Here is a 461,373-nt window from a genome sequence, read left to right as displayed (position 1 = left end):
ACTTCCGGTAATACAGCAACAGTTGCAGTAGAAGTGTGGATTCTGCCACCAGATTCAGTCTCAGGCACCCGCTGGACGCGATGCGCGCCATTTTCGAACTTGAGTTTTGAGAATGCTGCATCCCCCTGGATCATGAAACTGATCTCCTTGTATCCACCGTGATCACTGGCATTCGCCTCAACGACCTCTATCTTCCAGTTGTTTTCTTCTGCATAGCGTGAATACATCCTGAACAGGTTGCCTGCAAAAATCTGCGCTTCGTCTCCTCCTGCTGCACCCCTTATCTCGATGATGACGTTCTTGTCGTCATTTGGATCTTTTGGAATAAGGAGCAACTTCAATCTGTCTTCGAGTTCAGGAATCTTCTTTTCGGAATCCGAAATCTCCTCCTTAAGCATTTCAAGCATTTCCTTGTCATCCGTCTCCTGCATCATCATCCGTGACTCTTCAATGGTCTCCTTATGTTGCTTATACTCCCTGAATGCTTCGACGGTTTTCTGCAGATCGCTCTGCTCCTTCGAATACTCTCTCAGTTTATCTGAATCACTGACCACTTCCGGGTCGCTCAACAGCTCATTCAGCATCTCATAGCGATTTTCAATTATTTCAAGTTGATCAAACATATATTTTTCACCTTTTCGTCTCTTTAATCTCGTTAATTATATCATATTCGGAAATAAAAAAACTGTATCGGAATATAACCCGATACAGTTTGTATACTCTTATTCGTTTGCGCTTTTGAAACCGAATTTTTTGTTGAACTTTTCAATACGGCCATCCGCAGATGCGAATTTTTGACGTCCAGTATAGAATGGATGACATTCAGCACAAACCTCTACTGTAATGTCCTCGCTGTTAACTGATCCTGTTTCAAAATCGTTGCCACATGAGCACTTTACAGTCACTCTGTGGTATTCCGGGTGAATTCCTTGTTTCATTACCTTTTCAGCTCCTTTGCCCTGAACCATCTGGAACAGAGTTATTAGTGGGTTGCCCACTTCGATACTTTTGCATTATACACGTTGGAATAGAAAGAATCAACCGTTCTGTTCAATTCAGATGACTGGGCGGCCGGTCGAATGGGAAGACAGCATCCGCTGGCGCAGCACATCGAAAAATTCCTCGTTTGTCTTGGTCTGTTTCAATATCTTCAAGAACCTTTCGGTGAAGTCCGGGGAGTCCGTGAACAAGTTCCGGAGCTGCCATAATACTTCGAGCTGCCCCTTATCGAGAAGCAGTTCTTCTTTACGGGTGCTCGAGCGCCGGATATCGATTGCCGGATAGATCCTCCGTTCGCTCATGTTGCGGTCCAGATGCAGTTCCATATTGCCGGTTCCTTTGAACTCTTCATAGATTACATCATCCATGCGGCTGCCTGTATCCACCAGTGCTGTAGCCAGGATGGTCAGGCTGCCTCCGGCTTCTATATTTCTTGCCGCACCGAAGAAATGCTTCGGTCGATGCAGGCTCGCCGGATCAAGTCCACCGGATAACGTGCGGCCACTTGGTGGGATCACAAGGTTATACGCCCTCGCAAGCCGTGTGATGGAATCCATCAACACCACTACATCCTCGCCCATCTCCACGAGCCGTTTCGAACGTTCAAGAAGCAGTTCAGCAACTTTGACATGGTGTTCAGGCGGTTCGTCGAAGGTCGAATGCACAACTTCCGCATCTTCAACAGACCGCTCGAGATCCGTCACTTCCTCAGGCCGTTCGCCGATGAGGAGGATGAATAATTTTGATTCAGGATGGTTTTTGGTGATCGCATTGGCGATCTCTTTAAGAAGGGAAGTCTTACCTGCCTTAGGTGGGGCGACGATCATCCCCGCTGACCGAAACCGATCGGAGTGACAAGATCCATGATCCGCGTCGATAGATCCTCAGGCCGGTTTTCCAGATGCATGCGCTCATCGGGATAGAGCGGTGTAAGTGCCTGGAAGTGCGGGCGTTTTTTTATCTGCTCTGCATTATGGTCATTGACGAAGTCGACCTGCAGCAATCCATAGTATTTCTCGTTCTCTTTCGGCCGGCGCACTTTACCTGTGACTTTATCGCCTTTTTTGAGTTCGAAGCGGCGGATTTGGGAAGCAGAAATGTATATGTCCTTCTCCCCCTTGGAGAGGTTGACCGTCCTCAGGAAACCGTAGCCATCCGGTTGGATGTCATCGAGTACCCCTTCCATATAATAGTTGCCGTCTTTCTCCATCTGGGCTTCCATGATGGCAAGGACCAGTTCTTTCTTGTTCAGCCGGCTGTAGTTGGAGAGCCCAAGCTCTTTGGCGCGCACTGTCAGTTCTTTTGTATTGTTTTTTTTGTATAGGGCATCAAAGGACTCATACTTAAGTCCATTTTCATCTCTTTCAGCCATATATTCACGTCACTTTCATTTTTAAGTAGATGGTTTGGGTGTTTTTGATTGAGGGCGTGCTACAGGGGCTTTCCAGGGAGAATTACCTTTACATATTCTACACTAGAGGGTGCCAAAGATAAAGGTTCGATGCGGCTCGCCCTCCTTTTCCGATTCCGATTAAAGGCCCGGACAACTGTCCGGGCCTTTAATCAGTTTTCTTTTATCTCTTCGCGCCAGATGTCAGCGCCTAAATCCTTCAGTTTCTTGACGATATCCGTGTAGCCACGATCTATATGGTTCACATTATGGATCGTTGTCACACCCTCAGCGATCAGGCCTGAGATGAGAAGACTCGCTCCAGCACGAAGATCACTTGCGTAGACGTCAGCCCCGTTTAACCTTGATGGGAAAATCAGTGCCGAGCCGCTTTTCTGTTCTATTTTTGCATCCATACGACTCAGTTCATCGACATGTCTGAAACGGGCCGGATAAATCGTTTCTGTAATCTTGCTGACCCCGTCCGCCATAAAGAGTATCGGGGTTAGAGGCTGTTGCAGATCAGTCGCAAATCCTGGGTACACTTGAGTCTTAACTGAAATCGGCCGGTAATGTTCAGGTTTGCTGATGGTCGCCCAATCATCTCCCAGTTCAATCTGCACCCCCAGCTCCTCGAGCTTCGCCGTAAGTGACTCCATATGGGTCGGGATGATGTTTTTTACCGTGAAGTTCTCTCCTGTCGCTGCCGCTGTAATCATATAGGTACCCGCTTCTATGCGGTCTGGGATGATGTTGTGGGTGGTGCCATGGAGTGATTCCACCCCATGGATCTTGATGGTGTCCGTTCCAGCACCTCGGATATCAGCACCCATATTATTGAGCAGCGAAGCTACATCGACGACTTCCGGTTCTTTAGCCACATTCTCAAGCACCGTCTTACCTTCTGCACTACTCGCAGCAATCATAAGGTTGATTGTCGCCCCCACCGAAACCATATCGAAGAATATTCTCGCACCTTTCAGCTTTTCTGCGACAAGGTACATGGCACCATGTTCATTCTTCACTTTGGCACCAAGTTTTTCAAATCCTTTAATGTGCTGGTCGATCGGTCTGGACCGAGCGGACATCCTCCCGGGAGTCCTATCACACATTTCTTGAACCGCGCAAGCATCGCCCCCATCATATAATAGGATGCTCTTAGGGATTGTACTTTTGTATTTGGCAACGGCATATTTTCTGCTTTTTCAGCATTGATGCGCAATGTTGTCCCGTCGAGTTCCGTGGTGATGTTCAGATCATTAAGGAGGCTCATCAATGTCTTTACATCGGAGATTTCCGGCAAACCTTCCAGGACCACTTCGCCGTCTGACGCCATTAATGACGCAGGTATCAGGGCGACCGCACTATTTTTCGCCCCGCTGATCTCTACTTCGCCGGAGAGTTTCCTGCCCCTCTGACTTTTATCACTTCTTTAACCATAGTCGTTCTCCTTAATTTAGAATGCCTACTGGCCCTTTTGGCTGTTCCAGTCTTTCAGGAACTGGTCGATGCCTTTGTCAGTCAGTGGATGACTTGTGAGTTTCTTCAATACTTTATAAGGAATTGTCGCAATATCTGCACCTGCTGCCGCTGCACCGTGGACATGGCCTTCATTTCTGATGGAGGCAGCGATTATTTCCGTCCCTATTCCATGGATTGTGAAGATGTGTCGGATGTCCGCGATGAGATCCATGCCGTCGAGACCGATATCATCCAGCCTGCCGATGAATGGAGACACATAAGTTGCGCCAGCATGGGCGGCCGTAAGTGCCTGGACAGTATTGAATACAAGCGTCACATTTGTTTTTATCCCTTCAGATGACAGGACATTCACCGCTTTCATTCCTTCGTCAGTCATCGGAATTTTGACGATGATATGCTCGTGAAGCTTCGCGAGTTCACGTCCTTCTTCAATCATGCCTGCTGCATCAAGCGCAATCACTTCGCCGCTTACCGGCCCTTGAACCAATTCGCATATTTCCACAAGACGGTCATGGAAGGATATGTCCTTCTCCTTGGCCACAAGCGATGGATTGGTCGTAACACCGCGCAATACGCCCATTCGTGTATCTCTTTGATTTCATCCATATTTGCTGTATCGATAAAGTATTTCATAAACTTAAGGGACCTCCATTTAGGTTATTCATTCATTATAAAACAGTCATGCCCAGTCGGCAATGGCTGCCAGATCTTCTCAAACTGTATACGTATCTGCTTCAATAATCAAATAAAAGCCATCCTTGGTGGATGGCTTTTCATGGCCTGTTACGCTTGGCCTGAGGTGCCGAATTCCCGGATTTTACCGCGTACAGTCTCTTTGACTGCTTCCCTTGCAGGCCCGAGGTATTTACGTGGATCGTATACTTCAGAATCATTGGCCAGTACTTCCCTGACCTTCTGTGCTGACGCAATCTGGTTGTCGGTATTGACATTGATTTTAGCGGTTCCAAGAGAGATTGATCTTTGGATGTCTTTAGTCGGAATGCCCGTACCACCGTGCAGCACCAATGGGATATCGGACTGGTTGCCGATTTCTTCCATTTCCGCAAATCCAAGGTTCGGTTCCCCCTTATATGGACCATGTACCGAACCGAGTGCAGGTGCGAGACAATCGATGCCTGTCCTCTCAACCAGTTCGCGGCACTCTGCAGGATCGGCATAGATCACACCGTCCGCTATAACATCATCTTCCTGGCCACCAACGACACCGAGCTCAGCTTCGACGGAGACGCCTCTTTCATGGGCATACTCGACGACCTTCCTTGTTGTGGCGACATTATCTTCAAATGGGCCATGCGAAGCATCTATCATGACTGATGTAAATCCAGCACCAATCGCCTCGACACATTTTTCATAGCTCGAGCCATGATCCAAGTGGATGGCCACAGGGATTGTGATATCAAGGTCGTGCATAAGCCCTTCAATCATTTTGACGACAGTTGTCATGCCGCTCATATATCTCGCCGCACCTTCTGAAACGCCCAGGATGACCGGGGCATTCTCTTCTTGTGAAGCTGTTAGGATCGCTTGGGCGAACTCCAGGTTATTGACGTTATACTGGCCGACTGCGTATCCTTCTTTTCTTGCTTGATTAAGCATTTCCGTCATTGATACTAAAGGCATCTAATTTTCCTCCTGTAGATTGTTTGCTTTATTGCATAACTGTGATTATAGCAAATACATTTTATTTCGGGTAATGATTTGGTAACATTGAAATACTGACTAACGCGAATGGAGTGATCTTATGGATAAGATTCTACAGACTCAACTGACGAATATATATAATCATATAAACGCCCAGGAAGAAGAAATTGAAATGGCGGCACGTCTGATTGCCCAGGCTGTCGGCAGCGAAGGGGAAGTCCGTCTGGCCACTTTCCACGATTTCACCGGCATCCAATCATACCTTCTGGAAGGGGCACTCTCCCTGCCGAAGGCCAAACCATTTGAAACGGTCGAGTCCTTGGATGCCCGGACCGGACCCTGATTATAGCAGACCAGTTTGATGAACCCGTCAAACAATTGGTCAGTGCGCTTGAAGAAGCGGACAAGGAATTCGTACTCATCTCGAATTATAATAAGCATGAAGCAGAAATGCTGGACTCACTCCACCATTATATCGACTTATGCTCTCCGCGTCCCCTGGTTCCGACACCTGATTTCGACAAAATTGTTAACCCTTATATTTCTGCATTCCTATACCTGTATGATCACCTGTTCATCCTTGTGGACGAAATGACGAATGAAGCTTACTGAACCCCTGATCTGAAAGCATCCTCAGGCCGTTCAGGATGACCAAGATGGTGCTCCCTTCATGACCGATGACACCTAGAGGTAGGTTGATTGCCTGAAAGAAATTCGAAATGATCAGAATGGTAATCACAGCGACTGAAAATAACAGATTCTGTGCGATTATGCGATTCAATCGAGCTGATGCCGCCATCATCTCGGGTATGCGCTTCAACTGCTCGTTCATCAAAACGATGTCTGCCGTCTCTAACGCAATTCCCGTACCTTTGCCCATGGCGACTCCGATATCGGCTTGCTTGAGGCCTGGCGCATCGTTGACGCCGTCCCCCACCATCATCACTATCCCCTTTTCTTTATAGGCATTTATATGCTTCACCTTGTCTTCCGGGCTCTGGTCCCTATCGCTTTAGTTATACCTATTGAATGCGCGATTGATTCTGCCGCCTTCTGGTTGTCACCAGAGATCATAATCGTCTCCTTGCCAAGCTTATTAAGTGTCCCAATTATATCTGAAGCCTCCTCCCGCTCTACATCCTTAAGAGCGATGAGCGCTTTTTTTACGCCATCTTCGATGTATACCGTAACAGTATGTCCACCATCTAAAAGCTTTGATTTATAAGGCTCCATGAAATCATCGTCCTGTGCTTTGAACACTTGGACATGTTTCCCTTCAATCATACCTTCTACACCTTTTCCGACCACATCACGGACATCTGTTGCCATCACACCTTCTTGCTTCATGCCTTCAAAGTGATTCTTGATCTTTACTGCGAGCGGGTGGTTGCTGGAGCGTTCCAATTCATAGATAAACGCAGCTATACGGGAGCGTTCTGCTGCTACTTCGGTCCCCACCTCGAAATGTGTAATGGCGGGTTCTCCCTTAGTCAGTGTGCCTGTTTTATCAAACAGGACGAAATCCACTTCATTCAACTGCTCCATGTATCTCCCACCCTTGACCAACACACCTTTTTTGGCACTGGTCGATATAGCTGAAAGGGTAGCTGGCGTAATGGAAGCCACCACTGCACATGGCGAGGCGACGACCAGAAGCACCATTGCACGGTAGAAGGTCTCATTCCATCCCCATCCAAAAATGTAATGTGGCATAAATAGCATGAAACCTGTTGTGATCAACACTATCCAAACGTACCTGTTTTCGAACCGTTCTATGAATTGTGCGCGCTTCGAAGGTACACTTTCGCTTTCCTTCACCAGTTCTATCATCCGATTGAAGATGGTTTCCTCATTGTCCACCGTCATCCTGACAGATACTACGCCCCCTTCATTGATGGAACCTGTCAACACAGTGTCATCAACACTTTTATCAACCAGTATGGACTCGCCCGTCAGAGATGCCTCATCGACTTCTGTCGAGCCCTCTATAACAATACCGTCTATCGGAAAGACGTCTCCCCGCATGACGACTACTACATCTCCTATTTCCAGCGAATCCACTTCCACTGTTTCATATCCTCCGTCTGCCGACAGTTTTTTGGCAGTGTTCGGCTTCATTTTGATCAATGACCCAACAGCATCACGGGTCTTGGTCTCAGCATAAGCCTCAAGTGTCCCACTGACACTGAAGATGAATATGAGGATCGCTCCTTCAAACCAATACCCTATAATGGATGCGCCGGTCGCTGCAATAATCATGAGCAGTTCAACATTCAGCTTCCGCTCCCTCACTGTGTGCTGCACGCCTTCTTTAGCCTGGAACCATCCCCCATGACAAATGACAGGATAAAGATCAATGGATACCATGACACTTCCGTGAAACGTTCCAGGTAGAATCCTGCAGCAATCAATAGACCTGAAATGACTGTGAAGTACAACTGGAGCTTGTTCATTCGACCACTCCTTAAGTATTATCCTTGTACTTCAATTATACCCACCCCCTGACCGGTTTCATGATCTGTCAGCATGTTTGTTTGAATTTTATGTGGATGATGACAATGATTATCGTTACCGCATATAAAAGAGCCACGCAACCATTAGGGTTGCGTGGCTCTTCAACATGTTAATCCAAACATGCATTGATAAGCCCCTGGAACAGGGGATGCGGCCGTGTCGGCCGGGATTGGAATTCAGGATGGAACTGGACGGCGACAAAGTATGGATGGTCTTTAAGTTCAATCATCTCAACGAGCCTGCCGTCTGGAGAAGTACCGGAGAATATCATGCCCTTCTCCTCAAGCTGCGTCTTGTATTTGTTGTTGAACTCATACCTGTGGCGATGACGCTCATCTACATGCGAAACGCCATAGAGCTTGCGCGCTTTAGTGCCTTCTTTGATTTCACAAGGGAAGCTGCCGAGCCTCAATGTACCTCCGAGGTCCACGACATCTTTTTGGTCCGGCATCAGATCGATGACAGGATGCGCAGTGTCCTCATCCAGTTCACTTGAATGGGCACCTTCAAGACCAGCTACATTGCGTGCAAATTCCACAGTGGCAAGCTGCATGCCGAGACATATGCCAAGAAGCGGGATGTTGTTCTCACGTGCATATTGGAGTGCATATATTTTCCCTTCCACACCACGTTCACCGAAACCACCTGGTATCAGGATGCCGTCGACGCCTTCGAGCTCAGCTTCGTGATTTTCCGGTGTCAGGAATTCTGAATTGATCCATTTGATGTCGATGTCGGCCTGACGCTCATAGCCAGCATGCCTCAACGACTCCGCTACCGATAAATATGCATCCTGAAGCGTCACATATTTACCGACAAGACCGATGGTCACCTTCTTATCGATATTTTCCAGGTTCTGGAGCAGGTGCTTCCAGTCTGTCAGTTCCGCTTCCTTATGTTTACCAAGCTTAAGCCTATCGATGACGAGTGAGTCCATTTTCTGCTCCTGCAGCCTGATCACTATATTATAGATCGTTGACTCATCTCTCGCTTCTATGACGCTATCTTTATCAATATCACAAAAGAGTGCAATCTTATCGCGCAGATCTTCGCCCATGGCGTGTTCGGAGCGCACGACGATCATGTCGGGCTGGATGCCGAGCCCTCTGAGTTCCTTGACGCTGTGCTGGGTCGGTTTGGTCTTCATTTCACCCGCCGCTTTAATGTATGGCAGCAATGTACAATGGATGTACATGACATTCTCACGTCCAAGGTCGCTCCTCACCTGTCTGATGGCCTCCAGGAAAGGCAGTGATTCGATGTCTCCGGTCGTACCGCCGATTTCAGTTATCACGATATCCGCATTCGATTCTTCGCCCGCTTGGATCAGACGGGATTTTATTTCATTGGTGATGTGTGGAATCACCTGGACTGTACCGCCGAGATAATCCCCACGGCGTTCTTTGCGTATCACTTCAGAATAGACTTTTCCCGCTGTGACGTTTGAGTATTTATGGAGATTGATGTCGATGAACCGTTCATAGTGCCCCAAATCCAAATCCGTCTCTGCTCCGTCCTCTGTGACGAAGACTTCTCCGTGCTGATATGGGCTCATGGTCCCTGGATCTACGTTCAAATATGGATCGAACTTCTGTATTGTGATCGAAAAGCCACGATCTTTCAAAAGCCTTCCAAGCGACGCTGCCGTAATGCCTTTACCCAGAGAAGAAACAACCCCGCCGGTCACAAAAATATATTTAGTCATTGCACTTCCTCCTGTGAAAAATAAAAATAGCTCCCTTCCACACTTGGTGAAAAGGAGCCGTTCTTTACAATCCCTTTTTCAGGGAGCCCAATAAAAATAATATCACTTTTAACCTGAATGTCAACTGGAAGTTGTTTTTCTAGAGATCGGGTTTATCTTCGTAGGAGTCTTCAAGTTCATCCGTATCATCGTACTCTATATCTTCATCGATGGTTTCGTCGACTTCCTCCTCGCCTGAAATTTCATTTTTTGACAATGGGGAGTCGAGGTCCTCTGTATCATCTTCGACGAGTTCCTTATCCTGGTCAATGATATCTTCTTCGACATCTCCATCAATCGGCTCATCCTCCACGGCAAGCTCGATCTTGTGGATTGTTGGTGCGATCTTATCGGATATGTCATCTACCGAGTACCAATCCCTAAGTCCCCACAAGCCTTCGCCTGTACTCAGAAAACGGCCATCCGTATTCAAATCCGTGTAAAATTGCACAATACGGTTTTCAATCTCCTTATCTGAATATCCGCCCAACTCCTTGAACTTGTCGACAATATCATACAAGTTCACTTCTTTCCCTACATCTTCAAGGTATATATGTGCCATTTCGATAAAGGAGTTTTCATCCAGCATCTGCTTGGAGTAGTCATCCAGTCTCATCTCATTCATCCTTTCCAGTCTCGAATATCACAGGATATCTTACATGTAATTGGAACATGAATCAAGCACTTATTCAATAGTTTACATACTTCACGAATTTCTGCTGTCCACCTTCATCTTCCATCATGACGAATCCGCCTTTTTCAAACAATTTATGCCACCCTGCTGCATCATCGGTCAAAATGGTCAGTTGCTTGATTTCTGGCATATCGCGTCTGAGGAAAGTCGCAATTTGACGCATCGCACTTGAGGCAACACCGCGTTCACGTTCCTCCGCCTTGACATGCAGATGCGTAATCCGAAGCTCCGCCCATTGACCTTGCCCTTTATCTCCCCGATGGTCTCCTTCTGGTTCCTGATTATATCGATTTTGATGGCCGGCAACTGTACAGCGTCATCTCTCCCTAGTTTGATGTTATGTACATACTTGCTATCCAGATCCAGGTAATAAAGACGTTCCTTTCCTATCGGACCATCTTCCTTTGTTGCCGTATGTGTAAACCCGGCTCGTTCATAAAGGTTCCAGGCTGCTGTATTTTCAGCATCCACGACAAGGTAAAGGTGATCGAAATTCGAAAAGTTCTCCTGTATATAGATGGGCAGCCGCATCGCCACCTGCGTTCCATATCCGCGGCCCTGCAGCTTTTCATCAATCGACAGCGACCTTATATAGACCACTTCGTGTGGTGTGTCGTAACCTTCATGCTGGTAATGCTTATGAAGCACGAAGAATCCGATGATCGTTCCTTCCCCGTTCAATACCACACAAGGTACACGATCAGGGTCATCAACAGCATCATCGACCACATCAGTCGGCAAGCTGGAATATACTTGTTGCTGTTCACTCAACCTGAAAGCCGCTAGAGTCTCCCGATCATTCTCCTGAAACGGCCGGATACTTATCTCGTCCATAATCCAAAACCCCTTTTTGACATGTAATGTCATTTTGTTATGATAACTATTATACCCTTTCCAGTATAAAAATAGTCAGCTTGATATTCAATGTTTTAATGGTGTTTAGTCTCGACACAACGGGGGTACAACGGTATACAATAAGATATTTTAGGGGGAGAAATTTTGGACAATGGCAATTTAGACAGTAATCCCAAAAAGGGGGATAAGTCGAAGAAAAGTTCCAAATTCGAAAAAGAGAAACGACCGGATAAGAACCTGGAGCCAAAAAAGGGTCAAGCCTAGGGTTGGTGTTCTGGACCGCCGCTTCAATCATCATCGCTGCTGCCTTGGTGGCAACGATCATACCTGGCAAGTTCGAAGCTGCATCAAGCTCAGTCTATGGCTGGATTGCCGGATTATTCAGTTGGTTCTTCATGATTGCAGTATTTGGATTTGCTCTATTCCTGATTTTCCTGGCGCTCTCGCCATATGGCCGCATCAAGCTCGGGGGAGATAATTCGAAACCTGAATTCTCTTTCCGTTCATGGATCGGCATGCTGTTTTCCGGCGGATTGGGTGTAGGTCTCGTGTTCTTCGGTGTCGCGGAACCGATGAGCCATTATATGATCTCACCCTTTCCGGGTGGAGAGACTGAGTCCGTGGAGGCGGCGCGCATGGCCATGGGCTATTCATTCTTCCACTGGGGGATTTCCCAATGGTCCATATTTGGGGTAGCCGGCCTTGCAATTGGCTACAACCAATACCGCAAGAAGAAGGACGGCCTGGTCTCCACCTCGCTCGAACCGATACTCGGCAATGACTATAACCAGAAGCTGAGGAAATCCATAGATATACTTGCCGTGGTCGCCACTGTTACAGGGATGGCGACATCAGTTGGCCTTGGCATCATGCAGATGGACGGGGGGCTGAACATAGCCTACGGCATCCCATCGGGGCCGTTGACCCAAATCATACTTACTGCCCTGATGACAGGCTTCTTCATACTGTCGACGACGACCGGCCTGAAACGCGGCATCAAATGGCTGAGCAACCTTAACATGCTGCTTGCCGCTGTCATCACCATCTTCATAATGGCTGTTGGTCCTTTCACGTTCATCATGGAGAGCATCGTTGTGGGGCTTGGTGATTACCTATCCAACTATGTCGGGTATTCGTTGCGCATGCAACCTTATACCGGTGAAGTCTGGGTGCAGGAGTGGACGGTCTTCTACTGGGCGTGGGTCATCGCCTGGAGTCCGTTCATCGGTTCCTTCGTGGCCCGCGTCTCCAAAGGGCGCTCCATACGCGAGTATGTAATGGGAATCCTCATCATTCCACCGATACTTTCCTTCCTCTGGATCGGTGCCCTGGGTGGTACGGCGATCTACTCTGATCTGTTCAATGGAACAAATATCGGAGCACTCGTACTCGAAGATGATACTGCAGCACTTTTCGCATTGTTCGATCAGCTGCCGCTGACTGAATTGTTCTCAGCCCTCGCAATACTGCTGATTTTTACATTCCTTGTCACATCAGCAGACTCGGCAACATTCATCGTGGCGGGAATGACCTCAGGGAACACGGATTCGCCAAGTACACGCCTTAAAGTCATCTGGGGAGTACTGCTTGGTTTCCTTACAGTCACCCTGATCATCGCTGGCGGCCTGACAAGCCTACAAGCCGCTTCACTGCTGGCCGGTCTGCCGTTTGGACTTGTCCTCATCGCCATGATCATCGCAGTCTCCAAATCACTCAGACGAGAACCAAATGATTCGATGAAGCGCCGTCAACGCAAAGATCGCACAAGAGCCTGAATTTAATGTTACTAAGTTGGAATGTCATTGGTATAATACAACCAATGACATTCTTTTTTTGGAGGCTTTTATGAAAATTGGAATAGACGCAGGAGGCACACTGATCAAGGTCGCCTACATCGATGACGAGGGACGCAGTTTCGAAAGGTGGCCATCTGCCCAAGTGGATGCTTTGATAGATCGATTGAACGCAGAACATACAGATGATCTGATATACCTGACAGGCGGCAAGTCTGCATATATGGCAGAAAAATTGAAGCATCATGAAGCCATATCGGTCGAATTTGAAGCGACATACCGTGGGCTGCTCAAACTGATGAAGGAGCAGGACGTCCGCCTTGGACATTTCATCTACTTGAATGTCGGCACCGGTACTAGCTTTCACTATGCCGGCCCCTCCGGTCAACAGAGGGTAGCGGGATCTGGAGTGGGCGGCGGCACGCTGATCGGCCTATCCACCCTGCTTGCCGGCGTCCACGACTATGATTCAATCATCCATCTGGCCACCCAAGGCAACCGGGATGAAATCGACCTTAAAGTCCATCATATCTATGCTGGACGCCCGACACCGATTCCAGGTGATCTGACCGCGAGCAACTTCGGTAATGTCCTCTCCGGGGAAGTTTCTAAACTGCAGCCTGCCGATAAAGTACAAGCCGTCATTGGTCTTGTTGCCGAAACTGTAACAGCCATTGGAATAAGCCTCGCTGAAGGCTTCGAGACGGATGATATCGTCTTCATCGGCTCCACCCTGCTCGACAACACGGTGATGAAAGATATCATCAATCGCTACGCCGGGCTGAAGGACGCAAGGGCCCACATCATTCACAATGGTGAATACTCAGGGGCATTGGGTGCCATTCTATAGTGGACTGTGATAGATGGATACGGCGTTTCTATGCCGTTCCATAGTCAATCTGATGTTGTAGCACCTTGAGAGCTGTCCGCTCGTCACCTGGGCTGCAGGCAGCGGACCTTCCGCGCGTCCTGCCTGAAGAAGTGTGATCGTGTCTCCATAAGTCATCGCCAACTGTGCTTCATGCATGGTGGTGATGACTATTTTTTTCTGTCCTTCCCTCGTCAGCCACTTCATCATTTCGTGCTGATGAAATAGATCAAGTCCTTGTTCTATTTCATCAATCATGATGATCGGCTTATCTTCGAGGGCGATTTGAGCGCATTGCACCCTTTTGAATTCGCCGCCGGATAGTTCCTCTATCGAACGCCCTAGAAGGTGGCCGATGTGGAAACGCCTGATGATTTCAGCCACCCGTTCCTCCGCGACCTTCCCCGCAGCTGCAGTCATGATCAGATACTCTTCGACGCGTATTCTGAAGCGGGGATTCTCCTGCGGCAGGAACGATATGATGTCTGAGATGTCCCCCAAGGCCGAACCATGATAAGCGATCTCACGGCTCAGAATATGGCTCCCACCGTAACCGAGCATCCCCTTCAGAAGCGTGCTTTTGCCACCCCCGTTAGGCCCTAGGATGATATTTACACCTCTATGAAATGTGACGTTTTCAATATCAAGGCTGAAGTTCCTCTGCATCGTTTCCAGATGATCGATTTTCAGCATAAGCTGTTCCTCCGCTAGTATTTTAGTTGGTACTCAATTATAATTATATATACAAATATCAGGTGAAAGGGGGTTTTTGATGGATGTCCAGCTAGACTATCCGATCTTGTTGATTGCCATACTGCTGGTCTTGGGCGTTGTGATGACACGTTTTTCGTCCAGACTCGGTGTCCCCTCGCTTGTACTCTTCATAATCATAGGTATACTTCTGAACCAGGTCATCTACTACGATAATGTGGAACTCACCCAACTGATTGGTATGATAGCACTTGTCGTCATACTTTTTGAAGGTGGCCTCCAAACCAATATCATGACCATCAAAAAGGTGGCTGGTTCAGCGGTACTTCTTGCGACCATCGGCGTATTGCTGACAAGTTTCATACTCGGTCTGTTTGCCTATCTGATCCTGGACCTTGATTTCATGACATCGATGCTGCTCGGGTCCATCGTCGGCTCGACTGATGCTGCTGCAGTATTTGCAGTATTCGGCAGTAAAAACATCAAGGAAAAACTATCTTCAACGATTGAAGCGGAATCCGGAACGAACGACCCGATGGCTGTGTTCCTTACCGTCACCATCATATCGGTCATCGAAATGCCAGGAGAGAGCAATGTTTTATATCTCTTACTTACCTTCTTTTGGCAGATGGGTGTTGCCATCATAGCCGGTATCATTATAGGCCGGCTTGCGGTTTTCGTCATCAACCGGATCGACCTCGAAGCTTCTGGACTCTATCCGGTGCTCTCCCTTGGATTTGCGATGCTGACTTTCGGTGTTACAGAAGTCATCGGTGCAAGTGGATTGCTCTCTGTGTATGTTATGGCGGTACTGATGGGGAATCGGCCCCTTACCTATAAACATTCCATACTGCGCTTCAATGAAGGATTGGCGTGGATGATGCAGATTGTCATGTTCATCATGCTCGGCCTGCTGGCCTTTCCTGGGGAATTGATCAACTATACATTCCAGGGGATCCTGATGGCACTCATCCTCATATTCATCGCCAGGCCAATCGGTGTCTTCCTCACTTTGATTGCGAGCAAGTACGACCTCAAGGAGAAAATATTCATTTCGTGGGCTGGTCTGCGTGGCTCTGTGCCGATCGTTTTAGCGACTTATCCACTAGTCAGTGACATCGAGAGCGGATACCTCGTCTTCAACGTAGTCTTCTTTATCGTCTTGTTCTCTGCCTTGCTGCAAGGGAGCACCATCACACCAGTAGCCCGCTGGCTGGGATTTGACGAAGGGGAAGCGGAAGCTCCGGCCTATTCGGTCGAACTGCTGGCTTTAGGCCAGACGCAGAACGATATATACGGGATTGAACTCCCTTCGCATTCTGCCCATCAGAACGTGCAGATCAAAGACTTGGACTTGCCGACTGATGTCCTCGTCATCGCCATCATAAGAAATGATGAGTTGATTACACCTAACGGAGAAACGAAGATGCTTTCTGAAGATTTCATCTATGTCATGATGCCAAGAAAGCTACGTGAGCGTACAGAAGCATATTTCAGTAAACCAAAAGAACCACCTAAGAGCAAAAAGGCACGTCAGAAGCCGTTTCCCAAGAAAAAAGTGACAAAAGAGGGGGATTAAATGAAATTCATCATTGTCCTACTCGCCATTCCACTGTTCATCCCGTCATGTGTAGGCTTGTTCATTCCAGATGATTCAAACCAGAAGCGCTACGGAGGACACCGGAGAATCTGCTAGTGAAGAATCAACAGAAGAGACTACAGAAGTCGCCAGCGAAAAAGAACCCACAGAAGTAACACCCATCGATGTAACGCGCGATGCCTTCGTCTCAAACTTGTTCTCAGCCAATTATGAGTACAGAACGATTTCACTCCGCTCCAGTTACGAATATATGACGCGCATACTGGGAGAACCGGTTGGAAACGGTCAAAGCATTGATGGTGTCTATTACCACTATGATCATATCGCCTTCAACTTCCCTGAAAAAAGGGAGGGGGCCGATGATTTAAGCGAACTTAAAATCAACGGCATCATCATCTTTCCGGAAAACCTCACAAAGCAGGAGGCCGTTGAAACATTCGGCTGGCCGACGCGTGACGAGGTTTCCGACTTCTGGATGATCTATGATGCCGATGATTCAAACGAGCAGTATGTCATGCTGAAATATGATCAGGAGGACAAGATTACAGAAATCATCCTCCAGCACAAAAACCTTGAAGATACTGGGTTTTACGGAAGTTAAAAGGAGGAGCGTCTGGACGCTCCTCCTTTTTATTTCATTTCTCCATTCAGTTCAAGCTTGGTAGAAATTGTGGCATTCAATGAGTTGATTGCGGAACAGTATTTATCCGCTGATAATTTTACTGCACGCTGCGCCACCTTCTCAGTGACGTCCCCTTTGATCCTGACGACGATTACGACATCGGTGAAGCGCTTCGGTTCAGTGTCTGCACGTTCAGCTTCGATATCTATATCAATGCTTTCCACTTTATCCATGCTATGCCTCATGATGACATTAAGATCGATGCCCATGCAGCCGGCTACACCATGCAGCACCATTTCCATCGGCCTTGGACCACTGTCATTACCGCCGACACTGCTGCTGGCGTCCATCGTCACATCATAGCCCGAACTGTCACCTTTAGAATTGTAGGCCATTCCGCCTGTCCATTTCGCATTAACTTTCATATTCTCACCCTTTCAATGTGTTAACCATCATTATAAGCAATTTCATCTTCCAGTGACAGCCATGCGCTTACATCAAAGAAGTAACCGCATCAATCAGACTGTAGAGCCCAAGAAAAGAAACCACTGCCGTTACCGCCCAGCCAACGACATTCAGCCATAAGGCGTTGACATGCTTTTTCATCACTGCTTTTTTATTGATGATGATCATAATCAGCACGGCAATGATTGGAAGTATAAGCCCGTTCAATGCCTGTGCGAAAAGTAATACTTCCAGAGGTTCGAAACCAATGGCTGAAGTCACGATGCCGAGACTGATCACAGAAGCAAAGACAATCTTATACTTCCTATTGTCAAAACCACCCTTCCAGTGCATGAAGCTGCTCACCGTCACCGCTGCCCCCATCGGTGAGGCGATTGCTGAGGATAACCCTGCCGAAAATAGCCCGACACTTATGAAAAATGGTGCAAGGTCACCCATCAAGGGCTCGAGTGGCGCTGCCAATTCGACGACATTGGTCACTTCTTGACCTTCAATCAGCGCACCTGCAGTAATAAGTATTGCTGCAGTGATGAACCCACCTACGGTGATGGTGAGGATTGTATCGATTCTGGACTCATTCAAGCCATCTGCACTGTCCCACTTTTCGCTGACCGTCGAGGCATGTATGAAAAAATTATACGGTACCACCGTCGTGCCGATCAGCGCAATGATCATCAGAATCGAACCATCAGGGATGCCGGGAACGAAAGCCCCTTTGAATATCGCGCCGACATCAGGTGCTGATACTATCATCGTCGTTATGAATGTAATGCTCATCAGGACGATTAGCCCAATCATCACCTTTTCGATGATTTTGTAGCTTCCGCTCAGCCCAAGAGTGAGTATGATGATTCCAATGATCGGCGCCACGTAGTTCTCCGGTATTCCAAATAAATAGGAGACACCGAGGGAAGTGCCGAGCAGGTCGCCGCTGATGTATGCAGCACATCCTACGCACACTGCAATCATGACCAGCCAGACTGCAGCGAATTTCAATATGACATTATCGAATAACCCGCGTATATTTTCCCCAGCCCTTCACCTGTCACCATACCGATCCTTGCGACCATCTCCTGCAGTACGATTGTCGCCAGAATCGCAAAAACCACTGCCCACAGGAGGGCGAACCCAAACCCTGCACCTGCACGTGTGGCTGTCGTCACGGTGCCTGGTCCGATGAACGAAGCCGTGATGATTGCACCTGGCCCTATCACTTTCAGCTTTTCAATAATTTTCTGTCCATTCAATGCTTCCACCCCTTTGGATACAGAAGACAGTCTCCCATCGCCCGTTCATCTATCAAGCATGACCACCATGTACATGGCCCGCCAGCACATATAAAACCGCTGTTGATACAAAGTGCGCTGAGTTCTGGTTCGCGTCCTGCTGAGGGTACACTTCGACAAAATCCATTCCACATAATCCCCGTTTACCGAATTCATAGATCATCGTCACCAGCTCATGGGATGTGAGCCCATTACCATCGACGGGACCTCCTGGGTTGAACGCAAAGTCCAACACGTCGCTGCAGATCGTCAAATAGACGACATCCACCTCTTGTGCTGCCATATCATATATTTCATTCGCATAGGCTTTCAGGTCATGTGCCCCCTTGATGTCATTGATCGAAAGCGTCACGGCTCCCGCTTCCTGAGCATAGGCTCCCGTCTCCGGTTTATTTCTCGGACCCTTGATGCCTGCATGTATAAGACTCTCATTCCTGACTCCGTCGGTCTCGTAAAGGCGCATGAATGGCGTACTTCTGGCAAACCTGTCTCCTTCATAGTGAGGCATATTATCATAGTGGGAGTCCAGATGGATGATCCCCACCTTTTTGCCGGTGTTGGTCAAGGCTTTGACGACAGGATATGTGATGCCGTGGTCGCCACCGAGACCTACCAGGAACTTACCTGAGCGCCACAGGTTTTCGGCGAATGCTTCAATGCGGTCCATGGTGCCCGGCACATCATGCGGTATGACGCTGACATCGCCAACATCCCCAAGGCTCAAATGGTCTTCCACATTGATATGATTCAGCTCGGGCAAGTAAGTGCTGTACCGCGCAGAGGACAATCTGATCTGTTTCGGGCCCAGTTCGCACCCTGTGTAGTCTCCCCAAGTACAGGCCCCCTCCCACGGTACACCGTAGACCAGTACATCCGTATCGTATTCGTCAGTCTTTGTAAGATTTTTCGCCCCCAACATCGGAGGGGGTTGCCATAAATATTTGATTGCATCCTTTAACGCCTCCTGAGTTTTCTGAATTGTCATTCTATATATCATGATAAAAGTAATGAAAATGGAAATCCACCGATATACTTCATTTTTAAGATCATTGTTGAACATATAACCATAATCTTATATAATTCAACCTATTACATAATAAAAAAATTATATGATTGAGGTGCGATCCAATGGAAACGACAGTTGATATTAATGATGTTGCGGAACTTTTCAAAGTTCTGGGCGATCATTCACGATTATCGATGGTTGCGATGATGTATAAGAAGGAATGTTGCGTCTGTGATTTCACAGAATGCTTCAATATGAGCCAACCTGCTGTAAGCCAGCATCTTAAAAGGTTGCGGACACTTGGCTTGATCACGGAACGGAAAGATGGGTATTGGACCCATCTTTCCTTGAACTCCGATAGTCCATTCATGGAAATGCTGTCAAAATTATTGGCGACGACACCTGGCCTTGATGCACATGTCGACCGTCTGCTCGCTTCATGCACAAGGGAGGCATGCTGCTGATGGTGAATTCTGTAATTGCAGTCCTGATTTTCCTCATCACGTTGTTTCTTGTCATCCGTCAGCCTAAAGGCCTCGGCATCGGCTGGTCGGCGGTTGCTGGGGCAGTTGCAGCCTTGGTCTTCGGCGTCGTAAGCTTTGGGGATGTCGGAACCGTATGGGCATAGTCTGGAATGCGACACTGACTTTCGTCGCTGTCATACTGATTTCATTGGTACTCGATGAGATCGGATTTTTTGAATGGTCTGCACTACATATGGCACGTTTTGCCAAAGGCAGCGGATTGAAGCTGTTCATCTACATCATCCTGCTGGGCGCGATAGTGGCTGCATTGTTTGCCAATGATGGAGCCGCCCTGATTCTGACACCGATTGTTCTGGCGATGGTCAGGAACCTCAATTTCACGGAGAAGATGATCATGCCGTTCATCATGGCAAGCGGATTCATCGCCGATACCGCCTCCCTGCCATTCGTCGTCAGTAACTTGGTGAATATCGTCTCGGCAGACTTCTTTGGCATCGGGTTCATCGAATACGCTTCAAGGATGCTTGTTCCCAATCTGTTCTCTATCCTGGCAAGCATTCTTGTACTGTGGCTCTTTTTCAGAAAAGACCTACCGTCCAATTACGGGGTATCTGAGTTGAAGCGCCCTTCTGAAGCCATCCGTGACCAAAGAATGTTTACCTGGTCGTGGGTGGTGCTCGCTTTGTTGCTCATTGGATATTTCCTGAGTGAGCCGTTTGAGATCCCTGTTTCCATCATTGCCGGCCTCATTGCATTCTTTTTTGTGATGATGGGAAGAAACAGTCCCGCTGTGCCTGTTAAGGATGTTGTGAAGGGGGCACCTTGGGACATCGTCTTCTTCTCCCTCGGCATGTACGTTGTCGTATATGGTTTGCAAAATGCAGGGCTGACTGCCCTACTCGGCCGTTTTCTGGCTACCGCAGGAGAACATGGGTTATTTGCCGCCACAATGGTCATGGGCTTCACAGCTGCAATACTGTCATCGGTCATGAATAATATGCCGACCGTTATGATTGATGCCCTCGCCATAACTGCATCAGGTGCACAAGGTTCCATTAAGGAGGGTCTGGTATACGCCAATGTCATCGGCTCTGACCTTGGTCCGAAGATTACACCGATCGGGTCACTTGCTACACTGCTGTGGCTGCATGTGCTCAAAAAGAAAGGGGTCAATATTTCTTGGGGATACTATTTCAAAATCGGTATCATCCTGACGATTCCCGTTCTATTCATAACTTTATCCGGCCTATACCTATGGCTGCTCATCATTTCATAAACTAAAGGAGTGTCATCATGCAAAAACCCATTATCTATTTTTTATGCACCGGAAATTCATGTAGAAGTCAGATTGCAGAGGGCTTTGCCCACAAATATTTAGGCGATAAATATGAGATTCATTCAGCAGGCATCGAAGCCCATGGAATTAATCCAAGGGCGGTAAGCATCATGAGAGACGCCGGCATTGATATCACTGGTCAGCAGTCAAGCATCATAGACCCTGAAATTCTGAACCATGCAGATTATGCAATCACCCTGTGCGGGGACGCCCGTGATAATTGTCCTGTCACGCCATCGGACGTCATCCACCTGCATTGGGGGTTCGAAGACCCAGCCAAAGCCAAAGGCAGTGAAGAAGAAATATATTCAGCATTCCGCCAAGTAAGAGACGACATCGAAAAAAGAATCATCCAGTTTAAAAACGAAGGAAAATAAAACAGGCCCTTTAAGGGCCTGTTTTTGTAATCTATGATGCCGTGCGCATTTCCCGTTTCCATTTGATGCGATTCATCACCAATATAATCACTGCCGCTGCTACACCGATGAGGTTAGTATATGTTTCCGGTGCGATCAGAAGCAATGCGCTTGCTATCAGTACAATTCTGAACACCACATTAATATGCGTTTTGAAATATCCTTCTAACCCAGTGGACTTATTACAGTTGTCATTGAATATAACATTATTCAAAACTGCTAAATTCAAAGCCTCTTTATATTTGAAATTTTCTCTAAATTTAATACAATGGAGTTAACCACTGAGGAGGAATTGGATGAAATCACTTTTTGAACCCTACACACTGAAGGCTTTAACGACAAAGAACAGGATTGTAATGGCCCCCATGTGCCAATACAGCGCGACTGACGGCATACCTGACGAGTGGCACTTCACGCACTACACCTCACGGGCGGTCGGCGGTACTGGTCTGATCATGTTGGAGATGACCAATGTCGAATCACGGGGTCGCATTACCGACCATTGTCTAGGTATCTGGTCCGACGGACATGTGCCCCACTACAAACGAATCGTCGACGCTTGCCATCGCCACGGGGCAAAGGTGGGCATCCAACTCGCTCACGCAGGGCGCAAGGCTCAGGATACGGAGACTCCAGTATCAAGTACGGATGAAGCATATAGCTCGGACTTCCATCAGCCACATGAACTGACGAGAGAAGAGACGGAAGAGATTATCGATGCATTCAAATGGGGGGCCCAACGTGCAGTTGAGGCTGGATTTGACACCATCGAACTTCATGCTGCCCACGGTTATCTCATCCATCAATTCCAATCCCCACTCACCAACAAGCGCTCCGATGAATATGGTGAAGATTTCAGCCTATTTGGACGCAGGGTCATTGAAGCAGTCAAATCTGTCATGCCTGCAGGGATGCCGCTCATGCTACGCCTCTCAGCTGTCGAGTATGCAGATGGTGGTTACGACATCGACCACGGGACCCATCTGGCGCGCGAGTATGCGGCAGCTGGGGTTGATATGATCGATGTATCAGCTGGAGGAGACGGTAAGCCTTCACCAGAGCGTTTCAATGGGGCTTTCCCCGGCTACCTTGTCGAGTATGCCAGAGCGGTGAAAGAAGCTGCTTCAGTCCCTGTCATAGCTGTCGGTCTTCTCGATGATGTCAATCTGGCTGAGCACGCCGTCGCATCGGAATCTGCAGATCTCGTCGCCATCGGCCGTGGACTGCTGCGCGACCCTTATTGGGTGCTCAACGCTTCCCAGGACAAAAATGCAGAGGATGACGCCTTCATCCCTGTGCAGTATAAAAGAGCATATTAGAATGGAGAATGATCATGAAACATTCATTGAATAAATCAAACTTATTTTATGCGATGTCAAAGGATAATCCAGCTGCTTTAAAGGTTGATGCTGGGGATACAGTAACGATTGAGACGAACGATTGCTTCCTCGGACAGATCACTTCCAGTGATACCGTGTTGGACCAGTTGGACTGGGACCGCATCAACCCTGCAACGGGTCCTATCCATATAGATGGCATCCAAGCCGGAGATGTGCTCAAAGTCACAATTGAAGACATCACCCTCGAACCAAACGGTGTCATGCTGACAGGCCCTGGGCTTGGCGTCATGGGGGATGATATGGAGAAGATGGAGGCCAAAATGTTCGATATTGATACATCGGAAGGCACTGTTTCGTTCAATGGCCTGTCTCTTCCCCTGAACCCGATGATCGGCGTCATTGGAGTGGCACCAGAGGGAGAAGCGGTCAATAATGGGACACCGGGCCGACACGGCGGCAATATGGACAGTAAGAAGATCACGACTGGCGCCACCCTCTATCTACCTGTTGCACACGATGGGGCCTTGTTTGGCCTTGGAGATGTCCACGCCAAGATGGGGGACGGCGAAGTGAGCGTAAGTGGACTTGAGACGGGTGCATCGATCACAGTAACCCTCGATAAAGCACACAATATAAAAACACGCCATCCGATCGTCGTCGATGCGGATGGTGTCTACATGACAGTATCGAGCGAAAGTCTCGACACCGCAGTCGACGAGTCCGTCAAGGAAATGATTGCATTACTCCGTCCCCACACAGACTTGAGTCTGTCTGAAATGACCATGCTCATGAGTCTGGTCGGCGAGGCGCAGATCAATCAGGTAGTCGATCCTTTGAAGACTTCCCGCTTCTTTGTACCGCACCATGTCCTTGATCATTACGGAATTACCTTGGAGTAGATATCATGAATATTGTTGTAGCACCAGATTCCTATAAAGGGACGTTCAATCAATATGAGATTGCAACAATCATGGGAGAGGCCCTCACAGATTTGGGCCATCAAAGCATTTTGAAACCGATGAGTGACGGTGGAGATGGCCTTCTTACGTGTTTTCGGAATGAGGATTATGAGGAGGTCACCACCAATGTTACAGGGCCAAAGGCCAGACGGTCGAAGCCTCCTATTGTCGCAAGGGACAGACTGCAGTGATTGAAACGGCCGAGGCATGTGGTCTTCATCTGGTCGGCAGTTCAAACCCAGGCGATCGGACGTCATTCGGCGTCGGCGAACTGATTTTGGACGCGGTTGATAACGGGGCACAACACATCATACTGGGTTTGGGTGGTTCTGCAACAAACGATGGCGGCTACGGGATGCTGCTCGCTCTAGGAGGTGCTGCAGTGGATACAGGTGGCATGCCAGTTGGCGTGTTCACTCGTGATATAGGACATGTTGCTGAAATCAGCCTAAGATCACTTCAGCCCCTGGAAGGTGTACAGTTGACTGTCGCGTCCGATGTCACCCATCCATTGTTCGGAGTCCGAGGGGCTACCCGTGCGTTCGGTCCCCAAAAGGCGTGCAGGAAGCGGATGTCGCTTTCTTCGAGTCACTGCTCTCACACCTCCGTACCAAAATATCGGATGTTTTCCAAGATGACTTCAGTGACTGCCACGGCGCAGGTGCCGCTGGTGGACTTGGGTGGATGCTGATGAATCTCGGGGCAGAGATGAAACCGGGAGGTCTACTGGTTGCTGAGATGATCCACTTGGAGAATGCAATAATGAAAGCCGATATGGTAATTACAGGTGAAGGGAAAACCGATGCTTCCTCAGTGCACGGAAAAGTCCCTGCGACTGTGGCACAACTCGCCGATCGCCATCAAAAGCCGTGCCACCTCATCTCTGGTCAGGTAACCGGTGCTGATACTACAGCTTTCGCTTCTGTCCATCCATTGAGCGATGGCACCAGAAAAATTGAGGACATCATTGAAGAAACACCACGGCTGATAAGGCAAAAGATACAGCGCATAGTGACATAGAAAAGGTCTGGAATGACATTTCCAGACCTTTTCTATGCCTTAAATCTGTATATGCTGGATTGCTGATTTAAACTCGACCCAAACCGATCATTCATATCTCCGTGTCCCATAGCTCTAAACTCGCCATCCATCCATTTTCTGCTAAAATACATATTGTATGCTTTTACTATTTGGAGTATGGATCAATAGGAGTTTTTTTATGAACATTATGTATGCAAATCATGGATTGATACAGAATCCACACAGCGTGGCCATATGAGAAAAACCATCTTTCTGTTGATGGTGCTGACCATCGTTTCAAAAGTCTCTGGGTTCTTGAGGGATTTGACGCTCGCCTATTTCTACGGAGCAAGCGAAACCAGTGATGTCTTCCTATTATCGATCAGTATCCCAACTGTCGTTTTTGGTGTGGTGGCAGCAGGCATTTCGACCGGCTACATCCCGCTCTATTCACGGATAACAGAGCAGTCCGGCGACAAGGCGGGGCTCGAATATACCAACAACCTAATTAATATATTGCTGATTTCCACTACATTCATCGTCATACTCGCTCTTATTTTTACTGAACAGCTCGTTAAGGTATTCGCAATCGGATTCCAGGGAGAAACATTGGCACTTGCAGTAATGTTCACCCGCTTCAGCATATTCGGCATCTACTTTACACTCATCACCCGGATTCTAAGTGCCTATCTGAATTATAAAAAGATGTTTGCTATCCCTTCCTTGATAGGCATTCCCATGAATCTGGTGCTGATTGTGGCCATAATCCTGAGCAGCAGATTAGAACTGATCTACATTCTCGCCGTGGCTAATGTAGTCGCACTATTTATCCAGTTCCTGATCATCCTGTTCTTTGCCTATAGATATTCTTTCCGCTTCCAGCGGGTGTTGCGTCCGGGAGATGAACATATAAAAGAAATGGCTGTATTGGCTTTCCCGGTCATCCTTGGTTCCGGTGTGGGTCAATTGAACCGTCTGATTGATCGTTCACTTGCATCCTGGATTTCCATAGGTGGAATTTCCTCAATTAACTATGCCAGCACTTTGAATGTATCCTTCCTCGGTATCTTCGTCTCTTCATTCGTTACAGTGTTTTATCCAGACATATCCAAAAAGGCAGCCCGAGGAGACATGGCGGGGCTAAAGCACACTTTGAACCAGACCATACTGGGTGTGCTGACCCTAATAATTCCTGCCACAATCGGTGCGATGATATTCGCAGAGCCTATTGTCCGTTTCCTGTTCGACCGCGGCGCCTTCGATGAAACCGCCGTAACATTGACGACTTCGGCGTTCTTCTTCTACTCACTCGGTCTTGCCGGTACAGGTGTCAACCTGATTTTAACCCGGACTTTCTATGCACTGCAGGATACAAAAACACCTATGCTCAACAGCACAATCGGGGTGAGCATCAATATTGCCCTGAACTTCCTGCTGGCGCCAATCCTCGGGATAGGTGGTCTAGCTCTTGCGACCAGCCTTTCTGCACTGATGACCGTTCTGCTACTGACACGGAGCCTACGCAGAAAATTTGGCCGGCTTAATCTGACACATCTTATACCGACTGCGTTACGGATTACAGCCGCTGCATTTTTTGCTGCTGCATCATCTTATGGATTTTTGATCCTTATGAATCCTTTTGTTGGAAGTGATGTCAGCCTGGTGCTTGCATTCGCACTGATGGCTGTACTCTATATCTCTATGTTACTGCTGATGGGAGTCGACGGCGTCCGTACCTTCCTTGAGGCCATGCTGAATAAGTTCAAGAAAAAACAAAAGTAGGAGACCCTGATTTTGGCTCTTTACCCCCCTGCATATCACAACAGAAGCGCACCATAACCTAAACCAAAAATAATCACAAGTGCGGGGTGGACTTTAAATTTCACCAATAGCAGGAAGCTGGCCGCAACCAGAAATATTGTGTGTACGGTTCCGGAGGCATCATATGCATTGAAGATGAAATCGTATGCTATCAACCCAAGAAGGATTGCAATCACCGGTCGGATCAGTGTGGTCAGAGTTTCGAATTTCTGTGTGCCTTTCAATCTGTAGAGCAGTCCCGCGAGAAAAATCATCAGCATTAGTGAAGGCAAGACTGTAGCAGCAACTGCAACAATCGATCCCCCAGCCCTCCAACTTCATAACCTATAAAGCCGGCCATTTTGGTCGCAATCGGGCCGGGTAAGGCATTACCAAGTGCCAGAACCTCGGCAAATTCACGGGAATCCATCCACCCATAATTCTGTACAACTTCCTGCTCCACCAATGGAATGGAAGCGGGGCCGCCCCCATAACCCAGAACTCCGGGATGAAGAAAGCCAGGAATATATGTATATAGATCATACTCTCCCCTCCCTTCTGAACATGCTGAAAACAACAATGAGCAGGATGATTAGGGCAGGGTGAATTCCTACCACCACCAACATGAAGAATGCGATAGCCGTAAACAGGAAGAGGAAGTGCCACGTCGTTTTCGCCTTTGCCTTGGCGAGGAACTCATACGTCAATACAAACAACATGACGCCCACTACGGGCATCACCCCGTTGCTCATACCTTGCACCCACTCGAGGTCCTTAAATTCCGTAAACAGTTTTAATAGTACAATCATCAATATGATTGTCGGCAGAATTGTGGCCAATACAGCATTGACCATCCCGAGCCACCCTTTTTGCAGGTAACCTATGTATCCTCCAAGTTTGGTGGCAATGGGACCAGGCAGAACATTACCTATAGCCAGGGCATCCTGAAAGGTTTCATCTGTCATCCATCCGTGTGTATCGACCACTTCTTTATGGACAAGCGGAATGGACGATGGGCCACCACCATACCCAAGCATTCCGACTTTAAAAAACACCCAGAATATTTTAAAATGCATTATACGCCCTCCATCACGTCAAACTATTCCGATTATTAAGAATTATTGACTTGTCTGCTTATTTGCTTTAGATTATATACTATTATGCGGCAACCAAACGTATAGTCATTTACTTTCAACTCCCCCTTCAAGGGGGAGTTTGAGGCTCTTTCAACCTCTCATTCCCGATCAAATTCAATATTAAGGAAGTAATCATGAAACTAGTAAAAAATTCAACTTTCCTTCTAGGCCTGTTAGCAGTATTCTTACTCAACAGTAGATACTGGATCCAGACCTTCCCCACAATTTTATATGATGGAAAAACCGTGCCGGTTGAAGAAATCAACGAACACACTTTTCAGGGGATATCCATCATATTCCTTTTCATATTGCTGGTCTACGGCCTGATCGGCAAACCGTTGACCACATTATTGATCTCCAATATGTCACTATTTCTTTTTTATTATGCCAACAAATTGAAATTCGAACAACGCGGCGAAGTCGTCAACTATAACGAAATCAAAGAAGTCATCAACATCAGGGAACTTTCAAATATAGTCGACCTGAAGATGCTGTTTGTTCTTGTCACCGTTCTTTTGTTGGCATCATTCGTTTTATTTTATCTGGAAAGCAAGTTATATAGAAAATTGGGGCTGTCCAGAATTCAGGATCATTCGAATTACAGCTTTGGTGGGCATCATAATTGTTTCAGTGATCTTCTATACGGACACTGAAAAATATTCCTATGAATATTTCGGGATTGAAGAGAAGGATTCATATATCTTCAACCCGATTAAAGAGATTAAAAGGGTAGGCTTCGTGCCAAATTTTCTGATCAATATTTCGAGGAACTTCATGGAACCTCCAGATGATTATTCCAGGTCGAATATTAACGCCATTTCAGAAAAGTATAAAAAAGAATCCGCTGAATATAACGATGCCAGAAAAAATGATATCACCGACGAACATACCATCATTTATCTCAGCGAAAGCTTTTGGCAGAATGAGGTTCTGATACAGAACAAGATGCCTGCACCATTCATCAAAAAGCTTGAGGAACAGCGCGGAGGAGAAATGCGCTCACTGTTCATCGGAGGCGGAACAGCAAATATAGAATTTGAGATGCTGACTAGCATGTCGCTTGAACTCCATCAGCAACCTACAGTCACCTCGCCCTACATCGAGTACTTCGAAAAATCCAGTGACAGTTCATCTATACTTACACTGGTCGAGCAGAATGCCGTGATCCACCCCTATACTTTCAGCCTCTATAACAGAGTTGATGTGTACGACAAGATGGGGGTTTCCAAGCTGTTCAGCCAAGAGGATATGAACGACTTGGAGAAGCTTGAAGGAACAGGCAGGGCAAGCGACCGCTATCTTACGGACCTGGTGGACAATAAGATGGATGATTACCGCATGATGAATGTCATGTCTATGCAGAATCATTCGCCCTATTCACCCGGAGTTCTCGAAGATATCGCCTATGAGCCGGTTCTAAAGCCTGGCATACTCTCCGAGGAGCCTACTGCAAGCAAGTATGGTGACTATATAGAATATGCAAAATCATATTTCAGGCAGCTGGTGAAAACCGACTCTGCAATCGAGAAGCTGATCGCCGATATGGAAGACCAGAAGTACGATGTAAACCTGATATTTTATGGAGATCATGCACCTAGTTTCCTCAGGGAAAGGGGGCGCAATTACAAGGGCATACTAACCAGGCCCCCTACTTCATCTATCAGAACCATGATAGGGGCGACACCAGTGATGCAGATTTATTGAGCCCCATGTTCCTCGTGCCGAAACTGCTGGCAGACGGCCAATATAAGACAACACCCTACTACTATATGCTGGTGCAGCTTTATCAGAAAGGTGTGACTGGCATCGCCTCAAGTGGTGCATATATAGGAGATACATTCGTACCAGATGAAGCGCTCGAAGAGGATATTAAAGTACTGGTAAGCGATTATAGAAATGTCTCATACAACCGTTACTTCGACAAGAACTCCATCGGCAGACCTTTTTTCAATAAACAATTCTAGACTTATATTAAAGCAGGCCCCCTGGGCCTGCTTTAATATATCAGATGACTTCCAGAATCCCTTCAACTAATAAGATGAAATGGCCCCATCCGTACGCGACTCAGTTCCTCCGATAAGCACCCCATCAGGGTTCTTTAAGATTACCTGCCCACGACCGAAACTATTGGGTTCAAGATTCACTTTGATATGGTGTCCCCGCCTGATCAGACTGCGGGCGATATCTGTGTCGAAACGATCTTCAACTTCAACTTCGAGCCCTGCTTTGAATTGCCATCTTGGCGCATCGAGGGCGCTCTGGGATTCATTCCGTAGTCGATCAGATTCATCGCCACCTGTAGATGGGCCTGCGGCTGCATGAAGCCACCCATTATGCCAAATGGACCAACCGCCTTTCCCTCCCTGGTGATGAAACCCGGTATAATCGTATGGAAAGTCCTTTTGCCGCCGCCTATGAAATTAGCGTGTTCCGGATCCATGGAAAAGTTATGCCCCCTATTCTGCATGGCGAGCCCGGTACCGGGAATCACTACACCTGAACCAAAGCCCATATAGTTGCTTTGGATATAGGATACCATATTACCTTCACCGTCTGCTGTGGCAAGGTAGACGGTCCCCCCTCAGGCAGGTCCCCATGCTCCCGCTCCTCTGCAATTTCTGTAATATGGCTACGGCGATCCTGAAGATATTGCTGATCCAGCAGTTGGGAAACCTTGATGCGCATGTTATCGGAATCCGCCACATGTTTGGTCGTATCGGCGAATGCCAATTTTATCGCTTCAATCTGATGATGAAAAGTGCGCTCATCTAAAGCAGGGTGGTCATCATCCTTGAGCATGCCGAGGGCCATCAATGCTGTGATGCCCTGACCGTTCGGGGGAAGTTCATGGATAACATGGCCTTTATAAGCCATGCTTGCAGGCTGGACATATTCCACTTCGAATCCAGCCAGGTCGTCATGTTCGATTAAACCGCCCGTCTCATTACTGAATTGAACGATTCTTTCTGCGAGTTCTCCCGTATAGACGCTTTCCGCATCAGTAGCGGCAATATCTTTCAATGTCTGCGCATGCTCCGGCAGAGTTTTGATGATGCCAGCTGACGCAGTGCCAAAAGTCTCGAGCCATGGTTTCAATTCCTCGTGGTTATCCGCTTCACGGATGTAGGTCTGATAAGCCGCCTGCCAGTATCTGGCCACCACCGGTGTGATGACGAAACCGTCACGCGCAGCACGTATTGCTGGTGCGAGCACTTCCTTCAAAGTCAGATTGCCGAAATCACGGATAAGTGCGGCCCAAGCCTTCGGCACTCCTGGTACTGTTACCGGTAGCCAACCGAACTTGGGTAGTGCATCAAACCCCCTTGCCTTAACTTCCGCCATCCCCAACCTTTTCGGGGAGCGGCCGCTGGCGTTCATGCCGTACAACTTCTCATCCATCCATGCAATCATGAATGCGTCTCCGCCTATGCCGTTACTCGTCGGCTCTACTACAGTCAATGTCGCTGCTGTAGCAATTGCCGCATCCATTGCATTACCCCCTTGCTTCATCACTTCAATCCCCGCATCCGTCGCCAATGGGTGAGTGGTGGCCACCATGCCATTCTTTGCATATGTGCTGTATCTCGAGTTTTTATACGGATAACTATAATGATTCATCTAAAATCCCCTTGTTTTGAATATTCAATTATTTAACTGCGTAGAAAAAGGTCCGCTAAATACCGGACCTTCATCTGCCGCAGCATTTCTTATATTTACGCCCGCTGCCGCATGGACAAGGGTCATTCCGACCCACTTTGACTTCCTTGACGACTGTCTGGGAGTTCAATTCCGACTCCTTGTGGCCACGATATTTGAAGTGGCGTGTGTTCTCAACGATCTCAGCCATCATATCCATCAATTCGCGTTGGCTGTCAGCATTCTGCAACTCGACATTCAAGGTCATCAAGTATTGGAGGATGTCATCTTTCTTAGACCCCTGCATAATCAGCTGAAGCAGTGAGATATATACACTGTAATGTTTGTCCCTCGGTACATCGACATTATCCTTCACCCACTCTTTGAGTGCACGATGGGCTTTCGATTCATCGATATAGTTGGGATCGCTGAACTTGATGAATTTGCCGAATTCCGGCTCGTAGTAAGGTAGATCTCCCTGGAGTTTTTTGACCATTTCATACTGTGCATAATTCATGTCATCAATGATGATCTGTTCATTATCTTCATCAATTGAAATATCATAAGGTGATTCTCCAAGAAAGCTCACCAGTTCCGCTGAAGTCATTTCCATATCATAATATTTTTTGAATAGGTGTTGGAGCTGACTGAAGCTCACAATACCGTAAAGATGAAGCGCTGCTCTTATAAGCTTCAATTTACGTTGGACTTTAAGCCGCGCTTCCCTATTCTCTTCATTGTCCACCATAGCGAACAGCTCCGGTATTCCTTCTGCAATAAAGAACTTATCCTCCTGTTCAGAATCTTCAAAGGCATAGCCCAATATATACAGCCCGAACAGTTCTTCCAAATTATATCGCGACTCGGTAGGCCCACGGCCTCCCGTGTTCTTCCAGGCTTCAAAAGAATGGTCATCGATGTATTTATACGCGTACACTGCCGCTTCTGTAGTATGTTGACGCTCGATTATGGCATCAATCAGATCATCCTTTTTATATTTCGAGAAGTTTTTCACTGAAATGGTACGCGCAAGACGCTTCAGATCATTCATATTGTACGACTTTAGATGGCTCTTTGTACTTTTCACATTAAAACTCCTTCGCTCCTTGATTATTCCCTTCATTTTACCACATGACCCGCTCCTTGGTAACCAATCAGGTCCCCCTAAGGTCGCTGTCATGCCGGTTTAGGCCCAACAAATGGATATGCTGAAATCTAAGGCACCTCAAGTTATCAGATAGACAAACACGATTGTGCCTAGCACGATAAAGAAAAGCGGCACCCGAAACAATGCCAACAACATGGCGAACGCCCCTCCCAAAAGACCATGCAATGGATTTTCGAGGGCATCTAATATACCCGGGAAGATAAGCACGCCGAGTGCGGCATAAGGGATGTAGTTCAAATATGTTACAAGCCATTCCGGCAACGGGAAAACATCGATTATAAATGCCGGTAGAATACGTGTTATAATCGTCACAGCAAACATGGCAACAACCAGTAGGGTCATCTGGACACCTCCGCTCTTTCAAGTATCGATCCGAGTGCTGCTGCAATGAGTATCGCCAGCACGATGGCGATGCCGGATGGCACGAAGGAGAGCTGTCCCATTATGTAATGGATGATCATGCCTGCCATGGCGATGATGCCGAAGCGGTAGTGGATACGCACAGCTGGAATGAGCAGGGCGATGAACAGTGCATATAAAGCGATGCCGCTGGCTGCAACCCACCCCTCGCTCATCCACTCACCCGCCAGGTAACCAATGGCAGAAAACGTCACCCAAAAAAGATAGGCTGTAAGGAAAGTGACTGCATAGCTGCTGAAATGCCGCTGTTCTGGTGTGCTGTTGGCGGTCACTGCAAAGCCCTCATCCGTAACATATGAAGATAGGAACAGACGTTTCAAAAAGGATTCATGCTTCAAATCATAGTTTACCTTGAACGACATGACAAAATGCCTTGAATTTAGGATGAATACGGCAAATACAATGGCTATTGCGCCGCTCGTAGACATCATCTGGAGGGCCAGAAATTGGCTTGCGCCTCCATACACCATGAAACTCATCAGCACCGCGTCAAAAAAGGACATAACCGGTTTCGCTGTTATGCCAAAGGCTACAGCAACCGGCACGTAGCCCATGCCGATGGTCAATCCGTCCATCAGCGGCTTCTTCAAATCCGTTCGCACTACTTCTTCACCCCGCCTGAATCTATAATTATAAAAATATACTTCGCAATAAGAAGGCATTACAATTCAACTTCAGCATAAAAGGAGAATCATTTCATGAAAGCATTGGTTCTGGATATGGACGGCACGATACTCGACCACAGTGGCCGTTTCCCAAGATCCCTCGTTGCGGTACTGGCAGCACTCAAAGAAGAGGGATGCTCATATTCTTCGCAACGGGACGGACACATCACGAAATCACAAAAATCACTCCCGAAGACTGCCCACTTGACGGTTATGTTGCGGCAAGCGGCATGGGGGTCTATGTCGATGGCCAGTTGATCGATTCCGCTTCCTTCGATCCTGACTTCGTTGCCGATATGATAGCTGCTGCACGCAGGCGGGAGATCTATTACGAAATCCATACGCTTGAAAATTCAAGCCGCACCCTTCTTGAAGATAAAGAGTACTCGGCTGCGGACATCAGCCAACCCCAACCGGAAACGATGAAGCATTTTGAATACCTCTACGCCCAAAAGACACTCGAAAGTACAGTCCAATGGGTGCCGACCCTGTCATTGGAACATGTCGTAAAGATATTCTTCTTCAGTACAGACACACACAAGATCGCCAGTTGGTACGACCATCTGAAGACGCATCAAGATGAGTCCGACTATGCCCTTTATACCACCAGTGTCCATAATGCCGAAATCATGTTGAAGGGACGCGACAAGGCAACAGGCCTTGAAACTTTAATGATTCGATACGGACTGTCGTATGAGGATGTGCATGTCGTGGGAGATTCGATGAACGACCTTCCCTTATTTGACAAAGCCGGCAAGCGTACCGCCATGAAAAATTCAGTCCCGTCAATCCTTGAAGCCGCAGACGATATCACTGAATATACGTGCGACGAAGATGGCCTCTCGCGCTATCTGGCTTCCGTATACCTTTGATCAATCAGGAGTCATTTAACCCCCAGATACCAGACATGCCCCTCCATCAATTCCTCCGAATCGATTTCGTGGCCGCCGTCGGTCAGCTTGATGCTGACTTCGGCGCCTTTTTGTTCGAGGTGCCGTTTCAATTGATATGCATCACCGGCAGTCGTCTGGACATCTCTTGCGCCTGCTGTTATAAGGACCTTCTTCCCATTCAGATCAATCTCTGCTGCTTGCTCACCATTGTAGGATGGATGCATGAGCATGGCACCTGCCACCGGCAGGTCGTGATGCATCAACAGATGCGAAGCCATATCCGCTCCATGTGAGTAGCCGACATATGTCGCCTGATTGAGATCCAAACCATATTCTTCAGCCAGATCCTCCATCAGTCTTTTGATGGCCGTCCCTTCTGCCTTGAGGCTATCCTCATCATATCCTGCTCCCTGACGAGCGAAGAAGCGTGCACGGCCTGCTTCATCAACATTCCCGCGGAATGCGAGTATATTGGCTGAGCCGTCCACCATAGCTGCAATCTCCAAAAGATCCGTTTCGCGGCCGCCACTGCCATGAAAAAGTATCAGTGTATTCCTCTTCTCGTTTTTAGCTTTTATAAATAAATGTTCCATTCCGACAACTTCCTTTATTAGAGTTTACTTCCTCTATATTATATAATATCAGTGATAAGTGGAAGGAGCGATTTTTATGACACCAAAAGGGTTGCATCATGTGTCAGCAATTACTGCAAACATCACCGACAACCACAAATTCTATACAGATGTGCTTGGACTCCGACTCGTCAAAAAGACTGTAAATCAGGATGACACAAGCATGTATCATCTGTTTTACGCAGACTATGAAGGCCATCCGGGCACAGACATCACTTTCTTTGAAATAACCGGAGCACCAAAGTACCAACCAGGCAGCAACGGCATCAGCCGCACATACTTCAGAGTCCCTTCTGAGGAGGCGCTCAAATTCTTCAAGACCCGATTTGAAGAGAAAAATATCCATCATGAAGAGATCACGGAAGAATTCGGCAAGACCGTCTTGAAATTCGAAGATCACGAAAAACAACGTCTGGCCCTTATGGTGGATCAGCAGGGGCCGAAACACCGAATATTCATCCGGAGATTCCTGAAGTCCATGCCTTGACGTCGATTGGTGCTGTGGAACTGAGCATCCAATACTTGAAACCCATGGTCCAATTCTTCGAACTGCTCGGCGGCGTTTCAGATCACCCCTACAAAAACGAGGACACAGCCGTCGAAATGAAGTTCGGCGACGATTCTCTATACCTTATCGAAAAGCGGACCAGCCAGCTCGAAAAAGAAGGATATGGCAGCGTACACCACCTTTCCCTACGTGTCGCCAATGAAGCAGCCCTCCTCAATATCAAGGAGAAGGTTGATCATGAAAAGTGGTTGAATTCAGGCATCGTCGACCGCTATTACTTCAAGGCCCTATATATCACGACGGTCGGTGGGATAACTGTAGAATTGTCGACAGAAGGGCCGGGCTTCGATATTGACGAACCCATCGATGCCCTTGGAGAGAAACTCTCCCTTCCGCCTGCCATCGAAGAACAGCGTGATTTCATTGAAATGTATCTGACGCCCATCAACTAAAAGGGGTGAGTGTTTTGAAACATGATAAAAAAGCAATAGAATCCTTTTTCAACAGGCTTGATCGCAGCAGATATATGGATACGCAAAGACATCTGGCAGGAGCCGACATGCCGTGCCCGATCGGCCACGGCCAGACGATTTCACAACCTTCGCTTGTGTTGTCCATGACGCTTGCGCTCGAGCTCGCACCACAACATGATGTGCTCGAAATAGGCACCGGTTCAGGCTTTCAGACCGCCATGCTCGCAAAGTTTTCAAAAAACGTCTACACTGTTGAACGCATTGAGGCATTGTATGAACGTGCTAAAGAAAGACTCCGGACCGAGGGGTTTTCCAATATCCATTTCCATTACGGCGATGGCAACCAGGGGTGGTTGGAATATGCTCCCTACGACCGCATCATCGTCACCGCGGCCGCCGAAAGAACACCTCAGGCATTGGTTGACCAGCTCGCCCAGACGGTAAGATGGTCATACCTGTCGGAGATGATTTCGCCCAGGAACTGAAATTGATCGAGAAAGATAGGAATGGCTCGTCCACGTTTCTACCCTTGAATATGTCAGGTTCGTCGAGCTGAAGAAAGATACTGAATAAGGAGTCGTTTTAACTGAAGGATGTAAAATAAATGATGACGAGGGGAAAACCGAGTCATTGGAGCTAAAAAATAAGAAGAGGCGATCCCATGAGAATCGCCTCTTCTTACTTCCTTAAGTCACCCGCACAGGTGACATTACCTTCTCATACCATCTCTGCACCTGGACTAGTCGACTGACTCAGGCAACTGTATCGCACCTATATCATTGAATGATTTAAACTCGACCTCTCCGGATAATTCATAACGCCCTTCTGCATCTTCTCCTGTCGCTTCATACTGGATGGACTTTATGCGCGAATTCTCCTTGTCGATGACGACTTCCACCTCATTATTCGGATTGGAGGTATCTATGGCACTGAATTCAGCTGCAAAGAGTGATTCAAACACTTCAAAGATTTCAGTGCTTTCCCCTCAAATGTATAGATCAGCTGATTTTCCTCTTCAGTCAGCTTCATCTCATCTTTAATATCAGAAAAAGCGATGACGGCATTTTTGTATGTTACATGAAAAAGCTGTTCTATTTCTATGGACTCTGAGATGTCTACCCAATCGTCTCCGTTATTGTAGTAGGTTTCACCATCTTTCGAGATGGTCCGGTCCTCCCCTTCTGACTTAAGATGCAAAGACGGTGGCGTCCCCTCTTTATACTTTACGTCCGCATCAAGAGTTTGGGAGGATTCATCGTCCACCAAAGCCTCCAGGTCCACCATGGCTTGGTAACTTTCTATATTCTGGGCTTCTTCAATCAAGTCGGCAATTGCGGAATCATCTGTTTCGATTCCTTTCAATGTCCGGTTTGCATCATCTGTGGTGTCCATTGATTGCTTCCCTTCGGTCGTTTCCTCTTGGGCGACCCGGCCTCTCCTGATGTCTGATCTGTTTTCTCCTCTTCCCCTGACAACCAGTCAGTAACGCAACTGCAATCGGAACGGCAAACAGATATTTCGAAAACTTCATATCCCCTACTCCTTAGAAAACTCATTTTCAATAAATCATATCATGACTATAGATGCTTCCCCTAACAATATGCTAGTGCGTGACGCGCCGTCTCGGCTTGCGTCCTGTGTCCCGCCGCATTTCCTTGAAGCGGGTGAATGTATACAGCCCGAGCCCGCCCCATATCAATATATAGGCGACACCATGTATGCGGGTAAATGCCTCACCATACATGAAGACCCCAAGCAGAAGCATTACAGTCGGTGCAAAATACTGAAGTATACCCACTAGGGACAGTCGGATACGCTGTGCACCAATCGAGAACAGCAACAATGGTACGGCAGTGACGACGCCTGTCCCCATCATGACCAGGCTATCCTGATTGAATCCGAAATGCCCCTCCCCGCCGACTTCAAGGAATAGGATATAGAATAGCGCCACCGGCACCAAAACAAAAGTTTCCACAGCCATAGCAAAGACGGCATCCATATTGACTACTTTTTTGATTAATCCGTAGATACTGAAGGACAGAGCCAGGAAAAGTGAGATCCACGGCGCAGAACCCAGACCTACCGTCATGTAGGCGACTCCCAGAAAGACGATTATGATGGCGACCCATTGAGATTTTGAAAATCGTTCCCCAAGAACTGCGAACCCGATGAGAATGCTTATGAGGGGATTTATGTAATAGCCGAGGCTCGCATCCAATATATGGCCACTGTTGACTGCAATGATATATAGCAGCCAGTTGGAGGTGATGACTACTGAGGCAGCGAATAATGCCGCCACTTTCTTTTTGTCCCGGAATATGAACTTCAGATCTTTATAGAAAAGATGCATACGGTTCGTCGCGAGGATGAATACAATCATGAAGATGAACGACCAGAATACGCGGTGAGCAATGACTTCGTACGAAGAAACATGTTCCAACTGCTTCCAATATATGGGCAGAAACCCCCATATCAGATAGGCACTCAGGGCAAACAATGCTCCCTTTTTACTGCTTTCCATACCGACCACCCCTTTTACTATTCTCCTTTTGCATATGACCCCACCATACTCGAATATCCAAACAATTATACCACGCCATCCTTCATCCATTGATCATTAACATATGTTTTGGCAATATCAGTGTGCCAAAGCTGCGTTTTGTTTATATTGTAAGCGTTACCTTTTCGCCTTATGATTTAGTTATACTATAAATCATCTAAAAAGGGGTGGCTTTAATGTCTGAAGAAAAAAGGTCTTTCACGTAAAGTTCAAGCTTTCGGTTCATTTTTAAGCAGTATGATCATGCCGAACATCGCTGCATTCATTGCCTGCGAAAACGCCATCCTTGCCACAGATACACTTAAAAAGGAAATCTTGAAGCATACTGATGAGCTGGATAGGAGAGGCGAGACTGGATGGGGTCACTTATGTAGAAGATCTGATGCTCTTTATCGAACGCAAACTGTTTACGGTCAATACCGGTCATGCAGCGATAGCCTATTATGGCAAGACCCTTGGCTTCAAAACTGTAGCCGAGGCGATGACCAATGAAAAAGTCGAAGTATTCCTCAGGAATGTCCTGAATGAAACAATGCTCTATCTGACTTCAAATTACGATTTCACGGAGGCACAGCAGCTCTCATATATAGAAAAAATCATTGCGCGGTTCAAAAATCCCCACCTGTCAGATGATTTGGATCGTGTGGGACGTGGTGTGATGCGCAAGCTAAGCGCGGGCGATCGCATCATGAAGCCACTAATCTACTTGGAGAAGAACAATCTCAACCACAATGCCCTCTTAGAACTTGCTGCGTATGCATTGGAATTCAATAACCCCGATGATCCGGAAGTCAAAGAAAGAGATGAGCAAATTGCACAGTTGGGATTAGAGACGTTCCTCGCCAACCACAGCAATCTCAACGATGAATCGATACAGAAAATTGAAGAGTATCTTTAAATAAAAGGTCATGCCAAAATGTGCACGACCTTTTATTATACCCGCTTGGAACACGAAAAAACCCGATACAGTAAATGCATGCAAAGCGCATGCGGGGTTGCTATAGTAGGTGTGTAAGGTAGTCAATTCAATCTTTCAAGGAGGCATGACCAATAATGAACAAGAAGAAGGAAGATCTCCAGAAGAACACAATCGACAATACCAAAAAAGCACATATGACAACGAATCAAGGACTTAAGGTCAGCGAGGATGAATTCTCCCTGAAAGCGGGTGAACGCGGTCCTACATTGATGGAAGATTTCCATTTCCGCGAAAAGATGACACATTTCGACCACGAGCGCATCCCAGAGCGTGTAGTCCATGCCAGAGGGTTCGGAGTCCATGGCGAATTTGAACTGTATGAGTCGCTGGAAAAATATACAAAGGCCGGACTCTTTACAGATACGAGCAGAAGGACACCGGTCTTCGTAAGGTTTTCAACGGTTGCCGGGAACCGTGGTTCCATGGATATTCCACGTGATGTCCGCGGTTTTGCAACGAAATTCTATACAGAAGAAGGTAATTTTGACCTTGTCGGGAATAATATGCCCGTCTTCTTTATGCAGGATGCCATCAAATTTCCAGACATGGTCCATTCTGTAAAACCAAAACCCCACAATGAAATGCCGCAGGCAGCGTCCGCCCACGATACATTCTGGGATTGGGTTTCCCAAAATACCGAAAGCGCCCATATGGTGATGTGGTTGATGAGCGACCGCGCCATTCCGAGAAGTCTAAGGATGATGGAAGGGTTTGGCGTCCATACATTCAGATTGGTGAACGCTGAAGGCAAGAGTCATTTCGTTAAGTTCCACTGGAAACCGAAATTGGGCACGCATCAGGTGGTATGGGACGAAGCACAGCTCATCAATGGAAAGAATATGGACTTCCACCGCCAAGATCTATGGGAAAACATCAATAAAGGCAATGCGGTTGAATTTGAACTTGGCATGCAGCTGATTCCAGAGGAAGATGAGTTCAACATGGACTTTGACATTTTAGATCCAACCAAGCTATGGCCCGAAGAAGACGTCCCCGTCCAGATTGTAGGTAAAATGACATTGGATCAGAATGTCGACGATTACTTTGCAGAGACGGAACAGGTCGCCTTCCACCCAGGCCATGTCGTGCCGGGCATCGACTTCTCGAATGACCCGCTTCTGCAGGGCAGGCTCTTCTCCTATACTGATACGCAGTTGATCCGCCTCGGTGGGCCGAACTTCCATCAGATTCCAATCAACCGACCAATCTGTCCATTCGCAAACAACCAAAGAGAAGGTTACAACCAGATGAATGTTACGAAGGGCCAGACTTCCTATCACAAGAACTACCTCAACAACAATCAACCGGAACCGGCATCTCCGGAAGAGGGCGGTTATGAACACTATGACGAGAAAGTTGAAGGCCGTAAAATCAGGGCACGGAGCGAGAGTTTCAAAGACCACTTCAGCCAGGCGAAAATGTTCCTCAACTCCATGACAGAACATGAGAAGCAGCATATATTTGATGCCTTCAGCTTTGAACTCGGAAAATGTAAGGATCTCGGCGTCAGGCAGAATGCCGTAAACAACCTCCTAAATCCAATCGATCGGGAAATGACTGAATACGTAGTGGATAAAATAGGGGTCGAACTGCCTGATACGATAGAAGAATCAAACTATGAAAAAAGTTCTCCAGCGCTCAGTATGGCGAACACACCTTCATCTCTTGAAACGCGCGAAATCGGCATCATGATAACGCCCGATGTACCGACAGAAAAAATGTTGACCCTACAGCAAAAATTGGAAGATAAGGGTACGGCAGTCACTTTCATCTCTGATAAAATCCGTAAAATAGGCGATGATGTCATGACGGAAACGTTCGATACGGTCCATTCGGTACTTTTCGATGCTGTAATCGTTTTGAAGGGTCAGGAAAACCTGCATCCTGAAGCTGTAGAAAACCTCGAGATTGCATTCAAGCATAAGAAGGCGATCGGCTTCAGTACAGAGGGTGACGATATATTCAAGGCGCTCTCATTCACAGGTGATGATAAGGGTGTTACGAATATTGAAGAGAATCTTGAGCAATACTTGGAAGATGTAAAATCGCACCGCATCTGGGACAGGTAATAATTTTCGAAAGGACCTCCACGGAGGTCCTTTTTCTATTCTTAAAACTGTCACATCATATACTTTGACCCTACCCTTTATTACATGGTAGACTGTTGAAGTCTTCGATTGGTTTAGTACTCTCAACTAAAATGAGGAGGGGTGGAAATATGGCCAAAAAAAGTGATGTTATACATAACCTCAAGCTCATCTATGGTTACGGCTACACAAAAGTATTCAATGATGTCACCGACTCGATAACCCGTATGCACATATCAAAAACCCAGATGGATATCATGCAGTTCATCTACCTGAACGGGCATGCCACCCCCTCGGACCTGGCATTGGAACTTAATGTACAGCGCAGTGCCATCACACACACAGTAAAGAAACTGATCCAGAAGAATCTGGTCAGAAGCGAAAGCAACAAGATGACCAACGACAAAAGATCGAAGTTGATCTATATGACCAAAGAGTCCGAGCAACTGGTGGAGGAATTTCTGGATAAAATCTATCATAAAATCACGACTGATATTGGCATATTGACGAAAGAAGAAGAAGAACAGCTCTATCACGCGACCATGACAATTTTGAAATATATACCAGGAGGCACCCCCGATGAAACACATACTTAAGTTCAAATGGCCCGTCACCGTACTGATGCTGATTTTCGCCATCACTACTTTTATCCTCTCCCCTAACTTGACGCAACTGGCAACAGAAAAAGGTGACGTCCAGCTAGCGGACGACTCACCAAGTGAACAAGCCAGGCAATTCCTCGAAAAATACGATCAGGATAAGGAATCGATGTCACTCGTCCTCGAATTTGAGGGGAAAGTCTCGGCAAACAAAGGGGATATCGTCGATTACATTGAAGAAATAAAATCTATGGATGACGTTGATAATGTCGTCAATCCATTCGAATTTGAGGATGATGTGGAGGAGAATTTCATCAATGAAGATAATGGTGTCGCCATCATTCCGATGGATTATGTAGGTTCAGTCGATGATATCGGCAATGTCGCCGAATCCATCGAGGAAGCGAACACGACTGAAGCAAAAACATCCATGACTTCAAATGAGCTCATCCAGAATACAGTCGAACAAGATGCGATGGAAGGCATCCAATCCACTGAAATGTTTACAGTAATCATAGTAGTCGCTGTACTGTTGATTATGTTCAGATCCGTTGTTACTCCATTCGTACCTGTAATGGTCGTCGGCATCGCCTACCTGATTGGCCAGTCTTTCGTTGCATGGTTCGTCGAATGGTTCGGCTTTCCGATTTCGCCACAGACCCAGAGTTTCCTTATCGTTATCCTGTTCGGTATCGGTACGGACTACTGTATATTGCTGCTGAACCGTTTTAAAGAAGAACTTGAACATCACGATAAATATGACGCAGTCATACGCACTTTCTCCACAGCTGGTAAAACTGTATTCATCAGCGGCCTTTCAGGTGCCATCGTATTCGGTGTCCTGTACTTCGCCAATTTTGAAATCTACCGTTCAGCTGTAGGCGTGGCATTAGGGGTAGTATTCCTTCTGCTCGCCCTCTTTACACTATTGCCGGTGCTCATGTATCTGCTCGGCAGATATATCTTCTGGCCGAACATCAAGAAGACGGAATTCAAGGAGAGCCGCTTATGGACACCGCTCGGGATATTCTCATTGAAATATCCGACACGCATCATCTTCACAGTATTTGCGATCTTGATCGCGGTCGCCCTGTTCTATAACGATGAAGTCAATTTCGATGCCATCGAAGAGCTCGATGACGATTATTCCACTGTCCATGCCACTAATGTTGTAAGTGAAAACTTCGATGAAGGCCAGCTCTTCCCTGTTAAAGTCATCCTGTCGACGGGAGAAGATATGCTCAAGTCGGAAAACCTATCAAGACTTGATGCTGTGGCCTCCACTGTTTCAAATCTTGACGGGGTAAAGGAAGTCCAGACACTCACGCGCCCATCCGGTGAAGCGATAGAAGACCTCAATATCCGCAGCCAGTTGAAACAGGCGAACGAAGGCATCGCCGATATGCAGGATGGACTGACCGAAATAGCCGATGGTCTGGATGAAACGAGCAGCAACCTGAGCAATACTGAAACACAAGGCGGAGACCTCTCTGCGCTCGGTGACGGCATTGAAGACATAAACAGCAGCCTCAACCAGATTACTGAATATATGACCCAAACAGGTGATGCCGAAGGGGCAGCACAGCAATTGGGTCAAGTGCAGCAAGGTTTGACAACATTGTCGGACGAAGTTGCTGCAGCCAATGAAGAAATCACCGCACAGCAGGAAGCGGCCAGTCAGCAATTGACGGAACTTGCCAACGGCTTGTCCGACTCCTCAGAAGGCATCCGAGAAATCAAAGATGGGCTTGAAGATGTATCTTCACTGATGACGGAAATCAATGACAATGAAGCAGTCGATCAGACAGGCGTCCATGTGCCTCAGGAATTCATCGACAATCCGGATATCGAAGATGCAGTCGATCAATATGCCTTCGGTGACAATGAAGCGTTGATCATGAATGTCATACTGGAAGACGATCCGTATAGTCATCAAGCCATGGACACTTTAAATTCGGTCGAAGATACGATAGACGGGGAACTGCAGCGTCTTGACAGGGAAGAGACCGAGTCCTACTTCTCGGGAGTAACGAGCATGAACCGGGACTTGAACCAAATCTCCAATGATGACTATAACCGGGTTGTCACCATCTTTATCGTGACCCTGTTCGTCATCTTGGCTGTCATATTCAGATCCCTGGTGTTGCCAATTTCGATGATCAGTTCGATATTCATCACCTACTTCGCATCAGTAACCATTACACAATGGCTACTTGGCCTATTCGGATATGGCGAATTGAATTGGGCCGTGCCATTCTTCAGTCTGATCATATTCGCGGCGCTCGGCATCGACTATTCAATATTCATCATAGACCGGTTCAGGGAGGAACTCGCAGACCGTACTATCAGAGGCGCAATCGAACAGTCCATCAGGCGTATGGGCGGTGTGGTCATCACTGCTGTCATCATACTGTCCGGAACATTTGCCGCACTCCTGCCTTCTGGTATGATCATATTGATACAAGTCGCAAGCATCATCATATTCGCACTGTTGCTATACGCATTCGTTGTACTGCCCCTTCTGGTCCCTGCGTTCGTCATCACCTTCCGACGCGGCAACTGGTGGCCGTTCAGAATGCCTGGCGGACGGGAACGCGAAGAGAAGTTTAGGGATGAAGATTAAGGGTATATTATAGAAGTCAAGAAAAAATGGGAGTGAATGCATTGCCTACACAAAAAAGTCCAGGTGTTTCAGCAGTACTCAGTGCTCTGATCAATGGCCTTGGACAAATCTACAACGGGCAGATTTTAAAAGGGGTCATCATCATGATCCTTCAGCTCATCAATGGTGCTCTTACAATAATCCTGATCGGCTATCTGTTCCTGCCACTCGTATGGCTCTATGCAGTCATCGATGCATACCGCAGCGCCGAGAAGATAAACAAAAGAAATTTCCGTAAATATAATATGTAAAAAAGCAGACCCCAGGTCTGCTTTTCGTTTCAATAGAACCTTTCCCCTATGGTATAATTTAAGAAAGGATGTGATTTCACATGGAATTGTTCGGACTTTTTGCAGGACTCGCCATCATCGGAATATTACTTGCGCTATTCCTGTTCCTCCTCGGCATCGTCAAATGGTTGTTGCAAGGTTATTTCCTCTACCGCATCGCTGAGAAGAAGAACTTGGATATCCCGTTACTCGCCTTTGTGCCTTTCGGGACATTCTACCTCGGTGGACAGATGTTCGATGGACATGTTCTGGACCGTGGAAAATTCGAGCCTAAGACGCTCGGTATCGTATTCGCCATCGCCGGAATCGTTCTATATATCATGGGACTCTCCATCGGCGATATCGCAGTCAGCTATGTGCTGATTGAGTCCATTGCTTTCCTTGGGGTATTTACGGCATATACGAAAAATATCGGCACTGCAGCACTGCTTGCACTGTTGAACTTTGTAACCGCCGGTATCGCAGCTATAGTCATACTCTTCCTCTACAACCGGAAACTTGAAGAAGAAGCGTTCGGCATCGTGGATGAAGATGATGAAGAATACCGCAGCGTATAAGTAAGTGTAAACACCTCCAGGGCAGCTGTCCTGGAGGTGTTTTATTTTATTTTTTCAATTAACCAGCAGAGAGGTTCCAACATTATTCGGCGTTGATGATCGCTTTATGCAATATCTCCATTCCGTTCTTCAGTGCAGAATGCTCGAAAGTCATATGCGGGTGATGAAGGCCCGGTTTGAGATCGCAGCCCAGCCCGAGCATGGCACCTTTAAGTTCCGGAAGCTTCACTGTATAGTAATGGAAGTCGTCTCCGCCACTCGTGATGATCGGCTCTAGACACTTCTCTTCACCCAACGTCTCTACAATCGATCTGCGCAATACATCAATTGCATCCTGATGGCTCTCACTGGCAACGATGCCCGAGTAATCAATATCCTCTATCTTTACAGAATAGAAGTCTTCGATGGTTTTCAGCACATCATATACGCGTTCCTTCAACTTCGCCATCTGTTCATTCGTCGGGCCCGCATATCGATGCCGCATTCTGCATTGCCCGGGATGATATTCAATGATTTTCCACCCGCAAGGAATTTCGTCATCTTGACTGAAGATGGGATGACCGGATTGATATGGATCTTCGACAGCATATTGACGATATCGGCACCAATCTCTATGGCATTATGGTTGAGGTGGGGGCGCGCACCGTGTGCATCGTCGCCCGTGATGCGAAACTCGATGGAAGATGCTGCACCATGTTCGATGCTGCACGCTGCATAACCGTTACGCGCTTCCTCCACCGGCCGCAGATGAATGCCGAAAAGTAATCCAGGTCATCTACAACGCCCTCATCTACCACCGCCAAGGCACCGGTGCCGACCTCCTCTGCAGGCTGGAAGATGAAACGCACCCCTTTCGAGTCAAGGACTGGATCATCTTTAATCTTCAGCATGGTAGCGATCACCATTGCCATGTGGGCATCATGTCCGCATGAATGATTCGCCTGCTTTACACCGTCAACCTCCTGATAGAGGGCATCGATATCAGCGCGCACACCGATGACGGGACCTTTGTCGAAATTACCCATATCACAATAAAGCCCAGTCGTATTCTTGAATCGGACAGGCGTGAACCCTTCTGCTTCCAACAGGTTATATATGTATTCCGTCGTTTCCGTTTCCTCATAGCTGATTTCTGGATGTTCATGCAGATGCCAAAAGGCCTTCATCATCTTTTCTTCTATCATAACTAAAACTCCTTTATGTATATCATTGAATGTCACTATAATCTTCACTATAATATATTATTAATTGCTGGAAAATTCAAATATCCATCACTCTACAGTTGCATAGTGGACTACATAGCTTTCAGCATAAAAATGGCGTGTCCCCGCATTATCTATATAATTACACTTAGTGCGATGGAAGGGACTCAATCTATAGGAGGAATAATTTAATGAAGATTAAAGAAATCAAGTTGCATCAGCTGCTGATGGGATTGAAACACCCCTTCACGACAAGCTTCGGCACGCAACAGGAGCGTTTCATCACGATTGTTGAAGCGATCGATGACGCAGGACGTTCAGGATTCGGTGAATGTGTATCGGGAGAAGACCCACTCTACTCGGAAGAGTTCATGGACGCTTCACTCATTGCTATGAAAAAATACTTTGCACCGCTCGTCATCCAAAATGAAATTGCACATCCTGATGAAGTCTGGGAGCTGTTCAAACCATTCAAGCGGAATAATATGGCCAAATCGGCGATTGAGGGCGCTGTGTGGGACCTTTATGCAAAGCAGGAAGGCATAACCTTATCTGAAGCCCTCGGCGGCAGAAAGAACGAAGTGGAAGTCGGCATTTCCCTCGGTTCTGGAAGACACGGATGAAGGACTTCTCGAAAGAATAAAGGAAAAAGTCGAGGAAGGCTATAAACGCATCAAGGTTAAGATAAAACCAGGCCGCGATGTCGAGATGATTCGGAAGATAAGGGAGCGCTTTGGTGACATTCCACTTATGGTGGATGCCAACTCCGCTTACACCCTCGATGATATGGAGACTTTGAAAGCATTGGATGCATTCGACCTCATGATGATCGAACAGCCTCTCGCTGCTGGCGACCTCATCGATCATGCCAAGCTGCAGAAGGAAATCAGCACACCTGTCTGCCTCGATGAAAGCATCGACTCCTACGAGGCTGCCGCTGGTGCCATAGAGCTTGGCAGCTGCCGAATCATCAACGTCAAAGTCGGACGTGTCGGTGGGATTACACAGTCCAAAAAGATTCATGACCTCGCCCTGGAGCATGACATTCCACTGTGGTGTGGCGGCATGCTTGAAGCAGGTGTCGGACGTCTTCACAACATCGCCATCACAACATTGTCGAACTTCACCTTACCAGGCGATACCGCTTCCTCCAGCAGATATTGGCACGAAGACATCATCACGCCAGAAGTTTCAGCCGAGGACGGCATCGTCACAGTCAGTCAGGAACCTGGTATAGGAGCAGCGGTCGATTCCGGTAAAATGGAACAATACCTACAAAAGACGGAAGTTGTTACAGCGGAAGATGCCGTCGATATGATCTTCTACGACTGATGTTACACATAAAAGGGCGCCCGGTGCAGAATGCTGCACCGGGCGCCCTTTTATCGTTTCGGCAACACGTGCGGGTGCGACGATGACACAAACCAGCAGATTACCTGTCCATGCCCCCTGTTTCCTCTTGAGTTCCATCACTACGATTTCTGGGTGGTTGAAGACCCGGAACGGGAAACGGCTGTTGCCGAGACCGCGGCTGACGACCATATGCGTCCCATTCTTCTCATGCACACCTTCCGTATATTTCGGCAGGACCCCTTGATGGGGGGCGTATAATCCCTTGACTACCGGAAGACGAATCTGTCCACCGTGGGCATGGCCGGTAAATACCAGGTCAATCTCATATCTGCCATATAAATCAAGCAGCTCAGGGCGATGCGATAGCACGATGGTGAAGGCATCCGATTCATTATTGAGCCTCTGTCTCAAGTCTGCTTCAAAGAAATCAGAGAGCGCGTGCTCTTCCTCATTTCCGTAGAACCAGAGATCTTCCATGCCGATCAGCCGGATGTAATCATCACCGATATAGAGCCTCTCGCCTCCTTTGCTGATGTTCCTTACCTGTGACATTTCAATGGCCTGTTCCAACCTGTCAAAATGCACATAATGCGCCTCATGGTTACCCGTAACGTAGTAGACGGGCAGGATATGGGTCAGCTCATGCAACAGATGGACGGCGCGCTTAAGGTTCGGCGTCCGCCTGTCGATCACATCTCCAGTCACGAATATGACGTCTGCATCCGCCGCTCTCACCTGATCAAGGAGCGTCTTGGAGCGCCTGCCGAAATACGCATTATGGAAGTCTGATACTTGGACGATCTTATAGCCGTCGAATGCTTCAGGCACCCACTCGGACTCATGCGTATAGTGCGTCGTCACGATTTTTTTATCTTCTTTATATAGGAAGCGGGCCAATGCAATGGAGAAGCCAATTATAACTTGGGAAAGTTTCATATTGATTACCTCGATTTTATTTTAATTATAAAGTATATCGGCATCTCTTGGAATACTAACCTGGATCCGATAGAAAAATAAGAAGCTTCTCCAATTAAGGAGAAGCTTCTTATACCAGACGTTTCCTTATCGAACTGGAAACGATGTCGATCAGACTTACAAATACCACTACCACTACTAGAATCATGCCGACATCTTCCCAATTGCGCTGATAAGTCGCCAGGATGAGTGGTGCCCCGATACCGCCTGCACCCACGATTCCAAGAACCGTCGAGGCCCGCACATCGATTTCGAACCTGTAGAGCGCGTACGATACGAACTCTGGCAGCACTTGAGGCAATATGCCGAACCACATGGACTGGACACGGTTACCGCCGCTTGCCTTTATCGCATCCACGTTCTCCCTATCGATCGATTCGATGACCTCTGCATACAGTTTGCCGAGCATGCCGATGGAATTGATGCTGATTGCGAGAACCCCCGCATAAGGCCCGATGCCTACAGCTGCCACAAAGATAATCGCGAAAATCAATTCAGGTATGGCGCGTATCGCATTCAGCAGCGCTTTCCCTATATAGGAGAAACGTCCGCCGACATTGCGGGCGGCAAGGAAACCGACAGGTACAGCGAGTATGGCTGCCACCATGATGCCCGCATAGGCGATGGCTATGGTTTCGAACATATACCCGATATATTCTGGATACTGCCCATAACGTTCCGACTCCACAAGAGGTGCTATAAAGAGCCGCCTCAGGGTATCCAACGTGGATACGGAAGAACTGTTGACGTCAAAGGGCGTCGATATGAGGGCTATGATATAGATGATCAGCAGCAGGGATAGGACGGCATACATATACATGCGCTTTTTTCTGCCGAACGTTTCCTTCATTCTGATTTTTTCTTTATTTTTCATCATTCAAGACGCTCCCTTAACCTGTTGCTGATAAAGTCTATCAGGGATATAGTAATGAACAGGACAAAGATGATTGCCGCAACATTTTCGTAGTTGAACATGCTGAGCTGCTGCCTCAGGATGATGCCGATGCCACCAGCCCCGACAAAACCGAGAACGACAGATGCTTTGACATTGATCTCAAGCGAATACAGCGTGTAGGACGCATACTGCGGCAGAATCTGTGGGATGACGCCATAGCGTATGACCTGCAGTGTATTCCCGCCGGATGCACGTATCGCTTCCATTGGGCCCGGGTCGACTGCTTCAATCGTTTCACTGAGCAGTTTGCCGATGATTCCGATGGTCAGGACGGTCAATGCAAGGATACCGGAAACATCACCGATCCCCACCAGCGCCACAAACAAGACGGCCAATATAATCTCGGGTACTGTCCTCAATATGTTGAAGAAGAAGCGGACGACCCGGTAGAACGTATTATTGCGGTTGATGTTCGCGGCTGCCATAAAGCTGACCGGCATCGCAAGCACTGCCCCGAAAGTCGTGCCGAACAAGGCGATGTTCCATGTTTCGAGCAATGGCTCCAACACGCTTGTAAAATATTCCCAGCTGGGTGGCCATAAATCATTGACCACAAACAGGAAGATGATCGGGAATCCTTCTATCACCCGTGTCGGATAAGATTGCGTCAAATAGGCCGCTCCCATATACAGCATCAGAACAAGCAGGATTATACCCAGGATGAAGAATTTGAACCGCCTTGACATCAAAACGATCCGTTCATTCCTTTGCTGTTTCATCCGTCTCCTCCTCATTGCCGATCAGATCATCCTCTTTGATCGGACGACCATATATTTCTTCGAATGTCTGCTCGTCGACTTCTGATATTGGGCCATCAAAAATCAGTTCCCCATCACGTAGGCCAATGATGCGGTCAGCATACTCCATCGCCATATCGATGAAGTGCAGATTGACGATAGTGGTCAATCCATCTTCCCGGCTTACACGCCGCAGGTCCTTCATGACCTTATGCGAAGTCGGTGGATCAAGGCTCGCCACCGGTTCATCGGCCAGGATGATCGACGGCTGCTGGGTCAAAGCCCGGGCGATGCTTACACGCTGCTGTTGGCCACCGCTTAAATTGCTTGCTCTGACATAGGCTTTCTCATCAATGCCGACGCGTTTGAGGTTATCCATCGCAAGACGCATATCGCTTTGTGGAAAGAGCCCGAAAATGCTTCTCAATGTTCCAATGTGGCCCAGTCTGCCCGCAAGGACATTCCGCAGCACACTCATTCTTTTGACGATATTGTAGCTTTGGAAGATCATGCCAATTCCAGTCCGGAGCTTCCTCAACTGGGGCTCCTTGAACTTCAATATATCCTCCCCACCGATGACCAACTCACCCGAAGTCGGGGTGACCATACGGTTGATGCTTCGGATGAGGTGGATTTGCCGGCCCCTGACATGCCGACGATTACAACGAATTCACCTTCCTGGATATTCAGGTTGATATTCTTAAGCCCTTCGTGGCCGTTGGGATAGACCAGGGAAACGTCTTTGAACTCTATCAATGGAGTCACCATCCTATATAAATTGCACTCAAAAAAAGGGGCATAGCCCCTTGCTTATTATTCGTTCAGCTGATCTTCGAATTCTGCATAGACTTCACGCACGATATCATAGTCTTCTGAACTTGCTTTTGCAACGCCGTCCCATTCATAGATTTCGTACATCGTTTCCAAGACTTCTTCGTTGTCGTTCATGCTAAGGAATGCCTCGGTCACTTTTTTCTTCATTTCGTCCGGCAGTTCAGAACGCACAGAAATCGTATCGTTTGGGATATCCTCTGTGTGGCCGATGATCTTCACCTTATCCATCACATCAGGCAGATCTTCTTCCACCGTCGTACGGGCATCATCGAAGGTCGTTGCGAAATCGGCTTGACCATCATAAACTTGAGTGATCGCGTTATCGTGCCCTCCTACAGATAATTGATCGAAATGGTTCTCCAGATCATCCACACCCTTATCCTTCAACTGCATCGCCGGGAACAGATAACCTGAAGTCGACAATGTATCTGGGAATGCCCATACAAGATCTTCTTGGGCCACCAGATCGTCGATGTCTTCAATATCGGAATCCGCGTTCACCACGTATTGTGCTGCGTATGATTCAGAACCATTCCGGATGGATTTCAATATGACTTCTACATCCGCCCGCTCTTCGGCCTGCACAAAACTGAATGGTGCGAGAAAACCGATATCAACTTGCTGTGTACGCATCGCTTCTATCAGTCCACTGTAATCGACCATCACTTCGGCCTTCACTTCGATTCCGAGCTCCTCACTCAGGAATTCTTCCAACGGTTCTGCGGTAGTTGCGATATTTCCAGCATCGCTTGAAGGAATGAAGCCCATGGAGAGTGTCTCCATTTCCCCTTCCTGACTTTCCCCGTCGTTTTGTACTGTGTCTTCTGCCCCATCACTGCCACATGCTGCGACGACGACTGCCAATGCCACAAGCGAGAATAAGGAAAACAAACGTCTGAATACAGAATTCATCTGATGCTACCCCCTGAATTTATGTATATTTTAGTGGAAATGAAAATCTTCCTCCTTCTTCTAGAATATTCAAACCAAATTTCAAAGTCAATAAGATTCACGATACTTCGAATAGATTGTGATAAAATAGTGGCGAGGTGATTAATTTGGATAAAATGAAACTAGGTGGTTCAGATCTTGAAGCATCAAGAATAGTACTGGGCTGCATGCGTATTGCAGATATGACAGACGACGCTTTAAATCGTCACATCAGTACAGCAATGGAGGCCGGCATCAATATCTTCGACCATGCAGATATATATGGTGGAGGCGAATGCGAACGCAAATTCGGCAAAGCTCTGAAATCTGGCATAAAAAGAGAAGATATTCTCATTCAGAGCAAGTGCGCCATCCGCAATTCCAGTCCGGAAGGCGATAAATCAGGCGAATATTACGATTTATCAAAATCCCATATACTTAATTCCGTCGATGGCATACTGGAACGGCTTGATACCGAATATCTCGATCTTCTCATGCTCCATCGGCCCGATGCACTCATGGAGCCTGAAGAGATTGCCGAGGCCTTCGATCGTCTGCAGGAGAGTGGTAAAGTCAAGCACTTTGGTCTGAGTAACTTCAACGCCCGCCAGTTCGATTTCGTTCAAAAATATGTTGATCAGAAGCTGATTACCAACCAGGTCCAATTCGGTGTGGCCGCACCACACATGATCAACAGCAACATGCAGACGAATACGCCGTTTGAAGGTGCAGCCGACCGCGACGGTGGCATGCTCGACTATGCCCGTCTGAACGATGTGACCATCCAGGCATGGTCTCCATTCCACTACGGATATTTTGATGGCATCATTATGGACGACCCTAAGTATAAAACACTGAATGAAGTCATGGAACAAGTCGGGGAGGCACATGGTGTGACGAAAAATGCGATTGCAGTTGCATGGATCCTAAGGCATCCGGCAAACATGCAGACAATCATCGGCACCACGAATACCGATAGGCTCTCACAGATCATGAAAGCACCTGATGTATCACTCTCCCGTGAAGAATGGTATCAGATCTACAAAGCGGCTGGCCATATGCTGCCGTAGTAATCACATGACAGTTGGATAGATATCTAAATAAAAAAACAGCCTGCAGTCCTTGAAATTCAAGAGCTGCTGGCTGTTTTTTATTTGTGGTGAGCCTGGAAGTTATCTCCCTTACTGTTTTTCATCCGCAGGATATTTTATATCAGCACTGCTCCTTGCCGCTTCGAATGCTTCCATCACATTCATCGAATGCTCCAGCAGCTCAGCAGCAGAGTCCCGATCTTTCGATGAGAGCATATCCCTGAAGTTTTCAAGTTCCGCCACCATGTTATTGTCATTTTGGCCCAGATCAATATGCGCCTTACCTTCCTCTGTGACTACGTCCACAGAATCCATGATGTTTGCAGAACCATTGACCCGGATATAGCCCTTGTCCCCCTGCAGCAACACACTATTATCCGTTGTCGTGTCCTTCGAGCCGATGCATGATGCAACACAGCCATCATACTTGAGTACACAGACACCCGAAGTGTCGGCTCCGTTATCATGCTTATTCGGCAGATAGGCTATCTCGTCCGGGCGGCCGAGCAACCGGATGACGAAATGAAGATTATATATATTAAGATCAGCAAGCGCGCCACCGGAAAAATCCAAGTTGAAGACATTGGTCACCTGACCATGCTTCAACTGCTCATAGCGGCTCGAGTACTGTGAATAGTTGGCCTGGATGATTCTGATGTCCCCTATCCGCTGCATATTCTCCTGAACTGCTTTAAAGTGTGGCAGATGAATGCCTGTCACTGCTTCAAACAGGAAGACGTCCTGCTGCCCGGCCAAGTCAATCAGTTCCTTCAATTCCGCAGCCGTCGATGTGAATGGTTTTTCACATATGACATGCTTGCCCGCTTCAATGGCTTTTTTGGCATATGCGTGATGTAGACTATTGGGCGACGCGATATAGACAGTATCATGCGCCTCTTCCTTGAGCATGGCATCCATATCCGTGAACCTGCTCCCGATTTCATGTTTCTGTCCAAATGCCTCGGCCGTCTCCGTCCGGCGTGAATAGACGGCTGTAGCCTCCACACCTTCCACTTGACGGACTGCATCAAGAAAACGGTCTACGATGAAACCCGTTCCAATCGTAGCGATCTTCATATCATTTCCCTCCATCATTTCTGTTTCCTTCGGTTTTCTATATCTCTTCAGCATACTTAACAGTGTACATGCTCTTTATTAATCATCATTCCTCTTCATTCTCCGCTGTTTTGACAATATGGACTTTACGGATCATCTGATCTTCCATGACGAGCACTTCAAACTTCAATCCTATCTGCTCAAGGAGGTCACCTTCGACCGGAAAGTCATTGAATTCCTTCAACAGGAATCCTGAAAGGGTATCTTCATCTTCTGGTATCTCCGTATCAAAAATGGAGTTGAGGCGGTGAAGGGTGATCTTGCCGTCGCAGACAATCTCCTCATCGGAAAGACTTTCGACGAGTGCATCATTGCGAAGATCCGTTTCATCTTCTATTTCAAAACCAAGCATCGCTTCGATGATATCTTCATGAGTAAGTATGCCTTCCGTACCGCCGAACTCATCAATCACGACGGCCATGTGCCGCCTTTCCTTAGTCATTTTCCTGAGTACATATTCAACGGGTTGGAATTCATGGATGGTCAAGGGATCATTATCACAGTAATCCAATAAGGTCTTTGAAGGTTCCACCGACCATTGAAGAAGATATTTGGAATGGAAGACACCGATTATATCATCCATATCTTCACCATAGATCGGATAGCGGGTGAACATGTTCTCGATGACGAAATCCCTGACTTCTTCAAACGATGCATTTGCGGAAATGGCTTCCATCTCCGTCCGCGGAGTAGTCAGGACATCTTTGACATTAAGATGCCTGAAATCAAGCACCCCTTTGATCCGGTAGGACTCATCTTTGGCAAGCATACCTTCCGAATCCGCGATATCCACGATCGCACGGAGTTCATCTTTCGACACGGTGGCTGCACCCTTCAATTCGCCTTTCGACAACAGTCGCGCAATGGTATCCGTCAACCAATTCAACACTACCGTCACAGGCTTCAATATCAGCACGAAAAACATGATGATGGGTGCCACACGCATGGCAATCGGCTCCGGGAACGTTGCCGCCACCGATTTGGGTATGACCTCCGCAAAGACGATAATCGTAATGGTCAAAGCTGCCGAAGCGATCGCTATACTGATGCCGTATTCAAGCGCCAATGTAGTTACCAATGTAGGCAGCAAGATATTCGCTATATTGTTGCCGATGAGTATCGTGGTGATGAATACGCCCGGCCTTGAAACCAATCTGAGCAGGCGTTCCGCTTTCGCATCGCCCTTTTTCGCCATCGATTGAAGTTTCATTTTGTTGACTGCCGTCAAGGCCGTTTCACTGCCCGAGAAAAACAGTGAAGTAAACAGCAGTATAATGATCGCAACGATCATTCATTTTCCTCCTCATATATATAAAACCTAGAAATGTCTTAATTACCTATTTTAAATTTATTTTCACCATTTTACCACTCATAAGTGGAAATGTTTAATATCCCGATTCATTTCGGGCAAAAAGAAGCCTGCTCCGAATGCCGGAACAGGCTATCCCATTACTTCACATCATATCCTTGATCTTCAATTGCTTCAACCATTGAGGACTCCGTCACTTTCTGATCGTCATATTCAACGTCTACTTTATCTGCATCAAGATCAACATTCGCTGAAGTGATGCCGTCAAGTTCATTGAGGGCGCCTTCTACTGCACTTTTACAGTGTCCACATGTCATACCTTCAACTTTTATTGTTTTTTGAGCCATTATGAATCTCCTCCCGTATTACTTATATTTTCATCTTATATCCTTACCCGTTTCAACCTCAAGGAATTCGTCACGACACTTACGGAACTGAAGGCCATGGCGGCACCTGCCACCCATGGTGCAAGCAGGCCGAGTGCTGCTATCGGTATACCTGCAGTATTATAGGCAAAAGCCCAAAAGAGGTTCTGTTTGATGTTGCGGATTGTTTTGTGGCTCAGTCTCACTGCTTTAGGGATGAGTGTCAATTCTCCGCCTAATATGGTGATGTCCGCCGCTTCTATCGCCACTTCCGTACCTGTACCGATGGCGATTCCGATGTCCGCCGTGGCCAGCGCCGGCGCGTCATTGATGCCGTCGCCGACCATCGCTACCGTCCTGCCCGCTTCCTGGAAGCGTTTGACCTGTTCCGCTTTTTGTTCCGGCAGTACTTCTGCAATGACCTGGTCAATTCCGACTGATCTGCCTATTGCTTCTGCCGTTCGGGTGTTATCCCCGGTAAGCATGACCACTTCAAGGCCATCTTCCTGCAGCTGTCTTATTGCTTCTGCGGCACTCTCCTTGACTGTATCCATAACCGCGACGATACATTTGACCTCACCATCGACCGCTACAATCATTGCTGTCTTGCCATCATATTCGTACTGGGTCATCTCTTCTGTGATGTCATCGTCGGCAATATCATTGTCAGTCATAAGCTTGCGTGTGCCGACGAGTACCTTCCTGCCTTCTACCGTTGCCTCGATGCCATGGCCGGGTATCGCCGTGAAATCATCCACTTCCGGAATTTCGAGGCCCCGCTCTGTGGCATGTGCAACTATTGCCTCAGCCAATGGATGCTCTGAGCCTTTTTCAGCTGCAGCAAGCAACCCGAGCACTTCATCATCACCAGAAAAGTCGGTGACTTCCGGCTTGCCTTTTGTGATGGTGCCGGTCTTATCCATGATGATGACGTCCAGTGAATGGGTCTTTTCAAGGTGCTCCCCACCTTTAAAGAGAATGCCATTCTCTGCCCCTTGCCGGTTCCGACCATGATGGAAGTCGGGGTCGCAAGGCCCAGAGCACATGGACAGGCGATGACCAGCACTGCTATCGAGGCGATCAATGCCGGTTCAAAGTTGCCTGGCTGGACAAGAATGTACCAGACAAGGAACGTCAGGATAGCAATCCCAACAACTATGGGCACGAAATAACCTGAAATGACGTCCGCCATCCTTTGGATCGGCGCCTTTTTGCCCTGCGCCTCCTCAACCACTTTGATGATGGAGGCGAGTGCCGTATCCTTGCCTACTCGTGTCGCTTCGAATTCAATCGTACCATTCACATTCAGTGTGGAACCCACGACCCCATTCTCAACTTCCTTCTCGATTGGAATGGACTCACCGGTGATCATCGATTCATCAACTGAAGTCCGCCCTTTGACGACTCGTCCATCAACCGGTATCTTCTCACCCGGTTTAACAACGAGGCGGTCTCCAACCATGACATCCTCAATCGGAATCATGGTTTCCTTACCTTCTTTTATGACACGCGCCTGCTTTGCCTGCATATCAAGCAGCTTGGATATGGCAGTGGTCGTCCTGGACTTGGCGTTGTGCTCAAGATACTTACCGAAAAGGATCAATGTAATGATGAGCGCACTTGTTTCGAAATAAAGGTGCGGACTATGAGTCGGATCTGTAGCCCAGACCCTGTCTCATATACACTGTAGAAGTATGCGGCGCTGGTACCCATTGCCACAAGTACATCCATATTCGCGCTTCCACTCTTGAGGTTCTTGTACGCCCCTTCATAGAACTGCCACCCTATGATGAATTGTACCGGTGTCGCAATCGCCAGCTGGAACCATGGATTCATCAGCAGGCTTGGCAGCTGGATGCCGAACAGGTGATCCAACATTGTTATAAGCAACGGAACGGAAAGCAATGCCGATATGATCAATTTAATCTTCAGCCGGTTCAGCTGCCTATCCTTCGCATCTACCTTATCTTCTGCACTCTGTTTCGGCTCTGCACCATATCCGAGCTTCTCGACACGGCCGATCAGATCTTTTTCGCTCAGCACATTCGGATTATATTCGATGACGGCATTCTCTGTCGCCAGATTGACTGTCGCCGAACCGACGCCTTCCTGCTTATTGAGCACTTTCTCGATCCGATTGGAGCAGGCGGCACACGTCATGCCCGTTATATCGAATTCAGCATGCTCCATTTCGACCCCGTAACCGAGATTCTCAATCTTACTGGTGAGGTCGTCTACATCCACAAGCTCCCCATCAAAATTGATGCTTGCCTTTTCTGTAGTCAAGTTGACGGAGGCATCGACATTGTCCATCTTATTCAAAACCTTCTCTATACGATTCGAACAGGCGGCACATGTCATACCTGTTACGTTCAGTTCGACATGTTTTTCATTACTCAACTTCTGACACCTCCTATTTGGAAAATTGTTTGAGGACAGTCATCAACTCTTTGATTGATTCCTCTCCTTCTCCTTTATTGATTGCATCTGTCACGCAATGGTTCATATGGCGTTCCGTCACTGAATAACCCACATTTTTAAGCGCTGACTGAATGGCACTGATCTTGGACCAATATGTCGACGCAGTACCGGTCTTCCTCGACCATCTTCTGGATACCACGCACTTGCCCTTCAATCCGCTTGAGACGGTTGAGCGTCTTCGTCTTTTCTTCCTCCGTCCTTGGAACGACGGTGTAGTCATGCATATGTCCACCCATAGTGATCACATCCTATTCATTATAATTAAATTATACCCCCTGAGGGTATTTAAGTCAATTTAAAAAATCCAGGTCGTAAATGCCTGGTCATTTCTTTCATCATCCATAAATGACATATCCTTGGTGCTGCGGTTCATATCACATATTATTCTTCTTAAAAGAACCTTCGGATTATATTATACACGCCCACGTCCAAATAAATTTACGTTTTGTGCATGTATGCAATGATTAAAAATGAATCCAGACGATTTCCTCTGGATTCATTTCCCATTCCCTTGTTGCCTGAACATCAAATAGTTCGTCACCGCAAAGAACAATCCTGCGCCGATGCCGATCGGCCAATTGTCAAAACCGATGCCAATCAGCAATAAAAATAAAATTCCTGTACTTACCGCAATCGCAATATGCATAATTTCACCCTCTACAACATGCTGAACACTTTTCCAACTAGACGTAGGATGAGGCCGAGTGATTCCAAGAACATATCGAACAAGAAACCGTACCAATACTCGTTCTTCTGTAGTGGATACTGCGGCCCATCCTGTCTTCCCTTGTTTCGTGCCATGGCCCATCCCCCTTTTTAGACAATACCCGAATAGAGATGGTCTAATAACTTTTTTTGCTGTCTACACTGTCATATGGACCAATATATAGATATTACATTATATTTCAAGTTTTTCTTTCTAGTTACATATCTATGACATTTAACAATAAAGCTACAATTCATGATAGAATTTCTACTTGTGAATCGCCATGAATCTTTAACCGTTCCATCTTGGATATATTTCAATGATACATATAAATACACCTCAATTAAGAAACAGTTTTAGTCGTGGACGAAAAAATTTTCAAGGAGAGTTTGTCTTATCATGAAAAAAACATTGCTATCAATTGCGACAGTTACTACACTCACAGGAGTTGCATCACATAATGTTTCGGCTGCGGACTACACCGTTGAGAGCGGCGATACACTGTGGGGACTTGCTAACGAAAACGGCACTTCCGTATCAAATCTAAAAGAGATGAATAACCTTTCCAGCGACTTGATCGTCCCTGGTGAAGTCCTTGAAGTGGATGAGAAAAATGAAGAAACGCACGTTAAAGAAGATAATCAGGGCATATATACAATTAAAAGCGGCGACACGCTTTATAAAATCGGCCAGAAATTCAATGTCGATTATAAACAGATCAAGAAATGGAACAACTTGTCTTCCGATATGATCTATGCAGGCAAAACGCTGATTGTTTCTGCAGACGCTGTTCCTGCTGAACAAAAAGCACCTGTTGTCGCTGAGGCAACAACACAAAATAATTCAGCGGACACACAGGCTCAGGCTGACACTGTAAACCAGCAAGTCGAAGCAGAGAAAACTGAAGCCCAGCCATCAAACCAAAATAAAGAACAAGAAGCACCTGCTGTTGTTGAACAAAGCCAAAACAACACAGAGGATGCCGAGCAGTCTGTTCAAGCAACTCAATCAGACGATGCAAGCCAACAGGTTGAGCCGAAACAAGCGGCAACCCAGTCTGCAAATCAAAATAATGAAAAAGAAGCATCAAATGTTGCCCAAACTTCAAATCAGAATAGAACAGAAGATGTTCAACAATCTGCAAATGAAAATACCCAGAATATGAACCACTCATCCCAAGAAGCACCTGCAGCAGTTGAAAATACCAGCAATAATGAAGTTGCCACTCAGAACGTTAGTTCACAGGAAACAACTCAAGTTAATGCTCCGGCTCCACAGGCTCCAGCGCCTTCAGTTGCCTCCGGTTCATACGGCAGCAACTACTATATGACTGGAGACTGCACATGGTATGTCTTCGAAAGACGTAAAGAAATGGGCGCATCCGTCAGCAATTCATGGGGCGATGCAAAGAATTGGGCAAGTGCTGCACGTAGTCAAGGCCTACAAGTCAACAACACGCCATCCGTAGGGGCGATCATGCAATCCGGCGCCTTCCAAAACGGCTCATATTCCTTCGGCCACGTAGCTGTTGTAGAAGCGGTGAACGCTGATGGCTCAATCGTGGTTTCAGAAATGAACTGGTCCGGCGGCGTTGGAAATAAAACAACAAGAACCGTCAGTGCAAGCAGTGCTGCGAGCCATAACTTTATCCATTAATTAGTAATACCCCGTAGTGCGGTCAACGACCTTTCTACGGGGTATTTTTCATTTTCATTAACGTTCATGACCATTGTTGAGTTAAAAATACTTTTGTCTATTAGCGAGGAACGAACCTCACTGATGCGCCTCCAAAAACCGCAGCATTGTCTTATACACCTTTACCTCATTGGCTTTTTTGGAGAAGCCGTGACCTTCATCATCTAAGACAAGGTATTCGACGTCCCTCCCTGCATCACGCAACTGTTCTACAATCTGATCGGATTCCTCTTTGACGACGCGCGGGTCCTTGGCTCCTTGGATGACAAGCATGGGGCGTGACATCTTATCGAGGTAAGTGATCGGTGAATCTTTTTCGAACCGTTCCTTATCCTCTTCCGGATCTCCTATCCAACGCTTCATGATTGGTTTCCAATGATCCGGCACTGAATTATAGAACGTAAACAGGTTCGACACTCCAAATATATCGACTACAGCCTTGAAGTACTCGGGATGCCTGCCATGAAGCAGAAGTGCCATATAACCCCCGTAGCTGCCACCGACAAGGAAAAGTGTGTCGGGGAAGAGATACCATTATCAAACAACCATTTAATTGCTTCTATATTATCCAACCGGGGGCCTTCTCCCCAGTCCTGTTCGACGTATGTCACGAACGAGGCACCATAACCGGTGCTGCCCCTGAAGTTGGGACAGAATATGTTATACCCTCTGTTCAGCAGCATCTGGAACATCGCACGATAAAATTTGCGTTCTGCTGCCTGAGGTCCCCCATGCGGCCAGAATATCGTGTAGCCATTACGGTTTTCTCCCTTCGCCCGAAATAGCAGGGCTTCTATTTCGAGGCCGTCGAAAGATTCATAAAAGATGCTTTCAGGTTCCACCATATCTCCGGAGGTGACCCCGGCACACGGTTCTTCGTCAGCGCAGTCCATTTTTCCTTAGCATATCTCCAGATATTGAATGGTTCTGTGGCACTGCCTCCAAGAGCGTACAGTGTACCGTCCTTTGTGACGGCGAGTTGGCGCACGACATCAAAAGGGGCTTTAATTTCATCCACCATATCATGGTTCAGGTCGTAATAATACAGCCGGTCTGAAACCCCTCGTTCCGTATTGATGTAAAGCATGTTGTGGTGCCTGTCGAACTGCAGACCCTCTACGGACTCCTTGCCGAAGTCCATCACTTTCGAAAATATCTTATCCGTTAAATTATATTTAGCCAGATAAGTGTATTCACTGCCGTAGTTGGTGGCGAACCACACTTCATCATCTTTCACGAATGTCATCCCACTGACGGTATGTGCAACATCTTCGTCAGGTGTAATATAATCGATGCCTGACGGCGTTTTGATGAAGCCGAGCATATACGTATTGGACAGCACCTGAAGATAGGCGCTGTTGGTCTCATCAGCTGATACATCCACCAGATAGGTGGGGGCGTCCTCCCCTTCGTGTAGGATCCGGGCCTCTCCATTTTCCAGATCATAGACAGCTGTATTCAAGTAATTCTCATTCCCTTTGGAAGTGCCGTAGTATATCTTATCGCCGTCCCTCGATGTCTTTGAGAAGAAGAACTTCTCATCCGGTTTGCCGGTGATCAGCGGCTCGGGCAGACCACCCTTTGGACTCAACGCATAGATTTGAAAGTTCTCATCCCCATCATTATCGTATCCAGTGAGCACATAGCGGTTCTTGGGATCGAACTTGATGAAGCTGACCGCCTCATCTTTTTTTCCGAAAAGGTAAGGGTATGTATCCGGCTCATCCATGGCCCAGATGTTTACTTTGCCATCGATGTTCGTGCTGAACAGCACCCCCTTTCCATCGGGACTCACCGCAAAATTGTTGATGTTGTAGGAAGAGAAGAATTGTTCTACTGCCGGTTTTGGAAATGAAATCATGCTCGATACCTCTTTTTTCTGAAAATTTTATCACCTCAATTGTAATATGATAGCAATATGATTGACAATTTTAAACAATAAAAAAGGAGACGGTCTGAGCCGTCTCCTTTCTGCCATTATTTGACGTTGATGATGACATCTTCATTGGTTACTGGACCAAGCTCTCTTGCTGCGATTTCAACACCTGCTGGTCCTGTAATTATGATTGGTGTGATGTCACTCTTTGCGTGTTCCCGAATATACTCGAGATCCACCTTCATAAGCACATCACCTTTTTTGATTTCATCTCCCGTCTTCACTTTGAGGTCGAACCCTTCACCTTTAAGGTTCACGGTATCAAGACCGAAGTGGACAAGCAACTCAAGTCCACCTGCATTTTTTAGTCCGAGCGCATGTTTGGTCGGGAAATCCGTCACCACTTCACCATCGAATGGTGCACGGACGATACCATCTGTCGGTTTGACTGCGATACCATCACCCATCATCTTCTCACTGAACACCTGGTCTGGAACTTCAGATAGTTCAACCGCTTCACCCTCCAGTGGAGAATAGATGTCTTTATCATTATCCTGCATCATTTCCTCGCCGGCTGCTGCCTCCACTTCTTCCGCTGTGGAATCGGTGACGGTCGTTTCGGCCGGAGAAGTGATTTCTCCGTCGATGATACGCTGCATGTCGTTTCTGATCTGATCCGATTTAGGACCGAAGATCGCCTGCATATTATTGCCGACCTTCATCACGCCAGAAGCGCCAAGGGATTTGAGCTTACTTTCATCTACAACCGCCGTATCGGATACTTCTACACGCAGTCGCGTGATGCAGGCGTCGAGATGTTTGATGTTCTCTTCGCCACCCATCGCTGTCAGCACACTGAATGGCAGCTCCTGCGCTGTAGAAGTCGTGACTTCCGCACTATCATCTTCACGACCTGGTGTTTTAAAGTCGAGTGCTTGGATCAGAACCCTGAACACCGTGTAATAGATGACGGCGTAAACCAATCCGACAATAATCACCCACCACCATTCTGTACGGTTCTGAAGGATGCCGAACAGGAAGAAGTCGATGAAACCACCTGAGAACGTATAGCCCAGATGCAAGTCAAGCATGAACAGGATAAGGAAACTGAGTCCATCCAATACTGCGTGGATAACATACAACAATGGCGCTACAAAAAGGAAAGAGAATTCCAGTGGTTCTGTAATTCCTGTCAGGAAGCTTGTAAGCGCTGCTGAAATCATAATTCCTGCAACATATTTCTTACGTTCCGGACGCGCCGTGTGGTACATTGCCAACGCTGCAGCAGGAAGGCCGAACATCATGACCGGAAATTCGCCCTGCATGAAGTTACCGGCCGTCAATTCCACACCATCGCGCAGTTGGGCGAAGAAGATGTTCAAGTCACCGCGCACAATATCCCCGGCTACGTTCGTATACGTACCGAATTCAAACCAGAACGGTGCGTGGAATATGTGGTGCAGTCCAAACGGAATGAGGAGCCGCTTGATCATACCAAATGCAAACACGCCTATGGCAGTGTTTTCCTCCATCAACCAAAGGGATACCGAGTTCATACCTTCTTGGATAGGTGGCCAGACGATAAACATCAACAAACCTATCAGGAAGGAGAATACTGCGGTGACAATCGGCACAAAACGCTTGCCGGCAAAAAAGCCAAGGAAATCCGGCAGGTTGATGTTGTAGTATCTATTGTAGGCCCATGCGGCAATCACACCGATGATGATACCGCCGAACACCCCAGTCTGTATGGTTGGGATACCGAGCACGTCTGCGTAGGCTGGATTTTCGGCAGCCATTTCAGGCGTAACCTGGGCAATCTGACCCATCGTCACGTTCATTATCATGTAGCCGACAAAAGCTGCGACAGCGGCAACGCCATCGCCTTTCGCAAGTCCGACTGCTACACCAAGCGCAAATAGTAATGCCAGGTTATCAAAAACAACGCCACCTGCTGCCTGCAGCATGTTGGATAGGGCAACGATCCATCCCGCTTCCAAAAACGGCAGCAGATCGACCATCGCGTCTGTCTGCATGGCAGCACCGATTCCGAGCATCACCCCGGCAGCCGGCAGGATTGCGACCGGGAGCATCAAGGCTTTACCGATACGCTGAAGCTGTCCAAATAGTTTTTTGAACATAATGTCCTCCTTTTTGAATATGTGTATTTGTAAGGCGAAGAATCAGCAGAAAAAAAGGCATGAGTTTACAAAGCATGGTTGAATAAACCATTCCTTGTAGACTCATGCCCTTACGGTAACACGTCTATTTGGAATAATGATTGAAATGTTGTATATGCATGGTAAGATAAACGACTTCAGAATCATAGACTTTCCGCTGCAATTTATTCTGTATCATCTTCACGATTTTTACAGCTATATTATAGCACGTTGGGTATTCAGTTTTCAACAATGAGTCGAAATGATCTTGGGAGGGGACACTCTCCCCGTTCATTACACGCTGCACACAAAAGCTGATATGTCTTACAAAACGATCGTACTGGATGGACGTCTGATCGATTTCGGTACCGAGACCCTGTTCAATGATGACGATCGCCTGGTGGACGACCTCGGACAAAAGGTTCATATCACGGAGTGAACGGTTATAGATGGATGAGTGGACATGGAGGGCGATGAATCCCGTTTCTGCTTCCGGCAGCCGGATGCCATACTTTTTATCGAACATGTCGACGACGGCCTCGGCGATGTGATATTCCTTCGGATAGAGCGCCTTCGTTTCATTGACGAACGGGTTGGTGATATCGATCCCTTCTTCTAGCCGCTTCATGGCGAAGAGCAGGTGATCCGTCAAGGAGAGCAGTATACGGTTATTGATGGTCATCGTCGTCATATCATCAATCAATTCAATTGCTTCAAGTGTCGATTGGAACAATTTTTCATCTGCCATCGTCAGCAGTGTCTGATAGCGGCTTGTATCCTGCTGCCCTTCCAACTTATAAATCTTATCCGCATCCTCGATATCAAGCGCATCGCCCGCTTTTTTGCCAAAACCGATACCTCTTCCGATCAGTACGACCTCTTCGAACTCATCTCTGCCGATCACCACATTATTATTCAGTGCTTTTTCAACGGTTACCATAAGTCACCCACCCACTTTCTCTTCTACACTCCAATATATAGAAGGCATCTCCCGAGTGCAAGGATCTGACTAACCATTATAATGTGCTTATGGATTGTTTAGCTTAAGTATGGTTCGTTTAGTTGTGATGCACACCCAAAAAGAGTTATACTGGCTCTCAAGGAGTGATGATATGGATTATTCGATCTGTCCAAAGTTTGAAAGCGCCATGGGTATTCTCGGTCAGAGATGGACAGGACTCATCATCTACCAGCTGCTCGAAGGGCCGAAGCGTTTCTGCCACCTCGAGTCTTCCATCGGTGTCAGTGGACGTGTCCTCTCGGAACGTCTTAAGACGCTTGAGAAAGAGGGTCTGGTCAAAAGAGAAGTCTACCCGGAAACCCCGGTAAGGATAGAATACATCCTTACAGAAAAAGGATATGCAATGGAGCCATTCATGGCCGAACTGCAGAAATGGGCCGAAAACTGGTTGGCAACGCCCCAACAGGTATAATCATCTCAATATAAATAAGCCGCTTATCCTGATTGGCATAGGCGGCTTTTCTATGGCCACAATCCGAATAGGTTCCAAAATGTAAATGCTGTAGCCATCGTAGCCAGTGCACTGATGACTGTAATGGCAATGCCTGGTTTAATAAAATCTTTCTGACTGACGCGCCCCTCATTATAGATGATGACGTTCGGCATCGACTGGATGGCCAGGATAAATCCGAATAACAACGTGACGGCTGTAACAAATGTCATCATCAGCGGACCCAAACCGACTTCCGTCGAAATTGTAATGACGATCGGCACGAGAGTCACAACAGCGGTTGAAATGTTGGTGACCACCATATGATAAAGTTGGGAGATGATGATGACCGCCACCATGGCAAGCCACGGATTGGAAAAAATGCGTATCAAGGAATCCGTCAGCAGTATCTCCGATAAGACATCGAGCCCTCCCGATTCGGTCAATGCGTATCCAAGCGACAAAGATGCCCCAATCAAAAGGATCAGATCGAAATTGATGTCGACGACTTGCTTCCATGAAACAAAGCCGACCTTCGGCAAGGTGATCAGGACAACGGCAAGCATGGCGGGGACAACCGGGTGAAAGCCATGCACCGCCTCCAATGCCCACAACAGAACTGTCAGCCCCAACACAATGATGCATTTCCATTCATCTGATGAAAGGGGACCGAATTCCTTGTATGCGATTTCCATCTCCTTATACAACACCTCTGTATCCATATCTTCAGGCGGATAGAACCATAGAAGCACCAATGGAATCAAAATGGTCAACAGCACCCAAAGCGGCAACGCATAAAGGAACCACTGCAGATAGGTGATGCTGTAACCCGTATATGAATTGAGCAGCTCGACCGCTAAAATATTGCTCACTGCCCCAGTCAATACACCGACAGCACTAAGGTTCGTGGCAAAGGCGATGCCGACCATGATGAGACGGTTGTAGTTCGACTTGCCGTCCGCCCCCACCGTATCCACGACCTTTGTCGCAAGCGGCAACAATAAAGTCGCCCTGACACTGTTTGTAGGGATGAAGAAAGCCATGAATTGGATCAGTACGAAGATACCTATGAAGAGCCCTTTTAGGGAGCGGCCTAGACGATAGACCAATGCGTATGAAAGGCGCGGTATCAAAGATGTCCTCCCCACTCCCTGCACCAGCATGACCCCTGCTACCACAAGAAATACAGCGGGTGAGGAAATCCAGAAGAGCATGACATCGATCGAGACGGAATTGAGGACGACGAGGAGAACCATTATGATCATCGATGTCATTCCGAATGGAATCGGTTCGAACGCCCAGAGGATAAGTCCCAATAACAATATTGACAGAGCACTGCCGGCACTCCAACTAATGTCCGGGTCCATCCCTGTATAGATTAGGCCAGCGATAAGTGCTAAGCCTGCCGTCATCAGTATGAACCCTTTTCTTGTAACGCTTCCTGCTGAGCGTTTACGACTGTTACTCACTTGATCATCTCTTTTGCATCATGATTCAGTTCTTGTACCCCTTCTCTCATATCGACCATACACCAAGTAGTATACTACAGCTCCGGCCAGGACAAGCAAGGCCATCATGCTGTACAGGCCGTGGTAGCCAAACATCGGCACGAATCCGCCCAGTATGTAGGACCCTACCCCCAGGCCGAAATCCAGTGCAATGAAGTAAGTGGATGTCGCGAGACCAACATCCTTGGCATCCGCCACTTTAATGCAGAGTGCCTGTGTAATCGATTGGAGGTTTCCATAACCAAAACCAATCAGCACCCCGGATATCAACAGCATCATGCCGGATGTGGTCTGACCGAGCGCAAGGTATCCTATCGCCAACACTATAAAAGCCGGATAGGTGACGATGTTTGCCCAACCTGATCCATGATCCTTCCAGTCACAGGCCGGGTGACCAATATGATCAGTGCATAGACCAGGAAGAAGTAGCTTGAAGCGGAAACGAGGTTCTGCTCCTCCGCAAACAGTGCAATGAAGGATAGCACCGTGGAGTATGCCATGCAGATGAGCAGAACCACAAGGCCAATCGGCATCGCTTTCCTGTCGATCCACTGGAATTTGGGCTTAGGCTCTTTGGACAGGTCTATCGTCGTATTATCCGTCTTGATGAAGATTGTGAAGAGACTGGCGACGAGAACCAGTGTAAAGACGATGACGAAGAGCATCTGATAGGTGATATGCTGAAGCAGGAAGAAGGCCATGAAGGGCCCTAGGGCGGTCGCCATTACAAAGCTCAAACTGAAATAGCTGATGCCTTCCCCCTCCGGGATTTCGGCAAGGCGAGCGCCGCAATCGTCCCGACAGCAGTGGTCGCGACTCCATTGGCCAGACCGTTAAAGAAACGCACGAACAGCAGCAGGGTGAGGTTCCCGGCAACGAAATACAGACCGTATGTAATGATGAACATGACTGTACCGATGAACATGATTTTCCTCGCACCGATCAGACTAAGCTGATGGCCGGTCAATATTCGTCCGACCAGCGAACCAACAATGAAGATACCAGATACGAGACCTGCTGTACTGGTCGACACATTGAACTCTTCTACCGCGTAGCCGCTTATCGTCACCATAAGCAGGAACATCGCCAGCATGATGAAGAAATTGAAGATGAAGACTATGATGAAATCTTTGGTCCAAAGCTGTTCTTTACCCATTGAATCATTCCTTAATATGTAAATCTTTTTCACGATTGTCAGACAATCATACCATATTTTGCAGTGCATATATGAAGCGAATAAAAGCATATAAATTTTTTATACTCCCAATTGCGCATCAGCAACCAACCGTGATTATTATTTCCTGTAGATGGGTAGAAGGATGGAGAACGATTATTAATTGGAGGTTTATCCATGAATAAGACAGAATTCACCAATAAGCTGAAAGAAATACTCGATTCCAACAAAATCGGTACAATGGCCACAATACGTGAGGACAAACCTATGAGCCGTTATATGACTTTCTATAATGATGGTCTTACACTCTATACGTACACGACGAAAGACACCTACAAAATTGAGGATCTCGAAAAGAACCCTTATGCCCACATCCTTCTCGGCTACGAGGAGAGCACTGACAAGAGCAAGCGTTTTGTGGAAATTTTAGGTAAAGCGAAATTGCCTGAAGATGTTACACCTGATGTTGACGAGACACTCGCCAAAATTGGACAGACTTATCAGAAGTTAAAAGGCAATGACAATCTTCAAGCCATAGAAATTGAAATTGAGACCGCTAAAATAATGAATGATGACGAGACAGAAGCTGAAACAGTTGATCTGACCTAATTTATATCGTCTACTACAGAATGAAATCACGCACCTCGATGAGGTGCGTGATTTTTATATGATGCCCTGTATCCTCAGCACAACTTCTGCAATTAAAGCAGAGCCGAGAAATGTACCGATAAAAACCAAAATCGCGACTACAATAGACCTCCATCCCATTTTGGCGAAATCGGCCCAGTTGCGTCCTATCGAAATGCCTGCATAGGCGAGTATTGGAGTTGTGATGGCCAAGAGTTCAATATCGTTCGTCCAAGCGACCACCTGTTCAGACCCTGGAAACCCGGGGAGCGAAACGATGATGCCGATCAGGGCAATGTAGCCGACCGCCGGGATATTGACCGGGATATATTCTTCCATGACCATTCCTGACAATGCAATCAAGATCAGGACCAGGATGCCAAGAACCGCTCCCCATGAGTAGATATCATAGCCGATCATATTTCCAAGCAGAGTTATCCCTGCAAAAATCAATAATATTAAAGTCCAATCAATGATTTTCTTCATTCGCCCTGCCCTCCTGCTTTTTCGCGGTTCATAATAGAATAGATTTTATTGGCAAGGGGGAGTCCGATGAACATGCTGACGTATAGGCCAGTGGCAAGAGATATCAGATTGCTTGCTCCCGCCAAAGCGATGATCTGGTCTTCTAAAGCAGGGTACGCGGCAATCAATGTGCCACTGCCAGCCGCCATCATGCTGCCGCTACCGACGCCTGAAGCGAGCGCAAATGACAATGGGTGTATCGGCGTCACCGTTGCCAGCAAACCTGCAATCAACCCAAGGAATATGGCCCCAAATACCGTACCGAATATGTACATCGTCATGACCCCGCGCCCTTCAGGTGAATTGAATCCGTAGCGGTCCATAATGAGCCCCACATTCGGTTCTCTCCCAATCGAGTGGGTCATCCCCACGCTCTCCCGCTTCATGCCAAGCCATATTGCCACAGGCAGGGCGATTATAATGGTTCCGAGGTTACCGAACTCCTGAAGCAGCAAGGCAGGCCCGACTGCGATCAATTCTTTTGCCTGAGGACCGATGATAACCCCTATTTTAGCAATTAGCACCCCCACCCCCATGACGATCAGGGGTTCTGCATTGATGGATTGGACTTTCGAAACCACGGGGGTGAAATACAGCCCAAAACCGATGACCAGCGCATAGAGCATGGGCAGCAGCAGGATTGCTCCTGGGCCGACGGGGATGGATATCTGTCCAATTAATTCTGTAAACAAGACAATGGTGAGGACAACAGCGTGCAGCCGCCAATCCTTCAGTATCGATTTCAATTCTTTTCTGTCGTCCATATTTTCCCCTCCTCGGGTGCATAACGTATAAATCCGTTCTTCATTAATCAGAATAGTACCACAACTCTAGTGGTTCTACAATTTCAATTTAAAAAGGATGGCTGATATAACAGCCATCCTTTTAGACTTTCCTTTTCAACCTTTTGATTACCTCACCTGCTACTTCATCAGTTGTCGCATTTCCGCCTACGTCCGGTGTAAGAATTCCTTCTGCTGCGACACTTTCCAGCGTATCGAGCAGTACAGACCCCATCTCTTCCTCACCGTGGTGATCCAGCAGCATTTTGACCGTCCAGATCTGCCCTATGGGATTGGCGACACCTCGCCCGGCGATGTCGGCGCTGAACCATGGACGGGTTCGAACATCGAAGGAAACTTGCCGTTCAAATTCAAGTTAGCTGATGGTGCAATGCCGATGCTGCCCATTATTGCTGCGCCGATGTCCGTGAGGATATCTCCGAATAGATTACTGGCCACTATAATATCGTAGCGCTGTGGATGGGTAATGAGTGAAGCTGCCAGTGCATCGATATGCTGTTGGGATGTTGTAATGCCTTCATACCGGCCTGCTGTTTCATTGAACACTTCATCCCAAAAAGGCATGGCATGAAAGATGCCGTTCGATTTCGTCGCACTCGTTACATGACGGCCCCTCCCTGCAGAAAGCTTGAATGCATACTCCATAGCTTGTTTTGTGGCCCTTTTTGAAAAGACGTTGTTCTGAATCGCAATCTCCTCATCTCCCCGGTACATGCGCCCGCCTACAGAACTATACTCCCCCTCGCTGTTCTCACGCACGACGACCAGATCGAAACCACCCGGATCAGCTAATGGCGAATGGATGCCCTTAAATATCTTCGCTGGTCTGACGTTGATTGCCAGTTCGAATTCCTGCCGAATTTTCAAAAGTAATCCCCATAGAGAGATATGGTCCGGCACTTTGGAAGCATCGCCCACTGCACCAAGCAGGATACTATCCGACTCACCCAGAAGCTCCATCCCATCATCTGCCATCATTTTTCCATGCTTAAGATAATAGTCGCACCCACAATCGAAATGTTCATACTCGAAATTTAACCCACCATGAATTTCACCCACTACATCCAGTATCTCCAAAGCGTAGGGCATCACTTCATTCCCAATGCCGTCTCCTGGAATAACAGCTAATTTTATCTTCTTCATAATTTCCTCCTTCAATCATATTGCGTCCCCTTCATTAATCAGCTCATCGATATAGTTCAAAATAGGACTATCCTCTTCAGATTACATGAAAAATGCACGTAGTGGGTAGAATGCTTCTAAAAACCGGATACACCTCTAGTATTACTACACAATTCGGTTATATTTTTCTGTTGAATTCCTCTGCTAAAAAGAGAAGTCTAAATTATCTGAAAAAGTATTGCTATTCCCTCCGGAAACTGATAAGATGTAAACAATTTTCCAATAAAGGGAGGCATTCGATTATGTGGACACTTACTTTTTCAGTTCTTCTTCTAATACTCGGCTATATGGTGTATGGAAAGATTATTGAGAAGATATTTGTTATTGATGATACTAATGATACACCTGCTTATAAAAGCGCCGATGGTGTCGACTATATTCCAATGCATCCCATCAAAGGATGGCTCGTTCAGCTCCTCAATATAGCGGGGCTTGGTCCCGTCTTTGGGGCAGTCGCCGGCGCATTGTATGGGCCCGTTGCATTGATCTGGATCGTCGCAGGCTGTATATTCGCCGGGGCGGTCCATGATTACTTTTCAGGTATGCTGAGCATCCGCCACAATGGCTCACAATTCCCTGCACTTGTAGAACGGTACCTGGGTAAAGGGATTAAAATCTTCATTTATGTCGTCTCATTGGCGCTAATGATCCTCGTTGCAGCCGCATTTACAGCAGGACCAGCAGAGTTGATCTCACTCAAGACTGGAGGCGCAATTCCATTCTTCGTAGCGCTGGTGATTATTTTCGCTTACTTCCTTACTGCCACGATTCTACCGATAAATAAAATAATAGGAAGCATTTATCCCATTTTTGGTGCCATCTTGATTATCATGGCAGCTGCAGTATTTGGCGGATTATTGTTCTCAGGGGCACAGGTACCAAACCTGACATTTGAAACAGCCCATCCGGAATCATTACCCGTTTGGCCGCTTCTGATGGTCACCATATCCTGCGGTGCAATCTCAGGATTCCATTCAACCCAGAAGCCCGATCATCGCGCGCACGGTCAGAAAAGAATCTGAAGGGCGTAAAGTCTTTTCGGTGCTATGATTGCAGAAGGCATCATCGCACTCATCTGGGCTACGGCCGGCATGACTTTCTTCGGTGGGGCTGAGGGGCTCGGCGCTGCGCTGGCCAATGGTGGTCCTGCTGGCGTCATCGACTCGATTTCAATCGGCTACCTCGGTACGTCGGGTGCTATCCTTGCATTCCTTGGTGCAGTCATCCTGCCGATCACAACCGGCGATACTGCACTCCGTTCTTCACGCATGATGCTGACCGAGGCGATTGGACAATTCGTGAAGTTTGAAGGTAAGATGAAGTTGTTCCTGATGACTGCCCTGGTCGCGGTCCCTGCATTCATGCTCGCTACAATCGACTACTCCTTCCTGTGGAGGTACCTTGGTTTCACGAACCAGACTGTCGCAGCTACGATGCTGTGGGTGGCCACCGCTTACTTGATTAAAGAAGGAAAATTCCATTTCATTGCTGGCATCCCTGCATTGTTCATGACAGGCGTGGTGGGGACCTATTTCTTCTACGCCCCGGAAACGCTTGGTATGAATTATGAAATATCACTTATCCTCGGATTGATACCGGTAATTGCTACTGGAGGTCTCTACGTAAGAGCGATCTATAGACAGAAGTTTAAAAACACTGCACAACCCACAACACCACTTACTGCTCAACAATTAAGGGAGGAATTATAATGACACAGACACTGCAAATCGAACGGGCCAACAACCTTAAGGACAAACCGGATGTATCGACGGTGAAATTCGGTACAGTATTCACGGATTACATGTTCACGAACAAATATACCCCTGAGTATGGATGGTCAGAACCTTCCATACTCCCTTATCAGAATCTGCAGCTTTCACCTAGCTGTCAGGCACTCCACTATGGCCAATCGGTATTTGAAGGGTTGAAAGCCTACAAAAATGGAGAGGATGTACTGCTCTTTCGGCCGGATGAGAATTTCAGCCGGATGAATAAATCGCTCTCCCGTCTGTCGATGCCGGAAATCAACGAAGAAAATGCGCTCAATGCCCTTTACGAATTGATCAAGCTAGAGCGTGATTGGGTGCCCGATGGTCCCGGCCAGTCGCTTTATATCCGCCCATTTGTCTTTGCGGATGAGCCGTATCTTGGTGTCCGACCATCGGAGACATATCAGTTCAACATCATCCTGTCCCCGGTCGCCGGCTACTATGGCGCCCAACTCAGCCCAACCAGCATCTATGTCGAAGATGACTTTGTTCGTGCTGTGCGCGGCGGTGTCGGCTTCGCTAAAGCAAGTGGAAACTATGCAGGAAGCCTGCTTGCCCAGAAGAAGGCTAATGAACTTGGGTATGAGCAGGTTCTATGGCTTGATGGTGTCGAGCAGAAATATATTGAAGAGGTCGGCAGCATGAATATCTTCTTCATCCGTGACGGCGAATTGATCACTCCAAAACTTAATGGCTCCATCCTCCCTGGCATCACCCGGAAATCCATCATCCAATTGGCGGAATATAAAGGGTACACAGTCAAGGAAGAAGCCATCCATATCGATACGCTTGCAGAAGACTTGGAGAGTGGCAGAATCACAGAAGTCTTTGGCGCAGGTACGGCAGTCGTCGTTTCCCCAGTAGGCAAGCTGAACATCCATGGCGTCGACTACATCGTCAACGATAACCAGGTTGGCCCGGCGGCCCAAGAGCTGTATGATGACTTGACGGATATCCAATATGGACGAATTGAAGACCCTTTCGGCTGGGTCGTAAAACTATAAATGACAAAAGGCATCTTGTGGACTGACCACAGGATGCCTTTTGTTTGGTTATATAATCATCACACAGTGACTTCGAAAATCATTTTCCCTATATTTTCATATTCCACTTCGTAATGCCCATGCTTAAGTGGCACCGGCAGATTGAAAGTGCCGGAAGACACGAACATCCCGGGCACAAGCTTCTTACCCCTACCAGCAAGAGACTCCGCCAGCCACTTTACTGATTTGGCCGGATGACCGAACACTTCAGTGGAATACCCCTCCTTCAGGATCTCCCCATCGCGCCGAAGGACACCTTTGATGTCATCAAGATCACCGTAGCCATAACGGGCTGGTGCTCCATATATCACTGCACCGTTCACCGCGCCGTCCGCAATGATCTCAGTTAAGCTGGTGTTCGGGAACCAATCCTTATAACGTCCATCCGGCACCTCTGCACCCGGGGCCACCCGGCATTTCTTCATTATCTCTTCGGCGGAGTCTGACGGAAAGATTTCTTCATCGATCAGAAACACCAGTTCCATCTCGAGCAATGGTATATTATAATCCTTCAAACTGATCCCCCTCCGCACGGTTACATCAGTCATTGCTCCGTAGAGCGGCGTCTCGCTGCCGAACAGATCACGGGTCTCCTGACTCGTCAGGCTGATTTTATATCCCATGAGGATTTCCCCGTTCTCCTCCTTCATCTTCAACACTTCATCCTGGATACTGTAAGCTTCCTCCCTGGATTCAATTTCAAGCGTTCCAAGCTCCAATGGTTCATTCGTCGCGTAAGCCGTATAAAGCTGTTCCACAGTCGACATGGATACCCTCCTATTATTTTTTTAATATTCAGAATCAACTTGCCTATAGATAAAACCTGTCGAGTCAGTGACTCCCATGTCATGAAGTCACACCCAGAATATCTAAAAATGGCAGGCTGCATGATGTCACTGCGCCTGCCGTACATCTATTCAATTTTAGCCTTTAGAAGACAACAGCCAGAAAAATCAGCGGCGCTTTCCCTATATTGACTATACCATGGGACTCGCCTTTTACAATCAGGCAAAGGTCTCCAGGCCATGCCTTCCTCACCGATTGATCTGAATCCATAAATTCTGCCTCTCCGGATAAAATATAGTAGCCTTCCGAGTCGTCAGTATGCTCATGATACCCGATGTTTGCACCAACCTCTACTGTAACTTTTGCGAAAAGGTCCAAGCCATCGACTGTGCCAGGCTGCAATATCTTTTCAATAATTACACTGCCGGTTCCACTATGAAGATTGTCAAAATGTGTGACTTCACTTGGTTTCAAAATCATTTAATCTCTCCTATTTGAACAGTCCTGGAAGGAATGTTGATAACGGTGGGAAGAATATTATGATCAGGACCATAACGCCGACGATCGCCAATACATGAAGAATATATGGCAATGTCTCTTCTATACCCATCCGCCTGTCTGTAATGCTGCACCCAGCGATTAACGACAAACCAACAGGCGGAGTGATGTTTGCCAGAGCGAAATTCATGATCAATACCATCCCGAAATGGACTGGATCGATTCCGTATTGTGTCGCTATCGGCATGAATATTGGGCTCAAAAGCACAATTAGGGATGTTACCTCTGTAAGAGTACCTAGTATCAGCAGAATTATCGAGACTATAATCAGGAACATCCACGGCGATGTAGCATAATCCAGGAAGAAATTCGAGATCATAATCGGTATCTGGTTGGCTGTCAATACATATGTAAATGCATTGGCTGCAGAAATTATAATGAGGATAGTTGCAGAAGTAACTGCAGAAGACACCATTATTTCCTTATATGTCCTGAAGTTAAGTTCCCTGTATACAAGTGCAAGGATAAAGCCATACGCAACGGCAATGACAGCTGCCTCAGTAGCTGTTGCAAAACCACTGAAAATACTACCAAGGATAAATATTGGAGTCAGCAGAGGGAAAAATGCACGCCATGCTATTACCCAGAACTCTTTCCCCTTAGGAGTTTCTGCAGGAATTTCTCCATATCCTTTTTTCTTCGCAATCACCGCCACATATACTGATAGAGCAACAGTCAGTATGATGCCTGGAATGAGACCGGCGATAAACAGATCACCGATTGAAATATTAGCTGTAATACCGAGTATCACCATTGTGATGCTCGGTGGTATGATAAGCCCTAATACTCCAGCTGGTCCAATTATGCTGGCGATAAATGAATTGCTGTATTTCTCTTCCTGCAAGCGGGGTACAAGCACTGACCCGACAGCATATGTTGTCGCAACTGTTGAACCAGATACGGCCCCAAACAAAGCAGTAGTAACGACCGTAGTGATTGCTGTACCTCCGGTGAAACGTCCGACCACAGCACTGGATAATGCCATGAGTCTTTTCGTCAAACCACCCTTACCCATTATGTTTCCGGCCAAAATGAATAGAGGCAGTGCCAAATATGAAAAACTGTCCACACCGGCAAACATGCGTTGGATGACTATTTCGAGTGAAACGCCACTCAACATCAACATGGCAATGGACACCAACCCTATGACATAGGCGATTGGCATACCTATAAAGAGAAGAGCAAAAAAGATGAGCAGTATGAGAATAATCATCATGGTATCATCTCCTCCTCTTCTTCAGTAGGCGAGCCGGTCAGGTTCATTGCTATGAAGTAGAGTGAGAATAATCCACTGACCGGAATCGCCAAGTACGAGATTCCGACTGGAAGCTGCAAAGTCGATGATGTTTGTGACATTGCACTCATGGATAATTTAAATCCATAAAAAGTCAGTACTGCATAAAATACTATTATTAAAGCGTTGACCAGGATATAAAAAATCTTACGATGCTTGGTCTTGAATTTATTGACAAAATAATTTACTGCCAGATGCATCTTTTCATAGATGGCCAGGCTGCTGCCAAGAAAAGTCAACCATACAATGAATAGCCTGGATAATTCTTCGGTGCCCGGCAGGGAATAATCGAAGAATCTGGTGACGACCTGCAACAAAACGATGAACGTCAGTAATGTGATGGTTATAATGCACATCCACGTCAACAACTTTACTAGTATTTTCGTAAATCCCATTTTTATTTACGCCCCTTTAAAGATTGATGGATTTTACTTTTCCCATCCAGATGCTTCTCTATATACATCCATCAGCTCTTTGCCAAATACCTCTTCCTCCCATTTATCATAAACTGGAAGCATAGCTTCCCGGAAAGCTTCAGTATTCACATCATCATTGATCTGCATGCCGTTTTCTTCCAATTCCGCCAGATAATCTTCTTCCATACTGTCGTTCATTTCAGTGACTTCTTCGGATATCTTAGACGTTTCTTCCTTTATAAGCTTCTGATCTTCTTCAGAAATCTGATCCCAAGTGTCCGTTTCGACCATCATCATCACTGTATTGTAGAAGTGGCCCGTCAATGACAGATAGTCCTGGACTTCATAAAATTTAGCTGCATTTATAACAGACAATGGATTTTCCTGTGCATCAAGCGCCCCCTGCTGAAGCGCACCATAGACTTCACTGAATGCCATAACTGTAGGCAGAGCACCTACCTCTTCAAAAGCATCGACTCTAAGTGCTGTTTCGGCAACGCGGATATTGACGCCTTCTAGATCTTCTGGATCGACAATCGGTTTCTCATTGTTCGTTATATGCCTTTTGCCCCATTCGAGATAACCGATTTGGGTGAGACCCTGCTCAGAAGCGATGTCCGCCAGTTTTTCACCGAACTCGCCTTTGTAGGCTTCGCGTGCATGTTCTACGTCTTTCCACATATATGGAAGGTCCTCGATTGCCATCTTCATATCCAGCGTCTGCATCGACCCGACCATAATTGCGCCAGCCTGCATCGACCCTACTTGAATCTGCTCTAACATTTCTGTTTCAGAGCCTAGCTGACTGTCCGGGTAGATGTCGAATACGACCCGACCATCGGTTTCCTCCTCTACAGTTTCTGCCATTTCATCAATTTTGTCTGCAGCAGGCGTCCCGGGTGACAAGGCATGACCTAACTGTAATGTCACAGACTCGTCACTACCTCCACTAGCTGATGACTCTTCTCCGCTTCCTCCACACGCTGTCAATATAAAAACCAAACTTAAAGTAGCCACAATACCCGATAACTTTTTCATCATTCCATCCCCTTTATAATGATAACGTTTTCAATGAGTTGTATACTGTATACAAAAAGATTACAGCAGTTTAAAAAAGTTGTCAACGACTATTGCGAAAAGTGTGATAATTTAAGGTTAAGCGCTTTCTTATATTATTTATTTTTTTCGATAAAAGTTGCTTTTACTAATATATGCCAATATAATCGATATTGTATACTGTATACAATACAGGAGGTGCAAGAATGACCAGAGTGATAAACGATATTGCGAAAACCTTAGAAATACCTGGAATAAGAGTGTTTGCCAACAAAGTAAGCAGCTATAGCGACGGCATAAACCTGACAATAGGACAACCAGATTTTCCTACTCCAGAAAACATTAGGTCAGCAGCCATTGAAGCAATAAGGAAAGGTAAAACTGGATATTCACATAACGCAGGTTTGATGAAACTCAGGGAGAGCATCTCAAGCTTTTTCGCTGATACTTACGGCTTCCACTATGATTCTGCTGAAGAGATTGTGGTGACCAACGGTGCAAGTGAAGCCATCGATTCAGTTCTTCGTACCATCATCCGTAAAGGAGATGAAATCATAATCCCTTCACCTTCCTACTCAGGATACGAACCGCTCATCCGTTTAAATGGAGGTGTACCCGTCTATATCGACGTTTCAGACTCGAATTTTAAAGTCACTCCTGAAAAACTGATCGAAGCGATTACAGATAAGACTAAAGCCATCATTTTCAACTATCCTTCGAACCCAACCGGAATATCATTATCACAGCAGGAAACCGCAGCATTAGTCGACATAATAATGGATAAGGATTTTTTCATCATTTCAGATGAGATATACAGTGAGAATACGTTCAGCGGCGAACACACATCATTTGGTTCATTTCGGGAAATCCGGGACAGGCTATTTCTGATACACGGATTATCAAAATCGCATGCCATGACAGGATGGCGCCTCGGTTACGTGCTCGGCCCTGCAGATCTGATCCGATATGTTCTTCGTGTCCACCTCAACAATTCGATTTGTGCATCCCTGCCAAGTCAATATGCTGCGATAGAAGCTTTAGACCATACACGGTCTTTCCCACAAGAAATGAATGAAACCTATAAGGCACGCAGAGATTTTATATATGACAGGCTCTCAACCATGGGCCTCAAATGCAATATCCCCACCGGCGCCTTCTATATTTTCCCTAATGTTTCACACACAGGACTGGATGATCTGAGTTTGCCACGAGGCTTCTCGAAGAAGAGCATGTTGCTGTAGTCCCGGCTCAACCTTCTCGAATGAGGGAGCAGGATTCATCAGAGTTTCCTACGCTAATTCCATGGCCAATCTGGAAGAAGGGATGGAGCGCATGGAACGCTTCATGGCCACACTTTAAAGGATAATCGTCCTCTAGCAGCACATTAGATATGAAAGGATACTTGATATGAAAAAAATCCCCAAAAGCTCCCGCCTCTCCGACCAAGCTTTTGAAATATTGAAAGAATCGATACTCACCGGTGAATTGAGGGCCGGAGATCCTTTACCAGAAGAAAAGTATTCAAAACAACTCGGCATCAGCCGTACACCTTTTCGCGATACTTTGATGCGCCTTGCTTCAGAGGGGTTGATTATACAGAAGACGGGGGCGCCTGCTGTCGTTGCCGATTTCACTAAAGAGATGTCCCTTGAATATATGGAATTACGCAATCTCTTGGAAGTTTATAACATTGAAAAGACGATAATGAAAATCGACTCTGATATGACCAATAACCTGAAAGAGAACCTGGAACTGCAGAAGCAGGCAATAGATAACAACAGATATGCTGAGTTCATGAGACTTGATAAAGAATTCCACCTCTCGCTCGTGTCAGTCACCACCAACACGGAAATAAGGAAACTCCTTCAAAAAATCAATGATGACCTAAGCAGATCATTTCTGATCCTTTCCAAGACGGTGCCTGAAAGCGCAGAAGAGGCTTATAAAGAACACATAGAAATATTGAAGGCCATCGAGCTACAGGATACTGTACTAGCAAAAAATAAAATGCTTATCCACTTAAGTAATGTAGAAAAAAGATTTTTAAACTATTACAACGAAAATGAAAACTAGAACAACCAGATTTAGGAGGAAAATTATGCTTTGGCAATCACCTGAACAAATAGAAGATCTCCTGTGCCGCCTAGTCTCTTGGGAGAGCCGGTCGGGCACACAAGGGGAAATAGAATTCCCTTTTAATTTAAAGAAAGAATTATCCCGGCTGGAATATTATATGACGAACCCGGGCTTTATCACCTTGCATGATGCCGGTAAGGGGCGCAATGCCTTGAGTGCCCTGTATAAGAACTCGGATGCCCAGAAAACGATTGTGCTGATCAGTCATTTCGACACCGTCCATACAAAGGAGTTCGGTTCAAATAGCCAACTTGCATTTGTACCGGAAAAACTCATTAAGCACTTCAAGGAAAGAATCAGCGATTTTCCTGAAGATATACAGAATGACATCCAATCCGATGAATATCTGTTCGGTCGGGCGCCATGGATATGAAAGCAGGTCTGGCACTGCATATCCATCTGATTGAAAAGGCGATAGAAGAAGAATGGCCGATAAACCTTCTGCTCGTGACGGTGCCTGATGAAGAAGTGGATTCCGCAGGCATGCGCGCTGCAATCGAAAGATTGGATGGCATCCGTATTGAAAATGATCTCGATTTTTCACTGTTCCTGAACAGTGAGCCTAGCTTCACCCAATATCCCGATGACCCAAATTATTATTTCTACTCTGGATCCATCGGCAAAATAATGCCTTCCGCCCTTTTCTACGGCGTCGAAACGCATGTCGGCGAACCACTCAGGGGCTTGAATGCACACTATATGGCCTCATTCATGAGTCAGAAGATGGAATTCAGCGACGCTTTTTCTGAAGAGGAGTACGGTGAAAAGACACCTCTTCCGATTACACTTAAATATTATGATCTGAAAGAGGAGTACTCTGCCCAAACATCGAATCATGTGGCGACTCTCTATAATGTATTCACCATGAAACAGAATGCTGCCGATATATTCAACACCTACCATAACCTTGTTGAAGAAACCATGGATGAATGCCAAAAGCACTATGAAAGCCTATGCAACAGAGAAGGTGTCCATCCTGTGGGCACCATCAGAACCCTGTCGTATAAAGCGCTCCATGACTATATGGCTGATAAATATGGGTCAGAGAAGGTTGAGTCGATCATCTCCGAATATGTGGACCGCAGCGATCTCGACGATCGTGAAAAATCCCTTCATATCGCCAACAGGATGGTCACATACTGCAAGGAACTCGCGCCACTCGCCGTGACGCTCTTTGCACCGCCTTTCTACCCGGCAGTCAATGCCTCTGAAGAACCGTTGGTCAGAAGCCTCGCGTCACTGACGAATGAATTTTTGACGGAAAATCATGGTATTGAGCCAAAAGAAATCCACTACTTCAACGGCATATCGGACTTAAGCTATGTAACATACGATAATTATGATGACAGTTGGGAATCGTACAAATCCAACACACCGGTATGGGGAAGGACCTACAGCATTCCATTCGAAGAAATGCAGAAACTGCAGGCCCCCTTCATCAATATAGGACCGTTCGGCAAAGACCCGCACAAGCTGACTGAACGGCTACACCGGAAAAATGCCTTTGAAATCACTCCAAAATTGCTGGAAAAAGTGATAGAACATTGTATGCGCTAGATGAATTCAATAAGGGGAGGACAATCAGCAAAAACTCTGATTGTCCCCCCTTATTCTTATTTTATATGCCAATCAGATATAGACATATTGGTATCGTGATAAGGCTGATCAACGTAGTGACTAATGTAGAAAAGGAGACAAGATTGGGTTTTACATTGAATTGAACCGCAAGCATCGTCGAATTGGCAGCCACCGGCATCGCGTTGAGGATGACGAATACCATCTTCATCGTATCATCGACAGGCATAAACAGGACCAGTACAGCTGCCACTAAAGGTGCAATAATCATCCTGACAACCGTTACCGCTGTGATATTCTTCATTTTGAATTTTTCTTTGGTAATCTGGGCCAGCTGCATGCCCAGTATGAGCATTACTACGGGGATCGCAGCATCCCCTGTCATTTCTGACATCTCCATGAGTTTATCATCAACTGTAACGTCAAACACCTGAAGCAGTATGCCAGCCAAGGCGCCATAAATGACTGGAATCTTAAATACGTTCACAATCGCTTCTCGTACAGTTATCAAAGCCCCGGTTCCGAAAGAAGCGATGAATATCCCAATGGTACTGATTAGGAAACCATGTAGTACCATCAGCACTATGGCATAGTCGAACGCCGTTGCGCCGATTGCGAACAATACAACAGGCGAACCATAGTTCCCGCTATTTGGAAAAAGATTACCCAGCAGCATCGCCGACATCTCCTCCCTATCAGCTTTCAGGAAGTAGCCGATTATAATCGTCACCCCACCTAGAATAGCTGTAATGATGAGGGTGAAGGTAAACAAGTGAAAATAGTCCATTGTGATTTCATTAGTATAGAATGTGTTGAATGTCAGAATCGGCAGTAATATGTAAAGTGATAAGGCAGATACGGATTTTATATCCATCTTCAATATCTTTTGGGCGATATACCCTGCTCCAAATATCAAAAAGACCGGCAGTACAATCATCAGCAGTTGCATTTCCATATATCTTCCTTTCTTTTCAGCTCAAGCCGCTACGAGGGCTTCCCGTAGTTGGAATCTTAAAGATCTATACATCGGATTCGTACGCACCATTAATATTTTATAGTATTCATAAAATTGAAATAGATTTATCTTTATATGTAGACTACCATAAAGGTCAAGGAAGCAGATAGAATCTATCGGCATATATCATTTAAGTAAAAGTTAGTGAAAAGGAGGGCACTTCTATGTCTTACTCGCCATTTAAAAGACGTATATACGCATTCTTTTTAGATTACGTTGTTATCGTTGTATATGGAATATTTGTTGTAGGCACCATTTCGTTCATATTCCGTCCATATATTGAACCACTATTCTCTAACTCGCCGGTAACAGCTGAACTTACAGGCTTTTTTATGATAACATTGCCAGTTTCACTCTACTTCATTTTGTGTGAATGTTCTAAATGGCAAGGGACATTAGGAAAAAAGAAATTGGGCATCCGCGTTGTTGACGCTTTCGGCCACCGCATTGGTGTTGGCCGTTCTGCTTTGCGAACGTTGGTCAAGTTTCTTCCTTGGGAGATTGCGCACTTTGGTGTATGGCGATTAATGCTTCCTTCTAACCTTACTGAAATGACGGTTTATATAATCCTAAACGCTGTAAATCTTGCAATATTAACATATCTAATAATTTCTTTCACAAATAAAAAAAGGAAGAATGTTTATGATTGGATAGCAGGTACTGAGGTGATCAATCGAAGTTAGACGTGGTTAATCCTTCAAGCAAATTGATGAAGGTAAGGAATGACTCAGCTGAGCTCATTTTATATTATCTTTACTCATTTTATTGAATAAAAGTAGTATTGAAAGGAAGAATATTATATGTGGATGTTCGTATTAGCTCTAATTATTTCTTTAAGCATCGCCTTTGGGCTTTTTGATGATAAGAATAAGAAAAAATGATACGTCCATGTCATTTTAACGGAATGAAAAAATAGTGAAAATAAAATTTTTTCTAAAAGGAATTAAGATTTCGTTTGTCAAAATAAGCTAGACAGTTCCTTATCACCCATGTAACTCAAAAACACTTCCAACGGCGTACGATAGTTCAATGATTTTCTCGGTATATGGTTTCTTCTTGCAGCGACCGATGAGATAAAAGCTTGGTCGACTGTGTTGAAATCCATATCTTTACGCAGTCCATCCCTTCTGAGCAGACCATTGGAATGTTCATTCAGCCCGCGTTGTGACGGTGTGCCCGGATCGGCGAAGTAGATGGCCAGGTCATTTCGATTGCTCATCGACTGCCAGTTGGAGAATTCTTTACCGCAGTCAAAAGTGATGGACTTGAACAGGTTTCTCGGCACCCAGTGACACCACGTATTGATGGCAGTTTCGATATCTTTGGCCGTCCGACCTTCAGGTTTCAATGTGATGATGACTTTCGATAGCCGTTCAACCAGCGTGATGACGGCGCTTTTATGTCGCACACCGACAATAGTGTCGCCCTCCAGATGGCCGAATTCTTTATTGAACGCTGGATAGTCGTCCAACCTTTCGGAAATGTTGCGCCGGAACGTCTGTCGCCCCCGGCGTTCCTTATGACCGTTGGGTTTTCTTTTGCCTTTCATTGGCAATGTGGACACATCAAAGTCCTTACGCTTGAACATGCGGTACAATGTGCGGCTGGAACACTGTATCTTACGGTCACGCCGGCCGGCAATCACATCCGGTGTCCAGCCCTGAGCCACTTTTCCTGTCACATATGCGTGTTGGTCCGCTGGCAGTCTTGTCCGTTTCCGGCCGCAGCGCTGCTTGTTTGCCTTGTAGCGCTGGTAGTAGTCCAATGCGCTGTGGCCGGCTCTGAAAAAAGCCACAACATTATGGACCGTCTGTCGGGCCCGGCAGACCCGTTTCGAGATTTTTGAAACAGGGGTGTTCTGATGAAAGTAGGATTCTATGATTACCAGTTCATCCGTGCTAAGATGGGTGTAGGTCATTCGTGATCACTCCTATGTTTTCTTTGGTTGGAAATACATTTTGAGTGTATCACGAGTGGCTCTTTCTATGTGTCTAGCTTAATTTTACAATCGACGAGATATAAAAATCATGCAGACAGATTTTTACATTCAATCGGTTCGAGTTTAAAGATACTCTAAAATAACAGGCTCTGATAGGACTATTAGATCTATCTTCAAAATATTTATATTATTTTCTGATAGTACACACTCCAATCAGAGATCAGACAGATAGTATCAAGATAAGAAGAACTCGATTTTTCTAACGAAAAATTTTCGTTTAAAAAACTATAACAAACAACAAAATAATACTAAGAATTAAAAAGACCAAAGCTAAAACTCCAAAAGGAATCCCAAAAAATTTATCCAAAAAAGACCAAACAAAGTCTCCATCTTTATTTTTAGACTTGTCTTCCATACCTTCTCCTCCTTTTTTTCAGAATATCATAATATTTATTCCAATTTCCTTTTGGTGTGAACCAACGGCAACCCTAAAAACCCAAAAGCTGTCGATAGGCATTTTTGATACCTCACGGTATCCGCCTATCGGCTTTTCAGTTTATTCAGGGTTGCTTTTCCTTCCGCAATATTTTCTCAGCATAAAATGTACTGCATACCGCCAAATAATTACCCCATTAGAAACAATATTTTTTTAGAGTTGCAGTATTAAAATGAGAATGAATACTATTATCTCAATTCCTAAAATTCCCTTAAGAAAAATATTGGCTGGCGAATCTTTAGCGTTATTCCTATTTGAATTAAACAATGATGAATTACTTACAAATAACAGAAGCATCGTTAAAAATAATATGGTTAACAAAATACTTAGATAACCCAACTAATCTCCTCACTTTGTTTAAGATGAATATATATCTTCCTGATTTATTTGAACTTTCACTATACTAGATTACTATTGATAGTATACTAATAAAGAAAAATAATTTAAAAATAGATTATTTCTCATTGCCCAATTTAACATTGTTGTACCTCAAAGATAAGTTAGACATAAAACACTGCTAATGATAAGGAGGATCCTATGTCCATCGTTATTTTGATCAGAGGCAATTCTGGTAGCGGCAAAACTGTTGTAGCCAATAAATTACATAATATTTTAGGCAGTGGCACTCTTTTAATCTCACAAGATATTGTGAGACGAGAAATGCTTAAAGTTAAAGATAGACCAAATAATTTAGCGATTGGGTTAATCGATAATATATTGAGTTATGGTATTTCTAATTGTGATTATGTAATTCTAGAAGGGATTTTGGCTGAAAACAAATATGGTTCTATGTTGAGACAGTCATTGAGCAAAGTTGAAAAAACATTTGCTTATTATTACGATTTACCTTTTGAAGAAACACTTTTAAGGCATAATTCAAAACCCTTCACTGATTTTGGAGCAAAAGAGATGCAGTCTTGGTTTACTGCTAAAGATTTTATTGGTTTGGAAAATGAAAAGGCTATAAAAAGGGATGTTACCGAGGAGAAAATGATTGAAATTATACTTGAAGATTTAAATTCGAATTAAAGGAATTTCATTTCTTCTTAATGACAAGAATAATTTGATGATGTTTGTCTACGTATCCTGCACGCTGTTTGTCACATTATAAATTAAATCCAAATTATGGTTGATCAAGGGGTGTGGATTATGATGCTTATTAAAAAGGGTCTTTTAAGGGGTGGCATTCCTTTTATAATTATGGAAGCTTTTGCTTCAGCACTTTACCTACAAGGTAAACTAGCGGAATCTAATGACCTTTTCTTTGGGGGTCTTGTACTATTGATTCTAGGCGCAACGACAGTGATTTATAATATAGATCAATGGAGTTTAACGAAACAAAGTGCCGTTCACTTCTCCATTATGTTGGGCACGCTTTTTCCAGTTCTATTATTAAGCGGCTGGTATCCAGTCACATCTTTACAGGATATTCTTCTGGTATTTATGATTTTCATTTCGTCTGGTTTAATAATCTGGATGATAATGTTCATACTGGCTAAAGTTTTTAAGCATCAAGGTTCTATTTAGGTCGATCAATTGGAATTAATCGATCTAAACCGTTCGCTGGTGATGATTGATCACATTATATATGGTCCCCTTTGAGACCCCTGCCAGTTTCATAATCTCTTTAATAGAGAGCTGCTTGCTCTGATAAAGGGATCCAATCATTACCGCTTTCTCTTGCGTAATCCGGGGCATCTGCCGATCGGGCCCGTGAGCGGGTTGCCTCGTGGTCCGAACCAACCAATCCAATCCCGTAACGCCCAGGGTGTCCTCTGTCCGCAAGTAATCCAAACAGATATCCAATTCGGTTCTGTTAGTTTTACGACCTCCTACCTTCTCAGAGAGTATTCGGTAATATCCAGCAGATTTCAGTATATCAATTTGGCTATTCAAGTTCTGATTGCGGGTACTGACCCGCGCATAACCTACTTTAGTCATATTTTGACTCCTTTCTAATCCGTTTTATTACATGAAACAGGTATTATCCCCTATCACTCTTACTAAATCTGATCTCACAGTGCATGGCATCGTTCAAAAACCCATGTACTTTTGAATAATATATACATTGATTATTATACATGTTTTTGGACTCAATCTATATGAATAAAGGACGATTTGACGTATGGTAAAATCGTCCAATTAACGGTTATTAATTGGACGATAATGGAAAGATATTTAGACAGATTATTTTGACAAAAGAGAATATACGAAATTATTTAATTTTAGGGAATTTTTGGTACAGTGGTGAAGACATTTCATATTTATGGTTTTAGACTATATTTTTAATGTTTAATCTTAGATATTAAATTAATTGAAGAGGAGAATGTGTTTTGAAGAAAGTCTTTTTAACTTTTATGACTGCAATTTTATTGTGTAGTGGTGTAAGCAGTGTTAGTGCTCAAGCCTCAGACAAAAAAGTTGATGAAAATAGTGACTTTGAGGAAACTCAAGAAGTATTAGAAAAATACATAACAAGTACTGAAGACGGAGAAGTTGTATTTGATGTAAATCAAGCTAAAGAGGACGGTCAAAGTGAATTTATCATTGGATCTGGTGAAATAATAAACCAATTGAATCAAGAATATAGCCAAGAAGAAGTAACTACTATGGCGATTCCACTTCCTATTTGGGGAACTGGTGCGGACCTGGTTATGGAGGGGGAGAAACTCAAGATTTACTTGATGCTGCATGTAAGCAACATGATTTAGATTATGCAAAATATGGTTATTTTGATTGCGATAGTGATTTAAGGTTAACAGCTAGAATAGCTGTAGATCGTAGTAAAATGGGGTTCATAGAAAAACAATATGCTAGTGCAGTAGCTGCCTATTTTGTAACTCAAACTAAATATAATAATTGTTATTAAAAAGTAAAAAAGGAGGGGAATATTGCAAAATAAGTTTAAAGTATTTTCTTTGATTTGCTTTGTATTATGTATTGTAATTTGGGTTCCAAATGTGATTTTTCAAGTCCCTAGCCCATTTTGGATTTTAACTTTTATCATTGCTCCTTTTGGATTAGTTTTTGCACTTTTAGCTAAAAATTATTGGTTAGTTTTTGGTAATTTTGTAATGTTCTTTAGTTTCTTTATTCTTATGGCTCTTGGGTATTATATAAACTCAAAATTATAAAATTATTTATATAGATAGAACTACTTTCTATGTAATCATAATATTTTAGAGCGCCTTAAGCCGCTCTTTTTGCGTTGAGCAAAAACTGGTTTTAGTCGACTGCAAGTCCACACTCTTTAATGACTTATAAAATAAATCTAGGATGTTATAGCTTTATTCGGATGTACATAAATAAGTACATTGATATATAAGATAATATATACTCTAGCTTTATGCCGAGAAAACTTTTTGATGCGTGACAGGCCTTAAAATACACTGAGAGCGCAAGCGAAGTGGTAGCGACAGCTATCAACTTCCGCTTGGTAGAGCTCTTAGGATTTTTAAGGGCGCAACGCATCACACTCAAAAAGGAAATTGGAATAAATCAGTAATTAGAATGTATTTTTGTGTTTTTGAAATATGGAAATATATATTATAATTAGTGTCAATGCTGGTGCCAAGGGAAGAAAATATAGTCCTAGTGTGTAATAGATTGTTGGAATCAAAATAAAAATAATACTAAGAAAAGTTGATATGGTGGATGTTTTTTGTAATCCATAAACCAATAATAATATGCCTGTTATTGTTAATATTAAAAATGAAATATTGAGAAGTGAACTATAACCCGAATAATGGACAGTTAATAAAAAACGTCCATTATTCGGGTTTTTCTGTGCCCACTCAATGATCTTGTTTATAATGAAACAAAGTATTGGAACGGAGGCATCTTATGGCACGGCATTTTTCAGCATTTGAAATAAAGCAGTTGGAAACGAATCCAAACATTCTCAGAGTCTCAGAGCGTTCGATCACCTATCATCCGGAATTCAAGAAGGTGGCTGTCCAAACCTATCTTTCAGGGGGACACCGACCCGGATATTCATTGACCATGGATTTGACCTGGCTATTATTGGAAAAGAACAACCGGGCCGGTCCCTCAGACGGTGGCGAAAAACATATGAAAAGTATGGTGAAGTCGGGCTGGAAAATGATTTCCGGGGCAGAGGGGCTACAGGACGGCCATCCGACACGGCGCGCTCAGCAGCAGAAAAATTAAAGCGGGCAGAAGCACGGATTAAATATTTAGAGGCAGAAAATGAATTCCTAAAAAAGCTCGAAACACGCGAAAGGCAGGCGAAGCATCAGAGACGAGACTAAAACCGTCTGAAGTATATGAACTGATTGAACAGCTCCATCGCAAGCATCCACTTAAAAATATGGTGTCCCACCTATGCAAGCTCTCGGGCGTCAGCCGAAGTGGCTATTACGCGTGGTTAAAAGGAGAGCCAGACAGGCAAATGCGAATGGAAAATGACGATAAGGATGCGGCATTGATTGAAAAGATCTTTGATGCGGAAAAAGGAAAGGTCGGTGCACTACAAATCAAAATGTTTTTGGAGAATGATTACGGCATCATCATGAACCACAAAAAGATCCGGCGATTGATGAAAAAATATCATTTAGCCGCAACAATCAGACAGGCCAAACCGTACAGGCATATGTTGAAAGCGACGAAGGCTCACAGCACATGCAAGAACTTGTTGAGCCGGGTATTCGATCAAAATGAACCGGGCAAAGTGTACCTGACCGACATCACTTATATTTACTATGGAAACGGCCAAAAAGCATATCTCTCCTGCGTCAAAGACAGTACAACGAAAGAAATCATCACCTATGTCGTCTCACGATCCCTAAAGATGGATATCGTCTATAGCACCCTTAAACAGCTGAATGAAACCGTAGAGTTGTTTCATCCGGAAGCAATGATACATTCCGACCAGGGCGTGCATTATACCCACCCCGAGTTCCAGAACAGAGTCAAACAGCTGGGCCTCCGCCAATCCATGTCCCGTCGGGGAAACTGTTGGGATAATGCCCCCATGGAATCATTCTTTGGTCACTTTAAAGACATGGTGGACCATAAAGCCTGCCCGTCCTTTGAAGCATTGAAGCATGCGGTTGGAAATTATATCAATAAGTATAATAATGAAAGATACCAATGGGGGTTAAAAAGAATGACCCCGGTACAATACCGAGGTCATCTACTCGCAGCATAACGCTTTTTTTAAACTGTCTAAATTATGGGTTACAGTTCAAAGCATAGTGGACCCTCCTTTTTTTAATATCTACACTAATTAAAGCAGTGCAAGGTCCTGCACTTTCTCCCTGCAAAGCTTTGCACTTTCATTTTGTCATACATATGAGAGCTTTTAAAAAATTTGTTTTTCCACTATTTCTGTAATTCTTTATGTTATTACCATTAAATTAACATTCATCATTAGTAAAATTATTTTCTTTTATCGTTCGCAAAAGTACACATTAGCGAACGCCTTGTATATTGGTCTGAACGTATAGTAATGTGCGTTCGTAAACATATAAAAATTGAATGTGAACGTTCTCATTTTTTCATATACTTTTACGAACGGTTTATAGTAGAATGCAGACAGATAGCAGATAAAAGGACTCATATAGGCTTATTTGAACTTCTGCGTGTGATGATCCATTAACTGCTTATGTAAGTAAGATAAGCGAACACTCATTATTAAACCCAATAAAACACTTGATTAAACAGTTTTAATATCCTATAAGGGGGTACATACTTAATACAACATGATAAATAGCATTGTCCTTTTATTGTGACAGATACAACCCTTTTAAAACCCGCTTTATCCTCTCCAACATCAGGGATAAAGTAGAATGGCTTAATCGGACTTCAGCGAGTCTAGATTAAGCCATTCTTTTTAATTTTTCTTTCCTGCAAATCAACGGCCTTTGATAAACGTTTTTTCGGCATATAATTTATCGGATATAACTCAGTTATTAAATTTCCACTTTTATACTCTTGTAATTTCTAATCTATTTTAATGATTTTTCATTTCCAATTGATGAATTAGATGAGTAATCATATCGTTATTCGGGGTTTTAATCCCATATTCTTTTCCATATTCAGAGATTTTACCATTTAGATAATCCACTTCTGTCTGAACACCTTTTGCCAAGTCTTGATGCATCGATGGATAATGCAGTCCCGCCGCACTGTCAGGGAATGCCGCTTTGATTTTTTCTAATGAAGCATCAAAATCTAAATTTATACCACGAGCTGCTGCAACTTCTATAATTTCTTCAATTATTGGGGTGATCATTTCAATTACGGCACCGTAGGCGGCAAATTCCCCAATCCTTTTATCCAAAATTGAACATAAAGGATTTAAGACACTATTTAAGGTTGCTTTAGCCCAAATAGAGTGTTGAACATCCCTACTTATAATAGAGTTTAGGTTAGCTGTGTTGAATATATCGTTGATTTCCTCTGTCATTTTTGACGCAATGCCATCTGCTCTTTGAATCTGGATGCCACCTGATCCTGTTAATACAATCTGTCCCGGCCCTTTGAGTCCAGCGGTCCACATCGTCACTGCCAAGTATATGCGATCCTTGGACACATACTTGGCTAGACGGTCCCCATGGCCTAATCCATTCATCATAGTGAGGATTGCTGTTTCTGCGTGTATTGAATTTTTTTCATACAATGCTTGCAGCATGTCTTCTGCATACATGGCTTTAGTTAAAATAATGATTAAATCATATGATTCATCTATATCTTCCAATAATTTTGCTTTTACAGGAACTTGATATACTTTATCTTCTGTGTGTACTTCCATTCCTTTTTCGTTAATGGCGTTGACATGTTCCTCCCATTTATCTATGAGTGTTACATCAACACCTGCTTCGTGAAGCTGTATCCCTACTCTACCACCTAGTGCACCTGCGCCTGCTACTGCAATTTTCATTTACTATACATCCTTCCATATTATGATTCTGCTTCAAAATAGAAAATAGTTGGCTTATATATCTTAAGTATTTTGACGAAGAGATAGTGGAATAAGAGTGCTGAAATTAAAGGGACAATAATGTATGCAATGATTACTTTAAATATGACACTCCCAATGCCGCCATCCAACAAAGCCATGGACTGAATTGGACCTACAAAACCCACAAGTCCGAATCCCGCTGATGCAGGGGTGCCCTGGATGTTAAGTAAACCAGAGACAAGCCCCGACACTGCTGCTGTTAAACTTACTGGTAGCAGTAGGATTGGATAGCGGATCATGTTCGGCATCATCATTTTCATCGCCCCAAGTATAACTGCGATGGGCACTCCTATTTTATTTACTTTATACGTGCCAATGAACAACATAATTGCAGCTGAAGCGACTCCAATTGCTGCGGAACCCGCTGCAACCCCCGAGATGCCAATTGCGTATGCTATTGCGACAGTAGAAACAGGTGAGATAATTACTATTGAAAACAACACTGATATAAGAATAGACATAATTATAGGCTGTGTAGTTGTAATACTATTAATCAGTAGCCCGAGTCCAAGGGTAATTGTGTTTACGTATGGTAAAAGTAATATACCAGCTAATCCCGCAATCCCCCCGCCAATAATGGGGAGCAGAATGATACTGAGACTCCCGAGTTTATCTTTGATGATTAACATGATTCCAACTGCAATGGCTGAAGTAATCATCGTGTTAATGAGATCCCCAATTCCTGTTATAATCCACCCGGAATCTGTGAATTCAGCAGCACCTGATCCTACGAAAGCAGCCGTACCCACGACGACTGTTTGTAATGAAGTCATACCAAACTGCATTGCAATCAATACACCGGTCAGGACAGGAATAGTAAATTGAATACCTACGACCACATTTTGAAGCGTAGTAAAAATATCTCCATATTGAGCAAGGTACCCAAACAGCCCTCCGAGGATCGCATTTGGAATTAGACCAACAACAATCGCAAGGGCCACCCCATTGAGTATATTAAACAAGAATTTTTTTGGTGTTATTCTTTCTTTAGCTCCATCCATGTAATTCCCACCTTCTATTTGTGATTTATCTCACAATAAATATACCATTTACTATGCTATCTGACAATCCCCTGAATTAAATTCTGAATTGCCAGTTCTCTCGTTTAATAAAAACCAATCCCTGGTAAATCAAAATAATATTTGCGTTACAATAAAAAGAGAACAATTATTAGAAAGGAAGATTTGAATGGAAGAAGATCAAAAATATTATGGCTATATGAACAAAATTGGGGAGGAGAAAATATCGCTTATATTAGTTGGTGGATAATATTTGTTTTAGGTTTGCTGTCTTATTACTGGTTTTTCTTTGTAGAATACGGCGCTTTTGTCACCGTAATTGGCACATTTATTTGTGGTTTGATTGGAGTGGTAATAGCCGTTACGTTAAAAAAGCGTAACTTCATCATCTTAAGTACTTTTCTTTTTCTTAGCCCCTATCTTATCTTCTTGTTCATAGTTTTGTTCTTAAATTAAGAAGTGGTGGGAGCTGCATAAGAAAATAAATGCAACTAAAAAGAACAGTTGCGATATTGGCATTTTGATGGAGCTGTTCTTTTATGCCATTTTAAGTACTAATACTATTGTTTCTGTGAAAAAATATTCTAATAGCGATTTCAATTGAACTAAAGCTTCTACCCATTCCTGAAAACATTATAATATCTATCTCAAATTATGATATATTATAAATAGAACTTACGTTCGATTTAATAGGGGGGCGGCTATGTACAATTATCATTTATGTTGTAATAGAGATATTCTTTGTGTGGATCAGAAAAGTTTTTTTGCAAGTGTATCATGCATCTTAAAAGGGCTAGATCCTTTAACTACTAAATTAGCAGTCGTTGGAAATACAAAAAGAAAAGGCTCAGTGGTTCTTGCAGCAACACCTGAATTAAAGAAACTGGGGATTAAAACCGGTTCCCGCTTGTATGAGATTCCTTCACGAAGTGATATTTATATTATAAATCCTTCTATGTAGACCTATATCGAATATTCCACTCGAATTTCTGAAATTGCATTGAAATATGTTCATCCGGAAGACTTTCATCAATATTCCATAGATGAATTTTTTATGGACATTACTGATAGCTATCATTTATTTTCTAATACACCGAAAGCCTTTGCGAAGCGCTTAAAGAAAGAGATTCATGATGCCACACAGATCCAGTGTGCCATCGGCATTGGAGAGAATCTACTATTAAGTAAAGTAGCATTAGATTCAGAAGCAAAACGCATGCCTGATGGTATTTCAGAATGGCGATATCAGGATGTGGATAAAAAATTATGGAATATTAAACCGTTGTCAAAGTTTTGGGGGATCAATAAAAAAAGTGAAATCAAACTCAATCATCGGGGAATTTTCAGTATTGGAGATCTGGCAAATTATCCGTGGCAATATTTAAAAAGAGATTTTGGCATCATTGGTGTGGACTGGCACCTCCATGCGAATGGGATTGATGAAAGTGCAATAAGGGATAAACATATGGTACATCGTCCATCTATTGCGAAAAGTCAGGTGCTACTGCGAGACTATAAATTTAATGAGTTGTATGTCATCCTTTTGGAACACGTTGATGAAGTGACTTACCGTATTAGACGAGTCAAACAGCTCGCACGGACAGTTTCTTTTTCTATCGGTACAAAAGATAAAAAGATATATCGAAAACAACTTACGATAAAAGCAGGGACGAATCATTCGAATAGAATCGTCACATTGATATGGAATCATCTTAAAAAAGTGGCTGATCCATACGAACTATATAGAACAGTTAATATATCACTCACTAATTTGATACCGGACTCAGTGATGCAGTTATCACTGTTTGATACGGATGCAAACTTAAAAGAAGAAAAACTGCACGACACAATTGATAAAATCAAAAGACGGTTCGGAGAAGCCAGCATATTACGGGCGATCAGTCTAACCGATGCATCTACATTAAAGCACCGATCGAACCTTATTGCGGGGCATAAAAAATGATACAATATCATCGTCGCCTATACTTCCTGGGCGAACATCGACCAGGAAGGAGGTGAACACCATGGAACTGATTTTTGTTAACATCATTGCCCCAATTATCGCAGGGGCATTGTTGCGCTTTTTGTCTATTGGTTAGATAAGCGTAACAATAAGTAGGCGACAATAACCACACCAAAACCCCCAATCTATGCCAGTAGATTGGGGGTTCGGTGATTCCATGAAACTGATTTTTGTTACTTATATTATATCATTCCAATTAATAAAAATCAAAATACTAAGTGAGACGTTCTTGATATATTTTGTAGCAATGAATTAAATATATTTCGGATATCGTAAATCAGAAACAGGGATAGGGTTATCATTAATGCTCCATATACTTGCTAAATCGTTTTTCCATCTTTTCTTGCAATGCGGAAATAACCATACAAATAGGCCAGTAAATAAGGGCTACAAGAATATACATGGTCATCGAGTCATACGTGCGCCCAGCAACAATTTGCGCCTTTTGAAATAATTCCGGAACTGTAATAACAGCGGCGAGTGACGTTGCCTTCACCAAATCGAGATAAACATTTGTTAATGGCGGGATAGCGATTCGAGCAGCCTGAGGCAAAATGATCTTTCGCATTGTCTGCCAATATCCCAGATTAAGAGCCTTAGCCGATTCCCATTGCCCCTTATCAACACTACTTAGTGATGAACGGTTAATTTCTGCGATGAAAGCCGCGCTATTTAGGCCAAATGCCAGCGAAGCAGCTAAAAAAGCGGACAGTTCAATGCCAATCGCTGGCAGCCCTGCATACAGTATGAACAAAAATACAAGGATAGGTGTTCCGCGCATGAACGATATATAAAGACGTGACGGCCATCTTAAGATAATCCACTTCGAACCGCGCCCCAGAGCCAAAAAGAAACCTAGAACTAAGCCAATAACCATTCCAATAAAGGATACGGTTAATGTGGCTGGTACACCTTCTAAAAGGAATGGAAGACTATCCCATGCTAAATGCCAATCAAACAATCCATTCAACTGAACTTGATCCATTTCTAGGTCAAACACTAATCAATACCCTCGATAGTCCGAATATCGTCATCCGGCTTCTCTGAGACATCTTCCCCGGCAAAAAATTCTTCAGACAGTTCAGTAAGGGTACCGTCTTGTTTCATATCAGTCAAAGTCTTATTAATTTTGTCTTTTAATCTATCAGCATTTTTATCGATAACAGCATGCTGGTTAGATCGGTAAAATTTTAAATCTGGCTGAATCGTGACATCCAAATCGGGAAGTGCTTTTAGAGCCAGCAATTGTAAGTAATAATCATTAATCACAACATCCGTTCTGCCATTCTCAACATCTCTTAAATAGACATCATTCGTGACATTTCCATAGGTCTTGACTTCAGCGCCAAATTTACGGGCAATATCGCTGTATACCGTTGTTGCTGCACCACCAGCTGTTTTCCCTTCCAAGTCTTCAAGTGATGTGAAATCATCCACTTCATCGTTACGCACAACCATGGTCGCATAAGAATATTTATACGGCTTGCTGTAGGAAAATTTCTTCTTGGTTTCACCCCTTACTCCGGCCGGCGCCACATCAATCCGCCCTGACTGCAATGCAGCGAACATCTCGTCAAAGCCAAGTTCCTCAAATTGCACATTTAGATCGAGCCGTTTGCCAACCTCTTTCATCACCTCAACATCGTAACCAGTTAAATCATCAGAGTCTTCCGGATAATAAGAAGAAGGATACAGTGTTCCAGGTGTTCCGACAACCAGTTCTCCCTCTTCTTTTATTTTGTCCCATGTGTCATCATTAGCATGATTACTTGTCTGGCCACAGCCCCCTAACACAAATAGGAGACATCCAACGCCTACCAAACACCCCTTTAAACGCAACTTTCTCCCCTCGTTTCTAACACGTTTTATAAAAATTAACACGAATATTGTAAATGCTTTATGTCTTTAAAACAAGGTACTTATCACTTATTGTCAACAACATTAATAACTATACGCGATAAAAAACGGGGGCGTCAATAATTTTGTGTAAATGACCCTATCCCTTTTGAATTTCGTCAGCCAGTGTTTACTTGTTTAAACTTGTTCCTCCAGCGATTCAAACATCTGCAATAATTCCTGGTTTTGCCTTTTTGAAGCCTCTGTGGCACCGCATACCGAACTTATGGTTATATTTCCCATGATTTTTCACTATTTCCAGTGCTGAGAGAGCGATTCTAAGGCAAGTTAGTAATTTTAGATGGATAGTTGTCCATTAAAATGCGCTGTATGCGCCCAGATTTACAGAATATCGTTTACTTCTAATCCAGATGGCGATTTTTGTTTCGCTTCTGACTTTTCTTTTGAATTCTTTTGAGGGTACTGCTCTTGTGCAATAGATTTTGCGATTTTCCAAGAAGAGATGTCTTTACTATTTGTAGCCTCTTTAGACAACTTATCTAGGACTCGTTCATACTTAATCTGATAATCGATTGTATCAAAATATGTGTCCTTATCTAAAACGACTGGCTGATACTGCATTTTAACATCGTGGGATTGAATATTCGTCAAAATGTCATTAAAATCTTTCACCTGATGCCACGATTTCAAATCACTCGGTTCGCCCAGTTGTTCAAAATTTTGATGTCTCGGAGAAGCAACAAAGTTTTGAACGGTGCGATCACTTTCTCGATGTTCGATTTTATTGTTGATGTGTTCCAACATGAAGCTTTCTCCGCCGACATCACTATCTACCGCAAACACCACATTTTTTGGCGGTTGTTTGGTTTCTTCATAAATCTGTCCGATAGCATGATAATATGTCTGTGGTTTTAACCCAGTCATCGAAACCAGCCGTGCATTTGGCGGATTGTACATACTGACATGGCTTAATAAATCAATCGAGGATTCAAACACATACAGATTTTCCGGCCGTCCATTCGTAATATTGAAGCCCTGCTTTTCATCCGAATTTTTGACGACTTGTTTAAACCGTTTATCAGGTTGAGTGCCTTGCTTATCCATGCCGACGACTTCTTTATTTTTCGCCCACAAAAATACGACATTGTTATTGTGATCTTGCTGTATGAGTTTTTTATCAATGAGTGTATCTACTAAGTCTTCATTGATGCCCCGTTGATTAACGAGGTAATCTTTTGCGACGGAAGTATCTTCCGACAGCTCATCTGGCCGAAAGACAAAGGGTTCTTGTTCTTTATCGATATTGACTTCTGCGGTTTGGTACTCCTCATTTAAAGTGAGTTCTTTAATGGCACTTCTAAAGCTATAATCATGAACACTTCTTAAATAATTGATCGGATTTCCCTTTAAATCTTGTGAGTTCCAGAAGAATGAGTTATTTTGCTTATCAATCACAAAACTGTCATGTTCAGCGAGTTTTGCGTATTTATCCGATACGTGGATGACGACATCACCCTGCTTTTCAATCACATCAACGAGATCTGCTTTTTGAGCTTGATTGACCAGTTCCTTTGGTATCGGTTTTCTTTCTTTAAACAGTTGCTGTATCTATTTTTGAGAGTATTCTTTCATAGTCCTTCTCTCCTCTTTTTTAAGGATCGCCGATTGTAAAATTAAGCTAGACACATAAAGAAAGCCACTCGTGATACACTCAAAATGTATTTCCGACCAAAGAAATCATAGGAGTGATCACGAATGACCTACACCCATCTTAGCACGGATGAACTTGTAATTATAGAATCTTATTTCCATCAGAATGCCTCTGTATCAAAGATTTCAGAACAGATTGGCCGAGCACGTCAGACCGTCCACAATGTGGTCACTTTCCTGAAAAACGGTCACACCGCATTGGATTTCTATAAGCGCTACAAGGCAAACAAGCAGCGTTGCGGTCGAAAACAGACGGTGCTGTCGAATGATCAACGCGCATATGTGGCAGAAAAGGTCGCGCAAGGATGGACGCCGGATGTGATTGTCGGTCGCCGTGAACAGCCGATCAACTGCTCCAGCCGCACATTGTACCGCATGTTCAAGCGCAAAGACTTTGATGTTTCCACCTTGCCGATGAAAGGAAAGCGAAAACCCAACGGCCATAAGGAACGCCGTGGGAGACAGGCTTTCAGACGGAAACTCTCTGACAGAAAGACGGACTACCCAGCATTCAAAGAAGAATTTGGACATCTGGAAGGCGATACCATTGTCGGCATCCATCATAAAAGTGCCGTTGTGACACTTGTAGAACGGCTGTCGAAAGTGATCATTACCCTCAAGCCCGAGGGCCGGACTGCAAAGGATATTGAAACAGTCATCAACGCATGGTTCCATCAGATCCCCAGAAATGTGTTCAAATCCATTACTTTCGACTGTGGTAAGGAATTCTCAAATTGGCAGGCAATGAGCAACCGAAATGATATTGATATTTACTTTGCCGACCCGGGCACGCCTTCCCAAAGAGGATTGAATGAACATTCCAATGGACTGCTTCGGAAAGACGGCCTGCCCAAGCATATGGATTTCAACACAGTGGATCAGAGGATGGTTGCTTCAGTAGCCTCCAAGAGAAACCACATACCCAGAAAGTTTTTGAACTACCAGACACCGCTGGAAGCATTTATGAGTTACATGAATGTAGGCAGGCTGTCTAGCTTATTTTGACAAACGAAGAAATGAAAAATAACATATACAGGGGCCATTTCCATCAATGAACGACCCCTATATAATAGTAGAAACACGTTCAATATACTGCCGGACCTCATTAGAATTTTTTTGATTCACTTGGATGAGAAGTCCTGCTCAGCTTATTCAATAAATTTCAAAGTATTCACTATTTACTTGACGTATCTCTTAGAAGTACTACAATGATATTAAATAGAATAAATTTGCACTAGGGGCGTTTTTGTAAACTGAGATGAGGATAACCTCAAACCCTTTGAACCTGATCTAGTTAAAACTAGCGTAGGAAAGTGTTACTTCGATACAGCTAAATATCTATGCCTTTATAGGTGTATATAATTCGCTCTCGATACGTAACCTTCTTACGAAGGTTGCGTATTTTTTTTCTAAAATAGAGGAGGTATTTACTTGGCAAGGACAGTTTTAGTAACAGGAAGTGGCAGAGGTCTTGGTAGATGCATCGTAAAAAAATTGAGTGAAAAAGGCTTTAATGTCATCATTAACTACAATCGCAGCAAATCAGAAGCAGAAGCGTTGCAAAAGCAAATCGGACCCCAAGCAATTTCTATTCAGGCAGACGTTACAAATAGGAAAGAAGTTGAACAGTTAGTTAAAAAAGGGACTGAACATTTTGGGCAGATTGATGTTGTAGTAAACAACGCACTCGTAAACTTCAAGTTTGACCCAACTACTCAAAAAGCATTTAAAGATTTAACCTACAAAGATTATGAACAACAACTAGACGGCACGTTAAAAGCCGCGTTCAACGTATCACAAAGTGCCCTCCCCAATTCCTAGAGCGAAAAGAGGGTGCAATCATTAGCATCGGAACGAATCTATATCAAAACCCTGTGGTACCATATCACGAATATACAACAGCAAAAGCTGCTTTAATTGGGTTCACCAGAAATGTTGCAGCAGAGCTTGGTCAGCACGGCATCCGAGCAAATATCGTTTCGGGCGGATTATTGAAGACAACAGATGCAAGTGCAGCCACAACACCTGAAGTATTTGATTTAATCGCACAATCCACACCATTGAGGAAAGTCACATCCCCTCAAGATGTTGCGAATATGGTGGTTTATCTTTGTTCCGAAGCAGCAGATGGTATTACGGGGCAGAACATCACGGTGGATGGCGGCCTTACTATGAACTAGGGGGATATATTATGATTAATCCGAAACAGTTAAATATAGGAGTTTTATTGTATGGTGTAGGACATCATCAGGCAGCATGGATGACAGCAGATTCGAGCATAGATGAATTTACGACAATTGGATACTATGAAAATTTGGCGAAGATTGCTGAACGTGGAAAATTCGATGCGGTATTTTTCGCAGATGCACAAGCCTTCCCTGCTTATAGTGCTACGGAATTGCCAACGAGTTATTTTGATCCAATAGTTGTATTAACTGCCATGAGTAATGTCACAGCTAACGTTGGACTTGTTTCAACTATTTCGGGAACGTTTAATAACCCGTTTACTTCAGCAAGGCAGTTACTCACACTGCAGCATATAACAAAAGGACGTGTGGGCTGGAACCTGGTGACATCAATGTCCGATTACGAAGCACAAAATCACAGTATGCTGGAATTACCGGAAAGAGCAGTGCGTTATAAGAAAGCAGATGAATTTGCAGAAGTCATGGATAAATTATTTGAATCGTGGTCCATTGATGACTATAGTCCAGACAGAGCGAACAATAAAATCACCAAAAACGATAACATTCAACCGTTCAACCATAATGGAGATTACTTCCAAGTAAAGGGGCCATTAACCCTGCCTTTAGGAAAGGAAGGAAAACCGGTTGCGATGCAAGCAGGGGCATCAATAGAAGGCGTGGCACTTGCTGCGAAATATGCCGATGCAGTCTACTCAGTTGCTTGGAACTTAAGACAAGCAAAAGCCTATCGTGAGAAATTAGATCGGGCAATAAGAGAAAGTCATCGGCCAGACTGCTCAATCAAAGTGTTTCCAGGTCTAGTGACTTATGTGGGTAAGACAAAAGAAGAAGCACAAGAAAAGAAAGCGAAATTAGACGATTTACTGCCAATTGATACTGCGCTGAAGCAACTCGAATTCTTTGTTCAGCAAGACACAAAATCGTGGAAACTCGATGAAAAAGTCCCTGCATTGCCCCCAATCGAAGAATTCACAGGCCCAGTCGGGCGTTATCAAACTGTGTTAGAAATCATAGAAGACAGAAATCCGACAGTCCGTGAACTACTCGGTTACCTAAACGCTGGAGGCGGACACTTGACACTTATTGGTACGCCTGAAGAAATTGTCGATGAAATCGAAAAATGGATGAAGGCAGGTGTCGCAGATGGTTTCAACTTGATGCCGCCAACACTCCCAGGCAGTCTGGAAGATTTTGTTGAATTCATCATTCCAGAAATGCAAAAGCGCAAAATTTTTAGAAGAAATTACAATGGAGAAAACTTAAGAGAAATGCTATCATTATATTAATATTTCAATTTTTATTTTGAAGTACCGAAAATTTTCAACTTTCCAGGTACTTTAAGTTTTGAAAGTAAATTATTTGATAAATATTAAAAAAATCACTGTTTTATAATAAACTGTGATTCACTTCTTTACTTTCACTCAAGGAATTTAATAATAAGAAAATATCTGCATTTTTTCTATCACTTTAAAAAATTAGGTTGGATCTAATAAGGAGGAGGGTTATGATGCCAGAAGAATGGGGATTTTTGAATACAGGACACAACAATGCGGCTACCAATATGGCGATTGATGAGGCTTTATTAAATTGGCATAGTAGAGGAGTTATCCCCCTACATTAAGATTTTACGGTTGGTCAGCACCAAGCCTATCCGTAGGAAGACTTCAAAGAGTAGATAAACGGATTGATTTTTCTGCACTTGAGCGATATAACTGCGATTTTGTTCGGCGTTTGACGGGCGGTAGCGCCGTACTTCATGATGATGAGCTAACCTATAGTATTGTCGTGACGGAGGATCATCCCTTCATACCCACATCTGTTCGTGAAGCGTACCATATTTTAACAAGAGGGATCTTAGAAGGGTATCGTAATTTGGGCATACAAGCTGATTATGCTTACCCATCGAGAGAAGAAATAATTAAAGGCAGATCATCGGTTTGTTTTGAACAGGCTACTTACTATGAACTAATTATTGATGATAAAAAACTTTCAGGCAATGCTCAAGTACGTAAAGATGATGTCTTACTACAACATGGCTCAATTCCAATGAATATTAATGAAAAAATGTTGTTTGATCTTTTCCTTTTTCCATCTGAAAGAATGAGAGAGAAAAAGCGTACTTCTTTTTATGAAAAGGCCATCGCTATTAATGCGATTACAAATCAAAATTACACATACGATATGTTAGTGGACGCTTTTTATCATGGCTTTCAAACTGGCTTGGATGTCAAGTTTAAACCGATGACATTGACCGATGCACAGTGGGATGAAATCAATCAATTGGCAAAAAGCAAATACGCGACCCAAATTATGAATTAAAACAACTACTTGCATTATATCAACTACTGAAGGAGTGTACTTTCGATGTCTAAAAAAGAAGAGTACCTGCGTAAACCTAAATGGCTAGAAACTAAAATCAATACTAATGGATCATACTCAGGATTAAAGAAATTGATGCGAGATAAAAAATTAAATACGGTATGTGAAGAAGCAAGATGTCCAAATATTTATGAATGTTGGAGCGAGCGTAAAACTGCTACATTTATGATTCTTGGTGATACATGCACACGTGGGTGCCGATTCTGTGCGGTTAAAACAGGAATGCCGAATGAATTAGATTGGAATGAACCAGAACGTGTCGCGGATTCTGTACAAATAATGGGGTTGAAGCACGTGGTTGTTACAGCCGTCGCTCGAGATGATTTAAAAGATGGCGGTGCGGCGGTTTTTGCTGAGACAGTCCGGGCGATCCGCAGAAAAAACCCTGGTTGCACCATCGAAATTTTACCTTCTGATATGAAAGGTGATTACGAGAGCTTGCATACTTTAATGAGCAGTGAACCAGATATTTTTAACCACAACATTGAGACTGTGAGAAGATTGACTAAAAAAGTACGAGCTAGAGCAATGTATGATAGGTCACTAACCCTGCTTCAGCGTGTGAAAGAGGTTGCTCCTGACGTACCAACGAAATCAAGTATTATGGTGGGCTTGGGAGAAGAGAAAGAAGAAATCATTGAGGCCATGGATGATTTACTGGAAAATGATGTGAATATTATGACAATTGGTCAATACTTACAACCGACGAAAAAACATTTGCGGGTCGAGCGTTATTACCATCCTGATGAATTTGCGGAGTTAAAGCATATTGCACTATCAAAAGGTTTCCGTCACTGTAAGTCTGGGCCACTTGTCCGTTCTTCTTATCATGCAGATGAGCAAGTCAATCAAGCATCAGCACAGCGTCGTATTAACTATATGAAAGGCTATGAAGCCCAGGAAAACTCGCAGGTTGACTTTACATTCAGGTGATAAACATAGTGATTATGAATACCTGTAATTATTCTGTTTCAACAAGTCAAGAATTCTCTTTCGGTGTGTGGTTCAGGCAGTTCCTTTTTCCGGCGTACTCTGAAAGACCTCGTACCCTTTAAGGTGTTCCTGAAGGAAAAATGCCAAACTGATAAGGTCTGACGTACTGTTCATCTAAAGTATGTCAGACCTTATATTTTCTTCGTTTCCTCAAAGGTTTTTCAAAGAAAATGAGGAGCGTATATTACTGTTCTTAGACCACTTTACAGTATTGAATTGAGGGAGGCTTGGAGTCTAATGATGTAATTATAATAATGCTTTTCCATATCTGGTGAATACTTCGAATTGGGTGTGTCTTGTCCGATAGCTTCAGCCCGTAACATTGTCGGTGATCCTCCACAGCATAACCCAATATCATTTATGTCGATACGATGTACATTACCAGCCTATTCAGTGATTTCATAACGATTATGATACAGTGAATTCAACGCAGTCGTGACAGTCGTTTACAACGGCAGGTGTTACACTAAAACCCGAAGGCCGGAACGGCGCAGGATATCGAGGTTGCCATCAATACATGGTGTCAAAAGATGCCCGGGAACCTGTTCAAATCCATCACTTTCGACTGTGGCAAGGAATTCTCCAACTGGCAGTCGATGAGCAATCGGAATGACCTGTCCATCTACTTTGCCGATCCGGGGACACCGTCTCAACGGGGACTGAATGAACATTCCAATGGATTGCTCAGAATGGAGGGGCTGGCCAAAGATATGGATTTAATAGGGTCAGTCAGGCTTTTGTCTCATCCGTCTCTGCAAGAAGAAACCACATCCCAATAAAATCACTGAACTACTGCGCGCCGTTGGAAGTCTTTTTGAGTTACATGGGTGATAAGCAACTGTCTAGCTTATTTTGACAAACGAAAGATGAAAAGATACTTCGATTTATAGAAAATACCCAATTAAATATAGGTCCCAACTTACAATTTTGAGTATCATATAAATAATCAAAGGTATCCTTAATACGCCTCATCCCATCTTCTATGCGAATCCGGTTGGAGGCAGCATTGAATCTAAAGTGGTTATTCTCATGATTTAAAAATAACTTGCCCGGAGATACTGCAATGCCTCCAATGTCGATGAAAGCTTTATGGACTACGTCAGTATCAAAGCCGGACTTTTCAAAGCTAATCCATCCGAGATAAGTGGCTTTTGGAATATCAAATGATAAACAATCAGAAAGATGCTCATTAATATAGTCATTGATATACTCAAAATTACCTTGAATATGATCATTAAGCTGATCTATCCACTCGTTACACTCAGTGTAAGCTGCTTCAATTGCTGCGAGAGCCAGGCTGGAAACATTACTGACCTGATATACTTCTTTGGCTGTTTCGGTAATTACCTGAGCCAATTTTTTATCTTTTGTAATGAAATAAGAATGGGGAATGCTGGCCAAGTTGAAAGATTTACCGAGGCAGGTGGCCGCCAATATTTTATCGCTTTCTTCCGATAGATCAATGACCGATACAAAATCTTCTTTCGGCCTTACAAAATCCATATGGATTTCATCACTGACCAAGTAAACATTATTGGCTTCACATATATTCTTAATGGTTTCGAGTTCATCTTTTGACCATACTTTTCCTGTAGGATTGTGGGGGTTGCAATGTATGTACATAGTCACATTCTCATTTCTGCATAATGAGGTGAAATGATCGACATCTAAAAAATATTCTTTTGAGCGCTTATCATAAATTAAAGGAGACTCTACAATCTTGCGGTGATTGCTTTCAATTAGATTAGGAAATATATTATATGAGGGAGTCGTTATTATAATGCCATCTTCCTCGCTCGATACCTGCCTCATCGTTTCTCCTATAGTAAACAAGACTGTCGGTGAATAATGAATATCAGAGTCATCTAGAGAGATATTATAACGCGTTTGCCACCAATGTTTAATCGGTTCATAAAACTCCTTATTTTGCCATATTGTATAGCCAAAAATTCCATTATCAAGACGTTTTTTCATAGCATCTCTAATTGCTTCAGGTGTTTCAATATCCATATCGGCAATCCAAAAAGGTTCCAGGCATTGCGTTCCGAATATAGGTTCGGTACCTTCATATTGAACGCTGTTCGTATCTTTTCTTGTAGTAATTTTATTGAAATTGAATTGCATTTCCCCATACTCCTTTTTACATGAAAAATTCAGATATTTAAAATATTATCATTAAACTCGAATAAACATATATCCTGATAAGAAACAGCAGTGTATTACATAAAGATTATTTATTTTGTAAGTTGCTTGAATCTAATTATGCTTGTTGCAAAACTAAACTGGACACATAAAAAGGACGACACACGATACACGCAAAATGTTTTTCGGACAAAAGAAATCACTGGAATACTCATATCACCACTAATGAACTGGTGTTCATAGATAGCTATTTCCATCACAGGATCACCGTACCTCGAGCATAATTTTCTTTGACAGTGATATAAAGAACTACAGTGCTAACTTAGATGCATACAGGCAGTCCTTCGCCATCTCAACGTAATTCTCAGGATGTTATCGCCACACCTGATATGAATTATATACCTGCAATCAGTAAAGTGGACCCCATTGTCAAGACACGGATTTTATGAAAATAAGGTGGGGCCTCAGTTCTGTTCCTTCCCCGCTTTTCCGAGATCAGGTTCTGTCAAGGCGTACTGCCCTTGATAGGTTCTGACATCGGAAAGATAATTGTTCAAGGAGGAGCGGGCGCATCTAATGAATATGAATGGTGCCTGGTGTCTGATAGTCCAATGACTGATGCAGGCGCTCGTGGTTGTAGAATGCCATATAGTCACGGATATGCTGCCGTGCCTCCCTTGGCGTCCCATAGTCCTTCAAATATACCTCTTCATACTTGAGACTCCGCCAGAAACGCTCAATCATGATGTTATCCAATGCACGCCCTCTGCTGTCCATACTGATTCTGGATGCCCGGCTGTGATTTCAAGAGCTCGATGTATCTAGGACTGGTGAAATGACTGCCCTGGTCGCTGTTGAATATTTCGGGCGTCCCACTTGCCAGTGCCCGTTGCACAGTATCCAGAACAAAGTCCATTTCCAGTGTTTGGTCCAGTTCCCAGCTGATGATATAGCGGGAATACCAGTCGATGACGGCGGTGAGATACACCCAGTGATTCTGAAGTCGGATATATGTAATATCAATACTCCACACCTGATTGGGACGGGTGATGGGCAGACCTTTCAACAGATAGGGATAGATACGGTGCTGCAGATTGCGCTTGCTCAGGTTGGGCCCTGGATAGATGGCCTGTATGCCCATTTCCCGCATATGCCGCTGGACCCGCTTACGGTTGATGGCGATGCCTTCATGTTTCAGTTTTTCGGTAATCCGGCGTGATCCATAGAATGGAAATCGGGTATAGAGCTCATCAATCCGGTGTTTGATGGCTACCTCTTCCGGTGAGGGCGTCACCGGTTTGTAGTAGAGACTGGATCGATTGAGACTCAGTAGTCTGGCTTGTTCCGAAATGGGAAAATCAGTGGCTGCCCAGTCCACCATTTCCATGCGTTCCTGTCTAGTCGTGGTAGATGCCAGATTTTTTTTTGACCCACGACAATTGCGTGGTGAGTTTTCCGACTTCCGCATAGAGGCTTTCTAGCTTCTCTTCATAGTCGGCTTTCATTCTGTCCAGATCTTTGGATTGGCTGTCAAAAATCTGTGGCATCTCCTGTAGGAACTGCTTTTTCCAATTATGCAGCTGGTTCACATGGACGCCACGTTCCGAAGCGATCTGGTTCATTGTTTTTTCTTCCTTCAAGACTTCCAACACAACTTGGGATTTGAATTCGGGTGTATATCTTTTACGTTTCATATACCTACCTTAACATCTCCTTCTTTCGCGTCTAAAATCCTGGGTCCATTATACAGAGCCCTACTCTTTTTAAACGATAAAGTAGACGACTACAGATAATATGATCGAAGTGACCGTCATTGCAGCCAATGGTCTTAAGGCACGGTTACGTAAATCTCTCAAACTTACATTTAACCCAAGACCGACCATTGCAGCAGTCAGTAGCCATTCTGTTAAAACTGAGACGCTTTGCCTTGCAGCCTCAGGAAATGGAATGATTGGACCTAGAATATAACTGCCCAAAAGGCTGAAAAGGATAAAACCCACAAGGAACCAAGGAAATTCGACCTTTGCTTCAGATTCAACATTTCCCTTATTTTTCCTTTGAAAGATTGCAATCAAGATGAAGCACAGCGGAACAAGTAAGAAGACGCGTCCTAATTTACTAAGTAATGCAATCGCCAGTCCATCCTCTCCTGCAGGTGCTCCTGCCAAAGCAACATGTGCAACTTCATGTAGGCTTGTGCCCGACCAGACACCATACTGTATCGCATCGAGCGGAAGGATTGGACGCAATATCGTATAAGTTATTGCAAAGATGGTCCCCATCAATGCAATGATACCGACCCCTATGGCAGTATCCTCATCTTTTGCTTTTATGATTGGAGCAACCGCCGCAATTGCGGCAGCACCACATACGCCTGTGCCAACGCCAAGTAACAAAGAAATATTCTTATCCGCTTTAAATATTTTAGCAAGCCAAATCATTGCAAATATGGCAAAAATGATAACACCTGCATCAATTGCTAAAAGTTCCAATCCATCACTCAATACTGTATCAATACTCAGCTTCAACCCATATAAAATAATTGCCACTCTGAGTAACCGTTTGGAGGAAAATGTTATCCCTGATCGAATTGCCTCAGGGTATCCAAATATCTGACGATAGATGACAGCAATGATAATCGCACAGGCAAGCTGCCCTACTCTATCAAATCCTGGAACCAACGCCACTAAAAATCCAATCAATGCAATGAAGAATGTAAATCCAATCCCACCAAACCAAGCTGCTTGATTGGCAAACTGCTTTTCCTTGTCCCCAGAGTTTCGTTGCTTGTTTGGCAATCCCATCTAAAAACACCTCCTTTACTAACAATAAAGCATGGATAGTTATAATAAAAATAACTATCTATGATAATAATGATAAGTAATCTGTTATAGTAAAATGAACAGAAGAGAGGATGATAAGATGGATCAACAATTACGAGTTTTCATCACTGTCGCAGAGAAGAAGAACTTCTCCAGAGCTGCCGAAGAGCTGCATATGACACAGCCCGCGGTCAGCCAGTATATCCGAGCATTGGAAGAGGATTTTAATGTCCGATTACTGGAACGGTCAAATAAATATGTCCGTCTTAATAAAGCAGGAGAAATTGTTTATCATCACGCAAAGGAAATTGCAGGTCTGCACTCTCGCATGAATCTGTTGGTGGATGATCTTGTCAATAAAGCAAGTGGCCCTTTATCAATCGGTGCGAGCTATACATTTGGAGAGTACGTTCTTCCACATATCATTGCAAAAATGAAAGATATCTATCCTGAAGTCAAACCCGCCGTTGTCATCGGTAACACCGCAGAAATAGCCCAATCCGTTCTTCGTCATCAACTGGATGTCGGCATCGTGGAAGGACATTCCAATCAAGATGAGCATCTGAGTACAAAGGAGTTCGCCAAAGACACCATGATTCTAGTCGCTGCCTCCCATCATCCGCTTGTAAAACAAAAGACAGAAATTCAAATCAAAGATTTGGAAAATGAGACGTGGATTTTACGTGAAAAAGGATCGGGTACAAGAGAGGCTGCAGAAAAATTGTTTCATCAGCTTGATATATCACCGAAGGAAATTATGAATTTCGGCAGTACTCAAGCCATTAAAGAGATGATTGAGGCAGGTTCAGGGGTTAGCTTATTATCTGAGTGGGCTGTACAAAAAGAACTGCGTAATGGGGATTTAAAAACCGTCGATATAAAAGGGCTGCCTTTAGCCAGAAATTTTTTTATTTTGACAAATTCCCCGTTCCAAACAAAAGCATTAAAAGTATTTGTCGATATGTTGCATAAAGAGAAGGAGTTGACTGAATTCAGTAAAGCAGACCGGCTGTGGTAATCCGATTTTACTCCCCTAAAAATTAAAGCTAATATATAAATATGTACTATTGTTGAAACAGTATAATCTGCCTATCACTTTGCCGATCCAGAGACACCGTCTCAATGGGGATTGAATGCGCATTGCAATGGGTTGTTAAGAAAAGAGGACCTGCTTAAAGATATGGCTTTCAATACCGTCGACCAAGAATTTGTCACATCCGTCACTGTAGGAAGAAACCACATGCCGATAAGGTAATTGGAATACCATACACCACTGGAAATGTTATTCAGTTGCATAGAGGATAAGGAATTGTCCAGCTTTTTTTTGGCAAACGAAATAACATAATTCTTTTCCTAAAAATTTATCACATTATAGTTTTTAAGTACCAAGGTTCTATTTGGGTCGATAAATAGGAATTAATCGATCTGAACCCTTAACTGGAAATCATTGATCACATTATATATGGTCCTTTTTAAGACCCTTGTCAGTTTCAGAATCTCGTTAATAGAGTACTGCTTACTCTGATAAGGGGATACAATCAGCGCCATTTTCTCTTGCGTAATCCGGGGTGTCCCCAAACCGTCCCCGTGAGCGGGTTGCCTCGTGGCCCGAAGCAATCAATCCAATTTCGTGATGGCCAGGGTGTCTTCTGTCCGCAAGTAATCCAGACAATTATCCAATTCAGTTCTTTTAATTTTACGGCCACCCACTTTTTCAGAGAATACTCGGCCAAACCCGACCGACTTCAATGTATCGATTTGGATCTCCAAGTTCTGATCGTGGGTGCTGACCCGTGCATAGCCCAATTTTGTGGTGTATTTGGCTCATTTACAGCCTGCTTATTACATCAAACACGCACTCTCTCGCAATCCCACTTCTCAAATTGGGTCTAGCAGTGCATGGTATCGTTCAAAAACTTATGTGCTTTTGTACAATATGTACATTGATTAATATACTGGTTTTCAGACTCATTTTTTATGAATAAATGCTTATTTTGCGGTTCCGTATAATCTTCCAAAAAACGGTCGATTTTTATACAGTTGGTGTGCTCCTAATTTATTATTTTTTAAATTATTTAGTAAAAAGCTAAGGTGTCAAGAAGTTCCACAAGGTAATTTATAGGAAATCATGATACTACTATTCACATGTGCAAAAATTATGACAATTTAGATATTAGTGTTGAATATATTTTTTATATGTCTATCCTTTAATTGTAGGTATTTTTATTAATTTTAGTTCAAAATTTTTTAGTTACTTTTATCCTCAATAACTAAATGAAATATTTGTATAATAATAGTATTTTTTTTAAATTTTTACAAAAATATATATATTTACAAAAATATTCAGATGATTTATAATTGTCTTATAACTTAGTTTATAAGTTATAAAGGAGGTGAAAAATATGAATAGAGTCCAAAAGTTGCAAAAGCTCAGTGATAACTACAGTCAAAGAAATAATTCTATTATTATTACTAACGGATGCGTTGTTACACCGACTAATCCATAATTTTTTAACAGTTTTTTACATTCGGTATATATCTGGTGAATAAACATCAGATATATACTTTTATTTTTAAAAAAGGGGAACTCAATGTGAACAACTACTTGATTACATATCATGATCTTTTTAAAAACATTAGCTCTAAGAGTGAATATGATGTAGTTTTTGATGATAGTTTTATCTTTTATAAATCCAATAATTATGATTCAGTTCCCTTACAAGGATGGAAGGTACATATTTCCTCAACAGTTTATAATTCATCTAAGATCTTTTATTTAGTTTCTAAGGTACTTATAAAACATAATGTAACTTTTAAAGTTCTAAAAAATAGTGCCATTTTAGAATATTTCAATAGTAAAAATTGCCCTCGTCCAAATTTTGGTAAATTTATTACTATATATCCTAGAGATGTTTCACAATGCATCGAGCTATTAGATGAATTACAAGTAGTGCTAAAAGATTTTGAGTCACCTTACATACTCAATGATTTGAGATACAAAAACTGCAAATCACTGTATTTTAGATATGGGAGGATGAAGGTATTAGATTCTGAGAGCGATATAGAGAGAATGCAACTAACTTTGCCTAGCGGAGAAAAATTAGATGATCCGAGGCTACCTTATTTTTACTTACCAGAAGAGATTGAATGGCCATTTCCTTTTAATCAGTTTGAAGAAATTGATGAAGACTCAGATTTGCTGAATGGTAAATACAGTATTGAAAATGTAATAACTATGAGTTCAAAAGGCGGGGTTTATGGGGCCCTTGAAGGTTCCCAAGAATGTATAATTAAAGAATATAGGCCGTTCGTAAGATCTGTTAATAACTTAACTGGCTTAACAGTTTTTAACAATGAACGTAGAATTTATGAGAAATTTCAAGGAAACGACTTCGTTCCGCAAATGTTAGAACACTTCCAAGAATGGGAACACTTTTTCCTAGTCATTCAAAGGATTGATGGAGAGAGCTTGACCAATTATTTAGCGAGGAATATTAGCTTTTATTTCTTGGAGGAAAAAAAAGAAAAGTACTTTAAAAACGTCACATCTATCTTCGACCAAATAGCAAAAATAATAAAAGAATTTCATGATGAAGATTATGTTTTAGGTGATATATCAACTGAGAATTTTCTAGTTGATACTGATAATAAAGTCTACATAATAGATTTCGAATCAGTTGGACGAGTCTATGACTTTGAAAATAACTATGTAGGAACAAATGGGTTTTATCATATTAAAGAAAAAGGTAGAAAAATATCTAAACAGAAAGATCTCGTGGCCTTTGGTTTTTTAATAATGAAGATGTTCTCAAATTCTAACTTCTTGATAAACATTGATTATAGGCTAGTAGTTAAAAACTTTGAATTTCAGTGTCAAAAAATTGAACTACCTAACTACATTAAAAAACTAGCAGTCATTTTAATTGATCCAAATATAGAAACGAATATTTCTGAAGTGAAAGAAGCGCTAATTAATCAAAACGTTCTTAGAATTCAAATACTAAATAGTATACGTTTGCTAAAGAATAGAGTTAAACAACCTCAGTTCTTGAAAGGTACATTTGAGAATATACTTCAAGAGGTACATGTATGCGAAGTATCAGAAGATGAAAAATTTTACCAAGCTATATCTGATAATAACTATAGTGTTTATAACGGGGCTCTTGGTCATCTATTAAATTCAATTACTAATAAGGAAAGCACGATAAAAATAGAAGAAAAAATATCCCAAATGTTATCTGAAATGAAGTATGAAGACGAATTTTTAATAGGTTATCAAATAGGAGATTCTCAAAGGTACAGCTATTATCTTTTTGATGGTGTAGCAGGTTTCCTCTTAGTTATACAATACCTAAGAAAGTTTGAAAAATATAAAAATATTTTTACAAATTATAGAGAAGAGTATTATCGGTTATTAAACCATATAAGTCTGATTACAGCTCACAAGTGTAGTGTGTCTAATGGTTTATCTGGTATCATTTTAGTTTTAATAAATGAAAATGAATTTGGTAGTAATAGTTTTTATTTACATAAGGCAAAAACATTGGTAGAAGACCTACTTTCTTTCAGCCTTTTAAATGAAGGAAAAATCGTATTTCCTGACGAGAACTCCAGCCCAATGGATGATACATTTGCAAACGGCTATCTAGGAATATTGTTTTGTCTGACTAAGATAAAACAATACGTATAATGAAAAATTATCAGAAGGGTTGATTAAGTTGAAAAAATGGATAATTTTACTCATCTTTGATATAGCATCCACTTTTGGGTCAAGAATTTTTTCTTTTGCTAGTGCATTTTATATACTTCAGCATACGGATACCACTTTTAAATACAGTATATACCTGTTCTTAATTGTGCTGGTGACAATCATTTCGGCACCAATGATGGGAGTTATCACAGATTCTTTAAATAATAAGAAACTGGTTCTATTCTCACAACTTTCTAGTATTATTGTGCTACTCTTTTTTTCTCTACTGTACGTTGAAATTGGTTTGAATATGATCATCGTCACTGGCATAATCCTCACATTAGTAGATAGTATCGTAGGCTTGGTTGTTCAATCTAACTTGAGAACGATAGCTGCCGAACAACTAGAGAGAGTGATTTCGCTGAGACAAACAATTGTTTCTTCGACAACTTTTCTAGCACCGGTAATCGGTGGCTTTCTAGTGGCTTTCGTCTCGATTGAAACGCTTGCTTTATTAACATTGTTCACTGAAGTCATAGCACTCATACTGTTACAGACACTACCTCTGAAAAAATTTATTGAGTTGCAAACAGAAGAGAATTTCTTCAAGAAGTTCAAAGATGGATTTGTATATATAAAGAGCAAACGTATCATTTTGACTTTTATAGCCTCTGCACTGTTCGTGAACTTTTTTATGAATTCACTAGTCGTAGGCGTCCCAATTTTATCAATACAAACTCTGAACCTGAAGTCTTTTCAATTTGGTCTAATTGAAGCGAGTATTACAGTTTCTATGCTTTTAGCTTCTCTGTACTTTTCTATATTTCCTATTAAGAAAAAAATAAAGTCGACCTTTAAGCTATCCGTCCTAATACAATTTTTAATTGTATTAGCCTTGGGTATATTCCTATTATTTGATAATACTGAGACAGGGTCTTTCATATTTCTTATGCTGGTGTACTTGTTACTCGGGTTCGCTTTAACACTGAATAATATTCCTTACTCCATTTACCTGCAGACGCATGTCGATGATGAATACAAGGGGCGCGTGTTTTCTCTAAATCAATCATTAGTTCAGGCAATTATGCCACTTTCAATGTTATTCTACGGTCTACTTCTGAATGATAACCAGGCATTTATTTATATACTTACTTCTTTGGGGTGTTACTGGTATTAATCATGTTTTCTATCATGAGTAGTAGGCAGCAGAGTTCTATTAAATATGAAATGAAAGACAATGATTTTTAATTTTGTCTCACTCTAGATTGATTTGTCGAAGCTGACATAGAGAGAGACTCTCATCACCCAATTCAAACTTTAAGTGAGAAATAAACTTCAGTATATGAATATCGTTATATATCAAAATGTCAAGATGTGTTTTTCTCTCTTAAATTTTTGATTGATTAGAGTAGACCCTAAATAGACATTATATATGTATTGATATGCTTAGCTTGTCACTTTAGACGCTATCTTGCACCTGTTTTAAGCGTTATTTTGCACTATAGTACATGTAAAGAGATTGGAACAAAGCCCTTTATGTTCCAACCTCTTTAAGTTTATTTTATGCCAAGTACTAAACTATCTCGTGCAGCTTCCACAACTTCTGTGGTAACAGTTTCAAGGTTATTAATTTCAAGTATTCTTTCAATCTGTGTAAAAAGTCTTTGTATCAATCTAAAGTTTCCACCAGTGATCTTAATGATACTGGTGATTGCCTCATAATCAGAAAAATCCTCAAGTTTTATAGAAATGCCTAGCTCATCCCACACATACTCCAAAATAAGTTTTTATAGTGTAACGTTAAGTAAAAAGTTTTTTACGACTGTTTACTGGTTTTATGAAACACAGATAACACCGTCAAAAGAGATACAGATACTTTCACGGTGTTTGCTGATGTTGAATTTCAATTTATTATTAACGAGCAATTTTATTGCGAGTGTGTCGCTTCCTCTCCATTAAGATAACAAAAGAGGCATAGCCTACATCTGTTCCATTATCGATCTATCAGCAGCTCAAAAGGTGTTGCCTTTTGAGACATCAAGAGGGTCTGGATGCTGTCGGTCTGTCAACTCCTTATCCTCCCTACGGTCCGGTGCCGTTGACAGACGCGATGTATTGCCTTCTTAGCGCTTTATAGCTGACGGCGGCACAAAATACGTTCAAAATAAAAAAAGAACGCTTAAAAGCGCTCTTAATGAAAAATTAGGATGTTCTTTGACTGGCCTTAGATTTGTTTTAATAGGAATTCGCAAACATTATCATTAATATTCTGTTTTTTTAAACTCATTAGTAAATATTTAATTTCAAAATCATGTGCAGTAATAACCTTTATGTAAGTCGAAAATTCCTCATAGGTAGGAGTGTCATTAGAATATAAGGAGTTTACATTAATACCTAAATTCATTAAGAATTTTTTATCGTCTTCTTCTAGTCTTTGATCAGTTACGTTTGTTGAATTTGAATTGTTTAAACGGTTATTAAAAATGTTGAGGATTTTTATTATTCCGTTTACTTGTTCACGTGTGAAATCATGATTTAAAGCGAAGAAAAAAAATGGGTAGTCATCACCATTTACCATTGAAAGTAGCAGCTTATTTTGATACTTCAGCAATTCAATTTCATTTTCAACATTCATTTATTTTTACCTCCTAAATTAGAAATTCCAGCCTGTCATTAAGTCCCAGACTGGAATTTTTTATCATCCTATAGCTAACATTATAGCCCATGCGATAGTTCTTGCAGAAGATGAAGGGAATCCTAATTGAAAGATCATAAAATCAATTAAACGTGCTTCAATTGAATCACTAAAACTTTCAAGTGCATCCGCTAATTCGTCAGCATGTTTATTAACCAAATCTCCATTTTTCTTACTAAGTACACTAACAATGCTATCTAATGCATTCCCGCCATATCGAAGAGCGAAAACTACTGCACTTTTTCTAAAACCTTGCGTTGTTATTTCACCATCTGTTTCTTCTTTGTATGTATCCTTCTTGTCTTTAACTTCCACGGATTCATTTGTTGCTACTGTTTCCAGTTTTGATTCTTCAGCTGCAAAAGTTGTTACTGGTGCTAACGTAAATAAGATTGTTACTACTAAAATCATTGCTATAAACTTTTTAAATACCAAACAAATACCTCCTAATTAGAACAATATTTGTATTACAACTTAATGGTAAATCAACCCTTCTAACATGTAAACATAAAATCTCAGTAATTTTCTAAAAATCAAATATGTATCAATCTTCCAATTAAATTTAAACTATTCATTATAATCCCTTCCTAATATTATTGTATGCTAAAAGTAGATCCTAAATATACAAAATTTCTAAAAAGCATAATTAGGATCCACACATGTATTGTTTATATGGGAAGACTGAAATTGAAGTGACTCGTCCCTAGTTATATTAGTTGTTAAATATTTTATTATGACTCGAGACCTTGCCAAATGCTTTAGAGTTTGGAGAAATATAATTTTTGGAAAGATTTACGGCGTTGGCTGCATCATTGATGCAGCTCGCTAATAATCTGGATTTGGTTGGGTGTCTAACAATATCTCCAATGGCATATACTCCATCAACTCCAGTAGAAGTATTGCTCTCTCCTCTTATAAAAATATCGTCCTCTATACTAATATCCAAGTCTATATTTTTAAAAAATGTACGGTCTTTTTCATAACCGTGATTGATGATGACATCATCAACATCTATTTCCACTAACTCATATTCTTTTTTAAGGGTCACTGAGTTAATTTTAAATCCATTTTTACTATTTAGCTGCTCAATTATACTATTGTCCAATAACATTACGCCTTTTTCCAATAACTTTTGCCTGGTGTACTCAAAGCCGGTTAACTCATCTCTTCGGAAACAGAGATATACTTTCTCTGCATAGTCTGCAACCTCACTGGCCCAGTCCATTGCACTATCACTGCCTCCTGAAATTACAACTTTTTTATTTTTAAATCTTTCTAAATCTGAAACTGTGTAATGTAGGTTTGTTGTTTCGAACTTTGAGGCTCCCTGAATATGTAAGCGGTGGGGTTTAATGATGCCTGTACCTGTGGCAATGATTATGATATCACTTTCATAAATGGCTTGGTTATCCGAGTGTGCTTGTAACGTACCATCCATATTCCTTTGTACCGACACTATTTTTGTATTTAGAATTACCTCTGGATTAAAATGCAGTCCTTGACGGACAAAGTTCCTTTTAACTTCATATCCTTTACTGGGTGCGACACCTCCTAAATCCCATATTGTCTTTTCCTCATATATATTAATTTTCCCACCTATCTCTGGGTTTGCTTCAATGATTCTCACTGACATATCTCGCAGGCCCGCATAAAACGCAGCATATAAACCTGCTGGGCCGCCACCGATGATTGTAATATTTTTTTTCATAAATTATACCCTCCTTATTGTATCGCAACTTAATTATGCTACAATTGAGAAGTATTATCAATTAGAGAAGGAGTGTTGTTATGAAGAAATACTTATATATAATAAGCTTAGCTGTTGCATTCACATTATCCGCTTGTGGCACTGACAGTGAAGTAGAATCCGAGAATGCTTCTAAAGCAGAAACGAATTCAATATCCATTGAACATGCCATGGGAACGACTGAAATAGAGGGAGAACCGGAACGAATCGTTTCCTTATATCAAGGTGCAACAGATGGTTTGGTGGCAATGGACATCGAGCCTGTCGGCGCTGTAGAATCTTGGGTGCAGCAACCGATGTATGACTACTTGTCCAAAGATCTGGAAAACACTACATATGTTGGATTGGAGACACAACCAAACCTAGAAGAAATTGCGAAGCTGGATCCAGACTTGATCATCGCTTCGAAAGTAAGGCATGAAGAAATATACGATAAACTTTCTAAAATCGCACCGACTGTAACTCATGAGACAGTAGATAAATTCAAAGATACATTGAACCTCATTGGAGAAGCGACAGGAAAAGAAGATAAAGCCGAAGCTTTGCTCAATGATTGGGAGAATAGAGTAAGCGATTTTCAAAAACAGATGGATACTAAATATGAAGATTGGCCATATAAAGCTTCAGTCATAAACTTCAGAGCCGACCATGCGAGAATTTATATTGGCGGCTTTCCTGGAGATATACTCTCTGAACTCGGATTTGAACGCAGTGACGCCCAAACAAAGGAACTTGAGGCTGGAAACGATATCCTGAAACTGCAATCTACCGAGAGTATCCCTACGATGAATGGTGATATTTTCTTCATGTTCAAAACTGATGTTCATAACCCCGACAGTAATGCAGTCATGGAAACGTATGATAAATGGAGTTCTCACCCACTATGGGCAAACTTAGATGCAGTAGAACAGGATAAAGTTTATGAAGTGGATGAAATAAGTTGGAATCTTGGAGGCGGCTACCAGTCTGCCAACATGATGCTGGATGAATTATATGAACACTTTGAACTTGAAAAATAAACAATGCTTTTTGAAATCCACTCAGCTTACATTCTCCATTTTCTTGTTTATCATACTCATGGTCACAATGTTTTTGAGCCTGGTCATTGGTCACACAGTTACACCTATATCTGAGATGATTGATGCCGTATTTAATTACAAAGATGAGAACAGCGTCCATGTAGCGATATTTACTACACGTTTATCACGGACATTGATTTCCGCACTAGTAGGCAGTGCATTAGCTGTTGCTGGTCTATTAATGCAGTCACTGACTCGGAACCCCATGGCGTCTCCAAGCATATTTGGGATTAATGCCGGCGCAATATTTTTTATCGTGTTCGCTTTGGTTGTCCTCGGCATCAACCGTATGGAGACTTTGCTTATTTTCGCATTCCTTGGGGCAACGGTGACTGCGTTGCTTGTTCTTCTCCTAGGCTCTCTGAATCAAAAGTTTGCATCTCCTACAAGACTGGTACTCGCAGGAGCCGCAGTTTCAGCTTTGTTCATGTCTTTTACACAAGGGTTTCTTGTATTGAATGAGAACAATTTGGAAACTGTTTTGTTTTGGATGGGAGGATCAAGTACGTCCCGTAACGTTTTTGATTCTGGGTTTTATAGCAGTGATAATGGTGATTGCAATGCTGCTGCCTCTAGGCATGGTAAAGCAATTGTCTCTTCTCAGGTATGGGGATGAGATGAGCCTCGCCCTCGGTCAAAATATAAAATATGTGAAGGGCATCATGATTATATTGATTATCATTCTAGCAGGCTCGTCAGTCGCCCTAGCCGGATTTATCGGTTTTGTGGGACTTGTGGTGCCACATATTGCACGCTATCTCGCGAGGCATGATTTTAAATACGCCATTATTTATTGTGTCATTCTTGGCGCGACTTTCGTCATCAGTGCTGATATATTTGCCCGTTTCATTATATCTCCACGTGAATTACCGGTTGGTGCGTTAACAACATTGATTGGTATTCCTTTCTTTATCTCTATTATTAGAAGGGACGTGGACACACTATGAAGCATATCTATAGACTGTGCGCCATCACATTATTGATGGTATCAGGAGTGTTCATTTCTTTAAGTCTCGGTAGTGAATCGATATCTTTTTGGGATACGATCCAATACTTGTTTACACTCAACCCTGATATCTCTTTTATCCTTCATGAAATTCGAGGGCCACGTGTGTTTATGGCTGTAGCCGTCGGGATGAGTCTTGCAATTAGTGGTGTCCTGATGCAGAACTTGATTCATAACCCCCTCGCTTCCCCTGATATATTGGGGATCAGTACAGGTGGTGCGATGATGGTCGTATTGGGTATCGCTCTGTTTCCTGAAGTGCCGACCAGTTTCTATCCGCTGCTTTCGATAATTGGTTCGTCTCTGATACTTGGGCTTATATTTATTTTAACTCGAAAGAAGATGGATACTTTTCGACTCGTACTGATTGGGATTGCACTTGAAACAACGGGAAGTGCCCTCATCATGATTTTCCTTCTCCTGGCTAAAACATATTCGACAAGTTCAGCCTACCACTGGCTGATCGGCAGTCTCTATTCAGCAACTTGGGAAAATCCATATTCATTATGGCAATCGTAGTTATAGGCGGCATCATCTCCATGCTTGCCGCCCACCATATGGATGTGTTTGGGTTAAAAGAAGATGTTTCCAGAGGACTTGGTCTTCATATTGGCAAGCATCGTGTATTTATGATTCTTCTTTCAATGGTTCTCTGTGCCATACCCATCGCATATGCCGGGGCCATTGGGTTCGTTGGACTCATCGCCCCTCATATCGCACGGCTCATAATCGGCAGGCAACATATCTTGCTCATTCCCAGTGCTGCATTAATCGGTGGATGTATTGTGCTATTTTCTGATACTGTGGCACGCACTATGTTCCTCCCACTGGATTTGCCAGTCGGTGTCTTCGTTGCCGGTGTTGGTGCACCATTTTTCTTATTCTTATTAATCACCTCAAAGGATATCTAGGAGGGAACGCTTATGCATAATATAGAACTTGAAAACATTTCAATAAAATACAGTGATCATACAATCATCGATGATATATCAATGGGTTTTCTAAAAAGCAAAGTAACCACAATTGTGGGGGCCAATGGCTGTGGAAAATCCAGTATATTAAAATCCATTGCCCGCCTTATAAAACTTGATTCGGGTTCAGTATCGCTGAATGGTTATAACATTGCTCAGACTCCCACTAAAAGTATCGCCAAAAATCTCGCAATTCTCCCCCAATCTGCAGAGGCTCCGAGTGGTGTTACTGTAGAAATGCTTGTAAAGCAGGGACGGTATCCTTACAAATCAATGGGGAAAGCGCTTGGTAAAGAAGATTATCGAATTGTGGAAAATGCATTGGAACTGACGAATATGACGGATTTCAGAAACCGGGATATGCAGGCACTCTCAGGTGGACAAAAACAACGCGCATGGATTGCTTTGACCTTAGCACAAGATACAGACATATTATTGCTGGATGAGCCGACCACGTATTTGGATATGGAGCATCAATATGAAGTGCTAGAGTTACTTAAGATGCTTAATGAGCGCCAAAATAAGACAATAATCATGGTTTTACATGATATTAATCTGGCTTCCCGATATTCAGATAGTATCATTGGGATAAAAGATCGAAAAATATATAGATCAGGTTGTCCCAATGATGTTATCAATGATTCATTTTTAAAATCTGTATTCAATGTTGAAAGCCAAATCATTAAAGATCCAGTGAGTGCTACACCCTACTGCATAACTTACTCTCATATAAGATGAAGATATTCCGGTCCTTTTTATAGAAGCTATCCCTCTATTACTCACAGTTGTATATAATAGTCGTGTTAATGAAATGTTTAAGAGGACTTGCTTACTGCAAGTCCTCTTACTGTTTATAAATAATCTATTAATAATAATTTTATAGTTATAAAGAATGATTAAATTTCAAGTTCAATTTAATCACTTGATGCTTCCCTTCCTATCGCACATTATGAAGAGTTCCAAGGAGGCTAAAAGTGGAAATAAAAGAATTTTAAGTCAGTTTAAGGAAGGTTATGAATGTTGCAGATGAGACATAGAAAACTGGCGGAATGAAATTTCGCCAGTTTTCTTTATTTATTCAATTAACTATTTAGCACCTTCGTCAAAACTGTGCTTAGCAAGTTCTCGCTCATAAATGAATAATGCATTATTGTCGTCTTTAATGCGCTCGATATAGTCAATGTGACGTTCGAATGTTGCTTCCTCCTCAACCTGTTCATCCAGGAACCATCTGATGAATGATAATGTCGCATATTCCTTCTCTTCCGTGGCAATATCTGAAATGTTGTAGAAGGATTTTGTCACTTCTCTTTCTTGTGCCAATCCTGCTTTGAAAGTATCGAGGATGGAGTTATAATCAATTTTTGGAGCAGGGATTTCTTTAAATACGGCATGAACACCCCGGTCATTCAGATAATCATAAAGCTTCATACCATGAAACCGCTCTTCTTTCGCCTGCTGGATATAAAAGTTAGCGAAACCGTCATAGCTTCTGGACTCACAATATGCAGCCATAGCCATATACTCATGTGCAGCCGCAAATTCATTATTCATCTGATTATTCAATGTTTCTTTTAGTCTTTCCGATAACATACTATAAACCTCCATTTATAAAACTTAATTATAATTACCCTCTTATCATTAAATATATCATTTTAATTGCCAAAAAATTTCGCTGTTTCTTTCCTAATTCTAAGTAAAACAATAGATTAGAAATGATTACGCGATGTACTAATGCTAACTGCTAAGAAATAGGGATTACGTATTTCTATAGACTTTGGCAATCTCTATATCCGTAAATCAGGATATATTAATGAAAATTCTGATTTATCTTTCGATTTATATAGTTAAGACAATCAAGTCGTTTTAATCTTACTACATAACTAAATCATTTTTTTATTTTAGTTCGCATGTATGGAAATCTGAACCACAAAAACTTTATCCATATTTTCAATGTGTGATTTATGTAGACCTTAAATAGACACTAATAGAGTAGTGATTCCACTGGTTGTCACTTTCGATGTTATTTTGCACTGATTTAAGCGATAATTTGCACTCTAGTTAAGAAGCCCAGCTAATCTTTTCACGAAGACAGCTGGGAGATTTCAGACATCGTCACCCCTTTTTGAAACATATGGATGACAAAAGATTCCAATGTGTCATTGGACCGCTTGTAAGGCGCAACGGTCTGCTGCTTGAAGTCCCCATTCCGGTCCCGGGGAATGTCAATCTGAAGGTCGCCATATTCGGTATGTAACGTGCGGGAATAGACGCCGTTTCTGGAGTTCCCGGAATTGAAGCCCACACGGTCATACTTTTCGTAGTCCAGGAATGCAGTCAATTCGGTTTTCAGTAATGTGTTCACCGCCGTTTCCAGGTGGCTGCGGAAGATTTCTGTGACATCGTCTTTTTTTACTAGAGCTTGAATAATATCTGATGTAAAATGATCCATAGGGGTCGTCCTCTTTTCTTGGATTTGGTGTGGTAACTTAATCTTACAAGAAAAGGACGCCCTTTTTCTATTTATTCATTTACACAAACTATTTTACGCTCTCTTATTCCTTTGTCATATATCATATCTATATATGTAACTTTATTTATTAACTTTAGATAAATAGATATAATTACTCTAAGATAAACACTTAAATAATGGACTTATAGTATTAGTAAGCAATATTAATATAGCGTCCAAATTGTAGGTTATTCATCAGGAAAAATCACTTCTATGCTTTCTGATGATATGTCGAACTTTCGCAAGTATGAAAATGAACTGCGAATCAGAATATGTGATGAGATAAACTGTAAAAATGTATTTGATGAAGGATTTTTAACTGAAGAAAGCAATGTTTTTTGTTCAGAGAAGTGCTGTTATTCTAGTATCGAAAATTTGAAAGATGATGATTTTGGAGATACTATTCTATACACAAATTGGTACGAAGAAACTCTTATATCTAAATAATATATTAACGTTAGCCTAATGATTTTTATAAATATCGTAAATTTCAAGTTTAAGTTAGCCACCTTGAGATATTCCTAATCCAGAGATTGTGAAAGTACTATGGTGGTGAGTGTGTTCCTCTCCCCCGAGGGGGAGAGGAGATTTTACACTAAGCGCTTTGAGCGGGTTGTGTCTGTTTGAATGCTTTGGCGAAACACTCGTGCGGGGTCTGATAGTCCAGGATTTTCCTTGGAAAATCGTTCATCCATCGCTGAATGCGTTGAATCTGTCGGTCACTGATTTCAGAGATCGGTTGCCCTTTCGGGATGAACCGGCGGATGAGCTTATGCTGGTTCTCGCTCGTGCCCCGTTCATATGAAGCAAACGGCCGGGCGAAATACACATCTGTCACTGCTTTTAGCGTGTCATACAGTTCGCTGAACTCCGAACCATTATCCGACGTGATGGTCTGAAACAATGATGGCATATGCGCGCCGGCACGGGAGTTCAATGCGTCCATGGCCTGTGTGACGGGCTGGGCAGCTTTACCATCGATTTTCAGGATGACTTCAAACCGTGTCTGTCGTTCGGCGAGTGTCAGCAGTACCGCATCATGCTTATGTTTGGCACCGATGACTGTGTCGATTTCCCAGTGGCCGAATGTCTCTCGGGTATTCACTGCTTCAGGGCGTTCGGAGATGGATGGTCCCATTTTCCGTTTGTGATCCGGTGCTTTGCGATGTTTTGATTTTGTATTGCGATGCAGCTTCTCAGTCAAGTCCATGTTTTTGGTGCGCATGATCTGACGGTCAATCCAGTTATACAGTGTCGTCGTACATGGAATAAGCGAGACTGGAAAGAGATCGCGTTGTTTCGCTGCACCGATGACCGCATCCGGGGACCAGTGATGATCCAGCATCTGAGTGTCTGCCCAATCCACAAAGGCATCCGACAAGCTCCATTTTGGTTGTCGTCCACAATGTTTGCGGTTTTGAATATAAGCGTCGTGGGCATGGTCAGGGTCATACACGGTATAATAGTAGTCGTACGTTTTGCCGTTCTGTTTCTGCCAGCGTATTTGTTGCACAGTGCCTCTGTTAATTTCGTTATTGATGGTTTGCGGTGCACGGCCCAATCGGTCTGCGATTTGACGATTGGAGTATTTCTCTCTCTTTAATATTGCGATTTGTGCCCGCTCATCTGTCACCAGGTGTTTTCCTTTGATGGGTTCAGTGGTATCATGAAGTTGCGTCATGTGATTTCATTCCTTTATTGAGAGTTGTGGTTAACTTCAATATAACATGAAATTCACATGGCGTTTTTTGTATCAAAGGTGGCTAAGTTCATTATAAAATCCGCCTTTTTATAAATATGGAAAATTTACATTCATATATGAATGTAAAGTGACTATACGTTCAGTTCCTTCACTCTTACTCGTGTGCAGATGTATTTGTTTACTTGGGCATCCTATTAAATCCTTCACTAATCGCAACACTGTCTTTTTTGACGGTAAATTGCATATATTTTAAGTGTTATTTTGCATAACCAACTTTAAATTCCAGCTGACTTCGTAAAAAGATTAGCTGGGCTTCTTAACTATAGTGAAAATTATCGTCTAAATCAGTGCAAATTAACATCGAAAATGACACATTCTTTTATACTATTTAATTTTTCGTTTGTCAAAATAAGCTATACCCTAAATGAATAACTATGTAGTAGTGATAACACTTAGTTGTCACGTTAAAAAATAAATTGCATCAATTTTAATTTTTATCTTGCATAGAATTTGAAAAAACCAGTAACCTTATACAGAGCTCACTGGTAAAAAACATTCATCCCCGTTTTTCTATAGACTCACCTTGAAGTTCCGGTTGAAATGTATGTCACGGTACTACTGTTTTTGGGTTGATGTTCTTAACGATATTTAAAATATCTTCTATTTAGAACGCTTTGTAAATGCGTATTTTGAACAAAAAAGACTATCATATAGATAGTCTTAATTTTTTAAATAGCTCCTGCTACTTCTCCTGCTTCAGCTAATTGTCTATTATCTTCTAAATACATCTTGATACCTTCAGCTGCACGGTAGGCAAATGCACCCACTGTTCCAGTAGGATTATAACCACCATTATGCGGGAAATTTGAGCCGCCGATGATATGGTCGTTATGCGCCGGGAAAATATCGAAGTGCTCTGTCAGTTCTCTGCGGACTGTTTCCGTTGCACCCATTTCCACCAAAATCTCTTCGATTTTTTGTCCAATAAAGTCATGGACCGCTCTGTCGTGATCTATAAGATCATACGTCAGGCGTAGCAGTGGAACATCCCAGTTTTATAATGTATATTCTTTTAATAATAACTTTTCCAAATCTTTTATTTCTCTATCAAAAAGTTCATTTAATTGTGATTCCAATGTAGCTTTTAAATTTTCATAATCATCCTCATAACCTTCATCATAAAAAAGTATTCTTTTTGAATAAATCGTAGTGTATACAGGTTTGAATTGATTATTGCGGCTCTTGAAAACCGAAGTATTGCGTGTAGCTATTTCATAAATATGCTTTCTGATAGCCTCTTCACCTGGACCGATAATAAATTTAAGCGTTAGTTCGTTTTTATAATTCTGAAATTCGAAAAGTAGAATCCGATATGTACTTGTCCACCCTTTCCCCTTTTTAGGTATCGCTTGATCGATGGCCTCAGTAGTAAAGCGTATGTAAGTTTTATTACTTAAGTCAAGAATAAGATTTGGCCTATCTTTAATGATTTCTTCTAGCATCACCCTTACCTCTGAATTTATATCCGGTTTAAACTCAAAGATAAGATCTAATGCTTTTCTATGTTTAAAGTATATATCCCTGCATGCCTTCTCAAGTTCATGATCTCCCACAACATACCTCCTCAACGTCTCTATATATTGTTGAACGAATAATTTAACACTTGTCTCCATAATATTTTCTTTAAGTGTCAGAGAGGATTCGATCATTTCTATAATTTGTGTGTAGCTTAAGCTTTTCCATAAATCCGAGTTGCTGGATTCGTCTCCAAAAGGGGTAAGGTAAATAAATAACTTTTGATACTCAGGGAATTCGTTTTGTATGATTTCTTGGTATTTCTTCAGCTGATGCTTGGATTCTTTGCTCCATATCTTATTCTCTATGACAACGATAAACTTATTCGATTCAGAAATGGTCAGCAGGTCTATATTGCGCCATTCTCTTCTAACTATCAGGTCATGATAATCCCATAATAATAATTGTAAGGACTCGTGATCAAGGAAAGTATTTCCATATATTTTGGTTATCTCCTGAATCATCTTTTTAATGAAAGCTCCTCCTAAACCATGTTGTTCGTTGGGGGTCATAAGCCATCCGAGTACATTACTGTGCCGTATCTCCTTGTTAACTACCCCTAAAGTTTCAAAAGCATTAAACTTGGATGTCTTTTCCTCTATCTGGTCTATTTCGTCTGTATCCATTAAAAAGTTTTGGAGTGCTTCTCTTTCTTCTTTGCTAATCATTACGCTCATCCTTTCTATACCTAAGTAAAAACCAAGTCTTTTAGAAAACTTTCAGATGAGAATGGTATTACATTATTTTAATCGTTTGATTGAGCTTGTAAATTTATTTGGATAGCAACTAAGACACTGCCTTCTCCTTAATCTGTTTATCATAGTTCCTGCCTTTGGCCATAATCATGAACACCTTTCGTAAATTTTATATAATACTATTGTATCTTTTTCTGCCTCAATTTACTGTAGAAATTTAACTAATATAATTTTTTAATGATTTCAAAAAATTATTTGAACGCTAAACCTCTATTGAGGTTGATTGATAGAGGTATTTAATTCATGAATAACTTGTTTAACTACCTCTACATAATTCATAGCATCGTTGTAAGAAAGGTTATCTGATAATCTTCTATCATGAACTACTTCATTTCTTAAAATATTTAACTCTTTAAATACTTTATAGTTATTATCCTGAAGAATTCCTTGATTTATAGCTCTTTTCATGAGTTCATTTACAGAAACATGTTTATAGTTTTTTCCGTCCATTAGAATTTCAAAATTTCTAAGTGTAGTTTCTAATTCAGTCCAAGCATAAATTATACTTGCACTCGGATCTATTTTAGCTAACTTTTCTATTTTCTTATCAATTTCTGGGCTCCAGACTTTGTCGACTTCATTTATTTGACTATCTTCTTCAACTTGAGTTTCTATTAGATTCTTCAATTTCTGATGGAAATCAATTTCTACACCTTTTGCTTTGAAGGATTTTAATTCAGTTATCCTCTCAATTAAAGGATTTTTTAAAATAAGTATTATAATCAATGCAAAAAGTGGCCAAGCTAAAGAATTAACAATAGAGCTGAAAAACTCTAACCAGTTCATAAGCACTATCCTTTCAATTATTATTTTTCATCCTAACAATTCTTACTGTCTAAGGCTTTTGTTACCTTAAAATAAATATAATCGCAACTTATTTTTTGATAGGTAAGTTGAACGATATCTCTTACTATAGATTTTATCATTAATTTATAAATTATTTAGAAAGAACCGTTCATAAAATTACACTTTTACGGACGGTTTGGAAACAACTATAATCAGTTAGAATTAGCGTTCGTAAATGTACTAAAATACTTTACGGACGTTCATTAATTTTCTTATACTTTTATGAACGTTTTTCAGTTATAATTTAGATAATATCTACTATAAGAGGTGAATGATGGAACAACGTAAATTTGGTTACATACGAGTCAGCAGCAAAGATCAAAACGAAGGCCGTCAAAAAGAAGTCATGAAAAGTCAGGGCATTAATGAATGGGATATTTATTTAGATAAGCAAAGTGGCAAAAACTTTGAACGAGCGAATTACCAGTTACTGAAACGTATAATCCGAAAGGAGATATCTTATATATCCATTCACTTGATCGGTTTGGCCGAAACAAAGAAGAGATTCTGCAGGAATGGAATGACCTAACGAAAAATATCGAAGCAGATATTGTGGTGCAGGATATGCCGTTACTGGATACAACACAGTACAAAGACAGTATGGGGACATTTATTGCGGATTTGGTTTTACAGATCCTATCGTGGATGGCAGAAGAAGAACGAGAACGTATTCGAAAACGACAGCGTGAAGGAATCGATCTGGCATTACAGAATGGCGTTCAATTCGGCAGACCTGCAGTTTATGTTTCAGAGGAATTTCGAGAAGTTTATAGAAAATGGAAAGCGAAAGAAATAACGGCAGTTCAAGCGATGAAAGAATCGGGAGTCAAAAAGACCAGTTTTTATAAACTGGTCAAGATACTTGAAGAAGAAACTCCCGATATTTAATAATCAAATCTCTATATAAAAAAATGCAATAAATAGAAACTATTCTTTTGTAAAAATTATGTAAATTTTCTTGATTATATTAATAATCTCAGATACCGTAAAAGTTAAAGGCACTATTTTATTATATATGGTATCTAATAATTTAAGGAGGGGGCGGAGTGAAGAAACTATTAATAGTTATCTCAATATTGAATTTAGTATATGTTTATCTTGCCGGAGTAGTAGAAGACACGAATAATTGGTTTTTAGTTTCATTTGGTGTGCCAGTTCTAACAACGTTTATTTTATTAACTTTAGGTATTATTTCTTTGATCTTTGATGAGAATGGTACAAATAAAAGAACACTTAGCATTATTATAATTGGTATCAACCTTTTACCGCTCTTTGTTGTTGCTTCAATGTTTATTTTTATCTAAAATCACTTGAGGAGACTTACTATGTTTAAAAAAATCATGCTTTTCTTTGCTATTTTTGCTGCTCTAGGAGTAATTTTAAATCTTCAAAAGGAAGCGCTTGCAAATACCGAAAGCACAGATGAGGAAGGCTTATGCATCTTAGAAGATGAACAAGCTCAAAAAAATCTGGTTAATGAGAATTACGCTTATTATGAAAAACTAATGGAATATGTCACATTGGAAAATGGGCAATACATATTTAATAAAGAAATTGCCTTGCAAAGTGGTCTCTCTAATTTTGATGTCGAAGCTGGTAAAAACTTAGTCTTGTTCAAAAACAAAGATCTAAACCAGGGAGAACAAGCTGCCTTCGAAAGTGCTAAAAAATTTGAAGAAGATTTGGTAACTACAAACGCCTGGCATAGATATGGTAATTATTGTGGATTAGGTAATTCCCCAGGTATGCCTATAGATACTATAGATTATGTCTGTCAAGCTCATGACAACTGTTATAGCAGAGAAGGATGGGGAAAATGTAGTTGTGATATAACACTTATTGGTTCCATGACTGTCCGTGCCGGAGATAGTAGTTTAACCAGTGTACAAAGAACTTTCGCCGCTGGTGCAGCTGCACACTTTGCATCAAGAGTGCAATTAGGACTATGCAAACAATAAAAAAACAGTGTTAGAGAAATACCTCAACTTAGATAGTCTACCTTATGGTAGGCTATTTTTAATTTTATTTACAAACTATGCTGGTTGAAAAAGCTATTGGTACCGGTGGAATACCTGGTGTGGCGCTGAACTTAATAATTTTAAATTCCGGAACTTAGATCATTTTGACTTTTGATTGGGAGAAAGAAAAATGGAGTAATTGTTTCTTTGTTGTAATTTATATTGATTCTTCTTCTAAATTCAACTATGGCTATATAAGAAATTTTAAATTTAAATCAACTAATGCTATAATCCTAATAAATACGGGAACACACGTTCTATCTAGAGGGGGAGAGTTATGTACAATTATGATCTATGCAGCAGTAGAGACATTCTTTGTATTGATCAGAAAAGTTTTTTTGCAAGTGTATCCTGTATTCTAAAAGGATTAGACCCGTTAAAAACTAAGTTAGCTGTTGTGGGAAACACAAAAAGGAAAGGATCTGTTGTTTTAGCTGCTACACCCGAATTAAAGAAATTAGGAATAAAAACTGGCTCACGATTATACGTGATCCCTCAAAGGAACGACATATATATTATCAATCCTTCAATGCAGACCTATATAGAATATTCGACATTAATCTCTCAAATTGCCTTAAAGTATGTTCCTGCAGAAGATTTTCACCAATATTCTATTGATGAATTTTTTATGGATATTACTAATAGTTACCATCTGTTTTCCAAGACACCAAAAGCATTTGCAAAGCACTTAAAAAATGAAATTTATGAAGTGACACAAATACAGTGTGCCATTGGTATTGGCGATAACCTTTTACTAAGCAAAGTGGCATTGGATATTGAAGCAAAAAAAATGCCGGATGGCATCACGGAATGGTGTTATAAAGATGTAGAAGAAAAAATGTGGGGATTAAACCCCTGTCAAAACTATGGGGAATTAATATGAAAAGTGAAATGAACCTTAACAAGAGGGGCATTTATAGTGTTGGAGATTTAGCAAACTATTCCTGGAAATATTTGAAGAGAGATTTTGGTATCGTGGGGGTCGATTGGCATCTTCATGCCAATGGCATAGATGAGAGCTTTATCAGAGATAAACACATAGCACATCGCCCTTCGATCGCTAAAAGTCAGATTCTACTCCGAGATTATACGCTTACCGAACTATATGTGATTTTAATAGAACACGTTGATGAAGTGACTTATCGTATCAGGTTAAATAAACAACTTGCACGTACGATTTCTTTCTCTATTGGCACAAAGGATGGAAAGATTTATCAAAAGCAGTTTACAATAAAGGCAGGAACAAACAACTCTAATAAGATTATTCAACTGATATGGAGCCAATTAAATAAAGTGGCTGACCCACATAGTTCGTATAGGACGATTAATGTATCTCTAACGAACTTCTTACCGGATTCAGTCATGCAGATATCACTATTTGATACAGATAAGGATCTAAAAGAGGAAAAACTGAACCACACAATTGACCAATTGAAGCAACGGTATGGCAGCTCCAGTGTATTGAGAGCCACCAGCTTGACCGATGCATCTACATTCAAGTATAGATCTACCCTTATTGCCGGACATATGATATAAGGAAATTTGTATTAGTTTAAATGACATTATTATATAATTACAGAGCCCGAAATATTATGGTTTCGGACTCTGTTATGGTGATATTGATCAACTCATTTTTTAACTATTGCAAGTACTGCTACATGCTAGACGTACTACATTTGATTTTAATACTTGCGTTCGAGCTGAGTTTTTGTAGAAAGTAGTAACATGTTTAAAGTTTGGCCTATTACGGGGAGCATTTGAATCTTTATATACAACTGTTTTGTAGTATGCTTTGCTTGCATTTATCTGAAAGTAAAGATTAGCTACTTGAGTTACAGTTCTAGCTGTTTGCGGTAATTTTGTAATACTTGCTACTATTATTGCAATTGCACCAACTGTAAACCTTTGTAGCTTTAGATTATTAGACCCTGTATAGGTTTTATTGTACTTCCATGATGAGGCAGCAATCTGGTAAAGATTTTCTTCAAAATGCATACTATCTTTTAAATTTACTGACATTGCTTCTATGGGAACTTCACTATATTCGTTTGTTTGTTCAGAGGTTTGTTTAACGGTATCTTTTTCTACGACTGTAATAATTGAATCAACCAGCTCGTATTCTTGAGTTTCTTTATTAAGCATATAAATTTCCGAATGGACTTCCGTTTCACTTACAAATACTTCTATATTCTTATAATCTTCTCCCTCATTACTATAAGTATAAACGTATTGATTTGAATTCATTTCCTCGAAAACCACATCTTCATTTATTCCTTCTAATTCTTCTGTACTTGCTTCAGCAGTTTGTACTTTTTCCTGACCGCCAAGAGTAATAAATGTTTCTGAGAACGGATACAAAATCAAAGAAAAAATCATCAAGCATAATAGACTAACCTAATTATTTGAGACAATATAAAACACCTTCGAAATGGTACAATGTTCATCAAGTACTGAATCGGAGGTGTTTTTGCATGGGCAAAAACGTATATTCAAGTGAGACCAAGTGGGCAGTGGTCAAAGCGAAAATGGCGGGTGAATTGACTACAAATGAAATTATGGAGAAATACGGCATCAAGAATAAATCTCAAATTTCCACATGGGTCAGATGGTATAAGCAAGGGGAACTTTATCGATTTGATCAACCGATTGGAAAGCAGTATACCTATGGACATGGTCCTGAAGAGCGCTCAGCTGATGAACGAAAAGATCGTCAGATTGAACATTTGAAGATGGAGAACGATATTTTAAAAAAGTATATGGCGATCGAAAAGGAGTTGAAAAAGAAATAGTTCTGACACTTGTTGAAAGAATGCAGACCAAATACACGATTACTGCCATTTTAAGTGCATTGCTTGTGCCGCGTTCAACCTACTACCGATGGCGATCGGAAGCCACTGATTCATCGTTGACCGATGTCGAGCGGACAATCATTGATATATGTGAGTCGACGAAGTATCGATACGGCCATCGCAAGGTGAGAGCGTTGTTGCAGCGAGACTACAATATCAAAAGGAATCGGAACACTGTGCAGCGCATCATGCAGAAATATCATCTACAATGCCGGATTAAGCCGAAAAAGAAATGGCAGTCACAAGGGGAAACCATTATTATCGCACCCGATCGAATCAAGCGTGACTTTCAGGCTGCCGCGCCCAACCAAAAATGGGTCACGGACATTACTTACATCCAATACGGGCGCACTGTGCAGTACCTGTCAACGATTATAGATCTTTACAACAATGAGATTGTCGCAGCCAAATTGTATAATCATCAGCAGACGCCATTAGTGCTGGATACACTGAAAGAAGCTTTGGAGAAACGGGCACATCCTAAAGGCGTGATCATTCATTCGGACCAAGGGAGTGTGTATACATCATATGCCTATCAGTCATATGTAATGGAAAATAATCTGGTGAGCAGCATGTCCAGAACGCGGGAACTGTTGGGATAATGCGGTCATCGAATCGTTCCATTCTAACCTGAAGTCTGAAGCGTTTATATACACCAGATTCAATTCACTCAGTAATGTTGAGACGATTTCACGTGTGAATCAATACTTAAAGTACTATAACGAAGAAAGAATACAAGAAAAATTAGGCTACCTTCCTCCAATTCATTTTGGAGGAAGGTAGCCTAATGAAGGTGTTTTATATGTGTCTCATACTGCTAGGTCAGTCTAATAAACCTTTCTTCTTCATAACTAACAACACCTCTTATATGATAATTGCATTATAACCTATGAATTTACTTTTTTCTATTTTTTTTATAATCTACAATTATCGAAGCAATAATTACAATAATTGACACTGTTAAGTAGGTGAATATATCAATATAATTCCATATAACTAACGCTAGAAGTATAAGTAATATAACTGTTGTTACTACATTTGAAGAAAGTAGTTTCATTGAAATTCCTCCTAAGAAAGATTAATACGTATATTTTACCTTAAAAATTCAGAAAACGGCCATTATTTATTCAATAGGCTATACTTTTATTCTGAGAACTTTATATTTGTACTTTCTACAGTTATTCGCATTAAACACCGATTATTTTACATCTATCTAAATGCACACTATGTTAAATAGCATTTTTATATAATAACAGAACTTAAAAAATATTATGGTAGCTCATATTGCCTTTATTTGCTTTAGAGAATTATAAGAAATCGTGAATTTCCATCCCATTCTCCTTAGTGTTTCGTTTCGCATCTACTTTATTTGTATGGTATTCATATTTTGCAATTTTAGTCGCAATTAAATTTGAGGAAATATTTTTCCTTTCTTTATCATCTTGTGAAAGTTCATCCATAGCTTTACCGTACTTTTTATTGTAGTTAATTGTTTCGAAGTATTCTTTTTTATCCATAACTACAGGCTGATAGGACATTTTAACGTCATTGTCATCTATATTGGTAAGAATATCGTTGAAATCTTTAATCTCTTTCCAGGAGTCCAGGTTCTTTGGAGAGCCTAGTTGCTCAAAGTTTTGATGTCTTGGAGATGCAACGTGATTTTTAACTGTGACTCCACTTTGTCGATGTTCTAATTTGTTGTTTATATACTCCAACATGAAACCCTCCCCTCCTTCATCACTATCAACAGCAAATACAACATTCTTTGGAGGTTGTTTAGTTTCCTCATATATCTGTGCAATTGAATTATAGTAAGTTTGAGGTTTTAACCCGGCCATCGAAATCATTCTTGCATTAGCAGGGTTATACATGCTTGCATAGCTCAATAAATCAATAGAAGATTCAAATACATATAAGTTCTCAGGTTTACCGTTTGTGATTGTAAATCCTTGTTTTTCATCTGAATTTTTTACAACATGCTTAAATCGCTTCTCCAGATTAGTGCCATGTTTGTCCATCCCTACAACTTCCTTATTTTTCGCCCATAGAAATACTACATTATTATTATGGTCTTGTTGGATTAGTTTTTTTCCTATTAGAGTATCTACAAGATCCTCATTTATTCCTCTCTCATTGACCAGATAATTTTTTGCTGCAGAAGTATCTTCAGATAGTTCATTGGGATTAAAGACAAAAGGTTCTTTGTCTTTCTGAACTGTAACCCATAATTTAGACAGTTTAAAAAAAGCGTTATGCTGCGAGTAGATGACCTCGGTATTGTACCGGGGTCATCTTTTTTAATCCCCACTGATATCTTTCATTATTATACTTATTGATATAATTTCCAACCGCATGCTTCAATGCTTCAAAGGACGGGCAGGCTTTATGGTCCACCATGTCTTTAAAGTGACCAAAGAAGGATTCCATGGGGGCATTATCCCAACAGTTTCCCCGGCGGGACATGGATTGGCGGAGGCCCAGCTGTTTGACTCTGTTCTGGAACTCGGGGTGGGTATAATGCACGCCCTGGTCGGAATGTATCATTGCTTCCGGATGAAACAACTCTACGGTTTCATTCAGCTGTTTAAGGGTGCTATAGACGATATCCATCTTTAGGGATCGTGAGACGACATAGGTGATGATTTCTTTCGTTGTACTGTCTTTGACGCAGGAGAGATATGCTTTTTGGCCGTTTCCATAGTAAATATAAGTGATGTCGGTCAGGTACACTTTGCCCGGTTCATTTTGATCGAATACCCGGCTCAACAAGTTCTTGCATGTGCTGTGAGCCTTCGTCGCTTTCAACATATGCCTGTACGGTTTGGCCTGTCTGATTGTTGCGGTTAAATGATATTTTTTCATCAATCGCCGGATCTTTTTGTGGTTCATGATGATGCCGTAATCATTCTCCAAAAACAGTTTGATTTGTAGTGCACCGACCTTTCCTTTTTCCGCATCAAAGATCTTTTCAATCAATGCCGCATCCTTATCGTCATTTTCCATTCGCATTTGCCTGTCTGGCTCTCCTTTTAACCACGCGTAATAGCCACTTCGGCTGACGCCCGAGAGCCTGCATAGGTGGGACACCATATTTTTAAGTGGATGCTTGCGATGGAGTTGTTCAATCAGTTCATATACTTCAGACGGTTTTAGTCTCGTCTCTGATGCTTCGCCTGCCTTTCGCGTGTTTCGAGCTTTTTTAGGAATTCATTTTCTGCCTCTAAATATTTAATCCGTGCTTCAGCCCGCTTTAATTTTTGCGCCGTGTCGGATGGCCGTCCTGTGGCCCCTCTGCCCGGGAATCATTTTCCAGCCCGACCTCACCATGCTTTTCATATGTTTTTCGCCACCGGCTGAGGGACCGGCCCGGTTGTTCTTTTCCAATAATAGCCAGGTCAAATCCATGGTCAATGAATATCCGGGTCGGTGTCCCCCCTGAAAGATAGGTTTGGACAGCCACCTTCTTGAATTCCGGATGATAGGTGATCGAACGCTCTGAGACTCTGAGAATGTTTGGATTCGTTTCCAACTGCTTTATTTCAAATGCTGAAAAATGCCGTGCCATAAGATGCCTCCGTTCCAATACTTTGTTTCATTATAAACAAGATCATTGAGTGGGCACAGAAAAACCCGAATAATGGACGTTTTTTATTAACTGTCCATTATTCGGGTTATAGTTCATTCAATAATGCCCCTCCTTTTCTTTTTGAATCCTTTGAACTGAAAAATTATGTCGGATGTCCCCTCTGTAATCGAATAATATCCGAAATATCAGTTGTCTGTCTGGCCTGATCGTAACATCCTGATCAGGCCATCGCAGTTCTAAAATCGGCCGCATTGGTATAGGCATAGACATCGTCATAGAACTCACCATTAAACCCAATGTGCAGCAGGGTTCGATTCAAATAGGCATAGAGATTATAGACGGGCTCGCCTTCCCCCGGTGGTACCGACGGAGGGCTTTAACCGAGGATTCCAGGCCATAGGTGATGGCATCGTTCTGTTGGATGGCGTCTAGATCAAATGTGGCCAAACGATTCACAGCGGTCTTGTATAAGGCAGTCAATTGGGCGTCACTGAAGAAGGGGATGAATTGGTGGTAAATCCCTCGGGTACAATGTGATTGGCGAATGTGGCATTTTTGATGTTGTCGATGCGGGTTAATTTCATTTTTTTCCGCATGCGTTTATATTTACGGCCTGTACTACTAAACAGAGAATTTAATAGTTTTAAAGAATACATAGTTTGTTTTTTGACCTTGATGTATTTAAATGTTTAAGTCCATTGGTATTGCGGGATTCCTGCAACATTTTACTTATTCTTCTCAAGAGACTTTCTATCGAATAAATATATTGCTGACGGAAGTATTACCATCCCTTCTCTATATTTAAAATATCACATTTCATTCATATGATACGAGAAAAAAAGCGAGTGCCAGAATTCTGGCACTCGTCTTCTAATATCAATTCCTTCTCATCCATAATACGATTGCGGCCACGAGACCAAGTATAAACAGTAGAATTGAACCAAATATTAATACTACATTCGATGAATCTCCATCGCTTGCTTGGGCACTTTCTTTGTCTGTATCAACTGATTCGGCACTCTCTTCTTCTGTTTCATCCTCAGCCTTGCCTTCTTCTGAGTCTTCGTTTGTTTCCTCCGATGCCATTTGTGCTTCAGCAGTATCTTCTTCAGTCTCTCCAGTTTCTCCGGAAGACTCTGCCGAAGACTGCTCGGTGGCAGATGTAGATTCTTCTGTTGCCTCGTCTTCTGGCTTTTCAGAAGATTCCTCTTCATCGGTTTTTTCAGTGTCTTTAGAATCTGAAGTTTCTCCATTTTCATCTGTAGACGAAGATTCCTCGTTACTATCTTTCGATACTTGGACATCTTCATTGTCCGAAATGGAAGATTTGAGCGATTGTTCCGTTTCATCCAGTTGTGACTGCTCCACATTTTCGGTCTGTAGCAGCTCTTCAGCATTCTCAAGGGCGGTCTGGAGTGCTGGAGAACGTTTTTCGAGCGGGACCTTTTTTGCTTCTGCCACCATCTGTTCAAGTCCTGTCCGGTCTACCTCGGGAGCATCTGCCTGATTACCGGTCGTTGCCGTCCTATAGTACGATGTATATAATGGATTGTCGTTCGCCCCCATCGCACGAATGTAATAATTGTAGCTGGTCGAGGTTTCAAGTCCTGTATCTTTATAGGAACTCTTTGTGGTGGTATCAATCAGTTGGTTGTTCCGGTAGATCTCATAATAGGCGGCATTACTGTTAGCATCCCATGCAAACTGGGTGGTGTTGCCTGTTGCGCCTTGGATGCTGATCAGGCGGTTATGCAGGGTATGAATGAACTGATATGTCTGGGGCGCGCGGTTTGCGAGTTTTGCGTTCGCATTACCTCCCAGATAATACATGCCGAATGCTTCAGCGAAATACTCCCCTGGTGCATCGAAATAAGATGGCACTTCATGGTCATGGAACAGGCTGTTTTTCTCCTGGCTCATGATGTTCAGGAATTCCTGTGATTCGCTGAGTGTCGTCCCTGCTGCAAAGTCGTCCACAGCGTGGCCATATTCGTGCAGCTCAAGGTTGATCGTCGAGTGGCCGTTGCCTGGATTACTGTAGCCGATGCGTGCAGCTGTCGTATATCCTCCTGCTCCGGGCACATCATCCCATGTGGATCCGGTTCCTTCCCAACCATTGGGTGTGACACCGGACAAGTATTGGAATTCCGGCAGCTCAGTAAGGGGCATATCAGTCAATATGACCTTTACCCCCGCCAAACTTGTATGGTATAGGATACGTTCGTCGACACGATTGAGCCGGTTGATCATCGCTTGGGCTTCATTTGCATCATAAACCCCATCATCACTTCGGATCTCCAGCATATTATTGAGGCTCTGGCTGGCTGCCGAGGTGTTTTGGGGCGCATAAATTGTGAAAATCATCATCAGACTCATCAGGAAGACTGCACTTGTAAGTAGTTTCTGTTTCATGATTTCCCCTCCCTCCACTATTCTTATGCTCTATATTCCCTATGATACATCTTTCACACTTATGTTACAGCTTTTAGCATTATAGTTTTGCACCACCGACGATGCTCGTTCTTAATTTCGACAAAAAAGCCAGGCCTGGATGGCTTAAGCCAAGACCTGACGTTCCTATATCGCCATTCAGCTGATTGTATAATCTGTCTGCATGTCCCACTCGTGGAGTTCGAGATGACGGGCCCCGTGCATAAAGTAAGGGTCCTGAGAGACAAGTGCCTCAACCGCTTCTTTTGATTCACCTTTGTAGATGACAAGCCCCCTGCACCATCAGTGAAACGGCCGAACATCAGAACGCTGCCTTCCTCGCGCTTTTCCTTGATGAATTCCAGATGCTGCTCACGATACTGTTTACTTTTTTCTTCGTCTTTCATGAGAGATAAAGCCGCAAAATATTTCACTCCATCACTCTTTCTAAATGTTTTTGACCATCTTAACATGCCCGTTTAGATCTGTCTGGTTTTCAACAACAGCCGCAGGAAGTACGGACCTCCAATCAGTGCCACCACGATGCCCGTCGGAATGATGACCGGGGCCAGCAACACTTTGCCGAGCAGGTCAGCACCCGTCAACAGGACACCCCCATCATCAGGGTGGAAGCAAATAACACTTTCATGTTCTGACCGAACACCAGTCGGGAAATATGTGGGGCCAACAGACCGATAAAACTGATCGCCCCACTGACACTTACCGCAAGGCTCGAGAGCATGGCGGACAAGATGATCAGCATCACCTTCTCCCGGCTTACGTTCATGCCGAGCCCCGTCAACATCTCATCATCCAGATTCAACATTTCCATCTCCCTTATCCTAAAAAAGATGATAACGGTTATAATCATGATGTATGGTACTGAAACAAGGACGAATGGCCAAGTATCCCCCATATATTGCCTGCAAAATAACGGTTGAGCATCTCCATCTGTGATTCATCGAACATGGATGTAAAGACATATACGAAACCAGTTACACCCATTGCTGTGGCAATACCGATGAGGATGAATATGTTGCTTTTGAATGTGCCACCGATGAATGACAGGAAGAAGATGATGAGGACGGTCGATAATCCGCCAAGAAAACTCATCAGGGGCAGAGCGAAGAGCGATTGTGTCATCGAACCACTGACGAACAGAATGTATAGTACAACCCCGAAGCCACTTCCGGCATTGACGCCGATGATTCCAGGATCAGCCAACCCATTTTTGGAAATGACCTGGAGTATGAGCCCGCTCAATGCCAAGGCCGCCCCGCAGACCAGCGTGATGATGATTCTCGGCAGCCGGAACTCAAACAGTACCAGTTTGATATCATCTCCTGCATGCCCAGCCATAAGATTGAATAGATCATCCACGCTTAGACTGTACGTGCCGGTCAGAAGATGGAGCACCACGATAGCCATAAGCAATCCGATGACCAGGATGAACTTTGTCCGATTACGCATATTGATCGCCCCGCTTCCTGATGATATAGATGAAGAATGGCAGTCCAATCATGGCAATGATTGCGTTGACGGGGGCCTCATTGAATATACGTGCGAGCATATCCGATATGGCGAACACCATCGCACCCGTCATACCGGTATAGATGATGGTGAAGCGGTGGAGATTGCCGAATATCATCTTGACGATATGTGGCACGAGTAGTCCGAGGAAGACGACATTTCCAACCATCGCTACCGCCATGCTTGCCAACATGATGGCAAGCGTCAGCGTAACGCGCCGATATAATGCCTGATTCTGACCGAGTGAAGTCGCCATTTCATCCCCAAACAACAGTATGTCGAGTTCTTTTGATAAAAACAGAAGCACCGCCGTCAACAGAAGCGCAGCCGGCAGGATGAGAGCTATGTTGGAGAGCGATTGCCCAGCTGCCCCTCCGGCCGTGAAAAAGGCGATGTACTGCCCTAGGTTGAAGGTGATGACAAGAAAATCTGTTACAGCGTAAAGCAAGAGACTGATCCCGGCCCCGGCAAGGATGAGATGCATTGGAGACTTTGAGCGGGTGACTGAGAGGATGACCATCCCCACCAACATCGCCCCAATGAATCCGGCACCCATCACTCCGATGAAGGGGAGTGCCGGCAGTGCGAGCGCGGCAACGATGATTGCGAGATTTGCCCCTGCATTGATGCCAAGTATGCTCGGCTCACTGAGGTCATTATGCGTCACAGACTGCAGTATCAGACCGGAGATGCTTATCATAAAACCAGCAACCAGAAGCCGCCAGTACTCTCGGCATGCGTATTTCATAGAGGATCTGATGGACCTGGTCGGTCATATCCAGATTGAAGATGACCTGCGCCACGGTCCCCAGGCTGTATGCATTGGTGCCATACATCATCGAGAGGAAGAAGGACAAAATAATACCCATCATAAAGATGGGTAGTGGGTACCATCTACGATCCATCCTGGACACCTTTTACCGTTTCGCAGAACAGTTCATAATCTGTCATGATCGGTTTTCCAGTTGCGGGATCGATGGCGATTGTACCATTTATATTGAAGACTTCGTTTAGGATATCATTCGTCAAGACATCACTTGGATGTCCACTTGTGATGATTTTCCCTTCATTCATTATTACTAGATGATCGGAGTACTTGATGGCATGATTGATGTCATGGAGCACCATGACGACCGTCTGCTTCGTCTCCTCATTCAACCTTTTGACGATGTTCAAGGTTTCCAGCTGGTGGTGGATGTCAAGATATGTCGTCGGCTCGTCAAGCAGCAGTACATCCGCTCCTTGGGCAAGCAACAGGCTGATCCATACACGCTGCGCTTGTCCTCCTGAAAGCTCGCTCATCATACGGCCTTCAAATTCAATGGCGCCTGTTTCCTTCAATGCCCAATCGATTATCTTATAGTCATCCGGCTTCAAACTCTGGAACCGCTTAAGATGTGGATAACGGCTGAAGCTGACAAGATCGCGTACTTTGACATCGTACTGCAATCTGTTCTTCTGGGATAGGATGCTGACCTTTTTGGCGATGTCCTTGGATTTCATCTGACGGATATCCATATCATTGATGTAGACCCCGCCTTCTTTTGCAGAAATGATTCTCGAAATCGTCTTCAGCATGGTCGATTTACCACATCCGTTCGGCCCTATTATGGTCGTAATCTTCCCTTCCATCAGTTCCATATCAATATCGTCCAGGATCGTCCGGTTATTAAGCTCGATTGTTATATCCTTCAGTTCTACACGCGTCATGTGAGACACCTGCCCATCATTTTTTCGTCAATTCTTCAACGATGACATCCAACTCGTGTTCGAGCGAATAGGGGTCGTTGTAATAGAATGTCGGAGAATCGAATTCGATTACCTGATCATTTTGAACAGCGTCGAGATTTTTCCACACTTCTGTTTCGCGGTATGCATTATCTGCACCGGAATCTCCCGTTCCGACAAATATATAATCCCCTGCATATTTCTCCACTTCTTCAGCCGATATCTTTTTCCACCCTGTCTCCACTACTTCTTCCTGAGTTGCTTCAGGGACTTCCATATCGAGCTCCTGATAGATGATTTCTGTACCGCGGCCCCAATTTGTACCGTAGACATAAATGTCTTTGGCAAACTGTTCCATGACTGTGGCGGTGGCGCCTTCAGGCACGGCTTCTTCAACTTTTTGTCGGGCTTCTTCCGTCTTGGAATCCCATTCTTCCAGCCATTTCTCCGCCTTGTCTTGATTACCTGTAATGTCTGCCAGTTCTTTATGGATATCCAGGTAGTTCCACTTCGCATAGTCGATTGGAATCGTTGGTGCCACAGATTTCAGTTTGTCGAGGTTCTGGTCTGAATTGAAGGCGATAATCAAATCAGGATTCAAGCTCATGACCTGCTCGACGTTTCCTTCCTCAATCAATTCTATGTCTTCAGTATAAGGTTTCAACACTTCACTTTCTGTAACGCGCTCATGCACGCCCACTACGTTCGCGTCCATCTGCATCAGATTGCCGAAATAGCTCGTCGCCAAAATGACGATGCGTTGGGGGTCTTCAGGTATTCGACCTCTTCGCCCGCATCGGTCGTATAGGAAACCATTTCTTTATCCTCTGTGCCGGATTCTGAAGTTTCTTCTTTCGCGTCAGATGTTTCTCCATTAGAGTCTGATTCCGAGGAGGTGCCGCCTCCGCATGCTGCCATCAACATTACAATGAAAACCATAAGTAATCCAAGCCTTTTCTTCATATATGTACCCGCCTATATCAAATTTTTAAGTGCTGTATATTGATAATCATTCTCAATGACTTTATAATAAATGACCAAGAAGCAAATTTCAATGACTAAGGGTGAAATATTATGAAAATTTCCGACACACTCATAATCGGAGGCGGGCCAGCTGGATTATATGCCAGTTTCTATGCAGGATTGCGTGGCATGAGCGTACAGCTCATCGATCATCACCCCGAACTCGGAGGAAAACTCAACATCTATCCCGAAAAGATGGTCTGGGATATCGGAGGCGTCGCGCCTGCGCCTGCCGACCAGATCCGCCAGCAGATGATTGATCAGGCAAAGACTTTCGATCCGGAAATCCATGTGTCTACGACATGTGAAGCAATCCATCAACACCAGGATTATTTCGAGGTGGCTACAGACAAAGGACCGCTATTCAGCCGCACGCTCATCGTCGCTTCCGGCCGGGGCATCTTCTCGCCCGTCAAACTTACAGTCGAAGGTGCGGAGTCTGGTGGATTCAGCAACCTCCATTATACAGTCAAGCGCCTTGATCGTTTCAAAGGACGTGACATCCTCATCTCTGGCGCCGGCAACACTGCCATTGACTGGGCAGAAGCGCTGTGCAATATCGCGTCATCCGTCACCTTGATCTACCGGAGCGAAGAGATGAAGGGGCACGAGGCGATGATCGCCTCCCTCCACCAAAAAGAAAATCTCCATATGTGTCCGCAGTGCCAGATCGACGCCCTCATCCCTGATGAGATAACAGAGGAAATTGCCGCTGCCCGCCTGTCCAACGGCCACATGATTGATGTCGACGATGTCCTGGTCAGCCATGGATATGAATCAAACTGCACATTCCTCGACGCGCTAAGGGGAAAAATTCCATTAAACGAGCACCAGATGATATTGACTGATGATATCGTCGATACACCTGTGCCGGGATTATTTGCATGTGGCGACCAGATCACCTACGACGATAAAGTACACCTCATTGCAGGGTGTTTTACAGAGGCGGCACAAGCCGCGAACCACGCCAAGAAATTCCTTCAATCCGATGCGCCGGCAGAAGGCATGGTCTCTTCCCATAACGATATATTCAAGGAAAAGAACAGACAGCTCATCAAAAACAGACGATGAAGGCCCGAGGCCCATCATATGGTTCCAGCCGCACACTATTGACACTCCAACTAAAAAAAGGTAGAGTGGATTAAAATTAAATCGAGAAATTTCTTATCCAGAGAGGTGGAGGGACTGGCCCTATGAAGCCTCGGCAACACCCAAGGGACTGTGCCAATTCCAGAAGCGTCATGCTTGAAAGATAAGAAGAGATATCATTGCCCTCTTCTTCCATATGTAGAGGGCTTTTTTATTTTCTCAGACCACCAACCATCTGGAGTGATAGATTATGACAAAAAACACCCGCGGTAATCCCCTCGCACTATTGCCCTGCTCGTTTTCGTACTGCTTTTCCTTGGAACCGGCATCGTGGCGCAGGACTTCTATGCCATGCCGATTACCGTCGCGGTGATCATCGCCATCATCGCCGCCATGCTGCTCAAGCCAAAAGAACGCCTGAACGATAAAATCGCTGTGCTCACCCGGGGTGCCGGACAGGAAAACATCATGCTGATGGTCATCATCTTCCTGCTTGCCGGCGCTTTTTCACAAGTTGCAGAGAATATGGGGGCCGTCGACTCGACCGTCAACTTCGGGCTGGCCTTTCTGCCAAGCAGCCTTCTGCTCGTCGGCCTGTTTGTGATTTCATGCTTCATCTCCATCTCGATGGGCACATCGACCGGTACGGTCGCCGCGCTGGTCCCCATCGCCGTCGGCATTGCAGGCCAAACCGACCTTGCTTTGGCGTTGACTGTGGCGACGGTCATAGGTGGCGCAATGTTTGGGGATAATTTGTCCATCATCTCTGACACGACCATCGTCTCCACCCAATCCCAGGAGGTGAAGATGGTGGACAAGTTCAAGACGAACTTTCTGATCGTCCTGCCCGGTGCCATAATTACGATGATCATACTATGGTTCATTTCGTCCGGCCAATCTGCAACTGCTGGAAGCGATGGGGGTTACAGCCTACTTAAGGTGTTACCGTATCTGCTTGTCCTCATCATCGCACTGATCGGCGTCAATGTACTGCTCGTGCTTTTGAGCGGCATCGTGTTTGCAGGAATTGTCGGTCTTGCCGACGGTTCCTATACAGTGACTTCGCTGATGGCCGCTGCCGGCGAGGGCATCGGTAACATGCAGGAGATTGCCGTCATTACGATACTGATCGGCGGCCTCATCGCACTGATCCAGCATTACGGCGGAATCGACTACCTGCTCCACTTCATTACGGACAGGATCCATACTAGGCGCGGGGCTGAGTTCGGCATTGCCACCCTGGTCAGCGTGACCGATTTGAGTACCGCCAACAATACAATTTCCATCATCATCACAGGCCCCCTCGCCCGTGACATTGCTGATGAGTACGGGGTCGACCGTAAGAAATCCGCCAGCATCCTCGATATTTTCGCCTCGGCATTCCAGGGCATCATCCCCTATGGTGCACAGATGCTTGCAGCGGCCGGGCTGGCCAGCATTTCACCCATTGCCCTTATACCGTTCGCCATCTATCCAGCAATGCTGCTTATCTCTGGACTTATCGCCATCGCCATCGGATTCCCAAAGAAGTTGAATTCCTGACGAAAATAAAGCAGCCCCTCCATGCGTCATCGACGTGCGGAGGGGCTGCTTTATTTTAGTGTTTTCCCATATTCAAGGCGACAAGGACCATCATTTTGACCCCGTCGCTGAAACTGTCTTCATCGATGCCGAACTTAGGGTGGTGGTGGGGATACTCCATATCCTTCTCGCGGCTGCCTGCACCAATGAAGGCATATGTCCCTGGAATCTTCTGTGAGAAAGCCGAGAAATCTTCTCCGCCCATAGCCATCGGATATTCAAAGATGGCTCCACCGAATTCCTCCACTGCAATCTCTCTGACCTGGTCTGTCATATCATGATTATTGATGACAGCAGAATAGCCGTAGTTGAAGGTGAAATTGAACGTCGCATTGTACATGCTGCATACACCTTCGATGGCTTTTTCCATCCGCTCTTTAACTAACTCCCGTGTATTTCCATCTATAGTACGGACACTGCCCTCAAGCATCGCAGTATCAGGGATTATATTTTTTGCGGTGCCTGCATTGAATTTCGTCGTAGAGATGACCACGGAATCCAAGGGGAAGTAATCCGCGAAACGATGCTCTGGAACTGGGCGACGATCTGACTGCCGATCACCACCGGATCGATTGCGTTTTCAGGCTGGGAGGCATGGCCGCCGCTCCCTTGGATCTTAAGCTCGAAAGTATCTGAATTGGATGTGACTGCACCGTTGGTGATGCCAATCTTGCCGGTTGGAATCGGTGTGAAAAGATGCTGGCCATAAATGAAATCGAGTTCATCGAAAAGCCCTGTCGCCACCATTTCGCGCGCCCCGCCCGGCGGCACTTCCTCAGCGTGCTGGAAAATCAGATAGATGGTGCCATGTAGCTGATCAACGTTTTTGCTCAACACTTTTGCTGCCCCGAGCAAAATGGCGGCGTGGCCATCATGGCCGCACGCATGCATCGTCCCTTCATTTTCAGACACAAAATCGATGTCTTCACGCTCTTCCTGGATCTCAAGCGCATCGATATCCGCCCGGAGGCCAATCTTTTTCCCGGGATGAGCACCCTTTATCACGCCGAGGACACTTGTGTCAGTCGGCCGTGATACTTCAATACCCCCATTTCAGAGAGTGCCTTTTCAATGTATCCACTCGTCCAAACCTTATGAAACGACACTTCCGGATGACGATGCATCTCCCTTCTCCATTCTTTGACTGCTCCCATAACTGCTTCTATCTGTTGATTGACATTCATTTCCATTTCTTCCTTGATATTTATTTTTCAGGCAAGTAGATTGGTCCATCAATACCCAGAGGGATGCCGATCAAATACCATACAATCAGCAGGATCGTCCAGGCAAAGAATAATACGATCGAATATGGCAGCAACGCTGACAGCAAAGTACCTAGTCCTGCGTCCTTGTCGTACTTTTGCGCAAAAGCCAACAGCAATGGTAAGTAAGGCAACATTGGAGTAATAGGATTCGTAAATGAATCCCCAATCCGGTAGAGCATTTGGGTGAAGGCCGGATCAAAGCCGAGCAGCATGAACATCGGAACGAAGACCGGAGCCAGTATTGCCCACTTTGCAGAGGCGCTGCCGATAAGCAGATTGATGAGGCCTGCCAGTAATATGAAACCGATGATGAGAGGGATGCCGGAGGCATTCGCCGCTTCCAGTAAGTTTGCGCCCTTTATCGCAATGATCGGCCCCAGGTTACTCCAGCTGAAATAAGCGAGCATCTGGGCGGCGAAGAAGACAAGCACGATGTAGCTTCCCATCGTCCCCATCGCCGAACCGAGCATGCTGCCGAAATCTTTGGTCGACCGGACGGTCCCCGCCTTCATTCCATAGACCAAGCCAGGCACAAAGAAGAAGATGGTCAGTATGAAAATGATCGAATCCATAAAAGGAGATTCCTGGATGATTGAGCCTGTCTCAGCATTACGGAAAATCCCATTTTCCGGCAACAGAAAAATCATGAATACAACGAAAGTCAGCAACGCAGAAATATTGGCCCACCGCAACGCTGTAATTTCTTTCTTTTCAAGGGGTTGATGATCAGCCGTCTCCATCCCTTCATATGTACCGAGGCGAGGCACCGTGATTTTCTTGGTTACGATATAGACGATGAACAGCAGGAAGAAAGTCGCAACTGCTGTAAAATAGTAGTTCATCAATATATTGCCTGTGTAATCCGGCGCAATCAGCTGGGCCGCAGGTTCTGTGAACGCAATCGCCAGCGCCTCCGTCATGCCTGGGATGAGGTTGGCGGCAAATGCCCCAGAGAGGCGGCATAAGCCATGACCAGCCCGACAAAGGGGTGATAGCCAAGCTTCATGACCACCATCGCCGCGATGGGTGGTAGGATGATCGGCGCTGCATCACCGGCGACATTGCCGAGTATGCCGACGAGGATAATGGCCGGGAGTATAAGCGCCTTCGGCGACACTTCGATCGCACGTTTCATTGCAGTCTCAAAGTAGCCTGATTTATCGGCGATGCCGATACCGATTATGACGACCAGCACCATGCCAAGTGGGGAAATTCACTGAAGTTCGTGATTGCTCCAGTGAATATGCGGACGATCCCCTCTCCATTCAGCAGGTTCACCGCTTGGATCGTTTCACCATCCGCTGGGTTTTCAGCTTCCCAATTCATCATGCCCCCAACGAATGATGCACCGAGGATGATGAACATGAGTATGATAAAGAGCACAATCGGGTCGGGCAACCTGTTTCCGACCCGCTCGACGATATCGAGAAAGCGGCTGAACAGGCCTTTCTTCTGATTATCTTCCATAAAACACCGCCCCTTCAGTTAGAATTTTTGACAATAGTTTCATTATTCCAAATATCAAAGGAAATCACAACGGTTATTTTAATATTCTAAAAATAGATGGTTGAGAAGATAACACCTCGAATATTCGAAGCCCTTTGGTAACCATCAGAATTATTCGATAAAAATTCAGTCTCAATGTTTGGACACCCCATTGTTGAGGTAAACATGTATAGAAACGTGTCGATTGTAAGGTCGGCACCAAATAACATAGGAGTGTGTTAATTTTATGACCGAGTACTCGAGGAAGATATTCTAAAGATGGCTGAGGAACAAAATGTGAGGTACATCAGGCTTCAATTCACAGATATTTTGGGTCACATCAAAAACGTGGAGATCCCTTCCCGCCAACTGGATAAGGCATTGGACGGAGAAATGATGTTTGACGGTTCTTCCATTGAAGGTTTTGTGCGCCTGGAGGAGTCCGACATGTATCTTAAGCCCGACCTGAATACTTGGGTCATCTTCCCTGGTCACAAGATGATACTAAGATCGGCAGACTGATCTGCGATGTCTACTGCATTGATGGACAGCCGTTCGAAGGAGATCCCCGTTCGAATTTGAAGCGTGTAGTCAATGAAATGCAAGAGATGGGCTATGACAGGTTCAATCTTGGTGCAGAACCGGAATTCTTCCTGTTCAAGTTGGATAAAGGCGGCCAACCTACAACCGAGCCAAGCGACGAAGGTGGCTATTTTGACTTGGCCGCGATGGATGACGGTGAGGAATGCCGTCGGGAAATATCACGTACACTTGAAGAGATGGGCTTTGATATCGAAATGTTCCACCATGAGAATGCCCAGGCCAGCAGGAGATCAGTTTCGAATACTCAGATGCAGTCACTACATCCGATAATATACAGACATTCAAGCTTGTCGCTAAAACTGTTGCCAGACGTTACAATCTGCATGCCACATTCATGCCGAAACCAATCGATAACCAGTCAGGCAGTGGTATGCACTACAATGTTTCATTGTTCAAGGATGGCAAAAATGCCTTCTATGATGAGAATGACGAATTCGGTCTCAGTAAAGAGATGCGCCACTTCATGGCGGGCTTGCTCAATCATGCTAGAGGCTATACTGCCGTGTGCAACCCGCTTGTAAATTCCTATAAGCGCATCCAATCAGGCTTTGAAGCACCGCGTTATATCGCATGGAGCGGACGCAACCGTTCACCACTCCTCCGCATACCTTCCACCCGCGGGGCTGCGACACGGGCGGAAGTACGTTCCCTGGATCCTTCCGCCAACCCGTATCTCGCGACAGCCGTCGTCTTGAATGCCGGGCTTGACGGCATCAAAAACGAAACCGAACTCGACACGCCCGTAGATGCAAATATCTATGAAATGACGAAGCAACAGCGGGAAGTCGAAAATGTAGAAGACTTGCCGACGACACTCTACACCGCACTTAAAGCGCTTAAAGAGGATACCGTCATCCAAGAAGCACTCGGTAATCACATATATAAGCAGTTCCATGACAACAAATCACTCGAATGGAAAATATACAGCGCACAAGTCACCGACTGGGAACTCAATGAGTATCTGAAGCATTACTAAAAAAGTGGAAACCGCCTATAAACAGGCAGTTTTTACTTGCATATATATATCTTAGTGCTAAATATCTTACTGATAAGATGATTCATGCTATAATGGAATCAAGGAAGAATTTTCATTTAAAGGAGGATCGTTTATCATGAAGCATTCTACATTTATCGAACTTATCCACATTTCGGAAATGCTGAGCGATAAGGCCGTTGTCCATTATTTGAAGACGTTCAACCGTAACATCAGCGTGTCGCAGATCATCGTACTCAACCGTCTAGGTGAAGAAGGCGCCCAGATGCCCTCTCAACTCGCCCGCGTGCTCGGTTATACTACAGGTGCCATGACAGGCATCGCCAACAAGCTGGTACAGTCAGGATATGTGAGACGCTGTACCCAGGAAGGCGACAGGCGTGTCAGCAAACTCGTTATAACAGACGCCGGCAGAATCTTGTTGGAAGAGGCACATACGCATGGGCTGAAGATGCGGGAGACTCTCTACTCTGTACTCACTGATGACGAACTCAACCAGTATCTCAGCATACAGAAGAAACTGCTTCATCATCTGATGGACGACGACTGTTGAAACTATCATTTAAAAGGAGCTTGATTATGAGACTGAAAGGTAAAGTAGGCATCATTACCGGAAGTGCATCCGGCATCGGACGCGGAATCGCACTTGCTATGGCAAAAGAAGGCGCCCGCATCGCCATCGTGGACATCAATGAAGAAAAAGGACAGCAGACACTCGAGGAAATCAACCAATACACTGAAGGCATGTTGATCATCAAAGACATTTCAAAAGAAGAAAATGTCAAATCTATCGTCGACAGTGTTGCAGATAAATTTGGCGGCATCGACATCCTCGTCAATAATGCGCATGCATCCAAACAAGCCATGCTGATGGATACGACACTCGATATGTTCGATCTGTCATTCAATACGGGATTCTACCCGACTTTCCACTTCATGAAGGCGTGTCATCCGTACTTGAAGAAAAGTGAAGGCAAAGTCATCAACTTCTCGTCTGGTGCCGGTATAAACGGGCAGCCGACACAGACTGCATACGCGGCAGCTAAAGAAGCCATCCGTGGCATGACTCGGGTTGCAGCCAACGAGTGGGGACCTGACAACATCAATATCAACATCATTTCACCGATTGCCAAAACTGAAGGTGTTGAAGCATGGAGCAAGAGTGACCCTGAGCAATATGAAGAAATGGTCAATGCCATTCCATTGCGCCGACTTGGCGATCCTCAAAATGACATCGGCAAAACAGCTGTCTTCCTAGCCAGCGAAGACTCCGACTACATCACTGGACAGACTATTATGGTCGATGGCGGATCCACTAAATTATACTAAACTGGATTGCTCCAGTTATATATATTTGAACAGAAGCAGCCCCATCCGATTGGATGGGGCTGCTTCTGTTGTGTCTTCTACGCTTAGAGCCACTCAAGTATGCCTCTAAGATCCGTATAGGCCTTCTCCGGCTGTATATCCAGGTTGTCAGGTTGACTGCGTGCACGATTGATCCATGCTGTATGGAAACCGAAGCTTGCTGCGCCCATAATATCCCAACTGTTGGAAGACATGAACAATACCTCATCTCGGGTGACGCCAAGCTGATCAAGGGCGTAGGCATAGGCAGGGGCAGCCGGCTTATATTGTTTTATGCCATCTGCACTGATGACCTTGTCGATATGAGGTTCGATCCGTGAGCCCGAAACTAGTGGATGGATCATATTTGGAGACCCGTTCGAAAAGATGACTCGCTGTACCCCCTTGCATTCAGCAAGCACATCTTCGACTTCATCAAACAATTCGAGCTCCAGATAGGCATCCATCAATGTCTTGATTTCCTGCTGTGACGGCTTTACGCCTTCTGCTTTACAGGCAAACACTAAAGCATCTTCGGTAAGTTCATCGAAAGGCCGATAACGTCCCATCAGCTGACGCTGAAAAAAATATTCCAGCTGCTTCTTGCGCCAACTGTGCTGATAGACTCTCCTTTTCCCGGGAAAAGCTTTTCGCAGGCAGTCTTTACGGAATGTACGTCATAAAGCGTTCCGTACGCATCGAACACCAATGCCTTTATCATCATAATTGCCTCCTCGAGTATCTTATGATGCACTTCTACCCTATTCTTCTGCCAGAAAACCAACAGGTAGAGTGTTGGACAATGGAATTCTTAGCCATGTAATATGAATTGATAGAAAGGGGCGGAGCAACAATGCCACAGTTTAAACTGAATGAACAATTCCCGGACTTCTCACTCGAATCCCTTGAAGGAGAAACAGTGACCTTTTCTGATGTTTTAGCGGAAAAAGGCAACCATTGGCATCTTATCGTGTATTTCCGCGGCTCATGGTGCCCGGCTTGCATGGAAGAATTGGATGAATTCGAAGCAAGCAAAAGCTACTTCGACAAGCACAACATCAATTTGATCACCATCACGCACGACGACAAGGAAGATCTAGAGAAAATGATTGACGATCATGGGTTCACTTTCCCAGTGCTCGTCGATGATGATTATGAATTCCTCGATAAATATGGTATACATTACCATGGGGAAGACGCCCCCTATGAAGATCATGGAAGACATCCTGAACCAGCCTATTTCCTGACGGATGAAGGCGGTAGATTGATGTATCAGCAGAAACAGACGAGCCCATTCGGCCGGCCGCACCCAAATGAGCTGCGTAAAATCATCCAATATATCAGAAAAAACCTAAAATGATGAGGCGTAGGCCCCCATTCTGGAGCTTATCTGGGGTGGGGATTATTATTGCCGCTTTCCGTAAAATGGCCATGGGAACAATCCCGAAAAAAGCCGAAAATTTATATACATAAAACATATTTTTTGTCATTATGGTTATATAAATAACAAGAATGTTTAAATGATAGGAGCCGGATATATGGAAAGGATCAGCATCGCACTATTCACAGCACCTGGCATCGCCGGCCGCGTCAGTGCGAACCTTATAGATAACTTGCCCGGCATGCTCGAATATTACATTACAGATGAATATCAGTGGTATGTCGATTATCAGGAGGATATTCTCACGGGGGACGAACGATTCATATAAGGTCATAGAAGCTGTGTCGGATAAGAAGGACCAGGGGGATTGGGATTACGCCATCGCCTTGACTGATCTGCCAGTTTTTGAAGACGAGAAACCAGTGGTCGCCGAAGCATTGAGAGATAAAAATGTCGGCTTCATCAGCCTGCCGGGATTCGGCTTCACCAAAATGGAGAAACGGGTACAGGAAGCCATATTGCAGCTGGTGAATGAAATCTATTACGGTACATCTGATTCATCACGTGAAGAGGCACAGGAACATATCGACTCGAAAGATCCACAGAAATACGATGCTTTGCGCAATAAAGGGTCGCGCGAACTTATCGGGGGTCGATTGTTCGAACGTTTTTCACCCCTTATCCGTGAAAGGCCCATCGAGGAAGACGCTGGGGTTGCCGTCCGCTATACCGTCAAATCGCGCATGAGTGGCATGCTCCGCATTATTTCTGGTATGGTTTTCGCCAATGAGCCATGGAAGATGTTCCCATCATTTTTGAAGATACTGATCATCGCCTTTACGACTGGATCATATGCTTTGGTGTTTCCAACATTATGGAAATTAAGCGATGAGTACAGTGTAATACGACTGTTCCTACTTATGTGTGCAGCCATCCTGGCACTTGTCGGATGGATCATCATGGCCCATCAACTTTGGGAAAAGAAAGATGAAAATAACAACAAATTCATACGCAAAATGAACAATGCTTCGACTTTCTTTACATTACTCCTAACCGTCATGATGTATTATGTTCTTCTTCTCATCCTATTTCTGGCGACGACCTTCATGCTGGTTCCGCCAAGTGGACTCGAAACCCAGTTATCACGTGACATCGCCATCTTCGACTTTCTCATCATCGCCTGGACTGCAGCCAGCATCTCGACCCTCATTGGGGGACTCGGCTCAGCTTTCGAAGACGAGCAGGTTGTGCTCGACAGCACATATGGCTACAGACAGCGCCAGCGCCATGAAAAGATCAAAAAGCAGCGTGAGAAGGAAAAGGAGAAGGAAAAAGCACAGCGAGAAGAATACGAAGGTGAAGACGAAGACGAAAATAATTAATGTTCCCCCTGACCATAGCCGAATGTATCCGGCTGATGGTCGGGATTTTTTATCACTTGTCTTTCTTCAATGTCCGGAGTGTATCCAGGGCAATCTCTGTCATGCCTTCTATCCCGTAGGGAATCGCATCTTCATTAAATCTGAATGAAGGATTATGAAGTGGTTTCTGGGTGTCCCCGGTTGAACTCCCGAGCCAGTAGTATACACCTGGATAGTTCTGCAAAAATCTGCTGAAGTCTTCTCCCCAAGACTCGGTTTGACGACAGGCAACGCTTTTTCACCGTATAGGCCAGAAAGCGTCGTATGGACTTGATCCGCCCATTTACGGTCATTCACAGTTGCCGGATACCCGTCGAAATACTCGATTTCGACTTCTGCTCCCATGGCAGCCGAGACATTTTCCACGACTGCAAAGAACCGCTTCTTGACTTTATGCTTCATAGCCGCACTTTGGGTGCGGATCGTGCCTTCCAATAAGGCAGTTTCAGCGATGACATTATATTGTGATCCAGCATTGAATTTGCCGATTGTCACGACAGCCGGATCGAAAGGATCTGCATTTCTGCTGACTATCGTCTGGAGTGCCGTGACAATCTGGTTGGTCGCCACTATGGCATCGGTGGTGTCGTGGGGCATTGCAGCATGGCCGCCTGACCCCGTCACTTTTATCTTAAAGCGATCCGAGTTGCCCATGATCGGTCCGGCCATGACACCGAATTCACCCGGCGGCAACTGTGGCCAGACGTGCTGGGCGATCAACACTTCCGGTTTGTACTCGTCAAACACCCCGTCATCCATCATGCGCTGCGATCCGCCTGTCGGCGATTGCTCTTCAGCAGGCTGGAAGATCAACAGAATGCTTCCTTCGATTTCTTTTCTTCGATTAAGCAGGTTTTTGGCGGTGCCGTACAACATGGCTGTGTGAGCATCATGACCGCATGCATGCATCACACCCTCTTTTTCGGAAGAGAATGGTTCTCCTGACATTTCCGTTATAGGCAATGCATCAATATCCGCCCTGAGTCCGATGACCGGCCCGGGCTTCTCCCCTTCAATGACCCCAAGCACGCCGGTACCGGCATACCCCCACGTGTACGGCACTCCAATGTCATCCAACCTCTGCCGGATCCGCCTCGATGTTTCATGCTCCTCGCTGCTCAGCTCGGGATTGCCGTGCAGTTCACGTCTGAACGCCACTACCTCTTCTATGATTTCTGGATCTATTGCCATTGATATCCCCACTTTACTGAAAAATCTGTATTATTTGATAATAATATCATATTTCAGTCCATTCCCAAATATTCCACCTCAGCAGAAATGTGACTTTGGCACATATGCATGAATCGATGTAGGAAAAAATGGAAGAATAAGCAAAGCGCTTTATTTTATTCAATTGAGAAGTACAATGGTAGTATGATGATTTAAATCTTACTTTCAAGGTATGCTTTATAGGAGGCGCATTATATGGATACATTACAAGCATTGGATCAAAGTGGCCGCTTGGCTCTGACTCGCGAGACTGCCAAGCGGTTCAGGGAGACTTCGCGGATGCATGATGAAAATATCAGCTTTCCTTTCGAGAATTTTGAAGCGTTGAAAGAAATCGGGTATCCCGAGCTATCTATCCCCAAAGAATATGGCGGTGGTGGCATTTCGGTCGAGGAACTGATGCGGCACCAGGAGATCATCGCACGGTATGACGGTGCCACTGCACTGGCCATCGGTTGGCATATGGGCATCATCATGGACCTCGGTGAGAAGCGTGAGTGGGATACGGAAAAATACAGACGCGTCGTCCAGGATGTCTTAAATGACGGAGCCTTAGTCAACAATATCGCTACGGAACCGGCGACCGGCAGTCCGACGCGCGGAGGCAGGCCAGAAACGACAGCACGGAAAGAGAATGGCAAATGGGTCCTGAACGGACGCAAGACATTCGCCACACTGTCTCCGATACTTAAATATGCCATCGTCAGTGCAACGATCGAAGGCAGTGACGAGGTCGGCAACTTTACTGTCGATACTGCCCTCGAAGGGGTCACAGTGGATGAAACATGGAACTCCATTGCCATGCGTGCGACCGGCAGCCACGATCTGCTTTTGGAAAATGTGGCAGTCGAAGAGGATGACCTCGTATCCTACCGGACACCAGGTAAAAAGCAACCGGCCGGATGGCTCCTTCATATACCCGCCTGTTACTTGGGCATCGCACGTGCTGCACAGCGTTCTGCTGTACAGTTCGCCAAGTCCTATTCGCCGAACAGCATTGAAGGCACCATCTCAGAACTGCCGAACGTCCAGGAAAAACTTGGGCAAATTGAATTGATGCTGATGGAAGCGGAGCATTTCCTCTACTCCGTCGCCAAGCAGTGGGACGACAGCGACGAGGAGGCACGTGCCGAGATGGGTGGCACGCTCGGTGCGGTCAAAACATCGGTCGTGAACAAAGCGGTAGATGCGGTCGACCTTGCGATGCGTGTCGTCGGAGCGAAGAGCCTGTCGGAAGACAGCGACCTCCAGCTGCATTACCGCAACGTGCGCGCCGGCATCCATAATCCACCAATGGACGACATGGTGATCATCGGCCTGGCCAAAAACAGCATCAGTAGGATCAATGAAGATGAATGAACACAAAAGGAGAAAGCCGTCTGAGGTGCTACCTCCTAAGTTTACAGATGAAAGAAAAAATCTGTAGCTTAGGAGGTTTTTTAATGGCCAGACATTGCAGTTTCAAAGAAAAGATGGCAATTATAGAGCATTATTTAACACATGGTGATATGAAGACGACCAGCAGACGATTTGAGGTTAGTAAAACAACCATTCATCGATGGGTGTTAACGCATCAAGAGAAAGGGCCTGAGTCACTGGCAGTCAGAAGACGGCATCATACCTATTCAACCGATTTCAAAGAAAGAGTCATCCTTGAGTATTTAGAGCAGGGCATTGGGTATCTCCCACTCGCAAGGAAATACGATATTGCTTCTGATACTACAGTCAAACAATGGGTCATCGAGTATACTGAAGGTAAAAGATTAAAATCGACCTTTGGGGGTGCGCGCTCTATGACGAAAAGCAGAAAGCCGACATATGAAGAACGATTGGAAATCGCACAGTATCACGCAACCCATGATGTCAGTATCCGTGAGCTCTCAGAACGATTCGATGTCTCCTATCAACAAGCGTATCAATATGTGAAGAAGTACGAGAGAGCGGGGCAGATGGCCTCGAAGACCGACGGGGCCGCCCTAAACCGGAAGCAGCGTTGACTGAAGTCGACAAACTGAAGCGTGAGCTGGAAATCGAACGGAATAAGCTTAAAAAAGTGGAAGTGGAGAATGCATTCTTAAAAAAGTTGGAAGAACTCGAGAGGAGACGCAAGTAAGCCGGGTTCGGGGTCAACGGATTCATGAAGCGATCACAGAACTGCACAGCGCAGGCTACTCCATCTCTGAACTGTGCGCAGTCGCAAACATCAGCCGCCAAGCGTATTATCAGTACCAAAAGCGCCAAAAAACGAAGAATGAAATTGAAAACGAAACAATTGCCGCATGCATCGCGGACTTCTACATCAAGTACCAGGGGGTGCCGGGGTATCGCATGATGCGTCACCTTGTGAACCGTCATTTGAACACGGCCTACAGTCGTAACCGTATCCTGCGCATCATGCGGCTGATGGGCATTCAGTCCGTCACACGGAAGAAGAAGATGGTCCGCACCATGAAATCCGGCGACTTCACGGCAAAGAATGGCCTGGGCCGACAGTTCATCTCGGAATTTAAGAACGAAAAGTGGTTGACCGATGTGACCGAGTTCAAGTTGAAGACTGGCCGGCGGGTCTTCATGTGTGCGATTCTCGATCTGTTTGATAACAGTATCGTCGCTTACCGATTCGGTCTCAGTAATAATAACCGGCTGGTGTTTGATACACTCAAGGCAGCGCTCGCAGCCAATCCAGGCGCCTCCCCATGATCCACAGTGATCGCGGCTTCCAGTTCACATCATATGGTTTCAGAAAGATTTTAAAGGCGCATGGCATGACGCAAAGCATGTCCCGTGTTGGCAAGTGCATTGATAACGGGCCGATGGAGTCGTTCTTTGGCAAACTGAAATCGGAACGGTACAATCTGGTGCGGAAAGATACTGGATATGGGACGTATCAGCAACTCATAGATGATCTGGATGTCTACATCCATTTTTACAATCACGAACGCCCGCAAGAGGTACTCTACGGCCTTACGCCTGTCGAATTACGCAAGATTGCCGCATAAAAAAACTGAGATTCTAATCGATTAGAATCTCAGCAAAAATTATTTTATTCATCTGTAAACTTTAGTGGTACCAGATCAGTCGGCTTTCTCCTTTTATATTTCCAACTATTTCTGTCTGAGCAGGCGCATACTGTTCAATATGACGATGAGTGCCGCACCCGTATCGCTCAACACTGCCATCCACAGTGTCAATATGCCTGGAAATATCAACAGCAGTGCTGCGAATTTCGTCAGCAGTGAGAACCAGACGTTCTGTTTGATGATGCGCAACGCTTTCTGGCTCAGGCTGATGGTATGCGGCAGTTGTTCAAGATTATCCGCCATCAGCACAATATCCGCCGTCTCCATTGCAGTATCCGTTCCAGCACCACCCATGGCGATGCCGAGATCTGCGGTTGCGAGTGCCGGAGCGTCATTGATGCCATCCCCGACCATCGCCACGAAGCGTCCTTCATCCTGAAGCTGTTTCACAGCCGAAACTTTGTCTTCAGGCATCAATTCTGCAAAGTAGCGGTCGATGCCTGTCTCCGCTGCAATATTTTTTGCGGTACCTTGGTTATCCCCGGTCAGCATGACCATTTCGCTCATGCCCATCTTCTTGAGTTTATCTATCGACCGGACTGTGATGTCACGGATCGTATCGGCGACTGAAATCAAGCCGAGTGCTTCTGAACGCGTCCCCACTACGACTAGAGTATTGCCTGCAGCCTGTAATGTATCAATCTGCTCTTCCATGTCGCCGAGTTTCACACCCATTTCCTTGAATAACTTAGGGTTTCCTGCAAAGTATTCCAAGCCATCAATCGTCGCTTGGGCACCCTTACCAGCTATGGTCTTATAATCTTCACCGGGTTTGGTTCCGATATTTCTCTCCTCAGCATAGCCGATGATCGCTTTGGCAATTGGATGGGTGGAATGTGCCTCTATTGTGCGTGCGATGCTTAGGAGCGTCTCGGAATCTTTTTCGAAAGAGATGACTTGGGACACTTTCGGTTGGCCTTCAGTCAATGTACCTGTCTTGTCAAATGCAATCGCCTGGATGGCCCCCGCTTTTTCGAGGAATGTACCCCCTTTTATCAGCACACCGTTATTCGCCGCATTACCGATCGCTGAAACGATTGCTACAGGTGTCGATATGACCAGGGCACATGGACAGGCGACAACAAGCAGTGCAAGGCCTTTATAGAGCCATTCTCCCCATGTGCCGAATCCAAACAGCGGCGGTCCGACCATCACCAGCAATGCAAGAATGAAGACGATTGGTGTATATACGTTCGCAAACCGATCGACGAAGGCTTGCGTCGGGGCTTTCTGCTCCTGCGCTTCTTCGACGAGGTGGATGATTTTGGCAATCGTTGTGTCTTCCACCAATTTTGTCACCGTGACTTCAAGGGAGCCGCTTTCATTGACTGTTCCCGCATAGACGGTGTCCCCCTGCTCTTTATCGACAGGGAGCGATTCACCTGTAATCGGTGCCTGGTTGACGCTCGAAGAACCTGTCACCACTTCACCATCAAGCGGCATCTTTTCGCCCGCCCTGATGACGATGACGTCGCCGATCTCAATCTCTTCTACAGGTTTGGAGATGAGGGTGTCCCCACTTTTGACATTCGCTTCCGATGGTGCCAAATTGATGAGTCCACGGATGGAATCGCGGGTCTTTTCAATGGACCTGTTCTGCAAGGAGTTCCCTAATGCAAACAGCCACACGACCATCGCACCTTCGAACCATTCGCCGATAAGAGCGGCACCAATGGCAGCTGATGCCATCAGGACGTTCATATCCAATGAGCCACTCTTGATGGCGTAGTATGCACTCTTGACCGGCTTCACTCCACCAATGACGATGGCAGCTGCATAAAGCAGTGTCACTATGTTTTCTGGCGTACCAGTGAACGATAATATGAAGCCAAGAATCAGGAAAGTACCGGATAATGTGGTCGTCGGTATGCCTTTTCTTTTTACCGCAGAAGCTTCACTTTGCCCTTTTTCCTCCAACGAGGCATCAAAGCCTGCCCGCTTCACTTCTTTGATGATCTCCCACGGCTGCAGTGAGTGGTTGACATGCATTTTGCCAGTGGAAAAATTGACTTTCACATCTTCCACATTTGGATTTTTGCCAAGATGCTTCTCGATGGTCATCGCGCAGGAACCGCAATCCATCCCTTCCACCTTATACGTTTCAGTGCCGCGCCCTTTATTCAATCGAGATGCTTCAAAACCTAATTTATGGACTTGCTTGGGTATTTCATCATGCACACCCGCTCCATTTGCTGCTACTGTCATTTTTCCGGTGCTGTAATTGATCTGGACCGATTCAATATCTGCTCTTTTCTTCAGACTTTTTTCTATGGTTGCCGCACAGGAAGGACAATCCATTCCTTCTATGCGGTATTCTACAGAATTCAGAGGAGTAGCGGATTCTTCCTCTGAAGCTGCAGCATTTCCGTCATTCCCTGAACTGCAGCAACTCGAGGTGCTCGCACTCGCTTTTGGAGTGGAAGAACAGCAGCTGGAAGTTTCTTCAGCCTTTTCTGCAGTAGATGAGCAGCAGCTTTCTCCCTCTACACTTTCATCTTTTACTTCTGTCGCCCCTCCACTGCAGCATGTTGATTTTTCTGATTCACGTTCTTTCAGTGCCTGCTTCATTTGTCCACCCCCTCTTTAACTGTTTCTTCATTTGAGTGCACCAGGGCGATTGAAATCAACTGGTGCACGTGATCATCAGCCAATGAATAGAACACCAGCTTCCCTTCCTTGCGGCTTTTCGCTATATTCATGTTCTTAAGCAGTCTGAGATGATGCGAGGTGGAGGCAGTCGTCGCTCCGATGATATTCGCCACATCACAGACACAGAGCTCCTTTTCCAAAGTAAGTGCATAGGCAATCTTCATTCGCGTCTTATCTGCCAGCGATTTGAAGATCATCTCTACACCCGCCACCTCTTCGACCCGTGGCTGTATACGGTTGACCAGCGCTTCATCATAACAGAATGTTTCGCATGTATCAGATACTGTTTTATTTAAAGTGTCATTCATGTTCACACCTCATTCAAATGATCATTTGATTATACTATAAGCGTACACAGAGAACGTGTCAATCAGTATATTCAAATAGAATTTTGAATGATATATTTCCACAATAAAAAAACGACTCCAGATAGACTGGAATCGCTTAAAATAATTGCTCACTCAAATCCCTGTTCAATATCTGCCGTGGCCGCAAGCAGCGTGGGCACGTGGGATTGTACCATTTCATCACTGAACCGGAAAGAGGGACCAGAGATCGATAAGGCGCCGATGAGGCGGTTTTGCTGATCATAGACGGGTGCAGACAACGCAGATACATTATCGGTTATCTCCCCATAACTTAAAGCATATCCGTGTTCGAGTACTACTTCAATCTTCTTTTCAAGCACTTGACGCTCTGCATCTGGCAAGGTCGCCAATATCTTTTCCCTTATGTCATCTGGCTGATATGCCAACAATACGCGCCCTGTCGCCCCACTATGTATCGGCAGTTCACGACCGACGCCGGTGGAGCGCCTTATTTCCTGCTGGCTTTCATATTCAATCAGACACAGCCGCTTATACCCGCTCGGTATGTAGAACCCGACCGTCTCTTCGGTTACATTGCGCAACTCGAGCACTTTGGGCTCGATGAGAGAAGAAAATGGCAACTGAGTCAGTATTCTATTGGAGTACTCCATAAAGACGGTGCCGAGCGAGTACAACTTGGTCTGCTCGTCCTGGAAGACGAACCCTTCCATCTTCAATGTGGTCAATAGACGGTGTGCGATTGTTGGGGAGATGTCAAGGTCGCGGCTTATATGGCTGATGCTCTGTGGCCCTGGGGTCTCTTTCATATGGTCGAGGATCTTCAGGGCACGCAGGACAGTTGTTGAGATATCGGATTTTGTTTTCATGGATACCCCTCTTTCTTTAGTAGAATGCATCTATTGTATCATAGGGAAACCTATCGAAATAAAGCAGTGTGGATGATGCATGCCATCACCCACACTGTTTCACTCTGTCTATTTACTCTTGATGTAGCGCGTCTTGTACTGGCAATAGAAGTCCATGCCCTCGCTGCCGAGTTCCTTATATGTGCCGGTACTGGATTGTTTGTATCCGCCGAACGGCGCTTGGAAGAATGTCCCCGTCGTTGTCATATTGACTTTGACGATGCCCGCTTCAATCTCAGATAAGGCCCGATTCATATACTCCAGGTTCTTCGTGCAGATGGACGACGACAGGCCGTAGTCGACATCGTTGGCGACTGCGATGGCTTCATCGATATCCTTGACTTCAATGATGCTGCTTACCGGACCGAACACTTCCTGCTGTGAAATCTTCATCGAAGGCTTCACACCACTGATTACAGTCGGTTCTACGAAGTAGCCATTCTCGAGCCCCGGACCTTCCGGGATGCCTCCGCCTGTAAGCACTTTTGCCCCTTCATCTCTGGCGCTCTGGATGAGGTCGAGTGTCGATTGGCGTTCGGATTGGTTAACCTGCGGCCCCATGTCGACGCCTTCATCCATGCCGTTACCCACTTTCAGCTGCTTCGTCCGCTCAACGAGCTTGTCGGTGAATGCTTCCGCAACCTTTTCATGGACGATGATTCTGCCCGTTGCAGTACATGCCTGGCCGGTCTGTCCGTAGGCACCGGCGGCTGCAAGCTGTACCGCTTCGTCGATATCTGCGTCCTCCATCACGATTAATGGATTCTTCCCACCCATCTCAAGTAGGCAGCGCTTCATATCCTTTGCCGCTTCGGCATAGATTTTTTGGCCCACCGGGTTGGATCCCGTGAAGGTCACCGCTTTGACCGCAGGATGATGGATCATTTCCGGGACGAGTTTCCCCGGTGCGATGACTGAATTGACGACACCCTCCGGCACTCCAGCACGCCTGATGATATCCATGAATTTCATGACGGTCAACGGTGTTTCTGAAGAAGGTTTCAATACGACCGTGTTGCCGCTCGCGATGGCTGGGGCTGTCTTCCAGGCTGGAATCGACAGCGGGAAGTTCCAAGGTGTAACCACCAGCACCACGCCAAGAGGCTCAGGCTTGGTCTCGATCTGGATGCTCGGCATATCAGCTTCCAGTATGCTGCCTTTTATCCTACGGCATTCGCCTGCATAAAATTTGACGATGCCGGCGGCATAACCGATTTCTTTCACTGCATCGTTATATGTCTTCCCCTCTTCCTGGACCATCACCCGTGCCAGATCATCCTTCTCCTCTTCCATCAGTGCGGAAATCTTGTACAGATATTCACCGCGCTGTGGAGCTGGGACGTCCTTCCATTCTTTGAAGGCTTCGGATGCGGATTCGATCGCGCCGTTTAGATCTTCTGAGGTGGACTGGTAGAATGAGGCCACCACTTCTTCTGTGTTGGCGGGATTTACGCCTTGCTTCAATTCCGCACCGGATGGTTTAACCCATTCCCCGTTGATGAAATTCTTCAATACTGTCTCTGTAGTCGTCGTCATAAATGATTCCTCCTATATATTATCCCTAAATGATTTGATCGTTTCAGCGGGCGTTTTCTCCGGCACCGCGGTTTCTGGATTCCTCCGTCGCTTCGACGAGCGTCTGATGCCCAATGCCGTCAAGCATCCGCCATGTGGATTCATCCACTTCCGCGCCGTTGAAATAGGCCTTTTCGAATACCGCCTTCAAATGTGCCGATTCAGTAAGCTTAATTTCATCGTTCTGCGAAGCGCGCCTCAGTTTTCTGACACACGATGTGATGACTTCAGTATCGGTGGTGCATACCATCCAGAAATCGTCAGTCGATAAACCGGCCGTTTCGTATCTGCCCAATTCCTCGGTCAGGTTGCGTTGCATCACTTCCTCGGCAACAGGCCCCTCTGCAAAGATTGGGAAGGCGATCTCCGGGGTCGCGAATATCCACATCGGGCCGCCTGTTTCAGTCTTATAGTTGATCAGGCATCCCCTGCCCGGGAAGCGATATAGTGGCCGGCGTAGGCCAATAATCTTGAACGGGTCGTATTTCCCATATATACGCGGACCGTATTCCGCGACTCCGCCATCGCCAATGCATAGTCCGCCATCAATTTCCCTAAAATGATGGCACTCTGTCCGTTGCCGTCGAACCGGCACAATCCGTTTTCTTCAGAGACCATTTCGATGCTCTCCATGCCGGATGAAGGCATATCCGAAATTTCCTGCTTCAGCACTTCCATACCATTCAATCCTGCAAATTCACTCCACGCCACCACCCCGGCCCCATCATCGGCACATCCATAGGGGATGCCGAATGCCCGGAAGACTTTTTTGCAGTGGATGAACAGTTCTACAAATGATACACGCATTGTTCCGCCTCCTTTTCGGTCTTAAAGCCATCCGTAAAGAAACGTAACCAGTTGCCTCCCATCACTTTAGCCACTTCCTCGTCGGTCATGCCTTTTTGCCTGAGCCCGTAGATGATGTTCGGGAAATCGGCCGGTGTCTGGAACCATTCCGGCCATTCCGGCCACGATGGGTTGGCTTTGCTGCCGGCCCCGTAATCCATCTCATGCGTCCATCTTCCCATACGCATCCAATGCAGGAACTCGACAGACATATTCAATGTCAGGTCAGTCCCGAGTCCGACATGATCGATCCCCATGAATTCGACGGTCTGGACGATCATGTCGCAGAATTCTTCCAATGTCGTCTCCTTGCCGTTGAGCAGGTGGGGATAGGCACAGACCCCGAGCATCCCCCATTTTCCTTCAGGGCGCGGAGCACCGCTTCAGATTTATTGCGCTTGGTCGGATAGATCCAATCGGGATTGGCGTGGGTGATGGCCACCGGACGCGTAGATAATTCGATCGCGTCAAGCGTCGTCTGGTCCCCAACATGCGACAGGTCGATGACCATCCCGACCCGGTTCATTTCCTTAACTACATTGCGACCGTAGCGTGAGAGCCCAGTGTCGGTATCTTCATAACAGCTGCTGCCGACCAGATTTCTGGTTGTTGTAGGTGAGCTGCATCACCTTCACCCCAAGCTGATTGAATACGGAGACCAATGACAGCTCATCTTCCAGTGCAGACGTGTTCTGGGCACCGAGGATGACACCGATCTTGCCTGCCTCTTTGGCTTTCAGGATATCCTCCCCTTCGAAAACCTGCATGACCAAATCGTCGTTTTCTTTGAAGAAGCGGTGCCATCCCCGACCTTGCTCAGCGTTTCGCGTGCATTCTCCCACAATCCGCAGCAGGCATGCACACAAGTCACGCCACCTTCCTGCAGCAGATGCAGGAAGTCACGATCCCAATTACTCAGTTCCAATGCATCTATCACAATCATATCTTGTTGTTTCATTTATTGACCCCCTTCTAATACTGGCAATTCCGGGAATACCCAGTTGTCCAGATACAGCTTTCCAACCTCTTCCACTAATGGCGCCCCCTGGAACAGCGTGATGCGCACCCAACGGTTCGACTTTGGGTTGAAGCGTTCGGCGCCGAAAAATGACAGTTTACAGCGCAGAAGATGAAGCGGCATGAAATCCCTGCTCAGGAAATTAGCTTGGATTTCCCCATATTCATAACCTTCCAGCGACTGCACCCTTTGGATGATGCCTTTGTAGTCCGGATATTTCAAAATGAATGATGCCACCATCTCACCAGGCTCAGCCAGCTTCAAGACATCATAGAGTGCCTGCACCTGTTCTGCGATGTTCATGGCCATCTCTTTATCGTCACCGGGGTCTTCTCCCCTTATCCCAAGCCGCGGCTCCTCTTTTCTTTCGAACGGTACCAGAAATAATATTTCTCGTCGGGATCATCAAAGTCGTATTGGAAAACCCAGTGGTATTGTTCATCTATCAATGACTGCAGATGCCCAACCGTCATGCGTGGCTCGATCTGATACGTCTCGTCCACATTCATGCATCGCTCCAGATCTACGACATGATCCGTATACAGCTCAAGCAGAAGAGTATGCAACAATTCCTGCATTTCGATCGAGACCGACTCGGCTGCGACGTTTGATAGATCATGCCAGACATCCTCGGTGGGCCGTCCTTTCAAACGTCCATCCCGCCTGTAACCCAGAACCAACTCTTTGATATAGGCGTTCTGCTCAGCTATAGTTTCCGGCTTCAATATAATCTCCCGGTCGATGAGGTTGGAATCCTTGAAGTAGTCCCCACGCGGTCCAGCCACTCGACAAGCAACATCAGATCATCTTCCGATGGTTTGATATCCTTCACTCCTGGCAATGGCCTGTTCCCGTACATAGATCCATTGGTGGATCAGTCTCGGATGGGCAATCAGGAAGGGTGCCATGCCGAGGCCAGTTGCATTCCCGGTACCGATATAGCGCTTGATGTCGGGTTGCAGCTTCGCAGCCTGTGGGTTCCTTTGTTTGGCGATGTGCTCAACCAGGTCTGTACCGAACTGCCTTAGCATATAGACCGCAAACATCTGTGCCTGGAACGGACCGCTGAATGGGTGGTCATTCTTTATTTTTTCATATGGTGCCAAACCAAACTTGCCGTTGCCATATACCGCTGTCGTACGCAGCAGGTAACCCACTTCGTTTAATATTTTGGGGTCGGGCTGCTCCTCTTTGACAAGGCAATCAATCACATAATCGAATATGCGGTTGCTTTTATTGGCACGTGACCACACCAGATCATGTGCGTCTCCACGCCCCGCCTCCTGCTTCGGCAGCTCACGCTTCATCCGTTCCAGTTTTTCTTCAGTGACTTCACCCTCACACAGGGCGAACGTGACATCCCACTTTTTCGAGATGACGCGGTCGCTCCTTTCATCATCATCGATGTCCGAAGATATGACGACGAATGAAAACGTATGTTTCGGTGTATCAATGCCATATACTGCGTGCCCATATCCCTTCTCATCCAGTTCAAGCGTACGGCATCCGATCTGCCAGTTCTCACGCATCATATGTCTGAGCAGGATTCTCAGGAAACTCAGGCTCGTCAACCTGAAGGCTCCAATCCGCTCCAATGTCATCACTTCTGAAGCCGGACGCAACTTATGTCTTTCATGCTTTACTGCCATCAACATTGCACCTCCATCAACCATCCTTTAAATTCGCTCATATTCTTATGCATCAAGTGATATCCTGTTCCTTGGCGAGCGCTGCGCATACTCTCGGTGCACTCCAGAAGTGGTCAGCATCAACAGCGACACGGGTACTGCCGTCACCACGATGAAGGACTGGAGCGAACTCACGCTGTTTTCACCTATCGTCAGCAGGATGATGGCCACTGCGCCCATCACACCCGCCCAAAATACCCTCATCAGCTTGGATGGATCTCCATCTCCGGTGATGGCCATTGAGATCGTGAATGACATTGAATCCGTCGTCGTCAGTACGAATATGATTGTAGCGAGCAGGAAAAGGATGCCCAATACCAAACCGAAAGGCAGCTGTTCCGTGATCGCAATCATCGCCGCCGGTGCACCGTTGCTGTTCAATGCGGTGGATACCGAGCCGGGATTTGCGAGTTCCTGAAAAATTCCCGTGCCTCCGACCACCGTAAACCAGAATGTCGTCACCACCGGTGCGATTATCGCCACGGCCAAGACGATCTCACGGATCGTCCGCCCTCTTGAGATGCGGCTGGTAAATATCGCCATCATCGGGCCATATCCTAAAAACCAGGCGAAGAAGAATACGGTCCATCCGTTCAGCCAATCATTGTTGCCGCGGTATGTACTCATGCCGATGAAGTTCTGCATATAGGAGCCGAAAGACTGCAGATAGGAATCAAAGATGAATAATCCGGGGCCCAGTACCAGCATCGCCCCTACGAGGAGAAGCGCCAGGACTACGTTGTAGCTGCTGAGGATCTGAATTCCCTTATGGATGCCTGTTGCGGCTGAAACCGCTGCAGCGGCAACAATCAAAGCGATGATGATCAGCTGCACCGCCAACGTATTGGGTAGGCCGAACAGAGCACTCATCCCATAACCCGCCTGCAATCCAAGGAAACCGATCGGTCCGATTGTCCCAGCTGCCACAGAGATGACCGAAAATACATCTACCAAAGTTCCGAGCACGCTGTTCTTCATGATCTTGTCACCAAAGATGGGATATAACAATGCTCGTGGCTTGAGTGGCGCCCCGCGATGATAATGGGCATACATCAATACGAATGTGCCGAGTGTCCCTAGGATCGCCCAGGCGAGGAACCCCCAATCCACAAAGCTTGTGGTAAGTGCCGGTGTCACTGCGGCCTCCGTCCCCGACGTGATGTCATTGAAGTGCGGCGGTACGCTTAAGAAGTGGTTCAGCGGTTCAGCTGCTGCCCAGAATACGCCGCCACCTGCCAAAAGCGTACACATAATGACTGAAATCCATTTGAAGTTGCTGATTTCAGGCTTGTCTATGTTTCCTAGGCGGATACGGCCGAACTTCGAAAATCCGAGAAACAGTGCGATGAGGAAAGTCCCAACATTAAAAATTGGTAGACTGAACCAAAATATTTTACGGATATCGTAAATAAAGCGCTTACAAAACTGGTTATAAATTCCTGGTTGATCAGCCCCACTACCACAAAGGCGAGCAAAAGTCCCCCGCTTATCAATAATACTGGCATATCAACCTTGGCAGTCATCTCATCTGGGCGAGCCAAAATGATCCCTCCTTTATATATGATAAGGTACATTTATTTTCCGTTAATAGGAATTCTATACCGTTATTTAACTAAAAGATAAATCATATCAAATACATTGTCAATGATATTGTTCGATTTTTCTGATAACATTTTTTAATTTTCTCCCTCATTCTATATGGCATATAAAAAAGGAGAAGACACGAGGGCCTTCTCCTTTTCTATCTAAATATATATTTGTACTTCACATCATCCAGGGCCTAGGATTCCTCTCCTTCTGCCTGATATTATTCTTCGGCAGATTTTCCTTCTTTACGACTCTTGGTGTCATGCCCTGCTCGATACGCTTCGTCACTTTAGTATCGAGGTAATTTGTTCGGAATACTTGAAACACCCTTTTGCTTTCAGACCCACACTCGGGGCACTGATCGGCCGCAAGGTCTTCTGTGCTCCGTTTCCATATCTCATAGCTGCCGCATGTACTGCATTCAAATGTATACCGTGGCATCAGTCGAGCTCCGGAATGATGTTCTGATCGAATATTTCTTTAGGAAGCGACAATGTACAGCAGGCGTTCGGAATGTCTACAATGCCTGCGACATGGCCTTGAACGGGAGCGGAGCCAAGCAACATATAGGCCTGTTCGCCGGTGAAGCCTAAAGTCTTCAAGTATTCGATTGCATTCAAGCATGCATTACGGTAGGCGGTGTTCGCATCCAGATATTCTTGTGTCCCGTTGAATTCATTGACTGAGATACCTTGGAATACAAGATATTCATTGTAATGCGGCATTACTGGACCAGGTTGGAACGCAGGGTTCTTTTCGATATTATGTTTTTTCATGCCGCCTTTGATGACGTCAACTTTAAGCTCAATCCATCCGGGCATCTCGATGCCTCCACAGAAGGTGATCTCACCATCTCCTTGAGAGAAATGCAGATCACCCACAGATAATTTGGCACCTTCTACAAATACCGGGAAATAGACTCTGGAGCCTTTGGAAAGGTTTTTGATATCACAGTTTCCGCCATTTTCCCTCGGTGGCACTGTTCTCGCCCCTTCTTTGGCCACACGGTCATAATCTTCTCCCTTCAATGTACCGAGGACGGTCGAATCCGCATCCGGAAGATTGGCAAGTGGCGGCACACGCTGAGGATCTTTATCGACAAGCTTCTGTTCGCGTCTGTTCCATTCATCCAACAGCTCCTGGGACGGCGCCACGCCGATCAGGCCCGGATGGATGATGCCTGCAAATTTGACGTTCGGCACGTGCCTCGATGTCGCATAGATGCCTTCAAAGTCCCAGATGGACTTTGCTGCCTCTGGATAATGCTCGACCAGGAAGCTACCACCATTCTCTTTAGCGAATATGCCGTTGAATCCCCATTCATGACTGCTGAACGTCCCAATATCCAAAATATCGACAACAAGCAAGTCACCAGGTTCCACTCCATTGACGTACACTGGGCCGCTCAATACATGCACACGCTTCAAATTCACCTTCTCAATATCCGAAGGGTCATCATTGTTGCTGATCTGGCCATCCGTCCAATCTAGACACTCCATCTTGAAAGATTCACCAGGATCAACTGAAAAGGCCGCCGGGATATCCGGATGCCATCGATTGTGGCCGGGATGCTTCTGTTCATGCATTTTCTTCGATAGGTCAATTTCAAAAATCTTCTTGGACATTTTAAAACCCCCTGATCAATTTTAGAAAGCGCTTTCATTTATAATTGTAGCATCAACGGCCACAATATTCCATATTATTTACAATTTCCACCATAAGGGTGCACTTTCCTGTTCGCGATGGTCGGGGTATCGCCACTCTGTTTTGACCCCCATCCCTCTCTGTGCCACAATGAATACAAAACTTAGTGATAATGGGGTGGCCTGCATGACAGAAGATAAGATACAGAGTAAGGGTGTCGTTGCAGTGGTCATCTCTGCAGCATTCCTGCTCACCTTCAACCAATTTCTATTGATTACGGCTTTCCCGACGATAATGGAAGAGTTCAACATCAACGCAACCGAGGTCCAGTGGCTGACGAACGCCTTCATCCTCACGACCATCATCTTCATTCCGATGTCAGGTTACCTATCGACCAACTTTTCGTCGAAGACGCTCGTCATATTCTCGCTCAGCTGCCTGCTTTTGGGAACGGCTGTCGGTGGCTGGTCGCCGACTTTTGGTATTCTGATTGCGTCCCGGGTGATCCAGGCCATCGGGGCAGGCATCATCCTACCGTTGATTCAGACAATCCTGCTCATCGTCTTTCCTTACAATAGACGAGGGTTCGCCATGGGATTGCTCGGTGCCGTCACCAATATCGCCCCCGCTTCCGCCCCATCGATTTCAGGCATCATCATCGACTATCTGGATTGGCGTTCCCTGCACTGGGTGCTTCTGCCTTTTATCGCTGTCACCTTCATACTCGCACTGCTGCTGATGAAGGATGTGCTCGAACAGAACAAGTCAAAGCTTGACATCCGTTCGGTGATCTTATCCGCCATCGGTTTTTCTTTCTTCATATATGGCTTGAGCAATATCAGTGTGTACGGATTCCTGAGCCCATTGTCGCTTATTCCTATGCTTATCGGTGTTTTAGGCATCCTGTTCTTCAGCAGCCGTCAATTTAAGATCGCCACGCCCGTAATGAACTTGGAGTTGTTCCGGAACAGGACGTTTGCACTTGCCATCATCCTGATATTCATCAATATGATGCTGCTGTTGTCTACCGAGACGATCCTGCCGATGTTTGCCCAGGATGCACTCGGCACAAGTGCATTCCTGTCCGGATTCCTGCTCGTTCCGGGAACGGTCATCCTATCTGTCATGACTTTCATTTCAGGCAACCTCTATGATCGCTACGGCGGTAAGCGTATCGCGATGATCGGCTTTTCGTTCACGGCTTTATCCCTCATCCTGCTGAACACCGTCGGCATGATGGATTCGCCCTACTGGATTATGGTTCATTTCTGTTTGTTCATGACCGGCTTCGGCCTTACGCTCATGCCGCTTGTGACGGTGAGCATGTCGGAACTCGATGGCACAGATATCCCGCACGGCTCAGCAATCGTCAATACGGTACGCCAATTCTCCATGGCGTTTGGCATCATCATACTGACCTCGATCATCAGCATCACGGTATCATTGGTGGACGTGCCTTATAATGAAGGGACATATTTGGGCACTTCCTATGCCCTGGCTGTGATGGCAGCCTTGGCAATACTCGGTTTAAGTCTGACATTCCTGCTCAAAGAGCAGCGCCAATAAAATTGCCCGCCTCCCGGATAATCATCCGGGAGGCGGGCAATTCTTTATCGTGCTTCACGCATTTTAATGTATTTTTCCAGTCTATCTGCCGCTTCAGTCAATTCCGCCATGCTGCAGGCGAATGATAGACGTATATGCCCTTCACCGAATTCGGAGAATGAACGGCCCGGAACCACTGCCAGCTGTACCGTTTCGAGCAGATCCGTCGCAAACCTGAAGGAATCCTCATCATATTTGCTGATGGATGGGAAGATATAGAACGCACCAGTCGGCTTTGACACCTCAAGTCCCATATCAACGAGCCTGCCGTAGATATAATCCCGTCTTCTAATATAGGCTTCATTCATCTCCGCCGGTACATGCCGCTGATTGCGCAAGGCTTCTATCGCGGCGTATTGGCTCGGTATCGCCGCACAGATCGTATTGTAGAGGTGCACAGTGATGACCTCTTCCATAATGTCGCGATGGCCAACGACGTAGCCGATTCTCCATCCTGTCATCGCATGGGATTTGCTGAGTCCGTTGACGACCAACACCTTGTCCTTGATGTCCGGATAGGCTGCCATGCTGGCATGCTCGCCTTCCAATGTATTTTCAGCATAGATTTCGTCGGTAATGACGAATATATCATGTTGTTTGAACATCTCCGCCAAGCGATCGACCTGTTCTTTTGTATAGGTAACACCGGTCGGGTTGGTTGGATAGTTCAGGATGACAGCTTTTGTCCGTGCAGTGATGTTCGCTTCTATCGCTTCGGGCGTGGCAATATAGCCGTCAGCCGTGGTATCGATGAATTTCGTCACCCCACCGCTCAATTCAATGATCGGTTCATAGCCAAGATAAGTCGGGGCAGGAACCAGCACTTCATCCCCGGATCCAATATGGCGCGCAGTATGGCATCGATGCCCTCACTGCCGCCGACAGTGACCAATACTTCACCATGTGGATCATATTCACCGCCATACTTCTCCTTGTAGTAGCTGCTTATCACTTCCCTCAGCTCAAGCAGCCCCGTATTATGGGAATACCTCATTTCTTTGGTGCTGATCGCTTCGATGGCCGCTTCCTTGACGGATTCCGGCGTGCTGAAATCCGATTGGCCGAGCGTCAGATCGACCGCATCTGGAAATTCATCCACCCTGTTTGCAAACTGTCTCGTGCCGGGCACTTCTATGTGCTTCATATGCTTATTCGCCTGTGGCATGCTATCCCTCTTTCAAAAATATTCACCTATGCATTATAACAGAATATATGGACATTTTCGACAATTTAAATTATCATTGGAGGCGCTACCAATTTATACATAAGGGGATATCTCATGAATTTTTCAACTCAGACTAAAGTAAAAACGTGGACGGTTTCCATTCTTGCCTTGCTATTATTCATTGTTCCCGTCTATGTCAACGACCAGTGGACCATCATACTCGGTATCTTTGCAGATTACATATTGACCGGACTTGACGGGAAAATTGCGGGCATCCTGACGGTCATCATGACCATCTTCTTGTTGATAACCTTCTACGCCACCTTGATCAACCGCAACAGCTTCAAGAACTCTCCGAAACTGAGGGATATCTTCGTCATCAGCTGGCTGTGGTTCCTGCTGCGCGTCATCGGTATACTTTTTGCCATCATGACAGTGACGGGTTTTGGTCCGGAGGCAATCACCAGTGACCTGACGGGCGGCACGATGATGTTCAACCTGGTGCCGATACTCGCCACTTGGCTTCTATTGGCCGCCTTCCTCATGCCTTTATTGATGAACTTCGGACTGATGGAATTTGTCGGGACGTTTTTAGAGCCCGTGATACGCCCATTATATAAAGTGCCGGGCCGATCCTCGATCGATGCACTGGCTTCCTGGATGGGCAGCAGCCCGGTCGGTGTCATGATCACAACACAGCAGTATGAGAACGGTTTTTATACAAAGCGTGAAGCATTGAACATTGCGACGAACTTCTCAGTGCTCTCCATACCGTTCAGCCTTGTCATCGCGACCTTCATCGGCATCGAGGAGTACTTCCTCCAATTCTATTTCACGATGGCAGTCGCATGTATCATCACAGCCTTTGTAATGGTCAGAATACCCCCGTTATCAAGACGTGAAGATACTTACTATGAGGTGACGGGCAAACAGATCGACGACCGCGGATATGAAGATACCATGCTCAAGACAGCCACCACACGCGCCTACAGGAGGTCAGATGAAAGCGATGGCGCCAAAAGCATCGTACGCGACGGCTCCATCAACGTCATTGATATATACGGTGGACTGATCCCTGTCGTCATCGCCATCGGTACGATGGCCCTGATCGTCGCCGAATATACACCTGTATTCGAACTGTTGAGCTACCCGGTCCAGTTTTTCCTGTCGCTCATTAATGTTCCTGAAGCAGCGGCAGCCGCTCCCGCATTCATCATCGGTGTCACCGACATGTTCCTGCCGTCAGTTATAGGTTCCGGCATCGAGAGCACATTTACCAAGTTCCTGATCGCCGTAATGTCACTGACGCAGATCATCTACTTCTCCGAAGTGGGTGCGCTACTGCTCAAGTCCAAGATTCCAGTTTCAGTTTGGGAACTCCTCATGATCTTCGTGTTGCGTACAATAATATCATTCCCAATCATCTATATCTTCGCATGGCTATTTGTAGGCATGTAAAAAAGTACCCTGTCGGGATATCCGGCAGGGTACTTTTGCGTTTTAGCCATAAAGGTACAATCGTCACGTGATCATTTTATTGTCCAGAGAGTTCCACAGCCGATCTATACAGAACTTCTACAGCAGAAATCATGCTGCCTTCATTGATGTCGAATGCTTCATTGTGATGGCCTGCTGCAAGCTCGGTACCGAAAATGCAGTAGGTGGCCTGTCCGCCGTTTTGTTGGACAGCATTGATGAAGAAAGTCGCATCTTCAGATCCTGAACTTGCGTCGCTCTTCATTACACTGTGAAGTCCTTCTGCCTCCGCAGTTTCTTTGAGTACCTGGGCTATTTCAGACGAACATTCTGCACTTTCCCCTTCTCCAACGAGCTCGATATCGTATTCTGCCCATGCATCTTAGCCGCCCCTTCAATGATGGCCTGGGCTTGCCCTTTGACATGGTTATTTATTTCAGATGTTTCACCACGCGTCTCGATTTTCATTACGGCATGGTCGGCGATGATGTTGCGGCCGCTGCCCGCATGCAGCTCGCCGACATTGATACGGGTGGCGCCATCAGAGTGCCGCGGCACCGTATACAGATTTGTGGCGGCATTAGCCGCGGCCAGTAGGGCATTTCGCCCCTCTTCAGGCCGACTCCCGGCATGGGAGGCGATGCCGGTAAAAGTGACATCCATCTTAGATGTCGCCAAGAAACCATTATTTGCGGCGATGAAATGTCCATCCGGTACATCCATTCCTATATGCGAAGCGATGAAGTAATCGACACCGTCAGCGACACCAGCTTCGACCATGGAGCGCGCGCCTCGTGTGCCTTCCTCTGCCGGTTGGAATATTATTTTGATGACACCCGATAATTGATCTTTCTGGCGCATGATTTTTGTGGCCAGTCCCAGACCAATGGCTGTGTGGGCGTCATGGCCGCACGCATGCATGTTGGACGTAGTCGATCTGAAATCTTCTGCTACAGGCACATGACCCTCCGCCGAAGTCTCAGTAATCGGCAGTGCATCCATATCTACCCTGTAGGCGATGATCGGGCCTTCCCGTCCGGTTTCGAGGGTCGCCACAATACCTGTGAAGCCTTCGGAAACTGCATCAAGGTATTTGGGCACTGCGCCATTCTCCTTGGCCCATTCCAGATGTTGATGGGTTTCTTCAGCGCCAGGTTTACCCATGCAATAATCGGGGGCCATGACTTCATTTCCAATCTGAATTGTGTACCCCAACGTTTCAAGCATATCGGCCACAATGGTGGCAGTACGCATCTCAAGAAAGCCAAGTTCCGGATATTGGTGGAAATCACGGCGCCACCTCACCAGTTGTGCTTCAAGCTGTTCCATTTCATTTTCCTCCCTTTATATTCATTACGGTCTGTTTTCCAAGTATGTGCTGACCCCCGGCCCATATGGTATTCCTATGAAATAAAATACAGCAAGCAGTATGATCCACACCACAAGAAATGCGATGGAATAAGGCAGCATCAACGAGATATATGTGCCGATGCTTGCATTCTTGTCATACCGCTGCATGAAGGCAAGGATGATGACCATATAAGGGAAAAGCGGGGTGATGATGTTGACGGATGAGTCGGCGATACGATAGGCGACTTGTGTAAAGGCTGGATCATAGCCGAGTTGCATGAACATCGGCACGAATATTGGTGCTTCGATGGCCCATTTGGCAGAACCGGAAGTAATCAGGAAATTCATCAGACCGGTGAAGATGACATATCCGACGACCAAGCCGAATCCAGTAAATTCGATGTCCCGCAGGAATTCAGCACCATTGACGGCTACCCATGTACCGAGATTCGACCAATTGAAATAGGCGATGAACTGGGCAATCGCAAAAACCAGCACAATATAACCGGCCATGTCCTTTATGGATTCCGTCATATAATAGGTGATGTCCTTGCTGGACTGTATCTTTTTTGTGACCAGACCAAAAGCTGTACCGATGATGACGAAGAATATCAGAATCAATGGCACGATACCGTCGATTAATGGTGATGGGATTATGCTCCCACCTTCGCCCCTTAGCGGACTATCCGGCAGCATGACGACAGTTAGGATGACTGCAAAATATAGAAGCCCTGCTATCAATGCAGCGAAAAACCCTTTTTTTGCGTTCGGAAGCTCTTCTGCATCTTCGTCTTCCAAAGCCTCCCCCTCATATTTGCCAAGACGCGGTTCCACGAATTTCGATGTCAACAACCCGCCTACAAATGTCAAAAGAAAGACAGAAACTATATTGAAGTACCAGTTATCCACCGCCGTAACGACAATATCTTCGTTGATGATGGCAGCCGCTTCGGTCGAAATGCCTGCAAGCAGGGCATCTGTACCGGCAATGAACAAATTGGCGGTAAATCCGGCGCCAGCACCGGCAAAGCCGGCCGCAAGACCTGCCAGTGGGTGTCGGCCGACCTTATAGAATACAAGTGCTCCAAGTGGCGGAATCAGGACGACAGCAGCATCAGAAGCTAAGTTACCCAAAATACCTGTAAATACCACTGTATATGTAAGTAGGAATGGCGGTGATTTCAAAATTGTCTTGCGGATTGAATAATCAAGTAGTCCAACCTTCTCGGCAAGCCCAATACCAAGCATCATTGCCAGAACCAGCCCAAGTGGTGCGAATCCGGTGAAGTTTTCAAGCATTGATGTCAGGATGAACTGAAGGCCTTCGCCAGATAACAGATTCCGGATCGGAGTATCTTCTCCTGTACCAGGATGGATGACTGAAGCCCCAGCCAGACTGAATGCGTAGGAGATGAAAATCATCAGGACTGCCAACCCGATGAACAGCATGAATGGATCAGGCAGTTTATTGCCGACCCTTTCTATTATATCCAGCAGTTTCGAGAAAAACCCTTTCTTCTTTTCCATGATACTCTGCACCTCACAACTGTTTTATTTTATACATGTCTCTTTTGTGCACCTTGGTCCTCTGCATGATTCCGGGACTTATATAAACGGTTCCCGATGATTGTGTTTATGTGGTAGAAGCGCCATAGAGCGCACTTTATCTGTCTATAAAGTTTTACATCACTATACTACAATCAATTGTCAGACATGTCTATATTTTTTCAATAGTTGGAATACTGAAGGCCTTGGCCGACACTTGTTTGTCCAGATATTGAAAATGAGTTTTTCGACAATAAATGGGCTTGTATATTACGGTGTTATCATATAGAATATTGTTGTAGCACAAACGGGGCCATAGCTCAGTTGGGAGAGCGCTACACTGGCAGTGTAGAGGTCAGGGGTTCGAGTCCCCTTGGCTCCATTGATTCCTCCACCTTCAACGGGTGGAGGATTTTTCTTTTTCATACCCTACATATTAGAAGTCGCCTAGAATTTATTATATAATTTCAGCTATATACATCCAAAAAGGGTTGCTGATGCAGTCCAAAGGACGGCTGGCGCTAAAAAGGAGTTTGGTATTATTAATGCTTTGATATCACCCGACGAAACTTGGCTGCTGTGGGCATTCCTTGTAGGTTGGGCAGCTGTCAGCATATGGCTGGAACAGCGCTATGAATGGGCTTCGAAACTGTCAGGCGCAATCATTGCGCTTGTCGGAGCGATGCTGATGGCGAATACGGGGCTGATTCCCACCGAGTCGCCCGTCTACGATTCGGTATGGACGTATGTCGTACCTTTATCCATACCGCTTTTGCTCTTCCAGTCCAATTTACGTAAAATTTGGCAGGAAAGCGGCCGTCTGCTGATGATCTTTCTGCTCAGTTCCATTGGTACCGTCGCTGGTTCCATAGTCGCATTTACCTTTCTGAAGGATCTGATACCAGGCCTCCCCCATATCGCTGCTATGATTTCAGGTTCCTATACGGGAGGCAGTGTGAACTTCGCAGCTTTGGCGACGCGGTTTGACGTGCCTGGCGAAACGGTCTCTTCAGCGGTTGTCGCCGACAATCTTCTGATGGCAGTCTACTTCTTCATACTGATACTGATTCCTGCAATCGGCTTTTTCCGCAAAAAATATAATACTCCCACATCGATGCCATAGAGGCACGAGAAGAAGGCGACAAGACGACATCCGCTTCCTACTGGAAGCGTAAGGAAATCGCACTGAACGACATCGCGCTTGCGGTCGGTTCTTCATTCGTCATAGTCGCCGTATCGTTCAAGCTTGCAGAAATTTTCCGCTTCCTCATACCCGAAGATGCGAATATTTTCCTGAGTGTGTTAAGGGCAGTGATTGGAGACGATTATCTGATGTTGACAACATTGACGCTGATTCTTGTTTCATTTATCCCGAAATACTTTGAACGCATCAATGGGGCCCAGGAAATTGGTACTTTTCTGATCTATATATTCTTTGTCGTCATCGGGGTGCCCGCGTCCATCCCGCTGATCATAGAAAATGCACCACTCATTCTGTTGTTCGCTGCCATCATTGTCTTCATCAATATGATCGTATCGTTCTCGTTCGGCAGAGTATTCAAATTCGACCTTGAGGAAATCATCCTCTCGAGCAATGCCAACATCGGCGGTCCTACAACAGCCGCCGCCATGGCCATTTCGCGCGGCTGGACACGACTGGTCGGTCCAATTCTCATCGTCGGCACACTTGGTTATATCCTTGGCAACTACATCGGAACCACGCTTGGCCTCTGGTTCAGCAGCATGATGTAACTTCATGCCAAAAAGGAGCACTCTTTTTTAAGAGTGCTCCTTTTTTATTTCCATCTCTTTCTCGAAAGTTTATTTTGCGTTTATATTGCCGTTACATCCGGTTTATATCGCCTTGATAGACTATGGTCAATACAAATCGAAAGGAAGCATTGAATCGAGATGAAATTAGCCTTGAAAGAACTGAAGTTCTATAAGTTCAAGTACATCATGGTAACTGCCATACTGTTCCTGCTCGCTTTTCTGGTGCTGTTCGTTTCAGCATTGGCCCAAGGGTTGGCACGAGAAAACATTTCAGGCATCGATGCCTTGAACAGTGAATACTTTGTCATGGAGGAAGACGTGGAAAATGACCTCATGCGCTCAGGACTGTCTGAAGATCAGATCAATGGCGTACAAGAAACAACCTCCGCCGATCCTCTCCAGTTATCGATGCAGAAAATAGAATCCGGAGACTCGGAAATCAGCCTGCTCATTGCGGCAACCGACGAGTCAAAAGAACCTGCTGTAAAAGAGGGGCGTTTTCCTGAATCGCAATCCGAACTCCTCCTGAATGAAAAATTGAAGGCAGAAGGGTTCAGCGTCGGAGATGATGTTACATTAACCAATGAACAGACATACGAAGTCAGCGGATTTGCCGAAGACATCATGTTTGCCCATAACTCGATGGCTTTTGTGACACCTGAAGCAATAAATGACTTGGAATCCAGGACGGCTGCACTGATAATCAGTGAAAGCAGTGAAGCAGAACGTCAAACGATTGACGATGCGCCTGGCGTGGCGGTGGTTTCTGCTTCTGAACTGAAAAACGCCGTCCCAAGCTATCAGGCCGAACAGCAGCCGCTCAACCTGATGATTGTCTTTCTATTCGTCATTTCAGCAATCGTACTTGCAGCCTTCTTCTATGTCATCACCATCCAGAAAACTTCCCAGTTCGGCATACTGAAGGCAATCGGTACGTCTTCCCGTACATTGGCCGTCTCCATCCTGATTCAAGTCATACTGATCACGTTGACTGGTGTCGTATTGTCACTGATCACCATTTCTTTAATCGGTATGGTCATCCCAATCGATATGCCGTTTTATCTGAACACCAATCTGATGGCATTAGTATCAGTACTGTTTCTGGTGGTAGCGTTCATCGGTGCTGGTTTATCATTGGTAAGAGTAATAAGAATAGATCCATTGGAGGCGATCTCAAGTGAATAATATGACATTGGAAGTACATGGATTGACTAAAACGTTTGGCACGGGAGATGCGAAAACCGATGTGCTCAAAGGAATCGACTTCAGTGCCTCAAGCGGTGAATTGATCATCTTGAGCGGCGCATCAGGTTCCGGCAAGTCGACCTTATTGTCGATACTCGGCGGCCTATTGTCCCACACTGAAGGAGAGGTCAAGTTAGACGATGTCGATTACTTGGATCTTAGCGAAAAGGAATTGACGAAAATGCGTCTCACAGATATTGGATTCATATTCCAATCCTCCCACCTCATACCCTATATGGATATCGTCTCACAGCTTAGTTTCGTTGCAGAGCAAGCCGGGCTTAGTAAAAATGAGGCCCGTAAGCGCAGCAAGGCATTGCTCGAAGAAATTGGACTCAGCCACCGTTTCAACAGCTATCCTGGTATGCTCTCAGGTGGCGAAAGGCAACGTGCCGCCATTATGCGGGCTTTGATGAACAAGCCCAAGATGCTTCTGGCCGATGAACCTACGGCGAGCCTCGATGGTGCACGCGCCATAGAAGTCGTCGAAATGCTCCGGGATATTGTTAAAGATCGTGGCATGATTGGCATACTGATCACGCATGATTCACGTATTTTCGAGTACGCAGACCGAGTGCTTACGCTTGAAGATGGCCATCTCAAAGCGGAATCCCAGATGCAGTAAAATAGCACACAAAAAAGCGGAGGATGACTACCCAGTCGTCCTCCGCTTTCATCATTTCTATTGATTTAGAACATTTCTGATACAACTTTTTGCTCCAGGAAGTTGAGCATATAGTCAGGGCTACCTGTCTTCTGGTCTGTACCGGACATCTTGAACCCACCGAATGGGTGATATCCTACGACAGCTGCCGTACAGCCACGGTTGAGGTAGAGGTTGCCGACATTGAATTTGCGGCATGCCAGAATCCAGTTCTCACGTGTATTTGTGATGACTGCACCTGTAAGACCGTATTCAGTATTATTGGCAATTTCAAGCATTTCATCGAAATCATCTGCTTTAGCAAATGCTACGACTGGTCCAAAAATCTCTTCTTGCATGATGACCGCTTTTGGATCCAAGCCTGAGAAGATTGTCGGATGGATGAAGTATCCTGTAGAATCATCAGTTTCTCCACCGATTTCCAATTTACCTTCTTTTTTGCCTGTTTCGATATATTCACTGATCTTATCAAACTGCTTCTTGTTGATTACCGGCCCCATGTAAGTTTCATCTACAGGGTTACCGACCGTCAATTCTTTTGTCAGTTCGATGGATTTAGCCAATACTTCATCGTATACATCTTTGTGGATGACTGCGCGGGAACCGGCAGAACATTTCTGGCCGGAGAAGCCAAATGCTGAATTGACGATGGAATCCGCCGCCAAGTCCAAGTCTGCATCCTTATCGACGATGATTGTATCTTTACCGCCCATTTCAGTTATGACTCTTTTCAGGAAATCCTGTCCTTCGTGTACTTCGGCTGCTCGTTTATTGATGCGGAGACCCGTCGCTTTGGATCCTGTGAATGTGATGAAGTGCGTCTTATGATGATCGACCATATAATCCCCAATTTCAGCCGGATCACCTGTAACGAAGTTCACGACACCTTTTGGAAGTCCTGCTTCCTCAAGCACTTCCATCAACTTATATGCAATCAATGGTGTGTCTTCTGCAGGTTTAAGCAGTACTGTATTCCCTGCAATGACTGGTGCTGCGGTTGTTCCTGTCATGATTGCGAACGGGAAGTTCCAAGGTGAGATCGTCACACCAGGACCCATTGGCTGATAGAAATAATGGTTGTGTTCACCTTCGCGGTCAAGGGTCGGTTTACCGTCTGCCAATTCCATCATTGAGCGGGCATAATACTCTATGAAATCAATGCCTTCGTTCGTATCTCCATCAGCTTCGTTCCATGGCTTCCCTGCTTCGTACACCATCAACGCAGAAAATTCATGCTTGCGGCGACGGATGATTGCAGCGACTCTGATGAACAGTTCTGCACGATCTTTCGGATCCCACTCGCTCCAGGTTTCGAAAGCTTTTTCTGCCGCTTCCATTGCTGAATCAATATGCTCAGTCGTGGCTTTGGATACATGACCGACGACTTCTTCTTTATTTGAAGGGTTGTAAGAAGTGATCTGGTCATCCGTTTCGATATGTTCTCCACCGATGATCAATGGGCGTTTGACGCCGAAATCCTTCTTCACCTGCTCCAGAGCATCTTTAAATGCTTTTTTATTTTCTTCTTTCGTAAAATCCGTAGCTGGTTCTGCACTGTATGGTACTACCATGAATGACTTCCCCCTTAATTTAATTGGTTCAGCACTTGGGATGGGTGCCCATTCCTATAGTACTAAAACCGTTTCCATATGAATTCTACCGCATTAGAAAACTTTTTTAAAGATTTATGCATTATTTATGGTCGACTTAAAAGAATGCTTGAAAATTTCTGAAATCAAACATACTCTCAATCATTTGAATATTCATCACCTGTTCGGACCGAATACCCGCTTCTTACTGCTCCCCTCTTTACCCAAAAGACGTTTCTCGAGTGTCGCTTTCCAATTGGGGGCAAGATACTCACATGCACTCAAACTTTCGGCAAGACCGACATTATCTACTTGGTCATACATGACTTCATTGCATGCACTGATCGTCCACTCCGGGCATGGCTGTTCAATGAGCTCCAAAGTGTCGCCGGGCTGTACGTATCCTTCCTGCAGCACCCTGAAATACCAGCCCGTACGACCCGTATTTTGAATCTGCAGGGCAAGATCGATGATCCTGTAGCGTCGTGCCGGTTTCCAGCAGGGTCGGCGCGGTTGCGAAACTTGGATGACTGCACCCCCTACTTTATATGTATCTCCTATCGAAATAGAAGATTCATCCATTCCCGTAATTGCGAAATTCTCACCGAAACCACCCGCTTCAATATCGACCCCTAACTCGCGGCGCCATGTAGCATAATGGATCATTGGGTAGGCGAATACTGCCTTCTCAGGTCCGCCATGGTTCCTTTTGTCTGCCACTTCATCCGTGTCAAACCCGGTTTTTGTAAGATAGCTTCTTTCATGCCGCTCTGTCTTGAATATCGCACTTTTCCATTCTCTATCGAACTTATCCTCTGCGTTCTGGATGTCCCATCGTCTTTACTTTGCCGGTGAACAACTTCCGGACTTTTGGTTTTTCCATATGAGCCGCTCCTCTCGTCACTCTATTTCATCTATATTGTATTCTGTAATCGGATATGACTTCCTGAACATTTTTTCAAGCTGATTGTTGATGGCCGTTACAGGATACCGTTCCCTGTAGTTGGTGGCCCGCACCTTCTCATAAGTCCTTATATAATCAGGATGGTCTACTGAAGACAGCACTTCAAGAGTATCGGCAAGATATGCCGCACCACCTATGTTCTCTATCGGAGCCGGGCCTTGATGACTTTGGACCTTTGGTATCGGCCGGTGGATATGGGCTTTGGCTTCAATATCGAGCGTCACCCGATAATCTTCTCCATATAGGTAGTGGAGGGTTTCATGATGCGCAAATACCGCATCAATCTGGATGTAACTGGACGGCAATCGCCCCTCACTTCCCAATGCATCTCCTGTTGCATCTATCGTCAATGTCCCTGCTTCGAACGAGGCATCGTGCTTCTGCCGCCATCCCATCGCTTTTTGGATGACGAGATGAAGCTCGAAACAGTTGCTGCCTGCCGGCATGATGATTTCCCGGGAAATTTCAAAGTCTAGATCTTCAATCTGTGCATGGAGGACATAGGCATTGAAATCTCCACCAGGCGGACGCCCAACCGGCGACCCAGACTTTCTCCGATGAGCTTCGACCGCTTCAAATGATACTTCCTCCAATGCTGACCTGACAGCTTCATGCATGACATAATGATCAGCATGGATTTTGACGAGGAGACCTAGATTCCGGGCATCCGACCACCTTGAGCTCGCTTCATATACATTGAATCCCTTTTGGACATTGTCTTCGATCTGCTCAAGATCCGTCGTATTCAGCTGGAGCAGGATGCCCTCAAGATATTTTGGATTGGTTATGATAGAGGTCAAATGGCGCAGATAATCATCTTTTTGATGGCCATCAGGCTCTGCATTCAGACGCTTCAGCATCCGGCGCAACTGACGCCAGGTGATATTGTCATATAGCCAGTAGATCGGTCCACGGTAGATGCGGTCAAGCATTGCGACATCATCCTGGTCCAGGGGTTCATTTTTATGGATATACATCGGATGGGCGGGTATATTGTGGTTTTCCTTTAATGCTTTATGGAGCGCCTCTACAATATCATGATGAATGACGCCGCGCCCCTCGCCAGCCTCCAGTATATATTGGAAGTCGGTGAGTACAGGGTAATCATCGACTCTATAGATTACCTGGTGCAACCCTTCTGGCGGCTCAATATCGATCAGTTGTCGGATAAGGGCTATTTCAGTCATCGTCACCATATCAGTAATGGGGGCGGCCCCGTCCATCAATCTGATTTCCGACACTTTAAAGTCAACCAATGAAGCGAGTGTCTCAAACACCCCATCATTAATGAGGTTGGCACGAGCCAATTCATTTTCCTCCATATAATAGGAGAAGAATTCATGCAGTTCCATCCGTTCCACCTCCGTTATCTGATTTCGTCCATCCTATCATAGAAAGGTTCGAGCGCCCGACCAAGCTCGATATAAACACTCATGATTTCCTGATACTTCAAGTATACCTTCTCGTCCGGTATATATGCATCGCTTTCACCGACGAAGTCTGCAACTTCATTCAAATCACGTATTTCGCCAAGGGCGTAAAGACCGAGGAGACAGGCGCCGAAAGCACTTGATTCATATGATTTCGGCACAGTCAATTGCTCCCCGAATACATCAGCCATCAACTGCTTCCACATCTCACTACGTGCAAAACCGCCACTCGCCTTAATGCTTTTCACTTCATTCATCTGTTCACGAAGTGCCAGATATACACTGTAGAGATTGTAGACCACGCCCTCCAGGGCTGCCCGGATCATATGGCTCCGCTCGTGGGATAAAGTCAATCCATAGAAGGAACCGACCGCTTTCGCATTCCATAAAGGGGCCCGCTCTCCTGCAAGGTAGGGATGGAAGATGAGCCCATTGCTGCCCGGTGAGACACTATCCGCTGCACGCGTCATAACTTCATAGGGATCTTCATTATAGGCATCTGCTTTCCCCACCTCTTCTTGGCACAGTTCGTCACGTATCCACCTCAGGATTACACCGCCATTATTCACCGGCCCGCCGATGACATAGCGATTCTCCGTCAAATGATAACAGAAGGTCCGCATCTTGGGATCGGTCCGGGTTCTGTAATGACTGTGCGGATCGCCCCACTGGTACCGATGGTGATTGCCACGTCCCCTCCTGTATGGCATTGACGCCGAGATTGGCGAGGACGCCATCACTCGCTCCGAGAATGATTTTCGTGTCCTTGGCCAGACCAGTCTGGCCAAGGTTCCGTCCGATACTCTGATGCACTTTGGTTGTACTGACGATATCCGGGAGTTGTTTTGGTGTCAGATCCAGCAGTTCAAGCACCTCACTGTCCCATTGCGATGTGTCAAGATCCATCATGCCCATGCTGCTGGCGATGGATTTATCGACTTCGTACATCCCCGTCAAATGATGGAGCACATATTCCTTGATGCCCACGATTTTACCGATTTGACTGTAGATCTCAGGCGCCTTCTCCTTAAAATGAAGCAGCTTGATGAACGGGCTCATGGGATGGATTGGGGTACCTGTACGCCTGTAGATGGCAAGCCCTTTGGCATCATCCCATTTCTCTGCCATATCCTCACTTCGCCGATCCGCCCAAGTGATGCACTCCGTCAGCCGTTCACCTGAATGATCCAGAAGGATTATACTGTGCATGGCAGCAGAACAGGAAACGAAGGCAATCTCGTCACCACACGCGTTCCGTTCCACCAGATTATTCAGTGCGCGCATGGATTTCATTAGAATCTCATCCGGATCCTGCTCCGCCGTGTAGACATCCGGTGTATGCAGTGGATAGTGTTGGGTCTCCTTATCTATGTATCCACCTTGAGTGGTGAATAAGACAGCCTTTACCGCAGTTGTGCCGATATCGAGACCAATCATATACTGTTTCATGATGAAACCTCCTATGCTTCCCTTATATTATATCGTTTTCTTTAACATATACAAAACTCAGCCCCATACTTAAGATCCCAAGGCATTCACCAACTCAAAAACAGCCACCCAAGAGTTCTCTCAGGTGGCTGCTAATATATCTATAGAATCTGACTGATTGAAGTCTCTCCTTCAACCACATAATAGATTTTATCCTCTGGTGGATAGCCGATTATTTTAACCAGCACATCAGCTACATCTTCACGGATGATTTCTCCGTACTCGGTTTCTCCTTTGTATTCATAGAAAGTGACGGTGCCCTTACCTTCTCCATTCGTCAATAATCCAGGACGAAGTATCGTGTAGGGGACTCCAGAATTGATCAGGTGCTCATCAGCCCGGTGTTTGGCGTGGAGGTAGGGGCGTATCTCACCTTCTACACCACGGGGGTTTTCAACACCCAGACCGCTGACCATGACAAAATGATCCAGTTCATATGATTTTGCGAGATCAATGGCTTCAATGGCACCCTCCTGGTCAATCAGGATGGTCTTATCGGCTCCAGTCGAAGCACCAGACCCTGCTGTGAATATCACTCCATCCACACCTTCAAAGGCATGGCTAAAGTCCCCTTCGAGATCTGCAATCACAGTGTCGATGCCATCATCTTCAAAAGCTTGTGCCTGCTCCTCTTTACGCAGCATGGCTACTGGCTCATGTCCTTTTTCCTTCAGTCGACTGACGACCATTTGACCTATTTGGCCGTTGGCGCCTATGACGAGTACTCTCATTATGTCTGCCTCCCATGTTCGTTATACCCATATCATGCAGATGCCCGCACCAAAAATCAAACATCATACCTACATCTTCCTATGGCACTTCCATTATTCTGCTCGGATATATGTTGTCAGACGGCCAAGCTGCTCAATCTCCACCACCACTTCGTCACCTGCCTTCAACCATGGCCGCACTTCTCCCCCGTGCCCCATGGCGACCCCTTCAGGAGTGCCGGTCAATATGACATCACCCGGTGCAAGCGTCATGTGATGGGAGATATAGCTGACAAGCGCTTTACATTTGAAGATCATATCATTGGTATTCGAATCCTGACGCACTTCATTGTTTACTGTGCACTTAATCCTGAGTTTATCGGAGTCTTCAATCTCATCTTTTGTGACGATGTATGGACCGATTGGACAGAATCCATCCAAACTCTTACCAAGTAGCCACTGCGAAGTTTTAAATTGGAACGCACGCTCCGACAGATCGTTCGCCGCACTGTAGCCGAATATTGCATTCTCGGCCTCGGTTTCATCTATTCTGTAAGCCGTCTTGCCGATGACTATGGCGAGTTCAGCTTCATAATCCACTTGTTTGGCTTGTGATGGAATGTTCACGATGCCCCTATCGCCGGATAGGCTGTTTCTGAACTTGCTGAAGATGATGGGGTTATCTGGCACTGACATTCCTGACTCAACAGCGTGCCGTCGGTAATTGAGACCGACACAAATGATTTTTTCTGGGCAATCGATTGAGGGACCAAGTTTAGTTTTATGCAGTTCTATAAAGGAGCTGGTTTCTGCTTCCATGGCGAAATCAAGGAAATCATCGAGCCCTTTATGCCTTTCAATCGCCTCGATCATCGTAGGGTATGCCCCGAAATATCCAGGATACCTTTTTCAGTCAAGATTCCCGGTCGAAGTCTCCCTTCCTTATAGAATGTTAAAAGTTTCATAAGTCATCCCCCTCGATAGTTGAGTTCAGTTTAAAGGATTATATCATAATATTAAGAATATTCTTAATTAAACGTAATTGGAAGGAATCGAGATTTTCATAAAAGAACCTGTTAACATGTTTCTATTGTATAGTCTAATTATATAGGAGGTTTAAAAGTGTTCCGCATTCAACCTGCCCAGACACCATCTTTACTAGAGGCACTCATTACAGTCATCAGCATCATCATTATAATCAGCACAAGCATCATCCATTTTGAAACTACCCCTCATATGGCGTTGATGTTTTCTATAATACTGCTCATCATCTACGGAACCGTCAAACGCGTCCCCACCAGAAACTTCAAGAAGGGCTTTCTGAAGGTGCTAAATCGGGGATGGGTGCTGTATTCATCTTCTTTTTGATAGGCATGCTCATTGCTTCATGGATTTACAGCGGTACCATCCCAACGCTTATATATGGCGGTTTTGAATTGGTGACCCCTTATTTCTATCTTTCCATCGTATTCATCGTAACCGCCATCATCGGTATATGTGTCGGCAGTTCTCTGACGACTGTCGGTACCGTCGGGGTCGCTTTTATCGGGGTATCCAGTGCATTGGACCTTTCTTTAGCCATGACGGCCGGGGCCATTGTGTTGGAGCATTCTTCGGTGACAAGATGTCTCCTTTGTCCGATACGACTAATATGGCATCCAGTATATTGGAAGTGGATTTGTTTGATCACATTAAAAATATGATGTGGACCACCATTCCAGTTTTCCTCATTACATTTATTCTGTTCGCCTTATTATCTCCGGATATATCTTCTGTCAACTTTGGCGAAATGGAAGTCTACCAGCAAGGTTTGCTTGATACCGGTCTGATAAGCTGGTATAACGCAGCCGTGCCGTTGGCTGTTCTTCTTGTCTTTTCAATGCTGCGTGCACCAGCACTGCTTTCACTCACAGCCGGGATAGTCAGTGCGCTCCTCTTGTCGACTCTACATACTTCACCTTCTCTTACAGGGATATTCAATATTCTGTTCGGTGGCTTCGTTTCTGAAACCGGCGTGGCGGAGATTGACGAACTTTTGACCCGTGGCGGCATGGAGAGCATGTTCTTCACAATCGGCATTGTCATCCTTGCATTAGGCATGGGTGGGTTGCTCTTTAAGCTTGGCATCGTGCCCCATTGTTCGCTTCAGTGGAGAATGCATTGAAGGATGTGAAATCGGTCATCATCGGATCAGCCCTCAACGCAATCGGCGTCAATATACTGATTGGGGAACAATACTTATCCATTTTGCTGACGACCGAGACGTTCCAGAAGCAATATGAGAAAGTGGGACTTGAGAGCAAGAACCTTTCAAGGGTTGCAGAAGATGCAGGCACCGTCATCAACCCACTTGTACCGTGGAGCGTGTGCGGCGTCTTCATTGCAAGTGTGCTGGGTGTCCCTACCCTCTCATATCTGCCTTTCGCCTTCTTCTGCCTACTCAGCCCGATTATGACGATCCTATTCGGAGTGACCGGCAAGACGCTTACCTACATCCGCAATGATGCACAAAAAGATGGCTGGAAATCTCCATGAAATGATCTTTATTGATAAAAATTACCCGCCGGCAGTGAGGTGCCGACGGGTAATTTTTTTATCGTGTATGATTCGATTCTTGTCGACTGTGGCTTTCATATCTGCCGTAGACCATGAAGTAGATGCCCATGGCGAGGAGTATGGACAGGACAAGGAGCTGATAGACACCACCGTAGCCAAATGATGGTACAAGCAGCCCCAGGAATGCTGGGCCGAAGCCGAGGCCGATTTCCATCATGATGAAGAAGGTACTTGTAGCAAGTCCAACGTTCTCACGTGTAGCGATGTTTACACAGACGGTTTGGGCGATCGATTGGAAATTCCCGTAACCGAGGCCGATTAAGACACTGGCTGTAAGCAGCACCCATCCCGTCGTGGCCCCTCCAAGCATATAGAAGCCGATGGCCATCAGTATGAATGCCGGATAGAGGATGATGTTCGCCCCCGATTATCCATCAGCTTACCTGTGAACGGCCGTGTGAACGTTATCGAGATGGCATAGACGATAAAGAAGAAGCTGGCGGCAGTGACCAGATCAGCTTCTTTGGCAAACAGGTTCAGGAAGGACAGGATGGCGGCGTAGGCAAGGCCCATAAAGAAAATTGAAACGCCCATCGGAAGGACCTGCCGATCAATCACCTTAAATTCCTTTAGTGTGGGTTTGGACGGATATTTGATATTATTCGTCCGAATCATCGGAATGGTGAAAGCCACCAGAAGTACAGCTACAGCGATGATCAGCAACATCATATTATATGGCATGATGCCCATCATGAAGAAGCCAAGGAAAGGACCGATGGCGGAACCGACTACGAAACTCAGACTAAAATAGCTGATGCCCTCGCCCCTACGGTTCTCAGGCACCGAAATGGTGGCCAGCGTATTGAGCGCGGTGCTGATCAGACCGGTTGCGAATCCGTTAAGGAAACGCGTGATGATGAGCAGCGCGAGCCCACCCTCTATAAAGTAGAGACTATAGGTGGCAAAGAACATCACTGTTCCGATGTAGAGAAGGTGCTTTGCACCGACTGTATTGATCTGTTGGCCTGTCAGCGCTCTGCCGATCAGGACGCCGACGATGAAAATACTCGCTACCAGGCCAGCTGTGCTGGCTGATGCATTATAATTGTCTATCACAAAACTGCCTATTGTCACCATTGATATGTACATTGAGAACATAATGATGAAATGGTACATGAATATGGCCAGAAACTCTCTCGTCCAAATCTTATTTTCCTGATGCATTTCCCGGGACAAGCCATCATATCCTTTCTATATATTGATTCTCCGCAACATTTTTATCATTGCGTCCACTTCTTTAGAGTCAAAATCTTCAAGTATCTCTCTCTGCATACCTGTCATACGGGCGCGCACTTCCTTGAATAGTCTATCCCCTGAAGCACTCATACTCAGGTTCTTGCGCCTGCGATCGTCAGTACCGGGTGTCGATTCAATCAGGTCGAGTTCAAGCAAGTATGTGATTACTTTGTTGGCGGTTGATTTTTCTATCTGCCTTCTTCTGCTTACATCGACGAGCGTTGTCTCGCCATGTCTGGCAATATCCTTTAGAATCTGCCACTGGGCGCTGGAGAGGTCATAGGCTGATAGTATTTTGTTGGCTTTACCGATATAAGATCTATAGAGATTGATATACAGGTCGAAGAATTCCTGTTCAGGATTCATCCGCAACACCCCTATTGGTTAGTTAGACTAACCAATTCTAACGCTTGTAAAACTTGAAGTCAAACATGTAAACGTTTTAGTGATTTAAAATTTCACTCTAATGACATCGAGCTTACATCTACATAAAAATACATGAATATCATGTCATCTTCGGGAATCGCGAACCGATTGCCGAAATAATCCTTAAGAATGGTATAATATGTATGTAAATAGAATTGAAAGGATGTCTCGAGTGGATCATTTTCACGTTGCAGAAAAGGAAGTACAGATATTATATGCGGACACTGACATGATGGGCGTCATCTATCATGCCAACTATGTAAAATGGCTGGAGCTCGGACGGATGCAGCTCGTCGAAGATATCGGATTTGATTATACCGCTATGGAACGAGAAGGATTCTACGCCCCTGTATACAATGTGGATATTACATACAAAAAAGCGTTGAAGTATGGAGACCGTGCGTTTGTCCGTACGTGGGTGGAAGAAAATACAGGCATGCGGACAAAATATGGTTTTGAGATTGTAGACGACTGGGGAATATATGTGCTGAAGGGACGACGACACACCTTGTCGTCAAGAAAGTCTCTGGCGAATTTAAGCCGGTTGCGTTTAAAAAGGCATTCCCCGAGTGGTTCAGAAAATATGAAGAGATTAAAAAAAACTAGAAGAAGCAGCTTTTGGCCGCTTCTTCTAGTTTTTTATCGCTATACATATTCTTCGTATTCGTTAGGATGCTGACCCTCAACCCGGCCTTCTTCTCCCTTATCAAGGGAATCTATCGCTTCAAGGTCCGCTTGTGAAAGTTCAAAATCATAAACATCAAGATTCTCTTTCTGATGCGCGGACGTAGCCGATTTTGGTATGACAAGGACATCGTTCTGCAGATTCCATCTTACAATCACCTGTGCAGGTGATTTTTCGTATTTATCCGCTATCTCCTTGATTGTTGGATTGTCCAACACATCGTTGATCTCCCTGCCGAATGGACTCCATGCTTCGGTTACTATGCCACGTTCCCTATTGGCCTCAACCAACGCTTTATTATTGAAGTACGGATGGCGCTCAATCTGATTGGTCGCCGGAGTGACGCCTGTCTCATCAATAAGACGGTCGAGATGCTCTTCAAGGAAATTGGAGACGCCGATGGTTTTGATCAATCCGAATTTCTTGGCATCAATCAGAGCTTGCCACGCCTCGACATATTTATCCTGCATCGGCAAAGGCCAGTGGATCAGATACTTATCAAAATAATCGAGGCCTATGCGATAGAGCGATTCCTGAATCATCTTGATCGCCTTGTCATAGTCGTGTGTTTTGCCTGGTAGTTTGGAGCTGATGATCAGCTGTTCCCTCGGTACTTCAGCACGCCTGACTGCTTCTCCCACTGCCCCTTCGTTAAGGTAGTTGGTGGAAGTGTCGATAAGACGATATCCATTGCCATCAATTGCCGTCAGCATGCTGTTGATCCCGGCGGCCCCTTTGATGCCGACCGTCCCGAGTCCAATCTTAGGCAACACACTTCCGTCGTTGAGTTCAAATTTTTCCTGGTTCATCTATATCTTTCCTTTCTGCATATGTTGATATTCTTTTCTACCCATCAGTTTTACAACCACAGAATCCACTAGCTCCGCCACCTCATATTTTGAAGACATGGAGCTCACGAAATCATAGACTTCCAACACTTCTGGATTATCGAGCAGTCTATGATAAGTTCCGATTTCCTGTGCATCGGCTCTATGCGCGAAGTGAGGCCAGATATTTTCCAGGAAATTTTTCGTTTTTTCTGCGGTATATTTCCTCTCATATGTCTGATCAATAAGGCATTCAAAATCCCCAGCTGTAATCCCGGTGGATGAGTTGAATAGGTTCTCGATTTGGTAAAATATTTCCGGATCTTTGAGAAGTACATAATGTTTTTCTTCCGCCCAGAGTTCTTTTAGCAATCGGTATTCCTCTATACCAATTTCCGTCTCCTGCAACCTTCCAAAGAAGGAACGCCTGTAGAGGAAATGGCGCAGATAAGGGATTTCGCCATTCGGTGCGCGACCGAATGGCGCATTCATCGTATCAAAAAACTTTATGCCTTGAACCTTTTCCTCTCCAATCGACATATTGCCAAGATGTGTGGTTCTCCTCGGGCAATGCTCTGTTATATATGGGTCCATCTCCGAATAGAGTTCGATATTGCCGCTCTGCGGATCATAATCCATGCGGAATTTCAGCGTATCCTTGCCGTAGCTATGGGTCGTATAATATTTATAGCCCATATCCGTCCGCTTCGGCATTTCCGCAAGAAGGGAATCCAGACGGCTGTACAGGCCGCCTGCACGGAAAATATTGAGAAATCGTTTCACGTTTTTCCGTTCCACGTAAAGATGGATGTTGTACATCAGATTGATGACCTCGGAAGAGGTGCTGAATGGGAAATACGGGAAGTTGACACCGATGATGTCAATAGCCCGTATGGGATGGTGGAACCTGATGCTGCATCCTTTGATGTTGACCAGTTGTTCAGGTATTTTTTTGGAGGTAGCCGCATTTGACAGCCTGACCGTTGCGCGCTCCACATCCCCGAATACCTTCTTTCCCTCTGCATTCAAGTGTACTGCTGCGCGATGCAGTGTGCCGTTGCCGTGTGCCCGTTTGCTTCCTGCGTCATGGACATCGAACCGCTCTATCAGATCGATGATGATCTCCGCTGCTGTCTTCATATCACACCTCCTTCCGTTTCATCATTTCCTATTTAATCTCACTCCTATTTTTCACTTTTCCGTCACTCTCTAAACACTTTAAGCAGAAGCTACCTTTCCCTTCTCTCTTATGCATTTCCCTGGATGTACCGACGAGGTATATAAAACTGAAAATTATGAAATTTTTTTAAATTAATATTTAATTCACTAAAAGAAAAAATTTAGTTTAAAGAGGTATAATTACAATAGACAAATGATGAATTTTTGTTATGGTGGATGGACTGTAACACAAAAATGATGGTTCTTATAAAAATATGAGAGCGTTTTCAGGATAATGGGAGTGGAAATATGCTAGAAATCTTAAGAGAAATAAACGCGATACTCTGGGGACCACCAAGCTTAATACTGCTTGCCGGCACAGGCCTGTTTCTGACCCTCCAACTAAAGGGAATGCAGTTCAGCAAGCTCGGATATGCATTCAAACTGGCATTCACTAAAGACAAATCGGATGATGACGCTGAAGGTGATGTCAGCAACTTCAAGACATTGATGACTTCACTCGCCGGCATGATCGGAAACGGCAACATAGCCGGTGTCGCCACTGCCATTACACTCGGGGGGCCAGGCGCCCTGTTTTGGATGTGGCTTGTAGGTCTGCTCGGGATGGCCACTAAATATTCCGAAGCGCTGCTCGCCCAGATGTACCGGGTCAAAAATAAGAATGGAGAGTACTCCAGTGGTCCAATGTACTACATAGAAAAAGGGCTCGGTTCAAAATTCAAATGGTTGGCTGTTCTTTTTGCCTTCTTTGCAGCCTTTGCCGCCCTTGGCATCGGCAACGGTGTGCAGTCCAATACAATCGCCGATGTCATGGAGAACAGCTTCAATGTAACTGGATGGGTGACGGGCGTCACCCTCGTCATCCTGGTCGGATTGATTGTGTTTGGAGGGATAAAGCGCATCAGTAACGTCGCCGGCGTATTTGTGCCGGTCATGGCCGTCCTCTACATCGTCAGTGCCCTTCTGATTCTGGCGCTGAACTATGATCAGATCATCCCGGCATTTGGATTGATATTCAAGCATGCATTCACACCAGTATCTGCTGCAGGCGGGTTCTCGGGAATCGTGGTCATGCAGGCTATGCAGCACGGTGTTTCAAAAGGTATCTTCTCGAACGAAGCGGGGTTGGGTACAGTCGCTCTGATTGCCGGTAACGCACGGACCACCCACCCGGCTAAACAGGCGCTTGTGGCAATGACAAGCACTTTCATCGTAACGATCGTGGTCTGTACCATGACGGGCCTCGTGCTGATTGTAACTGGTTTCTGGGATGCTTCTGGCGGTCTCATTTCAGGCGTGAGCCATAATCCGAATCTTGAAGCCGGTGCCTTGACCAGTGCTGCATTCGGCTCCTCTCTTGGAGCCATAGGGGAATACATCGTCTCCATCTCAGTCGTATTCTTCGGCTTCTCTACAATCATCGCCTGGTATGTATACGGCATAAAATGTTTCGAGTATCTATTCGGCCTGAAATATATTGTGGTCTATGGCGTCATCTACATCACAGCGACATTCCTCGGCACAGTGGCAGACCTTTCCACTGTCTGGGCTTTCGCTGATACTGCGAACGCACTGATGATGATACCGAACCTGATCGGACTGCTTTTCCTCTATAAAGTGATCAAGACGGAAACACAGAAGTTCTTTGCAAACCCAGTCCAAAAAGTAAATATGTAGAAATTGGCTATCTGACCGCCCAAACTTGGGCGGTCAGACTTTTTTTCATACTTCTGCGTTGCTTGCCCCTCTACCGACTCGCGGCCATCTGCTATAATGTGCTTACACTCAATCGCAGCGGAAGGAGGAGACCATGGCACAAACCCACAACAAATATCCAATAGATGAAAGGATGTGGTGGACCTACCCGATTCTGTTCCTTTCTGTCATCATATGGGGCAGCAACTTCATCATCGGGAAGATCCTGGTCGAACACTTCGATGCCTACAGCATCACCATCATACGCCTGATTGCCATAAATGGTTTCCTCTGGCTGTTTGCTTCCCGCTATTTCCGCATGCCTAAAGGTCCCGCTAAAGTCTGGGTGGTCATCGCCCTGTCGGGAATCATCGGAATCGCCATGAACCAATACACATTCTTCTTGGGCCTGGTTACAGCGAGTCCCGTAACATCCGCCCTGATTCCTGGCACTCGCCTCTGTCATGACAGCCATGCTAACCATTTTCGTCTTCGGCGAACGGAGAGGGGGCAAGTCCTGGACGGGCGCAGTGCTGGCTCTCGTTGGAGTGGTACTCAGCACTTTCGACGGCACGGCCATTGTCTTCGGATGGGGGAAGGCGTCATAATACTGACTATGCTGACGTTTGCAGTATTCATGATCCTCATCCAATGGATGTCAAAATATATCAATGCCATACAGATTACACTGCTATCCAACCTCTTTGGCCTCATCATTTTGCTGCCCTTCCTATTGCCGATTATGGGCGGCTATGGGCGGCTGATTGGACGATGTAGTTTCTGCTCATCGCAAGCGGCATCATCGTCCATAGTATTACAAACATGGCATGGAATCGCGAAATGCCTAAAGTTGGGGCTGCGAATACAGCATTGCTGATGAATCTCGAACCATTCGTCGCCATGTCAGGGTCGGCACTGATTCTTGGCACTGATATCCTCTCTACTGAAGTCATCGGCGCCATACTGATTATCAGCGGGGTGACCCTATCCATACGCCGGGTACGCCGGAACAAACAACTTCTACATGACTGATCTGGAAACAAATAACTGAATCATACACTTGAATATAGTGTGATACCAAGGCCGTCGTCGCCGATACAGAAAGGAAGCTGGATATCATCGAAACTTTAACCCTTTTCGCCGTACTAACTGTGGGAATCGCAGTTGGATTCATCAATATCGTTTCAGCCGGCGGTTCCATGCTGACACTGCCGATGCTCATATTCTTCGGCCTGCCATCGACTGTGGCGAACGGGACCAATCGTATCGCCATCCTCTTCCAAAATTGCTTTGCGCTTTATCAATTCCATAAAAATGGCCATCTTAATTGGCGCCTGAGCCTGATGCTTGCTGTACCCACAACAATCGCATCAGTCTATGGTGCCCGTATTGCCGTCAATATCGCCGATGAGACTTTCGATACTCTGCTGGCGACCTTCATGGTGATCTTTGCCATTCTGCTCATCATCAAACCACAGCGCTTCATGAAGAGGGACTTTAATCTGAAGGTCTCCATCCCGCTTCTTCTGTTGCCTTTACATTGATCGGCTTCTACGGAGGAACGTTGCAGGCTGGCGTCGGCTTCTTCATCAGTCTGATCCTCCTTATGCTTATCCCGAGGATACCGATGGCCGAAGTACACGGCATCAAGACGCTCGTCGTCACCATCTACGTCTCCATATCGCTGCTCGTCTTCATATTCAATGATATGATCGACTGGAAATTCGCAATCGCCCTGTCCATCGGTTCAGCGATAGGCGGATCCTTCGGTGGTAAATATGCAAGCATCATGCCGGACCGGCTTCTTCAGCGCATCCTGATTGGAGCCATAATATTCTTCGCACTCATATTGATATTGAAATAGGATTCTCTCTAAGGCTAAAGACCTGGTTGTCCGCCTTCAATTCCATAATGTCATTTAACAGAAAATACTTTATTCGGTTATTTATGAAACCGTTTTTATAGTATAATCTAGAAGAATGATTAATATGGAATGATGGTGATTAAATGGCTTCACAAAACAACAAAAAAGACTTTACATTCTTCATGGCACTTCTGCCTCTGCTATTGATGATTCTCGCAATGGCCACTGCTGTAATATGGCTTGCTCAAGATCCGCACCTGCCGCTTATTTTTGGAACTGCTTCAGCTGCAGTTGTAGCGTTGCTTCATGGGTTCAAATGGAGGGAGGTAGAAGAAATGATGTATAAGGGGATCCGTCTGGCCCTACCTGCCATCGTCATAATCATACTGGTTGGATTGGTCATCGGCTCCTGGATTGGCGGTGGGATTGTCGCCACCATGATCTACTACGGCCTTGCCCTGATCAGCCCCTCCCTTTTCTGGTGACCATTACGATTCTGTGCGGCATCGTCGCATTATCGATCGGCAGTTCATGGTCGACGATGGCAACAGTCGGTGTGGCTGGTATGGGAATTGGCATGAGCATGGGCATCCCGCCTGCCATGGTTGCAGGTGCTGTTATATCTGGTTCTTATTTCGGTGATAAGATGTCTCCGATGTCCGATACGACCAACCTCGCTTCCGGGCTGACGAACACCGATCTTTTCGTACATATCAAGCACATGTTCTATTCGACCATACCAGGGCTCATCATTGCACTCACGGTCTTCTTTTTCCTCGGCCGTCGATTTGGAGGGGATGGCAGTGTCAACGCCAGCGAGATTTCAGGCATGATGACATCACTTGATGATCAATTCCTCATTTCACCGTGGCTGCTCGCTGTACCGCTTGTCGTCATACTATGCATTGCCTTCAAGATGTCCGCCATCCCTGCATTGATAGTCGGCATAGTGCTCGGATTCCTCTGTCACCTCTTCGTCCAAGGTGGAGATCTCGGGACGGCGATTTCAACGTTGCAGGGAGGATATGTTATTGAATCGAGCAATGAGATGATTAATGAACTCTTCAACAATGGCGGTCTCGAATCGATGATGTACACCGTCTCCATGACGATAGTCGCAATGACTTTTGCAGGTATACTCGAATACAGTGGCATGCTCCAATCCATCATGAAACAGATTATAAAGATCGCCAAGGGGACACTTGGCTTGGTCACTTCCACAGTGGTTGCGGCGTTTGCCACGAATGCAACATGTTCAGAACAGTATATTTCCGTAGTGGTGCCGTCCCGGATGTTCCTACGTACCTATATCGAGAAGAATCTGCATTCCAAAAACCTGTCGCGTTCCCTGGAGGACGGTGGTACCCTGACTTCAGTATTCATCCCGTGGAATACATGTGGCGTATTCATCTACGGAGTACTCGGGGTCGCTGCCTGGGAGTATGCACCCTACGCAATATTCAATATGGTAGCGCCGTTCATTTCAATACTGCTTGCCGCCACAGGCATCGGCATCCACAAAATCACGGATGAAGAGAAGAATGCTTTTCTCACAAAATATTATGGCGGGGAATCAGAAAAAGATGATCTGGCCGCCGAGAAGCTCTAGAACCCGCGCATCAATAAAAAACCTGCAGTCCAGATTTTCCCGGACTGCAGGTTTTATAATTACTATTTCAATGTGTCTTCAACAGGCGTATCGCCTTCCAATACATAATAGGTCTTGTTTTCAGGCTTAGCCGTATCCACTATATGGGCCAATACATTCGCCACATCTTCTCTTGGTACTTCGCCCATCTCAGTACCGCCTTCAAACAACCTTACTTTGGAAGTGCCCGCTTCATTTTTAAGCATACCTGGTCTCAAGATTGTGTAATCCAACCCTGAAGATTTCAAGTATTCATCTGCACGATGTTTTGCATACATATAGAATTTCATTTTCTCATCAGATTCTTTCGGTTGGTCAGCCCCCATGGAGCTGAGCATTACGAAATGTTTGATGCCTGCATCCTTCGCATTATCGACAGTTTCAATGGCCCCTTCCTGGTCGATGACAATTGTCTTATCAGCGCCTGTATCGCCGCCTGATCCGGCTGCGAATACAACTGATTCAACGTCTTCAAATGCATGGGAGAAATCTTTTTCAAGATCTCCGAGAACTGTGTCGATACCTTTATCTTTGAATACTTTCTGTTGTTCTTCCTTGCGTACCATCGCTACCGGCTGATGGCCCTGATCCTTCAATTTTTCAACAAGTTGATGGCCTACCTGACCATTCGCACCTATTACAAGTACTTTCATGTCAAAAGTCCCTCCTTGATTTGTCTTTTATCTATACCCAATTGGGGTGGGGGTCTAAACATAAAAGACGCACTTTCTCTATACGAGATGCCCTACTGGCCTCTGACAGGAGATTGAGAAGCTTCCAGTGAGGGATTCTACAGATTATTTTCTAAATATTTCAAATAAAGCGCTTTATAGCGTATATTGTTTATAATGTATCTTTCTGAAAGTGTTGGAGGGGAATATCAATGAATAGAAACTTAGCACCGTTCCTTATACTGATGGCTGCAGTTCTATGGGGCACGGTGGGGACCGCAAAAACTTGGCTGCCAAACGATGTCGACAGTATTTCACTCGGGGCCATGCGACTTTTGATCGGCAGTCTTATCCTGCTCGTCATTGCCGTGTCGACCGGCCAACTAAAGCGCCGGGGATGGCCCATCCATATTGTATTGATGGCCGGTGTGGCCATGGCCCTCTTCCAGCCTTTCTTCTTCAATGCGGTCACTTTGACCGGGGTGGCTGTCGGCACGGTGGCCTCAATAGGCAGCGCGCCGGTATTCTCTGGCTTTATAGAGTGGGCCGTCCATAAAACCCGTCCGGGACGCATCTGGTGGCTTTCGACTTTCCTTGCAGTCACGGGATGTCTGCTACTTATGCTCAATTCAGGGGCGGTGACGGTCGACCCGCTTGGAGTATTATCAGGGCTTGGGGCAGGTTTTTCCTTCGCAAGCTATGCCATCCTGAACTCAAAGCTTGTCCAGACCCACCCACCGGTCGCCAGTGCTGCGGTAGTCTTTACACTCAGCGCTGTCATGCTGGCACCGTTCCTCTTCTTCAATGATCAAACTTGGCTGATGACGGCAAATGGTCTATCCGTATCCCTCTATATTGGTCTGATAGCCACAGGCTTGGCCTATTTCCTCTTTGCCTACGGCCTGCAGCATGTGAAGTCTTCTTCCGCGGTCACCATGGCTTTGGCAGAACCGCTTACGGCCGCCCTGCTTGGTGTACTACTAGTAGGTGAAGTACTGTCAGCACTTTCCTGGGTAGGCATGATCATGCTGCTTATGGGTATAATGCTCCTTGCCCTCCAGTCGCGCCTCTCGCGCCGCACAAGGCGTCCCATATAAAAACCCGCCCTTCACCCGGGCGGGCGCAGTCTTATGCTTCTAACGTAATATCTTCTATATCTTTAGGGAATGTAGTCAATACTTCTGTTTCTTCATCGATATACAGCATATCTTCTATACGTACACCGCCGAACCCTGTCTTATAGACGCCGGGCTCTATCGTAATGACATGTCCTTTCTCCAGCAGGTCCGTATTTTCGGCATCAAGGGATGGCGCTTCATGTAGTCCAAGGCCCAGTCCATGACCAATGCGGTGGGTGAAGTAATCTCCATAGCCATCTGAATGGATTGAACTCCGGGCTACGTCATCCAGTTCATGCATCGGTGTGCCAACCTGTGACTTCTCTATACCGGCAGCATTCGCCTTGAGCACGGATTCATAGATCGAGCGCTGCTCTTCTGTTGGCTCACCAATGATGAAGGTCCGCGTCATATCCGAGACATAACGGTCTTTGGTCACCACTCCAAAATCGATAAGGAGGAAATGTCCAGGCTCTACTGCCTTGTCCCCCGGCTCACCATGGGGCATCGCTGATTTTTCGCCCGTCAGTACAAGTGGCCCGAACGATACATCGATGGCGCCGTAGGCTTTGACACGTTCAAGCAGAAATTCTGCTATCTCCTTTCCGTCTTGCCGGACACCGGCTCCTTCACGAAGTCATGCAGCGCTTTTTCAGTGATATCCACCGCTTCCTGAAGTTTTTTCTTGTCGTCTTCATCCTTTTGCCCGCGCAGTGAATTGATGCTGTCTTCAACTGAAACAATCTGGTCCGCTGTATAGTTTTCCAGTAGTTTCTGATAGCGGTTATACGTGACATGACCGCCTTCAATGCCGATGCTTTCTGCCTCCAGCATATGTTCAAACAACTGGTTGAATGGTTCTTCTCCGTCGTTATATGGCAGATGCACATCTGCGGTCGCGGTATCATTCACCACTTCCTGGTCGAGCGCTGGGAACATCAATGCTGTTTCCTTCGTCTTCGTATCCACAAGCAGTGCCAGCATGCGCTCATGCGGTTCGATGAAACAGCCCGTGAAATAGAATACGTTCATCGGATCGGTGATCATCACCATATCTACATCCACCTGTGCCGTCAGGCGTGCCACTCTGTCTTCATATTTGTGCGTCATACTCTACATCCTTCCTGATGAATTATAATGTTTCACCTTACCATTATAATAAACATCTCCACACATTCAAAATGCTTGAGGGTCCTTTATTCATCAGGACCGGCAAGCGCTCTGATCACGCGGCATGGATTTCCTGCCGCCACAACATTCGGGGGCATGTCTTTCGTGACGACTGAACCTGCACCGATGACCGTATTATCCCCAATCGATACCCCAGGGTTCACCGTGACATCGGCACCCAACCAGACATCATCACCGATTGTAATCGGCAGGCCGAATTCCAGCCCTTCCCGCCTCTTCATAGGATCGAGGGGGTGGGTTGCTGTTATCAGTGAAACATTAGGGCCTAGACACACATGATTCCCGATAGTGATTTTAGCGACGTCCAGCAATGTGCAGTTGTAGTTTGCATAGAAATTGCGCCCACCTTGATATTGATGCCGTAATCACAAAAGAAAGGCGCCCGGATTGATGCATCGTCGGCATGGTATCCAAACAGCATATCCAAAAGACGCGTCTGCCCGCCTCCACCCGGATGGTTATACTCATCCATCAGATATTGGGCATTTTCACGCAGATGCACAAGTGTCGGATCACTCGGATCATAATACTCCCCGCTGAGCATTTTCTCCTTCTCTGTCATTCCATATCCCCCATCTCCATTTCAGCGTCCCGGCCTACGCCGGCTGATAAGCATAAATGCAATGATTTCCCGGGAAATCATTGCATTTATAGAAATATTTCTACTTCATATATTCATTAAACCAATTGACGATCCGCTTCAGCCTATCGATCCGCAGATTCGGTTTGCCGGTACGTGACAGATTGTGGTCTGCCTCCGGGAACCGTACAAACTGGACGGGCTTCTTCCTATATTTCAATGCGATATACAATTGCTCGCCCTGTTCAATCGGACATCTCAAATCCTGTTCACTATGCAGTATAAGCAAGGGTGTCTCGACGGCATCCACATATCTGATCGGAGAGTGATGCCACATTTTATCGATATCATTAAATTCTGCCCTGATCTGCCAATCTGTAAAGTAATAGCCGATATCCGACACTCCCCGGAAACTGATCCAGTTGGATATACTGCGCTGCGTCACCGCAGCTTTGAAACGGTTTGTATGCCCAACGATCCAATTCGTCATGAAACCGCCATAGGAGCCGCCCGTCACTCCAATATTATCGGCATCTATCCATTTGTACCTGGACGTGATGAAATCCACACCTGCCAGGATATCCTTGTAGTCGCCGCCACCGTAGTCGCCCCGTACCGCGTCGACGAATGACTGCGAATAGCTGTGCGAACCGCGCGGATTGACGAATAGTACGGCATACCCGGCAACTGCAAGCACCTGCATTTCATGGAAATATGAATGTCCATAAAATGCATGCGGTCCACCATGGATATTGACGATCATCGGATGCGCCCGTCCGGGGTGAAGCCGACTGGCGGCATGAACCATCCATGCACTTCTGTGCCATCAAAACTATTGTAGACGATATCCTCCGGTTCGATGATGAGAGTCTTTTCCGTATAGTCGGTGTTGATGCGGCTCAATTGTTCAAGCGCTCCTGTCGCATAGTCGTAGCGGTACAATTCTCCCGGAGAGGTATGGTTCGCAATCGTCAAGGCAGCAAAATCCGGCCCCACGTCCATCCCATGTATATGATGCCTACCTTCCAGCACCGGTTTTATGTCCCCTTCTATATTTCCTTCGTAAAGGTTTACACTGCCATGATCGGAAACAAGGAAAAGGAACCGTTCGTTGGAGATCCACTTCGCAATATCCGTTTCCACGGATTGCTGCGTGTCGGCCACAAGATGATCACCGACTGGTCGGTCGAGTCCTGCTGTCACATGCAACTTGTCGCCTGACTTCAGATCATAGAGATGAAGTGTTGCGTGTGTGGCATTTTCATATTCCCGGCCCATCTCGACGATAAGGAGCCGCTGTCCATCAGGAGAGACTTCGACTTGCACCACTCCGCCTTCTTGCGTCGGTATTTCAGTGTCTTCCCTGCCCCTTCTGATGAAGAGCCTCTCACTGAAGTTGAAATCCCTGTCTTCACTTCTGTCCGTCGCATAGATGAAGCCATCATCAAGCGTTTCCAGAAGTGTATGGTTCTCCTCTCCCTCAAGAAGAGTATCCACCGTTTTGGAACTGATGCTGATCGATTTGATGTTTGCATACTTCTCTTCCATGAGGCCGACGCCATCTGCCTTATATTTCATCCGATCGATGACGACAGGCTCAGGTTTTTTGTCTTCATCAGCTATGTCACCCGTCTCCTCTCCCTTCAGACTATGGAGAGACTGGTAGAATACACGTCCGCCTCCTTTGGAGAACTCGGCATGTGAAACCCCTTCCTTTTCATGGGTCAGCTGCATCCTCTCTCCGCCAGATGTCTCAAGTAGGAAGACCTGGTTTTTATCATCCGCCTTGGTGATGAACAGGAGCCACCGGCCATCTGCTGAATGCCTGATGTTCGACAGCCGCTCTTCGTTATATGTAAGTTGCCTTTCCCGTCCTCATCCATCTTGTAAAGGTGGGTAAAATAGTCGTTCTTTTCTTCATCGAGACGTGTCACCAGCGCCGTTATGCCAAAAGTGCCGATTTTAGGTGCCGTCACGGCGCGGATTTTAAATATATCTTCCACTTGTGTTCTCTCTGCCACTGCCATTCCCCCTTAAAATAGAAAAAAGACTGAATATACAGCCTTTTCTCTATTTTAGCATGTAACGTATCGTTTGCATAATCATCCCTAGGCTTTGGTCAGTACGCGCTTATACATCAAAAAGATGAACAGCGGTACAGCCGATATCATGACCATGACGCCGGTCGGTATCTGGAGCGGCGCGATGACCGTACGGCCGATTGTATCCGCAATATTGACATAGATCGCACCGTAAAGGAATGACAGTACCAGCAACGGACGAAATCGCATCGGCTTGAAGTAGAGCAGCATCTGCGGGACGATGATGCCGACCAGGGCGATCAGTCCGGTGTAGCTGATGATGACCAGAGGTGGAACGGCAGCCGCTATAAGGAGGAAAGGACGGATTTTTGCGGCATCGACGCCCAAACTGTAGGCTCTGATATCCCCGAGGTTCAACATATCGAGCGCGTGTCCATACCTATAAAGGAAAGCCGCCCCAACACAGTCAATACCCCCGTCAGCAGCGTTTCCTGATAACGTGATCCAGATAATGAACCGAACATATAGCGGGCGATTGATTCGGTCTGTTCCGGTGCCATCAGAATGATGATGTAGAGCACGCCACTCATCATCGCTCCAAGGAGCACACCGATGACGATCAATGTTTCCGGACGATACGCTGTATCTATGCGCTTCGCTGCAGCAAGTACAATCCCCATTGCAATCATGCCCGCCAGTATGCTCAATATCGGACGCATGAAAAAAGGCATGATGCCTGCCACCGCCACAGCACTGCCGAGCACTGCGGCATTCGCCATGCCTAATGTAAAGCTATCTGCCATCGGGTTTCTGAGGACAATCTGGAAGACTGCACCGCTCATCGCCAAGGCGGCCCCTGTTATCATGGCAGACAACATACGGGGCAGCCGGATTTCAAAGAGGATCGTATGTTGCTGTTCAGCATCCAGGGTTGCCAGGCCGACGGAGCCTGCAAACAGGGAGGCCCCCCGCTGATGATGAGCACCAACAGTAGAATCCAGACATGCCTACTCATAGATGCAGCGTCCTACCGCCCTCAACCCATCCGCTATACGCGGACCCGGACGTGCCAGGAGGTCAGGCTCGATGTTGCATTGTTTTTTGGGGTCATCCAGTTCATGCCCTTCAATACCCGGGATGCCACTGAGTGCCTCCTCCAATTCTTCATCGTCAAGTCCCATGATGGAAACCACCTCGGTTGGATTACGTTCAATGACTGCTTCAGGACTGATTGCTGCGTAGCCGTCGATATCATCAAAAGCATTTTCGACATGTATTTCAGATAGGGCGTCATCTATGAATGTTTCCGCCCCCGCTGTATACAATTCAGGATCGCTTGAAATGTGGATGAATACCCGGGCTTCTTCATCACGATTTTCGAAGACGCTGTTCTGGACATTGACCTTTCGTTCAATATCCTCTTTCAACCACTCGGCCGCAGTCTTCTCATTGACGAATTCTCCGATAGCCTTTATGGAGTCGTATATGCCTGAAATCGATTTGGCTTCATCCACTATAAGCACTTCCGCTCCGGTACTTTCAGAAACTCGTTTCAGAGTATCTTCATAATAGGGTGCCGAAGATTCATAGCCGAGGATATGGGTCGGTTCAAGGGCGATCATTTTCTCGGCATCAAGTTCAAACGTGTTGAATTTTGTAAGTGACGCGTCATTCGCCACTGATTCTGGATAGTTATCTTCGCTCGTTACCCAACCAGATTGCCCTCCAGGCCAAGCTCGACCAGTATTTCCGTGTTGCTCGGCATCAGCGAGATGATGCGCCTATCTTCAAAGCCCGACTCGATATCCTCTTCCGTACCACTGCATCCCGTCAGGATGAACAGCGTCATGGCCAGAAGGACCAACCATCTTTTCATCATAGAACCACTCCCCCTGGTCTTTTTCGTGCCTCACGACACATGATCCCCCTTGCCGGGAGGCAGGGGGACCCGTCTACATTTTATCAGGCGCAGAAACACCTATCAGTCCAAGTGCATTGGCGAGTGTTTGCCTCACTGCCTCTATCATAAGAAGATAGGCGGCGGTCTTGGCACGGTCATCCGTCAATACTTTGTCTGCATTATAGAATTTATGGAATGCCGAAGCAAGTTCCTGGATATAATTCGGAATGCGGTGGGGCGCACGGTTTTCCGCCGCATTTTTGACGATGTTCGGGAAGTCGGCAAGCTTCTTCAATACCAGAAGCGCCTGTTCATGCTGGATGACATCAAGGTCCGCAGACTCATCTAATGTATGACCTGCGTCCTTCGCCTGACGCAATATTGAACAGATCCGCGCGTGGGCATACTGTGCGTAATAGACCGGATTGTCGCTTGATTCCGATTTGGCAAGTTCCAGATCGAAGTCGAAATGGGTGTCCGGACTGCGCATCGCAAGGAAGTAGCGGCTGGCATCCACACCGATCATATCAATGATATCCCTCAATGTAATCGCTTTGCCGGTACGCTTGCTCATTTTGACCTCTTCGCCGTTTTCAATCAGGCGCACCATCTGCATGATCTGAATTTCAAGTCGCTCCGGATTTTCACCAAGCGCACCGAGAGATCCCTTCAGACGTTTGATGTAACCATGATGATCAGCACCGAAAAGGTTGATCAGCTTGTCGAATCCCCGTTCAACCTTATCAAAATGATAGGCCACATCCGGCATCAGATAAGTATAAGTCCCATCCTGCTTCCTCAGCACGCGGTCCTTATCATCCCCGAAATCTGTCGTTCTAAGCCACAATGCTCCATCCGCTTCATAAGTGTAGCCGTTCTTCGACATCTTTTCCAAAGCCAGATCGATTTCGCCTTTTTCATAAAGCATCGATTCACTGAACCAGTTGTCGAAATGCACATTAAAATCTTCAAGGTCCTGCTTCAGCTTCTTCATTTCGTAGTCGACGCCCATCTGACGGAACATCCTGATGCGGTCTTCACGGGTGGTTTCCGCAAGCTCCGGGGACTCCTCTGCCAACTTTTCGGCCATCTTCTTAATATCCTTGCCCATATAGCCGTCCTCCGGCATATACAGTTCCTGGCCAAGTGCTTCCATGAATCTTGCTTCGATGGATTTGGCCAGATTCTCAATCTGGTTTCCGGCATCGTTGATGTAGTATTCGCGCGTAACATCGTAACCGGCAAAATCCATGATGGCAGCGAGCGTATCTCCAACACTGGCATTGCGTGCATGTCCGATATGGAGGTCCCTGTCGGATTCGCGCTGACGAATTCGATCAGGATCCTCTCCTTGTTCTCCAGTTCACTCCGGCCGTAATCCTCTTTCTCTGATAAAATCTGCGTGATGATGGCCGCCAGCGAAGCTTCATCCATCCTGAAGTTGATGAACCCGGGCCCTGCAATCTCGACGGATTTGACGCTTGCCGCTTCACAATCCAGATTATCGATGACGATCTGGGCGATTTCACGTGGATTGCGCTTGGCCTGCTTAGTGAGCACCATTGCCACGTTTGTGGAAAAGTCACCATTCGCCTTATCTTTAGGTACCTCTATCTTGACCTCAGGGACGGCTTCAACTATCCCGGCCTGTTCAACTGCTGCTTCGATTGAGCTCTTCAACTGCTGTCTCAAATCCATCGTTTTACCCTACTTTCCTGATTTTATAATGGTAATCCCCAAGCTTGTCTCCGGAGTCATGCACTTCATAATGGATCTCAATGGCCTGCTCACCGATTTCAAGCGACTTTGTCCTGATTCTCAGATGATGTTTGCCGGCCGGGGATTCATAGAATGTGTCCGTCATTTCACCTTCAACGAAATGGAAGTTCATATTGATGACACCGCGGCGCTGTATCTTTACAAAGCCATCACCCACCCGGAGGATGACATCCAAAGCATGCTCATCAAGCTGTTCGACATAGCGCATGTAGATGTCATTGCGCTCTATCACTTCAACATCGACGCTCTGGCTGTAGCGCTTTGTTTCGTCATTCATCTTGACCGTTTGGTCCACCTGGTATTCTGCTCTAATGTTATTCATATTATCTCCTTCAAGTACCGTAAATTATAACATACCCCCGCGCACCCTGCCTATATCTGCAGCAGGGTCGTGGCAATCGAAAAGTAGATGGTCAGGCCGATCACATCATTCAATGTCGTGATGAATGGCCCGCTTGCTACGGCAGGGTCTATTTTCAGCTTGCTGATGATGACCGGCAGGATGGTACCGATGACAGTCGAGATACTCAATGTAATCAGCAGGGACATGCCTACGACGAACGCCAGCCACACTTCCTGATAGAGTACCGTAATCAACAAGACGATGGTCACACCACTTGCCAGACCGACCAAGACACCTGTGGCAAGTTCGCGCCTGAGGATGCGGAACAGTCCATGGTCATGGTATCCGCCTGTTGAAATCAGGCGCACCATCACAGCAAGCGACTGCGTCCCGGTATTCCCCGCTGCATCCATGATGAGCGGTATGAACAAGGACAGCAGCACGACCGCTTCCAAAGTCTCTTCAAAAGCCCCGATGACATTGGCGGTCAGCAGCCCGAGGAACATCAGCAGGACAATCCATGGTGCCCTCTTTTTGGCCGTTTGGTAAGGGGAGACCTCCAGGTCGACGGTGCCTCTGGAAGCAGCGAGTTCACTCATATCTTCCGTTGCTTCAAACTCGATGATGTCGATGATGTCATCGACGGTGATGATGCCGAGCAGACGATTGGCGCTGTCAATGACCGGGATGGTGACTACGTCATAGTCCTGCATGATATGCGCCACAGCTTCCTGATCTTCATCCGCATTCACCGTTATGATGACCTTTTCGCTAAGTGCTTCCATCGTCTGGTGATCTTCGGCCATCGCCAACTCACGCAGGGAAACAAGCCCCTTCAATTTTTCGTCCTCTACGATATAGATCGAATGGAGACCCTCATTCCTCGGAACATGACGCAGTCTGGCCACGACTTCTTTTGCGCTTTCTTCCTCGGTGGCGGTCATGAACTCCTTCTGCATGATGCTTCCCGCACTATGCTTTTCGTATGCCAGCAGCTCTTCGACGTGGCTGCGTTTCTGTTCGCTCAATCCTTCGAGTAATCTTCTGCGGCGCGCCTCATCCATTTTGGAGAAGAAGCGCTGCACATCATCGGAAGGCAGGTGCTCGAGCATCACCCTGCCATATTCGTCGGGCATACGGCTGAACAGCCGCGATTGCCCCGTATATGAAAACCATTTGAAGAGCTTGGCAAAATCTTCAGCCGGCAGCAGTTCAAAAAGCGTCTTCTGATGCTGCGCTTCCATCTCCTCGATGATCTGATACTGTTCGTTGCTGTGCAACTGCTTAAATTCACCCAAAAATGCCTGCGGATCGTCGATAAGCAGGTTGATGTAGTTTTGGATCACTTCTTTATCCAGGTGTATCTTAAGGTCCCTCATGGATAAGCACCTCCCTAAAATGATTTTAACTGACATTACTTCTATTATAGACAAAAAAACAAAAAAAGTGGCCGGGATGTCTCCCGGCCACAAGTGTCCTAGTTATATCTCATATAACTATATATATTCTATATTCCAATTACAGAATCTGCAATCTTTTTATAGATTTGACACAGTATCGTCACAAATCAGTCATTTTTCATTTCTTCCTGGAGATCGGTTGCGTTATTCCACATTTCTTCATTATAGGAAATCAGGAACTTCTTTAGGGCTGTACGGCTGAAACCGTCCATTTCACCCAAGTCGATCTTCCCCTTAACTGCACGGTCCAGCATGTTGACATGCTCAGGCATCAATTTGTAGGCCCGGCGTTTCGTGCGGTTTATCATTTCGAAGCAAGCACCTATGCCACTGTATTGTGGGCCGTTCTCTTTGCGTTCAACCGCCACCCAGACCAGCCATAAGTTTTTGGCATCCTCGCCTTCCACTTCGCTTTTGTCAGTTACCCACTTCACACGGCGCTCCACTTCCGCACGGCCATGGAGACCCCCATATCGATATACGTTTCACCTGTATCTGCATTCACATAGACGGGTGCCACATTCTCCAGGCTGATTGATCCGATATTCTGACCTTTGTGCCCGTCAAGCGGGTCATTTTTGATGATGTTGAACTGGAATCCTTTTTTCTTGCCATTAGATTCATTAGCCATTCTATATCCTACTCCTATGCCAATTCATTAAGTAAATTGATGATCTCGCCTTTTAGCTCAAGATTTTCTATCTGCAGTATCTTTTCTTTGGGGTAGTACAACTTCGAATCCATGCGATGCACGCCGGTAATGCTGTTTATGATGGCGGACTGGGAGCTTATCTCCCTCAGCTCCCCGTTATTCCTTATGATATGGATCGGCCAGCGGTTGCTTTTGGAACCTGGGCGGTCGTAATCATATGGCAGATCCGAATAGGAGTCGCTGAAGAAATAATACTCGGGATCGATGCCGGCCTTCTCGAACAGGTGCTGCAGTTCGGTAAAGGTGATGACTGAACCGTCGAACGGCAGATATTTGAAGAGATCCCTGTTTACCAGTCGATGCGACAGGTCGCTTAATACAGGGTCATCCTCATGGATCCATTCCTGGAGATAGAAATTGACCACCATTTCGTCCAATCTCAAATAATCTTCGACGCTCACTTCCCCAGAAAAGAACGGAATGAAGTATTTTGGTGCTTGCTTGAACTGATAGCCTTCTTCATGCAGATGTTTTGCACGCCGCAGTATCAGATTCAAAAGGACCTCCCCACCACGTGAGACCGGGTGGAAGTACACTTGCCAATACATCTGGTAGCGGCTCATCAAATAATCTTCGACCGCATGCATACCGCTCTCCTTGATGATGATCTCATCCTTGCTCGGCCTCATCACCCGCAGTATGCGTTCCATATCAAAGGTCCCGTAGCTGACACCGGTGTAATACGAATCACGCTGCAGATAATCCATCCGGTCCGCATCGATCTGACTCGATATCATGCTGATCACCAGCTTATTTTCGTGGGTCTTGTCGATCACCTGAGCCACTTCCAATGGAAAATCGACGCCGACCTTCTTCAAAACGGCATTCACTTCGGTATTCCCCAGTATGATCTTGCGGGTGAACTCCTCATGGTCGGTATCGAAGATCGTCTCAAAGCAATGGGAAAATGGACCGTGGCCCAAGTCATGAAGCAAGGCCGCCGCAAGCGCAAGCAAACGGTCGTCGTTATTCCACTCTTCAAACTCCTGGAAGTTGGTTACCATACGCCTGACTATTTCATAGACGCCAAGTGAGTGGTTGAACCGTGAATGTTCAGCTGAATGGAATGCCAGGTACAGGGTCCCAAGCTGCTTTATCCGCCTCAACCTTTGGAACTCCTTGGTTTTGATCAGATCCCATATCACCTGGTCACGAACATGAATATACCGATGCACCGGGTCTTTGAAGACTTTTTCTTCTATAAGCTGCTTTTTTCCATATTCGTCTTGTGACATCCCGCCATCCTCCCTTTAACTGCCTTTAATGATACTTTACCATAAAAAGATGAGCTACCGAAATACGGCAGCCCAACGTGGGGTTCCTTAAGGGGCGTCGGTGTTCTCCAACGGGTTCTTTTTATCCTTTTGCTGTTGGACATCCTTCTCCCTTTCTGCTTCCTTCCTGCTGTCTTGCTGGGCGGATTATCCGCCGGCACTTCTTCCGTCACTTCATTGCCGGATTTATTCTGCTCTTTTTAAGCTTCTCTTCTTCTTCCCTTGTCGTCATTCTTTTGTTTTCATCTGCAGTCACATCATCCACTCCTTTTATGCTACTGTTCCACTTGCCGGGACTGGTTAAACCTTATTTCCGCCTAAAAAAAGAAGGCGCCGGCCAACCGGATTGCCTTCAATCATTTCTGTTCCAGGACGTGGATATCTTTATTGCGTGTTTTCATCCGCTCGAGATGATGGGTGTAGCGGGCTTTCTGCGTTTCATCCATTTCTGGTAGCGGTGTGACCGCACCATGTTCCTCCAAGATGCCGAGCATGGTCTCAAGCACCTCATCAACCGACAGCTCAGTGCCGAGAAGTTCATTGAGGGAGGCCATATCTTCTGGATGGACATCCGGGTAGGTGAACTTCGTTCCCTCGCCCTTTATGCCTAATGCATAGAATCGGCGCATCACTTCTGCGCGCCGACTGCCGCTGCCCGTAATCGAGAGGTAGATCTGCACTGCGACGCCATCCCTGATGCGGCGCTGCGAGATGCCTGCGAACTTCCTCCCTCCGATACTCAGATCATAGCTGCCAGGGCAGTAGCTGTTGACGATTTCGCCCGTTTCCACTTCCGCTTCGGAGAAGGTTCTTCTGACCAGGTCCAGCATAAGATCATATCCATCATCTATCGGGCAATGTCGATTTCGGCAGGATCAGTGAGATGTTCAAGATGCCGGAATCAAGGACGACGCCGAGACCCCCGCTATTGCGTACGATATATTGGAATCCGGCCTCCTCCAGATAGTTGAGTCCATCCTGAAGATGTGGCAGACGGGCATCGTGCAGCCCGAGTATGACGAAAGGGTCATGGACCCATGCCCTGACCTTAGGTACACCATCCTGCGATACCATCTCCTGCAGTACATCATCCATGGCAAATGACATGAACGGATGGGGTGTTGCATCTATCGGCACAAATTGCCAGTCTGCCTTCAGTTCATCAATCATCATGCTGATTCAAGGCCTGGGTCGCTGTAAACAGCGCCAAGTTATAGACTTCATCCTTGGAACATCCGCGCGACAGGTCATTGACCGGCTGGTTCAATCCTTGCAGTATGGGGCCATATGCTTCAAATCCACCGAGACGCTGCGCAATCTTATAGCCGATGTTACCCGCTTCAAGCGAAGGGAAGATGAAGACATTCGCGCGGCCTTCTAGCGGAGAGTCTGGTGCCTTCTTCTCTGCCACACCTGGAACAAATGCCGCATCAAATTGGAGTTCTCCATCAATCGGCACCTCAGGAAGTTTTTCCTGGGCATATTGTGTAGCCAGTTTCACCTTCTCTGTTTCTTCGGTTTTGGCAGAACCTCTTGTTGAGAAACTGAGCAGGGCGACACGGGGCTCCATCTTGAAATCCCTTGCGGTTTTGGCCGTTTCTACAGCCACTTCCGATAACTCCTCAGCATTGAGTTCGGGATTGATTGCACAGTCACCCATGACATAGAGTTCATCTTCACGGATCATGAAGAATACACCACTTGTACGGGAAACGCCTGGTTTTGTCTTGATGATCTGCAATGCAGGACGGACTGTGTCCGGCGTCGAATGGATCGCTCCGGATACCAATCCTTCAGCACGTCCCGTGTAGACGAGCATTGTACCGAAATAATTGACATCGTTGAGGATCTCATCAGCCTGTTCCGCCGTCACTTTTCCTTGACGACGCTCGACGAATGCATCGATCAAGGCATCTTTATCTCCGTAATCTGCAGGATCGATCGTCTCGATCTTCTCCAAATCCAGGTTTTCCTGCTCTGCCAATGCGTCCAGCTCTTTTTGGCACCGAGAACAATCGGTTGGACATAAGTCGTATCCGCCAACTCGACTGCTGCAGTAAGAATTCTCTTGTCGCTCCCTTCGGGAAAGACGATTTTGACATTCTTGCCTTCCAGGTTCGACTTGAGGTCTTTTAGAAATTTACTCATAATATCCTCCTTGATTACCTTTACATACGCAATATTATACTCTTTTTGTCACATCATTTCATCCCTGCATGCTTTTAAAACGTTTTCTTATGGAGTAAGATGAGGAGAGATATGAAAAAGGAGAGATACACAAATGAACGAAGCTGCACAAACACTTGACGGTTGGTATAGCCTCCACTTGCTCTACAGTGTCGACTGGCCTTCCCTCCGCCTACTGGAAAACGATGAGATGGAGACGCTCGTCACGGAGCTCCAAGATTTCCTCAAGCGTCAGGAAGAAGTTCATGATAAGAAGGAAGGCAGTTATGCCTTCTACAATATAACTGGACAGAAGGCTGATTTGATCCTATGGATGCTGAGGCCGACGATCGACGAACTGAATGCATTGGAATTGGAATTCAACAAACTGCAGATCAGCGATTTCCTCATCCCTTCCTATTCCTATGTGTCGATCATCGAACTGAGCAACTATTTGGCAAAAGAGTCGGATGAAGATCCGTATCAGAATGAATACGTCAAAAAGCGCCTTTATCCGGAAGTTCCAAAATCACGCTACATCTGCTTCTATCCAATGGATAAACGCCGCCAGGGTGAAGATAACTGGTATATGCTCGATATGGAAAAACGCCGTGAGCTCATGCGTTCCCATGGCATGATCGGACGTGGATATGCCGGCAAGGTGAAGCAGTTCATCACAGGCTCGGTCGGACTCGATGAATACGAGTGGGGCGTCACGCTCTTCTCTGACGAGATGCTCCAATTCAAGAAATTGATCTATGAGATGAGGTTCGATGAGGTTTCAGCGAGATATGGGGACTTCGGAGACTTCTATGTCGGTGTGCACCTGCCAGCGGATTCACTGCTGTCATTCTTCAGATAAAGTTTAAAACATCATATTGATGGCTATATATTAATAAACATATCCATCAAGTTGGGAGGAATGAGCATGGCCCGTCTATTGCGTAGGCTGATCCCTTTGGCACTGCCATTTATCATCAAAAAATTCAAAAACCGCAAAAAAACGAAATAACATAAGTTTTTCCATAAGAAACGGCCTTCCGAAATTTCGGAAGGCCGTTTTTTCACTTGATTTTTATCGGCAACGAACGGATGAGTGATTGAATCAGGGCAATTGTAAACAATATAAGCAGTCCGCTGAACACAACGGTAAGGAAGATGTTGCCTGATGCGCCGCTGATCATATTCAGCTCGAACAACACCCCTTCGGTCCGGAATGTCCATAAAGATTCTATCGCTACAGCGATGCCGACACCAAGTACAATGGCGATGAGTCCGCCGAACCACCCGCGGTAGAATCCGATGCTGATGATGAATCCTGCCAGATAGAACAAATAGGCGGCCAACAGATGGCCAAGCACCATGGAGACAGGTCCACCCATACCTGATGCGGTGGTTTGTGTACCGAACCATGGCATCACGCCGAGGATCAACGATATGATGCCCGCCACTAATGCAAGGGTTACAGTGAAGATGACACCTGTCCATAGCACCGCCCGCATAAACGTCATCCGTGTCAATCCAAGCTGGATTGCACGCTCCAAAAACACGAAGACTGTAAGAATGCCTGCCACCAGCATGAATACGCGGTTGGCCCAGATGCCATGAAGAAGAATGACATGCCGTTGATTCCGGAGTCATCTATAAAGAGCATCAGCAATATATAAAGGGCAACCATAACAGCCATATACCACGCGGCCCACTTCGCCATCTCCTTCGAGAAATCGGCCGTCGCCAGTTTTACCTTATCCATTTTACCCCTCCTTGGTCGCAGTCAATATGGTGAAGAGTTCCTGCACCTTCAGTGGCTCAATATAGAGATGCTGTTCCTTCGCAGTCTTACGGTCTGCCTCATCTAGAGATCCAAGCACCACCACCGAGTGAATCGATCCGCTGGCGTGCGTTGAAAGTACATTCATGCCATCTGTGAACCGCACCACTTTCTCCTTCGCACCGCTCACGCGGAAGCCCCGTTCCAAAAACCTGTCAATAGGTTCCTGCAATATGACTCGGCTCTCGTCTAGTATAATGATCTCATCGAAGAGATGGTCCATACCAGAAACGGTATGGTTGGAGAATATCATCGTCCTTGGATAATGCGCATTGGCCTCTATGGCCATTTTATAGAACTGTTCGCGTAAAGTTGCCTCCATAATGTTCGTCACTTCATCAAAGATGGTGATTGGGGCATTGGCTGCCAGCCCAAATATCGCATTCACCGCAGCCTGCTGCCCTTTGGACATCCGATTCAAGGCTTTGTCAGAGTCGATTCCGAGCCCTTCCAACATTGTGAGCGCATAATCTGAATCAAACGCTGGCCGGTAGCGTTCCGTCACTCTACTTAAATACTTCGGGGTATGATGAGTTTCGGTGTAATCGACTTCGTGCACGAAGCGCACTTTGGCCATCAGCGCCTTATCTTCGTAAGGGTCCCGCCCGTCAATCTGTACAGCACCTTTAGTCGGTTTTCTATAGGAGGCAATCAGTGACAGAAGACTCGTCTTGCCTGCTCCTTCCTGCCCGATCAATCCGTAGATCCTGCCAGTTTCAAGCTGAAGTGTCACGTCTTCTAAAATCGTATTTTTCTTTATATCCAGTGATGCATTAGTTAAATCGACCATGCTACTCAATGGAAGCCATTCCTCCCATCTTCTCCATCATCCAACCGATCTCCCTGGCATCAAAGCCGAGTTTTCTAGCCTCCTCGAGCATCGGTTCCATATACTGGACTGTAAAGTCTGCACGCCGTCTGTCCAATAGAATTCTCTTGGCCTCAGCAGTCACAAAGACGCCGACGCCCCGCTTTTTATAGAGCAGACCTTCCTCCACCAATTCATTGACGCCTTTTGCCACGGTCAGATGATTCACTTTATAGAGGCAGACAATTTCATTAGTTGAAGGAATCCTGTCATGTGGTTCGAATGTGCCATCGATGATCTGATCGCCAATCCATTTTCCGATCTGATGGAATATGGGTTGGTGGTCATTCAAAATACTGTTCATGCGCATCTCCCCTCGATATATGGTCATATATATAAGTATATAACCTGTATATCAAATGTTAAACCGGGACTGATGGAATAATGCTTTGACGTATTTTATCTTCCATACGACAAAACCTCCGTTTACACGGAGGTCATGTTGTCTTTTATATTTTGATCATACCAAAAATCAGGAATACCCATCCTGCCAGGAACAATACACCGCCGATGGGGGTGATGGCACCGAGAATCGATATACCACTGACTGCCAGAATATAGAGGGAACCACTGAAGAAGATGATGCCAAGCAACATCAGCCATCCTGCTGTCCCGAGGAATGGGGCGCCGGTCAGCTGGACCAGAATTCCAACGGCAATCAGGCCAAGGGCATGGTACATCTGGTAGGACACAGCCTTTTCCCATACATCCATATAATGTTCGCTTATCTTACCCTCGAGTCCATGGGCCCCGAAGGCACCGCACGCCACTGAAATGAATGCATTTATCGCACCCATGATGATGAAAAGTTTCATTTTGCTACTCCTTACATATTAAGTCTAAAAATCAAACAGTGATTCTCCATTGCCTGAGCCATCTTCTGTCTCAAGCTGCCTGCCTTTTGTCTCCTGCCGGGTTGAATGGGGCACTCTGCCGCCCATCTGTTCCAGCATGCTGCGGTCCGTTTCGGACATCGAGCCCGGGGCCGTATGATTCGCTTCAGGACGTGCATCACCCGCATCCTCTCCGGTCTTCAGAAGACTGAGCAGCCGTTCCATGGCATATACGTGTTTGTCGAACTCATGCTGCCCGTCTGCTGTTTCCATAAGGTTCAGCTCCTGCTTGAGTTCTGCGATGATTTCACGCCTCATTACCGTTCACTCCAGTCCACAGGCTCCCGGCCGCGGGATGTCAGGTAGTCGTTGGTCCGGCTGAACGGCCGTGTGCCGAAGAAGCCCCTATATGCAGAGAGTGGGCTTGGGTGCGTCGATTTGATGACGTGATGTTTGGTCGTATCGATCAATTTTTCTTTCTGTTGAGCCGGCTTGCCCATAGTATGAAGACGACATCTTCGAGATTCTCCGAAACTTTCTGTATAACGCCGTCGGTAAACTTCTCCCATCCAAGACCTCTGTGCGAATGCGCCTGATGGGCATCAACCGTAAGCACGGTGTTCAGCAGCAGCACACCTTCTTCTGCCCAATCCTTCAGATTGCCCTTTGTCCGTTTGATGCCGAGGTCGGATTCCAGCTCCTTATACATGTTGCGCAGGGAAGGCGGCACTTTGACGCCTTCGTTGACCGAAAACGCAAGACCATGGGATTGGCCTTCACCATGGTAGGGATCCTGGCCGATGATGACGACCTTCACCGCTTCAAACGGCGTCAGTTCGAAAGCTGTATATATTTCTTCACGGGGTGGGAATACGGGGCCCGTGCGATATTTCTCTTCAAGTGTTTCTTCAAGTGAGGAGAAATCATTCTCCTCTTTATCATTTCAAATACATCTTTCCATTCCATCTCTTTTCACCTCTGTCTAAATTTTGATTATATCATCTATACAAGCATCTCTCTAGAAATACACTCTCTTATATAGTAAAATACCATTATTAATGACACATTGGAGGAATTTAAATCATGGCACTTAAAAAGACGCTCACCATTGCGGGTTCAGATACAAGCGGCGGCGCAGGAATTGCAGCTGACCTGAAGACTTTCCAGGAGCATGAAACATACGGCATGACTGCATTGACGACCATTGTCACAATGGATCCCGAAACGTGGTCCCACGGCGTCAATCCGATTCCGTTGGAAGTCGTGGATGACCAGCTTGAAACGGCCCTATCCATTTCCCCGGATGCAATCAAAACAGGCATGCTGCCTTCTGAAGAAGTGATAGAACGCAGTAAGAAAGCCTTTCTCGACAGCCAGGCCGACCACTTCGTCGTCGACCCGGTCATGGTATGTAAAGGGGATGACGAAGTCCTCAATCCAGGACTTGTGGATGCCATGATTGAACACCTTCTTCCACATGCGACAGTCGTCACACCGAACCTTTTCGAAGCCGGCCAGCTGGCCGGCAGGAAGACACCAAAAACTTTGGATGAGGCCAAAGCATGTGCCGAAGTCATCCATTCCAAAGGTGCCGACCATGTCATCATCAAAGGTGGTTCCGAAATCGAGGGCGACAAAGCAGTGGATGTCTATTATGATGGCAATGAGTACCACCTGCTCTCAAGCAAAAAGATAGATGCTTCCTACAACCATGGCGCCGGATGTACTTTCGCCGCAGCCATCACTGCAAACCTTGCGAACGGCCAGGCTCCTCTGGAAGCGATCAAGAATGCAAAGGCGTTCGTCACGGCAGCGATTAAAAACGGTTGGAAGATGAATGAACATGTCGGAGTCGTACGACACGGTGCGCTCAATACCGTCGAAAAAATTGATGTTACAGACGAACAAATATAGACGGAAAGGGCGCTGGCGCCCTTTCTTCAGGTTTTAATTTAAGGAGCGTTTCACAGATATGGAAAAGATCAATCGGGATAAGGTTCAGCAACTGCTGGACAGCTACCAGAACAAGAAAGTGTTTGTACATGTGGAAATTACCGGAGGCATGTACGCCAGCCACTTCGACGAGAAAGTCTTCAATGCCGGCATGTTCCTCCGCAACGTTCAGGTGACATACGTCCAAGGCGGCATACGTGGTGGCGAAAACGGTGAATACCGCGTAGGTCTCAAGCTCGATAATGATGGCTGGATATATGTCCTTGGCCTGACACATTACGAAGTGAATGACGACAATGAATTTATCATGCATGGCTTCAACTATGATGGAAAACTCGCCAGTGCATTGGAAATATCGACTCAGGAATTCTTGAAATAGGAGGCGCGAACATGGAAAAGGAAAGACAAGTACTCGTCATCTTCCCCATCCCGACGACGAAGCATTCGGTGTCAGCGGGACGATGAGCCGCTACGTGGATATGGGCGTGCCCGTCACATACGCCTGCCTGACATTCGGTGATATGGGGCGCAACCTCGGCTATCCGCCATTCGCAACACGCGAATCACTGCATGAAATCAGAAAGAAAGAAGTGCAGGAAAGCGCACGACTGATTGGCCTGGATGATCTGCGCCTGTTGGGCTACCGCGACAAGACATTGGAATTCGAAGCACCAGGTCACCTAAAAAGTGTCGTCAAAAGTATGATTGATGAATTGAACCCGTCAAGGATCATCACATTCTATCCAGGCTACTCCGTCCACCCCGACCACGAAGCGACAGCCGAAGCAGTCATTGCAGCAGTAAAAGAGATGGCGCCTGCAGAACGTCCGGCGCTTCAGCTCGTCGCATTCAGCAACGACACATACAAAGATCTCGGGGAACCCGATATTTCGGTCGATATTTCAGGTTACGAAGACCGCAAGGAGAAAATCATGGCCGCCCATGAATCCCAGACCGGTCCGCTTCTGAAGACACTCGCCGGAAATACTGCGGAAAGTGAAGCAGCCCGCCAGATGTGGATGAAGAATGAAGTGTTCTACAGTTATGATATAGATTAAGGAGAAGAGACATGGAACAATTGGATCTCACTACGAGAGAAGGCCGTTTCAAGCATTTCGGATCCGTCGATCCCATAGAAGGAAAAAAGCCTAAAGAAAAGGAATGCATGGCCGATCTGCAAAGTTCAAAAAAGGATTTCCTGTTTGAAGTCGACTCAGTCGGCATAAATAATTTGAGCTATCCAGTCGTCATCGGTGACTACCAATCGGTCGGCACCTTCGAATTGGCTACAAGTCTGAGACGCGATGAAAAGGGCATCAACATGAGCCGCATACTTGAATCGCTGGAGACGGAGAATGAGGGCGGTGTGTCACTCGACTTCACCACTCTTGGAAATGTATTGGAAACACTGCGTACGCGCATGCATCAGGAAGAAGCGGAAGTTACCGGAGCAGGTAAATGGTATTTCCCTAAACCAAGCCCCGGGACACGTCTGAGCGGCATGGCGCACGCCGATGTCGAATACGCCTTGAAGATCGACGGCAATGGCGTACAACAGAAAAAACTGGGCTTGACGGCCATGGTCACTACACTATGCCCTTGCTCAAAGGAAATCAGTGAATACAGTGCGCACAATCAGCGCGGCTACGTAAAAGTGCTGCTCGATATCGATCCGGATGCCGAATTGCCGGAAGATCATAAGGAGCAGCTGTATCAACTGCTTGAAATCAACGCATCTTCCCAGCTTTATCCGATATTGAAGCGTACGGACGAAAAGATGGTCACAGAACGTGCCTATGAAAATCCGCGCTTCGTAGAGGATCTCATCCGCCTGATCGCCTATGATCTAGTGGAGCTCGACTGGGTCAAAGGCTTCGAACTCGAATGCCGCAATGAAGAAAGCATTCACCAGCATGACGCCTTCAGCAGGATGTCATACCAAAAATAAAACAGTCTCCCTTATATAGAAGCGATGGGACGCATAAAAGGAGATGACAGCGTTAAGCTGTCATCTCCTTTTTTATATGGTATTCCCTTGTTGGAAAGATCCGTAGCATCTGCGGCAATGGATGGTGAACATCCATTTATATGAAGTAGCAGGATAGAAATCAAATGCATCTATGCCTTCGATTTTCAATGATTCCTATGAATGGCAGACCTGTCTCTACTTTTACTTCGGCGTCCCGCCCCGGTCATCTCCAAAAATGATATCGCGGATCATGTAGAATTCTTTTGTGAAGCGGGAATCCTTTATATCTTCGATGGTGTCCTCAACACTGCGGAACGCTTCCCTCGCCTCCTGCAGCTCTCCAAGATGATATAGGCTGAGTGGATAGATGCATGAGCGTGTGGCCATGATGATGCGGTCGATCGGATGCTGGGCGGCTGAACGGATATACATCCCCTCTTTGTAGTTCTCTACCACTGTCTTATACTCTTTCTTGAAATAAGCTTTTTGAGCATGAACAGGGGATGGTAGAACGCCATGTTGCTGGACTGCACCGTACCCGCTTCATGATGCTTCTCTATCTTTCTGATGTATCCCTCATATAGGCTCGCACGCTGTTGCGCGTCTTCAGCCAATACATGATAAATTGTGATGGGGTGGTCTTCATCAACCAGTTCGAGCGCATATTTTTCCTGGTTGTTGAACTGGAGGTATTGATTCAGTCGTCCCTCATACTCCCTATGCTTCTCCGTCTCCCCTTCGAGTCCATAGTAGTAGCCAAGGATCATATTGGCCGAAAAGAAGTATTTGAAGTTCTCCATATCATAGGACAACTCGATTACCTTGTTGGCGAGCAGGACACATTCCTCCATATCAACCGGAACTGAAAAGATCGCTTTGAGGTACACATATTCCAATTCGAGGTACGGATCGTACACCTTGAATTCTGTAACTTCCGCCTCGGACTCGAGCAGCCTGTTGTAGGCCTCCCGGTAGTCTTGGCTGTACATGAGGGAGATTGCATCATTCAGTTTGTTTCTTACGACAAGATGTTCTATTCCGATGCTCCTGTAGAATCCCCGATCTTCTCCGTATATCCATCGGCAATATCATGTTCGCTTTTGTACCTATGGTAGGTGCGGATGATGCTGTACAGCTCCATCCCTTTGCTGCTTTGTGATATACGGTCCAGATGAGGCAGTATATTGGTTTCAATATGGGTGAAGGGAAAGGAGAAGTAATGGCTGAAGTCAGCTTCAGCCAACACCTGTCGTGTCCATTCCTCATCACCTTCACGCGTGAGGTAGCCGATTGAAACATCCAGTTTTTTGGCAATATGGGACAAAGTCTCCATGGATGGTTTCGATTTATCATTCTCTATAAGACTCAACATCCCCTTGGTGATCTTATCTCCCGCCAAATCCACCAGTGTCATATCCCGCTCTTTACGCAGCTGTCTGATGCGTTTTCCCAATGTCATAATCTCATCTCCATAATATTATAGTTTAATTATATTAAACTTTTAGTTGACAAGCAATCCTTTTGATATTACAATAAGTTTAATTAAATTAAACAAATGGGGTGTAAAAATGTTTTTTGATAAAAATTTGCCCATGCAGGAACGTTTCAATTTTATCGTCTATGCTCTGAGCCGGTTCATCCTGAGCGTCGGAAAATATGTCTATCTGTTTGCTGTGAGCTACTACATCATGTACGAAACGGGATCTGCACTCTACTTTTCGATCAATATGGCCATCAGCATTATCGTCACTGTCATCCTGCTTCCATTCTCCGGCATATTAAGTGATTTCGGAAATAAAAGGAAGATCATCATATCAGGAGAAGTCATGAACGCCCTTGTCATCCTTGGCCTCTTCATCTATACAATAATCTACGACATCAACTTGATAGCCATCTATCTCGTTACTTTCCTGACTTCCATGATCGAACCATTTGTATCCAACACGTTCCAAACCGCCATCACTGAACTTTTCCATAAGGAGAGGATCCAGAAGGTGATGGGCTATACTTCAGCCATCCTTTCTTCAACGGTCATCCTTGGCCCCATCCTTGGTGGCGCCCTGTTCGGACTGCTCAGCTTCCCGCACATCATCCTTCTTTTCCTCATTGCCTACATCATTTCCGCTTTCCTCGATTTCCTTCTCGACTTCAAGCTCTACTACACCGAAGCGGATTATGCGGAAAATAACCTTGAAGCGGGTACAGGAAGCAGGTTCAAGCGCGACATCAGCCAAGGGTTCATCTTCATCGCCAACAATGAAGTATTCAAATCCCTCCTGCTCATCGCCGCCCTGATCAACTTCATGGCCGGAGTCATTACGATTTTTCCTGAGAAGATGATGATCCATGAACTGTCCCTCCAGCCGGAAACTGTCGGCATCGTCAATGCCATCGGAGGACTTGGCGTACTTGCAGGTGGCGTGGCGGTTGCCAGAATCAAGCAACTTGATAATCCATTTCTGCTTATGAAAAGGGGACTGTCTGCATTTGCCGCCCTGGTCGTCATCTACCTGCTGCCCTATATCTTGACGGAGGCATCGTGTCGCTTGTTCTGATCATCGGAGGCATCAGCCTCAGCGTCGCCGTGGCACTCCAGTTCATCAATATACCGATCAGCCTATTCGTTCAGCTCGTCACTCCCCAGCACATCAAGGGACGGTGTTTTCAACCATGAACCTCTGCACCATGAGCATCATGCCGGTCGGCGCCATCTTTTATGGCTTCCTTTATGATTTCGAACTCTACTGGATGATCAACATCATCAGTGCAATTCTCATGCTTGCAGTAGTGCGCATTTTCTTCAAAGAAGGGCTCATCGCCAAATCGAAAAGTATGTATGCGACCGCCAAGCAGGAGGCCGAAGAGGCGGATGATGAACCAGAAGAAGAAAGTCATCCAGAACCCACTCCCCAAAGCGTATAAGAATTAATAAAATGCCCGATTCCTCGTGAGGAATCGGGCATCTCTGATATCGGTGCTGAGCCGAAATGAAGCATCAAACTCTATGATTCGGATAAGTCCCAGCTTGGGCCTCCTGCTTTTCTTCAAGTAGGTCAAGCGCCTCTTCAATGGCTATGGCAACACCGTCCTCGGTGTTGCTTTCTGTCACTTTATCTGCGATGGCCTTCACTTCGGAAGCGGCGTTACCCATCGCTACTGCCATACCGACTCGTTTCAACATGGAGATGTCATTGAGATTGTCCCCGACTGCCATGACATCTTTCATATCAATATTCATGATGTTGGCGATATCAGTGAGTGCAATGCCTTTCTGTGCATTTTCATGAGTCAGTTCTATATTCCCTTCAGATGAAGAGGATACTGCCAGATTACCGATGTCATAGAGTTCATTCCTCGCCCGGAAAAGCTTTGGTTTGCTTGGCGAAGAGGCGAGCAGTTTCAAAATGTTCTCTTCCTCGTTCTCGAATATCGTCCTATAGTCATCTGTCTCCACCAAGGTGCCGCTTTTCAGGCGCTCTTCCATGAACCCTCTGATTCTCTTCTCGCTAGCGGGATTGTTTTCTTCCCCCGCAAGCTCCATGAAAATCTGGATATCGCGTTCCACGTCTGCCGTATAGATGGCACGGTCGGTATAGATCTGATAGAAAATATCCTCTGAGCGGAACACATCCGCCACCTTATGGACCAGTTCGGCATTCAGCGCATTCGTCGCCAGTATCTCATGGGACTCGTTGCGCACCTCTGCACCGTTCAGACATATATAAGGTAGCGGGGTGTTGAGTTGGCGTATGATGCCATGCGCTTCATAGAAGGCACGTCCGGTCGCCACGACAACCTGTATTCCCCGTTTCATCGCTTCATTGATCGCCTCCATATTCCGGCGGCTGATGTCATGGTGGGGAGTCAACAATGTCCCATCCATATCCAATGCGATTAATTTGACCATAAGCGTTCTAAAACTCCCTTATCATTTTAAATTCATTTTATCAGAAAATTCATTCATTATTCTACTTTTTATGTTTTTTCCTGAGGTTTTTAAAAAATGATGTCAATAAGTTACTGCATGTATCCTCTAATACACCGGAAGTCACTTCTGCACGGTGGTTGAACCGCGGTTCATCCAAAAGGCGCATCAGACTGTCTACTGTGCCCCCTTTAGGGTCTCTCGCCCCGTACACTACATGGGGGATGCGACTCATTATAATCGCACCTGAACACATGGCACAAGGTTCCAAAGTGACATAGAGGGTGCATGCTTCAAGCCGCCACGATCCCACTACTGCACTAGCCCGGTCAATGGCGATCATCTCTGCATGGGTCAAGGGATTTTGTGAAGTTTCCCTAAGATTGTGTCCCCGTGCGATGACACGGCCGTCATGGACGATTACTGCTCCGATCGGAACTTCGCCGATCTTTCTTGCTTTTTCCGCTTCTTCCACTGCCAAAGCCATAAATGCCTCGTGCATGACCTTCACCGCCTCTTCTCCAGGATGAAACGCCCATCTTCAATGATATCTACCACACTATCCAACACCAAATCGGCACCTTCCAGGTCCTCTCTACGCGATGTGCCTGATAGTACTCCAATCGTTTGGAGACCCGCTTCATACCCAAGCATCGTATCCGCCCGGTTATCCCCTACCATCACCATCTCATCTAGGGTATAACCATACTTTTGTATAAGGGGGTCAAGTATGCGCAAATCTGGTTTATGATAGGGCGAATCGTCTCCCGCTACAACATGATGGACGACCGATTCCAACGAAAATTTTTCGATGAAATACTGTGTGCTCAAGCGGCTGTCGCTGGTGACGATGATGTTTATATGCCCATTTTCTGCAAGTTGGTCAAGCACAGGGGCGGCCCCCTCGATCAACTCCATATTATTGCGCAAGAGATCGAGGTTCTCTTCGTAGAAGGCCTTCATCCATTCACCGCCGCCACTCTGATAGCGTTCGAAGCAATCTTGGATATTCTGGCCCGTTCCGCTTGCCAGTATGGAATTCGGGGCGATGCGCCCGTTGATCAGTCCTAGGCGATGGGCGAGTTCATCTTTGATATCATGACGGTCGAATTCCTCTGCAAAGGCTTCGATTGTGGTTTTGGCATAAGGCGTCCAAATTTTATGATAATCCATCAGTGTACCATCTTTATCAAACAAAATTATACGCGTCATTAAACTGCCCCAATCAGAAAAATAAGAAGGCAGTATGCCTTCTTATCATTTATTTCGTATTGCTTCCAACATTGTTACAGTCATTTTTTCAAGGTCGTATTGTGGTGCAAATCCCCACTGCCGTTCAGCTTCCGTCGCATCGATGGCGTTCGGCCAACTCTCTGCGATCCCCTGACGTACAGGATCTACATCATAGAACAGTTCGAAGTCGGGTATATGCTTTTTGATTTCATTCGCCACCATCTCAGGATTGATGCTCATCGCTGTGACGTTGAAGGCGTTGCGGTGTTCCAGATTCGAAGCATCCGCTTCCATCAGCTTGATGATCGCTTCGATGGCATCATCCATATACATCATGTCCATATTCGTATTTTTATCTATGAACGATGTATACTGTCCATTCCGGATGGCTTCAAAGAAGATTTCAACGGCATAATCGGTTGTACCGCCGCCGGGCTCCTTAACATGGGAAATGAGTCCCGGGAACCTCACGCCCCGTGTGTCCACACCAAATTTCTCATGGTAGTAGTCACACAGCAGTTCTCCCGATACTTTATTCACACCATACATCGTGGTCGGCCTTTGGATGGTGACCTGCGGGGTGTTCTCCTTCGGAGTCGATGGTCCGAAAGCACCGATGGAACTTGGAGTGAAGAATTTAAGGTCCCGCTCCCTTGCAGTCTCAAGGGCGTTTATAAGCCCTCCCATATTGATGTCCCAAGCGAATTGCGGATTCTTTTCGCAAGTCGCGCTGAGTAGCGCGGCCATATGCATCATCGTATCGGGTTTGAAATCCTCTACGATTTCATCCATCCGCGTTTTATCCCTGACATCCAGGATCTCAAAGGGCTTACCTTTCAATTCGTCACTCTCAGGTTCTTTGATGTCCGTCGGCAGAACATTTTCGTCCCCGTATTTCTCTCTTAGTTTTAAAGTCAGCTCAGTGCCGATCTGCCCGAGCGCACCGGTAATAATAATCCGTTCCATCGCCGTGCTCCTTAATTATGAGATTACGTTCAGTTCTTTTCCTACTTTTTCATATGCAGCAAGCGCATCATCCAACATTTCTTTAGTGTGTGCTGCCGTCGGCATGTTCCTTACACGCCCTGTACCTTTGGGTACAGTCGGGAAGACGATGGACTTGGCATATACGCCTTCTTCCATGAGGCGTTTCGAGAACTCCTGGGTCGTCTTTTCATCGCCGATTATGCAAGGGGTGATCGGTGTTGCGGAATTACCGATATCAAAACCGAGATTCTTAAGGCCTTTTTTCAGGTAATCACCATTCTCCCAGAGCTTGTCGTGCAGCTCTGTGGAATCCATCAGCTTGTGGACTGCCTCAGTTATCGCACGCGTATCCCCAGGTGTCAGTGATGTGGAGAACAGGAATGGACGGGCTGCCACTTTAAGGTAGTCGATCAGATTTTGACTACCTGCAACATAGCCGCCGACGACACCGATCGCTTTTGACAGTGTACCCATCTGGATGTCGATTTCCTTCTCCAGGCCGAAGTGCTTAACAGTTCCTGCACCTTTGCCCATGACACCTGAACCGTGTGCGTCGTCCACATATGTGATGAGGTCGAATTCCTTGGCGATTTCCACGATTTCCGGCAGCAACGCAACATCGCCATCCATTGAGAATACACCGTCAGTAATGTACATGACTTTTCCGTACTGGCCCGATTCCACAGCTTCTTTGGCTTTTTTGCGGAGATCATCCATATCGGAGTGGTTTACACGGATGATTTTTGCGCGGGAAAGGCGGCATCCGTCGATGATTGAGGCGTGGTTCAATTCATCAGACAGGATCGCATCCTCTTTGCCCATGACCGCCTGAATCGCTGCCATGTTACAGTTGAAACCGGATTGGAATGCAACTGCCGCTTCAGTGCCTTTGAATTTAGCCAAAGTCTCTTCCAGGTCCACATGCAAATCTAGGGTACCGTTGATTGTACGTACGGCGCCTGCGCCTACACCATGGGTATCGATTGCTTCTTTCGCAACCTTCTTAAGTGTCTCGTCCGTCGCAAGGCCGAGATAGTTGTTGGAAGATAGATTGATCAGCTTCTTGCCGCCAATCGTGATTTCTGGTCCATTGGCACCTTCAACCACATCGATTTCATTATAGAGTCCGTTATTTTTCAATTCCTGCAGATTTGATGCAAGATACTCATCCAAAATTTTAGACATTTACAATCTCCTCCTCTTTCCCATATCATATCATAATTGAAAGCTGTCTTAGAATTGAAACGATGTTTTTATTAAGTTCCAAAAAGTTCGAAAATTTGATAATATTATATGACATGACCAAGGAGGTTGAAGTTATGAAGATTCGGGATATGGCACAAGCGGCGTTACCCGGAATGATCGACACAAGACGTTATCTGCATATGCATCCGGAAGTTTCATTCCATGAAGAGGAGACCTACAGATACATATTGAAACGCTTGCAGAAGTACCCGGAGCTGAAAATACGTGAAGGGGTCGGGAAAGGCGGCATCCTCGCTACAATCGGCGATGGCGGACATCCGCACATCGCCATCCGTGCCGATTTCGATGCCCTCCCCATACATGACGGGAAAGATGTGCCCTATAGATCTACAGTGGACGGTGTCATGCATGCGTGCGGACATGATGCCCATACAAGTACACTGCTTGCACTGCTCGATCTCCTTTATGAAAATAGGGACGCCATTCAAGGCAGCGTATCCTTCATCTTTCAATTCGCTGAGGAGATACAGCCAGGCGGTGCAGTTGCGATGGTCGAGGATGGTGTCCTCGACGGCATCGATAGGGTCTACGGCCAGCATTACTGGAGCCAGTATCCGACCCATACAATCAAGACAAAACCAGGCCCCATCATATCCAGTCCGGATATGTTCAAAATAAAAATAAAAGGCCGGGGTGGCCATGCAGCACATCCAAGTCAAGCAGTCGACCCCATAATCATTGCAGCAGAGCTGATCACCAGTCTGCAGACTGCTGTATCACGGCAAATATCCCCCTCGACAATGCAGTCGTCACCGTCGGTAAAATACGTGCCGGCGATGCCTTTAACGTCATCCCGGACACGGCTGAGCTGGTTGGTACGGTAAGAACTTTCGAGCAGTCCATCAAAGAACGCATCAAGGATATCTTCCAAAAAGAAGTCGACTACACAGCAAGGAAACGGGGGCGACCGCTGAACTTGAGTATAATATCGGCTATCCTGCAGTCGTTAACCATAACAGGGAAGCAGAGATCATCGAAGAAGCCGCAGCTGCCATAGGTCTTTCCTTTGAGACTGCCAAGCCGATGATGATAGGCGAGGATTTTTCCTACTATATCAATGAGGTCCCGGGGGCCTTCTTCTTCACGGGATCGGGCAATGCAGCCAAGCAGAGTGATTATGTCCACCACCATCCCATGTTCGACTTGGATGAAGAAGCGATGACCAGTGGATTATCGATGTTCATGAAAATTCTCGAGATTGAGCAGGTGATTGAATGAAAACAAGAATGATAGAACAATTGGCGGAAGACCACTACGATGAAATGGTCAGATTGAGACGCCATTTCCATATGTACCCGGAGCTGTCCTTCCATGAAGTCCAGAACTCCGCATATATCGCAGAATACTTAAGGGAGCTCGGCATAGAGACAAAAGAAGGCGTCGGCGGCAGAGGTGTTGTAGGTCGTCTGATCATCGACCCGGAGCGACCGACAGTCGCATTGCGCGCTGATTTTGATGCCCTACCGATACAGGACCAGAAGGATGTGCCCTACCGTTCGACCGTACCCGGGGTGATGCATGCCTGCGGCCATGATGCCCATACCGCAGTACTGCTCACCGTAGCCCGCATCCTTTCTGAAAATAAAGCACAGCTGCGCGGCAACGTGGTATTTATCTTCCAGCATGCTGAAGAAGTCGACCCGGGAGGCGCCTTGCAGATGATTGCGGATGACTGTCTGCACGGAGTGGACGCCATATTTGGCCAACATGTGAGCAGTGGCCTCGATGTCGGTACAATCGGCTATAAATACGGCACGGCAACCGGCATGCCCGACGACTTCACCATTAAGATAAACGGGCGCGGCGGCCATGCTTCAAAACCGCACGTCGCAATCGATCCTGTCGCTGCAGCCATTACCTTCTGCAATCAGCTGCAGTACATCGTCACAAGAAAATCCAAGCCGATGGAGCCTGTCGTCCTATCCATCACAATGTTCAATGCCGGACACCAGCATAATATCATTCCCGATACGGTTGAAGTCGGAGGCACTATCCGGACTTTCAACCACGAGACACAGGCGGTGATGATCAACGAACTTAAAAAGTGCCTTGAAGGCCTTGTGACCACAACAGGAATAACCTATGACCTCGATTATATGAAAGGGTATCCTCCTGTGGTTAATGATACCGACAAGACAGATCTCGTTCTCCAGGCGGCGACTGACATCTCTACAGTACAGGAAGTGCAGGAGCTGGAACCGGATCTCGGCGGGAAGATTTCTCCTATTACCTACAGAGGGTGCCAGGCACCTTCTACTATACCGGTACCCGCAACACCAATTTCAAAGCCGACTACCCGCATCATCATGGCAAGTTCGATATTGATGAGAAAGGCTTGACGAATGCCGTCTCCGTCATGGTGAAATCCGTATTCAACTACTTCGATAAGGAGGCGAGCATATGATGAAGATCCAACAGGATATAGAAAACCTATATGAGGAAATGGTTCATATGCGCCGGCATATGCATATGCACCCGGAGCTCTCCTTTAAGGAAGCAGAAACAAAACAGTATATCTATGAGCAGATCAGCGACCTTGGCTTGGACATCCGCCAGAATGTAGGCGGCAATGGCATCGTTGCTCGACTGGACATCGATGATGACTTTAAAACTATCGCGCTGCGCGCCGATTTTGATGCCTTGCCGATCGAGGATGAAAAGGATGTGCCCTACAGGTCCACAGTGCCGGGAATCATGCATGCATGCGGCCACGATGCACATACTGCAATGCTCATCACAACCGCACGTATACTCGCGGCACGCAAAGAAGAACTGAAGGTCAATGTCGTGTTCCTCTTCCAGCATGCTGAGGAGATGCTTCCAGGGGGTGCACAGGCGATGATCGAGGACGGCGCACTTGATGGTGTCGATTATATATTCGGGACACATGTCTCCTCCCTCTATCCAACAGGTACGCTATCCTACACGAAGGATTTCGCATATGCCGCAGCAGATGCTTTTACAATCACTGTAGAAGGTCGTGGGGGACACGGTGCAGAACCTCACGAAGCGGTTGATCCCGTCGTTGCCGGGGCTTCTCTGATCCAGCAGCTCCAATCCATCGTTTCCCGCACCGTCGATCCCCTAAAGTCAGCTGTTGTGACGACCAGCATGTTCAACGGGGTTCTTCTTTCAATGTCATCCCCAACTCAGTGGAACTGCGGGGCACGATACGTACATTCGAGCAAAGTGTAAAAGATGATGTGCTGAGACGGATGGACGGCATCATAAAGGGCATCGAGTCAAGTTTCGAGGTCACATGTAAACTTGACTATCAGCATGGCTACCCTGCGCTGCTCAACAATAACTCGCAACTTGACCATGTCCTCCATTCCCTTGAAGATGCAGCATATGTAAAAATCACTGAAGAAAACCCTCCTTCCATGGGTGGTGAGGATTTTGCCTATTACCTTGAAAAAGTGCCTGGCTGCTATTTCTATACTGGCGTCCGTAATCCGGAAAAGGAATCGATCATCCTCATCACCATCCATTGTTCGACATCGATGAGGATGGCTTGAAGGCCGGGTGGAATCCCTCTGCAGCATTGTTCTTAATTTCAATGACCATTAAAAAAGGCCATCTCTTTCGAGGATGGCCTTTTCACATATAAAAGAAGCCGGGGAACCCCGGCTTCTAGTATCTTCAAATATATTATTTGACGATTTCAGTTACAACGCCTGATCCAACAGTACGTCCACCTTCACGGATGGAGAAACGTGTACCGTCTTCGATCGCGATTGGAGAAATGAGTTCAACGTTCATTTCAACGTTATCGCCAGGCATAACCATTTCTGTACCTTCAGGAAGTTCTACAACACCAGTTACGTCCGTAGTACGGAAGTAGAACTGTGGGCGGTAGTTGTTGAAGAATGGAGTGTGACGTCCACCTTCTTCTTTTGAAGTACATAAACTTCAGCTTTGAAGTTAGTGTGTGGTGTGATGGATCCAGGAGCAGCAAGTACTTGTCCACGCTGGATGTCTTCACGTGCTACACCACGGAGGAGCGCACCGATGTTGTCGCCAGCTTCTGCATAGTCAAGAAGCTTACGGAACATTTCAACACCTGTAACAGTTGTTTTAGTGGAATCTTCATTGATACCGATGATTTCAACTTCTTCACCGACTTTGATGCTACCACGTTCAACACGGCCAGTAGCAACTGTTCCACGTCCTGTGATGGAGAATACGTCCTCTACAGGCATCATGAATGGCTTGTCAGAGTCACGCTCTGGAGTCGGGATGAATTCGTCGACTGCATTCATGAGTTCCAAGATTTTGTCTTCGTATTCTTCTACGCCTTCAAGCGCTTTAAGAGCAGAACCTGCGATTACAGGGATGTCATCGCCAGGGAAGTCGTATTCAGAAGAAGCTCACGCACTTCCATTTCTACGAGTTCAAGAAGCTCTTCGTCGTCTACCATATCTACTTTGTTGAGGAATACAACAAGTGCTGGTACACCAACGTTACGTGAAAGCAGGATGTGCTCACGAGTTTGTGGCATTGGGCCATCCGCTGCAGAAACGACTAGGATACCGCCGTCCATTTGAGCTGCACCAGTGATCATGTTTTTGACATAGTCAGCGTGACCTGGGCAGTCAACGTGCGCGTAGTGGCGTGTTTCAGTTTCGTACTCGATGTGGGAAGTGTTGATCGTGATTCCACGCTCTTTTTCTTCCGGTGCGTTATCGATCTGAGCATAGCTCTGAGCTTCGCCTGATCCTCTTTTAGCGAGAACTGTTGCGATAGCGGCTGTCAGTGTAGTTTTACCGTGGTCAACGTGACCAATTGTACCTATATTGGCATGCGTCTTGGAACGGTCGAATTTTTCTTTTGCCATTTGTATACCTCTCCTTAAAAGAATTGTTTATATTTATATTGAAACTCGGAAACGGGACGTGCCCGCCCGAGGTGTTTCTAAACCACTTATAAATGATTATGATCCAAAAATCAAGCGAGCTGATTATTCACCTTTGTTTTTCTTGATGATTTCTTCAGAAATTGATTTTGGAACTTCTTCGTAGTGATCGAATGCCATTGTATACGTGCCGCGTCCCTGCGTGTTGGAACGCAGATTCGTTGCATAGCCGAACATTTCGGAAAGTGGAACGAAAGCATTGACGACTTGCGCGTTACCGCGTGCAGCCATACCTTCAACACGTCCGCGACGGCTTGTGACATCACCCATGATATCACCCATATACTCTTCAGGCATTACAATTTCAACTTTCATGACTGGCTCAAGAATGACCGGCTCACATACTTTGGCAGCTTCTCTGAGTGCCAATGATGCAGCAACTTTAAAGGCCATTTCTGAGGAGTCGACATCGTGGTAGGAACCATCGAAGAGTTTTGCTTTGACGTCTACCATAGGGTAGCCTGCAAGCACACCGTTCTCCATGGAGTCCCTGAGTCCTGCTTCGACGGATGGAATGTATTCACGTGGAACCACACCACCGACGATCGCGTTTTCAAACTCGAATCCGCCGCCTACTTCGTTAGGTGTGAATTCGATGTGAACATCACCAAACTGGCCACGTCCACCGGATTGACGGGCGAACTTACCTTGAACAGCTGCCTGCTTCTTGAATGTCTCGCGGTAGGACACCATTGGCGCACCTACGTTACAATCCACTCTGAATTCGCGCTTCATACGGTCTACGAGGATATCAAGGTGGAGTTCACCCATACCGCCGATGATGACCTGACCCGTTTCGTTATCGGTGTGTGCCGTGAAGGTAGGGTCTTCTTCCTGAAGCTTGACGAGTGCGCTGGACATTTTGTCTTGGTCAGCTTTGGATTTAGGTTCCACAGAGAGGTGGATAACCGGCTCTGGGAAGTCCATTGATTCAAGGATGACCTGGTTCTTCTCGTCACAGAGCGTATCCCCTGTTCCAGTATCTTTCAAGCCGATCGCAGCAGCGATGTCGCCTGCATAGACAGTGGAAATTTCTTGACGGGAGTTGGCGTGCATCTGCAGGAGACGACCAACACGCTCACGTTTGTCTTTCGCCGTGTTCTGAACATAGGAGCCTGCGCTGAGGGTACCTGAGTACACACGGAAGAAAGTCAATTTACCGACGAATGGGTCCGTCATGACCTTAAAGGCAAGCGCTGCAAATGACTCAGAGTCGTCTGGCTTGGCGATAACCTCTTCATCTTCGTCATCTTTTCTGTGACCGACGATCGGTTTCACATCAAGCGGGGACGGAAGATAGTCGATTGAAGCATTAAGAAGGAGTTGGACCCCTTTGTTCTTGAATGCAGTACCGCAAAGTACAGGATAGAACTCAACATCACAAGTCGCCTGACGGATTGCAGCTTTCAATTCTTCAAGAGAAATATCTTCTCCGCCGAGGTATTTTTCCATGATGTCTTCATTCACATCGGCAAGTCCTTCAATGAGGCCTTCCCTAAGCTCTTCTGCCTTTTCTTTGTACTCAGCCGGGATTTCAATCTCCTGGACATCAGTACCAAGGTCATTGTTGTAGTTAAATGCTTTCATCTCAACCAAATCTATGATTCCTGTGAAGTTATCTTCAGAACCGATTGGGAATTGGATTGGATGCGCATTTGCTTGAAGGCGATCCTTGATCGTACTTACGGAGTACTCAAAGTCTGCACCGACTTTATCCATCTTGTTGATGAAGACGATACGCGGTACACCGTAAGTTGTCGCCTGCCTCCAGACAGTTTCCGTCTGCGGCTCAACGCCAGACTGGGCATCAAGTACCGTCACCGCGCCATCAAGTACACGTAGGGAACGTTCAACCTCTACTGTGAAGTCTACGTGGCCTGGTGTATCGATGATGTTGACACGGTGGCCGTCCCATTGTGCTGTAGTCGCAGCGGAAGTGATCGTGATTCCACGCTCCTGCTCCTGCTCCATCCAGTCCATCTGTGACGCACCTTCATGCGTTTCACCGATTTTGTGGATACGGCCGGTATAATAGAGGATACGTTCAGTCGTTGTTGTCTTACCAGCATCGATGTGGGCCATGATACCGATATTACGCGTTTTTTCTAAAGAGAATTCTCTTGCCATTGATATCTTTTTCTCCTTCCAGGAATGGAATAGATAGGCTGTTGCACAACCTTCTTATTACCAGCGGTAGTGTGCGAAAGCTCTGTTTGCTTCAGCCATCTTATGAACGTCTTCACGTTTCTTGACAGCACCACCAGTGTTGTTGGCAGCATCAAGAATTTCGTTTGCCAGGCGCTCTTCCATAGTCTTCTCCCCGCGCAGACGCGAGTAGTTCACGAGCCAGCGGAGGCCGAGAGTCGTACGGCGTTCTGGGCGCACCTCAACAGGTACTTGGTAGTTTGAACCACCTACGCGACGTGCTTTGACTTCAAGTACTGGCATGATGTTTTCGATTGCTTCATCAAAAACTTCTCCTGCATCTCTGCCGGAACGTTCCTGTACAAGATCGAAAGCTGAGTAAAGAATTCTTTGGGAAGTACCGCGTTTTCCGTCTACCATCATTTTGTTGATGAGCTTAGTCACAAGCTTGGAATTGTGGATCGGATCCGGCAATACGTCTCTTTTTGGGACTGGTCCTTTACGTGGCATAGTCATCCTCCTTTCAAAAATTTATATCATTTTATATTTTTATTTTTTCTTTTTGGCGCGTTTTGTACCGTATAGTGAACGGCTCTGTTTACGGTCGTTGACACCTGAAGTATCAAGCGCACCGCGTACAACGTGGTAGCGTACACCAGGAAGGTCCTTTACACGTCCTCCACGGATGAGTACAACACTGTGCTCTTGGAGATTGTGTCCGATTCCAGGTATATATGCGTTCACTTCAATAGTATTTGAAAGTCTCACACGTGCATATTTACGGAGGGCGGAGTTCGGTTTCTTAGGAGTCATCGTACCGACACGCGTACATACACCTCTTTTTTGTGGTGCATTTTCGTCTGTCATACGTTTCTTAAGACTGTTGTAGCCCTTGTTCAATGCTGGTGAGTCTGTGCTTTGTGATTTGCTTTGACGCGGTTTTCTCACAAGCTGGTTAATCGTTGGCATGGTTTTCCTCCTCTCTTCAATTAATCCCACACATCCAGGTGGCTCATTTTAAAGGTATAAAAAAATGTGTAAGAAATAATTCTTACATTTTGCATTTTATCTCTCCATAACAATCGTAAAGATTCAATATGGAGTAACCTTAATTATAGTAGCATCTCTGAATAGGGATGTCAACATACTATTTTAAAACAGCACCCGCTCAAAAGAGCAGGTATTCTGTTTTTATTCTTCAATGAGAATTTCTTCCTTCTGCTCTGCAGATTCAGGATGTTCGACATCAATTTCCACATCGCGGTATCTTGGCATTCCTGTACCTGCCGGTATGAGTTTACCAATGATGACGTTCTCTTTGAGGCCGAGAAGTTCATCGCGTTTACCTTTGATTGCAGCATCTGTGAGCACTCTTGTCGTTTCTTGGAAGCTTGCTGCAGAAAGGAAGCTTTCTGTTTCAAGTGACGCCTTGGTGATACCGAGCAGTACCGGTTTTGCGGTTGCCGGACGTTTGCGCTTCTTGAAGATATCACGGTTGGCATCCGTAAAGGCATGGATGTCGACCAGTGCGCCAGGGAGCAGCTTAGTATCACCTGCATCGATGATACGAACCTTCCTCAGCATCTGTCTGACCATAACCTCAACGTGCTTATCATCTATTTCAACACCCTGCATGCGGTATACTTTCTGAACTTCCTTAAGCAGGTATTCCTGCGTACGGTTCAGACCTGCAACTGCGAGGAGTTCCTTCGGTTCGATCGAACCTTCGGTCAGTATCTCACCCGGTTCGACCTTATCGCCGATTTCTACAAGCAGGCGTGCTGTCGCCGGTGCGGTATACGTCTTCGTTTCCTGCTCACCTTTGACCTTGATCTCCTGCTGGCGATCTTTGACGATTTCAATATCAGTCACCGCTCCGCGGATTTCTGAAATCATCGCCTGACCTTTCGGATTACGTGCTTCGAAGAGCTCCTGTATACGCGGCAGACCTTGAGTGATGTCGCTTCCTGCGACCCCACCTGTGTGGAATGTACGCATTGTGAGCTGTGTACCCGGCTCACCGATGGATTGTGCAGCGATTGTACCAACCGCTTCACCCACTTCCACTTTTTCGCCGGTTGCAAGGTTCTTACCATAGCAACGTTCACATACACCGTGGCGTGTATTACACGTGAAGGCTGAACGGATGTACATTTCTTCGACGCCACTGTTCACAATCGCTTTCGCTATCTCATTTGTGATCAGTTCATTTGAGTGGACCAAGATCTCCTTCGTTTCAGGATCCTTGACCGTTTCTTTGGCATAACGCCCTTCGAGGCGGTCGATGAGTGGCTCAATCAATTCTGAACCTTCTGTAAGCGCTGAAACGAGCAGCCCTTTATCAGTTCCACAGTCGTCATCGCGGACGATGACATCTTGTGCGACGTCGACCAGACGCCTTGTAAGGTATCCTGAGTCCGCCGTCTTAAGTGCAGTATCAGCCAGACCCTTACGTGCACCGTGCGTGGAGATGAAGTACTCAAGGACCGTCAATCCTTCACGGAAGCTGGACTTGATCGGAAGTTCTATGATCTGGCCTGACGGGTTGGCCATCAGACCGCGCATTCCGGCCAGTTGAGTAAAGTTGGACGCGTTACCCCTGGCACCTGAATCACTCATCATGAATATCGGGTTCAGGCGATCAAGTGACTGCATCAACCGTGCTTGGATATCATCCTTCGCACGCGTCCACAGCTCTATGACCGTGCCGTAGCGTTCTTCTTCCGTGATCAGGCCACGTGAGAACTGTTTCTGGACTTTTTCAACCTTCTCTTCTGTTTCATCGATGATTTCCTTCTTCTCAGGAAGTACGACTATATCAGACACACCCACTGTGATTCCGGCTTTAGATGAATACTTGAAGCCAAGATCTTTCATAAGGTCGAGCATGACGGAAGTCTCAGTGATGTGGAAGGCGTTGAACACTTCCGCTATGATCTGCCCAGGAATTTCTTGTTGAACGGATCGACTAGAGGCGCCTCTTTGAAACGCTCTGCCAATCCACCCTCGCCAAGTTCCGATGCAGCGACGAAGTAGCGGTCCGGTGTCTTCACCTCAAGGTTTTCCCTTGTCGGTTCATTAATGTACGGGAAGGAAGGCGGCATGATTTCATTGAAGATGACTTTTCCTATCGTCGTCATGAGGATCTTGCCCTGATTCTCCTCGGAAACCTTTTCTGCTGCGAAACTGTCGGTATGCACTCCGATGCGGCTGTGGAGTTGTACATAGCCGTTCTGATAAGCCATTACAACTTCATCGGCATCCTTGAAGATATGACCTTCGCGTTTTGTGTTCTCCCTCTCGAGTGTAAGGTAGTAGTTACCGAGCACCATATCCTGTGAAGGTGTAACAACCGGCTTACCATCCTTAGGGTTCAAGATGTTTTGGGCAGCCAGCATCAATGTGCGGGCCTCAGCCTGAGCTTCTTTAGATAGCGGAACATGCACTGCCATCTGGTCACCATCAAAGTCTGCGTTATAGGCAGTCGTAACCAATGGGTGCAACCTGATCGCACGCCCTTCGACGAGTGTTGCCTCGAACGCCTGAATGCCCAGACGGTGGAGTGTCGGTGCACGGTTCAGCAGTATCGGGTGCTCCTTGATGACATCTTCAAGGACATCCCATACCTCATTTTCCATGCGCTCGATCTTACCTTTGGCATTCTTGATGTTGGTTGCCATTTCACGTTCAACAAGTTCTTTCATGACGAACGGCTTGAACAGTTCGAGAGCCATTTCCCTCGGCAGTCCACACTGATACATCTTCAGGCTTGGACCAACTACGATGACTGAACGTCAGAGTAGTCGACACGTTTACCGAGCAAGTTCTGACGGAAACGTCCCTGTTTCCCTTTCAGCATGTGGGAGAGGGATTTGAGCGGACGGTTCCCCGGACCAGTCACCGGACGACCACGACGGCCGTTATCGATCAATGCATCAACAGCTTCCTGGAGCATACGTTTTTCGTTCTGACGATGATTCCAGGTGCTCCCAAGTCAAGGAGACGCTTGAGGCGGTTATTACGGTTGATGACCCGGCGGTAGAGGTCGTTCAAGTCACTTGTGGCGAAACGGCCACCATCAAGCTGGACCATCGGACGAATTTCCGGCGGGATGATCGGTAGTACATCAAGGATCATCCAGGCAGGATCGTTTCCTGAGCTCCGGAATGATTCGACGACTTCAAGGCGTTTGATTGCACGCGTCAATCTTTGGCCTGTTGCTGTTTCCAGCTCTTTTCTGAGTTGGGCGAGTTCATCTTCAAGATTGACATCCATCAACAGTTCCCTGATGGCTTCAGCACCCATCTTGGCCGTAAACGTATTGCCGTGCTTATCGTAATATTCCCTGTACTCGCGCTCAGTCAGCAGTTGCTTAGGCTCAAGCCCTGTAGATCCCGGCTTGATGACTGCATAGGAAGCGAAGTAGATTACTTCTTCCAGGGAGCGTGGGGACATATCAAGCAGCAGTCCCATCCTGGACGGGATACCTTTGAAATACCAGATGTGGGAGACAGGGGCAGCAAGTTCAATATGCCCCATCCTCTCACGTCTGACTTTGGCACGTGTCACTTCCACACCACAGCGGTCACAGACCATGCCTTTGTATCTTACACGCTTATATTTACCGCAGCTACATTCCCAATCTTTCGTCGGGCCGAATATCTTTTCACAGAAAAGGCCGTCACGTTCAGGCTTAAGCGTTCTGTAGTTGATCGTTTCAGGTTTTTCACTTCACCGAAAGACCATGAACGGATCTTTTCGGATGAAGCCAGACCTATTTTCATATATTCAAATCTATTTACATCTATCAATGAGCTTTCCTCCCTAAAGTTTTATCAAGCTCAATCATCATTCAGTGACATCTTCAGTCGCTGCTTTTGGCTGCGCACTCAAATTCATCTGACTAGGCGCTTCGTCCTCTTCTATATCACGCATCTCGATTTCTTCGTCATTCTCATCAAGCAGATTGACATCGAGACCGAGGCTCTGCAACTCCTTCATCAATACACGGAATGATTCAGGCACGCCGGGTTTAGGGACATTTTCACCTTTTACGATCGCTTCGTAGGTCTTCACGCGACCGACGGTATCATCGGATTTGACCGTCAGGATTTCCTGGAGGGTATAGGCGGCACCATATGCTTCCAGTGCCCATACTTCCATTTCCCCGAAACGCTGGCCACCGAACTGGGCTTTACCGCCAAGTGGCTGCTGTGTAACAAGTGAATATGGTCCGGTACTTCTCGCATGGAGTTTGTCGTCGACCATGTGGGCAAGTTTGAGCATGTACATGACACCAACGGAGATGCGGCTCTCAAACGGTTCTCCCGTTCTGCCATCGTAGAGGACAGTCTTACCATCATGGGCAAGTCCTGCTTCTGACATCGTCTCCCATACATCTTCCTCATTCGCACCGTCAAATACTGGAGAAGCCATCTTCACACCCATGGCACGGGAAGCCATGCCGAGGTGAAGTTCAAGCACTTGCCCGATATTCATACGCGATGGTACCCCAAGTGGGTTGAGCATGAGGTCGATTGGTGTGCCATCTGGCATATAAGGCATATCTTCCTCAGGTAGGATCCTGGAGATGACACCTTTGTTACCATGTCGTCCACACATTTTGTCACCTACGTTGATCTTACGCTTTTGTACGATATAGACACGCACGAGCTGGTTGACCCCTGGAGAGAGTTCGTCACCATCTTCACGGTTGAAGACTTTGACATCCAGTACAATGCCTCCTGCGCCATGCGGTACACGAAGTGAGGTATCACGCACTTCACGCGCTTTCTCACCAAATATCGCATGGAGTAGACGCTCTTCAGCTGTCAGTTCGGTTACACCTTTAGGGGTGACTTTACCGACGAGGATATCGCCGTCCTTGACTTCAGCACCGATGTGTACGATACCGCGATCATCCAGTTTCTTCAGCGCATTATCAGAAACGTTCGGAATGTCCCTTGTGATTTCTTCAGGCCCAAGTTTCGTATCTCTGGATTCAGATTCGTACTCTTCTATGTGAATGGATGTATAGACGTCATCCTTGACCATACGTTCACTCATGATGACAGCGTCCTCATAGTTGTAGCCGTCCCAAGTCATGAAGCCGACCACCAGGTTTTGACCCAGTGCCATCTCGCCGTTATCCATGGACGGACCATCAGCAAGGATTTCACCTTTGGCGACAATGTCGTCTTTTGCGACAATCGGTTTCTGGTTATAGCACGTTCCGGAGTTCGAACGGATGAATTTGGACAGTTTATATACATCTTTGTCCGTCTCAACTTCTTTTCCATTCTGATCTTCAATCCGACGTATGTGGATTTCTTTCGCTTCCACACGTTCTACACGGCCTTTGTAGCGTGCGACGATTGCAGCACCAGAGTCGCGTGCAGCTACGTGCTCCATGCCCGTACCGATGTGTGGTGACTGTGGAATCAGGAGTGGTACAGCCTGACGTTGCATGTTGGCACCCATCAAAGCACGGTTCGAGTCATCGTTTTCGAGGAACGGGATACACGCCGTCGCCGCAGAAACAACTTGTTTCGGGGATACGTCCATGTAGTCCATGCGTTCTCTCGCCATCTTCGTGTTGTTACCACGGAAGCGGCAGACGATTTCTTCATTGGTGAATGAACCATCTTCCTCAAGGAGCGCGTTCGCCTGGGCGACGACGTAGCTGTCTTCTTCGTCAGCCGTCAGATAATGCGTCTCGCTCGTGACCTTGTTCGTTTCCGGATCAACTCTTCTATAAGGAGTCTCGATGAAGCCGAACTCATTGACCCGTGCATAACTGGACAGGGAGTTGATCAGACCGATGTTCGGCCCTTCCGGCGTTTCGATTGGACACATGCGTCCGTAGTGGGAGTAGTGTACGTCACGTACTTCCATTCCTGCACGCTCACGCGTCAGACCGCCGGGTCCAAGTGCAGATAGCCGTCTCTTGTGCGTCAATTCGGCAAGTGGATTCGTTTGGTCCATGAATTGCGACAGCTGTGAACTTCCAAAAACTCCTTGATGGAGGCGATTACCGGACGGATATTGATCAGCTGCTGAGGTGTGATGGATTCAGCATCCTGAATCGACATGCGTTCCCTCACTACACGTTCCATACGGGAGACACCAATCCTGAATTGGTTTTGGAGCAGTTCCCCTACAGAGCGCAGACGGCGGTTGCCGAGGTGGTCTATATCGTCAGTGTGTCCTACGCCGTGAAGCAGGTTGAAGAAATAGCTCATTGAAGCGATGATGTCAGAAGGTGTGATTGACTTCACTTCAACATCAGGGAATGCGTTTCCTATGATCGTTGTCGTGCCCTCTTCCATGTTCGGTGCTTCAACTTTTATGGATTGGATCTCAATCGGCTCATCGAGCAGTCCATTCTCTAGATGATATGTTTCCAGGTTCGCATTGGATTCAAGGACATCCATGATGCCGTCCAATGTACGCCTGTCGATTGTAGTGCCTGTTTCTGCTACAATCTCTCCCGTTTCCCGGTCGACGATCGGCTCAGCCAATACCTGGTTGAACAGACGGTCTTTCAGGTGGAGTTTCTTGTTCATCTTATAGCGCCCTACACTCGCAAGGTCATAGCGTTTCGGATCGAAGAAGCGGGAATATAGAAGGTTTCTCGCATTTTCGACAGTTGGTGGTTCGCCTGGGCGAAGTCGTTCGTAGATTTCTAGGAGTGCCTGATCTACCGTTTCGGTAGTATCCTTCTCAAGCGTATTCCTGACGTATTCATTATCTCCAAGAATATTGATGATTTCCTGGTCAGTAGAGAATCCAAGCGCTCTAAGAAGTATAGTCATAGGCAGTTTACGTGTACGGTCGATCCTCACGTAGACGATGTCCTTGGCGTCTATTTCATATTCAAGCCAGGCACCGCGGTTTGGAATCACTGTCGCGCCAAACCCTCTTTTGCCGTTCTTATCGATTTTCTCGGAATAATAGACAGATGGACTTCTGACAAGTTGTGATACTATGACGCGTTCCGCCCCATTGATGACGAACGTGCCGGTATCAGTCATCAGAGGAAAATCACCCATGAACACTTCCTGTTCTTTAACCTCGCCCGTCTCTTTTATGATCAGACGGACTTTCACACGCAAAGGTGCAGAATAAGTTGCATCATGGTTCTTTGCTTCGTCCTCATCATATTTAGGTTCGCCAAGTTTATAGTCGACGAACTCCAATGACATATTACCCGTGAAGTCTTCAACTGGAGAAATGTCCTTGAACATCTCTATAAGGCCTTTCTCCAGGAACCATTCATAGGATTTTGTCTGGATTTCGATCAGGTTCGGCAGATCCATTTTTTCTTCGATTCGTGCATAACTTCTGCGTGTAGCGTGTCTTCCATATTGAATCAGTTCACTCATCGACAGATTCACCCCTAATAAAAATTACGTAAAACATTCACCGAAGCAGTTAAACAGTTAATAAGACAAAAAGAAAACGGAATCGAAACCAACCCCATTTTCTATTAATCAACTATATTTATACGCTCCATTCAATCCGCACTGAAAAAATGCATACTGATTGACATTATATTTTTACATTCTATAACTATATCACAGAAAAAAAGTCAAGTCAAATTTAAGATTGGCTGACGATTCCCTTCAGGACATAGTATCCTTTATCCTTCACAAGTGTCTCCACATTGCCGAATCTTTCCTGGATGGCTTTGCGATATGAAGCCATCCCCTGCTTTTTTTGGACGACCATGTAGAATGCACCATCCTCCAAACGTCCGGCGGCATCTTCTATGATGTCGAGCACCACATCTTTGCCTGCCCTGAACGGAGGATTCGTAACGTAGAAGTCTGGTTTAAAAGCTTCGGCATGGGCGTCGTATTCACTGCGGTCCATCACTTCGGCCGTCACTTTATTGCGGGTGGCATTCTCCCTGGAGAGCAAAAGCCCATCCGGATTCACTTCAATCATCAGGGGGACTGCATTAAGGACATCTCCGAGGACAATCCCGATCGGACCGTAGCCTGCCCCATGTCAATGAAGTCTCCGCCCGCATCAGCACCCCTATCCTTTATGACCGCATCAATAAGAACCGCACTGCCATAATCGATGCGATCCTTGGAGAAGACACCGCGGTCTGTTTTAAATGTGTAGCGCTTATCTTGGTACACATACTCTATATCCTTATAGTTATGTTCCGAATCGTGTCCGGTGAAATAATGGCTCATCACACCACTCCTATATTCATGCGCCGTCATTATGTAAATAAAGAGACTCATTTAAACAACCGTTTAAAATGAGCCTCCCTACATGTCTGAATTAGATTATTTAAGTTCTACGCTTGCGCCAACTTCTTCGAGTTGTGCTTTAAGCTCTTCAGCGTCTTCTTTAGAAGCGCCTTCTTTGACGACTTTAGGTGCACCGTCAACGACTGCTTTAGCATCTTTGAGGCCAAGGCCTGTCGCTTCACGAACGACTTTGATGACTTTGATCTTGGAAGATCCAGCATCTGTAAGTTCAACGTCGAACTCAGTCTGCTCTTCTGCTGCCGCTTCGCCTGCACCAGCGCCTGCTGCTGCTACTGGAGCTGCAGCTGTAACGCCGAACTCTTCTTCTATTGCTTTGACAAGGTCATTCAGTTCAAGTACGGACATACCTTTGATTTCTTCAATGATTTGTTCTTGGGACATTATAATTCCTCCATTTATTGGTATAGTTTATTAAGCTTCTTCGTTTTCTTTCTCTTCACCGACAGCTTTAACTGCATAGGCGAAGTTGCGTACTGGAGCTTGCAGTACAGAAAGTAGCATGGACACGAGTCCATCTTTGTTGGAAGCGTTGCAATTGCTTTGACATCTTCAACCGGTGTGAATTGACCTTCGATGATGCCTGCTTTGATTTCCAATGCTTCATGATCTTTGGCGAAGTTGTTCAAGATCTTCGCAGGCGCGATCACATCTTCGTTTGAGAATGCAATAGCGTTTGGTCCCGTCAGGAATTCATTGATTTCAGTAAGCTCAGCTTTTTCTGCCGCGCGGCGCGTCATCGTATTCTTGTAGACTTTGAATTCGATATTCGCTTCACGGAGCTGTTTGCGAAGCTCAGTCATTTCAGAAACAGTCAGACCACGGTAGTCTACAAGTACAGTAGATACAGAGTTCTTGAATTGTTCTGTGATGACATCGATGTGTTGCTGTTTAGCTTCAATCACTGTTGACATAGTTACACCTCCATATTTATTTGTGTATCCGGTGCAATAAAAAAGCACCTTTTACCCTCGGCAAAAAGTGCTTGAATTTATATTGAATATCATTCAAGTCTTAATCATTTGCCTCGGCAGGATGGGCTTTTAAGCACGATGGCTCCTACTGTCTTAGGTAGTATTAAAATACAACTGCAACTATACATAATATAGATGCAGTTGTCAATATATACTTTAGGGTCGTTCTAGGCCCTGATTATGCTAGGATCCACTTTGATGCCAGGTCCCATAGTTGAAGAAACTGCAGTGGTCTTGAAGTATACACCTTTTGAAGATGCTGGCTTCGCTTTTGCAAGCGCGTCATGGACTGCTTTGAAGTTCTCGACAAGCTTATCTTCATCGAAGGATACTTTGCCGATCGCTGCATGCACGATACCGGATTTTTCTGCACGGTATTCCACTTTACCTGCCTTGATTTCTTCGACTGCTTTCGTAACGTCCATCGTTACAGTGCCAGTCTTAGGGTTTGGCATGAGACCTTTAGGTCCAAGCACACGGCCGAGTTTACCTACTTCGCCCATCATGTCAGGTGTTGCTACGATTACGTCGAAATCGAACCATCCTTCATTAATCTTCTTGATGTAGTCCTCTCCTACGAAATCTGCACCTGCTGCTTCTGCTTCCTTAGCCTTCTCACCTTTAGCGAATACCAATACACGTTGTGACTTCCCAGTACCGTGCGGCAAGACGATTGCTCCACGGATCTGCTGGTCATTCTTACGCGTATCAATACCCAGGCGGAATGCTACTTCAACAGAGGCATCGAAGTTGACAGTGCTTGTCTCTTTAGCGAGTTTGACTGCTTCTTCAATGCTGTAAGATGCGTTTTGGTCAAACTTCTCAAGAGCTGCCTGATACTTCTTACTTCTCTTAGCCATTTCTATTCCTCCTTGTGGTTATAGCGGGTAATCCTCCCACGTTTGTATTAATACTTTGTTTTCATGTTCAGTCAAATTATTTTTCTATAGAGAAGCCCATGCTTCTGGCTGTACCTTCGACCATACGCATAGCCGCTTCGACGTCTGCTGCATTAAGATCTTCCATTTTAGTTTCAGCGATTTCACGCACTTGCGCTTCAGTTACGCTGGCCACCTTGTTTGTGTTTGGTTCTCCAGAACCTTTTTCAACGTTTGCAGCTTTCTTGAGAAGAACTGCTGCTGGTGGTGTTTTTGTGATGAATGTAAATGAGCGGTCTTCGAATACGGAAATTTCAACCGGAATGATGAGACCCGCCTGTTCTTGTGTACGTGCGTTGAATTCTTTACAGAATCCCATGATGTTCACACCAGCTTGACCCAATGCCGGACCTACCGGTGGTGCTGGATTCGCTTTACCTGCAGGAATCTGCAATTTTACAATGTTGATTACTTTTTTAGCCACGATGTGCACCTCCTCGTTATCGTGATGTGGTCACAGGATGTCAGTTTTCACCCTCCCACTCGCATCTATAAAAAAAGATGGCCGAAAAAATTTCGACCATGATAATATACCACTATTCCATTAAAAAAGCAAGTGAGTTATTACAATTTCTCGATCTGGTCAAACTCCACTTCGACCGGGGTTTCACGCCCGAACATCTCGACCAGCACAGTCAATTTATAGTGCTCTTCATCGATGGAGCGGATTTCGCCCATCTGATTTTTGAACGGTCCATCGACGATGTTGATGGATTCGCCGACTTCGACTTCGAAATCGACGGTGCGTTCAGCCATGCCCATCTGTTTCAGGATGAACTTCACTTCTTCCGGCAGAAGCGGATTCGGCTTACTGCCTGCACCTTGGGAGCCGACGAAGCCTGTAACCCCTGGGTATTGCGGACGATGTACCAGGACTCATCCGTCATGATGAGTTCGACGAGCACATATCCCGGGAACGTCTTCTTCATTGCCGTTTTGCGCTTGCCGTCCTTTAAGGTCGTCTCTTCCTCTTCAGGGATGATGACGCGGAAAATCTGATCCTGCATGTTCATCGATTCAAGCCGGGCTTCAAGGTTCTTCTTCACTTTATTTTCATATCCGGAATAAGTATGCACCGCATACCAGTTCTTTTCTCCAGACATAGTATCTCTCCTTTGGTTACATTAAGTCTATGAGTGCGGAGATACCCAGGTCCAGCGCATAGAAAAACGCAGAAAGAATATCACTGTGAACATGACGACCGCTGTATAGCGGACCGTTTCCTGACCGGTCGGCCAGCTTACCTTCTTCATCTCGCTGACAACGTTCTGCAGGAAATTCTTATCATTTGCCATCGGTTGTTTCCTCCTGTATCAGATGGAACTCTTATGAGTCTGATGCCGGTTGCACGTTTTGCAGTACTTCCTGATGGATAGTCTTTCCTTGTGCTCGGTAGTCGTCCTATAATTGCGCGACCCGCATCCAGTGCATGTTAGCGCCACTTTCATCATAGCTCCCTCATTTCAATTCTAATTCACTATACCGATTTCATGCCGTGTTGTCAAATGGCCCTCCTTCCCACCCCTCATGGCTTAGAAGCTCTTTTTTACGCCTGATGCGGTGCAGCGTATTGAGCACCGCTTTCCTGTCCAGTTCAAAGGCCAGACACACATCTTCGATGCTGTGCCCCAGGTCGAGGTGTTGCAGAACTTTCTGCTCCAGAGGTGAACAGATTCCCTTTTTATGCAGCAGGTATTGGAGCTGCTCTTCCTTTACCATCATATTGATCGGATCCGCTTCCCGCTCGCTGCGCTTTGATTCGTCATACATCTTTTCGATGGATGTCCGTTCCCGGCAGCGCCTGAGTCCGTTCGCGCTGGACCTGCTCATCATTTCGAAGCGAAGCGTCCGGTAGAGGTAATGCATATATTTGCCGCGGGTATGGTCATAGCGGCTGCATAGTTTGAGCGCGACTTCCATCATCTCCTGTTCCATATCCTCGCGGTCCTGGAAATGTTCGGAATAGCGGTAGGTCAGCCGCCTGACATATGGTCTGATCCTTTCATCCATTATATCAAAAGCGGCAACGTCACCCCCATCCACACGGCAGGCGAGCTCATCCATGTCATCATCTGTTCCACGCTCACGGATATAAAATTGGTATGCAGTGATATGGTACATGACCGATCCCCCAGAACTTTATTCAAGAATAAGAGGAATCATCAATATATTCAATATGCTAAAAACGGCCACGCCGCCATTTCTCGAGTTTCGCTTGGACATCCTGCCGGATATCCAGTTTCTGTCTGGGCATTTTTTCGTTAATCGCATCTATTTTTTCACTGATATTCTTTTCAGCTTCCGCCAAGTTCAGCCACATCTCACGGGATGATATCCGGTAGGCGCCGAGGGCAAATATCGCATTCTGTTCAGTCAAGTCGCTTGTCACGACACTGATCTCCGATAAGTGGGGGTGGTAATGATCATGCACAAACCGTTCGATGTATTCATCTGCCGTCTCCTTCTCTTTTGTGTAGACCACGGTGACGCCGTGAAAATCACGCACACTCTCCTTCGAACGCACTTCATAGGCATCGAACACACAGATGATTTCCTGATTGACCACCGACTGGTACTCCGCGAGAGCGGCCAATATCTTCTCCCTTGGCAGCTGGAGCGACTGCAGCGACTCTTTATGCAGTTCCGGGTCGGCCCCGAGGAGGTTGTAGCCATCGACGATCAGGATGCGTCTTTTTTTACGTCTCATGTCATTCACGCCCAGCGTCTTGTTTGCGGAACACTTCATACATCAGCAGAGCAGCTGAGACCGATGCATTAAGACTGGTAATATGGCCGATCATAGGAATCTGGACGATGAAATCGCATTTTTCCAGAGTCTTTCTGCTGATCCCTTTGCCCTCGCTCCCGACCACCAAGGCGATATTCATATCTGCTGACATTTCCCGGTAATCCATGTTGCCTCCGCCTTCACTTCCGACGACCCAGAATCCCTGATCCTTCAAGGTATCAATTGTCTGGTTGATGTTCGTCACCCTTACGACCGGCACATGTTCAATTGCCCCGGTGGATGTTCTTGCGACGGTATCTGTAAGTTGGACGGAGCGGCGATTTGGTATGATCACCCCGTCAAAACCGGTCGCATCACATGTCCTGAGTATAGATCCGAGATTATGTGGATCTTCCAGGCCATCCAGGATAATCACGTTTGAACGTTTGCCCGCCACTTTTTCCAGCAGCGTCTCAAGCGCCATATATTCGTGCGGGCTGCCCATCGCCACAACACCTTGATGCCGTTCATCAGTCATACCGTCGAGCTTCGTCTTCGGTACTGTCTGCACGACGATTTTCTTTTTTCTGGCGGCATCCAATATATCCTTGATCTGTCCTTTATTGACGGAATCCTGGATGAACACCTTATTGATCTCCGTTTCTCCCTGCAGGGCTTCCCTTACTGCGTGGCGTCCTGCAATCACTCCATTAGTCATCTTTATCCCTCCCGATTTCCAATATGATGGCCATAAGCGCATCGATCCGGCTAGTGTTGCCGGAAAGATGGAGATGCCCGATCAATGCCTCGAGTCCGGAAGCATTGCGGTAATCCTTTATGGTTGCGTTCTTGGCCCTTGTGGCACTTGATTTATTACGCGCCTTTCTGGCAATGTCCCACTCCGCTTCCGTCAGTTCATTCTTTCGGAGATAATCCAGTGCACGCGCCTGCGCGGAGGCATTTACCATCCGGTTGGCCGCCTGATGGAGCGCATCCGGCTTCAAGTACGGATTGGCAGCCAAAAGGTGGCTCCTCACATAGACGGAATAGACGGCGTCACCCACGAAGGCAAGCGATAAGGGCTGCATCGTTTCAAGCTTGCGATCATCCACGCCTGAACCTCACACCTTCCTTGGTGTCCTCCAGGATGATCCCTTGCGCCTTCAAGTCGTCCCTGATTGCGTCGGCGCGCTTGAAGTCACGGCTCTGCCGCGCCTCATTGCGCTCTGCTATTAGCGCTTCGATGTCTTCATCAAGCAATACTTGTTCTTCTTCCAGGCCAACACCAAGCACTTCGCTGTAGCTGTCGAACGCCTCGATGAAACGCATGAGCGTCTCTTTGCATGTCGTCTGGCGGCGCATGTATTTATTCAATTCCGATGTCAGATCGTGCCAAGCACTGATTGCGTTGGCGGTATTGAAATCGTCATCCATGTGCGCTTCGAATACTTCGAGGTTCTGTTCTATAAGGCGATGGACTGCTTCGTCTCCTTCATTACCCACTGCACTGTCCAGACGTTCCTTAGCCTTCGCATAGCTAGACTGGATGCGTCTGAGTCCATTCTCCGCAGCTTGCACCAGTTCCCTGTTATAGTTTATCGGGTTGCGGTAGTGCACACTGATCATGAAGAAGCGTAGTACGTCCGGATCGATTTCTTTCAGGATGTCGTGGACCAGTATGAAGTTGCCGAGGGATTTCGACATCTTTTCGTTGTCGATATTGATGTAGCCGTTATGCATCCAGTAGTTTGCAAACGTCTCATCGGTCATGCATTCACTTTGGGCAATTTCATTTTCGTGGTGTGGGAACGTAAGGTCTTGGCCGCCTGCATGTATGTCGATCGTATCACCCAGGTGGCGCCTTGCCATGACGCTGCACTCAATGTGCCAGCCCGGCCGGCCTTCGCCCCACGGTGAATCCCACTTTATCTCATTCGGCTTCGCTTGTTTCCACAGTACGAAGTCAAGTGGGTCTTCCTTCTTTTCACCCGCGTCGATCCTCGCGCCAACTTTCAGGTCATCAACCGACTGATGGGACAGTTTACCGTAATCTTCGAAAGAGCGTGTATGGAAGTAGACGTCGCCCTCCGATTCATAGGCATGCCCTTTGTCAATCAGCACTTTGATGAATTCGATGATGTCATCCATATGATCCATGACACGAGGATGCGCTGTGGCCTTCTTGACGTTCAACGCGCCCGTATCCTCAAAGAACGCCTCTATGAAACGCTCCGCAATGACAGGCACTTCTTCTTTCAGTTCATTGGATGCCTTGATCAGCTTGTCATCAACATCCGTGAAATTGGAGACGTAGTTGACTTCATATCCCTTGTACTCCAGATAGCGGCGGACGGTGTCGAAGGCGATGGCAGGGCGGGCGTTACCGATATGGATATAGTTGTACACGGTTGGTCCGCACACGTACATCTTGACCTTCCCTGCTTCGAGCGGTTCGAATGTCTCTTTTCTCCTTGTGAGTGAATTAAATATCTTTACCATTTTCAACATCTCTCCTGAATTCTTTTATTTCGTCCTCCAGTGCACGGATCTTCTCCTGGAGTGGGTCTGGGAGGCTGCTGTGTTCGAAGACCTGTCCCCTCCTTACCCTCTCCCCTTTCTGTTTGACCACCTGGCCCGGGATGCCGACCACTGTCGAGTGTGGCGGGATATCCTTCAGCACTACGGAGTTCGCTCCCACTTTTGAGCATTCCCCGATGCGAATATTGCCGAGCACCTTCGCTCCGGTCGCGATCAGCACGAAATCATCGATGTCTGGATGCCGTTTCTTTCTTCCTTACCCGTACCGCCGAGGGTGACCCCCTGGTAGATTGTTACATCATTACCGATGCGGCATGTCTCCCCGATCACTGTGCCACTACCGTGGTCGATGAACAGACGCCGCCCGATCTCTGCGCCCGGGTGTATTTCGATGCCGGTGAAGAAGCGGCTAATCTGGGAAATGATCCGGGCCAGGCTGGTGGCGTTCCTTCTATAAAGGCGATGGGCCAACAGGTGGCTCCATACTGCATGTAAACCTGAATAAGATAAGAAGACTTCCCACCTGCTCTTTGCTGCCGGGTCCAGCTCCATAACCATATCGATGTCTTCTTTCATTCTGCTGAACATATGTCATCCTCCTATATTAAAATGGCCTCTGTCCATATATGGACAGAGGCGCATCATGCACGGTTCCACTCTGTTTGCAGCTTTAGCTGCCACTTGAATATTCATATCAACATTACAGAGGGCAGTTCTGATCGATAGACGGTTATCCTTTCAGCAGCCGGATAATCTCTTATTTCCGCTCAATGACCATACTCGGGGTCTCTGTTGTAATAATCATAAGGTATTGATTCACAGGGTGCAACAAGTTTGCTTATTTTATGTCAGCTTCTGAATTCTGTTAAGCGTCTTTTCCTTGCCGATGAGCGCAATGGCGTCCGGCAGTTCCGGCCCACGCGTCTGGCCGGTCACGGCGACACGGATCGGCATGAAAAGTTTCTTGCCTTTATAGCCCGTTGATTTCTGGACATCTTTTATCGCAGCTTTGATCGCTTCAGGGGTGAATGTTTCAAGGTCACTGAAACGGGCATGGAGCGCCGCCATCAGCTCAGGTATATGCTCCTGCGAGATCACTTCGTTGGCCGCCTCGTCAAACTCAATCTCTTCTTTGAAGAACTGTTCAGACAGCGTTGTGATTTCTCCTGCAAAACTCATCTGCTCCTGATACAGGGCAACAAGTTTACGGGCCCACGCCAGCGACTCTTCGGAAGCATTCTCTTCAAGCAAGCCTTCTTTTACAAGGTGCGGCAATGCCATATCAAAGACAGTTTCCGTGTCTTTTTCTTTCATGTACTGGTTGTTGATCCAAGTCAACTTCTGCTTGTCGAAGAATGCAGGTGATTTCGACAGGCGCGTTTCATCAAACAATTCGATGAATGCTTCTTTGGAGAATATCTCCTCTTCCCCTTCAGGTGTCCATCCGAGCAGGGCGATGAAGTTGAAGAGGGCTTCCGGCAGATAGCCGAGTTCTTTATATTGTTCAATGAACTGGATGATGGAGCCGTCCCTTTTGGACAATTTCTTCTTCTCTTCGTTGACTATGAGGGTCATGTGGCCGAATTTCGGTTCTTCCCAGCCCATTGCTTCATAGATCATCTGCTGCTTCGGTGTGTTGGAGATGTGGTCATCTCCCCTGAGTACATGCGAGATTTCCATCATATGGTCATCGACCGCCACTGCGAAGTTATAGGTCGGTACGCCGTTCTTCTTCACAATGACCCAGTCGCCGATGCCGTTTGAATCGAAGGATACTTCACCTTTGACGATGTCATCAAATTTATATGTCTTGTCGGCGGGCACGCGGAAGCGGATGCTCGGTTCCCTGCCTTCATCGATGAAAGCCTGCTCCTCCTCAGGCGTGAGGTTGGCGTGCTGGCCGCCATAGCGTGGCATCTCACTGCAGGCGATCTGCGCTTCCCGTTCTGCCTCAAGCTCCTCTGAAGTCATATAGCAACGGTATGCTTTATTTTCTTTAAGCAGCTGGTCGATGACCGGCTGGTAGATGTGCTGCCGTTCTGATTGGCGATATGGGCCATAGCCGCCATCGCGGTCGACGCTCTCATCCCATTCGAGCCCGAGCCACTTGAGGTAGTGCAGCTGGGACTCCTCGCCCCCTACTATGTTCCTCGAAGTATCGGTATCTTCGATGCGGATGATGAAATCGCCGTCATAGCGGCGGGCAAACAGATAGTTGAACAGTGCAGAACGTGCGTTTCCGATATGCAGATATCCTGTCGGGCTCGGTGCATACCTTACTCTTACTTTACTCATGATCATTCCTCCGTTTTTCTATTAATACTACAGCCTCAGAAGCGATGCCCTCGCCCCTGCCTGTGAATCCGAGTTTTTCGGTCGTCGTCGCCTTGATGTTGACGTTGTCCACCGACGTCTCAAGAAGAGACGCGGTAACCTCGCGCATAGCATCGATATGCGGTCTGAACTTCGGCGCCTCAGCCATTATGACGGCGTCGATATTCCCTATGATGTATCCTTTTTCGTGCATCATTTCCACCACTTCGCCAAGCAGCACTTTTGAGTCCATATCCTTGAATTCCTCATCCGTATCCGGGAAAAATTTGCCGATATCGCCGAGTGCGAGCGCCCCGAGTATTGCATCCGCAACGGTGTGGAGCAGTACATCTGCATCAGAATGGCCTTTCAGCCCACGATCATGCGGGATATCAATGCCGCCGACGATCAGCGGGCGGCCTTCTTCAAATGCATGCACATCAAAGCCATGTCCAATCCTAAACATGTCATCCCTCCCCCTTATTCATGATGGATTGTGCCACTTTCAGATCTTCCCTAGTCGTTATCTTAATATTATCATATGTCGATGGGGTGACGTGGACACTTACTCCCAACGCCTCCACCATCATGGAATCATCAGTGACCGACAATTCATTTTCCAACGCATTCCGGTAGGCAGACATCAACAGTTCGTAATCGAATGCCTGAGGGGTATGGACCGCAACCACCTGGTCACGGTCGATGGTCGCCTCGACGGTACTTCCATCTATGCGCTTCAGTGTATCTTTCGGTCTCACTCCGCAGATCACCGCCTTATGGACCGGCACCGCTTCCTTCAGATGGGTAAGCGTCTCTTCTGAGACAAATGGCCGGGCGCCGTCATGGACGAATACGTAGTCTGCCGGTTCAATCGCGCCCAGCACATTGTATATGCTGTGCTGCCGCTCTTTCCCGCCCTCGATTATGCCCCTGACTTTTGTGCATCCTGCCAAGATCTCATGGAGGGTGTCGATTTCATTCTTGCGGCCGGCCAGATAGATGGCATTGCAGTCGGGATCCGCTTCAAATTTTTCCACGGTCATGCGTATGACCGGCACTTCACCGAGGGGGATGAAGATCTTGTTGTAATCCGTGTTCATCCTGCTTCCCATGCCGGCAGCCGGGATGATTACTGTATATTTCATCATTTCCTCACTCTCTTTGCAAACACGATACGTCCTGAATTGGTCTGGAGCACACTGACGACTTCCACGGTGATGGTTTTGTTGATATCTGCCTTGCCATCTTCGACGACCACCATTGTGCCGTCCTCCAGATACCCGACGCCCTGGTTTTCTTCCTTACCCGTCTTTGATACAAGCAGGCTGAACCGATCACCCTGGATGACGGCCATTTTGATGGCATCTGACAGCTCATTGACATTGAGCACTTTTATCTGATGGAGTTGGCACACCTTATTAAGGTTGTAGTCCGTTGTTATGATGGCACCTTTTTCAGCTTTTGCGATTTCAATCAGCTGATGGTCGACATCAAGCTTGTCGTACTCGACATCCCTGATTTCAACATCAGCGGCATTCTGCTTTTGCAGGGCATTCAACATATCCAAGCCCCGCTGTCCCTTGTCACGCTTGATCGGGTCGGTTGCGTCGGCGATCAATTGGAGTTCGTCAAGCACGAACTGCGGGATGACAAGCACACCTTCTATGAACCCGGTTTTTGCTACATCCACTATTCTACCATCTATGATCGCACTCGTATCAAGGAATTTTTTGGAGTTCTTATATTCTTTTTCTTTAGCTTTGGAGAAATTGCCCGGCAGGAAATCAAGCACCTCACCGAATTTCTTGAGCCCGATCTGGAACCCGAGGTATCCGAGGATTACAGCCACTACAAACGGGACGATATCGCGGACTATAGGAATGTCCATGGCATTTATCAATAAGGATATCAAAACAGCAAGCAACAGTCCGATAAGCGTCCCCAATGTGGCGGACACAATCTCCGCAAGACTCCGGTTCAGGATGAGGCCCTCGCTTCGTCTTATAAGGCTTTCGACTTTGGGGAGGGTCCATGAGAAGAAGACGAGAAAAAGAAGCAGACCCGAAAGCCCGAAGACGAGCACATTATCCAATATGAGCGGGATGTCCCAAGGCAGAATTTCAAATATCAGGGGCATCAGCCAGACGCCCAGGGAAATTCCAATCAATACATACAATACATAAAGCAGATACCTCAACATAACCATTCACCTCCTGTTTTATTTGGATATCGCCATCTTCAGGGCATCCTTCAGATTACGCACACTCACAACTTCTATATCATCCGGTACATTCAGGCCGCTCATATTCGAAGCTGGAATGACCGCGCGGTTAAAGCCGAGTTTGGCAGCCTCCTGCAGGCGCTGATCGATCTTGGTGACCCGTCTGACTTCGCCAGTCAATCCGACTTCTCCGATGAAGCAGTCGTCCCCTCTTATCGAAGCACCTTTGAAGCTTGAAGCAATGCTGACGACGATGCTGAGGTCGACTGCAGGCTCGTCGAGACGGACGCCGCCGGCCACTTTGATGTAGGCATCATGCTGCTGCATAAGCAGCCCTTCGCTTTTTTCGAGTACCGCCATAAGGAGTGAAAGACGGTTATGGTCGACGCCGGTCGCCATGCGCCTCGGGTTGTGGAAATGGGTCGGCGTCACGAGTGCCTGGACCTCAACCAGCAGTGCCCGTGTGCCTTCCATGGTAGCCACGATCGCCGAACCTGGTACATTCTTGGAACGCTCTTCAAGGAATATTTCAGAAGGGTTGAGCACTTCTTTGAGCCCTTCGTTCTTCATCTCGAACATGCCCATCTCATTCGTCGACCCGAAGCGGTTTTTGACGGCACGCAGCATCCTGTAGGTATGATGCTGATCCCCTTCAAAGTAGAGGACCGTATCCACCATATGTTCAAGTAGCCTAGGTCCCGCAATCTGTCCATCTTTCGTCACATGTCCGACGATGAAGGTTGCGATATTGCCGCTTTTGGCGATATTCATGAGGCTCTGGGTACACTCCCTGACTTGCGCCACACTGCCCGGGGCGCTCGTCACGTCTGGGTTGAAGATGGTCTGGATCGAATCGATGATGAGGAAATCGGGATCCAGCCGCTTTATTTCGTCATGGATGTAGTAGAGGTTGGTTTCGCTGTAGACATTGAGGTTGTCGCTCGCTTCCAGCAGTCGGTCTGCCCGGAGTTTGATCTGTTCCGTCGATTCCTCGCCTGAAACATACAGCACTTCGTGATTCTCGGATAGGGCCAGGGCCGTCTGTAGCAGGATGGTCGATTTGCCGATCCCCGGGTCCCCACCGATCAGGATCAATGAGCCGTTCACTATCCCCCGCCGAGCACCCGGTCGAACTCGGGGCTTTGCGTCTTCGTCCTCGGGGTGTGGCTTTTCTTGACCCGTTCGAGTTTCTGGCTGCGTTGTCTGGTGTTGGTTTCCACCTTGCCGAAAGTTCCCTACCCTTTGTTTCCTTATGGACGATCTTTTCCTCCATCTGGTTCCAGGCACCGCAATTCGGGCATCTGCCCATCCACTTCGGCGATTCATGTCCGCAGGCCATGCATTCAAAAACATTTTTCGCTTTCGCCATATATAAGCCTCTCCTGTAGTTCGATTTTATTATTATATAGTGTATAACTATTACATGTAATTTTAAAGTAGTAGCCATCAGAACTGCCATTAAGCGTGGAAGTATGAAGAAAAAGGCCGGGCGGTGGGCCCGCCCGGCCTTTATGCATCTATTCTGCTGCCACTGCGTCTTTAGTTTTCACGTCGAATTCGTCGTTTTTATAGTCGATTGTGACGACCTTGCCTTCAAGCTCTTCCCCGGATAGGAGGGACTCACTGAGCCGGTCTTCAATATGGCGCTGTATCGACCGTGCAAGCGGCCTTGCACCGTATTCCGGATCATAGCCTTCGTCAGCGATTTTCTCCTTGGCCGAATCCGTCACTTCAAGATGGATATCCTGGCCACCGAGACGGTCTCTCAGCTGATCGATCATAAGCGAGACGATCTGCTTGAGGTGCTTCTTCTCGAGGCTGTGGAAGACGATGATGTCATCCACACGGTTGATGAATTCCGGACGGAATGTGTTTTTGAGCTCTTTCATCATCGTGCTTCTGATCGTATCGTAGTCCTGGCTATCGTCTGTCGTGCCGAATCCTACGAACTTGTTGTCCTTGAGTTCCTGGGCGCCGACGTTCGATGTCATGACGATGATCGTGTTGCGGAAATCGACGGTGCGGCCGTTCGAATCGGTCAAGCGGCCATCATCCAACACTTGCAGAAGCATATTGAATACATCAGGGTGGGCCTTTTCGATTTCGTCAAACAGGACGAGGGAATAAGGTTTTCTCCTCACTTTTTCCGTCAGTTGCCCACCATCATCATAGCCGACGTAGCCAGGAGGCGAACCAACGAGACGGGAGACGGAATGCTTCTCCATGTACTCACTCATATCGACGCGGATCATGGCTTCTTCCTCACCGAACATCGATTCACTGAGGGCACGGGCAAGTTCTGTTTTACCCACACCTGTCGGACCGAGGAAGATGAAGCTTCCGATTGGACGCTTAGGATTCTTCAAGCCTGCACGGGCACGTCTGACCGCTTTTGAAATGGAGGCCACTGCATCTTCCTGGCCGATTACACGGTCATGCAGGATGCTCTCCAAGTTCAGCAGGCGCTCTGACTCCTCTTCTGCAATCTTGGCCAGTGGTATGCCGGTGATGCCGCTGATGACCAGTTCGATGTCGCTCTTTTCAACGGATTGAGAAGCCTGGCCCTGTTCCTTCTTCCAGTCATCCTCGCGTTTTTTGAGTTCTGCTTCAAGTTTGCTCTGCTTGTCCCGGTAGCTTGCCGCCGCTTCAAATTCCTGGCTCTGCACCGCGGAATCCTTTTCTTTCTTGACGGCTTCAAGCTTACTTTCAAGATCTTTCAGATCTGGAGGGGAAGTGTAGCTTCTGAGCCTCACTTTAGAGGATGCCTCATCGATCAGGTCGATCGCCTTATCCGGCAGATACCTGTCCTGTACATAACGGTTACTCATGATAGCCGCCGCTTCAAGCGCCTCATCTGTAATCGTGATCCTGTGGTGCGCTTCGTAGCGGTCCCTGAGTCCTTTAAGGATGAGGATCGCATCTTCAACACTCGGTTCATCCACCTGGACAGGTTGGAAACGACGTTCCAGTGCCGCATCTTTTTCGATATGCTTACGGTACTCTTCAAGCGTCGTGGCACCGATGCACTGCAGCTCACCACGTGCCAATGCCGGCTTCAGGATATTGGATGCATCGATGGCACCTTCTGCGCCGCCCGCACCGATCAACGTATGGAGTTCATCGATGAACAGCACGACGTTCCCGGCCTTATGGATTTCATCCATCATTTTCTTCATGCGCTCTTCGAATTCACCGCGGTATTTCGTACCCGCAACGACCGTGCCCATATCCAATGACATGACACGCTTATCCTTCAGCGTCTCAGGCACTTCATTTTTGACGATGGCCTGCGCCATTCCTTCAGCGATGGCCGTCTTACCTACACCCGCTTCACCGATGAGGACAGGGTTGTTCTTCGTCCTTCTGCTCAGCACCTCGATGACACGGGTGATCTCTTTGGAGCGTCCGATCACCGGATCGAGCATCTCATCACGTGCGATCTGTGTCAGATCACGCGCCAGGGAATCGAGCGTTGGTGTATTGTGGTCTTTCTTCAGATTGTCCTTCTGCTGGAACGCATCCGGATTGCCGAGCATCTTGATGACGGCCGCCCGTGCTTTTGTGATGTTCAAGTCAAGATTGGCCAGCACGCGTGCTGCCACACCTTCGCTCTCCCTTATCAGGCCGAGCAGGAGGTGTTCCGTGCCGACGAAATTATGGTGGAGTTTCCGCGCTTCATCCATGGATAGCTCGATCACCTTTTTGGCCCTCGGCGTGTAATGGATGGAAGACGATGGTTCCGTCCCTTCGTTGATCAGGTTGAATACTTCTTCTTTGACCTTTTCTTCTGTGATGTTGAAGGAGACGAGCACTTTTGCCGCAATGCCTTCATTTTCCTTCGCAAGACCGAGCAGAAGATGTTCTGTCCCGATGTTCGAATGTTTGAGGTTGATCGCTTCTTCCTGTGCGTACGCCAATACTTTCTGCGCACGTTCTGTCAGTCGTCCAAATAGCATACTTTATTCCCCTCCTATTAAATATCTCATCATCGTTGCACGCTCTTCTTCAACAGCCTGCTCAAGTGATGTGTATGTGCCTTCTTTATCATTCAGACGCATTTTGATGAATGCCGGCTGGATGAGTTGAATCCATTTCTGGAAATGAAAATGTGGGAGTTCGATCAGATCGAGGTCGATTCCGAACTTGATGTCGCTCAAGCATTTCGCCGCTTCGTTCAAAGACAGCTTATAGGCATGTCCCAAAAGGCCGAGCGAGCGGTGGACCGCATCTTTTACGTCCAGGAGATGTTCATCTTCAAGCCATGAGCGCATCTCAATCTCCTCTTCGATGATCCTCTGCTTCAGTTCGTCCAGAGTGGTGATGATCTCATCCTCCGTCTGCCCGAGCGTCAACTGGTTTGACAGCTGATAGATATGGCCGAGCGGTACCGAACCTTCTCCATATATTCCCCTTAATACGAACCCGAAACGACTCAAATTTCCAGCCATGCGCTGGATGCGTTTGCTTGAAGTGAGCGCCGGGAGATGCAGCATCACAGAAGCCCGGAGGCCTGTGCCGACATTCGTCGGACAGGCTGTCAGGTAGCCGTACCGTTCATCAAAGGCATAGTCCAGCTCATGTTCGATCCTGTCATCTATATCGTTGGCCTTCCGGTAGATATCCATCATGTGATGGCCTGACCCCATCGCCTGGATGCGCAGATGGTCTTCTTCATTCACCATGACGGAGATCGACTCGTCTTCATTGGTGTAGTTCTTCACTCCCTGCTTGGTGAACAGGGGGCTCACCAGATGCTTTTCGACCAGCAGCGCCTTATCCTCAAACTTGAGGTCCGCCATATCCTTCTGGTCGTACCCCTCAAGCACCCCGTCCAGGCGCTCCACGATCTGCTCGATCCCACTACTGTTCTGCATCATATGGGGGTAGGGGATATGATCGATGTTGCGCGCCAGACGGATGCGGGTCGACATTTCAACCGGCTGCTCTTTGACGTCATGCATCCATGGGCTGATGTTTTTATATTCCATCATCTTCACCCAACCTTTCCAAAGCGCGTATCTCATCCCTGACGACGGCCGCTTCTTCGAATTCCTGGGTGTCGATGAGCGTCTGGAGCTTGGCCTTCAGCTGCTCCATCTTACGCTTCGTCTTCAAGTATTCCTTCGACTTCTCCGGCATCTTGCCGACATGCTCAGTCTGATTGGCCTGCACACGGGCCACGATATCCGGCAGGCGCGCCTCGAATGTGCGGTAGCAATCAGGGCAGCCGAACTTCCCGGCCTGCACGATGCTGTTCAACGTGGAACCGCAAGTGCTGCACTGCAGCGGTTTTTTCTGCTGCTGATGCAACGCAGGCTGTTGGGACAGCGATTGGAGCAGCTTCTGTATGTTGAAGGTGTCATCCGGATAGCTGAAATCATTCTCGAATGAGGCATTGGCACATTGTTCGCATAGGAACCGCTCGCTCTTCTCCAGTCCATCGCCTTTCGATATATGGATGCTTGCTTCCCTTTCGTTGCATGACTCACACTTCATTCCATCACTCCTCACTGTATAGGATGACATCCATCACCCTCTTGAGTATCTTCGCACGCAGACGATCCCGGTACGGCAGCTCGAGCATCAATGTCTCACGGTCCATTACTGCACTTATGATCTTCGCCTCTTTTTGCGTCACCACTTCGTTTTCATACAACGACTGGATGATATGTTTGGCATTCTGCTGCGACAGCTGATTCCCGACCAGCTGCTTCAGATGGGCAAGGTATTCCGCTTTGGAATGCGTCTCGACTTTAGTGATCCTTATATACCCGCCGCCACCCCTTTTACTCTCAACCGTGTAACCGTGCTCGTTGGTAAAGCGCGTCTTTATTACGTAGTTCAGCTGCGAAGGCACACAATCGAACTTTTCTGCGATGTGCGCACGTTTTATTTCGACGACCTCAGTGCCGGACTCCTCTATCAGCTTTTTGAGGTACTGTTCAATTATATCTGACATGTTACGCATTTCATCACCTCTTTTGACCTTCTTTGACTTTGATTATATAGGCTGTGAATCAATATAGCAAATGGAAAGTTCCATGGATTCGCCCTTTATTTCTGTAAACGTTTGCATTATAATTAACCAGGATACATATCCATCGTTCCAGACGCATACAGTCATTCATTCAGACTACGGTAATATAATGGCTTAAAAAATAACTCTACGAGGTGAAAGTATTGAATATTCTAATGGGAATAATCGGTATCCTGTTTACATTCTTCCTGGCTTGGCTCGTCAGCAGCAACCGCAAGCTTGCGTTCAAAAAATGGAAGAACATCATCATCCTGCTTGGCGTCCAGCTGATTTTTGCATTCGTCCTCCTTTCCACTGGCGCAGGCCAGTTCCTCATAGAAGGTCTGGCCAACGGGTTCAACGCCCTACTCGGATTCGCGGCTGAAGGTGTCGGCTTCGTCATGGGGGATCTGACGGTAGGTGAAGACGGCGGCGTCGCTGACGTATTCTTCTTCAACGTCCTCCTTCCGATCATCGTCATCTCCGCCCTGATCGGCATCCTGCAGTATACGAAGATTCTGCCGCTCATCATCCGCGGACTCGGTATACTGCTTACGAAAATAACCGGAATGGGGTATCTTGAGTCCTATAACGGAGCTGCATCCATGCTCCTTGGACAATCAGAAGTGTTCATTTCATTGAAGAACCAATTGCCGCACCTGCCGAAACACCGTCTCTATACGCTTTCGGCACAGGCGATGAGTTCAGTGTCACTATCCATCGTCGGCGCCTACATGACCATGCTCGATCCACAGTATGTCGTGACGGCGATCGTCCTTAACCTGTTCGGTACTTACGTGATTGTGCACATCCTTAATCCATACGACGTAACCGACGCTGAAGACGAGGCCGATGTCGATGACAATCCAGACGCCGGCAAGTCATTCTTCCAGATCCTCGGCGACTACATCATGGATGGTGCCAAAGTTGCCATGACAGTTGCGGCCATGCTGATCGGTTATATCGCATTGATTGCGATTCTGAACCAGGTCTTCCTGCTCATCCCGGGCATGGAAATCACCTTCCAGGACGTACTCGGCTACATCTTCATGCCACTCGCATTCCTCATCGGAATCCCTTGGGCTGAAGCGCAGCAGGCAGGTAGCCTGATGGCGACGAAGCTCATCACCAACGAGTTCGTGGCAATGCTCGACTACACTGCGATTGCAGACGATTTCAGCAGAAAATCCCAGGCGATGATCTCAGTATTCCTTGTATCATTCGCCAACTTCTCAAGTATCGGCATCATTGCAGGCTCTGTTAAGGGACTGCATGACGGAAGCGGCAATAAAGTCGCCACCTTCGGCCTGAAGCTCGTCTACGGGGCGTCACTCGTCAGTGTGCTGACAGCTGCGGTAGTCGGCATATTCGCTTAAAAGACAATTTATATGCATACAAAAAACAGGCCATATAGACTGACCTAGCAGTATGAGACACATATAAAACACCTTCATTAGGCTACCTTCCTCCAAAATGAATTGGAGGAAGGTAGCCTAATTTTTCTTGTATTCTTTCTTCGTTATAGTACTTTAAGTATTGATTCACACGTGAAATCGTCTCAACATTACTGAGTGAATTGAATCTGGTGTATATAAACGCTTCAGACTTCAGGTTAGAATGGAACGATTCGATGACCGCATTATCCCAACAGTTCCCGCGTTCTGGACATGCTGCTCACCAGATTATTTTCCATTACATATGACTGATAGGCATATGATGTATACACACTCCCTTGGTCCGAATGAATGATCACGCCTTTAGGATGTGCCCGTTTCTCCAAAGCTTCTTTCAGTGTATCCAGCACTAATGGCGTCTGCTGATGATTATACAATTTGGCTGCGACAATCTCATTGTTGTAAAGATCTATAATCGTTGACAGGTACTGCACAGTGCGCCCGTATTGGATGTAAGTAATGTCCGTGACCCATTTTTGGTTGGGCGCGGCAGCCTGAAAGTCACGCTTGATTCGATCGGGTGCGATAATAATGGTTTCCCCTTGTGACTGCCATTTCTTTTTCGGCTTAATCCGGCATTGTAGATGATATTTCTGCATGATGCGCTGCACAGTGTTCCGATTCCTTTTGATATTGTAGTCTCGCTGCAACAACGCTCTCACCTTGCGATGGCCGTATCGATACTTCGTCGACTCACATATATCAATGATTGTCCGCTCGACATCGGTCAACGATGAATCAGTGGCTTCCGATCGCCATCGGTAGTAGGTTGAACGCGGCACAAGCAATGCACTTAAAATGGCAGTAATCGTGTATTTGGTCTGCATTCTTTCAACAAGTGTCAGAACTATTTCTTTTTCAACTCCTTTTCGATCGCCATATACTTTTTTAAAATATCGTTCTCCATCTTCAAATGTTCAATCTGACGATCTTTTCGTTCATCAGCTGAGCGCTCTTCAGGACCATGTCCATAGGTATACTGCTTTCCAATCGGTTGATCAAATCGATAAAGTTCCCCTTGCTTATACCATCTGACCCATGTGGAAATTTGAGATTTATTCTTGATGCCGTATTTCTCCATAATTTCATTTGTAGTCAATTCACCCGCCATTTTCGCTTTGACCACTGCCCACTTGGTCTCACTTGAATATACGTTTTTGCCCATGCAAAAACACCTCCGATTCAGTACTTGATGAACATTGTACCATTTCGAAGGTGTTTTATATTGTCTCAAATAATTAGGTTAGTCTACATATGGCCTGTTTTTTTCATTTTTATAGATACCTTCAGTTGACTTTGCTTGATGAATTACCTGATACTGCCTATGAGATAAAAATTTGATGGAGCGATTAATATGAGAATAGGCGTCATTGCAGATCTGCATATCGATCGTAGGCAGACCCGCTATACAATCCAGGATTTTGAACATGTACTGACACGGGAAATCCACAAGCAGCAAATAGAACTGCTGCTCATAGCAGGCGATATCGCCAGCGATTACCGCATCACCCTTGAGTTCGTCTATACACTCATGAAGAGGACAGGCATCGATATCCGCTTCGTCCCCGGCAACCATGATTACTGGCAGCCCGAAGCGGGCAATATATCCACCCCCGAAATCCATCAGCTCTATAAGGAAGAACCGACCAGCATGATAGATGCCCCGCTGATCATAGATGACCAGTGGGCCATCGTCGGCAACAGCGGCTGGTATGATTATTCCTACGCAGACCCACGATTTTCCCGGAAAAGATCGCGACGGGCAAATTCTCCGGCGGCACCTGGCAGGATAAAATCCGTGCCAACTGGTCGATGGGCGATCCGGCGGTATCAAAAGCATTCGCAGAATCCGCAAAACAGGACCTCGAACGCGTCGGCGACCGCAACATCATCCTGATGACGCACATCGTCACCCATCCACGGTTTGCGGTCCCTACACCCCACCGCCTATTCGACTTCTTCAACGCATTCATCGGCACATCCGACTTCGACTCACTCTACAGAGAATTCCCCATACGCTACAGCATCATGGGGCATGTCCACTTTCGCCATCAGATCACAGACGGCGGCATCCATTACATCTGCCCATGCCTCGGCTACCAGCGTGAATGGCGGACCGATGATCTGGCTACGGAAGTTGCGGACGCTTTGACGGTGATAGAGGTGTAAATCTGTTCATAATGAAAACGTAGAAAGTTACCACATTACCTATATGGACAATTTATAATCTTTGACACTTGTTGTTTAGTTTAAGTCATTTGCATAACAATAATTATTATGCAATCTTAAGTAAAATGTCCACATATGTGACAGTAACCCTAAAGCTTTCATACTTTAAACTACTTAAATTATTATAAAACTAGGTTTTTTTGATTATGCAAGGAGTAGCCGTGTAATATACTACTTTTTCATTTTCAAACGATTAACATAACTTATAGTAACATTACCTATCACTCTTTTTAATTACTAAATTTCACATAATAATTTATAGATGTTCATTTAAAATGTGAAGTGATGGTAATCTAGAGAAAGCTCTTGCACCATCGATTTCCATAGTCTTTTTTAATAGCCGAAATATACTTGAAATAGTATGATTACTCTAAACATAACTTACTTCTTCCAAATTCTTGCAATCTAAATTAAGTTTAGGAATATTTAATATTTAACCAGAGGTGAAATAATGACTTACAGAGTTTACGATGTCGATGACAGTGTAACAAGAAGACAGAATTTAAATGATAAACAAATCAAAAATCTAGACAATTTATTGAAATTAATTCTTGAAAATGATAGTAATCCTGGCCAACATGTTCTCTATGAATTACCTAAAGAAACGCAAGTAGATACTGATAAAGAAGAGCACTTTTTAAAAGTTGTTAATGATAAGGTATTTAATAATTCTACAAGCGATGAGGAAATAAACGAAATTTGTACTTCTATTTCTCAAAAATTACATAAGGCAGAGTTAGTAAAAACCAAAGAAGGGTATCGACGTAATAAAAATATAACTCAGGGTATACTTATAATAAAGTTTTTTGAAGATAAGTTAGTCTTAATGAAGTTAGAAGAGACTGAATCTATTGATAAAAAAACTTTTGAGATACTTAATTCTTTAAGTTTAGATAAAAATTATTATAAAGTTTGTCTCTTCAAAAAAGATGATTATAGTAATATTAGAGTAATAGATAAGAACAAAGTCATAGCAAAATATTGGGCAACTAAATTTTTAAAACTTGAAAGGAAAAGAGACAATACCACTAACACATTACATTTAATAGAATTTTATAAAAACGATGAATTATTATCTTCTGAACTTAATGTAAGTCCTAGAGTAAGAAAGTCTTTAAATAATCAAATTTTAAATTTTCTTTCTACTAGTAAAGAATTTGATACTGAAGAATTATTTAAGTTTTTCAATGTAAATGATAAAGACCTTCTTCCAGTACATAACTATTTGAACAGAGAAATTTTTTGTAAAATAGACACTGAATTTGAAATTGATAAAGACATTATTGACTCTGGGTTCGAAGAGAAAGTGAAAGTTACAAACAATATAACTATAACTTCAAAAAACTTAAGACACGATATTCTAGCTGAGAAAATCAAATATCGCAATGGAGAATTAATTATCACTATTCCTGATGAATATCACAATAAAGTTAACGAAAGGTTTGGGGAAGATAATGACTGAATATAGATGGGATAATACTTCGATTTTAATAAGCAAAACTGATGGAGCAGCAAAAAAAGTTGAAGATATGTATAAAAAAGTCAATGAATCTAAAAAAATAGGTGAAGAAGAAGGGTGTAAAAGTTTTTATAATTCTAAGTATATACACTTTATGGAAGGTGAATTTTGTGCTCAAACTAGTTCTATAAAGCATGTGCTAGATAAGTTAGAAAAAAAAAGTTAAGCCAAAAAAGCTTCTTTTTTGACTTTAAATCTTTCAAAATTTCATGTTTTGATTCAAAAAATTCTTTTCAGAATGAGGAATATTTAGAAATAATCAACAACAATATAATTCAATGCTCATTTGGTACAAATAAATTAATTTCTCCTACTTATTTTGATGAGTTAATAAAACAATATTTGGATCATAATTATGATGAAAATTCTAAGGAGGTTATGAGTTTAAATTTTTTTCGTGAGTTATTCTCGCTAAGTGCTTTAGCAGAAAGAACCATATTTTATGATTCTGAGATTATCAAATTTATTATACATGGAGATTCTGGAGAAAAAATTGAGAAAGAAGTAAATGTCAAAAGTCGCGAAGATCTAAAAACTGATAGTTACTATAAATCATACGAGTGGGTTCTAGATGATTTTGAAGATAAAATAAAAAAAGAAACTAAGTTGAATATTTTTAGAAATTATCTTAGAAAAAGACAGACTTTTGCAATAACAGATGATCCCACACATATTTTTAGAGCTTTAGTACAAAATTTAATTAAAGGTGAAACTGATAAATATTTCGAGCAGCAAAACAAAATTAAAGATGAGTTTGTCGAATTGACAAAAATTTCTTTCCAAGCTCATCAATCACTATTTAAAATTGGCGTTGGAGTACTAATTTCTATAGGTATTGCTTATTATGGGCTTATAATCAATAACGAAGATTTTGATATAAAAGTCAGAGATTATAGAATTGGTTTAGTATTTTTATTTGGATTTATAGGATTAGTGTTTTCTTTACTTGTGTTTTATCGAGAAGTAAGACAAATACAAGAGTTATACGAAAAACTAAAAAAGATATACGTTGATCAATTTGGATTCTCAAAAAATCAATTCGATCAATTCGTTAATAAACCTAAATTCTGGTGCGACAATAAGTTAATACTATCTTTTATCATTACATTATCTATTATATTCTCTGCACTTACAGTTTATCATTTTGAGAAGATTATAAATGATATCTTAATATTTTTATGAATCTTTTAATTATTGTTTGAATTGTTTACAAAGCTACTGAGTTAACATAAAAATGCAGTTTGTGATGTCACTTAAATCAGTACATTGACAATATTCTCTTTACAAAAATATTCATCACTTAAAATCAATTTATAAAACTTCCAGTACATACTACCCAAAATAGTGACCTTAAGTGCAGTTTCTCCTTATTTCTTATAGGATTTCGCCGAAAACATTTGCAAACGGAGGATTAAAAGTTTTTCAAACCTAGATAATTTAAAGACTTCCATTACATCCTCTGTTCTTTAGGTTGATAATCATTCATGAATACATCTGCTTTCATAAGTTCCTTTAATAATTTATCTAAAATACCTTGAAGTTCAACCAAATTAATATCATTCAAAAGTTCAGTCAGTCGATAATATTTACCTATAAAACTAAATTCAATCGCGTTATTAATTAAAAAGGTGAAACGACAGTAATTCTGAATACTTTTTGCTTGTAACAATATCTTTCGATTATTAATCTATGAATGTCGCCATCCAAGTGAAGGATTCAGAGCACTGGACCAGGCGACCTAAAGTCTCTATTTTAAACTCCTGATCCTCCAGTAATTCTCCCCCATTCCTTAGGTGATTTGTTTGAAATAAGTATGACTAAACTCCTCTAATAAAAATGGTTCACCAAATAAAAAAAGAGATCGGCTTCGTTATGATTCATAACCATGTACATTGAATAGTTGATGTTAATCAGACCAGCACCTCCAAATTTTCATTTGAACCTTCGCTGGGATGCATCATAAAAGTACCGTCATCAAGTTACTTCTAACACCTACCGAAGGCTTTCTCTATCAACTTGAAACCAGATAGCATAGAATATCAAGTATTCCAGTGAAACTTTTTCTAACGGACTGCTTAGTAATATGTTCTTCGACACGTTCGATCATACATTCATCTCACCGGTTATCAACAGAGGTAATTAAATCTTGATAAATTCACACCACTAAAACAAACCACTGGAAATCTTTTTGAGTTACTTAAACAGTGAAAATTGTTTAGCTTTTGTTGATGAACAATGTTTGTTTTAAAAATTAGAGGGACCGTCAATAATTATGTGTAAATGAGGATAGTCCTCTACTTGTCTGATTCAGTTACTGGTTAAACATTTCTATAATCTCTGCACGTGCCTTGTCAAAACCAATGTGGCACCGTGTACTAAACTGTTGATTGTAGTCTTCAAATTGAGTGACCAGAAAGCGGTCTAAAGATGCTTCGTTGGGAAACTGCTCTTTGCGCTTACTGTAACGCTTAATCCGTTTGTTGAATAATTCGATTAGGTTGGTTGAATAAATACTTCTCCAAATCGCTTTCGGAAAGTCATAGAATGTAAATAAATCCGAGCGGTTTCTGAGTGACTGTGTGACCTTCGGATACCGCTGCTGCCATGTAGCGACAAATGTATCCAGGGCTGCTTCTGCCGCCATTTTATTCTCTGCCCGATACAGTGTTTTCAAGTCCTCACAGATTGGCTTACGGTCAGCGACACGCACCTTATGGGCAATATTTCTTGAGATGTGTACAAAGCAGGTTTGGTACTTGGCTTTTGGAAACACCGCGTGTATATGATCTTTCATGCCTTTTAGACCGTCTGATATAAAGAGGAGAACTGTCTCGACACCGCGTGCCTGGATGTCTTCAATCAATTCTTTCCATACATGTGCAGACTCTGTCGGGGCAATGGTATAAGCGAGAACTTCCTTTGAACCGTCTTCCCGGATACCAATCGCAATATAGACAGCTTCTTTTGATACTGTTTCCCGTTTAACAGGCAAGAATGTCGCATCCAAATAAATACAGACATACTGCTTCTCTAAAGTCCGTTCACGAAAGGCTTCGACATTGGCTTCTACAGCCTGAGTCATATTGGAAATAGTCTGCGGTGTATAGTGATGCCCGTACATCCGATCAATTAAATCGGCGATTTCAGATGTGGTCACGCCTTTTTGGAACATGTGAATGACAAAGGACTCCAATGTATCGTTTGACCGTTGGTACGGTGTGACCGTCTGCTGCTTAAATTCACCGTTTCGATCTCGGGGGATTTTCAGTTCAAGGTCACCATACTCTGTATGGAGTGTCCGCGTATAGTCTCCATTTCTCGAATTTCCAGAGTTAACGCCGGATCGGTCATATTTCTCATAATCTAAGAACGCAGTCAGTTCAGTTTTGAGCAACGTATTCACCGCGTCTTCTAAATGACTGCGGAATATTTCGGATACGTCTTCTTTTTTCACTAGAGCTTGAATGATATCTGATGTAAAATGATGCATAGGGGCTGTCCTCTTTTCTTAGATTGGTGTGGTAACTTAATCTTACAAGAAAAGGACGCCCTTTTTCTATTGATTCATTTACACAAACTATTTTACGCTCTCAATTAAACTAAAATTTGTAATAGAATTTATTAATTACACAAATTTATAGTACAATATTTTTAAAACTTTATTAGTTTTACAAATAGCATGAACTTTATATTAAGTGTATTGTACCTATTATTTAAAAAATAAAATTTAATTTAAATATAGGCCTTAGAACACCCTTAGATAACCTAATAAAACTGATCACTCAATCCCCTTTTTAAAGAATTCATTAAGGTTTACAGAAAAGTCTACTAATGCTTGCTAAACTTAGCAGTTGTGAGTTGAATACTTCTAACTATCTATTTTCTTCAATAAAATAACTCTAGAAAAAAATTTTGATATTCGAATAATTCATATAATATTTTAGGAAATCATGACAAAATAATCAGGTCGGTCGGAAAACCTTATGATATCAAATACACAGGCATACAGAACGATGATGTCGACCTCGATGTGACATACATGATTGACAAGGAAACGATGTTCATCGAAGAGTTAACGATTGGCACGAAAGGAGAAGCTCAAGGCACTAAAATCGCCATTGATGCGCATACAAAATTCAAGGATATGAATAATGTAGAAAACGTGGAAGCCCCGAAGGTCTCTAAGGTTTGTGAATACCGACCAGAAAACAGGCTCTTTTCCCTCACCCATGGGAAGAGAGCCTGTTCTAATATGACACCAATCAACACTCTAAAAGCCTAATTTTCATCCCTCTTTTGAATAATCATAAAAATGGCTTCTACGAGTTATAAAATCGATACTCATTTTTTATTTATTATCAAGATGATGAGACCTAAAAACACTGTCGCTCCTATCAGATAGGCCCATGAAAACTGATTCGACAGCATTGTGTCATCCCAGTGCAGTCTGATGCCCAACATTTCTGCAATCTCCTGGTAAGCTGCATTAGGAAGCGATGATTTCATCGGTTCCAGCACATCCGCCATCAACGATTGCCTCAATAGGACAGCAGATTGGGTGGTCGGAAACAGGATCATCACTTTCTGGATGTAGATGGGCAGAATACCGATGGGAATATAGATGCCGGCCAGAAATCCAATCAGGGTGCCCACTATGGTGGAAAATCCACTGAATGCACTCATCGTCTTCAGATACGAGGTAATCAGATAGAATAACAATGTATGCATGAGTATACTAAGCAGCATAAGGGTGATCAATCCAGGCGAAAGATATAATGCGATATCGAACATAACGAAGGTATAAACGAAACCAAAGGCGAAAAGAAGCAGTGTAAATATTAATCCAATGATGAAGGTATAGAATACATATGAATAGGCCAGCTGCTGTTTAGTAATCCGCGTAATCAGCAGATCTTCGTTTTTCCTGCCGACCTTATCTTCAATGTATTTTCCGAGGGCCCCAAGCGCTGTTGTGGCCGTTGTGACCGCTACGATACCCGCAAACATCCACAAGAAGACAAATGCCTCCTGATCTTCAAATTTAGGTAGATTCGTGGTTATGTTCTCTGATAGGAAAAGGATGTAGAGAACTACAATTATAAAGACGGAAAAGAGGGAGAAGAAGATACTCCCTTATCCTTCAGAAATATTTTTGTATGACGCCTGATCAATGTCAGCATGGCCTCACCTTGCTTTTATTTGTTTTGTGACTTCTAGAAATACCTTCTCCAAACTGGACGCTTCAATCGAAAAACCAGAGATGTAATGTTCAACATGCTGCAGGATCGGGATCGCATCCTTACTGTCCTTTATCTCGACCCTTACGGATGAGCCTACACATTCATATCTATAAGAGTATGTATCGAGTATCTCCTTTACTTGCTGAGGCTCCACTACTTTCAGTTTGAGGATAGGTTTTGCATATTGTGATTTCAACGCGTCGGGTGTGCCTTCAATTTCAACCTTGCCATTGTGCATGATGAGCACATGGTCTGCCTGCTCAGCTTCTTCAATGTAATGCGTGGTGAGGAAAAGAGTGAGCCCATGATCACTTTGAAGCTTCTTGAAGAGTGTCCATATTTCCTCGCGGGATTCTGCGTCAAGGCCGGTGGTCGGTTCATCTAAGATCAGGAGCTGGGGCTGATGCAGCAAGGCACGGATGATGTCGACCTTCCTTCTCTCCCCACCAGAGCATGTCCCGTATATCCGGTGCCGCTTCTCGAATATATTGGTCAACTTCATCAATTCTTCTATACGGCGTGTCGCCTCTTTCCTGGATATTCCATAAAGTTCAGCGCGTATCAATAAATTGTCTTCCAGTGACAGGGCCTCATCCAGTCGGTGCGTTTGAAAAACCACTCCAGTGCCCGCCTGCAGCATCCCTCCGGCAAAAATGATTTCGCCGGCATCAGGCTTTAATAGATCAATGATCATATGGATCACCGTTGATTTCCCAGCCCCATTCGTACCTAAAAAAGCAAATGTAGAGCCCTTATCCACATGAAATGAAACATCATCAACGGCCTTTACATCCCCAAAACTCTTGCTTAAATGACTCACCTTCAGCATATCTTCTCCTCCGTTCATTTCAATGATTCCCACTATGAATTGCAGTGCATTTCCTTCATGATACTTCATTTATATCGAAAAGATTAAAGAAATACCGAATTTTTACATCTTTTCTTCTATACCCTCTTTATGGATCATTTGTCGCAGCGTCGACCCTAACAGTGAGACAACTGGAAAACTACATTCTCAAGTAATCCTCCGTCTTTCAAGATTAGCCATAACTCCGCCGATAATTAATGACTCTACTCAAGCCGTGGTGTAAAATTAACACAACAGATGATTTGTGATTCCATCAATCAAGGGGTGAGCATGATGATAGAAATAAAAGATCTGACTCAGGAGTTTTCCAATGGAAAGGGTATTTTCGATGTAACTTTCAATATTGAGGACGGAGAGGTTTTTGGCTTCCTCGGGCCAAATGGCAGCGGTAAATCCACGACGATACGGCATTTGATGGGGTATATGAAGGCGCAGAAGGGCTACGCCAAGATTAAAGGGCTGGATGCATGGCATCAGCAATCCTCAGCACGCAGCCATATCGGTTACCTGCCGGGTGAAATCGCTTTTTTGGATGGGGTGACGGGGCATCAATTCCTGAATATGATGGCCGGGCTCCAAGGCGTCCACAATAAGGCACGACGCGCGGACCTTATCGATAAACTGCAATTTGATCCGAAGGAGCCGATCCGTAAAATGTCGAAAGGGACGAAACAGAAGGTCGGCATCGTGGCGACGTTCATGCATGATCCGGACATCTACATTCTGGACGAACCGACATCGGGACTCGATCCTTTGATGCAGAACCTGTTCATCGACCTGGTCATGGAAGAAAAGGCGCGCGGCAAAACGTTTCTGATGTCTTCACACAGTTTTGCCGAGATTGAACGCACGTGCGACCGCGCGGCCATTATACGGAATGGCAAAATAGCCACGAGCAAAAACATCCATGAGCTGCAATCGATGCAGCGCAAGGCATTCAATGTGACATTGACGGATAAGAAGAAGTCGCTTCCCTCCTCGAATCCGAAATGAAGACGGAAAAAGTGGATGAGCTGACAGTGAAGATAGAGTTGCAGGGGAATTATAGTGCCTTCATAGATACTCTGTCGGGCTACCACATTAAAAACATCAGTGCAGATGACCAGAGCCTGGAAGAGATCTTCATGGACTACTACAGTAGGGAGGAGGTCCAGTCATGAATATGTCCTTCTATACACAGATGATGAGAATCAACTTGAAGATGTTCCTCGGCTTCGGTTTAGGGTCTGCCATATATGTCACGCTGATGACTTCAGTGTTTCCTATGCTCAATGATAATATGGAAGAATTCGACAAGATGCTTGAACTCGTCCCGAAGCGTTGCTCCGGGCGCTAGGGTTGGAGTCGTTGAGCAGCTATGCCCAGTTCATCTCAGCGGAATACTATGGTCTTTTCTATTTGCTCATTTTAGGCGTCTTCAGTGTGATGAATGCCATCCAGCTGATTGCAAGGCTTGTCGACCGCGGTTCGATGGCCTATCTGCTATCAACTCGCGTATCCCGCACCCAGATCATTACGACGCAGATATTGGTCTTCGTGAGCGGACTCGTCCTTATCCATCTGATGACATTCGCCGGTGGATATATTGCCGCAGAATTTTTGTTTGATATAGAAAGCAACATCGCGTTCGACCAGTTCTTCTACATCAACTTTGTCGGATTCCTGCTTTTCTTTGCGGTGGGTGGCTATTCACTCCTCATTTCAGCGATATTCAATGACGAAAGGAATGCCTTTGCGTTGGCAGGCGGCATCACATTCCTCTTCTACGGCATGGATATGATCGGAAAGATAGTGACGGATATCGATTGGATCCGCAATTTCACTCCATTTTCACTATACGAACCTGGCCGGATTGCGAATGGAAAGGCGGATATTCTGATGTCCTCGATAATTCTCGGATCAATCGGTATAATCGCATGCGTTCTGACACTCCTTATATTCAAAAAGAGGAACCTGCCGCTATAGGAAAAACTTTTAGGGAAACCGGTCACTTCCTATTACCTAGTCATGGAGACGACCAGTTTTCCCCTGGCATGCCGCGTCTCTGTTTTCTTCAAGGCTTCCAATGCCTGATCGAACGGGTAGACATATTCGATGGCAGGATGCATCTTCCCTGCAAGAATGCCTTCCACAATCATGGCCATGGCATATTGGAAATCGAGCTTATGCTGAAGCTGTTCTACTGTGATGTCCCTTTCGGCGTTGACCCTGTCTCCGGAGACGATGATGACTTTGCCGCCATCCTTTACGACATCCATGCTGTCTGCTCCTGTGCCAGGTTGAATCGCTAAAGCTGCGTCCACTCCGTCTGGTGCCCATTCCTTGACGCTGTTTTTCCAATCGGAATCTGAATAGTCCACTGTCTCCTCAGCACCGAGTGACTGCATATGCTCATGATTTTTGCTGGAGGCTGACCCGATGACCCGGATGCCCTGATCCTTTGCCAGTTGTATGACCAATGTGCCGATTGCACCAGAAGCGCCGGCGGCAAACAACGTCTCTCCCTTTTTAAGATTTAGTGCGCGCATACTCTCAACTGCTGTCTTACCTGCCACCGGTAAGGCTGCTGCATGCGTGAAATGAATCTCAGCCGGTATCGGGATGACGTTCCCAGACGGTATGGCGACATATTGCGCCCAGCACCCGCCCTTTATCTGCATGCTGTTGCTCACCATGACCCTATCCCCAATTTGAAGGTTGTCCACTCCGCTCCCGATCTCCTTGATGATGCCGGACCCCTCTGTCCCTATCGGATAGGGGAACTTTGCGTCACCTGGGATAAAGTACCGGTCGTGGACGCTGACCCCAAAAGCCTGGACCATGATCAGAACTTCACCCTCACCTACTGTAGGAATCGGGACCTCTGTCAATTCAACATCATTATCTTCTGGGCTTGTCCTGACGAAAGCTTTCATTTCCTCCATGTTACACTCACCCTCTCTTGACCTATGGTTTCTTTGATGACCATTTTGAGTCTTTCCTATCTAAAACATAACACCCGTGCACTTTATGTTAAATGAATATCTGAACAATGAGATGACCTGACTCTTATGCCACCCCACATTTTCAACCCATACATTATGGTTCATTCATAACGACCCGGGTAGTGCAGCTGCACGGTTCCTAGATTCAAGACCACCAGTGATCCAAACCGCATCTTTCAACGTATACTAAGCAACATATAATAATCATTTGAATGAGGTGAGGATCATGCGTAAACTATTCCTAGTGATATTTTTGGCAGTGCTTGCTGGATGCAGCACCCAAGATGAAGAGAATGTCAGCGAAGAAGCATCTGAAGATGTCTCTACTGAAACGGAAAGTGCAACCGCTGAAGACACAGAAGAAATGAATGATGCAGAGCAGCAGGAAGAAGATGAAGAAGGCAAGACCTTGAGCACAATTCCAACAGAAAAGGTTGAAATCCTGAAAGATGAACGGAAAGAAATCGTACCCGAAACCATTGAAATACCTGCCATCGATGTAGATGCCCCCACCCAGCACCTTGGACGCAAAGATAATGGGGAAATGGAAGTCCCCGAGACACTCTATGAAACTTCCTGGTATGAGCCCGGTTATGCAGTCGGGGCCCAGGGGAATGCAGTCATTGCCGGACATGTCGACGACACCGTAAACCCAGGGGTCTTTTCGCAGCTCCATACGCTCGAACCGGGCGATGATGTGATCATTCACGGGGAGGATGGTGATTCCCTGACTTTCACTGTATATGACAAAGAGCTGTTTGATGCTGACAAAGCTCCAGTGGATAAGATCTTCGGTTATTCCCATAATAGCCTATTGAATCTCATCACATGCGAAGGGCCATACGATTATGACGTCGGGGGCACGCCAAACCGTTGGGTCATCTATACCGAATTGAAGACTGATGCATAAATCTCCATAAGTTGAGAGTTAAATTTATAGTAGCCACGCCTTTTCGTTCCAGTTAATATATAATGGAATGAAGTCGCACAGAAAACAAAGGAGAATGGTATGACAAGAACCGATTCTGATTTGTATGAGGGACTTCGGGCAGGTGATAAATCCTGTTTGGAGATGCTTTACCAAAAATATGAAAAACTGCTCTATTCATATGCCTACAAGATGACGTCAAACCATGAGCAATCTGAGGAAGTGATTCAGGACGTCTTCATGAAAGTATGGCAGAAGAAGGGCGCTTATGATGAAAGCCGGGAAAGCTGTCAACCTGGTTGATTTCAATTACACGCAACTCTGTAATCGACCTTTCCAGACGGAAGAAACTGGATACATTTGAATATGATGAACGGGATGATGCTAATCAGAGTGATCATTTCAATTCAAGTGTGGAACAGCAAGCCCAAAAACACGCAGAACAGGAAATGATCAGTGAAGCAATGCAGTCACTTAATGACGAACAGAAAATAATCATCAATCTATTCTATTTCAAAGCCTATTCCCAATCGCAGATCGCGAAATCGCTCGATCTGCCCCTTGGAACTGTTAAAGGCCGAATCCGGCTGGCATTAGGGCATTTGAAAAAAAATATCGACCTTGCAAGGAAAGGGGGCACCCAAAGTGAATAATGACGCACACCACACTCTACTGTTCGACTACTACAATGGACATCTCGAAAAGAAGAGGAACAGGCGTTTGAAGAGCATCTTGCCGGGTGTCCGGAATGCCAGGAGGAACTCGCTGAATTAAAAGAGCTGAATGCCGAACTTGCCGAACATTTCGAACAGGTCGACCCGCCTGCTGGAATGCAGGAGCGGATTTTGACGAATATCTTCGAGGCTGGACCGGAAGAGCCTGAAAGTGAAACTGCATCAAATGAAGCGGACAAGGATAATAATGAATCAGTGCGAAATGACGATCAGAAAACGCATCACAGACCAAAAAGGTCGCATGGTTTCTATAAAAAATTACTGATTCCGATTGCTGCCGCCCTACTTCTGTCGGTCATCGGCAATGTCTATCTCTGGACTTCGCAGCAGGCCTCCCAACCCTTGAATGAAGCACTGTTCAATGAGGGGAAAGCAATCGACCTTGACCCAGCTTCCGACACGCTCGAAATGGATGCCAAGATGGCGATGCATGAAAGTAACGGCAGCCAGACGGTCGTGCTCAAGGCACAAAACTTCACCAACCTGAATGAAGGGGAAGTCTATCAGGTCTGGCTTCTGAAAGGTGATCAGCCATACCGTGCCGGAACAATGGTTCCGAATGAAAAAGGCGAAGGCTACGCAGTCTTCACGCTGGATGATAATGAGAACACCGATTGGGATGCGGTGGCAGTCACTGTAGAACCGTCGCCCCAGAATGAGACACCGCAAGGTGACATACTAATGTCGGCGGAATTTTGATATATAAAACCCCATCATAATGAGGCGCCCCCATAAAGTTGAACTCCAAATTCAACTTTATGGGGTTTTTTATTTTTTTCTAAAAAAATGTGATCCAAAAACTGAACGGCTGCGTATACTCCATGAAAACAAACAAAGGAGTGAGTCAAGATGAAAATGAAAAAATTAGCAGCTGTTCCCATGGCCGCAGCAATCGTATTTTCGATAGCCGGCACTATTCAGGTACAGGCAGAGGAGCATGCCCCGACAGTGGAGACGGAAGCCGCAGATCTTAGGTCTTCGTTGGATCACCTACTCAGTGAGCATGCATTCCTCGCAGTAGAAACGATGCGTAAAGGGGCAGACGGTGCCAGCGATTTCGAACAGACCGCAGCTGCTCTTGACCAGAACACGCAGGAACTTTCAAAAACAATCGGATCTGTCTACGGTGAAGATGCCGGAGCACAGTTTGAAGAGATGTGGAGCGCCCATATCGGATACTTTGTCGACTACGTCAACGGCACAGCTGAAGGCGATGAGGCAATGAAGGAAGAAGCGTTGAACCAACTGAGCCAATACCGTGATGACTTTTCAAAATTCCTGGCATCAGCGACAGAAGAACGCGTTGAAGCTGAAGGTTTGGCTGAAGGACTTCAGATGCACGTTGATCAGCTGATTGGCGCATTCGATGCCTATGTCATGGAAGACTACGAAACGGCCTATATGTATGAACGTGAAGCGATCTCCCATATGTACATGGTGAGTAAAGGCCTCTCAACAGCCATTGCGGACCAGTTCCCGGATAAATTCAACGACACTGACCCAGTGACGCCAGCCGCAGACCTCCGTTCAGATCTTAATAACCTTTTCAGTGAACATGCAGGCTTTGCAACTATGGTAATGCAGAACGGCATCGATGGTTCCGCAGACTTTGAAGCATCTGCCGCCTCCCTCGGAATGAATACCGAAGACCTTTCTGCAGCAGTCACTTCAGTCTACGGTGAAGATGCCGGAGAACAGTTCGAAGCGATGTGGAGTGAACATATCGGCTATTTCGTCGACTATGTGAATGCCACTGCTGAAAATGATAAGGAAGCACAAGAAGAAGCGATGGACAACTTGATGATGTATAAAGAAGATTTCTCCAAATTCATGGACACTGCAACAGAAGGCAACCTGCCGGCTGATGCACTTGCAGAAGGCTTGCAGACGCACGTGGAACAGTTGATCGGCGCATTTGATGCGTATGCTGAAGAAGACTATGACGGCGCGTACGAATTGGTCAGAAAAGCGTATGAGCATATGTTCATGACAAGCAAAGGACTCTCAGGCGCAATCGTTACACAGATGCCTGACCAGTTCATGTCAGAAATGCCTGATGAAATGCCAAATACGTCACTGGCACCACCAGTTGAAACTTACGAAACAGACTACACCCAAGCACAATAATTATTGAACGGCGATGCCACTCGGCATCGTCGTCTTTTTTCATTGAACAGAAACTGATTGGCCAATTGAAGAATACTCCGAACTTCTGGATACCGCCCCCTCATTTCATCTATCCACCAAAAGTCCTATACATTACTTGCTGTTCGATCTAGAATGAACGTATCAGACTGAGGCGTGACCTTGAGCACCGACACGATGGTCTTGGATGGATTAAGGCTGCTCGCCATTGTCCTCGCGTCTATTTTTGTATCCATCATTACCTACTTGTTCATTTGATCGATAGTGAAGGAGTGTTCACATGAGCATGCTCAAAAATACCAGACGGCCATCATCTTCTTCTCCATAGTCATCGGGCTGCTGCTCGGACGGTTCACTGTGGTTGAAGCTAACGCCGGACACTTCATCGTGCCCTTCCTATTTTTTATGCTTTATGGATTGTTTCTGGTCATTCCCTTAAACCGGTTGGCACACGCCTTTAAAAATTTGAAGTTTTTAGGTACGGGCGCCGTCATCAACTTCATATGGTCGCCTATTTTGGCATGGGGTCTCGGCGCAGTGTTCCTTGCCGATCACCCTGCCCTTTGGATCGGCTTCATCATGCTGATGGTCACGCCGTGTACGGACTGGTATTTGATGTTCACTGCCATCGCCAAAGGCAATACTGCCCTCTCCACAACCATCCTGCCGGTCAATCTTCTCCTCCAGATGCTGCTTCTGCCCGTCTATCTTTATATTTTTACAGGTTCCATCCTGCCTGTTCCATTATCGATCATCGGACAAAGTATGATGGTGGTATTGGTCCTGCCCTTCGTCCTCGCCCATCTGACCCGCTATGCTTTAAGAAATAAGACGCACTTGCTCAATAATCGGCTGATTCCATTCTTTACAGCTGCGCAAATGATCTTCCTCGCTCTGGCGATCATGGCCATGTTCGCGTCACAGGGGAAACGTCTGCTCGATAACTTTGACATCATCTATGTATTGCTCATTCCGATTTTGGTTTTCTTCTTCATCAATTTCATGCTCGGTCAAGTAGTGGGAAGACGCATGAAGTTCTCCTACGAGGATACGGCGAGTCTGAGCCTCACCATCATTGCACGCAACTCCCCCATCGCCTTGGCGATTGCCGTCACAGCTTTCCCCGACGAACCATTGATTGCATTGGCGCTGGTCATCGGGCCGCTCATCGAATTGCCCGTCCTGATGTTCGTCTCGCAAATATTGCTTCTATTGCGCAAAAATCATGTTGGCAGAGCATGATTATGGCGAGGTGTGTGTTTCGGGGATGACACAAACAAAAGGCCTTGCTGTACTCAGCAAGGCCTTTTTATCATTTCAACACTCTGACAGTTCAATCCATCCGGTCGATGATCGTATGATACCCGTCACTGCCGTAATCCAAGCACCGCTTCACCCGCGATACTGTAGCACTGGATGCACCTGTTTTATCCTGCACCTTGGAGTAGGTCTGGCCTTCCTTTATCATCTTCGCCACCTGGAAACGCTGCTTAAGGGAAATCATTTCATTTGTCGTGCATAGGTCATCAAAAAATTGATGGCACTCCTCCACCGTCTCAAGCTTTAATATCCCTTCGAACAGATCATCGAGTTCCTGACCCCTCAACTTGTCTATCTGCATATTATTTCCCTCCATTTGAATACGTTCATCATATCAAAACACTTTAGCATTTTAAAGTGATGAATAAAATATGCTCGAATCTCTTGTCACCCTCCATATATTTTGTTATTATCAGACTTATTGATTATTCTTTATTACGCTAAAGCATTAAAGGAGAATTTGCATGGAAAATGATCTGGTCATACGACGCTTGAAATTTGCTTTGGATTACACCCGATTATTAGACGACGAAAAATACAGGCTGGTGGACATGAATATGGTCGAGCCTTTCACCATTGAGGATAAACGCCATCACCCCTCGGCCATTATTCTCGAACGCAATGAGCAGCTGTTCTCCATACGGAGCGATTGGACGTGTTCATTGCTGAACTATAGCGAGAATTATCATCTTGACCAGCGCTTCTTCGGCTACTTCGGCCCTGTCGTGCGGGACTACACCACGGTCCATCAGGCAGGGGTGGAACTGTACCGCCCTTCTAATGATGAAATTCTGGAGAGCATCGACATGCACCTGTCATTCATCACCGACAGATACGCGCAGTCGTTCCATTCCATCGTGGTCAACGATGATGCGCTGCTCGACCTCTACATCAGCAAATATGTATTGGATGGGAACATCCGGCACCTCGTGCACGAGAAGAACCTCTCCGAGCTGAAGAAGTGCCTTGGACCGGAGCATCCGCTCTATGCACTCCTGTCTGCAAAAGTCAGCGACCAGATCGATCTTGGTCAATGAAGAGTTTGCAGAACATGACATCATGCGTTTCATCGCAAGACTCAGGGAGATATTGGAAAAGTATGGAATGAAATTCATGCTGGACCTGTCATTCCGCTCTCCCCAGTCCTACTACAACGGATTCTATTTCCAGGCATTCCTGGATCATGACCACCCGCTCCTAAGCGGCGGGGAATACAACAGCAGTGCTTTCGGCATTGCTGTAAACCTATCCGATGGAGGGTTATTATGATAACTGTGGCACTGACGAAAGGGCGTCTTTTCAAAGACTTCCTGAAATATATGAGTGAAAATGGCCTCGCCGACTACAGCACTGCACTCGAAGATGAGACGCGCTCACTCTACACGATAGTGAACAATGTCAAATTCATCTTCGCCAAAGGACCGGATGTGCCAACTTATGTAGAGAGCGGTGTAGCGGACCTCGGAATCGTCGGCTCCGACATCATCACCGAAAACCCGTTCAATATATTGAATGTGTCGCAGCTGCCGTTTGGGGACTGTCATTTCTCTGTAGCTGCCCTGCCCGGCCAGGAAAGTTTCGGGACCATCGCAACGAAATATACCAATATCGCAAAAGAGCACTTCAAAAATAAAAAGCAGGATATTTCCCTTATCCACTTAAACGGCTCGGTGGAACTCGCACCGCTCCTCGGGCTGTCAGACGGCATCGTTGATATCGTCCAGACAGGCAGTACCTTGAAAGATAATGGCTTGGTCGAATATGAAAAGATCATGGATATCCATGCGCGCCTGATTGCGAACAAACGGACTTTCTATACGAAGGAAGATGAAATATATGGCTTCCTGACTGAAATTGGAGTGATTGAATGAATACAGAGGAGTTTAAGGCCAGCTTCACAAAAGAGCAGGAGACGGTCGGATTCGAAGGCTACAAAGGCGTCATGGAAATTATCGAGCGCGTCCGTACAGAAGGGGATGCCGCGCTGCGCAGCTATACCGAACAATTCGACGGACAATCACCGGAAACGTTCAAAGTGCCTAAAGAAATGCTGAGTGACAGTTATGATGCATTGTCCCTTGAGGAAAAAGAAGCGTTCGAAACAATTCGTAAGCGCATTGAGCGATACCAGCAAAGCATCAAGTATGAAGATAAGGCAGATGGTGAATTCCAGTATGTCTATCACCCGCTTGAAAAGGTCGGGGTCTATATCCCGGGCGGCACTGCCCTTTATCCCTCAAGCGTACTGATGACGGTCGTGCCCGCGATTGCAGCAGGCGTACGGGAAATCCATGCCGTCACCCCGACTTTTGATTCGAATAACATCACATTCGCCGCGCTATACGCATGCGGTATAGAAAATGTCTATACAGCTGGCGGCGCCCAGGCGATTGCCGCGCTCGCCTACGGCACCGAGTCGATACCAAAAGTCGACAAGATCGTGGGGCCCGGCAATTACTATGTCGCGCTCGCCAAGCGACTGCTGTTCGGCCAGGTCGGCATCGATATGATCGCCGGGCCGAGTGAAATACTGATCTATGTCGATGATGCTGTGCATATCGATGCCATCGTGTATGATATTTTCGCCCAGGCGGAGCACGATGCCAATGCACGGACATTCCTCCTCAGTGAGGACCCGGCAATCATCGACCGGATTGCAGAACGGATGGACGCGCTTGTGGATCAGCAGTCACGCAGCAGCATCATCCGCCAATCCATCGCACATAACCACTACCGTATCGTCGATTCGCGCGAGTCCCTAATCGGCCTGATCAATGATGTGGCCCCAGAGCACGTTTCAATCCAGCATAAAGATGCTGAGATGATCATATCGAACATCAAGTATGCCGGCGCCGTCTTCAATGGCTACTATTCACCTGAAGCGATCGGCGACTATGCGGCAGGGCCTTCCCATGTACTTCCGACGGATGGCACAGGCCGCTTCAGCCATGGCTTGAACATCAATGATTTCCTGACGAGCCATGCTGTCATCTCCATCGAAAAAGACACTTACGGAACAATTGCACCACCGGCAAAAATCATAGCACAGCGCGAAGGCCTCGACGCCCATCACCAATCTTTGGATATCCGAATGGAGTGACGATATGATTCATATGGACCGCAACACGAGCCCCCTGCCACCGCTCAGCCATGAAGCCCTGATGGAAGCTGTAGGAGAAACTGCTTTAAATGAATATCCGAGCGTCGAGATAGGCCGCTTCAAGCGCCTCTACGCCGATTATTATGATATCGGCAGCGATACCGTCGAAGTCGCAAACGGCTCTGACGAATGGATCCAGAAGGCGATCATGACACTTGGCCAAGGCGGCGTCATGACGCTCGAACCTGATTTTGTCATGTATCACGAATACGCCCGTCAAATAGATGTACATGTCCACACCATCCCGTGCGATGACGACTTCCTTTTCGATTTCTCGGCAGTCATAGGGGAAGTGGAGGCGAAACGGCCTTCCCTCTTCCTCATATCGGTGCCGCACAATCCGACCGGGCAGATGTTCAGCCCGGACGACCTGCAGCGGCTGTCGGACGCGATGGCGTCACATGGTGGTTACCTCATACTTGATGAAGCCTATTATGAATTCGCCTCGCCATATGTGCGCCGACCGGCCAGCATGTACTGATCATCCGCACATTGAGCAAAATGTTCGGAGTGGCCGGACTGCGCATCGGCATCGCCATCGGCGAAGGGGAAGCATTCAGGAGGATTACACGGATCAACCACCCGTATCCCGTCAACGCGCTGTCTTTGAACATCGCCAGCCGCATTTTCGAAGATCGTGAGGCACTCGAGGCATTCATCGAGTACCAGTTGGAGTCAAAAAGACAGCTCGCGGCTGCCCTCGGCAATATTTCCGATGAAGTGGCCGTGCTCGAGTCCTCCACAAACTTCATCTTCACATACGGTGAGCATGCACGCGACCTCGGCCATTTCATGAAGACGCGCGGCTATCAGCCACGGATGTACGACACGGCACCACTCGATGAGGCGGTCAGATACTCCATCATAAAGCATGAAGACTATGACCGGTTCAACCAACTAATCAAAGAATGGAGCAATCGACATGATCAGCAAGGAACGCACGACAAAAGAAACGGCAATCTCAATAGCACTCGATGAGGAAAAGTCACCCGGCGCCTCTTCCATCAAAACAGGCTCCGGCTTCTTCGACCATATGCTGACCCTCCTCTCATTCCATTCGGGCCTTCATATGGAGATTTCAGCACAGGGTGACCTGGAAGTTGATGCACACCACACTGTGGAAGATGTCGGCATCATATTGGGCAGCTCATCCGCGAATTGTATACGGCGAAGGCATCCTATCAGCGTTACGGCACCACGTATATTCCGATGGATGAATCGCTGGCCCGCGTGATACTCGACCTCTCCGGCCGCCCGCACCTCAATTTCCAGGCGGAGTTTTCAAAGTCGACAGTCGGAAACTTCGACACTGAGCTTGTGATGGAATTCTTTAATGCCGTCAGCATGAACAGCCGCATGACACTCCATATCGACCTATTGAAGGGCGGCAATACCCACCATGAAATCGAGGCCATCTTCAAGGCATTCGCAGAAGCCTTGCCGCCGCACTGCAGCCGAGCAGCATGGGCGTCCCTTCATCAAAGGGTGTCATCGAATGATCGGCATCATCGACTATTCACTCGGCAATATACAAAACGTCAAAAACGCCCTTGATAAGTTGGACTACCCGAGCCTCTTTTCAAGCGACTACGAAGTGCTGAAGGAATGTGACACCATTCTGCTGCCCGGCGTCGGCCATTTCGGTCATGCCATGACACACATCGAGACTTCTGGCCTTAAGCCGACACTCCTTAAACTGGCTGAAAATAAGCCACTGATCGGGATATGCCTCGGCATGCAGCTCCTTTTCGAACACAGTACCGAAGGGAACGTCAAGGGGCTGGGCCTGTTGCCCGGCGATATCGTGCGTATGGAGACAGCGCATCCGGTGCCGCACCTTGGCTGGAATACGCTCTCAAGCCACAGCCAAGTCTTGGATGGCAAGGACCTCTATTTCATCCACAGTTATATCGCCACCCGGACCGATACCGTCATTGCAACATCCGAATACGGCATCGACATTCCGGCAGTCGTCAAAAAAGGGCATATCACCGGCATCCAGTTCCATCCGGAAAAGTCAGGCCGCGCAGGTCTCGAAATCCTCAAACAGGCCATTGAAGGAGGCATATAGATGAACATCATCCCGGCAATCGACATCATCGATGGACAGAATGTCCGCCTCACACAAGGAGATTACGGCAAAAAGTCTGCGATGGCACGCACACCTGAAGAAGCCGTTAAATTCTACAGCGGCTTCAAGCAAGTTTCACGCATCCATATCGTCGATCTGATGGGTGCTTTGAAGCAGGACGCCACGGAAACGACGCTCGTCCAGAAGTTGAAACGAGAGACCCACCTGCCGATCCAGATTGGTGGCGGACTCAGAAGCATTGACACGATTGAGCACTATGACGCAATTGGCATCGATCATTTCATCCTCGGCACCCGGGCCATCATGGATATGGAATGGCTCAGGTCGGCAGTGGAGAAGTTCCCGGACAGGATTTTCGTTGGCATCGATGCCAGACAGAACGACATCTATGTAAATGGCTGGATCGAAAACAGCGGCATCACGATCGATGATTACCTAGAAAAAATTGAAGATCTGGCACTCGCGGGCATCATCTATACAGATATCGCCAAAGACGGCATGGGGCAGGGCCCGAATCTTGAAAATACGGGGCGCATCAACGACTTGACGCACCACACCGTCATCGCAAGCGGCGGCATCCGGAACAAGGAAGACCTCGATGCGCTTAAAGCGATGGGCATCCATGACGCCATCGTCGGCAAGGCAAGCCACAATGATGACTTCTGGAGGGATATCACATGATCAAAAAACGTATCATACCCTGTCTTGATGTGACAGAGGGGCGGGTCGTCAAAGGGATAAACTTCGTCGGGTTAAGAGATATCGGGGACCCGGTCGAGCTCGCCACCTGCTACAATGAAGCCGGGGCCGATGAGCTCGTCTTCCTCGATATTTCAAAGACCCAGAAGGGCCATGATCTGATGCTTGACGTCATCAGGAATACAGCCGAAACACTCTTCATCCCCCTTACTATAGGCGGCGGCATTTCATCCGTTTCAGATATACGCGATCTTCTGAATGCAGGGGCCGACAAAGTCAGCATCAATTCCGCGGCAATCAAAAATCCGCAGCTGATAGAAGAAGCCAGCCGGATGTTCGGCAGCCAGTGCATCTGTGTCGCCGTCGATGTGAAATACGATGCTGAAGCTGGGGATTATTTCGTCCATACCCATGGAGGGTCCGTAAAGACTGAAATTCCGGCATTCGAGTGGATTGCGCAATGTGAATCACTCGGCGCCGGGGAACTGCTGATCACGAGCATCGACCATGACGGGGTGAAGGAAGGATTCGACATCGATTTTCTGACCAAGGCCAATGAATCAGTCCAGATCCCGATCATTGCGAGCGGAGGCGCCGGCAACCCGGAACATTTCATAGAACTCTTCAATGAGACGGATGTTTCTGCAGGGTTGGCCGCTTCCATCTTCCATAATGAAGAAGTTGAAATCGAAGATCTGAAACAAAAATTGAAGGCGAGCGATATAGAGGTGAGGATCATATGAAACCGGATTTCGAAAAGGGGGGCGGCCTCCTATCCGCCATTCTGCAGGACGCACATACAGGGCAGGTGCTGATGAATGGCTTTATGGACGAAACTGCATACCAGAAGACTCTCGAAGAAGGAATGGTCTGTTTCTACTCGAGGTCGAAGGGGCGCCTGTGGAAAAAAGGCGAGACGAGTGGCAATGTCCAGATTGTCAAAAGCATGGCACTCGATTGCGACTCGGATGCCCTGCTCATCCAGGTCGAACCAAAAGGGCCGACTTGCCACCTCGGCAGTCAAAGCTGCTTCGGGGATACGCATTTCAACCTGCAGACGCTGGATCGGATAGTTGGACGCAAGGTGGAAGCGCCTGAAGCAGGGTCATACACCAAATACCTCATTGAGGAAGGCACGGATAAGATCTTGAAGAAGTGTGGGGAAGAAATGACGGAAGTCGTCATCGCTGCAAAAAATAGCGATAGGGATGAGCTGATCGACGAGACGAGCGATCTGCTTTATCATACGCTTGTGCTTTTGAAAAATCAGGGTGTTTCCCTCAAAGAAGTGGAGGATAACCTGAAGCTCCGGCACGGCCAGGACCTCACCTATAAAGTGCGCGGGGAGATAGATGAATGGTAATGGAAAAAGCCTCTGACTTCGTGTCAGAGGTTTTTCCTATATCCGGATTCATCGAGTAGGTGTGGCCCTTCAAATAATGGCCCCAGTATAGCTTTAACGGCACTCGAGTGGAATTCCTCCAGTACCGCTATATTTCTACGCTACGCCGCTCCAGAACATTCCTATAGGGGAGCGTTCTACCATCCACGCTCCTGCATGCGTTCTTCAGCGGACAGTTGCTTGATGTCGAGCCCTTTCATCGCTGTACCCAGTTCTTTTGAAAGCTGGCCGATCAGTTCATAATCCTGATAGTTCGCGGTCGCCTGCACAATCGCTTTGGCGAATTTCTCAGGCTGGTCCGATTTGAATATGCCGGAGCCGACAAATACGCCGTCTGCGCCCAGCTCCATCATCAACGCAGCATCTTGAGGCGTGGCCACACCGCCGGCTGCGAAGTTGGTGACCGGCAGCCTGCCCGCTTCTTTTATCTGCTTGAGGATTTCATAGGGTGCGCCGTGGTTCTTCGCTTCCGTCATCAGCTCATCATCGCTCATGACGCTGATTTCACGGACTTGTCGGCTGACCATGCGCAGATGTCTGACGGCTTCTACAATGTTGCCGGTGCCCGGCTCGCCCTTCGTCCTGAGCATCGATGCCCCTTCTCCGATGCGTCTTGCGGCTTCTCCGATGTCCCGGCAGCCACATACGAACGGTACCGAATAGTCATCCTTCTTCAAGTGGAACACTTCGTCTGCCGGCGTGAGTACTTCGGACTCATCTATATAGTCGATTCCCATGGCTTCAAGGACCCTTGCTTCCGTGATGTGGCCGATCCTGCACTTCGCCATTACCGGTATCGATACTGCATCGACGACCTGTTCGACGATTCCCGGATCGCATGCCCTTGCTACTCCGCCGGCTGCACGGATATCGGACGGTACACGCTCTAACGCCATAACCGCTACAGCCCCGGCTGCTTCCGCTATCCTTGCCTGCTCGGCATTGACGACATCCATGATGACCCCGCCTTTTTGTATCTCGAGTTTGTTTTTGCTGCTGTCAATTTGAATGTGTGGCATATGTAATGACTCCCCTTAAATTGATTTTTCACTAATTTAGTATAAAATTAAATCTGATCACTTATAAGTGCCAGATTAAAACAAATTCAGGGGGTCAGATTATGCTTATCCATTTGGATAAAGCCGCAAGCCAACCACTTTTCGAGCAGCTCTATACCATCATCAAATCCCAGATTTTAAATGGAGATCGTGGTGCCGATGAGAAGTTACCGAGCAAACGGCAGCTGCAGGAGGATCTGTCGGTCAGTCAGACGACGATTGAACATGCCTACCACCTCCTGGTGGATGAGGATTTGATCTACAGCAAGGAAAAGAGCGGCTATTATGTATCAGCGATCGAACAGCTCAAGCAGGTCGATGCCTCGGGCGCCCCTGACATTGAACGCCCCCGAAAAAAAGAATACCGGCTGCCGCTCGGCACCATCGACACGTCCCTTGTCCAGAGTGATGCCCTGAAACAGATTGCACGGGAGATATACTCGGATGCCGAACTTTTGAATAAAGGGGAAGACAGCGGCGAATCCCGACTGAAGGCCCAGATACAGAAATACCTCCATCTGAGCCGGGGGTGACATGTTCCATCGACCAGATATTCATCGGTCCTTCCACAGAGTTCCTCCTCGAGCAGGTGCTCTATCTGCTCAAATATCCGCGCATGACGATTGAAGATCCAGGTTATCCCGTGATACAGAAAGTGCTGGAGAAATATGATGGCGGTATGGACCCAGCCCGGGTCTTTAGTGACGGCATAGATATAGGCCAGGTGGCGGCCTATGACAACCCTGTAGTGCATGTGACGCCTTCCCACCAATTTCCAAGCGGTGCGGTGATGTCACTTAAAAAACGCATCCAACTGCTCAACTACGCAGGGGACGAAGGCCACTACATCATAGAGGACGACTACGACAGCGAATTCCGCTATACAGGGCGCCCCCTTCCTTCATTGCAGGGGCTGGATCAGAACGACCGCACCATCTATATGAGCACTTTTTCGAAGTCGCTCTACCCTTCCCTGCGGCTGTCGTGCATGGTACTGCCACCAGCGCTTGCAGAACTCTACTATAAGAAGGAGATGGCGTGCAATGTGCCGCGGCAGAACCAGCATATCGTCGCACGCTTCATGGAAGATGGCTACTTCAACCGCCACATCAACCGTATGAGAAAAGTCTATAAGAAGAAGATGGAGGAGATCACCAGCTGGGTACGCACCCATTACGCCGTCCATATCGAGGGGGAGCATACAGGGATGCACTTCATCCTCAGGCTCAAAGGCAAAAATCTAAAAGACCAGGCCATAGAGCATGGTCTGGTCCACGGTGACGCCTATTCATATTCAAATCATATGACCGACTCGGTCGTAATCGGCATCGGGGAAAAGGACAGTGATGAAATCATCAGCATCCTGAAGGCCTTCCTGGAAAATTGCGCGCGGTTATAATCAAGCATCATTCAGGCCAAAAAAAGAGACATGAAATCCTCCATGTCTCTTGAGTGGGCCTAGGTGGACTCGAACCACCGACCTCACGCTTATCAGGCGTGCGCTCTAACCAACTGAGCTATAGGCCCCCGGTATATGTAATTGAAATATGGAGACTAGCGGGATCGAACCGCTGACCTCCTGCGTGCAAAGCAGGCGCTCTCCCAGCTGAGCTAAGCCCCATGATGTGATGAATCTAAAGAGTCGGGAAGACAGGAATCGAACCTGCGACCCCTTGGTCCCAAACCAAGTGCTCTACCAAGCTGAGCTACTTCCCGTGGTTGCTGAGCGCGCCCGAGAGGATTCGAACCCCTAGCCTCCTGATCCGTAGTCAAGCGCTCTATCCAATTGAGCTACGGGCGCATAAGCAAAAAAAATAAAACGGCATAACCGCTTAATAAAAAATGGAGCGGAAGACGGGATTCGAACCCGCGACCCCCACCTTGGCAAGGTGGTGTTCTACCACTGAACTACTTCCGCAAATAAGTTTAACAGATATTACTTTATCAATTAATTCCTGGTCCGTCAAGAGTAAAATGGTGCCGCCCAGAGGAATCGAACCCCCAACCTACTGATTACAAGTCAGTTGCTCTGCCAATTGAGCTAGAGCGGCTGAGTATGGACTTAAATGGTGGAGAATGACGGGTTCGAACCGCCGACCCTCTGCTTGTAAGGCAGATGCTCTCCCAGCTGAGCTAATTCTCCTGGATGATCATTTCACCATCAACCTTTTCCATCATACTCCATTTGGCACCAGAAAGTCAACCTTCTTTACATTTTAAATGGAATAAAAATACACCCCAGAATCTACTGGAGTGTATTCCATTACTATTTCTGCCTCATATAAGGGAACAGCAGGACATCCCGGATGGATGCAGAATCGGTCAACAGCATCACCAGACGGTCTATGCCGATGCCAAGCCCACCTGTAGGCGGCATGCCGTATTCAAGCGATTCCAGGAAGTCTTCATCCATATCATGCGCCTCGTCGTTGCCCGCTTCTTTCTCGGCAACTTGAGCTTCAAAGCGCCTTCTCTGATCGATCGGGTCGTTGAGTTCCGTGAATGCGTTGGCGTGCTCGCGCCCGACGATGAACAGCTCGAAGCGGTCTGTAAACCTTGGATCTTCGGCGTTCTGCTTAGCCAGTGGTGAAATCTCAACTGGATGACCGTAGACGAATGTCGGCTGAATGAGCGTTTCTTCTACTTTCTGTTCAAAGAACTCATTTAATATGTGACCATACTGCATATTGTCACGCACTTCGATACCATGCTCTTTGGCGAGTGCATGCGCTTCCTCATCAGACTCTACGCTGTAGAAGTCGACACCCGTCTTCTCTTTGACCGCCTCGACCATATGCACCCGTTTCCATCTTGGTGTCAGATCGATTTCTTCACCGCCATATTCGACAACTGTCGTACCGTTGATGTTTTTGGCGATGTGGGCGACCATCTCTTCCGTAAGATCCATAATATCATTGAAATCCGCATATGCTTCATACAACTCAATCATCGTGAATTCCGGATTATGGCGTGTTGAGATGCCTTCGTTCCTGAACACACGGCCGATTTCGTAGACTTTTTCGAGGCCTCCGACAATCAGGCGTTTCAGATGCAGTTCTATTGCGATACGCATGAACAGCTCCATATCAAGGGCATTGTGGTGTGTCACGAAAGGCCGTGCCTGTGCCCCGCCTGCAATCGTATGCATCATCGGTGTCTCGACTTCAAGGAAATTGCGCTGGTTCAGATAGTTGCGCATCTCCTGGATGATTTTACTGCGTTTGATGAACGTCTCTTTTGAGTCTTCACTCGTAATCAGATCGAGGTAGCGTCTGCGGTAACGCTCTTCAACATCTTTTAGGCCATGGTACTTGTCAGGCAATGGGCGCAGTGCCTTAGTCAGCAGCGTAAACTCCTGTGCCTTGACGGATAGTTCTCCCGTGTTGGTCTTGAACATCACACCTTTGACCCCGACGATATCTCCAAGGTCCGCCTGCTGCCATATTTCAAAATCGGCTTCACCCACCTGATCCTTCCTGACATAGATCTGGATCTTGGCCGTTGATGTCCTGGATATGCGCAAATCCGGCTTTACCTTTACCACGCTTGGTCATCAGGCGGCCTGCGATCATCGTCTCAGATTGGTCTTCCTTTTCAGCAAGCTCTTCTTTAGAGAATGCATCCCATTCTTCCTTCAGATCACTTGAATATGCTGTACGTTCGTATTTCGAACCGAAAGGATCCATGCCAAGATCGATAAGCTGCTGCATTTTTTCTCTTCTGACATTTATCTGGTCGTTTATTTCTTCACTCACAGTTTCTCTCTCCTATACTATTAATTCTGTATTGTTTGCTTGATGTTCCGCTACGAATTCATCGAGCACTTCAACAAGCTGGGATCTCGTTTCAGATTGGTTGATCCCTTTCCTTATCCGGCCATTGCCCTTTATATTCTTCATATACCAAGAAGCATGTTTGCGCATCTCCATAAGTGCCACCTTCTCACCTTTAAGGTCGATCAGACGGTCCATATGCAGTTTAAGTACATCCATCTTCTCTTTCAGATCGGGCTCCCCGATGAGTTCACCTGTTTCCAAGTAATGCACCGTGCGGTAGATCATCCACGGGTTACCAAGCGCCTCACGGCCGATCATGACTGCGTCGACCCCTGTTTCATCGAGCATCTTCTGGGCCAGCTCCGGCGACGTGACATCGCCGTTGCCGATGACGGGAATGTCCACCGCCGCCTTGACCTGGCGGATGATTTCCCAATCCGCTTGCCCTTCGTACATCTGCTCGCGGGTACGTCCGTGCATCGTGATCGCAGCGGCGCCTGCTTTTTCGGCCATTCTTGCGTTCTCCACTGCATAAATATGCGCGCTATCCCATCCGATCCTCATTTTGACGGTCACCGGCTTGGAGACATTCTGAACGACAGCATTGACCATGTCATATATCTTCTCGGGATCCAGTAGCCAACGCGCACCGGCCTCACACCGGATGATTTTAGATACCGGGCACCCCATATTGATGTCAATGATATCAGCTGAGGTGTTCTCATCCACATATTTCGCCGCCTCAACCAGCGTCTCCTTTTCACCACCGAATATCTGGAGTGACATCGGATGTTCATTTTCATCGATATACAGCATGCGCTTAGTCTTTTCATTGCCGAACAGAAGCGCCTTATCACTGATCATTTCCGCACATACAAGGCCAGCCCCGAATTCTTTCACAGTCAATCTGAAGGCCACATTGCACACCCCAGCCATAGGGGCAAGGACGACCCTGTTATTTATCTCAACATCACCGATTTTAAACATTGTGCCCACCTGCTTCAAGCTCTTTCTTCAAGGTGCCGATCGTCTTGCCGAAAGTGGGGTGGACGACATCTGCGGCGATTTCTGAGAGTGGGTTAAGGACAAAGTCACGCTTATGCAACTCAATGTGCGGAATGGTCAACTCATCCAGTTCAAGCTCCAGATCTTCGTAGAGCAGTATGTCGATATCAATTGTCCTGGGCCCAGACTTCTTCCCTGACACGCCCCATATCATGTTCGATGATGTGGATCAGCTCCAGAAGCTCAAGTGGTGAGACACGGGTTTTGATCATCAGACACATATTCAAAAAGTCAGGCTGATCCGTCTTTCCGTATGGCAGGGTTTCGATTATCGAAGAACGTTTTACGACTTCCACTTCTGGCTGCTCATCAAGTTTTTGGATGGCCATCTCCAGGTTATCGCTGCGTTTTCCAATATTGCTTCCCAATCCTAAATATACAACCGCCATTAATTTTCCCGCTTTCTATTCAGAGTGATGCTGACGTTTTCGTAGTGCCCTTCAATTGGAGGGTTCACTTTAGTTATCGTCACTTCTACTCCTACTATTTTATCATATCGGTCAAACAAGGTCTGCGACACCTTTCCCGCCAAATATTCTATAAGGTTGACAGGTTCCCCTGCAATCACATCTTCTATCAACTTATAGGCTTCGCCGTAATTGACCGTCAGATCGAGATCATCCGTCGTGGAGGCGGCTGTCAGATCGAGGTGCATGGTGACATCTGTGATGAAGAATTGTCCCAGCTGACGCTCCGCATCAAATACCCCGTGATACGCATATGTTTTAATGCCATTTATCTTAATGTTATCCATCGAGATCCTCCTTGAGCTTGATGTAGGCGTCAGCAATCTTCCGATTAAGCCGGACATTATGGACGCGCACCGCCCTGACTCCTTTATCGATACCATAGATCGTCGTTGCGGCAGTGGCTTCGTCACGTTCGGCAGCCGGCAATTCTTCAGTCATCAATTCCTTGATCATGCGTTTACGGCTTGTGGCCAAAAGTACAGGATAACCTGTTGCCACCAGCTCCTCTAGGCGCCGCATGACTTCAAGCTCCTCTTCACGCGTCTTCGCAAACCCGATACCGGGGTCAATCCAGATTTTGTCCGCCTTGACGCCACGGGATTTGGCCATCTTAATGGAAGTCTCGAGCTCCCCGATCATATCCGGTACCACATCTCCGTACGTTCCATGGGTATTATTGTGCATCAGAAAAATCGGGACGTCGTAGTCGCTCACGACATCGAATATCTTTTCATCGTATTGGCCCCGCCACTGGTCATTGATCATCGTCGCACCAGCCTCCAGGGCGCTCTTTGCAACTTCACTCCTGAATGTGTCGACCGCTATATCCGCACCTATTCCGCGAATCGCTTCAATGACAGGGACGACCCTTTCGATTTCTTCTTCTATACTGATTGTGCTGTGCCCGGGACGGGTCGAATAGCCCCGACATCGATGATGTCGGCACCTTCTGAAACCATCTTTTCAGCACGGGCGACAGCATCCTCCACTGAATTATACTGGCCGCCATCACTGAAGGAATCCGGCGTCACATTCAATATGCCCATGATTTGAAGGCGCTCCATACACTCACCCTTTTCCACAATATTAGGTGTAGTATATCACAACTCAAGCATGAAATATAATCCTCCCAAAGACAAAATAAAATACCATATCCTATGTCGGACATGGTATTTCTTCAATTCCTCTAATCTTCAAAGTTGAATAGTGGGGTGGAAAGGTAACGCTCCCCGTTTGACGGCAATACTGTGATGACTGCCTTGCCTTCGCCGAGCTTCTTCGCCACGTCAAGGCTCGCCTTGATGGCTGCACCTGACGAGATGCCGCCCAGTATGCCTTCTTCAGCGGCAAGCTTGCGCGCCCAATCCATCGCCTCGTCGTTACCGATCTGCAGCACTTCGTCATAGATTTCTGTATTCAGCGTACCTGGGATGAATCCTGCGCCCAGGCCCTGCAGTTTGTGCGGGCCGGGTCACCGCCGCTCAACACTGCAGAATCTTCCGGCTCGACCGCATAGATGCCGATATCCGGATATTTCTCTTTCAGAACTTTACCGGCACCTGATATCGTGCCTCCTGTTCCGATTCCGGCTACGAATGCACCGACATCAAGTCCTTCGGACTGATCCACAAGTTCGCGGCCTGTCGTCTTTGCGTGTATTTCTGGATTGGCCATGTTCTCAAACTGTTGCGGCATGAAATAGCTATGCTTATCGGCAAGCTCTTCTGCCTTCTTGATGGCACCCTTCATGCCTTCAGCGCCTGGTGTGAGGATGAGTTCTGCACCGTATGCCTTCAAGAGGTTACGGCGTTCTTTACTCATTGTGTCAGGCATGACGAGAACCGTCTTATACCCTTTACTTGCGGCGACCATCGCAAGTCCGATACCAGTGTTGCCGCTGGTAGGTTCAATGATGGGCGTGTCCTCAGTCAGCACGCCTTCTTCTTCAGCACGCTCGATCATCGACAGTGCAATTCTGTCTTTGACGGAACTGCCCGGATTCATGAATTCGAGCTTGACATAGATGTCCGCCATGCCGTCATCGGTCAGTCGATTCAGCTTTACAAGCGGTGTATTGCCGATCACTTCAGAAATATTGTTATAAAGTCTGCCCATATAAACACTCTCCTATTCCTAGTTGTTGACTATGGATAATATAACATTTTATCTGTATCCAATCAATTTTAATGGGTCAGGAGCGCCTGCAGTTCTTCCTTCTCAATCCATACTTTGTTGCGGCAGAAATGACAATCCGCTTCCGCTCCGCCATCTTCCTGTATCATCGTGATGATCTCTTTTGGGTCAAGTGAAGCGATGGCATTGAGGAAACGTTCTTTTGAACAGTTACATTCAAATTTCACCGGTGATTCGTCAAGCACCCTCCAGTTCTCTGCGCCTATCGCTTCATCTATGATTTCTACAGGGGATAATCCAGCATCAATCAGCTTGGACACAGGGGTCATCTCTTTCGCACGCTGATCCAAGTAGCGGATGGTCTCATCGCTTGCACCCGGCATCACCTGAATGATGAATCCGCCCGATGCCTTGATTGAGTTGTCGGGATTGACCAACACCCCAAGCGCTACGATGGAAGGCACCTGCTCACTTGCGTAGAAGTAATAGGAAAAATCTTCTCCAATCTCTCCGGATACGATTTCCGTCGAGCCCGTAAAGTGTTCCTTCAAACCGATATCTTTCGCCACACTTAAATAGCCATCTGTGCCCACTGCACGACTGACATCAAGCTTACCTTTATCATTAAGTGGAAAATGCACTTCAGGATTGCTGAGATAGCCGCGCACGGTTCCTTTGGCATTGCTGTCGACCACTATGGCGCCGACCGGCCCGCCACCTTGCAGCGTCAGTGTGACCTTCTCCTCATTTTTAAGCATTGATCCCATCATCAATCCTGCAGTCATGGAGCGTCCAAGAGCGGCAGCTGCCGTCGGCAATGCCCCGTGTCTGCTTACTGCTTCATTTACCGTTTCTGTAGTATCCACTGAAAAAATACGTATTTCATCATTCATTCCAATTCCTCTGACCAAGTGGTCCATCCAATTTCCTCCTATAAATCACCAAAAGTCGCCCTCAGGCGACTTTGGCATCAATTTCTTCAGTTATTCTGCCATCTAGTTCTGTCCACGATCATTTCGATCATCGACAGATGCATCTTGTCCATTGCGATAACCTTTGTCATCGTCTTGGCCCATCGTATTGTGAAGTTTCTTCCTGCTCCACCACTTCTTCCTCATCTTCTGACGAGTGGTGCAAGTTCTCCTTCACCTCTTTATAAGATGAACCTGGTTTTTCTTCTTTATCTTCCTGATCTTCGTCATAGACACGAACAGGGAGCTCACCATGATAGAAGAGTCCTTCAATCTGTTCACGGTCGAGCGTCTCTTCAGTAAGGAGCGTCTCCGCGATCAGGTTGAGCTGTTCCTGGTGTTCCGTCAATATCTGACGGCAGCGCTCGTACTGTGTCTTGACGATACGCTGCATTTCCTGGTCGATTTCATACGCGATATCATCAGAGTAGTTCGGATCTGACTGCATATCTTTACCAAGGAATACTTGGCCGTTCGAATCTCCAAATTGAAGCGGTCCGAGCTTTTCACTCATACCATACTCCGTAACCATGCTGCGCGCAATGCCTGTGGATCTCTGGAAGTCGTTATGGGCACCTGTGGATACTTCACCGAATGAGATTTCTTCGGATACGCGGCCACCGAGCAGCCCTACAATCTTATCCTCGAGTTCAGGTTTGGTCATGAAGTAGCGATCTTCCTTAGGAAGCATCACTGCATAACCACCAGCCTGGCCACGCGGTACAATCGTCACTTTGTGCACCATATCGGCATCGTCAAGCACCATGCCGATGACGGTGTGGCCCGCTTCATGATAGGCGACTATATTGCGTTCCTTCTCGGAGATGACGCGGCTCTTCTTGGCAGGTCCGGCGATGACGCGGTCTGTCGCTTCATCGATGTCCCGCATATCAATTTTGCGTTTATCGGATCTTGCCGCCACGAGAGCTGCCTCGTTCAGAAGGTTCTCGAGGTCTGCGCCGGAGAAGCCAGGCGTTCTGGCTGCGATTGCACCGAGGTCGACGGATTCATCGAGCGGCTTATCTTTAGCATGTACCTTCAGTACTGCTTCACGGCCTTTGACATCCGGACGACCAACCGGAATCTGTCTGTCGAAACGGCCTGGACGAAGTAGTGCAGGGTCCAGGATATCCGGTCTGTTCGTTGCAGCAATCAGGATGATACCTTCGTTTTCACCGAAGCCATCCATTTCCACCAACAGCTGGTTCAATGTCTGTTCACGCTCATCGTGTCCACCACCGACACCGGCACCACGCTGGCGTCCGACAGCATCGATCTCATCTATGAAGATGATGCATGGGGAGTTCTTCTTGGCGTTTTCAAACAGGTCACGTACACGGGAGGCACCTACACCGACGAACATTTCGACGAAGTCGGAACCGCTGATGGAGAAGAACGGTACACCCGCTTCCCCTGCTACAGCTCTTGCGATCAATGTCTTACCGGTACCTGGTGGTCCAACCAGCAGCACCCCTTTAGGGATACGTGCACCGATACGGTCAAAGCGGCGTGGATCTTTCAAGAAGTCGACGACTTCCACAAGTTCAGCCTTTTCTTCATCTGCCCCTGCGACGTCATCAAAATGGACTTTCTTCTTGCTTTCGTCATAGAGCTTCGCTTTACTCTTGCCGAAATTCATCACACGGCCACCGCCGCCACCGCCGCCACCTTGTGCCTGACTCATCAGGAACAGGAAGAGGAAGAGGATAAGCAATAGCGGAATGAAAGTGAACAGCATGCTTGTCCAAGGACTCTGCTCTTCGGCAGGTTCAATGGTAAAGTCCAAGCTTTCCTGCGCTTTTGCACTTTCCAGTATCTGATCGAGGTCCGACGTGCTGTTATATGGAATGACCGAAGTGAAAGACTCCTGCTCATTCTGATCTGCCAGACGCCCCTCGACGAGATATACGTTCTGCTCGGGCTGGAGCGTGAGCGATTCTATGTTGCCTGCATCCAGCTCCTCGAGGAATTCTCCATATTGAAGCTCTTCTTCAAGAGCTGAATCACCATTAAAACTTTGAAATATACCAAACATTATAACTGATAAAATCAATATCAGCACGATGTTACGGCCTATATTCTTAGGCATCCGTAAACCTCCATTTCTAATACAACTAAAAGGAATAGTACCATAATTTCATAGCAATATTCCACTTTTTTGATTTATTTTACCGACTTATATAATTCCGGTTTCAAAAGACCGATATAAGGCAGATTGCGGTACTTCTCATCGAAATCAAGGCCGTATCCCACAACAAAACCATCCGGGATTTCAGTGCCGACATATTTGACGTCCACTTCAAGTTTCCTGTTTACCGGTTTATCGAGCAGGGTCACGATCTCAAGTGATGCTGCGTTGCGGTATTCGATCAGATCTACGATGGAGTTCAACGTCGTTCCTGTCTCAATGATGTCTTCAACCACCAATATATGGCGTCCGTCCACAGAGGTCGATAGATCCTTCAGTATTTTGACTTCCCCTGAAGATTCAGTTCCCACATAGCTGGAGACATCCATGAAATCAATTTCAAGATGCGTATCTATGTACTTGACCAAATCACCCATGAACATGATCGAACCCTTCAGCAGTCCGACAAGTATTGGGGTCTTCCCTTCATAATCTTCAGTAATCTTCTTACCGAGCCGTCTTGCTATATCCTGTATTTCTTCTTCAGATAATACAATTTCGCTAATATCATTTCTTAGGCTCATCAGTAAACTCCTTCTCAATAAGTAATCGACTATCTTTTTCCTTGTCATCCATTATATTATAAATTTCACCCAGTGCAATGATTTGATCATTCTGATCCAGGATGACCGGCATCTCCCCCTGTCGTCAGCAGGGACCTTCTTGTCGATGAAGATGCGGGATAGTTTCTTTGTCCCCGTGCCCGGCACGTGCATCCGATCTCCTGTCTGCCTTGTCCTGACGGTAAGTGGATAATAATCTGGGTGGAGAGCGGCGGTGATCCTGTAGCCATTGAACATGTATGTGCCATCACAATCGATCGCCAGTGTATCTTCTTTGGGCACTTCTCCGGATGCGACCGTCATCTTGTCATATGCAATGACGAGCCGTACGTCACCGATATCGAATGAAGTGTTCGATAGATCCGATGCCGCGATTCCAATAATCTCTTCGGCATGGCGCCTTCTTATGGTGGCATCGTGTTGCTTCAACCATTTCACCAGGATGTAGAACTTCAAAATGGCACGCTGGCCATTGAAGTTGGAACGATCGAGGCCACTCTCCTGCCCTCTAAGGAAATCCTCTGCCATTTCCGAAAGCATGGCGTCGATCGCCCCCATGTCCTCCTTGATCTGGAGAAGATGTTTCGCATCAAGATGGTTGCTCGCCTTGATCGGCGGTATGATATGGTGCCGGATGTAGTTCCGTGTATAGTCGCTGGCACTGTTTGTTTCATCTTCGAAGAATGTAATCGCGTGCTCGGCGCAATAGGCTTCAATCGTTCTGCGGGAAATGCCGATCATCGGCCGGACGATTTCATATGAGCCCGACTGCCTGACATCCGGAATCCCCATCGCACCCGGAAGATGACGCCCGGACAACAGGCTGTGCAGCACCGTTTCATACTGATCATCAAGATGATGTGCAGTAGCCAGTACCCCGGCACCGTGCTTTTTCATCATTCTGTCGAAGAAACGGTAACGTTCGGCCCTGGCCACCTCTTGATTAAATGACGATGCCGGGATATCCAGAAGTAACCATTTCAAATTGGTGGCCGTCGCGCATGGCCATATCACGGATGTACTCCGCCTCGTACAGCGATGCCTCACGCTGACCATGGTTGACATGAAAAAGCACAAGCTTCTCCTGCCTGTCTAGATAGCGCGTATGCAGCAGGTGATAGAGCACCATCGAATCGACTCCACCTGATATGGCAAGTCCCACCGTTTCATCCTGATGCCAGGGTATGAAGAGTTCCATAGCCTCATCCTTCTTAAAATAAAATAAGACGATTACAGGAATCGTCTGATTATATATCTATCTTTTGCCGCCTCGGCGTGACTCCGTCTGCTTCTTGATTGTCGAGAGGCGATCTTCGCTGTCTTTCATGAAGCTTGAGAGCTTCTTCTCGAAATCCTCAGGAGATGATTCCTTGCGCGGCTTGGGTTTAGGTTTCTGTTCTTTTGCCTTTTTGATGGACAGGCTGATTTTACCATCGTCACCAACGGATAGGACTTTCACTTCTATTTCTTCGCCCACACTAAGGTGTTCGTTGATATCTTCCACATACTGATCTGCAACCTCACTGATATGCACAAGTCCTGTCTTGCCTCCCGGTAATTGTACGAACGCACCGAAATTCTTGATACCTGTGACCTTACCTTTTACTTTACTGCCCACTTCAACTGACATCTTGATATATGATCCTCCCAATTAGCATTTAATCTCTTACCATCATACCATTAAATAGAAAAATAATCATTACAATATGCAATGATTATTCTTCATGTTCTTTATTTTCTTTCGGCTCTTCTTCTGTTCCATTCTGTTCTTTAACATCAGGGAGATTGAAGATGATTTCCCCTTCTTCCGATAGGGAGAACTCACTCCTTGCGATCCGCGCTATATAATCGTCATCATTCAATTGCTTGATCTGCTGTTCCAGATCTTTTGATTCTTCAATGCGCTCTTCCAAAACCACCTGGGCCTGGACCCGCTCCTCATGGAGCAGTTGATTCTCGTTTTTCTGATTGAAGGCGATAAGGAGCATCACGCCCACTACAAGAAGCAGCAGACTGCCGATGACCATCGTACGTTTTTTGACGACGCGGTCCTGCGCCCGTTCCACTTTCTTCTCTTTCTCGCGCCTTTTTGTGTAATTGTTGATCACTTTAACAACTTTACTCACGGCAACACACCCTTAATTTGTCCGTACTCTACCTTTAAAATACACCATAAGGACGCCGTTTGCTAGAGGAAATCAGAATCTCTTTCAATTTTCTGTTCTTTTATTATTTCATACATACGCTCGGCATCTTCTTTCTTTGCGTGAGCGCCGAGCTCCATGACCTTCAAAGTTACAATTTTACGACCGAACTCAATTTCGACGATGTCGCCGACGGATAGAACAGTCCCCGCTTTTGCCGCCCGGTCATTCACTTTCACCCTGCCGTCATCACTGATTTCCTTGGCCAACGTACGGCGCTTGATGACTCTGGCCACTTTCAGGAATTTATCAAGTCTCATTTTTGTACCCTCCTTCCTTCAGAATCTCATCCAGGGCTTTACCTTCATGGATCGTTTCCTTCATCCAGCTCAAGACAATTTCCCCATATGCTTTCTCGTGTTTGATCTTTTCGCGCTTGCCTTCCTTCTGCTTCGCCCGAGCCCAGACACGGTCGAGGTCTTCACGGGTCTCCACAACTTCTTCCCCGAAGACATGAGGGTGGCGTCTGATGATCTTTGCCGTCAGGCTCTCCAGCACATCATAGAAATCGAAGAAGCCATCTTTCCTGCCGATTGCGCTATGAAGGGCCACCTGAAGCAGGATGTCACCAAATTCTTCCACGATGGCTTCATCGTCCCCGTTTTCGATGGCTTCTATCACTTCATATGTTTCCTCTATAAGGTGCCGTTCGAGCGACTCGTGCGTCTGTTCCTTGTCCCATGGGCATCCATCTTCCCCGACGAGCACATCAAAAACCTCGACCATATAGTCGATGTCACGCATGTCGAGACGCTCGTCATCCACTTTCGGGATATACAGGCACAACAGGTTACCCGCTATGCCGCCATGGTCTATTTCGTGGAGTTGCGCGTCATATATCTTCTGCTGGGGCTGCCTGCTGCATCTACAACCTGGACTGCTGTATCGGCCGGATAATATTCCAACAGGGAGAGCTTGGCCTCCCCAAGACTATGCTGGTCATACACTTGTGTGACCAGGGTGTGCTGGCGGTGGTTCAAGTCTTTGATGCTGATGTTCATGCCATCTATGACTTGGAAGCCTTCATTTACAGGTATTTCAAGTGCTGTGACAACTGCATCGATGAAGCTCTGCCCGCCGGTTATCTTCAACTCCACTTCATTTGCCGCCGCGTGCTGCATGAGCAGTTCAGTAGTCGTTTCGTAAAAGAGCGGATGCCCCGGGACTGCATACAATACATCGGCTTCGGCCGCCTCATCAAGCAGCGTATCCACTATATGCCGGTACGTTCCCTCAAAAGAGTCATGCTGTTCATATACTTCATCAAAATCCATCAGCACCATGCCCGCTTCTTCCAGTGCCTGCACTGCCGGATGGTCTTTAGTACGCAGATGGATCTTTTCCGCCTGCGTCAGTCGCTGCCAGATGCCAAGTGGCATCTGGGCAAGGTCCGAACTACCCAGACCGATCACTTCTATTCTTTTCATAGGACTTCCTCCATTCTGCTTTCCTGTATCACTTCAAGGATCTTGACCAGTTGGGCGACGTCCCGGCTTTGGACCGTAATCTTCATTTCACCGTTTCTGGACGGCCACTTTCATGATGCGTCCGAATTCCTGGGTATCCATAAATAGTTTCTCCCCATCAATCTGTTCTGTCGATTTTTTGGAGACATATAGATAGAAGTGGCGTTTGTCCTCCTTCACCTGATAGATGCCGAACATGAGGGCGTAGACTTTGATGCGCACCAGCTGCAGGAGCCGCTCCACCTCTACCGGGTATTCACCGAAGCGATCGAGCAGCTCATCCTCGATATCACGGATCGTTTCTATCGATTCAGCACGCCTTAGGCGTTTATATATGTCTATCTTGGATTGTTCATGCGGAATGTAGGTCGCTGGAATATAGGCATCCAATGTCACATCGATCGGGATGTTCACCGGTTCTGATTCAGGCTCCATCCCCTGCTTTTCTTTGACTGCCGTCTCCAGCATCTCGGAGTACAGCTCATAGCCTACCGAGTCTATGAACCCGGACTGGTGTTTACCCAACAGATTTCCGGCACCCGTATATTCAAGTCCCGCATGGCAATCTTGAAGCCGCTGCCGAGTTCCGTGTATTCCTTGATCGCTTCCAGCCGTTTTTCGGCCACTTCGGTCAGGACTTTGTCCGGCTGATGGAAGAGATAGGCATAGCTGATCCTGTTGCTCCGTCCGACACGGCCCCGCAGCTGGTAGAGCTGGCTTAGGCCGAAGCGATCTGCATCTTCGATGATCAATGTGTTGGCATTCGGTACATCGACGCCCGTTTCAATGATCGTCGTCGTCACCAGTACGTCATATTCACCGTTGACGAAGGCGAACATGGTCTCCTCTATCTCTTTCTCATTCATCTTGGCGTGCATGACACCGACCTCGGCATCAGGTACGAGGGCTTCCACATGCGCCTTCTTCTGATAGATCGTATCGACCCTGTTATACAGATAGAAGACCTGGCCATCCCTGGCCATCTCCCGTTCTATCGCCTCCCGGACGAAGTCCGCCTGGTATTCGAGGACATAGGTCTGGACGGGAAAGCGGTTCTCCGGAGGCGTTTCGATGACCGACAGATCCCTGACACCCGACAGACTCATATGCAACGTACGGGGAATCGGAGTGGCCGTCAGCGTCAACACATCCACATTCGTCTTTAGTTGTTTGATCTTTTCCTTGTGCTTCACCCCAAAACGCTGCTCCTCATCTACGACAAGCAGGCCAAGGTCTTTGAATTGGACATCTTTCGACAGGATCTTATGTGTGCCCACCACAATATCGACGGTGCCTTCTTTGAGCCCTTCCCTTGTCTTTTTGAGCTGGGCCGGCGTCCTGAAGCGGCTCATCATCGCCACGTTCACCGGGAAGTCCTCTATACGCTCGATCAGGCTTTCGAAATGCTGCGCAGCAAGGATGGTGGTCGGGACCAGAAAAGCCACCTGCTTGCCATCCTGGACGGCTTTAAAGGCGGCCCGGATCGCAACTTCCGTCTTGCCGTAGCCGACATCCCCACAGAGCAGACGATCCATCGGCTGTTCGGCTTCCATATCTTTTTTGATTTCATTGACTGAAGCATACTGATCGGGCGTCGGTTCATATGGAAAGCGTTCCTCAAAGGACATCTGCATATCATTGTCCTCGGCAAATGCGTATCCCTTCGTCTGACTGCGCTCCTGGTAGAGCTTGATCAGCTCATCCGCTATCTCGTTGACGTTGGCCTCGACTTTCGCTTTCGTCTTCTTCCACTCCGTACCGCCGAGCTTGTGCATTTTAGGTTGGCCATCGTCACTCGCCACGTATTTTTGGACAAGATCCATCTGATCGACCGGAATGTACAGCTGGTCGGTCCCTTTATACTGGAGTTTCATATAGTCGTTATGGATGCCGGATACTTCCATCGTTTCAATGCCAAGGTAACGGCCTACACCATGGTGGAGGTGAACGACGTAATCGCCTACATTCAACTCCTGATAGGATTTGATCTTTTCGGCGTTGGAGAGCTTCTTTTGGCGCTTCTTCTTTCGGCTGGTCTTGTTGTACAGTTCCTTTGAGCCGAGTACCGCCACCTTCATGAACGGCAATATGAAGCCTTTAGGGAGTGCCCCTTCCGTAAGGACGATCCCGGAGTCCACGGGGATCTCCCGGATATAGCTCGGTATCTTCAAGTCTTCAAGAAGTTGACGTGTCTTCATGATCTCATCTTCATCACGGAGCACGATGTTTATCATATAGTCATCCTGGAGCATGCGGTTCAAATTGGACGCCAGAATATCATACTGGCCGTAATAGATTTCAGTCGGACGCACCGAAATCTTCACTATATGCCCGATGTCGACGGGCATGCTTTTAGTGAAGAGCGTAAAGTAGGTCGCACCTTTTATCGACAGCATGCGTTCATACTGGCCTTCAAGGAAGTTCCCACCACCTTTGAACATCCGCCCTGCGGCAACCATCGACTCATAATAGCTGCTTACCGATGTGAATTCTGCCTCGTACGCTGAAGCCATATTCTTCACTTCGTCGACGATTACACGGTGGTCCTCTGTAATATAGTCGATGATGGATATCGACCGTTCAAACAACAGATGGCTGTACTGGACCAGATGATTGAACGTCTGATCTGGATGCGTGACGGTATCATAATATTCATCAAGTGCTTCTTTCCCTGCCTGGTCGAGCTGTTCGCGTGTCTCCTGGTACAGCTTTTCGATCCTTTCGAGTAGCTGCTCCCGCTCTTGCCGCTCGATGATATGCTCTGCATGGGGCTCCATCGTGATTGCATCGATATTTTCGATGGAGCGCTGCGTTTCAGGATCTATGGATCGGAGTGAATCAACTTCATCGTCGAAGAACTCGATCCGTACAAGTTGCTCTGACATATAGACGTCTATGATGTCTCCGCGCACCGCAAATTCACCAAAATGGACTGCCTGATTCATCCTCCTGTACCCGAGGCTTACAAGATCTTCTATGAACTGGTCATAATCGATTACACTGCCAAGCTTGATGGTCTTCTCATAGCTTAGGAGCTTATCCTTCGGCATGACCGGCTTGAGGAGCCCGTGTACAGGCACGACGAATAAGCCCGGTTCATTGTGGGCCAGAGCAAATAGGCTGCTCATGCGCGACTTCATGAATTCAGGGCTTTGTTTGGCATGGTTTTCCACCATGATATCGCCGACCGGGAACGTATGGACATTATCCATCATGTCCATCAAGGGGTTGGCCAGTTTTTCCATCTGATGGTTATTCTGAACGAATATTACAATCGGACGCTTTTCAGCTTGCGCGAGTTCGTACAACAGGGCAGGTTTAAAGTCATCGTTGATGCCTGTCACCATCATGTTGAGGGCATCCCGATGATTCGCCACTTCCAAGAAGCGTTCATCTTCCTGGATGCGCCGGGATATATTCTTATTCATCTACATCACCATTATATTCTGTCATGATTTCCTGGAAGGGATCTGTAACAAATGCAGCTGAAGCTGCTCCAGACCGCTGAATGACTTTATCGAGCAGTTTGTGCTCAGCCTTCGGAAATTTGTCCAATACGTAATTCGGGATCGAGGAGCCGGGAGCCGGCCTGTCAATGCCAATCCTGATCCTGTTGTACTTTTCGGTACCAAGATGTTGGTTCAGCGATTTTATGCCATTATGGCCTCCACCACTCCCTTTTTGCCTCAGGCGTAATCTGCCGACAGGAAGGTCCAGATCATCATACAGCACCAAGATATCCTCCGTCTCAATATTATAATAGTCAAGGAGGGGTCTGACACCTTCACCGCTTAGGTTCATGAAAGTTTGAGGCTTTACCAGCATCACTTTCTGACCTTTATGATACCCCACACCAAAGTGGCATTTAAACTTTTTGTTCGACAGCTCTATACCGAGGTCATACGCCAGATGATCGATGACCATAAACCCAATGTTGTGACGCGTACCGTCATATTTCTTTCCTGGGTTCCCAAGACCGATGATACATTTCATATACTCACCTCATACAACGTGAAAAAAGGCGATGGGAAATCCACCGCCATGTTCATTCACATTATTATTCTTCGTCTTTCTCTTCTGCAGCTTCTTCTGTTTCTTCACCTTCAGCTGCTTCTTCGTCCTCTTCAGATTCCTCTTCTTTTTGAGGAGGTACCACTGTGACAAGCGCTTCATCATCTTCGTTTTCGATGGTGAAGTTGCCTTTTTCACGGATATCTGAAACGTAGAGTGTATCTCCGATTTCCATTTCCTCGACGTTGACTTCGAGGGATTCTGGAATGTTATCCGGAGTTGCTGTTACAGAAACTTCGAATATCGGCTGCTCAACGATGCCGCCTTCTTTAGTTCCAGCTGCTTCACCCACTATTTCAATGGTTACCTCAACCGTCACTTCAGACTTCATGTTGATTGCGATGAAGTCGATGTGCGTGATCTGGTTCTTCAGGGAATCGAATTGATATTCAGTAACCATCACTTTAGTTGTGTTTCCTTCGATATCAAGGTCGATGACACCGTTACGTCCAACTTCACGTATTACTTTGATGAATTCGTTCTCGTCGACTGCAACTGGAGTATTCTCTACTTGATAGCCATAGATGACCGCCGGGATCTGCCCCGTTCTGCGCAGTTCAGTAACTTCTGAACGTTTTGCTTTGCCTTCTCTATGCTTTGAGGCCAATTTTGCCATGGTATATTTCCACCTTTCATTTACAGACAGTTGTTTTAGCATTGCCTAATTTAACACATAGCCATGGATAATAATAGCATATTACCATGGTGTTTGTAAAAAATCTTGTGATATTCAGTTAATTGTCGAACAGGATACTTACGGATTCCTCTTCATAGACACGTACAATTGCCTGAGCCATCAACTCGCCGACCGATAGTTCAACAATCTTGCTGCTCTTTTTCTCTTCAGGCATTTGGATGGAGTTGGTGACCACAAGTTCCTTGATGACAGACTCTTCGATCCTTGAAATCGCCGGGCCTGACAACACAGGGTGTGTACAACATGCATAGACTTCCTTGGCGCCTTTATCCAGTAATGCCTGAGCTGCCAATTTCATCGTGCCGCCCGTATCGATGATGTCATCGATGATGATTGCTGTCCGGCCTTCGATTTCCCCGACAATGTTCATCACTTCTGCAACATTCGGTTTCGGCCGTCTTTTATCGATGATGGCAATCGGTGTCTTCAGGCGATCTGCCATCTTGCGGGCGCGGGTCACGCCACCGTGATCTGGGGAGACCACAACTACTTCCTCAAAGTCCAGACCTTTATGCTCTACGAAATAATCACTGAGGATCGGGACACCCATAAGGTGATCTATCGGAATATCGAAGAAACCTTGAAGTTGCGGTGCGTGCAGGTCGAGTGAGATGACGCGGTCCGCCCCAGCTGTTTCTATCAAGTTTGCAACAAGCTTTGCTGTAATCGGTTCACGGGATCTGCTCTTTCTATCCTGACGGGCGTAACCGTAGTAGGGCATTACAATATTTATGGTTGCTGCAGAGGCGCGCTTCAGTGCATCAATCATGATAAGCAATTCCATCAGATGTTCGTTGACCGGCTGGCTTGTGGACTGTACTACGAAGACGTCGCAGCCACGGACACTCTCTTCTATATTGATTTGGACTTCCTCATCCGAAAACCTGTTGACCTGACATTTGCCGAGGGGAATGCCTATATGGTCTGCAATTTCTCTTGCAAGTGGTTCGTTGGCCTTCAGGGAGAAGAGGCGCAGATTCGAGTTTTTGTATTGATTGCTAGAAGCTAACATGTTGATCCTCCAATTAATTGTCTTTTTTTAAGTATCCTTCTTTTGTCGTCTGTCTGTTACGCGCAATGGCCAAGCTATCTTCCGGCACTTCGTCTGTAATCGTCGATCCCGCGGCTATGAAGGAGCGGTCCCCGATCTTCACCGGCGCCATCAGATTGGAGTTGCACCCGATGAAGGCGTCCGCGCCGATTTCAGTCTTGAATTTATTTTTGCCGTCATAGTTCACTGTAATTGTACCACAGCCGATGTTCGACCTCGCACCAATTTCAGCATCTCCTATATAACTGAGATGCGACACTTTCGCCTCATCTGCAAGCTGTGATTTTTTCACTTCGACAAAATTGCCGATCTTGACTGATTTGCCGAGTTCAGAGCCTGGGCGCAGTTGGGCGAATGGGCCGACAGTTGTGCCTTTACCGACTTTAGAACCAAGCACAACTGAATGCTTGACCTCCACCTCATCGTCGATGAACGAGTCTTTGATTTCAGAGCCTGAAGAAATGACTACATTTTTTCCAACTCTGGTCCGCCCCCTGAGCACTGCCCCAGGATATATGATGGTATCAGGGCCGATTTGCACCTCTGCATCTATATAAGTGGCGTTCGGATCTATCAAGGTGACACCGTTTTGCATATGCTGCGTGTTTATCCGCTCGCGCAGCACCTCTTCCGCCTTCGCCAACGCCATCTTGTCATTGATGCCGAGCACCTCTTCGAAATCCGGTGTGAGATATGCTTCCACACGGGCACCCCTGTCGCGCATTATCGCTATGGCATCCGGCAGATAGTACTCATTTTGTGCATTATCATTATCGACTTTTTCCAATGCTTCAAACAGCAGTCTATTATCAAAAATGAAGGTGCCTGAGCTCACTTCCTTGATTTCCTGCTCGGCGGGATTTGCGTCCTTCTGCTCCACAATCCTTCTGACCGACCCATTCTCCTTCCGTATGATTCTGCCATAACCATAGGGTATCTGGGTCCTTGTTGATAAAATCGTCGCCTTTGCACCTGAATCCAGGTGATATTTCATGAATATCTGCATAGTCGTCTCGCTGATCAACGGCGTATCTCCACATATGACCATCGTCTGTCCGTCGGTTCCACCAAGTGCTTCCTGCAACTGCTGTACTGCATGGGTAGTTCCAAGCTGTTCTTTTTGGATTGTAGTATTGATGTTGTCATCAAGACGATCCCGCACAGCTTGTGCTTCATGTCCCAGCACAGCGTGGATCTCTTCTATCCCTGCTTTTCTCAAGTTGTCGATGACGTGCTGGATCATAGGGACTCCGCCCACTTCATGCAGCACTTTAGGTTTCTCTGATTTCATCCGCGTACCTTTTCCAGCTGCCAAGATTATCGCTCTCGTCTGCATAATGTCCCCCATTTTATAGCTATATCCAATTATATTTTAGTAACCGTCCAGTTTCAAGGTTTAACAGCCATCATCCCTATACTTTCGCGACCTAAAAAACCCACAAAGCGACTACTTTGCGGGTTAAGGCTATTCTTCTTCTTTTCTGGTCTTCCCCGACCTCATCAGAGTCCGTTTCGCGCCGGACCGTCTCCTGTTCAGAAGGGTCTACGATTGTTTCCGACGTTTCATCGGATGCTTCCCCTGCAGGCTCAGGGTCTTCCGTTTCCTCATATACCCGCATCACTTCTTCCTGCACATGCTGCCGCATTTCAGAATTGATCGGGTGGGCGATATCACGGAACTCTCCATCCGGTGTACGCTTGCTCGGCATTGCGACGAAGAGGCCGTTGTTGCCTTCTATGACTCTGAGGTCATGGACGACAAAGGCACTTTCAAACGTGATGGATACAAGTGCTTTCATCCGGGTGTCCTGGTTGTTTACTTTACGCAGTCTTACGTCTGTTATCTTCATTATCCGCTTCCCCCAATAATAATTATTGTTGGATCGTATGTGTACTGCTTCAGTCAACCATATTGTTAATTCACATCAGATGCAATGACTTCTATTTCCACTTTGACATCCTTCGGTAAACGACTGACCTCTACACATGATCTTGCTGGTAGTTTACCCGTAAAATAGCGCCCGTAAACTTCGTTGATCTGTGGGAAGTCATTCATGTCACTGATGAAAATAGTTGCTTTGACCACGTTATCATAACCAAGGCCTGCGGCTTCGAGGACATGCCCGACATTGTCCATGACCTGCTTGGTCTGGGCCTGTACCTCCTCGGAAACCACTTCCCCCTCCAGATTGAGCGGGATTTGCCCCGATGAATAGAACATGTTGCCTACCTTGACGCCATGGCTATAGGGACCGAGTGCTTCCGGTGCTTTCTTTGCATTGATTGGTTCCATATATTTCAAAACTCCTTTTATTGTTATGACTGATGTTCCTTAGTGCCATTTTCAATATACTCCAACAATTGCCTTCTTCCACTACAAAAGATTGGTTGAATTCATCAATCTCCGATACTTTGAGCAATGATGTATAATCGGTGAATCTCCGGTTCTCCACTTGCTTGGCTTCAACGAGGACACTTACACCGACGACTTGGGCCGAAAATTCCTCCATAAGGTTGATGACGCCGGTGATAGACCCACCTGCCCTCAAGAAATCATCGACTACAAGGACTTTCGCCCCTTCCTTCAAAGTCCGCTTCGATAAGACCATCGTTTCTATTTTACGCGTCGACCCCGATACATAGTTGACGGAAACAGTAGACCCCTCAGTCACTTTATTATCTTTGCGTATGACCGCGACTGATACATTAAGTTCCCTCGCCACAGCGTTTGCCAATGATATCCCCTTGGTGGCGACGGTGACGACGGCATCGATGGACTCCCCTTCATACATTGTGGCAATCAACTTTCCGATATCGGACATCATATGGGGGTCACCCATTATGTCCGACATGTAAAGGTATCCTCCAGGCAGCAACCGATCTTTAGTTTTAAGCACTTCCATGAACCGCTCAACGATCTCCGCTGAGCGTACATGATCGATCTTCGGACGGAATGTCACGCCCCCGCCGGCTCCGGCGGTCGTCTGAACCAATCCTATCCCCTCTGTTTCAAAGACATTTTTGACTATTTTGATGTCTTCACTGATTGAAGATTTAGCCTGACTGAACTTATCCACGAAGTAGGTCAGTGGAATCAACTGGTTCGGATGTGAAGTGAGATGCTGGGTCATGAAGACCAGCCGTTCACTGCGTTTAAATTTCATACAATGACTCCTAAACCGTATTTAATATAGTGATTTTAACATAAAAGTTCGGTTTTTGGCAATCATCCTAACAGTCTGACTTTATAAACTTCGTTACAGCATCCTTTAATCGCATTATAGAGATGGACCGCCTGGCGTTCTTTCTGGACCAGTCCGAAAACGGTGGGGCCACTGCCGCTCATCATGGCACCTTCAGCACCATTGCGCAGCATCGTATCTATAAGCTTGCTGACTTCGGGATAATTTTTTACGGTCACTTCCTGCAGATCGTTTTTCATCAGGCGCATCATCTTTTCGTGGTCCCCTGCTCCGATCGCTTCTGCCATAGCTGCTGAAACTGGTGGGTTCTTCCCTGGTTCCAATGCTTGATAGATTGTTTTTGTCGACACTTTCATCTTTGGCTTGGCAAGCACGACCCAACCTTTTGGTGGCTTCGGCAGGCGCTCTATCTCCTCACCTCTGCCTGTTGCCAACGCTGTTCCTCCGTATACGCAAAAAGGAATATCAGATCCCAGCTTGCTGGCTAACTGGGCCAAGGTGTCGATATCTACGCCAAGCCCAAAGAGGGCGTTGATGCCCCTGAGCGTTGCCGCAGCATCTGCAGAACCCCGGCAAGTCCGGCAGCGATGGGAATATTCTTATCGATTGTTATGGTAACGCCTGCTTCAACACCATACTCCCGGAACATCAGTTCAGCAGCCTGGTAGGCCAAGTTCCTCCGGTCCAGGGGAACATGCCGATGTTCCGTATGGATGATGATCTTCCGGTCATTACGCTTCTCGAACGAGAGCTGATCATTGAGATCGACTGTCGTCATGACCATGTTCACTTCGTGGTAGCCGTCTTTTCTTTTGTACAATGTATCCAAGGTCAGGTTGATTTTAGCGGGTGCCGTTTCAAAATGCATAATTTCACTTCCATCATACGGTCATTTTTTTATCAGTTTATCATAAAAAGCATATATAAAATATGACTTTATAATATATGAGACCGCAACCCGCCCCTTTGCAGACAAAAAGGTTGAATTAATACGAATTTGAGATATTATAATAAACGGCAGTTACTTTTTAATAGTCTACTGCGTAAATTGATAATATTTTATGATGGAGGCAATCGTAATGGTTAAAATAGGTATTGTAACTGGTAGTACACGCCCTGCTCGAGTCAATCTGCAGGTGGCAGAATGGATCAAGGATTTTGCAGAAAAAATGGACCTGGAAGCTGAATTTGAGATTGTTGATATAAAGGAATATGATTTTCCGATGTTCAATGAAGATCTGCCGCCGGCAATGGCGAACAAATCCTACTCTAAAGATACAGTTAACGCATGGTCAAAAAAGATTGATGAGTTGGATGGTTTCATATTCATCACTCCTGAATACAATAAGAGCATCACTTCATCACTCAAAAATGCCATCGACTACATTGGACCTGAATGGGGACACAAAGCCGCAGGCATCATCGGGTATGGCTCGACGCTTGGCGTAGCAGCTTCCCTGTCACTGCGCCAAATACTCGGCAACCTTAATGTTGCGACTGTAACGCCTTTTGGGGCCTTCAGCCTGTTCACCGACTTTGAAGGCATGAAGACATTCAAACCGAATGAGGTTCATAATGCTACAGTGGAGAATGTCATCACTACGACGGTAAACTGGTCGAAAGGCTTGAAAACGATCAGATAAAATAAAAATAACGGACAGCCGTCGGCTGTCCGTTATTTTTATTATCATGCATAAAGCTGCCACCAAGGATGGCAACTGCGTTCAGTTACTGGATTACAAATGCTTCTTTCTCTTCGTTATAGAATGTCACTTCAACATTGGATGTCAATACATCTGTGTATGTATATGACACTGTTTCAAAGCTGTGCTCCTCCTGGTCTAACTCCACGACGAATACAGAAGGGTACGTTTCTCTAAGAACACCTCGTCGCTCAATCAATTTCTTGCGCCCTCCATTTGCACGGAGTAAAACTGGGTTACCCAATTGACAATCAAGAATTTTTTTGATGTCGATCAAAGTTTTTGGCATTTGGCCCACCTCACTAAACCCATTATAGCAAGTTTACATGAATTTGTCAAAATTTCATGGTAATTGCGACAGTTTTATGCTTTATGAGCCAATTTCAATTCAGGATAAGATTTCAAAGCTTCATATATGCGTGCAAAATCCTCGATTGCAAGGCTCTCGCCCCGCCTTTTTGGATCAACATCCGCACGTTGCAGCATGGCTTCGATTCTACCTTTATTCTCTTTCCCCTCTTCAAACAGCATCGAGTAGTTGTTCAATATCGTCTTTCTCCTTTGTGCAAACGCACCCCGTGTCAATGCAAAGAACACTCCCTCGTCATCGATGGGCACTTTCGGCTGTACCCGGGCAGTCATCTCTACGATGATGGAATCGACATTCGGGGGTGGCATGAAGACTCCCTTCGGCACATTGCGGATGACTTTGGCTTCTGTGAAATAATCGATGGCGATCGATAACGAGCCATACGCCTTACTGTTCGGACGGGCACTGATGCGCTCGCCCACCTCTTTTTGCATCATGACATAATAGCGTGAAATCGGCAGATTCCGCTCAAGGAAGTGCATCAGTATCGGTGTTGTAATATAGTACGGCAGGTTGGCCACTACAATGACCTCTTCACACCCGTCAAATTCTGTTTTGATGACGGCCTCGATATCCGCTTTCAATATATCTTCATTGATGACCTTTACATTGGAGTAGGGCGATAGCGTATCATCAAGCACCGGCATCAGCCGCTGGTCTATTTCAAATGCCACTACTTTCTGCGCCCTTTTGGCCAACTGCTCAGTCAGTGATCCGATTCCAGGCCCCACTTCGATAACCCCTGTTTTATCTGAAATGTCTGCTTTATCGAGCACTTCCCTGATTACGTTCAAATCCACAAGGAAATTCTGACCCAGACTCTTCTTGAATTTAAATCCATGCTCGTCCAGTATCTGCTTCGTTCTTCCCGCTGTTGCGATATCCTTCATCTTATTCCCCTTCAACTGCTTTTAATATATCTTCGATCTGCTCATGCTTGATGCCATACCGGTTTAATTTCTTCCTCAGCTGACCGGCATTTGCATAACCGATATTCAATTCTTCACATAGGCGAGTGCGCTTTACAGCAGCTTCCTTACTGCCGGAAAGTCCCCAGCCCACCATATCACTGATCGTGATGTGGGGCGTAGAGTCAGAAACGCTTGTGTAGACCTTCGATAGGCTCTCGATGATGCTTTCTTTTGAAGCATGCTCAATGCCTATGCCACCATTCCTGCCCTTTGCCTTAGACCTTGAGACAAATGCTTCTTTGATGTCCGGGAAGCGTTCGAGAATAGTGTTCCTGATTTTCTGTCCAGGGTAATCGGGGTCTGTAAAATGATGGCCCCTCGTGTATTCAATGCCACTTCTATTTCCTTCAGCACGACCTCGTCTATGGCCGAACCTTTTGTTTCGATCGTTTCACAGGAAACAGCTTCATTCAACCGTCTCGTATCATCCTTGCCTTCCACGATGATGACTTCCTTTATGACTGGTTTCTCCATGTCTGCACCTCTTTTCCATAATATCATATCTGCACTGCAAAAAATAAAATCACCGCCGGGCGGTGATTTTATCTATATGCCAAAGAGACGTTCGGCATTCAGTGTAGTCTGTTGAGCCAGTTCTTCATAGGAGATCTCCCTGAGTTCTGCAATCTTTTCCGCGACCAATTTGACGTGTGCAGGCTCATTACGCTTGCCGCGGTATGGGTGCGGTGCGAGATACGGTGCATCCGTTTCGACCAATAGGCGATCCAACGGGACGTGCTTCGCAATCTCTTTAGGCTCCTGTGCATTCTTAAAGGTCACAGGCCCGCCTAAAGATACATAGAAGTTCATATCAATGATTTCATCTGCCACTTCCGGTGATGCGCTGAAAGCATGCATAATACCTCCGATTTCATGCGCCCCTTCAGATTTGAGGATTTCCACACAATCTTCTGTGGCTTCGCGGTTATGGATGATGATCGGCAGATTCACTCGTTTTGCGAGTGCGATCTGTTTTTTGAATACTTCCTTTTGGACGTCATGGGGTGATTTGTCCCAATGGTAATCAAGACCCGTCTCGCCGATGCCGACTATCTTCTCGTGTTCGGATAACTTTTCGATCCATGCCAGATCCGCTTCAGTACAATCGACCGCGTCAACCGGATGCCAGCCTATTACGCCATAGACATTATCGTATCGCTCCACCAACTCCATAGTCCGTTCAATCGTCTTGCGGTCGAAACCCACCACTACCATCTTTTCGATGCCAGCAGATTCCGCCCGCTCCAACACTTCTTCCAGATCGTCATCATATTGGTCGGCGTTCAGATGAACGTGTGTATCTATAAGCAAAATAACCCTCCTGTCTACTTGACTATGCTGCCGTTTTCAATGCCACTCGGTACAGAGATCAATGTAAGATGCTTGCCTTTTTCTGCTGTCAAGATCATTCCCTCGGACATTTCTCCCTTCAGCTTAACCGGTTTGAGGTTTGTAACGACGAGCACTTTCTTGCCGATGATTTCCTCGGGCTCATAAGATTCCCTTATGCAGAAATAATCTGACGCTTCTCTTCTCCAAGGTCCACTTGGATCTTAAGGAGTTTATCCGCTTTTTTGACCCCTTCGGCGTTGATGACTGTAGCAACTTTCATTTCTACTTTGTCAAAGTCATCTATCGTGATTTCAGCCGCTTCTGAAGCAGGCTCTTCCGGTTCCTCCGGCGTCATCAGCCCTTTAATATGCGCCACTTCTTCTTCTACATCCAATCGCGGATAGATCGGCTTTGGCTTCTCAACCATTCTGCCTGCAGTTTTTATGCTGCCGTAATCCATGATCGAATCGAAGGTCTGCTGCTCCGGATCCGTTATATTCATCTGTCTGAAGATTTCTTCCGGGCCATGCGTCAGATAGGGTTTCAACAGGATGGCGATGATGCGTATGTTCTCTGCAAGATGGATCATGACATTGCCGAGTGCGTCTCTTTCAGAGTCGTCCTTCGCAAGTATCCAAGGTGCGGTTTCATCAATATACTTGTTCGTACGGCTGATGATGGTCCAGACTGCCCTGAGCGACTTGTTGAATTCCATTTCCTCCATGCCTTCTTCATAGAGCTTGACGTTATCATATACCGTCTGTTCAAGGTTTTCGTCCAGTGGGCCGCCATGACCGCCGTATGCCGGCAATTCACCTTCGAAATATTTGTTGATCATGGAAATGGTGCGGTTGACCAGATTGCCGAGATCGTTGGCCAGGTCATAGTTGGTCCGGTTGACGAATGCTTCCGGCGTAAATACACCATCTGAGCCGAACGGAACTTCACGCATCAAGTAATAGCGGAGCGCATCTAGACCATAGCGCTCAACCACCATTTCAGGATAGATGACGTTCCCTTTGGATTTGGACATTTTGCCATCTTTCATCACAAGCCAGCCATGCCCTACAATTTTTTTAGGCAGAGGCAGGTCGAGAGCCATCAGCATGATCGGCCAGTAGATTGCGTGGAACCTTACGATTTCCTTACCGATCATATGAACGTCCGCAGGCCAGTACCTTTCAAACATCCCTTCGTCATCAGAAGTATAGCCTAAAGCAGTGATATAGTTGCACAGCGCGTCGATCCATACGTATACGACATGTTTAGGGTTTGACTTCACCGAGATGCCCCAGTCGAATGTCGTACGTGAGACCGCGAGATCTTCGAGGCCCGGTCGGATGAAGTTATTCAGCATCTCATTCCTGCGCGCTTCAGGTTGGATGAATCCTGGATTATCTTCATAATATTTCTCAAGACGCGCTGCATATTTGCTCATCCTGAAGAAATAGCTTTCCTCTTTTATAAGTTCCACTTCATGACCGCTTGGCGCAACGCCACCGATCATGTTGCCCGCTTCATCCTTATATACTTCTTCCAGTTGTGTTTCCGTAAAGAACTCCTCATCTTGGACGGAATACCACCCTTCGTATTCCCCTAGATAGATGTCACCTTGTTCATACAGCCTATCGAATATCTTCTGGATGGCTATCTTGTGACCCTCGTCCGTCGTACGGATAAACTGGTCATGGGTGATTTCAAGAAGGGACCAGAGCGCTTTCATACTATCTGCCATATCGTCTACATATTTCTGCGGCGAGATACCCATTTCATCGGCTTTCTGTTCAATTTTTTGGCCATGTTCATCAGCACCTGTAAGATAATAGACATCGTAGCCGCGCATGCGTTTATATCTTGCAGTGACATCACATGCAATTGTTGTATAGGCATTACCAATATGTAATTTACCGCTTGGGTAATATATCGGTGTCGTGATATAGTAAGTTGGTTTTTCCATGCTCTTCCTCCTATTTGTTCATTCTTTAAATATAACTAATTTAAGGATTCTTTTCAATGAAATGGATACTTTATATTGGCTTACACAGCGTCGATATGCTATAATCATCACGAATTAGACAAAAACAATCAATGTGTTTATTGACTTTAAATCAGAATTGTGGCAATGGAATAGACTATATGCATTCCTTGAAATAAAGTTGTCTGCAACTGAATTCTTCCCGTAATGTTTTCTCATAATTATGAGGTGGAATGAATAGTCGTTTGCGAAATGAGAAAATGGAGGAAAAAGCTATGAAATCAACTGGCATTGTACGTAAAGTAGATGAACTCGGACGTGTGGTCATACCTATAGAACTCAGACGTGTGCTTGATATCGAAGTCAAAGACGCACTTGAAATATATACAGATGACGATACGATTATCTTGAAGAAGTATAAGCCACAGATGACATGTGCAGTAACAGGAGACGTTTCCGAGCAGAATATGCGTCTGGCTGACGGCCGCATCATCTTGAGTCAAGAAGGTGCAGAACAGCTCATCAAAGAAATTCAATCGAAGATGCATTAATCAAATAAGCGGCCTTAGGCCGCTTATTTTTTTATATCATGAAATTCATCATATACATCCTGCTTTTTCAAACTTCTCACCTCTGCCACTTTCTTGATCGCCTGTTTCGGTGTCAACCCTTCTTTCACCAGGGCCTCCACATGCTCTTTTACAGGAATGTCGAAAGTCTCTTCTGCAGGAGCTGCACCCTCCACCACAACAACAAATTCTCCCTTCAGCGGTATTTCCTTTTCTATCTTATCCAGGAGCACACCCACCGGTCCTCGGACATGCTGCTCAAATTTTTTAGTGATTTCCCTCGATATGCTGACTACACGCCCAGGGTCTATCTCGTTCATCTCCATGAGCGTATCTTTGATCTTATGCGGTGATTCGTAGAGGACTGAAGTCGATTGCCGTGCCATTATCTCCTGAATCTTGCTCTTCTTTTTACTCCGCGACTTCGGCAGGAAACCAAAATAGGTAAATTCATACGAGGGGATGCCACTTGCGACCAGGGCCATCGTAAAAGCAGTTCCTGAAGGAACGATGACGTAGTCCAACCTCTCCGTCTGCATTCTTGATATAAGCTCAAAGCCAGGGTCCGAGATGACGGGCATACCAGCATCACTGACAAGGGCGAAAGTGCGACCATCCTTCATCTCTTCAATAATCTGATCCTCAACACTCTCTTTATTGAAGTCATGATATGCCTTGAGCGGTGTATCGATTTCAAAATGGTTCGTCAACTTACGGGTGTTGCGAGTATCTTCGCACAGTATCACATCGACTTTCTTAAGCGTATCGACTGCACGGAAAGTCATATCATCAAGGTTCCCAAGTGGTGTTCCCGTGATATAGAGATGCATGTCATTCCCTCCTGACCAGCTTCAATTTTTCGTCTCTTGATAATTTTTTGATGGCATATTCCCGTTTCAGTGCCTCACTCTTCGTTTCATACACTTCTTTGTGGAGCAGATGGACCGGGCGCCTATTCCGTGTATATTTGGCTCCCTTGCCTTCATTATGCGTTTTGATCCTTCTGGACACATCTGTTGCATAACCTGTGTACAATGTACCGTCACGACATTCTACGATGTAGACGAAATGCTCAGCCATAATAGACCGTCATCATTTCATCGGTATAACGACCTTGCTCATCATAGATATAAAGAGGTGGCAGGATATCTGCATAGGCATGGCTATTAAATACCGCTTCAATCAGAACGAACAGGGCGGTTCGTGCAGAACCATCATTATAGACATATTGGACACGCCGCACACGAAATCCTGCCTTTGACAGTTCATGCGCGACTTCCATGCTTCTTTCTGCCCGGTGGACCATATGAAGCCTACCCTTGTTCCTGATGAGGAAACGCGCCGCTTTTATGACTCCTTCAAGATCAATATGTATCTCATGACGTGCGATGCTGTGCGGTCCTTTTTCCTTCAGGGGCTGATCATTTGTGAAATACGGGGGATTCACAGTAATAACATCATAGGAGGAATGTTCGTAGAGTGACCTGACCTCTTTCAAATCACCCATCCGGATGTCGATCTGTTCTGCCTTACCGTTCATGGTGATGCTTCTTGTGGCCATATCTACGAGTTGGGGCTGCAGCTCTAATCCATCTATCGGTAAAGCTGTGCGATGGGATAAAGAAGCGGTATGATGCCGTTCCCTGAGCACAGGTCGATGATATGTTTATCCCGTTTCAAAAACCTTGTAAAATCAGCCAGCAGTAACGCGTCCACTGAAAATGAAAAGACCTCGCTACTCTGGATGATCTGCATGGATTCCCGGAACAATTCATCCACCCTTTCGCCTTCCTGCAACATATATCCACCTCCAATAAATAAAGCGGCCGAAGCCGCCTAGTTGTTTCGATGTTGGAGAAACCCCTGACAAAACAGGCAATCTTCCCCGTGCCGATGCGTACCGAAATGGACGCTGCATACGTGGAACCCTTCCTCATACAGATTATTCAATGTGTTCTGCTTGAAGGATGCCCCTTTCTCTGAGGCTTCTTTCGCCAATAACTGCTCATAATTTTCCTTTTCCATCTGAAGACTGACATTTTCCTCAACGAGTCGGACAGAAAGCTCCTTTAAAGTCTGAAGATCTTCATACATGAGGTCCATATCTGCTTCCATCTTGCTTATATGCATAAATAGGCGTTCGCGTTCCATTACTGCACCCCGCCGACTGCGTCCAGTTCGTCGCAATGGAATTCACGTATATAGTCATCTTTATATTTCACCTTCACCACAAGGTCCAGAATGTTCATGCCGATCACCAAACCTCTACCGTCAGGCGTCTCTATCATCTGACCAACATCCGGTAATGCTTCACGTGCATTCTCATAATATTCATCCTCATAATTCAAGCAGCACATCAGACGTCCGCACGCGCCTGATATTTTGGTGGGGCTGAGCGAGAGATCCTGGTTCTTTGCCATCTGGATGCTGACCGGCACAAAATCCCCGAGGAAGGTCGAACAGCAATGTGCACGGCCACAGGGACCAATGCCTCCAAGATACTTCGCTTCATCCCTTACGCCGATCTGGCGGAGTTCGATGCGTGTCTTGAAACGGTTCGCAAGAACGCGGACGAGGTTACGGAAATCCACACGTTCATCCGAAGTGAAATTAAATATGAGTTTTTTGCGCTCCAGTGTATACTTGGCATTGACGAGCTGCATATCCAATTTCTCTTCAGAAATGGCTTTTCTACAGAATTGAAGGGCTTCTTCTGCACTGGATTGGTTCTCATGGAACTTTTCCATGTCCTTATCAGTCGCAGCCCGGATGAATTTGCCATCCGGTTCCACAATATCATCTTCAGGAACCTGATAGTTCGGCTTCACCACCCGCAACATTTCCATACCGCGCTTTGTCTCAGCGACGATATAATCATCGCGCTCCGTCGACTCTCCATTAACTTCCAAATATATATTCTCAAAATAATCCAACTGCGTGGCAGTAATGAGTTCTATCATAATCATTCAACCTTTCGAGCATATGACCATACTCTCAAACACAAGCATAGGATGCACGTTTGACGACAACATGCGGTTTGCAGTCTGTATCTCTTCCAGCATGCGCGCCAGATGCTCTACACGCTGTCCTACCCCAGTGTTTCCTGTTTCATTGCCGTATGGCCTAAAATCTTCAAGCTCCAGTACTTCATGCATACATTGTCGTACGAATCCATCAATCAACTGCAGCAACAGCGCATGATCTTTTCTGTTTTGGCAGATATCCAGCATTGATTTTATTTCAATCAATACGAGAGGATGCCCCCGATCCATTTTCTCAAAAAGTCCATTGCTGTCTGGCGTAAACGGGGAACACTTCCCCAGTTCTTTTACATGTTCGGCATTGAGAGCCAGTACATCCACTGTTTGAAGTTCCGACTCATTCAAATCCTCAAGCATTCCAATCCGGTCAGCCCGTTCCCCCGAATATGAATATGTTGGGCCCTTGAATGGATCGTCGGCAATATACTGCTTTTATCTATCGTCAAGAGGATGGCCACAGTTCTCGCTGGAGGGTCCTCCAAAAACTTAAGGACACTATTCTCAGCCTGCGGCGTCAGTTTTTCAAACGCCTCTATCACATACACCTTATAATCCGACTCGGTTGGTTTGCGGTTCATCCTGCGCACAAGATCCTCTACAGCTTCCTTTTTTATGGCCGTCTCTGCAGTCGCAAGATAAAAATAATCGGGATGATTCCCTTCAGAAATCAATCTGGCATTACGGGCTGTGTCGCCAAGTATGTTGAGGGCGAAATATTCACTGTAACGTTTTAAGGTTTCTATTGCATCGCCTTCAAACATGTAGGTATGGCTGAGTCTGTCGTTTTCTATGATTTTATCCAATTGGTATTCAACAGTATAGTTTTCAGCTGTCATTACTGCTTCACTTAAAATCTTTCGAATTGTTCAATAGGCAATACGAATACTGTCGCCCCGCCGACTTCCACTTCTACAGGGTATGGAATATAGGAATCTGCATTTCCACCCATAGGGGTGACGGGTGCGACCGTCTGCTCCCTGTTTCCACATGTGTTATCGATGAGCTGAAGCAATTCATCGACGCGTTGATCTTCAACACCACATAGGAAAGTTGTGTTTCCAGCTCTCAGGAAGCCGCCTGTAGTCGCAAGCTTGGTGTTCCTAAAATCATTTTTAGTTAGACGATCAGCCAACCTTTGGCTGTCATGATCTTGTACGATTGCAATTACCATTTTCATGATTGGTTCACCTCTTGATTCAGATATTGTTCAATTATGTTTATTGCGTCTGCAAAAACCTTTTCAGGGCGTTGTGCTGCATCGATCATTCGGATTCTTTCGGGATATTCTTCTCTCAATTGATTATACCCCATGACCACTGATTCATGGAAATCCAATTCTTCGCCATCAAGTCTGTTGTCGTCACGCTTGTTGCGTTTAATGCGCTCAAGACCGGCTTTGGGGTCCAGTTTAAGATACAGTGTCAGATCAGGCATGTGATCTTCTATCGCAAAACGGTTGATTTCCATAACAGCATCAGAGCCTATATTACGCGCAACTCCTTGGTAGGCGATCGAACTGTCGATGAAACGATCACATAATACGATATTACCATCTTCGAGTGCCGGCAGTATCTTTTCAACAAGATGTTGCCGCCTTGAAGCTGCAAACAATAATGCTTCTGTGCGTTCATCCATATCATTGCCTTTGGAGAGAAGTATTTCCCGGATCATTTCACTGATGCCGATCCCCCGGGTTCACGCGTCGTAACCACTTTATGCGTCTTCGACAAATGAGCATGGATTGCTGAAATCAACGTTGTCTTACCGGAGCCTTCCGGACCTTCAAACGTAATGAAATGACTCATTGCTTCTCCTTACCCGTATAGTACGCTATATTTTGTTTTATACCTTCTATTCTAACATGATTCATTAAAGCATGTGTAATCGATTTTAGATGCCCACTGGTAATGACTTCTCCCTCAAAAACAATCGGAATGCCGGGAGGATAGGGAATCATGGTCCTCTGGCACACTTTTCCCCTCAGGAAGGAGAGGTCCAGTGAAGGATCATTTTTCACATCCTGAATTACCAGTGATTCGATGCGCGTCAGAAGACACTCAAATGGATAGCGGTCGCCTTCATGGAAGAGTGGCAGACAAAGGAGCACCCCTTCATCTGTGACCATCTCTGGATAGATGGAAGCGCCGACGAAGGCATCGTAAACTGTATAGGGTGAATGCCCAACGTGATTGATGAGCAGTTTCGCAGGGTCATCCATCTCTGTTACTTCTAAGTTCGTTCTACGAAGCTTATTGATCAGCACCCCCCTCTTCTCATGGAACTGTTCATCTGAGTAGGACATATAGAAATCATGGGCATGTTCCATCGAAAGCATAAGCATATAGGAAGGGCTCGATGTTTCAAAGTAATCTATATATTTAAGGATCGCTTCATAAAACTCAGATTTCGTAAAAATAACCGATGACATCGTCAAGGCAGGGAGCATCTTATGGTAGGACTGTACTGCGATATCTGTAGAATACTTCATAGAGGACGATGGAAAGGCTCCCGTAATATCCAGATGCGCGCCGTGTGCCTCGTCTGTGATGACCACACCATTCCCTGCATGCACATGATTTATAAGTGTGCCTATATCAAAACATTCTCCGGTATATGTAGGGTAAGTGATGACAGCAACATCACGCTCTGTAAAGCTATGGGAGAAAAAAGCATCTTCTGAAACGACTTCATGTGAGGCTTCAGCAATTTCCAGTGCATGATGAACTGACTTGTGGGCGCCTTCCAACACAATGAAATGCTTTTTGTTTAAGTGTTTGAGTCCATATATCGCAGATAAAATACCATTCGTCGTGCCATTTACCATCATCTGAGAAATGTAGCCTGGATACTTTCCACCAATCTTTTCATTAAGCTGACGGAGGATCCCATCTGCTTCATGCAAATCATCGAGTCCATTGATCTCTGTCATGTCATATCTGAAATCAAAGGCATCAAGCTGACCGATCGTATTGTTTTTATGACCTGGAACATGCATAGAAATGGCTTCATCTTCTAATAGTTTTGTAATTGTCTGATACAGTACCATCAAACCCACCCTTTCAATATAAAGGTATAAAAAAAAGAGACCTATAAAGGTCTCAATGCGGCTCATCGCATCCATAATTGAATTATGTACATACTGCCCGGCGGCGTCCTACTCTCACGGGACGTCAGTCCAACTACCATCGGCGCTGGAGAGCTTAACTGCTGTGTTCGGCATGGGAACAGGTGGAACCTCTCCGCGATTGCCACCGGACAATATGGAATGCTTGAATGCCCCTTGGACATTCAAAACCGGATAGAAGCAATGCGTTGCGTAGAAGACCATACACGGTTTTCTTCATTTGAATAAGTCATCGATCGATTAGTATTCGTCCGCTCAATGTGTCGCCACACTTACACGCCGAACCTATCTACCTCATCATCTCTGAGGGATCTAATGGGGAAATCTCATCTTGAGGGGGGCTTCATGCTTAGATGCTTTCAGCACTTATCCCGACCATACATAGCTACCCAGCGATGCCGTTGGCACGACAACTGGTACACCAGTGGTATGTCCATCCCGGTCCTCTCGTACTAAGGACAGCGCCTCTCAAATTTCCTACGCCCACGACGGATAGGGACCGAACTGTCTCACGACGTTCTGAACCCAGCTCGCGTACCGCTTTAATGGGCGAACAGCCCAACCCTTGGGACCGACTACAGCCCCAGGATGCGATGAGCCGACATCGAGGTGCCAAACCTCCCCGTCGATGTGAACTCTTGGGGGAGATAAGCCTGTTATCCCCGGGTAGCTTTTATCCGTTGAGCGATGGCCCTTCCATGCGGAACCACCGGATCACTAAGTCCGTCTTTCGACCCTGCTCGACGTGTCTGTCTCGCAGTCAAGCTCCCTTATACCTTTACACTCTATGAATGATTTCCAACCATTCTGAGGGAACCTTTGAGCGCCTCCGTTACTCTTTAGGAGGCGACCGCCCCAGTCAAACTGTCCACCTGACACTGTCTCCACCCGGATTACGGGTGCGGGTTAGAATCTCAACATCACCAGGGTGGTATCCCACCAGTGCCTCCACGTAGACTGGCGTCCACGCATCAACGGCTCCCACCTATCCTGTACAAGTGAGGTCGAGGTTCAATATCAGGCTACAGTAAAGCTCCACGGGGTCTTTCCGTCCTGTCGCGGGTAACCTGCATCTTCACAGGTACTATGATTTCACCGAGCCTCTCGTTGAGACAGTGCCCAAATCGTTACGCCTTTCGTGCGGGTCAGAACTTACCTGACAAGGAATTTCGCTACCTTAGGACCGTTATAGTTACGGCCGCCGTTTACTGGGGCTTCGATTCGCACCTTCGCTTACGCTGAGCGCTCCTCTTAACCTTCCAGCACCGGGCAGGCGTCAGCCCCTATACGTCACCTTTCGGTTTGGCAGAGACCTGTGTTTTTGATAAACAGTCGCTTGGGCCTATTCACTGCGGCTCATTTTCATGAGCACCCCTTCTCCCGAAGTTACGGGGTCATTTTGCCGAGTTCCTTAACGAGAGTTCGCTCGCTCACCTTAGAATTCTCTTCCCAACTACCTGTGTCGGTTTGCGGTACGGGCGGTAATGTATTCACTAGCGGGTTTTCTTGGCAGTGTGAACCCACAGCTTCGCCTACTATTTTCGGCTCCCCATCACATCTCGTCGTTACACAGGCGGATTTGCCTACCCTGACGACTCGATGCTTGGACGTGCTCTTCCTTCCGCACGCTCTGCTTCTCCTCCTGCGTCACCACATCGCTCAAACACACATCACCGGTACAGGAATTTCTACCTGTTATCCATCGCCTACGCAGTTTCGCCTCGGCTTAGGTCCCGACTAACCCAGAGCGGACGAGCCTTCCTCTGGAAACCTTAGTCGTTCGGTGGACGGGATTCTCACCCGTCTTTCGCTACTCACACCGGCATTCTCACTTCCGATCGCTCCACATGTCCTCACGATCATGCTTCGCTGCAATCGGAACGCTCTCCTACCATCAATATAATTGATCCACAGTTTCGGTAATATGTTTAGCCCCGGTACATTTTCGGCGCAGCGTCACTTGACTAGTGAGCTATTACGCACTCTTTAAATGATGGCTGCTTCTAAGCCAACATGCTAGTTGTCTGTGCAACGCCACATCCTTTTCCACTCAACATATATTTTGGGACCTTAACTGGTGGTCTGGGCTGTTTCCCTCTCGACAACGGACCTTATCACCCGCTGTCTGACTCCCGTGCATCACATAGGTGGCATTCGGAGTTTGTCTGAATTCGGTAACCCGGGATGGGCCCCTCGTCCAAACAGTGCTCTACCTCCACGATGCTAACACGAGGCTATACCTAAATATATTTCGGAGAGAACCAGCTATCTCCAGGTTCGATTGGAATTTCTCCGCTACCCACACCTCATCCGGTCACTTTTCAACGTAAGTCGGTTCGGCCCTCCATCCAGTGTTACCTGGACTTCAGCCTGGACATGGGTAGATCACCTGGTTTCGGGTCTGCAACCCCATACTAGACGCCCTATTCAGACTCGCTTTCGCTACGGCTCCACATTCGCTGCTTAACCTCGCATGCAATCACAACTCGCCGGTTCATTCTACAAAAGGCACGCCATCACCCATTAACGGGCTCTGACTACTTGTAAGCACACGGTTTCAGGTTCTATTTCACTCCCCTTCCGGGTGCTTTTCACCTTTCCCTCACGGTACTGGTTCACTATCGGTCACCAAGAAGTATTTAGCCTTGGGAGATGGTCCTCCCGGTTTCCGACGGAATTTCTCGTGTTCCGCCGTACTCAGGATACACCGCCACAGATCAAAACTTCGCATACGGGACTGTTACCCCCTATGGTGCGACTTTCCAGTCGCTTCTGCTCGCTTCTCTCTGCTTTTTCGGTGTCCTACAACCCCAGTCAAAGACTGGTTTGGGCTCTTCCCGTTTCGCTCGCCGCTACTCAGGGAATCGATTTTTCTTTCTCTTCCTCCGGGTACTAAGATGTTTCAGTTCCCCGGGTCTACCTCTCTCAGGCTATGTATTCACCTGAAAGTCGCACTAATGTGCGGGGTTCCCCCATTCGGAAATCTTTGGTTCAACGCTTACTTACAGCTCCCCAAAGCATATCGGTGTTGGTTCCGTCCTTCATCGGCTCTTGGTGCCAAGGCATCCACCGTGCGCCCTTCATTACTTAATCGCAATGAATTTGTGAGTGTGTCCCAGTCCAGCTGCAGTGTATATCCTCTCGTGATTTTCTGTGCGTCTTGCAGGATCAGGATCCTGCAGCCACCCATCAAAAATCATACGAGGATGAACATCCACTTTCGCTTTCTTGCGACACAACGCGTGTTTTTATGAACTCTTCAGTTCTCGGTTTCTACGCTTGATTTCGGTTAAAATCATTTTTCGCATTGCTTCTATACGGTTTTCAATGTGCAAGGGTTGAATCGTCAATGAAGACCATTCAAAACTGAATACAATATGTCAAACGCCAATTCCGCCGTCCCATAAGGGACGTTCCGTAATATTCCTTAGAAAGGAGGTGATCCAGCCGCACCTTCCGATACGGCTACCTTGTTACGACTTCACCCCAGTCATCGGTCCCACCTTCGACGGCTGCCTCCATAAAGGTTGGCCCACCGGCTTCAGGTGTTACCGACTTCCGTGGTGTGACGGGCGGTGTGTACAAGACCCGGGAACGTATTCACCGTGGCATTCTGATCCACGATTACTAGCGATTCCAGCTTCATGGAGTCGAGTTGCAGACTCCAATCCGAACTGAGAACAGTTTTATGGGATTCGCTTGGCCTCGCGGCGTAGCTGCCCTTTGTAACCTGTCCATTGTAGCACGTGTGTAGCCCAAATCATAAGGGGCATGATGATTTGACGTCATCCCCACCTTCCTCCGGTTTGTCACCGGCAGTCTCACTAGAGTGCCCAACTGAATGCTGGCAACTAATGATAAGGGTTGCGCTCGTTGCGGGACTTAACCCAACATCTCACGACACGAGCTGACGACAACCATGCACCACCTGTCACTCTGCCCCGAAGGGAAGCCATGTCTCCATGGCGGTCAGAGGATGTCAAGATTTGGTAAGGTTCTTCGCGTTGCTTCGAATTAAACCACATGCTCCACCGCTTGTGCGGGTCCCCGTCAATTCCTTTGAGTTTCAGCCTTGCGGCCGTACTCCCCAGGCGGAGTGCTTAATGCGTTTGCTGCAGCACTAAGGGGCGGAAACCCCCTAACACTTAGCACTCATCGTTTACGGCGTGGACTACCAGGGTATCTAATCCTGTTTGATCCCCACGCTTTCGCACATCAGCGTCAGTTGCAGACCAGAGAGCCGCCTTCGCCACTGGTGTTCCTCCATATCTCTGCGCATTTCACCGCTACACATGGAATTCCACTCTCCTCTTCTGCACTCAAGTTCGCCAGTTTCCAATGACCCTCCCCGGTTGAGCCGGGGGCTTTCACATCAGACTTAACGAACCGCCTACGCGCGCTTTACGCCCAATAATTCCGGATAACGCTTGCCACCTACGTATTACCGCGGCTGCTGGCACGTAGTTAGCCGTGGCTTTCTGGTCAGGTACCGTCACCCGATGGACAGTTACTCCCACCGGCGTTCTTCCCTGACAACAGAGTTTTACGAGCCGAAACCCTTCTTCACTCACGCGGCGTTGCTCCGTCAGACTTGCGTCCATTGCGGAAGATTCCCTACTGCTGCCTCCCGTAGGAGTCTGGGCCGTGTCTCAGTCCCAGTGTGGCCGATCACCCTCTCAGGTCGGCTACGCATCGTCGCCTTGGTGGGCCCTTACCCCACCAACTAGCTAATGCGCCGCAGGCCCATCCATCAGTGGCAGTCAAAGACCGCCTTTCAACTCATCCCCCTGCAGGGATCAGGATCATCCGGTATTAGCCACGGTTTCCCGCGGTTATCCCAGTCTGATGGGTAGGTTGCCTACGTGTTACTCACCCGTCCGCCACTCGCAGAACCCGGAGCAAGCTCCGGGCTGCGCGTTCGACTTGCATGTATTAGGCACGCCGCCAGCGTTCATCCTGAGCCAGGATCAAACTCTCCATAATTGGAGTGCTCTGACTCGTTGCGGTTTTACTTGTCGCCCAAGTTGAATGGTTATACCATCCGGTTTTATTGGAATTAACGTTGACATATTGTCATTCAGTTTTCAATGTTCTCTCGTTGACTGCTTTACTATTGTAGCATGTCGCATTTTGGAATGCAACACTTATTTATATCTTTTTTAACTAAATAGTAACGTTTGTTGTGTCGGTATGTGTTTCGTCCGACAAGATATAACTATACAGGGTCTGTTCAATTAATGCAAGGGGTTTTTTAAAAAAAGTTTCAGGAGCTTCAAATTATTTTGAAACCCCCGAACTTTCTACAGTTCCGTCCGGTATTCTATCGCCTTCGACAGTGTCACTTCATCTGCATACTCCAGGTCTCCACCTACAGGAAGACCGTGGGCTAGACGAGTTATCCTAACCCCTATCGGTTTTACGAGTCGCGAGATGTACATCGCTGTCGACTCACCTTCGATGTTCGGGTTCGTGGCCAGGATGATTTCTTTTATCTGTTCATCCTTCAAGCGTTCTATCAGCGTGGCTACATTGATATCTTCAGGGCCTATGCCATCCATTGGACTTATTGCCCCATGCAGGACATGGTACAACCCTTGATATTCACGCATCTTCTCCATAGCTATAACATCTTTCGTATCTTGAACGACACATACTATGGAACGATCCCTACTCTTATCTTGGCAGATGTAGCATGGATCTACATCGGTGATGTGTCCACAGATAGAACAGAATTGGAGGTCTCTTTTTACCTCCATAAGGCTCCGCGAAAAATTGACTACGTCGTCTTCCTTCATATTAAGTACATAAAATGCCAGACGCTGGGCAGTCTTCGGCCCAATGCCCGGCAATTTCATGAAACTGTCTATCAGCTTGGATATTGGTTCTGGATAATGCATCTACATCATTCCCGGAATGTTCATGCCTTTAGTATGTTTTCCTAGACGCTCGCTTGTAAGTTCATCTGCTTTCGTCATTGCTTCGTTGGTTGCGGCTACAATCAGATCCTGGAGCATTTCAATGTCTTCAGGATCCACAACTTCTTCCTGCACCTCGACATCCAATACTTCTTTATGTCCGGAAACAGTCACTTTGACCATGCCACCGCCAGCTGTACCTTCAATTTTTTCTTCTTTCAGTTTTTCCTGTTCTTCCTGCATCTTCTTTTGCATTTTCTGCATTTGCTTCATCATGCCTTGCATATTGTTCATTCCGCCAGCCATATATATTCTCCTCCAATTAATTTTAAATTTCTTCTATAATAGTATATATGAAATGAAAGCTTTTATAAACAGATATCCTTAACGGGTCTCCACTATATCATCCCCAATATCTCCTTGGCGACATCGGAAGGTTTCTTCTCTTTTGTTATAGAAGCTTCAGGTTCTTCTTTTTTCCGGTTCGATTTCTTCTCTTGGATATAATCATGTCTAACCTGCAGCCAGCTGGAGTCGGGGACGCCAACCACCTTTACATCCTTCCCTATAATGGAAGGAATGACTTCCTCCAACTCCTTTCGTTTCTTCTCATCCTTGTTTATCAGATCACTGTGCAGGTCGCTTTGAAACTTGAGAAGTACATGTGTATCGCTTGCAGCAACGGGTTCTGAATCTTTAATGAGTGAGCGGAGCGCATGGTATCCCTTTTCCTCGACATGCTGATAGACCTTCGGCCAGTCATCTTTAAGTTTAACAAGATCGTCTTTATTGGCATGATCCAACACTTTTTCTATCTGACGAAGCGAGAATCCTTTAGCCATTTGGTTCGATGTCTTTCTTGGTGGCTCTGCCGTTTGCGTTCTTGATGTATCCTTCGGCTGATCCGCCAATTTTTTATCGATTTCAGCCAATCTCTGTTCGATGTGTGAAAGGTCGACTGCCTGAGGCACGTTAGCCTGGTCATTACGGTTGAGTACCTGAATCAGTTTAACGATGACTACTTCAAGATGGACGCTGGTGTTGACGGAAAAGCGCATCATCACCATGGCATCATTGAGCACATCTATCATTTCATATAACATCTTATCTTCAGTGTGCACAAAGGCAGTATCCTCGTCGATATCGCCTTCATGCTTCATCAGGATGATATCCCTTATATAGTAGACCAATTCATGAACCAGCCGCGTAGGGTCCTTACCCTCTTCGATGAACTGATGGTATCTGATGAATGCCTGCCTTGAATCCCGCTGGTCAATCATTTTAAGCCAAGTGTTCAGCTCTTCGGATTTGATTCCGCCCGTGATCATGATGGCATCGTCCAACGTTATGACATCATTGCTGTAGGCGATGACCTGATCCATGATGCTCAATGCGTCCCGCATGCCGCCTTCTGAGGCGCGTGCAATATATTCGATTGCTTCTTCCTCATACTCCAGCGTCTCGCTTTCGGCCACATACTTGAGTCGATCTGCAATCTCACTCATTTCAATCGACTTGAAATCAAAGCGTTGGGCTCGGGAGATGATGGTAGCCGGTATTTTATGGGGTTCAGTCGTCGCCAATATGAATATGGCGTGACCCGGTGGTTCTTCCAAAGTCTTCAAAAGCGCATTGAATGCACCCGTCGTCAGCATGTGCACCTCATCTATGATATATACTTTATATCTTGTTTCAGAAGGTGCATACTTCACTTTTTCCCTGAGGTTCCGGATTTCATCTACACCATTGTTGCTTGCAGCATCTATTTCAATGACATCGTTTGCACTGCCTTCTGTAATGCTCATGCATATATCGCACTCGTTGCACGGTTCCCCATCAGTACCGAAGTTGCAGTTCAATGCTTTTGCAAATATTTTCGCAATGCTGGTCTTACCCGTGCCCCTCGGTCCGCTGAACAGATAGGCATGGGATTCCTTATTCCTGATTATTGCATTCTTCAAAGTTTTCGTTACGTGTTTCTGACCGACGACATCTTCGAATTTCTGCGGCCTGAATGCCCGGTATAACGCCTGATATTCCATTCAGCAGCACCTCCGTAATGATTCTTCCATGCCAATAATTATATCATATATAAACACTGTCCACCTTTAAAGGAGAACATTAAAAAATGACTGCATCATCAGATGCAGTCATACATTATGTAACCGTGCACCGCTTCCTTGAATTTTCGGCACAAGCGTTACTCAAAACATCAGCTCAACTCCGGCTGTCCTACGGCACATAGAATGGGCCACTTAATGCTGCTTCCTTCCGGACCTGACATAGTTCGTGACGTTCTATTGCATAGGACCGGAATCTCAACACTGATGATATTGAGGCAGTCCTCACACCGAATACCCTCAGAAGCGGAATTCAGTCCTGCTAGAGCGGATTGCAGGTACAGGGCACCGCTACCTCCCCACTTAGCACGGCACGTTATATAATATCAAAATCAACAATCGAATGCAAGATTAATGCTACTCTCCATGAAATCTACGTGAAAAGTCGATGAACTTGAATTCATTGGCCAGATGCTTGGAGATATTATATTGAAATGGCTGGGCATTGCTCAAATGGACTATGGAACGAACGGTCGCAGTATATCTGGAAGGGCATTTCCAAACAGTTCGAGATCTCTTTCATTCATCGGATCGAAGGTAATTTCCTTATGGGAATAGGCAATGGTCAGACCCAATTTATCTTCTATATATTCATAGATGGAGTCTTCTGCAATCTCTTCTGTAAGTCCAGGCATCATATCGACCATGAAGAAATCAGTGTCGACGATATGCGTTCTGCCGTTGAATTTGCGTTCCCGGATAAGCCGCCATACCTTCTCAACAGATTTAAGTTTTAACGCTTCCATGACTTTTGGAAAGTCTTGTGCGAGATGTTGTTCCAATTCCACAACATTAGTGGAATACTGCGTTGTCTTTAGACTCTGTATCTCTTTAAAACTTGTGAGATGGGAGACGGTGAAGTCCATGGCAGGATTGAAGATGACGACTGAACCCTTACCTTTCACTTTCTGGATATATCCATTTTCCCGCAGCAAGTTGAGCGCTTTCCTTACTGTTTCACGGGAGACCTTGAACATGCTGACAAGGGTGTGCTCTGAAGGCAGTACGCTACCTACTTTATACTTACCTTCTGCAATGTCACTCGATAGCACCTGATATATGTGATTATACTTGTTTATGTTCATTCTGTTCACCGGCCATTCCTAGGATGTATATAAATCATATACATATTAACTTTTTCTAGCTGTCTTGTCCATAAATCATCAACGCTTCGAAAGGCCTGAGCACATCTGTTGGCCCGTCGTAGTTGGAGATAAGCACTTCCCCTTTGCGCTCGATATCCGGCGGGTACTCGACATCCCTATTACGGAAGTTGGCTATCACTGTAATGCGTTCTCCCTCATATAGGCGTTCGTACACAAATAGATCATCATCACCCATAAGTTGTGTTCTGACATCACCATAGGTCAGAATATCTCTTTCATGCCTCAACTGAATTAGCTTCCTATAGGTATAGAGAATTGAATTTTCGTCTTCCAATGCTTTTTCCACATTAATAGTCCCATAATTATCAGCAACTTCTATCCAAGGATACCCTTCCGTGAAGCCAGCATGCTTCGAATCATTCCACTGCATCGGCGTGCGCGAATTATCCCTCGATTTTGAAGCAAGAATTTTCATGACAAGGTCAATGCTCATACCCTTTTCCCTCATTGATGTATATGCGTTCAAGCTCTCGACGTCACAATATTGATCAATGCGGGTGAAGCCCGGGTTTGTCATGCCAATCTCTTCCCCCTGGTAAATGTAGGGAGTACCTTTCAGGCCATGCAGTGCAATCGCAAGCATCTTACCACTGAGCACCCTATCTTCTTCAGTGGCGTCACTTCCAAATCGGGAAACGACCGGGGCTGGTCATGGTTGCACCAGAAAATTGCGTTCCATCCGCCTCCCTGATCCATCGCTTCCTGCCACTCCATCAAGATCCGTTTCAGTTGCAGGAAATCGAAATCGGCCAAGGCCCACTTTTCTCCTCCCGGATAATCCACCTTCAAATGATGGAATGTAAACACCGAGTTCAACTCGTTCCTGTCTGGACGTGTATATTTCAGGCAATGTTCTATGCTCGTCGAAGACATTTCCCGACCGTCATGATATCTTTGCCTCCGAATGTTTCCTGGTTCAACTCTTTTATATATTCATGAACTTTAGGGCCATCCGTATAAAATTCCTTGCCCGGTCCATCAGCATCTTGAAATTCGCCTTTAGAGATCAGATTGATGACATCGAAGCGGAACCCATCGACTCCAAAGTCTATCCAGTAGTTGATCATATCGTAGATTTTACGGCGTAATTCTTCGTTTTCCCAATTCAGGTCTGCCTGGGTCACATCAAAGAGGCGCAGGTAATACTGGTTCGTATCATCGTCATAAGTCCATGCATTGCCGCCGAATTTAGATTCCCAGTTCGTTGGAGGGGCGTCGTAGGTGCCGTCTTTCCATATATAATAATCACGATATTCATTATCTCTGGATTTTTTTGATTCTACGAACCAATTATGGTGGGTGGAAGTGTGGTTGATGACGATATCCATCATAATCTTGATACCTTTATCGTGGGCCCGATCGAGGAGTTCCTTCAGATCTTCCTTGGTCCCAAACTCAGGATTGATTTCATAGTAGTCACTGATGTCATACCCATTATCATTCATCGGCGATTCATACACCGGCGTCAACCAGAGATAATCCACACCGAGAAACTTGAAATAATCAAGCTTCTCGATGATACCTCTGATATCCCCCTGACCACTTCCGGTCGTGTCATTGAATGATTTCGGGTAGATTTGATAAACGACCGATTTCCTCCAGTCTTTAGACGTCATTATAAAAACTCCTTTTAATTTTTTTATTCATCCACCATATCCTTGGTCTTCTCTTTGGCGAATCTCGAAAAGAGCAAGGTAAGCAAGAACGGTACGACGATTGCGATCAGCATGCCGATTGTGAACAGGAGCCAGAAACCTTCAGTAATTGAGATGACGCCCGGTACCCCGCCGACTCCGACACTAGCAGCTGTCAGACCATTCATGCCAAATATTCCGCCGACCACTGAAGTTGTCAGAATTGCTGCAAGGAATGGATATTTAAGAGGGAGGTTCACACCGAACATTGCGGGTTCAGTAACCCCAAGCCAACCTGAGATACCAGAAGTCATGGCCAGGCCTTCTTCTTTTCTTCTTCTGTTGACGATAGATGACCCATGCGCCGAATGCCGCAGAACCTTGTGCGATATTTGAGATCGCGAGGATTGGCCATAGATAGGTCGCTCCAGTAGTTCCGATGAGCTGAAGGTCCATCGCAAGGAACATATGGTGGAGTCCTGTAATGACAAGTGGAGCATAGAACAATCCATATACTGCTCCGCCCAATATTCCTGCAGATTCAAACAACCATACGATGCTGTCTGAGATGATGCCGCTCAGGAATAACGTGACTGGTCCGATTAGTGTGAATGTAAGGATACCGACAACAAGCAGCGCAATCGGTGCAACCAGGAAGCAACTTGAACATATCATGGATACGTTTATCGAGGAAATTCTCCACTTTGGCAAGCAGCCATGCTGCGACCAGCACTGGGAGAACCTGTCCCTGATAGTTTAACTGTTCAATCTGAAGTCCAAAGAAGTTCCATGTAGGAATTTCAGCAAGCTCCCCTGCCTCCGCATCAAATAAACCGTACTGACTGGCAAGATCCGGGTGACAAAGTGCGACACCTAAAGCAATCCCGAGCAGAGGATTGCCCCCAAACACCTTCATGGCCGACCAGCCGATCAGCACAGGTAGGAAGATGAATGGCGCAACCGCAATGAAGTTGATCATGCTTGCGATACCTTCGATGCCTGGGAATTGGCTTATGACGGACTCATTTTCCCAAAATAATCCTTCTACTGTAAGCAGGTTATTGATACCAAGGAGCAGACCCGCGGTCACGATGGCTGGCAGAATCGGGATGAAGATGTCACCAAGTACTTTGATGAAACGCTGGATCGGGTTCATCTTTTGGGCAGCTGCAGCTTTCACTTCATCTTTAGAGCCGCCACCCCTGCCGGTCTCCTCTTCGAAGATCTTGAAGGCATCATTCACCGTACCTTGGCCAATGACCACCTGAAATTGGTTATTGGCTGCAAATGAGCCTTTAACCAGATCGATGGAGTCAAGCTTTTCCTTATCCACTTTCGATTCGTCTTCCAACGCAAGCCGCAAACGCGTCACACAATGCGTAGCAGCATTAACGTTTTCCTTGCCACCGATCGCTTCGATAATCGCTTTAACATCGTCCCTATTCACTGCCATCCTGTTCACTCTCCCCTATTTTATATTTCGGTGTAATTATAGCATGTATAGACATGTAATGTAAAGGCTTTCATAGATGTGGTAGTATTAAAAAATGCTGCTTATAAAAGCAGCATTCGTAAAGAATTGATATTTTTCATATTATAATCTAATTTCTATCTCGGTCTCTGTTTAATCTATCTTAAGTCTATTATGTTGCATCCTAAGTCAGTTCAACAATCAAACAGGTGGGCATTCATCCGACCATTTATTCATGCATATCTTTGTAGAGCCGGCGTAAAACATTGATGAACAGGGGTGTCCTCTCCATAAGAGTATCTACAACTAGATATTCTCCTTCAGTATGTTGCTTACCGCCGACAGGGCCCATCCCGTCAATTGTTGGAATACCCATTGCAGCTGTAAATGAGGCATCTGAACCGCCACCGCTTGCAATATGATCAATTTCTATTCCGAGTGATGCCGCTTCCTTCAAGACGACATCGACAAGTTCTTCTACACCCGACGTAAATTCCATCGGTGGCCGATTGATACCCCGGTGAGCGTTAATTCTGCTCCTGTAACCGTGCTTTCATTACACACTTCCTGGATCTTTTCATCAATTTCCACCGCTTGTTCCTGGGTACTTATGCGAACATCAATTCCCGCTTTGGCGATCGGTGCTACTGTGTTGACTGAGGTCCCTCCTTCGATTAGACCGATATTTATATTCAAACCATTTCCTGGATCCTCAAGTGTCTTCAATTCAATTATTTTATGTGCCATTTCTTCAATGGCGCTGATACCATCATCAGGATTCATACCAGAATGTGCTGATTTCCCCTTAATTTCCAACTGGTACTGCCCCACTCCACGACGTGAACTCACAAATGAACCGCTCGGGCGCGCAGGTTCCAGAAACGAGCACATACTCTTTATCCTTTGCTTTTTCTTCTATCAGTTTCCGCGATTCGATGGTTCCTATTTCCTCATCACTATTGAATATGACTTCCACCTCTTTATAGGCAGGCTCATTTCCTTCTATCAAAGCTTTCATAGCGTAATAAAGCATGACATGGCTTGCCTTCATGTCTATTACACCCGGTCCATATGCAAAACCTTCCTCCATACTGAACGGCCGTTCATCCACTGTCCCTTTCGGAAAAACTGTATCCATGTGCGCAACTATCAAAAATTTGGGTCGTCGGGCATCTTGATGCCTCAGCACAATATTATTTCCTAACTTTTCATTTTCATGTACATCTGCTGTAAACCCGAGCTTAATGAAATGCTCCATTAATAGCTGCCCTACTTTATCGACGCCTTCTTTATCATAGGAACCACTATCAATATTAACCAACTTTTTGAGCATCTCCAACATTTCATCTGAGTGGTCATAGATAAACGATTTCATAACGTCCTCCTAACTTTTAACACATGAAGAGTATTTTTTCTGAAAATACTCTTCATGTGTTTACTGATCCTGGGAATCATTGCTGAAAAATTCTAAAACGGACCGTAATCGATCATAACCGCAAGGAGCATAAATACCGCCCCTACTCCTACCCATATCAGAACAAGTGGATAGATGAAGCGGAACCATCTGGTCCAAGAAACGCCACCAACAGCTAAAACTGCCATAAGAACGCCCGAGGTAGGTGTTATGATATTAGTAATTCCATCACCCAATTTCATTGCCAGAACACCTGTTTGACGAGTAATGTCGAGCATATCGACAAGTGGTACCATCAGTGGCATGACAATAGATGCCTGGCCTGTCCCGGAGGTAACCAGAAGATTGAAAAGCAAGTTGAAAGCATAAAGTGCCATTGCACCAATGCCCACACCCATCGATTCCAATGGTGTCAAAGCGGCGTATACAATCGTATCCATGATATTGCCTTCTTGCATCACTACGATGACTGCACGTGCAATACCTACAACGAGTGCTCCATAAGTGATTGCTTTAGCACCATTCATGAACCTTCTAATGAATTCATTAGGTGTTATTCTGTCTACTGCTGCAACGACAATAGCCATCATGATGAAAATTGCGGACAATTCATTTACTGACCAGCCCAGTCTCAGTGCACCGAATAGGAATATACCTATAAAAATCAAGAATACAAAAATAACTGCAACATGCTTTTTGGTAAAGGATTGATTCGTCTGTCTAGTATCATCTTCATCAGAACTGATGGTAAAGGGGGTATTGCCCATCAGGCTGAGCGATGGATCCTTACTGATTTTATTTATGTAGCGGACAATGTATAGGATGGTCACAGCCATCAATACTATGAATACTGCCAAACGCAAGAGAAGACCGGAGAATAGTGGCAATTCAGCAATAGTCTGTGCAACACCCAGTATGGTCGGTTCCAGAACCCCTGCTGTATTTCCTGCATAAAATCCGAGATAGACAATCGCTACACCAGCAATCGCATCCAATTTCAGAGCTTTTGCAAGCCCGATTCCCAATGGGATGAAAGCAATGACCGCGTTTGAAGCAACACCGACTGTACAGATGATGCCGAAAATCGTTGTAACTGAGGCGATGAGCAACATCGTATTCCCCTTGGTTTTTCTGACCAATGCATTTATTCCTGCATCAATCGCTCCGGAAGCATCCAGAACGGCTACAGCGCCTCCTATCATGAATATCAGGAAAATAATGTTACCAGATTCTATCATGCCTTGTTGAATGGCAAGAAATAGATCCAGTAAAGATGTAGGATTAGATTCTGTAAAACTGAAACTGTCTGGTATAGCTTGTGTAATACCGCCTACTTCTTCGCGCTCATAAGATCCAGCCGGTACGATATAAGTCGCAATTGCTGATAAAAAAGCAATACCAAATATTATGATAAAAGCATCTGGCATCGCTGAACGCCTTTTTTTCGGATGGTTATCCTCTAATTCATTTCCATTAGATTTCTTCATGTTATCCTCCTTCTTTTAGTTAGATGAAATAAACAAAAATTCTACTTCTGGAATAGATTCGATTATTTAAAGGTATGTTACTATTAACTGAAAAGAGTGTCAATTGAGAATTGAATAACATTTGTTATTGATAATTATTTCAGCACTGAAACAATACGATTAAGATAAAGTTCCTCATCTCTTAAAATACGGGGGTTAATATATGAAGGTATCAGAAAAGGTTAAAATTAATAGCACAAAAGAAAAAGTATGGGCGATAATTACGGATATTGAACACTCTTCGTATTTTATCGGCGGCATCACAAATATAGAAATAATCACGCCAGCCGGCGATGATCTTGTTGGCCTTAAATGGAAAGAAACAAGAAAAATGTTTGGGAAAGAATCTCATGAAGTGATGTGGATTACCGAATATCAGCAAAATCACTACTATAAGACGAGAGCAGAGAACCATGGTGCAATTTATGTATCCTGCCTCACGATTACAGAAGATGGGGATAGCGCAATCCTTGAAATGTCATTTGAAGGACAAAGTACAACTTTCATGTCGAAAGTGATGAGTAAGGTTTTTGGTGGTATGGTCAAAAATTCTATGAGCAAAGCACTCCAACAAGACCTTCAAGATATTAAACAGGCATGCGAAGCACAGTAGAATCTTTTTCGATTACCTTCGCTAAAAATTATTCTATTCAAGTGCCAAGTATCGAGGCCTGAAAATTTAACTCACTCAAAACTATTCCGATTTGATCTCGATTTCTTATTTCTATCGCTACCTCATAGTTGTTATAAAAATGAAAAGAAAAGGAGCTAAATCCTCAAGATTCAGCTCCTTTTCTACTTTTTTTACTTTCGGTCAAAAACTCATGACCACAAAGTAAATAACGAAAATCATTTAGCACAGTGGCCGATTTGATTCGTTCTTTTCTCCTACTCCCACTCAATCGTGGCAGGTGGTTTACTTGTAATGTCATATACAACCCGGTTGATCTGCTCGCTCTCATTGACAAGGCGTTTGGATATGCGTTCGAGCACATCCCAATCGATCTTTGCGAATTCACTTGTCATACCGTCGATGCTTGTAACAGCACGGATGCCAATAGTGTGGCTGTATGTTCTGTAATCACCCATCACACCGACTGAACGGATGTCTGAAGTACAGTGAAGTACTGCCATATTTCCCGATCGAGTCCTGCCTTGGCGATTTCATCGCGAAGGATCCAATCGCTTTCACGGACGATTTCAAGCTTCTCTTCAGTGATTTCACCTAGGATTCTGATACCGAGACCAGGACCTGGGAACGGCTGTCTCCATACAAGGTGTTCAGGAATGCCAAGCTCTATGCCGAGTTCACGCACTTCGTCTTTGAATAATGTGTTGAGCGGCTCGAGCAGCTTGAACTGCATATCTTCAGGCAAGCCGCCTACATTATGGTGGGATTTGATGGTCGTTGCAGTTTCCGTACCGGATTCGATGATATCCGTATACAGTGTACCTTGCGCCAAGAAGTCCACATCTTCAAGTTTGGATGCTTCATCATCGAATACATAGATGAATTCGTTACCGATGATTTTACGCTTCTGTTCTGGGTCGCTGACACCTTTAAGCTTGTTCATGAAACGGTCTTTCGCATCCACTTTGATGATGTTCATATTGAAACCTTCACCAAAGTGTTCCATGACCATTTCCGCTTCGCCTTTTCTGAGGAGTCCATGGTCGACGAAGATACACGTGAGGTTATCGCCGATTGCCTTATGCATCAACACTGCTGTAACGGAGGAGTCCACGCCACCACTCATGGCACATAGTACTTTCCGATCACCTACTGTTTCACGGATCTTTTCAATTTCGATATCGATGAAATTATCCATCGTCCACTCACCATGACATTCACAGATGTCCCGGATGAAGTTCTTGATGAAGGTATCTCCGTTCTCGGTGTGTTTGGATTCCGGGTGGAACTGCACCCCGTAGATATCTTTTTCTTTATGCTGAATGCCCGCATACTGGCAATTCTGCGTTTCAGCTATCTTCATGTAGCCCTCAGGAATGCGGGTCACTTTATCACTGTGGCTCATAAGGACAGTTTCAACTTCATCGAGTCCTTTGAATAATGGGGATCCCGCTTCAGTGCCTAAAGTGATATTGGTTGCGCCAAACTCTCTTTCGTCAGAGGCTACGACTTCCCCACCATTAAGATGGGTGATGAGCTGCATACCATAACAGACGCCGAGCACAGGTATATCCAAATCGAACACCCCGGGATCGACGGTCCAGCCATTATCGGCATAGACGGAACGTGGTCCACCGGAGAGGACGATGCCGCGGGGATTCAAATCTTTTATCTCTTCCAGTGTAATGCTTGGATTGTGGAGTTCACTATAGACCCCAAGATCTCTGATGCGTCGTGTAATGAGCTGGTTGTATTGACTGCCGTAATCGATTACCAGGATCAGTTCCTGTTCTTTAGCCATTTCCATCTTTAAACAGTGCTCCTATCTAAAATAGTTTGGGGATTCTTTAGTGATCTGCACATCATGTGGATGACTTTCGACCATTCCAGCACCTGTGATTTTAATGAATTGGGATTCTTCCCTCAATTCCTGAAGGTTCGCAGATCCAGTATAACCCATGCCGGACCTGAGGCCACCCATCAGCTGATAGATTGTATCACTAAGTGGGCCTTTGTACTCTGTGCGGCCTTCTATACCTTCCGGGACGAATTTTTTCGCTTCAGAATCTTCCTGGAAATAACGGTCTTTTGAGCCTTGTTCCATAGCGCCGAGAGAGCCCATACCGCGATAGGTCTTATATCTTCTACCCTGGAAGATTTCAGTATCGCCCGGGGATTCGCTCGTTCCTGCCAGAAGGCTTCCGAGCATTACAGCGTGTCCGCCTGCAGCGAGCGCCTTGACGATATCACCGGACAACTTTATGCCGCCATCTGCGATTATGCCTTTACCATGTTTACGCGCTTCTGTCGCAGCATCGTAGATGGCTGTGATTTGAGGGACACCGACACCTGAAACGACACGTGTTGTACAGATTGAACCTGGACCAATGCCTACTTTGACTACATCCACTCCCGCATTGATCAGTGCTTTCGTACCTTCGGCAGTAGCGACATTACCGGCAATAAGAGTGATGTCCGGGAACTTTTTGCGTATATCTGCAATTGAATTGAGCACGCCTTCTGAATGGCCGTGGGCCGTATCGATGACGAGCGCGTCGACACCTGCTGAAATCAACTCTTCAGCACGCTTGTCCGTCTCCCTTGCGATACCGATGGCTGCAGCCACCAATAGGCGACCCTGATCATCTTTCGCACCTTGAGGGAATTCTATGACCTTTTCGATATCTTTTATCGTGATGAGGCCTTTCAATGTGTTATCTTCGTCAACTAGAGGCAGTTTTTCGATTCTGTATTCCTGTAGGATCTGGGCTGCTTCCTTCAATGTCGTCCCAACGCCGGCAGTGACAAGATTGTGCTTCGTCATGACATCATCTATCGGTTTTGAGTAGTCTTCTATGAATCTAAGGTCACGGTTGGTGATGATGCCGATCAGTTTCTTTTCATCGGGATCGTTTACTATCGGTACACCAGAAATTCTATATTTCCCCATCAGATGTTCTGCTGCAAAGACTTGTTCTTCCTTGGTCAGGAAGAATGGATCCGTGATGACACCATTTTCTGAGCGTTTCACCTTTTGGACTTCGTCGCGTTGGCGTTCGATCGACATGTTTTTGTGGATGACACCCAGGCCGCCTTGACGTGCAAGGGCAATGGCCATTGCAGATTCTGTGACGGTATCCATGCCTGCGCTCAATACTGGAATGTTGAGCTTGATCTTCTCCGAGAGTTGGACTGACAAGTCCACTCCTTTAGGCAGTACTTCTGAATGAGCTGGCATAAGCAGCACATCATCGAATGTCAAACCTTCTTTTTCGAACTTACTTTCCCACATTTTATTGCCTCCTATTTGAATTAGTGCACCTCAATAAAACACATATGATAGGAACAATGAAAAAACAGTCCCATTCGGACATTCACTTGATATTCCATAGTAGCTTCATTTAAGGTAAAGCATAGAAACTCATAATCCATATCATTATGATTATATGAAATAAAATATTTAATTATTTATGATAGCAAAAAGCAGCCGCATAAACAATGCATTTGCTAATATGTAGAAAATGCCGAAAATTTAAACAATGATTATTTAAGTTTATCCGTTCACTGCAAAGGGAAAACACCATAAAAAGCTAATAGAAGATATGAGGTGGCCGTTGTGAACTTTTTTGAACTTTACGATAGTCAAGAGTCGGTATTAGACCGGATTACACAGTTGAAAGCCGAAGACTACTATGAAGATGATATACATCTCCTCGGAAGGGATGATCTTGAGTTCGATGCACTCGAATATATGGAAGTCCACTTCCATATGCATGTACCCGATGAGAGGGGACTTAAGGAGATATTATCCAGAAATGAACCTGCCGAACGCTATCTCCATGATTTTGAATTGGACGAGGACGAAATCGAAAGGTATCTTTTCAAAATAAGCCAAGGCAACTATCTGCTCATCTATTCTGATCTTGAAAAGAACGAAAGAGAAGAAAAAGGAAACGAAAGGACAGAGAGTGCAGAAGCTGATTTCAAGGACAGTACCAGAGACTTAGAATAAAAAATACGATTCGGCAATGGACCGAATCGTATTTTTTATATTTTAATTATCGTTCAGGTATAATTCAGGATCTTTTATAACATGCATAACATCACCTATAGCTGCTTCTGAAAAATCGCGGTAGATGGGCCTCAAAACTCGCGACTCATCCCCTTTCTTCAGACATATACGTTTTATCTGTTTCACAGAGAGATTGTTGGAATGCATATATGGTTCATACTTTTTGATCATCCACCTATAGTGATGCAGTGAAAGATTGAAGGCATCACTCCTTTCTTCCCCACACACCTCCCCGTACCGCTTCAGAAAATTAAAATATGTATAATGCTGAATTTCTTTGTTGTTGTCAGGATCAAAGCCATTGAAATGCACATGATATTTATCGGTTATGATTCTTTTTTGGCTTTTTTCCATGAAGTTGACTGCACTTTCAATCTTATTGAACATTTCAATCAGAAGATCGACTTCGTCCGAAATTTCTGATCGCACTTCATCCCCTTCACTGCAGATGCACTCCAAAATATCAGGATAGTGTTTTATGATCCCTTCTGTAAGAATATCCATATAATACTTATAGGATTCCCTATTGGAAGGCTCAAGTATACTAAACAGTTTGAACTGATTAAAAATCAATAATCGAATGCTCTTATTATTCAATCCGTTCATCTAGAAGATACAATCCAGACATCTGTACCCATTCGCCCGGCCCCTTCTCGATTCTTGCACACACTTCTTTTTTAGCTTATCCAGAACACATGGCACAACAGAATTTTTCTGATGGACATCCTTCATGTTAATTCCCCCTTGTATTTAGATGCTTTCAGCATCCTATCTATATTTTAAGTGGCGCTTTATGAATAAGATAGCTAGTTACCTAAAATATTCTCTTCAGAATAATTATTCAATCTTCGCACCATTTCCAACTTCCTCCCCATCCTGAATATATGTTTACTTTCATCAATGATTTTTAAGGCCTCTGTTTTATTGCCCAATTGAAATTCGGCCATCGACCGGTTATAGAGCGTCTCACACATGAGATGGGTGGATTCATATCTGTTCAGAATTTCTATACTTTTATCCGAGTATTTCAGAACCTTGCCGTACTCTCCCTGCCTATAATACGCAGTGCTCAAATTATAGAGTATCTTCACGATTAACCTATAGGATTTCCGCCCCGACTTCTGATAGTAGTACTCAGCTTCCTTATAGAAATCAATACCTTCTTTCCCCATCAGATGATGGATGTTCCCCTTAGCCAGATACATTTCCGCCACCGCTTCGTACATCCATTCATTTGCCCTGTTCTTTTCTATTGCCCGGGAAATCTTCTCCTGTGCCACTTCTAGATGGCCTTTAGAATACTCTACCAAACCTTCATGCCAATGCTTATATCCTTCGAGGTCCGGTGTCTGACTCCAAGTTTTTTGATCGTGCTTATCCAATATACTTTTAATTTTGGTGAAATCCTGTCCCCTTCTTGCTGTATCCAAAGCTTCTTGTATCATTTTTGCAGGCGTCTTTTCCCCATTACAGAACACATCATGGAGACTTAGATTCAATCGCTCCATTATACGCATCAATTTATCCAACGATATACCAAATTGATCATTTTCCAACCTTGAGATTACTGACTGAGAGACGATTCCTCTGCCTAAGGCAGTTTGGGACAATCCAATCATCTTTCTTCTCATCCTGATTCTACTTCCGACACTTTCCAATAAATGTCACCCCTTTTTGATATTATTCCACAGCATGAGGTTATGCGTCCATCAAATTATGAAGGGGAGTTTATGCCCCATTGTGCAGGGTATATGAATATTGTATGAAAAACCTACTGAAAAGCAGGATTTATTTAGGCCAATTTATATTCCAGTGCAAGTAGATGATGATTGAACCCAATAAGATGGAGGGATGGACGATGCGTAAGATTGAAACATTTTTGAGCGAACAGGAATTGACAGGTAGAATCGAAGGATTGAAGGCAGAAGGTATCAAAGAGAAGCAGATGACGGTGATTTCCAGCCAAAATATCGAAGGGGCTTCTGTAAATTACAACGATGTCAATTACAAGAATGCCGACGGGACCACTTGGGATAAAATCGTCGCCTGGTTCTCATCTGAAAATCCTGAAGACCACGTAATGACTGAATTGAATCTCAGCACTGAAGAAGAAAAGGAATATAAAGAAGCACTGGATAGTGGAAAAATCCTGCTTTATGTTAGCGACGAAGAAAAAGGAGCCATGATTGATGCTCCGACAGATCCACTTCTCGAAACGGATGAAAACCGTGTCGATAAAGGGCACACTCCGAACATACCTGATTCGACTCCAGGCGCTGTATATGCCACAAACAAGTTGGACGACAATGAGAAAGAGAAAACTCGTATCCTAGATGAAGAGATGACTGAAACACCTCGTAATCAAGATTTGGTCGACACCCATCATATGGAAGGTTCACTTGAAGAGGAATCATCGTCAAATCCGGATACTGATGAAAAAGACGGGACCAAATCGGCACACAGGAGGTCTACGTTGATAAAACTGTAGAACCCGATTCCCGTAACGCCGCTACAAAGCACGGGGCTAGAGATGAGACTGGTACACAGGAAGTGCACGTCAATAAAACTGTAGAACCTAATTCCCAAAAGACGTTCACAGGACGTAATGACAAAAATGAGACCGGTACACAAGAGGTACATGTCGACAAAACTGTGACACCAGATCCACATGACGAATCTGTAGAACGTAGGCGCACAGACAAGAATGATAAGAGGAATGACTTTTAACGATTGCCCTCCCCTACGGTGCCAAACCGTGGGGGTTATTCATTCCCACTACCGATAGATGGGTATCGAAGAGGGCTTCAGATTCTTTTAGAGATAATCAGATTTTAAAATAATCAAGGAGGAGAAAAGAATGGGAAGACTAGACGACAAAGTGGCTGTAGTCATAGGCGGTACATCAGGGCTTGGAGAAGCTACTGCTAAAATGTTTTCAAAAGAAGGTGCCAAGGTCGCTGTAGTCGGAACCAATGAAGCGCACGGCCAGAGCATCGTCACAGATATCGAAAAAGAAAACGGAAAGGCGATTTTCGTACAAATGGATATAACGAATACAGCCTCGGTTAAAGATGGTATTGATAGAATAGTGAAGGAATACGGCACTATTGATGTACTGTATAACGGGGCAGGCATTCATGATGCCTACAACACCATCATTGAAACGGATGAAGCGGATTTTGATAAATTGATGGATGTGAATGTCAAAGGGCCATACCTTGTCACAAAAGCAATCATGCCCATACTTCTAGATAAGGGCAAAGGTTCCATCATCAATATCGGATCACAATCGACATTTGTCGCTGGTGCGGGTGGCAACACTTATGTAACGAGTAAACACGCAATCAGCGGTTTCACCAAACAATTGGCCTATGATTTCGGCCATAAAGGCATCAAATCCAATCTGATCGCTCCAGGATTCATTGAAACACCCATGACTGAAGGCATCCAGGATGAAAGGTTAAAGGATATTCCTGCAGGCAGAGCTGGCAAGCCGGATGAAATAGCCGCCGCAGCCGTTTTTCTGGCTTCAGACGAATCCGACTATATGCAGGGAGCTGAAATTAAATTAGACGGAGGTTGGACAGTCGGACGTTAAAAGAGCGGGAGTAAAGAGAGAGGAAACCTTTTGATATCAATTGGTACTCTCCTTAAAGGGAGGTGGTGATGACATGGAAAATGTTACAATCAAGTTTGATGAGTTGGTCCCTAAAGCAGCAGAACTGACTGTTAAAGAGACGGAAGATGATTTCAATCAGTTGGTATCTGAACAAGATTCAGATGTTTATGAGTTTATGAGAAAGAATACTGATACGTTCCTAGATCATTACGAAGAAGTGTTCCGAAAGAATCTGCATGACCTTGTGATGATATCTGTTAATGATCAACTTAATGGATAGTAGTTTTTAAAATTGCACTTTCCCACCAAGGATTTTATTTGAGGTTCTTGTTTATCAGCAACTCTCCTATAAACGACCGCCATTGTGATTAGGAGTAGTGCCCACTGATAATCCCTACGTTCATCAAGCATTAGTTCTGGGAGACTCTTTATTCACTTCACCTGAAAAACAAATTCAAGCATGTAAAAACCCCTTGATACCAACGGCATCAAGGGGTTTTTACTTAGCTTATATTATTGTTCTTCTTTTATATAGAGCATTTTACAAGGGTGCGAGACTTAACGGAAATACTGTCATATCAAGGGCTTTAAGTAATTCAGCCTTATTCTGATTCCGACACCTTTTCAACTTTATTTAAAATTTTGCCCTGAGATTGCCCTTAACGAATTTAACTTAAGGGCAATATTAAATATCTTCAATTTTTACCTCTGTTTAATTGTGTGTATTTATCTTGTTTAGATAGCATTGAATTCTTAATTGTTACTAAATTATTGTATCTGGATGAAGCATCCATTATATTATTTCTTCCTACATAATAAACACATGAACCATCCACCACAATTTTGAACTCTTGAACCCCACTAAGAGTTTGATTCAATAATCACTTCGTTTTCAATAGTAATCTGTTCATAGTTGAAACCTAAATTATTCAGTTCATTAACAACGGATCCATAAACGTTGGTTTCTTTTTCTGGATCATAAATAGAGATTACCAAACAATATTCGATACCTAACCTCTCAAACTCTATGTCAGTACCATTTTCAATATAATCTTTAAGTTCTCTATCTTTCTCTTTGGTAATGTAGTCCCTATACTCACCTTTTAAATAAACAAACCATTTCCTATTGGATTCTAAGTATTTTTGATTACTATCTTTAAACTCACTTAAATCACAAGCATACTTTTTTACGGGGTAGTACTTATCCCCATATTTTATTAAAGTTCTTTCATAATTATAATCAGAGTTACTCTTTATTTTCTTTTTTGAGTAGAGACTTTCTAAAAGTACATTTTTAGAATTACCACGCTTTATAGGATTAAAAGTTGCTCGCTGACCTTCAACATCAATCTTTTTTTCATACGTACCAAACTTAACTGCTAAATTAGTTTGACAATACTCTGATTCGAGATCTCCTCTTAGGTAGGGATTAGAAACTAATGTGACTATCATTCTACCTCTAAATTTGTTATCCTCCACCAACTCTTTTGGAAATGGAAAATCCATAATATCTATTTCTTTGCCCTTCTCTAATTTCCCTTTCATCATAAGAGTTATTGAATGAGAACCTTCCTCAGATACAATACTTTCTGAAGATAGAGGGCGACCAAACCCCATTTTTTGTGTAATTTCCTCATCACTTAATTGAACTCCAGAAGAGTGGCTAGCGGAATGCATTAATAACGCTTTCACCATTAGTAAATCGTCAGTACCTAAATAGTCTTTTACCTCTGCTGCAATTCTTGCAACCCTTGGGGTAGAAAAACTGGTTCCCGGCTCTTGAGTTCTTTCTTGATTAACTGAAATACCAATCCCATCTGCTCTTCTATAATCCTCACGGGAAGATGGAGAATTATTTAGTGCAAATAGATCCCCACCAAAGTGAACTAATTCAGGTTTAATGATGTAAGAAGGCCCTTTACCAATCCTTGAGTATGGAGATGGATAGCCTGATCTAGTAATATTATATGTATCAGTGCCCCGGTTCACTGAGCCTACGGTAATAGCTCTAACGGAATCAGCTCCATTATATAATTTCCCCGCTTCACCCCCAGAAAAAAGGCATCATCATTCCCAGCAGATTTAAAAATCAATACATCGTTTTCGTATTGTATTCTATCCAGCTCTTTTGCAAAATTAGAAAACTTATTCTCATTTATTTCTCTATCGAGGCCGACAGATAAATTCCAAATTTTTATTTCTTCATTTTGTATAATTGCGTTTTCTATATTTCTAATTAAAAGCTTACTATCTATCGGATGCCCTGGAACAATCGGTACATCTACAAGCCTACAACCCTCCACGAAAAAATCTGAAGTGTCGTTGAAGGAATCACCATGAATTAATAAAGAGGCGATATATGTGCCATGAGTTTTATTTAACTCTGTATCTTCGTAAAAAGACCCGTTTCCTTTAGTAACCCAGTTTCTAGTGTATTCATTTATTTCAACACCAGAATCAAGTAACCCAATTACTGTATACGTCCTCTCTGGGTTGAATTCAACCTTTTTAAGATCTAATTCAAAAGTTTCTAAATCAGGAAAGGGAAATTCTGTTTTTTCAGTTGGTTCAATATGTTTAATTGGTAGCTTTTTGATAAACTCTAATTTATCCGTTGTAACATTTGAAACTTCTATAACTACCTCGCCCCCACCGAAGCTACTTTTTTCGTATTCGATTTTGTTTTCCTTAAGTGATTCCTCTACTTTATTAACTACATTTTCATTCTTCGCATAGTCCATAAAGTTCCAAAACGTTAAGTTATAATCATCGTTCTCCCCTCCCAGAACAGTTGGTTGATATCTTTGAACGTTTTCTATAGCTGAAATCGCCACATCGTTTTCTTCGAATGATTGAAAACTGCTTATAGATTCCTCTAACTGGTTAGTAGAATTAAGTTGTATTACTATTCCATTATTAGATTTTGCACCGATTTGAGTGTCCTTATTATAATCTTTAAACATATTAATAATCTTAGCTTGATGAGATTTGGCCTTGGCTTCTTCGATGTAATTTATTTCTATGATTCTCGGAACGCCTTCTATAATATCTTTGTCCCAATTTGCTAAAACATCTTGAAGTTGCTCAACCAGTATATCTCTCCGATGTGACAGTTCCTCCCCGCGTAAAGTAAATTTGGGCTTATCGTTATTTCCGCCACCTGGAGTTTTAGCGTTATCCTGGCTTCTTTGTTCGAATCTAATAATTGGAAACTCTCTATTCATTCTCTCTCACTCCTTGTACTATATTCCTTACCTGTCTCAAGGAAACATTTAATAAAGAGGCTATTTCTCTTTGAGGGACTTTGTAAAACAAGAGATCTTTAATTACTTCCTCATTTGTCAGGTTGGAAGAAGATTTTGTCGTATAAGTTTGGTAGACAATATTAGAATAATGAAGCTTGTTTTGTCCTGAAATTATTGCTCGCTTAGCTGTCTTCTGTATTATATTTTTTATGTCGGCCGGTGAAAGATCAACCATGGAGTCTGATAATTGATTCAACTTCTTACTATCATGCAAATAGTCAGTCGGTAAAATCTTCGAATACTCCTGAATAATATCTTTTCTTAATGCATTACTTGGAAGACTGAGCTGCAAAACTGTATTAAATCTTCTCCAAACAGCAGTATCTAAAAGTTTTTCATGATTAGTTGCTGCAATTAAAATACTATCATTACTGAAATAATCTATATTTTGTAATAAACTGTTAACTACTCTTTTTAATTCACCCAACTCGTTTTTATCATCTCTTACTTTTGCTAAAACATCAAACTCGTCTAAAAAAAGTATACAAGGCTGTCTAGATGAGTATTCAAATATTTTACGGATATTTTTAGCGGTACTACCTAACATGGAGGAAATCAATGCATCTAGTTTTACAGTAACTAAAGGCAAGCCCGTTTGCAGGCTGATGAATCTTGCTAGAGAAGTTTTGCCTGTCCCAGGAGGACCATACAGTAACAATCTATTCTCAATATTTAAACCATGTTTTAAAAAATCTTCTTTCATAGAAATTCCTTCTAAAAAGTCCGATACTTCTTTTTCAATTAGATAATCGAAATACAAACTCTCATCGCTTTCAGTCGGAATAGATACTTCGACCATGTCCAAGCTACTATCTTTATCTAGAGGTTTAGCAGTTAGACTATCTAAAGTACTTAACCTCGTATTTTTGGATTTTAGTAACCTCTCAATATTTCTCGCTACAGAAGTATCCCCTGTACTTTCTAAAACATCAATCATCTTCTTCGAGTAGTTCATAACTTTTTGGCGATCGTTTTCTATTCCACCTTCAATTATTTTTATCAACTCTACGTACACATTTACCACCTCTATGTTTCATATTATACCACATTCGTGTTATTTTAAAGAATAAACGTAATAGAATAAAGAAAAACGTAATATTTTCTATAGTTTCTTCATTGGGTTTAGATAAAGAGACGAACTCATTTCTTACTCTTTGTTCTATATTATATATAATATTTTGTTGAACTCACAAAACGCACACAATCCTTAATACTACTGGTTCTAATACAATTAGTAGGCATTACACAGAATGCTGACTCTTTGATTTATATCGACTACTTAATAATATAAATTAATCAGAATCACTAGTGGCTTGCTATATACGGCCTGTTAAGAAAATAGAAAACACCAACCCTTATAAGAATTGGTTCTGCCTATGTATATTCTTTTAATCTATGTGTCGAATGCTCTTGCCACTCTATCTTGATCTCCTTGTCTGGTATAATTTAGTTACCTTATAGGGAAAGATGGTGGTTGGTGTGGATTCGAATACTGTAATGGCTATTGGTACAGCTTTTGCGACGTCTATTGTTACCAAAGGGGCAGAAAGTCCTGGGCAAACTTTAAACTTAGCTTGGAGATTTGCTTTCTATCGTGTAGATGAACTTTTCCGTGCAGGAATTATCAAACAAGAAAATGCACAAAAGTTTAAAGAAGAGATTATAGAACAGGCGAACAAGATACCGGAATCAGATAGAATAGATCCTAAAACCAATATAATTACAAACGCCATGTCTTCAGCAGCTACTAATCTGGATGAAGACGAGATAAGAAACATGTTTGCTAAGTTGATAGCTTCGTCGATGGATGGCAGGAAAGCCTCCTATTTGCATCCTTCTTTTACAGAAATTATTAAACAATTAAGTCCTAACGATGCACAGTTCCTAAAACGTTTCGAAATCACAAGCGATTTACCGATGGTAAGGTACACAGAGGACTTTAACGAAAATGGAGGGCATGTGTACCGTTCTGACTTTTTTTGCTTACCTTTTCAAGGAGATTACACACAAACAGTTAATTCGATAGATAATTTAGTAAGGTTAAATTTAGTGACTTATCCCTCTCATGGAATATCATTAAGTGATAAAAACAGTTACAGAGACTTTCATACTGAAGAAATTAAACGAAAGATACTTGATTACGATGACCAATTTCAAATATCACTTATACAGCTTGCTTCAACTGAGATGTCTGAAGACGAATTTCAGATATCGAAAGACGAACTTATATCAAAAACTGTTGATCGAATGAATAGCTCAGAGAGTGCTTTGAAAACCACGTCATTTGGTAGATCTTTTCTAAAGATATGTCTAGAAGATAACTAAGTGGTAAAGATAAGTTAAAAGGTCTTACATCTAATTAATATCGATGTAAGACCTTTTGAACCTCTTTGAAAAAAGCCTCTAACCATTAAACTACTCCGGCTTAAAACATTCCTCAATTTTCAATTGGTTGTACGTCGTCCCATGAGAAAGGCGTATCTATTTCGTATTCGTAGGAGGTGACTCCTTCTATTGTTATTTTGAAATCTTCGTTTTCTTTTATAGGTCTAGGAAAGTTTACCGCCTTATCTTTTAAAGAATACATGTGGAAGGTAACCCTACTCCTGATACCGTGCCATTTGGTAGTATGTCCATCTAATTCGATCAATGGTACTCCAGATATTATGTTTCTTCCTCTTCCCATGGTTTCTGAATAGATCTCATTTTCGTCCCAAAATTTTTCTTCTATATAAAATACAATCTCTTTGGTTATCTCATTAGAACCCTTAGAGTCGATATGCGTGTTAAGAGCAGTGTGGAACTGCTTTATAGTGGGTTTATTAAATAGTTTGTACTTTACTGTGACGCTGAGTGTCTTTCTTCGCCTTTCGAAATTTTGCTTTGCTTTTTCAATGCGAGGAATAATTATGCTCATCTATTTCACTTCCTTAATAGTCTTGTAGGGATTTCCATCTGTAGTATGCCAATTCTCTAAGTACAGTAATGTTTTATACAGTGGTTGGACTGCGGTCTTTTGTTCTTTGTTATAAGAAAGCAATACAGTGTTCCCCTCACTCTTAATAAATTCAGGTAAGACGTCTGCTTGACGAATCAACTTACTTATTTTAGATATCTCTTTTTCAATTTCTTTTTCTTTCCTTCTCAATTCTTCAACCTGACTCTGAATACTGTTTCTATCTTGAATTAGCTGTTTAGATCTTGCTTCAGCTTTTGCCTTTTCAACTTGGTGATTATCTAAAATCACTTGTACTTTTTCTGCGGGAATAGTTACTGAAATTTTATTTGTATTCAATTTTAAAGATCGCTTTAAACGATTAATGTTTTTTTCGATATGATCGTACTCGTCTTCTGTCTTAACTTTTTCTAATGCTTTTTCATACATCTCAATTTCTTCTGTATAACTCATTTCATTCGACAAACGTTGCTCCTCTTGATCAAGATGTAACATTACTTTGAATGTCTCTTCAAAGTACGGTAGTTTAAGTTCTTTTTTATCAATCACTGTCTTTCTATTTAAAGCACTTCCGAGTTTGTACTCCTGATCTTTTTCCTTCCATACTTTAAGCATATCTTTAATATTCATAGAATCTCCTCTTTTTATTATTAATCTAGATTTAGGTCAGGGGCACACCCCCCCTTAAAATTGAATTACTTTTAACTTTTTCTGCGGAGTAGACTCCCCCTCGCCGTTCCCTGGATTAAAAATAAAATCCGTTTGGTTTTGCCCGGGGGTCTAATCTTTTCCAGATTTCTCAGTGCAACTTATAGTTTCGTTAATTCCTCAAAATCGCTAGACACTTGTCGGCCAAGTCATCAGGCAGTAGTGTCTTCGACCAGTCAATTGGTTTACCGTTAAAATCTACCGCAACAACTTTTAGTTCCTCTTTTGTTTTAGACATTTAAATTACTCCCTTTCTTCTCTCAAAATATTTAAAAAGTTTTTATCAAGAAACTCGTACATCTCTTTGGCCTTGAAGATAAATGTGTCACCCTGATTTTTGGGGTAGTAGACAATCTCCTCTAAATCCTTCTGATAATTTGGTTTATAAAGCACATTCTGTTTAATCCATGGAGCGCTATAGCTTGTGTGAGCGACCAGCTCTTTCATCTTGATGAACTTGCCTGTCAACTCCCCACTCTGAAGCGCCTCGTATTCTTCGCGAGTAATGATGACATGGTCTTCCGGGATCGTCACTTGAATATTCAACCTTTGGATTTAAACCGCCTGCTTTCTACTAATTCAGCTTTCAGTGTAGCTGAGTATCTTCTTGATCTCAGCATGCTTATTATAGATGTACTGCTCCGAATAGTGATTTTCTCCTGCAATCTTCGCGAGTGTTTTCCCGTGAATATATTTCTCTTTCGCAATCATATTATGGATGCCCTTGAATTTTTCAACGGTCTTCTCGATGGCTTCCGACTGTTCCTTGAGCTTGTTGATTAGCACCTTTTTGTCTTGGATTAACTGCGAGAGCTCACGCTGCTTTAAGAGTAGGACTTCGAATGACTGAGTTTTGGATAGGTCTCCCTCCTTCCACCTGTAATATTCTATCTCTGCACAACCGATATCAATTTCAATTACGGCAATTTCTTGGTTGATAGCCTCGTACCTGCTGAGCCACTTAATCACAGGACCACCTCTGCGCCAACACTTCACTAGACTTGGCAAACAACATTCCTCTTCCAGCCTCACATAGAAAATTAAAGCTCACACTTACACCACCTAAACTTATTTGATACATCTTCATGAATTGAAATGATGTATAATGGAATTATCTAAATACACTCTTTCTATGTGAGGTCTGCTGATTGATTAGCAGATCTCTTTTTTATGCGCTATTTCGGAACATGTCATCACGGTAGTTCAGCGGTGCTGCGCCCTGTCGCTTCAGAAAGGCGTTGGCTGTCTTGATATGGTCGGCTGGTGGATACCTCTCCACATAAGCTTTCCATTTCTCCACTGGGTCTGAGAAGTCCAGTGCCCCTTTTGGATCAGGTATAGGATTGAGTATTTCCATACCAGGCTTAACTTGAATATCGTGGTTTCCGCTCCATTCTCTTTTAGGGTGTAATCAATACCTTCCAGGTGATCCTTTACCGTGGTCATTTGTATCGCCCCTTGCTGAAGGCAATCGCCTTGAATTCATCCATCACTGATTCACTACAATCCAGCGGCTCTTGACCGATGGAAGCAAGATATTCATTGGCAAAATGCAGATGCTCCAAAAGGCTGTGGGCTTCCTGGTATTCCTCCCAACGCTCGATGGGGTCGCTCATCGTCATCTCATCCTTGGAGACGGCATGGAACATGGAGTGTTCCAATACGTTATAGGTCATATATTTTCTTTCACCATAATTGCTGCCCCTCTGCTTTTCGGCAAAGCAGATGCCAAGCTCGATTGAAGTGAGTGCATTTAAAACGTTCTGTATTCTTGCCATACGATCAACTCCTTTTTTAATACAATCTCTGAATGGTCTTATAGAATTTAAGTTGTGCGGTGCCTGTCGCCCCGTCTTTACTCTTCGCAACAATGACATCCATGGTGCTTGGGGCACCCGGCTCTGCATCCTGCTCTTCGGGCTTGTAGTAGTAGTCATCCCGGTAGAGCATCATAATCATATTGGAATCCTGCTCTATGCCCCTGAATCCCTCAAATCACTCATCATTGGGCGTTTATCCTGTCGCTGCTCCACACTCCTATTCAGCTGTGCAATCGCCACGATGGTGATATTCTCGAACTCCTGGACGATGATCTTCAGTTCACGGGAGATATGGCTGACTTCCTCATACTTGCTGTTGTGCTTACTGTCTGACTGCATGAGCTGGAGATAATCGATGATGATGATGCCATGCTCGGCTTCACTCAAAGAGTTGGCTATGCCACGGATCTCATTCGGTGTCATCTTAGGCTTCTCGATTACCCTTAGATTCATCTTGTTGTAGACATCCATTGCAGCAAGCACACGATCCATTTCATCCTGGTTCATATCCCTGGAAGGGTTCTTGAACTTGACCAGTGGCACCTTGGCAATGTTCGCCAGGATACGTTCGGTTATATTGCGTTCTCTGGTTTCCATTGAGCAGAACACAACCTGATTCTCTTCAGTAGCCAGGTTTTTTCCTAGTTCAATTGCAAAGGCGGTCTTCCCTATCGATGGTCTAGCAGCGACCACGTTCAGTTGGCCGTCCTCGAAGCCGGTGATAAGGTGATCGAGTTCCTTGAATGCTGTCGGAATCACCCGGTTCGATTTAGGGTTGTGCATGTCGTCCAGGATCTCGGACATCACATCAATCTTGGCACTGTCTCCGTTAATGTCGAACTGGTTCAGCCTGATGATTTTACCGCTGATTTCCAGTGCCGCTTCATCCGTCGGGGCGGCCTTGTATTCATCCACCAGCTTAGATATCTCCCGGTGCTTGTATAAGCGATATACGTCCATTTGGTCGGTCTTGAATGTCAATCTTGTAGGCAGCGGGAAGCTGACGATATCATTTGCAAAGTCAAAGCCGCCGTACTTCTTACTGTCCTTCAGCGCCATGCTCAATAAATCATTTTCAGCAAAATGCGGATTGCTCACTATCGCTTCCAAGATGGCTGCATGTCGCTTGTCTGCGAAGTGTTCGGGCTTCAATCGGATGTCCCGTCTCTTCTCCGGGTATTTGATCGCTACGAAAAGGACGGCCTTCTCTGAATAATCGACATCGGTCATCCTGGTGCTTTCGTTAATCACTTCGCATCAGCTCCTGAAACTCCATTCTCTTCTGCTTGATTTTCTCCAGGGTGCCTTCCCGTTTCTTCCGGGATTCAGGGTCTGCCATTTCTCTTTCAACCTCTGCTGTCGCCCTGGGCACTTCCATCTGCTCTATCGGTGTTGGCTTATACTCTTTGACCAGGACATCTGCAAGAGAAGGTGAATACGGGTTATTCGTTGTATACTCCCTAACCTTCCGCATCGTTTTTTCATAGTCGCCTTCTATCAAGCGGTCAATCCATATCTGATTGAATGATTCTATGGATCGATGGTTGAAGTTTGGATAGAAGGTATATAGGATCTCCAATACTTCTAACGCCTGCTTTCGCTTCATTCTTCATCCCACCTTTTTAATCTTCAGAATTTGCATAGTGCCTGACATCAGCTAAGGGATCACTTTTCTTCTTACTGTGCCCTCCATAAGTTTTTATTGGCTGCTTCTCCAGGTCTTCATAAGTGAGCTTCCCACCCTCTGTTTCACGTCTTAATATCCCAAGAACATAATTAGCAGTTGGAGCATTCTTCGCCTTTGCCTTCTCTATGGCTTGAATGAAATATTTGTCCCTCACCTTCTCGTGAATCTCGAAGAGTTCCATACGGTCTTTATTGCCTAACTGATTATCAGGCATACCGTACTTATTCAGTAGATCAGCTGTGTTGGTTTTCTGCTTTGGCTCATGAACTTTGTCCACATGTTCATAACTTGAATTTGATTCTTCACCAGCTGCGCTATATAACTTATCCACATTATTTGCATTATTATCATTATTGTTCGTGTTCACAGTTCTGTTCACACCGTTGTCCCTGTTCTGTTCACGGTGTTGTTCAATGTTCTGTTCATTCTTCTGTTCACTTTGTTGTTTTTTTTCTTCTGAAAAACCCTGATAATCGTTGTAGTGTAGGACTTTAACGGTTGTTCCATGTTTTGTTCTTTTTGTTGTTATCATTTCATCGCTTTCTAATAGCTTCAAAAACTTTCTTACTGTATTTCTGCTCACATTCCACTGTTCAGACAATTTCACTTCAGAGGTGTGGAAGCTACTCCTCTCAATCACAACAATTTTATTGCCGATAACTGTTTTATTGTCTTTGTGGTTGGTTCGCAATAACATGTCAATCCACCACTTCAGCTTTTGAGGATCTTCCCATATCCAGTGATCTTTTATCTGCCTATGGAGACTAATCCACCCATTCATAACCTCCCCTCCTTTTTCACGATCATATATCCCTTATCTATTAGCTGCTCACGGTGCCTGTGATATCTACGCTCGGATATGTTCAAGGAGCGGCAGATCGTATTAATGCTGTACTCATTTAGAGAGGTGATGCCATAACCTTCGTCAAAGACACCTCCCATCTCTACTGTTTTTAAGTTGCTAATAGTCATCACCTCCAAAATTTGCTATAATAGACACATGCAATTTCTCGTCCTACCGATGGCCGTCGGTAACTATCGATCACTTTGATAAGTGGTCGATTTTTTTAATTGAGATTGTAAACTCTGAGTACTTCAATTAATGCTCTAAGCCTTTCTATCTTTTCGTGGATGATGGTTTTTTTATCCCCAACATACACTTCATAGAAGCCCTCTAATTCATCCGACTCCTCCTTCAAACTTTGCACCAGCGCTTCGACGCCCTCTTTTTTAATCTCTTTTTCGGTTTCAGCGCTCTCCAGTTCACTTCCCAAGCTGTATACCTCTTGGCCTAGTTCCGGGTTGAATTCCTTAACCTCTTCTGCTACGTGTGTATAATTCCTAGTTTCATTTACTCCCATTTCAAAAAACTCCTTTTAATTTTTTATTCTTCATCCAATTCGGTTTGCATCACGTTATTGACATAAGCACTAGCGACCAACAGGAATGCGCTGAAGAATATCAATGCATACGGCCAGCCCATCAATACCAGCATGGCTATACTTGCCATAAGGACACTGGACACGACCAGGATCTCTGGAATTAATGCTTGTAACAGTTTCATGCGCTCACCCCTCCTATCTCTTCACGGATGACTAATAGATCTGTTGCGGTCAAATCCTTCCGTTTGGTGAAGTAGGTGTGTGCCTTATTGAAGCTTTGCACCTCTTCAGCTGTCGGTTCTTCAATGGCTGCTGCATACAGAATGAGGTCGGTCATTGCGTCATGGAGCTGATTGACATTGCTGTATATTTCATTGACATCCCTCATGCCGGGTTGAGGATGGTTAATCTCCTCGTAGTAGACCTCGAAGCCTTCGCACAAGCGGCTGATGCGGTGTTTGAACTGATAGTGCCCTTCAGATATAGATTGCTCTGAGACGGTCGCTATGGCGCTTTTGTGGTAGGGTTTCAAAACATTCCTGAAGCCGATGATGAACAGATCTCTTTCAGCTGTGTAGACGGCCTGCAGGTCGAAGGCATTATCAGCATCAATCAGTTGGCTGGTGTTTGAAGCTTCAGCAACCTCCATCATTTTTTCAATAAATTGGGACATGCTTTTCACCTCCTTTAAAGAAATCTCTTATTTTTTGAAACAATGAATTTTTCCAATGTGTCCAGATGGATCAGTGTGATTGTAGCTGAAGGTCTGACCGATAAGGTCGGCCATTCTCCACTTTTCTCAGCTTCGGCCAACCACTTATATATGGTCGATTTACTGACCGAAAACATTTCAGCAGCAACTTTTTTACTTACATATATCGGCTTAGTCGTGACCTGTTCCGGCTTTGTAACGGTATTGTTAAAGTTTGGCTCCTCATAGATCTGATGAACTTCTCCCATTGCTTATCCCTCCTCCAATCATTTTTCAACTTTTGACACTTCATCTGCAAAAAAAATTTCGTCAATTGTGATATCTGAAAATGCTCGAGCAAAAGATTTTTTATTTCCATCTTCTCTCTGTCATTAAAAGGTATAACCCCTCTCTCTTTCCTAGAGTATGATTGTAAAGTCATATCGAAACGTTCAGCTAAGTCGGTTTGTGTCAGACCTATAAACTTTCGGTACTTAGAAACATTTTTTTTCAAGTCAATCACCACCTTTCAACTTTTGACACTTCAATCTTAACAAATACAAGAACACGATGCAACGTTTTTTGTTCAACTTTTGACACTTATGTGATAATATTCATTATAAAGAGGTGAATGCTATTGGATATTGATAAGAAATTATTGGGACAAAGGATCAAAAATATTAGGGTCAACAGGCAAGAAACAATGGAACAATTTGCGAAGAAATTGAATTCAGGAAAAAGCAATGTCTCTAAATGGGAAAGCGGGAAAAATGTTCCTAACGATATCACATTAAAGAAGATTGCCGAACTTGGGGAGTTTCTGCAGATTACCTTACTAGACAGAAACGCACGAAAGAGTTAAGCAGTTAGTAGAAAAATTAGAGGAGGACACAAATGTCGATAAAAGATATAAAGAATTATATGATATTAATTTCAAGTATAATTTAATCAACGAAGTTACTGATATTATTGAAGGGCAAACTACTGATTCAAAAAATACACATTATAAAGGTATGAACTTCGATGCGGATAATGTTGTTTTAGAAATTATAAGAAATAAAATTTATGATTCTGATAAAACTCAAAAATACAAGCCTTTCAATAAAAGAAACACCATATGGTTTGTAACAGAACAGATCAACGCTATGAAGTATGATATCGCTAGAATACTTAAAGATAACGATGTTTCCGAAGAACTAATTAATAATATAGTAGATGAGCTGTCACAAACTCAATCGAATATAGAAGAACTCTAATGCGATAAATTTCTTTAGCAAAAGGAGGAGGCAATGATATGTGGTCTGAGCCATTCCAGGACAAAGAGGGCAACACGAAGTACCGCTTTTATGAGCGTTATGTAGACCCCATGAGCGGCAAGCGGAAGCGTACCAGCGTAGTAATGAATAAGGATACCCGTCCATCCCAAAAGGAAGCCCAGCGGCTCCTTAATGAGCGCATAGAGAAGAAGGTCAAGGCATCCGCTTCTCATACCCCTGGTCTGGATGACCTCACCTTCCACCAGGTGGCGCATGAATGGTTTGAGCGGTACCAGCTGACATCCGGCAGCAAGCGAGGGACGATGAAGGAGAAGCGCTCCAAGCTGAATGGCATCTATCGAGCATTTGATGCAGACATCCTCTTCAAGAATCTGAACACCCGGATTATCCAGGACTTCATAGACGATCTCCATCATAGGGAAATGAGCCGGGGATCGATCACGGGATATCTTTCCGTCATTAAGTTCATCATTAAGTTCGCAGAAAGGAACTATCACATTAAATCTAATGTGGCTGTTCATGATATAGAGGTGCCAGTGAAGGCAAAGACCATCGAGGAGATAAAGAGTAAGCGCAATAATTATCTTGAAATGGATGAAGTGAAGAAGATCCTGGAGTATATCGACTATAAGATTAAAAACAATAAGCGGCCGGACATCAAAAGGAATCTTCAAATGATGAGATATATCATAGAGTTCCAGGTGCTGAATGGCATGCGCATCAGTGAACTCTTGGCCATACAGAATCATAATGTGGATCTCGACAATAAGAAGCTGGAGATAGACGGCTCCATCATCTGGAAAAAGGGGATGACGGTTTCGGCATTAAAGACACCACTAAAACAGAAAAGTCCTATCGTGTCATTGGCCTGACAGATAGGAGCTGTGAGATATTGAGAAAAGCCATGCTCGATAATAAGAAAGAAGCCATGTGGAGCGATCGGTTCCAGGATAAGCAATATGTATTTACCAGCGTGGCCGGTACGCCCCTCTTTAAAGAGAAGGTGAATGTCCTGCTCAAAGAAGCTGCTGAATGGTGCGACATTGATAAAAAGATTACCTCCCACACCCTCCGACATACGCATATATCCCTGCTGTCGCAACTGGGCGGCTCCCTGAAGGCGATAATGGAACGGGTAGGTCATACAGACAGACCATAAGACAACGCTGCGCATCTATACGCATGTAACGCAACAGATGAATAAGGACTTGATGAATAAGCTCGAGAAGGTCGTAATCTAATCTATATCATGTGACTCCGTGAAACGTGGTAGGCATCGGTAAATCTAAAATTTAGTTCCGGCATGGTGGCGAACGGCTGCCATTTAATCATGCCGCGGCCCTGCGGTATGTTCGAATCCAGTTATGATATGTCCATTTCTCTATAGTCCAGTCCCATGGATATCATCTCTTGGTGATATTATATAGAACGTATGCTCGCTTTTTAAAGCAAAAAAAAGAAGCCTTGATAGACTTCTGTATTACTCTTGATTGTCACTGTGTTCATTGTTGGAAGGTGTAACTTCTTTTCTAAAAAGATCTTTAATTGCAGTCAGCACTACAGGTAGTATGGCTGCTGAAGCAAGTATTATTCCTGCTGTTGATTGGCCATAAATAGATATCAGAACACCCGAGGTCGAACCGAGAAAGGATATAACTACTCCTGTGAACATACTAAATCTCGTCAATTTGTAATTATTATCATAATACTTCTCAGTTTCTGTTTTACCTATCTCATGTCGATGACTTTGCTCTTTTTCAGCCATACTCATTATTCTGTCAGCTGCGCCAGTCATGATTTCTTCATACCTGGCAAAATCTTCAGGGTCAGGTAGAGGTCCCGATTTACTAATAGACATTCTTTCTACTATATGCTTAGCCTGACCTCTAGGTAATTTTTCTAATATACCCTCAACATTTTCTTCGGCTTCGTTGATATCAATTTCTTGTTGTTCGTTATCCGAATGACTTTTTTTGTTGTCGGTCGCTTCCTGATCACCATCAGTTTTCGGATCTCCCTCATTTAGTCCCTTACGTGTTCTATCCACTTCAGAAGTTTCAGTTTCTTCTTGATGTCTATCCATTATATCTTTTCTTCTTCCTTGAACTTCAGCATAGACTTTTCAATGTCGCTACCTATATCTATCCAGTCATGAGCAAGACTTTCATTGTCGCTATAGCTAGACATAGAAACGCGAGTTTTATGAACCTCTAGATCTCGAATGCCTTGTTTACCAAAAACATCTCCCGATCTTACATAAGCATTACCAAACGTTTTAATAGCGGATTTTTTAGTGCGACCTTTTTTTTGAGCCATTGTTAACACCTCAACCGCTCCCTCCTAATTATGTGTACATATAATGATACATCAAAATTATTGTACATTCCATCATTTTTATTTACAACCTACAACGATGGGTGTGTATTAGACTATACCCATAATTGTATTCTGTTCTTCACTTTTTCGATTTTATTTTAAAAAATGTGATTGGAAATAGTGTATGATCCATTGAAAAAGCCATTTATGTATCCCCTCCGCAGGACAGAGAAGTGAAAATCTGTGGAGGTTTGCAATACACATATAGTGTTTTCTTACAGCTCCTAAAATTGGATTTTCCGACACTTTGCCCTGAAATTGCCCTGAAAACTTAAAGAAGACATAAAAAAACCCTTGAAACATTATCGCATCAAGGGTTTTACACTTAACTTATATTATTGTTCTTCCTTAACATATGGAAGCAATGCCATATGACGTGCGCGTTTGATTGCTTTTGTAAGCTGGCGCTGATACTTCGCAGAAGTACCTGTTACACGTCTTGGAAGAATTTTACCACGTTCTGAAATGAACTTTTTAAGGAGATCTACTTCTTTATAGTCAATGTGTGTAATACCATTAGCTGTGAAGTAGCAAACCTTTTTACGACGGCGACCGCCTCTTCTTGGACCTGCCATGATTTTTTCCTCCTCTACAGATTGAATGGATGACGCAGCAGTGTGTGGCTACCGCATTCATGAATTCACATCTATAATTTCGTTATTTCCTGATGAACGTGTGTAAGTGTATGTGCATGCTATATTGTACACATTATTGTTTCCTATGTCAATTGGTGGATTATATCATTTGCCGAATATAATTACACAATTATGGGACGAACGGATTACCGATTTCTGACCCTGACAAAATACATCATGATGAAGGAGATGATGACGATTGTAATGACCCACATCCATGCCAGCGTCATCTTTCCTGAGTCGAGGGCGATATATATTGCTGTTGGCACTGTCTGTGTACGCCCCGGGATGTTCCCCGCAAACATCAAGGTGGCGCCGAATTCACCCAAGGCCCTGGCAAAACTCAGTACGCCGCCCGCAAAAAGCGCTTTTGAAGCGAGTGGAACCGAAATCCGGAAAAAGGTCTGAAAACGGCCCGCACCATCCACCTTAGCTGCTTCTTCTATATCATGATCTACATTCTCAAAACCAGCCTTTGCCGATTGATACATGAGTGGAAACGCCACTACTGCACTGGCGATGACAGCAGCATACCAAGTAAAGATGACCGGCTGATCAAACAGCCAAATTATCCAAGATCCCAATAGCGCGTCATTGCCAAAAATGACAATCAGTAAAAAGCCGACAACCGTCGGCGGCAGCACGAGCGGCAACATGATGAGAGTTTCAATGATGGATTGTCCGGGAAACGTGCGTGACGTCATCCACTTTGCCATAAGGGTGCCTGAAATGACTACGATGATGAACGCAATCAGCGATACCCTTATGGAGAGTCTGATGGGATCAAAAAATGCCTCCCATGTTATGCTATTTAATAGTGAATCCATAGCTTTCAAACACCTTCAATGCTGCATCAGTCTGGAGGAACTCATAAAATTCAACTGCAGCTTCATAATTTGGGGCCTCTTTCAGGACCCCTGCTGGATATTCTATCGTCGTGTGGGAGTCAGCAGGGAATTCATGCACGATTTCCACCTTATCGCTCATCCATGCATCGGTCCGGTAGACGACGCCGGCTGCCACATTACCTGTCTCTACATAAGATAACACTTGTTTGACATCTTTTGCATAGACGGTATTATTCTCAACGTCTTTAAGGATACCCATGGTCCTCAAGGCTTCTTCAGCATAACGGCCGGCTGGCACCGAATCCGGGGTGCCGATGGAAATCCTATCCACCTGATCGAGGGAACTGACCGATACTTTTTCTCCTTCTGTAGGTATAACCAGTACCAGAGAGTTTCCGAGCAATACCGCCTTGTTCTGTTCATCGATTTTACCCTCGTCCATTAACAGCTGAAATTTATCCGACGCCGCCGAGATGAATAGGTCTGCAGGCGCCCCTTTGGAAATCTGTTGCTGCAATGTACCTGATCCACCGAAGTTGAATGAGATTTCAACGCCAGGGTGTTTGTTCTCATAAAGTTTTTCCAGTTCTTCCATCGGAGCGCTGAGGCTCGCTGCCACCGAAATAGTAAGCGCGGATTGAGACTTCTGCCCCCACTGCATGCAGCTGATAGAATTACAATCATGATGATTATGACAAAAAAACGACGGCCCATAGTAAATCTCCTATCCTGACATATCCTTACTTGCCATTATAACCATTTATGATTGGGTATAGAATGCCTCATTCGGCATTATTGTGAAATAAAAAGGCATCCCGGATTACCGGGATGCCCCACGTATAGAATCCACACTATATTCTATACACACACATACTTCTCACACGTTAATCAGTCACCCGTTAAACCGGGCACTTTTTAGAATGGTAGGTCATCATCACTGATGTCGACCGGTCCATCTGCATTGGCAAATGGATTTTCCTCAACCGAATCCTGACGGGAACGTTGAGCGGGTCTTGAACCAGTGGACTGATTTCCATACGCATTCTGATAGCTGTCTGCTGAGTTATTATTTTGTTGATTACTGCCTTGCCCTTTAGGTTCCAGGAACTGTACACTATCACACACTACTTCAGTCACATATACTCTCTGTCCTTCCTTATTCTCATAAGAACGACTCTGCAACCTGCCGTCAACTCCTGCTAGGCTGCCTTTTTTAAGATACTGGTTGACGTTTTCTGCTTGCTTACGGAAAACGACGCAGTTTATGAAATCAGCGCCACGCTCGCCATTCGCATTTGTGAATGGGCGGTTGACTGCTAAAGTAAAGGTTGCTACAGAGATATTATTCTGACTGACTTTCAGTTCAGGGTCTTTTGTAAGACGCCCGACCAGTACAACACGGTTCAGCATGTAATCAACTCCATTGTATTATTACTTTTTTTCTGCTTGTTCGTCGCGGACAATGATATGACGGATGATATCATTGTTGATTTTGGCCAAACGTTCGAATTCATCTGTTGCTTCCACATCTGCATTTACTTTGATGATGTGGTAAAGCCCTTCAGTGAAATCTTCGATCTCATATTCGAGACGACGTTTACCCCACTCTTTTGATTCGACGATTTCCGCACCTTGTGAAGTCAAAACGTTATCAAAACGCTCAACAAGCGCTTGTTTCGCATCGTCTTCAATGTTCGGGCGGATCACATATAGAATTTCATATGCTTTCATCTTCTACACCTCCTTATGGTCTTTAGCGGCCTATTTCCTTGGAAATAGGCAAGGAATAATTTTCATTACTCACAATCTGAAATTATACCAGTCATCGACTCATTTTACAATCTTTTTAAACGTTAAATCTGAAATGGACGACGTCGCCATCCTTCATGATGTACTCTTTACCTTCCAGGCGCACCCTGCCCGCTTCCTTGGCTTTTGCCATATTGCCGTTTTCGACAAGGTCGTCGTAGCTTACGGTCTCTGCACGGATGAATCCTTTTTGGAAATCAGTGTGGATGATACCTGCACATTCCGGTGCAGACATTCCCTCCCTGAATGTCCATGCGCGCACTTCTTCCACTCCAGCTGTGAAATACGTAGCCAGCCCAAGCAGGTCATAAGTTGCTTTAATGAGTTTATCCAGGCCGGATTCCTCTATGCCCAGATCTTCCAGGAACATTTCTTTCTCGTCTTCCTCGAGTACTGCAATCTCTTCTTCAACTTTCGCTGAGATGACGATGACTTCAGACCCTTCTTTTTCTGCGTATTCACGAATTTTTTTCAGGTTATCATTCTCTTCCAGACCACCAAGATCCTCTTCGGAGACATTGGCGACGTAAAGCATTGGCTTTTGTGTCAGAAGGTGGAGCGTCTTGACCATTTGTGCTTCTTCTTCCGTAAAATCCAATGCACGGACCGGCTGGTCATTTTCCAATCCTTCTTTGATCTTGCTCAGAAGATCGCGCTCTGCCATCGCGTCCTTGTCTTTTTGACGGGCCATCTTCTCCAGTCTTGGCAGTCTTTTCTCTATACTTTCAAGATCTGCAAATATGAGCTCCATATTGATGATTTCAATATCATCGATCGGGTCCACTTTTCCGGACACATGGGTGACATTATCGTCATCGAATGCCCGCACCACCTGACAGATGGCATCCACTTCGCGGATATGGGCCAGGAATTTGTTGCCGAGGCCCTCGCCTTTTGAAGCCCCTTTTACTATCCCAGCAATATCCGTAAACTCAAATGCTGTCGGAACAGTCTTTTTAGGTTCGACCATTTCCGTCAAAATGTTCAATCTTTCATCTGGTACTTCCACGATGCCGACGTTCGGATCGATTGTAGCGAATGGATAGTTTGCCGCGAGTGCGCCTGCTTTAGTTATTGCGTTGAATAATGTGGATTTGCCGACGTTCGGCAATCCGACTATACCTGCTGTCAGAGCCATCTGATATCACCTTTACGATTCATATTTTTTTCTTACCATTTTCATTCTCTTCTCGAAGTCGCGGCGCGGCATCATGATGACCCGCCCGCATTCATTGCATTTGATTTTTATATCCGCACCCATCCGTGTAATGGAAAATAACCTGCTGCCGCAAGGGTGCGGTTTCTTCATTTCAACGATATCATTCAGATTATAATTTTTTGCCATACCTGTCACCTTCATCTTTAGCCATTTTACCATCATAATCCTGTATGTCCATTTTAGGTACAGAAATGTAGATACCTTTGCTTTCGAGATGATTTTTGAGCGACTTCCTTACACGCCGCGTCACACCGAAATGTTCCATAGGCTGGGTCTCGAGCATTACACGTATAATCGCTTCACCGCTCTCTATGCCTTGTAGACCTAACAATTCCTGGTTGTGCCACAAGCATTTCCTCGTCCTGCCAATGTTCAGCGAAATATGTCTCAAGTATTCGTTCCACCCGATCGAGATCTTCAGAGACGGATACATTGATATCGAGCATCGATATCGCATTATACCTAGAAAAATTCACAACTTCATTGATGGTACTGTTCGGCAGGTTGATGAGTTCACCTTCCCAGCCTTGAATCCTCGTGGCACGCAGCCCGAGAGAAATGACTTCTCCCTCCGCAACAGTCGTGCCTGATGTATTCACCCGTACGAAGTCACCTTTATCGAATTGATTCTCCAAGAGGATGAAGAAGCCGGTTATCATATCTTTCACCAAACTCTGCGCCCCAAAACCTATAGCGAGACCAACGACTCCGGCACCGGCAAGGAGGGTGCGCACCGGAAGGCTGAATGTTTCAAAAATCATCATGATGATGACGAACCAAATGAAGACGCTTGCTGCGTTCTCCAATACATTGATCAATGTCTGATTGCGCTTCTCATTGCCCTTCAAACGGGATTTTGACTTCACTTTAAAAAAGTTTTCAATTGTCCGATTGATGATTCTGATCAGAATCATTGCTACGATAACTAGAATGATCGACCAAATGATCTTCGAAGCGAGATCCGTCCATATATCTGGATCTTTGATTGTCGCCCTGATTTCTTCGATGAATGTGAGTGGATCTTTTTCTGCTGTTGCCATCAATATATTGCCGAACACTGTTTCCACCTTCGCTTTCTTTTTTTATTCTTTCTCTAAAAGTGCGATGATTCTTCTGTATTCTTCTTCATTTTTAAACTCGAATGAAATCGTCCCTTTTTTGCGGGATTTCGTGATTTCCACCGTGGTACCAAAGCGTTCCTTCAAGGAATTCTCCTGTTTCTCGATGAAACGCGGTTTACTGTTTTCTCTTTTTGCCCTACGGGCTTTTGTTGAAGACTTTTTACGTAGGATTCAAGTGCCCGCACACTCATCTTCTCTTTGACGGCATGATGCGCTGCCTGTTCCATCTGCAAAGTGTCGTTCAGAGCAAGCAGCGTCCGACCATGCGCACCTGAGAGCTTTTCATCATTGATCAACATCTTCACTGTATGCGGAAGGTTGAGCAGCCGCAACATATTTGCTATGTAGGGTCTTGACCTCCCCAGTCTTTCTGCCACTGCATTTTGGGTGATGTCGAGTGCTGCCATCAGTTCCCTGTAGCTCATAGCTTCTTCCAGGGGGTTCAAATTTTCACGCTGTAGGTTCTCTATGATGGCAAGCTCCATCATCTCAGCGTCCGTCATCTCTTTAACTATTGCCGGAATTGTTTTCCGGCCAAGCATTCGGCTGGCTCGGTAACGCCTTTCCCCAGCGACGATATCATATCCTTTGATGGATTTCCTGAGGATGATTGGTTGTATTACGCCGTGCGACCTGATGGAATCCGCCAACTCACTTAATTTCTCTTCATCGAACTCCATGCGGGGCTGATAAGGGTTACGTCTGATATCAGAAATCTTGATTTCTTCCATTTTCATTTCGCCCCCGTAATCTAAAATAAATTGTTTTTGCCCAACACGCTTGTTTATACGTCACAGTCACTGAATGATGAAGCCCCCAGCCGGGATACCTCACCCGGATTTGATAAACAAAAAGTGAGAAAGACACCCACATGCGTGAGTGTCTATTTATATATTCTGATTGTCATCTCTTTAAAATCGGCAGTATCAGAAGTTTCGCAGGAAACATCCACCCCCTTATTCTTAAGGCGTTCCACTTCACGGTTCAAGCCATTGAGGGCGAATGAGGCATCCTGATTGAAGTCCATCTCGTCATTAGCCGGCTGAATCTTCTTTTTCACTGCCATTTCAGTATCTTTTACAGTCCATTTACGGGCTCTGATGTCTTCTAGCACTTCACCTTGCTGGTCATCTTCCAGACTCAGCAACGAGCGTGCGTGCCTCTCCGTGATTTCCTGTCTTTGGAGCGCTTCGATGACTGGTTCAGACAGTTTCAGCAGCCTAAGCTTATTCGCAATGAAGGATTGGCTTTTACCCAAGTTCTGAGCAAGGTTCTTCTGGGTGATCCCATCCATCTTGAGCAGTTTTTTGTAGGCTTCTGGCTTCTTCTATACTGGAGAGGTTCTCCCGCTGGATATTTTCGATCAGGGCGATTGCTGCAGACTCAGTATCCGTCAAATATTTGACAATCACTTCCGCCTCTTCACGGTTCAGCATCTTCAGTGCCCTGAATCTGCGCTCCCCTGCAATGATTTCATACATGCCTTCTTCGATTGGCCGTACGGTTATCGGCTGCAGCAGCCCATGTTCTTCAATGGAGTCAGCCAGTTCCCGTATTCTATCCCGATCGAACTCAGTCCGCGGTTGATACCGATTCGGGACAATATTTTCCATAGGCAGATGTTGGAGTGAGACCTTCTCCTGCTGGTTTTCACTTTTATCCATCAGACCGAAAAGTCTTGAAAATGGTTTTTTCACACATGTCACCTGCCTATTTCTTTAATGGAGATTTATTTGGAGTCCCTGGTTTACGGGGATATTTCCTGGGTGATTTCCTCTTTTTCTTGATGTCGATGATATAACGCTCACTGTCTTCTTCAGGCAGCGTGAAATTATGGGTTTCCATAATCTCACCCCCAGCAGCTCTAACGCAAAATCGCTGTCCTCGAGCTCTTCCATCCCTTTTTTACCTTTAAGGACCAGGAAATGCCCACCTGTTCTGACAAGGGGTAGACACAATTCCGCAAGGACGTTCAGCTGGGCTACAGCCCGGGCAGTCACAATATCGAACATATGGCGCTGCGGACCTTGGCCGAACGTTTCCGCCCGGTCATGGACCAGGTGAATCTTATCAAGTTCGAGCTCTGCAGTCAGTTCATTCAAAAAGATGATGCGTTTATTCAAAGAATCCACGATGGTCACCTTTAAGTCTGGTCTGACTATTTTTAGCGGGATGCTTGGAAACCCTGCACCTGCCCCCACATCACATATACTTGCCTCTTCAGCTATGGTGGTATGGAACAGAGGGGTCAATGAATCATAGAAGTGCTTCAGATATACCCCTGCTTCATCCGTCACTGCAGTCAGGTTCACCTTATCATTCCATTCGACCAGCATGTTGAAATACCTTCTGAACTGGTTGATCTGGACATCGCTCAACTCTATGCCTTGTTGTTTCAATGCATCTATGAATTCCTGCTCGTTCATGCGTGCACCCGCTTGATGTTGCCTTGTTCTATATAGACGAGCAGAATCGAAATATCCGCCGGGTTGACTCCTGAAATTCTCAACGCCTGGGCAATGTCCAACGGTTTGACCGTCTTCAGTTTATGGCGCGCTTCAGTGGCCAGGGAGTGTATCACGTCATAGTCGATATCAGCAGGTATTTTTTTCTTTTCCATACGTTTCACTTTATCCACCTGCATAAGCGATTTCTTGATGTAGCCGTCATATTTCAGCTGTATCTCAACCTGTTCATATTCTTCCTGTCTGATTGAATGCGCTTCTCCAAGAATCTCCATGATGGACTCATAGTCCATCTCAGGACGCCTCAGCAGATCGACGGCGAGGATGCCGTCTTTCAAAGGTGTGCCGCCTCTTTTTTCAATAACGGATTGTGTATGTGCATTCGGTTTTATCCTGATGTTCTTCAATCGTTCCAGTTCATCTTCTATATTCTGCTTCTTCTCTTTGAAGGCCGCGTATCTCTCATCTGAAATCAGACCGATGTCATGACCGATTTCAGTCAGGCGCATATCCGCATTATCATGCCTCAACAAAAGACGGTGCTCTGCACGCGAAGTCAGCAGTCTATACGGTTCATTCGTGCCCTTCGTCACAAGGTCATCGATCAGTACGCCGATGTAGGCGTCAGAACGGCGCAGCACCAATTCTTCTTCACCGAGCAGTTTGCTTGCGGCATTGATGCCCGCTATAAGCCCTTGACCCGCTGCTTCTTCATAACCGCTTGTGCCGTTTATCTGTCCTGCCGTGTAGAGGTTTTTGATTTTCTTCGTCTCGAGCGTCGGCCATAATTGCGTCGGTACAAGCGCATCATATTCGATGGCATAGCCGGCACGCATCATTCTGGCGTTTTCAAGTCCTGGTACGGACGACAACATTTCGCGCTGGACATTCTCAGGCATGCTTGTGGAAAGTCCCTGCACATAGACCTCTTTCGTAGAACGGCCTTCTGGTTCCAGGAATATTTGGTGACGTGGCTTATCGTTGAAGCGTACCACTTTGTCCTCTATGGATGGACAGTAGCGCGGCCCTGTACCCTTCACCATTCCGGAATACATTGCGGAAAGATGAAGATTGTCGTTGATGATGAGGTGTGTATCTTCCGATGTATAAGTCAACCAGCACGGCAGCTGGTCCATGATGAACTCGGTCGTGTCGAAGCTGAAGGCGCGGGGAACATCGTCCCCAGGCTGTATTTCCGTTTTGGAGTAGTCGATGGAATCCGAGTTGACGCGTGGCGGTGTACCGGTTTTAAATCGGACAATTTCAAATCCAAGGTCCTTCAACTGGTCTGCAAGCGGAATTGACGGCATCTGGTGGTTCGGGCCACTGGAATATTTCAAGTCCCCGAGGATGATTTCGCCGCGCAGGAAGGTTCCGGTCGTCACGATGACCGAATCTGCATCGTAGACTGTACCGATATTTGTCCTGACCCCTTTTACAACATCATCTTCGACGATGATCTCGTCCACCATCCCTTGTAGGATGTCGAGGTTCGGCTCGTTTTCCAACACTTGTTTCATCTCTTGCTGATAGAGCACTTTGTCCGCTTGCGCGCGCAGCGCCCGGACGGCCGGCCCCTTGCCTGTATTCAACATGCGCATCTGTATATGGGTCTTGTCGATCACTTTGGCCATCTGGCCACCCAGTGCATCCACTTCTCGGACGACGATCCCTTTTGCCGGTCCGCCGACTGAAGGGTTGCATGGCATGAAAGCGATGCTATCCAAGTTGATGGTCAGCATCAGCGTACGCAGCCCTTTTCTGGCAGAAGCGAGCCCCGCTTCTACACCTGCATGTCCTGCACCGATGACGACAACATCATATTTCACATTATGTGGCATAATTTTCCTCCTTTTATTTTCCAAGACAGAACTGGCTGAAGAGCTGGTCGATCAGCTGTTCGCTGACATCTTCCCCGATAACTTCTCCAAGCAGTTCCCACGTTTTGACGAGATCGATCTGGACAATATCGATCGGCACATCCATGTCTGCCGATTCTATCGCATCCGAAATGACGGCCTTCGCCTGTTCAAGCAGATGGATATGACGGTTATTCGATACATAGGTGGAATCAGCCGACTGAATATCACCTTCAAAGAACAAAGTGGCAATCCGGTCTTCCAAATCATCCACCCCGGTGCCTTCGACGATTGATGTTCTGACGATCGGCATCTCGGGATATCTGGAGTGAAGGGTGCTCGTGTCAAGCTTCGCTTCCAGATCCAGCTTGTTCACGATGATGATGACGTTCTGGTCTGACAAGGAATCCAATATCTCGAGATCCTCTGCAGTCAAAGGTTCGTTGTTGTTCAATACATAAAGGATCAGTTCTGCTTCCTTCAGAGCCTGTCTGCTGCGTTCGACCCCGATCTTTTCGACGATATCATCCGTATCGCGGATACCTGCCGTATCAATCAGTTTGAGCGGGATACCGTTGACATTGACGTATTCTTCCAATATATCCCGGGTGGTCCCGGCCACTTCCGTAACGATCGCCTTATTGTCCTGGATGAGATAATTCAGCAGGGAACTCTTCCCGACGTTCGGCTTGCCGACAATGGCAGTGCTGAGCCCTTCCCTCAATATCTTGCCCTGGGCGCTGGTCTTCAGCAACTTCTCAATTTCCGCTTCTATTTTGGCGGATTCTTCTTTCAAGAAGGCAGTTGTCGCCTCTTCGACATCATCGTATTCAGGATAGTCGATGTTCACTTCGACCTGGGCCAGAACTGTAAGGATCCTCTGGCGCAATCCTTCTATATAGGTTTTCAGCCTGCCCTGCATCTGCTGATTGGCCACTTTTGACGCTTCAGTCGTCTTGGAGCGGATGAAGTCCATCACACCCTCGGCCTGGGACAGATCGATACGGCCATTCAGGAAGGCACGTTTAGTGAATTCGCCGGGCTCGGCCATTCTGGAGCCGTTCTTCAAAGTCAGCTGCAGTACACGATTGACGGTGTGTATGCCACCATGGCAATTGATTTCTACAATATCTTCGCGTGTATAGGTGCGGGGGCCCTCATAACAGCGACCATCACTTCTTCAACCGTCTCATCCGTATCTGGATCTACTATATGACCATAATTGATTGTATGGGACGCGACTTCATCCAACTTTTTCGCACCTTTATAGAGGTGATCTGCGATTTCAACTGCATCTGCCCCCGACAGACGCACGATTGCGATTGCACCTTCACCAACCGGAGTCGATATGCTGGATATGGTTTCTAATTGCATGATGCAATGCTCCTTTACTTCTTTTCTATAACAATGTAACGCCTCGGCTCAGTGCCTTCGGAATACGTATTGATTTCCTTCTCCTGGCTCAAGACGTTATGCATGATTTTTCGTTCTGAGGAAGGCATCGGTTCCAGCCGGACCGGCTGTCCGCTGCGCAATGCCTTTTTTGACATGTTCACAGCCAGATTCTCCAAGGTTTCACGGCGTTTTTCCCTATAGCCTTCAACGTCCACTACTATGGCCCCGTAACTTTTGTATATCGTATTGAAGAATTGCTGTGCAACCTCCTGCAGGGCATTGAGTGTATTGCCTCTTTTGCCGATGAGCTTCGCGGCCATGGGAGAAGTCAGTTCAATGGCTACTTCATTCTGTGCCACGCTCACGCTGCTCTCTGCATCGATGTTCATTTCCTTGATTACCTGCATGATGTAATCCTGCGTGAGCAAAGCAGCTTCTTTTTTAGTGCACGCCTCTTCTGTTTTTCTGTCATCTTGAGCCTGTCCTTCATCCATTTCTTCGGCAGGGACATGAGCCTCGACAGGCGATTCTTCAGATAAAGCTGTGACATCAGTGTCTTTTGGGTCCGGGTCTCTCGCTATTAAGGATTCGATGGAACCGTACATCTTCAACTCGGGATTGATGACCGTCAATTTGATGACCGCCTCCCGCTTCCCGAAGCCAAAAAGCCCTTTCCTTCCCTCATCTTCCACATCAATCCGCACATCATCCTCAGATACCTTCAACTCTTCTAGGCCCTCAGCAATTGCGCGTGCAACAGTTTCACCCTCATAGATTTTAAACATGGCGGCAACCCCCGTCTTATTTTATGCATTTGGCGATCTTCAACACATGCACCAAGGACTTCTCCATCTCATGATAGTCCATCTTACTCACAGGCTGTCTGGCGATGACCACATATTCCTTTGGCTCAAGCCTATCCTGATGCTTCTGAAGAAAACACGGATACGCCTTTTTATTTTGTTGCGTTTAACTGCATTCCCCAGGCGTTTGGAGACACTGATGCCCACCCTCATATGATTCGTTTTCGGATGATCTGACAAGTAGATGACAAATTGTCTATTGGCAAAAGACTTCCTTTTCTTGAAGACAAGTTGGAAGTCATGTTCTTTTTTTATTCGGAATCGTTTTTTCATCACTGATTACGCTCACTTACATATGATATTTTATTATACAAAATACACCTTTTTTCATAAAATAGCACGCCATATGCACAAAAAAGATCACCTTTTAGATGATCTTGAGGATTTAGGCTGAAAGAACTTTTCTGCCTTTTCTTCTGCGACGGGCTAAAACTTTACGTCCGTTCTTTGTACTCATTCTTTTACGGAAACCGTGCACTTTGCTGTGTTTACGTTTATTTGGCTGGTAAGTACGTTTTACCATATTAAATACACCTCCATAATGCTATTGCCTGTGGATTGCTTCTAAAATTGTAACTATTAAAGAATAACAGATGGACAGTCATATTTCAATACATTTTTCACCATGGAGGGTCAGAAAGCGTGCTGTGGATAATCTTTTTGTTGATAGGGAGTGTGGATAACTTCCTTGTGGATATTTATGTCCACACACTTCTTCCGGAGTTATCCCCAGTTTCACATATGTTGCTAATCACCTTGTGGATAACTGTGGAGATTGTGGGTATCTTACTATAACTGTTGATATCATCTCGATTATTCGTTATAATCTTGAATATGATTTTGTGGAAAAATTGTCCTGTCAATTGTACTTGTCCACAGTCTGTGTGTAACTTGTGGATAGTTGTTCAAGGCTGTGGAATACGTTATCCACACGCTGTGATTATGTGAATAGGAAAAGAGGACAGAATGTATGAGTAGTATAAAAGAAATCTGGTCAAATACGCTGAAGGGGATAAAGGGTACGATTGCCAATGCCAGCTACCAAACCTGGTTTCAGGAAACGAGCATGATCCATCTCGATAACGAGAAGGCGGTCATCAAGGCAGATACCCAGTTCCAAAGGGACTGGCTTGAAAAGAACTACAGTGGACTGATCCAGGAGCAACTGTATGAAGTCATGGGGGAGAAACCAGAAATCCGGATCACGACCGAAGAGGAAGAAACCCCGGTGCAGCCTGTAACTGAGAAGAAGCCTGAACCCGAAGTCCCAGTCCACACCCAGTTGAACGTCAACAATACTTTTGAAACATTCGTCATCGGCAACGGCAACCGTTTCAGCCACGCCGCTTCACTCGCCGTTGCCGAAGCACCGGCTAAAGCGTACAACCCATTATTCATATATGGGGGCGTCGGGCTTGGAAAAACACATCTGATGCATGCCATCGGGCATTATGTCTGGAGCATCGTCCGAATGCCAAAGTCGCCTACTTGTCGAGTGAAAAATTCACCAATGAATTCATCAACTCGATTCGTGACAATAAGACCGAGGAATTCAGGAACCGCTATCGCAATGTTGATGTGCTGCTGATCGACGATATACAGTTCCTTGCCGGCAAAGAGTCCACCCAAGAGGAATTCTTCCATACCTTCAACGCCCTACATGAAGACAATAAGCAGATCGTCATCTCAAGTGACCGTACACCAAAGGAGATCCCGACTTTGGAAGACCGGCTGCGCTCCCGCTTTGAATGGGGATTGATCACCGACATTACACCACCTGATCTTGAGACGCGCATTGCCATATTGCGGAAAAAATGCGAAGAAGAAAAAGTTGAAATCCCAAATGAAGCGATGATCTATATCGCCAATCACATCCATACGAACATCCGTGAACTAGAAGGCGCACTGACCCGAGTAGCAGCATACTCGAAGCTCGTCAATCAACCGTTGACGCCAGAAATGGTCTCTGAAGCTTTGAAAGACCTTGTCACTCAATCGAAGTCAAAGAAAATCACCATTTCCGATATCCAAGAGGCTGTGGCCTCATTCTATGATATCCAGATTGAAGCCTTCGAATCCAAAAAACGGACCAAATCAATTGCTTTCCCCGTCAGATCGCTATGTATCTGGCCAGGGAACTGACGGATTACTCCCTTCCTAAAATCGGAGAAGTTTTTGGGGGCCGTGACCACTCGACAGTCATCCACGCCCATGAGAAGATATCAAAGATGGTGAGTGAAGATGAAACCTTCAAGCAGGAACTCGAGGAAATAGAAAATAGGATCAGCTAGACCTGTGCAGAATGTGGATGGATGTTACATTCCAGCCCACAGCTTATCAACATGTGGATAACTTGAACGTCAAGGGGTAATGACACTTATCCACAAACCCACAGGGCCTATTACTGTTATTACTTAAATTATTACTAAATATATATAAGGAGCCTATACTCATGAAAATCAGCATCAACCGCCAATATTTCATCGAACAGTTGAACCACTGTCTCAAAGCAATCTCCCCACGCACCACCCTACCTATCCTCAATGGCATCAAAATGGAAGTGAAAGAAGAATCACTCGTATTGACTGGCAGTGACTCGGAGATTTCCATAGAAATCACCATACCGACTGAAATCGACAATGAGGAAATACTTGAAATCGAAGAACCGGGTACTGTCGTACTGTCCGGCAGATTCTTTGTGGACATCATCAAGAAATTATCCGGAGATTTTGTAGCGCTTGAAACCAACGACCAGTTCCAAACGAAGATTACTGCTTCACAGTCCGAGTTCAATCTAAGCGGTAATGACCCAGATCAGTATCCGCTGCTGCCTGAAGTGAATGATGAAGAAAGTGTCGTACTCCCTTCTGCAGTATTGAAGACGATCATTACCCAGACCAACTTTGCAGTATCATTGTCTGAAACACGTCCTGTACTGACAGGCATCAACTGGCAATTCAGTGAAGATGGCATCAAATTCACAGCTACAGACTCGCACAGGCTTGCTTTAAGGAAACTTCAGGGCGAGCAGTTCAATATGGAGAATATGAATGCAATCATCCCAGGCAAGTCGTTGACGGAACTCAACAAGATCATCACCGACTCTGATGAGGAAGTGGAAATACATTTTTCCCAAAACCAGGTACTGTTCAGCTACGGCAATATGCGTTTCATCTCCAGGTTGTTAGAAGGCAACTACCCAGATACTTCCAGACTCTTCCCGGAGAACTATGAAACGAAGGTGACAGTGAAGAACAGTGAGTTCTATCACGCCATCGACCGCGTCTCCCTACTTGCAAGGGAAGGCGGCAATAATGTCATACGCATGACGGTTGAAAACGGCAGCGTCGCACTCTCCTCCAATTCGCCGGAAGTCGGTACGGTGCACGAGGCCATCAATACCGGTAAAGTTGAAGGGGAAGATTTGAAGATATCCTTCAACTCGAAATATATGATGGATGCACTGAAGGCCATCAACGATGACGAAGTCTCCATTGAGTTCTTCGGGACGATGCGCCCATTCACGCTGGAAGCGGCTGAATCAGATGAAGTTGTGCAGCTGATCTTGCCGATCAGGACATATTAAATTAAAGAATTATAGCTTGAAATTTGCGACTGAGGCCCAGAATTTAAAAAACGGGCTTCTCAGTCGCCTTTTTGTTTTTATGTAGGAAAACCCTAAATGCATGTTAAAACTCTCAAATCGCTTTATTTGGGCTTCTGGAGTGAAAATAAACTTAAAATGTAGTATAATATAGAGGTGAGATTAAGGAGGATGAGTGTATGAAAAGCATCCGGTTCGATGAACTGATAACATTGGGAAAATTTCTCAAGCATGAAGGGATCATAGGCACGGGCGGAGAAGCCAAGTGGTTCCTGCAGGAGAATGAAGTGCTGTTGAATGGAGAACCTGAAAACCGCAGAGGCAAAAAGCTCCATGATGGCGATACGCTGGATCTTGGTGAACACGGCCAGTTCAGGATCGAATACACCAAATGATCCTGAATCGCATCAATCTCGGGGACTACAGGAATTATGAAAAATTGGATCTTGTCTTCCATTCGAAATTGAATGTATTTATAGGACAAAACGCCCAAGGGAAGACGAATCTGCTAGAAGCGATCCATTTTTTGGCGTTGGCCAAGAGCCACCGCACTTCAAAAGATAAGGAGCTCATCCGTTTCGGAGAGGAAGAAGCGTACCTCAATGGACAGATTACGACTTCCTACAGCACATTCCCGCTTTCGTTGAGCGTCAGCAAAAAAGGCAAACGCGCTAAGGTGAATCATATGGAAGTCTCCAAATTGAGCGACTATATCGGACATTTGAATGTGGTCCTCTTTGCCCCGGAAGATCTGAATATCGTCAAAGGTTCCCCGCAGATCAGACGGAAGTTCATCAACATGGAATGCGGTCAGATTTCAAAGGTCTACATCAGCATGTTGAGCGGTTACCAGAAGGTACTTCTCCAAAAGAACAATTATTTGAAGAAGAGGGATGCCGACCGGGTTATGGTCGACGTATTGAATGAACAACTTGCATATTATGCAAGTTTAATTATTTTAAAAAGGCAACAATTCGTGGAGACGATCGAGAAGCATGCCCGGAGGATTCATGGAGATATATCGAACAGCCGGGAAGTGCTCTCTGTGGAATATAAGCCGAACGTCAAGTATCAGGAGACGGAAAGGGAAGCACTGGAAGCAGAATTGAAGCAGATATTCACGGATATGCTTGAACGGGAAATCGAACGGGGGCAGTCCCTGGTCGGTCCCCACCGTGACGACATCGCTTTCTACATCAATGACTTTGATGTTCAGACCTACGGTTCCCAAGGCCAGCAGAGAACGACAGCCCTATCGGTGAAATTAGCCGAGCTTGAACTCATCAGGGAAGAGATCGGCGAGTATCCGATTCTTCTGCTCGATGATGTGCTGAGCGAGCTGGATGAAACGAGGCAATCCCATCTGCTGACTTCGATACGGGATAAGGTCCAGACATTTGTCACTACAACATCAATCAGCGATATCAACCATGAGATCATGGACGATATGGAAGCGTTCGGAATAGAAGACGGCAAGGTGAAAGTTTAATGGAGGATGATAATATGGCTGAGAAGAACATGGACACATATGGTGCCAGTCAGATACAGGTATTGGAAGGATTGGAAGCAGTCCGCAAGCGTCCAGGGATGTATATTGGATCTACAGCTGCAAAAGGGCTCCACCATCTAGTATGGGAAATAGTGGATAACAGTATCGATGAGGCGATGGCAGGACATGCCAATCGTGTCAACATCACGGTTGAAGAAGATAACTGGGTGCGGGTGACCGATAACGGCCGCGGCATCCCGGTGGATATCCAGGAGAAGATGGGCAGACCGGCAGTAGAGGTCATACTGACCGTCCTCCATGCCGGCGGTAAGTTCGGCGGCGGTGGTTATAAGGTTTCAGGTGGCTTGCACGGCGTCGGTTCATCCGTAGTCAATGCGCTGAGTGAAACGCTTGAAGTGTATGTGCACCGCGACGGTAAGATCCATCATCAGAGCTATACAAGGGGTGTCCCTGACTTTGACCTCAAAGTCATTGGAGAGACCGATAAGACAGGTACGGAAATCCGGTTCAAGGCGGATAGTCAGATCTTTACGGAAACATTGGAATATGACCTCGAAGTACTTCAGAAGCGGACTAAAGAACTGGCGTTCCTGAACAAAGGCCTTGAGATCAATTTGACGGATGAGCGCGGCGAAGAGGATATATCCTATCAGTATTACTTTGAAGGCGGCATCATGTCCTATGTGGAACAGATGAATGAAACGCGCGATGTGCTCCATGATGAAGTGATATATATGCACAGCGAAAGGGACGAAGTGGAAGTGGAGATTGCCCTCCAGTACAACAATGGGTACAACACCACACTGCTGTCCTACGCCAACAATATCCATACGTACGAAGGCGGTACGCACGAAGACGGCTTCAAACGCGCCTTGACGAAAGTGATCAATAATTACGGCACCAAAAATCGCATCATCAAAGAAGGCGAAGACCGTTTGAGCGGTGAAGACGTCCGCGAAGGCTTGACCGCTGTCGTTTCCATCAAGCATACGGATCCGCAGTTCGAGGGTCAGACAAAGACCAAGTTCGGCAACTCGGAAGCTAGGCTGATCACCGACCAGCTGTTTAGCGAGGGATTTGAGCGCTTCCTGCTCGAGAATCCCGGTCCGGCCAAAATCATCGTCGAAAAAGGCCTGACAGCCCAGCGTGCCCGTGTGGCTGCTAAAAAAGCACGCGAAATGACACGCAGGAAATCAGCGCTTGAAGTATCCAGTCTGCCCGGCAAGCTCGCCGACTGTTCAAGCAAGGACCCTTCAGAGAGCGAACTGTTCATCGTTGAGGGGGATTCGGCTGGTGGCTCCGCCAAATCAGGCCGGAACTCAACCACTCAGGCGATTCTGCCGCTCCGCGGTAAAATATTGAACGTGGAAAAGGCCCGCCTCGACAGGATTTTGAACAACAATGAAATCCGTGCCATGATCACTGCACTCGGTACAGGCATCGGAGAGGAATTCGACTTGTCGAAGGCCCGTTACCACAAAATCGTGATCATGACCGATGCGGACGTCGACGGGGCACACATCCGTACGCTGCTCCTCACATTCTTCTACCGGTTCATGCAGCCGCTGATTGAAGCGGGGTATGTGTATATCGCACAGCCACCACTCTACAAAGTGGAACAGGGCAAGAACAAACACTATGTCTTTGACGACAGGGAACTTGTGGAACTCAGGAAAGAATTGAAGGAAACCCCTAAAATATCACTTTCAAGATATAAAGGTCTGGGTGAAATGAATGCAGATCAGTTATGGGAGACCACAATGGATCCGGAATTCAGAACCATGTTGCAGGTGACTTTGGATGATGCGGTATTGGCCGACCAGACATTTGAGATGCTGATGGGCGACATCGTCGAAAACCGCCGCAATTTCATCGAAGATAATGCATTGTACGTACAGAATCTAGACGTCTAAACAGTGGAGGGTATTTTTGAATGAGCAGAGTGACAGAAAGCAATATAAGCAAAGAAATGCGTACCTCATTCCTTGACTATGCCATGAGTGTCATAGTGTCAAGGGCATTGCCGGACGTCCGGGACGGCATGAAGCCAGTGCACCGCAGGATAATGTACGGCATGCATGACAACGGTATGACTTCTGAAAAACCATATAAGAAATCAGCCAGAATCGTCGGGGATGTCATGGGTAAATACCATCCCCACGGCGACTCCTCAATCTATGAAGCGATGGTGCGCATGGCGCAGGACTTCAGCTACCGCTATCCGTTGGTCGATGGCCAGGGCAACTTCGGTTCGATGGACGGGGACGGCGCGGCGGCGATGCGTTACACCGAAGCCAGAATGAGCAAGATTTCCATGGAGATGATGCGTGACATCAATAAGGATACGGTCGATTTCCAGGATAACTATGACGGCAACGAGCGCGAACCCGTCGTGCTGCCGTCACGGTTTCCAAATTTGCTCGTCAATGGAACGAGCGGTATAGCGGTCGGCATGGCGACCAACATCCCCCGCACAACTTGACGGAAGTCATCAATGCCGTCCTCGCCTATTCAAAGGATGGGGAAATTACACTTCCTGAATTGATGGAATATGTCAAAGGCCCCGATTTTCCGACAGCTGGACTGATCGTCGGAAAAAGCGGCATCAGGCGGGCATATGAGACCGGCCGTGGCTCGGTCATCATGCGTGCGCGCTGTGAAATAGAAATGATGAAAAACGGCAAGGAGCGCATCGTGGTTTCGGAGATCCCCTACCAGGTGAACAAGTCGCGTCTCGTGGAAAAGATTGCGGAACTGGCACGGGATAAGAAGATTGAAGGCATTACCGACCTGCGCGATGAGACGAGCTTGAAAGAAGGCGTCAAGATCATCATCGAAATCCGCAAGGACAGAAATGCGAACGTCATCTTGAACAACCTCTACAAGCAGACGCCGCTCCAGACCAGCTTTGGAATCAATACGCTTGCCCTAGTCAATGGCCAGCCGAAGATACTCGGCCTCAAGGAAGTGCTTGCACATTATCTGGAGCACCAGAAAGTCATCGTCACCAGACGCACGAAGTTCGACCTGAAACGTGCTGAAGACCGCGCGCATATTTTGGAGGGACTCCAGATTGCGCTCGACAACATCGATGAGATCATCACACTGATCCGGGAAGCTGCGAATGATGAAGCGGCCAAGACCGGTCTGATGGAACGCTTCAACCTCTCTGAACGGCAGTCTCAGGCGATTTTGGATATGCGTCTAAGACGTCTCACCGGACTCGAGAGAAGCAAGATCGAAAATGAGTATAATGAAGTCCAGAAGACCATTGAATACTTGAAGACGATTCTTGCAGATGATGAGAAACTGCTAAGCATCATTCGGGAAGAGTTGATTGAAATCCGGGATAAATACGGGGATGAACGCAGAACTGAAATCACCCTCGGCAGTTTATCCGACATCGAAGATGAAGACCTCATACCGGAAGAACAGATTGTGGTCACGCTCAGCAACAGCAACTACATCAAACAGCTCCCCTCTTCCACCTATCGCGCCCAGCACCGCGGCGGACGTGGGGTCCAGGGCATGAATACGGTTGAAGATGATTTCGTCAGCCAGATCGTGACGATGAGCACGCATGACTACATCCTGTTCTTCACAAACAAAGGTCGGGTCTATCGCCTGAAAGGTTATGAGATACCCGAGATGTCCCGTCAATCCAAAGGGATACCGATCGTCAACATGCTTGAGATTGATAAGGATGAAGTCATCAGTACCATGATCAGCGTAAAGGATGAGGATACTGCGGATAAACACCTCGTCTTTGCGACCCGCAACGGACTCGTAAAGCGTTCTCCACTCGATAATTTCGAACGGATCAACAGAAACGGTAAAATCGCCATTTCATTCCGCGGAGATGATGAACTGCTTGCGGTACGTCTGACAGATGGCTCCAAGGAAATCATCCTCGGTACGCGTCAGGCCAACCTGATCCGTTTCCCTGAAGATCAGATCCGTTCCATGGGCCGCACTGCAGCCGGTGTAAAAGGGATCAATCTGCGTGAGGGCGATTATCTTGTGGGACTTGATGTATTGGCAGAAAATCAGTCGATCCTTGTCGTAACGGATAACGGCTACGGTAAATTGACTCCGGAAACCGAGTATCGTGTGACACGGCGCGGCGGCATGGGCGTCAAAACATCCAATCTGACTGAACGCATCGGCGAATTGGTCTATATTGCTGCAGTCGATGGCGATGAGGACTTGATGATCGTCACGGATCACGGTGTACTCATCCGCCTGTTGATGGAGCAAGTATCGACTACAGGTCGCAATACCCAAGGTGTCAGACTGATCCGGATGGCCGAAGACCAGAAAGTGGCGACCGTCGCCAAAGTGAAGGAAGAAATAGAAGATGAAGCGCTTGAAGTACAAGATGAAGGCTCAGAAGAAACAGATTCAACAGAAATAGAAACAGATGATGGACAATAGGTCCACCCCATCCCTCCTGTCATATGGCAGGAGGATTTTTATATGCAGAATTGCACTCTGTGAATGGAAGCGCTATAATGAAATCAGTTATCAGAGAATTTAGTGAACCGCCATAAATGAAATGAAGAGGTATAAAATGCAACAGTCATTCGGAAAATACGCTACACTCACTGCTTTAGTGAATCAGGAAACAGCCCAGCAGCTGATGCCGGAATATGCATCTTTTCAGGTGACTACCGGGAAAGTCGGCTCAATGGATCTCAAGAAAGTCATCTCTTCCGTTGAAACTGCGGCGAAACGCAATGGCATCATCAACGGAGAAGTCTATCGTGAGACCCATGCGCTCTATCACGCCATCATTGAAGCGGCAGAAGGGGTCACGCGGGGAAAGCTGAGCGTCGGCGAAATCATGCGCACAGTCGGGTTGACCTTCTCGATAGTGAGGGGCCGTCCCTATACTGAGGACGCTGAAGGCGAGTGGATTGCCGTATGTTTCTATGGCACGATCGGTGCGCCGATCAAAGGCAAGGAGCATGAGACCCTCGGACTTGGCATCAACCATATATAGAATCGAATATTTGTCACAGACAATAGACATTAGAGACACTAACCATCCAAACAGGATGATTGTGTCTTTTTTTATTGCTAAAAGGAGGCAGCATTATGACAGTTTTAACATTGGACGGAAATGGACTGACCATCGAAAAGATGAAGACATTTCTGAGGGATGACCACAGCACAGTCGAAATTTCGGATGAGGCGTATCAGAATGTCAGAGCATCCAGGAAGACCGTGGAGCGCATCATCGAGGAGGAAAAGACCATCTACGGCATCACAACGGGGTTTGGCCTGTTTTGCGATGTCAGAGTTTCAAAGGATAAAACGACCGACCTTCAAGTCAACCTGATCCGCTCCCATGCCTGCGGCATGGGAAAACCATTTGCTGAAAAGACAGTGCTCGCCATGATGGTCCTCAGGTTGAACACTCTCCTCAAAGGATATTCCGGCGTTACCGTTGAGTTGGTGGACCAATTAAAAGCGTTCATCAATCAGCGCATCATTCCGGAAGTGCCTGAGCAGGGTTCCCTTGGTGCTTCTGGAGACCTTGCCCCCCTTTCCCACCTCGCTCTTTCATTGATTGGGGAAGGCGAAGCTTTCTACCAGGGCACCCTCAGACCATCATCAGAAATACTCGCAGAAACTGGCCTAACCCCCTCACCTTGCAGGCGAAGGAAGGGTTGGCACTTATCAATGGCACACAGCCGATGACTGCCCAAGGACTCATCAATTACATCGAAGCGGAAAAGATCATGGACGATAGCCTATGGATATCCGCTCTGACCTTGCAGGCGTTGAATGGCATTACCGATGCATTCAATGAGAAGGTGCACCATTCACGTGGCTACAAGGAACAAACCGATGTCGCAGCACGTATGCGGGGCCTGCTCGAAGGTTCCCGATTGACGACGCGTCAGGGCGAAATGCGTGTACAGGATGGCTATTCGCTGCGGTGCTTCCCGCAAGTACACGGTGCTTCCCTGCAGACCTTGGTTTATGTAAAAGAAAAGATTGAGATAGAAATGAATGCGGCAAACGATAATCCGTTGATTTTTGGAGAAGAGGAAGTCATCTCTGGCGGGAATTTCCATGGTCAGCCGATTGCGATTGCGATGGACCTGCTCAAAATCGGCGTCAGTGAAGTCGCCAATATTTCTGAAAGACGCATTGAACGGCTCGTCAACCCTGCATTGAATGGCGATCTCCCTGCCTTTTTGAGTCCAGAAGAAGGGTTGCAGTCGGGGGCGATGATTCTTCAGTATGCAGCGGCAAGCCTAGTATCCGAAAACAAGACACTTGCCCACCCGGCAAGCGTCGACTCCATCCCCTCCTCGGCCAATCAGGAAGATCATGTGTCGATGGGTACGATAGGCGCCCGGCATGCCAGAGATATCATCGATAACGTACGGAACGTCATCGCAATCGAACTGTTCATCGCATTGACGGCCGTTGAAATTAAAGGGCACGATAAACTGTCGCCGAAAACACGCGAAAAATTTGATGAATACCGCAGCCATGCCGCATTCATCAATCAGGACCGCAATTTCAGTAAGGATATTAAAGTATTGTCTGAAGAACTTAAAAAAATCAAAGGGGTAGCAGAATATGTCTAGAAAAATAACTGCAAAAAAGGTCTGGAAATCGAATGTAAGGGATGGGAGCAGGAGGCAGCTTTACGCATGTTGTACAACAACCTCGATCCTGAAGTGGCGGAACGTCCTGAAGATCTGGTCGTCTATGGCGGCATCGGTAAGGCGGCGCGAAACTGGGAAGCCTTTGAAGCGATTGAACGCACGTTGCGCAATCTCGAGAAGGATGAAACGATGCTGGTCCAGTCAGGTAAGCCAGTGGCCGTATTCAAGACACATGAAGAAGCGCCGCGCGTCCTCATGTCAATTCCGTACTGGTGCCGAAATGGGCGACATGGGACCATTTCCATGAGCTCGATAAAAAAGGCCTTATGATGTACGGCCAAATGACGGCGGGAAGCTGGATATACATCGGCTCCCAAGGCATCGTCCAAGGTACATATGAAACGTTTGCCGAACTGGCGAATCAGAACTATGGCGGTACGATGCGTGGCACGATCACTCTGACGGCAGGCCTTGGTGGCATGGGAGGTGCCCAACCGCTTGCTGTCACGATGAATGAAGGGGTGGCCATTTGTGTGGAAGTGGATGAGACGCGTATTGATAAGCGACTGGATACCCGTTATCTCGATAAAAAGACCGCTTCTCTCGATGAGGCGCTGGAGATGGCTGAAGCGGCGAAGAATAAGGGGGAGGCGTTATCAATCGGCCTGCTTGGCAATGCTGCTGAAGTCCATCATGAAATTTTAAGGCGGGGCTTCAAAATAGATATAGTGACCGACCAGACTTCTGCCCATGACCCTCTAAACGGCTATGTGCCGGAAGGTTACAGCCTGGAAGCGGCAGCTGAATTGAGGCATGGAGACCCTAAGGAATATGTGAAGCTTTCATCCGCTTCAATGGCGAATCATGTCCAGGCCATGCTGGAATTCCAGAAAAAGATGCCATCGTCTTCGATTACGGCAACAATATCCGCCAAGTGGCGCATGATGCAGGCGTTGAAGATGCATTCGACTTCCCGGGGTTCGTCCCAGCCTACATCCGGCCCCTGTTCTGTGAAGGCAAAGGGCCTTTCCGCTTTGCGGCGTTGAGCGGCGATCCGGAAGATATCAAAGCCGCGGACGACAAGATGCGCGAACTGTTCCCGGATAACGAAAAACTGTTGAGGTGGCTGGATATGGCCCAGGAGAAGATCGCCTTCCAGGGTCTGCCTTCCAGAATTGCCTGGCTAGGATATGGGGAGCGGGCAAAAATGGGTCTCGCGTTGAATGAAATGGTCGCAAATGGTGAGATATCAGCACCCGTAGTCATTGGACGGGATCATCTGGACAGCGGATCCGTGGCGAGCCCCAACCGGGAAACGGAGAGCATGAAGGATGGCAGTGACGCCGTCGGTGACTGGGCGATACTGAATGCCCTGGTAAATACAGCAGCAGGTGGATCATGGATCAGCGTCCATCACGGCGGCGGCGTAGGCATGGGCTACTCGCTCCATGCTGGGATGGTGGTTGTTGCAGATGGCACCGACAATGCAAAAAGACGGCTGGAACGCGTGTTGACGAGCGATCCCGGCATGGGTGTCGCACGTCATGTTGATGCAGGGTATGACATTGCGGTGGATACTGCGCAAGAGAAAGGTGTACAAATACCGATGCTAAAGGAGAATGAATAATGAATGATATCATCATAAAAAATATAAAATCACTGTTGCTGCCGAAGAAGAGCGATGGACCATTAAAAGGCAAAGAGATGGATGAACTTGAAATCATCGATGATCAGGCAATGATTGTCATCAAAGATGATAAGGTGGTCTACCGTGGTGCAGAAACGGATGACTATCAAGCATCTGAAACAATCGATGCGGCAGGTATGATCGCCTCCCCTGCCCTAGTCGATCCCCACACCCATGTGGTGCATGGCGGTTCCCGAGAACATGAGATGGCCCTAAAACGCCAAGGAGTGGATTACCTGACCATTCTGGAACAAGGCGGCGGCATCCTCAATACGGTCGAACAGACGAAAAAGGCAACGCATCAGGAATTGTTCGATAAAGCCTCAAAGAATATCATCCGTATGATCCAGTACGGGGTGTTGACTGTAGAAAGTAAGAGCGGATACGGCCTTGACCGGGAAAATGAATTAAAGCAGCTGGAAGTTTCCCGGGAAATAGCTGAAAAATTCCCGTTGACGATGCGCCACACATTCCTCGGGCCGCACGCCATCCCTAAAGGGGCCGACAGCGAAGCTTTCCTGGATGAAATGATCGATCTGTTGGATGAGGTGAAAGACTACGCGGATTTTGCAGATATCTTCTGTGAAACGGGTGTCTTCACCATCGAGCAGTCGAGGAAGTATATGGAAGCGGCAAATGAAAAAGGCATGAGGGTCAAAATACATGCTGATGAAATCGACCCGCTTGGCGGACTGGAACTCGCCATCGAGCAGAATGCGATCAGCGCAGACCATCTGGTCGCAGCGAGTGATGAAGGCAAAAGACAGCTTGGTGACAGTGACACAGTAGCAGTGCTGCTGCCGGGTACGACATTCTACCTTGGCAAGGAGGAATATGCAGATGCGCGCGGCATGATAGCAAACGGCGGTGCCGTAAGCCTGGCCACCGATTATAACCCGGGAAGCTGCGTAACCGACAACCTGCAGATGATCATGGCGATCGCAAGCCTCAAACTGAAGATGACACCTAATGAAATATGGAATGCGGTAACTGTCAATGCGGCCCACGCGATCGATGCGGACAAAGGGACGCTTGAAGTGGGAGACGATGCTGATATCGTCCTATGGGATGCACCGAACCATGAATATATCCCCTACCACTACGGGGTCAACCATGCCCATACCGTCCTCGCTAAAGGCCAGGTGGTCTACAGGCAGCCAGGACTCCTTACGAATTGATGGACTTGCATTTACATGCTGTTCATAATAGAATGAAGAAAAGTTGAATAGCAGTCACTCGCAAGGAAGCAGTAGTGTACAGCTTGTTTACAGAGAAGTCATGGGTGGTGAAAATGACTGCAGGCGAACATGAATTTCCGTCCTTGGGTAAAAGAGTGGCCGGTATCCTGTACCGTTAAATGTTCAAGATGATGCACAGCATCAAATTAGGGTGGCAACGCGTATACCACGTCCCTTTCCGGGGCGTGGTTTCTTTTATTTCAAAATAGATGGAGGTCAAACTTATGCTTGATATCAAATTAATCCGTAATGAAACGGAACGTGTGAAGGAAAAGACAAGGAAGCGTGGCGAAGATCCTGCAATCATAGATGAGATATTGGAGTTGGATGACTCCCGCAGGACACTTATCCAGAAGACCGAAGAGTTGAAGGGCAAGCGCAATAAAGCATCTGAAGAAATTGCGCTGAAGAAGCGGAACAAAGAAAACGCAGATGATGCCATCCAAGCCATGCGCGATGTCGGTGAGGAGATCAAAGACATCGATGAGCAGCTTAAGGCCGTCAAAGCAAGCTTCAATGATAAGATGAGCCGAGTGCCGAACCTCATCCACGATGATGTGCCTGAAGGGCAGGATGACACGGAAAACGTGGAAATCCGCAAGACGGGCGCGCCCCGTAAATTTGATTTTGAACCAAAAGCGCACTGGGATCTGCTGACTGACCTGGAACTGGCGGACTTCGAGCGTGCCGCAAAGGTTTCCGGGGCGCGCTTCGTCTACCATACGGGAGACGGTGCAAGGCTGGAACGTGCGTTGATGAATTTCATGCTGGACGTGCATAATAAAAATGGCTACCGGGAAATGATGACGCCGCAGATCGTGCGTGCAGAAGCCATGTACGCTACAGGCCAGCTGCCAAAATTCGGGGATGACCTGTTCAAGATAGAAGACATGGAAATGTATACAATCCCGACTTCAGAAGTCACTTTGACGAATTTCTACAAGGATGAAACGTTGTCTGAGGGACAGTTGCCTACTAAATTCACTGCCCAGACAGCTTGTTTCAGAAGTGAAGCAGGATCTGCCGGGAGGGACACCCGCGGTCTCATCCGTCTGCATCAGTTCAATAAGGTTGAAATGGTGCGCATAGAACGCCCTGAAGATTCCTGGAATGCACTTGAAGAAATGACCGAGCATGCAGAGAATATATTGAATCTGTTGGAGATTCCGCACCGCACTGTGCTGCTCTGTACAGGAGACATCGGATTCGGTTCTTCGAAAACCTACGATGTCGAGGTATGGCTGCCGAGTTATGAGGACTACAAAGAAATCAGTTCAGTCTCCAACATGGCCGATTTCCAGGCGCGCCGTGGCAACATCAAGTTTAAGCGCGAAAAGGGGCGAAAGCCGAGTTCCTACACACATTGAATGGCAGTGGACTAGCGGTCGGACGGACGATGGCTGCACTGTTGGAAAATTATCAGAATGAAGATGGTTCGGTCACGATCCCAGAAATACTCAGACCGTATATGAATGGTCAGGAGAAACTTGAAGCGTTATAATAGTACTAATGGATGCTCCTATTCGTTTAGGGGCTTTATTTTATTTTTGGAGGCGCAGAAATTTGAATAGACAAGTATCGATGCTTCAACTTATGCTGGTGCTGTTCACTGTCTTTGTGTTCATCACCCTCACAGACATCAGCCTGCTTTTTGGAGCAGTCCTGCTGCCATTCGCAGCTTTTTTCCTAGTCAGGTTGAAACATCAGTCCAATTACCACTTTTGGCTGACTTTCATCAGTTTCCTGATACCTGCCATCCTACTGCTTTCGCCAGATTCTTGGCTGTGGTTTGTGGTATTATATATAGTGGCAACAGTCCTTCATAGGACTTTGAAAAATGAAGACTCGCAGGAACTCACACTCTTCTATTTGACGGCTGCGCTTATGATCAGTACGATGGGGGATTGAACTTGCTTCAGGGGCTTGGGTATATCCAGCCGCTGTCAGAAACCTACCTGAATATCCGCAACTGGTATATTGAACAAGTTGAGATGTATGGTTCCATCGCGTCATCTACGCTTGATAGCGGCCTCATCCAAAGTACGATGGACCAGCTGTTCATCAACCTGCCGGCGCATATCACCGTACTGTCGTTTCTGATTGCGCTCTACACGGTTCTGATGCAACGGGTCCTCTTTGCTTCAACAGATGTGAAGCTGTGGAAATACCGTTCCTTCAAGGAATGGATATTCCCAAGGTTCGTGCTGCATTTATTTTTGATTCTGTTTATAGTATCATTCTTTACAACTGAAGGTGCAGCTCAGTCGACCATTGGAAATATAATGGTTGTCATGGAATGGGCCCTGTTTCTCCATGGCCTAAGCTTCCTCTATTTCTTTTTCATGGAAAAGAAGCTTAACAAGGCTCTATCGATTGCACTGCTGGTGCCGTTTGCCCTACTCAGGCCAATTACGCTGCTTATCGGCATATTTGAAATGATCTTCAGGTTCAGGAAACTATTACTGACAAAAAGGAAGTGATGAGAATGTATAATGTGCTGGACAAGAGAATGGTATTCATACCATTCGCCATAGCAGCGTTCCATATACTGGTCATGAATATATTTGTCCTGACCAACCATTTCAGGACCGGTCTGCTCTTTCTGATCGTAAGCGCCATTCTCCTGACACTTCTCAGCCTGTACCTCTACCGATCGGTCATCCTCAACGAAACCCGCTTCCGACAGATGGTGGTGGATATCGCAGGCAGCAAGCAGTATGCGATCGATGAATTGCCGATGGGGCTGATCATACTGAATGATGAAGATGAAATCGAGTGGATGAATGACTACATGTACAAGGAAATCTCGAAAGAGAACTTGAATGTACCGATCAACCGCCTATTTCCGAACGTCATGACCACATTGAAGGCAAATAATATACAGACGACGGAATCGACCTACAATGACAAGCACTACAAGATCTATTGGGACGAAAAGTTTCAGGCCCTCCATCTGATCGACATCACCAATCAGCGTCGTAAGGAGATGGAGCTTGAGGAGAAGCAGCCTGTTATCGGTATACTTTTCCTCGACAACTACGATGAGGTCACCCAGAACATGAGTGAGGCCCTAAAGAGTGAATTGAACAACAACATCACGAACATAATCAACGATTGGGCCAATCATCACCATATCTACATCAGACGATTTTCACAGGATCGTTTCATCGTGCTGCTGAATTCAAAAAGTCTGAACGAAATGGAAGATACGCGCTTCAACCTATTGGATGAAGTGCGTGACCGTACGCAGGAACTGGGTGCACAGATCACATTGAGCATCGGCATCGGTGAAGGTTCCGATGATTATATCGAAGTCGGCGAACTCGCCCAGTCCAGCCTCGACCTCGCATTGGGGCGTGGTGGGGACCAGGTCGCCATCAAGACGATGAACGGCAACGCCAGGTTCTACGGCGGCAAGACGGATCCGATGGAGAAGCGGACACGGGTCAAGGCGCGCGTTATATCGCATGCCTTGCGTGACCTTCTCCTCGAAGGTGACAACGTGCTCATCATGGGGCATAAGCACCCGGACATGGATTCGCTCGGCTCCGCAATCGGCGTAGCCAAATTGGCCTCCATGAATGGCATAGAAGCGAATATCGTGCTTAATGACGAAGATATCGACGAAACGCTTCAGAGGATGATGAATGAACTCGAGAAGCGCGAAGATCTGATGGAAATATTCGTGACCTCTGAAGAGGCATGGGAAAAGATGAATTCGAAGACGACGGTCGTCGTCGTCGATACCCACCGTCCAAGCATGGTGCTCGATGAGGTTCTCCTCAACAAGGCCACACGGAAAGTAATCATCGACCACCACCGGCGTTCCGATGATTTCATCTCAAATCCGCTCCTTGTGTATATGGAACCTTATGCATCGAGTGCGAGTGAACTGGTGGCGGAGATGCTGGAGTACCAGAATAAGGAACAGAAGCTGTCTCGTCTGGAAGCGACGGTCATGCTGACCGGCATCATTGTAGATACAAGGAACTATACGCTGCGTACCGGTTCTCGGACATTCGATGCGGCAAGCTTCCTGAGGAGCCAGGGCGCAGATCCGGTATTGGCGCAGACCTTCCTGAAGGACGATATAGACACCTATATTGCGCGGAGCGACCTCATCAAGTCCGCTGAAATCAGGGACAATGGCATCGCCATAGTCAAGGCCGACCCATCGATGACCTATCACCCTGTCACAGTCGCCCAGGCTGCCGACCAGCTTCTGCAGATTGAAGGCGTCCAGGCTTCATTCGTCATGGCGATAAGAGAAGACGAGTCGATTGGCATATCTGCGCGCTCGTTCGGGGAGGTTAACGTCCAGCTGGTCATGGAGGCCTTGGGCGGAGGTGGACACTTGTCCAACGCCGCAACACGCGTCACAGATAAAACGATGGATGAACTTTACGAAGAATTGATAGAAACAATAGACGATATACTTTATAACGGGAGTGAAGAAGAATGAAAGTGATCTTTCTGAGCGATGTAAAGAATAAAGGTAAAAAAGGTGAAGTGAAGGAAGTGGCGACAGGTTACGCCCAAAACTACCTTCTTAAGAAAGGATTGGCTGAAGAAGCCACACCTGGCAACTTGGCAAAACTAGAAGCAGAAAAAGAAGCCAAAGCCGAAAAAGCCAAGCAGGAATTGGAAGATGCGAAGGCACTGAAGCAAGAATTGGAAGAAAAGAAGTCGAAGTCAAGACTAAGGCCGGCGAAGACGGTCGCCTGTTCGGCTCAATCAGTTCAAAACAGGTGAAGGAAGCCTATGAGAAGCAGCACGGCATAAAATTGGATAAAAGGAAACTCGATATGTCACAGCCATTGAAGAGCCTTGGCTACCACAAGATGAATGTAAAACTCCATCAGGAAGTCTCTGCTGAAATCAAAGTGCATGTCGTCGAAGAATAATCAGCCGGGGAGGCATTGATATTGGATATACATCAGCAGATGCCCCATAACATGGAGGCGGAACAGTCTGTCCTCGGTGCGATATTGATCAATCCGGAAACCTTCATTTCTACCGCGGAGACACTGGACCCGAAGATTTTTACCGTTCGGAGCACCGGCATATCTATCAGGCTATGGGCATACTGAGCGAAAACCATCAGAACATCGATGTCGTCACTCTGATCGAACAATTGAAAAGTATGGAAGTGCTCAATTCCGTCGGTGGACCGCGCTATCTTGCGGAATTATCCAATGTGGTGCCCACAAGCCGCAATGCGGCGTTCTATGTTGATATCGTTGCAAAATATGCCCTTAAAAGAAAATTGATCCAGACAGCTGAAGAAATCGCCAATGAAGGGTTTTCGGAGGATGCAGAGATAGAAGATCTGCTGACTGAGGCCGAGTCAAGAATCATGTCGATATCCGAAAGCCGGCGGAATGAAGGATTCAAGTCCATGAAGTCCGTCGTCCACGAAGTCTACGAGCAGGTCGAGGCCAGGGCCGGCCAGACGGATACTACAACCGGTATCCCGACCGGCTACCGGGACCTTGACTTCATGACATCAGGATTCAACCGCAATGATCTGATCATCCTCGCCGCCCGCCCTTCCATGGGTAAGACGGCCTTCGCCTTGAATATTGCAGGCCATGCCGGCACTTCGGCCGAGAATCATACTGTGGCGATATTCTCGCTTGAGATGGGGGCCGATCAGCTTGTTTCAAGGATGATCTCAAGCCAGGGCATGATTGATGCGACAAAGCTGCGTCAAGGGAATCTCGGACATGATGATTGGGATAATTTCACGACTGCAATAAGCAGTCTCGCGGAATCGAAGATCTTCATAGATGATTCACCGGGGATACGTGTCAACGACATCCGCTCGAAATGCATGCGCCTGAAGCAGGAGCATGGTCTGGATATGGTGATCATCGATTACCTTCAGCTGATCCAAGGCTCGAGCAGTAAGCGCAGCGATAACCGTCAGCAGGAAGTATCGGAGATTTCACGTATGCTGAAGGCATTGGCACGCGAGATGGAATGTCCGGTCATAGCACTGAGCCAACTCTCCCGTAGTGTGGAGACGCGGCAGGACAAGCGGCCGATGATGAGTGACTTGCGTGAATCCGGTTCAATTGAGCAGGATGCCGACATCGTCGCCTTCCTGTACAGGGAGGATTACTATACGCGGGGCGATGGTGAAGAGGAGGCTGAAGGCGCGCAAAAGGAACAGGACGAGATTGAAATCATCCTGGCCAAGCACCGTAACGGACCAACGGGTACCGTCAAGCTGATCTTCAATAAATCCTACAGCAGTTTCTTCGACCAAGACAATAGAGGTTATGATGACGGCTATATCCCGCCGAACTAATTACGAATGTTTTTATAGGCACCCTATAAAAACGTTCGTATTTTTAATTGCATTATGTTCAGCTTATTGTTAGAATAAGTACGGTATGTCAATGATAAATTGGAGGCAAACTTATGTCTGGAACAGTAGTAGTCGGAACCCAATGGGGCGACGAAGGAAAAGGTAAAATTACAGATTTCCTGTCTGAAGAAGCGCATATCATCGCACGTTTCTCCGGAGGGAACAACGCAGGCCACACGATTCAATTCGGTAGCGAAACGTATAAGCTCCACCTCGTGCCCTCCGGAATATTCTATAAAGATAAAATCTCCCTGATCGGTAACGGCGTCGTCATCGACCCCCTTTCCATAATCAAGGAACTCGACGGCTTAATCGAACGCGGCATTTCAGTGGACAACCTCAGGATTTCAAACCGTGCCCAAGTCATCCTGCCCTACCATCTGCTTCAGGACGAGCTTGAAGAAGAAGCACGCGGAGCGAATAAGATCGGCACGACCAAAAGGGGCATCGGCCCGTGTTATGTAGATAAGGCGCAGCGTATCGGCATACGTATGGCCGACCTGATAGATGAAGAGACTTTCAGCAAAAGGTTGAAAGAGAACCTCGGGATTAAGAACCACATGTTCAAGGCACTCTATGGACGTGAAGGCTATACATTCGATGAAATATTCGAACCTTACCGTAAAGCGGCAGAACGCCTCGCGCCTTACGTCACTGATACTGCCAAAATACTCGATGATGCATTTGAGAATGGTCAAAACGTCCTGTTTGAAGGTGCGCAAGGTGTCATGCTCGATATCGATCACGGTACATACCCATTCGTCACTTCAAGCAACCCCGTTGCAGGTAATGTCACGGTTGGCTGCGGCGTCGGCCCAACTTCCCTGAAGAACATAGTGGGTGTGTGCAAAGCCTATACTTCACGCGTTGGAGACGGCCCCTTCCCTACTGAACTGTTTGATGACAACGCAGAACATATCCGTGAAATAGGACGGGAATACGGTACTACAACAGGTCGCCCGAGACGTGTCGGATGGTTCGACAGCGTCGTTGTCCGCCATGCACGCCGTGTCAGTGGCATCACCGACCTGTCGCTCAATTCCATAGATGTGCTGAGTGGCCTGGAATCAGTCAAGATATGTACAGCCTACGAAATAGACGGAGTGGAAATGACTGAGTATCCGGCTACACTGAAGGAATTGGAACATGCAAAACCAATCTTCAAAACACTGCCGGGATGGAAAGAAGACATTACAGGCATCAAACGCCTGGAAGATCTGCCGGATAACGCCAGACACTATCTGGAGGAGATTTCACGCCTTACAGGAGTGAATATCTCAATCTTCTCTGTAGGACCAGACCGCAACCAGACGAACCTCCTCAAGAATTTCTGGCAATAGAACTGATCCCGCGGTATGACCGCGGGATATTCTTTTGAAAATATGAAAATTTGAGTTGAAAAGTAAATTTGCCTCATGGTATAATAATGTTTGTGTTAAAACATATGGCCCGTTGGTCAAGCGGTTAAGACACCGCCCTTTCACGGCGGTAACACGGGTTCGAGTCCCGTACGGGTCACTTATATTATATTTCACATAGTCCTGGTCCCGTGGTGTAGCGGTTAACATGCCTGCCTGTCACGCAGGAGATCGCGGGTTCGATTCCCGTCGGGACCGTCCATCTGAGCTGTCAGCGCTTCTTGCTGATGGCTTTTTTGCTATGGTTGATGGAAATGCGTTCGAAAAAGTGATACATTTAGTTTGGATACGAGTGTGTTTATAAACCTTGTAATGAAAGCGGGGAAAGAAATGCCCAAGAAGATTGTTGTAGTAGATGACGAAAGACCGATTGCGGATATTCTGGAATTCAACCTTGAAAAAGAAGGATATGAAGTGCATTGTGCCTATGACGGCAACGATGCTTTGGAATTGATTTTGGACGTGGTGCCGGATATAGTACTTTTGGACATCATGCTCCCAGGCATGGATGGCATGGAAGTGTGCAGGGAAGTGCGCAAGAAGCACGATATGCCGATCATCATGTTGACCGCAAAAGATTCCGAAATAGATAAAGTGCTCGGATTGGAACTCGGTGCGGATGATTATGTGACGAAACCCTTCTCTACCCGTGAACTCATCGCCCGGGTGAAGGCGAACTTGAGGCGTAACGTCGAAACGGCTTCAAAAGAAAAAGAACCGGAATCCAATAATATCCAGATCAGGGACATTACAGTCATACCGGAAGCCTTCGCAATAAAGAAATACGATAAAGATATCGACTTGACCCACAGGGAATTCGAACTGTTTAATTATCTTGCCCAGCATCTATCCCAAGTCATGACGCGGGAGCACCTGCTTGAGACGGTATGGGGTTATGATTATTTTGGAGATGTACGTACAGTCGACGTGACCGTCAGACGACTCAGGGAAAAAGTGGAGGATGATCCGTCGCACCCTGAGTATCTCATGACACGACGCGGTGTCGGTTACTATATCCAAGGTGATGAAAAAAGGAGTTAACATTTAATGAAGCAGTTTTTCAAAAATCTGCAGTCCCTCCATATTAAACTTGTCATCATCTATGTGCTTTTGATCATCATCGGCATGCAGATCATCGGACTGTACTTCACCAACACGCTCGAGAAGGAACTGATCGGCAATTTCCAGGAAAACATCGAAACGCAGGTGAGTCTCATTGACACGAGAATCAACGAGCTGCATAGGGAATATGGAGACGATAGTACCCAGTTCCAGGAAGAGGTGCAGACCTTGCTTGCCGATTACGGCAACCGCTCGGAAATAGAGGAGATCAGATATGTCAATTCGGATAATGTCCTTATCGCAACAAGCCGGATCTCAAATGAACTGAGTGTCGGTACAAGGATCGATGCGCCCCTGACTGAGGAATCCATCACCACCGGTACACGCAACGAGGAAATCTACGTCAACGTGGACCAGGACAACCAGCGCGTTTGGCTGTTGAATCAGCCAGTCATCCAGGAAGGCCAGATACTGGGGCGATATATACCTCGTCCAATATAGAGGAAGTATACAAACAGCTGCAGGCCATCAACAATACATTCATCATCGCCACAATGATCTCCCTCATCATCACGAGCATCCTTGGCATCTTCATCGCGCGCACAATCACCCGTCCGATTACGGATATGCGCAATCAGGCGCTCCTCATGTCAGAAGGGGACTATACATCGCGTGTAAAGATATACAGCAGTGATGAAATCGGTGAATTGGCAGGTTCATTCAACATGTTATCGAAACGTGTTCAAGAAGCCCAGGCCAATACGGAAAGTGAGAAAAAGCGCCTGGACTCTGTCATTACTCATATGTCCGACGGCATCATCGCTACGGACCGGCGGGGCCGCATACGCGTCGTCAATGAGATGGCGCTCGATATGATCGGGGAGACAGCGGAAAATACGCGTGGAGAGGATATGCTTGCTGTATTGAAACTGGACGATGAAATGATGCTTGAAGAGATCCAGGAGATGGATGAGAGTCAGCTCCTCTTCTTCAATCATGATGATGAAGAGACGACCATCCGTGTGAATTTCTCGACCATCGTCAAGGATACAGGATTCATCAACGGTTACATCGCTGTGCTCCATGACGTTACGGAGCAGGAGCGTGTGGATACTGAGCGGCGTGAATTCGTAGCAAATGTCTCCCACGAGCTCAGGACGCCGCTTACATCCATGCGGAGCTATATAGAAGCCCTACAGGACGGCGCTTGGCAAAATGAAACGCTCGCCCCCAATTCCTTGGTGTGACCCGTGAAGAGACAGACCGTATGATCCGTCTGGTCGAAGATCTACTGCAACTTTCCAGAATGGATAATGAAGCAGAAGAGCTGTCCAAGGAAATTGTAGATTTCAATCTGTTTCTAAACCGCATCATCGACCGCTTCGAAATGACCCATAAGGATGAAGTCGAATTCGTGCGCGATATCCCGGATACCGCCGTCTTTACAGAGATTGCGGTGGATAAGATGGGTCAGGTACTCGATAACGTCATATCGAATGCCATCAAGTATTCAAGCAAGGAAAACAAGAAAGTCGAGTTTCATGTGAAACAGAACCGTCTGTACAACCGTCTGACCGTGCGGATAAAAGACAACGGACTGGGTATACCCGCAAGCAAAGTGGATCGTATATTCGAGAGGTTCTACCGGGTCGATAAAGGCCGTGCCCGAAAAATGGGCGGGACAGGACTCGGGTTAGCCATATCAAAAGAAATCGTCGAAGCGCATGATGGTAGGATATGGGCAAACAGCGTGGAGAACCATGGTACAACAATCTTCATCAACCTGCCGTGTGAAACGCTGGAGGAGGCGGATTGGGATGAATAGGGAAAGACTCAAATCCACAATCCTATTCCTTCTCGTCATCAGCAGTGCCATCCTCACCTATATGGTCTGGAGCTACCAGCCCGAATTTTCGCAAGTCGATACATCGATCGAGTCGACCTCCAACATCGGTCAGGGGGAATCACTGGAATTCGGTAGCGTCATGCGGGCCTATCAATTGATATGGGTCGACGGCAATACAGTGAAAGGTACGATTAAAGAAGATGCGGTTGTCGGCGTACGGGAGTTTCTGAAGGATACAGAAATTGAGAATATTGATATATACAATAATATAAATCGCCTGACGCCTGATGTTAAGGAAGACGGGGATGAAGAATTCCTGATTGTGGACTACCCATCCGAGATGCCATCCAAATCACTTTTCCAAGTGCTTGGGTTCTCCTACGAAGGTGCCCTACCCGACTACAGTTTTGATCGGATTATAGTAGACATTGCTTCTCCAAAAGTCACTTTCTATATGTTGAATGAAGCATTGGAACAAGTAGCCGTCGCCGAGACGGACATCGATAGCAGCTACCTGTTGTCGATCGTGGAGGAATATGAAGATTCCTTCGAAGATTACGTTGGCATCATCACTAATCAGAAAACCTCAAACAATAAGACTGCCATCTATGGGCCGGAGCTCCGGGTGCTGTATCCATTGAGCATTTTCTGATGACTCAGATCGGCATCGATACGATGAATGATATCCTCTTCATGGGCGATGAAATCGAAGTTAATAAAAACGATGATGTATATGTCTATGAAGGGACCCATAACTTATCGACATATAATCCCGAAACCTATAATTTCGTCTACACAAACCTTGATGAGTCGCTGTCATCGAATAGAAATCCGCATCAGACCATCCAAAGAAGCTTCGATTTCCTCAATTCGCATGGTGGCTTAGAAGCTGAACATATGCTTTTCGATTATGAAGCGGATGGCAACGAATCGACTTATCGCTACACCTTAAACGGATATGCGGTGTTCAGTGATGAAATATCAAGTGTCGTTACGACCAAATACGGTAATAATGCGCTTTTTGAATATCAACGTCCCCTACTCAATATCAGTGCAGAAGTACCGAATGATGAAATGAAGTCCCTCGCAAGGCTGGAAGATGTCCGTTATCAGATTGCATTGAATGAAGATCTGGATCTTCAGAAAGTATCGAAAATCACGATCGGTTATGATATGCAGTTTTCAGATGTGCAGACTGAACTCAATCTGCTGCACTTCACACCGCAATGGTATGTAAAATACAACGATGAATGGATGCGGTTCAACGAAGGAGGCCTCCACTGATGGATTGGAAGCTGACGAAATCCCTCTATATCCTGGTCTTCCTCCTGATCAACATCGGCCTTATCATGATGTACTACAACAAGCAGCAGGAAGATATCCATAAGATAGAAAACCGGCCCAATATCCTTGAAGAGACGAATATAGATCTATCACAGCTGCCCGAGCATGAGCCGCGCAAGTTGAATATACTGTCTGCAGTCAAGGCGACTTTTATAGACTCTGAAGAGGTAGAAGCTGAAATAGTTGAAACGACGAATGAAGGCTATGTTTTGAAAAACGATTTTGAAGCCGGAGAAAATGCACCGGATATGACACGTGAGGATTTGGAAAACCATAAGGCCGAAGAAGTTTACAGAGGTTCGGAATATGAGTATGATGATGTAATGAGTGATGAAGGCTATATGCTGTTCAATCAGCATTATGAAGAATTGCCCATCTTCAACAATGAAGCGGCAAGACTGCTTTACAGAGGGGATGGCCAGCAGGCGATGGAGTATGAACAGGGCTACCTGAAAAACATCAGTGAGAATGAATATACTTCGCCAGTCGCTGCCCGCGATCCCGAGAAAGTCGTCGCGAGTCTGTATACTGACGAGCGGATTTCCGGAGAAGCGGAGATTGAAGATGCCCGACTCGGATACTACATCATCTTAAATGATGGTGATCAAGTGCTTCTCAGGCCGAAATGGAGATTGAATATCAACGACCAGGGTGTCGATAAGACAGTATATGTTGATGCCATCAGCGAAACAGAAGATATTATTGAAAGAGAGTGAACAGAATGAAAATGAGCGTGTTAGCCAGTGGCTCCACGGGAAACAGTACGTATCTCGAAACAGAACAAGGCAGCCTGCTCATAGATGTGGGACTTTCGTGCAAGCGGACGGAGGAAGCATTGAATTCACTAGGTACCTCCCTCAAGAATGTTGATGCCATACTTATTACGCACGAGCACAGTGACCATATCAAGGGTCTGAAAGTCATTTCCAAAAAATATGGCATTCCGGTATATGCAAATGAGAAGACGTGGCAGCGCATCGAGTCCAAAGATATTCAGGTCGCGAGTGACAGGAAGTTCCACTTCAATCCACTGGAGGAGAAGGAACTCCTTGGGATGGATGTCCAATCATTCAATGTGTCCCACGATGCAATCGATCCACAATTCTATACATTTATGCAGAATGATAAAAAACTTTCAATCATCACCGATACAGGCTATGTCTCGGATCAGATGAAAGGCATTATAAAAGACAGTGACTGTTTCGTCTTTGAAAGCAACCATGATGTAGATATGCTCCGGATGTGCAGATATCCATGGATGACCAAGCAACGCATACTTTCCGATGTCGGACACGTCTCCAATGAAGATGCAGCGCATGCGATGCACGACGTTATAACAGACCGCACCAAGCGCATATATCTGAGTCATCTGAGTCTTGATAATAACATGAAAGAACTTGCTAAAATGAGTGTCGAACAGATATTGAACCATTACGACATCGATACGGATAATGATATAACGATAAGCAATACCGATAAAGCAATACCGACAAAGATCTACCAAATATAAAGTTATACACACAATTATGAAAAAAGGTGTGCATAACCTATGATTATTGTGGATACTTTATAATAATTGTGGATAATTAAACAGTCAGTTGTGTAAAACTGGCTGTTTTATTTATATTTATAGTAATTTAATGATTATAATCTCTTTTTATGTATAATAATTAATGAATTCATGTGGATATGTGGGAAAGTTGTGTATAAACATGTGTATTATCCATGAATCGTTAAAACCTGTTAATAGATATGCACATGTGGATAGACTAAGTACAACAGCATAGCCATCAGAAAGGAGACGCAAATTGAAAATTACGCTAATTACAGTTGGGAAGTTAAAAGAGAAGTATTGGCGCCATGCAGTCGAAGAATACAGTAAGCGCATAAGCGGCTACGCCAAACTCGAACTGATCGAGATCCAAGATGAAAAAGAACCAAACAATGCAAGCGATAAAGATATAGAAATCATAAAAGACAAAGAAGCGCAAAAAATCCTGAGTAAAATCAAAGAAAATCAGCATGTCGTCACGCTGGAAATCCAAGGTAAGACTTATACCAGTGAAAATTTGGCGAAAGAATACCAAAGGTGGATGAACACCGGTAAAAGCGACGTCGTCTTCATCATAGGCGGCAGCAACGGAATCGGCAAAGCAGTTCAAAAACGTTCCGACCAGGAGATCAGTTTCGGTTCCCTCACCTACCCGCATCAAATGATGAAGGTGATGTTGCTTGAGCAGATATTCCGGGTGAATAAGATTATTAGGAATGAAGCATATCATCGTTGATGCGGTTTTCTAAGATTTGAGTGCGATATTTTTAAACATATCATCGTTGATAATTATCTTCATTCACATTTGAAGTAAAGTAATATGAAGAAAAAACTTTATTAAAGTTTTTTCAGATAAACTAAGAATCGGATTGATTAATTTTTATCCATCGTGAACTACTTCAACCTAATGAAATAGTATACTAGTAAGGATAGATTATTTAAGAATTATCAAAAGGAGTTATAAAATGAAATCATCAATTCAATCTTTTAATGATATTTTAAAAATTATTAACAAATCTACTGGCGAGGTTCAAAGAGGTAGAGAGGCAATAACCTAATTTAAGGTAGGAGGGGTATTTTGTATAAGGATCGCATATTTGAATTATCATTTATAGTAGTATGCAAAGGTATTCAAGATATTTTAGAACAACATGCTAAAGCATCATCAATATTCCTTAATGGTTACATGGATTATCCATTACTCAGTTACCGGAAAAATGGTTTTCCATCAATTTCTAGATCCACATTTGGCCCAAAAGAGCCAATTAATTATGGTTATTATTTAATGGAGAATAGAAGTTTTGACAAAGATAAAATTGATGTAACTAAATATAAAGAATATAAGGAGTTAGAATCTCTTCTATTAAAATGTGATAAGTTTTTAAAGGTATATAGACCACCTAACCAGGATTCATTGGGAGTTTTAAATCTAAGTGTGTTATTTAAAATTCATGATTTAATCAATAAAAATATACTGGAATATGGAGAGGGAAATAATCTTACAGAAACTCAATTTTTAAAATACTACAAGCCTTTGGAAAATAGAATTTTTTTAGAGGAGTTAGATGTAGTTATTTATATTCCTATTCTATTCACAAAGTTTGATATAGATGATTACATTTTAAATGACCAGATGTCTATAACTAGAATGTCAGATGTGTTTCAAAAATCTAGAGCTAACATTACTTCTTATTCTGAAAGTGTACCTGATTCTGTGCTTATGTCAGCAACACATGCTTTAAAAATTGAGGGGTTTAGTGTACCTAACTATAATTATTGGTTAGAAAATCCTTTACGTATAATCGAGAATTATCCATTAGACTTAATCAATTCCTTTTTTGATATTCTAAGAGTTAATGATATATTCACAGGTTATGCCCAAGTTATTTCAAAACCGATTGAATGGGCAGAGAAATACGAGGCAGATTTCTTAGATCTCAAAGGAGGTGTTAAAAGAGTTTACCCTGTTCAATTTAATGACTATTACTGGAATAAAGAGTCTTATCCAGCAGTGAATGAATCTCAACTTAATAAATTTAAGCGTGAACTAAATCAAATTATTGATAATCCTAATAAAAAAATCCAATTAGCGTTTTCAAGATTAGAGAATAGCCTATATCGACATAATGAGGGTGATAGAATTATTGATATAGCTATTGGCCTAGAATCGTTGCTGAGTGATGATGAAAAGTCAGAGTTGACACACAAACTAGCTTTAAGATGTGCCTTTTTACTACAAAAATCTCCTTTGGAAGAAAGTAAATTAGATATTTTTAAAAATATGAAAGCCATATATGCTTATCGTTCAGCAGTAGTTCATGGCAGTAATCAAAAAAAATTAGATAAAAAAAAGCATATACAAGATTCAAAAGGAGAAAAGTGGCTAGTAATTGACTTAGCGGAAAAATATTTAAAAGAATGCATAAAGGTATTATTGAAACAGCCTGAATTTTTAGAAGCAAAGAATATAGATGAAAAACTAATACTCACTTAGCCTATATGATCTACTATTTATGAGGTTTTTATATCTAAGATTTGATGTTTAAGAGAATAAAAAGCGTATCCAAAGGGATACGCTTGAGCTAAATGACATTATATAAATATATCTGCTGATTACTTTGAAATTTGATCTACATGTTGTCACTAGAAAAAAATAGAATCTCTGATTCATCATTCATGAAGATATAACCAACTATTTCGTCAATGTCGTCAAAACTCTTTTCTTCATATGGGCTGCCTAGTCCATATGAAGAAACGTTATCTTTTGTAATAGTAAGAACAGCTGGTCGTCCATAAACTCTAAGTTGAAAGAAACGTTTATATTCATTCACTTCTAAGGCTTCAGAAGGATTATAAACGGAGAATGCCATGGAAGTAGTTTTAGTATTTTGCGCTATTTTCAAGTTTCTGAAATCATTAGAGAATTTAGAGAAGAAATTTTTTGTAAGCATATTACACCAACTTTTATAATTTTTTATAAACTAGGGAACATGACTAAATCAGGTATTGAAGTGACTTGTTTTCCACTTAGACCAACAACGTTCCCACCTTTTTCCATAAGTCCAGTGAAAATTGCTTTACCAAATACTAAAGAATCATCTGAATCGATTTTAAAAGCAATATTATGTTGAGCTTGGATTATTGCTGTATTTATCCAAATTAGAATTCCAGGAGCGATAGGAATAACCGCATGATCTTCAAAATCAGTGACATCAATATAATCCAGTACATCTTCTACGGTTTTGTTATTAAAAGGAAGAAGTTTCGGTACTTCGTTAGGAATAACATAGTATGCAGTACTCATGGCAAGATACCTCCAAAATTTAGAATATTTAAATTATAACGTTAAATATAAAAAATGGATTTTCATAGTAGAATAATTTTATTATTAGTCGAATATTTATTTCGATAAATAACCGCATTATGAAGTGATACGCTGAAAATTATCATAAATAGTACTTAAAGCATATCTCTAACTGTGAACTCACTTTAAAAAAATGGTATAATTACAGTATATGGAGGCAATTTTATGTTGACTATCGAATCAGAAACTAACAAGCAAGGCGCAGATAATTTGACGTTGGAAGGTATGGAAGTTTCTAAGAAATAACAAAAATTGATACTTGAAGCGATTAATTCCAACAAGAAAATCACTAATGAATTAATTCGCAAAATCGCTTCAAAATAATGAAGTGCGACACACATAATCAGGACGACTATTTACTATAATCAAACCTATTAAGTGCAGAAAGAAGAGACGAATTAGAGTAGCTCAAAATAGTTGCTTTTTATATATCATTTTTAAAATTAAAGAATGATGAATTTGATTTCTAATTGCCACTCTCCCCTGCTTCCATACAGGAACTTCATCGGCTTTTATTTAAAAACATCTATAATTTCGCAGGGAGGATAAGAGATGTCAGTCTGATGAAAGCGCAAACTAGATTTTGTGAACCTGTTTATATAGAAGATCAACTTAAATGTGTGCAATTTAAATTAGAAAGCTGGGGGAGAAGTACTGAAATGATTTTAAGGGGACTGACTCAGAAAAATTACATATATTAAATCAAGTAGAAGGTATGATTATAAAGAATAGGTGGCTTAGGTAATTGGATAATAAAAGGATAGAAAAGAAAGCAGTCAAAGCAGTGGAGAACTTATTTTTGGATAGATCAATTAAAATTGACCCTAACTTAGCAACGGACGATACGGGAATATCTTTTGATGGCAATGCAATAATTTTTTCAGAAGAAGAAATTACTAAAGCGTCTTATCTAAGTAGTATTCCTGTACAGGTAAAAGGAAAATTAGTAGATGAATTCTCTAATAAAACTGCTAAATTTTATAAATTTGAGAAGAATACTTTTAAAAACTTTCTATATGAAGATGGTGTTGTGGTCTTCCTTGCAGAAATACTTAAATCAAATCCAAAAGAGAAAAAAATATTCTTCACTTTCTTAGATGCTGAGTTTTTAGAAACTATATTGAAGGAACTGTGTGATAAGGACAAGAACAGGAAAGCCATCGAATTGGATGCGGTGACAGATAATCTTGATTTAGATAAAGAATTTCGAGAGATTGCTATCCAGCGAAAAGTATATGGTTTTAAGGATGCTAAGATCGATGGATTCCTAAAGAATAAATCTACTGCATTATTTTCCAATGATTATGAGAAGGATATAGTTGAAAAAGCTTCAAAACATGCTGAACAATATGAGTATAAGAATCTTGATTCACAATATAATATAAAACTTAAAAAGGATATGCAGGAATTGTTATCACAAAATCTCATCTTGGATGGTTTTAATCTTGCAAGAGTGTACGGTGAAATTGAAAGGTTGAACTTGTTAAGTGTTTTACCGGAGAGTAATCTAAAACTGGCAATTTTAATTAAAGCAAGGTACAAAGCAATGATTAAGGATTTTGAGTCAGCAAGATCTGCTCTTGAAGAAGGCAGAAACTATCCAAGTGAACTACAAAAAGAACACGATAAGATATTAATTGAAGCAAATTATGATAATAAGGATATAGAAATACTTATAGCTAATAGTGTTTTAAACGGTAACGAAAAATCAAAATATATGGCTAATTATCTTCTTGAAAATAATGATTTAACTCATTTTTATGAAATTTTATCTGAAAACTCATTTGATGACGAATGGCAGTACTTACATGGACAGTCTTTATTACTTCTACAAAATTATGAAGATGGTATTGAAGTATTATCTAAATTGCATCAAAGACATCCCATGGTATCTATCCAATACGAGATAATACATACACGTTTTTCCCATATTGAAAATAACTTGTTATTTAATTTTCAAGAACAAACAGAATCGGATAATAATGAATTGCTCATACTCTTAGACGATATTGAAGTAATACGTCAGCAAGTGGCTAAGATAGAAAATATTGAAATGCCTATTTTGGAAAAATTGCATTTTGAATTGAAGCTGTTATTAAATCCAAAAGAGGGTTTGGAAAAAATAGAAGATTTGATAAATAGCGAAGGAAATGAATATGATGTTCAATATCTAATTGAGTGGAAAATTAAGGTTTTATATTTACTTAATGAGAATGACAAAGTATTGAATTTCATAAATGAATTGCTTGAAACTCAGATGAATCATAATGTAATACGTTTCAAAATACTAACTTTTACTAAGCAACTAGCATATAAAGATTCTATTGAATATATTAGTGAACTTTTTGAAACATTAAAATTTGGCGATAGTAAATACTTACTTAATTTCCTTTTGAGTTCATACTTGATTGCTATAACCAATCATAAACCCGTGGACGTTAAATCTTTTGATTCAATTATCACTGACTTGATAAAAAAATACACAATAGATTTGCCACTTTTATTCCTGATAGAAAATACTAGAAAAGATATAAGAAGTGATGAGTACGGTAAATCATTTAGTTTAATTAGAGAAAATTTCTCACATTATCCCGATTCAAGAAAAATCCAAACAGCTCAAGACTTTTTGTATCGTAATAACGAATTAAATTTCGCTAAAAAATTATATCCAAGTATTGCAGCAGTAAATCAGGAAAAAGCGGATGAAATATTAGCAGTTTTATATTTAATGAATAACATGAATGAAGAAGCGTTTAACACTATAAATCAATATGGTGACTCTGAACTTACGGAATCAATGGCAATTATTAAAGCTGAAATTCTTAATAATTTAGAACAATTTAGTGCTACTGTACAGTTATACAAAAATAAAAAGTTATCAAACCCTGAATTTTTGAATCAAATCTTGATAGCAAAAATTCATATTGATGATGGTGAAGATATAAAGGCTATTACTGAAAATACCTTGGAATCTACCAATATTAACTTCGAAATAAACGCTGCTATTTCTTTAGTACATTTTGGAATCGATTTGCCTCGGGGGATCCAGTTAATAGAGAAGCATATCCTTAGTGAGAGATTTAATAATAGTGAATTAAATCATATTTTAATTGGATTGAATTTTTCTAATATAAAAAAGTTCGAAAATAATAATTCTATAGATTTATACAATAATATTCATTTGAAGTGGTATAAATTCAAAAGAGATGACTCTATAAGAGAATTTGTTTTGATACCTGAAAAATGGGAGATTGAAAATTACGGGAATCTTGAGTTCTACAAAACAAGCTCTGATTTCAAATTGCTTGTACAAGGTATATCTATTGGAGATTCTGTTGATTTTGATAGCAAGAAATATTCTTTAATAGAGGAAAAACCGCTATTTATTTTTATTTTCCACGAGATTCTAAAAAGGGAAAGTGGAGCAATTGGAAGTGATAAATTCCTTACATCAATTAATATCGATCCTGAAAATGATGGATTAGGCAACCTAGTTGAAGTTATGAAGACATTTGATAATTCTGATAAGTTTAAACAAGTACAAGAACATTATGAACAATTTCATTTTCCATCTATTTATGGCTTAATAATTCCTAAAGATGACATCTTGGAATTTTATTTAGAGCTTTTCCATGATGTAAGTACAAAATACTACATTGGCTCAGAAGAGGAATTTAATCTAAATTCTAACTACTTAATTAGTGTGTCATCCATGACCTTTCTAGCAAGTTTGAATTTGCTTGATATTCTTAAGGAGTATCCAAATGTATTGTTGGAGAAAACTCAAAAAATATGGTTAGAGAGCAAGTTTACTAAAGAACTTGAAAGTACTAGAGCTGGAAGATTGAATTTAGGAAACGAAGGCAACTTGATCTTGAATAAAAAGACTAAAAATCAAGAAAAAGAATTGAAAGAAATATATCGTAAAATGACTTTAGCTTCAAGATTTTTAAAATCTATAGATGTAGACTTTATTGATGAAAAGTTAAAAGAACTAATCAAATTTGATGCATCTAGTGCTCAGGTGGCAATTGATGAAAAAATGATACTACTATACGAAGATGAAGCAATCCAGAAAATATTGGGAAGTGAGTTCGATATACAAATAAGTAGTGTAGGAGTATTGATAAGTCATTACTTCTTAGAGAGTGAGGAAGATATAGATGCTTTCCTTAATATATTAATTAGAGTAATTGAACTTAAAAGTGCTTGGTTATTACAAAGAAGCACAATTGAAAGAATGCATACGTTAGTTATAGTTTCTCGAGACTTGGCAATAGTGGAGAAATTCAATAGTTGGATGAAATCATACGCAGAATATTTTAATATCTCATAAAACTAAGAGTTTGCTGTATTTTATGCAAGCTGGGACTATGACAGAAAGCCCATATAGTCTTCGTGGTGAAGAATTTTTGGGGAACTTAAAATTGAAATTAAAAAAGAAGTGCACTTGCTCAATTCAGGTGACTCCCTAACATTGAACAGGCAGATTCTTAAAAATTGGGAAATCCCTCATCATGAAATAACGGAAGTATTATGGGTGATCTACAGAGAGAAGAAGTCGTGGTAATAACCGCATCGTAAAACGATACGCCGAGAGTTATCATAAGTAGTGTGTTAGAAATAATCTAAGAATCTTTAAGTGGAAATGCTGCTTATATTTCAATGGACTTTATGTTTCAGGATCTTTCGACAGAGAGTAGATTATGTACGTATATACTTCATAATAAAACAACAAATAAAGTAAGTGTAACCGTCAAGTAGAACTCAACACTTTACCCCAAATAAGGTTCAACAGTTTATCCCAATTAGGACTCAACACTCTTTTCTTCAAATAACGCTCTTCTGTATTTCATTCTGATACTGTCTTGATTCTCATCAAAGGTAATGATTTCACTTCGATGAAGGAGGCGATCTAAGATCGCCGTGGTCAATGTCGTCTCTCCCAAAAATTTTCCCCATTCGTTAGGCCCCTTATTCGATGTTAAGATGAACGCTGTTTTGTCATACATATCATAGATAAACTGAAAAAACAGTTGGGCATCCTGCGGTTCATAAGCCATATACATGATGTCATCGATAATAATTAAATCTGAAGATTCCATACGTTTATATCTGGTTTTTGACTTACTGAGATATTCTCGTGTTTTAAGGATATAGACCAGATGATCCATCGGTATAAACGATACCTGGTAGCCTTGATTGACAGCGTGAATACCGAGACCGGTGGAAAGATGGGTCTTACCTACGCCAGGCGGTCCCATCATAATTAATGTAAAATGGTCTTCAATCCAGGATAGCTCCTTTAATACATTCAGTTGCTTGTCCCCAATCGCTGATTGTTCAGACAGTTTAAATTGCTCTAATGTTAAGTGTTGCGGAAACTCTGCCCATTTCATTAATTTAATCCGGTTCTTTTCTTCCCGACAGTCCAGTTCATGCCCGAGGATCTGATCCATCAATTCATAGTAGGTCCAATTCTGTGACTCTGCCATCCGAAGCATATTCGGCAGCTCTTTTGCGGTTTCTGCCAACCGGAGGGTGCGACATTTCTGTTGTAAGTCATCATAAGTGTTCGTCATTTCATTGACCGCCCTGAAGGACTTTTAAATAGATATCCGGTTGACGCGCGGGGGCAGTCATATCTTTGTACTTCTCATTAATGACGGGCTGCTTAGCCCTGTGTTTACCGTGTTGAATGTCCAATGAAATCGCAATATCTCTGAGATCATTCGCACTGGTCAATCTCAACCGGTTTAATTCTTTCACCGCATCATTAATATGTTGTGGGTATTGCTTGGCGGACTGGAGTACAATTTTCAATTGATCAATCGTATGTCTCGGATAATGTGTATGCAAGGTCCGAATCAATCCGTCGGCCAGTTCTGGATCATCCAAAACTTTAAACACTTGTGCGACCAGTTGGTCTCTTTTCGTTTGAGACCGATGTCGATGACCAGGGTCTGTAATCACCTGACCTTTAATGTCAGACACTGTATGTACCGCAATCGAATCACCCGTTGGATGAAGCGAAATACTCAATTTTCCATCTGTGACAGAGACATACGCAATGTTTTCATTTCCACTTTGATACGTCCCGAGAGGCACACTATATCGGTTGCCTTCAAAGCGAATGACATTGTCTTTATGAATCGTTCTTGTTATATTAATAGATGAAATGTTGTCAAAATGATATTTCCCAGAGACCGTTTGAAGATGCTGCTTTTCGAGGGCGTGCACTTCAAAGGGTCTTTTCTTTATATTGTGATGGACTTTATAATTCCCCGTTCTTTTTAGCCACTTCAAAGCGTCCTGCTGCCATGTATTCAAGTTGTCGAAGATGCGATGTTTGGCAAAATTGTTTTTTACATATTTAATCACTTGTTCGATTTTACCCTTTGATTCCGGATCACTTTTTCGACAGAGTTCGACTTTAAACCGTCTAAATTGATGGTATTTCGTAAATGATTCGGTCAGGATTAAATCGCCCGCATTCTCACTCACCGCCAGTAAACGGTCCTAATCATAGACAATCTCCTCAGTCATCCCGCCAAAATAATGAAATGCATTTTCCTGTATTCTAATTAAATCACTGGTCCGAAACGGTCGGTCTAACCATTCCACATACTTAAACCGGGAATGCGATAAGATGAATCCGGTGACATACAATTTCTGTCGCCCGCCTGACGATGTGTCCACGATAATCTCTCCAAAATCGACTTGTATTTGCTGACCGGGTGGAAGCTCATCCACCGCACCGTATATTCGATTCGCTGCCACTTTCGGGATGTGATAGTGTTCCCTTAAGTGATTGACGTAGTTTCGGACTGTATTTTCAGCCAAGGATTGAATATCAAATTTATCTTGCAGCCAATCGTATATTTGCGCACTGGTCACATCTGGATGTTCTTTTAACCATGTGAGTATTTCACTTCTGTAAGGATCCAGTTTTTTCGTTCTGTTTTGTAAGGATGCCATAAAGTCAGCGAATGCATCGGGTGTCATATTCAAATAATCAATGACTCTATTTCTTGATATGTTTAATTTCTTTGCGATTTTACTATTTGAAAACCCCATATTTTTTAATCGGTGTATCTCTTGATAAATCATCCATTTTTCCACTCCATGTTCTCTCCCTTTCAATATACTCTGTCTCAGTATACCGAAAAGTGATTTCTAGTTTGTAAACTGTTGTGTCTTGTTTGGAGAGAGCTGTTGAGTCTTAATTGTAGAAAACTGTTGAGTCTAGTTTAGCAGTTACAGGCATATTTCAAGAGATTAAATACTGTCTTTATTATTTTCGTAAATTTCAAGTTTAAGTTAGCCACCTTGAGATATTCCTAATCCAGAGATTGTGAAAGTACTATGGTGGTGAGTGTGTTCCTCTCCCCCGAGGGGGAGAGGAGATTTTACACTAAGCGCTTTGAGCGGGTTGTGTCTGTTTGAATGCTTTGGCGAAACACTCGTGCGGGGTCTGATAGTCCAGGATTTTCCTTGGAAAATCGTTCATCCATCGCTGAATGCGTTGAATCTGTCGGTCACTGATTTCAGAGATCGGTTGCCCTTTCGGGATGAACCGGCGGATGAGCTTATGCTGGTTCTCGCTCGTGCCCCGTTCATATGAAGCAAACGGCCGGGCGAAATACACATCTGTCACTGCTTTTAGCGTGTCATACAGTTCGCTGAACTCCGAACCATTATCCGACGTGATGGTCTGAAACAATGATGGCATATGCGCGCCGGCACGGGAGTTCAATGCGTCCATGGCCTGTGTGACGGGCTGGGCAGCTTTACCATCGATTTTCAGGATGACTTCAAACCGTGTCTGTCGTTCGGCGAGTGTCAGCAGTACCGCATCATGCTTATGTTTGGCACCGATGACTGTGTCGATTTCCCAGTGGCCGAATGTCTCTCGGGTATTCACTGCTTCAGGGCGTTCGGAGATGGATGGTCCCATTTTCCGTTTGTGATCCGGTGCTTTGCGATGTTTTGATTTTGTATTGCGATGCAGCTTCTCAGTCAAGTCCATGTTTTTGGTGCGCATGATCTGACGGTCAATCCAGTTATACAGTGTCGTCGTACATGGAATAAGCGAGACTGGAAAGAGATCGCGTTGTTTCGCTGCACCGATGACCGCATCCGGGGACCAGTGATGATCCAGCATCTGAGTGTCTGCCCAATCCACAAAGGCATCCGACAAGCTCCATTTTGGTTGTCGTCCACAATGTTTGCGGTTTTGAATATAAGCGTCGTGGGCATGGTCAGGGTCATACACGGTATAATAGTAGTCGTACGTTTTGCCGTTCTGTTTCTGCCAGCGTATTTGTTGCACAGTGCCTCTGTTAATTTCGTTATTGATGGTTTGCGGTGCACGGCCCAATCGGTCTGCGATTTGACGATTGGAGTATTTCTCTCTCTTTAATATTGCGATTTGTGCCCGCTCATCTGTCACCAGGTGTTTTCCTTTGATGGGTTCAGTGGTATCATGAAGTTGCGTCATGTGATTTCATTCCTTTATTGAGAGTTGTGGTTAACTTCAATATAACATGAAATTCACATGGCGTTTTTTGTATCAAAGGTGGCTAAGTTCATTATAAAATCCGCCTCTTTATTATTTTTAACAGTGGGCAATTGTAGAAACTTATCAAAAAAAGACAAGACTTTGTTAATAGGCAACATCGCAATATACTGATAAGTCTAGTAAAAACCGCATCATAGACTGATACGCTGAGAGTTATCATAAGTAGTGTGTTAGAAATAATCTAAGAATCTTTAAGTGGAAATGCTGCTTATATTTCAATGGACTTTATGTTTCAGGATCTTTCGACAGAGAGTAGATTATGTACGTATATACTTCATAATAAAACAACAAATAAAGTAAGTCACCAGAGTTCAGTTTGGATTAAGTATGGGGATGATTGGAAGTTATTTTTCCTTCAAGGTACAAGTACAAGCAGATAAAAATTTATAATACGCTCGGCATAATCACCAGTGAACTGTTTATGTCGAGGAAAGTTTTAAGTAGAGAAGCAATCGAATTAAACTCAAAAAGGAAATTGGAATTAAAATTATAAGATGCTAGTATTTTTGTTTTTTTAATCATTTAAAACTATAATGATACGAATGAATATATAGTTTAGAACAGTTAATAGTAATACATATCACTTTCATTTACAAAAACCAGAATAAAGAATGATATTAAAGAAATTAGATGAGCCTGATAAAAATATGGAATATAATAATGATATGAAAGTTGAGATATAAAGAAAAGTGTACTACAGCTTTAGCTCCAGTACACTATTTATGAGAACAGAAAATATTTATAGACTATTTGCCATAAGCTCTGCTTGATCAACGATATTATCAACTGCTATCTTCTGAAGATCCGGTGAATAGCCATACTTCTTGATTAATCTTCTCATCTTCACCCTCATTTTAGCTTGAGTACTTTCTCGCTTATGCTAATCAACACTTATTTGTTTAATTGAATAAAAAGTTATCGTATATAAATTAAACATATGATTCTGTTAGTTCTAAAAATTCTTCAATATCTTTATGCACTGAATTCAGCGCTTCCTGCCAAAGTCTGGTTTTCTTAGGTCAACATTTAAGTGCTTTTCAGCAAGGTCTTCTGTAGTCATGCTTGCAGTATCACGAAGAAGTGCAATATAGTCATCTTCAAGTAACGTTTCGTCTTCTAAGAAACGATTGTATATACCTAAGCTGAAAAAGTATCCAAATGTGTATGGGAAATTATAGAAAGGTACACCTGTAATATGGAAATGTAGCTTTGTTGCCCAGAACATTGGATGGTATGAACGCAGTTCATCTTGATAGGCTTCTTTTTGTGCGTCTTCCATCAGTTCCTGCAGTCTGTTGCTGTCTACAGTTCCTTGTTGACGTTCATCATATAAATTGCGTTCAAAGATATAACGTGCATGGATATTCATCATAAAAGTCGCACTTCTAGCAATTTTTTCATCTAGTAAGTTGATTTTTTCTGCATCTGACGTTGCATTTTCAATTGTTGCATTTGACACAACAAGTTCTGCAAATGTAGAAGCTGTCTCTGCAACGTTCATTGCGTAACGTTGGTTGAATAGTGGTAAATCACGTAAGACATAACTATGGAATGCGTGTCCGAGTTCATGTGCGAGTGTTGACACGTTGCTTGTGCTACCAGCAAAAGTCATAAAAATACGTGACTGTTTAGATTCAGGAAGATTTGAACAGTATCCACCTGGGCGTTTTCCTGCGCGATCTTCCGCTTCAATCCACTGCTCTTCAAAAGCTCGACGTGCCATCTCTGCCATTTTTGGACTGAATGATTTAAAGTTATCGATAATAAATCTTGCTGCTTCATTATACGTATATCGCTTGCTCGTATAATCTCCCACATCAACACTTGCTGAAACATCGAGCCATCCTAATCGATCAACACCAATGAGTTGTGCCTTTCGTTCAAAGTATTTTTTGAAAGGTGTTTTATTTTTTGTAATAGTATCCCACATCGTATCGAGAGTTTCTTCCTCCATACGGTTGTAGTCTAGTGGTACTTTCATATAATCTTTATAGTCGTGAAGTTCATAGTCGTTTAAGCGGAATCCTGATAAATGATTTAGCGTTGTAGAGAATAAATCAGCTTTTTCCTTCCATGTTTCTTCCCAAGTTTTTAAAAGTTTTTCACGATGTTTTGGATTTTGTTCTGACTTCATCTTGTTTTCAAATTGACCCGCTGAATAATAAACGGTTTCATCATCTTCAGTTACTGGAATTTGAATAGAAGCGACGAGTTGATTGTACATATTATTCCAGCCCTGTAAGCCATCTAGTGATAAATGATTGATGATTGTTTCTTCTTGAGTTGACAGTAAATCTTTTTCTTTTTGTCGTATTTCTTCTAACGGGAAACGCATTGGTTTAAAGAAATCTTCCTCTAACAGCTTGCTAAATTGATCTTCAGTCAGTGCACTGATCTTTTTATTTAAAATAATATTCTGTGACAAGAGATCTTTACGTAAGTTCGCAACCGCATTTAAATTCTGCAGTGCTTTTTGATCGGTAACATCTGCAGATACTAAACCATTCGCAAAACTCCCCATCTCACTAAGCGCGTTTGAAATTTTTTCATAGTTTTGTAAGATTCTTTTCAGTGACGTAAAATCATTTGAATGTTCGTCCAGCTCCCAATTATCGAGTTCGTGTGAAAAAGCTGTAATACTATCTCTTACTTCTGATAATCGTTTTTGGAAAGCTTCAGATCCACTTCCACCAGGAAATATACTCTCCATATCCCATTTTTCTTTGTAGTTCATCAATTACCTTCCTCTCTATATTAAAACTGTATTTATTTTTTATCATACAGGAAATGAATGCAGAGAAACATTAATCACGTTGATATACATTAATAGTCCGAGCATGTACTATGCTAAACGATAAAAAGAAGAGCAATATTTGTAGAATTTTAGCTAATAAGAAAATGCGATTTTAATTAACACAACAAGAGTTAGGATTGCAGATGAGATGACCCTTGTCGAAGTGCTTAAAAAGAAGAAAATTAAAGGTTCTGCGATTGATGTCTATGAAGAGTTAAAGATGAATAGTAATTTAATTGGCATGAAGAAAGTTGTCTTAACGCTGTATATTGGAAAATGTTTTAAATTTCTAGTCAAATATAATCTAGACAAATTAATTTATATAAGCGAAAACCTGAGTCTCAGCTGTTAATGTTTTTTGTGAGTTTTGACTTCATCCTCGCTTACCGGGATATTAATAAGCAATTCAGCCCTTATAACCTTCGCACTTGGGGCTCGGGGACATAAGTTCTCAAAAGTTATTATTTTTTCTGGAGATATTTATGTCCCAGCCTCAATATAAAAACACAATGCAAAATTGAGGTGTACCTATGAATCATTCAGCTTAATACTTATCGAGTTCCAGCATTTCTCTAAACGTTTCACCGTTATAATCTCTTCTAAAAATACCGCGTTTTTGCATTTCCGGGATGACTAAGTCGACAAAGTCTTCAAGACTTCCTGGGAGTGTTGGAGGCATCAAGTTAAATCCATCTGCGGCACCTTCATTCATCCATCTTTCTAATTCATCGACAATTTCTTCAGGTGTGCCAATGAGTGTTAAATGTCCACCCCCAGCGTTGAGATAACCAAGTAGTTCTCTGACTGTGGGATCTCTGTCTTCTATAATTTCTAAAACAGTTTGATAACGTCCAACAGGTCCTTTGAATTCTTCGACTGGCGGCAATTTTGGTACTTTTTCGTCGAGTTTCCATGATTTTGTATCTTGTTGAATAAAGAATTCGAGCTGATTAAGTGCAGTATCAATTGGAAGTAGGTTATCTAATTTTGCTTTCTTTTCTTGCGCTTCTTCTTTCGTTTTACCCACGTAAGTCACTAGTCCGGGAAATACTTTGATATAGTTGTGTGGACGACGGCTTTCTTTTATGGCTTGATTTAATTTTTCACGATAAATATTTGCTTGTCTTAAGTTCCAAGAAACTGAATAGACAGCATCAGCATATTTCGCAGCAAGTGCAACACCTTCTTTTGAAGCCCCGGCTTGCATAGCCACTGGCTTACCCTCTTTTCTTAAAGGTAAAGTTAGTGGACCTTTAACTTGGAAGTTTTCACCATTGTGATTGAATGGCTGAATATTTTTATTTTTAGTAATTGTGTCATTTTCTTTATCTGGCTTGTAGCTTTCAATTGACCACGATTCAAATAATTTATTCATGACTTCAGCAAATTCATCCGCTTTCTTATAACGAACGGCTCTCTCAGGCAATTCAGGTATACTGTGGTTTTGTGCTTCGCGGTCGGTCATTGATGTCACTAGATTCCATCCCATGCGTCCTTTTGTTATGTGTTGCAGTGTGAGTAACTGTCTTGCTGTGGTAAATGGGTTATTAAATGTACCTGAAATAGTTGAAACTAGTCCAACGTTATCTGTGACTTTACTCATAGCAGTTAATGCAACAACTGGGTCAAAATAACTCGCTGGTAATTCTGTTGGACTATCTGCGGGGAAGGCTTGTGAATCTGCAAAAAATACGGCATCAAATTTTCCGCGTTCTGCAATTTTTGCCAGATTTTCATAATAATCAATTGTCGTGAATTCATTGACACTCGAATCATCTTCTAACCATGCTGCCTGATGATGACCCACACCATACATTAAAATTCCTATATTTAACTGTTTAGAATTATTCATAATATATACCGCCTAGTTCATAGTAAGTCCGCCGTCTACCGTGATGTTTTGTCCTGTAATCCCATCTGCTGCCTCAGAACAAAGATAAACAACCATATTAGCAACGTCTTGTGGTGTTGTTACTTTTCTCAATGGTGTGGACTGTGCGATTAAATCAAATACTTCTGGTGTTGTGACTGCACTTGCGTCTGTTGTTTTCAGTAAACCGCCAGAAACAACATTTGCTCGGATACCATACTGTCCAAGTTCTGCTGCAACGTTTCTGGTGAATCCAATTAAAGCAGCTTTTGCAGTAGTGTACTCGTGATATGGTACTACAGGATTTTGATATAGATTCGTTCCAATACTGATAATTGCACCGTCTTTACGTTCTAAAAACTGTGGTATTACACTTTGTGATACGTTGAATGCAGCTTTTAGTGTCCCGTCTAACTGTTGCTCGTAATCTTTATAAGTTAAATCTTTAAATGCTTTTTGAGTGGTTGGATCAAATTTAAAATTAACGAGTGCATTGTTTACAACAACATCAATCTTGGCCAAATGTTCAGTTCCTTTTTTAACTAACTGTTCAACTGCTTGACGGTCTGTAATGTCCGCTTGAATCGCAATGGCTTGTGCTCCAATTTCTTTTTTTAACTTCTCCGACTCTTCTTTACTGTTGTTGTAGTTAATTATGACATTAAAGCCTTTTTCACTTAGCGCTTTTACGATATAGCTGCCAAGTCCTCTTCCGCTTCCCGTTACTAAAACTGTCCTTGTCAAATAAATCACTCCTATAATTTTTTAGAATTTCGTTTGTCAAAATAAGCTAGACAGTTCTTTCTCACCCATGTAACCCAAAAAGACTTCCAATGGTGTACGATAGTTCAATGATTTTCTTGGGATATGGTTTCTTCTGGCGGCAACCGATGAGATAAAAGCTTGGTCGACCGTGTTGAAATCCATATCTTTAGGCAGGCCATCCCTTCTGAGCAAGCCATTGGAATGTTCGTTTAACCCCCGCTGTGATGGTGTGCCCGGATCGGCAAAGTAGATGGATAGATCATTTCGATTGCTCATCGACTGCCAGTTGGAGAACTCCTTGCCACAATCGAAGGTGATGGATTTGAATAGGTTTCTAGGCATCTGTTGACACCATGTATTAATGGCAGACTCAATATCCAGTGCGGTTCTGCCTTTGGGTTTTAATGTGATGATGGCTTTTGACAGACGCTCAACCAGCGTGATGACCGCACTCTTGTGACGGACACCGACAATGGTGTCGCCTTCAAGGTGGCCGAACGCTTCATTGAAAGTGGGATAGTCATCCACTCTTTCAGAGATATTACGCCTGAAGGCTTGTCTGCCCGGCGTTCCTGATGGCCATTCGGTTTTCGCTTGCCCTGCATTGGCAGCTTGGCCGCATCAAAGGTTTCCCGTTTGAACATCCGATACAGCGTGCGACCCGAGCAGTCAATTGGCATCTCCTGCCGGCCGACGATCACATCCGGTGTCCAGCCCTGAGCGACCTTCTCTTCGATGTACTTCCGTTGACTGGTCGGCAAGACACTTTGTTTTCTACCACATCGCTTCTTATTTTCTTTATAGCGCTGATAGTAGTCGATGGCGGTGTGCCCGGCCTTGAAATGCGTGATGACATTGTGGATAGTCTGCCGGGCACGTCCGAGCCGTTTCGCAATCTGAGCCACGGTAGTTCCGTGTCGGAAATAGGCTTCTATGAATACTAATTCATCCGTGGTAATATGGGTGTCGGTCATGCATGATCACTCCTATGATTTCTTTTGTCGGAAAACCATTTTGAGTGTATCATGTGTGACCGTTTTATGTGTCTAGCTTAATTTTACAATCGGCGGAATAAAAAATACGCAACCTTCATAGGAAAGTTACGTATCGAGAGTAATTTATATGCCCACAAGGACATAGATATACAACTGTATCGATGTAACACTTTCCTACGCCAGTTTTAACTAGATCAGGTTCAAAGGGTCTGAGGTTACCCTCATCTCAGTTTATAAAAACGCCCCTAGTGCGAATCTATTCTATTTAACCTCATTGTAGTACTTTACAAAGATACGTCAAGTAAATCACAAAACGATCATGGAAATCATCAGTGTAAATTCCATACCGTATTTTTTGGAGATTTTCGGAATGAACGGTGAGAACAAACCAAAAACGCCGAGCAGCAGAATATTCATAAAACCAACCATAGTAGTGCTTCTATTCAGTTCTTCGGTAAAGAATGGTACAAGCAGCCTGGCAGGAGAGATTGGCGATCTTAAAGTCGCACCAATCAGTACAATTGCAATAAACAATAAAATAGAATAAATAAAACGCTTATCTATTTTATTTGAAGAACCCCTCCATACAATAACTCCGGAATCTTGAGTTTCATCAATTTGTTTCCGTCTCATATCATACAATCCTCAGTAGGTGTACATTACTGGAGAATTTTTGCAGAAAAAAAGCCCGCTCGGTCAGCGGGCTGAACTTTTAGTTTTCAAATTTGGCCATTTTATTCGCTTTTTCTTCATACTTAGGGAATTTATCTTTCAGCCATAATACTAACAATACGAGCAGGTAAGCACCAGCAGCTGTTGCAAGCAGGGTATACATTATTGTGCTGAATTCCATGTTAAATGCCTGGCCGAAAATCGCATCTTTAAAGCCGGACACGACGAATGCCATCGGCAGGAATTCATAAAGCGTTTGATAGAAATTGTTTGCAGTTTCTATCGGGAAAGTTCCGCCGCTTGATGATAACTGTACAATCAGCAGTACGATTCCGAGGAATTTGCCGAAGTTGCCGAATATCATTACCAGCAATCCTATAATGGAAATGGAAACGAGTGACCATACAAGCATCGCAAAGTAAAATCTCCAGTGGCTGGCAATCTCAATCTGCATTATCCAGACAATTGTAGCATACAGCAGAGTTGTAATGATTACCGAGTGAGATAAAAACAGCAGACCGCGGCTGAGCCACTGGCTGAATACATTTTTCTTATTTTCGAATATTTTATTCATCGGGTAAACAACGTTAAATGTAATAGCTCCGATATACAGACTGACTGCAATAACTAACGGTGCAAAACTCTGCGCATAGTTTTGTGTATCCACCATGGACTCAATATCCAGGTTAACAGGACTTGCAATCGCTTCTGCTCCCTCATCAGTGAAAACAATATTCTGTTCTTCTATGTCCGCAAGCAGCTCGTTAAATCTGGTATCAACCTCTGTAAGTGATTCTGCCATTTCGCTGGAGCCTGCTTTCAACTCGCTGATACCGCCGTTCATTTGCACAATACCTGAATTCAATTCAGAAGCGCCGCCAGCAAGCTGTGTGCTGGATTCATTTAACTGGCCTGCTCCATTTTCAAGTTCTGACTGTGCACCTTGAACCGGCTGTGCGTAATTTCCAAGCATTGGTGCCAGCTGAGTGATCTGTTCTGTAAATTGCTGTTCACCATTATACAGTGTTGCTGCTCCCTCGCTGACTTGCGAAGCGCCGCTTTCAAGGTCGTCTGCGCCTTCTGTTAACTGCGCTGAGCTGTCTTCGAGCTGGCCAAGTCCATCGTCAAGCTCGACTGCACCGTTCTTCAGCTCAGCAATGGCATCTTGTGCCTCATCACTCTGGTCGGACAAACTGCCGAGTTCGCTAATCAATGTTTTGGTATATGTTTCTGTAATTTCTTTTTGAACTGTCTCGACCAAGACTGAACCGACTTGTTCAGACATGATTGAACCGATGAAATTGAATCCCGGATTTGTCTTTAGTTTAAGGTTTACATTTTCCGGCGATTCGCTTAAGAAGGTCATGGCATTATCAGAAGCATCTGCGGGGATTTCCAGATATCCGTATGATTCTCCGCTTTTAATTGCTTCTTCTGCTTTTTCCAGAGTAGAAAATTGCCAGTCCAGCTGGTCGTTATCTTTCAGCTCAGCTTCGATTTCTTTTCCGAGCTCTATATCTTCGTTGCCAGCATCTTCATTTACTATATGGAACTGCATATCTCCTGTGTGGTCATATGGGTCCCACATTGCACCGAGAAATGTCAATGAATATATAACCGGAAACAGTGAGATGACTGCAAGAGATATTAATAACAACGGTTTTTTAAATACAAATTTAAAATCCTGTAACATTTAATCATCCTTCATTTTTTGTGTTAAAGTTATCGTACACGTTGTACAATAACTCATTATAAGGCGATTAAATTATTCTTCAATGGTTGATATATCTTTTTTTGTGGGATAACCAACACATTGTATAGAAAGGTTGTTTATTTTTGAAAAAAGATTTAAGAGTGCAGAAAACACTAAATGCAATTGACAATGCCATCATTACCCTACTTGAGAAAAAGTCGTTTGAAAGCATAACCATCCAGGACATCAGTTCAGAAGCCATGATTAACCGGGGAACATTTTATACTTATTATAAAGATAAATACGAACTGATAGAAAGTTATCAAAATTCGATGATGACGGATATTGAACAGCTGCTTTACAAAAATATTACAGGTAGCAGTTTTAAAGATGTGGATGAGAACAATCTTAACAATACTATTCTGAAAGTGTTCCAGTATCTTAAAGATAACCGCAAACGCGTACTCGTTATTGCAAATAGTCTCGGCAGCGCAGAACTTGCAAAATATTTTTCACAGCATATGTTTGATTTTTATAAAGTGAAAAGCAGAGAATTCGGTGTTGAACTGGATTCTGAAATATTTACTGATTATTTGATTACTTACATCACAAACGCCCATATTGGTATACTTTTAAAATGGCTCAAAGGCGGCTGTGAAGAGTCAATTGAAGTGATGGCAATGTTTATTGAAACATTTACGATAAATGGTGTATTCAAAACCGTGGGGATCTGATGCGCTGGGTAGTAATGGGCAACAAACGTTTTAAAATGGATATTAAACATGTCCTTGGTCATGTAACTCATAAGGCTGCAAAACGCATCAATACACCTGTGATGATTATCAAATAGCATAAAATGCCTGATTACTCGACTGGTAAGCAGGCATTCTTTGTAGTCCAGGAATGCAGTCAATTCGGTTTTCAGTAATGTGTTCACCGCCGTTTCCAGGTGGCTGCGGAAGATTTCTGTGACATCTTCTTTTTTTACTAGAGCCTGAATAATATCTGATGTAAAATGATCCATAAGGGAAGTCCTCTTTTCTTGGGGTGTGTTGTGGTGACTCAATTCTACAAGAAAGGGGCTCCCTTTTTCTATTTATCCATTTACACAAACTATTTTACGCTCTCTAGAAAGGGGCTGGGACATAAAGGTCCCTGAACACTAAGAAAAATGGCGATTCATCCCGATAAGCGGATGGATCGCCATTTTTTGTGTCTGTTTCCAAAGCAGTGCGCACCATTCGGGTGAACTTCCGGAGGTTCCCGGCCAATAATGCGAGGCCGATTTCGATTTTCATCTTGCGTCTCCCGCGGAGTGAAAATCGACGGAACGCCAAATTGGCCTTCAAATTGCCGAAAACCGTCTCGACATCTACCTTGCGCTGCTGATAGATGCTGCGGTGCCCTTCAACTGAAAGCTGCTTTTTCGCCTGGGCCCTGAAGTAGTCCAGGTTCATATTCTTTTGGATGCGTTTGGTGGTCTGCCTGTCGCTTCTGGATGCACCGATCATACAGTGGGCATCCGGTACAATCTTTTGATGCATACATTTTAAACGCCCGGGTGTAGCCATATTTGTCGGTCCGGTTGGCATAGCGTTCAAACCGGAGGGGCCGCCCGTCCGGGCAGATGTACATATCATTCCCATCATCATACGGCCAATTGTCCGGGTGCATTTCATCGGTTTGGTGCTTCTGCTTCTGTTCCTTATGGTATGTATTGTAGGGGATCAATGCCGTGCGGCCGTAATCATCCATGATCATCTCGTAATTGGACTCACTGCCGTAGCCGGCATCGGCCACAATCTTTTCAGGTAGATGCCGGAACACTTCAAGCATCGTATGGAGGAAGGGCTTCAATGTCCGCGTATCCGTCGGGTTCGGATAGATGTCGAATCCGAGCACAAACTGATTGCTGGTCGCAATCTGGAGATTATAGCCGGCCTTCAGCTGGCCGTTCTGCATGTGGTCGTCCTTCATGCGCATGAACGTGGCGTCATGATCGGTCTTTGAATAGCTGTTGCGGTCACCGAGTATCTCCAATTGCACTGTGTATTTCAGCTCCCGATCCCGCAGATCTGCGCATTTCTTCTTGGCCTTGCGGATGACGGACCGTTTGGACCGTTTGGCTTTTCTCTCTTCCACGGCTTCCGTCGCATCGATGGTCTCCGTCAGATCCGCCTCCACCGTCTCCAGCGCCTGGTGCATCGTGTGCAGGTGATCGGCCGTCACGACGGTTTCCGACTCTTCAAGGAGGGCGGGCACGATCTGCTCTGCATACAGCGTTTCATACATCAGCTTCGATTGGGCCCGGAGCTTCTCCTGGTGTTGCGCGACGCTTTTCTTGAAGACGAATGTATATTTGTTGGCATTGGCTTCCAGTTTGGTTCCGTCGATGAACAGGGCATCGGTGTCGATCAGACCATGCGCTTCCAGCTGCATTCTGAACTGGATGAACGCGGCCTGGATCAGTGCCGCCATATCGGGGTGCACCCGGAACCGGTTGATGGTCCGGTAGGACGGCCGCTGATTCTGGGCGAGCCACATCATCCGGACGCTGTCGGACAGGAGCGCTTCAATCTTCCGGCCGGAATACACGGATTGGGCATAGCTGCACAGGATGACCTTCATCATCATCCGCGGATGGTAGGATGCGGCGCCGTATCCATGCGCAAAGCCTTTGAATTCGGCGTCCGGGATGCTTTCTACCAATGCATTTACGGCAACGGCGATGTCATCGTCCGGTATCATGACCGACAAATCGAGTGGCAGTGTAATCTGGTTCATGTTATAATCTTTATACATAAGGCACCTCTTTTTCTGTTTGTGTGGTTACTTACATTATAAAGGGTGTCTTTTGTTTTGTCTTTTATTTATATACATAGGAATCCCCGGGTTAAAATCGTCATTTTAACCCGGGGATTCCGTTTTGGACGGGACTTATGTCCCAGCCCCTTTCTAGTTTGTTCTCAAAAAACACTAACGTGATTATCAGCCAACCTCCCCTATTTATTGCCTAGCTTGCTATTAATCTTCCTGCTTTCCAGTACTGCCATAAAATAGAAGGCGGTATAGATGATAAGCATGATGATTAATATCAAACTTGCATAGTATAGAATATCCTCTGAAGTAAGCATTATCCAGTCGTTTAACAATGCAATTATCGTGAATGAAGTCATTCCTACTGCTATTTGGATTAGTGTAACGAATAACTGCGATAAATTTGTATAATGCAGCATAGAAACAAGACCTATCATCATTGAGGCAATCCATACTGAGATGATCTCTTGAGGATGCAGTGTTTCTACTGGACCCAAGACCCCATTCAAAAGATATATGAAACTCCCAAGGCCGACAGCAACTAAAACATTTTTTATTATATTCGCTAACATCATATCCCCAACCTTTCTTTTAACGCTGCAACATAGCGTCTTGAAATACTGATTTTTTTATCATTCTTCATGCGCGCGATCAAATTTCCGGAAAATGAAGGTTCGACGCGGTCGATCATTTGAATATTCAACATCCCTGATTTTGATACTTTCAAAAATGTCTCTGATTTCATCTCTTCCATCAACGCAATCAAACTTTTGTTTGTCGTCGAAATATGTTTATCGTTTGTGTAGATGGTCAACGTTCTACCCTGCACTTCTGCGCAGATGATGTCTGCTTTCTGCACCATCAAATACTCCTCTTCCGAGCGGATGACGAGGTTCTCCCTATCGGTTGTAAAATAATCTATGTAGGATATGATGCGTGCGCCTACATTTGCTGTACTTGTGTGGATCTTAATCTCATCATCGCTTAACTCCGTGTCAATTACCAATTCAGTTCTCATGGAAGTCCTCCTTACTGCATGGTTCATCTATAGTGGCGTCAAGCACTTATCTGGGTTGAAAGTGACAAGTGAGGTTCTTGCGCTGTTAACACAAGTATATAATGAAAAATACTATTGTCAGGCATTTTTGTACAAGCGGTCATAAATCATACGCAACCGGTCAATCGAAGTGGATGATGTACTTAAAAAGTTGATGAATATTTGATTGGATAAATTATATTTAACTTCTAGCACACGATTATTTGAAACAGGCAGAAGCATCAAAGAGAATGTAATTGGGTATATTCAGGAGCAGAGATGAAAAAGGGATATATGATCAGTTCTAAAGTAAACTGATGCAAAATATTGAAAAGGTGGAGAGTTGGAATGAACATTTTAATTTTAGGTGGGACTGGACGGGTCGGCAGCCATATGTTGAAACATGCACTTGACGACGGGCACCAAGTCACGGCACTGGTGCGTGATGCAGAGAAAATACAAGTGGAAAGCATCAATTTAACAGTTGTCGAGGGTAATGTGCTGAACAGGTCAGACATACTGAATGCGATGAACGGTATAGATATGGTGATCAGTGCACTTGGTACGGACGGCACTACTACCCTCTCAGAAGGCCTCCCTTCAGTTATAGAAGGTATGGAAGAAGAGGCTTAAAACGTCTCATCACCATCGGGACTGGTGGGATATTGAACAGCAGGACAGAGCCCGGATTGTTACGTTATCAATCGAACGAATCGAAAAGAAAAACGACACGGGCAGCAGAGGAACATCATAAGGTCTTCAACCTCCTTGAAGACTCCCAACTTGATTGGACGATCGTCTGCCCTACCTACTTGCCCGATGGAGAATATACGGGCCAATACCGTGCAGAACGCGACTACCTTCCCGAAGGTGGTAAAATGATTTCTGTTCCTGACACGGCGGAGTTTGCGTACAGCCAGATACAGGATGATAGATTTATAAGGAGCCGCGTAGGACTGGCGTATTAATACCCCTTGCGTCTAACGGCACAACCCTAATCAGACGACAGGTCTATTTAAAATATTAAATAGACAATAGACATATATTTTCCAGGAGGCGCATATGTATGAAGAACGCTGAACAACTTAAATCTGCATTGAACAAATTGGATGGCCAGAAGTACGGCACCTATAAACAGTTGAAAGGGACTTATCAGTTCGACCGCTTCAAGCTGGCAATCGATCACGTACAGGTCGACCCTTACGCCCCGCCATCCAAAATGCGGATTATAATGAATCGTGATACAGCAGGAATTCCAGCCGAATTGCTCGATTCAAAGGACAAAATCATAGCAGTAGCGGATTTTCTGACACGTGCATTTGGTGAGAGTATTAAAAAACATAAAAACGGCGCTAAAATGAACAGTAAAAACATCAAGATCCTGATTGACCGCCCCGGTGAAGAAATTTTGGAGCGGACTTCTGTCGTCATCGGTGAACATGAGCTCGAAGTACGCTTCGAAGTCGGTCTGCCGGCTGCAGGCCGGAGGATTCTGGGCAAGGCAGCAGCGGATATAATTACTGGTATACTGCCTAAAATTGCAGATGACTCCCTGCTGTATCAGAACCTTGACCAGAAAGGACTTGAGAAGCAAGTGAGTCTGGTGCTCGATCAGATGCATATTCGACAAGTGCTTAATCAAAAGAATCTAGTGGCATTTGTGGCGAACGGTGCCATCCTGCCCCGCACTAGCGGTGTGTCAGATAAGCCATTGCAAGGAGCAGTGCCGTTTTCAAGTCAGAAAACCTCAAAGTTCAGATCGATCTCCCAAGTGGAAAGACAGTCACAGGTATGGGTATTGCTGAAGGCATCACACTGATCGTCGGGGGTGGCTATCATGGCAAGTCCACTCTACTTCAAGCGTTGGAACGAGGTGTCTACAATCACGTTCCAGGAGATGGTCGTGAGATGGTCATTACACGGAGTGATGCTGCGAAGATCCGGGCGGAAGATGGTCGCAACATCGAAAAGGTGAACATCAGTACATTCATCAATAATTTGCCCGCGAAAAAAGATACACACGCCTTTTCAACGGAGAATGCGAGTGGTAGCACTTCGCAGGCCGCAAACGTGATTGAAGCGCTTGAATCAGATTCTAGCCTTCTATTGATCGATGAGGATACTTCAGCAACCAACTTCATGATCCGCGATGCCCGGATGCAGAAGCTCATTGCCCCTGATAAAGAGCCCATCACACCTTTTTCGCAAAAAGTAAAGCCATTGTACGATGAGGAAAATGTATCGACCATACTGATAGTAGGCGGTTCTGGTGATTATTTCGATGTGGCGGACCAGGTGCTGATGATGGATGAATACAGGTTGAAAGACGTGACGGATGCCGCAAAGGAAATTGCTGCGTCAGATGCAGATAAAAAAGGAAATATGTCAGACGAGAAATTCAGCGAGATCAGCCAGAGGATTCCACTGAAGTCAGGGTTCTCGAAATCCGGAAAAGATGATCGGCTGAAAGCAAAGGGGCGCACTACGATAATGTATGGCAAGGAGCCGATTGAGTTGGCAGGGCTGGAACAGCTTGTAGATGACAGCCAGACGAACTGTATTGCAGTCATGATCGATTATCTCAGACACAACGTACTGGATGACACTCTGACATTATCCGAGGCCGTCGACCAGGTCTACAAGCATATGGAACGTAATGGACTGGATGCGCTCTTGCCCTACTCCGGTCATCCCGGTAACTTGGCGCGGCCGAGGAAGCAGGAATTCATCGGTGCACTCAACCGTTATCGCGGTTTCAAAATCAAAGGGTGACCTATAAGGACTTTTATGAAAAGTACACAAACCAATATTAAAGAAGGATAGATTCGATCAACGAATCTATCCTTCTTTTTGGTTTCACACATTCTATTGCTGCAGTTTTCCTGCGGTATATCCACCATCGACAGGTATCGTAACCCCACTGATCTGTCTGGCCAAATCTGAGCATAGGAACATAACAGCGTTGCCCTGGTCCTGGGGGTCGCCATCTCACCTCTAGGCAGGGATTCGAGCACGCCGTTGTACTGTTCAGGATGACTCTCCGCCCACCCTTCGATGGCCGGAGTGATGGTCAGCCCCGGGGCAATTGCGTTTATCCTTATATTCTGTTTGCCGTATTCAAGAGCAACTGATTTCGTCAGTCCGACCACACCGTGTTTAGAAGCAGTGTATGGAACCATATTCGGCGCGCCCTCCAATCCAGCTCCTGAAGCGGAATTGACGATGGCGCCGCCACCTATCTTCAGCATCGCATTGATTTGGTGCTTAACGCAGTAGAATACGCCGTATAAGTTTATTTTTATGGTCTTATCCCAGTCTTTTGAGTCCATATCGCCTATTTTAACCTGGCCTGCGTTGATGCCGGCATTGTTATGGGCAAAATCCAACTTACCGAAAGCAGAGACGGTTTCGTTCACCAGTGCCTCCACTTGTGCTTCATCACTGACATCACATTTGAAGAATTGTGCCTCGCCTCCGTTGTCTTTTATGATTTTGACGGTTTCCCGGCCGCCTTCTTCACTGATATCGGATACCATCACTTTTGCGCCTGCTTCTGCCAAAGCAACAGCGCTTGCGCGCCCGATGCCTGAACCAGCTGCTGTGACGAGCCCTGCTTTATCCTTCATAAGTCCTGTCATGGGAACATCCCTTCCTTAAGTGGTTTTACACTCTTATATTACCTTAGCGTAGGATTTAGGAAAAATATAATGGACATAATAGAAAAAATGACGATCCAACCCCCTGTCGGGTAGGTTCGGGTAGGTTCGGGGTAGGTCGCCATTCATTTTAATCCTATAAATCTTTATCTTTCTGATCCATAAGCTTATTATATGCTTCGAGATACGTTTTTTCCGCATCAGAAGCCCTGTCCATCGCATTCATGGCTCTGTGCCATAGCGGATAGATTGGCTCGGGTTGCGTCAGGTCGTTTATCTGGACGATTTCGTTATCCGTCAGCTGCAAATCGTATGACGCGATATTTTCCTCAAGCTGTGCTTTATTCCTTGCACCGAGAATTATAGAGTCGACATTCGGTCTATCCCGCAGCCAGGCCAAGACGACTTGAGGAACAGTGGCGTTATGTTCGGAAGCTACATCCTGAAGCATTTCGACAAGATCAAAGAATAGTTTTTCATCTTTGACATAAGGTTCTCCCCAACCCTCACCTTGGCGGGTACCTGGTTCTGCTTTTCTGTCTCTTGAAATCTTGCCGGTCAACAGACCTTCACCGAGCGGTGACCATATCGTATTGCCGATGCCCAGTTCCTTTGCTGCAGGCAGCAGTTCATACTCCGCTTCCCGGGATTCAGGTGTGTAATAGACCTGATGGGCAATTGGTGGCATCAAATTATTTTCAACAGCGAATGTGTGGGTTTTGGCCAATGCCCATCCACTATAGTTGGACACGCCCCAATATCTGATCTTGCCTCTTCTGATGAGGTCATTCATCGCCAGAACTGTTTCTTCAACTGAAACCTGGCCATCCCATACATGAACATAATAAAGGTCCAGGTAGTCGGTGCCGAGCCTATTGAGTGTCTCATCAATGGATGCTTCGATATTGATGCGGGTCGCACCGACATCATTCGGGTTATCTGTCAATTGGAAACCCGTCTTGCTGGCAATCACCATATCTTTGCGTTTATCCCGGATTGCTTTGCCGAGTACAATTTCAGCATCACCCTTAGCATAAAGGTTCGCAGTATCGAAATGGTTGATGCCATGTTCCAAGGCATAGTCGACCAACGCATCTGCGGTACTCTGATCCATGTCTCCTGCGGCTTCAAAACCTTTTGTTCCGCTGAACGGAATGGTTCCAAGTGCATATTTGGACACGTTCAGACCAGAATCACCTAGTAGTCTATAATCCATCTTCATCCCTCCATTGCTTTTTCTCTACCCTGCTCTCAATTTAGTAAAACTTGAAGACGAGATGGCCCCTCACCCAGAGGATCCAACCATTTCATTCGATATGCTGCCGAAGTGATATATGCTAGAATACATGCAAGCAACAACTATTGGCAAAACAGCAGAAGGGGCGGTAATATGTCGAATGAAAAAGACGAAATCATTTTGCGTGGTCTTAGAGCGAATAACCTGAAGAATATCGACCTCAACATCCAAAAGGAAAAGATTACGGTTTTCACAGGCATTTCGGGTTCAGGGAAAAGTTCTGTCGTCTTCGATACACTCGCAACGGAAAGCAGACGGCAGATGACAATGAATTATCCGATGTATGTAAGAAATCAGATGCCTCGATACGAACGTCCGAAAGCGGACCTGATGAAGCAACTCAGCTCCGTGGTCGTCGTCGAACAGCGGCCGATCAGCGGAAATTCCCGCTCGACAGTCGGTACGTATATGGATGTCGACCCACTCATCAGACTTTTGTTCTCACGCATCGGCGATCCCCGATTGAATCTGCAACGGATTTCTCCAATCAAAGTTCTTTCGGAAAATGCCCATCGTGCAACGGTTTCGGTGAAATTGTCGCTCCCGACCTCCATAAATTGGTCGACGTCGATAAATCGCTGAAGGAATATGCGGTACGGTTCAAGCCACTGTCGCCATCTGGCTGGCAAGGTAGATGGATGATTACAGGAGAATTGTTCAATCCCGATATTCCAATCAAAGAATTTTCAGAAGAAGACTATCAACTCTTCATCTATGGACCACCTGAAGGGGAGCGTGTTTTCGCCCCCTTCCACACTAAAGACGGACCGCATCCTCATGAATGGGATGGCTTGCTGCCACGCTTCACGCGCCTGTACATCAATCGGGATGTATCAAAACTCGCCCAGACTTCACTGGATGACGTGTTGGAGATGACCAGCCGGCAACCTTGTCCGACATGTCAAGGCTCCGGATTGAATCCGGAAGTATTGGCATGCAAGATCAATGGTTCTAACATCGCAGATTATGATGGATTCGAGCTGATGGAATTATTGACGGAGCTTGAAAGGATCGACGACCCTATTGGTTCTGCAATCGCCCTCCAAACAATCCCCTCCATCAGACAACTTATAGACTTGGGGCTTGGCTATCTGAGTCTCTCCCGGAAGATGGAGATGCTCTCCGGTGGAGAGGCCCAACGTGTAAAAATAGCGCGTCACCTAGGCAGCAGCCTGAACAACATCACATATATATTTGATGAGCCTACTGCGGGTCTACACCCGGAGGAAGTGGCATTGCTCATACAGATGCTGGAGCAGATTAAGGCGCAACATAATACTGTCGTCGTCATTGAGCATGACACCTCTGTCATCAAGGTTGCTGATGAAATTGTTGAAATGGGCCCAGATGCCGGGACGCATGGCGGAGAAGTCATCTATCAGGGAGATCAACAAGGCTTGGAGCAGTCCCCGCTGCGACAACGCTCCAGCGTACAGTTGAAATCAATGAACAACCGCGTCAGGCTGAAGAATCGTTTTCCATCAAACATGCATCAATGAATAACTTGAAGGATATAACAGTCGATATCCCGAAAAATATCCTCGTTTCTGTCTGTGGGGTATCCGGTTCCGGCAAGAGTTCATTTATGCTGGAAGCATTTCCTGGGAAATATCCAGAAGCAATTATGGTCGGTCAAGCACCGATCGGCATCTCGAGCCGTTCGACACTGGCCACATATATGGGGATCATGGACGATATACGGGCGATATTCGCGCGGGAAACAGGCGAGCCTGCCGGATTGTTCAGCTTTAATTCACTGGGCGCCTGTCCAGTCTGCGACGGCAAGGGAATCACTAAGCCGGATGTCGCGTTTGCCGACCCTGTCACGGTGACTTGTGAGGCTTGTGGGGGCACAAGGTATTCCGACGAGGCATTGTCACATTCGTACAAGGGGAAGAATATCGTGGAAGTTCTCGACCTTACAATCGAGGAAGCGAAAGCCTTTTTTGAACTGCCGAAAGTGATAAAACGCATCAGTACTTTAATGGATGTCGGCTTGGAATATCTAACCCTCGGACAGACCACAAGTTCCCTGAGCGGAGGAGAAGTGCAGCGGCTGAAGCTGGCGAGCCATCTGAAAAGAGAAGGACAGATCTATATTCTGGATGAACCTTCCCTAGGTCTGCATGCGCAAGACAACGATAAACTGCTTGATGTCTTCCAACGTCTTGTGGATCAAGGGAATTCAGTCATCATCATTGAGCATAATGTCGATTTCATAGCGGCAAGTGATTGGATAATCGAACTTGGTCCGGGTGGAGGCAAGAATGGCGGTGAAGTGATTTTTGAAGGAACGCCACAGAAAATGGCTACTGCTGACACACTGACTGCAAAGTGGCTGAGGCGCTGAAGGCGTAGTTCAGCTGAAAATATGAATATGCAATAGAAAAACCATCTCTTAAGCAGGTTGATACCTTAGCTTATGAGATGGTTTTCATTGTACATAAAAAAGCTGGAGACAAGCATATCTCCAGCTTTTTAAAACCGATATTTAAAATTAACAGTTCTATAACCCCATATTGACGAACGGACGATGATAGTCAAGAGTACCTTTAATCTGTTTCACGTTGACATCTGTACCTTCGAGCCATTTCTTAAAATCAAAGATGACAGGTTTTTTGTCCGGTCCGATGACGAACCATGCTTTTGATGCTTTAGGGAAATAAACCGATGTGTGGATAGTGCCTGCAGAGGCGTCATATTTATTTGAAAATACGCCATGTTCGGGATTGTTCATAACCTTGAAAGCTTCGTAGGGATTCGTGGAATATTGCTGCTGTTCCTGTATCGTCTGCTCGCGCTGGCGTGTTTCTTCCTGGCGGTAGCGGTTCTCTTCATCAAGGAGATGGAAATGGTTTGTACATACATTTGACCTTCTGGCCACGACTTTTCTCGGAGAGGCTTCAATGACATAGGAAACGCCCTCCGGATCCAGAACTACATAACTGAACGACTGCCGGTGGGGTATCTCTTTCAATAGTGCGACAGCCTCATCCACATTTGCGCATGTTTCCAATATCAGACGGCCGATCATATTACATAGGAAGCCATCATCTGAATTTTTACTGTGGGTGAAGTTGTATCCCATCACAAGCCCCTTCTCATTCATACCATCTATACGTCCAGTAATCTGCATGGATGGGCCGATTGTAGCGTATCCATGATCTGTTGGGGCATAGAATAGATAACGGCCTTCATACCCACGCGGGTGGCTGTCGTAGTTGCGGACCATGAAGTCGCTATCAGTGAATATCGAGCATCCACTCCTGACGTATTCCAATAATAGCCGCCAAATAACCGGAATGCTTCTTCCATCTCCGTGTCGAGGGCATCTGCGAGACCATAGATTTCATCAAGGATGGCCGGCGAGAATTGTGAGATGATGGATATGAATTTTTCCGGGTTGATGAGGAAATGCCGATCTTTTTAGGCCCCCACTGTTTTTCACGATTTGGAAGTATCAGGGAGTCTCTGAGCTGTACGCCCTGATAGTAGCCAAAATCATAATGCGTGCCTCTATATTGGAAGACATCGCTGTAGAATTGTTTCATTATATCTCCGCCTCTAAATATTCTTCATATCAGTATACATATTTTATGGGAAAATACATTAATATTGCTTGTATAAAGTAACTGCCATCTAGTCGGCAGATCTACTCTGCCCGAACAAAAAAGCAGATGGGAAGATTTAGGCACTCTTCCCATCTGCTTAATCCGCAAGATTACACGCAGTAATGATTTTAATATTTTATTTTTGTAGCCATTCCCAGGCCTTATTGATTTCAGCCTTATCGAAGTGCTGAACTTCTATGCCGGGAAGCCAATCGACCACGCTTGCTCCCATATCCACCCACGACTGGTTGGATACGAAGACAAACTTTTCATATTGCTTCCAATGTTTAAGGTCTACAGCACCCCCACTCAGGAAGGCATCTGCGTCTGTTCCTTCCACATCCTTTATATAGATGAGGCCACTGAGTCTTTTATCATCCCCATACTTACCATCCATAAATGCTTCCGCATTTTCTACGTCATTTTGCGTCAGTTCGCCATCCATTTCGATATATACAATATTCGGGTAACGACTGTCTTCAATCTTCATCATCGTTAAACCAACTCCTTGGATGATGTTTCTACTCTCTATGATTTTACCCGTTACTAGGCGATCTGAAACAGGAATGGGGTTGGTTACAACAGTGGAAACTGTGCGATACAAGGGCGTTATCTGCATATTATGGAACTGTATTTGATAACGCTGTTACTTATGGCCAATCCCTTTAAAACGCTTTAATAGCAGTGTTAATTGATATCTAAAAATGGTATTAAAGTGTGCATAACGCTAGTGCGACCGCCGTTATATATAAGGAAATACCCGCATCCTTTACATGCGGGTATTTTGAGTAGGACTCCGTATAGAAGTCCGATATTCATAGGTTGTTTTGATATGAATTATTTAAGTTTCACTCATCAAGTTCTTAAGTTTTGGACTTACAAGTATTAGGAGCACCCCGATACCTAGAGCAGTAAGGCCAGAATATAGGAAGTAATCTTCTGTACTGATGATGCTGTAGATTTTCACCATCTGCGCGTTGAGCCCCTGAGCCATGGCGTTCGATAGGAACCATACGCTCATCATCTGTGAAGTGAATGCCTTAGGAGCAAGTCTGGTCGTTGTAGAGAGCCCGATAGGTGAGATGCACAATTCCCCGAGTGTGATGAGCATAAAGCTCAAGACGAGCCATATCGGGTTGATCAGTTCCTGTCCGCCCGTCAACGGTATTATCATCAGAAGGTACGCTGCTGCCGCCAATATGACGCCTAAGGCGAACTTGATTACGGTTGAAGGGTTGAATCTGCCCAATTTAACCCAAAGCAATGAAAAGATCGGTGCAAATATAAGGATGAACATTGGGTTCAGTGATTGGAACCAAGCAGCTGGAATATGAAAATCTATCAATCCGTTAGTCAAGTTGGCCATGCTCAACTCCGTCTTCTTATCGGAGAATTGGGCCAAGAATCGTTGAACCTTGTTCCTGGATCATCCAAAAGGCGACCGAAGCAATGAAGAGAGGTATGTACGCAAATACATTACGCTTTTCACTTTTTTCAACCTTTTTACTTTTTAAGATTACAATAATGTATATAGTCGGCAATAGGACACCGATCAGAGTGATTACATTGGAAAAATTGCTTATTTTAAGTTCATCAGTCAAATACGCAATGATGACGAGCGCTGCAATGATTACCGCAGCTATGGTCAAATACTTCAGTGCATTGAGTTTATCGCTTTTACTCAATGGATCAGGCACGTCTTTACCCAAGTCTCCAAGGAATTTATTGCCGGTGAGAACATAGATGACGAGCCCTATGAACATACCGATTGCTGCTGCAGCAAACCCTGCATGGAACCCAACGTTCACCTGCAACCACCCTATAATCAATGGAGAGATGAGCGCGCCCATGTTGATGGACATATAGAAGAGTGTGAACCCTGAATCGATGCGGGAATCATTCTTTTCATATAGCATGCCTACTGTTGTACTTATGTTTGGCTTCAATAACCCTGACCCGATTATAATGAACAGCAGGGCAACCATCAGAAGCGTGAAGTTGCCTGGTATTGCCATTAGAATATGTCCGATCATAATCAGGACCCCGCCATAGAATAAGGCGTTTCGCGTACCGGTGATCCTGTCAGCCACCCAGCCGCCGATGGTGCCGGTCATATATATTAAAGCACCATATATGGAAACAATCTGCAGTGCTGTGCTCTGATCGAGTCCAAAGCCGCCTTTAGTGACAGAATAATAAATATAGTAGGCCAGTATGGCCTTCATGCCATAGTAGCTGAACCTTTCCCAAAATTCAGTAAAGAATAGTGTAGATAGGCCTTTTGGATGACCAAAGAAACCTTTATCTGGAACGTTAGTATTTTGATTTGCCATTGTTATCCTCCTCAATATTATAAATTTAAACATTGGATATTATAATTTTCAAACTAAAATTGGTCGAAAAAGTATGAATTATGGATTATTACAATAATTATTTAGTTCAATAGAGATAAATGACTATATACAAGTATAATGTAAATTTAAGTTAAAAATGATTATCATATGATAGAAGCACAATACATCATGCAAAATTGATAGTATAGTAGTATGAGATGTAAAATATTTTAGGCTTCTGCCCGGAAGAATCATGAAATAAACGAGAATAGCTTAAAATTATGGTGAAATAAAGGAGATTTATAATGAAACGGAGAGATAATCGGAAGCAAGGAGATCTGGAATGGATTGTTGAAGAACCATCAGAGCTTCTGAAGTTTTTGTTTGCAGCTATGCCCTCCCGCAGCAGGAAATCAGTGAAGGATCATTTGAGTCATGGTCAGGTCTTCGTCAATGGAGAAGGTACAACGCAGTTCAACGAGGCACTGAAGCCAGGCGATCATGTTAAAATTCTTCCCAAGATAGCGTCGAAGAATGTAAAGATCAAAGGCATCAAGATTCTGCATGAAGATGATGACATTGTCGTAATCGAAAAGGAGGCAGGGATTCTTTCTATTGCATCAGATAAAGAGAATCAGATGACCGCGTATCGTCAATTGGCAAGTTACCTGAAGGAGGTCAATCCCAAGAATCGGATATTTGTTGTTCATCGTTTGGATCGTGAGACCTCCGGCATCATGATATTTGCGAAAAGCAAATACATTCAGCAGAAGCTGCAGAATGCATGGAAAGAGGCTGTGCCGGAACGGATGTACATTGCGCTGGTCGAAGGAAAAGTGAAGGAGAACGGCACGATCACATCATGGCTGACTGAGAATAAGGCATTGATCATGCGCTCGAGTAAAAATCCGAATGAAGGAAAAAAGGCAGTCACTCATTATAAAATAGTGAAGTCCAATCGCAATTTTACATTGCTGCAGGTGAATCTGGAGACTGGGCGTAAAAACCAGATCCGCGTGCATATGCAAGACATTGGGCACCCTATCGTGGGGGATAAGAAATACGGTTCAAGAATCAATCCAATCGGCAGGATTGGATTGCATGCGCATGCGATGACTTTCATCCATCCGACAACTAAAGAAACAATGCGATTTGAGTCGGAGATACCTAAGTCATTCACGAAAAAAATAAATTGATGAAAAATCTTTATCCTGGCATGTCTCATTAGGCATGTCGGGTATTTTTTTGACTGAATATTATGGCTATATAAATCGCATTGCGAGTAATTATGAGGCATGATAATATGACCACTATACCAATCATCCTACAAATTTAAGGAGAAAAATATGATACATAAAACGAACCGTGTTCATCTGGTAGAACAAGTGGCCATACAGATGGAAGATCTGATAGTGTCTGGCGTGTGGCCAGTAGATGAAAAAATACCGCCGGAGATGGAGTTGATGAAAGAGTTTGATGTCAGTCGAAACACATTGCGTGAAGCGATACGTGCTTTAGTCCATGCAGGGTTACTTGAATCCAGGCAAGGCAGCGGCACCGTCGTCCGTTCTGCAAATGCGCTCAGCGCGACTTTAAAGCGCTACATCAAAAAATCAGCTTTACTGGATACGCTTGATGTTCGTTTGGCTTCTGGAGCAGCAGGCTGCACAATTGGCAGCCATACATAGGAATGAGACAGATTTGGCAACACTTGAACAATGTATTGAGGCTTGCCGACAAGCGGTACGGGATAAAGATCGTAAAAAGTTCGTCGCAATGGATACACGCTTTCATCAGACTGTAGTCCAGGCCTCTGATAATCAATTGTTGATTGATCTATATGAACCACTCCTAGAAAATATTTCGGAATCGATAGAAGCACTGATGGATTTAAAGACACCATTAAAATATGAAGAAGAACTGCATCTTGATTTATTTGCAGCAATACAGAATAAAGACAAAAGGGCAGCTTCAGTGTATGTCGAAGAGTACATCGGCGCACTGAAAAAGACGCCGCTGAAATGATGGAGGAATAATTGCATGGATAGGAACGGAAGATCATATGGATCAAAATTTGGTTCAAAGCGTAATTGGCTGCTGGTCATAGGAATTATTCTGGTGGGAGCCAATTTAAGGGGGCCTCTGACCTCGGTGGGAGTTCTGATCCCATTCATCAGGGAAGATCTTGCAATCAGCAATGCGGTCGCCGGCGCCATCACCACATTACCGCTGTTGGCATTCGCCCTCCTCTCCCCGATCGCCCCTAAAATCGCCAATCGGATTGGTATGGAGCGGACTGTCGCCTTATCGCTAGTTATACTTATTGCAGGAATTGCAGTCCGCTCGATTTCAGGAATCAATTTTCTTTTCTTGGGCACTTTCTTCATAGGCCTGGCAATATCAGTAGGAAATGTACTGATACCTGGCATCATAAAAGTGAAGTTTCCATATAAAATCGGTTTGATGATGGGTATCTATGCCATCTTCATGAATGTGTTCGGAGCGCTTGGCTCAGGAGTCAGTGCCCCACTTGCCTCAATGGGAAATTTCGGGTGGCAAGGTTCCTTGGGCATGTGGCTCATACTGGCTGCAGTATCACTACTGGTCTGGTTGCCCCAACTTAAAGAAAAAGAAGATAGGCAAGCGGGCGTCAAGAAAGATAAGGATAGTAGTTTACTGCGCTCTCCGCTAGCATGGAAGATTACGATATTCATGGGGAGTCAATCGTTGATTTTCTATACATTGGTCACTTGGTTGCCGGATATTCTGCAGCAGAATGGCTATGATTCCAATGCAGCCGGCTGGATGGTCTTCCTGATGCAGTTTGCCATCATCCCTGTTACTTTTGTTGTGCCAGTAGTAGCGGAGAAGATGAAGAATCAGGTTGCGTTGAGTTTCATGACGGGCGCTCTGTTCATTACCGGCTTAGCCGGATTGCTCCAAGGCAGTGCATTGCTTGTGCCGCTATGGGCAATCCTGATCGGAGTGGCAGCAGGGAGTGCCTTCAGCTTATCCATGATGTTCTTCACTCTGAGGACGAAAGATGGTAAAGAGGCTGCAACATTGTCAGGAATGGCTCAATCATTCGGTTATCTACTTGCTGCGGTCGGCCCGGTGCTGGTTGGTGCCTTGCATGATATAACAGGTGGTTGGACACTGCCCCTCACCCTCCTGATCGCTTTGGCGGTCATCATATTGATTGTAGGAACTGCTTCAGGGAAGAAAGGTCAGGTGACTGCCTAAAAGCAGACTGGAAAAACATTTAAATATCTAAGGAGCAAATAAAAGTCGTATCCATGATGGATACGACTTTTATATTTGAGTATCGGAAATACTATACGGTTACCTTGCCTGATAAGCTTTATCCCAAAGGTTCAACTTTGTTCCTATGCCTTTTTCCAAAGCATTCTGATAGACTCTATAACCCCATGCCACATCATAGACTGGCTGCCCGCCTAAGCCGTATAGGATGATATCGTCCTTAGATGTCCGACCTTCGACTTTTCCGGTGATTATATCTCCAATGTTGGTGATGATGCTAGAATCCATTTTTTCTTCCTCAATCCAATCCAGAAGCTGTCTGCCGATTACACCCATTGTAGGATTATAGTAAGGATAATGGTCTTCGTCTATTGTCGCTTCATACATGGCCCAATTATCGACGATCAGTTTCATCTTCTCAATCGCAAATTCGGGATCGAAGTCGCCGCTTGATGAGACGGTGAATAATGCACCCGGCTTGATCCATTCTTTTTCAATTGTGGGATTTGCATCCCCGGCTGTCGCTAAATTTATGACATCACTTTCTTTGATGGCATCTTCAAGAGTATTTATAATCTGGATATCAAGACTGGTAAACTCTTTGCTCAGCCTATCCTTCAATGTTTGTGCAGTAGATTCACGGGCATCAAATATTTTGACTGTTTTTATGTTCTCACATACATCCAATATGGCTTCTGCACTAGAAGTGCCGATTGATCCTGCCCCGACCACCCCGAAAATTTCAGAATCAGGATTTGCCAAATACTTCGCACCTACTCCGGGAATTGCTCCGGTCCTCCAGGCGCTTAGCAGATTGGCGGATTGGTAGGCCAGGGGCGCCCCTGTATCAGCATCATTCAAGGTCATCATCAATATGGAACGTGGGAGTCCTTTATCTACATTGGCGATGTTCGAACCGTACCACTTACAGCCGGTTACTTTGTAGTCCCCCAAATATGCTGGCATTGCCATGAATCTCCTATCTGGACCGTCTTTTGGCATGCTCTCATGTACTGGATTGGTCGGAAAGTCAATCAACATGCCATGGGAGTTATCATTGGCGCCACCCATGACATAGTCTCCACTACTCAATAGACGAAAGACCGCCTCCATCTCCTTGATGCATTCGTGCATGTTGAGTACACCCGCATCAATCATATCCTGTTCATTCAAATACAAGAAATCGACTCTGGATTGTTCCATGTATATTCACTTCCTTCCATACTTCTTCACAATCACAATCCTGGTGAGTTGCGCTTACTGGCTGTATGGCTGACCCACTTCGTATCTATAAATCAGCTCTCCTTGCGGGTCACGCTTGCCAGTAAATTTAAACCCGAGTTTTTCATATAGTTCTTTGGCGACATCGTTGCCTTCGACAAAACTGAGATAAATTTCCCCGACATCATATGTTTTTGTAACAACGTCGATTAAATGCATCATGGCCTTTTGTCCCAACCCTTTACCTTGTTGGGCTGAATCTATCATGATCCTGTCTATCCAAGCTTCCTTTGGGTCCCCCACAAAACCGTACATGGCAAACCCGACCAGTACATCGTCTGCATAGATGGCGACAGGCCGCCATGCACTACATTCCCTCGCTTCTTCAAGGCACTCATCAATTGTTTCTATAAAAGATAACTGATGGTCCTTCAATTTTATTTTTCCGCTTATGATCTTGTCATCCGGTTGAATATTTTCCAATGAAATTACACTCATGTTAAACGTCCTCATCTATATAAATTTTTAGAATATGTTAGTTATGGTTTTAAAGTCTGAAACTGTTAATTCTATAATTATATCCCTGAACCATAAAATTTTCAAAATAATGAATTATTATGCATGACATAAGCTTAAAAATCCAATTATATTTTAACATTTGACAACTATCTTTTATAGAACTATATTATATTATAAGATAGTTGAAGGGAGAAAAAGATGTCAGTTTCAGATCAGATTATGAAAGGGCTGCTGGATGGTGCAATTCTTGCTTTAATTGCTGAAGATGAAACTTACGGGTATCAAATAGCTGAGAAACTTAAAGAAAAGGCATTTCCTGATATCAGTGAGGGAAGTATATACCCTGTGCTCTTGAGGTTAAGCAAAAAGGGTTATGTTGAAACACGCATGGTGAAATCGGACAGTGGTGGTCCGAAACGTAAATACTACAGCATCAGCACCAGCGGTAAAGAAGAATTGAGAAGTTTTAAGGATAAATGGTTCAAGTTGAACCAGGGGATGTCTAATTTATTTGGGGGAGATGAAAATGTTAAGTGAAAAATCGGAGAAGTTCCTAAAGAAATTCCGCATTGAAATGATGGCGCGGGGTAAAGACGATGAATATAGGGACAATCTGAAGAAGAGTTAAGAGATCATCTGATGTTGGTAGAACAAAATGGAGAAGATCTGGAAAGCGTGACCGGTGGTTCTGTAAAAAATTATATGAAGACACTTTCGATTGAATTACCAGAGACTAATCACTTGAGAAGGAAAATACTTCTGATCTTTATTTTTTTAGTAGGGATGTTCACTATACCGAGTCTGATCGGAGGAGATTTTGATTATACTCTTTCTATGTTCATCTATTATGTTTCCTTGACCTTATTCGGTCCGTTTCTGTTCTATCTGGTGATTAAGTTCATATTCATCCATTTTACTGATTTAGAAACGGAAAAAATAAGTACAGCAGGAATTGTCCTATGCGGATTGTATGGGGTAATCTACATGGCACTTCTAGTTGGTGGACTCTACTTGGCAGACCGTTATCCGATATATGAATTTATGACGCTTTCATCAAAAAGCAATATGATAGCAGGGTTATTCTTGCTTGGTATATTCGTCTTCGGGACAGTGGTGATGGGTCGGTGGTTCTATACATTCCTGATTATTGCCTTGAGCCTTCCGGAGTTATCAGCAAAGATTTTTGTGGGTGGTGATCCTAAGGACGAAAACTATATCATCGTATCGGCTATTGTATTATTTGTAGTCAGTGCAGTTGTAATGACAGTTCTGTTTTTCTACTCGAAAAAGAGGTTGATGACTAATTGACTGTGTATTTTGAAGAATGGCTGCCAGTTGATCCAGCAATTTTTCCTCGATATCAAAATATCAAAAATATAAAAAAATAGGCATCCAATTTTGGATGCCTGATTGTCTGGGTCAAACTATTCAGTCCACTCGGAGACTTTATCAGCGTTATCTTCTACCCAATTCGCCGCAGCGTCTTCAGGAGAAGTGCCCTCTTCTATATCAAGCATTACTGATTCCATGTCTTCTGTTGTCCAATTGAAGTTATCAAGGACTTCATAGGCATGTGGGCTTTTATCTTCGAGCTCTTGGCTTGCGATGGTAACGATGTCTTCCGCTTCGCCGAATGTGCCTTCAGGGTCTTCGAGGTATTTAAGGTCGTATTTCTGAATTTCCAGTGTGGTGACCACCCTGTCACTACGATTTCTTCGTCATTTTCGACTGCCTGGCCAAGTTCGGTAGCCATTGCACCTGAAGAAGATGTCTGAACTTCCCAATCACTCAAGTTATCGTAATCTTCCAAAGCTCTCTCGGAAGCTTGCACGACACCTGCACCTGGTTCGATGCCTGTAATTGTCTGATCAGCTTGGTCGCTCAAGTCTGCAATGGACTCAGCTGGGAAATCTTTAGGAACTACCAGGCCGATGGCTGCGCCTTCAAGGTTAGCACCTAAGTCTTCAATCTGGTCTTCATACTCGTCATACAGATCGCCATGTGTAAGAGGTAGCCATGCACTTACGGAAGCATCTGCTTCGTCGGTAGCAACTGATTGCCACATTACAGCGTTATCCAAAGGCGTTATTTCTACATTATAGCCTTCATCCTGCAATACTTTCTGCATTACATGGGTAGAAGCAATTTCAGAATCCCACTCTACATAAGACAGAGTAAGTTCTTCTTCACCCAGGTTGCCATTGTCGCTTGAGCCTTCTTCATCCGCAGATTCCTCTTCGCCTGAACCGCCACAAGCAGCAAGTACTATTGATAGTACAAGCGTCAATACTAAAAGATTCCATTTCTTCATGAATATATCCTCCTATAATAATTATTTTTTTGATTGAGTAAATCTATCTATAATAATCGCTAATATAACGATTCCCAATCCAGCAACAAATCCAGTACCTACTTGAGCCCTTTGGAGGGAACTCAACACTTCTGTACCTAACCCCGGCGCACCAATCATGGAGGCAATGACCACCATTGAAAGGGCTAACATGATCGTCTGGTTCACCCCAGCCATGATGGAGGATCTTGCCAAAGGCAATTGCACTTTGACCAGTTTCTGCATCGGGGTGGTGCCGAATGAATCACTTGCTTCAATGAGCTCAGCAGATATCTGCCTGATTCCCAAGTTCGTCAGACGAATTGTAGGGGGTGCTGAGAAAATGACGGAAGCGAACACTCCCGGCACCATGCCAATTCCGAAAAACGCAACTGCGGGAATCAAATATACGAAAGCGGGCATCGTCTGCATAAAATCTAAAATTGGTTTCATGACAGTTTCGAAGCCAGTGCTTTTGGACATCAGTATGCCTAAAGGAATACCGAAAACTACCGATATCAGACCACTGATGATGACCAAGGTCATAGTATCAATCAAGTTTGCCCATAGCCCTTGGTTATATATGAATAGAAGACCAACTCCGATCAGAATAGGAGAAAGTACCTTATTCTTCATAAATATAAATGCAAGCGCCATTACTATGACTATAAACAATGTGGGCGGAATGAATTCCAGTATTTGAATGATCCAATCCATCAGTCCTTCTAAAACTTCTTTGATCGGGTCGAATATGAAGCTGAAGGAACTGGTGAGCCAATCGACAAAATCTGATGCCCACTGGGCTACCGGGAGGCGAGGCAGATTATCCAACATTGTTTTCCACCTCGTTTCCTTGAGCCAACACTTCAAACACTTTATTGAACTCTAAAATACCGATGTTTTGTCCATTCGCTTCTACTGTCAGCTCATGCACCCCATCTTTGAACAATGGATATGTTTCATAAAGTAAAGCCTCAGAATTTATGGAAGGAAGATCAGTAGAAATACTTTCCCCATCAACACGCTTCATGACATGCTTTACTTTAAGGACTTTCGAACGATCAATGTCCTTAACGAAAGACTTGACATAATCATTCGCCGGGTTTGTGACGATTTCTTCAGGTTTCCCGACCTGTGCGATTTCCCCATCTTTCATTAAGGCGATGCGGTCACCTATGCTCAGTGCTTCATCGAGGTCATGGGTGATGAATACTATTGTTTTCTGCATTTTCTGCTGAAGTTGTAATAGTTCCTGCTGCATCTCTTTTCTGATCAGGGGGTCTAGTGCCGAGAATGCTTCGTCCATGAGTAGGATATCCGTATCATTGGCCAGTGCTCTAGCCAATCCGACACGCTGCTGCATACCGCCGGAAAGTTGATTCGGCAACTGTTTTTTATAATTTCCTAGTCCTACCAGGTCCAAAGCTTCTTCCGCCTTTTCTCTCCTCTGCTTCTTTGGGAATTTCCGGACCTCAAGTCCGAATGCCGCATTCTCCAAGATGTTTTTAAAAGGGAAGAGGGCAAAATTCTGGAAGACCATACTAAGGTTCGATCTTCTGAATTCCCTTAATTCACTAGGGCTCAGCTGTGCAACGTTTTTGTCTTTGATCAGAAGATCGCCCTCGGTTGGGTCAATCAGCCGATTGATTAGTCTGATCAAAGTGGATTTACCACTGCCGGAAAGTCCCATGACAACAAAGACTTCCCCTGATTCGATGCTTAGATTCGCTGATTTGACCGCAACCGTAGCACCGGTTTTTTTAATGATTTCATCTTTAGATGCATTATTATGCAATAATTCTTGTACTTCCTCGTCATATGTACCAAATACTTTAGTGACGTTCTTGATTTCAATTACGCTCAAAAAACTCAGTCCTTACACTTGACGTTATTTCAACACTTTAAAACTAGTACGTTCTTAAACGTACCATAGAGATTCAGCTAAATCAAATGCGCTTACCATAGAATATGGCTATAACAAGCAATAGCAGGTTGCATAGAGTAACCATATATCGAGTATCGATCATAATTTCTAACAGATTAATAAAAAGGGTCAGAACCCCCTTTAATTAAGATTTCTGACCCTTCTATCTGAAATGGTATATACAAATGTCATGGAAGGATTATTTTTATTAAAGTCTATTGGGCGTCGTCCGTGTCTTCTGATTTCCGCTCTTCGTCCCCTTCATCATTGCCATCTAAGATCTGTGATTTCCCGTCAGATAGATTATTCAGGAAATGATCCAGATCGAATCCGGTCATCTGCCCATGCTCTCCTGAAGTTTGGCCATCGTACCAGTGACGGTATTCGGCAGTGATTTCAGCTGTTCACCACCTCCGCTGTCCATTATGCGTATGGATTCTACGTTGCTCATGGATTCACTGACAGCTCTGGCGAATTCAGGCATTATTTTGATGAACTGCTCCAGGATGATGACATCTTTATGTTCAGACATCGCCTCTGCACGGCGCTCGATTGCTTCGGCTTCCGCGAGGCTCTTTTCTCTTATGACTTGTGCTTCGGCGTTACCTTCTGCAATGCGGGCTTCGGCTCTGGCCTCAGCTTCTTTAGTTCGTGTATAGTAATCCGCCTCAGCCTGCTGCCTCCTCACTTCGACTTGTTGCTTTTCGATTTCAACGTCATTTTCCCGTTCCAGTTTCAACAGTTTTAATTCATTCTGTTTTTCCTGTTCCCGGATTTCCAACCGTTGTTGTTCCACTTCGAGACGTCTTTCTTCTTCTTCCAATTGCCCGGAAGCTTTAGCAGAAGCATTCGCCTTTTCCGTTTCAGCCAAGTTCCTTGCTTCCTTCAGATCTTTCTCTTTACGGCTATCTGCTATGTTCATTTCTCTTTTATATTGTTCATTTGAAATGGTTTCATTATCTTTTGCTTGTTGTATTTCAGTTTCACGCCTGTTTTCGGATTCTGCAATCTCAGCTTCTTTTCTGATCCGGGCGATTTGAGGACGTCCAAGGTTTTCAAGATAATTCTCATCATCCCTCAGGTCGGATAGACCAAGCGAAGTGATTTTGAAGCCCATCCGGTTCAACTGATCCTGCGCAATCTCACGGACCTGTTCATTGAAGCTCTCACGGTCCTTATTGATCTGTTCGACAGTCATCTTCGATAGGATGGCGCGGAGGTTGGAGTTCAGCACTTCAGAGATTTCATGTTCGATTTCTTCTTGTTCCTTTCCAAGGAACTGCTCGGCGTATTTGACGATGCCGTCCAGGTCATCAGCCACTTTTACAGTCGCAACCGCCTGACCGTATATTCCGACGCCTTCTAGAGTGTAGACTTTTGGCGTAGATATTTGCAGCTGGAATGATTTAAGGGAGACCTTTGTGCCCGTCTGGAACATCTTGAGCCTGTGCCCGCCCCCCGGATGACTTTCATGTAGCGCCCTTGGTCATCCTTATAGATGTTGGTTTCTTTTGCCTCATCCCCAAGGTTTGGCCCTGTAACGATGAGCGCTTCGTTGGAAGGTACAGTACGGTATCTGGCTTTCATGAAGATGTACCATCCAACGGCAGCGATGATGGCAATTAGTATGATGGCGATTACTGCAATCAAAGTACCGGTCAATTTGAACATATGTAAGCTCCTATCCCATTAAATTATTTAAGTATCAACATCACATTATTACAAATATTTATCATTGTAAAGCACATTGGTTAGAATTGTCTGAATATATTAGAATAAGTATATATGTTTCAATAATATTGACTTTTCTGACAAAGTTCTGCTAGATTATATAAGTTGGATTACATGGACGTTGTATATGAAGATAAAGGATGGGAAAAGTTGCCTGTCCCTGAAACATCATGTCGGTTGAGTGAGGTTCATCAATATGACTCTACGGAATAGCATGGTAGAGTCGCTATCGTATCGTCCCTGAGCAGGGGCGTTTTTTAACGGGGAATGATTCGATTCCAAATAATTGGCAGCAATCCAAAAATCCTCTAGGAATCAAATTGAATCAAGGAGCTATAATAATGAAAAGATCTAATATAATATTTGCGGGATTTATGCTTTTTTCCTTATTTTTCGGTGCGGGTAACCTTATCTTCCCACCGCTTCTTGGAATGGAAGCAGGTGACGGCTTCGGCCCTGCAATAATTGGCTTTCTGATTACTGGCGTACTGCTTCCTATCATGGCGATCGTAGCAGTGGCTTTGTCCGAGGATGGCCTGGTGTCCATGGGGCAACGGGTGCATCCTGTATTTGGTGTGGCTTTTGCAGTCATCATCTATATGTCCATCGGGGCGTTTTATGGCATACCGCGTGCATCCAGTGTTGCCTATGAACTTGGGTTCAAACAGATCTTTAATGTGGAAAGCAGCCTTGTACTTGCGATTTTTTCCATCGTATTCTTTGGAATTACATACCTGATAAGCCTCAATCCTAAAAAGATAGTGGACCGCATCGGACAGTATCTTACGCCGCTTCTGTTGTTGGTATTGTCGGTGCTCGTCGTAAGGGCTTTCTTTACTTTTGAGAATCCCGGAGCCCCTGCTGCAGAAAAGTACACTGGTTCGCCATTGGTCACCGGAATATTGGAAGGCTATTTCACCATGGATGCGGTCGCAGCATTGGCATTCGGAATCGTGATCATCAATGCCCTGAAGGATAAGGGTGCAGAAACAAAAGGAGAATTGGTAAAAGGAACTTTCGGTGCAGTGCTGATAGCAGGACTGGGTCTGGTAGCCGTATACTTCTCGCTGGGTTGGATCGGGCGTGTCATACCAGGGGAAGTGGGCTTGAAGACGGTGCAGAGATATTAACACATTCAGCGAATCTTCTATTCCCGGCGGCGGGCGGATTGCTCTTTGGCATCATTGTGCTCCTGGCATGTCTTACGACCTGTGTGGGACTGATCAGTGCCTGTTCAAGATTCTTCAACGAAATCTACCCTAATATTGCATATTCTACCTATGCGGGCATCTTCGTTCTAATTGGTTTGTTGGTATCGAATTTGGGGTTGGATCTGATTTTAGAGCTTGCGGTTCCCCTATTGGTATTCATCTATCCAATCGCGATTGTCCTGATAGTCCTCTCTTTAGTTGAGCGTGTAACGGGGGAAAGCAGGAAGATGTATCAGGCTGCGGTACTCGTGACTGCCGTCTATGCATTATATGAGGTGTTGATCAGCATCGGCATTGAATCAGAAACTGTTAGCCTCCTCCTTGGACAGACACCATTCTTCGAACAAGGTCTGGGCTGGATGGTTCCGGCCTTCATTGCGGGGGCAGCGGGCTATGGCATAGATAGATATAAAGGTAGGGCGGCCAATGGGAAGAAACGGAAGCCTGCAGTACAATTCAATGATGATATCAAATAGGTGAAGGTCCGCACGGACCTTCACCTATTATTTTTCAACATCATAGGAAGCGATGTACGGCATCCCTTATATCCGGTGCGTTTGCAATGGCGGAAATCACGCAGATGCCATCAGCTCCGTTTTCCAGGCAGGCCATGTAGTTGTCCGGGGTGATGCCACCTATTGCCACCATTGGCTTGTCGCCAATTAGGCGTCTCATATCAGCCAGACCTTTTGGCGTAATGGCCTTGCCGGCATCCGCCTTTGAGGGTGTGGCATAGACAGGCCCCGTGCCTATATAACTGACTTTTTTGAGATTGCTTGATGCCAATTCTTTTGCATTACCTACAGATAGACCGACGATCTTGTCGTTAAAATAGGGAGGGAGATCTTGGACCCCGATATCATCCTGACCGAGGTGTACCCCGTCGGCTTCAATCTGTTCGGCCAGTTCGTAGTCATCGTTAATGATGAAAGGCACTTCATAGCTATCGCATAATTTTTTTATTTCAGAAGCTGTCTCCACCAGTTCATCGCCTGTCAAGGATCTGCTGCCCTTTTCCCTGAGTTGGAACAGTGTGATGCCAGCATCCAAAGCTTTCTCAACCACGGCGGGGAGGTGCTCATCCGTATCGGAACTTCCACAGATAAAGTATAATTCAAGTGCGTTTTTATCCATCATCTGGTCGTTACATTCCGTTCTTTGAGCAAGTTGTCATCATTCAAATACAGCTCATCGATCAGCCTTGTGGCGAATGTACCTGGGGTTGGATGTTCTTGGGCCAAAGCCGCCTTCTCAGCGCACAGGTTATAATAGC

General features: G+C 45.2%; 406 protein-coding genes, 10 tRNA genes, 3 rRNA genes, 1 other RNA gene, 102 pseudogenes, 4 riboswitches and 1 other annotated feature (2 of these 527 only partly in view). Of the genes and pseudogenes, 190 read left to right on the top strand and 332 right to left on the bottom strand.

Annotation, left to right across the window (positions count from 1 at the left end):
- From prfA to ACYF68_RS03660, 6 genes and pseudogenes are all read right to left on the bottom strand, one after another.
- Nucleotides 1-623, bottom strand: a pseudogene (gene prfA, locus ACYF68_RS03685) (peptide chain release factor 1) (it extends 456 nt beyond the left edge of the window).
- Nucleotides 624-722: 99 nt separating this feature from the next.
- Complete coding sequence (gene rpmE, locus ACYF68_RS03680) at nt 723-938, bottom strand: 50S ribosomal protein L31 (RefSeq protein ID WP_344700804.1); 216 nt, start codon at nt 936-938, stop codon at nt 723-725.
- A gap of 117 nt (nt 939-1,055) precedes the next feature.
- A pseudogene (rho, locus tag ACYF68_RS03675) lies at nt 1,056-2,371 on the bottom strand (transcription termination factor Rho).
- A 191-nt stretch (nt 2,372-2,562) separates the two neighbouring features.
- Nucleotides 2,563-3,743, bottom strand: a pseudogene (locus ACYF68_RS03670) (UDP-N-acetylglucosamine 1-carboxyvinyltransferase).
- A 111-nt stretch (nt 3,744-3,854) separates the two neighbouring features.
- Nucleotides 3,855-4,504, bottom strand: a pseudogene (gene fsa / locus ACYF68_RS03665) (fructose-6-phosphate aldolase).
- Between the two features lie 150 nt (nt 4,505-4,654).
- Nucleotides 4,655-5,512, bottom strand: a complete 858-nt coding sequence (locus ACYF68_RS03660) for a class II fructose-bisphosphate aldolase (protein ID WP_461045424.1) — start codon at nt 5,510-5,512, stop codon at nt 4,655-4,657.
- Between the two features lie 121 nt (nt 5,513-5,633).
- Here ACYF68_RS03660 and ACYF68_RS03655 point away from each other — a divergent pair, with 121 nt between their 5' ends.
- Both ACYF68_RS03655 and ACYF68_RS03650 read left to right on the top strand, forming a co-directional pair.
- A complete protein-coding gene (locus tag ACYF68_RS03655) occupies nt 5,634-5,876 on the top strand; it encodes a DUF2529 family protein (protein WP_461045423.1) in 243 nt (80 codons plus the stop codon).
- 35 nt (nt 5,877-5,911) lie between these two features.
- On the top strand, nt 5,912-6,145 hold the full coding sequence (locus ACYF68_RS03650; RefSeq protein ID WP_461045422.1) for a DUF2529 family protein: 234 nt from the start codon (nt 5,912-5,914) through the stop codon (nt 6,143-6,145).
- On the opposite strand, the gene ACYF68_RS03645 is transcribed toward ACYF68_RS03650, so the two are convergent.
- The 7 genes from ACYF68_RS03645 to ACYF68_RS03615 form a co-directional block, all read right to left on the bottom strand.
- A complete protein-coding gene (locus ACYF68_RS03645; protein ID WP_461045421.1) occupies nt 6,108-6,515 on the bottom strand; it encodes an HAD-IC family P-type ATPase in 408 nt (135 codons plus the stop codon). The genes ACYF68_RS03650 and ACYF68_RS03645 overlap by 38 nt on opposite strands.
- Nucleotides 6,512-7,837 carry a heavy metal translocating P-type ATPase gene (locus ACYF68_RS03640; protein ID WP_461045420.1) on the bottom strand — a complete coding sequence of 442 codons (1,326 nt, stop codon included), beginning with the start codon at nt 7,835-7,837 and terminating at the stop codon, nt 6,512-6,514. Before ACYF68_RS03640 ends, ACYF68_RS03645 begins: the two co-directional genes overlap by 4 nt.
- Nucleotides 7,822-7,986 carry a hypothetical protein gene (locus ACYF68_RS03635; protein WP_461045419.1) on the bottom strand — a complete coding sequence of 55 codons (165 nt, stop codon included), beginning with the start codon at nt 7,984-7,986 and terminating at the stop codon, nt 7,822-7,824. Before ACYF68_RS03635 ends, ACYF68_RS03640 begins: the two co-directional genes overlap by 16 nt.
- Nucleotides 7,987-8,156: 170 nt before the next feature.
- Entirely contained in the window at nt 8,157-9,752 is a 1,596-nt protein-coding gene (locus ACYF68_RS03630; protein ID WP_380570400.1) for a CTP synthase, read from the bottom strand.
- A gap of 139 nt (nt 9,753-9,891) precedes the next feature.
- Nucleotides 9,892-10,407, bottom strand: coding sequence for a DNA-directed RNA polymerase subunit delta (rpoE, locus tag ACYF68_RS03625; RefSeq protein WP_380570399.1), 516 nt, complete (start codon nt 10,405-10,407; stop codon nt 9,892-9,894).
- Between the two features lie 73 nt (nt 10,408-10,480).
- Nucleotides 10,481-10,615 carry a hypothetical protein gene (locus tag ACYF68_RS03620; protein ID WP_461045418.1) on the bottom strand — a complete coding sequence of 45 codons (135 nt, stop codon included), beginning with the start codon at nt 10,613-10,615 and terminating at the stop codon, nt 10,481-10,483.
- Nucleotides 10,594-11,319, bottom strand: a complete 726-nt coding sequence (locus tag ACYF68_RS03615; protein ID WP_461045417.1) for a GNAT family N-acetyltransferase — start codon at nt 11,317-11,319, stop codon at nt 10,594-10,596. Before ACYF68_RS03615 ends, ACYF68_RS03620 begins: the two co-directional genes overlap by 22 nt.
- A gap of 290 nt (nt 11,320-11,609) precedes the next feature.
- On the opposite strand from ACYF68_RS03615, the gene ACYF68_RS03610 reads away from it, so the two are divergent.
- Together ACYF68_RS03610 and coaW are read left to right on the top strand one after the other, a co-directional pair.
- On the top strand, nt 11,610-13,115 hold the full coding sequence (locus tag ACYF68_RS03610; RefSeq protein WP_461045416.1) for a BCCT family transporter: 1,506 nt from the start codon (nt 11,610-11,612) through the stop codon (nt 13,113-13,115).
- Between the two features lie 70 nt (nt 13,116-13,185).
- Nucleotides 13,186-13,983, top strand: a complete 798-nt coding sequence (coaW, locus tag ACYF68_RS03605; RefSeq protein ID WP_344700815.1) for a type II pantothenate kinase — start codon at nt 13,186-13,188, stop codon at nt 13,981-13,983.
- Here coaW and ACYF68_RS03600 read toward each other — a convergent pair.
- Nucleotides 13,978-14,694 carry an ABC transporter ATP-binding protein gene (locus tag ACYF68_RS03600; RefSeq protein ID WP_344700816.1) on the bottom strand — a complete coding sequence of 239 codons (717 nt, stop codon included), beginning with the start codon at nt 14,692-14,694 and terminating at the stop codon, nt 13,978-13,980. The genes coaW and ACYF68_RS03600 overlap by 6 nt on opposite strands.
- A gap of 79 nt (nt 14,695-14,773) precedes the next feature.
- Here ACYF68_RS03600 and ACYF68_RS03595 point away from each other — a divergent pair, with 79 nt between their 5' ends.
- Entirely contained in the window at nt 14,774-16,291 is a 1,518-nt protein-coding gene (locus tag ACYF68_RS03595) for a potassium/proton antiporter (RefSeq protein ID WP_344700817.1), read from the top strand.
- A gap of 70 nt (nt 16,292-16,361) precedes the next feature.
- Nucleotides 16,362-16,913, top strand: a complete 552-nt coding sequence (locus tag ACYF68_RS03590; protein WP_461045415.1) for a hypothetical protein — start codon at nt 16,362-16,364, stop codon at nt 16,911-16,913.
- Nucleotides 16,914-16,942: 29 nt separating this feature from the next.
- Here ACYF68_RS03590 and ACYF68_RS03585 read toward each other — a convergent pair whose 3' ends face one another.
- From ACYF68_RS03585 to ACYF68_RS03575, 3 genes and pseudogenes are all read right to left on the bottom strand, one after another.
- A complete protein-coding gene (locus ACYF68_RS03585; RefSeq protein WP_344700819.1) occupies nt 16,943-17,359 on the bottom strand; it encodes an OsmC family protein in 417 nt (138 codons plus the stop codon).
- Between the two features lie 67 nt (nt 17,360-17,426).
- A pseudogene (locus tag ACYF68_RS03580) lies at nt 17,427-18,646 on the bottom strand (Nramp family divalent metal transporter).
- Between the two features lie 52 nt (nt 18,647-18,698).
- Nucleotides 18,699-19,636 (bottom strand): annotated as a pseudogene (locus ACYF68_RS03575) (agmatinase family protein).
- Nucleotides 19,637-19,813: 177 nt separating this feature from the next.
- Here ACYF68_RS03575 and ACYF68_RS03570 point away from each other — a divergent pair.
- The 3 genes and pseudogenes from ACYF68_RS03570 (at nt 19,814) to arsC (ending at nt 21,889) form a co-directional block, all read left to right on the top strand.
- Nucleotides 19,814-20,155, top strand: a complete 342-nt coding sequence (locus tag ACYF68_RS03570; RefSeq protein ID WP_344700822.1) for an ArsR/SmtB family transcription factor — start codon at nt 19,814-19,816, stop codon at nt 20,153-20,155.
- Nucleotides 20,155-21,452 (top strand): annotated as a pseudogene (locus ACYF68_RS03565) (arsenic transporter). Before ACYF68_RS03570 ends, ACYF68_RS03565 begins: the two are co-directional and overlap by 1 nt.
- Before the next feature lie 17 nt (nt 21,453-21,469).
- Nucleotides 21,470-21,889, top strand: coding sequence for an arsenate reductase (thioredoxin) (gene arsC / locus ACYF68_RS03560; RefSeq protein ID WP_344700824.1), 420 nt, complete (start codon nt 21,470-21,472; stop codon nt 21,887-21,889).
- 31 nt (nt 21,890-21,920) lie between these two features.
- On the opposite strand, the gene ACYF68_RS03555 is transcribed toward arsC, so the two are convergent.
- Nucleotides 21,921-22,064 carry a hypothetical protein gene (locus ACYF68_RS03555; RefSeq protein ID WP_461045414.1) on the bottom strand — a complete coding sequence of 48 codons (144 nt, stop codon included), beginning with the start codon at nt 22,062-22,064 and terminating at the stop codon, nt 21,921-21,923.
- 160 nt (nt 22,065-22,224) lie between these two features.
- Here ACYF68_RS03555 and ACYF68_RS03550 point away from each other — a divergent pair, with 160 nt between their 5' ends.
- The 4 genes and pseudogenes from ACYF68_RS03550 to murJ all read left to right on the top strand — a co-directional run bounded on the left by ACYF68_RS03550 (nt 22,225) and on the right by murJ (nt 27,029).
- Nucleotides 22,225-23,247 (top strand): NADH:flavin oxidoreductase/NADH oxidase, encoded by a 1,023-nt coding sequence (locus ACYF68_RS03550; RefSeq protein WP_344700826.1) that lies wholly within the window; start codon nt 22,225-22,227, stop codon nt 23,245-23,247.
- A gap of 14 nt (nt 23,248-23,261) precedes the next feature.
- Complete coding sequence (locus ACYF68_RS03545; protein ID WP_461045413.1) at nt 23,262-24,167, top strand: acetamidase/formamidase family protein; 906 nt, start codon at nt 23,262-23,264, stop codon at nt 24,165-24,167.
- Nucleotides 24,168-24,172: 5 nt separating this feature from the next.
- Nucleotides 24,173-25,247, top strand: a pseudogene (locus tag ACYF68_RS03540) (glycerate kinase).
- Between the two features lie 255 nt (nt 25,248-25,502).
- Nucleotides 25,503-27,029 (top strand): murein biosynthesis integral membrane protein MurJ, encoded by a 1,527-nt coding sequence (murJ, locus tag ACYF68_RS03535; protein ID WP_461045412.1) that lies wholly within the window; start codon nt 25,503-25,505, stop codon nt 27,027-27,029.
- 35 nt (nt 27,030-27,064) lie between these two features.
- Here murJ and ACYF68_RS03530 read toward each other — a convergent pair.
- Nucleotides 27,065-27,590 (bottom strand): annotated as a pseudogene (locus ACYF68_RS03530) (chromate transporter).
- Entirely contained in the window at nt 27,587-28,123 is a 537-nt protein-coding gene (locus tag ACYF68_RS03525) for a chromate transporter (RefSeq protein WP_344700831.1), read from the bottom strand. The pseudogene ACYF68_RS03530 and the gene ACYF68_RS03525 overlap by 4 nt, the downstream one beginning before the upstream one ends.
- 194 nt (nt 28,124-28,317) lie before the next feature.
- On the opposite strand from ACYF68_RS03525, the gene ACYF68_RS03520 reads away from it, so the two are divergent.
- The 3 genes from ACYF68_RS03520 to ACYF68_RS03510 are packed head-to-tail and all read left to right on the top strand — an operon-like array spanning nt 28,318 to nt 30,147.
- Nucleotides 28,318-28,836, top strand: coding sequence for a hypothetical protein (locus ACYF68_RS03520; protein ID WP_461045411.1), 519 nt, complete (start codon nt 28,318-28,320; stop codon nt 28,834-28,836).
- Nucleotides 28,793-29,887 carry a sulfatase-like hydrolase/transferase gene (locus ACYF68_RS03515; protein ID WP_461045410.1) on the top strand — a complete coding sequence of 365 codons (1,095 nt, stop codon included), beginning with the start codon at nt 28,793-28,795 and terminating at the stop codon, nt 29,885-29,887. The genes ACYF68_RS03520 and ACYF68_RS03515 overlap by 44 nt, the downstream gene beginning before the upstream one ends.
- Nucleotides 29,884-30,147 carry a hypothetical protein gene (locus ACYF68_RS03510; RefSeq protein WP_461045409.1) on the top strand — a complete coding sequence of 88 codons (264 nt, stop codon included), beginning with the start codon at nt 29,884-29,886 and terminating at the stop codon, nt 30,145-30,147. The genes ACYF68_RS03515 and ACYF68_RS03510 overlap by 4 nt, the downstream gene beginning before the upstream one ends.
- A gap of 66 nt (nt 30,148-30,213) precedes the next feature.
- Here the strand turns inward: ACYF68_RS03510 and ACYF68_RS03505 are convergent.
- From ACYF68_RS03505 to ACYF68_RS03490, 4 genes and pseudogenes are all read right to left on the bottom strand, one after another.
- Nucleotides 30,214-31,801: pseudogene (locus ACYF68_RS03505) on the bottom strand (gamma-glutamyltransferase family protein).
- 70 nt (nt 31,802-31,871) lie between these two features.
- Nucleotides 31,872-32,906, bottom strand: coding sequence for a Rho termination factor N-terminal domain-containing protein (locus ACYF68_RS03500; protein ID WP_344700834.1), 1,035 nt, complete (start codon nt 32,904-32,906; stop codon nt 31,872-31,874).
- A 138-nt stretch (nt 32,907-33,044) separates the two neighbouring features.
- A complete protein-coding gene (locus tag ACYF68_RS03495; protein ID WP_344700835.1) occupies nt 33,045-33,329 on the bottom strand; it encodes an AzlD domain-containing protein in 285 nt (94 codons plus the stop codon).
- Nucleotides 33,326-34,009: an AzlC family ABC transporter permease gene (locus ACYF68_RS03490; protein WP_344700836.1), complete on the bottom strand. Its 684-nt coding sequence runs from the start codon at nt 34,007-34,009 to the stop codon at nt 33,326-33,328. Before ACYF68_RS03490 ends, ACYF68_RS03495 begins: the two co-directional genes overlap by 4 nt.
- 96 nt (nt 34,010-34,105) lie before the next feature.
- Here ACYF68_RS03490 and ACYF68_RS03485 point away from each other — a divergent pair, with 96 nt between their 5' ends.
- Nucleotides 34,106-34,330 (top strand): hypothetical protein, encoded by a 225-nt coding sequence (locus tag ACYF68_RS03485; RefSeq protein WP_461047648.1) that lies wholly within the window; start codon nt 34,106-34,108, stop codon nt 34,328-34,330.
- Complete coding sequence (locus ACYF68_RS03480) at nt 34,246-34,944, top strand: HAD hydrolase family protein (RefSeq protein ID WP_461047469.1); 699 nt, start codon at nt 34,246-34,248, stop codon at nt 34,942-34,944. Before ACYF68_RS03485 ends, ACYF68_RS03480 begins: the two co-directional genes overlap by 85 nt.
- An 11-nt stretch (nt 34,945-34,955) precedes the next feature.
- On the opposite strand, the gene ACYF68_RS03475 is transcribed toward ACYF68_RS03480, so the two are convergent.
- Nucleotides 34,956-35,558 carry an alpha/beta hydrolase gene (locus tag ACYF68_RS03475; protein WP_461045408.1) on the bottom strand — a complete coding sequence of 201 codons (603 nt, stop codon included), beginning with the start codon at nt 35,556-35,558 and terminating at the stop codon, nt 34,956-34,958.
- 76 nt (nt 35,559-35,634) lie between these two features.
- Here ACYF68_RS03475 and ACYF68_RS03470 point away from each other — a divergent pair, with 76 nt between their 5' ends.
- From ACYF68_RS03470 to ACYF68_RS03460, 3 genes are read left to right on the top strand one after another with little or no spacing between them, the layout of a single operon-like run.
- Complete coding sequence (locus ACYF68_RS03470) at nt 35,635-36,084, top strand: VOC family protein (RefSeq protein ID WP_461045407.1); 450 nt, start codon at nt 35,635-35,637, stop codon at nt 36,082-36,084.
- Nucleotides 36,081-36,557, top strand: a complete 477-nt coding sequence (locus ACYF68_RS03465; protein ID WP_461045406.1) for a VOC family protein — start codon at nt 36,081-36,083, stop codon at nt 36,555-36,557. The genes ACYF68_RS03470 and ACYF68_RS03465 overlap by 4 nt, the downstream gene beginning before the upstream one ends.
- A gap of 14 nt (nt 36,558-36,571) precedes the next feature.
- Nucleotides 36,572-37,063, top strand: a complete 492-nt coding sequence (locus tag ACYF68_RS03460) for a protein-L-isoaspartate O-methyltransferase family protein (protein ID WP_461045405.1) — start codon at nt 36,572-36,574, stop codon at nt 37,061-37,063.
- A 254-nt stretch (nt 37,064-37,317) separates the two neighbouring features.
- Here ACYF68_RS03460 and ACYF68_RS03455 read toward each other — a convergent pair whose 3' ends face one another.
- The 4 genes from ACYF68_RS03455 to rarD all read right to left on the bottom strand — a co-directional run bounded on the left by ACYF68_RS03455 (nt 37,318) and on the right by rarD (nt 39,099).
- Nucleotides 37,318-37,539, bottom strand: a complete 222-nt coding sequence (locus tag ACYF68_RS03455) for a hypothetical protein (RefSeq protein ID WP_461045404.1) — start codon at nt 37,537-37,539, stop codon at nt 37,318-37,320.
- On the bottom strand, nt 37,500-37,970 hold the full coding sequence (locus tag ACYF68_RS03450; protein ID WP_461045403.1) for a hypothetical protein: 471 nt from the start codon (nt 37,968-37,970) through the stop codon (nt 37,500-37,502). The genes ACYF68_RS03455 and ACYF68_RS03450 overlap by 40 nt, the downstream gene beginning before the upstream one ends.
- Nucleotides 37,954-38,109 carry a hypothetical protein gene (locus ACYF68_RS03445; protein ID WP_461045402.1) on the bottom strand — a complete coding sequence of 52 codons (156 nt, stop codon included), beginning with the start codon at nt 38,107-38,109 and terminating at the stop codon, nt 37,954-37,956. Before ACYF68_RS03445 ends, ACYF68_RS03450 begins: the two co-directional genes overlap by 17 nt.
- Before the next feature lie 72 nt (nt 38,110-38,181).
- Complete coding sequence (gene rarD, locus ACYF68_RS03440; RefSeq protein ID WP_461045401.1) at nt 38,182-39,099, bottom strand: EamA family transporter RarD; 918 nt, start codon at nt 39,097-39,099, stop codon at nt 38,182-38,184.
- A gap of 367 nt (nt 39,100-39,466) precedes the next feature.
- Here rarD and ACYF68_RS03435 point away from each other — a divergent pair, with 367 nt between their 5' ends.
- From ACYF68_RS03435 to ACYF68_RS03410, 6 genes are all read left to right on the top strand, one after another.
- Complete coding sequence (locus tag ACYF68_RS03435; RefSeq protein ID WP_461045400.1) at nt 39,467-40,036, top strand: mannitol dehydrogenase family protein; 570 nt, start codon at nt 39,467-39,469, stop codon at nt 40,034-40,036.
- 155 nt (nt 40,037-40,191) lie between these two features.
- Entirely contained in the window at nt 40,192-42,186 is a 1,995-nt protein-coding gene (locus tag ACYF68_RS03430) for a catalase (RefSeq protein WP_461045399.1), read from the top strand.
- A 149-nt stretch (nt 42,187-42,335) separates the two neighbouring features.
- The gene (locus ACYF68_RS03425; RefSeq protein WP_461045398.1) at nt 42,336-42,800 is read left to right on the top strand and encodes a MarR family winged helix-turn-helix transcriptional regulator; all 465 of its coding nucleotides are present in this window, start codon (nt 42,336-42,338) and stop codon (nt 42,798-42,800) included.
- Entirely contained in the window at nt 42,784-45,426 is a 2,643-nt protein-coding gene (locus tag ACYF68_RS03420; protein ID WP_461045397.1) for an MMPL family transporter, read from the top strand. The genes ACYF68_RS03425 and ACYF68_RS03420 overlap by 17 nt, the downstream gene beginning before the upstream one ends.
- A gap of 41 nt (nt 45,427-45,467) precedes the next feature.
- On the top strand, nt 45,468-45,716 hold the full coding sequence (locus ACYF68_RS03415; RefSeq protein WP_461045396.1) for a hypothetical protein: 249 nt from the start codon (nt 45,468-45,470) through the stop codon (nt 45,714-45,716).
- Between the two features lie 80 nt (nt 45,717-45,796).
- Nucleotides 45,797-46,312 carry a hypothetical protein gene (locus tag ACYF68_RS03410; protein ID WP_461045395.1) on the top strand — a complete coding sequence of 172 codons (516 nt, stop codon included), beginning with the start codon at nt 45,797-45,799 and terminating at the stop codon, nt 46,310-46,312.
- Nucleotides 46,313-46,394: 82 nt separating this feature from the next.
- On the opposite strand, the gene ACYF68_RS03405 is transcribed toward ACYF68_RS03410, so the two are convergent.
- The 3 genes from ACYF68_RS03405 to ACYF68_RS03395 are packed head-to-tail and all read right to left on the bottom strand — an operon-like array spanning nt 46,395 to nt 47,496.
- The gene (locus ACYF68_RS03405) at nt 46,395-46,760 is read right to left on the bottom strand and encodes a M20/M25/M40 family metallo-hydrolase (protein WP_461045394.1); all 366 of its coding nucleotides are present in this window, start codon (nt 46,758-46,760) and stop codon (nt 46,395-46,397) included.
- Entirely contained in the window at nt 46,748-46,978 is a 231-nt protein-coding gene (locus ACYF68_RS03400) for a peptidase dimerization domain-containing protein (protein WP_461047467.1), read from the bottom strand. Before ACYF68_RS03400 ends, ACYF68_RS03405 begins: the two co-directional genes overlap by 13 nt.
- Nucleotides 46,924-47,496: a M20/M25/M40 family metallo-hydrolase gene (locus ACYF68_RS03395; protein ID WP_461045393.1), complete on the bottom strand. Its 573-nt coding sequence runs from the start codon at nt 47,494-47,496 to the stop codon at nt 46,924-46,926. Before ACYF68_RS03395 ends, ACYF68_RS03400 begins: the two co-directional genes overlap by 55 nt.
- Nucleotides 47,497-47,705: 209 nt before the next feature.
- On the opposite strand from ACYF68_RS03395, the pseudogene menC reads away from it, so the two are divergent.
- Nucleotides 47,706-48,846: pseudogene (gene menC / locus ACYF68_RS03390) on the top strand (o-succinylbenzoate synthase).
- Here menC and ACYF68_RS03385 read toward each other — a convergent pair.
- The 5 genes and pseudogenes from ACYF68_RS03385 to ACYF68_RS03365 form a co-directional block, all read right to left on the bottom strand.
- Nucleotides 48,787-49,803, bottom strand: a complete 1,017-nt coding sequence (locus ACYF68_RS03385) for a metallophosphoesterase (RefSeq protein ID WP_461045392.1) — start codon at nt 49,801-49,803, stop codon at nt 48,787-48,789. The pseudogene menC and the gene ACYF68_RS03385 sit on opposite strands and share 60 nt — an antisense overlap.
- A gap of 109 nt (nt 49,804-49,912) precedes the next feature.
- A complete protein-coding gene (gene phnE, locus ACYF68_RS03380) occupies nt 49,913-50,719 on the bottom strand; it encodes a phosphonate ABC transporter, permease protein PhnE (RefSeq protein WP_461045391.1) in 807 nt (268 codons plus the stop codon).
- Entirely contained in the window at nt 50,716-51,516 is an 801-nt protein-coding gene (gene phnE, locus ACYF68_RS03375) for a phosphonate ABC transporter, permease protein PhnE (RefSeq protein ID WP_461045390.1), read from the bottom strand. The genes phnE (ACYF68_RS03380) and phnE (ACYF68_RS03375) overlap by 4 nt, the downstream gene beginning before the upstream one ends.
- A pseudogene (phnC, locus tag ACYF68_RS03370) lies at nt 51,497-52,302 on the bottom strand (phosphonate ABC transporter ATP-binding protein). The gene phnE (ACYF68_RS03375) and the pseudogene phnC overlap by 20 nt, the downstream one beginning before the upstream one ends.
- A gap of 45 nt (nt 52,303-52,347) precedes the next feature.
- Entirely contained in the window at nt 52,348-53,280 is a 933-nt protein-coding gene (locus tag ACYF68_RS03365; protein WP_461045389.1) for a phosphate/phosphite/phosphonate ABC transporter substrate-binding protein, read from the bottom strand.
- Between the two features lie 146 nt (nt 53,281-53,426).
- Here ACYF68_RS03365 and ACYF68_RS03360 point away from each other — a divergent pair, with 146 nt between their 5' ends.
- On the top strand, nt 53,427-54,368 hold the full coding sequence (locus ACYF68_RS03360) for an aldo/keto reductase (protein ID WP_461045388.1): 942 nt from the start codon (nt 53,427-53,429) through the stop codon (nt 54,366-54,368).
- A 111-nt stretch (nt 54,369-54,479) separates the two neighbouring features.
- Here the strand turns inward: ACYF68_RS03360 and ACYF68_RS03355 are convergent, their stop codons facing one another.
- From ACYF68_RS03355 to ACYF68_RS03325, 7 genes and pseudogenes are all read right to left on the bottom strand, one after another.
- Complete coding sequence (locus tag ACYF68_RS03355) at nt 54,480-55,466, bottom strand: Gfo/Idh/MocA family protein (protein WP_461045387.1); 987 nt, start codon at nt 55,464-55,466, stop codon at nt 54,480-54,482.
- An 85-nt stretch (nt 55,467-55,551) separates the two neighbouring features.
- Nucleotides 55,552-56,796, bottom strand: coding sequence for a hemolysin family protein (locus tag ACYF68_RS03350; RefSeq protein ID WP_461045386.1), 1,245 nt, complete (start codon nt 56,794-56,796; stop codon nt 55,552-55,554).
- A 158-nt stretch (nt 56,797-56,954) separates the two neighbouring features.
- Nucleotides 56,955-57,161: a copper chaperone CopZ gene (copZ, locus tag ACYF68_RS03345; RefSeq protein ID WP_344700862.1), complete on the bottom strand. Its 207-nt coding sequence runs from the start codon at nt 57,159-57,161 to the stop codon at nt 56,955-56,957.
- Between the two features lie 35 nt (nt 57,162-57,196).
- Nucleotides 57,197-59,540 (bottom strand): annotated as a pseudogene (locus tag ACYF68_RS03340) (heavy metal translocating P-type ATPase).
- 52 nt (nt 59,541-59,592) lie between these two features.
- Nucleotides 59,593-59,896, bottom strand: a pseudogene (locus tag ACYF68_RS03335) (metal-sensing transcriptional repressor).
- Nucleotides 59,897-60,156: 260 nt separating this feature from the next.
- The gene (locus ACYF68_RS03330; RefSeq protein WP_461045385.1) at nt 60,157-60,306 is read right to left on the bottom strand and encodes a hypothetical protein; all 150 of its coding nucleotides are present in this window, start codon (nt 60,304-60,306) and stop codon (nt 60,157-60,159) included.
- A gap of 11 nt (nt 60,307-60,317) precedes the next feature.
- Nucleotides 60,318-60,461 carry a hypothetical protein gene (locus ACYF68_RS03325; protein ID WP_461045384.1) on the bottom strand — a complete coding sequence of 48 codons (144 nt, stop codon included), beginning with the start codon at nt 60,459-60,461 and terminating at the stop codon, nt 60,318-60,320.
- 304 nt (nt 60,462-60,765) lie between these two features.
- Between ACYF68_RS03325 and ACYF68_RS03320 the strand changes: the two genes are divergently transcribed.
- Nucleotides 60,766-62,022 (top strand): LysM peptidoglycan-binding domain-containing protein, encoded by a 1,257-nt coding sequence (locus ACYF68_RS03320; protein WP_461045383.1) that lies wholly within the window; start codon nt 60,766-60,768, stop codon nt 62,020-62,022.
- 117 nt (nt 62,023-62,139) lie between these two features.
- Here ACYF68_RS03320 and ACYF68_RS03315 read toward each other — a convergent pair.
- The 3 genes and pseudogenes from ACYF68_RS03315 to glcT all read right to left on the bottom strand — a co-directional run bounded on the left by ACYF68_RS03315 (nt 62,140) and on the right by glcT (nt 67,036).
- Nucleotides 62,140-63,922, bottom strand: a pseudogene (locus tag ACYF68_RS03315) (S9 family peptidase).
- Nucleotides 63,923-64,038: 116 nt separating this feature from the next.
- Nucleotides 64,039-66,078: a glucose-specific PTS transporter subunit IIBC gene (gene ptsG / locus ACYF68_RS03310; RefSeq protein ID WP_461045382.1), complete on the bottom strand. Its 2,040-nt coding sequence runs from the start codon at nt 66,076-66,078 to the stop codon at nt 64,039-64,041.
- Nucleotides 66,079-66,202: 124 nt separating this feature from the next.
- Nucleotides 66,203-67,036, bottom strand: a complete 834-nt coding sequence (gene glcT / locus ACYF68_RS03305) for a glucose PTS transporter transcription antiterminator GlcT (RefSeq protein WP_461045381.1) — start codon at nt 67,034-67,036, stop codon at nt 66,203-66,205.
- A gap of 172 nt (nt 67,037-67,208) precedes the next feature.
- On the opposite strand from glcT, the gene ACYF68_RS03300 reads away from it, so the two are divergent.
- Nucleotides 67,209-67,529 carry a winged helix-turn-helix transcriptional regulator gene (locus tag ACYF68_RS03300; protein ID WP_461045380.1) on the top strand — a complete coding sequence of 107 codons (321 nt, stop codon included), beginning with the start codon at nt 67,209-67,211 and terminating at the stop codon, nt 67,527-67,529.
- A gap of 50 nt (nt 67,530-67,579) precedes the next feature.
- On the opposite strand, the gene ACYF68_RS03295 is transcribed toward ACYF68_RS03300, so the two are convergent.
- From ACYF68_RS03295 to ACYF68_RS03285, 3 genes and pseudogenes are all read right to left on the bottom strand, one after another.
- On the bottom strand, nt 67,580-69,016 hold the full coding sequence (locus tag ACYF68_RS03295; RefSeq protein ID WP_461045379.1) for an SLC13 family permease: 1,437 nt from the start codon (nt 69,014-69,016) through the stop codon (nt 67,580-67,582).
- An 18-nt stretch (nt 69,017-69,034) separates the two neighbouring features.
- Nucleotides 69,035-69,376, bottom strand: a complete 342-nt coding sequence (locus ACYF68_RS03290; RefSeq protein ID WP_461045378.1) for an MFS transporter — start codon at nt 69,374-69,376, stop codon at nt 69,035-69,037.
- A gap of 2 nt (nt 69,377-69,378) precedes the next feature.
- Nucleotides 69,379-70,127: pseudogene (locus tag ACYF68_RS03285) on the bottom strand (MFS transporter).
- Between the two features lie 279 nt (nt 70,128-70,406).
- On the opposite strand from ACYF68_RS03285, the gene ACYF68_RS03280 reads away from it, so the two are divergent.
- Complete coding sequence (locus tag ACYF68_RS03280; RefSeq protein WP_461045377.1) at nt 70,407-70,838, top strand: pyridoxamine 5'-phosphate oxidase family protein; 432 nt, start codon at nt 70,407-70,409, stop codon at nt 70,836-70,838.
- A gap of 54 nt (nt 70,839-70,892) precedes the next feature.
- Here the strand turns inward: ACYF68_RS03280 and ACYF68_RS03275 are convergent, their stop codons facing one another.
- The 3 genes and pseudogenes from ACYF68_RS03275 to ACYF68_RS03265 form a co-directional block, all read right to left on the bottom strand.
- Nucleotides 70,893-71,342, bottom strand: a complete 450-nt coding sequence (locus tag ACYF68_RS03275) for a hypothetical protein (protein ID WP_461045376.1) — start codon at nt 71,340-71,342, stop codon at nt 70,893-70,895.
- Complete coding sequence (locus ACYF68_RS03270) at nt 71,339-72,145, bottom strand: DUF3100 domain-containing protein (protein WP_461045375.1); 807 nt, start codon at nt 72,143-72,145, stop codon at nt 71,339-71,341. The genes ACYF68_RS03275 and ACYF68_RS03270 overlap by 4 nt, the downstream gene beginning before the upstream one ends.
- 121 nt (nt 72,146-72,266) lie before the next feature.
- Nucleotides 72,267-73,327, bottom strand: a pseudogene (locus ACYF68_RS03265) (tartrate dehydrogenase).
- 281 nt (nt 73,328-73,608) lie between these two features.
- Between ACYF68_RS03265 and ACYF68_RS03260 the strand changes: the two are divergent.
- Both ACYF68_RS03260 and ACYF68_RS03255 read left to right on the top strand, forming a co-directional pair.
- Nucleotides 73,609-75,075 (top strand): annotated as a pseudogene (locus ACYF68_RS03260) (carbon starvation CstA family protein).
- Nucleotides 75,075-76,139 carry a branched-chain amino acid aminotransferase gene (locus ACYF68_RS03255; protein ID WP_344700878.1) on the top strand — a complete coding sequence of 355 codons (1,065 nt, stop codon included), beginning with the start codon at nt 75,075-75,077 and terminating at the stop codon, nt 76,137-76,139. Before ACYF68_RS03260 ends, ACYF68_RS03255 begins: the two are co-directional and overlap by 1 nt.
- A gap of 59 nt (nt 76,140-76,198) precedes the next feature.
- On the opposite strand, the gene ACYF68_RS03250 is transcribed toward ACYF68_RS03255, so the two are convergent.
- The 5 genes from ACYF68_RS03250 to ACYF68_RS03230 form a co-directional block, all read right to left on the bottom strand.
- A complete protein-coding gene (locus ACYF68_RS03250; protein WP_344700879.1) occupies nt 76,199-76,945 on the bottom strand; it encodes a 2-keto-4-pentenoate hydratase in 747 nt (248 codons plus the stop codon).
- A 163-nt stretch (nt 76,946-77,108) separates the two neighbouring features.
- On the bottom strand, nt 77,109-77,444 hold the full coding sequence (locus ACYF68_RS03245; protein ID WP_344700880.1) for a cupin domain-containing protein: 336 nt from the start codon (nt 77,442-77,444) through the stop codon (nt 77,109-77,111).
- A gap of 10 nt (nt 77,445-77,454) precedes the next feature.
- The gene (locus ACYF68_RS03240) at nt 77,455-78,738 is read right to left on the bottom strand and encodes a TRAP transporter large permease (protein WP_344700881.1); all 1,284 of its coding nucleotides are present in this window, start codon (nt 78,736-78,738) and stop codon (nt 77,455-77,457) included.
- Complete coding sequence (locus tag ACYF68_RS03235; RefSeq protein ID WP_344700882.1) at nt 78,735-79,211, bottom strand: TRAP transporter small permease; 477 nt, start codon at nt 79,209-79,211, stop codon at nt 78,735-78,737. The genes ACYF68_RS03240 and ACYF68_RS03235 overlap by 4 nt, the downstream gene beginning before the upstream one ends.
- A gap of 33 nt (nt 79,212-79,244) precedes the next feature.
- A complete protein-coding gene (locus tag ACYF68_RS03230; RefSeq protein ID WP_461045374.1) occupies nt 79,245-80,162 on the bottom strand; it encodes a DctP family TRAP transporter solute-binding subunit in 918 nt (305 codons plus the stop codon).
- A gap of 332 nt (nt 80,163-80,494) precedes the next feature.
- Between ACYF68_RS03230 and ACYF68_RS03225 the strand changes: the two genes are divergently transcribed.
- The 4 genes from ACYF68_RS03225 (at nt 80,495) to ACYF68_RS03210 (ending at nt 83,981) form a co-directional block, all read left to right on the top strand.
- The gene (locus tag ACYF68_RS03225) at nt 80,495-81,529 is read left to right on the top strand and encodes an aminotransferase class I/II-fold pyridoxal phosphate-dependent enzyme (protein WP_461045373.1); all 1,035 of its coding nucleotides are present in this window, start codon (nt 80,495-80,497) and stop codon (nt 81,527-81,529) included.
- A 166-nt stretch (nt 81,530-81,695) separates the two neighbouring features.
- The gene (locus ACYF68_RS03220; RefSeq protein WP_344700885.1) at nt 81,696-82,361 is read left to right on the top strand and encodes a GntR family transcriptional regulator; all 666 of its coding nucleotides are present in this window, start codon (nt 81,696-81,698) and stop codon (nt 82,359-82,361) included.
- A gap of 25 nt (nt 82,362-82,386) precedes the next feature.
- On the top strand, nt 82,387-82,797 hold the full coding sequence (locus ACYF68_RS03215) for a hypothetical protein (protein ID WP_461045372.1): 411 nt from the start codon (nt 82,387-82,389) through the stop codon (nt 82,795-82,797).
- Nucleotides 82,794-83,981: a M20/M25/M40 family metallo-hydrolase gene (locus tag ACYF68_RS03210; protein ID WP_461045371.1), complete on the top strand. Its 1,188-nt coding sequence runs from the start codon at nt 82,794-82,796 to the stop codon at nt 83,979-83,981. Before ACYF68_RS03215 ends, ACYF68_RS03210 begins: the two co-directional genes overlap by 4 nt.
- 61 nt (nt 83,982-84,042) lie before the next feature.
- On the opposite strand, the gene ACYF68_RS03205 is transcribed toward ACYF68_RS03210, so the two are convergent.
- Nucleotides 84,043-84,954: an AEC family transporter gene (locus ACYF68_RS03205; RefSeq protein ID WP_344700887.1), complete on the bottom strand. Its 912-nt coding sequence runs from the start codon at nt 84,952-84,954 to the stop codon at nt 84,043-84,045.
- A 224-nt stretch (nt 84,955-85,178) separates the two neighbouring features.
- Between ACYF68_RS03205 and ACYF68_RS03200 the strand changes: the two genes are divergently transcribed.
- A complete protein-coding gene (locus ACYF68_RS03200) occupies nt 85,179-85,697 on the top strand; it encodes an RDD family protein (protein WP_461045370.1) in 519 nt (172 codons plus the stop codon).
- Between the two features lie 275 nt (nt 85,698-85,972).
- On the opposite strand, the gene ACYF68_RS03195 is transcribed toward ACYF68_RS03200, so the two are convergent.
- Together ACYF68_RS03195 and ACYF68_RS03190 are read right to left on the bottom strand one after the other, a co-directional pair.
- Nucleotides 85,973-86,932 carry an IS30 family transposase gene (locus ACYF68_RS03195; RefSeq protein ID WP_271402077.1) on the bottom strand — a complete coding sequence of 320 codons (960 nt, stop codon included), beginning with the start codon at nt 86,930-86,932 and terminating at the stop codon, nt 85,973-85,975.
- Between the two features lie 298 nt (nt 86,933-87,230).
- A complete protein-coding gene (locus ACYF68_RS03190; RefSeq protein WP_344700889.1) occupies nt 87,231-87,368 on the bottom strand; it encodes a hypothetical protein in 138 nt (45 codons plus the stop codon).
- Between the two features lie 618 nt (nt 87,369-87,986).
- Between ACYF68_RS03190 and ACYF68_RS03185 the strand changes: the two genes are divergently transcribed.
- On the top strand, nt 87,987-88,478 hold the full coding sequence (locus ACYF68_RS03185; protein ID WP_344700890.1) for an AAA family ATPase: 492 nt from the start codon (nt 87,987-87,989) through the stop codon (nt 88,476-88,478).
- 120 nt (nt 88,479-88,598) lie between these two features.
- Nucleotides 88,599-88,976 (top strand): DUF3021 family protein, encoded by a 378-nt coding sequence (locus ACYF68_RS03180; protein WP_344700891.1) that lies wholly within the window; start codon nt 88,599-88,601, stop codon nt 88,974-88,976.
- 195 nt (nt 88,977-89,171) lie between these two features.
- Here ACYF68_RS03180 and ACYF68_RS03175 read toward each other — a convergent pair.
- Nucleotides 89,172-89,390 (bottom strand): annotated as a pseudogene (locus tag ACYF68_RS03175) (recombinase family protein); the annotation flags it as partial.
- A 392-nt stretch (nt 89,391-89,782) separates the two neighbouring features.
- Here ACYF68_RS03175 and ACYF68_RS03170 point away from each other — a divergent pair.
- The 3 genes and pseudogenes from ACYF68_RS03170 (at nt 89,783) to ACYF68_RS03160 (ending at nt 92,619) form a co-directional block, all read left to right on the top strand.
- Nucleotides 89,783-90,160 carry a hypothetical protein gene (locus tag ACYF68_RS03170; RefSeq protein ID WP_461045369.1) on the top strand — a complete coding sequence of 126 codons (378 nt, stop codon included), beginning with the start codon at nt 89,783-89,785 and terminating at the stop codon, nt 90,158-90,160.
- A 180-nt stretch (nt 90,161-90,340) separates the two neighbouring features.
- Nucleotides 90,341-90,583, top strand: coding sequence for a hypothetical protein (locus tag ACYF68_RS03165; protein ID WP_344700759.1), 243 nt, complete (start codon nt 90,341-90,343; stop codon nt 90,581-90,583).
- Between the two features lie 709 nt (nt 90,584-91,292).
- A pseudogene (locus ACYF68_RS03160) lies at nt 91,293-92,619 on the top strand (IS3 family transposase).
- Nucleotides 92,620-93,423: 804 nt separating this feature from the next.
- Here the strand turns inward: ACYF68_RS03160 and ACYF68_RS03155 are convergent.
- Together ACYF68_RS03155 and ACYF68_RS03150 are read right to left on the bottom strand one after the other, a co-directional pair.
- Nucleotides 93,424-94,353 (bottom strand): 2-dehydropantoate 2-reductase, encoded by a 930-nt coding sequence (locus ACYF68_RS03155; RefSeq protein ID WP_461045368.1) that lies wholly within the window; start codon nt 94,351-94,353, stop codon nt 93,424-93,426.
- A gap of 20 nt (nt 94,354-94,373) precedes the next feature.
- Nucleotides 94,374-95,435, bottom strand: a complete 1,062-nt coding sequence (locus ACYF68_RS03150) for a PTS transporter subunit IIC (protein ID WP_461045367.1) — start codon at nt 95,433-95,435, stop codon at nt 94,374-94,376.
- 721 nt (nt 95,436-96,156) lie between these two features.
- Between ACYF68_RS03150 and ACYF68_RS03145 the strand changes: the two are divergent.
- Nucleotides 96,157-97,416, top strand: a pseudogene (locus ACYF68_RS03145) (Y-family DNA polymerase).
- A gap of 361 nt (nt 97,417-97,777) precedes the next feature.
- On the opposite strand, the gene ACYF68_RS03140 reads toward ACYF68_RS03145, so the two are convergent.
- The 3 genes from ACYF68_RS03140 to ACYF68_RS03130 form a co-directional block, all read right to left on the bottom strand.
- Complete coding sequence (locus ACYF68_RS03140; RefSeq protein ID WP_425568423.1) at nt 97,778-98,461, bottom strand: amino acid ABC transporter permease; 684 nt, start codon at nt 98,459-98,461, stop codon at nt 97,778-97,780.
- Nucleotides 98,462-98,475: 14 nt separating this feature from the next.
- Nucleotides 98,476-99,270, bottom strand: a complete 795-nt coding sequence (locus ACYF68_RS03135) for a transporter substrate-binding domain-containing protein (RefSeq protein ID WP_461045366.1) — start codon at nt 99,268-99,270, stop codon at nt 98,476-98,478.
- 444 nt (nt 99,271-99,714) lie between these two features.
- Complete coding sequence (locus tag ACYF68_RS03130) at nt 99,715-100,863, bottom strand: DUF3991 domain-containing protein (protein WP_461045365.1); 1,149 nt, start codon at nt 100,861-100,863, stop codon at nt 99,715-99,717.
- A 225-nt stretch (nt 100,864-101,088) separates the two neighbouring features.
- Here ACYF68_RS03130 and ACYF68_RS03125 point away from each other — a divergent pair, with 225 nt between their 5' ends.
- From ACYF68_RS03125 to ACYF68_RS03100, 6 genes and pseudogenes are all read left to right on the top strand, one after another.
- A complete protein-coding gene (locus tag ACYF68_RS03125; RefSeq protein ID WP_461045364.1) occupies nt 101,089-102,048 on the top strand; it encodes an IS30 family transposase in 960 nt (319 codons plus the stop codon).
- A 221-nt stretch (nt 102,049-102,269) separates the two neighbouring features.
- Nucleotides 102,270-102,372, top strand: a riboswitch (TPP riboswitch).
- A gap of 102 nt (nt 102,373-102,474) precedes the next feature.
- Nucleotides 102,475-103,223, top strand: a pseudogene (locus tag ACYF68_RS03120) (3-oxoacyl-ACP reductase).
- A gap of 11 nt (nt 103,224-103,234) precedes the next feature.
- The gene (locus tag ACYF68_RS03115; protein WP_344704390.1) at nt 103,235-104,536 is read left to right on the top strand and encodes an NtaA/DmoA family FMN-dependent monooxygenase; all 1,302 of its coding nucleotides are present in this window, start codon (nt 103,235-103,237) and stop codon (nt 104,534-104,536) included.
- A gap of 221 nt (nt 104,537-104,757) precedes the next feature.
- Nucleotides 104,758-105,569 (top strand): annotated as a pseudogene (locus tag ACYF68_RS03110) (lipoate--protein ligase family protein).
- Between the two features lie 45 nt (nt 105,570-105,614).
- Nucleotides 105,615-106,562, top strand: coding sequence for a lipoyl synthase (gene lipA, locus ACYF68_RS03105; RefSeq protein WP_461045363.1), 948 nt, complete (start codon nt 105,615-105,617; stop codon nt 106,560-106,562).
- Between the two features lie 520 nt (nt 106,563-107,082).
- Nucleotides 107,083-107,478, top strand: a pseudogene (locus ACYF68_RS03100) (IS30 family transposase); the annotation flags it as partial.
- On the opposite strand, the gene ACYF68_RS03095 reads toward ACYF68_RS03100, so the two are convergent.
- The 3 genes and pseudogenes from ACYF68_RS03095 to ACYF68_RS03085 all read right to left on the bottom strand — a co-directional run bounded on the left by ACYF68_RS03095 (nt 107,442) and on the right by ACYF68_RS03085 (nt 111,568).
- A complete protein-coding gene (locus ACYF68_RS03095) occupies nt 107,442-108,746 on the bottom strand; it encodes a MalY/PatB family protein (RefSeq protein ID WP_461045362.1) in 1,305 nt (434 codons plus the stop codon). The pseudogene ACYF68_RS03100 and the gene ACYF68_RS03095 sit on opposite strands and share 37 nt — an antisense overlap.
- Nucleotides 108,747-109,337: 591 nt before the next feature.
- Nucleotides 109,338-110,458 (bottom strand): annotated as a pseudogene (locus tag ACYF68_RS03090) (IS3 family transposase).
- 69 nt (nt 110,459-110,527) lie between these two features.
- Nucleotides 110,528-111,568, bottom strand: coding sequence for a YeiH family protein (locus ACYF68_RS03085; protein WP_461045361.1), 1,041 nt, complete (start codon nt 111,566-111,568; stop codon nt 110,528-110,530).
- Between the two features lie 118 nt (nt 111,569-111,686).
- Between ACYF68_RS03085 and ACYF68_RS03080 the strand changes: the two genes are divergently transcribed.
- Complete coding sequence (locus tag ACYF68_RS03080) at nt 111,687-112,604, top strand: LysR substrate-binding domain-containing protein (protein WP_461045360.1); 918 nt, start codon at nt 111,687-111,689, stop codon at nt 112,602-112,604.
- A gap of 599 nt (nt 112,605-113,203) precedes the next feature.
- On the opposite strand, the gene ACYF68_RS03075 is transcribed toward ACYF68_RS03080, so the two are convergent.
- A complete protein-coding gene (locus tag ACYF68_RS03075; protein WP_461045359.1) occupies nt 113,204-113,392 on the bottom strand; it encodes a recombinase family protein in 189 nt (62 codons plus the stop codon).
- A 787-nt stretch (nt 113,393-114,179) separates the two neighbouring features.
- On the opposite strand from ACYF68_RS03075, the gene ACYF68_RS03070 reads away from it, so the two are divergent.
- The gene (locus ACYF68_RS03070; RefSeq protein WP_461045358.1) at nt 114,180-116,276 is read left to right on the top strand and encodes a class III lanthionine synthetase LanKC N-terminal domain-containing protein; all 2,097 of its coding nucleotides are present in this window, start codon (nt 114,180-114,182) and stop codon (nt 116,274-116,276) included.
- Between the two features lie 19 nt (nt 116,277-116,295).
- Nucleotides 116,296-117,453, top strand: coding sequence for an MFS transporter (locus ACYF68_RS03065; protein WP_461045357.1), 1,158 nt, complete (start codon nt 116,296-116,298; stop codon nt 117,451-117,453).
- Between the two features lie 379 nt (nt 117,454-117,832).
- On the opposite strand, the pseudogene ACYF68_RS03060 reads toward ACYF68_RS03065, so the two are convergent.
- From ACYF68_RS03060 to ACYF68_RS03045, 4 genes and pseudogenes are all read right to left on the bottom strand, one after another.
- Nucleotides 117,833-118,057: pseudogene (locus ACYF68_RS03060) on the bottom strand (AAA family ATPase); the annotation flags it as partial.
- A gap of 443 nt (nt 118,058-118,500) precedes the next feature.
- Nucleotides 118,501-118,911 (bottom strand): DUF1878 family protein, encoded by a 411-nt coding sequence (locus tag ACYF68_RS03055; RefSeq protein WP_052254370.1) that lies wholly within the window; start codon nt 118,909-118,911, stop codon nt 118,501-118,503.
- 63 nt (nt 118,912-118,974) lie between these two features.
- Nucleotides 118,975-119,406, bottom strand: a complete 432-nt coding sequence (locus tag ACYF68_RS03050) for a hypothetical protein (RefSeq protein ID WP_461045356.1) — start codon at nt 119,404-119,406, stop codon at nt 118,975-118,977.
- A gap of 277 nt (nt 119,407-119,683) precedes the next feature.
- The gene (locus tag ACYF68_RS03045) at nt 119,684-120,679 is read right to left on the bottom strand and encodes an NAD(P)/FAD-dependent oxidoreductase (RefSeq protein ID WP_461045355.1); all 996 of its coding nucleotides are present in this window, start codon (nt 120,677-120,679) and stop codon (nt 119,684-119,686) included.
- Nucleotides 120,680-120,759: 80 nt separating this feature from the next.
- Here ACYF68_RS03045 and ACYF68_RS03040 point away from each other — a divergent pair, with 80 nt between their 5' ends.
- The 5 genes and pseudogenes from ACYF68_RS03040 to ACYF68_RS03020 all read left to right on the top strand — a co-directional run bounded on the left by ACYF68_RS03040 (nt 120,760) and on the right by ACYF68_RS03020 (nt 124,512).
- On the top strand, nt 120,760-121,737 hold the full coding sequence (locus ACYF68_RS03040; RefSeq protein WP_461045354.1) for an ABC transporter substrate-binding protein: 978 nt from the start codon (nt 120,760-120,762) through the stop codon (nt 121,735-121,737).
- Nucleotides 121,712-122,413 (top strand): FecCD family ABC transporter permease, encoded by a 702-nt coding sequence (locus ACYF68_RS03035; RefSeq protein WP_461045353.1) that lies wholly within the window; start codon nt 121,712-121,714, stop codon nt 122,411-122,413. Before ACYF68_RS03040 ends, ACYF68_RS03035 begins: the two co-directional genes overlap by 26 nt.
- Nucleotides 122,346-122,744, top strand: a complete 399-nt coding sequence (locus ACYF68_RS03030) for a FecCD family ABC transporter permease (protein ID WP_461045352.1) — start codon at nt 122,346-122,348, stop codon at nt 122,742-122,744. Before ACYF68_RS03035 ends, ACYF68_RS03030 begins: the two co-directional genes overlap by 68 nt.
- Nucleotides 122,741-123,714 (top strand): annotated as a pseudogene (locus tag ACYF68_RS03025) (FecCD family ABC transporter permease). The gene ACYF68_RS03030 and the pseudogene ACYF68_RS03025 overlap by 4 nt, the downstream one beginning before the upstream one ends.
- Nucleotides 123,715-123,726: 12 nt before the next feature.
- A complete protein-coding gene (locus ACYF68_RS03020) occupies nt 123,727-124,512 on the top strand; it encodes an ABC transporter ATP-binding protein (RefSeq protein WP_461045351.1) in 786 nt (261 codons plus the stop codon).
- Nucleotides 124,513-124,860: 348 nt separating this feature from the next.
- Here the strand turns inward: ACYF68_RS03020 and ACYF68_RS03015 are convergent, their stop codons facing one another.
- The 6 genes and pseudogenes from ACYF68_RS03015 to ACYF68_RS02990 all read right to left on the bottom strand — a co-directional run bounded on the left by ACYF68_RS03015 (nt 124,861) and on the right by ACYF68_RS02990 (nt 131,104).
- Nucleotides 124,861-125,367: a ferritin gene (locus tag ACYF68_RS03015; RefSeq protein WP_461045350.1), complete on the bottom strand. Its 507-nt coding sequence runs from the start codon at nt 125,365-125,367 to the stop codon at nt 124,861-124,863.
- A 499-nt stretch (nt 125,368-125,866) separates the two neighbouring features.
- Nucleotides 125,867-126,226, bottom strand: a pseudogene (locus tag ACYF68_RS03010) (transposase); the annotation flags it as partial.
- Between the two features lie 655 nt (nt 126,227-126,881).
- A complete protein-coding gene (locus ACYF68_RS03005) occupies nt 126,882-127,967 on the bottom strand; it encodes an IS30 family transposase (RefSeq protein WP_461045144.1) in 1,086 nt (361 codons plus the stop codon).
- Between the two features lie 749 nt (nt 127,968-128,716).
- The gene (locus tag ACYF68_RS03000; RefSeq protein ID WP_461045349.1) at nt 128,717-128,947 is read right to left on the bottom strand and encodes a hypothetical protein; all 231 of its coding nucleotides are present in this window, start codon (nt 128,945-128,947) and stop codon (nt 128,717-128,719) included.
- Between the two features lie 96 nt (nt 128,948-129,043).
- Entirely contained in the window at nt 129,044-130,231 is a 1,188-nt protein-coding gene (locus ACYF68_RS02995; protein ID WP_461045348.1) for a PDDEXK-like family protein, read from the bottom strand.
- 297 nt (nt 130,232-130,528) lie between these two features.
- Nucleotides 130,529-131,104, bottom strand: coding sequence for a hypothetical protein (locus ACYF68_RS02990; protein WP_461045347.1), 576 nt, complete (start codon nt 131,102-131,104; stop codon nt 130,529-130,531).
- 334 nt (nt 131,105-131,438) lie between these two features.
- Here ACYF68_RS02990 and ACYF68_RS02985 point away from each other — a divergent pair.
- The 4 genes and pseudogenes from ACYF68_RS02985 to ACYF68_RS02970 all read left to right on the top strand — a co-directional run bounded on the left by ACYF68_RS02985 (nt 131,439) and on the right by ACYF68_RS02970 (nt 134,718).
- Nucleotides 131,439-132,052, top strand: a pseudogene (locus ACYF68_RS02985) (recombinase family protein).
- A 158-nt stretch (nt 132,053-132,210) separates the two neighbouring features.
- Nucleotides 132,211-132,468: a hypothetical protein gene (locus ACYF68_RS02980; protein WP_380570606.1), complete on the top strand. Its 258-nt coding sequence runs from the start codon at nt 132,211-132,213 to the stop codon at nt 132,466-132,468.
- A 21-nt stretch (nt 132,469-132,489) separates the two neighbouring features.
- The gene (locus ACYF68_RS02975) at nt 132,490-133,122 is read left to right on the top strand and encodes a phospholipase A2 family protein (protein WP_380570607.1); all 633 of its coding nucleotides are present in this window, start codon (nt 132,490-132,492) and stop codon (nt 133,120-133,122) included.
- A 337-nt stretch (nt 133,123-133,459) separates the two neighbouring features.
- Nucleotides 133,460-134,718, top strand: a pseudogene (locus tag ACYF68_RS02970) (Y-family DNA polymerase).
- Nucleotides 134,719-134,817: 99 nt separating this feature from the next.
- On the opposite strand, the gene ACYF68_RS02965 reads toward ACYF68_RS02970, so the two are convergent.
- On the bottom strand, nt 134,818-135,558 hold the full coding sequence (locus ACYF68_RS02965; RefSeq protein ID WP_461045346.1) for a hypothetical protein: 741 nt from the start codon (nt 135,556-135,558) through the stop codon (nt 134,818-134,820).
- Nucleotides 135,559-135,653: 95 nt separating this feature from the next.
- On the opposite strand from ACYF68_RS02965, the gene ACYF68_RS02960 reads away from it, so the two are divergent.
- Genes ACYF68_RS02960 through ACYF68_RS02950 form a run of 3 tightly spaced genes read left to right on the top strand, consistent with a single transcriptional unit; the run spans nt 135,654 to nt 136,814 of the window.
- Nucleotides 135,654-135,971 carry a helix-turn-helix domain-containing protein gene (locus ACYF68_RS02960; RefSeq protein ID WP_344703118.1) on the top strand — a complete coding sequence of 106 codons (318 nt, stop codon included), beginning with the start codon at nt 135,654-135,656 and terminating at the stop codon, nt 135,969-135,971.
- A complete protein-coding gene (locus ACYF68_RS02955) occupies nt 135,968-136,633 on the top strand; it encodes an IS3 family transposase (protein ID WP_461047465.1) in 666 nt (221 codons plus the stop codon). Before ACYF68_RS02960 ends, ACYF68_RS02955 begins: the two co-directional genes overlap by 4 nt.
- A 7-nt stretch (nt 136,634-136,640) precedes the next feature.
- A complete protein-coding gene (locus tag ACYF68_RS02950; protein ID WP_461047445.1) occupies nt 136,641-136,814 on the top strand; it encodes an IS3 family transposase in 174 nt (57 codons plus the stop codon).
- A 524-nt stretch (nt 136,815-137,338) separates the two neighbouring features.
- Here ACYF68_RS02950 and ACYF68_RS02945 read toward each other — a convergent pair.
- The 10 genes and pseudogenes from ACYF68_RS02945 to ACYF68_RS02900 form a co-directional block, all read right to left on the bottom strand.
- On the bottom strand, nt 137,339-138,175 hold the full coding sequence (locus tag ACYF68_RS02945; protein ID WP_461047464.1) for a DUF3991 domain-containing protein: 837 nt from the start codon (nt 138,173-138,175) through the stop codon (nt 137,339-137,341).
- 109 nt (nt 138,176-138,284) lie between these two features.
- Nucleotides 138,285-139,599: pseudogene (locus ACYF68_RS02940) on the bottom strand (IS3 family transposase).
- Between the two features lie 897 nt (nt 139,600-140,496).
- Entirely contained in the window at nt 140,497-142,032 is a 1,536-nt protein-coding gene (locus ACYF68_RS02935; RefSeq protein WP_461045345.1) for an anthrax toxin lethal factor-related metalloendopeptidase, read from the bottom strand.
- 59 nt (nt 142,033-142,091) lie between these two features.
- Nucleotides 142,092-142,484: a YciI family protein gene (locus tag ACYF68_RS02930; RefSeq protein WP_461045344.1), complete on the bottom strand. Its 393-nt coding sequence runs from the start codon at nt 142,482-142,484 to the stop codon at nt 142,092-142,094.
- A 45-nt stretch (nt 142,485-142,529) separates the two neighbouring features.
- Nucleotides 142,530-143,478 (bottom strand): annotated as a pseudogene (locus ACYF68_RS02925) (FecCD family ABC transporter permease).
- 34 nt (nt 143,479-143,512) lie between these two features.
- On the bottom strand, nt 143,513-144,280 hold the full coding sequence (locus ACYF68_RS02920; RefSeq protein ID WP_461045343.1) for a FecCD family ABC transporter permease: 768 nt from the start codon (nt 144,278-144,280) through the stop codon (nt 143,513-143,515).
- Complete coding sequence (locus ACYF68_RS02915; RefSeq protein WP_461045342.1) at nt 144,237-144,485, bottom strand: hypothetical protein; 249 nt, start codon at nt 144,483-144,485, stop codon at nt 144,237-144,239. Before ACYF68_RS02915 ends, ACYF68_RS02920 begins: the two co-directional genes overlap by 44 nt.
- On the bottom strand, nt 144,475-145,290 hold the full coding sequence (locus ACYF68_RS02910; RefSeq protein WP_461045341.1) for an ABC transporter ATP-binding protein: 816 nt from the start codon (nt 145,288-145,290) through the stop codon (nt 144,475-144,477). Before ACYF68_RS02910 ends, ACYF68_RS02915 begins: the two co-directional genes overlap by 11 nt.
- A 16-nt stretch (nt 145,291-145,306) precedes the next feature.
- Complete coding sequence (locus tag ACYF68_RS02905) at nt 145,307-146,056, bottom strand: ABC transporter substrate-binding protein (RefSeq protein WP_461045340.1); 750 nt, start codon at nt 146,054-146,056, stop codon at nt 145,307-145,309.
- A complete protein-coding gene (locus ACYF68_RS02900) occupies nt 146,029-146,271 on the bottom strand; it encodes a hypothetical protein (protein WP_461045339.1) in 243 nt (80 codons plus the stop codon). Before ACYF68_RS02900 ends, ACYF68_RS02905 begins: the two co-directional genes overlap by 28 nt.
- A gap of 111 nt (nt 146,272-146,382) precedes the next feature.
- On the opposite strand from ACYF68_RS02900, the gene ACYF68_RS02895 reads away from it, so the two are divergent.
- Both ACYF68_RS02895 and ACYF68_RS02890 read left to right on the top strand, forming a co-directional pair.
- The gene (locus tag ACYF68_RS02895) at nt 146,383-147,402 is read left to right on the top strand and encodes an NAD(P)/FAD-dependent oxidoreductase (RefSeq protein WP_461045338.1); all 1,020 of its coding nucleotides are present in this window, start codon (nt 146,383-146,385) and stop codon (nt 147,400-147,402) included.
- Nucleotides 147,403-147,492: 90 nt separating this feature from the next.
- Nucleotides 147,493-147,590, top strand: a riboswitch (SAM riboswitch).
- Nucleotides 147,591-147,750: 160 nt separating this feature from the next.
- Nucleotides 147,751-148,962 (top strand): Na+/H+ antiporter NhaC family protein, encoded by a 1,212-nt coding sequence (locus ACYF68_RS02890; RefSeq protein WP_461045337.1) that lies wholly within the window; start codon nt 147,751-147,753, stop codon nt 148,960-148,962.
- A 55-nt stretch (nt 148,963-149,017) separates the two neighbouring features.
- Here the strand turns inward: ACYF68_RS02890 and ACYF68_RS02885 are convergent, their stop codons facing one another.
- The 4 genes and pseudogenes from ACYF68_RS02885 to ACYF68_RS02870 form a co-directional block, all read right to left on the bottom strand.
- On the bottom strand, nt 149,018-149,371 hold the full coding sequence (locus ACYF68_RS02885) for a M20/M25/M40 family metallo-hydrolase (protein ID WP_461047463.1): 354 nt from the start codon (nt 149,369-149,371) through the stop codon (nt 149,018-149,020).
- A 74-nt stretch (nt 149,372-149,445) separates the two neighbouring features.
- Nucleotides 149,446-150,006 carry an amidohydrolase gene (locus tag ACYF68_RS02880; protein WP_461045336.1) on the bottom strand — a complete coding sequence of 187 codons (561 nt, stop codon included), beginning with the start codon at nt 150,004-150,006 and terminating at the stop codon, nt 149,446-149,448.
- Nucleotides 150,003-150,185, bottom strand: a complete 183-nt coding sequence (locus tag ACYF68_RS02875; protein WP_461045335.1) for a hypothetical protein — start codon at nt 150,183-150,185, stop codon at nt 150,003-150,005. The genes ACYF68_RS02880 and ACYF68_RS02875 overlap by 4 nt, the downstream gene beginning before the upstream one ends.
- Before the next feature lie 20 nt (nt 150,186-150,205).
- A pseudogene (locus tag ACYF68_RS02870) lies at nt 150,206-151,733 on the bottom strand (AbgT family transporter).
- Nucleotides 151,734-152,030: 297 nt separating this feature from the next.
- Between ACYF68_RS02870 and glnA the strand changes: the two are divergent.
- The 3 genes and pseudogenes from glnA (at nt 152,031) to ACYF68_RS02855 (ending at nt 154,677) form a co-directional block, all read left to right on the top strand.
- Nucleotides 152,031-153,330, top strand: a pseudogene (glnA, locus tag ACYF68_RS02865) (type I glutamate--ammonia ligase).
- A gap of 136 nt (nt 153,331-153,466) precedes the next feature.
- Nucleotides 153,467-153,901, top strand: a complete 435-nt coding sequence (locus tag ACYF68_RS02860; protein ID WP_344704354.1) for a MarR family winged helix-turn-helix transcriptional regulator — start codon at nt 153,467-153,469, stop codon at nt 153,899-153,901.
- 26 nt (nt 153,902-153,927) lie between these two features.
- Nucleotides 153,928-154,677, top strand: a complete 750-nt coding sequence (locus ACYF68_RS02855) for an SDR family NAD(P)-dependent oxidoreductase (protein ID WP_461045334.1) — start codon at nt 153,928-153,930, stop codon at nt 154,675-154,677.
- A gap of 83 nt (nt 154,678-154,760) precedes the next feature.
- Here the strand turns inward: ACYF68_RS02855 and ACYF68_RS02850 are convergent, their stop codons facing one another.
- The gene (locus ACYF68_RS02850; RefSeq protein WP_461047461.1) at nt 154,761-155,351 is read right to left on the bottom strand and encodes a haloacid dehalogenase type II; all 591 of its coding nucleotides are present in this window, start codon (nt 155,349-155,351) and stop codon (nt 154,761-154,763) included.
- A 197-nt stretch (nt 155,352-155,548) separates the two neighbouring features.
- On the opposite strand from ACYF68_RS02850, the gene ACYF68_RS02845 reads away from it, so the two are divergent.
- The 3 genes from ACYF68_RS02845 (at nt 155,549) to ACYF68_RS02835 (ending at nt 157,458) form a co-directional block, all read left to right on the top strand.
- A complete protein-coding gene (locus tag ACYF68_RS02845) occupies nt 155,549-156,055 on the top strand; it encodes a peroxiredoxin family protein (RefSeq protein ID WP_461045333.1) in 507 nt (168 codons plus the stop codon).
- Between the two features lie 178 nt (nt 156,056-156,233).
- Nucleotides 156,234-156,404 carry a hypothetical protein gene (locus ACYF68_RS02840; protein WP_461045332.1) on the top strand — a complete coding sequence of 57 codons (171 nt, stop codon included), beginning with the start codon at nt 156,234-156,236 and terminating at the stop codon, nt 156,402-156,404.
- Entirely contained in the window at nt 156,355-157,458 is a 1,104-nt protein-coding gene (locus tag ACYF68_RS02835) for a hypothetical protein (protein ID WP_461045331.1), read from the top strand. Before ACYF68_RS02840 ends, ACYF68_RS02835 begins: the two co-directional genes overlap by 50 nt.
- A gap of 108 nt (nt 157,459-157,566) precedes the next feature.
- Here ACYF68_RS02835 and ACYF68_RS02830 read toward each other — a convergent pair whose 3' ends face one another.
- Nucleotides 157,567-158,688: a M20 metallopeptidase family protein gene (locus ACYF68_RS02830; protein ID WP_461045330.1), complete on the bottom strand. Its 1,122-nt coding sequence runs from the start codon at nt 158,686-158,688 to the stop codon at nt 157,567-157,569.
- A 234-nt stretch (nt 158,689-158,922) separates the two neighbouring features.
- On the opposite strand from ACYF68_RS02830, the gene ACYF68_RS02825 reads away from it, so the two are divergent.
- From ACYF68_RS02825 to ACYF68_RS02810, 4 genes are all read left to right on the top strand, one after another.
- Nucleotides 158,923-160,086, top strand: a complete 1,164-nt coding sequence (locus ACYF68_RS02825; protein WP_461045329.1) for an acyl-CoA dehydrogenase family protein — start codon at nt 158,923-158,925, stop codon at nt 160,084-160,086.
- Between the two features lie 83 nt (nt 160,087-160,169).
- Nucleotides 160,170-160,724 (top strand): transposase, encoded by a 555-nt coding sequence (locus ACYF68_RS02820; protein ID WP_461045328.1) that lies wholly within the window; start codon nt 160,170-160,172, stop codon nt 160,722-160,724.
- Nucleotides 160,725-160,797: 73 nt separating this feature from the next.
- Nucleotides 160,798-161,427, top strand: a complete 630-nt coding sequence (locus ACYF68_RS02815) for an IS3 family transposase (RefSeq protein WP_461047459.1) — start codon at nt 160,798-160,800, stop codon at nt 161,425-161,427.
- On the top strand, nt 161,424-161,726 hold the full coding sequence (locus ACYF68_RS02810) for an integrase core domain-containing protein (RefSeq protein ID WP_461045327.1): 303 nt from the start codon (nt 161,424-161,426) through the stop codon (nt 161,724-161,726). The genes ACYF68_RS02815 and ACYF68_RS02810 overlap by 4 nt, the downstream gene beginning before the upstream one ends.
- Before the next feature lie 105 nt (nt 161,727-161,831).
- On the opposite strand, the gene ACYF68_RS02805 is transcribed toward ACYF68_RS02810, so the two are convergent.
- From ACYF68_RS02805 to fmdA, 15 genes and pseudogenes are all read right to left on the bottom strand, one after another.
- The gene (locus ACYF68_RS02805) at nt 161,832-164,375 is read right to left on the bottom strand and encodes a heavy metal translocating P-type ATPase (RefSeq protein ID WP_461045326.1); all 2,544 of its coding nucleotides are present in this window, start codon (nt 164,373-164,375) and stop codon (nt 161,832-161,834) included.
- Nucleotides 164,372-164,764, bottom strand: coding sequence for an ArsR/SmtB family transcription factor (locus ACYF68_RS02800; RefSeq protein ID WP_461045325.1), 393 nt, complete (start codon nt 164,762-164,764; stop codon nt 164,372-164,374). The genes ACYF68_RS02805 and ACYF68_RS02800 overlap by 4 nt, the downstream gene beginning before the upstream one ends.
- 149 nt (nt 164,765-164,913) lie before the next feature.
- Complete coding sequence (locus ACYF68_RS02795) at nt 164,914-165,651, bottom strand: IclR family transcriptional regulator (RefSeq protein WP_461045324.1); 738 nt, start codon at nt 165,649-165,651, stop codon at nt 164,914-164,916.
- Nucleotides 165,652-165,759: 108 nt separating this feature from the next.
- On the bottom strand, nt 165,760-167,226 hold the full coding sequence (locus ACYF68_RS02790; protein ID WP_461045323.1) for an aldehyde dehydrogenase family protein: 1,467 nt from the start codon (nt 167,224-167,226) through the stop codon (nt 165,760-165,762).
- 43 nt (nt 167,227-167,269) lie between these two features.
- Nucleotides 167,270-167,653 (bottom strand): hypothetical protein, encoded by a 384-nt coding sequence (locus ACYF68_RS02785; RefSeq protein ID WP_461045322.1) that lies wholly within the window; start codon nt 167,651-167,653, stop codon nt 167,270-167,272.
- A gap of 29 nt (nt 167,654-167,682) precedes the next feature.
- Nucleotides 167,683-168,072, bottom strand: a complete 390-nt coding sequence (locus ACYF68_RS02780) for a DUF3726 domain-containing protein (RefSeq protein WP_461045321.1) — start codon at nt 168,070-168,072, stop codon at nt 167,683-167,685.
- Nucleotides 168,054-168,709 (bottom strand): annotated as a pseudogene (locus ACYF68_RS02775) (dipeptidase). The gene ACYF68_RS02780 and the pseudogene ACYF68_RS02775 overlap by 19 nt, the downstream one beginning before the upstream one ends.
- A complete protein-coding gene (locus ACYF68_RS02770) occupies nt 168,687-168,878 on the bottom strand; it encodes a membrane dipeptidase (RefSeq protein WP_461045320.1) in 192 nt (63 codons plus the stop codon). The pseudogene ACYF68_RS02775 and the gene ACYF68_RS02770 overlap by 23 nt, the downstream one beginning before the upstream one ends.
- Nucleotides 168,848-169,069 carry a hypothetical protein gene (locus tag ACYF68_RS02765; protein WP_461045319.1) on the bottom strand — a complete coding sequence of 74 codons (222 nt, stop codon included), beginning with the start codon at nt 169,067-169,069 and terminating at the stop codon, nt 168,848-168,850. The genes ACYF68_RS02770 and ACYF68_RS02765 overlap by 31 nt, the downstream gene beginning before the upstream one ends.
- A complete protein-coding gene (locus tag ACYF68_RS02760; protein ID WP_461045317.1) occupies nt 169,070-169,432 on the bottom strand; it encodes a hypothetical protein in 363 nt (120 codons plus the stop codon). It lies immediately after the preceding gene.
- A gap of 35 nt (nt 169,433-169,467) precedes the next feature.
- Nucleotides 169,468-169,914: a hypothetical protein gene (locus tag ACYF68_RS02755; RefSeq protein ID WP_461045316.1), complete on the bottom strand. Its 447-nt coding sequence runs from the start codon at nt 169,912-169,914 to the stop codon at nt 169,468-169,470.
- 18 nt (nt 169,915-169,932) lie between these two features.
- Complete coding sequence (locus ACYF68_RS02750) at nt 169,933-170,778, bottom strand: hypothetical protein (protein WP_461045314.1); 846 nt, start codon at nt 170,776-170,778, stop codon at nt 169,933-169,935.
- A gap of 52 nt (nt 170,779-170,830) precedes the next feature.
- Nucleotides 170,831-172,340: pseudogene (locus tag ACYF68_RS02745) on the bottom strand (BCCT family transporter).
- Between the two features lie 241 nt (nt 172,341-172,581).
- Nucleotides 172,582-172,845, bottom strand: a complete 264-nt coding sequence (locus ACYF68_RS02740) for an FmdB family zinc ribbon protein (protein ID WP_461045313.1) — start codon at nt 172,843-172,845, stop codon at nt 172,582-172,584.
- Complete coding sequence (gene fmdA, locus ACYF68_RS02735) at nt 172,845-174,029, bottom strand: formamidase (protein ID WP_461045312.1); 1,185 nt, start codon at nt 174,027-174,029, stop codon at nt 172,845-172,847. The genes ACYF68_RS02740 and fmdA overlap by 1 nt, the downstream gene beginning before the upstream one ends.
- A 205-nt stretch (nt 174,030-174,234) precedes the next feature.
- Between fmdA and ACYF68_RS02730 the strand changes: the two genes are divergently transcribed.
- Entirely contained in the window at nt 174,235-175,614 is a 1,380-nt protein-coding gene (locus ACYF68_RS02730) for an MFS transporter (protein ID WP_461045311.1), read from the top strand.
- Between the two features lie 44 nt (nt 175,615-175,658).
- On the opposite strand, the pseudogene ACYF68_RS02725 reads toward ACYF68_RS02730, so the two are convergent.
- A pseudogene (locus tag ACYF68_RS02725) lies at nt 175,659-176,818 on the bottom strand (aminotransferase class I/II-fold pyridoxal phosphate-dependent enzyme).
- 114 nt (nt 176,819-176,932) lie between these two features.
- Between ACYF68_RS02725 and ACYF68_RS02720 the strand changes: the two are divergent.
- Nucleotides 176,933-178,276 carry a YjiH family protein gene (locus ACYF68_RS02720; protein WP_344704328.1) on the top strand — a complete coding sequence of 448 codons (1,344 nt, stop codon included), beginning with the start codon at nt 176,933-176,935 and terminating at the stop codon, nt 178,274-178,276.
- 76 nt (nt 178,277-178,352) lie between these two features.
- Here ACYF68_RS02720 and ACYF68_RS02715 read toward each other — a convergent pair whose 3' ends face one another.
- The 3 genes from ACYF68_RS02715 to ACYF68_RS02705 are packed head-to-tail and all read right to left on the bottom strand — an operon-like array spanning nt 178,353 to nt 181,171.
- Nucleotides 178,353-178,610, bottom strand: coding sequence for a M20/M25/M40 family metallo-hydrolase (locus ACYF68_RS02715; RefSeq protein WP_461047457.1), 258 nt, complete (start codon nt 178,608-178,610; stop codon nt 178,353-178,355).
- On the bottom strand, nt 178,607-179,623 hold the full coding sequence (locus tag ACYF68_RS02710) for an amidohydrolase (protein WP_461045310.1): 1,017 nt from the start codon (nt 179,621-179,623) through the stop codon (nt 178,607-178,609). Before ACYF68_RS02710 ends, ACYF68_RS02715 begins: the two co-directional genes overlap by 4 nt.
- A 24-nt stretch (nt 179,624-179,647) precedes the next feature.
- On the bottom strand, nt 179,648-181,171 hold the full coding sequence (locus ACYF68_RS02705) for an AbgT family transporter (RefSeq protein WP_344704324.1): 1,524 nt from the start codon (nt 181,169-181,171) through the stop codon (nt 179,648-179,650).
- Nucleotides 181,172-181,498: 327 nt separating this feature from the next.
- Here ACYF68_RS02705 and ACYF68_RS02700 point away from each other — a divergent pair.
- From ACYF68_RS02700 to ACYF68_RS02685, 4 genes and pseudogenes are all read left to right on the top strand, one after another.
- A tRNA-Ala gene (locus ACYF68_RS02700) sits at nt 181,499-181,571 on the top strand.
- Between the two features lie 156 nt (nt 181,572-181,727).
- Nucleotides 181,728-182,941: pseudogene (locus ACYF68_RS02695) on the top strand (DUF819 family protein).
- A 159-nt stretch (nt 182,942-183,100) separates the two neighbouring features.
- Nucleotides 183,101-184,147 carry an ABC transporter permease gene (locus tag ACYF68_RS02690; protein WP_344704322.1) on the top strand — a complete coding sequence of 349 codons (1,047 nt, stop codon included), beginning with the start codon at nt 183,101-183,103 and terminating at the stop codon, nt 184,145-184,147.
- Between the two features lies 1 nt (nt 184,148).
- Entirely contained in the window at nt 184,149-184,832 is a 684-nt protein-coding gene (locus ACYF68_RS02685) for an ABC transporter ATP-binding protein (RefSeq protein ID WP_344704411.1), read from the top strand.
- Between the two features lie 65 nt (nt 184,833-184,897).
- Here the strand turns inward: ACYF68_RS02685 and pruA are convergent, their stop codons facing one another.
- From pruA to ACYF68_RS02655, 6 genes and pseudogenes are all read right to left on the bottom strand, one after another.
- Nucleotides 184,898-186,442 carry an L-glutamate gamma-semialdehyde dehydrogenase gene (gene pruA / locus ACYF68_RS02680; RefSeq protein ID WP_344704320.1) on the bottom strand — a complete coding sequence of 515 codons (1,545 nt, stop codon included), beginning with the start codon at nt 186,440-186,442 and terminating at the stop codon, nt 184,898-184,900.
- 195 nt (nt 186,443-186,637) lie between these two features.
- A complete protein-coding gene (locus tag ACYF68_RS02675) occupies nt 186,638-187,180 on the bottom strand; it encodes an MOSC domain-containing protein (protein WP_461045309.1) in 543 nt (180 codons plus the stop codon).
- A gap of 180 nt (nt 187,181-187,360) precedes the next feature.
- A complete protein-coding gene (locus tag ACYF68_RS02670; RefSeq protein WP_344704316.1) occupies nt 187,361-188,776 on the bottom strand; it encodes an IS1096 element passenger TnpR family protein in 1,416 nt (471 codons plus the stop codon).
- A gap of 14 nt (nt 188,777-188,790) precedes the next feature.
- Nucleotides 188,791-190,303: pseudogene (gene gntK, locus ACYF68_RS02665) on the bottom strand (gluconokinase).
- A 140-nt stretch (nt 190,304-190,443) separates the two neighbouring features.
- Nucleotides 190,444-191,073, bottom strand: a complete 630-nt coding sequence (locus ACYF68_RS02660) for an SDR family oxidoreductase (protein WP_461045307.1) — start codon at nt 191,071-191,073, stop codon at nt 190,444-190,446.
- Nucleotides 191,074-191,166: 93 nt separating this feature from the next.
- On the bottom strand, nt 191,167-191,925 hold the full coding sequence (locus ACYF68_RS02655) for a fumarylacetoacetate hydrolase family protein (RefSeq protein ID WP_461045306.1): 759 nt from the start codon (nt 191,923-191,925) through the stop codon (nt 191,167-191,169).
- Between the two features lie 249 nt (nt 191,926-192,174).
- Here ACYF68_RS02655 and nhaC (ACYF68_RS02650) point away from each other — a divergent pair.
- A pseudogene (gene nhaC, locus ACYF68_RS02650) lies at nt 192,175-193,587 on the top strand (Na+/H+ antiporter NhaC).
- A gap of 58 nt (nt 193,588-193,645) precedes the next feature.
- On the opposite strand, the gene ACYF68_RS02645 reads toward nhaC (ACYF68_RS02650), so the two are convergent.
- Genes ACYF68_RS02645 through ACYF68_RS02635 form a run of 3 tightly spaced genes read right to left on the bottom strand, consistent with a single transcriptional unit; the run spans nt 193,646 to nt 195,270 of the window.
- Nucleotides 193,646-193,996, bottom strand: coding sequence for an MFS transporter (locus ACYF68_RS02645; protein WP_461045305.1), 351 nt, complete (start codon nt 193,994-193,996; stop codon nt 193,646-193,648).
- Complete coding sequence (locus ACYF68_RS02640) at nt 193,996-194,844, bottom strand: MFS transporter (RefSeq protein ID WP_461045304.1); 849 nt, start codon at nt 194,842-194,844, stop codon at nt 193,996-193,998. The genes ACYF68_RS02645 and ACYF68_RS02640 overlap by 1 nt, the downstream gene beginning before the upstream one ends.
- Nucleotides 194,845-194,859: 15 nt before the next feature.
- Nucleotides 194,860-195,270, bottom strand: coding sequence for a MarR family winged helix-turn-helix transcriptional regulator (locus ACYF68_RS02635; protein ID WP_344704307.1), 411 nt, complete (start codon nt 195,268-195,270; stop codon nt 194,860-194,862).
- A gap of 223 nt (nt 195,271-195,493) precedes the next feature.
- Between ACYF68_RS02635 and ACYF68_RS02630 the strand changes: the two are divergent.
- Nucleotides 195,494-195,936 (top strand): annotated as a pseudogene (locus ACYF68_RS02630) (acyl-CoA thioesterase).
- 39 nt (nt 195,937-195,975) lie between these two features.
- On the opposite strand, the gene ACYF68_RS02625 reads toward ACYF68_RS02630, so the two are convergent.
- Entirely contained in the window at nt 195,976-196,824 is an 849-nt protein-coding gene (locus tag ACYF68_RS02625) for an aldo/keto reductase (RefSeq protein WP_461045303.1), read from the bottom strand.
- Nucleotides 196,825-197,982, bottom strand: a complete 1,158-nt coding sequence (locus ACYF68_RS02620) for a catalase family protein (protein WP_344704303.1) — start codon at nt 197,980-197,982, stop codon at nt 196,825-196,827.
- 327 nt (nt 197,983-198,309) lie between these two features.
- Here ACYF68_RS02620 and ACYF68_RS02615 point away from each other — a divergent pair, with 327 nt between their 5' ends.
- From ACYF68_RS02615 to nhaC (ACYF68_RS02590), 6 genes and pseudogenes are all read left to right on the top strand, one after another.
- Nucleotides 198,310-199,698, top strand: coding sequence for an alanine/glycine:cation symporter family protein (locus ACYF68_RS02615; RefSeq protein ID WP_344704301.1), 1,389 nt, complete (start codon nt 198,310-198,312; stop codon nt 199,696-199,698).
- 133 nt (nt 199,699-199,831) lie between these two features.
- Entirely contained in the window at nt 199,832-200,593 is a 762-nt protein-coding gene (locus ACYF68_RS02610; protein ID WP_461045301.1) for an EamA family transporter, read from the top strand.
- Entirely contained in the window at nt 200,557-200,748 is a 192-nt protein-coding gene (locus ACYF68_RS02605) for an EamA family transporter (protein WP_344704297.1), read from the top strand. The genes ACYF68_RS02610 and ACYF68_RS02605 overlap by 37 nt, the downstream gene beginning before the upstream one ends.
- Nucleotides 200,749-200,867: 119 nt before the next feature.
- Entirely contained in the window at nt 200,868-201,260 is a 393-nt protein-coding gene (locus tag ACYF68_RS02600; protein WP_461045299.1) for a sulfite exporter TauE/SafE family protein, read from the top strand.
- Complete coding sequence (locus tag ACYF68_RS02595; protein ID WP_461045298.1) at nt 201,257-201,580, top strand: TSUP family transporter; 324 nt, start codon at nt 201,257-201,259, stop codon at nt 201,578-201,580. Before ACYF68_RS02600 ends, ACYF68_RS02595 begins: the two co-directional genes overlap by 4 nt.
- A gap of 143 nt (nt 201,581-201,723) precedes the next feature.
- A pseudogene (gene nhaC, locus ACYF68_RS02590) lies at nt 201,724-203,189 on the top strand (Na+/H+ antiporter NhaC).
- 62 nt (nt 203,190-203,251) lie between these two features.
- Here the strand turns inward: nhaC (ACYF68_RS02590) and ACYF68_RS02585 are convergent.
- Nucleotides 203,252-203,881 carry an SDR family oxidoreductase gene (locus tag ACYF68_RS02585; RefSeq protein ID WP_344704291.1) on the bottom strand — a complete coding sequence of 210 codons (630 nt, stop codon included), beginning with the start codon at nt 203,879-203,881 and terminating at the stop codon, nt 203,252-203,254.
- A gap of 230 nt (nt 203,882-204,111) precedes the next feature.
- Between ACYF68_RS02585 and ACYF68_RS02580 the strand changes: the two genes are divergently transcribed.
- Nucleotides 204,112-204,996: a DMT family transporter gene (locus tag ACYF68_RS02580; protein WP_344704289.1), complete on the top strand. Its 885-nt coding sequence runs from the start codon at nt 204,112-204,114 to the stop codon at nt 204,994-204,996.
- Between the two features lie 31 nt (nt 204,997-205,027).
- Here the strand turns inward: ACYF68_RS02580 and ACYF68_RS02575 are convergent, their stop codons facing one another.
- The 16 genes and pseudogenes from ACYF68_RS02575 to pta all read right to left on the bottom strand — a co-directional run bounded on the left by ACYF68_RS02575 (nt 205,028) and on the right by pta (nt 218,446).
- Nucleotides 205,028-205,573 carry a M24 family metallopeptidase gene (locus ACYF68_RS02575; RefSeq protein WP_461047454.1) on the bottom strand — a complete coding sequence of 182 codons (546 nt, stop codon included), beginning with the start codon at nt 205,571-205,573 and terminating at the stop codon, nt 205,028-205,030.
- A 38-nt stretch (nt 205,574-205,611) separates the two neighbouring features.
- Entirely contained in the window at nt 205,612-206,127 is a 516-nt protein-coding gene (locus ACYF68_RS02570) for an aminopeptidase P family N-terminal domain-containing protein (protein WP_461045297.1), read from the bottom strand.
- Nucleotides 206,128-206,213: 86 nt separating this feature from the next.
- A pseudogene (locus tag ACYF68_RS02565) lies at nt 206,214-206,770 on the bottom strand (sugar O-acetyltransferase).
- A 100-nt stretch (nt 206,771-206,870) separates the two neighbouring features.
- Entirely contained in the window at nt 206,871-207,551 is a 681-nt protein-coding gene (locus ACYF68_RS02560; RefSeq protein ID WP_461045296.1) for an alpha/beta hydrolase family protein, read from the bottom strand.
- Entirely contained in the window at nt 207,548-208,522 is a 975-nt protein-coding gene (locus ACYF68_RS02555; RefSeq protein WP_461045295.1) for a hypothetical protein, read from the bottom strand. The genes ACYF68_RS02560 and ACYF68_RS02555 overlap by 4 nt, the downstream gene beginning before the upstream one ends.
- Complete coding sequence (locus ACYF68_RS02550) at nt 208,513-208,809, bottom strand: hypothetical protein (protein ID WP_461045294.1); 297 nt, start codon at nt 208,807-208,809, stop codon at nt 208,513-208,515. Before ACYF68_RS02550 ends, ACYF68_RS02555 begins: the two co-directional genes overlap by 10 nt.
- Nucleotides 208,810-208,896: 87 nt before the next feature.
- A pseudogene (locus tag ACYF68_RS02545) lies at nt 208,897-209,708 on the bottom strand (FecCD family ABC transporter permease).
- A gap of 129 nt (nt 209,709-209,837) precedes the next feature.
- Entirely contained in the window at nt 209,838-210,509 is a 672-nt protein-coding gene (locus ACYF68_RS02540; RefSeq protein WP_461045293.1) for an ABC transporter substrate-binding protein, read from the bottom strand.
- A 26-nt stretch (nt 210,510-210,535) separates the two neighbouring features.
- Nucleotides 210,536-210,709 carry a hypothetical protein gene (locus tag ACYF68_RS02535; RefSeq protein WP_461045292.1) on the bottom strand — a complete coding sequence of 58 codons (174 nt, stop codon included), beginning with the start codon at nt 210,707-210,709 and terminating at the stop codon, nt 210,536-210,538.
- A 73-nt stretch (nt 210,710-210,782) separates the two neighbouring features.
- Nucleotides 210,783-212,428, bottom strand: a pseudogene (gene argS / locus ACYF68_RS02530) (arginine--tRNA ligase).
- A gap of 4 nt (nt 212,429-212,432) precedes the next feature.
- Nucleotides 212,433-212,831, bottom strand: a complete 399-nt coding sequence (locus ACYF68_RS02525) for a YwiB family protein (protein ID WP_344704276.1) — start codon at nt 212,829-212,831, stop codon at nt 212,433-212,435.
- 50 nt (nt 212,832-212,881) lie between these two features.
- On the bottom strand, nt 212,882-214,231 hold the full coding sequence (gene mgtE, locus ACYF68_RS02520; RefSeq protein WP_344704274.1) for a magnesium transporter: 1,350 nt from the start codon (nt 214,229-214,231) through the stop codon (nt 212,882-212,884).
- Nucleotides 214,232-214,419: 188 nt separating this feature from the next.
- Nucleotides 214,420-214,943 (bottom strand): annotated as a pseudogene (locus ACYF68_RS02515) (YwhD family protein).
- A 14-nt stretch (nt 214,944-214,957) separates the two neighbouring features.
- The gene (locus ACYF68_RS02510; protein WP_344704270.1) at nt 214,958-216,259 is read right to left on the bottom strand and encodes an HD domain-containing protein; all 1,302 of its coding nucleotides are present in this window, start codon (nt 216,257-216,259) and stop codon (nt 214,958-214,960) included.
- 395 nt (nt 216,260-216,654) lie between these two features.
- Nucleotides 216,655-217,471, bottom strand: a pseudogene (locus tag ACYF68_RS02505) (lipoate--protein ligase family protein).
- Nucleotides 217,461-218,446 (bottom strand): annotated as a pseudogene (gene pta, locus ACYF68_RS02500) (phosphate acetyltransferase). The pseudogenes ACYF68_RS02505 and pta overlap by 11 nt, the downstream one beginning before the upstream one ends.
- 133 nt (nt 218,447-218,579) lie before the next feature.
- Between pta and hemQ the strand changes: the two are divergent.
- A complete protein-coding gene (hemQ, locus tag ACYF68_RS02495; RefSeq protein WP_344704262.1) occupies nt 218,580-219,326 on the top strand; it encodes a hydrogen peroxide-dependent heme synthase in 747 nt (248 codons plus the stop codon).
- A gap of 202 nt (nt 219,327-219,528) precedes the next feature.
- On the opposite strand, the gene ACYF68_RS02490 is transcribed toward hemQ, so the two are convergent.
- The 7 genes and pseudogenes from ACYF68_RS02490 to ACYF68_RS02460 form a co-directional block, all read right to left on the bottom strand.
- A complete protein-coding gene (locus ACYF68_RS02490) occupies nt 219,529-219,975 on the bottom strand; it encodes a hypothetical protein (RefSeq protein WP_461045290.1) in 447 nt (148 codons plus the stop codon).
- A gap of 5 nt (nt 219,976-219,980) precedes the next feature.
- Nucleotides 219,981-220,217 carry a hypothetical protein gene (locus tag ACYF68_RS02485; protein WP_461045289.1) on the bottom strand — a complete coding sequence of 79 codons (237 nt, stop codon included), beginning with the start codon at nt 220,215-220,217 and terminating at the stop codon, nt 219,981-219,983.
- A gap of 1 nt (nt 220,218) precedes the next feature.
- A complete protein-coding gene (locus ACYF68_RS02480) occupies nt 220,219-221,085 on the bottom strand; it encodes an ATP-binding cassette domain-containing protein (RefSeq protein WP_461047452.1) in 867 nt (288 codons plus the stop codon).
- 1 nt (nt 221,086) lies between these two features.
- Nucleotides 221,087-221,467, bottom strand: a complete 381-nt coding sequence (locus ACYF68_RS02475) for a GntR family transcriptional regulator (protein ID WP_344704258.1) — start codon at nt 221,465-221,467, stop codon at nt 221,087-221,089.
- Between the two features lie 145 nt (nt 221,468-221,612).
- Nucleotides 221,613-221,978, bottom strand: coding sequence for a DUF423 domain-containing protein (locus ACYF68_RS02470; RefSeq protein ID WP_461045288.1), 366 nt, complete (start codon nt 221,976-221,978; stop codon nt 221,613-221,615).
- Nucleotides 221,979-222,002: 24 nt separating this feature from the next.
- Nucleotides 222,003-222,314: a DUF5327 family protein gene (locus ACYF68_RS02465; protein WP_344704254.1), complete on the bottom strand. Its 312-nt coding sequence runs from the start codon at nt 222,312-222,314 to the stop codon at nt 222,003-222,005.
- Nucleotides 222,314-222,962 (bottom strand): annotated as a pseudogene (locus tag ACYF68_RS02460) (uracil-DNA glycosylase). The gene ACYF68_RS02465 and the pseudogene ACYF68_RS02460 overlap by 1 nt, the downstream one beginning before the upstream one ends.
- 117 nt (nt 222,963-223,079) lie before the next feature.
- Between ACYF68_RS02460 and thiD the strand changes: the two are divergent.
- From thiD to folE2, 4 genes and pseudogenes are all read left to right on the top strand, one after another.
- Nucleotides 223,080-223,910 (top strand): bifunctional hydroxymethylpyrimidine kinase/phosphomethylpyrimidine kinase, encoded by an 831-nt coding sequence (gene thiD, locus ACYF68_RS02455; protein ID WP_344704250.1) that lies wholly within the window; start codon nt 223,080-223,082, stop codon nt 223,908-223,910.
- Nucleotides 223,911-223,968: 58 nt separating this feature from the next.
- Entirely contained in the window at nt 223,969-224,328 is a 360-nt protein-coding gene (locus ACYF68_RS02450; protein WP_461045287.1) for a DUF1806 family protein, read from the top strand.
- An 11-nt stretch (nt 224,329-224,339) separates the two neighbouring features.
- Nucleotides 224,340-225,007: pseudogene (gene bshB2, locus ACYF68_RS02445) on the top strand (bacillithiol biosynthesis deacetylase BshB2).
- 11 nt (nt 225,008-225,018) lie between these two features.
- Complete coding sequence (folE2, locus tag ACYF68_RS02440) at nt 225,019-225,897, top strand: GTP cyclohydrolase FolE2 (protein ID WP_461045286.1); 879 nt, start codon at nt 225,019-225,021, stop codon at nt 225,895-225,897.
- A gap of 222 nt (nt 225,898-226,119) precedes the next feature.
- Here folE2 and ACYF68_RS02435 read toward each other — a convergent pair whose 3' ends face one another.
- The 3 genes and pseudogenes from ACYF68_RS02435 to ACYF68_RS02425 form a co-directional block, all read right to left on the bottom strand.
- Entirely contained in the window at nt 226,120-226,374 is a 255-nt protein-coding gene (locus tag ACYF68_RS02435; protein ID WP_461045285.1) for a hypothetical protein, read from the bottom strand.
- A complete protein-coding gene (locus ACYF68_RS02430; protein WP_461045284.1) occupies nt 226,368-226,907 on the bottom strand; it encodes a hypothetical protein in 540 nt (179 codons plus the stop codon). Before ACYF68_RS02430 ends, ACYF68_RS02435 begins: the two co-directional genes overlap by 7 nt.
- A gap of 310 nt (nt 226,908-227,217) precedes the next feature.
- Nucleotides 227,218-227,377: pseudogene (locus ACYF68_RS02425) on the bottom strand (helix-turn-helix domain-containing protein); the annotation flags it as partial.
- A gap of 109 nt (nt 227,378-227,486) precedes the next feature.
- On the opposite strand from ACYF68_RS02425, the gene ACYF68_RS02420 reads away from it, so the two are divergent.
- From ACYF68_RS02420 to ACYF68_RS02410, 3 genes are read left to right on the top strand one after another with little or no spacing between them, the layout of a single operon-like run.
- Nucleotides 227,487-228,473, top strand: coding sequence for an MFS transporter (locus ACYF68_RS02420; protein WP_461045283.1), 987 nt, complete (start codon nt 227,487-227,489; stop codon nt 228,471-228,473).
- Nucleotides 228,458-228,592 carry a hypothetical protein gene (locus ACYF68_RS02415; protein ID WP_461045282.1) on the top strand — a complete coding sequence of 45 codons (135 nt, stop codon included), beginning with the start codon at nt 228,458-228,460 and terminating at the stop codon, nt 228,590-228,592. Before ACYF68_RS02420 ends, ACYF68_RS02415 begins: the two co-directional genes overlap by 16 nt.
- Nucleotides 228,589-228,840: a hypothetical protein gene (locus ACYF68_RS02410; protein WP_461045281.1), complete on the top strand. Its 252-nt coding sequence runs from the start codon at nt 228,589-228,591 to the stop codon at nt 228,838-228,840. The genes ACYF68_RS02415 and ACYF68_RS02410 overlap by 4 nt, the downstream gene beginning before the upstream one ends.
- 73 nt (nt 228,841-228,913) lie before the next feature.
- Here ACYF68_RS02410 and ACYF68_RS02405 read toward each other — a convergent pair whose 3' ends face one another.
- From ACYF68_RS02405 to ACYF68_RS02385, 5 genes are all read right to left on the bottom strand, one after another.
- On the bottom strand, nt 228,914-229,825 hold the full coding sequence (locus ACYF68_RS02405; RefSeq protein WP_461045280.1) for an HAD family hydrolase: 912 nt from the start codon (nt 229,823-229,825) through the stop codon (nt 228,914-228,916).
- Between the two features lie 61 nt (nt 229,826-229,886).
- A complete protein-coding gene (tadA, locus tag ACYF68_RS02400) occupies nt 229,887-230,345 on the bottom strand; it encodes a tRNA adenosine(34) deaminase TadA (protein WP_461047450.1) in 459 nt (152 codons plus the stop codon).
- 5 nt (nt 230,346-230,350) lie between these two features.
- On the bottom strand, nt 230,351-231,055 hold the full coding sequence (locus ACYF68_RS02395; protein WP_344703527.1) for an HAD family hydrolase: 705 nt from the start codon (nt 231,053-231,055) through the stop codon (nt 230,351-230,353).
- Between the two features lie 45 nt (nt 231,056-231,100).
- On the bottom strand, nt 231,101-232,042 hold the full coding sequence (locus ACYF68_RS02390; protein ID WP_461045279.1) for an L-threonine 3-dehydrogenase: 942 nt from the start codon (nt 232,040-232,042) through the stop codon (nt 231,101-231,103).
- Nucleotides 232,043-232,057: 15 nt separating this feature from the next.
- The gene (locus ACYF68_RS02385) at nt 232,058-233,248 is read right to left on the bottom strand and encodes a glycine C-acetyltransferase (protein WP_344703531.1); all 1,191 of its coding nucleotides are present in this window, start codon (nt 233,246-233,248) and stop codon (nt 232,058-232,060) included.
- Nucleotides 233,249-233,382: 134 nt separating this feature from the next.
- Between ACYF68_RS02385 and ACYF68_RS02380 the strand changes: the two genes are divergently transcribed.
- The 6 genes from ACYF68_RS02380 (at nt 233,383) to ACYF68_RS02355 (ending at nt 236,847) form a co-directional block, all read left to right on the top strand.
- Nucleotides 233,383-234,153, top strand: coding sequence for an amidohydrolase (locus ACYF68_RS02380; RefSeq protein WP_461045278.1), 771 nt, complete (start codon nt 233,383-233,385; stop codon nt 234,151-234,153).
- Nucleotides 234,045-234,326 carry a peptidase dimerization domain-containing protein gene (locus ACYF68_RS02375; RefSeq protein WP_461047449.1) on the top strand — a complete coding sequence of 94 codons (282 nt, stop codon included), beginning with the start codon at nt 234,045-234,047 and terminating at the stop codon, nt 234,324-234,326. The genes ACYF68_RS02380 and ACYF68_RS02375 overlap by 109 nt, the downstream gene beginning before the upstream one ends.
- 26 nt (nt 234,327-234,352) lie before the next feature.
- Nucleotides 234,353-234,547: a hypothetical protein gene (locus ACYF68_RS02370; RefSeq protein ID WP_461045277.1), complete on the top strand. Its 195-nt coding sequence runs from the start codon at nt 234,353-234,355 to the stop codon at nt 234,545-234,547.
- Nucleotides 234,544-235,668: a M20 metallopeptidase family protein gene (locus tag ACYF68_RS02365; protein ID WP_461045276.1), complete on the top strand. Its 1,125-nt coding sequence runs from the start codon at nt 234,544-234,546 to the stop codon at nt 235,666-235,668. Before ACYF68_RS02370 ends, ACYF68_RS02365 begins: the two co-directional genes overlap by 4 nt.
- Before the next feature lie 61 nt (nt 235,669-235,729).
- Nucleotides 235,730-236,524, top strand: coding sequence for an amidohydrolase (locus ACYF68_RS02360; RefSeq protein WP_461045275.1), 795 nt, complete (start codon nt 235,730-235,732; stop codon nt 236,522-236,524).
- Nucleotides 236,482-236,847, top strand: coding sequence for a M20/M25/M40 family metallo-hydrolase (locus ACYF68_RS02355; RefSeq protein ID WP_461045274.1), 366 nt, complete (start codon nt 236,482-236,484; stop codon nt 236,845-236,847). Before ACYF68_RS02360 ends, ACYF68_RS02355 begins: the two co-directional genes overlap by 43 nt.
- 133 nt (nt 236,848-236,980) lie before the next feature.
- On the opposite strand, the pseudogene tuf reads toward ACYF68_RS02355, so the two are convergent.
- From tuf to ACYF68_RS02210, 29 genes and pseudogenes are all read right to left on the bottom strand, one after another.
- Nucleotides 236,981-238,166, bottom strand: a pseudogene (gene tuf / locus ACYF68_RS02350) (elongation factor Tu).
- 123 nt (nt 238,167-238,289) lie between these two features.
- Entirely contained in the window at nt 238,290-240,371 is a 2,082-nt protein-coding gene (fusA, locus tag ACYF68_RS02345; protein WP_344703541.1) for an elongation factor G, read from the bottom strand.
- Nucleotides 240,372-240,428: 57 nt separating this feature from the next.
- Nucleotides 240,429-240,899, bottom strand: coding sequence for a 30S ribosomal protein S7 (gene rpsG / locus ACYF68_RS02340; protein ID WP_344703543.1), 471 nt, complete (start codon nt 240,897-240,899; stop codon nt 240,429-240,431).
- A 39-nt stretch (nt 240,900-240,938) separates the two neighbouring features.
- Nucleotides 240,939-241,358 carry a 30S ribosomal protein S12 gene (gene rpsL / locus ACYF68_RS02335; RefSeq protein ID WP_344703545.1) on the bottom strand — a complete coding sequence of 140 codons (420 nt, stop codon included), beginning with the start codon at nt 241,356-241,358 and terminating at the stop codon, nt 240,939-240,941.
- 222 nt (nt 241,359-241,580) lie between these two features.
- Nucleotides 241,581-245,200: pseudogene (gene rpoC / locus ACYF68_RS02330) on the bottom strand (DNA-directed RNA polymerase subunit beta').
- 37 nt (nt 245,201-245,237) lie between these two features.
- Nucleotides 245,238-248,773: pseudogene (gene rpoB / locus ACYF68_RS02325) on the bottom strand (DNA-directed RNA polymerase subunit beta).
- A 217-nt stretch (nt 248,774-248,990) separates the two neighbouring features.
- Nucleotides 248,991-249,595: pseudogene (locus tag ACYF68_RS02320) on the bottom strand (class I SAM-dependent methyltransferase).
- 96 nt (nt 249,596-249,691) lie between these two features.
- Complete coding sequence (gene rplL / locus ACYF68_RS02315) at nt 249,692-250,060, bottom strand: 50S ribosomal protein L7/L12 (RefSeq protein WP_344703585.1); 369 nt, start codon at nt 250,058-250,060, stop codon at nt 249,692-249,694.
- A gap of 27 nt (nt 250,061-250,087) precedes the next feature.
- Nucleotides 250,088-250,587: pseudogene (rplJ, locus tag ACYF68_RS02310) on the bottom strand (50S ribosomal protein L10).
- Between the two features lie 29 nt (nt 250,588-250,616).
- Nucleotides 250,617-250,763: a sequence feature (ribosomal protein L10 leader region), on the bottom strand.
- A 51-nt stretch (nt 250,764-250,814) separates the two neighbouring features.
- Nucleotides 250,815-251,507, bottom strand: a complete 693-nt coding sequence (gene rplA / locus ACYF68_RS02305) for a 50S ribosomal protein L1 (RefSeq protein ID WP_344703554.1) — start codon at nt 251,505-251,507, stop codon at nt 250,815-250,817.
- Nucleotides 251,508-251,583: 76 nt separating this feature from the next.
- The gene (gene rplK / locus ACYF68_RS02300; protein ID WP_344703556.1) at nt 251,584-252,009 is read right to left on the bottom strand and encodes a 50S ribosomal protein L11; all 426 of its coding nucleotides are present in this window, start codon (nt 252,007-252,009) and stop codon (nt 251,584-251,586) included.
- Between the two features lie 140 nt (nt 252,010-252,149).
- Nucleotides 252,150-252,688: pseudogene (gene nusG / locus ACYF68_RS02295) on the bottom strand (transcription termination/antitermination protein NusG).
- Nucleotides 252,689-252,715: 27 nt separating this feature from the next.
- Complete coding sequence (gene secE / locus ACYF68_RS02290; protein WP_461045273.1) at nt 252,716-252,880, bottom strand: preprotein translocase subunit SecE; 165 nt, start codon at nt 252,878-252,880, stop codon at nt 252,716-252,718.
- Nucleotides 252,881-252,898: 18 nt separating this feature from the next.
- On the bottom strand, nt 252,899-253,033 hold the full coding sequence (gene rpmG / locus ACYF68_RS02285; RefSeq protein WP_380570739.1) for a 50S ribosomal protein L33: 135 nt from the start codon (nt 253,031-253,033) through the stop codon (nt 252,899-252,901).
- A 40-nt stretch (nt 253,034-253,073) separates the two neighbouring features.
- Complete coding sequence (locus ACYF68_RS02280) at nt 253,074-253,706, bottom strand: RNA polymerase sigma factor (protein WP_344703564.1); 633 nt, start codon at nt 253,704-253,706, stop codon at nt 253,074-253,076.
- 58 nt (nt 253,707-253,764) lie between these two features.
- Nucleotides 253,765-254,292 (bottom strand): NYN domain-containing protein, encoded by a 528-nt coding sequence (locus tag ACYF68_RS02275; RefSeq protein WP_344703566.1) that lies wholly within the window; start codon nt 254,290-254,292, stop codon nt 253,765-253,767.
- 1 nt (nt 254,293) lies between these two features.
- Nucleotides 254,294-255,031, bottom strand: a complete 738-nt coding sequence (gene rlmB, locus ACYF68_RS02270; protein WP_461045272.1) for a 23S rRNA (guanosine(2251)-2'-O)-methyltransferase RlmB — start codon at nt 255,029-255,031, stop codon at nt 254,294-254,296.
- A complete protein-coding gene (locus ACYF68_RS02265; protein WP_344703570.1) occupies nt 255,024-255,425 on the bottom strand; it encodes a Mini-ribonuclease 3 in 402 nt (133 codons plus the stop codon). The genes rlmB and ACYF68_RS02265 overlap by 8 nt, the downstream gene beginning before the upstream one ends.
- On the bottom strand, nt 255,418-256,812 hold the full coding sequence (cysS, locus tag ACYF68_RS02260) for a cysteine--tRNA ligase (protein ID WP_461045271.1): 1,395 nt from the start codon (nt 256,810-256,812) through the stop codon (nt 255,418-255,420). Before cysS ends, ACYF68_RS02265 begins: the two co-directional genes overlap by 8 nt.
- A pseudogene (gene cysE, locus ACYF68_RS02255) lies at nt 256,796-257,439 on the bottom strand (serine O-acetyltransferase). Before cysE ends, cysS begins: the two are co-directional and overlap by 17 nt.
- A 255-nt stretch (nt 257,440-257,694) precedes the next feature.
- Nucleotides 257,695-259,149, bottom strand: a complete 1,455-nt coding sequence (gene gltX / locus ACYF68_RS02250) for a glutamate--tRNA ligase (RefSeq protein WP_461047447.1) — start codon at nt 259,147-259,149, stop codon at nt 257,695-257,697.
- Nucleotides 259,139-259,630 carry a 2-C-methyl-D-erythritol 2,4-cyclodiphosphate synthase gene (gene ispF / locus ACYF68_RS02245; RefSeq protein ID WP_461045270.1) on the bottom strand — a complete coding sequence of 164 codons (492 nt, stop codon included), beginning with the start codon at nt 259,628-259,630 and terminating at the stop codon, nt 259,139-259,141. Before ispF ends, gltX begins: the two co-directional genes overlap by 11 nt.
- A 1-nt stretch (nt 259,631) precedes the next feature.
- Entirely contained in the window at nt 259,632-260,312 is a 681-nt protein-coding gene (gene ispD, locus ACYF68_RS02240) for a 2-C-methyl-D-erythritol 4-phosphate cytidylyltransferase (RefSeq protein WP_461045269.1), read from the bottom strand.
- Nucleotides 260,309-261,364, bottom strand: coding sequence for a PIN/TRAM domain-containing protein (locus ACYF68_RS02235; RefSeq protein WP_380570728.1), 1,056 nt, complete (start codon nt 261,362-261,364; stop codon nt 260,309-260,311). Before ACYF68_RS02235 ends, ispD begins: the two co-directional genes overlap by 4 nt.
- Before the next feature lie 18 nt (nt 261,365-261,382).
- Nucleotides 261,383-262,754 (bottom strand): annotated as a pseudogene (gene radA / locus ACYF68_RS02230) (DNA repair protein RadA).
- Nucleotides 262,755-262,902: 148 nt separating this feature from the next.
- Nucleotides 262,903-265,341: an ATP-dependent Clp protease ATP-binding subunit gene (locus ACYF68_RS02225; RefSeq protein ID WP_461045268.1), complete on the bottom strand. Its 2,439-nt coding sequence runs from the start codon at nt 265,339-265,341 to the stop codon at nt 262,903-262,905.
- 3 nt (nt 265,342-265,344) lie between these two features.
- Nucleotides 265,345-266,376, bottom strand: coding sequence for a hypothetical protein (locus ACYF68_RS02220; protein ID WP_461045267.1), 1,032 nt, complete (start codon nt 266,374-266,376; stop codon nt 265,345-265,347).
- Nucleotides 266,363-266,881, bottom strand: coding sequence for a UvrB/UvrC motif-containing protein (locus ACYF68_RS02215; RefSeq protein ID WP_461045266.1), 519 nt, complete (start codon nt 266,879-266,881; stop codon nt 266,363-266,365). Before ACYF68_RS02215 ends, ACYF68_RS02220 begins: the two co-directional genes overlap by 14 nt.
- 4 nt (nt 266,882-266,885) lie before the next feature.
- Nucleotides 266,886-267,353, bottom strand: coding sequence for a CtsR family transcriptional regulator (locus ACYF68_RS02210; RefSeq protein WP_380570723.1), 468 nt, complete (start codon nt 267,351-267,353; stop codon nt 266,886-266,888).
- Between the two features lie 212 nt (nt 267,354-267,565).
- Here ACYF68_RS02210 and ACYF68_RS02205 point away from each other — a divergent pair, with 212 nt between their 5' ends.
- Nucleotides 267,566-268,777 (top strand): NupC/NupG family nucleoside CNT transporter, encoded by a 1,212-nt coding sequence (locus tag ACYF68_RS02205; RefSeq protein WP_380570722.1) that lies wholly within the window; start codon nt 267,566-267,568, stop codon nt 268,775-268,777.
- Between the two features lie 82 nt (nt 268,778-268,859).
- On the opposite strand, the gene ACYF68_RS02200 is transcribed toward ACYF68_RS02205, so the two are convergent.
- Genes ACYF68_RS02200 through ACYF68_RS02190 form a run of 3 tightly spaced genes read right to left on the bottom strand, consistent with a single transcriptional unit; the run spans nt 268,860 to nt 270,020 of the window.
- Nucleotides 268,860-269,033 (bottom strand): IS3 family transposase, encoded by a 174-nt coding sequence (locus ACYF68_RS02200; protein WP_461047445.1) that lies wholly within the window; start codon nt 269,031-269,033, stop codon nt 268,860-268,862.
- 7 nt (nt 269,034-269,040) lie between these two features.
- Complete coding sequence (locus ACYF68_RS02195) at nt 269,041-269,700, bottom strand: IS3 family transposase (RefSeq protein ID WP_461047443.1); 660 nt, start codon at nt 269,698-269,700, stop codon at nt 269,041-269,043.
- A 2-nt stretch (nt 269,701-269,702) separates the two neighbouring features.
- On the bottom strand, nt 269,703-270,020 hold the full coding sequence (locus tag ACYF68_RS02190) for a helix-turn-helix domain-containing protein (protein ID WP_344703118.1): 318 nt from the start codon (nt 270,018-270,020) through the stop codon (nt 269,703-269,705).
- Between the two features lie 189 nt (nt 270,021-270,209).
- Here ACYF68_RS02190 and ACYF68_RS02185 point away from each other — a divergent pair.
- The 4 genes and pseudogenes from ACYF68_RS02185 to ACYF68_RS02170 all read left to right on the top strand — a co-directional run bounded on the left by ACYF68_RS02185 (nt 270,210) and on the right by ACYF68_RS02170 (nt 273,785).
- Nucleotides 270,210-271,024, top strand: a pseudogene (locus ACYF68_RS02185) (metallophosphoesterase).
- Nucleotides 271,025-271,535: 511 nt separating this feature from the next.
- Entirely contained in the window at nt 271,536-272,546 is a 1,011-nt protein-coding gene (locus tag ACYF68_RS02180) for a hypothetical protein (RefSeq protein WP_461045265.1), read from the top strand.
- A complete protein-coding gene (locus ACYF68_RS02175; RefSeq protein ID WP_461045264.1) occupies nt 272,539-272,769 on the top strand; it encodes a hypothetical protein in 231 nt (76 codons plus the stop codon). The genes ACYF68_RS02180 and ACYF68_RS02175 overlap by 8 nt, the downstream gene beginning before the upstream one ends.
- Before the next feature lie 212 nt (nt 272,770-272,981).
- The gene (locus ACYF68_RS02170; protein ID WP_461045263.1) at nt 272,982-273,785 is read left to right on the top strand and encodes a hypothetical protein; all 804 of its coding nucleotides are present in this window, start codon (nt 272,982-272,984) and stop codon (nt 273,783-273,785) included.
- A gap of 1,129 nt (nt 273,786-274,914) precedes the next feature.
- Here the strand turns inward: ACYF68_RS02170 and ACYF68_RS02165 are convergent.
- Nucleotides 274,915-276,093 carry an IS256 family transposase gene (locus ACYF68_RS02165; protein WP_461045262.1) on the bottom strand — a complete coding sequence of 393 codons (1,179 nt, stop codon included), beginning with the start codon at nt 276,091-276,093 and terminating at the stop codon, nt 274,915-274,917.
- Nucleotides 276,094-276,642: 549 nt separating this feature from the next.
- On the opposite strand from ACYF68_RS02165, the gene ACYF68_RS02160 reads away from it, so the two are divergent.
- Nucleotides 276,643-276,885, top strand: a complete 243-nt coding sequence (locus ACYF68_RS02160; RefSeq protein WP_461045261.1) for a hypothetical protein — start codon at nt 276,643-276,645, stop codon at nt 276,883-276,885.
- 59 nt (nt 276,886-276,944) lie between these two features.
- Here ACYF68_RS02160 and ACYF68_RS02155 read toward each other — a convergent pair whose 3' ends face one another.
- Nucleotides 276,945-277,664 (bottom strand): ABC transporter permease, encoded by a 720-nt coding sequence (locus ACYF68_RS02155; RefSeq protein ID WP_461047441.1) that lies wholly within the window; start codon nt 277,662-277,664, stop codon nt 276,945-276,947.
- A gap of 123 nt (nt 277,665-277,787) precedes the next feature.
- A complete protein-coding gene (locus ACYF68_RS02150; protein WP_461045260.1) occupies nt 277,788-278,690 on the bottom strand; it encodes an ABC transporter ATP-binding protein in 903 nt (300 codons plus the stop codon).
- A 294-nt stretch (nt 278,691-278,984) separates the two neighbouring features.
- Here ACYF68_RS02150 and ACYF68_RS02145 point away from each other — a divergent pair.
- The 3 genes and pseudogenes from ACYF68_RS02145 (at nt 278,985) to ACYF68_RS02135 (ending at nt 280,676) form a co-directional block, all read left to right on the top strand.
- Nucleotides 278,985-279,871, top strand: a pseudogene (locus tag ACYF68_RS02145) (ABC transporter ATP-binding protein).
- A complete protein-coding gene (locus tag ACYF68_RS02140) occupies nt 279,868-280,047 on the top strand; it encodes a hypothetical protein (RefSeq protein WP_461045259.1) in 180 nt (59 codons plus the stop codon). Before ACYF68_RS02145 ends, ACYF68_RS02140 begins: the two are co-directional and overlap by 4 nt.
- Before the next feature lie 11 nt (nt 280,048-280,058).
- Nucleotides 280,059-280,676, top strand: coding sequence for an ABC transporter permease subunit (locus ACYF68_RS02135; protein WP_461045258.1), 618 nt, complete (start codon nt 280,059-280,061; stop codon nt 280,674-280,676).
- A gap of 32 nt (nt 280,677-280,708) precedes the next feature.
- Here the strand turns inward: ACYF68_RS02135 and ACYF68_RS02130 are convergent, their stop codons facing one another.
- Nucleotides 280,709-281,635, bottom strand: a complete 927-nt coding sequence (locus tag ACYF68_RS02130; protein ID WP_461045257.1) for an NADP-dependent oxidoreductase — start codon at nt 281,633-281,635, stop codon at nt 280,709-280,711.
- 286 nt (nt 281,636-281,921) lie between these two features.
- Here ACYF68_RS02130 and ACYF68_RS02125 point away from each other — a divergent pair, with 286 nt between their 5' ends.
- From ACYF68_RS02125 to ACYF68_RS02095, 7 genes and pseudogenes are all read left to right on the top strand, one after another.
- Nucleotides 281,922-282,605 carry a class F sortase gene (locus tag ACYF68_RS02125; RefSeq protein ID WP_461045256.1) on the top strand — a complete coding sequence of 228 codons (684 nt, stop codon included), beginning with the start codon at nt 281,922-281,924 and terminating at the stop codon, nt 282,603-282,605.
- Between the two features lie 99 nt (nt 282,606-282,704).
- The gene (locus ACYF68_RS02120) at nt 282,705-282,926 is read left to right on the top strand and encodes an RNA polymerase sigma factor (RefSeq protein WP_461045255.1); all 222 of its coding nucleotides are present in this window, start codon (nt 282,705-282,707) and stop codon (nt 282,924-282,926) included.
- The gene (locus ACYF68_RS02115) at nt 282,923-283,276 is read left to right on the top strand and encodes a sigma-70 family RNA polymerase sigma factor (RefSeq protein ID WP_461045254.1); all 354 of its coding nucleotides are present in this window, start codon (nt 282,923-282,925) and stop codon (nt 283,274-283,276) included. Before ACYF68_RS02120 ends, ACYF68_RS02115 begins: the two co-directional genes overlap by 4 nt.
- The gene (locus ACYF68_RS02110; protein ID WP_461045253.1) at nt 283,269-283,397 is read left to right on the top strand and encodes a hypothetical protein; all 129 of its coding nucleotides are present in this window, start codon (nt 283,269-283,271) and stop codon (nt 283,395-283,397) included. Before ACYF68_RS02115 ends, ACYF68_RS02110 begins: the two co-directional genes overlap by 8 nt.
- Nucleotides 283,385-284,056, top strand: a pseudogene (locus ACYF68_RS02105) (anti-sigma factor); the annotation flags it as partial. The gene ACYF68_RS02110 and the pseudogene ACYF68_RS02105, both read left to right, overlap by 13 nt.
- Nucleotides 284,057-284,206: 150 nt before the next feature.
- The gene (locus tag ACYF68_RS02100; protein ID WP_461045252.1) at nt 284,207-285,484 is read left to right on the top strand and encodes a copper amine oxidase; all 1,278 of its coding nucleotides are present in this window, start codon (nt 284,207-284,209) and stop codon (nt 285,482-285,484) included.
- Nucleotides 285,485-285,766: 282 nt separating this feature from the next.
- Complete coding sequence (locus ACYF68_RS02095) at nt 285,767-286,744, top strand: arsenic resistance protein (protein WP_461045250.1); 978 nt, start codon at nt 285,767-285,769, stop codon at nt 286,742-286,744.
- A gap of 91 nt (nt 286,745-286,835) precedes the next feature.
- On the opposite strand, the gene ACYF68_RS02090 is transcribed toward ACYF68_RS02095, so the two are convergent.
- Nucleotides 286,836-287,123 (bottom strand): YerC/YecD family TrpR-related protein, encoded by a 288-nt coding sequence (locus ACYF68_RS02090; protein ID WP_344703657.1) that lies wholly within the window; start codon nt 287,121-287,123, stop codon nt 286,836-286,838.
- Nucleotides 287,124-287,286: 163 nt separating this feature from the next.
- On the opposite strand from ACYF68_RS02090, the gene ACYF68_RS02085 reads away from it, so the two are divergent.
- The 11 genes and pseudogenes from ACYF68_RS02085 to hisIE all read left to right on the top strand — a co-directional run bounded on the left by ACYF68_RS02085 (nt 287,287) and on the right by hisIE (nt 294,136).
- Nucleotides 287,287-287,859 (top strand): class-II aminoacyl-tRNA synthetase family protein, encoded by a 573-nt coding sequence (locus ACYF68_RS02085; protein ID WP_461045249.1) that lies wholly within the window; start codon nt 287,287-287,289, stop codon nt 287,857-287,859.
- Nucleotides 287,849-288,091 (top strand): ATP phosphoribosyltransferase regulatory subunit, encoded by a 243-nt coding sequence (locus ACYF68_RS02080; RefSeq protein WP_461045248.1) that lies wholly within the window; start codon nt 287,849-287,851, stop codon nt 288,089-288,091. The genes ACYF68_RS02085 and ACYF68_RS02080 overlap by 11 nt, the downstream gene beginning before the upstream one ends.
- Nucleotides 288,088-288,693, top strand: a complete 606-nt coding sequence (hisG, locus tag ACYF68_RS02075; protein ID WP_461045247.1) for an ATP phosphoribosyltransferase — start codon at nt 288,088-288,090, stop codon at nt 288,691-288,693. The genes ACYF68_RS02080 and hisG overlap by 4 nt, the downstream gene beginning before the upstream one ends.
- A complete protein-coding gene (hisD, locus tag ACYF68_RS02070; protein ID WP_461045246.1) occupies nt 288,690-289,922 on the top strand; it encodes a histidinol dehydrogenase in 1,233 nt (410 codons plus the stop codon). Before hisG ends, hisD begins: the two co-directional genes overlap by 4 nt.
- Nucleotides 289,923-289,926: 4 nt before the next feature.
- Nucleotides 289,927-290,463 carry an aminotransferase class I/II-fold pyridoxal phosphate-dependent enzyme gene (locus tag ACYF68_RS02065; protein WP_461045245.1) on the top strand — a complete coding sequence of 179 codons (537 nt, stop codon included), beginning with the start codon at nt 289,927-289,929 and terminating at the stop codon, nt 290,461-290,463.
- Nucleotides 290,464-290,483: 20 nt separating this feature from the next.
- Complete coding sequence (locus ACYF68_RS02060) at nt 290,484-290,960, top strand: aminotransferase class I/II-fold pyridoxal phosphate-dependent enzyme (protein ID WP_461045244.1); 477 nt, start codon at nt 290,484-290,486, stop codon at nt 290,958-290,960.
- Nucleotides 290,905-291,536 (top strand): annotated as a pseudogene (hisB, locus tag ACYF68_RS02055) (imidazoleglycerol-phosphate dehydratase HisB). Before ACYF68_RS02060 ends, hisB begins: the two are co-directional and overlap by 56 nt.
- Nucleotides 291,478-292,053, top strand: coding sequence for an imidazole glycerol phosphate synthase subunit HisH (gene hisH / locus ACYF68_RS02050; protein ID WP_380570707.1), 576 nt, complete (start codon nt 291,478-291,480; stop codon nt 292,051-292,053). Before hisB ends, hisH begins: the two are co-directional and overlap by 59 nt.
- Nucleotides 292,054-292,755: a 1-(5-phosphoribosyl)-5-[(5-phosphoribosylamino)methylideneamino]imidazole-4-carboxamide isomerase gene (hisA, locus tag ACYF68_RS02045; protein WP_461045243.1), complete on the top strand. Its 702-nt coding sequence runs from the start codon at nt 292,054-292,056 to the stop codon at nt 292,753-292,755.
- Nucleotides 292,752-293,516: an imidazole glycerol phosphate synthase subunit HisF gene (gene hisF / locus ACYF68_RS02040; protein ID WP_461045242.1), complete on the top strand. Its 765-nt coding sequence runs from the start codon at nt 292,752-292,754 to the stop codon at nt 293,514-293,516. Before hisA ends, hisF begins: the two co-directional genes overlap by 4 nt.
- Nucleotides 293,513-294,136: a bifunctional phosphoribosyl-AMP cyclohydrolase/phosphoribosyl-ATP diphosphatase HisIE gene (gene hisIE, locus ACYF68_RS02035; protein ID WP_344703675.1), complete on the top strand. Its 624-nt coding sequence runs from the start codon at nt 293,513-293,515 to the stop codon at nt 294,134-294,136. The genes hisF and hisIE overlap by 4 nt, the downstream gene beginning before the upstream one ends.
- A gap of 176 nt (nt 294,137-294,312) precedes the next feature.
- On the opposite strand, the gene pdxS is transcribed toward hisIE, so the two are convergent.
- On the bottom strand, nt 294,313-295,194 hold the full coding sequence (pdxS, locus tag ACYF68_RS02030; RefSeq protein WP_461045241.1) for a pyridoxal 5'-phosphate synthase lyase subunit PdxS: 882 nt from the start codon (nt 295,192-295,194) through the stop codon (nt 294,313-294,315).
- Nucleotides 295,195-295,295: 101 nt separating this feature from the next.
- Between pdxS and ACYF68_RS02025 the strand changes: the two genes are divergently transcribed.
- Complete coding sequence (locus ACYF68_RS02025; RefSeq protein ID WP_461045239.1) at nt 295,296-295,766, top strand: GntR family transcriptional regulator; 471 nt, start codon at nt 295,296-295,298, stop codon at nt 295,764-295,766.
- The gene (gene pdxR, locus ACYF68_RS02020; RefSeq protein WP_461045238.1) at nt 295,763-296,632 is read left to right on the top strand and encodes a MocR-like pyridoxine biosynthesis transcription factor PdxR; all 870 of its coding nucleotides are present in this window, start codon (nt 295,763-295,765) and stop codon (nt 296,630-296,632) included. Before ACYF68_RS02025 ends, pdxR begins: the two co-directional genes overlap by 4 nt.
- Nucleotides 296,633-296,686: 54 nt before the next feature.
- On the opposite strand, the gene ACYF68_RS02015 is transcribed toward pdxR, so the two are convergent.
- The 32 genes and pseudogenes from ACYF68_RS02015 to ispE form a co-directional block, all read right to left on the bottom strand.
- Nucleotides 296,687-296,760: transfer RNA gene (locus ACYF68_RS02015), tRNA-Ile, on the bottom strand.
- Between the two features lie 21 nt (nt 296,761-296,781).
- Nucleotides 296,782-296,853: transfer RNA gene (locus ACYF68_RS02010), tRNA-Ala, on the bottom strand.
- 22 nt (nt 296,854-296,875) lie between these two features.
- Nucleotides 296,876-296,949: transfer RNA gene (locus ACYF68_RS02005), tRNA-Pro, on the bottom strand.
- An 11-nt stretch (nt 296,950-296,960) separates the two neighbouring features.
- A tRNA-Arg gene (locus tag ACYF68_RS02000) sits at nt 296,961-297,034 on the bottom strand.
- 42 nt (nt 297,035-297,076) lie between these two features.
- Nucleotides 297,077-297,151: transfer RNA gene (locus ACYF68_RS01995), tRNA-Gly, on the bottom strand.
- 57 nt (nt 297,152-297,208) lie between these two features.
- Nucleotides 297,209-297,284 (bottom strand) — tRNA-Thr (locus ACYF68_RS01990).
- A gap of 16 nt (nt 297,285-297,300) precedes the next feature.
- A tRNA-Val gene (locus ACYF68_RS01985) sits at nt 297,301-297,376 on the bottom strand.
- Between the two features lie 123 nt (nt 297,377-297,499).
- Nucleotides 297,500-298,988, bottom strand: a pseudogene (lysS, locus tag ACYF68_RS01980) (lysine--tRNA ligase).
- A 12-nt stretch (nt 298,989-299,000) separates the two neighbouring features.
- Complete coding sequence (gene dusB / locus ACYF68_RS01975) at nt 299,001-299,996, bottom strand: tRNA dihydrouridine synthase DusB (RefSeq protein WP_380570695.1); 996 nt, start codon at nt 299,994-299,996, stop codon at nt 299,001-299,003.
- Nucleotides 299,989-300,403: pseudogene (gene folK / locus ACYF68_RS01970) on the bottom strand (2-amino-4-hydroxy-6-hydroxymethyldihydropteridine diphosphokinase). The gene dusB and the pseudogene folK overlap by 8 nt, the downstream one beginning before the upstream one ends.
- Nucleotides 300,404-300,462: 59 nt before the next feature.
- Nucleotides 300,463-300,828 (bottom strand): dihydroneopterin aldolase, encoded by a 366-nt coding sequence (folB, locus tag ACYF68_RS01965; RefSeq protein ID WP_380570694.1) that lies wholly within the window; start codon nt 300,826-300,828, stop codon nt 300,463-300,465.
- Nucleotides 300,821-301,608, bottom strand: a pseudogene (gene folP / locus ACYF68_RS01960) (dihydropteroate synthase). Before folP ends, folB begins: the two are co-directional and overlap by 8 nt.
- A 122-nt stretch (nt 301,609-301,730) precedes the next feature.
- Nucleotides 301,731-302,659, bottom strand: a pseudogene (gene cysK, locus ACYF68_RS01955) (cysteine synthase A).
- A 68-nt stretch (nt 302,660-302,727) separates the two neighbouring features.
- Nucleotides 302,728-303,597, bottom strand: coding sequence for an Hsp33 family molecular chaperone HslO (hslO, locus tag ACYF68_RS01950; RefSeq protein WP_380570691.1), 870 nt, complete (start codon nt 303,595-303,597; stop codon nt 302,728-302,730).
- Between the two features lie 139 nt (nt 303,598-303,736).
- Nucleotides 303,737-305,737: an ATP-dependent zinc metalloprotease FtsH gene (gene ftsH / locus ACYF68_RS01945; RefSeq protein ID WP_461045237.1), complete on the bottom strand. Its 2,001-nt coding sequence runs from the start codon at nt 305,735-305,737 to the stop codon at nt 303,737-303,739.
- Nucleotides 305,738-305,811: 74 nt separating this feature from the next.
- Nucleotides 305,812-306,360 carry a hypoxanthine phosphoribosyltransferase gene (hpt, locus tag ACYF68_RS01940; protein ID WP_344703696.1) on the bottom strand — a complete coding sequence of 183 codons (549 nt, stop codon included), beginning with the start codon at nt 306,358-306,360 and terminating at the stop codon, nt 305,812-305,814.
- Between the two features lie 51 nt (nt 306,361-306,411).
- The gene (gene tilS / locus ACYF68_RS01935) at nt 306,412-307,383 is read right to left on the bottom strand and encodes a tRNA lysidine(34) synthetase TilS (protein ID WP_461045236.1); all 972 of its coding nucleotides are present in this window, start codon (nt 307,381-307,383) and stop codon (nt 306,412-306,414) included.
- A complete protein-coding gene (locus ACYF68_RS01930) occupies nt 307,343-307,597 on the bottom strand; it encodes an ATP-binding protein (protein WP_461045234.1) in 255 nt (84 codons plus the stop codon). Before ACYF68_RS01930 ends, tilS begins: the two co-directional genes overlap by 41 nt.
- Nucleotides 307,598-307,654: 57 nt before the next feature.
- Complete coding sequence (locus ACYF68_RS01925; RefSeq protein WP_344703700.1) at nt 307,655-308,029, bottom strand: S1 domain-containing RNA-binding protein; 375 nt, start codon at nt 308,027-308,029, stop codon at nt 307,655-307,657.
- An 85-nt stretch (nt 308,030-308,114) separates the two neighbouring features.
- Entirely contained in the window at nt 308,115-308,525 is a 411-nt protein-coding gene (locus ACYF68_RS01920; protein ID WP_461045233.1) for an FtsB family cell division protein, read from the bottom strand.
- 62 nt (nt 308,526-308,587) lie between these two features.
- Nucleotides 308,588-308,863 carry an RNA-binding S4 domain-containing protein gene (locus ACYF68_RS01915; RefSeq protein ID WP_344703704.1) on the bottom strand — a complete coding sequence of 92 codons (276 nt, stop codon included), beginning with the start codon at nt 308,861-308,863 and terminating at the stop codon, nt 308,588-308,590.
- Nucleotides 308,853-309,389 carry a MazG nucleotide pyrophosphohydrolase domain-containing protein gene (locus ACYF68_RS01910; protein WP_461045232.1) on the bottom strand — a complete coding sequence of 179 codons (537 nt, stop codon included), beginning with the start codon at nt 309,387-309,389 and terminating at the stop codon, nt 308,853-308,855. The genes ACYF68_RS01915 and ACYF68_RS01910 overlap by 11 nt, the downstream gene beginning before the upstream one ends.
- A 26-nt stretch (nt 309,390-309,415) precedes the next feature.
- Entirely contained in the window at nt 309,416-310,030 is a 615-nt protein-coding gene (locus tag ACYF68_RS01905; RefSeq protein ID WP_461045231.1) for an SAM-dependent methyltransferase, read from the bottom strand.
- A gap of 159 nt (nt 310,031-310,189) precedes the next feature.
- Nucleotides 310,190-313,497, bottom strand: a pseudogene (gene mfd, locus ACYF68_RS01900) (transcription-repair coupling factor); the annotation flags it as partial.
- Nucleotides 313,490-314,062 (bottom strand): aminoacyl-tRNA hydrolase, encoded by a 573-nt coding sequence (gene pth, locus ACYF68_RS01895; protein WP_461045230.1) that lies wholly within the window; start codon nt 314,060-314,062, stop codon nt 313,490-313,492. The gene pth and the pseudogene mfd, both read right to left, overlap by 8 nt.
- Nucleotides 314,063-314,126: 64 nt before the next feature.
- Nucleotides 314,127-314,756 (bottom strand): 50S ribosomal protein L25/general stress protein Ctc, encoded by a 630-nt coding sequence (locus ACYF68_RS01890; RefSeq protein WP_461045229.1) that lies wholly within the window; start codon nt 314,754-314,756, stop codon nt 314,127-314,129.
- A gap of 118 nt (nt 314,757-314,874) precedes the next feature.
- A complete protein-coding gene (locus tag ACYF68_RS01885; RefSeq protein ID WP_461045228.1) occupies nt 314,875-315,849 on the bottom strand; it encodes a ribose-phosphate diphosphokinase in 975 nt (324 codons plus the stop codon).
- A gap of 13 nt (nt 315,850-315,862) precedes the next feature.
- A complete protein-coding gene (gene glmU / locus ACYF68_RS01880; protein ID WP_461045227.1) occupies nt 315,863-317,224 on the bottom strand; it encodes a bifunctional UDP-N-acetylglucosamine diphosphorylase/glucosamine-1-phosphate N-acetyltransferase GlmU in 1,362 nt (453 codons plus the stop codon).
- A 217-nt stretch (nt 317,225-317,441) separates the two neighbouring features.
- A pseudogene (spoVG, locus tag ACYF68_RS01875) lies at nt 317,442-317,738 on the bottom strand (septation regulator SpoVG); the annotation flags it as partial.
- A 65-nt stretch (nt 317,739-317,803) separates the two neighbouring features.
- A complete protein-coding gene (locus ACYF68_RS01870; RefSeq protein ID WP_461045226.1) occupies nt 317,804-318,181 on the bottom strand; it encodes a RidA family protein in 378 nt (125 codons plus the stop codon).
- Between the two features lie 58 nt (nt 318,182-318,239).
- Nucleotides 318,240-319,052: pseudogene (gene purR, locus ACYF68_RS01865) on the bottom strand (pur operon repressor); the annotation flags it as partial.
- A 62-nt stretch (nt 319,053-319,114) separates the two neighbouring features.
- Nucleotides 319,115-319,959, bottom strand: a pseudogene (gene ispE, locus ACYF68_RS01860) (4-(cytidine 5'-diphospho)-2-C-methyl-D-erythritol kinase).
- Between the two features lie 211 nt (nt 319,960-320,170).
- On the opposite strand from ispE, the gene ACYF68_RS01855 reads away from it, so the two are divergent.
- A complete protein-coding gene (locus tag ACYF68_RS01855; protein WP_461045225.1) occupies nt 320,171-320,734 on the top strand; it encodes an NADPH-dependent FMN reductase in 564 nt (187 codons plus the stop codon).
- An 85-nt stretch (nt 320,735-320,819) separates the two neighbouring features.
- Here the strand turns inward: ACYF68_RS01855 and ACYF68_RS01850 are convergent, their stop codons facing one another.
- The 6 genes and pseudogenes from ACYF68_RS01850 to metG form a co-directional block, all read right to left on the bottom strand.
- Nucleotides 320,820-321,083 (bottom strand): Veg family protein, encoded by a 264-nt coding sequence (locus ACYF68_RS01850; RefSeq protein WP_344703728.1) that lies wholly within the window; start codon nt 321,081-321,083, stop codon nt 320,820-320,822.
- A gap of 74 nt (nt 321,084-321,157) precedes the next feature.
- Nucleotides 321,158-322,054, bottom strand: a complete 897-nt coding sequence (gene rsmA, locus ACYF68_RS01845; protein ID WP_461045224.1) for a 16S rRNA (adenine(1518)-N(6)/adenine(1519)-N(6))-dimethyltransferase RsmA — start codon at nt 322,052-322,054, stop codon at nt 321,158-321,160.
- 1 nt (nt 322,055) lies between these two features.
- Entirely contained in the window at nt 322,056-322,295 is a 240-nt protein-coding gene (locus tag ACYF68_RS01840) for a DUF4093 domain-containing protein (RefSeq protein WP_461047439.1), read from the bottom strand.
- A gap of 29 nt (nt 322,296-322,324) precedes the next feature.
- A complete protein-coding gene (locus tag ACYF68_RS01835; protein ID WP_461045223.1) occupies nt 322,325-322,609 on the bottom strand; it encodes a toprim domain-containing protein in 285 nt (94 codons plus the stop codon).
- A 72-nt stretch (nt 322,610-322,681) separates the two neighbouring features.
- Nucleotides 322,682-323,446: a TatD family hydrolase gene (locus ACYF68_RS01830; RefSeq protein WP_461045222.1), complete on the bottom strand. Its 765-nt coding sequence runs from the start codon at nt 323,444-323,446 to the stop codon at nt 322,682-322,684.
- A 14-nt stretch (nt 323,447-323,460) separates the two neighbouring features.
- Nucleotides 323,461-325,424, bottom strand: a pseudogene (gene metG / locus ACYF68_RS01825) (methionine--tRNA ligase).
- Between the two features lie 293 nt (nt 325,425-325,717).
- On the opposite strand from metG, the gene ACYF68_RS01820 reads away from it, so the two are divergent.
- On the top strand, nt 325,718-325,993 hold the full coding sequence (locus tag ACYF68_RS01820) for an AbrB/MazE/SpoVT family DNA-binding domain-containing protein (RefSeq protein WP_461045221.1): 276 nt from the start codon (nt 325,718-325,720) through the stop codon (nt 325,991-325,993).
- A 23-nt stretch (nt 325,994-326,016) separates the two neighbouring features.
- Here the strand turns inward: ACYF68_RS01820 and rsmI are convergent, their stop codons facing one another.
- From rsmI to ACYF68_RS01695, 25 genes and pseudogenes are all read right to left on the bottom strand, one after another.
- Nucleotides 326,017-326,841, bottom strand: coding sequence for a 16S rRNA (cytidine(1402)-2'-O)-methyltransferase (gene rsmI, locus ACYF68_RS01815; protein ID WP_461045219.1), 825 nt, complete (start codon nt 326,839-326,841; stop codon nt 326,017-326,019).
- A gap of 1 nt (nt 326,842) precedes the next feature.
- The gene (locus ACYF68_RS01810; protein ID WP_461045218.1) at nt 326,843-327,091 is read right to left on the bottom strand and encodes a GIY-YIG nuclease family protein; all 249 of its coding nucleotides are present in this window, start codon (nt 327,089-327,091) and stop codon (nt 326,843-326,845) included.
- Nucleotides 327,084-327,551, bottom strand: coding sequence for a tRNA1(Val) (adenine(37)-N6)-methyltransferase (locus ACYF68_RS01805; RefSeq protein WP_461045217.1), 468 nt, complete (start codon nt 327,549-327,551; stop codon nt 327,084-327,086). Before ACYF68_RS01805 ends, ACYF68_RS01810 begins: the two co-directional genes overlap by 8 nt.
- Before the next feature lie 53 nt (nt 327,552-327,604).
- Nucleotides 327,605-327,811 carry a hypothetical protein gene (locus ACYF68_RS01800; protein WP_461045216.1) on the bottom strand — a complete coding sequence of 69 codons (207 nt, stop codon included), beginning with the start codon at nt 327,809-327,811 and terminating at the stop codon, nt 327,605-327,607.
- A gap of 36 nt (nt 327,812-327,847) precedes the next feature.
- Nucleotides 327,848-328,162: an initiation-control protein YabA gene (locus ACYF68_RS01795; RefSeq protein ID WP_344703745.1), complete on the bottom strand. Its 315-nt coding sequence runs from the start codon at nt 328,160-328,162 to the stop codon at nt 327,848-327,850.
- The gene (locus ACYF68_RS01790) at nt 328,162-328,971 is read right to left on the bottom strand and encodes a PSP1 domain-containing protein (protein ID WP_461045215.1); all 810 of its coding nucleotides are present in this window, start codon (nt 328,969-328,971) and stop codon (nt 328,162-328,164) included. The genes ACYF68_RS01795 and ACYF68_RS01790 overlap by 1 nt, the downstream gene beginning before the upstream one ends.
- A 6-nt stretch (nt 328,972-328,977) precedes the next feature.
- Entirely contained in the window at nt 328,978-329,409 is a 432-nt protein-coding gene (locus ACYF68_RS01785; RefSeq protein WP_461045213.1) for a hypothetical protein, read from the bottom strand.
- Complete coding sequence (locus tag ACYF68_RS01780; protein ID WP_461045212.1) at nt 329,394-329,888, bottom strand: hypothetical protein; 495 nt, start codon at nt 329,886-329,888, stop codon at nt 329,394-329,396. Before ACYF68_RS01780 ends, ACYF68_RS01785 begins: the two co-directional genes overlap by 16 nt.
- An 11-nt stretch (nt 329,889-329,899) precedes the next feature.
- Complete coding sequence (locus tag ACYF68_RS01775) at nt 329,900-330,229, bottom strand: cyclic-di-AMP receptor (RefSeq protein WP_344703751.1); 330 nt, start codon at nt 330,227-330,229, stop codon at nt 329,900-329,902.
- Nucleotides 330,226-330,857: pseudogene (tmk, locus tag ACYF68_RS01770) on the bottom strand (dTMP kinase). The gene ACYF68_RS01775 and the pseudogene tmk overlap by 4 nt, the downstream one beginning before the upstream one ends.
- Nucleotides 330,854-332,098 carry an Orn/Lys/Arg family decarboxylase gene (locus ACYF68_RS01765; RefSeq protein ID WP_461045211.1) on the bottom strand — a complete coding sequence of 415 codons (1,245 nt, stop codon included), beginning with the start codon at nt 332,096-332,098 and terminating at the stop codon, nt 330,854-330,856. The pseudogene tmk and the gene ACYF68_RS01765 overlap by 4 nt, the downstream one beginning before the upstream one ends.
- A gap of 95 nt (nt 332,099-332,193) precedes the next feature.
- A 5S ribosomal RNA gene (gene rrf / locus ACYF68_RS01760) occupies nt 332,194-332,308 on the bottom strand.
- An 88-nt stretch (nt 332,309-332,396) separates the two neighbouring features.
- Nucleotides 332,397-335,269 (bottom strand): 23S ribosomal RNA (locus ACYF68_RS01755).
- A 338-nt stretch (nt 335,270-335,607) separates the two neighbouring features.
- Nucleotides 335,608-337,159 (bottom strand): 16S ribosomal RNA (locus ACYF68_RS01750).
- The 16S, 23S and 5S rRNA genes sit together here, the layout of an rRNA operon.
- 317 nt (nt 337,160-337,476) lie before the next feature.
- Entirely contained in the window at nt 337,477-338,073 is a 597-nt protein-coding gene (recR, locus tag ACYF68_RS01745) for a recombination mediator RecR (RefSeq protein ID WP_344702021.1), read from the bottom strand.
- A complete protein-coding gene (locus tag ACYF68_RS01740; protein ID WP_380569680.1) occupies nt 338,074-338,397 on the bottom strand; it encodes a YbaB/EbfC family nucleoid-associated protein in 324 nt (107 codons plus the stop codon). It lies immediately after the preceding gene.
- 92 nt (nt 338,398-338,489) lie between these two features.
- Complete coding sequence (dnaX, locus tag ACYF68_RS01735) at nt 338,490-340,133, bottom strand: DNA polymerase III subunit gamma/tau (RefSeq protein ID WP_461045210.1); 1,644 nt, start codon at nt 340,131-340,133, stop codon at nt 338,490-338,492.
- Nucleotides 340,134-340,256: 123 nt separating this feature from the next.
- An RNA gene (gene ffs, locus ACYF68_RS01730) (signal recognition particle sRNA large type) lies at nt 340,257-340,523 on the bottom strand.
- 146 nt (nt 340,524-340,669) lie between these two features.
- A complete protein-coding gene (locus ACYF68_RS01725) occupies nt 340,670-341,296 on the bottom strand; it encodes a GntR family transcriptional regulator (RefSeq protein ID WP_461045209.1) in 627 nt (208 codons plus the stop codon).
- A 55-nt stretch (nt 341,297-341,351) separates the two neighbouring features.
- Nucleotides 341,352-342,993: pseudogene (gene treC / locus ACYF68_RS01720) on the bottom strand (alpha,alpha-phosphotrehalase).
- Between the two features lie 23 nt (nt 342,994-343,016).
- Nucleotides 343,017-344,464: pseudogene (gene treP, locus ACYF68_RS01715) on the bottom strand (PTS system trehalose-specific EIIBC component).
- Nucleotides 344,465-344,711: 247 nt separating this feature from the next.
- The gene (locus tag ACYF68_RS01710; protein ID WP_461045208.1) at nt 344,712-344,981 is read right to left on the bottom strand and encodes a M20/M25/M40 family metallo-hydrolase; all 270 of its coding nucleotides are present in this window, start codon (nt 344,979-344,981) and stop codon (nt 344,712-344,714) included.
- Nucleotides 344,960-345,298, bottom strand: coding sequence for a peptidase dimerization domain-containing protein (locus ACYF68_RS01705; RefSeq protein WP_461045207.1), 339 nt, complete (start codon nt 345,296-345,298; stop codon nt 344,960-344,962). The genes ACYF68_RS01710 and ACYF68_RS01705 overlap by 22 nt, the downstream gene beginning before the upstream one ends.
- Nucleotides 345,288-345,857, bottom strand: a complete 570-nt coding sequence (locus ACYF68_RS01700) for a M20/M25/M40 family metallo-hydrolase (protein ID WP_461045206.1) — start codon at nt 345,855-345,857, stop codon at nt 345,288-345,290. The genes ACYF68_RS01705 and ACYF68_RS01700 overlap by 11 nt, the downstream gene beginning before the upstream one ends.
- A 92-nt stretch (nt 345,858-345,949) precedes the next feature.
- The gene (locus tag ACYF68_RS01695) at nt 345,950-347,383 is read right to left on the bottom strand and encodes a YfcC family protein (RefSeq protein ID WP_461045205.1); all 1,434 of its coding nucleotides are present in this window, start codon (nt 347,381-347,383) and stop codon (nt 345,950-345,952) included.
- 202 nt (nt 347,384-347,585) lie between these two features.
- Between ACYF68_RS01695 and ACYF68_RS01690 the strand changes: the two genes are divergently transcribed.
- On the top strand, nt 347,586-348,035 hold the full coding sequence (locus tag ACYF68_RS01690) for an SRPBCC family protein (RefSeq protein ID WP_461045204.1): 450 nt from the start codon (nt 347,586-347,588) through the stop codon (nt 348,033-348,035).
- Between the two features lie 275 nt (nt 348,036-348,310).
- Here the strand turns inward: ACYF68_RS01690 and guaA are convergent.
- Nucleotides 348,311-349,860, bottom strand: a pseudogene (gene guaA, locus ACYF68_RS01685) (glutamine-hydrolyzing GMP synthase).
- Between the two features lie 15 nt (nt 349,861-349,875).
- Nucleotides 349,876-351,345, bottom strand: coding sequence for an IMP dehydrogenase (gene guaB, locus ACYF68_RS01680; protein ID WP_461045203.1), 1,470 nt, complete (start codon nt 351,343-351,345; stop codon nt 349,876-349,878).
- Between the two features lie 77 nt (nt 351,346-351,422).
- A riboswitch (purine riboswitch) is annotated at nt 351,423-351,523 on the bottom strand.
- Nucleotides 351,524-351,669: 146 nt separating this feature from the next.
- On the opposite strand from guaB, the gene ACYF68_RS01675 reads away from it, so the two are divergent.
- Nucleotides 351,670-352,065 (top strand): hypothetical protein, encoded by a 396-nt coding sequence (locus ACYF68_RS01675; RefSeq protein WP_461045202.1) that lies wholly within the window; start codon nt 351,670-351,672, stop codon nt 352,063-352,065.
- Between the two features lie 42 nt (nt 352,066-352,107).
- Here ACYF68_RS01675 and ACYF68_RS01670 read toward each other — a convergent pair whose 3' ends face one another.
- Together ACYF68_RS01670 and ACYF68_RS01665 are read right to left on the bottom strand one after the other, a co-directional pair.
- Entirely contained in the window at nt 352,108-352,698 is a 591-nt protein-coding gene (locus ACYF68_RS01670) for a YfbU family protein (RefSeq protein WP_461045201.1), read from the bottom strand.
- A gap of 233 nt (nt 352,699-352,931) precedes the next feature.
- Nucleotides 352,932-353,783 carry a helix-turn-helix domain-containing protein gene (locus ACYF68_RS01665; protein ID WP_461045200.1) on the bottom strand — a complete coding sequence of 284 codons (852 nt, stop codon included), beginning with the start codon at nt 353,781-353,783 and terminating at the stop codon, nt 352,932-352,934.
- 200 nt (nt 353,784-353,983) lie between these two features.
- Here ACYF68_RS01665 and ACYF68_RS01660 point away from each other — a divergent pair, with 200 nt between their 5' ends.
- The 4 genes from ACYF68_RS01660 (at nt 353,984) to ACYF68_RS01645 (ending at nt 356,024) form a co-directional block, all read left to right on the top strand.
- A complete protein-coding gene (locus tag ACYF68_RS01660) occupies nt 353,984-354,613 on the top strand; it encodes a general stress protein (protein WP_461045199.1) in 630 nt (209 codons plus the stop codon).
- 62 nt (nt 354,614-354,675) lie between these two features.
- A complete protein-coding gene (locus ACYF68_RS01655; RefSeq protein WP_461045198.1) occupies nt 354,676-354,852 on the top strand; it encodes a hypothetical protein in 177 nt (58 codons plus the stop codon).
- Nucleotides 354,853-354,982: 130 nt separating this feature from the next.
- Nucleotides 354,983-355,723, top strand: coding sequence for an SDR family NAD(P)-dependent oxidoreductase (locus tag ACYF68_RS01650; RefSeq protein ID WP_461045197.1), 741 nt, complete (start codon nt 354,983-354,985; stop codon nt 355,721-355,723).
- 73 nt (nt 355,724-355,796) lie between these two features.
- Nucleotides 355,797-356,024, top strand: coding sequence for a hypothetical protein (locus ACYF68_RS01645; RefSeq protein WP_461045196.1), 228 nt, complete (start codon nt 355,797-355,799; stop codon nt 356,022-356,024).
- Nucleotides 356,025-356,605: 581 nt separating this feature from the next.
- On the opposite strand, the gene ACYF68_RS01640 is transcribed toward ACYF68_RS01645, so the two are convergent.
- Genes ACYF68_RS01640 through ACYF68_RS01630 form a run of 3 tightly spaced genes read right to left on the bottom strand, consistent with a single transcriptional unit; the run spans nt 356,606 to nt 360,064 of the window.
- Nucleotides 356,606-357,733 carry a S8 family serine peptidase gene (locus ACYF68_RS01640; protein WP_461045195.1) on the bottom strand — a complete coding sequence of 376 codons (1,128 nt, stop codon included), beginning with the start codon at nt 357,731-357,733 and terminating at the stop codon, nt 356,606-356,608.
- A 5-nt stretch (nt 357,734-357,738) separates the two neighbouring features.
- Nucleotides 357,739-358,968, bottom strand: coding sequence for a S8 family serine peptidase (locus tag ACYF68_RS01635; protein ID WP_461045194.1), 1,230 nt, complete (start codon nt 358,966-358,968; stop codon nt 357,739-357,741).
- The gene (locus ACYF68_RS01630; protein ID WP_461045192.1) at nt 358,961-360,064 is read right to left on the bottom strand and encodes an AAA family ATPase; all 1,104 of its coding nucleotides are present in this window, start codon (nt 360,062-360,064) and stop codon (nt 358,961-358,963) included. Before ACYF68_RS01630 ends, ACYF68_RS01635 begins: the two co-directional genes overlap by 8 nt.
- Before the next feature lie 464 nt (nt 360,065-360,528).
- Here ACYF68_RS01630 and ACYF68_RS01625 point away from each other — a divergent pair, with 464 nt between their 5' ends.
- A complete protein-coding gene (locus ACYF68_RS01625; RefSeq protein ID WP_461045191.1) occupies nt 360,529-361,374 on the top strand; it encodes a DUF4393 domain-containing protein in 846 nt (281 codons plus the stop codon).
- A 112-nt stretch (nt 361,375-361,486) separates the two neighbouring features.
- On the opposite strand, the gene ACYF68_RS01620 is transcribed toward ACYF68_RS01625, so the two are convergent.
- From ACYF68_RS01620 to ACYF68_RS01560, 13 genes and pseudogenes are all read right to left on the bottom strand, one after another.
- The gene (locus tag ACYF68_RS01620) at nt 361,487-361,966 is read right to left on the bottom strand and encodes a hypothetical protein (protein WP_461045190.1); all 480 of its coding nucleotides are present in this window, start codon (nt 361,964-361,966) and stop codon (nt 361,487-361,489) included.
- Complete coding sequence (locus tag ACYF68_RS01615; RefSeq protein WP_461045188.1) at nt 361,967-362,635, bottom strand: zinc ribbon domain-containing protein; 669 nt, start codon at nt 362,633-362,635, stop codon at nt 361,967-361,969.
- A gap of 321 nt (nt 362,636-362,956) precedes the next feature.
- Nucleotides 362,957-363,259 (bottom strand): DUF771 domain-containing protein, encoded by a 303-nt coding sequence (locus ACYF68_RS01610; RefSeq protein ID WP_461045187.1) that lies wholly within the window; start codon nt 363,257-363,259, stop codon nt 362,957-362,959.
- Between the two features lie 33 nt (nt 363,260-363,292).
- Complete coding sequence (locus ACYF68_RS01605; protein WP_461045186.1) at nt 363,293-363,682, bottom strand: hypothetical protein; 390 nt, start codon at nt 363,680-363,682, stop codon at nt 363,293-363,295.
- A 199-nt stretch (nt 363,683-363,881) separates the two neighbouring features.
- Nucleotides 363,882-364,070 carry a hypothetical protein gene (locus tag ACYF68_RS01600; RefSeq protein ID WP_461045185.1) on the bottom strand — a complete coding sequence of 63 codons (189 nt, stop codon included), beginning with the start codon at nt 364,068-364,070 and terminating at the stop codon, nt 363,882-363,884.
- An 85-nt stretch (nt 364,071-364,155) separates the two neighbouring features.
- Nucleotides 364,156-364,491, bottom strand: a complete 336-nt coding sequence (locus tag ACYF68_RS01595; protein WP_461045184.1) for a hypothetical protein — start codon at nt 364,489-364,491, stop codon at nt 364,156-364,158.
- A gap of 16 nt (nt 364,492-364,507) precedes the next feature.
- Nucleotides 364,508-365,316, bottom strand: a pseudogene (locus ACYF68_RS01590) (DnaB-like helicase C-terminal domain-containing protein).
- Between the two features lie 460 nt (nt 365,317-365,776).
- Nucleotides 365,777-366,139 (bottom strand): hypothetical protein, encoded by a 363-nt coding sequence (locus ACYF68_RS01585; RefSeq protein ID WP_461045183.1) that lies wholly within the window; start codon nt 366,137-366,139, stop codon nt 365,777-365,779.
- 16 nt (nt 366,140-366,155) lie between these two features.
- Nucleotides 366,156-367,001 carry a DnaD domain protein gene (locus tag ACYF68_RS01580; protein ID WP_461045182.1) on the bottom strand — a complete coding sequence of 282 codons (846 nt, stop codon included), beginning with the start codon at nt 366,999-367,001 and terminating at the stop codon, nt 366,156-366,158.
- Between the two features lie 286 nt (nt 367,002-367,287).
- On the bottom strand, nt 367,288-367,581 hold the full coding sequence (locus ACYF68_RS01575; protein ID WP_461045181.1) for a hypothetical protein: 294 nt from the start codon (nt 367,579-367,581) through the stop codon (nt 367,288-367,290).
- A 23-nt stretch (nt 367,582-367,604) separates the two neighbouring features.
- Nucleotides 367,605-367,784: a hypothetical protein gene (locus ACYF68_RS01570; RefSeq protein WP_461045180.1), complete on the bottom strand. Its 180-nt coding sequence runs from the start codon at nt 367,782-367,784 to the stop codon at nt 367,605-367,607.
- Complete coding sequence (locus ACYF68_RS01565) at nt 367,781-368,275, bottom strand: hypothetical protein (RefSeq protein WP_461045179.1); 495 nt, start codon at nt 368,273-368,275, stop codon at nt 367,781-367,783. Before ACYF68_RS01565 ends, ACYF68_RS01570 begins: the two co-directional genes overlap by 4 nt.
- A 14-nt stretch (nt 368,276-368,289) precedes the next feature.
- Nucleotides 368,290-368,562 carry a helix-turn-helix transcriptional regulator gene (locus ACYF68_RS01560; protein WP_461045178.1) on the bottom strand — a complete coding sequence of 91 codons (273 nt, stop codon included), beginning with the start codon at nt 368,560-368,562 and terminating at the stop codon, nt 368,290-368,292.
- Nucleotides 368,563-368,930: 368 nt separating this feature from the next.
- Between ACYF68_RS01560 and ACYF68_RS01555 the strand changes: the two genes are divergently transcribed.
- The 4 genes from ACYF68_RS01555 to ACYF68_RS01540 all read left to right on the top strand — a co-directional run bounded on the left by ACYF68_RS01555 (nt 368,931) and on the right by ACYF68_RS01540 (nt 370,729).
- Nucleotides 368,931-369,155, top strand: a complete 225-nt coding sequence (locus tag ACYF68_RS01555) for a helix-turn-helix domain-containing protein (protein ID WP_461045177.1) — start codon at nt 368,931-368,933, stop codon at nt 369,153-369,155.
- A 151-nt stretch (nt 369,156-369,306) separates the two neighbouring features.
- On the top strand, nt 369,307-369,549 hold the full coding sequence (locus ACYF68_RS01550) for a hypothetical protein (protein WP_461045176.1): 243 nt from the start codon (nt 369,307-369,309) through the stop codon (nt 369,547-369,549).
- A gap of 38 nt (nt 369,550-369,587) precedes the next feature.
- Nucleotides 369,588-370,442, top strand: a complete 855-nt coding sequence (locus ACYF68_RS01545; RefSeq protein WP_461045174.1) for a tyrosine-type recombinase/integrase — start codon at nt 369,588-369,590, stop codon at nt 370,440-370,442.
- Nucleotides 370,443-370,462: 20 nt separating this feature from the next.
- Entirely contained in the window at nt 370,463-370,729 is a 267-nt protein-coding gene (locus tag ACYF68_RS01540; protein ID WP_461045172.1) for a tyrosine-type recombinase/integrase, read from the top strand.
- A gap of 321 nt (nt 370,730-371,050) precedes the next feature.
- Here the strand turns inward: ACYF68_RS01540 and ACYF68_RS01535 are convergent, their stop codons facing one another.
- The 19 genes and pseudogenes from ACYF68_RS01535 to rpmH all read right to left on the bottom strand — a co-directional run bounded on the left by ACYF68_RS01535 (nt 371,051) and on the right by rpmH (nt 384,683).
- Complete coding sequence (locus ACYF68_RS01535; RefSeq protein WP_461045171.1) at nt 371,051-371,653, bottom strand: DUF2335 domain-containing protein; 603 nt, start codon at nt 371,651-371,653, stop codon at nt 371,051-371,053.
- Nucleotides 371,653-371,886, bottom strand: coding sequence for a hypothetical protein (locus ACYF68_RS01530; protein ID WP_461045170.1), 234 nt, complete (start codon nt 371,884-371,886; stop codon nt 371,653-371,655). Before ACYF68_RS01530 ends, ACYF68_RS01535 begins: the two co-directional genes overlap by 1 nt.
- A 395-nt stretch (nt 371,887-372,281) precedes the next feature.
- Nucleotides 372,282-372,524, bottom strand: a complete 243-nt coding sequence (gene rpsR, locus ACYF68_RS01525; RefSeq protein ID WP_344702029.1) for a 30S ribosomal protein S18 — start codon at nt 372,522-372,524, stop codon at nt 372,282-372,284.
- 203 nt (nt 372,525-372,727) lie between these two features.
- The gene (gene modB / locus ACYF68_RS01520; RefSeq protein ID WP_461045169.1) at nt 372,728-373,408 is read right to left on the bottom strand and encodes a molybdate ABC transporter permease subunit; all 681 of its coding nucleotides are present in this window, start codon (nt 373,406-373,408) and stop codon (nt 372,728-372,730) included.
- Nucleotides 373,389-374,024: a molybdate ABC transporter substrate-binding protein gene (gene modA, locus ACYF68_RS01515; protein ID WP_461045168.1), complete on the bottom strand. Its 636-nt coding sequence runs from the start codon at nt 374,022-374,024 to the stop codon at nt 373,389-373,391. The genes modB and modA overlap by 20 nt, the downstream gene beginning before the upstream one ends.
- A 320-nt stretch (nt 374,025-374,344) precedes the next feature.
- Nucleotides 374,345-374,839, bottom strand: coding sequence for a single-stranded DNA-binding protein (ssb, locus tag ACYF68_RS01510; protein ID WP_380569663.1), 495 nt, complete (start codon nt 374,837-374,839; stop codon nt 374,345-374,347).
- A gap of 21 nt (nt 374,840-374,860) precedes the next feature.
- Complete coding sequence (gene rpsF, locus ACYF68_RS01505) at nt 374,861-375,160, bottom strand: 30S ribosomal protein S6 (RefSeq protein WP_344701983.1); 300 nt, start codon at nt 375,158-375,160, stop codon at nt 374,861-374,863.
- Between the two features lie 115 nt (nt 375,161-375,275).
- Nucleotides 375,276-376,376: a redox-regulated ATPase YchF gene (gene ychF, locus ACYF68_RS01500; RefSeq protein ID WP_461045167.1), complete on the bottom strand. Its 1,101-nt coding sequence runs from the start codon at nt 376,374-376,376 to the stop codon at nt 375,276-375,278.
- 12 nt (nt 376,377-376,388) lie between these two features.
- Entirely contained in the window at nt 376,389-376,583 is a 195-nt protein-coding gene (locus ACYF68_RS01495) for a DUF951 domain-containing protein (protein ID WP_461045166.1), read from the bottom strand.
- Nucleotides 376,567-376,806 (bottom strand): hypothetical protein, encoded by a 240-nt coding sequence (locus tag ACYF68_RS01490; RefSeq protein WP_461045165.1) that lies wholly within the window; start codon nt 376,804-376,806, stop codon nt 376,567-376,569. The genes ACYF68_RS01495 and ACYF68_RS01490 overlap by 17 nt, the downstream gene beginning before the upstream one ends.
- Nucleotides 376,757-377,515 carry a mechanosensitive ion channel family protein gene (locus ACYF68_RS01485; RefSeq protein ID WP_461045164.1) on the bottom strand — a complete coding sequence of 253 codons (759 nt, stop codon included), beginning with the start codon at nt 377,513-377,515 and terminating at the stop codon, nt 376,757-376,759. The genes ACYF68_RS01490 and ACYF68_RS01485 overlap by 50 nt, the downstream gene beginning before the upstream one ends.
- Before the next feature lie 24 nt (nt 377,516-377,539).
- Nucleotides 377,540-378,315: pseudogene (locus ACYF68_RS01480) on the bottom strand (ParB/RepB/Spo0J family partition protein).
- 146 nt (nt 378,316-378,461) lie between these two features.
- Nucleotides 378,462-379,275: pseudogene (locus ACYF68_RS01475) on the bottom strand (ParB/RepB/Spo0J family partition protein).
- Nucleotides 379,276-379,288: 13 nt separating this feature from the next.
- Nucleotides 379,289-380,004: pseudogene (gene rsmG, locus ACYF68_RS01470) on the bottom strand (16S rRNA (guanine(527)-N(7))-methyltransferase RsmG).
- Nucleotides 380,001-381,884, bottom strand: a complete 1,884-nt coding sequence (gene mnmG, locus ACYF68_RS01465; protein WP_461045163.1) for a tRNA uridine-5-carboxymethylaminomethyl(34) synthesis enzyme MnmG — start codon at nt 381,882-381,884, stop codon at nt 380,001-380,003. The pseudogene rsmG and the gene mnmG overlap by 4 nt, the downstream one beginning before the upstream one ends.
- Nucleotides 381,885-381,897: 13 nt before the next feature.
- Nucleotides 381,898-383,276 (bottom strand): annotated as a pseudogene (gene mnmE / locus ACYF68_RS01460) (tRNA uridine-5-carboxymethylaminomethyl(34) synthesis GTPase MnmE).
- 14 nt (nt 383,277-383,290) lie between these two features.
- The gene (jag, locus tag ACYF68_RS01455) at nt 383,291-384,082 is read right to left on the bottom strand and encodes an RNA-binding cell elongation regulator Jag/EloR (protein WP_461045162.1); all 792 of its coding nucleotides are present in this window, start codon (nt 384,080-384,082) and stop codon (nt 383,291-383,293) included.
- Nucleotides 384,083-384,098: 16 nt separating this feature from the next.
- Nucleotides 384,099-384,433: pseudogene (rnpA, locus tag ACYF68_RS01450) on the bottom strand (ribonuclease P protein component).
- A 112-nt stretch (nt 384,434-384,545) separates the two neighbouring features.
- Nucleotides 384,546-384,683 (bottom strand): 50S ribosomal protein L34, encoded by a 138-nt coding sequence (rpmH, locus tag ACYF68_RS01445; RefSeq protein ID WP_000240855.1) that lies wholly within the window; start codon nt 384,681-384,683, stop codon nt 384,546-384,548.
- A gap of 447 nt (nt 384,684-385,130) precedes the next feature.
- Here rpmH and dnaA point away from each other — a divergent pair.
- From dnaA to ACYF68_RS01310, 27 genes and pseudogenes are all read left to right on the top strand, one after another.
- Nucleotides 385,131-386,451: pseudogene (gene dnaA, locus ACYF68_RS01440) on the top strand (chromosomal replication initiator protein DnaA).
- Nucleotides 386,452-386,612: 161 nt separating this feature from the next.
- On the top strand, nt 386,613-387,746 hold the full coding sequence (gene dnaN / locus ACYF68_RS01435; RefSeq protein WP_344701960.1) for a DNA polymerase III subunit beta: 1,134 nt from the start codon (nt 386,613-386,615) through the stop codon (nt 387,744-387,746).
- Nucleotides 387,747-387,943: 197 nt separating this feature from the next.
- Nucleotides 387,944-388,159, top strand: coding sequence for a S4 domain-containing protein YaaA (gene yaaA, locus ACYF68_RS01430; RefSeq protein WP_344701958.1), 216 nt, complete (start codon nt 387,944-387,946; stop codon nt 388,157-388,159).
- Nucleotides 388,156-389,253 (top strand): DNA replication/repair protein RecF, encoded by a 1,098-nt coding sequence (gene recF / locus ACYF68_RS01425; protein ID WP_461045161.1) that lies wholly within the window; start codon nt 388,156-388,158, stop codon nt 389,251-389,253. Before yaaA ends, recF begins: the two co-directional genes overlap by 4 nt.
- A gap of 14 nt (nt 389,254-389,267) precedes the next feature.
- On the top strand, nt 389,268-391,187 hold the full coding sequence (gyrB, locus tag ACYF68_RS01420) for a DNA topoisomerase (ATP-hydrolyzing) subunit B (protein ID WP_461045160.1): 1,920 nt from the start codon (nt 389,268-389,270) through the stop codon (nt 391,185-391,187).
- Between the two features lie 20 nt (nt 391,188-391,207).
- Nucleotides 391,208-393,708: pseudogene (gene gyrA, locus ACYF68_RS01415) on the top strand (DNA gyrase subunit A).
- Between the two features lie 136 nt (nt 393,709-393,844).
- Nucleotides 393,845-394,276, top strand: coding sequence for a hut operon transcriptional regulator HutP (gene hutP / locus ACYF68_RS01410; RefSeq protein WP_461045159.1), 432 nt, complete (start codon nt 393,845-393,847; stop codon nt 394,274-394,276).
- Nucleotides 394,277-394,371: 95 nt separating this feature from the next.
- Nucleotides 394,372-395,879, top strand: a pseudogene (gene hutH / locus ACYF68_RS01405) (histidine ammonia-lyase).
- A 21-nt stretch (nt 395,880-395,900) separates the two neighbouring features.
- A pseudogene (gene hutU, locus ACYF68_RS01400) lies at nt 395,901-397,527 on the top strand (urocanate hydratase).
- Nucleotides 397,527-398,765 carry an imidazolonepropionase gene (hutI, locus tag ACYF68_RS01395; RefSeq protein ID WP_344701944.1) on the top strand — a complete coding sequence of 413 codons (1,239 nt, stop codon included), beginning with the start codon at nt 397,527-397,529 and terminating at the stop codon, nt 398,763-398,765. Before hutU ends, hutI begins: the two are co-directional and overlap by 1 nt.
- 284 nt (nt 398,766-399,049) lie before the next feature.
- Nucleotides 399,050-400,326, top strand: a pseudogene (serS, locus tag ACYF68_RS01390) (serine--tRNA ligase).
- A 62-nt stretch (nt 400,327-400,388) separates the two neighbouring features.
- Complete coding sequence (locus ACYF68_RS01385) at nt 400,389-400,733, top strand: hypothetical protein (RefSeq protein WP_461045158.1); 345 nt, start codon at nt 400,389-400,391, stop codon at nt 400,731-400,733.
- Between the two features lie 2 nt (nt 400,734-400,735).
- Nucleotides 400,736-401,305 carry a DUF2232 domain-containing protein gene (locus ACYF68_RS01380; protein WP_461045157.1) on the top strand — a complete coding sequence of 190 codons (570 nt, stop codon included), beginning with the start codon at nt 400,736-400,738 and terminating at the stop codon, nt 401,303-401,305.
- Nucleotides 401,306-401,310: 5 nt separating this feature from the next.
- Nucleotides 401,311-403,287, top strand: coding sequence for a DHH family phosphoesterase (locus ACYF68_RS01375; RefSeq protein ID WP_344701938.1), 1,977 nt, complete (start codon nt 401,311-401,313; stop codon nt 403,285-403,287).
- Nucleotides 403,284-403,729 (top strand): annotated as a pseudogene (gene rplI / locus ACYF68_RS01370) (50S ribosomal protein L9). Before ACYF68_RS01375 ends, rplI begins: the two are co-directional and overlap by 4 nt.
- Nucleotides 403,730-403,768: 39 nt before the next feature.
- A pseudogene (gene dnaB / locus ACYF68_RS01365) lies at nt 403,769-405,138 on the top strand (replicative DNA helicase).
- Nucleotides 405,139-405,251: 113 nt separating this feature from the next.
- Nucleotides 405,252-406,538: an adenylosuccinate synthase gene (locus tag ACYF68_RS01360; RefSeq protein ID WP_380569641.1), complete on the top strand. Its 1,287-nt coding sequence runs from the start codon at nt 405,252-405,254 to the stop codon at nt 406,536-406,538.
- 106 nt (nt 406,539-406,644) lie between these two features.
- Nucleotides 406,645-406,716, top strand: a tRNA-Glu gene (locus tag ACYF68_RS01355).
- A gap of 25 nt (nt 406,717-406,741) precedes the next feature.
- Nucleotides 406,742-406,814 (top strand) — tRNA-Asp (locus tag ACYF68_RS01350).
- 132 nt (nt 406,815-406,946) lie between these two features.
- On the top strand, nt 406,947-407,657 hold the full coding sequence (gene yycF / locus ACYF68_RS01345; RefSeq protein ID WP_380569640.1) for a response regulator YycF: 711 nt from the start codon (nt 406,947-406,949) through the stop codon (nt 407,655-407,657).
- 6 nt (nt 407,658-407,663) lie between these two features.
- Nucleotides 407,664-409,503 (top strand): annotated as a pseudogene (gene walK / locus ACYF68_RS01340) (cell wall metabolism sensor histidine kinase WalK).
- On the top strand, nt 409,496-410,176 hold the full coding sequence (yycH, locus tag ACYF68_RS01335; protein WP_461045156.1) for a two-component system activity regulator YycH: 681 nt from the start codon (nt 409,496-409,498) through the stop codon (nt 410,174-410,176). Before walK ends, yycH (ACYF68_RS01335) begins: the two are co-directional and overlap by 8 nt.
- Complete coding sequence (gene yycH, locus ACYF68_RS01330) at nt 410,176-410,808, top strand: two-component system activity regulator YycH (protein ID WP_461045155.1); 633 nt, start codon at nt 410,176-410,178, stop codon at nt 410,806-410,808. The genes yycH (ACYF68_RS01335) and yycH (ACYF68_RS01330) overlap by 1 nt, the downstream gene beginning before the upstream one ends.
- Nucleotides 410,808-411,584: a two-component system regulatory protein YycI gene (gene yycI / locus ACYF68_RS01325; RefSeq protein ID WP_461045153.1), complete on the top strand. Its 777-nt coding sequence runs from the start codon at nt 410,808-410,810 to the stop codon at nt 411,582-411,584. Before yycH (ACYF68_RS01330) ends, yycI begins: the two co-directional genes overlap by 1 nt.
- Nucleotides 411,581-412,378, top strand: coding sequence for an MBL fold metallo-hydrolase (locus ACYF68_RS01320; RefSeq protein WP_380569636.1), 798 nt, complete (start codon nt 411,581-411,583; stop codon nt 412,376-412,378). Before yycI ends, ACYF68_RS01320 begins: the two co-directional genes overlap by 4 nt.
- Before the next feature lie 298 nt (nt 412,379-412,676).
- Nucleotides 412,677-413,156, top strand: a complete 480-nt coding sequence (gene rlmH / locus ACYF68_RS01315; RefSeq protein WP_461045152.1) for a 23S rRNA (pseudouridine(1915)-N(3))-methyltransferase RlmH — start codon at nt 412,677-412,679, stop codon at nt 413,154-413,156.
- A gap of 342 nt (nt 413,157-413,498) precedes the next feature.
- Complete coding sequence (locus ACYF68_RS01310; protein WP_461045151.1) at nt 413,499-414,914, top strand: hypothetical protein; 1,416 nt, start codon at nt 413,499-413,501, stop codon at nt 414,912-414,914.
- Nucleotides 414,915-415,050: 136 nt separating this feature from the next.
- On the opposite strand, the gene ACYF68_RS01305 is transcribed toward ACYF68_RS01310, so the two are convergent.
- The gene (locus ACYF68_RS01305; protein ID WP_461045150.1) at nt 415,051-415,371 is read right to left on the bottom strand and encodes a hypothetical protein; all 321 of its coding nucleotides are present in this window, start codon (nt 415,369-415,371) and stop codon (nt 415,051-415,053) included.
- 23 nt (nt 415,372-415,394) lie between these two features.
- The gene (locus ACYF68_RS01300) at nt 415,395-415,724 is read right to left on the bottom strand and encodes a hypothetical protein (RefSeq protein ID WP_461045149.1); all 330 of its coding nucleotides are present in this window, start codon (nt 415,722-415,724) and stop codon (nt 415,395-415,397) included.
- Between the two features lie 805 nt (nt 415,725-416,529).
- Between ACYF68_RS01300 and ACYF68_RS01295 the strand changes: the two genes are divergently transcribed.
- The gene (locus tag ACYF68_RS01295) at nt 416,530-420,120 is read left to right on the top strand and encodes a hypothetical protein (RefSeq protein WP_461045148.1); all 3,591 of its coding nucleotides are present in this window, start codon (nt 416,530-416,532) and stop codon (nt 420,118-420,120) included.
- A 472-nt stretch (nt 420,121-420,592) separates the two neighbouring features.
- On the opposite strand, the gene istB is transcribed toward ACYF68_RS01295, so the two are convergent.
- The 6 genes and pseudogenes from istB to ACYF68_RS01265 form a co-directional block, all read right to left on the bottom strand.
- On the bottom strand, nt 420,593-421,366 hold the full coding sequence (gene istB / locus ACYF68_RS01290; RefSeq protein ID WP_461045147.1) for an IS21-like element helper ATPase IstB: 774 nt from the start codon (nt 421,364-421,366) through the stop codon (nt 420,593-420,595).
- 1 nt (nt 421,367) lies between these two features.
- A complete protein-coding gene (locus ACYF68_RS01285; protein ID WP_461045146.1) occupies nt 421,368-422,288 on the bottom strand; it encodes a transposase in 921 nt (306 codons plus the stop codon).
- Nucleotides 422,289-422,303: 15 nt separating this feature from the next.
- The gene (locus ACYF68_RS01280) at nt 422,304-422,906 is read right to left on the bottom strand and encodes a transposase (protein ID WP_461045145.1); all 603 of its coding nucleotides are present in this window, start codon (nt 422,904-422,906) and stop codon (nt 422,304-422,306) included.
- Nucleotides 422,907-423,198: 292 nt separating this feature from the next.
- Nucleotides 423,199-424,284, bottom strand: coding sequence for an IS30 family transposase (locus tag ACYF68_RS01275; protein WP_461045144.1), 1,086 nt, complete (start codon nt 424,282-424,284; stop codon nt 423,199-423,201).
- 820 nt (nt 424,285-425,104) lie between these two features.
- Nucleotides 425,105-425,242 (bottom strand): annotated as a pseudogene (locus tag ACYF68_RS01270) (type I restriction enzyme endonuclease domain-containing protein); the annotation flags it as partial.
- 108 nt (nt 425,243-425,350) lie between these two features.
- Nucleotides 425,351-427,099 (bottom strand): M3 family oligoendopeptidase, encoded by a 1,749-nt coding sequence (locus tag ACYF68_RS01265; RefSeq protein ID WP_461045143.1) that lies wholly within the window; start codon nt 427,097-427,099, stop codon nt 425,351-425,353.
- Between the two features lie 169 nt (nt 427,100-427,268).
- Between ACYF68_RS01265 and ACYF68_RS01260 the strand changes: the two genes are divergently transcribed.
- On the top strand, nt 427,269-427,511 hold the full coding sequence (locus tag ACYF68_RS01260) for an NAD(P)-dependent oxidoreductase (RefSeq protein WP_461047437.1): 243 nt from the start codon (nt 427,269-427,271) through the stop codon (nt 427,509-427,511).
- A 192-nt stretch (nt 427,512-427,703) separates the two neighbouring features.
- On the opposite strand, the gene ACYF68_RS01255 is transcribed toward ACYF68_RS01260, so the two are convergent.
- From ACYF68_RS01255 to ACYF68_RS01235, 5 genes and pseudogenes are all read right to left on the bottom strand, one after another.
- Nucleotides 427,704-429,011: an NtaA/DmoA family FMN-dependent monooxygenase gene (locus ACYF68_RS01255; RefSeq protein WP_461045142.1), complete on the bottom strand. Its 1,308-nt coding sequence runs from the start codon at nt 429,009-429,011 to the stop codon at nt 427,704-427,706.
- Nucleotides 429,012-429,023: 12 nt separating this feature from the next.
- On the bottom strand, nt 429,024-429,773 hold the full coding sequence (locus ACYF68_RS01250; protein ID WP_461045141.1) for a 3-oxoacyl-ACP reductase: 750 nt from the start codon (nt 429,771-429,773) through the stop codon (nt 429,024-429,026).
- Nucleotides 429,774-429,809: 36 nt separating this feature from the next.
- Nucleotides 429,810-430,768 (bottom strand): annotated as a pseudogene (locus tag ACYF68_RS01245) (IS30 family transposase).
- A gap of 175 nt (nt 430,769-430,943) precedes the next feature.
- Nucleotides 430,944-431,046, bottom strand: a riboswitch (TPP riboswitch).
- Between the two features lie 49 nt (nt 431,047-431,095).
- Nucleotides 431,096-431,422 carry a hypothetical protein gene (locus tag ACYF68_RS01240; RefSeq protein WP_461045140.1) on the bottom strand — a complete coding sequence of 109 codons (327 nt, stop codon included), beginning with the start codon at nt 431,420-431,422 and terminating at the stop codon, nt 431,096-431,098.
- 79 nt (nt 431,423-431,501) lie between these two features.
- Nucleotides 431,502-433,154 (bottom strand): YhgE/Pip domain-containing protein, encoded by a 1,653-nt coding sequence (locus ACYF68_RS01235; protein ID WP_461045139.1) that lies wholly within the window; start codon nt 433,152-433,154, stop codon nt 431,502-431,504.
- A gap of 143 nt (nt 433,155-433,297) precedes the next feature.
- Here ACYF68_RS01235 and ACYF68_RS01230 point away from each other — a divergent pair, with 143 nt between their 5' ends.
- Together ACYF68_RS01230 and ACYF68_RS01225 are read left to right on the top strand one after the other, a co-directional pair.
- Nucleotides 433,298-433,888, top strand: a complete 591-nt coding sequence (locus ACYF68_RS01230; protein ID WP_461045138.1) for a TetR/AcrR family transcriptional regulator — start codon at nt 433,298-433,300, stop codon at nt 433,886-433,888.
- A gap of 8 nt (nt 433,889-433,896) precedes the next feature.
- Nucleotides 433,897-434,004: pseudogene (locus tag ACYF68_RS01225) on the top strand (universal stress protein); the annotation flags it as partial.
- Nucleotides 434,005-434,040: 36 nt separating this feature from the next.
- Here the strand turns inward: ACYF68_RS01225 and ACYF68_RS01220 are convergent.
- From ACYF68_RS01220 to ACYF68_RS01205, 4 genes and pseudogenes are all read right to left on the bottom strand, one after another.
- A pseudogene (locus ACYF68_RS01220) lies at nt 434,041-434,178 on the bottom strand (IS256 family transposase); the annotation flags it as partial.
- 103 nt (nt 434,179-434,281) lie between these two features.
- Nucleotides 434,282-435,956: pseudogene (locus ACYF68_RS01215) on the bottom strand (IS1182 family transposase).
- Between the two features lie 200 nt (nt 435,957-436,156).
- Nucleotides 436,157-436,546 carry a DUF3021 family protein gene (locus ACYF68_RS01210; RefSeq protein WP_461045137.1) on the bottom strand — a complete coding sequence of 130 codons (390 nt, stop codon included), beginning with the start codon at nt 436,544-436,546 and terminating at the stop codon, nt 436,157-436,159.
- On the bottom strand, nt 436,543-436,989 hold the full coding sequence (locus ACYF68_RS01205; protein WP_461045136.1) for a LytTR family DNA-binding domain-containing protein: 447 nt from the start codon (nt 436,987-436,989) through the stop codon (nt 436,543-436,545). The genes ACYF68_RS01210 and ACYF68_RS01205 overlap by 4 nt, the downstream gene beginning before the upstream one ends.
- 366 nt (nt 436,990-437,355) lie before the next feature.
- Here ACYF68_RS01205 and ACYF68_RS01200 point away from each other — a divergent pair.
- A pseudogene (locus tag ACYF68_RS01200) lies at nt 437,356-437,975 on the top strand (NAD(P)-dependent oxidoreductase).
- A gap of 98 nt (nt 437,976-438,073) precedes the next feature.
- Nucleotides 438,074-439,779: pseudogene (locus ACYF68_RS01195) on the top strand (ABC-ATPase domain-containing protein).
- Here the strand turns inward: ACYF68_RS01195 and ACYF68_RS01190 are convergent.
- Nucleotides 439,752-440,645, bottom strand: coding sequence for an SDR family NAD(P)-dependent oxidoreductase (locus ACYF68_RS01190; protein ID WP_461045135.1), 894 nt, complete (start codon nt 440,643-440,645; stop codon nt 439,752-439,754). The pseudogene ACYF68_RS01195 and the gene ACYF68_RS01190 sit on opposite strands and share 28 nt — an antisense overlap.
- Nucleotides 440,646-440,799: 154 nt before the next feature.
- A complete protein-coding gene (locus tag ACYF68_RS01185; RefSeq protein WP_461045134.1) occupies nt 440,800-441,879 on the bottom strand; it encodes an aldo/keto reductase in 1,080 nt (359 codons plus the stop codon).
- 174 nt (nt 441,880-442,053) lie between these two features.
- On the opposite strand from ACYF68_RS01185, the pseudogene ACYF68_RS01180 reads away from it, so the two are divergent.
- Nucleotides 442,054-444,310, top strand: a pseudogene (locus ACYF68_RS01180) (excinuclease ABC subunit UvrA).
- A gap of 156 nt (nt 444,311-444,466) precedes the next feature.
- Here the strand turns inward: ACYF68_RS01180 and ACYF68_RS01175 are convergent.
- The 3 genes and pseudogenes from ACYF68_RS01175 to ACYF68_RS01165 all read right to left on the bottom strand — a co-directional run bounded on the left by ACYF68_RS01175 (nt 444,467) and on the right by ACYF68_RS01165 (nt 447,904).
- Nucleotides 444,467-445,511, bottom strand: a pseudogene (locus tag ACYF68_RS01175) (C45 family autoproteolytic acyltransferase/hydolase).
- 196 nt (nt 445,512-445,707) lie between these two features.
- Nucleotides 445,708-446,064 carry a SpoIIAA family protein gene (locus ACYF68_RS01170; protein ID WP_461045133.1) on the bottom strand — a complete coding sequence of 119 codons (357 nt, stop codon included), beginning with the start codon at nt 446,062-446,064 and terminating at the stop codon, nt 445,708-445,710.
- A 348-nt stretch (nt 446,065-446,412) separates the two neighbouring features.
- Nucleotides 446,413-447,904, bottom strand: a pseudogene (locus ACYF68_RS01165) (peptide MFS transporter).
- Between the two features lie 305 nt (nt 447,905-448,209).
- On the opposite strand from ACYF68_RS01165, the gene ACYF68_RS01160 reads away from it, so the two are divergent.
- The 4 genes from ACYF68_RS01160 to ACYF68_RS01145 all read left to right on the top strand — a co-directional run bounded on the left by ACYF68_RS01160 (nt 448,210) and on the right by ACYF68_RS01145 (nt 451,147).
- On the top strand, nt 448,210-449,100 hold the full coding sequence (locus ACYF68_RS01160) for an RluA family pseudouridine synthase (RefSeq protein WP_344700698.1): 891 nt from the start codon (nt 448,210-448,212) through the stop codon (nt 449,098-449,100).
- Between the two features lie 150 nt (nt 449,101-449,250).
- Complete coding sequence (locus ACYF68_RS01155) at nt 449,251-449,592, top strand: FadR/GntR family transcriptional regulator (RefSeq protein ID WP_461045131.1); 342 nt, start codon at nt 449,251-449,253, stop codon at nt 449,590-449,592.
- The gene (locus tag ACYF68_RS01150) at nt 449,540-449,929 is read left to right on the top strand and encodes a FadR/GntR family transcriptional regulator (protein WP_461045130.1); all 390 of its coding nucleotides are present in this window, start codon (nt 449,540-449,542) and stop codon (nt 449,927-449,929) included. Before ACYF68_RS01155 ends, ACYF68_RS01150 begins: the two co-directional genes overlap by 53 nt.
- A gap of 15 nt (nt 449,930-449,944) precedes the next feature.
- Nucleotides 449,945-451,147 (top strand): CynX/NimT family MFS transporter, encoded by a 1,203-nt coding sequence (locus tag ACYF68_RS01145; protein WP_344700700.1) that lies wholly within the window; start codon nt 449,945-449,947, stop codon nt 451,145-451,147.
- A gap of 99 nt (nt 451,148-451,246) precedes the next feature.
- Here the strand turns inward: ACYF68_RS01145 and ACYF68_RS01140 are convergent, their stop codons facing one another.
- Together ACYF68_RS01140 and ACYF68_RS01135 are read right to left on the bottom strand one after the other, a co-directional pair.
- The gene (locus ACYF68_RS01140) at nt 451,247-452,368 is read right to left on the bottom strand and encodes a tyramine oxidase subunit B (RefSeq protein ID WP_461045129.1); all 1,122 of its coding nucleotides are present in this window, start codon (nt 452,366-452,368) and stop codon (nt 451,247-451,249) included.
- Between the two features lie 54 nt (nt 452,369-452,422).
- Nucleotides 452,423-452,884, bottom strand: a complete 462-nt coding sequence (locus ACYF68_RS01135) for a GNAT family N-acetyltransferase (protein ID WP_344700702.1) — start codon at nt 452,882-452,884, stop codon at nt 452,423-452,425.
- Nucleotides 452,885-453,103: 219 nt separating this feature from the next.
- On the opposite strand from ACYF68_RS01135, the gene ACYF68_RS01130 reads away from it, so the two are divergent.
- A complete protein-coding gene (locus ACYF68_RS01130; RefSeq protein WP_461045127.1) occupies nt 453,104-453,442 on the top strand; it encodes a PadR family transcriptional regulator in 339 nt (112 codons plus the stop codon).
- A gap of 102 nt (nt 453,443-453,544) precedes the next feature.
- Complete coding sequence (locus ACYF68_RS01125) at nt 453,545-454,213, top strand: hypothetical protein (RefSeq protein ID WP_461045126.1); 669 nt, start codon at nt 453,545-453,547, stop codon at nt 454,211-454,213.
- A gap of 116 nt (nt 454,214-454,329) precedes the next feature.
- Here the strand turns inward: ACYF68_RS01125 and ACYF68_RS01120 are convergent.
- From ACYF68_RS01120 to ACYF68_RS01095, 6 genes and pseudogenes are all read right to left on the bottom strand, one after another.
- Nucleotides 454,330-455,033, bottom strand: a pseudogene (locus ACYF68_RS01120) (glycine betaine ABC transporter substrate-binding protein).
- Between the two features lie 204 nt (nt 455,034-455,237).
- Entirely contained in the window at nt 455,238-456,068 is an 831-nt protein-coding gene (locus ACYF68_RS01115; RefSeq protein WP_344700706.1) for an ABC transporter permease, read from the bottom strand.
- On the bottom strand, nt 456,058-457,098 hold the full coding sequence (locus tag ACYF68_RS01110) for a quaternary amine ABC transporter ATP-binding protein (RefSeq protein WP_344700707.1): 1,041 nt from the start codon (nt 457,096-457,098) through the stop codon (nt 456,058-456,060). The genes ACYF68_RS01115 and ACYF68_RS01110 overlap by 11 nt, the downstream gene beginning before the upstream one ends.
- A gap of 275 nt (nt 457,099-457,373) precedes the next feature.
- On the bottom strand, nt 457,374-457,496 hold the full coding sequence (locus ACYF68_RS01105) for a hypothetical protein (protein WP_461045125.1): 123 nt from the start codon (nt 457,494-457,496) through the stop codon (nt 457,374-457,376).
- Nucleotides 457,493-458,596, bottom strand: coding sequence for a flotillin family protein (locus tag ACYF68_RS01100; protein ID WP_461045124.1), 1,104 nt, complete (start codon nt 458,594-458,596; stop codon nt 457,493-457,495). Before ACYF68_RS01100 ends, ACYF68_RS01105 begins: the two co-directional genes overlap by 4 nt.
- Nucleotides 458,521-458,829 carry a hypothetical protein gene (locus ACYF68_RS01095; RefSeq protein WP_461045123.1) on the bottom strand — a complete coding sequence of 103 codons (309 nt, stop codon included), beginning with the start codon at nt 458,827-458,829 and terminating at the stop codon, nt 458,521-458,523. Before ACYF68_RS01095 ends, ACYF68_RS01100 begins: the two co-directional genes overlap by 76 nt.
- Before the next feature lie 401 nt (nt 458,830-459,230).
- Here ACYF68_RS01095 and brnQ point away from each other — a divergent pair.
- A pseudogene (gene brnQ / locus ACYF68_RS01090) lies at nt 459,231-460,576 on the top strand (branched-chain amino acid transport system II carrier protein).
- 40 nt (nt 460,577-460,616) lie between these two features.
- Here the strand turns inward: brnQ and thiE are convergent.
- A complete protein-coding gene (thiE, locus tag ACYF68_RS01085) occupies nt 460,617-461,237 on the bottom strand; it encodes a thiamine phosphate synthase (RefSeq protein ID WP_461045121.1) in 621 nt (206 codons plus the stop codon).
- On the bottom strand, nt 461,234-461,373 hold the final stretch of the coding sequence (gene thiM / locus ACYF68_RS01080; protein ID WP_344700711.1) for a hydroxyethylthiazole kinase. 646 nt of this gene lie beyond the right edge of the window; 140 of the gene's 786 nt are visible here — the last part of the coding sequence; its start codon lies off the right edge, out of view; its stop codon occupies nt 461,234-461,236. Before thiM ends, thiE begins: the two co-directional genes overlap by 4 nt.

Source organism: Salinicoccus sp. CNSTN-B1 (genome assembly GCF_054792835.1).
This window is presented reverse-complemented; position numbering and strand designations above follow the sequence as displayed.

Bases quoted from the DNA above. Each gene is read 5' to 3' on its own strand.
- ACYF68_RS01890 (WP_461045229.1), bottom strand. From the start codon at position 314,756: ATGGCAAAATTGGCCTCAAAGCATAGAGAAGGCAAAGCAAAACGTTCA.
- ACYF68_RS02800 (WP_461045325.1), bottom strand. From the start codon at position 164,764: ATGAATGACACTTTAAATAAAACAGTATCTGATACATGCGAAACATTC.
- rsmI (WP_461045219.1), bottom strand. From the start codon at position 326,841: ATGCATCTCTATATCACGGGAACACCACTTGGGAACCTTGATGATATG.
- rpoE (WP_380570399.1), bottom strand. From the start codon at position 10,407: ATGAGACTGGATGACTACTCCAAGCAGATGCTGGATGAAAACTCCTTT.
- ACYF68_RS03140 (WP_425568423.1), bottom strand. From the start codon at position 98,461: ATGGATCAAGTTCAGTTGAATGGATTGTTTGATTGGCATTTAGCATGG.
- rpsF (WP_344701983.1), bottom strand. From the start codon at position 375,160: ATGAAAGCATATGAAATTCTATATGTGATCCGCCCGAACATTGAAGAC.
- ACYF68_RS03220 (WP_344700885.1), top strand. From the start codon at position 81,696: ATGAAAAAAATCCCCAAAAGCTCCCGCCTCTCCGACCAAGCTTTTGAA.
- ACYF68_RS01620 (WP_461045190.1), bottom strand. From the start codon at position 361,966: ATGAGCATAATTATTCCTCGCATTGAAAAAGCAAAGCAAAATTTCGAA.
- ACYF68_RS01100 (WP_461045124.1), bottom strand. From the start codon at position 458,596: ATGTTCCAGACGGGCACAAAGGTCTCCCTTAAATCATTCCAGCTGCAA.
- secE (WP_461045273.1), bottom strand. From the start codon at position 252,880: ATGGCAAATGATAAGAATTTCCTGCAGAACGTTGTCAGCGAGATGAAG.
- ychF (WP_461045167.1), bottom strand. From the start codon at position 376,376: ATGGCTCTGACAGCAGGTATAGTCGGATTGCCGAACGTCGGCAAATCC.
- ACYF68_RS03215 (WP_461045372.1), top strand. From the start codon at position 82,387: ATGCTTTGGCAATCACCTGAACAAATAGAAGATCTCCTGTGCCGCCTA.
- ACYF68_RS01135 (WP_344700702.1), bottom strand. From the start codon at position 452,884: ATGAGTGTAATTTCATTGGAAAATATTCAACCGGATGACAAGATCATA.
- ACYF68_RS02485 (WP_461045289.1), bottom strand. From the start codon at position 220,217: ATGGATAAGGTAAAACTGGCGACGGCCGATTTCTCGAAGGAGATGGCG.
- dnaX (WP_461045210.1), bottom strand. From the start codon at position 340,133: ATGGAATATCAGGCGTTATACCGGGCATTCAGGCCGCAGAAATTCGAA.
- ACYF68_RS02275 (WP_344703566.1), bottom strand. From the start codon at position 254,292: ATGAGACGTAAAAAAAGACGCATCCTGATCGTCGATGGCTACAACCTC.
- ACYF68_RS03200 (WP_461045370.1), top strand. From the start codon at position 85,179: ATGTCTTACTCGCCATTTAAAAGACGTATATACGCATTCTTTTTAGAT.
- murJ (WP_461045412.1), top strand. From the start codon at position 25,503: ATGAGAAAAACCATCTTTCTGTTGATGGTGCTGACCATCGTTTCAAAA.
- ACYF68_RS02465 (WP_344704254.1), bottom strand. From the start codon at position 222,314: ATGAGGCGTGAAATCATCGCAGAACTCAAGCAGGAGCTGAACCTTATG.
- ACYF68_RS03570 (WP_344700822.1), top strand. From the start codon at position 19,814: ATGGAAACGACAGTTGATATTAATGATGTTGCGGAACTTTTCAAAGTT.
- ACYF68_RS02235 (WP_380570728.1), bottom strand. From the start codon at position 261,364: ATGTTGAGGTATCTGCTTTATGTATTGTATGTATTGATTGGAATTTCC.
- ACYF68_RS02975 (WP_380570607.1), top strand. From the start codon at position 132,490: ATGTTTAAAAAAATCATGCTTTTCTTTGCTATTTTTGCTGCTCTAGGA.
- ACYF68_RS02840 (WP_461045332.1), top strand. From the start codon at position 156,234: ATGGAAAGGATCAGCATCGCACTATTCACAGCACCTGGCATCGCCGGC.
- ACYF68_RS02580 (WP_344704289.1), top strand. From the start codon at position 204,112: ATGAATAGAAACTTAGCACCGTTCCTTATACTGATGGCTGCAGTTCTA.
- hslO (WP_380570691.1), bottom strand. From the start codon at position 303,597: ATGGACCACTTGGTCAGAGGAATTGGAATGAATGATGAAATACGTATT.
- ACYF68_RS01930 (WP_461045234.1), bottom strand. From the start codon at position 307,597: ATGGAACTCTTCATACCCTGGCATCAGGATGAAACGGTGGGACTTGCC.
- ACYF68_RS01615 (WP_461045188.1), bottom strand. From the start codon at position 362,635: ATGAATATTAAAGATATGCTTAAAGTATGGAAGGAAAAAGATCAGGAG.
- ACYF68_RS01205 (WP_461045136.1), bottom strand. From the start codon at position 436,989: ATGAGAACTGAATTGGTAATTGACACGGAGTTAAGCGATGATGAGATT.
- ACYF68_RS02845 (WP_461045333.1), top strand. From the start codon at position 155,549: ATGCCACAGTTTAAACTGAATGAACAATTCCCGGACTTCTCACTCGAA.
- ACYF68_RS02215 (WP_461045266.1), bottom strand. From the start codon at position 266,881: ATGAAGTGTGAGTCATGCAACGAAAGGGAAGCAAGCATCCATATATCG.
- ACYF68_RS02560 (WP_461045296.1), bottom strand. From the start codon at position 207,551: ATGATCGTCAATATCCATGGTGGACCGCATGCATTTTATGGACATTCA.
- ACYF68_RS02175 (WP_461045264.1), top strand. From the start codon at position 272,539: ATGACTGAATATAGATGGGATAATACTTCGATTTTAATAAGCAAAACT.
- ispF (WP_461045270.1), bottom strand. From the start codon at position 259,630: ATGTTTAGGATTGGACATGGCTTTGATGTGCATGCATTTGAAGAAGGC.
- ACYF68_RS03250 (WP_344700879.1), bottom strand. From the start codon at position 76,945: ATGTCGACTGTGGAACAGCTTTATACGGCTTACGCGACGAATGAACCA.
- ACYF68_RS02785 (WP_461045322.1), bottom strand. From the start codon at position 167,653: ATGTGGATATTCGCGACCCCGGAGATCGCCTTCCCAATCTTTGCAGAG.
- ssb (WP_380569663.1), bottom strand. From the start codon at position 374,839: ATGCTGAACCGTGTTGTACTGGTCGGGCGTCTTACAAAAGACCCTGAA.
- ACYF68_RS03450 (WP_461045403.1), bottom strand. From the start codon at position 37,970: ATGGACACCACAGATGATGCAAACCGGACATTGAAAGGAATCGAAACA.
- ACYF68_RS03350 (WP_461045386.1), bottom strand. From the start codon at position 56,796: ATGATCGTTGCGATCATTATACTGCTGTTTACTTCACTGTTTTTCTCG.
- ACYF68_RS02605 (WP_344704297.1), top strand. From the start codon at position 200,557: ATGCCTAAAGTTGGGGCTGCGAATACAGCATTGCTGATGAATCTCGAA.
- ACYF68_RS01780 (WP_461045212.1), bottom strand. From the start codon at position 329,888: ATGACAGCTGAAAACTATACTGTTGAATACCAATTGGATAAAATCATA.
- ACYF68_RS01785 (WP_461045213.1), bottom strand. From the start codon at position 329,409: ATGCTTGAGGATTTGAATGAGTCGGAACTTCAAACAGTGGATGTACTG.
- rarD (WP_461045401.1), bottom strand. From the start codon at position 39,099: ATGGAAAGCAGTAAAAAGGGAGCATTGTTTGCCCTGAGTGCCTATCTG.
- ACYF68_RS01710 (WP_461045208.1), bottom strand. From the start codon at position 344,981: ATGGAATTTACGTCGGGTGTAGAAGAACTTGTCGATGTCGTCTTGAAG.
- ACYF68_RS03080 (WP_461045360.1), top strand. From the start codon at position 111,687: ATGGATCAACAATTACGAGTTTTCATCACTGTCGCAGAGAAGAAGAAC.
- ACYF68_RS03320 (WP_461045383.1), top strand. From the start codon at position 60,766: ATGAAAAAAACATTGCTATCAATTGCGACAGTTACTACACTCACAGGA.
- ACYF68_RS03655 (WP_461045423.1), top strand. From the start codon at position 5,634: ATGGATAAGATTCTACAGACTCAACTGACGAATATATATAATCATATA.
- ACYF68_RS01915 (WP_344703704.1), bottom strand. From the start codon at position 308,863: ATGAGACTTGATAAATTCCTGAAAGTGGCCAGAGTCATCAAGCGCCGT.
- ACYF68_RS02825 (WP_461045329.1), top strand. From the start codon at position 158,923: ATGGATACATTACAAGCATTGGATCAAAGTGGCCGCTTGGCTCTGACT.
- fusA (WP_344703541.1), bottom strand. From the start codon at position 240,371: ATGGCAAGAGAATTCTCTTTAGAAAAAACGCGTAATATCGGTATCATG.
- ACYF68_RS03275 (WP_461045376.1), bottom strand. From the start codon at position 71,342: ATGAAGAAAATCATTGATTGGACTTTAATATTATTGATTTTTGCAGGG.
- ACYF68_RS03470 (WP_461045407.1), top strand. From the start codon at position 35,635: ATGACACCAAAAGGGTTGCATCATGTGTCAGCAATTACTGCAAACATC.
- ACYF68_RS02805 (WP_461045326.1), bottom strand. From the start codon at position 164,375: ATGAAGCAGGCACTGAAAGAACGTGAATCAGAAAAATCAACATGCTGC.
- thiD (WP_344704250.1), top strand. From the start codon at position 223,080: ATGGCACTTAAAAAGACGCTCACCATTGCGGGTTCAGATACAAGCGGC.
- ACYF68_RS01650 (WP_461045197.1), top strand. From the start codon at position 354,983: ATGGGAAGACTAGACGACAAAGTGGCTGTAGTCATAGGCGGTACATCA.
- rsmA (WP_461045224.1), bottom strand. From the start codon at position 322,054: ATGAAGGATATCGCAACAGCGGGAAGAACGAAGCAGATACTGGACGAG.
- ACYF68_RS02645 (WP_461045305.1), bottom strand. From the start codon at position 193,996: ATGGCCATCGGCTTCTATATGCTTGGAGGGGCCACGACGGGATGGGTG.
- yycF (WP_380569640.1), top strand. From the start codon at position 406,947: ATGCCCAAGAAGATTGTTGTAGTAGATGACGAAAGACCGATTGCGGAT.
- ispD (WP_461045269.1), bottom strand. From the start codon at position 260,312: ATGATGAAATATACAGTAATCATCCCGGCTGCCGGCATGGGAAGCAGG.
- yycH (WP_461045156.1), top strand. From the start codon at position 409,496: ATGAATAGGGAAAGACTCAAATCCACAATCCTATTCCTTCTCGTCATC.
- ACYF68_RS01580 (WP_461045182.1), bottom strand. From the start codon at position 367,001: ATGAATGGGTGGATTAGTCTCCATAGGCAGATAAAAGATCACTGGATA.
- ACYF68_RS01740 (WP_380569680.1), bottom strand. From the start codon at position 338,397: ATGGCTGGCGGAATGAACAATATGCAAGGCATGATGAAGCAAATGCAG.
- ACYF68_RS01795 (WP_344703745.1), bottom strand. From the start codon at position 328,162: ATGGAACGCGAACGCCTATTTATGCATATAAGCAAGATGGAAGCAGAT.
- ACYF68_RS03420 (WP_461045397.1), top strand. From the start codon at position 42,784: ATGAAACACATACTTAAGTTCAAATGGCCCGTCACCGTACTGATGCTG.
- ACYF68_RS01600 (WP_461045185.1), bottom strand. From the start codon at position 364,070: ATGGAAATACTCAATCCTATACCTGATCCAAAAGGGGCACTGGACTTC.
- ACYF68_RS01835 (WP_461045223.1), bottom strand. From the start codon at position 322,609: ATGGAGAAACCAGTCATAAAGGAAGTCATCATCGTGGAAGGCAAGGAT.
- ACYF68_RS02160 (WP_461045261.1), top strand. From the start codon at position 276,643: ATGATTGACAAGGAAACGATGTTCATCGAAGAGTTAACGATTGGCACG.
- ACYF68_RS02225 (WP_461045268.1), bottom strand. From the start codon at position 265,341: ATGCTATTTGGACGACTGACAGAACGTGCGCAGAAAGTATTGGCGTAC.
- ACYF68_RS01790 (WP_461045215.1), bottom strand. From the start codon at position 328,971: ATGATAGAACTCATTACTGCCACGCAGTTGGATTATTTTGAGAATATA.
- ACYF68_RS03005 (WP_461045144.1), bottom strand. From the start codon at position 127,967: ATGACGCAACTTCATGATACCACTGAACCCATCAAAGGAAAACACCTG.
- ACYF68_RS02065 (WP_461045245.1), top strand. From the start codon at position 289,927: ATGATTCATATGGACCGCAACACGAGCCCCCTGCCACCGCTCAGCCAT.
- ACYF68_RS02750 (WP_461045314.1), bottom strand. From the start codon at position 170,778: ATGGCAGTAAAGCATGAAAGACATAAGTTGCGTCCGGCTTCAGAAGTG.
- ACYF68_RS01550 (WP_461045176.1), top strand. From the start codon at position 369,307: ATGAACTTCGATGCGGATAATGTTGTTTTAGAAATTATAAGAAATAAA.
- ACYF68_RS03620 (WP_461045418.1), bottom strand. From the start codon at position 10,615: ATGCCAGAAATCAAGCAACTGACCATTTTGACCGATGATGCAGCAGGG.
- pdxS (WP_461045241.1), bottom strand. From the start codon at position 295,194: ATGCCACACATTCAAATTGACAGCAGCAAAAACAAACTCGAGATACAA.
- ACYF68_RS01210 (WP_461045137.1), bottom strand. From the start codon at position 436,546: ATGATGTTAGCGAATATAATAAAAAATGTTTTAGTTGCTGTCGGCCTT.
- ACYF68_RS01530 (WP_461045170.1), bottom strand. From the start codon at position 371,886: ATGGCTCAAAAAAAAGGTCGCACTAAAAAATCCGCTATTAAAACGTTT.
- ACYF68_RS03395 (WP_461045393.1), bottom strand. From the start codon at position 47,496: ATGATAGAAGAAAAGATGATGAAGGCCTTTTGGCATCTGCATGAACAT.
- ACYF68_RS02100 (WP_461045252.1), top strand. From the start codon at position 284,207: ATGAAAATGAAAAAATTAGCAGCTGTTCCCATGGCCGCAGCAATCGTA.
- ACYF68_RS02180 (WP_461045265.1), top strand. From the start codon at position 271,536: ATGACTTACAGAGTTTACGATGTCGATGACAGTGTAACAAGAAGACAG.
- phnE (WP_461045390.1), bottom strand. From the start codon at position 51,516: ATGAAACAGCAAAGGAATGAACGGATCGTTTTGATGTCAAGGCGGTTC.
- ACYF68_RS03055 (WP_052254370.1), bottom strand. From the start codon at position 118,911: ATGAATGTTGAAAATGAAATTGAATTGCTGAAGTATCAAAATAAGCTG.
- ACYF68_RS01185 (WP_461045134.1), bottom strand. From the start codon at position 441,879: ATGGATTATAGACTACTAGGTGATTCTGGTCTGAACGTGTCCAAATAT.
- phnE (WP_461045391.1), bottom strand. From the start codon at position 50,719: ATGATGAAAAATAAAGAAAAAATCAGAATGAAGGAAACGTTCGGCAGA.
- ACYF68_RS01855 (WP_461045225.1), top strand. From the start codon at position 320,171: ATGGTTAAAATAGGTATTGTAACTGGTAGTACACGCCCTGCTCGAGTC.
- ACYF68_RS02130 (WP_461045257.1), bottom strand. From the start codon at position 281,635: ATGGAGGAAATGAAAGCTTTCGTCAGGACAAGCCCAGAAGATAATGAT.
- ACYF68_RS01125 (WP_461045126.1), top strand. From the start codon at position 453,545: ATGTTGGTAGAACAAAATGGAGAAGATCTGGAAAGCGTGACCGGTGGT.
- ACYF68_RS02915 (WP_461045342.1), bottom strand. From the start codon at position 144,485: ATGGATCGTAGATGGTACCCACTACCCATCTTTATGATGGGTATTATT.
- ACYF68_RS03660 (WP_461045424.1), bottom strand. From the start codon at position 5,512: ATGCCTTTAGTATCAATGACGGAAATGCTTAATCAAGCAAGAAAAGAA.
- hpt (WP_344703696.1), bottom strand. From the start codon at position 306,360: ATGAGCCTAAGAAATGATATTAGCGAAATTGTATTATCTGAAGAAGAA.
- rpmG (WP_380570739.1), bottom strand. From the start codon at position 253,033: ATGAAAGTGGCGCTAACATGCACTGGATGCGGGTCGCGCAATTATAGG.
- pruA (WP_344704320.1), bottom strand. From the start codon at position 186,442: ATGGTAGTACCATACAGTGCAGAACCAGCTACGGATTTTACGAAAGAA.
- ACYF68_RS03330 (WP_461045385.1), bottom strand. From the start codon at position 60,306: ATGCATATTGCGATTGCGGTAAGTACAGGAATTTTATTTTTATTGCTG.
- ACYF68_RS03190 (WP_344700889.1), bottom strand. From the start codon at position 87,368: ATGGAAGACAAGTCTAAAAATAAAGATGGAGACTTTGTTTGGTCTTTT.
- ACYF68_RS02655 (WP_461045306.1), bottom strand. From the start codon at position 191,925: ATGATCGAGGCGATTGAAAGGCATAAAGGGCTCGATGATTTCCTTGAT.
- dnaN (WP_344701960.1), top strand. From the start codon at position 386,613: ATGAAAATCAGCATCAACCGCCAATATTTCATCGAACAGTTGAACCAC.
- ACYF68_RS01240 (WP_461045140.1), bottom strand. From the start codon at position 431,422: ATGAGACGGAAACAAATTGATGAAACTCAAGATTCCGGAGTTATTGTA.
- ACYF68_RS02830 (WP_461045330.1), bottom strand. From the start codon at position 158,688: ATGGCAATAGATCCAGAAATCATAGAAGAGGTAGTGGCGTTCAGACGT.
- ACYF68_RS03045 (WP_461045355.1), bottom strand. From the start codon at position 120,679: ATGAAAAAAAATATTACAATCATCGGTGGCGGCCCAGCAGGTTTATAT.
- ACYF68_RS01805 (WP_461045217.1), bottom strand. From the start codon at position 327,551: ATGAACGGTAAGGCAGAACAGATCGACATCCGGATGGGTGATTTGAAA.
- ACYF68_RS02995 (WP_461045348.1), bottom strand. From the start codon at position 130,231: ATGATTAGCAAAGAAGAAAGAGAAGCACTCCAAAACTTTTTAATGGAT.
- ACYF68_RS02730 (WP_461045311.1), top strand. From the start codon at position 174,235: ATGACAGAAGATAAGATACAGAGTAAGGGTGTCGTTGCAGTGGTCATC.
- folE2 (WP_461045286.1), top strand. From the start codon at position 225,019: ATGGAACAATTGGATCTCACTACGAGAGAAGGCCGTTTCAAGCATTTC.
- ACYF68_RS03355 (WP_461045387.1), bottom strand. From the start codon at position 55,466: ATGAAGATCGCTACGATTGGAACGGGTTTCATCGTAGACCGTTTTCTT.
- ACYF68_RS02835 (WP_461045331.1), top strand. From the start codon at position 156,355: ATGTCGATTATCAGGAGGATATTCTCACGGGGGACGAACGATTCATAT.
- ACYF68_RS02490 (WP_461045290.1), bottom strand. From the start codon at position 219,975: ATGACGTTTATGCGGGCGGTGCTATGGACAGGTGTCATCTTCACTGTA.
- ACYF68_RS03125 (WP_461045364.1), top strand. From the start codon at position 101,089: ATGACCTACACCCATCTTAGCACGGATGAACTTGTAATTATAGAATCT.
- ACYF68_RS03300 (WP_461045380.1), top strand. From the start codon at position 67,209: ATGGATTATTCGATCTGTCCAAAGTTTGAAAGCGCCATGGGTATTCTC.
- ACYF68_RS02085 (WP_461045249.1), top strand. From the start codon at position 287,287: ATGGAAAATGATCTGGTCATACGACGCTTGAAATTTGCTTTGGATTAC.
- rpmE (WP_344700804.1), bottom strand. From the start codon at position 938: ATGAAACAAGGAATTCACCCGGAATACCACAGAGTGACTGTAAAGTGC.
- ACYF68_RS01095 (WP_461045123.1), bottom strand. From the start codon at position 458,829: ATGTTCAAATTGACCGGTACTTTGATTGCAGTAATCGCCATCATACTA.
- ACYF68_RS02165 (WP_461045262.1), bottom strand. From the start codon at position 276,093: ATGCATCATTTTACATCAGATATCATTCAAGCTCTAGTGAAAAAAGAA.
- ACYF68_RS02855 (WP_461045334.1), top strand. From the start codon at position 153,928: ATGAGACTGAAAGGTAAAGTAGGCATCATTACCGGAAGTGCATCCGGC.
- hisG (WP_461045247.1), top strand. From the start codon at position 288,088: ATGATAACTGTGGCACTGACGAAAGGGCGTCTTTTCAAAGACTTCCTG.
- ACYF68_RS02720 (WP_344704328.1), top strand. From the start codon at position 176,933: ATGAATTTTTCAACTCAGACTAAAGTAAAAACGTGGACGGTTTCCATT.
- yycH (WP_461045155.1), top strand. From the start codon at position 410,176: ATGACTCAGATCGGCATCGATACGATGAATGATATCCTCTTCATGGGC.
- ACYF68_RS01150 (WP_461045130.1), top strand. From the start codon at position 449,540: ATGTTCGTTTGGCTTCTGGAGCAGCAGGCTGCACAATTGGCAGCCATA.
- ACYF68_RS01725 (WP_461045209.1), bottom strand. From the start codon at position 341,296: ATGAACATAAACAAGTATAATCACATATATCAGGTGCTATCGAGTGAC.
- ACYF68_RS02635 (WP_344704307.1), bottom strand. From the start codon at position 195,270: ATGAATCCTGAACAGGAATTCTTCGACCTGTATATCAATCTCTATAGA.
- ACYF68_RS01360 (WP_380569641.1), top strand. From the start codon at position 405,252: ATGTCTGGAACAGTAGTAGTCGGAACCCAATGGGGCGACGAAGGAAAA.
- ACYF68_RS01535 (WP_461045171.1), bottom strand. From the start codon at position 371,653: ATGGATAGACATCAAGAAGAAACTGAAACTTCTGAAGTGGATAGAACA.
- rpsL (WP_344703545.1), bottom strand. From the start codon at position 241,358: ATGCCAACGATTAACCAGCTTGTGAGAAAACCGCGTCAAAGCAAATCA.
- ACYF68_RS03095 (WP_461045362.1), bottom strand. From the start codon at position 108,746: ATGCAATTCAATTTCAATAAAATTACTACAAGAAAAGATACGAACAGC.
- ACYF68_RS01570 (WP_461045180.1), bottom strand. From the start codon at position 367,784: ATGAAACTGTTACAAGCATTAATTCCAGAGATCCTGGTCGTGTCCAGT.
- ACYF68_RS03475 (WP_461045408.1), bottom strand. From the start codon at position 35,558: ATGGAACATTTATTTATAAAAGCTAAAAACGAGAAGAGGAATACACTG.
- ACYF68_RS01660 (WP_461045199.1), top strand. From the start codon at position 353,984: ATGCGTAAGATTGAAACATTTTTGAGCGAACAGGAATTGACAGGTAGA.
- ACYF68_RS03015 (WP_461045350.1), bottom strand. From the start codon at position 125,367: ATGTTATCGGAAAGACTAAAAGAAACATTGAATAATCAGATGAATAAT.
- ACYF68_RS02430 (WP_461045284.1), bottom strand. From the start codon at position 226,907: ATGTACAGCCAAGACTACCGGGAGGCCTACAACAGGCTGCTCGAGTCC.
- ACYF68_RS01265 (WP_461045143.1), bottom strand. From the start codon at position 427,099: ATGAACTACAAAGAAAAATGGGATATGGAGAGTATATTTCCTGGTGGA.
- ACYF68_RS01695 (WP_461045205.1), bottom strand. From the start codon at position 347,383: ATGAAGAAATCTAATGGAAATGAATTAGAGGATAACCATCCGAAAAAA.
- ACYF68_RS02525 (WP_344704276.1), bottom strand. From the start codon at position 212,831: ATGAATAACATTAGAGCAGAATACCAGGTGGACCAAACGGTCAAGATG.
- ACYF68_RS02510 (WP_344704270.1), bottom strand. From the start codon at position 216,259: ATGTCACAAGACGAATATGGAAAAAAGCAGCTTATAGAAGAAAAAGTC.
- folB (WP_380570694.1), bottom strand. From the start codon at position 300,828: ATGGATAACATTAAGATAAATGGCATTAAAACATATGCGTATCACGGG.
- ACYF68_RS02410 (WP_461045281.1), top strand. From the start codon at position 228,589: ATGAACCTCTGCACCATGAGCATCATGCCGGTCGGCGCCATCTTTTAT.
- ACYF68_RS03435 (WP_461045400.1), top strand. From the start codon at position 39,467: ATGAGCTGGATAGGAGAGGCGAGACTGGATGGGGTCACTTATGTAGAA.
- ACYF68_RS02625 (WP_461045303.1), bottom strand. From the start codon at position 196,824: ATGAACCAGGAAAAATTTGAACTCAACGACGGAAGTGTGTTGCCTAAG.
- ACYF68_RS03405 (WP_461045394.1), bottom strand. From the start codon at position 46,760: ATGGCGAAGTTGAAGGAACGCGTATATGATGTGCTGAAAACCATCGAA.
- jag (WP_461045162.1), bottom strand. From the start codon at position 384,082: ATGTTTAAAATCTATGAGGGTGAAACTGTTGCACGCGCAATTGCTGAG.
- ACYF68_RS01155 (WP_461045131.1), top strand. From the start codon at position 449,251: ATGATACATAAAACGAACCGTGTTCATCTGGTAGAACAAGTGGCCATA.
- ACYF68_RS01190 (WP_461045135.1), bottom strand. From the start codon at position 440,645: ATGACAGGACTTATGAAGGATAAAGCAGGGCTCGTCACAGCAGCTGGT.
- ACYF68_RS02615 (WP_344704301.1), top strand. From the start codon at position 198,310: ATGCTAGAAATCTTAAGAGAAATAAACGCGATACTCTGGGGACCACCA.
- ACYF68_RS02710 (WP_461045310.1), bottom strand. From the start codon at position 179,623: ATGGAACAGCTTGAAGCACAACTGGTGAGGTGGCGCCGTGATTTCCAC.
- ACYF68_RS02990 (WP_461045347.1), bottom strand. From the start codon at position 131,104: ATGAACTGGTTAGAGTTTTTCAGCTCTATTGTTAATTCTTTAGCTTGG.
- ACYF68_RS02660 (WP_461045307.1), bottom strand. From the start codon at position 191,073: ATGAGAGTACTCGTCATAGGCGCCAACGGCCAAATAGGTCAAATGGTC.
- ACYF68_RS02920 (WP_461045343.1), bottom strand. From the start codon at position 144,280: ATGATAAGCATCTCCGGTCTGATACTGCAGTCTGTGACGCATAATGAC.
- pth (WP_461045230.1), bottom strand. From the start codon at position 314,062: ATGAAATGTATCATCGGTCTTGGGAACCCAGGAAAGAAATATGACGGT.
- ACYF68_RS01700 (WP_461045206.1), bottom strand. From the start codon at position 345,857: ATGAAATCGTTTATCTATGACCACTCAGATGAAATGTTGGAGATGCTC.
- ACYF68_RS03150 (WP_461045367.1), bottom strand. From the start codon at position 95,435: ATGGATGGAGCTAAAGAAAGAATAACACCAAAAAAATTCTTGTTTAAT.
- ACYF68_RS01545 (WP_461045174.1), top strand. From the start codon at position 369,588: ATGTGGTCTGAGCCATTCCAGGACAAAGAGGGCAACACGAAGTACCGC.
- ACYF68_RS02860 (WP_344704354.1), top strand. From the start codon at position 153,467: ATGAAGCATTCTACATTTATCGAACTTATCCACATTTCGGAAATGCTG.
- ACYF68_RS03425 (WP_461045398.1), top strand. From the start codon at position 42,336: ATGGCCAAAAAAAGTGATGTTATACATAACCTCAAGCTCATCTATGGT.
- ACYF68_RS02960 (WP_344703118.1), top strand. From the start codon at position 135,654: ATGGGCAAAAACGTATATTCAAGTGAGACCAAGTGGGCAGTGGTCAAA.
- ACYF68_RS02895 (WP_461045338.1), top strand. From the start codon at position 146,383: ATGAAAATTTCCGACACACTCATAATCGGAGGCGGGCCAGCTGGATTA.
- ACYF68_RS03630 (WP_380570400.1), bottom strand. From the start codon at position 9,752: ATGACTAAATATATTTTTGTGACCGGCGGGGTTGTTTCTTCTCTGGGT.
- ACYF68_RS03445 (WP_461045402.1), bottom strand. From the start codon at position 38,109: ATGAAGTTTTCGAAATATCTGTTTGCCGTTCCGATTGCAGTTGCGTTA.
- ACYF68_RS02885 (WP_461047463.1), bottom strand. From the start codon at position 149,371: ATGGAAAAAGCCATCGAAGGTGTATGCAGCATGTACAATGCGACGTTC.
- tadA (WP_461047450.1), bottom strand. From the start codon at position 230,345: ATGCACGAGGCATTTATGGCTTTGGCAGTGGAAGAAGCGGAAAAAGCA.
- ACYF68_RS02795 (WP_461045324.1), bottom strand. From the start codon at position 165,651: ATGAAAACAAAATCCGATATCTCAACAACTGTCCTGCGTGCCCTGAAG.
- cysS (WP_461045271.1), bottom strand. From the start codon at position 256,812: ATGGTAAAGATATTTAATTCACTCACAAGGAGAAAAGAGACATTCGAA.
- ACYF68_RS03270 (WP_461045375.1), bottom strand. From the start codon at position 72,145: ATGGACGACAGAAAAGAATTGAAATCGATACTGAAGGATTGGCGGCTG.
- ACYF68_RS02965 (WP_461045346.1), bottom strand. From the start codon at position 135,558: ATGATTTTTTCTTTGATTTTGTATCCGTTCTCAGAAACATTTATTACT.
- ACYF68_RS01130 (WP_461045127.1), top strand. From the start codon at position 453,104: ATGTCAGTTTCAGATCAGATTATGAAAGGGCTGCTGGATGGTGCAATT.
- ACYF68_RS01810 (WP_461045218.1), bottom strand. From the start codon at position 327,091: ATGGCTGAGCATTTCGTCTACATCGTAGAATGTCGTGACGGTACATTG.
- ACYF68_RS01925 (WP_344703700.1), bottom strand. From the start codon at position 308,029: ATGTCAGTTGAAGTGGGCAGTAAAGTAAAAGGTAAGGTCACAGGTATC.
- ACYF68_RS03365 (WP_461045389.1), bottom strand. From the start codon at position 53,280: ATGAATTCTGTATTCAGACGTTTGTTTTCCTTATTCTCGCTTGTGGCA.
- ACYF68_RS02405 (WP_461045280.1), bottom strand. From the start codon at position 229,825: ATGGTCAAATTAATCGCATTGGATATGGATGGGACATTGTTGACTCCC.
- mnmG (WP_461045163.1), bottom strand. From the start codon at position 381,884: ATGCCACATAATGTGAAATATGATGTTGTCGTCATCGGTGCAGGACAT.
- ACYF68_RS02780 (WP_461045321.1), bottom strand. From the start codon at position 168,072: ATGCGTGTATCATTTGTAGAACTGTTCATCCACTGCAAAAAAGTCTTC.
- ACYF68_RS03525 (WP_344700831.1), bottom strand. From the start codon at position 28,123: ATGCATTTTAAAATATTCTGGGTGTTTTTTAAAGTCGGAATGCTTGGG.
- ptsG (WP_461045382.1), bottom strand. From the start codon at position 66,078: ATGTTCAAAAAACTATTTGGACAGCTTCAGCGTATCGGTAAAGCCTTG.
- ACYF68_RS02170 (WP_461045263.1), top strand. From the start codon at position 272,982: ATGAGTTTAAATTTTTTTCGTGAGTTATTCTCGCTAAGTGCTTTAGCA.
- ACYF68_RS01275 (WP_461045144.1), bottom strand. From the start codon at position 424,284: ATGACGCAACTTCATGATACCACTGAACCCATCAAAGGAAAACACCTG.
- ACYF68_RS02770 (WP_461045320.1), bottom strand. From the start codon at position 168,878: ATGCAGGTTTTCGAAGGGGAGGATATCCTGAAAGCCAAAGAGGCAGGC.
- rpsG (WP_344703543.1), bottom strand. From the start codon at position 240,899: ATGCCACGTAAAGGACCAGTCCCAAAAAGAGACGTATTGCCGGATCCG.
- ACYF68_RS02210 (WP_380570723.1), bottom strand. From the start codon at position 267,353: ATGCGTAACATGTCAGATATAATTGAACAGTACCTCAAAAAGCTGATA.
- ACYF68_RS02450 (WP_461045287.1), top strand. From the start codon at position 223,969: ATGGAAAAGATCAATCGGGATAAGGTTCAGCAACTGCTGGACAGCTAC.
- ACYF68_RS02280 (WP_344703564.1), bottom strand. From the start codon at position 253,706: ATGTACCATATCACTGCATACCAATTTTATATCCGTGAGCGTGGAACA.
- rpmH (WP_000240855.1), bottom strand. From the start codon at position 384,683: ATGGTAAAACGTACTTACCAGCCAAATAAACGTAAACACAGCAAAGTG.
- ACYF68_RS02475 (WP_344704258.1), bottom strand. From the start codon at position 221,467: ATGAACAGTATTTTGAATGACCACCAACCCATATTCCATCAGATCGGA.
- ACYF68_RS02765 (WP_461045319.1), bottom strand. From the start codon at position 169,069: ATGAAACAACAAGATATGATTGTGATAGATGCATTGGAACTGAGTAAT.
- ACYF68_RS03615 (WP_461045417.1), bottom strand. From the start codon at position 11,319: ATGGACGAGATAAGTATCCGGCCGTTTCAGGAGAATGATCGGGAGACT.
- ACYF68_RS02090 (WP_344703657.1), bottom strand. From the start codon at position 287,123: ATGCAGATAGACAAGTTGAGGGGTCAGGAACTCGATGATCTGTTCGAA.
- ACYF68_RS03430 (WP_461045399.1), top strand. From the start codon at position 40,192: ATGAACAAGAAGAAGGAAGATCTCCAGAAGAACACAATCGACAATACC.
- ACYF68_RS02390 (WP_461045279.1), bottom strand. From the start codon at position 232,042: ATGGAACGGATTATTATTACCGGTGCGCTCGGGCAGATCGGCACTGAG.
- ACYF68_RS01850 (WP_344703728.1), bottom strand. From the start codon at position 321,083: ATGCCAAAAACTTTGATCGACATCAAAAAAATTCTTGATTGTCAATTG.
- ACYF68_RS01495 (WP_461045166.1), bottom strand. From the start codon at position 376,583: ATGGCAAAAAATTATAATCTGAATGATATCGTTGAAATGAAGAAACCG.
- ACYF68_RS03155 (WP_461045368.1), bottom strand. From the start codon at position 94,353: ATGAAAATTGCAGTAGCAGGCGCAGGTGCACTAGGTGGTAGAGTAGGG.
- guaB (WP_461045203.1), bottom strand. From the start codon at position 351,345: ATGTGGGAAAGTAAGTTCGAAAAAGAAGGTTTGACATTCGATGATGTG.
- fmdA (WP_461045312.1), bottom strand. From the start codon at position 174,029: ATGTCCAAGAAGATTTTTGAAATTGACCTATCGAAGAAAATGCATGAA.
- ACYF68_RS01645 (WP_461045196.1), top strand. From the start codon at position 355,797: ATGGAAAATGTTACAATCAAGTTTGATGAGTTGGTCCCTAAAGCAGCA.
- ACYF68_RS01105 (WP_461045125.1), bottom strand. From the start codon at position 457,496: ATGACCGGATTCGATCTGGATCATTTCCTGAATAATCTATCTGACGGG.
- ACYF68_RS01375 (WP_344701938.1), top strand. From the start codon at position 401,311: ATGTATAATGTGCTGGACAAGAGAATGGTATTCATACCATTCGCCATA.
- ACYF68_RS03585 (WP_344700819.1), bottom strand. From the start codon at position 17,359: ATGAAAGTTAATGCGAAATGGACAGGCGGAATGGCCTACAATTCTAAA.
- ACYF68_RS03210 (WP_461045371.1), top strand. From the start codon at position 82,794: ATGAAAGCAGGTCTGGCACTGCATATCCATCTGATTGAAAAGGCGATA.
- ACYF68_RS02760 (WP_461045317.1), bottom strand. From the start codon at position 169,432: ATGAACATCGCAGAACAGGTGCAGGCACTCTATGATGTCTTGAAGCTG.
- ACYF68_RS01170 (WP_461045133.1), bottom strand. From the start codon at position 446,064: ATGATGAAGATTGAAGACAGTCGTTACCCGAATATTGTATATATCGAA.
- ACYF68_RS03195 (WP_271402077.1), bottom strand. From the start codon at position 86,932: ATGACCTACACCCATCTTAGCACGGATGAACTGGTAATCATAGAATCC.
- ACYF68_RS03635 (WP_461045419.1), bottom strand. From the start codon at position 7,986: ATGAACAAGCTCCAGTTGTACTTCACAGTCATTTCAGGTCTATTGATT.
- ACYF68_RS03280 (WP_461045377.1), top strand. From the start codon at position 70,407: ATGAATAAGACAGAATTCACCAATAAGCTGAAAGAAATACTCGATTCC.
- ACYF68_RS01870 (WP_461045226.1), bottom strand. From the start codon at position 318,181: ATGGAACCAATCAATGCAAAGAAAGCACCGGAAGCACTCGGTCCCTAT.
- ACYF68_RS01885 (WP_461045228.1), bottom strand. From the start codon at position 315,849: ATGTTAGCTTCTAGCAATCAATACAAAAACTCGAATCTGCGCCTCTTC.
- ACYF68_RS02420 (WP_461045283.1), top strand. From the start codon at position 227,487: ATGTTTTTTGATAAAAATTTGCCCATGCAGGAACGTTTCAATTTTATC.
- hisA (WP_461045243.1), top strand. From the start codon at position 292,054: ATGAACATCATCCCGGCAATCGACATCATCGATGGACAGAATGTCCGC.
- ACYF68_RS02370 (WP_461045277.1), top strand. From the start codon at position 234,353: ATGATGATAGGCGAGGATTTTTCCTACTATATCAATGAGGTCCCGGGG.
- yaaA (WP_344701958.1), top strand. From the start codon at position 387,944: ATGAAAAGCATCCGGTTCGATGAACTGATAACATTGGGAAAATTTCTC.
- ACYF68_RS02555 (WP_461045295.1), bottom strand. From the start codon at position 208,522: ATGCAGCTGACCCATGAAAAGGAAGGGGTTTCACATGCCGAGTTCTCC.
- hutI (WP_344701944.1), top strand. From the start codon at position 397,527: ATGAATGATATCATCATAAAAAATATAAAATCACTGTTGCTGCCGAAG.
- ACYF68_RS02470 (WP_461045288.1), bottom strand. From the start codon at position 221,978: ATGAAACTTTTCATCATCATGGGTGCGATAAATGCATTCATTTCAGTG.
- modB (WP_461045169.1), bottom strand. From the start codon at position 373,408: ATGGATTCACTATTAAATAGCATAACATGGGAGGCATTTTTTGATCCC.
- ACYF68_RS02365 (WP_461045276.1), top strand. From the start codon at position 234,544: ATGAAAACAAGAATGATAGAACAATTGGCGGAAGACCACTACGATGAA.
- ACYF68_RS02120 (WP_461045255.1), top strand. From the start codon at position 282,705: ATGACAAGAACCGATTCTGATTTGTATGAGGGACTTCGGGCAGGTGAT.
- ACYF68_RS02150 (WP_461045260.1), bottom strand. From the start codon at position 278,690: ATGAACGGAGGAGAAGATATGCTGAAGGTGAGTCATTTAAGCAAGAGT.
- ACYF68_RS01775 (WP_344703751.1), bottom strand. From the start codon at position 330,229: ATGAAAATGGTAATTGCAATCGTACAAGATCATGACAGCCAAAGGTTG.
- ACYF68_RS03410 (WP_461045395.1), top strand. From the start codon at position 45,797: ATGGAATTGTTCGGACTTTTTGCAGGACTCGCCATCATCGGAATATTA.
- arsC (WP_344700824.1), top strand. From the start codon at position 21,470: ATGCAAAAACCCATTATCTATTTTTTATGCACCGGAAATTCATGTAGA.
- recF (WP_461045161.1), top strand. From the start codon at position 388,156: ATGATCCTGAATCGCATCAATCTCGGGGACTACAGGAATTATGAAAAA.
- ACYF68_RS03595 (WP_344700817.1), top strand. From the start codon at position 14,774: ATGGATGTCCAGCTAGACTATCCGATCTTGTTGATTGCCATACTGCTG.
- ACYF68_RS03600 (WP_344700816.1), bottom strand. From the start codon at position 14,694: ATGCTGAAAATCGATCATCTGGAAACGATGCAGAGGAACTTCAGCCTT.
- ACYF68_RS03485 (WP_461047648.1), top strand. From the start codon at position 34,106: ATGAAAGCATTGGTTCTGGATATGGACGGCACGATACTCGACCACAGT.
- hisIE (WP_344703675.1), top strand. From the start codon at position 293,513: ATGAAACCGGATTTCGAAAAGGGGGGCGGCCTCCTATCCGCCATTCTG.
- ACYF68_RS03225 (WP_461045373.1), top strand. From the start codon at position 80,495: ATGACCAGAGTGATAAACGATATTGCGAAAACCTTAGAAATACCTGGA.
- ACYF68_RS01255 (WP_461045142.1), bottom strand. From the start codon at position 429,011: ATGAATAATTCTAAACAGTTAAATATAGGAATTTTAATGTATGGTGTG.
- ACYF68_RS03550 (WP_344700826.1), top strand. From the start codon at position 22,225: ATGAAATCACTTTTTGAACCCTACACACTGAAGGCTTTAACGACAAAG.
- ACYF68_RS02810 (WP_461045327.1), top strand. From the start codon at position 161,424: ATGATCCACAGTGATCGCGGCTTCCAGTTCACATCATATGGTTTCAGA.
- ACYF68_RS03245 (WP_344700880.1), bottom strand. From the start codon at position 77,444: ATGATTTTGAAACCAAGTGAAGTCACACATTTTGACAATCTTCATAGT.
- ACYF68_RS02690 (WP_344704322.1), top strand. From the start codon at position 183,101: ATGAAATTAGCCTTGAAAGAACTGAAGTTCTATAAGTTCAAGTACATC.
- ACYF68_RS02060 (WP_461045244.1), top strand. From the start codon at position 290,484: ATGTTCGGAGTGGCCGGACTGCGCATCGGCATCGCCATCGGCGAAGGG.
- ACYF68_RS02380 (WP_461045278.1), top strand. From the start codon at position 233,383: ATGAAGATTCGGGATATGGCACAAGCGGCGTTACCCGGAATGATCGAC.
- ACYF68_RS02820 (WP_461045328.1), top strand. From the start codon at position 160,170: ATGGCCAGACATTGCAGTTTCAAAGAAAAGATGGCAATTATAGAGCAT.
- glmU (WP_461045227.1), bottom strand. From the start codon at position 317,224: ATGCAGACGAGAGCGATAATCTTGGCAGCTGGAAAAGGTACGCGGATG.
- hisF (WP_461045242.1), top strand. From the start codon at position 292,752: ATGATCAAAAAACGTATCATACCCTGTCTTGATGTGACAGAGGGGCGG.
- mgtE (WP_344704274.1), bottom strand. From the start codon at position 214,231: ATGAGGGACCTTAAGATACACCTGGATAAAGAAGTGATCCAAAACTAC.
- ACYF68_RS03520 (WP_461045411.1), top strand. From the start codon at position 28,318: ATGAAACTAGTAAAAAATTCAACTTTCCTTCTAGGCCTGTTAGCAGTA.
- ACYF68_RS01560 (WP_461045178.1), bottom strand. From the start codon at position 368,562: ATGGGAGAAGTTCATCAGATCTATGAGGAGCCAAACTTTAACAATACC.
- ACYF68_RS02900 (WP_461045339.1), bottom strand. From the start codon at position 146,271: ATGAAGAAAAGGCTTGGATTACTTATGGTTTTCATTGTAATGTTGATG.
- hemQ (WP_344704262.1), top strand. From the start codon at position 218,580: ATGAACGAAGCTGCACAAACACTTGACGGTTGGTATAGCCTCCACTTG.
- thiE (WP_461045121.1), bottom strand. From the start codon at position 461,237: ATGATGGATAAAAACGCACTTGAATTATACTTTATCTGTGGAAGTTCC.
- ftsH (WP_461045237.1), bottom strand. From the start codon at position 305,737: ATGCCTAAGAATATAGGCCGTAACATCGTGCTGATATTGATTTTATCA.
- rlmB (WP_461045272.1), bottom strand. From the start codon at position 255,031: ATGACTAATGGAGTGATTGCAGGACGCCACGCAGTAAGGGAAGCCCTG.
- ACYF68_RS01115 (WP_344700706.1), bottom strand. From the start codon at position 456,068: ATGTTGGATAATCTGCCTCGCCTCCCGGTAGCCCAGTGGGCATCAGAT.
- ACYF68_RS03030 (WP_461045352.1), top strand. From the start codon at position 122,346: ATGGTGATTGCAATGCTGCTGCCTCTAGGCATGGTAAAGCAATTGTCT.
- hisD (WP_461045246.1), top strand. From the start codon at position 288,690: ATGAATACAGAGGAGTTTAAGGCCAGCTTCACAAAAGAGCAGGAGACG.
- ACYF68_RS02025 (WP_461045239.1), top strand. From the start codon at position 295,296: ATGCTTATCCATTTGGATAAAGCCGCAAGCCAACCACTTTTCGAGCAG.
- rplA (WP_344703554.1), bottom strand. From the start codon at position 251,507: ATGGCTAAGAGAAGTAAGAAGTATCAGGCAGCTCTTGAGAAGTTTGAC.
- ACYF68_RS01800 (WP_461045216.1), bottom strand. From the start codon at position 327,811: ATGTTGCAGGAAGGCGAAAGGGTGGATGAATTGTTCCGGGAATCCATG.
- yycI (WP_461045153.1), top strand. From the start codon at position 410,808: ATGGATTGGAAGCTGACGAAATCCCTCTATATCCTGGTCTTCCTCCTG.
- ACYF68_RS02875 (WP_461045335.1), bottom strand. From the start codon at position 150,185: ATGAATGTCAATCAACAGATAGAAGCAGTTATGGGAGCAGTCAAAGAA.
- ACYF68_RS03590 (WP_461045415.1), top strand. From the start codon at position 16,362: ATGATTCAAACCAGAAGCGCTACGGAGGACACCGGAGAATCTGCTAGT.
- ACYF68_RS03240 (WP_344700881.1), bottom strand. From the start codon at position 78,738: ATGATGATTATTCTCATACTGCTCATCTTTTTTGCTCTTCTCTTTATA.
- ACYF68_RS03115 (WP_344704390.1), top strand. From the start codon at position 103,235: ATGATTAATCCGAAACAGTTAAATATAGGAGTTTTATTGTATGGTGTA.
- ACYF68_RS03020 (WP_461045351.1), top strand. From the start codon at position 123,727: ATGCATAATATAGAACTTGAAAACATTTCAATAAAATACAGTGATCAT.
- ACYF68_RS03085 (WP_461045361.1), bottom strand. From the start codon at position 111,568: ATGGGATTGCCAAACAAGCAACGAAACTCTGGGGACAAGGAAAAGCAG.
- ACYF68_RS01305 (WP_461045150.1), bottom strand. From the start codon at position 415,371: ATGCTTACAAAAAATTTCTTCTCTAAATTCTCTAATGATTTCAGAAAC.
- ACYF68_RS02480 (WP_461047452.1), bottom strand. From the start codon at position 221,085: ATGGTCGATTTAACTAATGCATCACTGGATATAAAGAAAAATACGATT.
- ACYF68_RS03385 (WP_461045392.1), bottom strand. From the start codon at position 49,803: ATGAAACTTTCCCAAGTTATAATTGGCTTCTCCATTGCATTGGCCCGC.
- recR (WP_344702021.1), bottom strand. From the start codon at position 338,073: ATGCATTATCCAGAACCAATATCCAAGCTGATAGACAGTTTCATGAAA.
- ACYF68_RS01690 (WP_461045204.1), top strand. From the start codon at position 347,586: ATGAAGGTATCAGAAAAGGTTAAAATTAATAGCACAAAAGAAAAAGTA.
- ACYF68_RS03205 (WP_344700887.1), bottom strand. From the start codon at position 84,954: ATGGAAATGCAACTGCTGATGATTGTACTGCCGGTCTTTTTGATATTT.
- ACYF68_RS03495 (WP_344700835.1), bottom strand. From the start codon at position 33,329: ATGACCCTACTGGTTGTTGCCATGTTTGCTGTGACGATTATAACACGT.
- ACYF68_RS02570 (WP_461045297.1), bottom strand. From the start codon at position 206,127: ATGACGCACAAATATGAAGACAGAGTGGCACGCCTGACGGCACAGGTG.
- ACYF68_RS03180 (WP_344700891.1), top strand. From the start codon at position 88,599: ATGATGCTTATTAAAAAGGGTCTTTTAAGGGGTGGCATTCCTTTTATA.
- ACYF68_RS01595 (WP_461045184.1), bottom strand. From the start codon at position 364,491: ATGGCAAGAATACAGAACGTTTTAAATGCACTCACTTCAATCGAGCTT.
- ACYF68_RS01820 (WP_461045221.1), top strand. From the start codon at position 325,718: ATGAAATCAACTGGCATTGTACGTAAAGTAGATGAACTCGGACGTGTG.
- ACYF68_RS02935 (WP_461045345.1), bottom strand. From the start codon at position 142,032: ATGAAACAGAAACTACTTACAAGTGCAGTCTTCCTGATGAGTCTGATG.
- coaW (WP_344700815.1), top strand. From the start codon at position 13,186: ATGAAAATTGGAATAGACGCAGGAGGCACACTGATCAAGGTCGCCTAC.
- ACYF68_RS02740 (WP_461045313.1), bottom strand. From the start codon at position 172,845: ATGCCACGGTATACATTTGAATGCAGTACATGCGGCAGCTATGAGATA.
- ACYF68_RS02535 (WP_461045292.1), bottom strand. From the start codon at position 210,709: ATGATGAAAAGATGGTTGGTCCTTCTGGCCATGACGCTGTTCATCCTG.
- ACYF68_RS03255 (WP_344700878.1), top strand. From the start codon at position 75,075: ATGACACAGACACTGCAAATCGAACGGGCCAACAACCTTAAGGACAAA.
- copZ (WP_344700862.1), bottom strand. From the start codon at position 57,161: ATGGCTCAAAAAACAATAAAAGTTGAAGGTATGACATGTGGACACTGT.
- ACYF68_RS02910 (WP_461045341.1), bottom strand. From the start codon at position 145,290: ATGACGCGTGTAGAACTGAAGGATATAACAATCGAGCTTAATAACCGG.
- ACYF68_RS02610 (WP_461045301.1), top strand. From the start codon at position 199,832: ATGGCACAAACCCACAACAAATATCCAATAGATGAAAGGATGTGGTGG.
- ACYF68_RS02395 (WP_344703527.1), bottom strand. From the start codon at position 231,055: ATGACGCGTATAATTTTGTTTGATAAAGATGGTACACTGATGGATTAT.
- ACYF68_RS02620 (WP_344704303.1), bottom strand. From the start codon at position 197,982: ATGAAGACAGCAGCGGAGATCATCATCGATCTGATAGAGCGGTTCGAT.
- ACYF68_RS03040 (WP_461045354.1), top strand. From the start codon at position 120,760: ATGAAGAAATACTTATATATAATAAGCTTAGCTGTTGCATTCACATTA.
- istB (WP_461045147.1), bottom strand. From the start codon at position 421,366: ATGACGAACACTTATGATGACTTACAACAGAAATGTCGCACCCTCCGG.
- glcT (WP_461045381.1), bottom strand. From the start codon at position 67,036: ATGGTAACCGTTGAAAAAGCACTGAATAATAATGTGGTGATCGGCAGA.
- modA (WP_461045168.1), bottom strand. From the start codon at position 374,024: ATGGAAGAACTGGAAAAACTTTATGAGAACAAACACCCTGGCGTTGAA.
- ACYF68_RS01140 (WP_461045129.1), bottom strand. From the start codon at position 452,368: ATGGAACAATCCAGAGTCGATTTCTTGTATTTGAATGAACAGGATATG.
- ACYF68_RS01565 (WP_461045179.1), bottom strand. From the start codon at position 368,275: ATGTCCCAATTTATTGAAAAAATGATGGAGGTTGCTGAAGCTTCAAAC.
- gyrB (WP_461045160.1), top strand. From the start codon at position 389,268: ATGGCTGAGAAGAACATGGACACATATGGTGCCAGTCAGATACAGGTA.
- ACYF68_RS03235 (WP_344700882.1), bottom strand. From the start codon at position 79,211: ATGGGATTTACGAAAATACTAGTAAAGTTGTTGACGTGGATGTGCATT.
- ACYF68_RS02685 (WP_344704411.1), top strand. From the start codon at position 184,149: ATGACATTGGAAGTACATGGATTGACTAAAACGTTTGGCACGGGAGAT.
- ACYF68_RS03545 (WP_461045413.1), top strand. From the start codon at position 23,262: ATGAAACATTCATTGAATAAATCAAACTTATTTTATGCGATGTCAAAG.
- ACYF68_RS02360 (WP_461045275.1), top strand. From the start codon at position 235,730: ATGATGAAGATCCAACAGGATATAGAAAACCTATATGAGGAAATGGTT.
- ACYF68_RS02140 (WP_461045259.1), top strand. From the start codon at position 279,868: ATGAATATGTCCTTCTATACACAGATGATGAGAATCAACTTGAAGATG.
- ACYF68_RS01145 (WP_344700700.1), top strand. From the start codon at position 449,945: ATGGATAGGAACGGAAGATCATATGGATCAAAATTTGGTTCAAAGCGT.
- ACYF68_RS02705 (WP_344704324.1), bottom strand. From the start codon at position 181,171: ATGGAAAAGAAGAAAGGGTTTTTCTCGAAACTGCTGGATATAATAGAA.
- ACYF68_RS02790 (WP_461045323.1), bottom strand. From the start codon at position 167,226: ATGACGACGACTACAGAGACAGTATTGAAGAATTTCATCAACGGGGAA.
- ACYF68_RS01575 (WP_461045181.1), bottom strand. From the start codon at position 367,581: ATGGGAGTAAATGAAACTAGGAATTATACACACGTAGCAGAAGAGGTT.
- ACYF68_RS02670 (WP_344704316.1), bottom strand. From the start codon at position 188,776: ATGGAACTGCATGAATTCTTCTCCTATTATATGGAGGAAAATGAATTG.
- dusB (WP_380570695.1), bottom strand. From the start codon at position 299,996: ATGTTTAAAATCGGTGATGTTGAGATAAATAACAGGGTCGTCCTTGCC.
- ACYF68_RS02190 (WP_344703118.1), bottom strand. From the start codon at position 270,020: ATGGGCAAAAACGTATATTCAAGTGAGACCAAGTGGGCAGTGGTCAAA.
- ACYF68_RS02385 (WP_344703531.1), bottom strand. From the start codon at position 233,248: ATGTCTAAAATTTTGGATGAGTATCTTGCATCAAATCTGCAGGAATTG.
- ACYF68_RS01585 (WP_461045183.1), bottom strand. From the start codon at position 366,139: ATGAAGCGAAAGCAGGCGTTAGAAGTATTGGAGATCCTATATACCTTC.
- ACYF68_RS01300 (WP_461045149.1), bottom strand. From the start codon at position 415,724: ATGAGTACTGCATACTATGTTATTCCTAACGAAGTACCGAAACTTCTT.
- hisH (WP_380570707.1), top strand. From the start codon at position 291,478: ATGATCGGCATCATCGACTATTCACTCGGCAATATACAAAACGTCAAA.
- ACYF68_RS03035 (WP_461045353.1), top strand. From the start codon at position 121,712: ATGAACACTTTGAACTTGAAAAATAAACAATGCTTTTTGAAATCCACT.
- ACYF68_RS01765 (WP_461045211.1), bottom strand. From the start codon at position 332,098: ATGGTACTGTATCAGACAATTACAAAACTATTAGAAGATGAAGCCATT.
- ACYF68_RS03325 (WP_461045384.1), bottom strand. From the start codon at position 60,461: ATGGCACGAAACAAGGGAAGACAGGATGGGCCGCAGTATCCACTACAG.
- ACYF68_RS02585 (WP_344704291.1), bottom strand. From the start codon at position 203,881: ATGAAAGTACTTGTAATAGGTGCGAATGGTCAGGTAGGCCATCAACTT.
- ACYF68_RS02125 (WP_461045256.1), top strand. From the start codon at position 281,922: ATGCGTAAACTATTCCTAGTGATATTTTTGGCAGTGCTTGCTGGATGC.
- ACYF68_RS02220 (WP_461045267.1), bottom strand. From the start codon at position 266,376: ATGATGGAATATAAAAACATCAGCCCATGGATGCATGACGTCAAAGAG.
- ACYF68_RS01235 (WP_461045139.1), bottom strand. From the start codon at position 433,154: ATGTTACAGGATTTTAAATTTGTATTTAAAAAACCGTTGTTATTAATA.
- ACYF68_RS01635 (WP_461045194.1), bottom strand. From the start codon at position 358,968: ATGAATAGAGAGTTTCCAATTATTAGATTCGAACAAAGAAGCCAGGAT.
- ACYF68_RS03185 (WP_344700890.1), top strand. From the start codon at position 87,987: ATGTCCATCGTTATTTTGATCAGAGGCAATTCTGGTAGCGGCAAAACT.
- hutP (WP_461045159.1), top strand. From the start codon at position 393,845: ATGCAACAGTCATTCGGAAAATACGCTACACTCACTGCTTTAGTGAAT.
- ACYF68_RS01160 (WP_344700698.1), top strand. From the start codon at position 448,210: ATGAAACGGAGAGATAATCGGAAGCAAGGAGATCTGGAATGGATTGTT.
- ACYF68_RS01905 (WP_461045231.1), bottom strand. From the start codon at position 310,030: ATGAAAAGAATAGAAGTGATCGGTCTGGGTAGTTCGGACCTTGCCCAG.
- lipA (WP_461045363.1), top strand. From the start codon at position 105,615: ATGTCTAAAAAAGAAGAGTACCTGCGTAAACCTAAATGGCTAGAAACT.